We start from the raw sequence: 461,373 nt of genomic DNA, 5'->3' as shown, positions 1-461,373 counted from the left end.
ATTGCTACAGCACTTTATGAAAATAATGGGAAAAACGATGGCTATAATGCCTTTCACGACCGGGTCAAAGCCGGGACAAAGTTTGTTTTCATAGTAGCGGAATACAACGGTTCTTTTCCGGGAATTCTCAAATCATTCATAGACGGAATGACCTATCCGAACACTTTTCGGAATAAAAAATGTGCATTGGTTGGAATTTCATCTGGAGTTGGCGGGGGTGGCATCGCTTTGAGCCACCTTACCGACATCTTCCATTATCTGGGTATGCATGTCCTTGCTCTCAAGCCGAAGCTTGCTAAAATCGAGCAAAATATGTCAGATAACCTGCTCACCAACAGGCTGTATGTAGAACTTCTGCAAACCCAGGCAGACATGCTGCTTGAATTTTAGGAATTAATCCACATTATCATGCAGGAATCTGTTGTTGCCGAGAATCTCGTTCTCGTCGCTCAGATTGTACTTGCTTGTCTCAGACTCTGAACTGTGCTGTGGTTCATTCAGTACCACATTCTTGCGCTGATATGCTGGCACGTTCATTTTTTCTTTCAGTTCCTCAGGACTTGGATTGAACGCTCGGTTACCTTTCAGTTTTTCAAATCGCTCATGTGCACGCTGGATTGCCTTCTGCTTCATCTGCTCGTAGTAATCATTTGCAAATAGCTGTGGAACTGGCTCTGATTCCTTAGGAAGGACTTCAGACTGCTTCTCAGAATCATCTTCCAATTTGAAAACAATCTTTTCGGACTTCACTTCCTGAGTAATTTCCTCATGGTCTTCCTGAATTGGATTTACCCGGAAAACAAACTCTTCCATTTCTTCTTCAACCGGTTTCATCGGCGCAGCAGCAGGCGCTTTTGGCAGATTGAAAGTGAAAGTTGCCCCACCAGAAATCGGCTCTTCTTTTACTTTTTGGCTTTTGCCTGAATCCAGGTTGATGACAGTCTTCACTATCTCGGGATTTGCTACAGGCGTATTGGCAATTGGATTTGCGAATGCTGAAACCGGAGCAGAAAATTCTCTGTTTCTACGCTTTTCAGAAAGTTTATCCATTTCAAAACCAGTAGCGATGACCGTCACACGGATAGCTTTGCCAAGTTCCGGATCGATACCCTGACCGAAGATTAGTTCAGCATTGTCACCGGCTTTCTCTTGGATGTATTCAGTGATTTCGCTGAGTTCGTCCATAGAAAGTTCCTCATCTTCACCAGACATGATGGAAAGAAGTATTTTCTGAGCGCCTTTGATATCCACATTATTGAGCAATGGAGAAGAAATAGCAGCTCCGGCTGCGCGGATAGCACGACCTTCACCCTCTTCAGTAGAGGATCCCATCACTGCCGCTCCCGCCTCCTTCATGACAGTCTTCACATCTTCAAAGTCGACGTTGACATCCTGATGGATGGTAATGATCTCGGCAATAGATTTCGCTGCGGTAGTCAGGATATCGTCTGCCTTGCTGAATGCAGTTCGGATAGCCAGGTTACCGTAGATTTCACGCAGTTTGTCATTGAGAATCACCAATACAGTGTCGCAGTTTTCTCTTAGCGATTCAATGCCTGCCTGAGCTACAGCCATTTTCTTTTTCCCCTCAAACATGAAGGGAGCAGTCACGATACCCACGGTCAGGATATTGAGTTCTTTGGCGATTTTGGCTACAATCGGCGCTGCACCTGTGCCTGTACCACCGCCCATTCCTGCAGTGATGAATACCATTTTGGTATTATCAGCAAGTAACTCGCGGATCTCCTCCTGAGACTCAAGGGCAGCGTTTCGTCCTTGCTCCGGATTGGCGCCTGCACCGAGACCTTCGGTCAAGTTTGCTCCAAGCTGCAGCCTCAATGGAACGGGGGATGATTTCAAAGCCTGTGCGTCTGTATTGACCACGACAAACTCCACGTCCTTAATTCCCTGAGCGTACATGTGGTTTACGGCGTTGCTGCCGCCTCCTCCTACGCCAATTACCTTGATAATTGACTTTTGATTTCTTGGGAGGTCAAATCTGTAATCTTTCATGCTATCTGACATATTTTTTGATTTGGTGAATATTTATGGTTGTTGTGTTTCATAATGGAAGAGGGTTAAGAAGGAAGTAATCTGCAAGGCGGATTACCTCCTCAATCATAAGCCCTAGTAATTAGTATTCTTCCCCGATGTCATCGGAGATCAAAGTTTTCAAGCGATCAGTTATTCCTTTGAAGAAATTATTGGCAATTGCCTCTCTTTTCACCGCGATAATGGGCTTGATTCCGGAGTTGGCTTTTCTTTTTAGATAGCCTTCCTCTCGATTGTCCAAAGCCTTGAACCCGGCTAATACCAAGCCCACTGATGTGGCATACATCGGACTTTTCACCTCTTCAATCACCGACTTGCCGAGATGCTCGTTTGGAAATCCGATTCTGGAATCCAGTCCGGTCATGTATTCGAACAGCTGGGAAATGCACTGCAACTGTGAACCTCCACCGGTGATTACTATACCTCCAGCCAATTTTTTATAGTAGCCACTTTGCATGATTTCGTTTTGGACGATTTCGATGATTTCCTCCATTCTTGCCTGGATAATTGAAGCCAGATTCCGGATGGAAATTTCCTTTGGTGGCCTGTTTCTAAGTCCAGGGATGGATACGATTTCGTTCGGATTGGCTTCTTCCGCTATAGCTTTACCAAAGCGGGTTTTGAGCAATTCGGCCTGATTTTGCATCAGCATGCAACCTTCCTTGATATCGGCAGTGATGATGTTTCCCCCAAGCGGGATTACCGCAGTGTGACGGATTATATTTTCATAGAAAATGGCAATGTCAGTGGTGCCGCCTCCGATGTCAACCAGACAAACGCCTGCTTCCTTTTCATCGTCGCTCAATACTGAAAGTGAGCTGGCAAGGGGCTCCAAAATCAGTTGTTTGGATTCAAGAGATGCCTTTTTCACACACTTGTTGATGTTGTGAATAGCAGTAGTCTGGGCGGTGATGATATGGAAATCTGCCTCAAGACGGGTGCCGGCCATTCCTACAGGATCTTTGATTCCACCTTCGTAGTCCACTGTGTAATCCTGCGGCATCACATGGATGATGCTGTTTCCCGGAGGCACGACGATGTTGTGCATATCAGCGGAAAGTCGCTGCACGTCTTCCACCGTAATCTCATCCTCAGTAGGCTGGCGCATGATGCTCCCATGCATTATTTTGCTTTGGATGTGCTGTCCGGCGATTCCGACGATAACCTCAGCGATATTCACATCGGCCATATTGGAGCAATCCTCCACGGCTTTCTGGATCGCATGTACAGTCTTCTCGATATTGGTTACGATGCCGCGATCGACTCCATCAGAGACTGCCTTGCCCATGCCTAGGACTTCGAGTTTCCCAAACTCATTCTTGCGTCCGATGATCGCGCAGATTTTGGTCGTCCCAATGTCCAGACCTACGATTAATTTGTCGTTTTCCATATCCAAGCTTTATTCACAAACAATTTGATTTTTAAATTTCACGCTGATCCGCTCGTAAGCATTCCAGCCTTTTCTTGGTAAAATCTCTTTATACAGCACTTCGATCCGTCTGAATTTGCTCTCGATGTCGTGCGCATCTCCAAACTCGATCACTTGCTTCCCAACTTGCTGATGCAATCGGATGTCGTCCTTCTTATTAATCTCCAACTCACTCACCTGAGCACTCCAAAACTCATCTTCAGTGACAAACCGGATCAAGGACATCAATTCAGGCATCGAATCCACACTTCCCTGATCCATCAATTGCTCTGCAAAAGCACCTTCCAAAATCAGCACCCGACTGGTATAAGTAGGTGAGGTGGGGATGATCAATCCTTCCGTAGTGATATATCCGTCGGCTGCCATCGGTCTGGCAATTCTTGCGATGGGCTCGTGCTGATGGATAGTCATTTTTAGGATTCCTTTTTGCCCGACAGATGTTTCCACCGATTTGATAAATGGATGTCCTGAAAGTCTTTTCTCAATCGCTGCCAAAGGAACTTCCGCCATCGGAAGTCCAGATTTCAGTTCAGGAAATGCAGACTTTACTATTGCTTCAATTTCTTTCTCCTCTACAAAATAGACTCCGCTGACAGCCTTGAGGTCTACTTCAAATCCCTGATAGGCTTTGAGCTGAGTTTGCTTTTCCACAAACCCGATGAATCCGACCAAAACCAGACAAAGGGTCACCAATCCAAGCGCTTTTTTAAGTTTTGCCTTATTCATGCGTCAAATTGTTTAGTTCTTGAATCCATCCATGCCGCTATTCCCGGAACCAATCGATCAATATCTCCCGCGCCCATAGTCACCAGGACTTCGGGACGGGATTCCAGCAGGTAGTCCATTACCTGTTCTTTATTTATCAGCGTCTTTTTACCCGTCTGAATTCCATCCAAAAGCATCGCAGAAGTCACTCCTTCAATGGGAAGTTCCCGGGCTGGGTAAATGTCCAGCAGCACCACTTCATCTGCCAACGACAGGCTTTCAGAAAATCCTGCCGCGAAGTCTCTTGTCCGTGTAAACAGATGAGGCTGGAAAATCACCGTGAGTCGCTGTGTAGGGTACATGGCCCGCACAGAGCTCAGGCAAGCTTTGATTTCCTCGGGATGATGCGCATAGTCATCGATATAAATGTGTCCCGGCACGGTGGAATGTATCTCAAACCGACGTTTTACTCCTTTGAATGACTTGATACCTTCCCGTATCTGATTCTCACTTACACCATGATCAATTGCGATGGCTATAGCAACCAAAGCATTTTCCACATTGTGAAAACCCGGAATATGAAGTTCCAATCCTTTGATTTGTGCCTTGGTCCCCATGTAATCAAAGAGGAAAATTCCCGGCTTAGCAATGATATTATCGGCATGAATTCCAGAAGACCTCAATCCATATTCTCTAATTCCTGCACTGATCCCCATGTTCTCTCCTAAGCGATACCATGCATGGGATTGGATGTAGAGTTTCCCCTTTTTATCTACCAACTTGATGAAGTCACGGAAACCATCCAAAATCGTGGCCTCATCGCCGTAGATGTCCAGATGATCCGCGTCCGCACTCGTGACCACTGCCTCGTTTGGATGAAGCTTCAGGAAGGAGCGGTCAAATTCATCTGCCTCGACCACTACAAGTGTTGCTTCTTTTGATTTGCCCGGCAAAATCAAGTTGCTGTTGTAATTCTGAGTAATCCCTCCTAAAAAAGCAGCGACAGGTTTGCCTGCCGATTTCAGCAAATGAGCGATCAGGGAAGAGGTGCTGGTCTTTCCGTGAGTTCCCGCTACTGCTATGGTATAAAAATCCTTGGTAATCATCCCAAGAACTTCGGATCGTTTCTTTAGTTGGTAATGAGCCTGGAAGAAATTTAACAGCACACTATTCTTTGGGATTGCAGGGGTCCAGACAACCAAAACCTCATCCGGTTTGGAGGTAAATTCAATCGGAATATCCGCTGCAGAATCATTGAAACTGATCACCATGCCTTCCTTTTCCAGCTCCTCAGTCAAAGGCGAAGGAGTCTTGTCATACCCTGCCACAGGATATCCTTCATGTCGGAACCATCGGGCCAAGGCACTCATGCCGATGCCACCGATTCCGAGGAAGTAGACGCTATTTATTCCTTTGAATGTCATTTGACCAGTTTTTCCAACTCAATTACAATGGCATTTGCCGCATCCGGCTTGGCCAACTTCTTAATATTTTTCCCCAATGCTTCGACTAGACTTCCGTCTTGCATCAGTGCATCAATTTTGCTTTTCAATTGCCCGATTGCTTCGGAATCTTTCAGCAGCACCGCCGCCTGATGATTGACAAAGGCCATGGCGTTTTTGGTTTGGTGATCTTCCGCCACATTGGGAGAAGGGATGAAAATCACCGGCTTGCCCACAAGGCTAAGCTCCGAAACAGAAAGGGCTCCAGCTCTGGACACAATGAGGTCTGCAACTGCATAAGCCAGGTCCATTTCGCGGATAAATTCCCTTAGATGGACATGCTTTAGATCCGCGTTTTCAAGCGTGGCCAACATTTCCTTGAAATAAAATTTCCCACACTGCCAGAGAACCTGGTAGCCGGATTCTTCCAGCTTATGCATGTCCTTCAAAACCGCCTGATTGAGGGTTCTTGCTCCTAAGGAACCTCCCAAAACCAAAACCGTCTTGCGATCCGCTGCCAGCCCGAAATGCTCCAGCCCGGTTTCTTTTTTGCCTGACAAGTCGAGAATATCTTTTCTGACAGGATTCCCGGTAATTTTAATTTTACGGGAAGGGAAAAACTTCTCCATGTTCGGGTATGCCACACAAATTGCATTTGCCTTCTTGGCCAAAAGCTTATTGGTCAATCCCGCATAGGAATTTTGCTCCTGCACCAGGGTTGGAATTCTTTTATTTTGCGCAGCATAAAGTACCGGCCCGCTTGCATAGCCACCAACACCTACTACTGCATCAGGCCTGAATTCCTGCACGATTTGGTAAGCAGCACGAAGGCTTTTGACAAGCTTGAAAGGGAAGCTAAGATTGTCCAAAGTCAGGCTTCGCTGAAGTCCCGCTATTGGCAGACCCTTGATTTCATATCCTGCTTCAGGGACTTTTTGCATTTCCATTTTTCCCAAAGCACCCACGAAAAGAATCTCACTGGCAGGATGTTTTTCCTTCCATGCGTTGGCAATGGCGATGGCAGGATAGATATGCCCGCCGGTGCCTCCACCGCTGATGAGAATTCGATATGTCGTCTGAGTGCTAATGGCTTTTTGGGTTTATGCTGTTCTTAATCGATTTCGTACTTCGGGCACAGCCACCACTTCATCCGAGTGATCTCCGCGACTCACACTCAAGATGATCCCAAGTGCGGTTCCTGTGAAAACCAAGGACGTCCCACCCATACTAAGGAGTGGAAGCGGCAAGCCTGTAATTGGGCCCAAACCCACGGCTACGGCCATATTGACCAAAGCCTGAATGACTAGGGCAAAACTTAATCCTGCGGAAAGCAAACCTCCGAAGGCTTTGTTGGAATTAGCTACAATCCGCATCCCCCGATACAGAAGTGCGAGGTAAAGGAATAGCACAGTTGCCCCGCCTACCATTCCGTATTCTTCAATGATGATGGCGTAGATAAAATCTGAGTACGGGTGAGGCAGTGAATTGCGCTGCTCGCTGTTTCCGGGGCCTTTACCGGTGACTCCGCCTGTAGCGATTGCGATGTAGGATTGTTCGGCTTGAAAAGGAATCTTGCTGTCGTCATCTTTTGACTCCCAGAAGGCTTCGATACGGGAATAAAAGGTTTCTCCACGCTGTCCTGCAAAAACTGCTATGGTCAAACCCATAACGCCCACCATGACGACCAGCAGCAAATATTTCAATGGAACCCTGCCGATAAACATGATCAACAGGCAGGTAGCCAAAAGAAGAATCGCCGTAGACATATTGGCCATACCAATCAGCGCACAAATCACTCCGATGGACAGGATAATAGGCAAGAAAGTCCCGGTAAAGTCTTTGATGTTATTTTGACGCTTGGCAAGCATGGCCGCCAAGGCAGCGATTAGAGAAAGCTTTGCCAAATCCGAAGGCTGGAACGCCTGATTGATTACAGGAATTGTAATCCAGCGATTGGCGTCGTTGATATTTGACCCGAAAAGGTAGGTAAATGCGAGGAGTGGGATGGATAAATACATGAATAGACGGGCATAAAGCGCGTACTTCTTGTAGGGCATCTTATGCGCCAACCACATCACAAACAAGGAGACGAATACTAAAAAGGAATGTCTGAGCAAATACAATTCAGTATTTCCTCCGGCGGTCTTGTATGCCAAAGTACCTGTGGCAGAATACACCACCAAGATGCTGAACAAAGACAGCAAAATCACGATGGCCCAGATGATGGGATCGCCCTTAAACTGCTCGTCTATCCATGCCTTCAGCGTAATCATGCTTTCTGTTTTTCTTTTAATCCCAAAACCGCTGAGCGAAACCGATCACCGCGGTCTTCATAATTTTTGAATAAATCAAAGCTGGCACATGCCGGAGAAAGCAAAACCACTTCTCCCTTTTCGGCCAATTCCTGACCCCAAACCACTGCTTCACTTATATCCTGAGTTTCTTTGATGGTGGAAATGATCCCCGCAAAAGCCTCCTTTAGCTTTTCATTGTCTGTTCCCAGGCAAATCAGAACTTTTACTTTTCCATTATCCACCAAGTCATTCAGTACTGAATAATCATTTCCTTTGTCCACTCCACCAGCAATCCAGATCAGAGGCTCGACGTAGCTACCCAACGCGTAATAGGTCGCCTCGACATTGGTTCCTTTGCTGTCATTGACAAAGCGAACCCCGTCCATTTCCCGGACTAGCTCCATGCGATGCGGCGCATTTTTGAATGTTTTATAGCCTTGGATTAATTGAGACTCGGTCAATCCTGCCATTAGGGCAGCCGTCCCGGCACACAGTGCATTCAGAATATTATGTTTCCCTTGGATGGAAAGTCCCGAAACAGAAATACTTGCGGAATTTCCATTAGCAGCAAGCTCCAGTGTTTTCCCATCACTGTACCCACCCTTGCCCTGCTTCTCGGAAAGGGAAATCCAATGGAAATCGGTCTTGAGCTTTTTCATCTCCAAGCCTTTCTTTGTCAAGGGATCCTCTCGAAATGCAATTCCCTTTTCGCGCTGAGTCATGTTTTTGAACAAGCTCATTTTGGAAAAGATGTAGTTGTCTATTTTGTAGTCGTAGCGATCCAAATGATCCGGAGTAATATTGGTCAATATCCCGATGGTCGGTTTAAAGCACTGAAAACCGTCAATCTGAAAGCTTGACACCTCAATCACCCACCAGTCGTGGTCCTGATTGACCAGCTGACCTGCCCAACTCTGACCGACATTTCCGGCAAGACCGACATCATATCCCGCTTCTTTGAGCAAGTGATAGGTCAAAAGTGTGGTGGTCGTTTTCCCGTTTGTTCCGGTGATGGCAATCACTTTCCCTGCACTGTATCGGTAGGCAAATTCCAGCTCATCTACGACCGGAATCCCTTCATTCATCGCCTTTTTCACCAAAGGAGCCTTGGTAGGAATACCGGGGCTTTTGATTATCAGATCGCAGGAAAGAACTTTTGACTCGTCATGACCACCTTCCTCAAAGCTGATACCTGCATCCTGAAGTGCATTTTTTCGCTCGGCTGATATCATTCCTGAATCAGATACCCAAACCCCATAGCCTTCCCGCTTGGCGAGCAGTGCTGCTCCCAATCCGCTTTCTCCGGCTCCGAGGATGGCTATTTGTTTCATATTTATTTTACTATCTCAGTTTCAAAGTGGCCAAGGAGATCACTGCCAGCAAAATGCCGACGATCCAGAAGCGGGTCACAATTTTCGCTTCAGGTATTCCTTTCTTTTGGTAATGATGATGAAGAGGAGACATCAGGAAAATCCTGCGTCCCTCACCGTATTTTTTTCGAGTGTATTTGAAATAGCCCACTTGGAGCATGACACTCACACTTTCGATCAGGAATATTCCACAGGTGATCGGGATCAGAAGCTCTTTGCGAAGCGTCAAAGCCAAAACCGCAATCACTCCTCCAAGCATCAATGAGCCTGTATCGCCCATGAAAACCTGCGCCGGATAGGCATTGTACCAAAGGAACCCAATACATGCGCCGATAAAAGCTGCTGAAAAAATCACGAGCTCCCCGGAATTGGGGATGTACATGATATTCAAGTATTGGGAGAAGATGGCGTTACCGCTCAGATAGGCGAAAATCGCAATTGCTAAGCCGATAATTGCAGAAGTTCCGGCCGCCAAACCGTCAATTCCATCTGTGATGTTTGCTCCATTGGAGACCGCTGTAATGATGAAAATTGCAACCAAAATATAAAGAACCGGAACCATGGACTCTCCCATGAACCCAAGTACACGCTCATAGTCCAACTCGTTGTTTTTAACAAAAGGAATGGTAGTCCGTAGCGCTTTTACATCCTGAAATGATGGGGTCTCCACAATCCCTTCCTCGATGGAAACCGGAGTGGAAAACTTACGGATAACTACATCATCATTATAATAGAGCGTAGCCCCCACGATAATTCCGATTCCGATCTGACCGATGATCTTGAATCGGCCTTTAAGTCCATCTTTGTTTTTGCGAAATACTTTGATGTAATCATCCAAAAACCCAATCAATCCCAGCCAAACCGTGGAAATCAGTAAAAGAATAATGTAGACATTGTTAAGATTCGCAAACAGGAGGGTTGGAATCAGGATTGCAGCGATCATCATCAAACCACCCATGGTAGGGGTTCCTTTTTTCTGCGCCTGACCTTCCAATCCCAAATCACGAACAGTCTCTCCGATTTGCTTTCTGCGGATCCAGTTGATGATGGCTTCGCCAAATGTGATGGTAATGATCAGTGAAAAAACCGCTGCCATACCCGCACGGAACGAGATGTAGCGAAACACACCCGTTCCCGGAATGTCCAATACTCGATCTAAGTAGTCAAAAATGGGGTATAACATATCAGTTTCTCGTCAATTGTTCTAGAATCTCAGTCACGACTTCCGCATCGTCAAAGTGGTGTTTTACTCCTTGGATTTCTTGGTAATCTTCGTGTCCCTTTCCCGCAATCAGGATGATATCTCCTTTTTTGGAAAGCATCACGGCTGTTTTGATCGCTTCTCGTCGATCTTCAATAGTCAGGGTTTTTCGGACCTCTGAAGGCCCAACTCCAGCCTGCATTTCCCGAAGTATCGCCATAGGATCTTCGAAACGGGGATTATCTGAGGTGAAAATGGCCTTATTGCTTTCGCTTACCGCCAACTTGGCCATGATGGGACGCTTGGTTTTGTCCCGATTGCCTCCACAGCCGACCACGGTGATCAGTTGTTCGTTGCCAGTGCGAACACCGTTGATGGTTTTCAGGACATTGTCCAGCGCATCCGGCGTATGGGCATAATCTACAATTGCGATGATCCCGCCGATGGATATTCTGTCAAATCTCCCTTTTGCCCCTTTGATGGCCGACAGCGCACGAAGGACTTCATCTTCATCCTCTCCCAAAAGCGAGGCAACACCTAAGGCTCCAAGCAAATTGTAAGCATTAAATGCTCCGATCATCCGGAACCAGATCTGTTTGCCGTTGATATCCAGCTCGAGTCCTTCGAGTGTATTCGAAATAATTTTTGCCTTAAAATCTGCTGAAGTCTTCAATGCAAAAGTGTGGTGTGCCGCCTTGCAGTTTTGAAGCATGACGGAGCCACGTCTGTCATCTCCGTTTACCAATGCAAAAGCATCCTTCGGAAGCTCATCAAACAGCTTTTTCTTGGCTTTGATGTATTCATCAAAGGTCCCGTGATAGTCGAGATGGTCGTGGGTGATATTGGTGAAAACAGCTCCTGCGAGCTTTAATCCTGCGATCCGCTCCTGAACAATCGCATGTGAACTTGCCTCCATGAAGCAATGCGTACAGCCTTCATCTACCATTTTGCGAAGCAAGGCCTGCACACTGACCGCATCCGGTGTAGTATGGGTAGCCGGGATGACTTCCTCGTTTATCTTATTTTCTACTGTAGAAAGCAATCCCGTGCTGTAGCCCATCGCAACAAACAGCTGATGCAATAGGGTCACGGTAGTGGTTTTTCCGTTGGTGCCCGTTACTCCGACAACCTTGATTTTTTCCGAAGGATTATCAAAAAAGTTAGAGGCGATAATGCCCAATGCTTTCGCGGAATTCACCACCTGGACATAGGTTATTCCCTCAGTGATTTCCTCAGGAAGTTTTTCACAGATGATGACCGTTGCCCCTTTTTTTAAGGCAGTGGCAATGAATTCGTGTCCGTCTACCTGAGTTCCCGCAATAGCAACGAAAGCACTTCTTGCCATCACATTTCTACTGTCAAAGACAATACTGCTCACCCGAATCTCCATGTCTCCGATGGTCGAGGTCAGTGATACTTTATACAATATGTCCTTGAGCACTTTCATCCTAATACCAAGTTGATTGTTGCATTTGGGCTAAGCTGTGTGCCCGGAGCTAGCGATTGCTCCACCACACGACCTTTGCCACTGTAGTTCACCTTAAGCCCCTTATTTTCCAGGACAAAAAGTGCATCTCGAAGTGGCATACCTGAGACATCCGGCACAGTCGGCTTTTCAGTCTCATTGATTCTCAAATCAAAATTTTCAGAGATCAGGGAAGCTTTCACCCAATCTTCGGTGCCTGGGCTTTTCACTTTGATACCCAATTCATCAAAAATCCCCTGAAGCTCCTCCCCTTTTCCGGCACTGATGTAAGGCATTTTGCTGATTTGATTTTCAGCCATGTAAATCTTGGACTGATCCACCGGATTCAATTCCATGTCTAAAGCATAGATTCGATCTGCGATTTCTTTGAAAACCGGAGCAGATACATCGCCCCCATATGCAGCAATACCTTTGGGACTATCGATCACGATGATCATGCTGTACTTGGGTCGATCAGCAGGAAAATATCCCGCAAAGCTGGTGTAGTAGGTTTCGGTATATTTCCCGTTGACGATTTTCTGTGCTGTCCCGGTTTTTCCTGCGATTTTATAGTTATCGTTCAGGATGTTTCTTGCTGTGCCTCTCAACACCACCCCTTCCAAAAGCTCCTGAAGGTGCTTTATCGTTTTTTCAGAGGCGATTTGCTTTCTCAAAACCTGAGGCTCAAACTTCTCCATCAATGTATTGCCTCTACCTACTGCTTTTACAAACAGCGGCTTCATCATGACTCCGTTATTTGCCACTGCGTTGTAAAGTGCCAAGGTATGGATGGGATTAACCTTGGATTCATATCCAATGGAAATCCATGGAAGCGAGGTTCCGTACCAGGTTTTTGACCCCGGCTTTTTGAAAAATGGTTTTCCTTCCCCTGTAAGCTGCAGATCGAATGGCTCGGCAATACCGGCTTTATCCATGTAAGCCATAAACTTGGATGGACTGGATCCAAAGTGCATATCTACCAGCTTTGAAATCGCCACATTGGACGATTTTTCGAAGGCTTCCCGAATGGTGATTGTGCCATAACCGCCATTTTTGGCATCATACATCGTCTGATTGTAGAATCTGTGCGCACCGTTTCCGGTTTCGATTGTCTCATTCAGACTGATTTTGTTTTCTTCCAAAAGCGCCAACATCGAGACCAACTTGAAAGTCGATCCAGGCTCGGTATTTCCGATATCCCCTACTGCATAATTGTAACTTTCGGAATAGCCCAGGCCACTCTTGTTGCGCTGCAAATTGGACATTGCCTTGATGTGGCCTGTCTTTACTTCCATCACAATCACGGAACCAAAAGCTGCATTTCTGTCAGTCAGTTGTCTCCTCAGCGCAGTCTCCGCTACATCCTGAATGTTTACATCCAAAGTGGTAAATACGTCGTAGCCGTTATCAGGCTTGATATCCTCCGCGTCAAAAACAGGCTTCCAAATTCCTCCGGCCAGTCTTTGAAACAAGGCTTTTCCATCTTTTCCTTTGAGGTAATTATTGAAGCTGTATTCGATTCCTGCACCGTAGTCGTCTTCATTCAAAAAGCCGACAGTTCGGCTTGCCAATGAATTAAAAGGTCTGTATCGCTTTTCTACTTTTTCGAAAATCACTCCACCACCCAAGCGGCCTTCTCTAAAAATCGGCCATGCGGTCATTTTTTGCATATCCTGATAGCCAATCTGCTTTCTGTTGAGGATGAGGAAGCGCTTTTTGTCTCCCCTGGCATCCTGAATCATACGCTTGTAAGCCGTGGCAGACTTGTCTTTATAAAATCCGGCCAAGTTTCTGGCAAGTGAATCAATTCCTGACTTGAATTTGGAATCCTTGGCCATCGTCGGGTCTATCGCTACCCGATAAAAGGGTAAGCTGGTAGCCAAGAGGCTCCCGTCTGTGGCATAGATGTTTCCCCGTGTGGCTGGCACTTCCCGGTATTGGAAGTTGACTTGCTCGGCTTTTGCCCTCCATTTCTCTCCCTCCCTTACCTGCACCACGGCGATCTTGTACGGGATCGCGCAGGCAGCCAAAGCAACCAGGATGAAAATCACCCTCACTCGGAGCACTATGGAGCGTTTAATATTCACTTTTTTACCTCGATTTTGATCGGCGGTTGATTCAATTCATAAATTTCAAGCTTAGCCACTCGCTTAGCCACTTCTGACTGCATGCTGCTTTGCATATATTCTGCCTCCAGCGTGGTGACATCAGCCCGAAGGTCTTCTACTTCCTGCTGGGCTTTTTCGATTTTCCGAACCATACTTTCAGCTCTATGATTGCTGAAAATGTAGATCAGCGCAAGCAATACCAGAAAGCCCACAGGAGGTACAAGCTGTACAGGTACCCCTTCTCCCAGGATCCCTTTGACGTCCAACTTATCTTCCATCCAAGTGAAAATCGTCTTCCCCGGGCCTGCTTTTTTTGGAGCATTCCCAGCCTTTAGTTTCTTCTTAAAGGTATTCTGACTCATTTCCCTGTCTTTTTCGCTATTCTCAATTTGGCACTCCTTGCTCTTGGATTTGCGGCTACTTCTGCCTCGCCTGCTACGACTGATCCCCTACTAACCGGCTCCAGGGGCCTGATGAGATTTCCGTAAAAATCCTTCTCTACCTCCCCTTGGAATTTGCCTTTGGCAATCAGGTTTTTGACGAGCCTGTCTTCCAGACTGTGATAGCTCATCACTACCAGCCTGCCCTCAGGCTTCAGTAGCTCCACTGCGCTAAGCAACATTTCCTCCAAAGCCCCCATTTCATCGTTGACTTCAATCCTTAAGGCCTGAAAAACCTGTGCGTAATATTTGAAGTCTTTGCCACGGGGAGCATATTTTTTCAGAAAAGCAGTAAATCCTTCCGTCGTTTCAAAAGGTGTCTGGGCTCGTTCGGACACGATAGCCTGCGCCAAAGTTTTTGCGTTTTTTACTTCTCCATAGATTCCAAGAATCTTGTGAAGCTTTCCTTCATCGTAGGTATTCAAAACCTCCTTGGCACTTAGATCAGCGGATTGATTCATTCGCATATCGAGTTCGCCACTGAATCTGGTCGAAAAACCACGTCCCGGCACATCTATCTGATGCGAGGAGATCCCCAAGTCAGCCAGTATTCCGTCAACTTTCTTTACCCCGTACAGCCTCAAGTATCTTTTAATATCCCGGAAATTGGCCTGCACAAAAGTGAACCGCTCATCCTGTGGCGCATTGGCCAATGCATCAATGTCTTGGTCAAATCCATAAAGATGACCTTTGTCCAATTGCTTCAGGATTTCTCGAGAATGCCCTCCGCCTCCAAATGTCACATCGACATAGATCCCATTAGGGTCAATAGCCAAGCCTTCAGTGCATTGGGCGAGCATCACTGGGATATGATAATTAGCAGATGTCATAGCTTCAGGAGAGATATTTTTCCATCTGTTGTGACATTTCGATATCGTCTTCGATTACAAAGTCCTTATACCGATCCGCACTCCACATTTCAATTTTGCTACCTACTCCAACCAGAATCACATCCTTATCGAGACCTGCGTATTCCTGAAAGGCTTTTGGAATCAAAAAGCGACCAGCGCTGTCCAGTTCTACCTCAGTGATACGAGTGAAAAAAGATCGCTTCAATCTGCGAGTCTCTTCATTGTGATCCGAAAGCGCATTTACCTGACTTTCCAGTTTTCGAAACTCAACCATCGGATAGAGTTTAAGACATTTGTCAGCTGCCATTTGAAGCATAAGCGCACTCCCATTGGCCTCCGGTATTGCCCCCTTTATTTTGGAAGGCAAAACCAGACGTCCTTTGGGATCCAGCTTACAATCATATCGACAATTGAACATATCCTGACTCTTCTATTTGATGAGTTTGAAGTAAAAACAAAAGTAGCAAAATGAACTTCACATTCTACCACTTTCCCCCACTTTTTCCCACTTTGAATTAAAAGTAGACAAAAGTTTCATCCAAGCCAATGTTTTTTCAAAAAAATCGAAGAAATTTTTATTGATAGTCAAGGCGTTAAGCTCCTCCACAAAGTGTCCCTAAAACCCCCATATTCAAATAAAAAAGGCCGTTTTACGGCAATAAGAACATCTCAAAAAAGGAATTGACTTCAGAGATTTCAATTAAGTGGGTGAATTTCCCATTGATTTCATTGAGAAATCAAAAAGTGGGCGAATTTCCCGTCAAAAAAATAAAAAAAGACCTGCCCAAAGGACAGGTCTTTATCTAAGCATTAACACACAATTAATTATTTATTGTCATCTTTTTTGAGTTCTTGTTGTATCAGTTTTTGAAATTCCTGAAGCTTGGCCTGATGCTCCTTTTGCCATATTTCCATCTTTCGTTGGAACTCCTCCATTTTTGGTTTTTGAGCGGCTTCCCATTCTTTCATTTTCTGCTCGAATTCTTTCATTTTAGGTTTCTGCTCAGCTTCCCACTCTTTCATTTTTAGTTCGAACTCCATCATCTTGGGCTTATTGGCTTTATGCCATTCGTTCATCTTGGCCTCAAATTCTTTCATCTTAGGCTCGTGTGCAGCTTGCCACTCTGCCATCTTCTGTTCGAATTCCTTCATTCTAGGACCATTTGCTGCCTCCCATTCTTTCATTTTGATTTCGAATTCTTTGAGTTTGGGCTGAAATTCCTTTTCGAATTTGGCTTCCCACTCTGCTGAGTGTTTCTCCCATTTTTTGGATACTTCCTCGGCCTCTTTAGCCCATGCTTTGGAATTGAATTCTACCTCTTTTTTCCATTTTTCTTTCTCATCCTTACTCATTTTCGTTGTGTCAAAAGCGAGTGGAAATGAAGTCAGGGCCTTGTCGAATGGGAATTCAAAATACATATCCATCACGGGCATGACCGGGGGCACGAAGTCCATAACAGGCATGGGAAATTCAGACATATCTATCTGAGGGGCAGGACCAAACGCTGCCAATACTGGCATTTTCTCCTCAAAATCAAATTTTGGAACGGGTGCCAAAGCCATATCTACCGGAAATATCGGGGCAGCAGGCACCTCCAAATGAGGCATATTTTCAGAATCAAAAGCCCTCAATTTGTCCAACATAGCTTTTGCTTTGGGGCTGAGTGCTATCGTGTCTTTTCCCGAAATCAACAAATCGCCAATGATCTGATACCTATTTCCATTGTCATCGGAGAAAACCATGCGGTTTTTTTCACTACCCGACCCGGTTTCAGTAGATTTTGGCTCAATGAATTTTTTAATGACAGTATCCTGAGCAAAAGGATCATGATACGTAGGCTCAATCACAGCGATTGGTGCTTTGGAAGTGGCTAAGCTTGTTTGTTTAGTAGCGTCCTGTTGGGCACTTGCCATCAGTCCGACGCTGAGAAATAAGGTAAGTAACATAGGGATAGAAATAATAGGGTTTTGAGGATAATTTTGAGCGGGATAACCTAGTATCCGCTTGATTCGCTGAAGTGTTGGATTTCTTTTTTTGCCTGCGGCAAGTGCCAACTCGGGTGGATTTTGCTGTGCAAAATTGATGACTTCCGCCAAGCTGGTTGCTAGATTTTTGGGATCAATTCCAGATTTCAAGACCAGGTCATCTGCGGCATTTTCACGGAGTTCTTTTATAGTATTGTTGATCCACCAATAACAAGGATGAAAGAAGAACAAGATTTCCATGACCGAAAGAAGCAAGTTGGCGAGGTAATCATTGCGCTTCACATGCGCCAATTCATGTGCAATAATTGCTTCGAGCTGGGCAGGTGAAAGCTGAAACAGCAAGCCTACAGGGAGCAGAATAATAGGTTTGAAAGCTCCAAAGGTGAGGGGCGAAATACACACTGAGCTAATTTTCAGTTGGACCGCTCTGCTCACACCCATTTTGTTTGCTAAACGGTAAGCAACCCGTTGAATCTGATAATCAACCACCGAAGAAGAGGATTTTCTTAAACTCCGTATTTCTGAGAAACTATTGACAAGTCTGAAAAGAAATAAAAGCGCTCCTAAAAACCAGAAGTTAACCAGCAAGAATATGTTTTGCTCAATCCAATCAGTAGCCTGCCGGATTCCTGACTCAAACTTCGATTCACTCAAAAGTATCGCCGAATTATCGAAGAAGATCTGAAGATCCCCACTCGCTGCTATATGCGTGGCAACGCTGGGCTGTGCCTCATATTGATATGCGAATGTCAGCATTGAAACTACAAACGCTAAGGCCAAAGCCCCTACCGCAAGTCCATACTTAGTGGAAGGTTTTGCCCGGTGAGCTATTTTCAACAAAATCCAAAGAGCTGCCGCAATTAAAATGAGCTGCCAAATCGAATGAACCAAAGCCCATCCCAAGGCATTCAGCAGACTTTCTGATATCCAGTCATTTAAAAGTCTCATAGCTAATTATTTTCAAGTTGGTCAAGAAACGCCCTGATTTCATCAATTTCATCCTTGGAAGGATTATCCTGTCCCAACGCCTGCATGACCAATGCCTTTGATGAACCTCCGAAGGCAGTGCTCATCAGATTTTTCAAAAGTGAGTTTTGCGTTTCCTTTTGATTAGTCTTCGGGCGGTAAATATGAGACCTGTTTTCTTCATCCCGGGTTACCATTCCTTTGGCATGCATGATTTGCATGGTTTTCAAGGTAGTAGTGTAGCCGGTATCCTTTGTCTCGGCCAGGCGCTCATGAATTTGGCGGACGCTGGCTTCTTTCATTTCCCACAGTAGGGACAAAATTTCTAATTCTGATTCAGTTGGTTTGTTCATGGCAGTATCTACGATTACTTTCGTACCAAAGTTATACGAAGCTTATCGTATTATCAAAAAAAGTACGATTATTTTCGTATTAAAAAGTGTTAAATACTGATTGCCTGCCGTTTACTTTCTTTTTTGAATTGCCTTTCGTCCCTTTGATTCAAGATTGGCGCGAAAAAGCTCTCCGATTTTAGGCCAAGCTCCGGCAATTTTTGCAAGAAACCCTCTCGTCTCAGGAATACAGACCTGAACACGCGGATTTTCCATCAACTCCAATATAACACGAGTGATGTCCTCTGGTCTTAACACCTTTTTTGGGCCGCTGAATGATAATTTAGATTCTTCGGGATAATCCAATTGCGTGGTAAGCATCGGGGTATCCACCAAATCAGGACAAACTACGGAAACAAAGATCCCAAAATCACGAAACTCCGCAGCCGCTGCCAATGAAAAGCCTCGTACGGCAAATTTGGAGGCGGTGTACAAACTCAAGCCTGAAACAGGAGCGATTCCAGCTAAAGAGGCAATATTAATAATATGCCCAAACCCCTGAAATTTCATTTCTTTTCCGATGATCGAAGTACCCAGGATGGTTCCTTTAGTATTGACGTCGAGATGAAAATCAATATCAGCCAAGGCATAATCAGCTACAAATCCCGGCCGAATAACTCCCGCACAATTGATTAAATGTGAGATCGGCTGGCCCAAATTTTTAGCAAGGTTAATGGCATGGTTCCAAGTTTCTGCTTTTGAAATATCCCCTGTCATAACATGGACTGCTGAACTCCCATTAAACTTTTTTTCAATCGCAGGTGTGCTCAAGTCAACCAAAAGCAACGTGAACCCCCTATCAAAAAGAGCTGCTGCCAGATGTAGACCAATGCCACTTCCGGCGCCAGTAATCAAAATTAAATTTGGGTTCATTGCTATCTAGGTTAGGTGAAGTCAATTTATATTTTTTCTTTCTTCGGAACTATCACGTTTGAATTTTAATTGTATATACATCTAATTTAAACGAATAACCAACTAGTATGAAAAATACCGATCAACCACTTTTACAGCCGATCAAAGTAGGCGATTTAACACTGAGAAATCGAGTCTGGATGGCTCCAATGACCAGAAGCAGGGCAGCCAACCCAGCGAAAAAGGTTTTTGAACTTCACGATGAATATTACAGACAGCGAGCCACGGCAGGCCTTATTATAACGGAAGGATCTCAAGTATCGCCTCAAGCAGTTGGGTATATCAATACTCCGGGAATTTATTCTGAAGCCCAAACCGAGGCTTGGAAGAGTGTCACAAAAGCGGTCCATGAGGAAGGTGGGCATATTTTCATTCAGCTTTGGCATGTAGGCAGGATGTCACACCCGGATTTTCATAATGGAGAATTGCCACTTTCAGCATCAGCTACCAATCCTCATTCAAAATCCTACACACCTGAAGGCTTCAAAGAAACAGTTGCTGCTAAGGCCATGACTTTAGCAGAAATCAAGCAGACAATTGCTGACTTCAAAAATGCGGCAAAAAATGCGATGGAAGCTGGATTTGACGGAGTGGAAATTCATTCATCCAATGGCTATTTGTTTCACCAATTCTTCAATGGAACCTCCAATCATCGGACCGATGAATATGGTGGAAGCATCGAAAACAGAGCTCGGATTCTATTTGAGGTAATTGAAGCGATCAAAGAAGTGATGCCTGAAAATAGAATTGGACTAAGACTGAATCCTTCCCTAAACGGAGTGTTTGGTATGACAATGGATGAGGAAACTATCCCGACTTTCGATTACATCATCAAAAAATTAAATGATTACAATCTTGCCTACCTGCATCTTTCTGAGCCATTTACAGATGTGAGTGAAGTCCCTTTTGCTGAGAAAAATATCGCCAAACGATATCGTCCTATATTTAAAGGAACTTTGGTCATCAACAGTGGATTCGATCAGGAAAGCGGAAACCGTGTGATAGAGGATGGCGATGCGGATGCAGTTGCTTTTGGCAAACCGTTTATTTCAAACCCAGATTTGCCAGAGCGATTTGCCGAAAACGCAAGCCTTGCTGAATGGGATCAGAGCACATTTTATACAGTTGGAGAAAAAGGCTTTATAGACTATCCAAGTCTCCAAGAGGCAAAAGTTGATTAATTCACCATTGGGGGCTGTCCGAAAAACAGCCCCTTTTATTTACATTTAAAGTATGTGTCTAGTAGCCATTTCCTGGAAAAATCATGATGAATTTCCACTTGTCATCAGTGCCAACCGGGATGAATTTTTTGACCGACCAACTGCTGAACTTCATTCTTGGAAAAGTGGATTGATCGCAGGCAAAGATCTCCGTGGGGGAGGAACTTGGATGGGTTTTCATCCCAACGGGAAATGGTCTCTTTTGACGAATTACAGGGATTTCTCCAAACCTAAGAAAGGGGAAGTAAGCAGAGGTAAGCTTGTGGAAACTTATCTTGAGGGAAACTTGGAGCCCGAAACTTACCTCAGGGAAGTTTTCAAAGAAAAAGATCGATATGAAGGCTTTAATTTGCTGGTTGGAGATAGCGAAAAGCTATTTTACCTCAGCAATTACGCTGAAGATATTCAGGAAATTCAACCCGGGATTCATGGATTAAGCAATGGCTTGATCAATGATCCCTGGCCAAAAGTAGACTTAGCCAAAAGCCAATTGGCAAGGGTGCTTTCAACCGAAATCTCTGCCGAAAATCTACTCCAAATCCTGAAATCCGATGAAACTTACTCGATTGAAACCTTGCCTGACACAGGAGTTCCTGAACAGATGGAAGTTGGACTTTCTTCACAATTGATCCGAATCCAGCCTAATTACGGTACAGTTTCAGCCACAGCAGTATTAAAAAATTGGCGCGGTGAAACAAAAATCACGGAACGAACTTTTAATTGGAATCCTTCTATATTTTCAGATAGAAATATCAGCTTCACGACTACTACAAAGTAAAATATTATGGAAAAGTTACTTGACTTGATCATCATCGGCGGCGGTCCAATCGGCCTTGCCTGCGGTATTGAGGCTCAAAAGGCTGGTTTGGATTATCTGATTTTGGAAAAGGGAGCTTTGACCAATTCTATTTTCAACTATCCAGTCAACATGACTTTTTTCTCCACCTCAGACCGCCTGGAGATGGCTGATATTCCATTCATGTCGGTAGGTGTAAAACCTACCCGAACGGAAGCTTTGGAATATTACAGAAGGATTTTCTTTCATTTCAAACTCAAGGTAAACTTATACGAGGCAGTTCAAACCTTATACAAACAAGATGATATTTTCCATGTCAGCACTTCCAAAGGGGAATATGATTCCAAAAAACTCGTATTGGCAACGGGGTTTTATGATTTGCCAAACCTGATGAACATTCCCGGAGAAGACCTTCCAAAGGTACTTCACTATTACAAAGAGCCTTGGCCTTTTATCAATCAAAAGGTATTGGTCGTAGGTGGGGCAAATTCTGCTGTAGATGCGGCCTTGGAAACCTGGAGAAAAGGTGCCGAAGTCAGTATGGTGTTGCTTGGAGATGAGGTGGACGAAAATGTGAAGTATTGGGTTCGCCCCGATATTATGAACAGGATAAAAGAGGGATCTATCAAGGCGTTTACACGATCCAAAGTCAAGGAAATACGCCTGCACGAAGTCGTCATAGAAAGCCCTGAAGGTGAAATCACCATAGAAAATGACTGGGTGTTGGCAATGACAGGTTACAAACCTAATTTTTCGCTTCTCAATCAATTGGGCGTTGAAATGAGTCTGGACGAAAAACGACAACCCTGCTACGATCAAACCAATCAAGAGTCCAATGTTCCGGGCGTTTATTTGGCAGGAGTAGTTTGTGGCGGATTGAATACACGGGAATTTTTTATCGAAAACAGTATCGTCCACGCAGCCTCAATCCTAAACGACATCAAAACCAAAATGGAAAAGTAAAAAAAATTGCAAATAGGAGTTTTATAAATTGCAAATAAGAAATTTATTTGTAACTTTCTGGAGATCATAAGAATTTTAGCAATGAGCCAGACTTGGAAGATTCGATTTTCGGCAGACAATCCTGAAGTAATTGAGACCGGGATTCGGCCCTATCATTTTTTTCAGGCTTCACCGGCTATAGTAAATGAAAGCAGAGAGCCTTATGGGGCAGTTTTGGATTTCCATGAGACGGGGCAGTTTTTTGACTATTTGGATTTCACCAACAGTGACATTGCGGAGGTGATGGAGGTAGATCCAAGTACGCTTTTCCGCTGGAAAAAGGAAGACCGAAAGCTCAGTAAGTCACTCACCAAAAATCTATTAGAGATGGATCAGATTATAGCCAAGGGTATCCGGATTTTCGGTACGGAGGAGTTGCTTTCCCAATGGCTTCACACTCCCAATACCGCACTGGGCAATCAAAAGCCCGCTTATCTCCTCAAAAATCCCTATCAGATTTCTTTGGTGGATCAGGCATTGGAGGCGATCTCATGGGGAAATATCCTATGACATGCGGTATTTTCGGCTGATCGAAAACTTACCGGGAAGAGACAGTCTAGGTTACGCAATTGGACCGGGTCGATGGAATCAATTTGGCACCCCGATGATCTATGCCTGTGCGATGAGTTCGCTCAATTTCCTGGAATTGCTCAGCATCAAGGGACCGGTCGTGACCCAAAGCAAATGGAAATTAGTCATCATGGAAATGACTGGGGAAATCCCTGAATTGGATGCTGATTTTCTTCCGGCTGACTGGAAAAACAGGCCGTATCCAAGGTCCACGCAGGAGTTTGGTACAACCTGGGCAAAAGGAATGATATCGCCTTTTTTGAAAATCCCTTCTATTAGAATCCCTATTTCCAGTTATCCTCAAGAACATAATCTGCTAATCAATCCCTTTCATAAAGAATTTCCCAAATCTGTGAGGATCCTGGATGAATGGGATGTAAGTTTTGAGGTGAATGGATAAAAGATGGGATTCAGATTTTTTCAGCAATTTCAAAAATAACCTCCATTAAAAATCTAAAAGGCCAAATCCTAAATGGAATTGGCCTTTTTTTAAATTAAGATTTCAAACTATAATTTGGTGCTTCCCTCGTCACACTCACATCGTGCGGATGAGATTCCTTTACACCCGCAGTAGTGATTTTGACAAATTTACCGTTGTCCTGAAGGTCTTTGATAGTTTTAGTGCCACAATAACCCATTCCGGCTTGCAGGCCACCGACTAGCTGATACAAGACTTCAGACACGAGTCCTTTATAAGGAACACGACCTACGATTCCTTCTGGTACCAATTTTTTGATGTTGTCTTCAGCATCCTGGAAATACCGGTCTTTGGAACCGGACTCCATTGCCTCCAAAGAACCCATCCCGCGGTAAGATTTGAATTTTCTTCCTTCGAAAATGATCATTTCTCCAGGAGCTTCCTCAGTTCCAGCCAAAAGTGATCCGATCATGATGGAACTTCCACCGGCGGCTATTGCTTTGACCAAATCTCCTGAATAGCGAATCCCCCCGTCAGCAATCACAGGGACTCCACGCTCTTTCAAGGCTTCAGCACATTCAAATACTGCCGAAAGTTGTGGCACTCCCACTCCGGCAATGACGCGAGTAGTACAAATCGAACCTGGGCCAACACCCACTTTCACGGCATCTGCACCTGCATCTGCCAAGGCAATGGCCGCTTCGGGAGTTGCAATATTCCCCACAATCACTTCCAAATCAGGAAAAGCAGCCTTTATCCTTTTGCAGGTTTCAATTACGCCTTTGGAATGTCCATGGGCTGTATCAATGGAAACCACATCTACACCTGCATTTCTTAACGCTTCCACGCGGTCTACGATATCGGCTGTCACGCCGACGGCCGCACCCACTCTAAGACGACCGTATTCGTCTTTGCAGGCATAAGGCTTGTCTCTTCTTTTGAGAATATCCTTGTAAGTAATCAAACCCGAAAGTTTGTACTCCTCATCAACGATTGGAAGCTTTTCAATTTTATATTCCTGAAGAATTTCCTCAGCTTGTTCCAGGGAAATCCCTGACTTTGCTGTAATCAAATTTTCCCGCGTCATGATATCACGAATCAGACGGTTTTGATCTTTGATAAAACGAAGATCTCTATTGGTAATGATCCCTTTCAGCACTTTATCACCATCCACCACAGGGATGCCTCCAATGTGATATTCTCGCATGATGGTCTCCGCGTCGCGAACTTTGGAATCGATATGAAGCGTAATAGGATCGAGAATCATACCCGCTTGTGATCGCTTTACTTTGCGTACTTGAGCGGCTTGCTTCTCGATTGACATATTTTTATGAATGAATCCAAGTCCACCTTCCAGCGCAATCGCAATTGCGAGTTCGGCTTCAGTTACGGTATCCATTGCGGCGGATACCAGAGGAATATTCAATCTGATTTTTTTGGTAAGTTGGGTCGAAGTATTAGTCTCGCGAGGGAGCACTTCGGAATAACCCGGGACAAGAAGCACGTCATCGTAGGTGAGTGCTTCGTAAAGAAACTTCGAGGAATTTGTATTCATGGCAAATATTGGTTGTAGGTAACCCTATTTGCCCGTCAAAGTTACACACAAAAAGTAATGCCATCCCAGCCCAAAACAAAATTAATATTGAAAACCGAGGTAAATGTTACTCTTTTTGGAAGAAGCTTTGGAAATCAATCATTTAAAAGGGCCAAATTCCTTTTCCTTGAATTGCCAACCAAAGCGTGGTTGAGCTTAGTATAAAATAAACGAAGCCTACTATTCCAGAGATTTTAGCGTTGTCTTTCCAGAAAAACCAAGCCAATAGCGGCAGAATTTGGAGGGCATGTAAACCCAGAAAATGAAAAACACGCAAATCTCCGTAGGCTTTGGCCCAACCCAAAAGAAAAACACCATCCTGTCCGTCAGTGGCGCCAACAGTATGGCCCAGCCTTCCTGCCATCACAAATCCTTCAAATCCTGCTATCAGAAATATAATGAGACCAATTCGGATTGCCAAGGCATAGCCTGAAGGTAAATGACTCACTTTTCTAAAAAGGATGAAAAACCAAAGCACTACCAATGAATTCAACAGAATCGCTACACCCATCGTCTGAAAAATCATAATATCCCAAAATGAGCTGATGTTGAAGTGGGAAAGTTTGCCCTGTGCAGCCTGATAAGTGATCAAAGTCAACTCGATGACCATCAAAATAAAAACCCAAAGACTTATCTTTTTTACTTTCTCTGGTTCATTCAAATGAGCCATCAGCCATGCCATTGTCCAAAAAAAGATACCTACAGAAACGAAAAACTTCAATGGCTTTATCCAGACATTTACACCTTGTAGTACTCTCGGATCGACTAACGGAAAGAATACCAGCATCGCCGCCAGTAAAAAGCAAAACATTCCGGATTTTGCTAAAAAGGCATTTCTTAGTTTTAATTCAAGGTAAAAGGCTTTAAGCATAGGGATCCTGAGGGAATTTTTTCAAATAAATCATTCGAACTAGGATGTAAAGCAGAAGACCCACGGGACCAAGCATGAATGTCAACAGTAAGCAGGGCAAAAGTATCCATCGGTTGATCCCCCTGATATCTGCATCATGACAAATCCACATGCCCACAAAAAGATCAAAAACGAGGTAATGAATCCAACCTGCAAGAACCGCCTCATCTTTAGTAAATAGCAACTTGACATTTGCTAACGTATCAAATCCACCCCCTCCACCTCCCGACAATCCTTTTAGAATAAAAAAAAGGTATACCAAGGCCATCGCCGTAAAAACAAACGAAAATAGCGTTCGGAAAACCCAACGCTTATGATACAGCACAAACAGAAATATCCAGCAAATGAATGCCGTGGTATTGACAATTGAAAAAATCAGCTCAAGGTTCATTTCAGTTTTTTTACTGAAATTAAAAACATGAAGCTGATTTTGAAACCATTATGGAAATAATCTTTAATCGGCAGTGGGTTTTTTCAGCAACCTTGCAATGTAAAATCCATCAAATCCGCTTTCCTGGGCCAATACTTTTTGATCTTCGATCAATTCAAAGTTCTTTCCTGCTTCGCTTTCTAAGAATTTCTTGACTTGAAGTTCGTTTTCCGAAGGGAGAATACTACAGGTAGCATAAACCATTTGACCTCCGGGCTTGAGCATTGACGGGTAACTTTGAAGAATCTCCTGTTGCGTTTCCCGCACTTTTTGGATGGAATCTAGGCTTAGTTTCCACTTTGTATCGGGATTCCTTCTGAGTACTCCGAGCCCCGAGCAAGGAACATCAAGTAACAGTCTATCTGCTGATTCTTTTAGGCGCTTGATGGTCTTTGTACCTTCGATAGCTTTGGGTTCAATGATCGAGACCCCATCTCTTCGTGCCCGAAGTTTAGTTTGCTGAAGCTTCCAATCTTCCACATCCATGGCCAAGATTTTTCCTTTGTTTTCCATCAAGGCCGCCAAATGAAGTGCCTTCCCTCCGGCCCCTGCACAGGCATCAATCACCCTCATCCCCGGCTCTACGGCCAATGCCGCAGCTACCAATTGAGAACTCGCGTCTTGAACCTCAAAAAGTCCTTCCTTGAAAGCGGGGTGACGAAATACGTTTTCTCTTTCCTCTAAAACCAACGCATCAGGATATCCTTTGACGATGTAAGTATTAATGCCATCTGCGGCGAGTTGATTTTTGAGTCGCTCTCGTGTAGTTTTCAGCGTATTTACACGGAGCACTACTTCGGCTTCTTCATTAAGCGAATGGATTTCAGACTCCCATTTATCTCCAAGCTCACTTTTCCCCAACTTATGGAGCCACTCCGGGATAGACTCCAGCATGGCAGGGTCTTCGATTGACTCATATTTGCCCTTCAACTTGTCTGGGTTGATTCTGGCAAATTCCTCCCATTCAGGAAGCTGATTTCCCTGCATCAGCCAATACGTGCCAAACAGATCCCAATAATCTTTGGAAGGGCTCAAATGACCAATCAGCCTCCACCAGCGAACCATTTCGTAGGTAGTTTCGGCGATAAAGGATCTGTCACGGGCACCCCATTTTGGATTGGATTTGAGGGTTCGCTCGATGACTTTATCAGCGTATTGGCCTTCTTCGAAGATGGCTTGAAGTGCGGTATGTACGCCGCGGATGGTGTTGTTATGTAGCTTCATGAAAGGAAATTCTCCCCACAAAGGTAAGGGGAAATGTCGAGGAATAGTTTTCGATCAGAATGTCAGCTAAAATTCAGACAAAACGATTCCCCTGATTACCTTTGAAAATGCCACTTTCCTACCTACAACTTGTCAAAAATCTGTCAACTCAATTAAATCAGTATGATCCAATTGAAGCGGAAACTTTAGTGAATTGGCTCTTAGAGCATCACCTGGGAATGAGAAGAGTGGACATGATGAATTTTTTGGAAGAAAAAGATTTACCAGAGGCGCTAAAGAGAGACTTTGAACGGCTAAAAACCGGCGAACCGATTCAGTATATTTTGGGACATGGGCCCTTTTACGGACGAGAATTCAAAGTCAGTCCGGCTACGTTGATACCAAGAAACGAAACCGAAGAGCTGGTTCACTTGATTATCAAAGAAAACCCCCAACCCAAACTTCGAATCCTGGATATTGGTACCGGAACAGGATGTGTTCCGATTACATTGGCTTTGGAGATGCAGGAACCGGAAGTTTTTGGAGTGGATATTTCAGAAGAGGCCTTGGAGATTGCCACATTCAATGCGAAAAAACTGAAAGCAGATGTGACCTTCTCCAAATGTGATATTTTACTAGAAACCCCAAAACTAACCGGATTGGATATTTTGGTTAGTAATCCTCCCTATATCCCAATTGAAGAAAAAAAGTTAATGCATCAAAATGTGCTTGATTTTGAGCCCCATCTCGCGCTTTTTGTTTCAGATGGAGATCCTTTGATCTTTTACAAAAAGATAGCTGAAACAGGAATGAAACTCCTCAAACCATTCGGGAAAATCTACTTTGAAATCAATGAGCGATACGGAAGTAATATCGCTGACCTTCTTTCTGAATCGGGATATAATAAAGTCAGAGTAATACAGGACCTAAATGGAAAAGACAGAATAGTTTCAGGCCAGATTTCCAAATAATCACTCGTATTCATTTGTTCTGTAAAAGCGCTTTCACTGATTTCTGATTTAGCTTAGGTTTGTAGCAATGAAACTTGAAAACATGAAATACGCAGTTTTGAAAGATCTGGCATTGTTGGGTATTAGGATTGGCGCGGGTGCCATGATGCTCACCCACGGAATCCCGAAAATTGGACGATTTTTTGGTGAGGGACCAGTCAAATTCGCCGATCCCTTCGGTTTAGGACCAGAGATTTCCCTGGGAATGGCGATTTTTGCGGAGGTAATCTGCGCAGTTTTGGTGATGATTGGATTCAAGACCCGCCTTGCTACGATTCCATTAATCCTAACAATGTTGACTGCTGCGTTTTATGCGCATTTGAATGACCCATTTGGAAAGAAAGAACTTCCCTTACTTTATGTATGTGTCTTCTTGGGAATATTAGCATTTGGGGCAGGAAAGTTCGCTGTTGATAGTTTTTTGAAAAAGAAGAAACTATTCTGAATCCGGTTTCTTATTAGTTCCGTAAACCTGTTTATGTTAGGTGGGGAAATCTTAAAAATACCCAGTACTGGGTATTTTTAAGAAAACTTAGATAGCTACCTTAGCCTCAATAAAATTTCAAGTAGCAATAGATTGGATGGGACAGCAGGGATCAAAAATGAATGAAGTTGAAAAAAATAACTCAATGAGATTTTCGGGACCTAATAAACCCGACGAAAAAAATCTGAAAGAGATTTCTAAGAGCAATTCAAATACCTTATTTTTTAATAGAAATAAAATGAGATTGAACTCAAAGATAAAGTCCGCTTTAGTAAAACTCAATCACCAAAAAGCGCAATTTAAGCGCGACCAAATTTTAAAAAACCGTCAGGAGAAACTTCAGAAATTCAGGATAAACTACATCCCGCTATGTTCGGATGAGGATTGGGAAGCAATGGCCGCATTTTATGCCAAAGAAGAGAAGAAGAAGTAAAAGTGAATAAGGTTTTAAGGAATCTTGCGGTTTAAAAAAGGTGGCAACCCGGAATTTCAAGCATAGGCATTTTTAACAACCACTTATAAACATTGGTGATTTAAGCCTATAACTCCACTTATTAAGATATATCAGACGTAGTTGTAAAACCTAAAGGGAAACTTTTTATCCGTCCTTTTGAAAAATCGGAACCAAATTGAATCCGGAATTGAGAATAAAAAAAAGGATACCGACTGGTATCCTTCGAAGTAGCGGGAACAGGACTATTTTAAATTACTGTTTACTAATAGTTTACGACTTAAAGAGGACAAATCGGGGGACAGGTTCATTTTGTACCAAAAAAATTAAATTCATTTGAATTGATTTTTGTCTAAATCTCGGATTTTTTGCAAAATCTGGGTTTTTGGTCTGTATGAGGGGTTCAGTTTTGAATGATATTTTTTTCTTTTTGATGTTAAGAACAAAAAACGTCCAAGGCTTCAGCTAGGCTAATCAGAAATCGAATCTTCATTTTTTATTCGAAATTTAAATTCATTTGAATTGATTTTAATTTCAGCCCTCGAATAATTCGTACTGTACGAGGTGTGCGAAGTGTACGAACCGTACGAATTAAGCCTTTTTTCTTTTTGCTGTTTGAGAATCTTTCTTTGTGGCAAAAACACCACTGATTGTTTTTGCGCTTCACCAATCACTTTGTGCACAATCTGTGTTCACAAAGTAAATTCCAAAGTTTCCATTGAGGTATAATTCATGAAAAGGCTATGAAGCAGGATTTTTATGAAAAGTGGCTGCTCTCCCTTTTCAAGAAAGGTTCCTCTAAATTAAATTTAATATCCAAAATCTTTATTTCTTCTACTATCTTGGAATAGATCAGTTTATAATTCGTTACTGAGCATCAACAGTGGATGGCCTTCCAAGACACGATTGGGTTACTTATCTATGTCTTTTAGTGTTTCAGTTGAAAAGTCAAACTCAATTTTCAAATGATTTGATCCGATAGCCCAATCCAACCGGAAAAATTAATCATTTCCAGTTGGCTAATTTAGATCGATGCCACGGAGAAAGAACAAAAAAGGATTTCTCTATTAGAGGGAATATGTAAACTGTTCAATTTTTAGAAGACAATTCTACTAAACTCAATTTAATGTCAACCTCATAATTTTCCACGCATCAATTCCAATGGCGTTAAATCATTATTTTTTATCCTTGGGATATTAAGTTCATTTCCATTCTTTTTTAACTTTACTTTAGCCTTTAATCATGAGAAAATCAGCTGCCATTTTTCTCCTTACGTGCTTTGGACTGTATCACCTCGGATTTTTTGCGGTGCAGTTCCTTATGCCTATGGCAATACATCAACATTGGGAAAATCAGATTTGGGAAAATGACGAAGACTTTCTTGAGGGAAAACTGATCCGAATTCCTTTTGCCATGCCGTATGGGCAGAATCAGGAAAACTTTCAAACGGTGAATTTCCAGATGGAAATTGAGGGAAAAGTGAACCGCGTAATAAAACAACGGTATTTTGAAGATCACCTGGAGGTAGTCGTGGTGAAGGATGAACTCCAAACGAAACTTAATGAACAAGTGAAACTCTGGATAGTTTCTCTCGCATCTGATCAGGGAGATTTTGAGGGGCCGCCTTTACAGAAAGTACTTTTAAAATCCTTCGCAAAAGACTTTGTCCCACGCGTACACGATTTCTCCCTTGCACCAAAACTTACCGAAATATTAATCCGGCATTTTTCTCCTTTTTTAGTCAGCATTCCGAAGGGAATCAAGGATATCCCACTGCTTCCTCCCCAGGGAATCCAGTTCTCTTGAATCTTTTTTCAGGGAAATAATCCCTGAATTTTCCCATCAATTATGACTTCTACTTATGAATTACAAGTATTATTTCTACTTGCTGATGGCCTATTGCTGCCTTTCAGGCAGAGTATATGCACAGCAAGACACTATTAAAACCTTATCTCTCGAAGAGATTAAAATCCAGAATTTCCGACTTCAAAACCCGGTCACCAGTCTCCCCTCAACGAATGGATTGATGATAATCGGAGGAAGGAAATCCGAAGTTATTTCCCTGAGCGGACTGGCTACTAATCTTGCAGAAAAGACAGGCCGTAGTCTTTTTGCAAAGATCCCTTCTGCATTTATTTATGACATGGATGGCACCGGCAATCAAATCAACCTCTCTGTAAGGGGATTAGATGGCCACCGCAGTTGGGAATTCAACGTGCGGCAAAACGGCGTAATGATCAATACCGATATCTATGGGTATCCTGCCAGTCACTATTCCATGCCAATAGAAGCGGTCGGGCAGATAGAATTGATTCGTGGAACCGCCGCACTTCAGTATGGTCAGCAGTTTGGTGGCATGCTCAATTACGTGCTCAAAAAACCCGATCCAAGCAGAAAGTTTAGCCTTGAAAACATCAGTTCCGCAGGTTCTTTTGGCCTCTTATCCAACTGCACCTCAATCGGAGGGACGGTAGGGAAGTTCAGCTATTTTGGGTACTACCAAAAGCGGAATTCCAATGGATACCGAGATAACGGAAAATCAGAGTCTGATGCTCAGCATGTGGAAATTTCGTATCAGTTTAATGATCGGCTAAAAGGCAAAGCAGAACTGAGCAGAAGTATCTTCTTGTACCAGATTCCAGGTCCGCTTACAGACGCACAATTTGAGCAAGACCCGACCCAAGCCACCCGAACACGCAATTATTACAGTCCGGAAATATGGGTTCCTGCAGTGACGCTGGAAGGCAAATTGGCTGCAAACACCAGTTTCAGCTTGGTGGGAAGCGGGGTATTTGGTCAGAGAAGCTCAGTCACTTTTGATGCCTTTGCCAATGTGCCCGACACCATCAATAGCTCAACCTCCGAGTACGCAGCTAGAAATGTGGATATTGATAATTACCATACCCGGACCGTTGAGGCGAGAATTCTTCACGGATATACTTTGGGTTCTGTAAAAAATGATCTCTCTATTTCCGTCCGATATTTCAACAATTCTTTTGATCGGAGGCAGCGTGGAAAGGGAACAACCGGTACAGACTATGACCTTACTATCATTGGTGAATTCCCTAGAGATATCAATTTGAAGAGTCACAGCATTGCCGCTTCCCTGGAAAACCAATTTCACCTAAATGACCGATTTTCAATTTCCCCGGGAATACGGATTGAAAATGGAAATTCGGTAATGAGTGGGACCATAAGTTTTGTGGAATCAGCGCAGGTACCTCAGGAAATTGAATATGATTTTGTGGCTTTAGGAATCAACGCCAATTATCACTTTTCGACTTCCAATCGCCTCTATGCAGGAATTTCCCAAGCCAACAGACCTGTCCTGTTTCAGGATATCATTCCCGGAAATCCCCTAACTATAATCAACCCAAACCTCAAACACAGCTTTGGATACAATTCGGAAATAGGCTGGGAACTCAGCCCCAAGGAGGCGATGAATTTAAACACCACTTTATTTTATACATTTATAGGTAACCGTGTTGGTAATATTTTGGTGGAACAAGATGAAACTTCTCTGATCCAAAAAAGCAACATAGGTGACAGCGGAACGGCCGGAGTGGAACTCCTCTGGGACTGGGAATTCCTGAAGAAAAATCGCTTTGCTCTTTCCTTTTATACCTCATCGAGTTGGATGCGGGCTAGATATCTTAATGGTTTAGTGGCAGGATCGGAAGGAAATGAGGAAATTGAAGGGAATTATGTAGAGGCTGTTCCCGAGTGGATCAGCAGAAACGGGCTAACCGCTTCCTATGGTTCTTTACAATTGGCTCTACAGCATCAGTTTGTAAGCGAATCTTTTTCCGACGCACTCAATACAAAAAGTCCACCTCCTTCAGGTGCAGTGGGTTTGGTTCCTTCCTATCACATCTGGGATCTTCAGGGAATTTATACCTATGAAAACCTGACTTTGCGGGCAAGTTTTCAGAATATTTTCGACAACTCCTATTTCACAAAAAGACCTCAAATGTATCCGGGACCAGGCATATGGTCGTCTGATGGAAGAAGTTTGGTTATTTCCCTTGGTTTTAGAATCTGATCAATTCCACCTTCTTATATTATAACTTAGGGATTAAACTCAGCGACAATTCTTCAAAACGAATCGACAAAAGCGGAGAAATAGAGAATCGCCATTCTCCCCAAAGAATGACGCGATTTAAGTATTGCGTCAATTATCATGACACAATTCTTTTTATTGCGTCATTTTTATGCTATTATTGTCGCGATACAAATGGGATTGAAAATGGAAAATCGAGATGAGCTACAACTGATTAAAGAAATAATTGCATCATCTTCTGATGGCTTAGGAATAGAACAACTGCTTCGATTGCTCCCATTTCATATTGAAAAGAGAGCGCTTCAAAGACGACTAAAAAGCCTCAGAGAAAAAAATCTGATCCTAATAAAAGGAGATGCTCGATCCACAAAGTATTATACAAATGTCCCTGAACAAACTCAGGATTCTGGAAGAATAAAATCAGAAGAGGAGCGACAATCGACCATTCCCCTTTCACAAGAAGGCAAAGACGTTTGGGCCTTGGTCTCACGTCCTGTAGCACAACGAAAACCTGTCGGATACGAACGAAGTTTCTTGGAAAATTACCGTCCCAACATCGATAGCTTTCTCAGCAAAGAAGGAAAACAAAAACTGGCTGAATGGGGAAATACTAAGAATGGAGAACAGCCAGCTGGGACCTATGCCAGAGAAATATTAAATCGCCTATTGATCGACCTCTCTTGGAATTCAAGTAGACTGGAAGGCAACACCTATTCCCTTTTGGATACGGAGTTGCTTATCCATAACGGAAAAACCCCCTCGAACAAATCCCCCATGGAAACGCAGATGATTCTCAACCACAAGGAAGCCATTGAGTTTTTGGTAGAATCGTCTGAAGAGGTGGGCTTCAATCGCTATACTTTTCTCAATCTACATGCTCTACTTTCAAACAACCTGTTGCCAAATCCCGCTGCATCCGGTAGGCTTAGAACATTTGGTGTTGGAATCACCAATTCGGTATTTACTCCGTTGGGAATTCCTCAACTCATCGAAGAATCCTTTGATCTGATTCTGGAAAAAGCAAGCCAAATCCAAAATCCATTTGAGCAGGCGTTTTTTGTATTGGTTCAGCTTCCCTATCTCCAACCCTTTGATGATGTCAATAAGCGAGTATCCAGATTGGCTGCCAATATTCCTTTGAACCGACACAACCTTGCTCCTCTTTCATTTATAGACGTACCGGAAGAAAGCTATATCAAAGGAATGCTAGGCATTTATGAATTAAACCGGATCGAATTATTCAAGGATGTTTTTTTGTGGGCCTATGAGCGGTCAGCTTTGAGGTATGCGGCCATTCGTCAATCTCTTGGCGAGCCGGATCCTTTCCGCTTAAAATACCGAGAAGAAATACGAGCGATCGTCAGCCACATCGTGACCAATGCAATGGATAAAGAAGCAGCATCCCAAGCAATAAAATCCGAAGTCAAAAAATTACCAGAACCAGACCAATCCAGGCTCTCCGAAGTAGTAGAAACAGAACTGTTGGGATTACATGAAGGGAATTTTGTCCGCTACCGAATCAGACCTTCCGAATTTACTGCCTGGAAAATGAAATGGGATTCTTAAGAATAAATTAATAGCCTTGAGATTCAACCTCTAATCTCTCAATCTAGCACTAAGAATTGAAACTGCTGGATACGGAATGCCAATTGCTCTACAAACTCGAAAATCCTCCTCTTTAACTTTGCCAAAAGTAATTAAGAGTTCATTGCCAATTACATTAAGTGATTCATCGAGTCCGTAAGCATTATATTCCAAGGATTCCTCATTTGTTTTTTCCTTGACTTGATCACTTTTTTCCAAAAAAAGAATCACTGGAAGACCACAAGAAATATCAGAAGTATTTTCAATTCTAACAGAGAATTCTTCACCTGGGACCAAATCATCTTGGCACCCAAAAGTGGATAAAACCGCAAAAAACAAAAGATATTTAGGGCTTAATCTCATTATAACAGGTTTTAGTATTTTAATGTGACATCACAAATTGATGTGGATCTAGATGATTCCTATTCCATTTGCATTCTCAACCAAGGAACTTACCCTCCAATTGGAATTTCTTCCCAGTTTTAAATTCTATCTGTTAAACGGATTAGGTGGTTAGATAGCTACATTGAAAAAATGGATTCCCAAGAAGCATAGAAGAAAAAGAAGAGAGTATAATGGATCGTTAGGACTTATACAGCAAAAATTCCTCTAGTTCATTTAAAAACCATCCACCAAATCCCATATTGTCGTAGTCCACCTGAAACCCAGTTAGATGATCACCTTCATATCGAATAATTGAACAATTGGTCCCAAGTTTCTGCTGAAGTTTCATAGCCGAAGCGTGGGTGGTAATTTTATCATTAGATGCAGTTAAAATCAGAAGTGGGCAATCGATAGATTCTATAGATTTTTCAAAGTCCTTACTGTCTTCCGGAAGGAGAATTTCTTTACCCTGCTCTTTATAGTACTCCACAATTCCATCAGGATCAGTGACAAAACCTTCCCCAATAATAAAATCAATCTGATTTTTAATCTGTGGATAGGCTCTTGATGCTATGGTAGTTCCCATTGACATGGCCCAGATTCCCATTTTCTTGTTTGGAATATTTTTTGAAATGGTTTCAACTACTGCTTCAAGATCCCAAGCGAACTCCTTGTAGTAGAGGTATTCCTTTTGAATCTCAAAATCTTGGCTTTTTCCAAATCCTCTATAGTCAAACGTGACTACCGTATAGCCAGCATTTGCCAGAATGGCTGCATGGTAAACAAAATAGGACATATTCCCAGCATCAGGATACGCCAGAATCAAAACTGTATCTCTGTCCTTTTCAGGTTTGGCCTCATAAATCCAAGTATTGAGTCGAAAACCATCTGCTGTGTGGATTTCCAATTGTTGGTATGCCCACTTGACTGAATCCGGGGTACGGATGTATTCCCTGTCAGGATTGATTGCAAAGGCTGAATTGAAACTTAGCAAAAGCAAAAAGATAAATGTTGATTTGGCTGAATTTTTCATAATAATCTGATTTTAATGTTTTTCGGACCAAATTCCTTGTGATCGAAAAGTAGCTTAATACTTTTATATAAATACATTTTTACACATTTACACTTTTACGCGCAACAACTTTGAATTAGGATCGTAAATTCTTATACTGCAACCTTAATTGCTTGACTATGTGGAATACAATTAAATTTTTAGGAACTCTTTTTATCAGCTTCATAGCAATGATTGGAGCATTGGGAGCAGAAAATCCTTTTCCGCTTTTTGCGGTTGCCTGGGGGATTTGGATACTCTATATCGTAAGTCTACGGACAAAAAGAAAAAAGGAATTGAACAGAGGACGACTAATCCGAGAAATTTTGGATAGGCTTTAAAAACAGCAAAAATTTTATATAGGCATCCCCCTCTCTCTTAATTCCCTCAAGTACGCCGCTAGCTTGATTGCGTCTCCATCGTCAAGTGATGATATCGCTAACAAACACAATTCCTTTAGGCGGCGTCCAGCTGCAAGTCTTTCATAGGGTAACTTTAAATTAGTGACACAAATTCTCCAAATCTTCCTACGGATACGCCCTTCCAACGTCACCAAATCCTCCCTGAGTCGCTCTTCTTCTAGTGTTGATTTTCTTGACAATTTCATGTCAATATTTTAAACACTTAATTTCCCTATTGCAAGGCCCCTACCCTTCACTTTTTAAAAGTGACTAGATTTTCAAGGTTGAATCAATGGAGATTCCTTATCAATACTGAAAGTCTGTTAGTTTTCCAGATTCCACATCCACCTATCGGCTGCAGCTTTCCAATCACCGATATGTTCTCCTGATTCCCAACGCCAACTTTTTATTTGCAAGCAATAATAAAAAACCTCTCCTTCTTCTTTATCAAACCTATTTGTGATGAAGTACCTTTTTACTTCATTCCTAGTAGGCATCTCAAACCATAAATTTTCCCAATTTCTTGCTTTACAAATCATAGTCTTTTGATTTGGTGAAGCATTAAACTTCCGGAAAGAATTGGCCCATTTTTCACCAGTAGATCCGTAGTTGGGTCTTTTTTTAAGACAAAAAGCCAAAGGCAAAATCTAAAAGTCAATAATGAGAATTATCAACTAATTAAAGGAACTGAATCATAAATAAAACTACCTTTTGAAAGTTATGAGTTAGAACCAAAATCTTGAACTAAGCAGTGCTCAAGTAAAGTAAGGGGGATTATTCCTCCCCCTCCTGGTCAATTCCAAGAATATAATTCGCTGCTTGATGTGCCTTTTGAGCTGCATAGATCAGCATTTTTGGATCTTCCTGTAGTGGCTTAAACCATCCTTTCAGATAAGCTAAGGAGTTTTTGAAATTAGCATCCTTGATTCCGGCAAGAGCATTCAAAAAACTGGCTCCCATTTCGGCAATCAATTCCTCTTTTGAATATTCCACCGAACCAAAACCAACCAAAGCCGGTCTTTCTGCAAATCTTCCTAATCTGCTTGAATGGCCTGTCGAGTGGATCATTTCATGAAAGAGAACTGAATAATATTGCTCGTCTCCATTGAAGGATTCCTTTTCCGGCATATTGATAAAATCTCTGGAAGGGCTGTAAAATGCCTCGTCTCCTTCATGAATAATATTCGGACAAGTGGTGTAGCCTGCAATGATGGATTCACAAGTTTCGATTGGGGAAAAAACCCTTTCCTCGGCACCTTCAATGGGAAAATTGATACCTTCTATTTGATCGATATTGAAAACCGTCCAGATAAAAGGAGTAAACTTCCTCCCAAAAAGATCCTCGCTTTCCCCTTCTTCATTGGTAGCCTTTCCTTTTACAAACTTGGAAATCTTCCAGAATACGACTTTAGAACCTTTTTCATCCTTCTTGACATTTCCACCAAGGTGCTTTGCCTGATTATAAGTAAGGAAATAGGGACTTTTGAATTTCTTGGATATGGTCACCCAGGCTAGCCAAAGTGCATTGAATCCCAAATAAGGACGGTTGGAAGCATAATTCTTCGGAGAGTTTTTAGGACTCCAAACTTGTTCCCAAGTAAGGTTTTCATTTTGGATACCTTTGATGATTTCGTTGGTGACGGTTTCCGCTAATTGGTTAAAATTTTCCCAAGCATTCATGGTTGTAGAGTTTTAAAGTGTGACAAAAAAGGATCGATAAAGCGATTATTGATTTGTTTATCAGCCACATAAAGCCCAGTTATATCCAAGGATATTAGGAAGATCGACCCGACACTTAATCCAAGATTTTTCCCGAGTACAAGGGGTAAATTTTTGGAAGTGAAGGGCGATATGTGGGCGTGAAGTGACATTTTTTTATCCACTGGTATTGAGGTTCTGACCGACATGCAACCCATAGAGTGTGGTTCTGCATAAGGCAAAAGCCTGGGATAAAAAACTGGGAGGCAGTCCGTAGGAGACCCTGTTTTTTTAGATCAGGGCGGAGCGCACTTTTGACTGTTGCAGGTTCGCACTCAACCTTTGCATCGTCGTGTCATTCACCGAAGACCGGGGGATTGAGAAGAAAAAAATGGAACGGAGCGCTGACCGACCGAAACGGATAAAAATCTCGATGTACTTGGAAGAAAAATCGGAAAAAGGCTTGCCCCCCAAAGAAGGCTCGGGCTACGGCTTCACGAAACGGCCTTCCCAAGTCCCAGGCTTGCCGGGACTTAGAAGAAGGGTAAGTGTAATGAAGCGGTAGCCGTGGGGAGTGAAAGCCCTTTCCTTGAGTGAAGAGCAAGGAGCTGTCATTTGAAAATGGCGCGAATGAATCGAAACGAAAGGAGTGGGCGAAACGGGGGAAATGACTTAGGGATGGAATTGAAAATCCATTTGAAAACGAGTCTTTAACTTCAACCGGTTGAAAAAGTAACCCAACCTTAGGAATGCCAACCTTCAGCTAAAGAAAAAGAGGATTGCAAGTACACCTGATTGAACTTTGGGTTAAGAGCGCTGTATTCTTACAGCGTTCAAAATTGCCAGCAATGCCACTCCAACGTCGGCAAAGACTGCTTCCCACATGGTGGCTATACCTCCGGCTCCAAGTGCCAGTACAATAACCTTCACTCCAAAAGCCAAGCTGATATTTTGCCATACGATCCGTTTTGTCTGCTTGCCTAACTGAATAGCAGTAGCAATTTTTGAGGGCTGGTCAGTCTGAATCACAACATCAGCTGTCTCAATGGCTGCATCACTACCCAAACCACCCATTGCAATTCCCACATCGGCCAGAGCAAGGACAGGAGCATCATTGATACCGTCCCCCACAAAAGCAATGACCCGGCTGGCATCTTTTTTCAGTTCTTCTACCTTTTCCACCTTTTGCTCAGGCAGCAGATCACCAAAGGCTTTATCTATTCCGAGTGATTTTGCCACCTGTTGGGTCACTGCATTCTTATCTCCTGACAGCATGATCAGTTCCCGAACTCCTAATTTGTGTAGTTCATTGATGGACTGAACAGCATCTTCTTTCAGTTCATCCGCGATCACTAGATATCCCGCATATTTTTGGTCTACTGCTACATGGATAACGGTATTGACCTCCCTGGCTGCATCAGTATGGGTAACAATCCCTTCCTTATCCAGCAGTTTTTGATTGCCTACCAGCACATGCTTGCCATTTACAATTCCTTTCAGTCCGTGCCCGGCAATTTCCTCCTGTTGTTCGGGTTCTGAAATTTCTCTTCCTTGCTTTTTAGCATACTCTGTAATGGCTTTTGCGATGGGATGGGTGGATTTGCTTTCCATTGCTGCTGTCAGACTAAGCCAATCAAGTGTAATTCCCTCCATGGTCACGGCTTTCTGAACTTCAAACACTCCCTTTGTAAGTGTGCCTGTTTTGTCCATCACCAGGGTAGTAACGCTGGTCATGAGGTCAAGAAAGTTGGAACCTTTAAACAGTATGCCTTTTCGGGAGGCTGCACCAATCCCTCCGAAATAACCAAGTGGGATAGAAACAACCAACGCACAGGGGCATGAGATCACCAAAAAGATCAAGGCCCGATAAAGCCATGCTTCAAACATATAGTCTTCCAAAAAGAAATAAGGCAAGAAGGCCAGGCCGATGGCCAGAAAGGTGACAATGGGTGTATAGACCCGTGCAAACTTACGGATGAACTGTTCAGTTTTTGCCTTGCGTGAGGTGGCATTCTGGACTAGCTCAAGGATGCGGGCAATTGAACTTTCATTGAACCGTCTGATAACTTTCAATTCAATCAGCCTATCGAGGTTCACCATCCCAGCAAGCACATTTTCTCCTTTGTTGTAGGTCGCAGGTTTGCTTTCGCCAGTTAGGGCCGAGGTATTAAAGCTGCCTTTTTCACTGATCATTTCCCCATCGAGGGGTACTTTTTCTCCGGGTTTAACCTGGATGGTTTCCCCAATTTGTACTTCCTCGGGGTGTACGGACACCGTTTGCCCACCTCTATAAACCGAAGCCGAATCGGGGCGGATGTCCAACAGGGCTTTGATGTTTCGCTTGGCCCGGTTCACGGCCGCATCCTGAAACAACTCACCGATGGCATAGAAAAGCATCACCGCAACCGCCTCTGGATATTCCCCTATGGCAAAAGCCCCCAATGTGGCTATGCCCATGAGGAAAAATTCAGTGAACACATCACCTTTTAAGATGGACTTCCAGCCTTTGACCAACACCGGCCATCCCACGGGCAAATAGGCCAGCACATACCAGCCAATGCGAATCCATCCCTGGAAAATTGCAGGCTGTCCCAACTGGTCAGCGGCAATTCCAGCAAGTAGCATGACAAAGCTCACCATACCACTTCCCCAAGTTTGCAGAAAAGTTGGAGAGGTTTTTTCCTCTTCCTTTTTTGGTTTGCCTGGATGCTGGTCAGTGCTGCAGCAGGCTTTATCGTCTAAGTGATTTGTATTTGTCATCGTCTAATCTGTTTTAATCTGTGAAAAAGGAAATGATGCCAGTGAGAATAAGTATGCCACCGGAAATCAGTCCTGCATTATGTTCCAATTTGTGCCAGTTGAATCGGTGCAGCCCTTTTTGGGCCAGGTAAACCCAAAAAGTAATCCCGAACACAGAAACAATGGTGTAGAGTAGTCCCACAGCTAGGATCATTGGAAAGCCATGAGTTCCTGCCATAAGGAAGTAGGCTTCAATTTCCAGGCAGGGCGAAAGAAACATGGTAAATACCAGCAAAGTCACAACCTGCGCTGCTCCTGCTTTTTCCAGCTTTTGTTTTTCAGCAATGTGAAAGTGGTGGTGACGGTGGTGTTGAATGACAAAATAAAAGCCGATGGCTATAAGCAATCCAGGAATGACCCAACGGGTGTAAGTGTGTAGGTTTTCAGAAAGTGACAAGCTGAACAAACCCAAAAACACTCCTAACAAAAAGGTGCTCAGCGAGTGAGCCAAAGCTGCCATCGCTGCAATGCGAACCGTCTTGATTCCCTCCCATCCAAACTTTTCTTTCAGGGCCAGCACCGGCAGCCAATGGCTGGGAATCAGTCCATGAAGGAGACTGAGCATAATGGTACCGGTGAGTAGAGCGGTCATTCTTTAGGACTATTTTATTTTTTGAACTGATTTATTATTGCCTTCAGATCTGCTGGTATTTCCATAGGCAAGAGAGGCGGAACATTGGCGCCTCCAGTATTACCTACAGGTATTTTCCCTACAAAGGATTTTACTCCACCTACAAAGAGCCTGAGAATCTGACCCCGTATTTCCTTCCAGTCTTTGATTTTAAAACCAAACCGAAGCATGAGCCAATGCACTTCAGAGTGCTGGTAAGGATAGGGCTGACCAAGGATGTGGGCCCTTTCCAGATGCTGCCAAGCTTCCCGTAAAAACCACTTCCCCAGTTTATCCCGATATGCATCCAGTTCTTTTTGATAATGTGGCTTTAAGCCTTTCGGCATGGTGGTATTAAATTTCATATGCTCCTAATCATCCTAAGTTGTGAGGTTTTCCATGATGCATGGTTTCATTTCATTGGATGTTTGACTTAAAATTACTAGTAAACCCAATGCATAGTACTTGCAATATTCATCCTGCACATTTCCCGCAAATCCCCTTTACTACCAAGTTGGCTTCTTCCCCTTTGAACATGCTTGGCAGTTCAATTTCCGGGATTTTATACTTGGGCAAACAGAAGGTTTCGCTACACACCCGACAATGAAAATGCACATGCAGGTCCCTTTCGATATTACACTCGCATCCCTCTTCGCATAGGGCGTATTTAGGCGCTCCGGTACCGTCATCGATACTGTGCACCAGTCCATTTTCCTGAAAGGTTTTCAGGGTGCGGAATAGTGTCACCCGGTCTGACTTTTCAAAGGCCTTTTCCAAGTCGGAAAGGCTGATGGCCGTCTCTTGACCTGCCAGTGCTTCCAACACCAACAGCCTCATGGCTGTTGGTCGGATGTCTTTCTGCTTGAGTTTATCTTCGAGTTCTTTGATCATAAGGATGATTCATTTTAATGTGCGTGTCCTTCTCCTTCTTCTTCGGTATTTTTGGCTTTAGCCAACAAGGTGAAAGCACCTTTGGTGACCACTTGAAGGGCACTTAGGTCCTTTTCTGAATCGGCCAAAGAAATCTGGGTATAGCCATCTTCGGTATATCCTTTGATGACTTCCATCATTTCAAAATCATGAACGGTTGCACCGTTTTCTGTTTTTTCTCCTGTATAGGCAAAGACATATTGTTTTCCACCAAACCGAACGATTCCTTCCTCTTGGATAGCCAACACTTCGTTGCTGTCGGTTTCGATCCTTGCAGCTATATACATTCCCGGCTTCAAATCTTCGTGCATCTTTTCTAAGTGGCCATGTACAGTCACCGACCGGTCTTCCCGCACTCCGCTACCTATCAGAAATACTTCTGCTTCCCGCCATTCTTCAGGAGAATTCGCCAATGCAAAGCGGATCCGTTGTCCTTCCTGCACTCTGGGGATGTCGTTTTCATACACGGTAAGTTCCACATGCAGGTCTTCGGCATTGGTAATGTCCATGATCACATCTTGCGGGTTGATGTATTTGCCCACATTGGTATAAATCTCCCGAACGGCACCGTTAACCGGAGCGAAAATATTTACAGAAGCCGAGATATTTCCTTCGCGGATTTTTGCCGGATTGAAGCCAATGAGCTTCAATCGTTCTTCCATAGTTTTAATCCGGGCTTCATTAGCCAGAAAGTCACTTTTGGCTTGCTGAAATGTTTTACCAGAAGCTACTTTTTCATCAAACAGCTCCTTCTGACGGTCAAATTCGGCTTTCAGAAATTCCTGTTTGGCCAGACTCTCCAGGTATTCTTGTTGAAACTGGATGAACTCCGGATTTTCAATTACCACCAATAACTGACCTTTTTTAACCTTTGTGCCAGGCAGCATTTCAGTGTATTTCACAAAGCCTCCATAGGGCATATGGATGGAAATATTGCTTTGCGGGGGCACGTCAATCACCCCGTTGACCCGGAGTTCCGAACCAATAACCCGCTTCTCAAGGCTTCCGAATTTGATGCCTGCCTGCTCAAACTGCGCTTTGGTAAGTTCCACTGTATTCTCACTTTCTGTATGATTCACCTCAATGACTTCCTCATCTTGTGGTCCGCAGGAGGAAATGGTCAACCCCAGGAGAAGAGCCATTGAAGTTTTGCTGATGTATTTGAATATATTTTTCATTGTTGAATGTCTTTTTATTGAACGCCTGAAATGAACTCGATCTGGATAACAGTCTGATTGTACTGGTTGAGAATGTCCAGGTAATTAAACCGGACAGCCAATGCCCGGTTAAGTCCCTGAATGTATTCCACGTAGCCGATTTCCCCGCTTTCAAATCCTTTTTGAGCCTGTTTAAGAATTAGCTCTGCCTGAGGCAGTGCGTTTTGCTCATAATACTCAAGGCTGGTCTGAAATTTTTGGTACTGCTGAATGAGTGAGTTTAGCCTGCCTTGCAGTTGGTTTGTCACCGCTTGCAGCCGTGCTTCGCTTTCCTGCTTTTTCAATTCGGCCGCTTTGATGGCCGATGCTTGGGACTTCGCCCCAAAAATGGGGATGGCCATTCCCACTTGAAATCCGGTGAACCGGTCGCTGGAGGTAAAAGTGACGGGGTTACCATCCAAATCCTGATTAGGTCCATTGAGGGACTGGTTGAAATACCCTGCCGAAAGGTCGGGTAAGAACTTTGCCTTCTCCACCGATTTCTCTTTTTCGGCTACTTCCATTTGTTGGCGAAACCAGGCAAGTGTAGGATTGTTGGCAATTCCTTGCGTATCGAGAAGTACATTGCTCTCCCTTGCTTCCAGATAGCCCATGGCGATATCCCCAATACTATCCAGATTAAGCAAGGTTTGCAGCTGTGTCCTGTGGATTTCGATATCCGACTGGTTTTGCTGAAGCATGGCCTTGAGTTCTGCTACTTGGGACTCCGCAGTTGCTTTTTCAAGCAAATTGGTTTCCCCGGTTTGATAGCGGAGACTGGCCACTTGGACAAATCTCTCGTAAATTTCATCTTGCTCCTGCAGTAATTGTTGTTTGCTTTTTTCCAGCCACAACAAATACCAGGAAACCTTTACTTGCTGAACCAGTTCGTTTTGGGTAGCCGAATGCATCCATTCACTCGCTTCAATCCGTGCTTTGGCCAATTTCTTTTGATTGGCATAAACCGTGGGAAATTCCATGGATTGGGAGATGTTGAACTGATTGTCATTGTTGTAAATGCTGTTGTACTGTCCGTGAGTGAGGCTAAAATTGGTTTTAGCCATATTCCAGCTGGTCCCTTTCAGCTCCCTTTCCTGCTGGGTTTGCAAGTCTGCTGCTTTCAGGGTTGGATTGTTTTGGATCGCAACTTGAATGGCTTCATCCAATGACTGATAGCTGACCAGAGAATCCTGCGCCTTGGCTTTAGGCATCTGAACACAAAGCAAGCCGATAGCCAAAAGTGGAACAATTGCCCCTGGTTTCATCTTTATCCCTCTTTCAAAATAATAGTACAGGATAGGCAGCACAACCAATGTCAGAAAGGTAGCCGTGATCAAACCGCCAATCACTACAGTGGCCAGTGGACGCTGGACTTCTGCACCACCGGACTGGGACAGAGCCATCGGCAGAAAGCCCATGGAAGCCACGGCAGCCGTCATGATTACCGGTCGCAGACGTACACTCGTGCCTTTGTAAATCCGTTCGAAAATATCAGATACACCTTCTTTTTTCAGGTGATTGAATTCACCAATGAGGACAATGCCATTCAGCACTGCTACCCCAAATAAAGCAATGAAACCAACGCCTGCAGAAATACTGAATGGCATATCCCTGAGCCATAAAGCGAAGATTCCCCCAATGGCAGAAAGTGGGATGGCTGTGAAAATGAGGATGCCCTGCTTAATGGAACCGAAAGTGAAATAGAGTAACACAAATATCAATAGCAGGGCTAGAGGCACAGCTAAGGAGAGTCGTTCACGGGCTTCAACCAGGTTTTCAAACTGCCCACCGTAAGACACGGTGTAGCCGGGTGCAAATACGACCGTCTCTTCAATTTTCTGCTGAAGCTCTGTTACTATGCTTTCCACATCCCGGTTACGTACATTGAATGCTACAATGATCCGTCTGCGGGTGTCGTCTCGTTGGATTTGGTAAGGACCTTCCTGGATTTCCACTTCGGCCACCTGATAGAGCGGTATTTGGTGTCCATCCTTCCTAGCGATGTAAAGGTTCTGAACGGACTCTACATCCTCCCGATTGGTCTTATCCAATCGGACCACCAGGTCAAAGCGTCTTTCGTTTTCGTAAACCAGCCCTGCAGACGCTCCGGCAAAGGCAGCCTGGACCGAGCGGTTTACATCCCGGATGCTCAGGCCGTATTTGGCCAATTGATCCCGTTTGTAATTAATGACAATCTGCGGAACACCGGTTACCTCTTCTATATACAAATCTTGAGCACCTTCCACACCGGAAGCCAGCCGTCCTATCTGTTCGGCATATTCCGAAAGCTCATTGAGATCCTCTCCGTATATCTTAACCGCTACATCCTGCCGAACCCCAGTCATGAGTTCGTTAAAGCGCATCTGGATGGGTTGCTGAAATCCGAAAGTAACTCCCGGAATGACCTCCAGAGCTTCGGCCATTTTGTTGGCTAATTCTTCCCTGTTAGAGGCAGAGACCCATTCATCTTTGTTTTCCAGAATCACCATCATGTCAGCAGCTTCTACCGGCATGGGATCAGTTGGGATTTCTCCTGCACCAATTTTAGATACTACCTGCTTTACTTCCGGGAACTGTTCTAGTAGAATTTTTTCTGCCTGAGTCGTTGCCTGGATGGTGTTTTCAAGCGAGCTGCCAGTCATCACCCTCGTTTCTACAGCAAAGTCTCCTTCCTCTAGGGTTGGAATAAATTCCCCACCCATATTGGAAAAGACCCAAAAGGAAGCCAGAAACAAGCCCGCAGTCAGGATTAAGATCAGCGGCCTTTTGTGCATTGACCAACGGATAGCCGGATCGTACAATCTGTGGAAAAAAGCCATGAGCTTGTCCGAAATATTGGGCTTGTAATCAGTGTTCTTGCTCAGAACCAGTGCTGACATCATCGGCACATAGGTTAGCGAAAGGATAAATGCTCCCAGAATGGCAAAACTCACCGTCTGTGCCATAGGGCCAAACATTTTTCCCTCAATCCCCACTAAAGCAAGAATGGGGAGGTACACGATTAAAATGATGATTTCTCCGAATGCGGCGGAATTCCGGATTTTGCTGGCCGACTGGTACACTTCCTCGTCCATTTCATTCTGGGTCAGCTTTCTTCCCAGTTTCAACAAGCCCAAATGATGCAACGTGGCCTCTACAATGATGACCGCCCCATCCACGATCAACCCAAAATCAATAGCGCCCAAGCTCATCAGGTTACCCGACACGCCAAAGAAGTTCATCATTCCAAAAGCAAAAAGGAGCGCAAGGGGAATGACCGAGGCTACAATCAAACCTGCACGGAGATTTCCCAAGAGCAGCAACAAAACAAAGATCACGATCAAGGCACCTTCAGCCAGGTTTTTGCTCACCGTACCAATGGCAGTGTTTACCAATTTTGTTCGGTCCAGGAAGGGCTCGATGGTTACTCCCTCCGGCAATGTTTTTTGTATCTCAGCAATTCGACTCTTTACATTCTCAATTACTTCCGCGGAGTTTTCTCCCTTTAGCATCATCACAATGGCACTCACCACCTCACCCTCACCGTCTCGGGTAGTGGCTCCATACCGCACTGAATTACCAAGCTTTACCTCAGCCACATCCTTTATGAGAACCGGAATTCCATCCGGATTATTTTTGATGAGCATGTTTCGGATGTCGTCCATGTCGCTCACCAGGCCTTCACTTCGGATAAAATAGGCGCTGAGGTTTTTTTCAATGTAAGCCCCTCCGGTATTCTCGTTGTTTTCTTCCAGTGCCTGGAAAATATCGGCAATGGAAACGTTCATGGCCTTTAGTCTATCCGGGTCTATGGCGATTTCATATTGTTTAAGGTAACCGCCAAAGCTGCTCACATCCGCAACCCCTGGAGTACCGAGTAATTGCCTTCGGACAATCCAGTCCTGAATCGTACGAAGTTCACGGGCATCGTATTGATCTTCATAACCCTTCTCGGTTCCCACCACATATTGATAGATTTCTCCGAGTCCGGTAGTGATGGGAGCCATGCCCGGCTGACCTACACCCGGAGGGATTTGTGCTTGTACATCGGTCAGCCTTTCACTTACCTGCTGACGAGCCCAATACACATCCACATCTTCTTTAAACACGATGGTCACCACAGACAAACCAAAGCGGGAAAAGGAACGAATCTCCTCCAACTCCGGGATGGTTGCCATGGTAATTTCGATGGGGAATGTAATTAAACGTTCTACCTCCTCAGCTGCCAGAGATGGGGAGGAGGTGATGACCTGAACCTGATTGTTAGTAATATCCGGTACGGCATCAATGGGAAGTCTCGAAAGGGAGTAGCCTCCCCAAATGATCAAACCAAGCGTGAGCAGGCCTATGATCAGTTTGTTTTTGACTGAAAATTGAATGATTTTATCCAGCATTTTTTAGCATTTATGAATCTGATTTTTTGGATAGACAGGGCAGAAAAAGCCCTTGAATTTTGAGCTGGGGGAGTAAATTGAAAATGCAGGATCACCTCCATGCAACAGCTTGGAAGTAATAACTACTTCAATTTAAATGTCCGGAAAATCAGGCCTTGGGCGGCTGGAATGGGGATTCGGGGTGTTCAGAGCAGAGTGAGAAGCTGTAAAAACCTGTCTGAGTAAGTGTGAAAAAGGATTGGGTGGGTATTTCCACTTTTTCCATTAAAGGGGTAATAAAAATGGAGCCATGGGAACACTGATGCTGGTCATGGAAGGGTAAGTTCTTGTCATGCTCGTCATCATGGTGGTGGTCTTCTTCATTTTGACCGTCTCCATAATGGAAATCAAGAAATTCCAGAAATGAAGTTCCGTCGTGTTCAGACTGCTCCTCGTAGTGTTCAAAAAGTACTGGAAGCTTTGGCAATTCACAGCATAAATCCATAGTAGGCCCCAATGCCTGGATCAGGAACAGAAAACCTAACGATATGGAAAGAATGAATTTCATTTGCCTGCAAAGGAACACAATAATAGGACGCAAGGGTATTGCAAATCGAACAAGATTTTAGCAACAGCTACCGCCATTTTCCTGTATTGGCGGACATTTGACCGTTCCATAACTGCAATACACGCAACAATCTCCTTCTTTTGGTTTTAGCACCTTGTGGCAGTTTTCACATTCATAGAAATACTGACAGGCGTCAGTGGGCATGGTTTCTTCCTTCTGATGGCCACAATTAGGGCAGGTGATGGTTGATTCTAATATGATTTCCATTTATTTCTCTGTTTTATTGGTCACGGAATATCCCGTTGAGTTGATGGCTTGTTGTATTTCCTGAATACCTGTTTTTGTATTGTCAAATTCTACAACGGCATTGCCCAATTCATAAGAAGCAGCTACTCTTAGTATACCATCGAGCTTATTTACTTCGTGCTCGACATGAGTTGCACAGCCCTGACATGTCATTCCTTTGATTTCAAAATTTACGGTCTGTATATCGGACTTCTCTACGATGACCAGTTGCTTGTCGGCTTTGGGGTAGAAAATGTGAGCATAGAGCGGAAATGTTAACATCAGGGCTGCAAAAACCGTGATTATTGATAAGAACTTTTTTGTCTGCCAAAAGCTTGGTTTCTCATCATCTTCACATGCACATTCGATGTCTTCTGCTTTCCTGGCTTTAAGCTTCTGGTACCAGGCAAATCCCAACACAATCACGGTGATACTTACAAAAAAAGGCCGTGCTGGATCCAGCCAGGAGAAAGTGGACGCGATCCCGCTCGCACCGGCCACTAGAGCAAGCACCGGGGTGATACAGCAAAGGGAACTCACTAAAGCGGCTATAAGGCCGCTGGTTAAAAGGGATTTTTTCATAACGTAGCAATTGAATTTGGGAGGTTAAACAAATCGAGCACTGACGAAATGATTCGCTGACTTTGCGCTTCTACTGAATAAAAAATGGTTTGCCCCGATTTTTTAGTAGTCACGACTCCTGCATCCTTCAGCTTTTTCAAATGTTGGGAGACGGCCGGAACTGTCATACCCAAAATGTCTGATAAGTCGCACGGACAAAGTTCATTTTCCTGATTCAGGAGGTACAGGATTTTGAGGCGAACCGCATTACCGGCAAGATTCAGTACATCTGCCAGTTCTAAAAAACCTTCCCCCTTGCTTTTCAAGTCTTCCCTGCACCTATTGATCTGGTCGCTATCGGCAAAGACACGGATGCATGTATTCATAACTTTGTATTTAAGCATTTGCTTAACAAAGGTATGGAGTGGAACTTATTTAAGCAAAGCCTTAAATACTGAAATTACCCCTTTGGAATACAATGCAGTTAAAAGTAGCTTGATAACCCAAATTGCACTCCCCCGATTTTAGCCGGTGGATTTCCCAAGATATCCTGTTGTTGCATGTACCGGTAGTTAAGTCGGATGACGGTTTGTGATACCGGCCTGAAACTGATTGCCGGAACTACTGCCCACAAATCATCAGAAATATTTCCTCCGGTTTCCTCGAAACTTCCCACGTTCCAGTCCACATATTCCAGTCGGCAGGCCAGACTGAACACTGCTTTATCAAAACCTGCCAGTTTTCCTCTCAGGATAGGTTGTACAATGTCTACGAACCCTCCCTTTTGCCGTTCACCATATTGCTGACTATAAGTCTCCGGTACATCAACCAGTACCCAGGCCCATTCGCCAACCAAATAAGTCTTTGTTGCCGAAATGGTAGTATTGAAATCCACCGCTAATACGTCCAGGCGTCTTTTGGCATCCAAAACGAGACCATCTTCCTCAAATCGGTTATAAATCCCCCCCATGTAGGAAAGTCCTATTTCTCCCACCTTGTTGTTTCTGACTGCTATTTTGCCCGTAAACAAGGGTTGCCCATTACTGCTTTCCTCAAAGCGCAGGGCATTTTCTTTTGCTGCCGGGAGGAAAGTTTTGTTTTGATTATTGCTGATGATACTGTTGTCGAAGCCATTGGTCAGGTAAGCTTCATACCCAAAAGCCCAGGCCTTTGAATAATATTTACCATACAGACCAAATCCGACATTGCTCCAGGTGGCTGGCAGCATTTCTGTCATGGCAATTGGCCGATCCACAAATTCCCATTTTGGACCGTCATGATTTTGGTTGAATGCCCCGATGGGATTCATTACCACTCCACCTCGGAGGTTTAGTAGTGGATGAAAAGTTAAATCCAATGCAGCAAATTCGATGGATATTTGTTTTCCACCTTCCTCCAACTCAATCTCAGAGAGGAACTTGATTTTCCTGTGAATCGAAGAGGCGACAAAGAGCGTAAAGCGGGGGATACGAAAACTGTGGCCCTCAGTGATCCCATCTTGGCCCATGTATTGATAATCGGCCTCTACGTACCCGCCAATGGAAGCCGGTAAATTCCCTATCTGAAGAAAAGGACGGTTGTACACTGCATCCATGTTCATGGCTCTGGTATATGAAGTATCGACTGGTACTCTTTTTAACAGCGTACTGTCAATCTGGGCATTTGCAACCAAGGCAAACAAGAAGACTGGAAGGAATAAATATTTTTTCATTTCAAGTCGATCTTCAAGGTGTTTGCTTCAATCCGAACCGGAAAGGTTCGCAAGGGGTCGTCTGCCGGGCCGTTTTGCACCATACCGGTATTGGTGAATTCACTACCATGGGCCGGGCATTGGAGCCTGTCGCCAAAAACCTGAAGTTCTGTGCCTTGATGGGTGCACCGCATCCATAAGGCTTGGTATTCTGTTTCAGACAGCCGGAAAACCGCAATCGGATATTGAAGTGATTCGTGATGCGCTATCACACTTGGCCGGAAGCTGGATTGATCATCCTTCGAATTCACGAATGCATCCAGCGGAACAATCATATAATCCCCTTCAAGGCTAGCCTGAAAATACCTGGTGCCCGCACAGGATGTTAAGCCGGAAATTCCCGTCATGATGCCAAAGCACCCCCATCCACAGGTTTTGATAAACTCATTTCTATTCATGGATTTGGAAGATTATAAGGATTCAAGAAAACGGATCAAAGCAGTTCTATCTTCGGCAGATAGCGACTCAAACTTGGTACGGCTGCTATTTGCCTCACCTCCGTGCAGTAAAATTGCCTCCTCAATGCTGCTGGCCCGGCCATCGTGCATGAGAAAGTAGCTGCCTCCTTGGGAATTTGGAGAAAGACCCAAACCCCAAAGGGGAGGTGTCCGCCATTCGAAAGTTTCAGCAGAGCCTTCGGTTACACCGTCATCCAATCCCGGCCCCATATCATGCAACAACAGGTCTGTATAGGGAAAAAAGGTTTTATTGGACAAAGCTACAATATCAGAGGTTGGGGTGGTCCATTCTGGGGTGTGGCAATCCCCACATTGGATTTGGGAAAACAAAGTCTTACCCTGAATTATTTGTTGGTCATTTTGTGAGCGCTGGATAGGTGCTTTTAGTGTACGGAGGTAAAAAACCACATCCCTGACGGTCTGGTCGCTCACTTCCGGATCCACTTCCAATCCTGAAAAAGGGTCAACTGGTTCAAATGTAGAAGTGATGCCCATGTCCTGGTTGTACGCTGATACGGTCTGCTGGAGCAGATCGATGGTAGCTGCCTTTTTGCCAAAGCGCCCCATATAGCGCCCATTTGCATCTTGATGAAACCACTTAGGAACAAAATAAGCGGGAGGATTTACATAGTTGGGCACCCCGGAAATTCCGTCTCCATCAAGATCATAAGGGTCTGCATTAGTCAGGATCTGCTCATCTGTAAGGGCTGACAGCAAACCCAAGCCCGTGACGGCAGGTGGGGTTAGCTTCATAAATGGTGTTCCTTCCGGAAGTATTTCCGGTGTGTATCCTGGTATAGCTCTATTTTGGAGTTGAGGACCTCCGATAAGCAGGTTGGGAGGCGTATTTGGAGCCGTCTGACCAAAGCGTGTCAGTGTAGTAAACGGATGGCCTTTTCCATCACCAGCATGGCAACTACCACAGGAAGTAGCCACAAATGTAGGCCCCAGACCTGTTCCGGAGGAAAATACCTCATCATTGAAGGCAAAATCCCCGGCCAGAAATCGGGCTTGCTCGCTTGAGTTTAGCCCATCAATTGGGCCGTCTAGAATTTCATCCACTGCCGGTGGCTCGGGAATGATATTTTCACAGGCGAAGGCCAGACAGCCTAGTAGTATCAGAATCAGCTTCTTCACATTCTTATTATTAGAATGGTAAAAGTAATAAGTTAGACTGATCTAACATATATCTTTTATGATAAAAACTTTATTTTCTGAGTAGAATTTTTCCCAGGTTCTTGTGTGACAGTCAGTTGTTTTGATGGTGCGCAGTTATCTGTCCGATAACTTGACGGCTTTATTGGTTAATCGCTTGCACTTGGGGAGGAGGCTCATGCTACGGCTTCACAAAACGGCCTTCCCGAGTCCCAGGCTTGCCGGGACTCGGGAGAAGGGTAAGTGGAATGAAGCGGTAGCCGTGGGGAGTGAAAGCCCTTTCCTAGAGTGGAGAGAAAAGAGCTGTCATTTGGAAAATGGCACGAATGAATCGGAACGAAAGGAGTGGGCGAAACGGGGGGAATTGAGCTATCCTAGACTGCTTTTAAGCAATGTAAATTCTCTTCTTGGAAATAATTGTAGATTTAGCAATAGAATGATACGGTGGATTTCAGGCACAATTCTTGAAAAAATTCAAAAGCAAATGCCTCCCTTCACAGAGATTACCGAGTACTTTGAAACTTTTCTTCTTTTTTCAGAAATAGAAAAGAATTTAATCCAAAGTTGATTTCATCCTCGAAATCGTAAGCAAAAGGAAGAATAAGGAATTGCATTTTAAAAGATAAAGGGGTATTATTAATTTAATAATAGGTCAAAAACCACTAATCGAAATTACATTACTAAATAATATTCTCAAAATGGGCTATTTAATATCGTTTCTATGTACGCTTATATTTTCTTTTCTTTGGAGAAAAGTCAATCTAAAATATGATACCACTAAAAAATATATTGATGATGAATCAAAAACTCTTGCTGAGAACAATATATTCAATTCGAGAATACAACCACTAATTTTCTGGACAAAATGGCTTTTTGGAATATCAATTTTTGTTTTCTCAATCAGCCTTATAATAATGATTCAGGAAAAAATGAATCTTGAAGAAGATAATATTCTAAATAAAGGTCTTACATTTTTAGGGGTTCTAGGCGGGATTGGTCTAGGTATCGGACTAACGAAATACTTTCAAATGGAGGGGATTCAATTAAGAATGAAAGAAAAATGAAACTGATTTCCAAAAAGAGTTTCATTTCTTCAAGATTCCCAAATTAAATCCCAAATCCAATCTTAATTTTTCTTATTAATATAGCTCTCTATTTTAAAATCTTCCTTCCGATAACCACAAGAGTAAGTGAAATCCAAATATATCCAACTATATTTTCTATTGAAACAATTGTGTTCCCTAAGGAACCTTTTGTTAGATCAGGCTTAATATCAGCATAACCTAGACCAGTAAAAATTTGGACACTAAAATTAATTGAATCGCCAAAACTAGAAATATTCAAGAAATTTTCTTTCAAAAAAAGAAATGAAAAAGAAAAAGTTAAAACTATCAATGCAGCAGAAAAGAAAATAGCAGAAATAGAACTCCAATTTTTTGTTGAAAATGCCAGTAAAACATTTTTCATTCTGTGTAATTCCCGAGGAAAAATTCTAGGTTCACTTGAGATTTTTGAAAATTTACTAATTGTATTTTGAAACCATATAACATATTCGGATAATTCCTTATATGGTTCTTGCTCGCTATCTACTGACACATTACAGGCAGAAAATGAAGTATAGTTATTGTATTTACTAAAACTATTTTCTCCGAAAATTGAGATTTTCAATAAACCAAAATACGAGATCTCATTAATTTTTGCCCCTCCCCACATCTTAGATGAAAAATCTATAGCATTTACAAAAGCATTATTCAAATCAGCATTTGTGAAAGAGCCAGATTGATCTCCAAATCTAATGAAGCCAATTCTACAGTTTTTAAATGAGCAATCATTAAGATTACAGTTCAGAAACTCGACATTATAAAATTCAGAATTATCAAATATCCCACAAGAAAGTTGAGCATTCCGTATTATGCAATTTTGCAATCGAATCCATTTCAATGGTATACCTAATAAATCCATCCAACCTCCAGTACTGTAGGTATGAGGAATGTTGGTATACATAAATTGACTTATGGAAATTCCATCAATTAAAATTTGATTAAAATCGATTATAGTTTTTTCTATTTGATAATCTCCACTTCGAACTCTTTCAGAATTTTGAGCAGCTGTTTCTTTTTGAAGAATATTAATTTTTGATTTGATTATTTCTAGCGCCTTTATCCCGGGTTCAGTCTCCCATCTAATCTGCTTCTCGATTTTTTGGCCATATCCAGGAATTATTCTATCCAAAAGATCTCTTGCTTTCGAATGATCTGAGTACCAAACATCAACCAAAGAATCTCCTTGAAGGCCATTTTTCTTTAAAATTCTTTGAATTTGATTTCTATTCATATTGGTAAATTTTTAACTCCATCAATTTCCTTCAACGTACTATCCATCTCGGTAATGGCTTTGATAATTATTTAATAATGAATGATGTTTTTGAAATCGAGGCATCGGACTTTGGGCCTTAATTACCTTGAAAGGCTACCACTCAATTTCCATTGGATTCAATTCCCAGAAACCTCCTTGATAATAATGCCAAATGTTTTCAGGTCCACTTGGCAAGTAATAGATAATATAATCCTTCATTATCTCCGTTTTATAATATGAAACTTCATATTGAAATATTTTCTGAATCAACCCCTTTGAATAACTAAATACAAAAAGGAAAGAAGTGTCCATAAAATCGTTAACCACAACAATCTCAGAATCCCCATCACCCGAAAAGTCATACTCATAGATTGTTAAATGGGAAATATCATCCCCAATAGGTTGTTCAACGGATCTACCATTATATTCGATTACAATAGAACATGATCCACCAGAACAGGAAGATTTTATTGTTTCTCCAGAAGTTAGTTTCCCAGAGACATAAACATTTTTTTCAAAAGCTTCTAAAATCTGCTTCCTCGCGCCTTGAAACTGTACGTTTGAAAATCTTTCTTGGGCATGAGCTGAAAGACATGATAATGTCAGCCAAAAGAAAATGAGCTTTTTCATATTTATTTATAATTGCTTACTTATTTATTCATTCCTACTTTATACCAAATCGTTACCCGCCACATCAATCTCCTTCATCAACTTAACCGTCCGACCAATACTTAGAAAATTGCCGGTATTGGATTTTGTCCTCGAAGTCTAGGACTCGGCTTTTAGGGACTTTGCCTAGATATCCTTAATTATTTTCAGAAAGTCCTCAAGCTTGTAAGCCCCATCTACCGTACGTCTTTCATAGACCATAAAATACCGGAAATTATTTCCCGCTTTACTTGCCCAAAACGCGCCTAATCGGATTTTTTGTTCAGCATCCAAATGGTCTCCTTTTGTCTCCAATAGGACAGTCTTACCGCTTTTCGTTTGGATGATAAAATCAGGATAGTGGTTTATAAAGCCATTAATCCGGAAGCCTTTTCTGTCAATATTGCGTGACCAAAATGCGATATTGCTCATGTTTCCGATTTCATTGATTACCTGCTCTTCAAAACCATTCATCTTTCCTTCTTTCTCATACAGAGATTTGGTGATATCCTTGGCCGTATCCCCAGGCGATATGCTTTTGGGCAGTGAGTAGGATGATTTGATGAAGACCTTATCCGTATCCAAAAAGTCCTTGAATTTTTGTTCAGCGTAGGATTCAGAAAGCGCGGTAATTTTTTGCTTTATTTTATCCTTATAGGTGTATTCGTTGTTCGCGAAAGCAGAAAACTGCTCATCAGTAAAGTCCTCTAAGATCCGGTTGATATATTTCTCTATTTCCTTGTCAGCAATAGGATACATGTTCCCAATCAAATCCATGATCCTCCTTGTAAAATTCTTAATCCTACTCTCTTTTCTAGCTGGATCAAGTAGAAAGGTCATGACACTTTCTTTGACTATTCCATCCAAGCGAACAAAAGTTGGTGTATGTTCCTTTTTAGTCTCATCCAAATCTACCTTGTAAAGCTCTGAAGTGATGGTGTCAAAAGCGATGTTGGTATCTGCTTTACTCAAAGCAAAGCCTTCCAATAAGTTTTCCTTTTCTAATGGAAGCTCTTCTAAGCCTGAACTGAATAAATCGTTGGAAGGCACCTTGAGATAGAACTGAGGGAGGTTTACTTTCTCCACCTCATCTTTAAAAACCTCTTTTATCGTATATCTTTTCACCAATTTTTGGATTTCGTTGGGCAATACTGGAATACCACTGGATTCCATTTCAGAGACTGCTTTTTCAAAAGCTTCATTTTGTTCAATCGCCGTGTTTTCTATTTCAGATACCGATTCCACTTCTGGATAATCGTCAGAAACTGAAATTCTTGACACATCAATATCTGAAGTGATATCCTCATCTGATTCCGGCTGATTTTGAGTCACACCAAGAGATGGAATTAAGGTAAGCTGTTGTAAAGGATCTGCCGGTCTAGCAGGTTCCACGGCAGTGGAATCAGCCAACTTATAATCTTTATCACTAAATCCCGCCTTGTTCAGCCCCTTTACAATGTTGTCTAGTGTCTCTAAAAATCTGGAAGATGCGGTCAAAACATAACTCACATTAAGCAAGGGGAATTTGTGCTTCATTACATAGGGCTGTCTCAAAACTCGCCCCAAAATCTGCTCCACGTCCACCGCCGAACTCTTGTCTGCCAAAGAAGCCAAAATATAGGCAAAGGGACAGTCCCAGCCTTCTTTAAGTGCATTTACCGTAATGATGAATCGTACTTCACAGTCTCGACTCATCAAGTCGATATTCTTTAATTCATTTAGATTGGCCGTCTTGATTTTGATTTGCTCTTCTGGAATTTTCAACTCGATAAGCTTCTCTTTCAGTTTTTCGAAAGTTGTGTTATCATCAGCATTTCGCGGTTGGGCTTGAAAAAGCACAATCGGTCGAATGTATTTCCCTCCGTTTTTCTCTTCATCCAGTGCCTGTTTCTCAAGTCGCCTCTGAAGCTGCAGGGAAGAGTTGATCACTTCAGTCTTATCCTGATGATTATACACAATCACCGGAAGCTTCACCATATTCTCCTTCTTCAGATCCAGTGCATCTATGAAGCTAATGATGTTGCTGTTTTTGCGAGGTGTAGCAGTTAGGTCCAGGATAAAGCAAGGATTGATTTCCTTAAGCATATCCACACTCAGATCACTTTCTGCGTTGTGACTTTCATCTACCACAACCACCGGATTAAGGTATTTTATAACCGCCCCCAGCGTGATCTCATCATTCTTTTCCAGGAAGCTCTCAAAAGATTGGAGGTTTCCATTTTCCTGAAAAACCTTTCTGTCTTCTTTGTTTTTGGCCTTTAAACTATCGAAGCTAAACACCATTATGTTCAATTGCTCCTTCACCGAGGTTGCATTGAATCCGCTACCCTGAAGCAGGGTTGATTTATCAAAAACCTCAACTTTGTTTCCAAAGTGAGAATTGATTTTTTGTCTATAGGGGTGAGATGGATCTTTAAGATTTTTGATGGTCTGTTCCAAAATGGTAATGGAGGGAACCAGCCACACCACAGCTTTTGGCTTGTCATAGTTAAATGCATCAAAAATAGTCTTGATGGCATTGCAGGCAATAAAAGTCTTCCCTCCTGCGGTGGGTACTTTCAGACAAATATGAGGTACCCGAGGCACATTGTTTTTGTAAGGTTCAATGGCTGTTCCAGGAAAAGGCATCAATGGCGTTTTTGGATGAGCTGACCAAAAATTATGAAATGCCAAGGCGGTGTCCTTGGTTTCTTGCACGCTCTCCAAGAATAGAGACAAATCATTGATGACTTCTTGTTGATAGGGCTTCAGTTCCATTACTTCTTCTTCAATTTTTTCACTTCTTTGTCAAAGTCAGAGATGATTTTTTGCGTTTTGTTAAACTCATCATATTCCTTTACCGCTTTTTTGTCTGCCTGAAGTTTAGAAATCCGGCCTTTTCCGGAAAGGACTCTATATTCATTAAAAGTCAAAAACTTGTTGACGCTTTCCGCCAAGCCTTCCATGGTAAAGGTATTCTCTCGCTCAATCAGCCCTTCGATGTAATCGAAATATCCTGTCACGGTTCTTTCCAATTGTTGGATCTCTTTTTCCTGAAGGTAATTCTTGGCGATGATCACATCCGACTTTAACACTCGGCCATCGGGGCTATTTTTCCAAGTGGTCAGGCCCATGTTTTCTTTTTTGGCGTCAGCTGAGAGATGAATAATTTCAGCGGCCGTCTTACCCGTGATGGCAAAATGAAATTTATTCTGAACCATCGCATAAAAATTCTTGGTGATCTCCGACTTAGGATCATAATCGATGCTGCATTCTGCAAAAATGTCTGTCACCTGCTGGTATATCCTCCGCTCACTTGCACGGATAGAACGAACCCTTCGGAGCAACTCCTTAAAATAGTCCTTACCAAAAGCGGTAGTTCCTTGCTTTAATCGCTCATCATCCAACACAAACCCTTTGATGATAAATTCTTTTAAGGTTTGGGTCGCCCAAATCCTGAACTGAGTTGCTTTGGATGAATTGACGCGGTACCCGACTGAAATAATAGCGTCCAGGTTATAAAAATTAGTTTTGTAGTTTTTCCCGTCCGAAGCAGTTGTTTCCAAAATGGAAATAACTGAATTTTCCTGAAGCTCACCCTCTTCAAAAATATTGGTCAGGTGCTTACTAATTGCTGGCACATTGACTCCAAAAAGCTCACTCATTGCCTTTTGTGTCAACCAAACACTTTCATCCTGAAGGTAAACCTGCACTCGCACCTCCCCAGAAGGAGCGGTATAGAGCAGGAAATTATTTTGTTGTTCACTCATGGTCAGAATCTCGTAATATCTCTAGGTATCTTCTTAAAAATGATATGGTGCTTCACCATAAACTCTTTAGTGAGCAGACAATTATCGGCGTAGACCACATATTGCTCAGCTTTGGTCTTGACGCTTGCCAGGAAGCTATGATCCAGTGTAGTAATGGCCTCTGATTCGTAGTAGAAATAGTAGGAGGTATCGTTATGCTTCCCAAGAAAATGGGCATTGTCCTCATGCTTCTCACCCTTCAAGGGAGTTTTGGTTTCAGTGTACCATACATAGTTTCGGATTTTCGGCAGCCCAACAGATTCATTGAGATTTCCATTCTCATCAAATAGTGACTGGCCTAATTCGTAGAAATCAAAACTTCCTTCTGTTCCTTCTACCGCTTTTTTGTCTTCGCCGTAGCCACTAATTACCCGCTTCACCCGCTCTGCGGTAATCGTCTCGGCATATTCTTCCATTTCTATGCAGATAAACTTACGATTACCTCCATCTTGTTTGTTGAGATTGAGTACAGCATGTGCTGTGGTGCCTGAGCCTGCGAAAGAGTCGAGGATAATCGAATTTTTTGAAGTCCCAATCGTTAATAGATGACTTATTAAATCTTTGGGTTTAGGTGTTACAAAAGAAGCCTTTCCATTAAAAATAGATTTTATTTCTTTTTTAGCTCCTTCATTTGTCGAACCTGTCTCAGCAAAAATTATTGATTCAGGGGTTAATCCTCTTTCTTTCGCATTTAAATAAGTCTTAACTCGTGGTACGTTATTCCCATGTTCTCCGAACCAAATCTCATTTTTGCTTATTTTTTCTTGCATAACATCCACTGTAAACAACCAACAGCGACCACTAGGAGGCGAATGCTTTTTACCGTTTGGTGCTAGCAATTCATAAAATTGACTTTTTGTCGCGTGTCCAGCCTGTGCGGTTGCGGGATCAGATTTCCAAGGCCCGTTTTTATCGTTATCTGGATTTTTATATCTATCTAAAGCTTCTTGTGTCATAGAGAGTTGGTTAATACTTTGACTATGATCACTGTTGTTCTTAGAATAGCATAAAATATATTCATGCCGGGACGATATCACTTTTCTATTTTCACGATTTGTTCTTTTCTCCCAGATGAAATTTGTGACAAATGCGTTTCGGCCAAATATTTCGTCAAGTAATATTTTCAAGTTAAATAATTCATTGTCATCAATTGAAATAAAAATTACACCTGAATCCTTGAGCAATTTTGAAAGCAATTGGAGACGCGGGTATATCATACATAGCCATTTATCATGCCTTCCTAAGTCTTCGCTTTCCTTTCCAACTACCTGCCCAATCCATTTAGCTAATTTGGGATGACTGACGTTATCATTGTAAATCCAACTCTCTTCTCCTGTGTTATATGGGGGATCAATGTAAATACAGTCTATCCTACCTTCATACTCAGGCAGCAGTGCTTTGAGGGCTTCCAGGTTGTCCCCATGGATTATCTTATTCCCGCTTTGCGTTTCGGTGCTGGTCTGTGTTCCGTTATCAAATCCATAGCTATGCTCTAGTACCTTAAAAGGTACGTCCATGTGGTGATTGATTACTTTTTCCTTTCCTATCCAGTGTAGTGTAGGCATTGGTTTTAATTAAAGCTGGGTTTAAAAATTTTGGCTAGACTTGATGAGTTCCTTCGGGTCCACTCCCAATATTCTGGCAATCTCAAATAGAACCTCCAATCGTGGTTGGTGCCGATTTTGGACATAGCCATTGACCATATTGTAGCTTTTGCCGAGTTGCTCGGCAAGCCAAGTTTGGGTAATCCCTTTTTCCTCAAGCACTTCTTTGATCCGGTTCATTCCTGAAATTCGTCAGAGACTAAAAATAGAGAATTCTCGGGATTATCTCGTTTTTTGAGATAGAAAGAGAACTAAAAAACTTTCAAATATCTAGTAGGCACAATTCTCTCACGAAACAACTTACAAAGGGCAAGAACAAGAACGTTTTTAAAGGGTGAAAAAAGGAATTGCCCATTACTTCAAAAGAGAACTAACCACTACCAATCTGGAGTTGAAAATTTCCTTTCTCTTTCATATTCAGCGTATCTATATTCTGCTTCGATCCTTTTCTTCAAAAAACCTTTAATTGGAATCATTGCTAAAGTAGGATCAGACTTATTAACCAAATCCAAAATATTCCCCCATCGCTTGGCATTAAGCTCGCCAAAATTAACGTCCCCCATGACAACCCCGACATTCCCGACCCAATCAATTGATTTAAATATCTCCAAATCAGAATTGATTGATAGAAAATCTAAAAATGCGATTTCAAACTTGTCTTTAAAACAACTCCTAATTGTTTGAAAATAGACTTGGATTTTCTTCGAATTCTTACTGTTCCTTCGAATTTCATTTTGGACAAAGTCATATGCCTTCTCGATTGATTCTTGATTCAAATCCTTAAACAGAATAGAATGTGCGTGATAACTATAACCGAAGTACCGGTCATTTTCAACCAAAAAATCGCTCACCTCAGTAATCAAATTTTCAACTCCTTCATATTTCCAGACAAACCCAAAGCAAATATCCTTTCCACCTCTCCCATTTCTTTCAATCTCTTCTAACTGACGGACAAAATCCATAAGAAATCCGGGATAGGATTTAAAAATTACCTCAATCCCCTTACCCTTATAGTCAAATATTTGTGAATGGTTTATTCGAAACTGTTGAAAATAAGACTTACTTATCAAACCATAATCCGACTCAAATAAATCTAGGTTTTTTTCAAAAACATCATCTTCAAAGGCAATTACTAGACCTAATTCATCATTCTTCTTAGATATTTTCAACAAAGCTGTTTTTGAAAAATCCTTATCAATCAAATTGAATCGAGAAAAGTCCTCGACATACAAATAGATATATCTATCGATACTATCAATCAATTGAAGCAAACAATCACAATAAAACTTATCAAGAAAATCAGTTGGAAGATGTCTAAAAAAACTAATCTTCCAAAAATTACTATCCTCATTTTCCCATTGCTCAAGCTCAGTCCAAATCTTCAGACACCAACCAGGCGAGCTCCTAACAATCACACCTATTGCTCTATGCGGAAACTGAAGCCCTTTAGGGAATTCTTCTAAAATTCTCCGAAATATTTGAAACCCCAATTCATTATTTTTCTTAAAATTCTCTTCAATAATAATGTTTATTGATTGTCCAGCGGGAAAGTAATCCCTCTCCTTAACAGTTTGAATATTTTCTATGGCAGTAAAAAGTTTAGGGAATTCAGACTCATCATCAAACAAGAAATAATTCTTAAATTCCTCAGATTTTAGAGCCTCGTATTCTTCCCAGTTATCGAACTCAAATTCTTCTTTGTCCCGAAGTTTATTCCAATCTAACTTTCGATAGGCCAAATAATCCTCTGTTAGGAATTTTTCTTTTAGTTCCCTATACGATCTGTTGATAATCCTTTCCTCCCTATCAAAGCGATATATCATCTCTTGCACACAATGCGCATATTTGAAAGTCTTTGGCGAAAAGTTTTCAGAAAAAAACGGAACTAACAAACCTAAATCAAAGTCTAAGACTTCTGGGTTTAATTCGTGATAACTAGGTCGAAAATTCGCTATAACCTCATAAACTTCTTTAGGATAATTTTCAAAGCATCCGAAGAGCTTTTCCCAAATTGAAGCTCTCAATTCCTTAGTCACACTATACAACGGAAGCGGGTATTCATAAAATGAAATTGAGTGATTTCTTCCTCCTTCGGATACTTGAAAAGACTGTTGCAAAAAGAATTTTGAAAGTTCAAAAAACGCCGCCAAATAATGGGGATTCCCACTATGAGCATTATCTATAAGAATTTGAATAAAGTCAACCTGACGTTTAAAACCATACTTTTCGTCACTATGTGCGAAATTTAAGGTTTCTTTAATGCGCCGAATATATTCTGGAAGATGCTGAGGCTTCTTTCTAATATATTCAAAACCTAAAAGAACAGCGGTATCAAACCAGCTGGTAATATGACGGAAGAATCTCGAAATAAAATCTAATGTCTTCTCTTTTTCAAAAACAAAATCATTAATCTCATATTTGGTCCTATAAACCGAAGAATCAGGTTCTGGTAATTCTGTGATTTTAGTGTGAAAATAAGTCAATGTATCTTCTGGTAAATAAAACCAAAACAAGTCGAGAAAATCGAGAGCTGCATCTTCATCTCCTGATTTTTGCTGAAGATAATTATTTAAATCTTGATGTATTTTTTTGAAAACATTCTCATAACCAAATGAATTATTCGCCGGAATGATTGAATCCTTGAATCTGGATTTCATAAGAGGAAAAAAATTATTTATCAGGATATCAAATGATAAAATCTGATCCTTAATAAAAACCTTATAAAAAAAATAGGTTGCCATTACTTGTTCTGAAATGCGAACCCGATTGAACTGAACCTCAATTAACTCTCGTTTATGCAATTCTTCAATCGCCTCATTGAAATCGTAGTAATCAATATCGAAAAGCCTGGATAATGACTCTAAAAGACTCCTATCATTCCGGCTAATTGAAAAGAAAAAAGAAATTATCCCTAAAACCTTCAAAACATTTTTATCATTAAACAGGTCAAAATCAGACATGAAAGTTCCGAAGTATAAGTCAAATAAATCCGAAACATCGCCGATCAAAAAATCCTCTTGTTTCTTATTTGCAAGTCTAGAGGCCATTACAGCCAAGCGGACATTACCATCGCTAATTGTGACTATCCTCTTTTGGTATTCAGGATTAAGAATTTTAAATGAGTCACTTGAAATAATCTGAACAATCTCTTCATCAGAAAATTTCTTTAAATCAATCACCTCCTTTTCAATATAAGAGGTCAAATTTTTAATGTCATCGAGTGCATAATTTCTAACTGTGATAAGGATTTTTATTTTTCCTTTCCTTTCTTCTTTAAATACTCCCAAAATTTGAATTAAATTCGAAAGCTGTCTATTTGCATCATCAATAAGTAAAATATAATCCCTATCAACTTGGAGCTGAATTCTTAAATCCTCAAAAATGTCAACTCCTTTTTTAGCAATCGCAAAAGACAAATAGGAAGGATTAAGCTCTATGAACTCCTGAATTACTTTTATTCCAATTTTGGTTTTCCCAATTCCCGGAGCTCCTGATATTATTAGTAAATCAGTTCTCTCCAAAAACCCAAGCTGCTCTTGAAGTTCCTTATCTCGATGAAGGAACTCATTATCCAAAGGAGTAGACAATTGATGAGCCTTGTTATTATATTCAGAAATAAACTTATCAAATGGTAAAATTTGACCCGTTTCAATCGGAATACCCAAAAAATCTCTAGACAATAGAAGATATTTTGATTGAATTTCAATAGATAAAGTGTCTATCCCTATGAGATCAACCCTCTTCCCTAATTGTTGAGCATAATCTTGGATTTCTGCTTCTTCCTCCATAGTCAATCGAGAATTGAAGCAGACGATAATTTGATCTAATTTTTCAGCTGCGACTCCTGTTTTTTCCGCATCTAGGCATTTATCGATATCTCCCTTGATTTTTAAAACTTTCGATTCTGCTTGCGTTGTGTACTCAATGCAGGCTAGTTTATTATCATCAAGTCTCACAAAACTATCAGGTGTACCTATTTTTGTTTTTTGCTTACCGAGCTGGCTTCCAGTTCTATTGAAACTTCGGACTCCTTCCTCCCTCATCATTAAATATGCGTCGCAAAGGTTTTGAAATCCTGCAGGGTCTATTGCAATTAATTTTTGCTCGATGAGTTGAAGTCTTCCTGTCATATTCAAATTATTCAAGATTATCTCAAGTTCCTAAACCCTAACAATCTATGCGATTAGTGGATCTGATGGAATAAAATAAGGGACAAAACTGGAAAACCCCGCTGATTTGAAGTTAAGTTCTTGCCAGTTAATCCAAATTAAGGATTTGGTTGGTACAAACCAGCGGTGGGGTTGAATTTTGGAACTCCTCTTTAGAACTACAATATCAAAGTGAGTTTCTCACAGGTAGATTAATTCAAAAAAAGCCCTTTCGGGCTTTTCTCAAGATTCTTCCGAATCCGGTTCTTTAACGGAAACGTAAACCGTGTGGGTTTTTCCGTACTGATCAGGTTCTTTTAGCTTGGCGACATTGAACTTGACGAAGGTTTCTCCTTCATACTCGAAGGTGTGGTTTTGAAGCTCAGTCATATTCAGGCTCACTTCCACAATGTTTCTATTTTCGACTTGCTTTCCTTTTCCGATGTACTTTTTTGAGAATGCCATAGTATTTTGGTTTTAGTTAAAATTTATGCAGGTCATTTAGGATGGCCGGGAAAGTGAGGAAAAATTAGAATTTAAAAAACGGGAGGCAGTCCGTAGGAAACCCTGTTTTTAGGAAATTCTGCTAAAAGCCTCAATTTTTTGAAACTGACAGGCCATCCGACCTTTGTGCATACAATTGGATAAAACCTGAATAGGGCTTGTAAATACTTCGGGAAAAGGCAAGATGAAAAGACCGAACTGGCCAAACTCAATTAAGGGTAATCTCCTCAGCAAGTGGCACAGAAACTTCTCCAGGAGGCATAGCTTCAAATTCAAATTGTCGATAAACTCCCCTACTCCATGCTCTTTGAGCAAACAGCCATCAGTAAGAAACAGAAGGAGACCATCAAATCCTATCTGGAAAAATTGAAAAATCAAGACCCGATCAATCCGGATTGGTCTTTCGAGATCCATTCTTTCCCGGATCACCTGATCGCTTCGGGTCACTTACAGATGTTCAAAACAATTGGACCGCACCACACACTGGCCAGAAAACTGATCACTAATTGCCGCGGAGAATACCGCAGTTAGACCCCGGCTGAGGCAGATCCAGTTTGCTAACTATTGAATCATAACCTATGGTCTGGAGCATCTTAGAGAAAAGAGCATACCACCCCAAGGAGTAATTTCCTTTCTGTAAATTCAATTTTTAAAGGCTTCATAGGATAAAAAAATCTTAAGGGAAAAGAATCAAAAAGCATCTCAAAAAAGTTTTCAAAATCAACATTTTTAATTGTTTACATGCAAAAACCTCTAATGAATGTCATTAGAGGTTTTTCCTATAGACGGATTTGGGTTAAAATGACCTATGTCATCGTTTTGGGATTCAAATAACACTAAAATCTGAGTTCTGGATTTTTTGGACCTCAGATAATTATAATTTATAAAATGTAGAACTACAGGCTAACAATTTCGTCTCCTGCTATTTTCATAGTTTGATTTTAGATTATTGTCTATAAGGTCCGTTAATCTTCAACCAAGCAGCTAAATCGGTTATTTCTTGATTTTGATCCTCGATCATTTTGTTAGCCATTTCTTTTATCTCATCGTGGTGGCCATGATGTAAGATTGATTGAGCGTTATCGAAGGCGTTTTGATGGTGAACAATCATAAGTTGTGCAAAATCATTATCCGCGTCACCTGTCAAAAGCTGGATGTCTTTCCAGTTTTTCATCTTCTCCATCACGTTCATAATTTCATTGGCAAATGCCTGACCTTCTGTGTTGGAATCCGGAGTATGGTTTTCAAGCCAAGTTGTTAGCTCAGTTTTTTCTGCTGTCTGCATATCAATGATTTGCTGTGCCATTGCTCTTATTGTAGGATCATTCCCGTTCATAAGTTCTTTATTGGCCATATCTATAGCACCCTGATGGTGGATGACCATCATACTGGCAAAATCATGATCTGCATCGCCAGTCATTTGCATGGCATCCATCTGCGAATTCATATTATGCATAATTGTCATAAACTCATTGTCATCATGGCTTTGTAATTTCAAGAATTCATCGTCTTTATCACAAGAGAGTAAACACATGAATGCAAGCGGCATTATTGCTAACCGCGATTTTATATAGTACGTATTTTCAAAGATTTTCATTTTGATTATTTTTATGTAAAACTCATTGTTTTATCAATACACGTTTCATGTCTAACAAAATTTCAGCATAGTCGATTGACAAGTATTCATCATGGACGTATTCTGTAAAAACTATTTCCAAAAGGATGTACTTCAAAAAGTATATCCTCTTGGACTGCAGCAACTCTCTCAAGCGGCCATCTTTCTGCATTCTCCAGCGCATCTTTTACAAGCTTCTGCACAATTTTTACAGTGCTCTGATTGATGACTGTCGCATTCTGCTCCACATTCTTCACAAATCGTGGCGCAAAGACCACATAATTGGCGGGCATAATTTTCACTCATAAAGCCATCGGCTCGGGCCATAAAGCTGGCAGCCATACGACAGATATCAGCACAATATCTATCCAACTGGATACATTTTGCCTTTGCTTTAACATCATCCTCTTGAAGACAGGCTGTAGCACAGTGGTCGCATTCACTTGCACAGTCATAACAGGCATCGATACAATTTTTAAATGTTTCGTGAATCATAACTAGTTAATTTAAATTTTCTTCAGGTCCGCTGTTACCCGGCCTTCAGTATCGCTGTCGCCCGATATCCAGATAATCAAACATCAAGGTGCCAAGTGTTTGTTATTGAAATTGTAGAATGCATCTACCGTACCAAATAGGCCAAAATGAATTAATTTTTGCAGAACCGAGAGCGACCAAACTACTCTAAACATAAAGCCTCCTACAGTTCATGCAGGAGGCTTTAGTGTCGTTATCAAAAGGTCTAGTGTCTGTTAACCTACTGCAAATCTCAGTTTTTAAACTTTTCACCAAGTATTATAGGGTTTAGCCGAGTGTTTCTCTCAAATTTTTTGACTACAGGAACCAAATTATTACAGAAATAAGGAATGGAGTCTTGTAGTTAAAATCGTACTATAACTTGCTACTTACTTTATTATAGATCTAAAGATAACTTCCACAAAACCGATCATATAATTGAGGCAGTTTAGTCAAGCTATCTATATCAATATAGTTTAATCTTATTAATTGAACATCAGTACTCAATAATTCAACATCAATCCCACTCCAAATCCCATATCACTATCGTAATGAGTTCTGAATCCGATGTTTTTACCTGCTATATAGTTCAATCCGACCATGTATTCTTTGTCAGTATTAACCATAATGTTTGCTCTGAATCTTTTTGATACAGGTATATCCTCTCGTCTTAATTGGACCCTTACGTTGCCATCTTGGTAAACTTCGGTTTGTAAAATAAAAAGCAGAGGTAAGGTATAGGCAACTCCTACACTGAATTGAGCGCGGTTGTCTTTCGTGCTTTTCTGTCCAAAGATGTTTTGCTCCACTTCGCCATGTCCTAGTTTCCTGTAGCGCCAATCAAAACCAACAAAAGGCATTAACCATTGCATTCTTCCAAGATATCTGCCTACGTGCGTTTCACTTTCATAACCGTGCTCATCATTGTACCCTAGTCGCCATTCAGAGCCAAAACTCCAACGCGTATTTTGCAACATTGCCATTCCGTCATTTCCATTGGTGGCAAAGTCATTTTGAGCCATAAGGTGTAATTGGTTGCTCTCTTTTTGCAATTTTTTGTAGGCCCAATTTTTGTCCGGCAACAGGGGATTTGGCTCTTGTTTTTCATAACTGAACACCCGGTTCATGCCTGCCATCATATGATAGAGAATGTGGCAGTGGAAAAACCAATCTCCCTCTACATTAGCTTCGAACTCAATTACGTTGGTTTCCATTGGCATAATATCCATTACGTTTTTGAGCGGAGCGTACTCCCCTTGTCCGTTGATCACCCTAAAATCATGTCCATGCAAATGCATTGGGTGGCGCATCATCGAATTATTGAAAAGGGTAATTCGCACGATTTCCCCTTTTTTTATCAATATTTTATCGGATTCTGAAAGCACCTTATTATCCATACTCCACACATAGCGGTTCATATTGCCTGTCAGTTCAAAGCGCATTTCCCTAACGGGTGCACTAGCAGGTAATGTGGTTTTAGTTGGAGATTTGAGCATTGCATAATTGAGGGTTACAATGTCCGTATTGCTAGAACCGTGACTCGAATGATCCATGTTTTTCATATCCATTCCAGGCTTTTCATCCATTTTCATCGGTTTCTTTTCGCCGGAAATTTCAGGATACATGACTGTGTTCATATCCATTTGTTGCAGGCTCATATTCATCCCCATATCGTTCATGTCGCCGTTCATTTTCATCATATCGTTCATCATCTTCATGCCTTCAAAATATTTCAATTTGGGCAATGGACTGACCAATTGTTTGATGCCCGAACCGATGTAAATGGAAGCTGATTTGGTGCGGTCCTCCGCTGTAGCAAGAAACTCATAGGCAGTATTTTCAGCAGGAATGGTCACGATTACATCATAAGTTTCCGACACACCAATAATCAACCTGTCGACTTCCACAGGATCTACATCGTTGCCGTCATTGGCTACAACGGTCATTTTGCCGGCTGCATAGGTGAGCCAAAAGTAGGAGGAAGCACCGCCGTTTGAGATTTGCAATCGTACTCTATCACCTGCTTTGAATTGGGATAATTGGCTTTCATTTTTGCCGTTAATTAGAAATCTATCATAATAAATATCACTCACGTCCATTGCCAACATTCGTTTCCATTCGTTGGCAACTTTGGTTTTAAAATGACCTTCCCTTATAGCCTCTGCATAACTTTGAGTGGTTCCTTTTTTAATAGCGAACCAATCAGAAGCATTGTGCAACATCCGATGCACATTTTCAGGTTTGTAGTCTGTCCACTCACTTAGAATAATAGGGACAGTCGGAATATCGTCAATCCCTGCCCTTAATCCTGGGTCATCCTCCCGCTTTTTTAGTATCATGGAGCCATACATTCCTATTTGCTCTTGCAGTCCGCTATGGCTATGATACCAATGTGTGCCATGTTGGATTATTGGAAATGTGTATTTGTGTGTCGTGCCGGGTTCTATCGGCATTTGCGTTAGAAAGGGAACACCATCTTCCTTATTGGGTAAAAACAAGCCATGCCAATGTAAAGAGGTGCTTTCTTCGAGTTGGTTGTGCACGTATATTTCTGCTATATCACCTTCGGTAAAGGTCAGTGTTGGCATCGGAATTTGCCCGTTTACGGCAATGGCCCATTTTTCTTTGCCTGAAAAATTGACAAGGGTATCCTTTACATACAAGTCGTATCGCACTACTTTTTGTGCGAAAAGCGAGTTGGTTACCAATAGCACAACACCTATTAGCAACAACTTCTTATAAATATTACTTTTTATCATTTTAGGAATTTGAATTATTTAGTTTTAATAAGCTTGCATTTATAGCAACTACTATGGTACTGACACTCATTAACACTGCACCCATAGCAGGGCTTAGTACAAAGTTTGGATAGAGCACACCTGCGGCAAGGGGAATAGCGATAATATTATAACCTACTGCCCAAATAAGGTTTTGTATCATTTTCTGGTAGGTTCGTTTTCCGAAATCGATCATTTTGGCTACATCTCTTGGGTCGCTATTTACCAGAATGATATCAGCGGTTTCGGCGGCCACATCGGTTCCTGAACCCACAGCTATCCCCACATCTGCCTGTGCCAACGCAGGTGCATCATTGACCCCATCCCCTGTCATCGCTACAATTTCGCCTTTGGCTTGGAATTCTTTAATTTTCTCTTGCTTGTTGTGCGGGAGCACGTTGGCAAAAAAACCGTCCATTTTCAACTCATTGCTCACTGCTGCAGCAATTTTTTCATTATCGCCGGTAAGTAAGTATGATTTGATGTTCATATCCTTCAAATCATTAATTGCCTGCTGCGAACCTTCCCGAATGGTATCTGCCAACGTAATTATACCCACTACTTCATCGTCAATCAGCAAAAAATTCACGGTTTCAGCATCTTGATTGATGTCCTTAGGAAGGTCAGGTATGGCTAAAGTTTTATCATTGAAATAATTCGGCCCGGCTGCTGCCACAGACTTACCTTTAACGGTTCCCGACACACCGATTCCCTGCATCAACTGAAAGTTCTCTGATTTCCACAACTCGAGATTTTTGTCTTTTAGAGTTTGGAGTACACCTTTTGCAATATGGTGTTCTGAATTTTGCTGGACTGCTGCTGCATATTGAATGATATCATCAGCAGTATATTTATCTGTTAACGAAATAGTTTTCTGAACCCTGTGAGATCCTTCAGTAAGTGTTCCGGTTTTGTCAAAAATGATTACCGATAATTTCCTTGTGGTCTCAAAAGCAGTCCTATTCCTGATTAAGAGGCCATTTGTAGCAGAAAGGGTTGTAGAGATTGCAACCACTAAAGGGATGGCAACACCCAAAGCGTGTGGGCACGCCGTGACCATTACCGTTACCATTCGTTCTAATGCAAAGGATAAATCTCCGCTATTGCTGTACCAAAAAATAAAAGTTCCCACGCCAACAGCGATAGCAATGAAGGTGAGCCATTTGGCAACCCTATCTGCAAGGTTTTGGGTGTTGGATTTTGCTGCCTGTGCATCCTGCACCAGATTGATTACCTTATTGAGGTAGCTGTCTTTGCCTACTCCAGTAGCCTTAATCTTTAAAACCCCATCCCCATTTATCGAGCCTGCAATGACTTTTGCATCTACCTGCTTTTTCACAGGTACACTTTCGCCCGTAAGCATACTTTCATTGACAGAAGAAGAACCTTCCAATACCAATCCATCAGCGGCAATTTTCTCTCCTGGCTTAATGATGACAGTATCGTCATTCATAAGCTCTTCCAACTTTATTTTAACTGCTTCACCATTGCGTTCAATAGTTACTTCATTGGGCAGTAAAGCCACCAAAGACTGTAATGCCTTTGAAGCAGCCATTTGAGAACGCATCTCCAGCCAATGCCCTAATAGCATAATTACAATCAAGGTGGCAAGCTCCCAAAAGAAATCCATTCCTGGAAATCCAAGAGCTACAGCCATACTGTAGAAGTAGGCCACTGATATAGCCAATGCGACCAAAGTCATCATACCAATGGCTTTGGATTTTATTTCGCCAACCATTCCCTTCAGAAATGGCATCCCCCCATAAATATAAATGGCTGTTCCCAATGCCATTAAAACGTATCTGTCTCCAGGGAAGGAAATGCTGAATCCTAACCATTGCTGTATCATATGAGATAGCAGCAAAATGGGAACCGTAAGAATTAAACTTACCCAAAACCTCTGGATGAAGTCACTGGTATGATGACCTTCGTGTTTGTCAAAATCAGCTTTTGAATGTTCCGCCGGGTGCTTTGAAGATTTGGAATGGTGAGAATGTTTGGCCTTTTCTCCAAAAGGCACCAAGTCCATCCCACAAATAGGACATTTTCCCGGTTCGTCTTTGAGCACCTGAAGGTGCATCGGACACGTATATTTTCTCACTTTTCAGCGTTTTTGAAATCAAACGAAACGCTCACAAACTCCCAACTTATCTCTATTTTGCCTTGGTTTTCATCTGTTTTAACTACCTGATATTGTAAGGATTCAATGAGATCATCATTCTTTTTTGGTTTAACTTTTATCCTGATCAGATCGTTTTCCGAATTGTAATCATCCGCCAAATGCATATCCCAATCTTTACTAAGTATAAGTATCCACTCCCCCTCATTTGGAATGGTAAAAAACCCATACTTTCCTTTAGCAATTAGTTGATTGTTGATTGTTACATCCTCCGAAAATTCAATCCACGTAGCTTTGTGCGCACCAGTCGCCCAAACTTGTCCATAAGCGACCAGACCATTCCAAATGTTACGTCCCCTTACGCTTGGGGAGCCATAATCAATATGTATATGGTTGTCTCCAATCATTGCCATAGCGGATGTACGGGGACTTTTGGATTTTACAGTAGTATCTTTCTCTGTCTGATGATGTTCGTGTTGAGCGAAAGTAATAATAGGTGACAAACCAAATAGTAGTATTATAATTAATTTTTTCATAAGTTTTTGGTAAAATTTATATGTTAAACTAATAGTGAGGATAATGATTTTTTTTCAATTTAATGGGAAGCAAGTTAACCTACTCCATTACTTTTGTTTCAGTTCTCTATTTACCCAATTTACTATTTCAATTTTGTCTGACTCTGATAATTTTGAATCTCTATGAATAAAGGTATAGGACCTAAGAGGCATATCATTTGCTTTTATTTGTTTTGAAATTCTATCTAATTTGTTTTCTTGTTTACGCTTAGAATAGCTACCAAATTCACTAAAATTCAGATTTTCTTTTCCTTCTTTTATATGGTATTCCATTAAAATCCTCCCAGGTTGTATGTATGAATACCAAGGGTAATTCGTGTTGTTGCTGTGGCAGTCATAACAGGAGGTTTGGAGGATTTGTCTTACGTTAACGGGTATATCTAATACTTCTGTAATGTGTAAAGGTGTAACCTGACCCTCATCCATATTGCGGGCAGGCTGGTAAAATTGTATCAATACCAAAACACCAAACCCGATCAGGAAAAATATTTTAAAGTATCTCAATCTTAACATTTACAGTTCCTTTTTTATGGAGCCGCAGGTCAACATTTTGGTGCCAAGATAAGGATTCTTTATTTCCTTGTATTCACTGATCCAAACAGCCCCTTTGCCATCTTCATACATCGGGCAAAAATCTTGGTAGAGTACTTTGGAAGTTCCAAAAACACCAAGGAGATCATCGACATCCCTACTCAACATGGCAAAATGCTCTCTTTGATGAGCTATATTATTGGCATTGTCGGCAATATGCTCTGCCTGCTCCAGAGCATCATCCATCACTTCGTCATAGATCTTTTTCTGCTCGGAAGTAAAAGAATCAACATCAAACTCAGAAATCTCCGATACTACCTTTTCGCCAAATCTTGCCGCATCTTTAGCATTATCTGCTGTTAAGGCATTTTTCAGATTCAGATACTCGGTAATTAGATTATCCATAGCATCTTCCTGCGTATTGCCAGCTTTTGTTTCAGCCTTTACATCCATAGTCTCGGAATTTGTTGCCGAGGCATCATGATGCTGTTCGTTTGATTCTGCTTCTTTTGTTTCTTTGGATTGACATGCTCCCAAAGAAATTATTAATGTTATAAATAGTATCTTATTCATTTTGTTAGATTTTAATTTCTATTAACTAATTTAATTAATATGTTTTATAGGACTTTAAAGTTCAACATCATCCCGTCGTCCTCATGTTCCAAATTATGACAATGGACTACGAATTTGCCTAGTTGTTCAAATTTCATGATTACCTGAACCTTTTCCCTAGGAGCAACTAACACAGTATCTTTCCAACCTCTTTCATGGGGTACTATCGTATTTCGGCCTCCGGTCCGTGCTACAATTTGAAAGTGGACACCATGCACATGCATAGGATGGGCTTCATCACCACTAGTGTTATCAAATTCCCAAATCTCTGTAGATCTCAGTTCCACCGTCTCATCAATCCGATCAGATTCAAATACTTTTCCATTGATTTGTTGCATGCCACTCATATTTTGGCCCATATTCATGGTAAGCTTGAAGGGTCTTGTCTTACTGGCACCTGAAAGATTGGTTAACGGTATCAGCGAAGTTGGTAAAATGAATTCGGCATTTTCGCTATTCCTAACATTGAATCTTATGATGTTGAAGCTTTGGTCTCCTTGAGCGGATCCCATACCGGAAAACTTCTCATTCATAAGGTAAAGCATTTTACCCTCTTTAACATTTGAAAAATCAATGAGGATATCTGCTCTTTCTCCGGAGCTTAGCAACAAGTTTTTTACGATTTCTGGCTTTGGCAGCAGCCCACCGTCTGAACCGATCACATAGAAATCCCCACCATCGCTCAATGCTAGGTTGTAGATCCTAGCGGTGGAACAATTGAGAATTCGAAAACGATAAAAACGAGATTCGACTTCAAGAAAAGGCTTGTTGGTTCCGTTCACTAAAATAGTTTCGCCCAAGAAACCTGTCATTACCTCCCCCATAGTTGGGTTGTATGTAATGCCACCGCCGGAATTGAGGCGCTTATCCTGAATTATTAACGGAACTTCATAAGCACCACTAGGGAGATTGAGTGCTTTTTCTTCTTCGCTTTCCACAATAAACATTCCTGCCAATCCTTTGGTAACCTGCTTGCCAGTGAGGCCATGCAGGTGAGGATGGTACCAGTTTGTCCCAGCTTGTTGGATGACTGGAAATTGAAAGTTAAAAGATTCATTGGGCATGATCATGTGATCTGGGTGGCCGTCCATTGCGGCTGGGATCACTAAACCATGCCAATGAATATTGGTATGTTCTGACAGTTTATTTGTAAAATTAAGGTTTACATTCTGATCTTTTTGGACTCTAATCGTGGGGCCCAACAGTCCAACTCCGTATCCCAATACCGATACTTCCCCGCCATTTCCCAAGGTTTCCATACCACCTTGAGCACTCAGAGCTGAAGTACCATTGATTGTTTCAGGGACCTTCAATGGATTATTAAATACACCGTCCACAACATTTGGAGCTTCTCCTCCCATGCCATGATCCATGCATGAAGTCAAAAGACTTGGTCCTGCCGCAATGGCAACTGTACCCAATCCCATTCTCTTTAAAAATTCACTTCTGTTCATTCAGCTACAACATTGGGATTAATTAATTTTTTCAACGGTACTTCCGCAAGTCATCATCATTGACCCATAATATGGATTCTTGATAGAGCTTTCTTTACTAAGCCAGTTTGCTCCTTTCCCATTGTTGTACATGGGACATTTTTGGTAATAAACGGTTGGTCCGGCTGTAGAAAGCTTCATCAACTCATACATAGGCTGTGAAAGACCTGAAAAATAAACGCGTTGATCATCAGCATCGGTGGACTCGCTGATTTTTTCTGCATTTTCGCTTAATGCTTTCATTTTCACCATCCACGCTTCATGGGTTTTTGGTTCCAGTTCGCCCATTTTCACTTTGCGGATTGCAGTTACGAGAGCCTTTGCTGCAGTGGATGCTGACTTCCCATCTGATTGCACCAAGGCATCTTTTAAATCAAAGTATCGGTCGAAAACAGGCTGAAGCTCACCGGCATTTTGCATCTGAATGTTTTCTGAGGGTTTTTCCCCATTTTTCATCCCCATTTCCGCGCCGTGGTTGGCATGGCTTCCCATTTTTACGGGCTGTTCGGAATGTTTTTCCATTTTCATACTCGAGTTTGGCATGATGGTTTCTTTTTTATTTATTCTTTCGTATTGACAACATTCAGAAAGTATTGCATACGCTTTATCTGGCGCAAGAAACTGGTCGCTATCGTAACCTGCCAATGCAATGCGCTTCAAGATCTCATCAGAATTGGTCAATTTTTCATCAAAGGTGATTGTAGCCATTTTGGTATCTTTATTCCAATCTACCTCCGCTGCATTTTTTACATTACCCGCTCTTTCAATGGTTGCTTCGCACATTTGGCAGTTCCCATAAATTTTTACACTCTCGGTTTTAGTGTTTTTGATTTGAGCATTTATAGCTGTAGACGATAGCAATGCCATGATTGCCATCAATATTTTTATTGATTTCATTTTTTTAAATTTTAATGAGGGAAAGAAATTATTAAGAAAGCCGGTAATTGCTTTCAATTAGACAGTTCTGTGGCTGTAATGGAAAAAAATCAGCCTATTTTAGGCGGTAGCCAAACTGATAAAAAACCTGATGAATAATTGGTTCTCTGATAGTAAAAGATAGATTCGCTCCATTTCAAACCACCTGAAAATTGGGCATTGGTAAGCAATAGCGGAATAGGACTATTGGATGGGCAATGGCAAGCGTGATCCGAACACTGTCCGTTACATCCTTCTGAATCTTTTTCAGAATGACCATTTGCGCAGCATTTCTTGGTTTCAGAATCATATTCGCTGTCACACGTCTCAGTCTTGGGACTCTCAGCTTTTTCGCTCGACTTACCGCAAGCATAGGTATCTGATGGGTTCAAAAAGAATCCAAGAGAAATTAAAAACGCCATGAGTGCAAACTTTTGCATATCTAGGAGACGAAGATACACGATTTTTGTTGTCTTTTTATGGCGCCAATATCAGCCGACACTCCCAGAATGAATTGGGCTAACCGCTCTGAAATCTTGGCTTCAGTTCAGATTTGTATTCCTCAGGTCTAATGTTCGAAAAAGAAAACCTTTCATCGACCATTTCCGAGTATTTTTTAAAATTCAACAGTTTGTTCATATTGGAACAGCCGTCGCAATTCAAACATTGTTCCCGAAGAAATGTAGGTTTTCCATCGACATACTGAAAAACAAATATCTCGTAAGGATTCTTGCAACATTCATCAATTTTTATCCGACTCCAAAGTTCACAATCCTTACAAACTATGACGGCATCAAATTGATAGTCGTAGGTAATTGAAATGTTGTTGGACCCTAAATTTTTACAGACCAACATATCCTTTACCAAACTATTGAAAATTAATTTCCTCAGCAAGTGGTACAGAAACCTCTCCGGGAGATAAAGCCTCATATTCAAATTGTTGATAGACTTCCCCATCAGCCAAAACATTGACGGTCGCTGAAATTGGCTGGAAAGAATCATCGGTTTCTCCTCCCAAGTGAACGGCATTGAAAACTAGGCCTAAGCTATTGATTGGGGCTGAAGAAGTGGCTGAAATAGTTGGGACTTCTGGCTCAAAAGAAAGCGTGTAGGTATTGCCTTGTTCAATCACTTGGGTCCAATTAAGCCCATTCGGCTGATCCAATACCGGAGAGACAAAAGTAGAGGTACCGCTCACCATACTGTGAACTGAAAAGGTCACCAGATATTCATCGTAATTCCCATCCATTTCAACTTCGATGGTCACAGATTTTTCAACAAGTTTTGGAGTCTCATCCTCTGAGGAACAGCTAAAAGAAAAAACAACTACAGCGAGTACAATGAGGTAATTCAAATTTCTCATGGCGTAAAATGGTTTAGTTTAAAGTTTAGGAATTTATAAAGTCAAAAGATTATTATTTGAAAATCAATGGGGTTTATTGGATCTCTCACCTCCCCTTTTCTTGGGTCTGAATAGGTAAAACGTTCAATTTCTTGAAATCCATGTCATAAAACTGGATTTTCTTAAACTGAGGATCGGCCTCAATCAATACCGGCTGCCCGGTCTCCAAAGTAGCCATTTGGATATTTCCACGACCTAAACTTGAAATAAGCATTTCCTTTTCCTGAGGAGTTACCAGCTCATTGATCGGGAATCTGCCAAGTTCAGATTCCAGGTTGAAGCCATAGTTCTGATAGAATTTCTTGAAGCCATAATTTCCATCCTCGGTCTTTTGATCAAAATCCAATTTGATCCAAATGTTCTCATTTCGCTTCGGAGCTTCGACCGACACTTCATTGCCCTCTCGATCAAACTCAAAAATTTTATGGGACTTAGACTCATGCAGAATCTTGAAGCCTTTGATATCCTGCTCAGGATTAGCATTTTTTAGAAGGGCCTCCTTTGCATCCAAGGCCAGGTTTAAGTTGTCATAAAGATGATGGGATGTTTCATGCTGATTGGTTGATCTATCAAAGTAGGAATAGGAAAGAAATACTTTGCCTTCAGGCATGGATGAAAAGTCTTTGCCGGTTGCTCCATCATAGGATCTCAACAGGTAGCCCTTTGCATAGAGATCGTATGAACCGTGAACATTGATCTTATTCTTCACATTTTCGGCGATGATCTTGGAAGCCTCTTCAGTGCTGGATACTATCATTTCCTTCCCTCTTATTCCCGCATCGTCAATAAAGCTCAAAGTAAACTTGTCGATTAGGATGGCCTTCTTCAAAACAGAAGCTCCTCTGAGCAAATTATAGGCTTCCTTTGCCGTCACGTCATTCCCCTTTCCATACGAAAATGTATTCTGGATCTGATCGTTAAGAGTGACTTTTACGCTATCCAGAAAATAATGGTAGGGCTTCGAAGATCTCAAGAAATTCAGCTCATAATTAACCTTGTCTTTTCCCAGGCTGCCATCCTTTTGCCTAGCACTAAAATCGGCTGAAACTCCGATTTTAAATAACTCCTGTCGCTCAGAAACTTTAGCTTCCAGGGCGGCATTTAACGAAGTGCCAAAGCCAAGGAATTTCAGGTTCTTTTTAAGGAATTCAAGATTATTATTCTCCATAATTTAGAGTGGCCAGCGTTTAAATATAGCAAAACCGTATTAATTGAAATTTTCCCAACTCATCTGATTAAGCTGATAAAAGGACTTTACTCCCTTTTGCTTAGGTTTAAAAGTTCGGATAGTTTGCTTCACCCCAAGGGAGATGCAATAGGTTCGCAGGGAAAAGGTGAATATCGATTCAACCGAACTCTTGGCTTTTTTGGAATTTTTAAGGTGAACCAAATCGCTATACAGATAATAAGTACAGTCATGATCGTGAATTAAATCCTGGATTTTACAATCCATCACCCGACCCAAAATCGAGGAGCTGAAAACGGTATTGATCTTGGCCTTTTTTGAAATCTTCTTGAAAGCTTGATTCAACAAGCTCAAGTCAAACTCAGCCCCAATGATCAAAAAGCCAGCTTCATCAAAGGAGATCCTGGCTTTGAATTGATTGACAAAGCAGATCAGGGAAGCATAGGAGTCTGAGACAAAAATTGCCCGAGAATCTTCTGAAAGGTTGAGTGTAGAAATCCCTCTTGAAGCCTGTTTATTCCGGTAAAGGCTCAGGATTTCAGCATCCACTTTCCTGCCTTGCTCATCAAAGAAGTCAAAAACAATCTGGCCCGTTTGATCCTGATGGGCAAACTTGGAAAACAGACCTTGGATAGCCTTATCCACACCTTTGTAGCTCAAAATATCAAAGGTCTCTGTCAAAGCCATTGTCTTGTTCGGAACGTTTTCTTGGGTTCTTCCCTTCCTCCGTATCGATGCTGTTTAGCCGCTTGATCGCATTGATATCAAAGTCATCCCTAACCGATTTTGGGAGTGAGGAATCAGCAGAAATTTTAGAATATTCTTCTTTGATGTTGTTCAAATCCAGGACAGCATCTTTGTCCTTCGGATTTCGGGAAATCCTTCGCTCTACTTGCTTTTGAACCTCCTTGATAGCTTGAAGGTATCCTTCGCTATACGCCTTATCCTCTTGGCTTTCCTTTCCGAGCAATTTCTGAACACCGGTGATCAATAGGTAGGACAAGCCTCCATCCAGCAAAACCGAAAGGACTAATCCGGATTTATTTGATCTGATGCCTTTTGGGGCAGCCGGTGAAAGTTGAAACGCTGTTCCATCTGCCAACAGCACCGTTTCCCCTTCCTTGTATTTCTTCTTTTGCTGTGGATCGAGTTCTTGCCCATTGACGGATTGAGGGGCTTTGATGTCTCGGGGATTGTAAGAAAGAAATTGTTTGGTTCGCTGATCGTACTCGATGATTTCGGTCTGAATGTTCCCTTCTTTGTCCACATAGCTTTTTTTGATGTTGGCCAATTCTTTCCGGACCAACTGATTCTGCTCAGCGTCATTCAAATTGGGATGTCGGTTAGGTTCCCTATAAACCGGATCAATCTGCAAGGCGGGATTCCCATCTTCTCCCCTTACTATGGAAAGTCTTGCCGGCAATTTATCGATGTAAATATCTTTCCCTTTCAGGTCGGTTAATTCCACGATATCGGTCATTCCGCCATTCTTCAGGGCGTTAACTTCCTTTTCCGGGATGGTGAATTTTCCGTTTTTGATGACTCCAAAAATCTCCAGATCCTTCATCGGTAATCCATTTTGGCTTTTCATATTGTTTGCTTTATGGTTTTGATAAATAAGTGATTGCCTCTTCTTTGGTCGATAGACTTGAGATCAATTGAATGAATAAGACTGGATTGATATATTCCTTTCCCTTTTTGATGGTCAGGTGCAGATGATCCCCCGTAGCTCTTCCCGTACTTCCGGAAATCCCCAGGATCATACCCGGTAAAACATGCTCTCCCTTTGCTACAAGGGACTGAGAAAGGTGACCGTAAATCGATTCATACATGCCGTGTTGGACTTTGACAAAAATTCCCAAAAGCGGATCATTACCCACCGACACAACAGTTCCATGAAGAATGGAAAGCACTTTTGAACGCTTGGTTTTAAGATCGATTCCCCGATGAAATATCGTTTCTCCGGAAAATGGATCGGAGCGGTAACCAAACTCAGAAGTCAGGGAAAAATCCTCCAAGGGGAGGGAAGCCAACACAAGCTCTTCCTTCTTTTCCAAGGTTAGTTCACGTTTGGACAAAGGCTGAATATCGGATCTCTTTGCCTCCTGCTTGAATTCAGTGGACTTGATCACGTTAACGGAAGCCAGTTCCTTTCGAAATTCAATGGAATTGAATTGGGGAAATGCCTGATGAGCGACAAAAAGAAGAAGTATGATCGATAGGTTCCTTTGCATGATTCCAATGACTTAATCTAGGATTGCCATTTCCCGGTGCTTTTCAATGATTTCGGTAACCTGACGGTGAATTTTCTCAAAGTGCTTGGTAAGGATCTCTTCTTTCTTGCCTTTGAAATCATAGAATTTTGGTGTGGCTCGGTAGGAGTTTTCCTCCTGCCTGATCTCCTTCATATCGAGATTGACCCGGCAATGAACATTTGAGGTTTTGTATTTCCCGTCAAACTGAGTCCCTTCTGTAGCGATAATTCCAGCAATTTCCCCGGTATGCATGGAGGCAATTTTTCCTGCAGGAATCAGTGGATCATATCGCTCGCTATACGAAATCGAGGTTTTGTCCCGATCAATGGATACACTCTGCCCCAATTGCTTTCGCTTACCAAACATCATTTCCAACCAAGAAAGCGTATCCTTATGGCGGACTGAGCCACAAAGGACATTTCCGATCACCGAGGTCATGGTCGAAGCCGTATCCTTTCCCTGAAGCTGATTTAACTGAGGCAATTCCTGCAGACCGAGCAAAACCGCTACTTTATTGCTCCGGGCAGTAGAAATCAGGTTTTCGATTTTATGGATGTAAAAAGTCGGCGCTTCATCGGCTATTAAAGCTGTGGGCAGGTTTCCTTTGGTATTGATCAATCGGGTTAGCCGGTTGATGATCACCGAATAGCAGGTGCCAGTAATACTCTGCGTTTCGGTACTGTTGGCAAGGACAAGAATGGATGGAGTATTTGGGTCCGAAATTTTGAGATCGAAATCATCCCCACTGAAAACCCAAGCTGTTTCCTTGGTATTCAGTCTGGAAAGGAAAATCTTCAAGGTACCGACCTGCCCTTCCAGCTGTTTGTAAACTTTCTTTTCAAAGGCACTTCGAAAAGGAGACACCATAGATCTGAGTTCAGGATATTTGGTCAAACAGTTAAAAATATCCTCGTAGTCCCTGTTGAGAAAATCCAGCACATGTGCGAAGGTGGAATATTTGCCCTCCTCGTAGCGAGACACAAAAAAGATACAGGCGGAGAGAAAGTTGATGGCGGATTGCTCGAAAAACTTGTCTGCTCCTCCGGACGAATCAGATTTTTGAAGGGATTGAAAAATAGCTTCTGCTGTTTCCGAAGCATTGGCCACCGTCTTCAAATACCTTCTGTTGATCGGATTAATCCTCCTGGAATATTCTACCTCGTCCAGATTGATGACATGGAATTTGAAATTTAGGTTTTTCTTTTTGTCCTGAGCTTTCAGATAGTGGAAGTAGGCAATCTGAGCCAAGTCGGGAAACTTAAAATCATATAGACACATGGTAAATCCCTTCCCAATCATCTGTCGGATAAACGGATTGATCACACCAAATGACTTCCCTGAACCTGGGGTTCCGATCACAAAAGTTCCCCTAAATGGATTGACCAAGTTGATCCATCCTTTTCGGACTTTTCCCTTGAAATAGAACTTCATGGGAATGTTGACGGAATAGGGATTTTCGATTTTTTTGGTGTCTTGCATGAAGGATTCCCCTTCGATATTCCATTCATCCTTTCCCAGGCCCGATTTGATCAATTTAGATACATTGTCCAAGGAGGTATGGATCAAAACAGCCCCTATAAATAAAGAAAGGCAATATCCGAGGTCTTGAATGGAAGTGAGATCCATCACCAAAAATGAATCTTCCAGGGTATAGAGGTAGATCGAACCAAAGAACAGAATCAACCCGATGGCCAAAGGAAAAATGATCTGATTTCTCGGGTTTAAATCCAGGTTCTTTCTGGCAACTGTACCAATGGCTGAAAGGCAAATCGCTATCAAAATGGCAACTTTTCCAAGAAGCACATTGCTGTAAATCTTCAGGTTTTGGAGCTTTTCGAAAAGGGGAGAAAGAAACCTTTCCATCCCATCCATGGCCAACAACTGTGGGGCATAGACAAACATCAGAATGTCCAAAGACACCATCAGGTAAACAATGAATTGAAACGTCGCATGAAGGCTTTTTAATTCTCTTTTCTCATTCATGGCAAAGGCTCAGTTGAAGGGAAAAATCATTTTTAAAGTGTGTCTGCTGCTAAAAGGTCTGCGTACTTGATCTCCAAAGAGAGCGTTCTTCCACTGATTTGGGATTCGGAAAGCTCGATGGTGAACACCTTGGAATTGGGGAAGGTGAATTTTTTAAACACGTAGATATTGCGGTATTTCTTCTCAAAGCTCTCCGGGGTGAAAAGCTGGTATTCCGGCTCCATCTCAATGGATTGGACATTGGTTGCTTTGGTGATTCGCTTGTCCTCGATCTTAAACCTCAGTTGGTCCAGATCAAATTTGAGATTGGTCTTGTTGATAAAGGAGATGTCCAAAAAGATGTAATCGTCCACAGTGTAGATACTATTCACCTGACCGGAAACCCCATACTGGCTGTTTTTGGTGATGTTATCCTTCTTTTTCTCCTTGAATACCTCTATTGAAAAATACCGAAGCTCTTGGTCGCTCATGGGGATTTTACCGACCTCCAAGGGACTGGTATTGATAGGAAGAATTTCGATTTGAGTCTTCAGCTGACGCTCATCATGCGCATACCATAAATCGTATTGCGCGATATACTTCTGCCCGATAATGGTAACCACTCCCAAAGACTTATTGTATCCATTGAGGTTGGAAACACTGTCCCGTATTGCTTTCACCCGAAATACATTCTCCAATGGAATATCCCCGATCATATTGTCGGTCGAGATATCCACGTATTGGATGGGCTCGGGGGAAAGAAAGTGTAGCGAGATTTCCTCGTCGATATAGATCTTGGGAAGTTGGCTTTTCAGCAGCGTTCCGTTTTGCTGGGCAAAGCCCGAAATGGATATCGCCCAAAGGATAAGGGTTATAATCTTTTGTCTCATGGTAGGTCAGTTTTGGTTTTGGATCATTTTTCCGTTTTCCTGCAATTCGTTGGTATCGATCAGATAGACAGAAGTCCCATACTTGATATTGGCCTTGTTCTTTTTGATGGATTTGGAAACGGCTTGGGAAGTTGAGGTAAACATTCGTTGGAGGGCAGACATATACAGTTGGCTCAATTCGTCTGAGTTTGGCTGCATAGTCAGATTCATTCCTCCGGTAGTGTTTCCTCCGAGTTCTTTGGAAAATTCCCTGAAGGCACTGGCCGGAACATACAGGCCTTCCATCCCATCCACGTCATAGATGGAGAGTTTAATCGGGAAGATTCGGTCATTGATCATGACCGAAGAGATGGTCAGCTTCACTCGCTGAGCTTCATATCCGGAAATCAATGCATAGAGATAAGTTCCTCTGCCCACGATTGCATTTCCAATCAGAATATCATCTAAAAGTCGGATTCTCAATCTGGCTCCAAGAGTACCGCTCTTGATATCCTGGTCAATGATTGCTTCGATGAACTTCCCCTTTTTTTCTCTGGTGACGGTATTGAATAAGGTAGCGGACCCTTCTGACTTCTGAACCCGATAAACTGCGTTTTCGGTCTCTTTGGCTACTGGCTGGTTCTCCTTTTCTTTTAGCTGTAGCTCTTGATAAGCCGGATCATTCGCCTTGGAAATGGAGTCTATCACAGCCATCTGCGCTTTGAATAGCTCCATGGGATCTTCGTATTTGTTAGCGGGAACTTGGGTCTTTTTCCCTTCCAGCTGATTGATGGCATTCAGTAATTCTTCATCTTCCTTAGAAAAGCTTTGCTGTCTGGAAAGTTGTGGCAAAACAGATGGGATCGAATTGCCTGTTTCGGGTTTTCCGGAGTAAAGACCTGCGCTTTTTAAAGCGTTGTCGATAGAATCCAGCAGCCGTTTTTCCTCCTCGTTATACAGCGTTTTGATTTGGCTGGATTCTTCAACCTCCAGTTCCAAGCCTTTGATAGCCGTGTATCCATCATTTGCTCTTTTATAGGTTTCTCTCGAAGCATCCAGTTTGGAATCAATCGGTTTTTTCTGGATCTGTTCCGATACTTTGCCGATCTCGGATTGGATTCCACTGAGCCCCTGAACAGGCTCAGCCGGACCGTCTTTGCTGAAGGATTTATACCCGTAAAACAGCAAACACAAAAACGGGAGCATGATAATCGGCAGAATGTATTTGGGTTGTTTGAAGTCAATTTTCATGGGAGTGGTTGTTAAAATATTGCAGTTTCTCAATTGCTTTTTCCAGGTATGCGGAATCCGACTTTGAAATGGAATCCTTGTCGATAATCCGTTCTATCTCAGACTTTAACTCCGCCATTTTCGCAGCTCTCAGGGTCAAATCCTGTAATGCTGAAAATTCCCCTGACAGTTCTCCCGGAATGGCCTTCAGTTCTTTTTTGATATGTTCAGCCTGATTCTCCGGGTTAGGATTCAGCACAAAAAAGGTCAGTATGAAAGAGGCTACGATGAGAAGAAGCATGACACAAAAAATGATTTTGGCATGACGATCCATCAACCCCTTCAAATGGCCATTAACCCCTGCCATGTGAGGAAAAAGCTCATTTTTAAGTTCTTGGAAAATGGTGGTTTCCCGATCCTTAGAAGGTGTTTTTCGAAACATTGCTCAGGTCTTTATTTTCGATGGTTTTCCAATTCGTGATCAATACCCCATGGCTGTTATTCTCACTTCTCGGGATATCTATTAATTCACCTTCGGTGATAATCGATCGGGTGATCGTGGCACTTCTTCGATCTATCTTTTGCTTGCCGTAATACCGGAACCTGTTCTGAACAAGGATAATCGAATCCGTCTGGATAGAAAGCACAGAACTTGAGGAGAGAATGGAATTGAAGTAGCCCTTTTCTTTCAGGTTATTGTATTGACCGACTCCTGTCTCATCCACGAAGTACATAGCCCGACTCATTTGGTATTCGATGTGCTTATCGTCGGGAGTCAGGTTGAAAAAAAGGCTATGAAATAAGTCCACGGCTGCTTTGTACTCAGCGGGCCTATTCATTTGCATATTGGCCTGCTTGGCCAAAATGGGTATATCATTGTCCAGGATATAAATGGACTGCCTTGCGTTGGCTACCTGTTTATAGGCGTAAACCGAAACAAAGCCGCAGATAATGATTGAGGTAATCAGGCTCCCAAGGGAAAGAACCGTTGCCAATCTGATTTTCGATTCAATGTTTTGGATGATCATGGTTAGATTAGTTTAGCTCTTGAAATTGATTTTGAAGCGGAAGATCCCATCCTTCCGGCGGTGGTTGCTGCTGAGGAAATTCCTGAAGTGGAAATGATCCAAGTGGAAATCGAGGGCACGGTAGTGATGGCAATTGCGCTGACAAAAAATGCTACAATCACCAGCCCGAAACTCAAAAAGCCATTGGATGCCAGCCAAGCCATTTTTTCAAGCCGATCTGCTCCACCACCGGTTGAAAGCAAATACTCGTACTTGTCAATCTCTACCTCCAAAGCATATTGTTGGAGCCTTCCTGTTATGTAGAGAATCAAATATGCCACTCCTACATAAAGGTTGACGGAGACAAACCTTGCTATCCAGGTAGTGAACGCATCCCGAAAGGCTGGAAAAATACTCACCACCACTGAAAATGGCCCAAGTATCACCAACACCGTCGAATAGATGATCTGCAACATGAAAATGATATAGACACACACCCTTAGAATCCATATGGCCACCAATTCGATGATTTGGGTAGCGAGCAGTTGAAGGCTGGTTTGCATCCTAATCCTCATTTGGACAATAGGAGCTAGAATCTGATCGGAGAAAAATCCTTTTACCCCATCCACAATCACCATCCCCAAATCTTTATCGGATTCTTGCGCCTGTTCCGATGCCATCTCGGTCACTGCCTGATATTCCACCAGCTGATCGGCCATCTCGATCATGTAGGCCGCCCGGTCAAGTCGCAAAGCATTATTGGTGTCATTTTGGATCCCGAAAAGCGCTTCTGTTTTGGCAGCGATCAAATCGGTAGGAAAAGCTATGATCTGGCAGAAAATTGGCCACCACATCAAAAGAATCACCAAAGCAAATGGTCTTAGCAGGGGCATAATTTCAAGCTTCTTATCCCCTGCCATCATTTCGTAGCATTTGAGACTAAAAAAAATCAGCATGAAAATACAGGCCAAGGTCTGAGCATCTCTCATGAAAGGGTCGGAATGAGCAAAGCCATAATCCCTCATTTCTTCAAAGAAGGTCATCACTCCCCTGTCGTAAATGCTGTTTCCCTGCAAATAGCTTATGGTCTCCTTGTACTGGTCATGGTTGGCCGATTGAGCAAATCCGGGGATTGACAAGCCAAGGAGAATAGATAGTCCTGTGATCAGCTTCTTCATTTCATGTGATTATTAATTGATTTTCAATGGCCACATGGAATGCCCTAGATAGCCATAACCATGCGTGATGAGCCTTTCTCATGGGCATTTTAGGACTTGGGTTTGGTTAGCAATTTTCTTGGCTCTATCCTCCTCGCTTTTTGGATTTGAAAGGGTAATCTCTCCGCTGATTTTCCGCTGGTTCAGCTTTCGGAAGGCAAGCATATTGGAAGACATGTCCAGCTTGTATTGCCACTTTTTAAGGATATCTCTCATTTCAAGCATGATTCTGTGATACATCAGAATCCGTTGTCCTCTTTCCATATCCAGGCTCTTTGCAAATTCATATCGCTCCGAAAGCGAAGCCATGTTGTTTAAGTACCATTGGTAAGCCCCATGATCAGTCATGTAATGGATTACTTCCGCAGGAACACCCTGAAAAGCAGTGGCTTCAGGATTTTCCAGAGGCCTGAGCTCTCGCTTATAGTAGAATTGATAAAGAGGATCTGTCGCTGAAAAAGCTCCTGAAATGCGAGCCATTTCAGCCGTTGCCAAGTTTTTGACCGTATCTGAGTGCTGCTTGTAGTAGTTAGAAGAAATCTGCATGGCCGCTGCCAATCCCAGCCTTTGAGTCTGTTCTCCCCTTGGAGATAATGGCCTTCGGTCCAGATCCGGGTAATTGGGGTGCAAGCCCCAGGTGATATACCAAATCGGATTCGTTGGGATTCCGAGCAGTCTATTGGGTTCAGGATAGAATTTATCCTCATCCCACTGCTTATAGACCATCCGTTCCTGCTGAGCGACAATCGCTTTATCATGGATTGGAGTCTGTCCGTAGCTGTGAATACAAACAGAAAAAAGGATCAAAAATGAGAGAGTCGGCTTCATCGGGTAAGGATTTTCTGTTTGATGATGATTTCATTGATCAATCCTAAATCACGATTGATATAGGCTTGGTAAGGATTGAGGGATCGGATTATCCCATTGGTCTTGGCCCAGTAGATGCTGTTTTTTGCAGCTAGTACCAAAGCAAGAATTACCTGTAATTCCTCCTGTACCGAATCAAGAAGCTCGTCCCGGACATTGTAATTCATCAGTAGATTATCGCCCTCTTTGAGAATAAGTGATGAAACTTCCGTAGCCAGGTTGAGACTTCTGGTTTTTGCCTGGCCCGTGTACTCTTCGACAAAAAGAAAAAGGATGGGATTATCGCCAGCCAACTGGAATGCCTCTGCGGAAATGGAACTGATATCCAAGACAGTCTCAGCTATCATCCTTACCTGTATTGCATCCTTGAACCCTTCATTGATTTGGGTGAGGGAGTTGACAATCATGGTTTGAACCAGTGCCAGGCTGGATGAATTGAGAATGATATCATCAGTGTTTTGCCTGATGATATCCAAAGTTTGGTGATACCCTATTTCACTGACATTTCGTACAGCAGCGTTGGCATTGACTATCGAAAAATGCTCTTTGTCAAATACCACGGTCTGGGGATAAGATTCAACAGCCACGAAACACATGAAAAGAAAAAGGAGATTTTTCATCGGATTAGGGTTTTGGCGTTTTGAATGATTTCTTCTACCAAGGCCATTTCCGTTGCTACATACTGTAGGTAAGGATTGATTCCTCTCTTCCTTTCGAGATAGTGCTGAAGTGATTTGGAAACGGTGTAGGAAAGTCCGTTGATCTCCCTCAGCTCGTCCAGAATATGTTGGAAAAGGATTCTTCTTTCCGAAACTTTCATCTGGTTGACCACTCCGATACTTGCCGAAAGGCCAAAGAGATAATTCAAAAGTGAATAGGATCTTTCGACGAAAACCCGTTCCGACTCTACCGCAAAAAGTACTAATTCCGGATTTTGGCTACAGTAGAAAACGATTTGCTGCTGGTTATCAATAATGGAATTGACCAAGGGCTCAGCCGCAGCACCAATTCCAAAAGCATCGATGACAATGGAGAGTTTGGCAAATCGGTCCTGGACGGCTCGGTATTTCTCCTTTACAGACTTGACCAAATTGGTATTGACCTCCTCGTTGACCGAGTTCCTTCCCTGATTTCCTTTTGCCTCTTTTTGAAGGTTATATTCAGACTTGGATTCCTCGACTAGCTGGTGGAGAAGGGCCACATTGGTTTGAGCAAAACTCATCCCAAGGGTTGCCAAAAAAACGAAGGGTAAAAGCCAAAAAGATTTCATGGTTGGAGGGTTTTGGCTTTTCTGGCTATATCCTGCGCAAGCTGGATATCTACGTTGATGTACCCTTGAAAAGGATTTAGAGCCCTCACAAATCCTTTCATCTGAGCAAAATACATGGCTCGATACATGCCATAAGAGTAGGATCGCAGGATGACCATCTCAGTCAAAATCTGATTGATCAGTTTTGACCGCTCACCTGCATCCATGAGATTGTTTTCTCCTCCCTTCAACACAAATGAACTGACCTCCAAGGCCAAAGAAGTTGCCCTTTGCTGAAATAGGGTAGCATTCCGTTCGGCAAACAGGAGTAAAGCGGGATTCTCTCCGGCTAAGTCCATCACCTGGCTAAGGTCACTTGAAATCCCGGTGGCTATTCGAGCGATTTCCTGCACATTGGAAAGGTTGGTCAAAATCGAACTGACCTCAGAAAGTCCTTTGTAGATTTTGTCCTGCATCGTATTGACAATGGTCAGGTTTCCGGTAATCGCCAGCTGTCCCCGTTCAATCAAAGTCAATCGTTCATTAGTGGCATTCAGCTGAGAATTGATGACCGCAGAATGTGCCGCCGTTGCTCCTGCTACCGCTGGATCCACATAGATAGTTTGCCCTAAGGCAGATCCCGAGAGGATCAGAAATACCAGTATGTTCAAGCTTTTCATCTTTGTAATGGTTAAAAAGTGGCAGTTAGTGTTTCTCTTACCGGGGCCCCTTGCTTGTTGACCTCTCCAAAAAACTCATGGAGTGAAAGCTCAGAAGCCTTAAAATCCTCGACAAAAGCGTCCAGTCCCATTTGGTACCCTCTAAAGGCTTGGATATAGATTTCGATGGCTGATTTTTCTGGCTTTTCCGTGGTATAGGTCAGGTATTGGTACAAGGAAACTTCCACCCCATACACCTCACCGGCAGATCCTCTTCGGATATATACTTCCTTGAATCTTCCCCTGCCCTCATGATTATCCAGCTGATTGATCGTGAAGATCTTTTTCCTTTCATTTTCATTGATGGAAAGCAGGGAGGCGATTTGAGAATAATTGTCTTTGAATTTTGTCTGATCCAAAAGACAGATCGTATCCGAATTATTGATAATACTGTCTTTGACTACCGCATTTCCGATGATATCTCCCAGCTCTTGGGTTACCACTATGGCTTCCCCCCAGAATTTTCGGACTGTTTTATAGAGGTATAGAATGTAGCCTGCCATGAGCGGGGAGGCTATGGCCTTCCAAGCTTCTTCGATGATGAGTGCCTTCCGGTATTTGGTTCGGAACCTCATTTTCTGGATGAAAACATCCATGATAATGAGTGTCACAATCGGGAAAAGCACCTTGTGCTCTTTGATGCTGTCAATTTCAAAAACCACAAAAGATTCGGTAAACAAGGACTGGTCAACTTCCTCATTGAGTAGGTTTTCAAACTCACCTCCCTTGTAAAACTTCTTGAGTACAAAGCGGAATTCTTCAAGTTCAAATCCAATGCTTTCACGCTCTTTGATTTCTGGGATTTTCTCCAGGGCGAATTCATAAAAGCTGTTGAAGCAAAGCCGATCGATAGTGCTTTCCTTGGAGAAAAAAGAGGAATAGTAGGCCGAGATCGTATTGGAAATAACATCGGCTTCAACCTGAGAGACTGTTCCTTCCGCTGTCTTCCACAAGAGGGAAATCAGGGTCAGGAGATAGTCTTTCTTCTCGATGTTGTACTCTTCTTCAGTAATGGAAAAAGGGTTGGTGGTTATTGGCTTTTCCTCGGTGTAAGTGATGTATTTCCCTTGGTAGTATTGGCAAAGTCCGGAATACGAGTGGCCGGTATCGACAATGACTACATCCATCAGCCACTTAGGATTGGGCCGCTTATTCCACATGCAATACTGCTCGATCAGGGCATTCATAAAGAATGATTTCCCCGAACCGGAAGGCCCCAGTACAAACTTGTTTCGATTGTTGATCCGATTGGTTTGCATCGGCAAATCAGCGGGATCAATCTTCAAAGGGATTCCCTGTCGATCCGTAAATCGGATTTGGAATCCACTTATCTCATCCTTGTTCAGTGACTCCTTCAAGAAAAAACATAATGCAGCATCCGATGTGGTCAGGAAGTAATCGTAAACTTTCAACTCAGCGGTATTGCAGGGAAGCAGTGTCCTGAAAAGCTCCAGTTGGTTATAGGAATTTTTATTGGCCACAATGCCCTGTTGGAAAAGGGAGGATTCCACATAATTACAAGCTCCTTGGATGTGCTCCTTCTTGGCAGAAACAACCACATTGAAGTGGCAATTGACCAAAAGCTGGTTATGTCTGGCCACGTCTTCCAATAGCCTGTCGATATCTTCCACACAGATATTATTGGCTGGATCGGGTATCCCGGAATGCCGCTTTCGCTTCAATTCAAGCTTGGTAAGCGTTGATCTCTGCTCAATAATTTCAATGACCTGGTTATAAACTATGGTTTGGAAATTAGGGACATCGAAAAGGAAGGCCATATTATCAACAGGAAACCCTTTGAGGCTATCCTTATCGTTACGCTCCAAATGGGTGGTCACCTTTTCCGGTAGTTCTACTTTGTCGGTATCTACCAAAGTGATCGACCGAAAAGCTCTTTCTCCGCTTTCCACTTGGCTTTCTTCAGCAAGCAGGTTGTCCAGCACAATCTTTTCCTCGTGGAAGTTCATGCTGAGAATCCGTTTCACATATCGGTCAGTCTCAATTCTTGAGAGTGCCTCTGTCTTGATTCCTGCACGTTCAAAAAGGTCGGTCACCTTTCCCAGTGTCTGAATAAAGTCCATTACTGACTTTTGACTGTATCTGCCTTTTACCCGTTTGGTAATCACCAAAAATGTCTTCATTGAAGTATAGGGCCGCCCCTGGAAATGGTCATCATACTTTTGCTGTAGGTATTCTTTTGAGGATTTTTCGCTGTAGGTCTTTCTGGAAAAAATGTCCTGCTTTTGGATCAGATGCCCTTCACCAAGTATTTTGATCAGGTTGGTGTATAGCTGATGAAAGGAATCGTACTTGGAAGAATCCGCTGAATATTGCAGGACAGGATTGTCCAATCCAAGGATGACACCATAGTCACCCTTCAGATTGAATAGACAATGAAAACCATGGATCTGATCTTCAATCCCCAGATAGGGAAGCTTAAATTCATTCCTTTTTTTCCCAAACATGATTACTTTGATTTTAAGGATGTAGCGATCTGAAATACCCCTTTATACCTTGTTTTGCTATGCAGGCCTTTTTTCTGTTGCTGAGAGGTGATGAAAAGTCCGGTAGTCATGACTGATAGGGTAATCACCCCACCTAAAACCATACTGGTTAAGCTTCCGATTAATCCTCCTGAGACGACCGCGATAACTAAAGAAGCGACTCCCCATCCGATGTATTTTCCCTGAAAGCCCCGATATATAAGAGGCTTCTGAAGCCCCTTATATATCGGAAATTGCTTAGCCATCAGACACCGAAAAACGCTTTGATGATCACACTGACCAAGACCAAAAACAGGCAGGAGCCGCCCCATCCCATCAATTCTTTATTGATGTCTTGATCACCGGAATTCCATTTGATGTAAACTCTTACGCCTCCTATCAGCCCTACTACCGCCCCAATAACAAGACAGAGACTGGCTACGGGATCCACATAGGCGAGTAGAGACGATTCTGCTGCGACAATTCCCTGAACACCTTGGGCTCTGGCGGCTGTAGTTGCAAGCATCACAAACAATGCGCTTGAGATCATTTTTTTGGTTCTGTTGAACATGGTGTTTATAGTTTAAGTGAGAAAATATTGACTGTTGATTTTGCTTTTTTTGGGGTGTCAAATCAGTGGGACAGCATACAGTCCGCTGAGAAAAAAGCCAATAGTGGCCAAGAATAGGCAGGCTCCGAACCAACTGATGACCTGAACATCGATCTGATGTCTTCCCATTTGCCAGTTGTTGTAAACCCGAAGACCGCCAAGCAATCCTGAGACTGCGCCCACGACAAATGAGAGTCTGGAAATAGCGACATAGAAACTTTTCATATCGGTCTCGACCTCCTGAAATTTTGAAACTCCCGGAGGGGATTGGCCATAAGTCTCCGATCCCGACAAAAAGAATAAGAGGGAAAGGAGAGCACATAGGAATAGCCGATGAAGGAGCTTCATGAGAACACGACTTTCTTTTTCATTTCAATACTGCCTTCCTTGGCAAGGACAAAGAGGGAATTGAGCGTAGTCACCCCTCCTGTAGATTTGACTGGGCTGGGATCATTGATTTCAAATTCGATATCTTCTGAATCCTCCTCGCTGTTGACCCATACTTCCGTCTGGGAAGCAGATTCTGTCTTGGGCTTCACAGGATCAGGCACCGGGTCATTATCCTCAATCACCGTTGGACTTTCATCAAACTCATTGAGGTCCGTCTGGAATGTGTAGGCATTCCCTGCCGACACTTCTGAAAGTTGTGGTTTGCGCAAAACATCGAAGACGACATTTACCGCATAGTACACCACATAGAAAAGGGATAGGTATAGAAAGAAGTCTGTCCAGCTCATGGCTATAGTTTTTGTATGGATTGTTTGATTTCATTGACCAGTTCTGGATTATTTTCCAGAAAGTCCCAGCACAGGAAATTCACGAAGGAGGTCACGTCCACTCCAAAAGTGGGACTGATTAGCTTCAGTACTTCCTCCGTTCGAGCGTCCATCCGAATCAGCCTTTTGGAATCTCCGTTTACTTCAAAATTCTTGATGGCCTCTATCAGCTCATGGATTCCTTGGCTTCCGATCTTGTCAGTCTCATTACTTTTAGACTTTACCAAAGGCTTTACCTCAGGTTCAGGCAATACCAATTCTGACCTTACTCCTTGGACAAGTTTGCTTATGTAGTCCCCGTTTGCCATGGCTAATCTGCTTCTATATGGTCATCAAATAATTTGTTGAAAATGGGATCCAGGATAGGCACAAGCGATTCCGGAGTGTAGGAGGTAGTGAGTCTTTGGAAGTCTATCCGATCCGATACCGGGGAGGTCAATTCACCAAACTGGCCAAGTGCCTGATTGACGCTCTCCAAGGTTTCGTATTTGACTGATGTTTTGACTCTGTTGGGGATTAGGATAATCCGGCTTTCAGGATTCACCTTTTTGACCACGTAGCAAAATTCAAACGTGCTGGTGACGCTGTATTCATCGTAGCAAAAAGGGCAGATGATCAATTCAGACTCCTTGAGTACCGGCACCAGGTTGTCGTCATCCATTCTCCCAGCAAGATCAATCACGGTGAGAATTTTAGGATCTTGAGCAGCTCTTTTCTGGATAGACTTGAATCCTGGAATATTCGATAGCTCAACTTCATACAACTTCTCATTTTCTAAGAGGTCCGAATTGAGATACTTGTTGTAAAGTGACTGTTGAAAGTCCATATCAAAGACTTTCACCTTTCTTTTCCTTTTCTGGACGGCAAAATTTGAAAACAGCACCGCGAGCGTACTTTTTCCCACTCCACCTTTTTGGTTTGCGAATAGAATGATCATGGCTATCTTTTTATCTAGTGATTTCATTGTCTCCCTTGCGCTTTTTGCTTCTTTTCCTACCGTGCACAGCTTCATCATCGATGTCATTGGCGATTTGGAGTACAAGAACCAGGTCAAAAATCTCTTGACTCTGTATGGCTCTATGGGCTTCGCTATCTTGGAAGTATTGACTTAATGCCAGCTGCTGCTCGGCAGAAAGAATGTCACTGGCAGCGATATCTCCTTGGGCTGTTTTCAGGTAAGAATTCCCATCTCTATTCTCCAACTTCAAAGCGTGGTGTTCCAAGCCTTGCCGAACTGTCGAGAAATCATTGAGAGCAGATTGGAGCCTTACTTTTGCCTCGATCAAATCGATCGGCTTATCCTTGTTCGGTTTCTGGGATTGATAGGATTTACGTTCACCTTCCTGTTCAAAAAATCGCTGGATTGGGAATACTTCAATGCCTTTAAAAATGATCTTATTGGCATGGTCAATCAGGGAATAACCATAAGGCCTTTTTCCATCTTTGCCATGGAATACGAGCTGAACCCCAAATTTATCCCGTATAAAATCACCTAGATCCGATCGATACCCGGTTTGGTTTCCTTTTTTACCGCCGGGTTTAGGTTCAAATAGACAAGTGAGCTTAGTTTGGTAGACCTTGGAATATCTATCCAAAATCGCTTTCAGCTGTTTTGCTCGATCCTTATCCAATTGATAGGATTGGATCTTTTGGTTGAATTCTGAAACAGGAATCTGACCTTGAACTGAACCATATTTGATCAATTCTATCTGCTCACCTTTTTCCCTCACCTTGAATCCCAAGTTTTCGAGGATTAAGAATCCTTGGGCTTTGGTACTGAAGCGAAACTCCATCAAGCTATCCGCAGCTTTCACTGCTTCATGCTTGGGATTGAGTCTCATGATCTCATTGATTGCTTCTTGTGCCCTTAGCTTCTCAAATGAATCACTGATCTTTTTGCCATCCCGATCAATTCTCGATGACACAATATGAACGTGGTTATTTGCCGTATCCTTGTGAAAAACGATCAGGAAAGGGTTATTCCCATAGCCCATTTTATCTATCCATTCATGGGCGATTTCTGTCAGCTCTTCTTTGGAATACTCCCTGCCCTTGCAGCTGATCATGGCATGAAACTGCTTGTCCTTGACGAGTGCATTTCTGTTCGAATGAGTTATCAGGTAATTTTTCACCTCATTCGGCCCCACATCCTTGGTGTCCTGCAAATACCCAAAATTCCGGAGCCTAGTCAGCTCTCCCTTTTCATTTTGGGTTTTGTTCGTGTTGTAGGTCACCCCATTAAATGAACTTGCGCTGGAAAGGATTTTAACTCTCATTTGATTGCCTGATAAATCTGTTTCAAAAACTTGTTCATGAAGTCCCTATGCTCAAGATGCTTGGCCATCTGTTTGGTGTGATTCAGAAAAATCTCCGGGGAAATTTTGTCTCGATACGTATTGGCATGCTTGGCCAACTGGTTGATATTATTGTTAACCCTAGCCTGTTCGGCAACCACCTTATCAATTGCATTTAGGATTCCCTTGGTGTCAATGATCTTGATCGTTTCAGAGCTAAGCTTCATTCTGATCAAGTGACTCAAAGACACACCAAGGGACCTACTTTCCTCCTTCAATCGGGTAAAAACATCCGGCTTTAACCTGACAGATACCCAAGAGAGATTTTCTCTTTTCTCCTTCATGGCTACATGTTGATGGGGGTAAAGAATTGGATTCTCTAGGCGAAAAAAAATACCTAGAACTGCGTAAATGCGATAAATAGGCATATCTGCGTATAGAAAATCGCCTATACGCAGATATGCTTAATCAATGGGTTCGTCCCTTAAAATCTGTTTTATGAATAGGAGTTTAGGGCGTTGATCAGCTCAACTCGGTTTTTGCTGTCCGCCTTTTTAAAAATCGTCTGAAGGTGTTTGTTGACTGTTCTTTCTGAAATAAAAAGTACTTCTGCGATTTCTTTGCTAGTAAGTCCTTGGGCTACTTTCTCAACCACTTCGCACTCTCGCTTGGTAAAGCCCAATTCAGCACATCGTTGGCCGAAAAAAGTACTGGGATCAATCGGTGGCCTCTGGTCGGTATCATTGATTTTTGCAAATACCTTTCTGTTTTCGAAGATCATCTTTCGGATAAACAAAAAAGTAATGATGATAAAGCCACCATTTGTGCAAATTACTTCCACAAATTGGGAAGCATCGACATAGCTAAAAACTGGCAGCAATACCCAAGGCACCGCCGCAGAATAAGTCAAAATTGCTTCCAGTGAATTTTGAGACCCCTCAAATTTCTTTCTAATACTCAGAAAAATGATCACGATCAGATAAATCGCATAAACCAAAGGGATCGCCAATCCATACCAAATGGTTGCGGGAAGATCACCCAGTAATGGAAGCCCAATACAAAAGAAAAGCAGGAATGGAGCTATTAAGAATATCCAGACCCCAATTCGCGCATTCCACCTCAAATCATCCAGTTCGAAAACCCGATAAAAATAGTATGGAAAATATGCTCCCATTACAAACCCGGTTCCATAAGCCAAGTTGATCTGAAGATTCAATGAAATAGGGAGCTCTGGATCTGGGAACAAGCCACCTGCAATATTGTAGATGATCAACAATCCCAAAAGGATCAAATAGTATTGTCGATTCTTTTCAGCAGGATTTTGGAGATATAAAACCAACTGAGAAACAAAAAATAGCACCTCACACACGACAAAAATAAATGTCGCCAGATGCATGTCAGTTCCAAACACTGTCATAGCAAATCCTTTTTGTAGAAGTAAAATGGAAAACCAAATTCATCGGAAGATGCATAAACTGAGAATCCGAAATTCTCATACCATCTGAAATTTCGCTCGGTGGAAGTTTCCAGGCAGACAGGTAGGTTCTTTTTCTTCGCCAACTCGAGTACAGATTTGAGAAGCATAGATCCTTCTCCTTTACCTTGGTTCTCTGGCTCTACACCGATAAACCAAACGTAAAGAAATGGCTCATTTGGTTGGACCCTTTCGATGCTTGATTCCCTTTTGAGCACCTTCGAAATTTTTGAAATTCCAATTCCCTGGAGAGCCAGTTTTAAGTCCCAAATCCATAGATTAAAAGACTTTCGCTTTCGGTTAGAATACTTGATCAAGACGCATGATTTTCCACTTTCGGAGATATACACCTCTCCGTTTTCCAGACAGTTTGCCAAACTGTACTCCATCAAAATTCTCCTGGAAGTGGCCGAATTACCAACCACAAAATCAACCGATTTATTGCCTTCAAAAGAATTCACTAAAATAGTAATGACTTTTTCTCGATCCTGTTCAATGAATTTTCTCATGGTTCAGTCAATTTAAATTTTACCGAGTTGCGAGGTTAAATCCCTCCATTTTGAATGATTCAGCAAAGAAACATCGGAATGGCAAGTGCGTGTTTGTGAAAAAAATTCGGCAGAATTTGTGTCACAAATACACAACTTGCAAGGAACACGCAAAAGGTTCCTCAACACGCTCTTTCAATTTTACATGCTGAAAAAAGCAAAGATATTTCTTCAACATTCCTCAAACCCACCACTTTCCCGCGAGGAAAAAAAGGTGCTAAAATTCATGGCCTGAGATTAAATCAAGCCCATTTTTCAAAACCAGAATGATGCTTTTATCACTTGAAAAAAGACATCGAAATATTCCTATATCTGTACATATCTATATATAGATATACAGATATGTATATATTCAGAAAACCAATAATTGCCTCACAAAATACATTTGTATGTATATATTTGCCTTAGAGGATCAAGTTATGATCTGCAAAACAGAAAAAGGACTATATTCAATTTCACAGATAACACTTTCTTGATTTAGGCTCTGAACTTAAGATATCAACTAATGAAAAGGTCTGGAAGATCATCCCAATCGAACAATCCGAAAAGACCAACGGATAATTCCTTTTGAATATATCTATTTTTAAAAATATATGGTTTTGCTATATTATTAAAAAAATTTATCGTTTAAAAATAAGAATCACTCATAAATGACTGAAAATCAACGCCTAAAAATCATCCGGAAATTCTTAAAAGAAACCCAAGCAGATTTCGGGGCTTCTTTGGGCTTGACTCAGGCAGGATATTCAGACATAGAACGAGGCAAGAACAACGTTTCTGGAAAGATTAAGATCCTCCTAAAGCGAGAACATAACATCAACCTAAGTTGGTTAGCTACGGGTGAGGGAGAAATGTTTATTACCACCATCGAGGATAGTGAAATGGACTCGGACAAACTAGGGAGCGAGCAAAACTTTTTTGACCGGCTCCAAGCAGAAATCGAAAGACTTCAAAATGAAGTGAAACGCCTAGCTGCTGAGAATAACTCATACAGTGAATTGGTGCGATCAAAGAACCTGATCATCGAGAACTTGGAAACCAGAATTAATCAAAAGTAAATACATATTTATATAAATACTTTTTTATGGAAAAATGTTTTCATATCTTTAGTTAAAACCAAAGAGCCATGAAAACAATCTCCATCATGAATCACAAGGGAGGAACTGGTAAAACCACCTCCTCCATAAACATCGGTGCTGGGCTTGCCAAAAAAGGTTTCAAAGTTTTGTTGTTGGATATCGATTCCCAAGCAAACCTGACTGAGGGACTGGGAAAAGGTGATCCTGAATTATCTGTTTATGATTCCATTCGGGAGAATAAAAAGTTACCGATCCTTAATGTCTCCGAAAACCTGGACTTGGTTCCCTCCTCCATCGATCTGTTGGGAGCTGAAATGGAGATTGTATCCAAAATTGGAAGAGAGCAAATCCTCCATAAACTCCTAAAGCCTATCCGCTCAGAATACGACTACATCATCATTGACTGCCCTCCTTCGGTTGGGTTATTGACCGTCAATGCCATGGTAGCGAGTGACACCATTTTGCTACCATTACAAGGAGAGTACTTTGCTTACAAAGGAGTGGACCGGCTTTTGGGCATAGTGAAAGAAGTCCGGGACAACCTAAACGATAAATTGGAAATCGGTGGAGTGTTTATTACCCAAATCAACCCAAACCGAATCCTGACCAAAACCATTGTGGAGAAACTCACCGAGGATCTCCAGGATAAAGTGTTCGACACCAAAATCCGAATCAACGTAGCATTGGCCGAAGCACAGCTGCAGGGACAAAGCATATTTGACTATGCACCAGACTCGAACGGAGCTAAGGATTATGAACTGCTGGTCGATGAAATTTTAAGCAAGTTAAACTGATAAAAATATGGCGAAGAAACTGAACGATCCTAGCAAGGGAAACAAAAACCTTGGCGCAAAACAAAGAGGTCTCGGAATGCTGATCAACCCTGAATCTGAGATACAACAAAAAGAAAAATCATCAAGCAAAGAGTTTGACACAGAAGATGTGAAAATCTACTCACTCCGGATTCCAACTGATATGTTCGATAAGTTAAAATATGAGATAGGTAGGGAAACCAAGGCTTCAATGAGAGATATGATTCTGACGGCGGTTGCTAAGCATTATGGGATTTAGGAAAAGGTTACTCCTTTTTGCACAATTAAAGCCACCTGAAAGGATGGCTTTGTTTCTTATGAAAGACTTTACGTTTTGCTTGATTTTAATACGGTTTTTTGAACAAAGACACGCACATGTAAAAAATTAATTTGTAGAAAAAGGCTAATCAAGCACTTCAGCCCTAATTACGTTTATACAATGTGGGAGGGGAGTGTTAGCCGAACTCTGTCCTTCCCTTCTCTTGGGGTAACCCAAGAGAAGGGAACTAAATAATTATTTTATTCCGCGTCCAAAACTAACCTCCCCTCAAATCTAATGGCAAACTGTTGGACTGTCAACCCCCAGTTATGGATAGGGGCCGTCCATTTCCGTTCGATCCTCTTTGCAGCAAGATACACCAGTTTCAGCAGTGCCATATCACTTGTGAAAGCCCCTTTTATTTTGGTGACTTTCCTAACCTGCCGGTGATAGCCTTCAACCGCGTTGGTGGTATAAATGATCTTTCTGTTGGGTTTGGTATAGGCAAAATAGGCACTAAGACGTTCCCAGTTGCTGTTCCATGAACGGACCACCACAGGGTATTTCTTCCCCCACTTTTCTTCCAGGTCCAACAGGGCAGACTCTGCCCCGTCTTTGGTATCTGCCCCATAGATAAGTTTCAGGTCAGCGGCAAGCTCCTTCTGCTCCTTACTAGCTACATACTTCAGGCTGTTGCGGATCTGGTGGACGATACAGAGCTGTACCTCAGCCTTAGGGAAAATAGAATGGATTGCTTCAGGGAATCCCGTCAGGTTATCTGTACAGGCGATCAGGATATCCTTTACCCCACGGTGCTGCAGGTCACTTAGGACCTGGAGCCAGAAGTTGGCCCCCTCACTTTCAGAAAGAAACATGCCCAACAGCTCTTTCTTCCCTTATTTGTTGATACCCAAAACATTGTACAGGGCCTTATGCCTCACCTTACCATCTTCCCGCACCTTGAAGTGCATCGCATCAAGCCATACGATACAATATACATCCTCTAAAGGACGGCTCTGCCATTCTTTCACCTTTGGGACCACCCGGTCTGTAATCCCGCTGATCACTTCGGTGGAGACCTCTGTATATACATCTCCCGGATATGGGCTGATATATCCCACATACTGCCTCCCATGCCATACAGGGCGGATCTGGTCTTCCAGACTGTCGGCTAATATGCGCTGCCTTTTTTTCACTATTTTAGGCTCAAAGCCACTTTTTCGGTCCTGTGGGGTCTCGATCGTTACTTCTCCCAGGTTACTCTTGACAATCTTGTTGCCCGTGCCGTTTCGCTTGTTGCCCGATGACCAACCATTTTCTTCATCCCGAAGATGCTCTTCCATCTCTGCGTGGAGCGCCTCTTCCAAAAACTCTTTGAGTATCGGCGCTAAGGCTCCGTCCTTTCGGAACAGGTTGTCACCTGATAAAAACTGTTTTAATACTTTTTTCTTGAATGCTGATTCTTGTTCTTTCATACTGCTCTATCTTAAAATTCAAAGCTTTAGACAGAGTTAAGATTACACACTCGATCGATAGAAATTCCATTATCGGATTTTCATACATTTTGTATTTCTTTTGTGCACTCATGTCAATGTGTTTTAATTATTTAATCAATTTTTCTATAATATAAGCTGGAACCTGGGCTGAATACGCATCTTCATCATTAAGTTGATTTTTGGTAACAAGTTCCAACTCGAAGATTAGCCCTAATACAAAAACCTTATCCATTTTTAGCTCTTGATAGAAGTTGTCATATTTTCTTTTTCCCAATAAATTGATCCCATAGAGATGAAAAACATGAATAATTTTACGGAGTTTAGAATAGCTTCCCATCTCTTAATAATTATAATATTCTATACTTTGTTATTTGTTCACTGGCAACCATTTCCCCTATTTTTATCAGTTCATCTGCTTTATGAAAGTCGAAGGTATTGGCCGAATCATTAGGGATATTGATTAAGATATCCGGTTTGTACCTTTCAATATGCTGCCTGGCAATTTTATGTATCATAGCAGCAGTGGTTGTGGTTAACATAGAATAATAACCTAAACTTCCTTTATCTCCTGATGAAACCAGTTTGGCCATATTTTTCATGAGGCCATTAAGCTGGTTATCGTTCGAATTGTTATTTGGCAAAACATTTTTGTTTAATTCATTTTTTTTATCTCCGTATAGATTTACCACAACAAGAATGTAATCCTGTTTACGTTCTACATACTCAATGGGAACCGGATTTAACACCCCCCCGTCTACCAGCAATAAGTTCTTATACATAACCGGTATAAAAACGGTTGGAATTGCTACCGATGCCCGAATGGCCTCATAAAAACTACCCGATTTAAAAATCATTTCGCGTTCGTTCAGCAGATCAGTAGCTACAGCCGCAAAAGGAATACGCATCTCCTCAATGTTCATGTCGGGGATAATTGTTTTCATTTTGTCAAATACTTTATCCCCTTTCAGTAACCCGGAGGTTGACAAAGCAAAATCCAAAAGTCCCCAGATTACCTGTCGGTTTATTGTTTTTACCCAATCGGTGTATTCGGGTAATTTACCCATCGCGTGGAGTCCGCCAATAACAGCGCCTATAGAAGATCCCGAAATAGAGGATATTTCAAACCCTTGTTTCTCCAATTCATTAATAGCACCAATATGAGCCAGCCCTCTTGAGCCGCCACTTGATAATACTAATGATACTTTCCTTTTCATCTTTTAAAATTCATTCATTAATTTCTATTCTATCATTTAATCCAGATGGTTAGCCATTTCTACTTTTGAGTACAAATAGCATTGCTTTAACGCATGTTCTTAACCTCTCTACTGGTACCGGTAACTTGTAAATAGGTTGATATTGCCAGTTGATATTGAGTTTTGGCTTCAATCAATTTATCAGCAGTTTCTGTTTGCAGTGCTTGTGCTTCCAGTAAGTCCGAAAGGGTGACAACACCACTGTTATAACTGGTCTGCATTACTTTCAGATTCTCATCGGTTTGCTTTACAGTTTCTTCCATCATTATAATTTGACGATAAGATTCGTTTACATCAGTCCAGGCTTTTTCCATCTGAAGCTTTAATAAACCTTTGGTATCATTGAAAGTGTTCTCGGCAATTTGTTCCTTGATTTTATGTTCCTTGATGGCGTGCGAGCCTCCCCACCAATCGGAAATGGGTATAGACACTGTGCCATAAACCAAACCATTGGTAGTAGTATTAGTTCCTTCGTAATAGCTGTTGAAGGAATAACCAGCAGCACCTACAGCTAACTGAGGCATATAATCGCCCCTTTTCATTTTAGTTTGTAACTGCTCTGCTTTTACCGATTGCTGCAACAACTGATATTCTGCCCGGTTTGGTAATGCAGCTTCGATATCGGTGTAATAAGTGTTTGGCAATTGTATGTTTTGCAAATCTTCCTGCAATACCAGCGCTGAGTCATACACTATACCGATGGTTTGACAGAACTGCCTAATCGCTAACTGCTTGCCGCTTTGCAGTTTGCTTTTATTGGTTCTAAGTTCACTTTGCTTTATCTGTACTTTCAACGCATCGTTTTTAATAATTAACCCTGATTTGAAGGCATCCTTTACTTGCTTGCTTACATCGTTTAACAACGCTTCATATTGTGCGATGGTCTTTTCTTTTTCCTGAAGCACTACAATCTGCCAGTATTGTTGTTCTGTTTTTAATAGCGTTTCATTTAAACTTAATTGTTGTTGCTTCTCTTTTACGTCAACTCCCAATTGGGCGAGTTTATTTCCGTTGCTGATTTTTCCACCAACAAAAATGGGTTGGGTTATATTGAGTAATCCAACCGTTGCTCTATCTAAAAGCTGGAGGTTTAAACCTGGAAAATAAGCAAACTCTGTTGCCGTTGCGAGGTTAGCCGGATTGCCGTCATATACCGGCAAATTTCCTCCCGGCATATTGAATTTAATGATGGGGTCCATCGCACGCATAGCAAATGCTGTTGCACTTACTTTAGGAAAGTAGTTGGTAAAAGCATTTTTCTTTACCTCCTGAGCCATCTCCATTTCCAATGCACTGTTTTTAATGTGTACATTATTTTTAATCGCCAAGTCTTTACTTTCTTGTAGGCTCAGCGTTGTCTGGCTGTATCCTTCTGTTATGAGAAATAAAGTGGCAGCTATGATAATTATCTTTTTCATTCTAAAGAATTTTAAGCAATTGATTTCTTAAGTGATTGATGATACATCACAGGCAGCACATACAAGGTAAGTATCATGGATATCAGCAGTCCAAAGCAAACTACAGCACCTAAAGGCCCCCAAAGAGATGAGCCACTTACAATCATCGGCACCACGCCAACGGCAGCCGCAAAAGAAGTGAGAAATATGGGGCGCATTCTACGCTTACCGGCAGCCACCGCTGCTTCCGCCAATAACATTCCGTTCTTGTTGCGGAGCTCTTCAGCATAATCAATCAGGATAATGCCATTGCGCACGACGATACCCATAAGGCTCATTATTCCGAGGAAGGAGGTAAGCCCAAAAGGATAACCGGTAAGTACTAAACCCATAGCCGCACCCAGAAAACTTAAAGGCATGGTCAGCATCACTAAAAAGACTAATCTCGATCGCTTAAACTGGAAAAGCAAAATAAAATAAATCAACATTACGCCTGCCAGCATGGCTTTGCTCAGCGGTGTATAATTTTCCAATTCACTTTCCTCCTCACCGCCATACGTGAGTTGAACATCGGAACCTGTTTTTATTTTTTTGAGTTCCGGCTTTAGTTCAGCTAATATTTTATAAGGTAGCACCCCTCTTTTTACATCCGCTCGCACCGTAATAGTTCGTACACCGTTCCTGCGGATAATTTGCCCTTCGCTCCAGTCGGTGGTTATGGTAGTTACCTGTCGCACAGGAACTGTGGCACTCAAAAACAGGGATGTTACATTTTGATTTTCGATATCATCAAAACCATCTCTTTTATCGATTGGATTAATGACCTTCACATCTACCGGATAATCTCCTTCCCAAACTGTACCTATAGGTATCCCAGAGAAACCAGATGCTATTGAAGAGGCGATTAGTCCTCGGGTCAACCCTAACCGGTTGGCGAGTTCATCATTCACATCTACACGCACACCCTGCCTTTTATTAAGATAATCCGTACGCGCCCATATAACAGCATCGTTTTGTTGCATTATACTTTTTACATTTTCAGCGATGGCTTTTATGGAATCAATGTTGTTACCGGAAATCCGTACTTCAATCGGAGCGGTTGTGCTCAGCATATCCAATTGTTTCATGCGCACATAGGCATTTGGAAAAATATTGCGTTTTGCTTCATATTCATCCAATATTGCCACGGCATCGTCGGCTGTTATGGTATTGACTACCAACTGCGCATAATTTTTTGATGGGAAATTAGGTGCGTAGGTAGTGTGGAAACGTGGTGAGCTGGTACCCATGAAGGAGGCTACATTAACCACCCGACTATCACTCATGAGCAATACCTCCATACTATCGGCAACAGCAACTGTTTGGGCAAGTGTGTATCCTTCCGGTAGATAAATTTCTACGGCAAACTGATTCCTCTCCACTTTTGGAAATAACTGTCGTGGCAACAGTGCCATGATTGCTCCGCCTAATAAAATGGAGAGTAAGCCTACCAGCATGGTCAGCTTTGGTCCTCTGAAGGCACTTTCGAGTGTGCTATTATAAAACTGTTGCACCCAATCGAGTAGTGACTTCTTATCGGCTTTTGCTTCTTCCGCTTCTCCTTTCCTGACTCCTTTTTTGATAAATACATAGCTCATGTAAGGAACCAGAAAGTAGGCCACCAGCATAGACGTAAACAAGGCCACACCAATGGTAACAGGCAGAGAACCAACAAAATCACCGGTCATTCCAGATAAGAAAAATACCAAAGGAACATAGGTAGCGATAATGGCAAGGGTAGCAGAAAATACCGGAACAAAAAGTTCTGTCGCACTTTTCCAGGCAGCATCCCAGGGCGTTTCGCCATGATCTAATTTTTCTACATGACTATCAATAACAACAATGGCATTATCCACCACCATGCCTAATACAACGATTAATCCTGCAAGCGAAACGGTGTGTAGTTCAACACCTAATAAATATAAAATGCCTACGGTTATAAAAATGGTAATGGGGATCGTTACGCCGGCAACCGCAGCTACCCGTAAAGGCAATAACAACATCGTAACGATGATCACAGCGATAATAGCAATGAAAAATTCTTTCAGGAAATGAATAATGGAACGATCTACGGCTGTTGGCATATCAGCAATCTTATCCAGATTTACATCAGAAGAAATTTTAGTCCGGATGGAAGCGAGGGATTGATCCACCTGTTTCCCAAAATCAACAATGTTGTTGCCAGGTTGCATTTCCAATGACACCAGCAAGCTTTTTGCCCCATTGTTTTTTATGAAAGAGTCAGGTTCCTTATATTTTCTAACTACAGTAGCAATATCTTTCATCCGGATGATGTTACCAGCAGGATCGGCATACACGATTTGGTTTTTAATGTCTTCTTCCGATTTGAAATTTGCTGGAATATGTATCGGTGTAATCAATTCTGAATTATTGAGTTCGCCACCGTAATACACAGCACCCTCCAATTGCATGGCGGCAAGCACCGTAATAGGACGCACACCGTAATAAGCCAGTTTAGCATTATCCAGATAAATGGCTATCTGTTCCTGTTGAATTCCGTAGTGTTTTACTTTAGAAACGGCCTTTATTTTTCGCAATTCCGTTTCGATAATTTTCAATTCTTTCTCCAGCTCTTTATAGGTTTTGCTTTCTGATTGTATGGTAAGTAGCAAAGCGGCTGTATCGCCAAAATCATTGTTGGCAATCAGCGCAAGTACCTGCGGTGGCAACTGTAATTTTAATTCGCTGAGGCCGAATTTTATTTTATCCCAAAAGCCATCAGGGTCTTTTACGTTGTTGTTTACTTCCACAAACACAACCAACATTCCTTCTCTGGATATGGAATACGTTTTCTCCCGGTTTACTTCTTTAAAACCGTAAAGAAAACTTTCCACTTTGGTGGCTAATTGGTCTTCCACCTGTTCGGAAGTAGCCCCCGGAAATACACCGATGATCAATCCCTGTCGAATGATGAACTCAGGAAATTCATTTCGGGGCATTACCCAAAGAGAAAATATACCAAACAACACCAACAGACTTGTTATGGTAATGGCTATTTGCTTATACCTCATAGCCAATTCTATGACATTAAACTTATGTGTCGTCATGATGCTATTTTATAATGTTTACCTGTGAGCCCTGGCGAAGTTTGTCTTGCCCTGCCACAATGATTTTATCACCTTCTTTCAAATTTCCGCTGACCAGAATTTTTTGGTCGATTAAAGCAATGGTTTTCACCGCTCGCTTTTGAGCCGTGTTATTTTCTATCACATATACAAACTGCGTCCCTTGTAAATCCTGCTGCATTGCTTTGTTAGAGATAAGAACACCGGTCGCCTTGTTTTGGGTTGCAAAGTTGACTGTACAAACCATACCCGGCTTAATGGCTAAATCAGAATTGTCAACTTCAAGTCTTACCGGATAGGAGTGTGAAAATATATCAGCCGAAACACCAATTTCTCTTACAATACCGGTGATTGTTTTAGAGATAGCTCCAACAGTAATGATGGCCTGATCTCCCTTTTTGAACGAACTGATCTCATCTTCTGGTACGGGAATTTTTACATATACTTTACTGATGTCGAATAATTCAAAAACTGTAATATTTGGAAATACATTCTCTCCCTCCTGAATCGATTTTTTACCTATCACACCCGCTGTAAAAGCATATAGTTTTGTATCGTCAAGTCCTTTTTTTGCAATGGCTGTAGCCGATTTTGCCTGACTTAATCCTGTTTCTACCTCCACCCATTTTATTTCAGACAGGGTACCATTTTCATGCATCGGCATTAACCGGTTATACGCATCCTGTGCCTGTTGTAATTTTTGAAATGCCATCTGGTAGGTGTTCTCCATAGTCGATGGATTTAGTTGTGCCAGCAACTGGCCTTTGTTTACCTGCTGTCCTTCTTCTACTGCTATTTTCGAAACGGTTCCCGGCACCGAGAAACTGAGTGGTGTATTTTTCTTTGGCACCACAACCCCGGAATACCCAACTGTATGGCTTCCTTTAAATTGAATTACTTCTTCTGTTTTAACATTAAGGGAAATGTGCTTCGCACTTTCCGATGATGTATTCTCTCCTGACGAGCATCCGGCCAGGATAACGGAAAACCAAAGAGCGATGTGCAGTTTATTGACTTTCATATTCATTGTTAGTTCTATTAATTACAATTAGACTATTTTAGTTTTTTGGTCGATAATGGGTTAAAAAAAAATTACCTCGCTATGATTCCATAAAAAAGCACGTTCAGCAATCCTTCAAACCGATTTTCTGTTTTTGCATAATTGTTTTTAATGAATAAAGGATATTCTAAACCCTTCAGTGCTGTGACCAGGGCAAAGGCGGTGAGGTTGATGTCTTCTATTTTAAAATCACCTTCTTCAACACCCGTCTTCAATATTCCTTTGATGGTGTTAACCTCTTCGGTGTCATACTTCACTCTGACATTTTCAATGAAACTGTAATGCTCCAGATATTCATCTTTTAAAGCACTGTATAGATTGGTTAATTTGTTAATAACTTTCATTCTTGTTAAAACATAAGCCCGTATTTTTTTTTCAGAGGTAGTTTCTGCATTGATTGCTTTTGCTATGGCAGCACTTAACACATCCGATTCCTTTTCAACGATTGCCTTGAAAATATCTTCTTTGCTTTTGAAGTAATGATAGATGGAACTTTTGCCTTTTCTTGAAGCATGAGCTATTTCATCCATTGTGGTTTTCTTAAAACCATATCTGGCAAAGATGGTTTTAGCGGAATTTAGGATGACCTCACTTACATCGTCTTTAATGTCCATTGTTGTTTCCATTGTTTCTTCCCAAACTATTTATCGACCAAATTAGTTTTTTGGTCGAGTGCAAAGATATACATTTTTTTTAAACCCACTCTTTTAAGAATTCTTTCGGTTGGGGAGTTTAGCTCAAACAAGCTGATTTTTGCATAAATTTGAGCGGCTCATGTTAAGATTCACTCCTTAATGCGCTATACACACATCTTGCGAGGGCGACCGGTTCTTTATTATCGGGCTGAAACAATTCTACATCAACCTTAATGATTGTCTTCCCTTGTTTAATTATTCGTGCTTTTGCTTGTACATCCGCCTTAACGGCTGCATGTAAATAATCAATGCGCATATCAATGGTGTTCAGCCTGTCATTGGGTGAATGTAAAGCCGTTGCCCCGGCCACTCCTCCGGCAGTATCGGCAATGGCGGCCAGAATACCTCCATGCCAGCGGCCTTGTATAAAATCACCAATAAACTCTTCTTTGAATGGAACATGAATATGAACCGAGCCTGCTGTAATCTCAACTATTTTTAAACCGAGTATTTTGTTAGCAGGCATCATGTTTTCGATGGCGTGCTTCAATATTTGAAAATCATTTTCGTGCATGGTTAATTTTTTTTTAGTAGAATTTATTTTTACTGACCCAAACTTCGCCTCATTAATCGCTTATTTCACCTATTGCAAATTGGTAGGAGCGAAAAATAATTTTTTTAATCTCATCGGCCTCCTCTTCGTTTCTGGGCGCGTAAACCATTATGAAGTTTGGCGGCAACCATCCTTTATGCACTACAGGATGCAATTCGCCCCAACCCAGTTCAATTACTTTTTTTACATCACGCTGCGGGAGGCCTAAGTGCATACTGCCATCCGGAGCAGGATGAAAATGCGCAAATTCCGTTTCAACCATAAAAGCATTACAATGTGTGCACATTTTTTCTTCTGACATACACATGGCCTGTGCTCCGGGTACAGAGATTTTGCTATACTCCTTTGAAATATCAGGAAGCGAGAATGCCCAACCAATGAGTTCATCCACCAGCTTTCTGTCTTTTGGTTGTTGATCCAATTGCATGTGAGGATTGCTCGGTGTGGTAGTTGGTTTGGCTCCTGTTCTTTTTGGAAGCTCAAAATCATAATGTAAGGTCATGTTATACTATTGTTTAATGGGTTGATTCAATGATGAAACTACGGTCGCTAAATGCAGGCAAAAGACTTTCATAGGTGTGCTCTATAGTATCGTTGGTATTCAGCATAGCCATAGAATAAATTAGCGGCACATAATGATCGGGAGTCGGGGCAGCCATTTTTCCAAATTTTGTTTTTTCATAATTCATCAAACTTTTTATGTCGCGGTCCACCACTCTCTGTTTTATCCATTCATCAAATTCCTTATCCCATCCATACAAGGTTTTATCGCCTTTGAAAAGTCTGGAACTTGCCAATTGAAGATTATGAACAACGGAACCGCTGCCGATAATCAAAACACCCTTCGTTCTTAATTTCTTCAGTTGAACTGCTAACTCATAGTGGTATTGAGGAGATTGATAATAATCAATGCTCATCTGAAAAACCGGTACATTGGCATCTGGGAAAAGATGACGAAGCATGGGCCAATTGCCATGATCGAAACCCCATTCGGTTGTAGTTCTAATTGCAGGGATGGCTTCTGCTACATTTTTGGCAAATTCCGGAGCACCTGGAGCCATGTATTTTATAGTGTAATATTCGGGAGGGAAACCGTAAAAATCGTAAATCGTTTCCGGCCACGGAGAAACATTTACGTATGTGCCTTTGGTACACCAGTGTGCTGATACTACCAATATGGCTTTAATTTCTTTTGGATATTTTTTTCGTAAGTCAACACCTAAATCAAAAAGATAAGTTAAAAAAGGATTCGCTTTATGAGGAAGGTGTATGTCCATTGGGTTTCCGTGCGAAGTAAAAAGAACCGGAAGGGTTACTTCCTGTTCGGGTAAGCCGGTTATCGAATTGGCCCAGCTCTTTACATTTGAAGTCCCAAAACCTATTGTTGCTGCTCCCATTATTTTTATAAAGTCTGATCGGTTCATTTTACAATTCAAAAGGGAATTTAAATCGGACGCACGTTACTCCGCTACCGGATAAAGTCATTCTGATGAAATAGAAAGTTCTTGCTGGTAATACTTTTCATCATCAACAATGTCCAGCATAAAGCGGGCAACATCTTTTCGGCTGATGGTCATGTTTAGTTTTTTATCGCCTTTAATGCTTACCCGAACTTGCTTCTGCTTTTCACTGCTGCTAAGGCCAACCGGTCGAACAGATGTCCATTTCAGTCCGCTTGTACGAAGTACTCTTTCCTGATCTTCATGACCTGCGTAGGCTACACCAACGTTGGTCTTTTTGATAAGAAATTTAAATATCCAATTTGTTTCTTTGTAGCTATCGCCTGTTCCCCAGGCTGAAACAGTTATCACCCGCTTTACACCGTTTTCATTCATTGCGAAAATTATATTTTTCATACTTGTATACAATAAATCAAGTGGCGAAGTCACTTTTGCCCAAGGCAGGTCAGATTTCCTTCCAATGTTGAGCGCAACAAAGATGGCATGTGTTTCCTTGATAACTTTCCTCACATCATCTATACGCATAGGATTTCCTTCAATGACTTGTAGATTGGGATTTGCAAGTTTGATTTTTTGTTTGTCGCGAACCAATGCTTTTACAACCCAACCTTTTTCCAGGGCTTGTTTTACAATTTCAATTCCAGTTCGGCCATTGGCGCCTAATACGGCTATTGCTTTTATGTCCATTATTTTTTCGTAAAACTTGCCAGCATTTCGGGATTGCGCAGGTAATTACCAATCCAGATCACAGTCAAAATAATGGCAGGCATTATAAACGATTCCTCATGTTGTAGATGAGTGGCAATGGCTCCACCAAAGTGGGCGGTTAACAAAAGAAACCCAAGGGAGGATGTTCTGGGAATAATAAATAAAATGATGAAAATCAATTCGCCAATTCCTATAAACGTGAGGTTATCAATCAATCCCCATTTAGTGAAATTAGTTACCAATTCTTCAGCGTGTGTCAGTTTCATGGTGGCGCTCATAATAACCAACGCACCCACTAGTCCAATTATCACCCATGCGGCAATTTTTCTTGTTTTACTCTTTGTTTGCTTTTCCATGATGGTTTTGTTTACTAAATGAATTTCATTTCCATAAATTCTATACTTAAGCATGATGCTCAAGCAAGAACTGCCAAGTAGTTCACTTACCTGGTTTATATCCGATCAAAATCAGGGCAGGAGATAAACGATTACAGTAATAATCAATCCTGTACCAAAAGCATAGGCAAGCAATTGCCAGGCTCTTGCTCTGTCTTTCACCCTGAATTCTTTTTGATCGATGGTATCTGTTTTCCCCACCTCTCCTAAATTGAACATGTGCCCAAATCCGAAATACACGCAGAACTTATTGTACGCCTGTATGAATCCTGTTGCTCCCATTACTGCCGGAATGAAAACTACAAGTCGCATCCAGTGAGGTGCACTGAACCATAATAAGAGAGAAATGGTAATTACCGTTAGTACCAACCCTGTCCATCCACTTGCTTTTCGCCTTTTGATTTCCTCTCTCCCCATATTGCAGGTTCCGGGAATATATTTTTCATTGGAAGGGTTGCTTCCATTATTTTCATTAAACGATGACATAAAGGCAATGGCTTGATCGAGTGAAATTGCTCTTGTTTTGATTTTAGTTAGTTGAATAATAAAAACGTTCATGAATAATTTGGCCGTCCTTCCATTTTTGCACGGCCACCTGGCACATTTTCATGCGGGGCGCGCCTTTGTAGGTGACATCAAATTCCCATTCTACCATAGTCACATTGTCGCCCACGGCAACTGCTTTTACTTCTGCTCCGTGAAACGTTTCAATCATCTGCATCCCTTGAATTTCCCTTTCCCTGTTGGCTGATTTGCCAACCATTGGGGGTTTGGAGTTTTCCTGCATTACTACATCTTCATGATAATACTTTTCAAAAGCATCCATTTGTTTGCCCGACAGCATTAGCTTGATTAGGTCTTCGATTTTTTCTTTGATGTTCATGGTTTGATATTTTTTCGTGTATAAATAAATTCGGTTTTAGAGCAGATAACTATGTAAGTGCCGATGTTGAATAAACAGAGAATCTAATATGCCGCCATTCCTCCATCTACCACATTAATGGTTGCAGTTATAAATTGGCTATCGTCAGAAGCTAAATACAAAACTACATTGGCTACTTCTTCGGGCTGAACATACCTTCCCAAGGGAATACCTTTTATAAATTCCGCTTTTATTGCCTCTGCATGTCCTGGAGCCATTCCTTCTTCCAGAGAACGCATCATCCGGTTATCAACGGTCCCCGGATTAACTGTATTTACCCTGATTTTTCGTGGGGCAGCCTCCTGTGCTGTGGCTCGCATAATACCAATGGTGGCGTGTTTACTTGCATTATAGGCGGTCATTCCTGAGATGCCAATAAGCCCTGCTACGGAAGATGTAATGATAACACTTCCTCCGTCATTCATTCTTGGTAACACATGCTTCATGCCCAACCAAACCCCTTTCACATTGACAGCAATAACTTTATCAAAATTTTCCTCCGGGTATTCTGTAATTGGCTTTACCACCCCTTCGATCCCTGCATTATTGAAGAACACATCTATTTTGCCAAATTTATCTACTGTTTTCTGTGCATATTTTTCAACATCAGAACTTTGGGTAACATCTGCTACGCAATAATCAACATTTGGTGATTGTAATTCTGTTGCAGCATTTTTCAACGAATCCTCATTTACGTCAACAAGCATTATTTTCGCACCGTTTTGTAAAAAAAGTTTGGCGGTAATCAGGCCGATACTGCCGGCACCACCTGTAATGATTGCAACTTTGTTTTCTAATTTTCCCATATTGGTTTCATTTATGAATTTCTACTATTTAAGGTTTTATTTATCCTACAAGGATTTTGTGCCATATACACTTTTTAGAAAATCCTTTAAATCAAGAGGAGGATGACCAATTAATTTCTTTAATGTATCATCGGCATAATCAAACTCCCCGGCTTTCATGGTCTCGGCAATACTTGCCATCATACCCGTAACATTTTCCGGCAAACCATGTTGCAGCATGCCCTTTTTCAAATCTTCCAGTGGAATATCTACATAGTTTACAGGGGCATTTACAATATCCGAAAGCATAACAGCTATCTCTGTAAAGGTATATGCTTTTAATGCGGTGATATTATACACTTTATTCTGATGGGCAGAAGGGTTGGAAAGTACAACTGCATTGGCCTCTGCCATATCATTTCGTGACGCAAAATTTACCCTTGCATCACCAGCACTGTAATAAATAGCTCCTGTATTGGTAAAATCTCCTAACAACATCGGTAGAAAATCAGCATAATAGGTATTTCCCATAATGGTATAAGGAATTCCTGATGCTTTAATCTCTGCTTCTGTTTTTACGTGATCCATACCTCCACTGAATTTGGAATCAGGGGAAGATTTCAGCACACTGGTGTAAACGATATGCTTTATGCCACTCTCTTTTGCCGCTTTTATGGCATTAGAATGCTGCTCATAACGTCCGGTTATGGAACTTGATGAAACCAGTAAAAGGACATCTACCCCCCGCATAGCCGCAAGCAATGAATCATAATTAAAGTAATCTCCTATGGCAATATCCACTCCTTTTTTTTTGAATGGAGCTCCTTTTTCTTCGGTTCTTACCAATGCCCTAATTGGGGTTTTAGGATTTTTTTTCAATAAAGATTCGATAGTGGCCGCCCCTAAATGCCCGTTGGCTCCTGTAATTAATATCATAATTTTTTGTTTTTAAATTAGTTGGTAGATGTTTTCACAAACTTAATCAAAATTAAAAGATATATTGAAATATATCTATATATTGAATAAAAAAAATTACTTGACCAATTCTTCTTTAAGGGATGTGAGGTATTTTTCTAACAACTTCTTATTTACCGATAAAAGCGAATGTTGTCCATCCTTTTTTGCATGGATAAGTCCGCAATCAAACAGTATTTTAGAGTGGTGTGAAATGGTAGGTTGAGAAAGCGTAAAGTGGCCTTCCAATTCACTGCAACTGATTTCTCCTTTTGCCATGAGTATCTTTAGAATTTTGAACCGCGTGGCATCAGCCAGTGCTTTTGATATTTTGAGCAAATCCATTGTCATTTTGTTTTTTGTAAAGATAATGTTTTGTAAAGAATTTTACTGTTGACCAAAACTAATAGCGAATAAAATAAGGTGCTTTATTGCTGGCCAGGCTGAACTTTATAAGTATAATATACTTAGGGTATGGATGATATTACTGACCTATCTCGAATTCACACTGCCTACTATTTATAGTCTGGCGCGGCTATGGCATGTGCCAAATGCTTGGGGCAATTCGGATGACAACTCTTCTTAAAAATGCGAAGGGTCGGCCGTTTCTTTTTCTCTCCATGCGTTGGCATATTATTCATAATATTCCCATTCAATAAATTCTAGGTCTTTCCCGTTTGTCGGTTTACATTCAAAGTATTGTAGTTCTTTTGCTTACTTATCAAAAATGTGAAAGATTCTCTTCTTTACGTTTTCTGGAGTTCGCATACCAAAATAGATAGCTTTCAGACTTTCAAGTGGATAATGTCGGATTCTTTCTTCTGGTTCTTGGGGATTTCCAAAGTTTATATGAATCGCTCTCCATTCCTTTTCATATTTCCACGGTGCAGTTTTGGTAGAGAAAACCCATTCTAATTGATGAGCAAAATGATGTGTCCAAGGTTTTGAAAGACCTATCAAATCACAATCGTGTTCATTTTCAAAAACTTGTGAAAACTCGAAAAAATTTATAAACGGCTGTTCGCTCTCATAATTAACTTTTTTAATTCTGTCCCAATACACGTGGGTTTCTAAATCCCATTTGGATAGTCTTTCTTTGTATTTTTTGCAATCTAATTTCCTTCGAGCTTTCCCGATGTAAGGGAAAAGACCTGAATTTTCTAACGCAAACTCTAAACAGATTCCTGAATGCTTGCTGGAATAGTGCGACCACATTAAAAAATCATCATTGCTTTCTGAAAAGCAAGTAGCATAACTATTTTCAAGAAATTTTGACGATATACGTTTAAGTACGCTTTTGAAATTCTCTGAATCAAATTGGAATTCTAGATTGTGTTTCTTTGATGCGGAATCAATAATGCTTTTAATATCAATATCCCAAACTCTTTCTTTTTCATCTTTTAGCTGGTTTATATATTCAAAAACCGTTTGCTGAAATTCTGCAACCTTTGTTCTGTTGTCATTGAATGCAAGTAGGTTTTTGTCGTTCTTCCTTTTTTTGTCAGTTAAGGCATCATTGAGCGATAGGGTTGACTTAAAAAGAAAATAAATCAGATATTCTACTTGCTCGGATTTCTCACAACTAAATTCAATCCGAGCCGACAAATCAAGCGGGTCATTCAATTCGAAGTAGGAAGCGAAGTACAACTCTTGATAGTAAAGTTCCTTAAAAAGAAATTCTGAAAGTGGGCGATATTTATAGAGAATCTTCAATTTCCTGCAGTGGTAATAATTTTTCAGTCAGCTATCCTTGTATGCAGCACAACTTTTGGCTATGAGTATTATCCCTAAGTGGAGCGGCATAGGTGGTGTTACAAGTTTTTTATTATTTATTTTTTATTAAATGAACAGTTTTTATTCAAATTTAAAGGTTTCATCAAAGTATTCCTTTTTGACGATGATGTAAGATGAGGGTATGCCATAATCAAATGTGAATCTTTCAAAGATCAAATCCGGGTTGGGATTATGGATAATAATCTTTGGAAATGTTTTCCGTTTGAGAAATGCCGATTTAAACAATTGATCAGTTCTAATATCAGTTACAGGAAATGAATATCCTATTATATAGATTTCCTCTGCGTTTTCAATTTCTCTTTGTGCTTCAGCCCAAACTCGAGTAAATAATGTTCCAAATAAATCGTATTCTTTATTTTTTACCGGGGGAATTATTAATGGCATAGAATACAAACCTTTATCATTCGATTTTCCTTCAGGCATCAAAGGGTTTTTAATTCTGCTTTTTACTATTGTATAACCTTCAGGAGCAGGTTTACCTATCAAGGGAAGATTTGGTGGATAATAGCCATATGAGAACTCTTCATATCCAGACATGTATCTACCAGCATAGGTTGCATATGGTTTAGTTGCTCGTTCGAAGACATAGAAGTCTTCTACATTAGTTTCCTGGCTTAATTCAAATTTGCCTTCTTTGCTAGGTATAATATGACTTGTAATCCAATTACTAGAACCGTGAAGTTTTAACAACTTCGGGAAATTTCGTTCAATAGATTGATCATCATTATAAATCCAATCATCCCTGAAAACGGCAGAAGGCTGTACAAAATATCCATTTCCACTATTCCAATCAGTTTCTTTCATTAAAGCTCTGTCCATCAAAGTATCCCAATTAAAAGTTATGATTGAGTCTCTCGTAGAAAGTTGTTTAGCTAAATTTTTATGAGTTAAAGATTCATCACCATTCTGAATTTCATTTATTACACTTACAAAAAGAAATATCAATTCATTATAAGCCTTTAATTGTTGAATACCATCTGGGTGTCTAAAAATATTTCCACGATGTAAAGCCTTGTACAATTTTTTTTGAATTTCAGAATGCAGTAATTCGATATCTTCAGAAAAATTCAAAAATTGGAGTGCATCAACTTTATCTCTATCAGATATATAGTTAATTAAATGTCCAATTAATACCCAAGGATTTTCTGAAATTTCAAGTTTTCTAAAGGTTTCAAAAAAGTCTAATGCAACAGGCATTTTCACACCTGTTTTAGATTTGTTATAGCTTTTAGAAGCCCCTGCTCCAAGTATTATTGCTCTTTTCATTTAAAAAATAACGTCAATGTAAGAATCGTAGTTTTGGTTGTGCTGTAGCAATGAAAGGCTCTAATTTCTACAAATTGTTATGGCCTATTAATTTTCTAATAAGTTCATTTGACCGTTAAGCTCTTCTTCCAGTCTTACATTTTCGAGAAATGGTGAATTTTTTACTTTGTCATAAAGATTTAGTAATCGGCTGTTAGCCCGTTTTACTACAGTATCGTAAAGTAAAGGAATTATTTTAGTTCCCCCTTGATGCGTTTCCTGAGCTTCAAGTGGATCAATTTCCGAACCGAGAACGAAACATGTTATTTTATTTTCAGGAGTGACATATCCTTTTTTTGTTAACTCCTTCACATATCCCCATGCTTGACTTTTTTGCTCTGAACTAAGGGGAACACCTGGCTTTTTTAATTCCACTATCGTAAGTCTATCTACGCCAATTTCACCGCCTTCATCATCATATTTAGGATATGAGTAGAGACCTACTGTACTGTCACTTAAAATTGCGAAATCTGGTCTTTTTCTTGAGCCTTTCTCTATTCCTCCGTATAAATTTTGTATTACTGATGTCATTCCTTGATTTGAGGTGTATTCGATAGTTTCGTATTCGGGTCCAAAAATCCATAGGCCCTTTTTGAATAAAGGTTGCAACTCCTGAACCTCATCAGTATCCTTTGAAAGTACTTTGATTTTTAACTGCTCCAATAATTTTAGCCTAAATTGAAGTTCATCCAAAACTATTTTTGCAAGATCCACATTCCATTCTTCTAGAATCTCATTGAGATTATCCAGTTGATTTGGATCAAGTTCATATAGAGCGTGTATAAGGCTGAATTGAGATTGTGATTCCTCCAAATTGGCTAGGATTGTCCCAAGCTTTGCAAGTTCTGTTTCATTAATTGATGGGCATTCCTCCTGCACTTGAGTTATAAACGAATTCCATTTTGTTTGACCAATTAGCCCAATCCTTTTAAGAGTTTGATTATTTTGTGATTTGATGTCATAAAAAGTTTCTTTACGTTTTTCTTTAGAAATATCCAAAACAAAATCTTTAACCTTGTTGAGTACAACCTCATTTACTGATTGAAATTCGTCACTATTTGATTTAAATCCAGACCAATCCGGATGTATGTTTTTTTCGGAATTTAAAATATCTGCCAAAACGATAAAGATAAATCTTTTGGCTTCTATACGTCTTCCGTCAATAAGATGATCCATACCAGTTCCTTTCCACGAACACTCACCAACTAACCTCCCATTCACATGCCATGCAATGCCATGTTGATGGGTAGTTTTGTCAGTTGATAAAGTATCGATTGCAATTAGTTTAACTTCTCCAAAACCTTCCACGGTTAGAATAAACTCCTTAATATTTTTCTCTGGTATATCTAGAAAGGTTATTTTTTCTCCATCAATTGCAACTTCGAAATTTGGGTCAGTAAGGAATCTCATACCAATCTCTCTTTTGATTAAATTAGCCGAGATTATGGGAATTTTGGCATTATCTGCATAAACCATTGTTCCATGTCCAGTTACTCCTTCTTTACTATCTATTTTCTGGAAGAATATTTCGCCTTCATTCCCTTTAAATACTTTTACAGTAACTTCATTATTCTTTTTCCATGTTTTAACAAAGAAAGACGGACCAAAACAAAACCCTGCAAATCGTCCTTTGCCGTTTTTTCCAAAAGCAAGTCGTTTTGAAATAAATGAGTTTTCTCTAGGTATTTCAGCATAAATACCCTGATCTCTTTGCCTATTATATGCCAATTTTCTAAAACGTTTATCAAATTCGGATTCAGACATCCCATGTCCATTATCTCTGATGAAGAAAGAATTGTCTGATTCGTTAGGCCATTTGATTTCCACTTTAGAGGCACCTGCATCCCAAGAATTTGCAATTAGCTCTATTATAGCAATCTTTGGTTCACTCACTATTCCAGTACCAGTAAATGATTCGAGGAATCTCTCGTCAAATAATGCTGTTTGTTTTCCTTCCATGAGTTTTCATTATTAGCTATAATACTTTTTGGTTACAGCATCACCACTTCCCTATTGCCTATATATCACCATTGTCCACAGGTCTTTAGGGATCTGCTGTGACCAAATTAAGGATTTCGTCGATCCCATCAAGTGGACTTTGAATATTTTTATTTGATATCGATAGCACATGCGTATATATTTCAGTGGTCTTACTACTTTCATGACCAAGGAGAGCTTGCACATAACGCAAATTTGTCCCCTTTTGAAGTAGATGAGTTGCAAAACTGTGACGCAAAGTGTGTACAGTCGCCCAAGGGTTTGAATTGCTATTCTTTATTGCTCTTCGAAAAACGGCTTGAATGCTTGTCGCTGAATACTGACCTCCTTCCTGCCCTTCAAATAGCCAATAACTGGGCTTATAAGCTTTGTAATACTCTCTAAGCATTACTAGCAGAATTGGTGAAAGCACAGTTTTCCTATCTTTTTTTCCTTTTCCTCCCTTGATGAAAATGTAACCATCATCAGAATGAATATCTCGTTTTCTTAGGTTTAGATATTCCGACGAAAGGTTGATAGCTTCACTTATTCTTAATCCAGCACTGTAAATAAGCATCAATACAGCTCGGTGCTTTATATTCTCCACACTGCAAAGGATTGCTTTGATCTCTTCCTGACTGAGTACATTGGGCAGCGTTAGGCTTTTCTTAGGTCGTTGGATATCATAAATAGTCCGTTCTCTACCCAGCACGTGTTCATAATACGCCTTAATCGCGTTTATCAACGTATTTTGCGCACTTTCTGAAATTTTATATTTGGTGATCTGATGATAGACAAAGGCTTCTATTTCTTCCTTTGTCACATCCTTAATATTTCGACTTTCAAAAAAAGATAAAAATTGAGTTAATGATGATCAATAGTTCTTTACTGTAGATGGGCTATAGGCTTTAAGAATTAATTTCTGCTCCAAATCTGCCAGTGCCTGGACGGATTGCGTATTCATGATTCTAACTGGTACTGCAACTTTTCTTTCAGATGGCCTGACTTCAGATTTACCTTTATATAACATTTGAAGTTGATCCCAATTAGCTTTTGTATTGACGAGACTCCAAAGTATTCCACTTTAACCCCCAGACCGAATATTGTCACTTGTGAACCCCACCCACCAAAAATGCATTAACATCCTCAAAACCAGAAAAGTGACATCTTTGATCAGAAACATTCGTTTGGATCTTCCAGATTTCCATCGCTTCTGAAGGAATGATTTTCATATTGGAAAGGAGAATTCCAATTTTGTCCCTACTCCCCCTCAATGCCTCCAAATCCCAATCGGTAGGTGATCCTTTTTGAAGGCAATAACGGAATAGCTGGGCTACTCTAATAAAATTAATTGTACACTTCTCTCCCGTAACATCATTATCCAAATAGAGATCAACTACTTCACACTCTTCCAAAACATCCAGAATTAAGCGAAAACTGAGATTGGCAGTACTATTCAGAATAATGGCTTTGAAATCTGTAGCTCTAGAAAGCTTCAGATAACTCAGAAAGTCAAACCAGCCTTCAAAAACTTTGATGCCTTTAACAGTCCCAAGGATTCGAATTGAAGTACCTCCTCCAAGAATGTTCCCCTTAAAAATAGAGGATCGAAGTACCCATCCACCCGATTCATTTGGAAAACCCACTGCGAAATATCGCTTTCCCTTATTCCGCCAATGCACCTCTTTACCGAAAGGAGCAATATCCTGAAGATCAATACCCCTGCCTCGAATGTATTGGATAAGTGCATCATGGCTGATCTCAGCCACCTTTTCCACCACTATTTTCTGGGCAATCTCAGGTTTTTGTCTAGGAACAAATTTTCTTACCGGAACTGATCCAGAGAGGCTTTCCACTGATTCGAAGAAGGTTTTGTTTTCAAATTCCTGGACTGCTGCGATAACGTCTCCGCCCTTTCCTGCGGCATGATCATACCACACATTCGCTTTGTCATCTACGGCAATCGAGCCAGTCCGCTGTTCCAGGAAACCAAAAAAATATTCTTTCCCGTGGATGCCTTCGAATTTCAGAAATCCTGATCTGACCAGGCTATGGAAATAATCCAGCACAGGGAATTCCTGTTTGATTCTGGCAGCCGCTTGTTTTACTTCAGAGTAGTTCATAATATTTACATTTTTATATAAATACATCTATACATAAATAATACATCTTATTGATTTAAAGGAGTCTTATCTTTCCTTTTGTCGTGAATTGTCGGATTACCTGCAAAAAGAAAAAGAGGGGTAGTGGTAAGTGGAAATCGTACGATTCGCACACCTCGTACCCCTCGTACAGTTCGATTTTTACGATTGAGCTTACTCGTCTAACTCAAGTTGCTTGAGCCATTTCCTCACAGCTCCTTCTGACACTCCGAGTTCCTGAGCTATCTTCACATTGGTATGGCCCTCATTTTTGAGATCCAAGGCCTTGGTCTTCATTTGAGATTTATCGACTGGATTCAACTGCTTTAAATGATCGGACTCTTTTCCAAACTGGATAAACCTAAACGAACTGAAATTTGAGTCTTTGCCGATTTTACAGACTAGGACATTTTCGGAGGGATATTTAAAAGCACCATACCTGACTTTTATTTGTTTCAAGTATTTAATGGAAGGGTCTTTTTGACTTTCTCCTACAGCGAAACAAGAATCAATCAGATTAATAAAGCTCTTGCTGCCTTGGATATCGTTTCTATTGATCGGTGCAAACAGGTTCCTCTTTGGAGTATGGGCAATGAGCAAAATCGACCACCCATGAATCTTTTTCAGATTGTTGAGCCTTATTAAAAATGGAGTGGTATTCCTTGCCTTCTCATTATCTGAAATCACACAAGACAGATTATCTATTACGAGGATTTTAGCGCCGGACTTGGAGGCTTGAACCTCTATCTCTTTAAAAAGAAAGCTTTCATACTCTTCAAAAGCCTCATCAAATCCATATGGATTGATTTCTGCTCTCAGGAAAAGGTCACTGAATTCGAAATGATCAAAAAGGATATCTCTTTCCTTATCGTATTGAGCATATCTCATTTCAAATTGCTTGGCTGTCAATTCCAGGTCAAAGTAGATGACTTTAGATGCTTTCAGTTCCATCTCCAATCCCAGGGTTGGAACTCCTTTGGACACACTGTCGATAATTTGTACGGCAAGCAACGACTTACCTTGATTGGTATCAGCGAAGAGAATGCATAGCTCTTCCTCATACCAAAACGGGCCAAAGATCTTTTTGGGAATAGGCTTGGACTTGGCTTCATCCATCCATTCATTGGCGGATTTGATGATTAGGAATTCACCGGAACGGGAATCGTTCGATTTTGTATAATGATTTATTGAAGTCATATTTTTTAGGCAATAAGGTTTCGATTAGCATTTTGGGGTAAATACTACTTTGAATGATTTGTAAACTTTTGGAAATGATCCGGATGGTTATCAGGATCTAACTGGGAGGAGAGTCAGAGTGGTAAAAGTTCAATAAACCGCCTTACCTAGGTTGATTTTGATCAAAAGAATGTTCAACTTGGAATCATGTTTTTAATTGTGAAGAGGTTAAAAGCAAACCAAGGAACTGCTATTGCGCATTTTCAACAAAAGGAAAGGATGGTCATCCTTTCCTTTTTTAGTTCTCAAACTCCCCCTGAAAAAACCTATCCACCTCTCTCTGGTGAATAAATCGCCTTTTACCTCGGTACATGGAGCGAAACTCCTGCCCTTTGGACTCGGAAACGGATTCCATTTTTGAAATCGAGTAATGAGATTTAACGCCAGTTGCCTCCATGAATTCCTGAAGCGACAACCATTCATCTTTTACGGATTTACTAGCCGGATTAATGCTTGAGATTTTCTCTTCCAGATTCTTGAATTTCTCTTCCAGCCATTTTTGGCTAACAGCCGCAAACGAAATAAAAGTGTCTTGATTCATATTGATTTGAGTTTGATTTACTCAAATATAGAGAAAAAATATAATTTCGGTCACTGGTGTCCGTTTTTTTTCAATGATTCAAATCCATTGGATTGAGTCGATAATAATGAAGCATTTCGGAATCAAAGCGATCATCCATCCATTTTTTTAAACCTGCAATATTCTGATTATCATCAATTACCGCCATCCTAAATTGAAGCCTATTTACCTCCGGCCAATTAAATGATTTATAAATCCTGAAAAAATCGAATACCCGTCTGACTTCTTCAATTTCCATGAATCGCTGAAAAAGTGCTAGATCAAGATGCTTTAAACCTGACAAAAACCGGGTAGGACCGGCAGCATTTAACAAATCAATCAAGTCTTGATCAATTTCTGCAAGAATCTCTATCAATTCCTTTTCCTCAAAAACTTGATCAAAATAATCAATGACTTTCTCTAAGGCAGTATTCTCGAAGACCTCATTTACCACCATAGAAGGTGTAAACTCAACCGCCAAGACATCCTCAAAATAGTCTCTAAGCAGTTCAATGTGCTTTACTTCGTCTTCAATTAGACTGATCACATCTCTATTGAAATTGCTAAGGATAGAGGACTCACCACCATTTTCATTCACAAATCGTATTCCCAACCTTGATGCAAATTTGGTTTTCGCATTCTTGTACCTTACCATGACATATAAAGGAAAGCTAGCAGATGATTTTCCAATCTTCTCAAGTTCCTTCCCGTGGTAATGTTTGATTGCCAGTTTAGTTTTCTTTTGCATACTTATCGCTGAATGAAGGAAAGGATTCTCTTATAGGTTTCCAGGGTTCTTCTTTCGGTATAATATTTCTTAAGAACCGAGCCGGGCGAATGCCCAAATATCATTCTAATATCGTTATCATCCATCCCCAGTCGGTCAGTCCAGGTTCCGAAGGTCTTTCTTCCTACCTTATTGGAAAGCACATCCGAGAATTTAATTTTCTCTGCAAGGACTTTCAGGTTTTGGTTAAACTTCTGCTCTGAAATAGCCACGCCTGCAGGAAACAGATAATCTCCACCTTCTTGAAAGTACTTATTTACTATCCGTTTTGCGGTTTCATTGAGAGGGATCCAAAATTCCTCCCCGTTCTTTTTTCTCTCCCCTTGAAGCACCAAGTGTTCTGGATTTTCTTTCAACAAGTTCCAATCAAATCCACTTTCAGAACGAATTGCAATCAAATCATTATAGTATAGTGCTGTATTGCACAACAAAAGAAAAAGATCCCTGGTGATTTCAAGTCTTCTCTCTTCAGGAGAAAATTTCATTTCAGACAGCAGTTCATACTGTTTATCATTAACATAGATGATTTTATCAGGCCTTTTGGTTGACTCGACATCCAGTCTTTCAAATATTCGCTTCTTAAAAAGAATCCCATACTGGTCACAATACTCTCGATAGATCACCTTCAGACGATCCACATATTTGGCAACCGTGGTGTCGGAATTAATATCCGTTGATTCGCTCCGCAAGAAATCAATAAACCCCAAGACAAAAGCCTCATCCAAATCAGCCATCACAGCCTGGCTTTTATAGCTATCAACCAAATTCTTTAAGGTCACATATACCTTTCTCGTTCCTTCAGCTTTCTTTTTGGTTGCTCCAAATTTGAGAGAGTAATCGATATAGGATGAAATTTTATCACTAGCCCCAGGAGCAATTGTTCCATTAACACCTTTAATTCTTTTGCCTTGGTGTTTTACCAGATATATGTTCTTCAGTTTATCAGCGGTCAGAACCTCACTCCGCTTATAAAAATCCTGGATGATTTCTTTGAGATGATGAATTTCCCTTGCAATTACCCGATTGTGAAAATCAGCATACAGATATTGACTATTGACCCATTTTAATGGTTTGCCCGACCAAGCATTTTTTGGAATCTTTTCAAGGTTGAGATTAATGTAGTGTCTCCCTTTACGATTAATGCACAAATAGATCGCTTCACCGTCGGGCGACTTTTTACTTTTCGGATTTAAAACCGCGGAAATTTTGAAATCTATCATGGTTCAAAATATCGAAAAAATTCAAGGCGGACAAGAAGGGGGACAAATTGGGGGACAAAAAGGGGGACAAAATCATTTGAATTTATCAGAATCAAATAGATTCGAAATAGTTCTAATTGCCTGAAAAACAAAAAACTCCGAACAATTTTTACATTGTTCGGAGTCTAAAAGTAGCGGGAACAGGACTCGAACCTGTGACCTTCGGGTTATGAGCCCGACGAGCTACCAACTGCTCCATCCCGCGATATTGTGATGCAAAGGTAAGGACAAACTCTCCAAAATCAAGTACCTTTGCAAAAAAAATTATAAAAATGCTCTCCCCTACTCATAAAGCCGGATTCGTAAATATTGTCGGCAAACCCAATGTAGGCAAGTCCACACTCATGAATATCCTTGTGGGTGAGCGACTTTCGATTATTTCATCCAAAGCTCAAACGACTAGACATCGAATTTTAGGATTGATAAATACCGACGAATATCAGATTGTTTTTTCCGATACACCAGGTATGCTCAAACCAAAATACGAGCTGCATAAAAATATGATGAGCTTTGTCAACCTATCATTAGAAGATGCAGATGTGATTGTTTTTGTGACTGATCTCTACGAAACAGAGGAAGAAATCGAAGATATAATTACCAAAATCAACGCTTCAGGGGTTCCAGTTCTTTTGGTCATCAACAAAATCGACCTCGCAAAAGAAGGCCAACTGGACGAAGTTACCGCTTATTGGACATCTAGAATCAAATCTGAAACGGTGATCCCGATTTCGGCATTAGAAAAATTTAATACAGAACGTATTCTACAGGAAATCCTGGACAGACTGCCAATACATCCACCATTTTATGACAAAGAGGAACTAACTGACCGGCCGGAGCGGTTCTTTGCCTCCGAGATCATTCGGGAAAAGATTTTCACCAACTACAAAAAAGAAATCCCCTACAGTACTGAAGTCGCAATTGAAGACTTCTACGAAGAGGAGACAATCATCAAAATACGCGCTACCATTTTCTGTGAGCGGGATAGTCAAAAAGGCATTCTTATCGGTGACAAGGGTAAAATGTTGAAAAAAGTAGGAATAGAGTCCAGACTGGAATTGGAGAAATTTTTTGGTAAAAAGGTCTTCCTAGAAACATTTGTGAAGGTGGAGCAGGACTGGAGAAAAAACAAATTGAAACTTAAAAAATTCGGGTACGACCCATCATAATTATGGCAAATATTGTAGCAATAGTAGGACGGCCCAATGTTGGTAAATCCACACTTTTTAACCGCTTGGTAGAAGAGCGAAAGGCAATCGAAGACAATATGAGTGGTGTCACTCGTGACCGTCACTATGGACATGCCCAGTGGTCAGGGAAGTTTTTCTCAGTAATTGATACCGGCGGATACGTGACCGGATCTGAGGATGTATTTGAAGCTGAAATCCGTAAACAGGTCAAACTAGCAATCGAGGAAGCAGACGTAATCCTATTTGTGGTGGACTGTATTGATGGGCTAACTGATCTTGATACTGCTTTTGCGAATGAGCTTAGAGGCACTAAAAAGCCTCTTTTCATTGTGGCAAACAAGGCTGACAACCGCGAAAAAGCGATGACTGTGCATGAATTTTATTCGCTGGGAATCAGTGATTTTGAAATTTTCCCCATTGCTTCAGCAAGCGGAAGTGGCACTGGTGAACTTCTGGATGAAGTCGTCAAGCAGTTCGTAGATGAAGGAATTGAAGATCCTGATGCTGGAATTCCTAAAATTTCCATTTTGGGCAGGCCAAATGTGGGTAAATCTTCTTTCCTGAATGCCTTACTGGGACATGAGCGCTCTATTGTGACTGATGAAGCCGGAACGACTCGCGATGCCATTCACACACGATACAAGCTTTTCGGACAAGATTTTATTATCACTGACACTGCAGGGATCCGGAAAAAAGCCAAAGTAAAAGAGGATGTTGAGTTTTACTCGGTGATGCGGTCCTTGCGAACATTGGAAGAGTCTGATGTAGTCATTGTCATGATAGATGCCACAAGAGGACTTGAGGCCCAAGACATCAATTTGATCAGCCTTGCGATCAAAAACAATAAAGGAGTAATGATCATGGTGAATAAATGGGATTTGATTGAAAAAGATCATAAAACCATGGGAAAAATCAAGGATGACATGGTGGATCGCCTCGGTGAAAACAAATGGATTCCGATTATATTCACTTCCGTGGTTGAAAAACAACGGATTTTTCAAGCAATTGAATTGGCTACCAAAGTGTATGAAAATAAAACCCGAAGAATTGCCACTTCTAAATTGAACGACATTTTACTTCAGGAAATTGAGAAATATCCACCCCCTGCATGGAAAGGAAAATACATTAAGATCAAATATGTAACTCAATTACCCACCAAAAACCCAGTGTTTGCCTTCTTCTGTAACCTCCCGCAATACATCAAAGAACCCTATACACGGTATTTGGAAAATCGATTAAGAGAAAACTTTAATTTCGAGGGAGTTCCTGTAAAAATTGTTTACAAAAACAAATAAAAAATATTTGAATGGCACTTGCACAATTGTAAATAATACTAGTACCTTTGCTCCGTAATTAAGAAAACTACAAAAAATGAAAAAGGTATTTGCAATTTTCGCAATCGCTGGTTTGATCGCTACTGCTTCTTGCGGTAACAAGACAACTGAAGAAGTTACAGTTGAAGAGACTGTAGTTGTTGAAGAAACTCCAGTAATCGAAGAGGCTCCAGCTGATTCTTCTGCTGTTGCTTCTGATTCTACTGCTGCTACTCCAGCTCTGTAATCATTCCCGAAAAAGGAAAAAAATTAAGAGTCCCGATATCGGGACTCTTTTTTATTTTTAGGGCAGATGGAATCTATAGATCAGCTTAGGAAAATTTTTGAAAGTCATCTCCCCAATCCAGCAATTACTTATTGTCTGGATCTTTGGCATACGATCCCTTTTTCTTTTAAAGTACAGAAGCCCAGAGCTTCAAAACTTGGGGATTTCCGATACCTAAAAGACCGTAAAGTCCAAACGATCACAATCAATTCAGATCTAAATCCTTACCAATTTCTTTTAACATACATCCATGAGGTTGCACACCTTCATACTTTTTTAAAACATGGATCAGCTCATTCACCACATGGAGTCGAGTGGAAAAAAACATTCCAAAACTTAATGGCTCCTATTCTAAATGATTCTGTTTTCCCAAAAGATATTTTGATTCCGCTCAGGCATCACATGCAAAATCCCGCCGCAAGCTCTTCTCGTGATCTATTTTTGATGAAAGAAATGAGCAAATATGACCTCCCAAACGAGTTCAAATCCGAACAGATTTTCCTGTCAGATCTTTTACCGGGAAAAGAATTTTTGCTTTCGGGAAGAAAATTCAAAAAAGGGGTGACGCGAAGAACCCGGGTTTTGTGTGAGGAAGTGGGCTCCGGGAAAAAATACCTTGTTTCGAGGCTAGCAAAGGTAAAACCAATTTAAGGTACTAGTCCCGCTCTTCCCCAATCTGATTGTCAGACTGGGAAAAATCTTTAGGCAGAGGTAATTCCTGAATAGAATTGATCCCAAAATACTCCATGAATTTATCAGAAGTACCATAAATCAATGGTCTACCTACACCTTCGGATTTTCCTTTGATTTCAACGAGCTCTTTTTCTAGAAGCTTCTGAACGGAATAATCACTATTTACTCCCCTGATTTGTTCAATCTCCCCTTTTGTTACCGGTTGCTTGTAAGCAATGATGGACAAAGTTTCTAATTGAGCAGTCGACAATCTTTTTTGCGATTGCTGACGCAAAAGAATACTTATACTTGGCTGGTAAGCTGGTTTTGTCAAAAATTGATATCCTCCTCCCAAATGCTCCAAAGCAAAGGAAAATTCTTCTTGATTATACTTATTTCCAAGCTCAATAAGTGCCGATTCGATATGGTCTAATGGGATCTCGCTAGCAAACATTTCAGAGAGGCATTTTGAAATCTCTGAAGCCGCAATTGGCTCAGGTGCACAGAAGATCAAGGCCTCAATATGGCGATTGAGAAAATCCACCTTTACTTTTTTGCAAGTTTCGCTTCAATTGAATGCATAGTATGCGGCACAGCTTTCAGCCTTTCTTTAGAAATCAACTTTCCAGTATCCACACACACCCCGTAAGTCCCGTTTTTGATTCGGATAAGTGCATTTTCAAGATTTATGACAAATTTCTGCTGCCTCGCGGCAAGCTGGCTCAAATTTTCTCTTTCCAGCGTGTCTGCACCGTCTTCCAAAAGTTTAGATGTCGAAGCTGTATAATCTGTCCCAGTGTCATTCTTTTTACTCAAACTCTCTTTTAACGAAGTGAGTTCTTCTTTTGCACTGGCGAGTTTCTGATGGATAATAACTTCGAATTCTTTAAGTTCTTCCTGAGAATATGCGGTTTTTTCTTCCTTGCTCATAATTAATCATGCTTAAAATGACAGTACTGGGACGGATTTGCGAACGAATGGTTCCCTAAAGTACGTTGGACTTTGATAATTGCAAAACTTAAAAAATCCCAGAATTTGAAAAGACAAAACACAAAAATCACAATCTCAAATATAAAACACGCTACTATTTCATTATCAGCCGATTAGATCCAATCGGATTTGGTTTCATCCAAATCAATAAAAAAAATGGGAGACATCAGGTAGGAGATATTCTAAATAAAAAAAGCTGTCATGCGACAGCTTTCTCGGTTTGGAGCATTTTTTCCAATCTTCTCTTCAGAACTTCATGTTCTACGTCAATTCGATATTTCATTCTCAAGTACTGTTGTGCCTCTTGAAGGTCTTTCCCATCACGAAGAACTATTTCTTGTAGGGCAATTGTAATTAGGCCGCGATCCATGGGTTATAGTTAAGGTTACTTGAAAATAGTAAAAATTGTATTTCAAACCGAAAAAAATCAAATTAAAGTCGTGTAGCAACAACAATTGTCTTTTTAAAGACTTTAGTCTTACCACCGAGTTCATAAAGTTCAGCGACCAAAACATAATATCCTGCTCTGACCAACTTTCCTGTTGAATCTGTACCTGTCCAAGTGAACATCCCATTTGTGCCTAAAATTTGGTTTTGGGCTAAGGTCTGAATTAGCTGCCCCGCAGCGGAATAAATTTTAAAAGTTCCTACCCATCCGGTCATGTCCAATTGATAGCGAATACTTGTGAAAGCCGGTCCGCTACTTCCCTCCGGATCAAAAACCTCAGGATCAATCTGGATTATTTCAGCCTCAAATTCAATATCCAGTGCTTGAGAATTTTTCCTCCCAGGAGTGGCGTAATCCTCATTTCCGGAAGCTGACTGCCAGTTTGACGAAAGAGTTGTGGGAGATTGATCTGAAATTCGCTCTAACGAAACTCCTTTTGGGTTTCTCAACAGCGGATGATGAAGATTTTTATCATATTTAAATGTTTCGGCAATTTCTCCACTCGAAAAAAGTAAAACAACGGTACCGCCGGCTATCGGATAACTTGGAAGAGTAGGGATTTGGAGAAAATTGCCTTGGATGGATTTGGGATAGGCTAATTTTAAGGCTTGAGTAGCTGTAGTAATCGCCAAATACCCTTTCGGCTCCAAAACCATTCCCTGTTTACCAAATGCTCTTAGTTGGTCGGGGAGGCCGGCTGAATTTATATTGGCCAAAGCCAAATTTTCAAGATTAAGGTATTTTTCAGTGGTGTTTTTCACTTCCACAAACTTCGGGTCCCCCGTCCGCGGATCAAAAAGAACTTCATTGATGATCAATTCTCCCTTTTCGGGGATTTCAGGCAAAACAAGATTGATGGACAGATCGCCTATTTCATTTCCGAAGCAGTCCTTAAAACCATCCAAAACTAGTCTGTATACGCTATTTGCTTCAGCAGGCGTTTCAAGAATTAACCTGATTTCAGTTGTAGAGACAAAAATCAACGTGTCAGCCTTTAAAACAGGCGTAAATGAAATGTTTACTTTATCAAACTTTGGTAGGATTGGGCTTGAAAATGCCACCAAAATCTCTTTCGAATCCACGAAAAAGGCAGATTCTATTTTCAGGTTAACCAACTCAGTTTTAGGATCAAAAATTGAGTTTTGAATTCCCGGTGTTCCCCTAAACTTATCGATCGAAGGATTTAGAAAAGCAGAATTGTCACAAAGGAAAAAAGGATTGGGTACTTCCAAACTGTACCCTCCATTCGCAAAAACGTTCCCTCCCCAGGTGGATGTGGAATAAGAAATTCGATCAATGAACATCCCGCTAGCACTACTTAAAAACACCTGATCCCCGGAATTAAGAAGAGTAGGCCAACTTTTTATTGGTAAAACCTTCCCGAAAGCTGCTAATTGTGCTGCCTGATTTTCTGGAGCCAAAATCAAATACTCTCCTGGGTTTAGCCAAAATTCACTTAAGATGGCAGTTGATCTGGAATTGGAAAGTTTAAGCCCTCCAAGCCGGAACTCGTGATCACCTGCATGAAATAGTTCGATGTATTCAACATTTGGCAAATCCTGATCTGCCCGCGGGGCAGGCATCAGTTCATTAATCACTAAGCTTTTTTCGGGAATGTCTGTCGGATCAAAAAATGTAAAGGTGACCGTGGTGTCTTGCAGAAAATTACCTTCTAAATCCGGGATCTGACGAATTGACAATCCATAGGATTTAGCTGATTCTAGCTTCCTTTCAAATGCCGCAATCACAAGGGAATCACTTTTCAACTGAACAGAAATCGGGTTTTCATTCTCAAGTTCATACGCTATCGAAAAAATAGAGAAAACAGGATCGACCCGCTCAGAGAACTGAATAAACACAGAATTTGAATCATAGCCTTTTGCTGAAATGACTCTGGGGGGAGATTCATCTCTCACGATATCGCCAAATTCAAAATCATCCATAATCCATCGGGCAGCACTTCCTGACCCAGGCCCATATCGGATATCCAAACTCATAAAGACCTCTTCCTCACTTTTGAAATGGGAAGGAAGGGTAATATTATATCTTCTGAATTCTTGATTTGAATTTGGAAACTCGGTGTTATTTCCAATTTGTATCGGTTCAGAAAACTCTCCATCCAATTTTCTACCCCAGGAATAAAAAACCAAAGCAGGACGATTTCCACTTCCATTTTGAATGGTTTTTGCGAAAAATAAAAGTTCAGGATTTTCAAACTGTGCAGGTGTCAGCTTTATCCAAATCTTCCCATCAAAAGTGCTGATGGGCTGAACGGCTAGGCCTTTACTCCCATTTCTCCCTTGGTTTGAAACTTGGAAAATTCTGGCAGGAGTGGCTCTGACCTCATTCCCATACCAATTTGGCAGGAATTCCTCAGGATAACTTGAGGGTTGAAAGCTGCTTTCAAAATCTTGATTTTGGGCAAATAGAATGGGGTTCCCCAGTTCAAAAAAAATGGGAATGATGATTAGTAGCTTTTCTAAAAAGTATCTGCTCATAAAAAATGGAGGAACAGCTTTACCTAAATATATAAAATCAAATGATTTTTTCTAATAGAATTAAACAAAAACAGTCGAAAATATTTGCTCACAATCCTGAAAATGAACGTGTAGTCCTTACTTTTGCAATCCAAAATCAATTATAAACCTATGAAACTGGCTGTAGTAGGTGCAACCGGACTGGTTGGCACCGAAATCCTCGAAGTGCTCGCTGAGCACAACTTCCCTTATGACGAACTGCTATTAGTCGCCTCTGAGCGCTCAGTAGGAAAACAGATCGAGTATAAAGGTAAAAAACACACGGTGATCGGTCTGGCCGAGGCAGTGGCAGCCAAACCTGAAATAGCCATCTTCTCTGCCGGCGGAAGTACTTCCCTAGAGTGGGCTCCAAAATTTGCAGAAGTGGGCACTTTCGTTATCGACAACTCTTCGGCATGGAGGATGGACCCAAGTAAGAAACTGGTTGTTCCCGAAATCAACGCCAAGGAAATTACAGCAACTGATAAAATCATCGCCAATCCAAATTGCTCAACCATTCAGATGGTACTGGCATTGGAGCCATTGCGTCAGCGTTACGGCATCAAGCGAATAGTGGTCTCCACCTATCAGTCGGTGACAGGTACCGGAAAAGCTGCTGTGGATCAGATGATGGCTGAGCGTGAAGGAAGAACCCCTGAAATGGTTTATCCACATAAAATTGATATGAACGTCCTTCCTCACATCGATGTGTTTCAGCCCAACGGCTACACCAAGGAAGAGATGAAAATGATCAATGAAACCAAGAAAATTTTCAGTGACGACACAATTCAGGTTACTTCCACTACGGTTCGTATTCCTACAATGGGAGGTCACTCCGAAGCTGTCAACGTGGAATTCAAAGAAGATTTTGATCTGGCTGAAGTAAGAAGTCTTTTGGAATCTGCTCCGGGTGTGATCGTTCAGGATGACCCTGCCAACTTCATTTACCCAATGCCAATTACAGCTCATAAGAAAGATGAAGTATTTGTAGGACGTCTGAGAAGAGACGAATCACAAGCCAACACATTGAACATGTGGATAGTGGCAGATAACCTTCGGAAAGGCGCGGCCACCAATGCCGTTCAGATTGCTGAATACCTATTGGAAAACAAATTGGTTTAATGGATTTCAGCGGGTTCAATAGCGCTGAATTCAGACAATTTGTGCAGGATCATCTCAGTGAAGATCCTGCACTTTTGCTTTTAAAATATCATGGTAAGGTCAATTTTGACTTAAAAGAAGCTGTTCAACAAATTTCTGCACGTCAAAAAGCTGCCAAAAAACTTCCGGAGTGGGTCGCTGACTCCCGTATTATTTTTCCGGCTTCCATTTCTTTGGAGCAAAGTTCATCCGAAGAGACGGCCAAATTCAAAGCCGATTCCCTCTTCGGCAAGTTGATGATCGATCTGACGGGAGGCTTCGGAGTAGATAGTTATTATTTGAGTCAAAACTTTGAAAAAGCGATTTATTGCGAGCAGAATGAGCAATTGGCAAGCATCGCAAATCACAACCTGAAGCTGCTTTCCCCGGAAAAATTTGAGATTGTAGCAGGCGATGGCTTGGACTTTTTGAAAAATTCAGACCTACATTTTGACCTGATTTTTGCAGACCCTGCGCGGAGAGGAATAGGGAATCAGAAACTCTACAAACTTCAGGATTGTCATCCGGATGTGGTCAAGGGATGGGATTTGATGAAAAGTAAAGCAAAGCAAATTTTACTGAAACTATCTCCGATGCTAGACATATCTCAAGCGCTATCAGCGCTGCCGGATATCCAAAAGATCACGGTGATTTCAGTGAAAAATGAAGTGAAAGAGGTTTTACTTTTTTGGGAAAGCCAGAATTCAACCAGTCGAAAGAAAATTGAAGTAAAAGATTTGGGAAGTGAGTATCCCACTTTTGAATTTGGAATTGAAGAGGAAAGTATCGCTGATTCCAAGTTTGGCGAAGTGGAAAAATACTTGGTGGAACCCTTGAGTGGTATATTAAAAGCAGGAGCGTTTCGGCTTTTTGGAGTCCGACATGGCCTGAAAAAACTGGATCCAAACAGTCATCTCTACACCGGCGACACCATTCCGGAAGAAATTCCAGCACGTATCTTTGAAGTCATCAGAGAAATATCTCCTAAAAAGCAGGAAATCAAAACCCTTTTCCCATCAGGTAAGGTCAATGTGCTCTGCCGGAATTATGTCACAGGAGCAGAAGAATTGAAGAAGAAACTAGGCTTAAAAGACGGTGGAGAGGACTTTTTAATAGGAACTAAAACCGGAAGTGGTTTCAAGGTTTTTTGGTGTAGGAGGGTGAAATAAAAAAAGTGAAAGATTACTCCTTCACTTCTTCATAATCGACGTATTCTCCGCCTTCGATGTCTTTTTTTCGTTTTTCGATTTCCTCACGAGGAATGAAATCCACATTCACCGAATTCTTGGATCTTGAAGCTTGCTGCTGAGCGCGTCTTTCTTCCATTGCGGCTTCATTGACTTGCCTCGCAAATTTTGCAAGCTTGGTGCGAAGGAAATAGCGGATGAGTTGGCCCAAAAGCCAACCCACGCCAAGAAGAATAATTACAAATTTTAATAGTCCACCCATTAATTTTTTCCGATTTTATCTGCTTAAGTAGAGGTTTCGCTCTGCATAGATTTTCAAGAAATAATCATCCATCAAGTCATCAATAAAATAAATCGCCTCTCCGGTTGATTTCATTTCAGGCCCCAACTCCTTATTTACATTCGGGAATTTATGAAAAGAGAACACAGGTTCTTTGATAGCATAACCTTTTTTCAGTGGTTTGAATTCAAAGTCGGTCACCTTTTTCTCCCCTAGCATCACCTTTACGGCATAATTAACATAAGGTTCCTGATAGGCTTTGCAGATAAATGGTACGGTACGGGAAGCTCTTGGATTGGCCTCAATGATGTACACCTTGTCATTTTTAATCGCAAATTGGATATTGATCAAACCGACCGTTTTCAGTGCCAAAGCGATTTTTTCGGTATACATCTGAATCTGACGCATCACGTAATCCCCCAAATTGTACGGAGGTAATACTGCATAGGAATCTCCGGAGTGAATCCCGGCCGGCTCAATGTGTTGCATGATTCCGATGATGTAGACATTTTCTCCGTCGCAAATCGCATCAGCTTCAGCTTCTATCGCGCCTTCCAAGAAGTGATCAAGCAGGATCTCATTGTTTGGAATATCTCGTAGGACATTGACTACATGCTGCTCGAGCTCTTTCTCGTTGATCACAATCTTCATCCCCTGTCCTCCCAATACATAGCTTGGACGAACCAAAAGCGGGAATCCGATCGTCTTGCAAAGCTCCAATGCCTCGTCGGTATTGTGAATCGTGCCAAACTCCGGATAAGGGACATTCAGATCTTTCAAGAGCGTGGAGAATCGACCTCTGTCTTCAGCCAGATCCAATGCTTCGAAGCTGGTTCCTATGATCTTGATTCCGTACTTATCCAGCTTTTCCGCCAGTTTCAAGGCAGTCTGACCTCCAAGCTGAACGATGACGCCTACCGGGTTTTCATGTAGGATTATCTCGTAAATGTGCTCCCAGAATACCGGCTCAAAGTAAAGTTTATCTGCGATATCAAAGTCCGTGGAAACAGTCTCCGGGTTGCAGTTGATCATGATGGTCTCATAGCCGCATTCTTTGGCTGCCAATACTCCATGCACGCAAGAGTAGTCAAACTCGATGCCTTGACCGACACGATTTGGACCGGAGCCCAAAACCACCACTTTTTTCTTATCCGATCTTACTGATTCATTTTCCTCGCCAAATGTCGAGTAATAATAGGGTGTCTTGGCTTCAAATTCAGCCGCGCAGGTATCTACAAGTTTGTACACGCGCTTGATTCCCATTTCATCATATCGCTTGTTGAAAACCTCGCTTTCAAGGCAATCCAACAAATGTGCAATCTGACGATCTGCATAGCCTTTCTTTTTGGCCTGATCCATTACCTCAAATGGAATGGTATCAATTTTATATTTTGAAACCTCATTCTCAAAATGAATCAACTCCTCAATCTGTCGAAGGAACCACTTATCTATTTTCGTAAGATCATGGATCGTTCGGAATGAAATTCCAAGCTTAAAGGCATCATAAACATGAAATAGTCTGTCCCAACTTGGATTGGCCAATGAGTAGAGGATTTTATCCTGATCTTTCAGTTCTTTGCCATCTGCACCCAGTCCGTTTCGCTTGATCTCAAGTGACTGACAGGCTTTTTGTAAGGCTTCTTGGAAGTTTCTCCCGATACCCATCACTTCGCCGACAGACTTCATGGATAATCCAAGCTTTCTGTCAGAACCTTTGAACTTGTCAAAGTTCCAGCGCGGAATCTTCACAATCACATAATCGATCGTGGGTTCAAAAAAGGCAGAAGTAGTCTTGGTAATTGAGTTGCTCAATTCGTCCAGATTGTATCCGATGGCGAGTTTTGCGGCGACTTTGGCTATGGGGTATCCGGTAGCTTTGGAAGCCAGAGCAGAAGATCTCGATACGCGTGGGTTGATCTCGATACCGATGATGGTCTGATTATCGGGACTCACGGCAAACTGCACGTTACAGCCACCGGCAAAATTCCCGATACTGTTCATCATGGTGATCGCATAATTTCTCATGCGTTGATAAACCGTATCCGGTAAAGTCAATGCCGGAGCGACAGTGATCGAATCCCCTGTATGCACGCCACAAGGGTCAAAATTTTCGATAGAACAGATCACGATCATGTTCCCGATATTGTCCCGCATCACTTCGAGCTCGTACTCTTTCCAACCCATGATGCTTTGCTCGATCAGCACCTCATGAACCGGAGAAGCCTGAAGGCCGGCAACCAAGTATTTTTCGAAGTCCTCTTCTTTTTCAACAAATGCACCTCCTGCCCCTCCAAGGGTATAAGAGGCACGGATGATTAATGGAAAACCAATCTCCTGCGCGATTTCTTTGCCTTGAAGAAAAGAGGTGGCAGTGTCTCCCAGGCAAACTCCAACGCCAATTTCTTCCATCAGCGCTTTGAATTTTTCACGGTTTTCGGCGGTATCAATCGCAGCGATATCCACACCGATCATCTTGACTCCAAATTTGTCCCAAATACCTGCTTTATCGCAGTCAATGGCAAGATTCAGTGCCGTCTGTCCACCCATTGTTGGCAACACAGCATCGATATCAGGATGATCCGTCAGGATTTTTTTTATGGAACTCTTTTCCAATGGGAGCAGATACACATTGTCAGCGGTGACTGGGTCGGTCATGATCGTGGCCGGATTGGAATTGATCAGCGTGACGATGATGCCTTCTTCGCGAAGAGAACGTGCCGCCTGAGAGCCTGCATAGTCGAATTCGCAAGCTTGACCGATGACGATGGGACCTGAACCGATGATGAGAACGTGCTTGATGCTACTGTCTTTTGGCATTACGAGGTGGGATAGGGGGAGAGAATACTTACGTCCAAATTGGCGCAAAATTAGAAAAATTATCCGAAGGCGGAAGGATAAACTCGGATAAATGGCACAGAAGATTCGAGTATTTCAAAAATACAGCGATTGGGGCCAATAGGCGTTAGTTCTGATTTTTGATTCCTATTTTTGGCCTTATGAACTTGAATAAATTCGATTTCTACCCGATAATGGGAGAACGCCTTTCTTTTGAAAACACCCTAAAACTTGATTTTACAGAGGGGAATCATGAATTGAAACCAGTCGATCTTTCAAAAACTGAAGTTTTTAATCAGTACGTATTCAATCAGCTGAGGCAGAAAAATAAAAAATACGGAATCGGAGGCTACCTTGAAAAACGGGCAATCTACCGGAGAAGTGAAGTCTTTGCGACAGCAGCAGCGTTTAGAAACATTCATCTGGGTGTTGACATTTGGACCGAAGCAGGCGCTCCCGTATTCGCTCCGATAGACGGAATGATTCACAGTTTTCAGGACAATGCCGGATTTGGAAATTATGGACCAACGATCATTTTGGAGCATGAGCTTGATGGGAAAAAGCTCTTTTCACTCTATGGACATCTTTTTCAAAAAGACTTAGAAAAGCTGGAAGTGGGTAGAAAAATTAAGGCAGGAGAAAAGCTTTGTCACGTCGGCCCTTTTCCAGAGAACGGGGATTGGCCGCCTCACTTGCACTTTCAACTGATGTGGGATTTGGGCGGTAACTGCGGCGACTATCCCGGCGTGGCTGCAGAAAAAGACTTGGGGTTTTATCAAGCAAATTGCCCAGACCCGAATTTGATCCTCCGGTTTTCGGAGAAATAACAAATCAACAGCTACAGCTTTTGACCAAGTTTTTGGTTCCTTTGGTGATTCCGTGGCGGATCACTCCAGCAAGTTTGGTGTAGTTTTGATAATCCAATCCATCGTCTTTATCACTCGTACTAAATCCCGAATTGGTAGATGTAATGGTGAAATCTGAATCGATTTGACCTGTTTCCGTTGAAATCAAAGCCATACGCAGGATCGAACTGACCTCCATATCCGGGACAGGAGCCATGTCATATACTTCCTGAGCTGTCTGATAGCCCCAAGTTTCTCCCACTCGGGTAGGGCCAAGAGTCAAACCGAGCAGATAGCTGTACCCTAACTTTGAAGAAAGTTTTTCGCGTTGCACGGGATCATTCAAGTCTTTGATCCCTTCCCGCAGCAGCTTGTAATCCAAATTGTCTAAGATTTCGACTTTTTGGAAGCCTTCCTTGTTCAGCAATGAAATGATTTGCCGTTCGATTTGATTTTTCTCCGCTACACTGAGCACTCGAAAAGTAGGTTCCCATATCAATGGTAATACTAAAATTCCATCAGTTGGATTCAAGCAGACCATACAGGTGCGGGCCGTGTAAAATTTGGAATTGGTGCAAGAGGCAAAAAAAATTACGGAAAGAAAAATTGGAATAAGCTTTTTCATCAATTGGATTTGAATTACTCTAAGACGTTTATAGGTAATTTTGGTTTTCAAAAAATCCGCAATTCGAAATCCGAAATCTCCTATTTTCTCGGGTGAAAATCTGTTAGCACCTGCCTCAGGTAATCCCGATCTAGGTGCGTGTAAATCTCCGTCGTGGTGATGCTTTCATGACCGAGCATTTCCTGTACGGCTCTCAAATCAGCTCCTCCTTCAATCAAATGCGTGGCAAAGGAGTGCCGGAACGTATGCGGGCTGATGTTTTTCTTAATTCCTGCTTGAATCGCCGTCTTTTTAATAATCAGAAAAACCATCACACGAGTGAGTTTTTGGCCGCGGCGATTTAGGAAAACAAACTCCTCATGACCCTTGGTCGGAGTCTGATGCACGCGAACTTCCTCCTGATAGATCCTGAGGTACTTTAAGGCATCTTTCCCAACAGGGACCAAGCGTTCCTTATTTCCTTTTCCCACCACTTTCAAGAAACCTATTTCGGTAAATACCTGGCTCTTTTTCAGTTCTACCAACTCACTGACCCGCAAGCCGGAACTGTAGAGCATCTCCAGCATGGCCCGGTTGCGATGGCCTTCGGATTCTCCAAGTGGAATGGCTTCAAGCAAAAGTTCGATCTCCTGAAAACTTAGGGTATCGGGAAGTTTCCGCCCAAGCTTTGGCGCTTCAAGAAGCTGCGCAGGATCTTCCTTGATTTTATCCTCATACATCAGGAAGCGGTAGAATGCTTTGATGCCGGAGATAATCCGGGCTTGGGAAAAAGCCGAAATCTCCAAAGCCGCCAAGGCATTGACAAATCTGCGAAGATGCTCCAACTCCATTTCCAAAGGACTTTTTCCCACAAATTCTTTTTCTGCAAAAGCTGCCAACTTCTCTACATCCCGGGTGTATGCCTCGATGGAATTTTCGCTGAGCGATCGCTCAAGCTTGAGGTAATGTCGGAATTGGCGGATAAGTTGAGGCCACATAGTTTTAGAAATCAGCCCTCCAAGGGTTTCGAAACCCTTGGAGGGCTCTGTATTTTGGTTGCAAAGTGGTAAAGTTGCAAAGTTGCCACAACCTTACAACCTTTCAACTTTACAACCTTCCAACTTTTTTTTCGAACCCTTGTCATATAAATCCCTCACTTCTTCGATTAAGTAGTGTAAATGAACCGAAACCAACTCGAAACTTTACTCCGACAGCACCATCGAGAAGTCTACCTATGGGCAAGACAATGCTGTGGGTTTGATGGAGAAATGGCCAAGGACGTGGTTCAAGTGGTTTATCTCAAAATTCTGGAAGGCCAAGCAAAGCTGAACGATGATCGAAATGCAAAAACCTGGTTGTTTTCCATTATCCGATTCACTGCAATAGATGAGTTGCGGAAGGCGGGGAAATGGGAAATCCTGGAAAATGAGGTTGAGGTAGCTTGGGAAGAAGCTGAATCGGATGAGGTCAATTACGAAGCTCTGGTCCGCCGATTACCGAAAATGCAGCAGGAAGTGATGCTGATGGTTTTCTACCACGATATGACTTTGGAGCAAACGGCCGAGGTGCTACAGCTACACATTGGCACCGTGCGTACGCATTACGAGCGTGGAAAAAAGAGATTGAAAGAGTGGATTGAAAAAGCAAGGATCGAGAAATGATACAAGACGAATCAGAAAAAGAATTACATATTTTCTTTCAGGCAATGAAAGAAAAAGATGGTGAAATCCCAACTCCGGCCTTTCCGGAAGTTGCAAAGGCAAGGACTATTAATTGGTGGATACCCTTGGGAATTGCTGCTTCACTGCTGCTTGGATTTATTCTCTTAGAAGAAAAAGATTCTTCATCGCCACCAATTGGAGATGTTGTGATCATTACTTTGGAAAAGGGCTCAGATCAAAAAATGCATTTTAACATCGATCATACAAATGAAATGGACATTTGGGAATCTCCAACCGCTTCTCTTCTAACTGAATATTAACTAAACCAACTATTTCAACATAAATCCTAAATATTATGAAAAAGATAATTCTCCTCTTGTTTTTACTTACATCTGGACTTGCCCAAGCTCAAGACCTATTCAAAGGAAAAATTTATACAACTACTCACTTGATGGAAGTAAAGGATGATATAGCACTTACCGAATCTCAAGTAAGCAAAATCAAAAAAATCCATTCTGAAAATACTGGTTCATTTTCTACCATAAAATGGGACTTGGATGATGCTACGGCTAAACTCAAAAAAATGCTTGATCAACCGAAAATCGACCAAAATTCTGTCTCAAGGCAAATGGATGAAGTACTTCGCCTAGAAAACCAGCTTAAGAAAATGCAACTCAGCACGCTAGTATCAATCAAAAATGAATTGACTTCAGAACAGATTACAAAGCTGGAAGCACGGAAAGTGTTAGGTGTTGGGAAAACATCTTCAATCTCAGGGAATGGAATATCTGCTACTGGTACAGCAAGTTCCGTGTATGGAACTGCAGAAGTCACAGCCTCTTCTCCTAAAGTTGCAGTAACGGTAAACGGAAAGGGAGAGCAGCCGCTATATTACATTGATTCCAAATCAGGGATGATCAGAGTTGGTTCTTTTGAAAATATTGACCCTAAAGTCATCGAAAGTGTGACAGTCCTAAAAGGTGAGCAAGCCTTAGAAAAATTTGGAACAAAAGGAATTAATGGTGTGGTAGTCATTAAACTGATAAATGGTAAAGACGAATCCCCTACAGAATTCTAAATCTTCATATTGGTTAAGTTTAAACAGAAAAGGAGGCTGATTTTCGGCCTCCTTTTTTTATCCCCAACCCTCCAAGGGTTTCGAACCCTTGGAGGGTTATCCGGAAAAATCAATCCAAAAACCTCCAACTTGCCATATGGTTCTCATCCAAAGCTTTGCCGGTGACTTTTGCTCTTAAAATCTCAATCGGCATCGCATTTTGGGACATGATCAGGTCGTGAAATTCCTTTTCGCCCATCTTGCCGGAATCCACCATTTCGGCGCGCATCGAATAGATCTCTAATGCTCCGATCATGTAGGCGATCTGGTAAAGTGGCCCATAGCTCCCTTCAAATGAACGTCTGACTTCCGCTTCCGCATTGGCCACTTCGTGTCCCACTTTATCCACCAACAAATCGATGCACTGCTGCGGAGTCATTTTGCCCAGGTGATAATTCAGGGAGAAAATAATCCGTGCGCAGCGGTGCATTCTCCAGAACAGCATTCCGACTTTGTCCTTTGCATCCCGCGGAAAATTACGATCCCACAGCACAAATTCCCAGTACAATGCCCAGCCTTCTGTCCAAAACGGCGTCCCGAACATGCGGCGGTGCGTCATCACCCGCTGATTCATAAACTGCTGCAAGTGGTGCCCCGGAATCAGTTCGTGTTGAACCGTAGCTCGGGAAAAATGAGGGTTATTTCCTCTCATAGACATCATTTTTTCCTCATGGCTCATTTCGGAAGTCGGGTAAGAAATCTGAATTACCTCACCCCCCAAAAAGAACGGACTTACCCGCTGCCGTTCGGCAGAAATCATGGTCGTCCTCCATGTTTCTTTAGCCAATTCAGGTATGGTTAGCCAGTCATTTTTTTCCATGATCTCGATCGCTTCTTCACCTAATCTGGCAACTTCCTCCGGCCAAGCACCTGCAGGTAAATAGGTGTTTTTCACCATTTCCAAAGCCGCTTTCCAATCGTTACCAAAACCCAATTCATTGGAGGCTTTGAGCATCTCCTTTTCGCACCAGGCAAACTGCTTTTCCGCTTCTTTGATCAGTTCTTCAGGAGAATAAGCGATCATTTCAAAAGCCAATTGTTTTTCCAAGGCCTCTCTGCCAATCGGTTTTCCGATGATTCCGCTTCCATCTTCTTTGATTGAATTGGTATAGTGTTCACGCAGACCTTTGGCATACGCTTTCATGCTGGCATCTAACTTTTTCCAGGGTTCAGCCATCCACCAAGTGAATTCAGGATCATAGTCGAAGTAAAAATCGTAGGCTTCTTTGGTCACCCGATTTAGACTTTCAACTGCTTGGGCAGCCAGATCTGCCTTTTGCCAGGAATCATATTTTGCTGAATTGGATAAAGCTTTCAATTGAGTATCAACTGATTTGGAAACCTGATTCAATACGGCCGCCAATTCCTGGGAGTTTGGTTGTTTAGCTCTTCGGCGAGCAGTGACAAAATCCTCCAGAGGCTTGCCGAAAGCAATTACGGCCTGAACTTCTGTAAATGCCCGCTTTTCCAAATCCAAGGTTGCCAATTCCTTTTCCAAGTAATTGCGAAAAAGCACGTAATCGATCTTGCCGTCTTCGGAAAGCGCATCATAGTTGTGAGCTTGAAGGCTTTTCAAATAATCCTGATTAAAAGATCCCATTCGGGTGAAATACTCTGTGGAAAGCCGATTGGTGTACAATCTGCCTAGTGCTCCCCGATCCGCCTGATAAGTGGTGATGAGATTGACTAGCTCTGTGGCATTTACTAAAATCGAACAGAAAACTAATAAAAGGGAGAGCGCTATTTTTTTCATGAGATGGATTCTTCAACAAATCAATGGAAGGGACATAAACATAGAATATTCTGATGCTTAAAAAAACTGCAAAATTCCAAATGGCGGAAAAGGGGTTTCAAAGAGTTTAATTTGACCACATAGTCACATAGAGACACATAGTTTTTAAGAAGATGATTTTTTTTTCCTATGTTTTCTATGTGGCTATGTGGTTTTAAAAAAGTCCAATTCTCACCAAAGTGAGTTGAAATACTTGCTCACAAAAGTTTTTTGTCCGTTATGGAATAAATTGGTCACGTTGAAATTCAGTAAGATGCCTTTGGGTATTTTTAGCAAATTCATGTAGTTAATCACCTGAGCTTGGTGAATGGGTAAAAGCTCGGACACTGCCTTGATCTCTACAACAATCAGATTTTCAACAAAAAAGTCACACCTAAACTGACCTACTATTGTGTGATTTTTATATGTAAATGGCAATTCTAATTCTTGCTGGAAAGAAAGTTCACGCTCGGCCAATTCTATCGCTAGGCACTTTTGATACACACTTTCCAAAAATCCAGGCCCTAAATGCCTGTGAACCTCAATCGCTGCTCCAATGATTTGATAGGATAAATCATCAACTTCTTTTTTGGACGTTCTCATACTTTTCACTTTAAAAAGACTTAATAAAGCATCAAAAACTATGTTTCCTATGTGACTATGTGGTTAAAATAAGAAATTCGAATTTATTCTTAGTTAATAATATTTTTTAAATAATCGTGACCATTAGCCAAAGTTCTGCATCTAAAGCTAGTAGACTGCAATTATCCTTTTTTATGAAATGTCTTTAAAATCAAATCATTATATTCAAAATGCAAAAATTGAGCGATCGATGAAATGCTTTTTATTGAATCCTTTTTCCAACCTGACACTGTAACCCTTTTATCTATGGAATTAATTATTAAAAATCTCTCCAAAACTTACTCAAATGGAGTGAAAGCACTGAACGACATTTCCTTGACCGTCCCTCAAGGTATGTTTGGTCTTCTTGGGCCAAACGGTGCCGGTAAATCCACGCTGATGCGTACCATTGCCACGCTTCAGGATGCAGACTTTGGCACAATCACACTGAATGGAATTGATGTCTTGAAAGACAAACAAGCCGTTCGTGAACGATTGGGCTATTTGCCACAGGACTTCGGGCTTTATCCCCGAATCAATGCGGAAACGATGCTCGACCACATCGCACAGATGAAAGGAATCGGAAATAAGTCCGAACGCAAAGAACTCGTAGCTTCACTATTGCAAAAAGTCAATCTTTTTAAAGACCGCAAAAAAGGCCTCGGTACGTTCTCCGGCGGAATGCGACAGCGATTTGGGATTGCTCAGGCATTGGTAGGAAATCCTACCTTGATCATCGTGGATGAACCTACGGCTGGTTTAGATCCATCAGAACGTAACCGATTTTATAACCTGCTCTCAGAAATCGGCGAAAACACCGTTGTCATTCTCTCTACCCACATCGTCGAGGACGTAAATACCCTTTGCTCGAATATGGCCATCATCTGCATGGGTGAAGTCCTGATGCAGGGCAAACCTAAGGAAGGGCTTTCTATTGTTCAGGGAAAAATCTATAGAAAAGCGATCGAGAAAAGCGATCTCGAAAAATACCGAAAAGACTATCAGGTAATCTCGACCAAGTTGATCGAGGGAAAGCTGAGTTTGCGAATTGAAAGTGATGAAGACCCGGGAAATGGATTTGTGCCTACTCCGGCAGATTTAGAAGATGTGTACTTCAGTTTTATTTCCAAAAAAGTAGATCCAATCACTATTTAATCTTCAGCTATGTTTAAGGACATCTTTTTATTTGAGCTGAAATACAGGTTCAGCCGTCCGGCTACCTGGATTTACTTCGCCATGCTATTGGTTGTTCCCTTGCTGCTGATAGGATTTGGAAATACCCCCGCTTCGGAAAAAGTCTATCACAACTCCCCTATTGTCATTGCCAACCTTTTGGTTTTGGTATCTCTTTTCGGGATTTTGATTGCTTCAGCCGTGATGGGCGTACCGCTTTACCGCGACTTGGAGCATAAGACCGGAAATTTCCTGTTCAGCTACCCGATTGGTAAGTTCGGCTATTTCATGGGTCGGTTTTGGGGGTCTTTTGTCGTGCTCTTGTTTATTTCTCTGGGAGCATTGCTTGGAATTTATTTGGGAAGTTTGCTCGGCCCACTCTTTGGAACAGATGCAGATCGCTATGGGCCAAACGCCCTGATTAATTACCTCCATCCCTGGCTTACACTGGTCGTTCCAAACCTTTGGCTAGCAGGTTCACTTTTCTTCGCTCTGATTATTTTCACCCGAAATATCCGCTCGATCTACTCTGGAGGAATTGTCATTTTCATCGGGTATTTACTTTCGAATTTTCTGGCTCAGGATATTGAGAACAAGGATTTGGTGCAATTGATCGATCCTTTCGCTCTGAATTCATTTGACATCCAAACCCGCTATCTGACGCCTTTTGAGCAAAACAGTTTCCTGCTTTCTGTGACTGGAAATTTACTTTGGAATAGAGTCATTTGGGTTTCTGTCGGGCTCTTTTTCTTTGTCTCTTCCTATTTCAGGTTCAGTTTTACTTATTTCTTTCAAACTGTTCAAAAGAAACTCACTTCGAATACTGACAACGAAACTGCTCCTGCTGGTTTGCTGAAGCGGGTAATGCCAGATTTCACAGCTGATTATCAGTGGAAGAGTTTTATAACCTTAACCAAAATTGAGATTCAAAATGTACTGAGAGACATCTATTTCCGCTCGATTTTACTGGGAGGAATGATCTTTCTTGTACTGGACTTCTGGATTGGAAATACGATTTATAGTGTTTCGAATTTCCCCTCCACTTCCTTTTTGATGGAATACAAAGGCTATGATTATTTGCTGTTTGTATTCATCATCATTGTGTTTTTTACAGGAGAGTCCTTACACCGAGACAAATCCACCGGCTATTCTGTCATCAACGATACTTTCCCGGTCAAAGACGGAGTCGTCATCTCATCCAAGTTTTTTGGAATGGCATTCATTTGTTTGATTTTGACTACACTCCCTATCGTAGTTGGTCTTTTGGTTCAGTCCCTCAAGGGTTATTTTGATTACAATCTGCCTGTCTACCTGATCGATAGCTATCTAATCACCCTCCCGGACTTTTTGCAAATGGTCATGTTGGTATTTGCTGTTCATTTGGTCGTCAACAACAAGTTCGCAGGACATGCAACTGCGATCGGCATTTGGGTTGTCATGATCATTCTGAGAAATTTTGCCAATTATGATTTCAATCTATTCTTCTTCAGCTATAAGCCAGGCTACACCTGGAGTGATATGAATGGATTGGGCCACTTTGTAGAGCCCTTGGTTTGGTACAACATTTACTGGACAGCTTGGGGGATTTTTCTGGTCTTGTTCTTCAGCATTTTTTTCAGTCGAGGTATTGAAGATTCCTGGAGAAGCAGGCTAAAAACGGCTAAATCCCGGTTGGGAAATCCAGCTCCAAAGTTATCCTTTGCGTTTCTTACCATCGCCTTACTTACCGGAGCTTATATTTATCAGACTGTCGTCTATGAGAATGGCTATTTGACTTCGGATGAAGGCAAGGAAAGATCGGTTGTCTATGAGCAGCAACTAAAAAAGTACGATCGCCTTCCTCAACCCAAAATCACCAAAATCAACATCAAGGCGGATCTATTCCCCATGGAACGAAATGCCTTCTTTGAAGCACAAGTTCAGATGGTCAATAAAACCGATAGCCCCATTGACTCGATTCATTTTAACAGCACAAGCTTGACCAATTTCACGGTATTACTGGGCAACGATACACTTTCCTATCGATTCCCGCTTGAGTATAAGCCTCGGAAGTTTCAGATTTTTGGCAAAAAGCCAGAACGGGAATGGTATAAAATCACTGCTTTGCCTCAGACTATGATGCCTGGCGACACACTGGACTTTGTCATCATCAGTGAAAAAACCAATTCAGGCTTTCCTAATTCCGGGTATGGTCGAGAGATTGTCTACAACGGGACATTTTTCAGTGGTGGAGTACCGGAAATCGGCTATTCTGCCAGTTCTGAGATGAACAGTGATGAAGACCGAAAGAAATATGGACTTCCTCCCAAGCCTGAAGATCTGCCGGAACACCGGGATCCTTATGGAGAAAAAACGCTGCTATTCGTGGATGATGCTGATTTTATTCAGTTTGAAACGGTAGTCAGTACAATACCGAGTCAAATCGCTGTTGCACCCGGCTACCTTCAAAGAGAGTGGGAAGAAAATGGAAGACGCTACTTCCACTACATTCAGGATACACCGATTCAAGCCTTTTTCACATTCGTTTCGGCAGAATTTGATGTATTGAGAGATGAGGCAGTCCTACCTAGCGGACAGAAAGTGGATCTCGAAATCTTTCACGACCCCAAGCATAAATACAACTTGGATCGCTTTATGGGAGCGTATCAGGACGGAATTACCTACTTCTCTGAGATCTATGGAGACTTTCAATTCCGCCAAATGAGATTGTTGGAGTTCCCGAGGTATTCCACCTTTGCGCAGTCATTTCCTAATACCGTTCCTTTTGCGGAAAGCTTTGGATGGGTTGCAAACTTCAAAAATCCGGACGACTTTGACTATGTCTATTTTGTGACTGCCCACGAACTGGCCCACCAATGGTGGGGTCATCAGATCACTCCTAATTATACCCGTGGGTCCAATTTGATTTCAGAAGCTTTGGCAGAATATTCCGCCTTGATCCTGACTGAAAGAAGATATGGAAAGGACAATATGAAGCGATTTCTCAAGGATGAACTCGATCGCTACCTGTCTGGAAGATCCAATGAAGGAAAAAAGGAAAACACTTTTATCAACTGTAACCGACCTTACCAATGGTACTACAAAGGAAGTTTAATCCTTTACGGGCTTCAGGACTTGATAGGGCAAGATGCGATGAATTCAGCTCTTTATGCCTTCAACCAAGAATTTGGCTTAAAAGAAACACCGCCATTCCCCGGAAGCTATGATCTTTACCGACACTTGGATGCGGTAACTCCGGACAGTTTGAAATATTATCTCCACGACACTTGGAACAAAATCACGCTTTATGACAACAAAGCTGAGGAAGTTCAGGCCAAACGAATCTCAGAAGGGGAGTATGAAATCACCTTGAAAGTGAAATCCCAAAAGCTCTATGCAGATGAAACAGGCCGAGAAGAAAATGCGATCTATGAGGCAGATTTTATCGATATCGGGGTGTTTGCAGCTGAAGACAAGGACGAAAATGGACGAACCCGGGTGAATCCACTCTATATCCAAAAGCATAAAATCAAACCGGGACAATCGACCATCACAATCAAAGTCAAAGGCGAACCTGTCAAAGCAGGGATCGATCCATACAACAAACTGATCGACCGACTACCGGATGACAACACCATTTCAGTCGTAATCAAATAAGCTAAAAGCTCCGAAGAAATTCGGGGCTTTTGTTATAATTCAGAATTTTCCCCAAAAGGTATGGAAGCAAAAAGCCCTGAATTGCTTCAGGGCTTGACACTATATCTACTGTAAATCGACTTAAATCCCGAAGGCAGCCTTTACTTGATCTACGAAATCAAGCTTTTCCCAAGTGAAAAGCTCCACTTCTTTGACGATAGCTTCTCTGTATGGAGAGTAAAAGGTCTTTTTCACTACTTCATTTTTCCTGCCCATGTGGCCGTATGCGGCTGTTTCTTCATAGATCGGATTTCTCAGCTTCAATCGCTGCTCAATCGCATAAGGACGCATGTCGAAGATAGACTCCACTTTTCTGGCAATTTCGCCATCACTCAATTCTACTTTGGCAGTACCATAAGTATTGATGTAGATTCCCATTGGCTTTGCAACTCCGATCGCATAGGATACTTGCACCAGAATTTCATCAGCCACACCCGCTGCCACCATATTTTTGGCGATGTGACGCGTTGCATAAGCCGCAGAACGGTCAACTTTCGATGGATCTTTTCCGGAGAAAGCTCCTCCACCGTGTGCGCCTTTGCCACCGTAAGTATCAACGATGATTTTTCTACCGGTCAAGCCAGTATCCCCGTGAGGACCACCGATCACAAACTTACCGGTTGGGTTGATGTGGTAAACGATCTCATCCGTGAATAACTTCTGAAGTTCCGGCTTCAATTGAGCTTTCACTCTAGGAATGAGGATATTGATGATGTCAGCTTTGATTTTTGCCAGCATGGTTTCCTCCTCATCGAAGTCGTCATGTTGAGTAGACACCACGATCGCATCGATTCGCTGAGGCACATTATCGTCGCTGTATTCGATGGTCACTTGAGACTTGGAATCAGGTCTGAGATAAGTGATGTCCTTGTTTTCTCTACGCAACGCCGCCAATTCTTTGAGGATCATGTGGGAAAGATCCAAGGCAAGCGGCATGTAGTTTTCGGTTTCGCTGGTTGCATAACCAAACATCATCCCTTGGTCACCTGCGCCCTGCTCCTCAGGATTCTTACGCTCCACACCCTGATTGATGTCGGCGGACTGCTCATGAATTGCAGAGAGAACTCCACAGGAGTTGCCTTCAAACATGTACTCGCTTTTGGTATAACCGATACGGTTGATGACATCACGGGCGATCTTTTGCACGTCAAGGTAAATATCAGATTTGACTTCCCCGGCCAAAAAAACCTGTCCGGTGGTCACGAGCGTTTCACAAGCTACTTTAGAGTTGGGGTCGAAGGCTAAAAAATTATCAATCAGCGCGTCGGAAATTTGGTCAGCGATTTTGTCAGGATGACCCTCAGACACTGACTCTGAGGTAAATAAATAGGACATATAGCTAGTTTATTGATGCGTTTTCAAAGGAAGCCCAAAATTACAGGAACTGGGGGAAATAAAAAATTAATGAAGGAAGACAGGTGGATATTGAGCGAAACTTGACGCTTATACTACTAGAAAGTTTAAGATTGGTAAATAGATTCATTTGCCAGTCTTTAAGGATTTGAATTTTTCTTCATTTTTTTTATAAAATCACACTTTATGTGCCGAAAACGTGAAAAAAATCACATAATCGGAACATAAGATGTGATTTAATGAAATGCCCATGAGAAAAATTCTCACACAGGGGAATGATTATCCGGGGCATTCCATATGGCCATTAAAAATCAAATTATAAACAGATGAAATGGTGCAGCTTCTGGAGAAGCAGCACAACGAGGTCCGCACACAAAATGTGATTTTTGGCTTTTAACTAACCGCGGCTTCTGGAGAAACAGTTCAACTTTTGCCACTTTGTCTAGCGCCTTGTGTCTAACTTCTTGACTCTTTCCTCACCAATCCCTCCGTAATCTCATTCATCGCTTTCACTTTGAATTCAAAGTCGCCTTTGAGCGTCTCACGATAGGCATTCAGATTGAGCAGCAGGTCATCGATTTCCTCAGGAAGCACTTCTTCCAACAGTTGCCGCAGTCGTTTTGCAGTAGTCGGGGATTTGCCATTGGTGCTGATGGCGATTTTCAAGTTGCCTTTGGTCACAATTCCTCCCAGATAAAAATCGCAGAGTTCAGGGGTGTCAGCGATATTCACCAAAAGAAAACGCTCTTTGGCTTCATCACGAATTTGTTGATTAACAGCCTTGTTGTCCGTCGCCCCAATGACGATGTGCTTACCGCCAAGATACTTTTCGTGATAAAGATCCTCAATCAAAGTTACCGTATCGGCTTTTGCCGCCACTTCCAAAAACTCCGGTCTGAATTCCTTTGAAACCACAGTCACTTGTGCTTCTGGGCTAGATTTCAATAGAAATTCCAACTTTTCCGTAGCCACAAAACCTCCTCCGACCAGCAGGACATTGAGTTCATGGACTTTGAGGAAAATGGGGTAGAGATGGTTCATTTTATTAGAAGCAAGACATTAGATACAAGATTTGAGAAAGTTGTAAGGTTGTAAGGTTGGAATGTGGTAGGGTTAGGAAGCTCAACTAGATTTCATTTATCGGAAAATATTGCCTCATATGGCTTCGACTCCCTGCCTACCGACAGGCAGGCGCTCAGCCTGACACGATTTTCGACGCTTATGGATTGCCAATTACAATTGATTTCTGGTTACTGCAAACTGGGACTGCCTACTGACCAATCTATACACTTCCGCCAATTTCACACTTTCTTTGACAACTTCCCCAACAATTATTATCGCTGGAGCCTCGGCTTGGGCTTCTTTTGCTTTGTGCTCAATGTCGGAAATATACCCGGCCACAATCTTTTCTTCAGAAGTGGTTCCGCTTTGAATAATTGCGATTGGAAGGTCTGATTTCCCAAATTGCTGGTAAACCTTCACGATTTCAGCCAGCTTTTTGGTGCCCATCAAGATCACAACCGTAGCTGTTGATTGTGCGGCCAAAGCCAAATCACGGGAGAGTTCACACGAAGAAGTGGTCCCAGTCACCACCCAAAAACTTTCGGACACACCACGTTTGGTCACGGGAATCCCCGCCGAAGCCGGAACTGCAATTGCCGAAGTAATTCCCGGAACCAAAGCAGTGGGTATCCCAAACGCCTCGATGTATTCGATTTCTTCTGCACCCCGACCGAAGACAAAGGGATCGCCGCCTTTCAGCCTTACGACATGACCATGCTCTTTTGCAAGGCTCACACAAAGTTGATTGGTATCCTCTTGAGGAGTGAAATGCTTTCCAACCCGCTTTCCAACGAAAATCTTCAAAGCCGTCTCAGGGGCATGTTTTAGTAAAACAGGGTCTATTAATGCGTCATAAAGCACTACATCAGCCGTATTCAGTGCTAAAATCGCTTTTAGCGTGATCAATTCCGGATCACCGGGACCGGCACCGACGAGTGTTACTTTTGGATTGATGGTAGTTCTCATGCCTCCACTTCCTCCTCACGGTATGTTTTGAGCAGGCTGTAAACTTCCATGGCCTGTTTTGCATAAGCTATGGCAAATTCTTCAGTCGGTTCGTACTGATTGATCTGATAAACTTTCTCAGCGAAAGTGCCTTCCAAATTGATTTTTCCGGTCTCGACAAATTTCTCATCGAAAAGGGAAATAATATTCGCATAGCTGTTGGTGCTGGTGTCTTCACTAAGCAAAAGCGCTTTGGCAGCGTTGATCAGTCCTGCATAATGGTGGTAAATGCTGTCTGACCATCTGCCTTGTTCCAGCGCTTCCTGACCTTGATCCAGCTTTTCCAATGCTTCCAAAAGTAAAGTCGCCACCAAGTCAATCACGACTCCGGCACATTCGCCTACGCCAACAGCAACTTCATAGGCTTGATTGTGTCCCCAATCCACAGAATCAGATTCAGTCACCGTCGATGCATCACTGAGTTCCTTTAGCAATTCATAGAAATACATCTGTCCTTGGCGATCATAATATCCCAGGAAGTCTTTTCCTCCGGCATTTTTCTCAAAATCATCCAATAGAACCCGCAAAGCCTGAGGTCCTCTTCGACTGGGAACTTTGGTCACCTTATCGGCAAATCGCCCGTTGCCATCGCCCAAATTTCCACCACCAAGCAGCACCTGGAGCGCAGGCACAACGGTTTTGCCCGATTTCATGGACATTCCCTGAAATCCGATATGCGCCATGTTGTGCTGACCGCAGGCATTCATGCAGCCCGAGATCTTGATGACCAAATCACGGTTTTGAAGGTATTGGGGGTATTCTTCCAAAATGACTTTTTCAAGTTCGACTGCGATGCCGGTAGAGCTTGCAATTCCAAGGTTACAAGTATCTGTGCCCGGGCATGCAGTGATATCACCGAGTGTGTTGTAACCACGCTGTCCAAGTCCGATTTTCTGGAGTTCTAGGTAGAAAAAGGGAACCAAGTCCTCCCGCACATCCCTGATCAGGAAGTTTTGACGAAGGGTAAACCGTACTTCGTTATTCGCATATTTTTCCACCAAATCCGATAGAGCTCTTGCTTGATCGATGTAAAAATCCCCCAAAGAAACTTTCACTCCGATGGCTACATAGCCTTCCTGCTTTTGTGGCAGTACATTGGTCAGTTTCCAAAGTTCAAAATCCAGCCCGGGTTCTTTTTCGAGGGTCGGACTTTCGGGATTGGGAAGGGTTTTCCCCGCCTCATAGTCTTCAAAATCCAGCGGGAAACTTGAAAAAGGCAATGCTTTTCTTTCCTTTTCTACCAAATCCAAAAACGCCTCGACACCCAGATCTTTCACCAAAAACTTCATTCTGGCCTTGTTTCTTCTGGCGCGCTCTCCATGGCGGTCAAAGATCCTGAGCAATGCCTCGGTGAAGGGGATAATCTGATCCGTTTCAACAAACTCAGAAATCATATCCGCATGCCGGGGCTGAGAACCCAAGCCACCTCCTAGGAGAACTTTAAATCCCCTAACCTCTTTCCCATCAACGATTTTCACTTTTGGGATAAAGCCCAAATCATGCAAATAACTCAAGGCAATGTCTTCATCCGAAGAAGAAAAGGACATTTTGAACTTACGGCCCATTTCCTGGCAAACCGGATTTCTCAAAAAGTATCGGAAAGTGGCATCCGCATAAGGAGTCACGTCAAAAGGCTCTTTGGGATCAATTCCTGCCAGTTCGGATGCTGTGACATTTCGAACCGTATTCCCACAGGCTTCTCGCAAGGTGACATCATCCCGCTCCAATTCGGCCCAAAGTTCAGGAGTCCGATCCAAACTCACGTAGTGGATCTGAATGTCCTGACGGGTAGTGATGTGAAGCCTTCCTGTGGAATACTCCTCCGAAACCTTGCAGATTCTTCGCAACTGAGAGGATGTTACCCGCCCATAAGGCAGTTTGATGCGGATCATCTGTACGCCTTGCTGCCGCTGTCCATAGACTCCACGGGCAAGACGCAGACTGCGAAATTTTTCCTCATCGATTTTCCCCTCTCGGAAAAGGGCGATTTTTCGTTCCAATTCCAGAATATCTCTTTCTACAATCGGATTTTCCAGTTCGGTTCTGAAGCTTTGCATGGTTACAATAGGTTTTCCCTATAGGGATAGTGCTTTTTTAATTAAATCGATTCTTCATTCGTTTTCAATCTTCGGAGTTCGATATTCAAAATTCGGTGTTCATCATTTTTAAATATCGAATGTCGAACATCGAATAATGAATAGCGAAGTCTTGTATGCCGCCGTGAGTGTCTCCACTCATGGCATTTCAGTTTTTTTTAAATGCCGCTTCCGGAGAAGCAGCATGACTTGACGTCGTCCACTTCAGAATTCGATATTCAATATTTTAATATCGAATATTGAACATCGAAGTTCGGGTACTTGATACTTGATACTGATATCTAGATACTATTCAATAAACCCAACAGAAACCGTATCATAGCTTCCCTCATCGATCAGAATAAAGCTTCCGTTCGACTTATTGTCATGATAGGAATCAAAGTGGATCGGTTTGCTCAGACGGAAATGAACCCGCCCGATATCATTCAACTTGAGCTGTTCTGCTTCCTCTGTTCCGGTGAAATCGGTGTGAATTCTGCTTTCAATCTGATCGACTTTTGCCAAAACCCGATTGATTCCATGTTGCAAAATATATTTTCCTCCCACTCTCAATGCTTTGCTATTCACTTGGCAAATGGTGGCGGAAAGAGTTTTCTCACTTTTAGGCACAAAACCACTTTTCACAATCATATCCCCACGGCTGCAATCCACTTCTGTCGCCAAGGTGATGGCAATCGATGATCCGGGAGCCGCTTCCTCCAATTCCTGATCGAAGAAATGAATGCTTTTGATCGTGGATTCATTTCCGGATGGAAGCACAGTCACAGCATCCCCAACTTTCAGACTTCCTCCGTAGAGTTTACCAGAGAAACCCCTAAAATCATGGTATGCTTCTGTTTTTGGTCGAATCACATATTGAATAGGAAATCTCGCTACGGTACTTTCCTGTAAATCGGCAGGTTCGAGAATCTCCAAATGATCCAAAAGTGTATTTCCGAGGTACCAAGGCATGTGCTCGGATTTCCGGGCGATGTTTTCACCCTTCAAAGCTGAGACCGGAATAAATGTAATTTGTTCCTGACGGAAATCACTTTTCTCCACCAGCGCATCAAAATCAGCTTTGATTTTCAGATAAATATCCTCGTCATATCCGACCAAGTCCATTTTGTTGATCGCTACTACCACATGTGAAATGCGCAATAGGTTGCTGATAAAGAAGTGTCGGTAAGTCTGCTCGATTACCCCTTTGCGAGCATCGATCAGGATAATTGCCACATTGGAAGTCGAAGCTCCAGTTACCATATTCCGAGTATACTCCACATGGCCGGGCGTGTCTGCGACGATGAAATTGGTCTTTTCGGTATTGAAATAAATATGTGCCACGTCAATCGTGATGCCTTGCTCTCGCTCTGCCACCAGTCCGTCTGTAGCCAGCGAAAAATCCAGATAATCGTAGCCGCGTTGCCTGGAACTGCGTTCGATGGCTTCGATTTTGTCAGTAGTGAGGGACTTTGTATCGTATAGCAATCGCCCGATCAGCGTGCTTTTGCCGTCATCAACTGAGCCTGCTGTGGCGATTTTTATGAGTTTTCTGCCTTGTATGTCCATTTTTTTTGAGTCAATAGTTTATAGACAATAGTCCATAGATGTCTGAGTTGAAAAGATACTTTGTACTTGGTACATGGTACTTTGTACTTAAAAATACCCAACCTTTTTCCTCGTCTCCATCGCTGCTTCAGAGCGCTTATCATCGATTCTAGCTCCTCGCTCCGAAATCGTAGAGTCCCGAATTTCGGCCACTACATCATCCAAGGTCACCGCTTCCGAAAGAACAGCTGCGGTACAGGTCATATCCCCGACGGTTCTGAAGCGGACCATTTTCTCTTCCACCAACTCCGTCTGCTCTCTATACACATGCTCGTTGGCAGTCCAGATCATTCCGTCACGAAAGAATACCTCGCGCTTATGCGCAAAGTAAATCGAAGGAATCTCGATATTTTCAGTTTTGATATACTCCCACACGTCGAGTTCAGTCCAGTTGGAAATAGGGAAAACGCGGACGTTTTGACCCACATGAATTTTTCCATTCAGCATGTCGAAAAGCTCCGGACGCTGATTCTTCTCATCCCACTGACCAAAGTCATCCCGCACGGAGAATACACGCTCTTTTGCTCTGGCTTTCTCTTCGTCTCTTCTTGCTCCACCGATACAAGCGTCAAACTTGAATTCCTCGATTGCGTCGAGCAAAGTGGTCGTCTGTAGGGTATTCCGGCTCGCATAGCGGCCGCGCTCCTCCCGAACTTTGCCCTGATCGATGGAATCCTGCACATTTCTCACGATTAGTTCCAGACCCAATTCGGAAACCAATTTGTCCCGAAACTCGATGGTCTCGGGGAAATTGTGGCCTGTATCCACATGCAGAAGCGGAAAAGGAATTTTTGCGGGGAAAAAAGCTTTCTGAGCCAATCTCACCAAGGTGATGGAGTCTTTTCCTCCCGAAAAAAGCAAAACCGGACGCTCAAACTGCGCCGCCACTTCCCTCAGGATGTGGATCGATTCTGCTTCTTTGGGATTGGGTATGAATAGGTTTGACATTGGTATTTTTGATTTACGATGCTTCGACTTCGCTCAGCACAGGTTTTTGATTTACGATTTACGCTGCCTTCAACATTCGTTATTCAGCATTCGGTGTTCGTTATTTCTTCTTTTCTCTTACTTTCAATTTTTACAAATCCTCCAATTTTTCAATATCGAATGTCGAACCTCGAATGTCGAATGATGAAGATTTTAGTCTTGTGTCTTGTATCTAGCTTCTTGCGTCTCACCTCGCATGCAGCCCACACTCCTTTTTCGAGTCCTCCCACCACCAGCGACCGGCACGGGCATCCTCTCCCGGCATAATCGCCCGAGTACAGGGAGCGCAACCAATGCTGACAAAGCCTTGATCGTGAAGTGGATTATATGGAATTCGATGTTCTTTGATATACCCAATCATCTGATCAAATGTCCAGTCCATAAGCGGATTGTATTTGATGATCTGATTGGACTCATCCCATTCGATAAGCTTCATTTCGCTGCGATTGGCACTTTGCTCGGCACGGAGTCCGGTAATCCAGATTTCATTGCCAGCCAAAGCTCTTTTCAAGGGTTCCACCTTTCTGACAAAGCAGCAAGATTTACGATTTTCAACCGACTCGTAAAAGCCGTTAATTCCGATTTCACCCACCAGCTTTTCAACTGAATTTGTGGTCGGATAGTAGACTTTGATTTTTTGTCTGTATTTGGCTTCAGTTCGGCTTAATAAGTCCAAAGTCTCCGGAAACAGACGTCCCGTGTCCAGTGAGAAGATCTGGATTGGTAGATTTTGCGAAGCGATCAAAGCTGTGATAACTTGATCTTCCTGACCCAGAGAAGTAGAGAAGACCACTTTCCCCGGAAAGCGGTCGGCAATTAATGCCAGGCCTTCTGCCGCCGAAAGTGCGCTAAGCTTAGCTTCAAGATCTGACAAGTTCTGTTGCTGGCTCATTGATTTTTTCTTTAGTTGCATTCTCCCAAACTCGTTCATGGAAATAATACAAGATGATTTTGGAAACCACTTCCACCGAACCAATTGAAACCGCCATCACCAACTGTCCCGTGATGATGTAGGAGATAATGATTGTGTCAATAGTGCCTACAATCCTCCAGGAAATTGATTTAAGTAAGCTTTTGGCATTGCTGTCTTTTCCGGGTTTGGAGGAAAAAAGCTTCTTGGCGAATTGGTCTAAAATCATGAAGTTCTATACGAAGGGAAAGACAAAAGTATATAAACCCTATAAATTTTATAGACTTTGTGATAAAAAAATTTTACTCTTCGTTCAAAATGTCCTGTAAGGACTTGTTTTCCAATATTTTAAGTGTTTCATCCCGCACCTGAATCATGACTTTATTGATGCCACATTGGGTCTCATTTTTACATTCTGCACAGGGTTCATAGTAGTTGAGACTGACACAGGGAAGCAAAGCGATCGGTCCATCGAGCAATCGTATCACCCGGGAGAGCGGAATATCTTTAGGTTCTTTGATCAGATAATAACCTCCACCTTTGCCTTTCTTGCTGCCGAGATAGCCAGCTTTGCGAAGTTCGAGCAGAATATTTTCGAGAAACTTATGAGAGATCCCATGCTCCTCAGCAATGTCCTGAATCAGGACGGTTTTGTTTTCCCTATGCTTGCCGAGGTAAGTCAGGGCATGAAGGGCATATTTGGTCTTTTTGGAAAGCATGATCAAAAATACAGGATTTCTCTAAATAGCCTAGTAAGGGAGTGGGGAATGAAAAATCCCCGACCGAGGCCGTGGATTGGGAATTAATAAACCCTACGAGTCTTCACAACCCATGGAGGGTTTGGGTGAAAGATCAAATCTACTCCAGACATATTTTAACAAGTGCATTCGCCACCTTAGACTAACACAAACCCCAAAGCTTTCGGTTTGAATTAAAAATGAAAAAATTCATAAAAGAAAATTAGCATTATTAAGGTTTTAGAAATAATTTTCAAAATAAGATAAACATAAAAGTGATGACATTATAAAATATTTTGTTTGGTACTTAATTTTATAAATCATTTTTAATCCTTGCAAATGCAATTATGTAATTCTCCTCTTTCAAAAAAGAAGTATTATTAGAAATAAATTGTTCAAGGTTAGATTTTAGGCCTATTCCTTTTTGAATTTCTTCCAAATTATCCATTTTTAAAAATTTATTAGTATTCATCAAATAAACCACATCTCTCCCTGTTGATGCCCAAGGCATTTCATTAATTATAGTAAAATCAAGATCGTTAAGTAAATTCTTTCCTTTATAGAGGGGCTTAAATTCCTTATTGAAAAATATATATTCCTTATTATAATCATTTCTCCTCAGATACATTAAATAACCTTGATCTAAAATGAGGAATCCCGTTATACTTTCAACCAGTCCATTTTCCTCTGCATAATCGAAATGATCCACTTCAGACCCTAATTCAATTCTATCTACGTTCTTAAAATTATTGGCTCCAAAATCGAAAACATATTGATTTTTAAGAAATCCCAATGAATCAAACTTTAAAATATTATAATCTTTAGGCAAATTAAAAAAAATATTTAAATTTCTATCCGATTGAAAACCAGCTGGATCACTGTAAATATTATTCACTAAATAATTTGGCCTCTCAACATAGGGAATGACTTCTTTCGACGAATATCGCAATATTCTGAAATTAAAATCAGGATCATTATTTAAGTAATACAGATTAAACGATTTTCCTTTATAAAACATCGCTCTTTTGAAAAAACTAGTCTTTTCTACCAAAAACTCACCATTCAAACTAAAGCCTAATTCTTTTTTTAGGATTCCATCTTTAATCCAAATTGTATCATTGTAGATTGAAAAATCATCTAATGTAAAAAACTCCTTAGGCCCCTTTCCTGTACTGTTTATTCGAAATTTAAAATTTCCAGATAAATCATAAATAAAAATAGAATTGTAAAAGGCATCTCTTACCAAAACCAAACTATCATAAAAAATAATTTTATATGGATCAGCAAGAAAATTAGATGAATCAGGTTTTAGAAGAACATAGGTTATGCTGTCATATATATCTGATAGTTTCCCTTCATTAAACGATTTCAAATTAATTTCAATTTCAAAGACACTTTCCTCTTTTTCGTCATTATTTTCATCACATGAAATTAGTAAAATATTGAAAAGGATCCAAAAATTAAATCGGGAGGAAATTAATCCCTCCCAAATTACCAAAATCAACCTTTTCATGCACATCCTTTAATATCACCACAGCCAAGGGTATCATGAGGCTCACATACTGTTCTAATTTTTCCATTTGGACACCTTCTTTGTTCAGGTGATTCCCTCGGACCGTCTGCAGGTGGCGCAATTTCTTGTCCAGAAGATGGAAAATTAATTAGAACAATAAACCCTAAAGCGAATAAGCTAGAAGCTATTTTTCTCATTTCATTTAAATTTATAGGTTTTAAATTAGTTATAATTATTAGTCCTCAGCGCCGAAAACTTAAACTAAACATACCCCCCCCATTTCAAAAAGTCAAGTCTTGAACTGAAAAATATTTAATCAAAAAATGTAACTAGTTGAAAATCAATGAAATTATTTTTAAATTCTTAGTAGAATACAATTTGTACCTAGTTGATATACAATTTGTTAACAAATAAACAAAATACAGTTATCAAATACCTGTATTCATAAATGAACAACAAAAAATCCCCGGCCAAGGCCGGGGATGAAAACCTTTGGGGTTTTGAAAACCCCGAAGGTTTAATTTATGCAAAATCATAAAGACCTTCGAGGTCTTGGAGACCTCAAAGGTCTAAATCATCTCCACACTTCTTTTTACAAAGGCTTCAGGTCTTTGCCAGTCAATAGCCCTTGTGAAAGCAACGCCAAGTCAAATGCCTGCTTCGCCAATCGCTCTTTTTCTTCTTCAGATTCAGCTTTGAGGACTTTGTCTACCATCAGTGATTGCCATTATTGGCAACTCAATAGCTGTGGAATTATTTCCCAGAATCTAATTTCAAAATTTTTCGGCGATGTCCTGAATCAAAACAGTCTTGTTTTCCCGATGCTTGCCGAGATAGGTCAGGGCATGAAGGGCATATTTGGTCTTTTTGGAAAGCATGTTCAAAAATACTCCATTTTGGCAAATAGCCTAGTACGGAGGTGGGGAATGAAAAAATCCCCGACGATTTGCCAGGGATTAAAATGAAGTGTATTTCAAGGAAAGATTTATAAAATCACAACTTATAATCAACCGGTATTTTTGATGAGAAAGAATCCTATTAGAATAATACCGACCAAGATTGCGCCCATTTTTCTTTTTAAATAATATGAAATCATATTTTGTTCCTTGTAAAGGAAGAAAATATAGATTTGAATTAAGATGCCAAAAAATAGAATTATCAATTGGATCTGAACTGACTTAAAGAAAAATCCTGCACAAATAATACCAATGACCAAAAACGTTGAGAATTGTTCCCATTTTTTTATCGCTTTCATAATGCTATTCTTTCATATTCAAAACAAATATCATAGTCTCTATTGGCGGCTCGAATACAAGCAAGCTCAGCTATCCAAACAAAACCTCCACATCCTAAAGCACCCAAAAGAGTTGGAGTCAAAAGTGCACAAGCTGCCGCACCAACCAATGCTCCTTCTTGGCATGTTTGCAAATCAGCATCTCGCTGGTCCTCACATTGACCTTGCATTTGCCTAAGGCTTGGTAAAAATATAGATCTCTTTGAATTTCTTCGAGTTTCAGCAATTTCTTTAATTAAAATTTGCACGTCTTCGGTCGTAAATTCCGAAACTTCAGGATATTTGTTTCTAATTTCCTGCCCAATGGTGGCCATTTCAAACAAAGAATTGAATACATAATCCGGATTTTTATAGTTCACTTGGATAAAACTCTTTAAATCATCAATAGATTCGAACCCTTTTAGTCGAATTGTTTCAAAATCCGAATTGTTTCCAGTAAAAAGAGAACTTGTTTCATGTGTTCTGCCAAGAGCTTGATTAAAACTTTTGGATAGTGGATCTTTAAGTACTTTAGTTAGTGTTGATTCATTTTCTACTAGAGGTTCATCATTGAAATCACAGGAAATTGTAATTAAAAATGCAAGAGAGAATAAAAGAGATTTAATTTTCATTTTTCGAAAGGTTAGAAATTAAAGAAATTGATTAAAAAGCTCGCCGCGCATTGAACTTAAACTAAACATACCCCCCCCCCATTTCAAAAAGCCAAGTTTCTAACGAAAAATAATTATAAAAGAATCATAACTATTTGAAAATCAATACAATTATTTTTAATTTCTTAGTAGAATACAATTTTTAACTAGTTGATATACAATTTATTAACAAATAAATAGAATACCGTTATCAAATACCTGTATTCATAAATGAACAACAAAAAATCCCCGACCAAGGCCGGGGATGAAAACCTTTGGGGTTTTGAAAACCCCGAAGGTTTAATTTATGCAAAATCATAAAGACCTTCGAGGTCTTGGAGACCTCAAAGGTCTAAATCATCTCCACACTTCGCTTTACAAAGGCAGTCAGATCTTTGCCTGTCAAAAGACCTTGGGAAAGCAATGCCAAATCAAAAGCTTGCTTGGCTAATCGCTCTTTCTCCTCTTCAGACTCGGCCTTTAGCACTTTGTCTACCATGGGGTGGTTGCCGTTAATGGCAACTTTGTAGCTATCTGGCAAGCTGCCGTAGAAGCTCATCGGTCCGCCACCGGTCTGTGCCATATCCTTCATGCGGCGCATCCACTCCTCCATCGTGATGGTCACTGGCATTTCTTCAGGGCTGAGTCCTTCTACCTCCACGGTGTAGTTTTTGTTATTGATCGCCTTTTCGAAGAGTTCCTTCACCGCTTTGCTTTGATCTTCGGTCAGGAGATTGGCGTAAGTAGAATCAGTTTGGATCAGTTTCTCGACCACATCGGCATCGACTCTCTTCAATTGGGTCTTCTCCAACTTGGTCTCCAAGTGCTGGATAAAGTGACTGTCAATCGGTGAATCCAAGACCAAGACATCAAATCCTTTCTTTTCAGCTGACTGGATAAATCCATCCTGCTTATTCAGGTCAGTTGCGTAAAGGAAGATGGTCTGTTCGTTTTTGTCGGTTTGGATCGCTTTTACCTTTTCACGGTACTCCTCCAATGTGAAATACTCGTCTTTTGTATTTTTAAGCAGCGTGAACTCCTTGCCTTTTTCGTAGAATTTATCCTCGGAGATCATGCCGTACTTCACGAAAAGTCCGATATCGCTCCACTTGGCTTCGTACGCTTTTCTGTCTTTTTTATACAATTCTGAAAGCTTATCCGCTACCTTCTTGGTGATGTAGTTGTTGATTTTCTTCACATTGCCATCCGCCTGCAAGAAGCTTCGTGACACGTTCAATGGAATATCCGGAGAATCAATCACCCCGTGAAGCAGCATCAAGAATTCAGGAACGATGTCTTTCACCTCGTCGGTGATGAATACCTGACGGCTGAAAAGCTTGATTTTATTGCGCTGAAGTTCGAATTCATTTTTGACTTTCGGGAAGTAGAGCACTCCAGTCAAATTGAAGGGATAGTCCACATTCAGGTGAATCCAGAACAGCGGATCTTCGCCCATTGGATACAAGCTCTTGTAGAATGCCAAATAGTCCTCGTCCTTCAGATCGCTTGGCGACTTGGTCCAAAGTGGCGCAGTCGTATTGATGATGTTATCGACTTCAACAGACTTCCACTTTTTCTCACCTTTGTCATCCACTCCGTCTTCGACAGATTCGCTCTTGGTGCCAAACTTGATAGGTACAGGAAGGAACTTGGCGTATTTGTCCAAGATGCCCTGAAGCTTCCACTTGTCTAGGAATTCTTCAGAATCCTCGTTGATATGCAGGATGATGTCCGTACCTCGGGTTTTCTTTTTGCCTTTTTTGATTTCGAATTCGGTGCTGCCGTCGCAAGTCCAAATGGCAGGTTCTGCGCCATCTTGATAGGAAAGCGTGTGGATTTCCACGTTTTTGGCGACCATGAATGCGGAGTAGAAACCCAAACCAAACTTGCCGATGATCTCATTGGCATCTTTGGCATCTTTGAATTTCTCGACGAATTCCTCCGCGCCGGAGAAAGCTACTTGGTTGATGTACTTTTTGATTTCCTCAGCGGTCATTCCAAGGCCTTTGTCCGAGATGGTGATGGTTTTCTTTTTCTCATCAAAAGCCACTTCTACGGTAACGTCACCCAAGTCGCCGGTGTACTGACCTAATGTCGCTAGTCTTTTGATTTTTTGGGTTGCATCTACCGCGTTGGAGACGAGTTCCCGAAGGAAAATCTCATGGTCGGAATAGAGGAATTTCTTGATAATCGGGAAAATGTTCTCGGTATGGATCGAGATCGTGCCTTTTTCCTGCATGGGTATAAATCGGTTTAGTAAAACACAAAATTTGACAAGAGGGTGTTATCAATGCCTGTTCCAAGTGGAAAAAAGTGACAAGATGGCATTTTGGTTTGCCACAAAGGCACGGAGAAAGAAAAGAAATTCAGAAATCTAAAGTAATAAATCAGAAAGTGAGCAGAAATTAGTCTCAGTTGCCAGTTTTTGAAATTGCTCACAGATTTCTCAGATGAACACAGACAAACACATCTGTGATAATCTGTGTCATCTGTGAGAAATTAGAAAATAAGAGGTTTCACAAGTGGACAATTCTCTCAGTGACTTGCCGACAAATAAGAAAACGTCAACGGATCCGGAAACTCAAACTCAAAACCCGTCTCCAAAATCTTCCTTGAATCAATCAAGCGATCTAAACCTTCCGGTTCATTTTGGTAGCTGACTGGTGGTGAAATGCCAAGTTGGGCTGCGTTTTTTTCATAAATCTCACGACGCAAAGGATGAATTGGGGCCACTCCATTGAAAGTCTCATTCCAAAGCCCTTTTTCAATAATCCAGGTCAAAATTCCCACTACATCATTCTGATGGATGAAGTTGACTCGGGTATGACCTGCTACATTTTCCTTCCCAGAAAAGTATTTACCCGGAATTCGATCTTTTCCCATCAAGCCGCCAAACCTGACAATCGTCAAATCATAACTTCGGTCTTTTTCCATTAGCTGCTCCGCTCGATAAAGGATGTCATTCCCTGCATTTTCATGTGTCAAGCAAAAATCTTCAGCGTATTCTTCCCCCGCCGGCGCTTCAGGATAAATCCCCGTGCTCGATACGAAAATCACCTTCTTAATAGGCGAATTATCAAGCAGACTTCTGAGGTATTTGAGTTGCTCCAAGTGGAATTCTCCATTTCCCGAACGGGTCCTCGGAGGAATATTGACTACCAGGATCTCTGCCTGAAACAGGGAATTGAATCCGATTCCTTCGGGATGGGGATTTAAGGAAAACTGGATCGCCTTGAGTCCATTTTTGGAAAGGTTCTCCTGTTTTTCGGCAGAAGTGGTGGATCCCAAGACTTGGAAACCTTTTTTCTTCAATTGAATGCCCAAAGGTTCACCTATCCAACCTAGACCAATGATTGATACTGTTCGCATAATTTATTTTTGCCACTGCGACTCAAAGACAGTAAATCTTAGTTAAAAGTTATTGAGTTACTTGTTTTTTGTAACATAATTATAGAGTTCAAATTTAAAATTTCTAAAATCTGATTTTTTAAAAATGTCGAATATCGAATGCTAAATTATGAATGTCGAAGTACTACAGAATTTTAGAATTTAAACTTCTTTTCGGCTTGGCGATTTGGTGGCAACCCCCAACAAAAAACCTCCCGTAGGAGGCTTTTTTTAATCTTTTTTGGGCAAGGTGCCCAACAAATAATCCCAAAGTGGTGAACTTACGCCAAAGGAAGTGTCGGGATCTTTGTAATGGTGAATCGCATGGTTAACCCAAAGTATTTTCAGGAAATTCTTCGGGGGATTGAAGCGGTGTACAATGAAGTGAACACCCAAATACGCAGTATATCCGATCAGAAATCCGGGCAAAAAATACAGGGAATACTCACCCATGATCAAATTGAAAATCAAATATAAAATCGCAGCATAGGCAGCACTGACAAAGGGCGGCATGGCCAATCGATCCTTGTCCCTCGGATAGTCGTGATGAACACCATGCACTGAATACTGCAGCTTATCTTTCAAGGGAGTATCCGGTTCCATATGAAAGAAATGCTTGTGCATCATGTATTCTACAAAAGTGAATGCAAACATTCCCAAAAACATCACCAATAAACCAATTCCCAATCCAATCTCCGTAGTAGTCAAGGCATAATAAAAGGATACCGAAGCGATCGACATAAATAAGGTGATCGGCACCATGATGTGGGTTCTGGAAAGTCTTTCCAGAATTGGACTAGAAAACATATGGGCCGAACCAAAATTGTCAGGCTTTTCCAATCTTCCAATCTTTTTCATAGATAAATAATAAGTTAAGAAAGCAAATGAATTAATTACCGTTCATGGGCTTAACTCAGCCGTAAAGGTAAGGTTTTTGAGCTTCGTGTAAATATTTTTGAAGCTGATTTATATCAATAAATCTTAGACTTCCGTCAAGGTTGAAGCTATAGTTTTCTCATAATACGCAACATATAGGGGGAGAATCTGGTCTATATCAAACTCCTTGGCTCTTGCAAGTGCCCGTTCTTTGAAACCTTGAAGATTTTCATCCGCCAAAATGACCTTGGCTTTTGCAGTCATGTCTTCCACATCGCCCACGTTACAGCAAAATCCCGTCACCCCATCCAAGTTCAATTCCGGAATACCGCCGGCATTGGAAGATAAAACCGGTACCTCACAGGCCATTGCCTCCAATGCGGCAAGTCCAAAGCTCTCTTTTTCCGAAGGCATCAAAAACAAATCGGCTACAGAAAGGACCTCTTCAACGGCATCAAGCTTTCCTAAAAAGCGGATATCGTCACAAGTCCCGAGTGTTCGGCAAAGTCGCTCCATACGATCTCGCTCCGGTCCATCCCCTACCAAAAGTAATTTGACGGGAATGGTCTTTCTCACCTCATAAAACACCTGAATCACATCCTCTACGCGCTTTACCTTTCGAAAATTGGAAGTATGAACAAGTAATTTTTCACCCTGGGGACAAATCGCCATTTTAAAGTGATCCTTTCGTTGGCGTTTGAAGCGCTCCAAATCGATAAAATTTGGGATGACTTCTATGTCTCTTTTGATATCAAAATGCTCATAGGTTTCTTTTCTCAAATCTGCTGATACTGCTGTTACCCCATCCGATTGATTGATAGAAAAAGTAACCACAGGCTCATAGCTAGGGTCTTTGCCCACTAGCGTGATATCTGTTCCATGCAGCGTAGTCACTACCGGAATCTGAATCCCCTCTGTCTTCAGGATCTGCTTGGCCATATACGCCGCCGAAGCATGAGGTATGGCATAATGCACATGGAGCAAATCCAAATTTTCATATTTTACCACACTGACCATTTTGCTGGCAAGCGCAAGTTCGTAAGGAGCATGCTCAAAAAGCGGGTAGCTTTTGATATCTACTTCATGATAGAATAAATTTTCACTGAAAAAATCAAGCCGCATCGGTTGCTTGTAAGTGATGAAATGAACCTCATGGCCGACTTTTGCCAAGCCTTTGCCGAGTTCCGTGGCGACTACGCCACTGCCCCCAAAAGTAGGGTAACAAACAATTCCTATTTTCATTTTCAGCGATTTCTGCTACTGGATTTTGACTTTTAACACGACTTCTGCCTTGTTTTGTTCAAATTACTCCTTTTTTCCAGTTGTATTCCTGAATGCTAACCTGTTGCATTTTCAGGAGTCGAGTTTTGCAGGGAAAAAAACCTGACTATTTTCACCACAAATTTAATTTTAACAATGAAAAAACCACTCTTCCTTTTTGGATTGCTCGCCTTAACGTGGGCTTGCCAACCTGCTGAAAAAGCAGCTCTTGAAACTGAAAAAATCAATCCCTCCGCCTATTGGGGGGAAAATCCATGGCCGGAAATCCGAAAAAAACGGATCAATCAGCTTCTTCCCGAAGCCTTAAAAAATGCCGGAGTCGATGTATGGCTGGTCATCTGCCGTGAAAATTACAATGACCCCATTGCTACCCACGTCGGTGGAGAAAATGCAAGCGGAACAGCGGCATTTCTTTTTTATAATGATCAAAGCGGGTTTCATTCCCTGGTCTTTTCTCCCGAAGGTGAAGCTACGGCATTGGATGACCTGGACATTCATGAAAAAGTCGAGCGAGTACCGAGAGGAGAATCGGCCGTCGCCAAAGCGGTAGAATTCATCAAAAAAACAGGGTTCTCCAAGGTGGCAATTAACTCCTCTGAAAGTAATGAGATGGCAGACGGTCTTACGCATAGTCAGTACCTGAATTTGGCCAGCTTGATGGGAAAAGATACCTCCAAACTGATATCCTCAGAGGATTTGGTTTACGAGTGGCTGTCAATCAAACTTCCGGAGGAAGTGGAAATCCTGAAAAAAGCAGCGCAATTGGCGGCAGATTTTCAGGTAGAAGCATATGCCATGATCGAGCCGGGGGAAACTACGGACGCTGATGTGGCTAAATTCCTCAAAACAAAAATGGCGGAATATGGAGTGACCGATGCTTGGCATCCCGACCAAAACCCAAATGTCAATTCAGGTCCCGATCGGGGACATTCACATGCAACGGACAAGGTCATTATGCCTGGAGATGTTATTCAGACTGATTTTGGGGTTAAACTTTACGGCATTTGGGTTTCGGATATTCAGCGCTTTGCCTATGTCCTGAAAGATGGTGAAACTGAAGCACCAGCTGAGATTCAGCAATATTGGGAGTATGGAAAAGCCGGAAGCCGAATTGCATTGGCGGCGATGAAGCCTGGCGTAAAAGGCGAGGATGTGGATCGGGCACAGCGCGACCTGATGGATGCCAACGGTTCGCTGTATGTACCCTGGAGCACCGGTCACCCAGTCGGTTATGTCGCTCATGATGTAGGCCCAAATCTAGGCGGAGCGAGAATTCCTACTCCAAGGCCTGCCGCTCAGAAATTATTGAAAAAAGGGATGACTTTTGCTTTTGACGGATTCCACTGCTGGAAACAGGCTGACGGGACCGAGAAGACGATCTCAGTAGAAGAAATGGCAGTAGTCACTGATACCGGAGCGGAATATCTGATCACACCACAGGAAGACTTGATTTTGGTGGGGAAAAAGTAGGAAGATTGGAGTGGAGATGAAAGATATAAGAAGGCTGGGAAACCGGCCTTTTCTTTTTGTGAATTAGGATGCTTCGACTTCGCTCAGCACAAGAATTCGATTAAAGCCTTCAAAAGGACTACAATGATCTCAATTAATTCAAAGCTGAAATATAGTTTTCTGCTCGCCTTGATTGCAACTATATGAATGTTGGCTTGATATCTCGATTGAGGCGATTCCCCCTTTTAAAGGGGGCTAGGGGGATTTTGTAAATTTCCGTGCATGATCGTAAAGACTTGTTTCACAAAATCGACTTCAATCCCAAATGCGCTACAAAGGGCTCGAAATCTTTATCGGAATGGAGTATAGTCATGTCCTTTTCAATACAATAGGTAGCAATATAAGAATCGATAATTTTGCGGATTGCGATTCCTTTTTTTCTTAGGAAGCGGTAATTCTGGGCAGATTTTAAAGCCAACTCATGACTTCCCATAATTGCAAAGGGAAACTCATTCAGAAAGCTTTTCACGTCATTAAAAACAGAATCATCGCGGTATCCCTGAAGAATCTCAGTAAAGATCAAGTCTGTCATCTGAATATTTTCCAATCCAATAAAACGACTAAGAAACTCTGCTTCTTTCGTGTTTTTACCATTTAAGTAAGAAATCCAAACTGAGCTGTCAACCAAAATCACGATTTTCTCTCATTTCGTCAAGATCTCCTTCCCATTGATATTTCCCTCTAATCTGCTTAATTTTTTCCTGCTTCTTAAGGGAAACCAAGTTCGCAAGAGCCTTTTCAACCACTCCTTTTTTCGTCGTGATTCCCGTTAGCTTCATTGCTTCACGAATCAACTCTTCGTCAATATCAATATTTGTTCTCATGTGTACCTTTTTTATAATATACACATTTTGATTATTGAGGGTTCTCTGATTCAAAATTTTGAAAGCTGATTTATTTAAAAAGCGTGTTTAATCTTCCCTGTTTACAAACCTTACAATTTTCAAATTTTTCAATCTTCCAATTTTTCAATTGGCTACCTTTGCCCTAACCAAATCTTTCTCCGTCATGAACGAGCGCTATATGCAGCGCGGAGTTTCCGCATCCAAAGAAGACGTGCACAACGCCATTTCCAAGCTTGACAAAGGCCTTTTTCCGCAGGCTTTTTGCAAAATCGTGGAAGACACGCTCGGCAATGATCCGGAGTACTGCAATATCATGCACGCTGACGGCGCAGGTACCAAATCTTCCCTGGCCTACCTGTATTGGAAAGAAACGGGTGACCTCAGTGTCTGGAAAGGAATTGCGCAGGACGCCATCATCATGAATACGGATGACCTGCTTTGTGTAGGTGCAATCAATAATATATTGGTTTCCTCCACCATCGGAAGAAACAAAAACCTGATCCCTGGAGAAGTAATCGCTGCCATTATTCAAGGCACGGAAGAAGTCCTGCAAATGCTCCGAGACAACGGTGTAAATGTCGTGCTCACCGGAGGAGAAACTGCCGATGTGGGAGACTTGGTACGGACGATTATCGTAGACAGCACAGTTACTTGCCGAATGCGTCGCGAGGATGTTATTTCCAATGACAAAATCCAACCGGGAGATGTGATCGTTGGGCTTTCATCTTTTGGCCAAGCCAATTATGAGACTGGGTACAATGGTGGAATGGGCTCAAATGGCCTGACTTCAGCCCGTCACGACATTTTCAATAAACTTCTCAAAACCAAATACCCTGAAAGCTTTGATCCGGCTGTTCCTGAGGATCTGGTTTACTCCGGAAAATATAATCTGACCGATCCCGCTCCGGGTGCCCCGGTCAACATGGGCAAGCTCGTCCTTTCCCCAACCCGAACCTACGCTCCGATCATGGTGGATGTCCTCAACTATCTGCGTCCGCATGTTCATGGGCTGGTGCATTGCAGCGGAGGGGCACAGACCAAAGTCCTGCATTTTGTGGACAAAGTTCACGTCATCAAAGATAACCTGTTTGAAACTCCACCATTGTTCCGGGTTATTCAGGAAGAAAGCGGAACAGACTGGAAAGAGATGTATAAGGTCTTCAACATGGGTCATCGGATGGAGATTTACCTCGATGAGCGCTACGCCGAGGAAATCATCGACATCGCGGAATCATACGGCGTAGAGGCCAAAATCATTGGTCGAGTCGAGCCTCACGAAACCAAAAAAGTCACGATTCAGAGTCAGTACGGGACGTTTGAGTATTGACCCCCTGACCCCCTGAAGGGGGAAAACAAGTAACTGGTAATCGATGGGAATCTTCGACATTCGTTATTCAACATTCGATGTTCGCAATTGAAAAAAAGTCGCGAATTTATACTTGCGATGAAAATTGTCGACACCTCGTAAATCAAAAATCGTAAATCCTTTGTCTCGCTTTTTAAAAATTCTCTCTTGGTCTTTTGGGGTTCTCCTCCTGATTATCCTTACCACCATCACCACGGTAGATCGCTCACCGATTGAAGAACAGGAGTTTTACCACGAAACTTTCGATCGACTTGAAAAAACACCTTGGCAAGGTTCTGAAGGTGGCTTTTGGTTGGCAGGTTGGGGAAAAGCCAATGTAACACCGGATAAACCTGTTGACTTGGTGGGCTATGCCCCGCGTGGCCCCTATGAATTTGTACAGGACAGCAGCTTTGTCAAAGCCATCACGCTGAGCAATGGCAAAACCCAAATCGCCTGGCTAAATTTTGAACTTTTGATTGTCCACCCTGCTTTGGCAAAAGCTGTTGAAGAGGGAGTCGCAAACTCCGGCTCAGCACCTGATCAGTTGATTTTCACCGCGACCCATACCCATTCAGGTATGAGCGGCTATATGCCCGGGGCGATGGGCAAACTGGCTTTCGGAGGTTATGACCAAGAGATCGTGGACCATTTGGTAAACAAAAGTATCGAAGCGCTCCGCTCTGCGATTTCCACTCAGGACACCGTTTCACTTAGCTATCGCAAAGTCGATGCAGGGAAATATGTGGCAAATCGTTTTATCAAAGATGCGCCTTATGATCCATTTGTACGGCAGTTAATTTTTACCAAAAATTCAGGTAAAAAGGCATCCCTATTTACCTACTCTGCACATGCAACCTGTTTGAGTTCGAAATTTATGGGCTTATCCGGTGACTACCCCAAATACCTGACTCGTGCCTTGGAAGCAAGAGAATATGAGTTTGCCCTATTTGCAGCGGGGACTGTCGGAAGCCACAGACCCCTTTCTCCGGGAAATACTCCAGAAAAAGTTCAGGCCTATGCTGCAAGTTTGGATTCCGCCATTTGGCTTCGAATGACTCAGTTTGCCACCTTGAAGACTCCCCGGATTCTTCACTCACGCTTAGATATCGGCCTCCGCGAACCGCATTTGCGGATAACTGACAATCTCAGAATCCGCCCTTGGCTTTTCAATTATTTGCTTGGAGAGACCAATCCGCACCTTGATTTCACCCAAATCGGCAACTTATTATTGATCACATCAAGTGGAGAAATCTCCGGCGTTTTTTATGAAGAATGGGAAAAGCTCGCCAAAGAAAAGGGGCTCAACCTGATCGTTACTACTTTCAACGGTGGCTATATCGGCTACATTACGCCCGACGAACTCTATGATGAACACTACCATGAAGTCAGGGAAACCAACTGGTATGGCCCGGGAAATGGCCACTACTTTGATCAATTGATTCGGAAAACCATTTCAAAATCAGGACGCTAAACAGCTTGCCAAACTTGGGCCCGGATCCATCCTTTTCGCCAGCATTTTTCATGATTCAATTCAAATCCCGCATTTTTAAACAGACTGTTTAAACTGGGAAGATCCTTTCTTCGATGTAAAGTAATAAGCCGGAAAAAGCCAATCATTCCTTTCTGAATCAATTTTTGCTGAATACCTACCGGATCAAAAAAGTCAGAAACCACGATTTTGCCATCCTCCAAAAGAGCCACTTTTATTTCCGAGAGCAGTATTGTAATCTCATTATCAGGCAAAGTATCGAGTACAAAGGGCAAGTAAACCCGGTCAAATTTTCCTGTACTTGGCCAAGACCCGTTTTGAATTTTTAATCCCGAAGCTTTAAGATTTCTTTTTGCCAATTGGGTCATCCGTGGCGACAATTCCCAATACTCACCCTCCACATTTCCCTCAAAATTCCGATAGGCCTCGCCATCCCCACCGCCGATGATTAACAACTTTTACCTTCAACTCCTTCCAAAAAGGCTTGATTTGCGTAGATTAAGTCCCCTCCGAAAACCAGTCTTGAAATTAGCTGGTAAAAGGGAGCAAGGAAACCATAGGCGTCTGACATGAGTAAAAGGTAGAAGCGAGTAGGAAGACAAAAGTATCAAGACGCAAGAAAATCAATGAACACTCTTCAAGAATTAACCTATACTAAACACTGATAATTGCGTTTGAAAATTGATCATTTAATTGTGATTATCTTTAACTTGAAAAAAATGATTCTGATATGGACTTGAAAATCACTATAGAAACTAGCCAATCTGATTTAATTGATAAAATCCTTGAATTGGTCAAAGGGGAAGCTGCGAAAGTCAAGGTAGAGAAAAACAAAACCATTAAGCAAATAGAAGTTGGAGACTTACTCGACTCGCTTGCAAAGAGCCATCCTGTCAATTCGATTAAAGATCCCAAAGAATGGCAACGCGAGATTAGAGAAGATAGAGCCCTTCCTTTTTAATTATATGTTTTTACTGGATAGCAATATCATCATTTATGCATTGTCTCCTAGTCATGATCAGATTCGAGATTTTTTAAGAGCGAAAAATTTGGTCACTTCTATAATTAGCAAAATAGAAGTTTTGGGCTATTCAAAATTGACTGATCATGAACGTGAGGGTTTTCAAATTTTCTTTGCATCGATTCCTTCAATCCAATTGACTGAAAGCATTGTTGAATCAGCGATAAAACTTAGACAAGTAAGAAAAATGACTTTAGGAGACTCGATAATTGCAGCCACAGCCTTAGTAAATAAATTAGAATTGGTGACTGCAAACACAAAGGACTTTGACTGGATTTCAGATTTAAAGGTTGTCAATTTTCAATAACCTATGATCATTTTTCAAGGTAAAACCAAGGGTTCGGATCCTGCGGTGTCTTGACACTTGTTCCTAGGCTCTTGTTTCCAAAATCCAACTTCTTGTGTCTAATGTCTTCACATCCCCAAAACAACCCATTCGATGAAAAACATCCTAAAAAAAATCTCTGGAATCCGTCAATTACTCAGCAGCGTGGACTTGGACCAAATCTCCAAACTCTCGCAAAAAGTGGACCTGCCCAAAATGGTCGGCCTCGTCTCACAAATGAGTGAATCTGACCTACAAAAAATGATGGGGATGCTCAAAGGTGGTGGAAAACCCAAAGAAATCCCTGCCATTAACGGAGATTTTTATGAGTTGGGGAAAACCTTGAAACCTGAGGAACGGGAAATCCAGCTTAAGGTCCGGGAGTTTATGGAACGTGAGATTAAACCGATCGCCAATGACTACTGGAATCGCGCTGAATTCCCCATGCACATCATCCCAAAAATGGCCGAACTCAACATCGCAGGGCTCACCTATCAGGGTTATGGCTGCCCGGGACATTCCGCGCTTTTGGAAGGTTTCATCGCTATGGAAATGGCGCGCATCGACACTTCGATCTCCACTTTCTTCGGAGTTCAAAGTGGCCTGGCCATGGGTTCAATCTACCTCTGCGGCTCGGAGCAACAAAAGCAAGAGTGGCTTCCCAAAATGCAGAAACTCGAGAAAATCGGTGCCTTCGGCCTCACCGAACCTGAGGTGGGTTCGGGTGTGGCAGGAGGACTGACCACCACCTGCAAGCGGGAAGGGGAGGTTTGGATTTTGAATGGCCAGAAAAAATGGATCGGAAACGCCACATTCTCAGACATCACCATCATCTGGGCGAGAGACTTGGATGACAATCAGGTCAAAGGATTTATTGTCCGAAAGGAAAATCCTGGGTTCTCGGCGGAAAAGATGGAAGACAAAATGGCGCTCCGTACCGTCCAAAATGCACTCATCACCCTGACCAACTGTGCAGTCCCGGAAACAGACCGGTTACAGGAGGCGAACTCATTCCGGGATACCGCAAAAGTCCTTCGCATGACCCGTGCCGGTGTAGCCTGGCAGGCGGTAGGATGTGCACGAGGTGCGTATGAGTTGGCTTTGGCCTATACCAACGAGCGGATTCAATTTGGCCGACCGATCGCATCATTTCAATTGGTACAGGATCTATTGGTGACTATGTTGGGGGATCTCACAGCTATGCAGACGATGGTTTTCCGGCTTTCGGAGATGCAGGATCAAGGCGAATTATTGGATGAGCATGCTTCCCTTGCTAAGGTCTTCTGTACGCTAAGAATGCGCTCGATTGTAGATCACGCCCGGGAGCTATTCGGTGGAAATGGAATTTTGCTGGAGCATAACATCGCACGCTTTGTGGCAGATGCCGAGGCTGTGTATTCGTATGAAGGCACGAAAGAGATCAACTCCCTGATCGTCGGAAGAGCAATTACTGGACACAGTGCTTTTGTATGATTTTAGTTAATATCTCACCGCAGAGACGCTGAGAACGCAGGGGTATTTTCCTGCTGAAAAATTTTTCATCTTTGCGCCCCTTGCGACCCAAATGGTTCAAGTCTTCAGACCTGCCTTGCCGTCAGGCAGGCTTGGACCTACTATAATGCAGTCTTCAGACTGCTATTTAACATTCTACTGCAATGGTTTTTAACCACAGACCTGCCTGCCGCAGGCAGGGAAAAATGAGAATTACGAGTTCAAGAATTAAGTGCGAATTGATCTTCAGACTTTAAGTTCTTTTCAATCCACTTTGAGGTCACGGAGAAAAGCTAAAGCTTTTTGTTTTTACCATAGGAGAGCTCGGAGGATTTGGTTTTTCTAGTAGAAATCCCCTTTTGAACCTCAATCAGACTACCCACAACAACTTTTTGCAAGGTCAAAAATGATTGGATGCCTGAGGTCCTAGTCACAGCAAAGATCCAAGAAAACACAGCCCTCTTTAAACTCTGTGGTGTAAAACCTTTGCGATCCTTTGCGTCCTTCGCGGTGCAAATCAAAGAAAAAGAAGCAGCCCGGGAAGTATAAAACTTGCTTCCATTCGCATTCTTTTTTGCTCCAATGATAGTCCTGCCTGGAAAAAAGTCAGGTAATGCACCAAGCTCATCAGCAACAAAATACAGGCAAAAGGTCTATAGAAGGAGGACAGTAGGACAAATCCCGCCATGGAAATAAAGATCAAAGCAAAAGCCAACTTTCGGATCCATTGGATAAGTAAAATTGGTGGAAGTGACCATGCTGCCGAAAAAAAGCCGGCATTTTGATCTTCATCTTTATCAATGAAAGAAAGCATCAGCAAATTCAAAAAAGCAAGGCACATGTAAACAAGGATAAAAATCAGATCCTGCCAAACCAAATCCATTCCATCAGCCCGAAGGATGGGAAGCCAAGCAATCCCCACCACATAAAACACCGCAATGGAAAATTCCTTCATCCAACCCGGTCCGGCTTTGCGAATCAAAAATTTACTCCCCAAAATCATCACTGCCAAGGCAAGCGTGAGTTGAAGTTCTTTACCCCAACCAAACCACCAAAATGCGCCAGTCAAGCCAAGCGCAACAGAAATGGCCAGAATTAAACTCAGCAATCTCCAATGGGCAAGATGATAAGCCCGTCGGGGCGACAAGGGCAAATCCGTACTGTGGACATCCTGCAGGTGATCGAGTGTGTAAATACTCCAAACGGCCAATGCCAACAGCACATATGCCGGCCATTGAAGGTTAGAATGCAGTAATTCCTCAAAGAATACCATTCCCGCCATCGCACCGATTACAACATCAATGGAAAGCCAGGAAATGTATTGGTAGGGAGATTTTTGAAGGGCCATGGGATAAAAATAGGAGTCAACAGTCCATAGACCATAGTCCATGGTTATTTTCTATTCAAATTTTCTATTTTGGGGGAAAAAACCACATCACCAACCTGCTGTCATCCGTTGACAGTGGACTGTTGACAAAAATCAACTCCTATGAAATCCCTATCCCTCCTAGTAATCGCACTTTTTGCCTCCTTGGCCACTTTCGCCCAAAGCCCTATCAGAATTGCTTTCCTTGGTAACTCCATCACCCAAGGTCCCGGCAGAGACAACCCCGGTAGCTATCCGCTACAAGTGGGGGCTTTGCTCGGCGACTCCTATGAGGTCAAAAACTTTGGTGTAAGTGGGCGCACGCTTCTTAAGAAAGGCGACTTCCCTATTTGGAACGAGCCTCAGTTTCAGGAGGCCAAAGACTTCACTCCTGACGTCCTCGTGATCAAACTGGGAACAAACGATTCCAAACCTCAAAATTGGGCGCATAAAGCAGATTTTGTAAAAGATTACCTAGACCTGATCGCTGAATTTCGAACGCACATGCCTGCCGATGGGAAAGTCTATATCGTGATTCCTGTGCCTGTGACCCGCGAAAACTTTGGAATCAATCCCGATGTCATGAACAATGAACAGCGTCTGATGCTGTACGAAATCATCCAAAAATCCGGGGCAGAAGCCATCGATCTCTACACTCCTTTGATGAATAAAGCAGAATTGCTTCCCGACGGTGTCCATCCCAACAAAGAAGGCTTGACGATCATGGCGAATGTGATTGCAAGGAGGATTCGTTTGTAAAACCGATTGGAAGATTTTCGCAGTGGTGAGTGGCTCCTCTCACCTCTTATTATCCAGTGATGTTTTGGGAAAAACAAAAATGAAAAAAGCCTCAAACACATCGTAGATGCATCTGAGGCTTTTTCTTTTCTAAAGAATAATAAAATCAATACCTAAGAATCGCTGCCACTCCCGATTCGGATGGCATTTGATCCGGATTCAGCACAGTGACCTGACCACCCATTCGGATCGCCAACTCGCTCATGTCATCCAGCAAATCATCCACTCTCGGGTTGTTAATATCCTTGTTCTGAACATTGCCTGTGACCAAATTGGTAATTCGGCTGGCAATAATCCGGTCTGCCTCGATAAGTAAGGTATCAACTCTACCTTCCACCAAAGCCACTGCTACCTCTTTGATGTCTTCGCTTCCCAAGCCATTGGCTTTGGACTGATTGTAACGGCTGACAAGTTCCTCCTGTTTTTTGAGAAATTCCGGCTCCATGATTTCCCAGGCCATAGCTGCCATTTTATCTATCGAAATAGCCGTCGGGTTAATTTTTATTCCGTCTTCCAGCAACAAGGGATTTTTGTTGACTTGGTGAAAGAGGTGATGATATTCCGGTAAAGCCGCAAGCAAAAGCGGGATGCCGGTAGGCTTGGAATAATGCTCCGCTACGGACTCTGCCACAGCTCTGAAATAGCGCTCCGAGTCAATATCCACTTCCTCCTTTTTACCCCCATGACCATGATGCATCGAAGCCCCCGTGCCGCCATAAGAGGCGACCGTCGAATGCTTATCGGTCTTTTCCTCACCAAGCGCATCAGTCATCGTAGCAGGAACAAGCGCATGAAGTTCCAATTCAACCAGCGAATGACGATTGCCTTCAAACAGCTGGATATCATGACGGTTTATTGCCAAAACATGAAACCGATCTGTGGATTGTAAATAGTACTGAATCGGTTTGGTGTGAAAAGTATCCGCCACAATTGCCATTTCTTTTGGGCTGGTGGCCAGGTCCACGGCTTTACTATATCCCGGCGAACTGAATATCGCCAATCCTTCGGAAGTATAATTCCAGAAACCATCCCCACTTGTGATTTCAACCAGGGGCTGAAGGTGTTTTTCGATTTCATCCTTTGAATACTTCGTCAGCAGCGAAGTTTCCAATTCTTTCATCAAATTTTTGAATCGTACCGGATTCTGAAGGTTTTCAGGATGGGTTCGGTGCGTAGGCATATAAAGCGACAGACAGGGCGATTCAGCTACTGCCAAAAGTTCCTGAAGTAATGCTTTATTGACGGGGGTGGTGTTTTTGTTAGTTTTCATGTGTATATAATTGTTTTTTAGTGGTCACACCTGCCTGCCGGCAGGCAGGTGGAATCTCGCATGCAGAATAATAATCCCTTTGTGTGTCGCTTTGGGTCATGCTCGATTTCATGTGTTTATAATTTGATTTTTATTTGCCACATGGAATGCCCTTTGATAATCATCCCCCTGCGTGATATTCTTTCTTATGGGCATTTCATAGTTATAAAAAGATTGATGAGTATAAAAGGTTAATCCTAAATCAAATCGGGTGAGTGCACGGAATCCACTCGGGGAAACGGGGAAGATTTGAGATTTCTTAGCTGTGTCAAATAACAGTGAATACTCAGAAAATAAATCTGAGTTCAAAAACAAAAAGAAATCAATAACGAAGAACTGATGGCTGATTTAAAAAAGGGTGGAAATAAATCAGGAAAGCCAAGGGAGGTTAAATCCCTTTTAATCAATTCCAAAGCTGAGCAGGTAATCTCAAACGGAAATAAATCAACAGGATTTTGGGCCGTATGCCCAAGGTTGACTACAGTTTGGTTAACGGCTGGGCTGAGTCAAAGTTTTCCTAATATGCGAGCGGGATATCTGCCATTGCGCAGGAGGAGTTCAAGGCCCAGCGGCCAATTCACTTTTGGTAAATTACTTCTGGTGAGTTAAAAGTAGCTATTCTTATGGCTGGCAAATACAAAACTCCAACGAACCCCTTTCCAACTTCCGGATATTATAGTCCACGATATTTTTGTGATCGGGAAAAATAACTTGGGAAGTTCAGCCACGGTTTTCAAATCCCTGGATGTCTAAATAGAAAAGGAAATGATATTCTGGGAATTCGATTCGGAAGGAAATACTTTCTACGAGGTATATGATGTGTTTTTCGAAAGATGGATTCAGGGGACTTATTGAGAAAGTTATTTGTCCAACAACTTTTTCAGGAGTTCTACTTTTTCACGCTCGGATTCAAATAGGCGCTCGTAGAGTTTTTTATTTTCTTCCATCACCTCAAGAAGCTTGTCTAAGGGATTAAAAGTTGGGTTTTGATTGTAAATAAAACCCGTTGCTTGATCGTGTGTGGTAAACGTATTTGAAATTATATTCACAGCAAACTCCTGATCAAACTTCTCAATGGCCTCAACAGGTACTTTAAGCACAGCAGCTACTTCTTTCATCAATTCCAACTCGACCTGCTCTTTTTGCTCGAGCAGGCTGACTTTCTTTTGAGACCAATCCGAACCAAGGGCATCAGCCATAGCTTCCTGCTTGATTCCGAGCATTTCTCTAAATCGCTTAATATTTCTGCCGTGGTGGATGTTCGTATTCATGATCGTAGAAACTTAAAGTTTGAATAGGTCTAAGTTACCCTGATCCGATTAGACTACCAAGATTGAGCAGTGCAATCGATTAAATTAGAACATACTGAAACAAGGAAAAGGCTCATTTCATCAAAAAGACCTAGAAAATGTAAACTGAAGGAATAAATTATTCTAATCCCACTCTAAATCAGACGATTGAAGAATAGGATAGAAATCTACCACCTAGGAATTTTCTGAAAACAAAACAGAAAACTCATATGGACAAGATCCGACACATGCTAAATAATCAAATCAGTCACTTTCGCGGATTCAATCGCTATTCAAAGTTCCTCCTGATTGGAAACCAAATTGATGGATTTCTTAAGTTTGACAAGGAAGTCTTCAACTCCTATGAAGAGGTCAAAGAAGAACTTCCACAAATCATACACCAGCTTGAAGCAGGAGGTGAATGGGCTCTAGAGCTTTACCAAGTACCTGATAATTTTAGAATTTGGAGAAAATACGGATACTATGAAGTGCCTTCAAGAGGAAGAAAAGTATTCAATTTGAGCTACATGAATTTTGGCCTTCTTGGTAGATGCTTTGCAGGGAATAGCGTCATTCATTTTGAAAGCCGAAGTATCGACAAAGACTACTATTCTCAGCCAGAAACTATTCTAAATATCTATGAGGAAAACTACACTATCCTCCTCCATGAAAATGCGGACATCTTTACTTTCCTAGTCGATGACTATCCCGGGGATTTAGAAAAGATCGAGAAGGAAAGATTGTATCAGAGAAAAAATTACTCATCCCTCCGAGAATACGCCTTTAACAGCAATCGCTCCTGAAACTGCCAAAAATATGTCTTCGATCACCCACTTAATCACGACCGATATCTATCACGTGGACGGGTTTAACAGATTTTATCAATTTTTCCTGATACCCGAGAATATTGATGGAGCGGTCAGCGCCGTTTTCCAACGATTTGAGAACTTTGAAGAAGTAAAAGGTGAGCTTCCTGGTATTATTGAAGAATTAGAGTTTTTTGGAGAATGGACGCTAAGTTTGATCCAGTTTCCAAAAACAGAAATCAATCCATCGATTAATGTACTTCGGAAAAAAGGTTTGGAAATCTTTCAGATCAGTTACATGAACTTTAATCCCAATTCCAAAGTATTGATTTCAAATAATCTGATCCACTTCCATTCTGAATTCATAGAGGGAGAAGAAGACTGGGAACAAATCGATCCAACCATTAACTTTGAGATCAGCGAAACCTACATCACTATCCTTCTAGAAGAGGAGATCAATGAAGTCCGATTTCCAGAGAAGAATTATCCCGGAGATGTGGATCGTGTCTATGAAAAGTATTACCAAATCGAATGAATCAAGAAATCATCTACCTCGATAATAATGCCACAACGCCCATTGACCCTAGGGTTTTGGAGGAAATGATGCCTTTTTTAACTCACAACTTTGCCAATGCTGCATCTACACACCGATTTGGAGTTTCTGCACACGAAGCGGTGAAAAAAGCTAGACAACAAGTGGCAGATCTAATCGGGGCGGACACTCACGAGATCACTTTCACAAGCGGAGCAACAGAGGCAATTAACATTGCCATCAAAGGAATAGCGGAGGCTTATTCTCAAAAAGGAAAACATATTGTCACCGTCTCTACTGAGCATAGTGCGGTTTTGGATACCTGCAGGTATTTGGAAACAAAAGGATTTGAGGTCACTTACCTTCCGGTACAAAATGATGGACTACTTGACTTTAATGTTGTCAAACAAGCCATCCGATCTGACACCATCTTAGTATCTGTAATGCATGTCAACAATGAAACAGGAGTCATCCAGCCGATTCAAGAAATCTCGGAATTCGCGCATGGAAAAGGAGCACTTTTTATGAGTGATTGTACCCAATCCGTCGGCAAGATTCCCGTAAATGTGGATGAATTAGGAATTGATCTACTTTGTTTTTCTGCACACAAAATCTATGGCCCAAAGGGTGTTGGAGCACTATTCATCCGACAACGAAAAAATCGAATCAAAATACCTGCACTACTTCATGGAGGTGGTCATGAACGGGGAATGCGGAGTGGAACGCTAAATGTCCCAGGAATTGTAGGCCTAGGAAAAGCCTGCAAGTTCGCCCATCTGGAAATGGCGGAAAACGAAGCCAAAATCCGTGAAATGCGAGATTACTTGGAAGCAGAACTTCTAAAAATTGAAGGCACCTGGATTAACGGTAATCGAGATCAAAGACTTTACAATGTTACAAATATTGGTTTTGAAGGGGTGGACAGTGAAGCACTCATTATGGGACTAAGCAATCCCGAAGCTGATTCCCCTATGATTACGGTTAGTAATGGAAGTGCTTGTACCGCCGCTTCTATTGAACCATCCCATGTTCTTTTAGCTATGGGACTTTCTGAATTTGAAGCATTTAATTGTATAAGATTGTCAAATTGCGACAAATTAATCAATCTCAACCATGTGATTCTCGCGATTAAAAAAAACATAGTATATCTTAGATCACTAAATACTACCTTCCTCTAGACAGTATCCCAGTTAATTTTTCATGTCTAGTATCTGATGAAGAACCCGGCCAGATTGCAAGACTCATATCCAAATACAAAATAGTTCTCGATATACTTGTAAATGCGTATCTACCAATATCTCCAAAATTTAGCCCTCTAGCTAAACTTAAATATTTTTCATATACTTCAACTTTATCTCTTAATTCATCGTTAGGCTCTTTCTCTAAAATATCTTCCAATAAATCCAATAGTGCAGAATAACCTGCAGTGGTTTGTAAAATATTAACTGGTCTACCCGAAGAATCTAAATCCCAGTACGACTGACCATTATTATTTACAAAAGTATTCCTTACCGCGGTAAAAAAAGCATACATAATATCGCTAATAAACAAATCTTGGTTAGTTGCATAGTATTTCCTAAAAAATAGCTTACTATTAATCCCTTTTATCAAATCCCGTCTACTCCTATATCTATCATTCTCTGCTTCTCGTAGAGAAAAAGAAATTCGGTCAATAATCGACTTTACCATAGCAGCTTGTGTCAAGGGAGGAACTTGATTACGTTCATAAGCACCCCCATACAGCTTTATTCTATTGAAAAACGGTGATTTTTCGTAACCATTTAAGCTCAACACCACCTCTAGGGCAGTTTTTTGTGGTGAATCAGAGGTGCTCAGTCCAAACAAACTGTATACTAAACTTTGGGAAACTGACTTTTGGGTTCGATTTATTGTCGAGAAAATCATTGCTTGAAACTCCAAAGTCGGGTCAATGAAGAATGAAACAATAAGCTCTATATTATATAGTCTATCTAACAACTGCCTTTTTGAGGAAAGTTGATTCAGTAAATCCTGATTACTTGACCTTGTCACAACTTTTTCTAGTGTTTGGATTTCAAGATTCAATCTTTGAAATGCTCTTTCAATTCCTTTCAATCTATGTTGACCATCAATTATTGTCAAGTGAACATGTCCACCAGCAACATTTATTTCATCAAATACCTCTTCCAAAAGCTCAATTTGGAAAACACTTCCTTCTTCAATTCTTGAAATAACTGGGCTTGGAATGGAAATCACTAAATTAGTAGGAAAGATCGCATCTGGATCATAAATAAGAAAATCTGAAATCTTTTCTACTCTACTAGATTCAACATTTCTTTGTATCTCATTGTTGTATATTGGAAGATTATCATCATCATAGCCTACAATTAATCTTTTCGTATACCTAGTAAACTTCAAAAGATCTCTTATAGAAAAAATTCCGATAAAAAACTCTTGATTATTTTGAGTTACTTTCTGCGCAAGAATAGTCCTATCTCTCAACATAATTAAAACTTTTTATCAAAATTATTCCTAGCACTAATCACTGTTTCACTAATTTCAGAATAAAAGGTCCTTTTGAAAAAGTCATCTTTTATTATAAACATATAATTACCTATCAAAACAGACAGTACTAAAACAAAAAAAGAAAAGACGGTAAAAACATAAAATGAAGTATCCGAAACATACTCAGAAAAAATTATTGGAGAAATATAGCACACTATTCCAATAATCAATAATATGTTTCGATATAAATCTAATCTTCCTCTTAAATATAAAACATCTTGATCTAACTTATCATCTTCACCTTCATCTTGATCTTCTTTCTTATTTTTGTGAGACTTAGTAACATTTATTAAAAAGCTAGACATGGTAAGCAATATATTAATTCCTAGCAAAGAGACACTCCCGTTAAAAATTTTAGAAAAGAAATCAAAATTCTCTATTTTAAAAAAGGCACCTGCAATAGATGGGAGAAGTATTACTACAAAGGGTATTAAAATATTCAAAATTCTCCATTGAAACTCTTCTTCTTGATTTGTATTTCTACAATCTTTAAGTATCCTCCATTGCCTATCAGTAAATATTTTGGGTAATCCGATCTTCATCATATTTAAGAACAATTTTATCAGGCTTTAAACAATTCCCCTACTTTAAACTCTTTTAAATTAGAAACTAATTGATATTTCTGAATTTTTTCCATGCTTGACTTTAGTCGCATCGCATCCTTGTCTCCGACTCCCATAAATTTTTGCATAAGCTTCAAATTAACCTTGTCCTTGATATCAAAAAGGAATGCTGTCTCACACATGCTGCTAAAATCAAATGAAGGTTGGTTAAACTCTTCAATTCCCTGGGACAATAACATCACCGATACTCCCTGAGATCGAATCTCCCTTAAAATCTTCTCCAACAAATCCTGAGATTTCTTCTCCTTAAAAATGGTATGCGCCTCATCTATCAACAACACGTAACGCATTCCTTGGAAATCACCCTCTATGGGGGCTTTTTCCATATTCATAAATGTATTGTATATGTAGTTGATTATCAAGAAAACAGAAGTAAATCTGATATTTTTTGATAAATCACCTGACAGGCTTAAGTAGTAGTTCTTGTTTAGGAATTCGTTGTTGGAATCTGTTGTATTTGCAAACAAGTCAAGCTCAGCCAGACCTTCCAGGATTTCCCGAAGTGAACTTACCTTTGCTCCCTCCCTTTCTTTGACTTTCTCCAAGATCACTTTGAAGGTAGGAAATTGTCCACCTTTTGATTCAGCAAAGGCATCTTTAATTGAATCCTTAAGTGTTTGCTGCTGAATCTTACCCAGATTGGTTTGGCTGCAAATGATATCGACCAACTTGTTGATTCCCATAATCCGGTTTTTCTCATTCACGTTATCAATAAATGAAATTGGATTGACAGGAAAAGCTTTGTGAGGAGCTTTTATCAATTCGCATTTTGTAGACTCAAAGAAGTCTGCATTCTTTTTTTCGTCCTCCTCAGACAATCCCTTGAAATCCAAAAAAATGAAATTGACCTTTCCTCCAGATTCTTTTACAATTTGTTTTAAAACGCTATTCGCAAAATAGGTTTTCCCAGTGCCGCTATTGCCAGCAACTGCAACGTGGGCATTATTATGTATGGATGAATTATTCATTTTGAAGAAGATTTCCTCTCCTTCAAACGATTCTCCTACTCGGATATCAATTGGGCCTAGATAATACTCCTTGTTTTTGACTCGAAGCCCTCTTGTCTTTTCATCAAAAATAATAGCATCGTTGGTGAATTCACTCTCGGACAATAGATCAATCCCTTGTTCTACTTGCTCCAAAATGAAATCCAGTCCAGTGTAATTCTTACTCTCTTCAAAAATTTTATTCATCAAGGAAAGTCCATGATCAACATGCATCTTGACATACTTTCCGATGTTAGCATCTGACTTGTAAATTCCATAGTGTTGGCAAATCATTGCGATGTAAAAGGTTCTGTAATTCCCAAAAAGAATGTCGTCTTTGTATTCTTTCCCTTTTCCATCTAAAAGATCCTTTTCCAAATCAAGTTTCGCTCCTCTGCTTAGTGAATAGGCCAAAGCAACTCTAGAAATATAATTCTCTGATGCTCCCGGAAATACTTTTCTCGATAAATCCTGGACTACCTGTTTATTAGCCTCAGAGGTTCTAATATTAATTAGCATTGTACATGTTATTATAAGTGGCTAAAAAAATCTTGGGATCAATCCCCATGAACTCACTACTGTCTTCATTTACATTATTGATCAAATAAGTTTTTGCAATCTTATTGAAAAGAAGATTAAACTCTGATTCTGTCATTTCCTTATTAATCAACGGAAACAAAACAACTTGATCAGAAACGTTCGGATAGAAATATTTCACAATGTTTTCTGCATGCTGTTCGTCAAACTTCTGCATTGGAGAATCAATGAATACCGGGAATTCGAAGTCACTTTCTTCGACAAGACCTCTTAGTATGGATGTGGCATACATCTGTTGTTCACCTTTACTTAAGGATTCCTTTTTAATTTCCTCACCTCTTCCATTACGAAGGACGATGTCAATATCTTCTCCGATGATGTTGACTTCCACATTTCTTATAAACCCTTTTTTGTGCAACAAGGTAGAAAGACCTTCAAATATCTGCTTTTCAAGAGATTGCTTCTTTTTTGTCTTGAACTCTGAGATAAAGTTTTTAAGAATTACAATTTGTCTGGAAAGAACGGTGTCTTTTTCTTTCTTTTGATCTGATACTTCCAATTTCCTACTTAACTCCTCAATTTTCTTATTCAATTGGGTTTTTCGTCCCATTAAGTCACCTACCGCACGATTAAATGAATCTATATTTTCTTCAATTTTAACCACCTCCTTTTGAAGTGCGTCTTTTTGATTTCGGTAAGATTCAATAATTGGATCTTCTTGATTGCTCTCAGCATCCCTTATTTTTCTCCTAATTCCATTTACCTCATTTTTCGTAAAAATGTACTCAGAATTGATGGTTTTGAATTTTTCTCTAAAGGATAGTTTGATGTTGTTTAGCAGAGAATTTAATCGAGCTCTTTCTGAATCAGAAAAATCATGAATCAGTTCAAAATCAGATGGTAATGCAGGTGAATTGTCAAAAAAATGCTTCCTAATTAATTTCTCAAATGTGGTCGAATACCAAGAATGGATTTGATGGTCAATTGTTAGGTTTTTAGGTTTTTCTATGTTCAATAAATCTGTTAGAATTTTACCAGTTACGCCACTAATATTTTCTTCTTTGTACTGGGCAGCTTTAAAATTGGCCTCGTTTTCTAATTGGTCTTCTACTTCAAGTAACTTGCCTGCTGCGATAGCAAATGGAATAAATTCATAGGAATCCTTGAGGTCGTTTTGAAGGATTTCCTGCTTCCTTACAAGAACATTTTCACGTTCTCTAAATTCTTGGAGTTCCTCTACAGTTATTAAGCTTCCTGATTTAATTAACTTTTCTTGTATATCTCGAATGTCTTTATTCTTTTCATTTCGCTTTTCTCTAGATTCATCAATGTTCTGATGATACTCCTGAATTTGTTCATCAATAGTTGAAAGTTCAGCTTCCAGCTTTTTGAATTCGGCTTTTTCAGAGGCACTAGCAGATTCTTGGCGGATTTTAATTTGAAGACCTTCCAGTTCTGCCTTCAGATCTTCATATTTTTTAATACCCAAAACTTCAGAATAAGCTTTACTTAGAGCTCTTTTCTGTTCAGGCGTATTTACTTCTGCCAAGCTTACTATCTTCTCAGCATCAAAGAAGAAAAACTTGGCGATTTCAATAGGCATTATAAAATCGCGAATAAAGATTTCTGGACCAACTTCTTTGGAAAGCTCACTTGCTCTTCCATCAATCAGAATCTCAACTTCTTCGCTTGTACTGGTTAGTATGTTGAAGCTCCTTTTGATTTTGATTTCTTTGCAGGGAACTTCTTTAATGTTTACTTCTGAAAAAGTGATTGAAACAAAAAATGTGTTTTGCCCATCAACCTTAGCTTTTCGGTTTAGGCTATTTGCGATGTATTTAGCGTAAGAACCTTGGTCAGAGATCTCTTTTTTATATAAGTCGTCCACTTCCTGCATTTGACGACCATAAAGACACCAAACTAAGGACATTAAAAAGGTCGTTTTCCCAAATCCATTTCTCCCACTCACCAAGATAATGTTCTTGCCCTCTTCCGGACTAAGTTCAATCAAATTGGATCCCTGGTAAATTCGAAAATTATTAAGCTCTATATCCTTTATAATCATTGCTTAGCTTCTTTTATCTCATTAATAAGCTGATCAAGTCTGTTTTCCAAATCAGCCTGCAATCCTCTTTTCCGCATTAAAAGTGTTTTGGTCTTTTGCAAAGCGAGACCATCCATAATGAATTTTAGGTCTAAAGGCTCTTCTTTACAAGATTTAGAAAGAAGTTCTTCTTCCTCTCGCTGTTTTTCTTCTTGTTTGCTCATATCGATGTTATTTCGGAATACTTCATTAAAAATATCAGAAACTTTGATTTCAAAGAATGAATCTCTAAACCAATGGTACTGAATCAAAACCAATTCTTGTTGAGTGATCAATTCAGCTCGTTCTTCCTTTTGAATTTCTTTTTGAGCTACTAAAATTCTTCTCAGAATTTCAGCTCTTGTTTTAAAAAGGTAAGGCCCCCAAATATTTTCTTTGATTTCTCCATTTCTCCTTCTCCGATCTCGGTACTGCTCAGGATTATCTCTAGTTTCAACAAGAAAATCACGAATTTCTGACAAGGGTTGCATCCATTCTTCTCCATTCTCAATCAATCCTTCCATTGACTTATCTTTGTTTACAACAGTACAAGTCCAGCAACCAAATCGGCTGCTTCCACAACTTGGAGTAGTTTCATCAATTACCAAAGGACAATCCCCAGCATTGGCATTTCTGTAGAGCGTCACAAGCTCTTTATGAGTTCCTCCCCAAGGAGGCGGAACCTGGTTTAGGTATTGCCAGACTTCATTAGTAGTCACATCTTTTATTGGAGCAAAAACCCAAGCGCTTGGCAATTGGTGTTTTCTTAATCTTTTCCCTTTTCGTTCATGCTTAGCAATTGATTTAGCTCTATTTGCACTTTCCGCACTTCGAGTACCTAAAAGAATTATAGCCTCACCTTGTTCTCCAATTTTTTCTTTGATGAATTGGGTGGTAGGATTAATCTTTAATCGTTCTGTACACCATCTAACAAATCTATTTGGAGCAGGATACCCTAGACCTATCAACCTTACCCAGAAACTATCCTCCAATTGAGGAGTAGTCTCATGAACAGTAATTGGCATCCCTTCTTCCCTAGCAGCAATCTGAATTCGCTCTAGTGTTTTCTTGATGAATTTAACAATACGGGGATTTTCAACCATCGTGTCATTACACACGATATAGATCCTTCTTTGATTTAGAATTACGGGATCAATTTTTCTCAATGCTCTCCAAACTACTTGAAGAAGCATAGTACTATCTTTTCCGCCACTAAATCCTACGATCCATGGCCTGCTGGATTCATCGTAAATAAATTGGTCAATTATCTCTTGTTCAATGAATTGAAGATTGAGAGCCATATTTGGGAAGTCTAAAAATTTAATTTTCTAAAATATCCATAATAATAACCCTATTTAGCGTCTTTTCAAACTGGGTTTTTATCGGAAAACTAAGTGAAATCAGCGGGAACCCTTCCTATTCAAAACCAAAAAAACCACAACCCTGACGAGCTGTGGTTCTATTTTGGGACCTATTGCTTGATTACTTTCCGGCAAGGGCATTGGCACCGGATACGATCTCGAGGATTTCGTTGGTAATGGCTGCCTGACGGGTTCTGTTGTACATCAATTTCAATTCTTTGAGCAAGTCTCCGGCGTTTTCGGTAGCCTTATCCATCGCTGTCATTCGGGCGCCATGCTCTGAAGCATTGCTCTCCAGGATGGCTTTGAGGAATTGCACCCGCAAGGCCTTTGGCACCAACTCCTCGATGATAAACTCGCGGGAAGGCTCCAGGATATAATCCGTCTCTACCGTGACTTTTTCAGTCGCCACAGCTGCCATCGGAAGAAATTGCTCGGTTCTAACAAACTGAGTCGCTACGTTTTTGAATTCGTTGAATACCAAAACTACCTGATCAAACTCCCCCGCAACGAATGCATCCATGGCATAATTTGCCGCTTCGCGGATCGCATCAGAAGAAAGATTCAGAAAAAGTGTGGAGTAATCTTCGATTCTTGGATAGCTCGTCTTTTTGAAATACTCCAATGACTTCTTGCCAATAGGCATTACAGTAATATCAGCACCCACAAATTGCTCACGAATGGCAAGATTGGTCGCTTTTAACACGTTGGAGTTGAACGCTCCGCAGAGTCCCTTGTCCGAAGTAATGGGGATCAGCAGCACCTTCTTCACCTCTCGCTTCTGCGCATAAACCAGGTCGGTGGCACCTTCCGAGGCCGCAGACACGTTGTTCAGAATAGCGGTCAACTTCTGAGAGTAGGGACGCATCTGAATGATTTTGTCCTGTGCCCTTCTCAGTTTGGCGGCGGACACCATCTTCATGGCCTTGGTGATCTGCTGTGTGGAGATTACCGAGGTGATTCGCTGCTTTACTTCCTTAAGATTAGCCATCAGTGAGTTGTAATTCTATCAATCCGGCGAGGTCACCCCCGCCGGGGATTTTCAATTATTTAGCGTATTTAGGTGCCAGTTCGGCAGCTGCGGTAGCAAGAATCTTTCCTGCACCGTCCACGTCACCTTTGAGGATTAATTGCAAGGCCTCAGGATAAGTAGAGTCAAGCAACACGTAGAATTCCTTCTCAAATGCTCTTGCTTTCTCCACAGGCACGCTGTCCACCAAGCCTCTCGTAGAAGCATAGATGATTGCTACCTGATGTGCTACAGATACCGGGGCATACTGAGGCTGCTTCAGGATTTCCTGATTACGACGTCCTCTTTCGATGGTACGCTTGGTAGAGGCATCCAAGTCAGATCCGAATTTGGAGAACGCTTCCAATTCACGGAACTGCGCCTGATCCAATTTTAGAGTACCTGCCACTTTCTTCATTGACTTAATCTGTGCATTACCACCCACTCGGGATACGGAGATACCTACGTTGATCGCAGGACGAATACCGGAGTTGAAAAGGTTGGTCTCCAAGAATATCTGACCATCCGTAATCGAGATCACGTTTGTTGGGATGTAAGCGGAAACGTCACCTGCTTGCGTTTCGATAATCGGAAGTGCGGTCAAAGACCCACCACCTTTGACCAAAGGTCTCAGGGAATCCGGAAGGTCGTTCATCTGACTTGCGATGGCATCAGACTTGTTGATTTTGGCAGCTCTTTCAAGCAATCTTGAGTGTAGGTAGAATACGTCACCCGGATAAGCTTCACGTCCCGGAGGTCTTCTCAATAGTAGGGAAACCTCACGATAAGCTACTGCCTGCTTGGAAAGATCATCATAGACCACCAAAGCCGGACGGCCGGTATCTCTGAAAAATTCACCGATAGATGCTCCTGCAAATGGCGCAAAGAACTGCATCGGAGCAGGATCTGCAGCAGAGGCAGCTACAATTACGGTATAAGGAAGTGCTCCGCCTTTTTCAAGTGCAGCCACTACGTTAGCTACGGTAGAGGCTTTCTGTCCGATCGCTACATAGATACAGAAAACAGGTTCTCCTTTTTCGTAAAATTCTTTTTGGTTGATGATGGCATCAATTACCACGGCAGTCTTTCCCGTCTGACGGTCACCGATAACCAACTCCCGCTGACCACGTCCGATCGGAATCATCGCATCGATAGACTTGATCCCAGTCTGAAGCGGTTCGTTTACTGGCTGACGGTAGATTACACCGGGAGCTTTTCGCTCCAAAGGCATTTCGTATAGTGGTCCTTCGATCGGGCCTTTTCCATCAATTGGATTTCCCAAGGTATCGACAACTCTTCCAAGCATGCCTTCGCCTACCATTATAGAAGCGATTTTCTTGGTACGCTTTACCGTATCGCCTTCTTTGATCTCTTTGGAATCACCAAACAATACAGCACCTACATTGTCCTCTTCGAGGTTTAGAACCATTGCTTTCATTCCGTTGTCGAATTCAAGCAATTCTCCGGATTGTGCTTTGGAAAGCCCGTAAATACGCGCTACACCATCACCTACTTGGAGGACTGTACCTACTTCTTCAAGTTCGGCTGCAGTTCTGACACCCGCGAGTTGTTCTCTCAGGATTGCCGAAACTTCATCAGGTCTTATTTCTGCCATGTTATCGTCTATTAATGCTTTTTCTAAATTTTACTTTCGTAGAGATTTACAGCAAACTGAGCACGCAATTCTCTCAATTTACTATTTAAGGATTCGTCCAACTGACGGTCATTTACCCGAAGGATAAACCCTCCAATCAGATCAGGATTGATTTTTTCGATGAGCTTAACGGTTTTCATTCCGGATATTTCCAGAACAATTTTGGTGAACTCAGCCCGAAGATTGTCATCCAAAGGAAAGGTAGTAGTCACTTCTGCTACCTGTATGGAATTGTGGAGTTGGTATTGTGCCTGAAACTCCTTGGCAATGTCTATCAAAGCTTCCTCTCTGTTCTTTCTGCAAAGAATTTCAAAGAAAGCGAGGGTAGTGTTTGTGGTACCTCTTTTTTCGAAGAGGGCTTTCAGGATTTTCAATTTTTTATCAGAGCTTACGGTGGGATTTCTCATCGCAAGTTCAAAATCCCTGTTTGATTTGGCCAAATTGACCAAATGCAGGAAATCCTGATACACCTCTTCCAATTGGCCTCTTTCGATGGCCAATTCCATCAGAGACTTGGCATAAGCGTATGCAACTCTATGGTTTGACATGAGGATTTAGTTAAGCTTAATGTCTTTTATAAATTCGTCGACGAGGGCTTTTTGCGCTTTTTCGTCAGTCAAATTTTTTCTTAATAATTTTTCAGCAACTTCAAGTGTCAAGATAGCCACCTGATTTTTCACTTCAGTCAGGGCTGCCTTTTTCTCAGTTTCGATGACTGCTTTGGCATTTTCGATCTGCTGTGCCGTAACTTTTAATGCGTCGTTTTTGGCATCTTCAATCATTTTAACAGAAGCTTCTTCCGCTTTTCTCAAAATGACATCACGCTCCAGACGGGCTTCGGCGAGTAGTTTTTCATTGTCTGCCTTGAGATTAGCCATTTCATTTCGCGCTGATTCAGCCGCTTTGAGGGCGTTTTCGATGCTGCTTTCGCGCTCCTCCAAAGCCGCAAGCATAGGCTTCCAAGCAAATTTGATGAGGATGAAAAGCAAACCTAGGAAGCCAAACAGCTGCCAGAATATCAGACCGGAACCTGGGGTTATTAAATCCATGGATGTGTGTGATTTATTTCAGATTGTTCAATAGAAAATAAGAAAAGGGAAAGGCCTAGCGCCTATCCCTTTTCGGTTTTTTTAGCTGATGCCCGCGATGTTAAGCGCGATCAACAGACAGATTACTGCTGCAAACAGGGAAACCACCTCGATCAAGGCAGCAATGATCAACATTGCACCTTGGATCTTACCAGCAGCTTCAGGCTGACGAGCAATAGCTTCCATTGCCTGACCACCGATACGACCGATACCAAGTCCTGCGCCAATCGCAACAATACCTGCACCAATACCAGCTCCCATAAGAGCAAAACCAGCGGACAATAAGATAGACATTAACATAGTTTTAGATTTATAAATTGAACAAAGAAATTACTGATTAATGGTGATCGTCATGTGCGTGTTCTGCCACCGCAGATCCAATGTACATCGCTGAAAACAGCGTAAACACATAGGCCTGAATTGTGGCTACCAGCAACTCGATGATATTGATAAATGTCACCATCACGGTACTTACGACACCTATTGTAATGGATTCGAAAATAAAGGCTAGGGCAATAAAGCCAAGGATTACGATGTGGCCCGCTGTGATCGCGACAAATAGTCGAACCATCAAGGCGAAAGGTTTGGTAAACAATCCGATGATCTCCACCGGCACAATGATGAGCAACATAAGCGGAGGAACGCCGGGAGTCATGAAGACGTGCTTCCAATACTCCTTATTCCCGTTGACGTTGGTTATGATGAAAGTCAAAACCGCCAAAACCATCGTCACCGCGATGTTGCCTGTCATGTTGGCTGCACCGGGAATCAACCCAAGTAGGTTGCCAAACCAGACAAAAAGAAAAAGTGTAATTAAATAAGGAACGAATTTTTTGTATTTCGGACCGATTGATTTCTGTGCGATTTCGTCACGGACGAAAATGATGATCGGCTCCAGAATTGCAGCAGCACCTTTTGGAGCTACCGCGCCATTCTTTTTGTAGTGATTTGCCGCTGAAAGTGCGAGATAAGCTACCAAAAACAATACAATAAACATCATGACGACATTTTTGGTAATCGAGAAATCGATGAAACTTGCTCCGTCTACCCGACCCAAATGATCATGATCATCTATAAAATATCCTTCATACGCATATTCTTTTCCGAATTTGTGCGTTTCGTGATTTTGGAAATCAGATGACTTGAAAAACTCCAATCCACGATCTGCTGAATAAACAATCACAGGAAGCGGAAGCGTCACGTGAGTATCGCCAAAAGTAGCAAAATGCCACTCATGGGAATCTACAACGTGGTGCATGATAAAGCTCGTCTTATCTTCTTCTGATCCTACTGCAAGCGTGGAATTAGAAAAAATCAGTGTGAAAACTGATAGTAAAAGACTTAAGGCCAATAATTTACGCGTCATCAACTCGTTTGTTTTGAGGGGCTACTTCGAAATCGGCCGCAAGTTAGCCAGAAAGGTGTAGATATCAAAAACCAAGTAGAACAAAAAAATCATAAAGAAATCAGCGATAAACAGAATAATATTGGCCATTCCCGGCCATACTTCTAGTCCTATGAATACCAATGAGGCAATAAATCTCAGAATCATGGCCAAAACCATAATTTGGAAGAAATTTTCAGCAAAGCTTTTTAGCAAAAAACCATTGAGTAAACCGATCAAAAAGGATGTGATCACCATGAAAAAATAGATTTCCCAGATTTTTTCATGAATGACCTGAGGCAATAAAAAATTCAGTATGACAATTAGAACGGCTATTGCTGCCGAAAAAAGAACAAATCTGAGGTGAATGGATTTGGGTAGAGTCATCGCTTTTTTTTTCACAAAAATAGCCCAAATTTTCTTTCGGTCGTCGAACAGTATGCTATGTGGTGAATTTTGGAATTGCTGAACCGGTGATTTGTAGAAGGGTTGAATTGAGGAACTGAGGAACTACTGAATCGAAGTAAAAACAACTTACAGCTCTCACCTTAAAGGCCTATCCATCTCCTTACAGCTTTCTGACTTTTGACAGTCTAAATTGCAACTGCCTACTTATCAAGTCTTGTCTTACATCTTTTGTCTAGCTTCTTGCCTCTAAAAAACTACTTATCCTGCTTCATTTGTGCCCAAAGCTGATAAAAGGCCACAAAAACAGAAAGAAAACAGAAAACCAAAATCCAAACCGGAAACTTCATTTCAGACCGCTGCTGAAGCCACCAACCGAAATAAGTACCGGCACCAATGATTCCAAACAACTGAAAAGAAAGGCCGATATATTTCACATAGACAGGCGTACTGCCATCTTCTTTGCCTTTTTTTCCTTTCTCGATTTCCATAGTAAAGTGAAAGTATCTAAAAATTTCAGTAAAAAGGATGTCAAATTGAGGTTATGGTACGATTTGGGCTTTATGGTCGTTCGGTAAGTAAGCTAAAAAGCCTATTTTGGTATTCTAATTGGGTAAATTCTAAAATGAGAAGATTTTCCGGACTGGCTGTAGTCATTGTTATTTTTATCGGAGCCTGTTCCTCTGAGCGCAACACCTTTACTAACAGGGCATTCCATAACCTTACATCACACTTTAATGCCTATTACCTTGCCGATGTCAAAATCAAGGATGTGGAAAAGCAAGTTTTCTCAAACTACAAAGAAGACTTCACCCAAGTTTTACCTGTTTTTATCCCGATAGATTCTGCGACCATCCAACAGAATAAAGAAAAATTGGATTCGGCACGGGAACTTTCCTCAAAAGCCATTGACTGGCACCGGATCGCCAAATGGGTCGATGATAGCTATTACTTACTCGGTAAAATAGATTATCTGCAAGCCCAACAAGACGACGCACTCAATGCCTTCAAATATGTCAACAGCAATAGCAAAGACAAAGCACTCCGCCACAAAGCACTGATCAGCCTATTACATCTCTATATAGATCGAAGGGAATACGAGAAGGCAAATTTTACGATTGACTATTTGTCCAAAGAGACAGCGATATCAGAAGATAACAGGTTTCAGTTGTTTAAAACCCTCGCCTATTATTACGAAAGCCGCACTGACGCAAATGGAGTCATTGGGGCATTGGATCGGGCCGTAGGATATGCTCCGGATAAAAAGGAAAAGTCCAGGATCAACTTTATTCTTGCCCAACGCTATCAGCGCGAAGGACTTGACGCCCTGGCTTATGATTATTACAGAAAATCTCTTGAGGGAAATCCTCCCTACGAACGGAGCTTTTTTGCTATGCTCTATGCGCAGCAAGTAGCTGAACTCAACGCCTCAAAAGATTTGAGGAAAGTCAGAAATTACTATGACGGACTTTATAAAGATTCAAAAAATAGGGATCTGAAAGATGTAGTCGTCTACGAGCGAGCACTATTTGAGGAAAAACAGGGGGATATTCCTTTGACGCTGGATTTGCTTCATCAAGCTGCCAAAGAACCGGGTAGCAACCCGAGACTCAAAGGATATATTTATCAAAAACTGGCGGAGATTAATCTCCGGGAATTCAAGGATTTTAGAGCAACAAAGTACTATTTGGACAGCGCGCTCACCTTCATTCGTGAAGATGATCCAACTGCACTTTCCATCCGGGAACAAAAGAAAACCTTGGACCAATACGTATTCCATGTGGAACGGATACAGCTCAATGATAGTCTCACTGTGATTGCAGGCCTGAGTCCTGAAGAACAACAGGCTATCGCCCAGAATTTTATTGCTGCCGAAGAAGAAAGACTGATCAGAGAAGCAAAAGCCAAAGAACCTCCCAAAAATTCAAATATTTTCAATAACCTTTTGGCCTTTAGTGGAAGAGACCCCGGTGCCAGTTTCTACTTCGACAATGGAGTAGCCATGCAGCAGGGAGCAATTGAATTCAGCAGAGTTTGGGGAAATCGCCCCATTCAGGATAATTGGAGAAGAAGGTCTGCAATTTTTCAGACGACTATTCAACCTCAGCAATCCACGGGTTCGACCGATTCACTGTCACCTTCTGAAAATCAAATTTTAGCGGGTCTGCCTTCCATTGAAAGCCTATTGGCTAAAATCCCAAATACCCCCGAACAGATTTCTTTGCTAAATTCCGAGTTGGAGGAATCGTATTTTGAACTTGGAAAACTGCTGTATTTCGACTTGAAGGAAATAAAGCCAAGTATCAATAATCTAGAAACATTGATTCGGGATTATCCAACGACCACACGTAAGCCTGAAGCTTATTACTTGCTTTACTTGGGACAAAAAGACTCCAAGGGAAATTTTGAGCAATACATCAGCCGATTGAATAGGGAATATCCTGAATCGCAATACACTTACTCCGTCAACAACCCAAATGCGGCCTCCGGAAATCTAGCTGCACTTGAATCTTCCAAGGGGTATGAACGGGCTTACAACGCCTATTATGGAGGGCAATATCAGGAAGCCCAACAATTGATCAGAACGACTCTGGAAGCATATCCATTGACCAGAAACACTGAAAAACTACTCCTGCTCGATATCATGGTGATAGGCAAGTTGGAAAGTAGGGATCGATTCAAAAGTAGACTGGAGTCTTACATCGAAAACGCGAAAGATGAGGCCTTGGTCAGTTTGGCAAGAAATATGCTCCGCCCTCTACTAAGCAGTGATGAACTCGCCGCCTTAGCTCCAAAGGAAAGTATCGCAATTGACTCAACCCAACTTCTTGCAGATAAAGCAGCTGAAAATTCAGGAAAAGTAGTTCCTGCTGATTCTCCTTATAAGCTAAACGAATCCCAAACGCATATCTTTGTGATCGCTTTGACCCGAACTGAATCTGAGAATGCAAAAAATCTCTTGGGGGACCTTGAAAATTTTCACTCAAAAAGCTTCCCAAATGCCCGGCTTAGGACTGGCAACATGAATATGACCCAAGAAAATGCGATTTATATTATAAGTCCGTTTTCTAATGCCGAAAAAGCAAAAGAATATTATTTGAAATTTTCAGAAGAATTTAAGTCCGAAGGATTGCAGGAAAGTGCCCGCACCAATTCCTTCTTTATCTCGATCGAAAATTTTCAGACGCTCAATAAAACAAAAAACACGGAGGAATATCTAACCTTCTTCCGAACCCTATATAAGTAAAATCCCATGCAAAAAAATACCAAACCATCAAATCCTGTTTGGGTCGGTAAAACAATAAAATACCTTTGGATTTCCTTCGTCGGAGGGGTGATTTTCTTCATCCTGTTTGTCTGGATGGTCAGTGTGAATTTTCTCGGTTTATTTGGGTCTTTACCGGATTTCAAGGCTCTGGAAAATCCTGAAAGTGAATTGGCCTCAGAGCTATATTCAGCGGATGGTTTTCTATTGGGGACTTATGCCCGTGAAAATAGAAGCCCCGTAAAATACGAAGAACTATCCCCCAACTTAGTTCAGGCACTCGTTGCAACCGAAGATGTAAGATTTGAGGAGCACTCCGGAATTGACATGACTGCAATGATGCGCGTGTTTGTCAAATCCATTTTATTGGGTCAAGATGCTGGTGGAGGATCAACATTGAGCCAACAGACTGCAAAAAACCTCTTCAAAACCCGAACTGACGCTTCTCAAGGCATCCTGAGTTCGGTGCCGGGACTTCGCATGCTGATCATCAAAACCAAAGAGTGGATTGTAGCTACTCAGTTGGAAAAAGCATACACCAAAGATGAAATCCTGACTTTATACCTCAATACCTCTGAATTCGGTTCCAATGCCTATGGAATCAAAACCGCCTCCGGAACATTTTTCAACAAATTGCCATCCGAGTTGTCTGTTCAGGAGTCAGCTGTTTTAGTAGGACTTTTCAAAGCTCCGACCTATTACAGTCCTGTTTTTAATCCGGAAAACTCCTTGAGAAGAAGAAATACGGTGCTTGCTCAAATGACTAAAAATGGGCTGTTGACTAAGACAGAGTTTGATTCAATTTCTAAACTTCCGATAGAACTTGACTACCGGGTTCGCAATCAAAACCATGGTCTTGCCACCTATTTCAGAGAAATAGTAAAAGCAGACCTGATCAAGTGGACGAAAGAAAATCTCAAGTCTGACGGATCATCTTATGACCTTTTTGGAGACGGCTTAAAAATCTATGTCACCCTAGACAGCAGAATGCAGCGCTATGCAGAGGAAGCTGTTCAGGAACATATGTCAGTCCTTCAGCAGGCATTTTACAAGGAAATGGGAAACAGAGACCCATGGATAGACGAAAACTTTCAAGTCATTCCCAACTTCATCGAAAATGCAGTAAAGCGGACTGAAGCTTACAGATTGCTTAAAGTCCGCTATGGCGATGATACCGACTCGATTAATCTAAGGCTCAACGAAAAGAAAAAAATGCGTGTCTTCTCCTGGGATGGAGAAATCGACACCCTGATGAGTACCATGGATTCCATGCGATACTACAAGAAATTTCTTCAGGCCGGATTTATGAGTATGGATCCCCACACGGGACACATCAAAGCCTGGGTAGGTGGTATTGATCACAAATACTTCAAGTTTGACCACGTAAAGCAAGCAAAACGTCAGCCGGGATCAACTTTTAAGCCCTTTGTCTACGCAGCAGCCATTGAAAATGGCTACAGCCCTTGCTATTCAGTGGTCGACCAACCGGTGGAAGTCTACATACCCGGTCAGCCAGCTTGGAGTCCTTCTAATGCTGACGGTAAATTTAGCTATCAAAAAATGACCATCAGGCAAGCAATGGCTGAATCTGTAAACTCGGTTACTGCATACATGATGAAAAAATTGAGTCCAAAGATTGTGATTGAAACAGCAAGAAGACTTGGCATTACCAGTGATTTGGAAGAAGTGCCTTCTCTGGCTTTGGGAGTGAATGATGTGTCCATATTCGAGATGACCGGAGCATTTGGCACATTTGTAAACCAAGGAGAACATACCACACCTTATTACATAGACCGCATAGAGGATAAAAACGGAAACGTAATTCAGCAATTTACCCCACGTAAAAAGCCTGCCATGAGTGAAGAACACGCTTATTTGATGTTGTATATGCTTAGAGGTGGATTTGAAGAGAGAGGGGGGACGAGTCAAGGAGTTCCTTATACACTTCGGGAAGGAAATGAACTTGGAGGTAAAACCGGCACCACTCAAAATGCCTCTGATGGATGGTACATGGGCGTAAGCAAAGACTTGGTTTCCGGTACATGGGTTGGTGGAGATGATCGGGCAATTCACTTTAGAAGCTGGATTGCAGGTCAAGGTGGCCGTACTGCAAGACCGATATGGGTCAAATTCATGGCCAAAGTCTATGAAGACAAGAGCTTAGGGTACACCAAAGGTCCCTTTCCAAGACCTGATCGACCGCTCAGTATAGAGATTAATTGTGACCGCTACGAACAGGAAAGTCAACGATTCGCAGATTTTGATTACGACGCCAAAAAGAACGATTTCTGATTTAGTCAGTTATTTAAAATACATACCATTAAAAGCAGCCTGAATCACAGGCTGTTTTTTTAATTTTAACCCATGCAATCCTCATCTTTTTTACCGGAAGAACACCTGCAACTCCCCGACCAACCCGGAGTGTATAAGTATTTTAATGAGGAAAATGAATTGATCTATGTAGGCAAAGCCAAAAGCCTAAAAAAGCGGGTCAGCAGCTATTTCAATAAAAATACAGGAGTGAACCATAAGACCAAAAGAATGGTCAGGGAGATCCGAAAAATCGAAATCACGATCGTGGACAGTGAGCTTGATGCGCTGCTGCTTGAAAATAACCTCATCAAAAAAAGTCACCCCCGATACAACATTTTGTTAAGGGACGATAAGACTTATCCTTATTTGCTTATCACTAAGGAAAATTTTCCCCGCATTTTTCAAACCCGCAAACACATCCCGAAGCGAGGAACCTATTTTGGGCCATTTGCAAGCGTAAAGGCCATGAACAATGTTCTTGATCTCATCCGTGACTTATTTACCATCCGTACCTGTAAACTCGACCTGAACCCCTACAAAATCGATGAGGGCAAATACAAAGTATGCCTCGAATATCATATCGGCAATTGCCAAGGACCATGCATTGGCTTACAAAAGGAAGCCCCCTATCTCAAGGATTTAGAACAGGCAAAACATATTTTGAAAGGAAATCTTGGCGTCCCAAAGACCTACTTCAAACAGGAGATGCAAGCTTTGGCGGAGAATCTGGAGTTTGAAAAGGCTCAAAAGATGAAAGACAAATTGGATCTTTTAGAAAAATATCAATCCAAATCCCTCATCACCAGTCAAAGCATCCAAAACCTGGATGTTTGCACCATCGTCACAGATGAAAAATACGCTTATGTAAACTTCATGCGTGTAAAGAACGGTGCGATGATCACTTCCAAAAATGTGGAATTGAAAAAACGATTGGATGAAAGCAACGAAGAGTTATTGATCACAGCCCTGATTCATCTCCAAGATCAATTTCAAAGTGATGCAGATGAGGTTCTAATCAATATTGAATTGGAAAATCCCATCGACGGACTCAATGTAAGCGTTCCAAAAATTGGGGATAAAAAGAAACTTATCGAACTTTCACTCAAGAATGCGCTGTATTACAAAAAAGAAAAAGCGCTGCTTCAAGGGCTTAACCAAGACAAAAAGGATAGAGTCATCAGGCAACTTCAGCAGGATCTAAGCCTTCCCGAAATTCCGGATCACATTGAGTGTTTTGACAATTCGAATATTCAGGGGACAAGCCCTGTAGCGAGCATGGTATGCTTTATGGGAGGGAAACCGGCGGTCAAGGAATATCGCCACTACCACATCAAGACGGTGGAGGGAGCCAACGATTTTGCGAGTATGAAGGAAATCGTCGGGAGACGCTACAAACGATTGATGGAGGAAGAAAAACCACTGCCGAAACTGATTGTAATCGATGGAGGCAAGGGTCAATTATCCTCAGCAGTCGAAGCGCTTCAGGAATTGGGAATTTACGGAAGAATGCCAATCATCGGAATTGCCAAACGATTGGAAGAAATCTATTTTCCGGGAGATTCCTATCCAATTCACATCGACAAAAAATCAGAAAGTCTAAAATTACTTCAGCGGATCCGCGATGAGGCACACCGCTTTGCAATTACTTTTCATCGCAAAGTCAGAAGCAAAAATGCATTTGGAACACAGCTGACTGGGATTTTAGGGATTGGCGAAAATACTGCCGACAAACTATTGAAACATTTCAAATCAGTAAAAAACATAAAATCTGCGAGTGAGGCAGAATTGACTGAGGTAATCGGAATGAGCCGAGCGAAATCACTCCTAGAATGGATGGAAAAAAATAAAGGGGCCTAAGCCCCTTTTTATTTTACCACTCCCAAAGGGAGTTTTCAAATTCTAACAGTTTGTATTCGAATCCAAGCGAATTGAGATAAGCCTGCATTTCCGGATTGGGATGATCTGATTTAATCAAATCAGCAATCAACGCTTCATCCGGATTTGTAAATCTTCTGACTACAGATCTAAATAATCTGGATTCAAAAGCTTCATCATAAGTCAGGCTCTTGGAAATATTCTGAAAATTATGCCATCTGGCAGTCGGATGATTTTTGAAGTAGTTGACAAAGTCCTTGTATCGAACAAAACCAACCGTTTTTTGACCCGCATTGGCATTTGTTTGAGATGGCATCACCAATTCAATGTATTTGATATCAAATTTGAGTTGGGAATGATGCTTATCAAAAACAAAGTCCTCTTTGAAATCCAAGTAATAAAGTTGTTTAGAAAAGATTGAATCTCCATTTGCTGAAATCCAAAAATTATCTTGGAACTCTGCAATAGAAAGCGGCTTGGAAAAGTCCGGATCAGCAAATACTTCAAATGCGTTTTCATCAACAATAGCCTTATAAATCTGAGTTACAATTCCATTGGCTTTGTTATCACCTGAACCATAGAGCGAAAGGTTGTACTTTTCTCTCAAATCTATTCTTCGCCAAACCGAGATTTGATACATCTTATCATCCTCCCTGATCCGCTTAGCTGAATAAATTGTATCCATGGAGAATTGGCGATCACCAAATCCTGATGGATTAACACTAGTTGCCACCTGCGCATTGGAACCTAATGGAATAAGGCCAACGGCAATTAGAACAGCTAGGAAGATGTGTTGCACAAATCGTTTCATAATTTTCTTTATTTACTTCGAAATCCAATTACTTAACAGCAAGTCGGATAATCTGTCTTAGTTCAGAGTTGATTTTATTTCCTCTGAAATTTGTTCTTGTAACTTGTGTCACTCTGATTACGATATCATCGCCAGGACGTGCACTTTCGAGTAGTGTTCGCATACTACCACCAATTGGAACTGTACCTCTTGGAACCTCACTTCTTAGGAGAATAAGTTCTCCCCCGGTGACTTCAAAATTGGAATCTTTCGCCATTGTTCTTGCAAACGTTGGTTCTGCAACCGCAGCCACCTTCATTCCACTGAAAACATTTATTGCGTGAGCAACAGCTCCATCCATTTCAGATCCATTCGCTGCCAAAGCTTTAATCGTAGGCAATGGAACAGGCTTAATATCAAATACAACGTCACCGATTCTATTTCCACCACTGCTTACGCCAATAGTAACTTTTCCTGACCCTCCAGGAATTACTGTAATCTGACCAGGTTTACTTCCTTTGATGGATTGTCCATTGCTCACATTGAAGTCAGGAGAATAGGTGTTGCCTAAGGCCGGAACTTCAATCAATAATTCATTGGCACAATCGGCATATAGCTGCTGAACAACTTCTGAAGAAACTTTGATGATAGGCTGCGCTACAAAATATTCGTATTCAACAGGAATCACTTGATCTTCACCTCCAACATTGGTGATGATTTCACCTTTCAATAATTGTCTGGAAAGACCCTTGTCGTCATAACTTCCCGCAGGAGGTACTGTAAACTCTACTTTTCCAAAACCATTTTCAACAGGGACTGTACGTCCTCCCAAAGTCATCGTCGGGGCTGCAGAAGACGAAGCAGAGGCGATAAACATATCACCTTGAAATTTGGTGCCTGCTGCAACCACATTAGAAACGGCAGCAATTTTACCTTCCAAAATATCCGCTTTGAAATAGAAAGTACCTATTGACTTGGCAATTTCGCTCAATGCCTCACTTTCTATATTCAAGACTTCATTTTGATATTGGGAAATTAGTGCCAACACCGCTCCAACAGGTGATTTTACAAACGTGAGGTTTACAAAGCTCTTGTTTCGAGCTTCTCTGTCGTTAGCAAATAGCTCAATATCTTTTGCATCCCGTGCAATTGGAGGAAAAGTCATTCCTGTAATTCCTATACCATTCAGAATGCCTGAGATTTGGGTGGGATAGTTATTAAGTTTCTCTTTCAACTCTTCCCCTTTACCACTGTTCGCAAATAAATTTCCCGGAACTTCAGTGTTCTTCAACGCGGAATTAACAAAGTTACCTTCATCATTCTTTGCATTTGCCTGAGTAATCAATTGCTGTTTCAGGTCTTCCAAATACGAGAAAATTTCTTTCGTCTCATTTCTAACCGCTTGAGAAGCTCCCACTTTTGGAACATCTTTCGGGTTATTTCCCTGCTCTTCTACTGCCCCTTTAATATTAGCTACAGAGGATTCATTTTTTGCAATATAATTTCTTGAAGTTCTTTCCATCCCATCGTTGATGAGAACGAACTTCTGAAGGATCTGATTACTTACTTGGAGGGCCAAAAGGGCCGTCAATACCAAGTACATCATTCCGATCATCCTCTGCCTAGGTGTCTCTTTAGCTCCTGCCATCTTATTTAGTATCTATTATTTAGATGTTTGGGATTAATTAACCTTTCATGGCTGAAAGCATTCCGCCATAAATTTTATTAAGCGAGCTAACGTTTTGATTCAACTTGACCAATTCATTTTTAAATGCTTCAGTTTCTTTACCTGCTTCGGACAAGCCTTGCATCGCTGAAGTCATATTGCTGTAGAATTTATTCAATGTCTTTACATGACTATTTGCATCCTGCAATTCCATTTCATAAACTGTATTCAAAGCAGAAAGATTTTTGGTTACATTCTGAACTTGAGTATGATATGCTTTTGCATCTTGGGATGCTGCAGACATTTCGGTAAGGGCTGCTGCGGTTTTACTGTAAGAAGCATTCATATCCACCAGCGTTTTTGCAGCGGATTTTACATTTGTCGCATATTCATTAGTAGCGACTGCGGCATCGGAGAGATTGCCCATTTTTTCAGCAGAAGTTGCTAAGTTTTGCATTCCTTTACCTAGGCTTTCTATCAATTCCGGGCCTATTTTAGCTTTGGAAAGCATATCATCCAATTTCGCAGAGACATCATCCCCTTTGGATTTTTTAGGACCTCCATCAGCTAATTCAGGATAAATTTTACTCCAATCCATTTCCTCAGCTCTTGGCTCAAATGAAGAAAGAAAAAAGATAATTGCCTCTGTTGTCAAACCAACACCAATCATGATGTTGGCAAATTGCCAATCGAGGATTTTAAACATCGCACCTAAAATTACGACAGCGGCACCAATACCGTAGATTTTTGGCATCCAATTGCCGTAGAACTTTGCTTTAAACGAGTTGCTGTTACTAGCCATTTGTAAATTATGAATTAAGGTTTAGGTTTTTTTTTGAAAATTGGGTTATCGTTTTGAGCGCTTTGAAGACTTCACGTCCATCGATCCTGATCTACCAATAAAAGTCATTGCCGTTCTGAATCCAATGTGTGCTTGTGCCACGTCTTGATATTCATAAGTACGGGTAGAAGTTTCTAGATAATGGGCAATATCTTTCCAGCTTCCGCCTCTAATAATTTTTCTTGGTTCATTAGGATCATCGTATACTGGATCCAAATCCCAAGTGTCCACTCTTGAGGTAGCTTTGTAGGCGTCCATTACCCATTCTGCCACATTTCCTGACATGTTGTAAAGTCCAAACCCATTTGGGGAAAACACATCTACAGGAGCAGTGTAGGCAAAGCCATCGTCAATGTAATTACCTCTACCCGGTTTGAAGTTTGCCATAAGACAACCTCTTTTGTTTTTAAGATAAGGGCCTCCCCAAGGATATTTAGCGACATCCTTACCGCCTTTTGCTGCATATTCCCACTCTGCCTCAGAAGGAAGTCTAAAAGAAGGAACATCAAAATCAGAGTCATCATTAGCCCTGAGATGATAGGTTCTCCACACACAGTATTGCTGTGCTTGATCCCAAGTAATTCCTACAACAGGATAATCATCAAAAGCTGGGTGATCAAAATAAAATTCCATCAAAGGATCTCCATAATGATAAGAGAAGCTTGTAGACCACACTGTAGTGTCAGGCTTAAGCTCCTCAAAATTAAATGTGGGTGGATCTTTTAGCGTAGTGGGGGTGCCGGTGGCTAACTCTCCGTTTTTAACAGCCTCCAAAAATTGTCTGTATTTGTTATTGGACACTTCGTATTTGTCCATAAAAAATTCAGAAATAGTGATTTGCTTATTCATAGCGGACTGCGTGTAGGCAATATCTTCATCAGATTGTCCCATCCAAAAAGTACCAGCTTTCACGGGCACCATGTCTATCGGAAGATTTTGCTGCCAGCTGGCTCTTTTGGCTACCCCGGTAACCTCGCCTCGCCTGTTGGACTTTTCACTTGCAGATCCCTTCTTATTAAAAAGCCCGCAACCTGGCAAAAGGGTTGCTAAAGCTAGGCCCAAAGTTATCGGGACTAAGCGAATTTTCATTTTTTTATACATAAATGACGTTTTTGAAATCATCAAATTTTTGCTCAACACAAATCTTAATCCTAATTCGAAATTTAGGCGAATAAACCCCAATAATGCAAATAACCTGCCAATTATAAACCTTTTTGTAAACGAAACGTAATCGGCTTTTGCTGTAAAGCATTTTAACGAGAATCAGATTTAAAATCTAAATCTTGGGGTTCTTTGAATAACACGTTCTATCTCTCGGTTGGAGGACGAAAGAACATACCTAAGCATTAACTCGTGACTGGTAGGGGATTTGGCATCCAAACCTCCAGTGACTAAATCAAATGCATAACCAAGCTTTAAAGAATTGTCTCTCAATAAACTATATCCCAAAATCAAAGAAATAGATTCCTCGCCACGATACGCCAATCCTGCATTGATCTTATTCTGATGTGTTGCCATAACGCTGACATCATAAGAAAAATTATTAAACGATACGGTTTTGATTAACAAACTTGGTTCTATTCTCAATTGACCTATCGGTCTGATTCTATAACCGAACAATACGTAAGAATGATTTTTTAACTGATTTGCGTAGGCTCCATCTCCAAAATCAAATGCTGGCTGATTTAGGTGTTTTGAACTCAGTCCCAAATAATAATGCCCTCGATCATACAAAATACCTGCTCCAAAATCCAACGCTAATTGACCTTCTTTGCCTGCGTTCGGTAGAGTAGGTTCAGGATTGACAACAATAATTTCCCCATAATCCAAGGAGCTCGAAAATATTCCGGCATACCCCCCAAAACTTAATGTGGCCCTGTTTATTTTTTTATGGTAGCCCGCTTTCAGGTTTATCTCAAGATTTCCCGCCGCTCCAATCTGATCATTGACAATGGATAGGCCATACCCTATATTTTTACCCTCAAGCCTTCCTTCTGCGGTGATCAACTGAGTGATAGGCGCCCCTCCTTGTCCTGAACTGGTAGTATAGTTGATCCATTGGGATCGATGAAGTACAGAAAAACGATACCCTCCCTCTTTCCCCGCTAAAGCAGGATTGTAAAACATACCATTGTACATGTATTGGGTAAACTGTGCGTCCTGTTGGCCATATGCGCTTACTGCATTTAAAAGCAGAATCAGCACGATTCCTATTTTTAAAAAGTTGTCCAAGCGGCTTTTGGTATTCATCAGGCTGTAGTCTTTCCCATTCTTAAATAGTACATGAATTTAAACTGAAAAACCACAGAAAATGATTTTAAGATTTACAAATTATTGGCCTTTTTGATATAAAGCTCCAAAGCCCCCGTCATACTTGGCGCATTTGGCATTGGCGCCTCAATATCCAAAATCAAATCTAAATCCCGAACAGCCTGTGCTGTAGTAGGACCAAATGCAGCAATTCTGGTGTTTCCTTGGACGAAATCCGGAAAGTTTTGTTTTAGGGATTTGATGCCTGATGGACTGAAGAAGGCCAAAACATCATATTTAACATCTGCCAGATCAGTCAAATCTGCTGCAACCGTATGATAAATAATGGCCTCAGTGAATGCAATACCATGTTTTTCCATGTATCCAGGTATGTCATCCTTTCGGATATCAGAACATGGGAATAAATACTTCTCGTTTTTGTGCTTCTTGAAGTAATCAAAAAGATCCTCAGCTGTCTTCTGCCCAACGAATAACTTTCGCTTTCGGATGACAATATACTTTTGGAGGTAATGTGCAGTTTGGTCAGAAATACAGAAATATTTCATTTCAGCAGGCATTTCTATCTTGAAATCCTTACAAATCGCGAAAAAGTGATCGATGGCATTCCGACTTGTAAAAATGACTGCCGTATGCTTCAAAATATCAATCTTTTGCTTTCGGAATTCTTTTGGCGGAACAGGCTCGACCTTAATGAATTGTCTAAAGTCTATTTTTAGTTTATACTTTTCCGAAAGCAGGACGTAGGGAGAATTTACATCAGTAGGTTTTGGCTGGGAAACTAGAATACTTTTTACTGGCTTAAAGCGATCTTTTGGAGTTGCACTCATGCTAGTTATTTCCTTAATTTTTGGTTAAAACACCTCATAGACCAAGAAACATAATCCACTTTGAAAAGATTAGAAATGGTACTAATTCAGCGATACAAAGGTAGGTAAATAAATGGTATTTCTTAAAACTCAGTCTATTCATCATAATAAGAAATAAACCCACTACTCCGAAAATATAAAACCAAAAGAAGCTCGTAATTAAAATCGTAAGAGCAGATCCCAGTTCCGAAAAATTGTTGGCAACAAAATAAGCCCCCACCAACAATACTAAGGCAAATCCAAAAACTACCAATCTCAAAAGGTAGAAAAAATGCGAAAACTCCGCCTTTCCCAAATCAAATAAGTAAGAGATCACGCGGATACCGATAAACTTAAAGATGGTCAATACCAATATTGCAAATGCGCCAAGTAGCCAAATCAGCAAGAGTGAAGAAAAATCCAATCCAATCCATGTTTCCAGCCAGTCTTTTTTGAAAATCACCAAACCTGTAACAGCAGTCTGCGAAATCATCATCCCCACAATCAAGAGGTAGAAAATAATATCAAATGAAAAAAACTTTTGAAGGTTGCCGCTTTCAGAAAAGTCCTCAGCACTGATTACTGCCAAGGGCTGAAGCATCACTGCCAACAAATATGGGTAGGCAAGCTTATACAAGGCGAGGAAAAAAATAATCACAAATAGGCCTGTAAAATAAAAATCTTTCACAGACTGGGGGACGAATCGTGCCGAGAGCGGAATTTCCTCTGAATTTACGCTAGAATCAACCCCATCAATCCGCCCTATTACTTTCTTAATTCCCACATTCATCGGGGCCAGATTAGGACTTACCACTGTGAAGTCCACTGAATCTTTTCTAAACTCGGCCTTCAATTCATTGACCGACTTATAAAAAACCGTATCGCCTGTCGTCAATTGCCACAGTTTTTGATCAATAAAAACAGTGGATTTAGCAGGTAATTTGATCTGAAATTCAGATTGGGGAAATGCAGTCAAATCAAGTTTTAGCTCAATCTGATTGTTGCTTCCAAACCAAGATTCCTCCCGTGCAGATTTCCATTGCCCGTCATAATTTTCCAACACCTGTGCTACCGAAGCAGTACTCAGCAGAAAGTAAAAAAAGAATAGTAGTCGAATTTTAGACATAAATTTTTCACCCTCTAAAACCTAGCCAGATACCCAAAGTGAATCCTGGAATAAGAAAACGATAAGGCTTGGATGTCAGATTTCCCTATCGCAAGTACAAAACTGAATAATCCTCCGTCAGTGTCCAAATTGATTCCCGTGCCAAATGAAAATGGATGGTCAATCTTGGGAGAATTATATGGGTTTTCGATGATACCAAGGTCAGCAAAAACAATCAGAAAGGAATTTTGATCAAAAAATAAGCGCTGTTCGAGATTGAGATAGCCAAAACTTTTTGCAAAGAAATTTTTCTCATTAAATCCACGAAGACTTTTCAATCCACCTACCCGATAAAGCTCATTGAGGAACAAATTCTGATTTTGAAGAAATCCCCCAACTCCTCTAAACCACATTCCCCAGGTAGGTTTAACAAACAGATGTTTTTCTCCTGAAAACCACCCTTGATACTGCGCAGAGGATTCTTCAAGCCCATCATATAATTCCTCAGGTAGTCCCGTATTTTGCAGGATTCGCTTATTGCCTAAAGAAAACCTACCTTGAATTCTGCTGCCCTTTCTTGGAGAAACTGGTGAATCCAGGGTATTCCAATCCATTCCGATCCCGTATTGATTCCATCTGTAGTCAATCGAGGCAGGCAAGGCCTGATTAGGAATGAAGTCTTCGGGTGATATCAGATCTCCTGCTTGCCTTTTTGTAAAGAAATTCAAATAGGCTTTATCTGATATCCGATATCCAAAATCCAGTTCAAACGTCCGATTCACAAAACTGGAATCCTGTTTAAGCAAAGAGAAACCTACCCCAACATCCAATGGGGAATGAAAGACGAAAGATTCTTTAGCGTTAATTTCCAGAGATTGGGATTGAATATTCAACCTTTGCCAATTAAGAGAGAAATCCCTGCCTTTCCCTCCTAGATGATACAATTGAAGATCCACTTCCCCGGTAATCAAGACTTTTCCTAGCTCATTCTCATTAGGCAAAAGCCCAATAACCCCGTCAAATACATTGACTCTTCGATCTTGGAGCATAAAAATGGGCTTTGCCTGCCGCATCTGAAATGCCAATTCAGGTGCCCCAACAACCGTGAAATAAGGTGATTTACGAATGGTTTGAGTGGCTTTTGCCAGGTCTTTTTGTGAAAAGGGTTGACCTGGGATCAAGCCTGTAACTTGCTGAAGATATCGCTTATCTGTTTTACTTCCCCCTGCAATCTCCAAGCTATCCCAAGTGATCCTTGGGCCAGAGTTGTATTCCAACACTCCGGAGATCAGATTATCTCTGATGGTCAAGCTATCTATTTTTAATTCGGCAAAGGGATATCCTGTGTCTTCGGCATAGCTAAGGGCGCGATCAATCCACTGGTAAGGCGCTTGATAGCTTAACCTCGGCTTTCCCAAGGATGCAAAAAATTCTTCGGGAACGCTTCCATACTCAATTTTTTCCCACCGAAATAGTTGGCCAAAATCCCAAGTCAAGCGCAACGTGTCGTTAAAAATTTTCTCCCTAAAATACCCTTCTAAGTACCCCTCGGACTTGAAAATTAAGGAAACCGAGTCAGTCAATTTCCCCGCTTCAGTGAACGTGCCAAATTCTCTGATTTTTTTGATTTCCGAGGTTGGAGATTCAGTCCATTCCACTTGAATGATCTGTTGACCCAGACAAATTGCCTGGCTAAAAGTCAACCAACTAACTACTGTCAAAAAAAGTGACTTCAAGGCGCTATTTGGGATTGTTTATATTCGCAAGTTAATTGAATTCACTTGGCAGGCATCTACATTCATATTCCCTTTTGCAAGCAAGCTTGCCATTACTGCGACTTTCATTTCAGCACCAATCTGAACCGAATGGATCAACTCGTGAAAGCAATCGGTAAAGAGCTCGAAATACGTAAAGATTATCTCGCCGGACAACCCATCAAAACCGTCTACTTGGGAGGAGGTACCCCTTCTCTCCTTTCGGAAAAAAACCTGAATTTTTTACTGGAAAAAATTCAAACAACTTTTCGCACAGACTTGCAGGAAGTAACACTTGAGGCAAATCCAGATGACCTTTCTGCTGAAAATTTAAAGTTTTGGAAAGAATTGGGCATTGATCGATTGAGCTTGGGTATCCAGAGTTTTCAGGAAGAAATATTACGATTTTACAATCGCGCTCATTCTGCCTCTGAGGCCTTGGAAGCGATTTATCGGGGGAGAGACGCCGGGTTTGAAAAGTTTTCCATTGACTTGATTTATGGCTTTCCATATGGAGATCATTCTATTTGGGAGAAGGATCTGACAGAAGCACTTCGCCAGGATCCGGGGCATATTTCCGCTTATTCGCTTACCGTAGAACCAAAAACTGCTTTGGGCAAATGGACTGAAAAGGGTCGATTTCAGCCTGCAGAAGAAGATTTTGTGGCTGAGCAGTTTGAACTACTTCAGGAGCAATCAGAAAAATCAGGATACATCCAATACGAAATTTCAAATTTTGGCAAGTCAGGTCAATTTGCCTTGCACAATACAAATTATTGGACGGGTGTTCCATACCTCGGCGTAGGTCCCAGCGCTCATTCCTTTGACGGAAAAAACCGCGGTTTCAATCCGGCTTCAAATGCCGGCTACATTAAAGAGTTGGAAGCTGGCACAAGTCCTTTTGAATTAGAACTCTCCACAAAGGAAGATCAGGTAAATGACAGAATTCTTACCGGTTTGCGTACGATTTGGGGACTTTCGCCAGCCGAATTAAGCAGTGAGTATGGTGTCGATATTCTGAATAGCAAAAGAAAAGAGATTGAGAAATTAGAAAAGATGGGTTGGCTAATATGGGATGGTAAAATCCTATCTTTGAGCAAAAGGGGAAAGTTGCTGGCAGACAGTATCGCAGCGGAACTGTTCATCTGAATTCATAAAATCGAGCCTGGTTGAATCAAACAGGCAATACGCGAGCTTTGAATAGGGGATGATTATCCAAGGCAATCCACCTGCCTGCCTGCAAATCTGCCCTTTAGAATCAAATCATAAACACATGAATTACAATTCAAATCCGGGGAGAAAAAAGGAAGCTGCACCTTTGGAGGCAGCGTTCAATGAGTTACTCAAAGCGTATCGATTAGAAGATAAATTCAAAGAAAAACAGCTGATTAGTTCTTGGGGAGAAATTGTGGGAAAGACCATTTCAGACCGAACGACCGCTGTATTTATCAGGGAGAAGAAGCTTTTTGTAAAACTCAGCTCCGGACCGGTCAAAAAAGAACTGATGCTAAACCGCTCCAAAGTTCTGCTTCTGATCGAGGATAAAGTGGGAAAAGGCGTGGTCGAAGATCTTATTTGTCTTTAACCTCATTTTGACAATTTTTAACTGGACTGGGCCAATTGAATATCCTCCGAATAATAAGGATTAATTCAGTTTCAGTATTATTGCGGTATTGTTCCAATGATCAAACTACCCTCAATCCATATAGGTAAACTTAGCCTGCTACTCGCCATCCTGGTGTGGCTTGCCTTGTTGTTTGTGGATTTGGTTAGGCTATTTGGCATGATCAACGAGATCGATTCGGGGATTTCAGACGAGATCACTTGGATCTTGGAGATTGTTTTCTTTTTTACCCTATATGGATTCTACAGCTATTCAATAGAGAAAAACATCCAAAGCGATTTCTTGAATCTCTTGTGGAGGGCCGCATCGACGGGGATCTTCGCAAGTGGCGTAGCCCTTTTGATAGAACTTTTCTATATGTCTTTAGGAGACAGCACGCTGGCCTCGGAGCTTTTTCTGAAGAATTTTTTCTACCATGTTAATTTTGCCCTCACGACTATTTTTCTGATTTCTTCAGCCTTGCTGTGGAAGCATTTGATACTTTATCAAAAGAGCAAGAAAGTGGTCAAGCAGTGGCAGGCTTTCGAATTTGCCATGCTGGTCGCCATGTTTTTTGTTTTTTTCAACAAAAATAATTTTGATTACAGCTTCTTTTTTGGAATGGTCATCCTGCTAATCATTTCGGCAGTACTGTCCGGAAATTTGAAATGGATTCCCTACCTCACTTTCAAAGAAAAATGGAAGTCCCTGCTTTTCCTTTTCTTTATCTTAGTCTGTATTGGTTACCTGTTTAGACGTTTCATGGCCTATTCTGAGGCAGAGACATATCAGGTTAATCTGACTGACAACTTATTTCTAATGGCCTTATTTGGCTTTATCTTCATCTACGCCCTTTTTAGTTTTTTAGTCACTTTGTTCAATCTCCCCACCTCTTCGGTCTTTGAACAAAAACTGACCGAAGCCATAAATTTCCAACGTCTCAGCCAATCTATTCAACCCGGAGAAAATGAAGAGCAGGTACTGGACATTCTACTGGACAGCTGCATGAGTGCTTCCTATGCTGATGCTGCCTGGATAGAAATAAACCCTGAAGAACAAATTATCGGAACGAATCAATTGAGATTTCTGGATGAACCCACCAAGCATGAACTTTCAGCGCTGATCAAAAACCAAAAAAATGCAACAGACTGGGCTACCACCGACAAGCCGGAAATGCTTCAGCCGCTTACCGTTAAACTTACCCATCCCCGTTACGAATCCACACTATTGGTCCCAATCGTGATCAATAAAACGGCAATAGGACGAATGGTACTCTGCAAAGAAGTACGAGACGGATTCAATAAGGAAATGGTAAATATCATCAGCACTTTTGTCCGGCAAGCATGTATCGCAGTGGAAAATCACCGGCTTCTAAATCAGGCGATTCAAAACGAGCGATACCAAGAGGAATTAAAAATTGCTCAACGCGTCCAAAAAGCATTACTCCCCACCAAATTGGATCATCCTGATTCTTTTGGAATTTGTGCCTTTTCAAATGCTGCAGACGAAGTAGGTGGTGACTATTACGACACCTTTAAACTGGATGAAAATCGATACGTACTCATCATCGGGGATGTATCGGGAAAAGGAACCTCGGCGGCATTCCACATGTCTCAGATGAAAGGCGTATTTCATAGCCTTATTCAGCTTAATCTGAGTCCTGCTCAATTTATGATAAAAGCAAATTCAGCTTTGAGCAAATGCCTGGGGAAAAATCATTTCATCACCGCATCTATCTTCTTTATCGATATAGCGGAGAAAAAAATCTGCCATGCCCGCGCAGGTCACATTCCTACCCTCTTTTATAAAGCTAAAGATGATAAATCTGAATTTATGCTCTTTGATGGATTGGGTTTGGGAATTTTAAGAAACAAGCAGTACGAAAATCACGTTCACGAAAAAACCTTCAACTATGAGTCAGGTGATATTCTGGTTTTAATTACTGATGGTATCGTAGAAGCAAAAAACCAAAAAGGACAGCAGTTTGGATTTGAACGTATCCGTAGTTTGGTGGAAATACACCATAAAAAGTCCCCTCTTGAAATTCAAAACCAACTTATCGAATCCCTTCACGTTTTTGTGGGAGGGGATAGATTAATCGACGATGATTATTCGATGATGGTCGTGAAATTCCAAGATCCCATAAATTAAGAATACTTTGTATAAAGAACCCCAAAGACATGCTTCGTATTGAAAAAACAACAGAAAATCATAGTGAAATCCTCAGCCTTTTCGGCGAAGTGGATGCTAGTAACTCTGTGATCCTTGATGAGGCAATCCAAGAACTGGTGGACGGCGGTTCAAAATCTATACTAATAGACGGCAAAAACCTGGAATACATCTCCTCTGCTGGATTGGGAGTATTCATGTCCTACTTGGAGGATTTTCAAGAGAATGGAATCAGTATGAAAATCTGTGATTTGGTTCCAAGAGTATTTGAAGTGTTTAAAATTTTGGGACTGGATCAACTGATCCCTATTTATAAAGATAGAGCCGCTGCATTTGCCGATTAAAAATGAAATACAGTCTTAATATTGCTTGCCAAACTTCGGCCCTTTCGGGATTAAGATCTTTTATCCAGCAGGCATTGGTAAGTGTAGCTCTCAATGATAACGAGAAGCATCAAGTTACCTTGGCTGTGGAAGAAGTATGTGCCAATCTGATTATCCATTCTCACGGCTGCAATCCTCAGGACAGCATTCAGTTAGAAATAATTGATTCTGCTGAAAAACTGATTTTTGAAATTTCCGATCAGGGCAAAGCATTTAATATTTTGAATTATAAAAGTCCAGACTTAAAAGAAGTCATGCTCGAAAAGCGAAAAGGTGGCTTAGGCATCATTTTGGTAAAGAAGATTATGGACGAAATAGAATTTGAATCTGAGAATGGCACCAATACTTGCCGCCTGATCAAGTGGTTTCGCTCCTAATTTTGGTTAAATGCCAGTTAAATGCCCAGTCATTAAGTCATTGAACCCGAATTACTGATAAATTTGTAACATTGCACCTTAAATCGGCCATCAAGTCCATGAATCACCGAACCGTTTCGGCATTTACATTTTCTCTTTTATTTGTTTGCTTGCTTGGCAGCACTTTGCCTGTTTTGGCCCAAAACTCAAAGGAGGCGCTGCTTACCCTTGACGGGAAGCCTGTAGACATAGACGAATTAGTCTATCTCATATCCAAAGGGAGAAATACAGACACTCCAAAATCGGGAGTTAGCCGTGAAGAATTCGAGGAAAATCTTGACCTTTTTATCAATTATAAGTTGAAAGTTCGGGAGGCCGAAGCCTTAGGTCTTGATCAAGCTGAAGAATTTTCGAGAGAATTCAATTCATTTAAAGAAACGCTCATTTACCCATACCTGATCAAAAACTCTCTCGAGGAAGGCGAGCTTCGAAAAGCTTACTCCAGAATGCAGGAAGTGGTCAGAGCTAGTCACGTACTCTTTCAATTCCCTCCGAATGCGAGTTCGAATGATAGCCTGATTGTTCTCAAAATGGCATTGAAAGTCAAAGCTGAAATCGAAAATGGGGGCAACATCAATGAATTGGCCGTCCAATATTCTGATGATCCCTCTTCCAAAGTAAACAAAGGGGACTTGGGTTACTTTACAAGTCTTCAGATGGTGCAGCCTTTTGAGGATGCCGCATTCAATCTTCAAGTTGGCCAACTCTCAGATCCCGTTTTATCCAATTTTGGGTACCATGTCATTCAGGTACAAGACCGTCAGCCAAATCCCGGACAAGTAAGAGTTTCGCACATCTTAGTTCGCTTTGACGCGGAAAATCAGACTCAGGAAGAAAACGCCCGAAGAAAAATATCAGATATCTATGCGGAAATCCAAAAGGAAAGTACGGTTTGGGAGGATATAGTGAAGACCTTTTCCGAAGATCCCGCAACAAATCAAAGAGGGGGTATGCTCCCTTGGTTTGGCGTTGGAAATATGATCCCTGAATTCGAAATGGCGGCTTTTTCGCTTACCGAGATTGGTGAAATATCTCCTCCATTGAAAACCCAATATGGTTACCACATTCTACGTCTTGAGGAAAAAAAGCCCATTGACTCCTTTGAAGAAATGGAAGAATCAATCCGCTCAAAAATATTGAGGGATTCTCGTTCCGGGATGATTCAGTCTCAGGTGGTTGCTATCCAAAAGGCACGCTATGGATTTGTAGAGAACGATGCCTCGGTAGCTTTGCTGGCCCAAGCGCTTAACCAAACAAATAAATCAAGTTTTGAACCGGTACTGATCAGTCGGTCTCTGGAAAACTCCCCACTTTTCACCTTACAGGGCAAAACCTTCAAGGCTGCAGATCTAGCGGCATACATAAAAGCAGAGGAGATAAGTCCAAAGGTAAAAGGTGGAACTTTTGATATTTGGTACGATCGCTTTGTCGCAAGCACCTTAGCCCAAACAGAGGAAAAAGACCTGGAGGCAAATAACAAAGAGTATCAAATGCTGCTCAAGGAATACCGGGATGGAATTTTACTTTTCTCTCTGATGAATCAGGAAGTCTGGCAAAAAGGAATTACTGATTCGATTGGTCAGGTGGAATTTTATAGAAAAAATATTTCTCGGTATCAGTGGAAAAACCGCGTAGAGGCGTATATAGTGAAGGTTTTGGATAAAACCCAACTTGTAAATGCCCGTCAGGTACTGCAAGGGAACGGATTCAACCAAACCTTGATTCAAAGTTTTGAAGCAAACTTCAAGGCTAATGCCCCATTGGCTTACCAGACTGAATCCGGTATTTTCGAATACGCTGATCATAAGATCCTCTCCAAAGTCAATCTAAATCAGACCTTCCAGGAGATTGAAGTGGATGGGTCAACCTACTTGGTTACGCTAGGTCAAAAATTCCCTGCCGAACCACGGAAATTCGAAGAATCAAGGGGTCTGGTAATCAGGGATTATCAAGAATACCTAGATAAGACACTCACTGATACCTTAAAAAGAAAGTACCCAATCCAGATAAACGCTCAAGCCAAGGAAGAGGCTTTTCTGGCATTGAATCAATAATTTAAATGATTTCCAATTCTGGAAATCAAAGATCACCAAACATCATGAAATTTCTAAACCGACTTATTCTTAGCGTTTTTGGAGCGATGGCTCTTAGTCAGGCTCTTGCACAGCAAGCTCCACCGACCGGCCAAGTCATAGATAAGATTGTCGCAAAAGTTGACAACAATATTGTCCTTGAATCTGAAGTCCAGCAGACCTATATCGAAGCCCTTGCGCAAGCTCAACAAGGAATAGTTGCGCCAACGCGCTGTGAGGTTTTTGAAAGCCTAATGATCAATAAGCTTATGGTGGCCAAAGCTGAAATCGACTCCGTACTGGTTACAGAACCTGAGGTTTTGCTTCAGGTAAATAGTCGATTCAATTCCGTCATGCAGCAGTTTGGTGGAGATGAGGCCATGTTGATCCAAGTTTATGGAAAAACTGCTGAACAACTCAAAGGAGAAATCGAAGATGTCATCCGAGAGCAAATGATTGTATCCAAAATGAGATCGAAGATCACAGAAGGGCTGACGGTATCTCCTGCTGACGTACGGGCATTTTTTTACAGCATACCCAAAGATTCACTCCCCCTGTTTACTTCCGAAGCTACAGTAGGACAAATAGTAAGAAAACCGGAAGTAAGTCCGAAAGTAAGGGAACAGCTGATCGCTCAGCTTACCCAATTCAAGCAGGATATTCTGGATGGAAAAGCAGATTTTGCTGATCTGGCAAAGAAACATTCTGAAGATCCCGGTTCCGGTGCACAAGGAGGAGATCTCGGATTTTTCCGCAGGGGCGAATTAGCCCCCGAATATGAATCTACAGCCTTGGGGCTTCGCTTGGGAGAAATCAGTGATCCGGTAGAAACCCAGTTTGGTTTCCACATGATCCAATTGCTTGAGATAAAAGGAACGAGTTACAATACCCGCCATATTTTAAAAATTCCTGTTCCGGGCGAGGAGGATATCTTAAAAGCCGAACGTTACCTTGACAGCCTAAAGCGGGAAATTGAAGCAGGTAAAATCGAATTCGCAAAAGCAGCAAAGGAGTATTCTAACGATAGAGGTACCTCTGATAATGGAGGATTTTTCACTGACCCATCTACAAATTCAAATCGCCTTTCGCTCAGAACATTGGAGGATCCTGTGCTCTATTTCACCATTGATACCATGAAAGTGGGAAGTATTACCAGACCGATTCGATTTGAAGACCCAAGAGAGGGAGTTAAAGTGAGAATTCTGTACTATCAGGCAAAATACCCTGCACACCGGGCCAGTTTGGAAGCTGATTATGAAAAAATGAAGGCTGCCACGCTACGTCGAAAAGAAGACGAAATTCTCGATAAGTGGTTCATTACTGCTAAGGAAGATGTATTTATTGACATTGATCCTGCTTACGACCGATGCAATGCACTGAAAGGAAATTAGAATTCCAATAAAAATGGTAATGTGGTCAAAAATAGTTGGTGATTTTGATCGAGAAAATTTGTATATCTCAATGGACAATTTCTAAGAGGCGTTTTGAGCAACTTATTCATAGCGGAACCAACACCTTCAAATTGTAGGTTTATTTAGTTTAGAAGGGCTTTTTTGCTTCATTCTTCTTGTATTATGGCTCCAAAAACCTTTTCATGTAGGAGTTTTGAAGTAAAAAGGGAACATCGTTTTCTAAAGTTTTTTGTGAACAAAAAATCTTATTGAAACCGATTTCATCAACATACTTGTAATTATCTAAATAATAGCACGTTAGACGGGATTTCGCCAACTATTTTTGACCATTAGATCATAAAAATACAATCTGACCCCAAAAGGTTTTAACTTTTTGGGGTCAGTAGTTTCCAGCCCATCCCTTTCGGGGAAATCTTAATAATTTTTCAAAAAGGTAATCAGTCGATTAAATTCAGCGTCTGTTATTGCGGGGAAATTGGCAATTCGAAAGCTCGTAGGCTTTAAAGGCCCATAGCCACTCCCCAATTGCATGCCTTCTTTTTCGGCAGCCTTTTTCACAGCAGAAATCAACTCCTCCGATCCTGCTACTCCCATTACGGTGGTACTCCGGGTCAGCTCATTATCTACCAACATTCTGAATTTTTCTGACTGCGCGATGGTGTTTTCCAAATTTTTCATCCGTGCTCTCAATCGGGCATCCACATGTTGGATTTCAGGGAGATCCTCCAAAACCCTGTTGAGCAAATAAATCCCAAAAACATTCGGGGTGTAGTGGGTTTGGAATCCGGCTGCATTTTCCAACATAAAGTTAAGGCTGTTGTATCGCCCCTTTTCACCTTTCTGTAAGGCCTTTTCAATGGCTTTAGGAGAAACAATCAACACTCCAAGTCCCGCCGGGAGACCAAAGCACTTTTGCACCGATGCATACCAAATATCCGCCAAGCTAAAGTCCATCTCAATGCCACCCATGCTGGATGTAGTGTCAACGGCAATCATTTTCTCAGGAAATTTCCCTCCAATCGCCTCGATGACCGACATAGGAACCTGAGAGGCGTTTGCGGTTTCATTTTGGGTAATCGCAATCACATCAAACTCCTCGCTGATTTCTAAACCGGCAATATCCACTGCCTGATTGGCCTCAAGTTTCAAAGCGGAAGAAGCAGGAACGATATGCTTGGCATATTCAAACCATTTTTTGCCAAATGAACCGGAATAGATATGAAAACTGGCCCTTTCCACGATAGATTGGGAAATAATCTCCCAATTCTCAGTTGCGGAAGAGGTGAACAACAACTTATAGTCATCCGGCATGTGGAGTTTTTCGCGCATGAGCTGCTCGGTCTCCTGGTAGAGTTGCATGAATGCACCACTGCGGTGATTTGCGCTTAGGATTCCCTGATCGAAGGCATCCTGCATGTAGTGTGGAAGCGCGTCGTAAACTTTGGACGGGCCCGGAGCAAAAGTAATCATAGGTCTGGAGAATTGAGAAAATAGGTAACCCCGAGTTCGTAGCCTTTCAGCCCTAAGCCTGAGATCATACCTACACAAGACTTGGAAATAATACTTTTATGACGGAATTCTTCCCGCTTGTAAATGTTGGAAATATGGACTTCGAGCGTCGGCGTGGTAACGCCTGAAATAGCATCCGAAATCGAGACCGAAGTATGCGTGTAACCTCCTGCATTGAGTAGAATAGCATCAAAGCTAAAACCCACTTCGTGGATTTTATTGATCAATTCTCCCTCCACATTACTTTGGAAATAATGGAGTTCCACTTGAGGGAAGCGCTTTTGAAGCTGCTCAAAATAAGCCTCAAAGCTTTGACTTCCGTAGATTTCGGGTTCACGTTTCCCCAACAGGTTAAGGTTGGGGCCGTTGATGATTTGGATTTTCAATTTAGGATAGGTTAAGGCTTTGAGTCAAAGTTAAGTAGTCCCTGTAAGCATACAAGGTCAAGTAGCCTGAAGTTTAAAACTTCCTTTCTTTTATTCTAAAAAGATACGCTAAGGTAAATTCCAGATTAGTTGAACTCATATCAAAAATTCTGCCCTGCGATTCTGGATTTGTGAAATCATATCCAAACCTGACTTCAGCAGAGAGGGTACTTTTCCCAAACAGTTTTGAAATACCTGCCCCCGCTGTAAGTCCGTACATCAATTTGTTTGGTACATCTCCCGCACCTCCATAGGTTGGCAACTCTCGCGGGGTTTCTCCTTCAAATTCACGGGTGATGTCTTTTGCTTGGAGTAAATAGCCTACATGCGGGCCAACTTTGATCTGAAATCGCCCCGATCGGCCGGCAAAAAAACTTGCCAATAGCGGAACTTTGAGGTAAGTCAACTCAGTCTGATTCAGCTTTTCATCTCCATTAAATTGGCGAAAGCCCAGGGTCAGCTGCTGAAGGTTAAGTTCTATTCCGGCATTTTTAGAATTGAAATATTCCACAACAAAAGAAAAAGTCGGAGAACCTATCCCATCTACTGATCGACTTCTTGTTGCAGCAGAAGCTTGGTAACTGTAAGTAGAAGTCGCATATCCTCCTCTGATCCCCACACTGAGCTGAGCCATTGCTCCTAGAGGGAGGATAAATAGGAAAAGGCAAATCAGGATTTTATGCATGCTTAAAATTAAGAGAATTCGAAGGACTTACTTTATTTCTGATTCAGGATAAACGTCCCCACAATAAGTTCTCCATCAATTCCCAGACCTCGAACTTCTACAACTACAGGGCCATCCGAATCATTGGTGTAAAAAGAAAATGTCACAGTCCCTATATCATCCGCTATCAAATAGGGATTCCAATAAAGAGTCTGACGATCGTCTTTTTCAACAGGCTCGGTAATCTGGGCATAATCCACAGGAATAAATGTCCCTGTAGGCTGGAAACCCTCCACCAAAAATTCCTTGATGCCAGGTCCGGCCAAACCATCCAATCCCATATCCAGATTGTCTTTGAGGTAAACAGCAATAATCCCGTTTCTTCCCTGATCGCCGAGCATTGGAGCCATCCGTGTCACCACCTCTACCCGATCGATATCAAAAGGATTGATACTTCTTAAATTATCAGCGGCATTGGATGCCCCGGATGCCCCCATGATGGCCCCATTGACCATGACCAGAGGTTCCATACTTCCGCCTGCGGACACTGCTCCTCCCCTGATTCGAATTTGTTGCTGCCCTGTAGCGCCGACCAATGTGACCCGCATACTTGGAACATTCCCCGCCAGACTGTTCACCAAATCTGTAGTATTTCCGGTTTTGGTGAGCTCTTCACCGGTCACCACGAAATCCGGATTACCGTAAATGGCTGGTTTTGAGTTGGAGTTCGTTTGCTTTGCCGCAGGCAGTTCTTCCTCCACTTCAGAGATTCTAATAGGTTTGGCAAGGGTGATTAATTTTGGAAAATAAGCCTCCGCAGGGAGTGCTACCGGTGCCTTTAAAGGAGTGTTAAGGTCTACTTTCAACGGCTTGCCCTTTTTATCCATAGCAGAAAAAGCCAACTTCATCGGACCAAAATATTCCATATCCTCCAATACAAACGTCCCGTTACTCCCGGACTCCAGATCGATCATCCCCTGAAAATCATTGACAAAAGCGGTAACCTGAGCAGCTGCCCCTTTACCTTTCTCATCTGTCACAGTACCCGAAAGTTTCAGACTTTTTTCGATCGGGTAGGAAAACCGATCCAAACCCAAATTCTCGGACACTCCCTGGAGATTTAGAGCATTTGCCATTTCTAAAGTTCTTTTGACAGGAACGAGCTGTCGGGCATCCCAAACTCCAACAGAAAGTGTGGCGGGAATCGACTGACCTTTATCATTGGCTACTTTCAGCGTTACAGTGACTTTCTCTCTGGTACCAAATTGAGTTTTATCGGCCTGAATTGCTGCCCCCTGATTTTTCCAATTGGTAAAGGTTTCCTCGGGGGCGATTCGCTTGTAAGGATCGAGAATGCTCAAAGGCTGGAGAAAATACTGATTGGGACCATAATTTCGCATCCAGTTAGTATAAGCACGGAGAAAATATTTTTCACCCGATAATGAATCCGGCAAGTAGAAATCTCCGACTACAATTCCGTCTCTGATTTGAAATTTTTTCTCAATGACCATATCCCGCTCCCCACTGACCAATTCTACATGGAGTACCTTGCTGAGTTCATCACGCAAGTAGGAATTGCCGTAGGCAAAATACCCCTTGAAAAAAACCTGATCCCCTGCATAATAGTACGGCTTGTCGGTATGGAGATAGACTTTCTCCTGATAGTTTTTAGCTGTTTTGGCCAAATCCTGAAGCTGAATCGCCTTTTCGGCATTGTAGTCCAAAGGAAGCAAATTGGAAATTCGCTTGCGGTCCATATCCCCTGAGAAAACCAAATCCTGAGGATTTATTACCATGCCATTTTCCTTTACCTTGACTTTTCCGCCATTTACTTCAAGCCATGAAATCGGATAGGGCGCGTCTTTGTAGGTGTTTGCCTGAGCAAAGCCCTTCTGATAGTGGATCTCAATCCTGCCCTTCAAATTGATGAAATAATGTCCCGGTGGACTTGTTGGAGTAACCAATGGATCAGCTTTATATACCACCACCGAATTGCCCAACTCATTGGCAAAAATATCGCTTCGCATATTTCTGCTGGCAGATCCTCCTGCCTTGTCTCCATAGAGGAAAAACCCTTCGCGCTCCTGAGTCCCATTGAGTATCGACCGGAACATATTCATGGGAGACTTGCGGTAGATTTCTGCACGATTCTTTATCCAAGTTGATTTTTGTATTTCTGACTCCGGGCTCATTTCCTCAAATCTCGCCGCACCCACAATTCGATAGTTAGTCGGTGAGTCAAAAAATTCACTCAGGTTAAAGGTGATTTTGTATCCTAAATATTGATTTTCGATTTCAATCGGAAGGTCAGCTTTCGCCACAAAGGCACCTTTATCCGCTCCAACAGGAAAATCAATCACCCATGGATTCAGGATCTTTGTTTTGCTTGCGGCATCATCAATGCCAATAAAGAGGTTTTGAAATTTACGCAAGTCCCGTTCCCAGTTTTTGTCCCGGGATGCCTTAATCTCCACATCACTCAGCTCGGTCGCAAATGGCTTCATCGACAGATTCACCGTCAGATTTCCGCCTGGATTCAAGGTGACTTTTCGTGTCTCTGCCACATATCCCATAAAGGAAAACCCTACTTCCAAAGGACCGGCCTCCAGGTTGGAAAGGATGAATTTTCCATCCATATCGGTGACAGTGGAAATGGTCGTGTTGTTGATGAAAACATTGCAGAAAGGCAGTGTCTCGCCTGTTTCAGCGTCTTTGACCACACCAGACAGCGTTCCTGTTTGGCCAAAAATAAAATGGGCAATGCCCAAAAAGAGGAACAGCGTTAAAAATACGTTCTTGTTCATCACAGCATTCGTTGGTTTAGAAGATGCAATTAATCACTTTTTGAGTCATTTTCCAGCTTACCGGCATTGAGTAAAAATGTTCCGTAGATCGGTTCTCCAAGATCACTTATTCCCCGAATCTCAACTAAAATGGGACCTGCTTTTTCGTTGAGACTAAATTCTACCTGCTGAGACATACGGGATTCCTGAGCCAGCAAGGCGGCATTCCAGTATAAAGTCGGCTTAAACCCAAACAGAAAAGGGAATTCCAACCGGTTTTTTTCAACTTCTTCAAAGGATTGTGCTTTGGGGTATCCCTTAAATTCGAAAAGGGTGTAGTTATTCATAGCTGCTTCGATAGACTTTGCACGGTCCAGACCTGTTTTGAGAATAATGGAAATGATTCCATTGCGCCCCTGATCTCCGTATTGGGGGACCAGCCTTCGAATGACCTCCACTCGTTCGATAGAGAACACATCCAGAGTACTGATCACATCAAAAGCAGTCTGTCCCCCACCCGTGTTACCAAATGTGCCTCCTCCGGCCGAATTGACAGGAGCGCCATTGATTAAAACCAAAGGTTCGCCACCTCTAAAACGGATCGCAGGGGGTGTGCCATAAACTGTCATCCCCGGCACCTGTCCAGCCAAGGCATATAAAAACTGGATCGAAGTCCCATTCAGAAAAAGGTCCTCTGTCTTAACCACTTTGTCAGGTCTGCCATAGATCATCGGACCGATGGACAGTTCCCGCTTGTCTTCTATTATTGCTTCTTCCAACAAAATCTCCCCGGCAACCAACCCTTGTAGGACTTGAATATCAGGAGAAGGCAGAATCCCGCGGGGGACCACCGGTGGGTAATTCAATGTGTCGGGTAATTTCCGTGCAGGATAATTTTTAATTCCAAGACTGATATCTCGAACAGGTCGTGCTTCTCTGTCCGTTGCCTGAAGTGCGATTTCGAAGGACTCTTCAAAATTTGAAGAGGGCAGTTCAAAGTTTCCCGATTTATCTGATCGGAGAGATCTTATGTCCGTGTAGCCATTGATAAAAGCTTTCAAACTTCCATCGACTGCATTCCCTCCACGATCCATCAATTGCCCTTTCAAGGAAAACCCCTTTTCAGGATTGGCGGGGAATTTATCCAAAGTAGTGACTGCGGATTTTGGGATAAAACTCTCCTCCATAGTTTTTGTCTCCGGAATAAACACTGCTTGATTCAAGTCCAATACTGAAACAGAAAGATTGGCATTGATGGGATTTCCGACAGAATTGAGAGCCATGATATTTAGCTTAACCTTTTCGCCCCCCTTATATTCCAGCTTGTCCGAAAATACACCCACACCAAATCCTCCTTCCTGAATAATGGAATTTGCAGGTTGAAACTGATGGCCTAAAATCTGAATAGGCAGGTAAAAGTCAGCCGCCTGATAATTTTGCCCCCAAGCGGTATAGGCTCTTAAGATGAAATTTCCCGATTCCTGCAGGTCAGGAAGTACCAGGTGACCTGAAGCAACTCCATTTTTCACTTCGAAAACACGATGCAACCACAGATACCCTGTACTGTCCAAAAGCTCGACATGTAGGACCTTGCTCAGATCTTCAGCCATTATTGGATTCCCATAATTGAAATAGGCTTTGAAAAACAGGTTTTCCCCCGGCCAATAATGCTTTCGATCTGTGTGGACAAATATCCGCTCCTCCATGGTCTCTGCAGTCCGTTCCAGATTGGCAAGTTTGATCAGTTTATCTGCGTTGAAATTTGCAGGAAGTCCAAAAATCGGATTCAAATCCAAAAATGACCCTCCTAGATCCAAGTTCCCGGAAGAAACAGGAGCACCGTTGAACTTAACGGGTAATTTTTCGCCCTTAAAATCAAGGCTGCCTTTTCTCCCCCCACTAAGACTGACTGCCAAAGGCTTGGAAAAACTGAGCAGGTAATCTCCCGGATATTCGGCAAAAGAAACTTCAGGTTTAGGATCAAATTCAAAGGATTCCAGTGATCCTGTCATCAACTGGGAAAGGAATTTTTGAGGGGAATCCTCATAGATTCTCATTCGAACCTTTCTGCGAACCGCCAATTCGGAATCATTGCTCGGCAGTTCAAAATAGCTGTAGGTGGCCTCCACCCGAGCCCCCGGCGCCAATACAAATGGTTTGAAGTAGGTAGAGACCAAATAGCCGCTTTCATTATTGGAGAAAAAAATTGGCCCGATGGAGTGCACCCGAAAGTTCTTATCCTGAAGTTTTTCGAAAATAAACTTATCTGGATTCAGCACTGCTACCTCCTGCTTCTTGAAATCAGCCCCAACAAAAATCTGCATCAACTGATCTATCACTTTGGTCAGTTGCCCTTTGGAAAGTGTCTCAGCAACAGGATCCAAACCGCTATTTTGCCCAAGCTTGATAGCCATATTTTTTAGAATGCCAGCTTTCAGCACCAGCTCCTCCCGATGCGTTTCCCATCCATGGCCCCAAACCTGTACTTCCCATTTTCCTTCAGGAACGTTGGAAATCAGAAAGCCTCCCAATGAATCGGAAAAGGCCTGAAAGGTGGTATTTGGAATAAAAATATGCACATCCTGCAAGGGCTGCCCTGTGATTTCATCCGTAATTTTTCCCGCTATTCGGGAATTCTGAGCAAGCAGGCAGTTAATATTAAAAAGGATAAGCAGGGTAAAAAAGAGTCTTGACTTCAACATCGCTGAATTTTATAAAATACTTCTTCAAGTATATAAAAAAAGCTCCAATCTGGAGCTCTTAGTTTTATTTTTTAACATTCGGAATATTATTCCTCTTTTTTCAAATCATCTCTATCCTTCAGTTTCTTATCCTCTACATTTTTGTTGAGAAACTCATTGATCTTGTCAATTGGAAAACTGGAGGAAATTTCTCCGAAGGAATTGATTTCCATTTTGAAGCCCTTCAGTTCATCATGAACTCGAGGCTCTTCTTCTTTTTTCTTTTTCTTTGCCATCTTATGCTACAACTGTCAATGTGCTTAACGCAAACCGGATTCTTTTGGCCACTTCGGTACTCCCCAAGATAGCAAAAACCACCATCAAATCGGGGCCTGCCCCAGAACCGGTAACTGCCAGCCGAACCGCCTGCATCACTTTTCCAAGTTTAATTCCTTCCGCTTCTGCCGTGCTTTCTAACAAAGACTTGGCAGAAACAGCATCAAATTCGCCACTATAGCTATCCAATGCAACGGCATATGCACCAAGGACTTTTACGGCATCCCCATTCCACTTTTTTGAAGCGATCTCTTCATCAAAACTGTCTGGGGCTACAACGATAAATCTACTCTCTTTCCACAATTCAGCAGGGAAAGTCACCCGATCTTTCACAAGGTTAACAATGGAATCGATTTTGTCCGAAGGAACATTTACCCCATCCTTTTTCGCGTCAGCTATCAAAAATGCAGCTAATTCAGAGGTAGGTTTGATTTTCAAATATTGCTCGTTGTACCACTTGGCTTTGGCGATGTCAAATTTCGTCCCAGACTTACCGATTCGCTCCACAGTGAAAGCTTCAACCAATTCTTCTAAAGTAAAAAGCTCTCTTTCGTCACCAGGATTCCAACCAAGGAATGCGAGAAAGTTCAGGAAAGCATCCGGAAGATAGCCCTGCTCACGGAATCCTGAGGATTTTTCACCGGAGAAAGGATCAGTCCAATCCAGTGGAAAAACAGGGAATCCCAACTTGTCTCCATCCCGTTTGGAAAGTTTTCCATTTCCATCAGGCTTTAGTAAGAGCGGCAAATGCGCAAACTGTGGCATGGTGTCTTCCCATCCAAAATATCTATATAACAATACGTGAAGCGGTGCAGAAGGTAACCACTCTTCGCCGCGGATCACGTGAGTAATCTTCATCAGATGATCATCCACAATATTGGCCAAGTGGTAGGTTGGCATCCCATCGGATTTCATCAGAACCTTGTCGTCCAATGTGCTGGAATTCACCATCACCCAACCACGAATCATGTCATTCAGACGGACATCCTCATTCCTTGGGATTTTGATTCGGATAACATAGGGGTCACCGGACTCCAAACGTGATTTCACCTCATCTTCAGAAAGCGTGAGGGAGTTTTTCATCTGAGTTCGCGTGATGCTGTTGTATTGCGGCTGCACAACACGAGCAGCGGTGAGTCGTTCACGCATCGCTTCCAATTCTTCAGAAGTATCGAATGCGTAATAAGCATGGCCTTTATCTACCAGATCCAGCGCATACTGCATGTACATGGATTTCCGCTCTGACTGACGGTATGGGCCACAATCTCCGGGATTCCAGGGACTTTCCTCAGGAGCGATCCCTAGCCATTCCAAGGATTCTTTGATGTAATCCTCTGCACCGGGGACAAAGCGGTTCTGATCGGTATCTTCGATACGGAGGAGAAACTTTCCTCCCATTTTTTTGGCAAAAAGGTAATTGTAAAGGGCGGTGCGCACGCCACCGATATGCAATGCTCCGGTAGGAGATGGAGCAAATCGTACGCGAACTTCTCTGTTCATGATGTATTCTTCTCAGCTAAAAACCCGCAAATCCGGGCTTTGGTTTGGTAAAATCAGGGGGCAAAGATAGGGAAATGTAGGGGAAAGGGAGATCAAAAAAAGGAAAGTAAAACGATGGAAACGCAAATCCATCACCTAAATGAAACTATTTGAAATTTTATCTGCTGATTTTAAAAGTATTTTCAACTATTTCTTTCCTAATTAAATTTAGATTGCTTCAATCTTCGTATAAGCAAAAAATATCTCGCCAATGATTTTGCTAAAAGTAATCCTTGCTAGTCTATTATTGATTGGAGTTACCAAAACCAAGAAGGAGTATTCGAAAGAATACGATCTAATTAACTATCTAGCCTGTGAGACAAATGAATATGCGCTGGTAGATGAGCGGTTTCTTTCTTGGGAAGATTCGGGCTTTAATTCCTATTCAGATTTACCTACTAAAAATAAAAATTCAGTAGGAGGGCTTGGAAATTTTGATTTGGACAGCCTTTTGGACGAAAAAGATAGGAGGAGAATTGAACACAAATTAAAATCCAGCAGCTCTCTTACAATCAATATAGACTACCTTACCTGCAAAGATAAATTAAACAAAACCAAAGGCTTTGTACCTAAAAAGACAATTTATTCCTACTCTTATCCAATCCTGTTAAAAGGAACAAACCAGGAGCTGTATGGAATTATTCTGGAACAAGAAACCTTTGAGATAAACAACGAATTAAAGATAAAGGTATTTTTAAAACGGTCAGACTCTTGGGAATTGGTTTACGAGTCACTAATAGCTTTCTCCTAATTGCAGTGAAATTATAATAGGCCCAAATCGAATGGTTTGGGCTTTTTTTGATCAAAATTGTCTAAAGCTGCGTATCTATTCGTTTAAAAATCAACTTACTTGAGAGTCTTTGCCGCCTACGTGAGTGTCCACTCACGTGATTCATTTTTCAATTGAGTCTTGATATCTGACTCAAAGACCCAAAAAGATTTACTTTTTTGTAGGATCAAAGAATAAATATGTTTCCAACAAAGAAAAGAGAACATTTTTAAAATATGCGATCAATTCCGTGAGTGAGAAACTCACGGTGGCGGAGCAACTAATGAGTTACCCGGATTTTATCTCATGAATTTTTTGTAACTAAAAATAGATATTTATAAATTATTTTAAGTACAATCTTTGTTTTTAATATTATCCTTTATTTATTAGATAAATTTTTAATCAACAAAACATAACAAATTTTATGAAAAACAATTTTGCCCCCCCCCAAGTACAAAAATCTAAGTAGATTTGGATTTTTAGGTTTTTTAGGTCTCTTGATTACCATGAATCTCTTGGTGACTTCCTGCGTGCAGGAACCCGAAGCTCCCCAAATCAAGCTGACAGAAAGCAGTCAGCTTGCCAAAGTCAGGTCATGGTTTGAGGAAAATAAAACTAAATTAAGATTGCCTGATAAAGGATCGAAATTCCGCACAGAATCCCAAGAGCTGATTCTGCCCTTTTTTGAGAAAGAGCCCGATTGGGATAAATTTCATCACTATTACTTTCCTGATGGAAGGGAAGTATTTGAGGTAAGTTTGGAGAATGCGACCAAGTATTTCCCCGTAAGTATTATAGATAGTTTCCCAAATAAAAATCCAAATAACTATGTGCTTCAAAACATAATGTTTGTAAAGCATCCAACAGAAAATCGATTTGATCCGTTAATCGCAAGATATTTCCCAAATAACCCAGATAATTACTTTGATTTTCAAAATATAAATTACAACTCCATCAATGAATTCTGGGAAGGGAGGATTGACTTATTTACATATGATGAGCATCATTTGATTTCATTTGAGTTTTTACCTGATGGGGAAAAAAGAACAATTTCTTATGGGGCTTCATCCAATTCTAAATTTAGGACATTAAGTGATTGTAGAGAGATTACAAGGGAAATAACTTGGGTGACGCCATCACCAGGAAGCACAGTGGATGACCCTTTAGGTTTAGGTGCTACTTACCATTCAAAAATAATTACAGAAGTTGTTTGTACGGGTTCCATGGGAGAATTTCCAACTACAGGAACAGTATACGTTGACGGCACCTATTATTATAATGGGGATGGTTTTGATCCTTCTGGGTCAGGATGTGGCACTTGTGATTACAATCCTCCTCCAGCACCTGCGCCTAGTCTTTTTATTATAAATGGACTAGATAATCCTTGTACCTCAGATTTATTTAAGAAATTAGCTAAGGGAGCTCCAAATCTAACAGATATGACAGGAATTAGTAATTTAGATATCTTTCCGTGGATGTTAGAATTATTTAGACAAGGAGGAAAATTTAATTACTATATAGAAGATGTCGATTTACCAGTTAATGCTCAAGGGATCAGACCAAATGCTCAAACAAAAATACCTGATTCCCAAGGAAATATCACTATTCAAATTGATAATTCCTATGCTAATAATGCAACTTCACTAAGTTTAGCAAGAACAATTATACATGAAACAGCGCATGCTTATATGATATATTTATCTAAAACTAATTATGAATTTAGAATTGAGCTAAATAATTATTATATTGCACATAACAATAGCACACCTGATGCTAATCATGGAATGATGAGCCAATATTTATTTGGAATGGCAATATCTTTATATAATTGGGATAAAAATTCTGGGCCTACTTCAGGTACATTAGGCCTTGATTATTATTATAAGATGGCATTCGGAGGTTTATTGCAGAACGGAACAGCGAATCCAATTTCGGATGTAGTCCCTATGATTCCTAATGGAGATTGGAATACAATTCTTCAAATCTTAGAAAATGAAGCAACAGGAAATAATATGGCAAGAGGAATTAAAGAAAATTGTAATGACTAATTTTATATTTAAGGGAATACTTGTTTTGCTTTTCATCTGTTTAACTAATATTGCAAAATCACAAGAAAAAAATAATAGATTATCTGATGAGCAATATAGAGTTATTGAGGCAATGTATTCCAAAGGGAAAAGTGAAATCATTATATTTAATGAAACCATTGATTACAAATCATGGATAAATTTAATCAAACCAGAATTTGAAGGCAACTATAGTTCTTGTCCATTTGAAGATCCACATTTCCCTAAAATTTATGAAAGATTGATTTTAATGACTTCTACTATTTCAATAAAGAAAATTGAACAATCACAACTTCCTCCAAACATTAAACTGAGCAAAAACTCATTGCAAACAAATGAGTTAGGTCACCTTTACCCCACAAGGAGAATTTCTGAGCCTTTAATAATCAATAATTATGCCTTTGTTTTTGATAAAACGGAGAATGCAGAGCTCTTATTTTTGTTTAAAAAAGATAAAGAAAAGGGATGGGAGTGGAAATGCTTTATTGAGTGTTATGTAGTATTTATAGATTAATTTTAAAGAGGCTGTCTCTTAAGTAAGGACAGCCTCTTTAAAATTCAAGTTGGATTTTGATTTCTAATTAAACTGACTTAACAAAGGTTCCGTCTACGTGAGTGACTGTAACCACCTTGGAGAACTTTTCTTCTGAGTAAGGTCATTTAAAGATTGGGGTAGCCCCTTCCCTCTCATCCTCCACCTTCTGATCCTTGATTTTTTCAGTGTCACTTTGCAAAATCCATCCTTTTGCCTAAGCATGGGCTGCGGATTAGGTATTGTCCATCAGGCTAAAATCCAAACATGGAATCCTTCCGAGGTTTTACTTTGAGGTAGCATTGCCAACGGAGTAAACCTCTTTAAAAAATACGGTTGATCAATAGCTCAATTTTTGTATTTTTGAAAGCTATGACTGTTATAATTGACAAATCTAATTCCAAAGACACCTCAAGAATTCTTAAAGAGAAATTGAAGAAATCTCCAAAAGGGGGCAATCTCACTAAGCATTTCGGGAAATTGAAACGAAAAATTGATGGACTAGAATACCAACTTTCAGTCAGAGAAAATGAAGATTGACTTTATCGCCGATTCAAACTTTCTAATTTATCTTCATGAAGGGAATAGTAAGGTTTTTCAAAAATAACCGAACTTGATTTAGTACTCATCGAAGTGTAAGTTGGTAAGCAGAAAAAGTTTTAAGTCCCTCTCTCATCCTCTACTTTCTGATCTTTGATTTTTTCCGTGTCACTCGGCAAAATCCAACCTTTGGAAAGTGCATGGGCAGCAGCGGCTGTGGTGTCTTTGACCAAAATCAACTCAACTCCCTGAATCAGGAATTCTGCAATTAAATCAGATAGATCTGAACCTGAAACATCCCGTATATAGACCGCCAAGATCCTACCGGGATGGGATTTCACCACTTCGAGGTAAATCTGAGGATCCTTCTGACCGCTGTCACCGATCAAGATAAAAGCCAACTCCTGAAACACATCCAAAATATGATTGATCTGCTTCAGCTTGTGAACTTCATGACTTCCTGCTATGAACTGATCCCGTGATAAGCCAAGATCCCGAAGCATCAACGGCCCTTTGGGAATCTTATGCGCGTCCAGAAACTCCATCAGGAAATCATAAATGTTCCAAGGACTGCTTGATACATAAAAAATCGGGTTACTCAGAATTTGGTCACGTCCCTTTCGCAGTGCGTCATAAAACTCCGACACGCCCGCAAACGGAATCCGTGTGTGTGCATTTTGGGTAAACGTTACTTTCAGCATTTCCCACATTCGCATCGCTCCAGTCGTCAAAATCGTATCATCGATATCTGATATGATACCATAATCGGGATTGGAAACGGGGAAATAAACTTCTCCAATGGCATTTACCTCAGTAGATCGCCCAAGCAAATCGTGAAGCAGTCGGAGTCGGATGGGCTGCCAACCTTGAAGGATTTCCAAATCTTTTAGCGGTAGTACGATCTCAAAATACCCTTCTTCATCTGTGGTGACTTTGATGATTTTCCCTTGAAAATCCGCTTCCAGATCAACTCCGGGAAAAACGATTGTGAGGAAGCGTTTTCTCATTTTCCGGAAATTCCGCCAAAATCGATCCTCAAGTGCAGAAGCCTGAATGTCCCGGTCTGCTAAAACTCTGCCAGCCAGATAAAGCTCCTTTCCATTTCCATAGCCCGCATAAGGCTGGATCAGCACTTTCTTCACAAACCCGACTTTCACCCACACCCATAGCTTGAGCCTGGAAACTTGCCTCTTAGCGAAGTAAAGGATTGGGAGAATTCGAAATCTTGAAAAGATGGAAGATGGCATGCGGTAAAGATTTGGAATTTTTAAGCAATTAATAGGCTAAATCTTTATCGAAGCCTGTTTATGGGATTTAAAACGGCAACTTCCCCAAATCCACATTTCCACCGGAAAGGATAATTCCAACTTTTTTACCTGCAAATCGATCCTTATTTGCCAGCAAAGCCGCCAAAGGAACTGCGCAGGAAGGCTCAATCACGATCTTCATCCGTTCATAGACCAGTCGCATGGCTTCAATTGTTTGAGGATCAGTTGCGAGCAGAATGTCATCCACATATCGTTGAATCAACTCGAAGTTCAGTTTTCCCAGCGAAGTCAGCAATCCATCAGCAATCGTATTTGGACCTGTTTGGGGGATGATTTCTCCAGCATGAAATGATCGGTAAGCATCATCTGCACCCGTTGGTTCTCCGGCGATTACCTTGATTGTAGGATTTAGATAATGTGCAGTAAGAGCAGTGCCGCCCAACAGTCCGCCACCACCAACAGGTGCCATCACGATATCCAGATCAGGCTGATCCTCCAGCAGCTCCAAGGCGCAGGTGCCTTGTCCTTCGATCACATCCATGAAATCGTATGGAGGGATAAAGGTAGCGCCAGTTCGCTCCACGACCGCTTCGAGCGTAGTTTCCCGTGCCTTGAGATTGGGTTCGCATTCGATGATTTCGCCTCCGTAGCCTTTGACCGCTTTTTTTTTGATCTCGGGTGCATTGGAAGGCATGACGATGTAAGAAGGAATCCCCGCCACACTCGCAGCGCGGGCCAAGGCGGCCGCATGGTTTCCTGAGGAGTGTGTTGCGACTCCTTTTGCTCGCTGTCCAGGGGTAAGTTTCATAACGGCGTTTGCTGCGCCACGTGCTTTGAAAGCACCGACTTTTTGGAAGTTTTCGCATTTGAAAAAAATCTCACAACCGGCGATTTCATTGATGGCTGTGGAAGTAAGAATCGGTGTTCGATGGATAAACGGCCGGATGCGGTCATGCGCCGCACGGATATCGGAGAGGGTGGGAAAATTCATAAATCAAAGATAATAAAGTGAAGATATGCTTTGCGAAATATACTCTGTGAGATAGGCTTCGCGAGATAATATCTCCCGCTGATTTGCGGAGATCTGAATCGCTGATTTACGCAGATTCCATTGGAGTTATAAAAACTTATTGAAATAATCTGTGGAAATCTGTAGATTTTTCTGCGGAAAACTTGCCTGACGGCAGTCAGGTCTGCGGGAAACTGAAAAAAGCTATACCCTATAATTCCACTTTATATCCCCTATTCCTTCCACCGGAAAGATTTCTCATCAATCGCCCGCATCGTACACAGAATCCCGTCTAAGTGATCAAATTCGTGCTGAATCAATTCTGAAATTGCACCATCCACTGTCCAACTCTGCTTCTCCCAATTTTCGTCCAGATATTCCAGCGTCAAACTTTGATGCCGTTTCACTTTGACCAGAAGATTGGGAAAGCTCATGCAGTCATCCCACAACTCGAATTTTCCTTCACTCAAGTCCTTCAACTCCGGATTCAAAATGATATAAGGCCGATCAAGATTCAGGTAAATCATCCGCTTCATGATGCCCAACTGCGGTGCGGCTATTCCTCTTCCAAATTGATAAACCCTGCGGATATCCTCCATCGCTTCGTGGAGTTGCTGAGTCCAATCCGGAACCAGTGGTAATTCAGATTCAAGTACAGGTTCGCATCGTTCATAAAGTCTCGGATCACCGAGTTTGAGGATATCGTGGATGGTTTTCATTTCACCTAATTAGTTAGCAATCCATACCCTATATAGGGTATTTTTAGGGATTTACGTGATTTTTTTTACCTGAATATTTGGTCAATAATAATAATAATAATATGTTCGAAGTAGTTAGTCGGGTGACTAATTGCTCTTGGCCAAGGGGTATTCCATTATTTTCAAAATTTTAAAACTCTGAAAAAGTTAATTTTAGGTTTTTTTTTATTTAGCCTGATGTTTGGGGCTATATCCATCTCCAGCGCTAATGCAGCTTGCTTTGAGGCTTACTACCCGACAGCGATATGTGAGACGCAAGGGTGGGAAAATTGTGTTAACCAAACTTGTCCGCCACCGCCTTGTGAGGCGGATGATTCTTGCGAACCAGAGGTTGGCGATTAATTTAAAAAAGGGGTAAAAGAATCTTACCCCTTTTCATTTAATTTTACCATTAGTTTAGTGGAACATATAAATAAGCGCTGCTAAAATTGAAAATATGCACATTTTAAGTAGAAATTTTTCTTTGATTTCCAAAGTCTTATGAAGCATAAATCACATGTGTTAAAACCTAAGCATTATGTTCTTCATTTTAATTCTTGGTAGAGCCTTTAATTTTATCTAATATATTAATTATGAAAACGTTTAATTTCCTTGTTTTGATCTTCCTCCTATCTGTATCTTGTAACATTGCAGATAGAAAAAATAATTCCTTCACGCTAATCCCCAGTCAATCAATTCTTTCATTCCCTATTGACTCCACTACCTCAAATATCAGCACGGGACTTGTCAGCTTTGAAAATTATCTCATTAATGTAAATTGGAAGGTTAACTCTCTTCAGTTTTATGGAATACAGTCTCAGAAACTTGAAAAAGAAATATTTTTTCCTTACGAAGGACCACAGGGAGTAGGTGCCCTATTCGGTATTCAAGTCAAAAGCCTTGACAGTATTTTTTTATATCCTCAAATTTCTAATTTAATTACTTTGACAGATTTTAATGGCAAAATTAACAACCGAATTGAGTATAAAAATCCATATATATATACTAATGCATTTGTCCACAACACATATTTTTTAAGTCCTCCTTTGATAAGGAATAATAAATTGTTGGTCAAAACTCATATACAAGGAAACTATAAGGCAATGACTGAGGAAAAATTGAAAATTTCTAAGATGGCATATAGCATAGATTTAACTAATGGAAACATTGAGCTTGGTAAATTAAATTACCCTGAAGGATATCTGAGTAAAGGTTTAAAGCATTTTGAGCCTAGTTTGGTATTTCAGCCCGATTTCACCGTCTTTTCACTTTTTGGAGATCACCGAGTATTCAAGCAAAACCAAGATGGGACTTTAGAGATCTTTGATGGACAAAGCCAATTTTTAGATGAGTCTCTTCCTTTATTCCCGGTAGCTGGAGAGCGCCTTGACACACAAAAGTATCTTACAGCCTCCTCGCGATATGAATCGTTAGTTTATGATCCTTTCAGAGAAGTATATTATCGATTTGCCTATCCAACTTTGGCTATCAAGACGGAAGAAGACCTTAGCCTACTTCGAGAAAACCCAGGCCCTTTTGTAATTCAGGTATTTGACAATGAATTAAAAATGTTGACCGAAAGCTATTTTGAAGGTGGGATCTATTTCCCAAACAATTCTTTCATAACCAAAGAAGGTTTGTATATCTCCATCAATAATCCCGAAAACCGCAATGCCCATGAAGATTTATTCCAATTTGAGAGAATAGATTTAGCAGAGTTAGATTAATATCTAGGCTCAAACAAAAAAAACAAAAGCACGTCTAGAAAAAAAGTAAGATTTGAGCCGTTTAAATATGTAATCTAAGCCGGACAAGGCAAGAATATTGAATTACACATTTTTGCCTGCTTTCTTTCCCTTACTTTTGCCCCATGAATTACCTTTCAGTTGAGAATCTCAGTAAGGCTTTCGGGGAACGGAAGCTTTTTTCAAATATATCCTTCGGAATTTCCCAAGGACAAAAAATAGCACTTGTCGGCATCAACGGCGCAGGAAAGTCCACTCTGATGAAGATCATCATGGGTCAGGAAATCGCCGATACCGGTGAAGTTGGTAAAAATCAATCTGTAAAAATCGCCTACGTCCACCAAAACCCAGTCTTTGAAGGTTCCCTAAGCATCTACCAAACTATCTTTGACCAAAGCAACAGCGAAATCCTGAAGGTGATCGAGGATTATCACAAGGCACTTTTGGACTCAGAGCGAGGAATTGACAACTCAGATAAGATGTCTGATCTTTTTGAAAAAATGGATGCTTTCCAAGCTTGGGATTTTGAATATCAGGTAAAGGAGGTTTTGGGAAAACTCGGATTGCATGATACCGATTTGCCGGTTGGCACGCTCTCCGGTGGACAGCGTAAGCGGGTGGCTTTGGCGAAAGCGATCCTTGAGAAACCTGACTTGCTTCTCCTCGACGAACCTACCAACCACCTGGATTTAGAGACGATTGAGTGGCTGGAGGATTATTTGGCAAAAGCCAACCTTTCTCTTTTCATGGTGACGCACGACCGCTACTTTTTGGAGAAAGTGACCAATGAAATCCTCGAACTCGATCAAGGCAAAATTCACCGATATCAAGGCAACTACGGCTACTTTTTGGACAAAAAGGCCGAGCGGATGCAAAACGAAGACGTGGAACTTGAAAAAGCCAAAAGCCTTTACAAGAAGGAATTGGACTGGATTCGTCGTCAACCCAAAGCCCGTGGCACCAAGGCCAAATACCGTGTGGAAGCATTTGAGGAAACCAAAGAAAAAGCCTTCGCCAAGCGAGAAGAGCGAGATATTGAGCTTACAGTATCAACTCAAAGACTTGGAAATAAGATTCTGGAAATCGACAAAATCTCTAAAGCTTACGGAGAAAAAACATTAGTTAAGGACTTTTCATACGTCTTCAAAAAGAAAGATCGGGTCGGAATCGTAGGACCAAATGGTGCGGGAAAGACTACGTTTCTCCAAATGATCACAGGCTTGAATCAACCCGATTCAGGTAAAATCTCTGTGGGTCAAACGACGGCTTATGGCTATTACCGTCAGGAAGAAGATCGATTTGACGAGGAAAAACGCCTGATCGATGTGGTCAAAGAAGTGGCAGAAATTGTGACTTTGGACAAAGGTCAGACGATCACGGTAAGTCAGTTTTTGACGCAATTTGGATTTCCTCCCAAGCAACAGTTTACGCCAATCGCCAAAATGAGCGGCGGGGAGCGCAGAAGGCTTCAACTGCTGATGGTACTGATCAAGAATCCGAACTTCCTGATTCTCGATGAACCTACGAATGATCTGGATCTGATGACTTTGAACATCTTGGAGGAATTCTTGGACACTTTTCCTGGCTGTCTGATCATCGTTTCTCACGACCGGTATTTCATGGATCGCTTGGTCGAGCACTTGTTTGTATTTGAGGGTGAAGGGGTGATCCGAGATTTTCCGGGGAATTATACGGATTTCAGGGAGTGGGAGAAAGAGAACGAAAATAGTATCAAGAATCAAGTCATAAGTATCAAGACTCCTCTAACCAAAAGCGAGATAAAAGAGACAACAATCGAGAAACAAGAATCTGCTCCGAAAATAAAAGCGAGTTTTAAGCAAAAGCAGGAATTCAAAAAGGTGACAGAATCCATTGCAAAGTTGGAAGCTGAGAAGGCTAAGCTAACCGATCAGATTTCTGCCGGTGCTCCCGAAGTCGATCAGCTGATGGCTTGGTCAAATAGGCTTCAGGCGATCGATTCCGAAATGGAGGAATTGGAGTTGGTTTGGCTGGAATTGAGTGAATTGGATGGGATAGAATAAAAGTGAAATACAGTGGAAATGCGGTGGAAATAAGCCTTCCTTCGTCAGGCGAAATAATAATTAGTGTTTCACAGGTGATTCGAGGTTTGTCCATTTTGGTGAGCCAAATCTTTGAGTAAACATTACCCGCAACCCAAGAACCTATATTTCAACATTATTTCACGGAGCGAAGCGGAGTTTATTTCAATTGTATTTCTAAATATCTCCCTTCAAAAAATCTTGCCGTAACTCCTCCGGAAACTTCTCAATAGCATAACGTAAGGCCGTCCTAGGCATGGATTGGTAATGTTTCTTCAGGAAGTCAAACTCAGTGTCAAAATCCCTTTTACCAATTTCACGCAGCATCCAACCCACTGCTTTGTGAATCAGGTCATGTTGATGGTTTTTGAGCTTTTCGGCCAAAGCCAAGGCATCTACAAACTTTCCTTTTTTGATCCAAAAATAGCTGCTGATCATTGCAATTCGTTGCCTCCATAGGTGTCCAGAAGCTGCCAATTCAGAGAAAAGGGATTTGTCTTTCTCATGATAAAAAGCTCCCAAAATCTGAAAACAGGAGCTATCCACCAAGTCCCAATTATTTATAAACTGGAGATGATCAAGGTAAAAATCTACGATTTTCTTTTGCTCTTCTTCAGATTTCAGTTTTTCAAAGCGATAAACCAGCATCATTAATGCAGTCAACCGAACCTCATGAAAGGGATTTTTAAGCAAATCCGAAATTTCATCCAATGAAATTTCTTTGTAGCACGCTTTGGCAATTTTTCGCTGATCAGGCACGATCACTCCCAAAAACTGATCTCCTTCCCCATAGCCACCCTGAAAAGCTTTAAAGAATTTAGGCAAAATGCAGCCTTTTCAGGAATAGTTTTATCCTTTAGCGATTCAAAAATTTGCTCTGTCAGCAAACTCATTTTGTGAATGCGCCAAGAGCTAGTTGAATCAATCGGTCCACTGTTTTATCCGCTTCGGGATCAAATTGTTTCAACGGGCGATTTGCTACAATGGCATTCAAACTCAGCATTTGATGCCCGAGCAATTCACCCATCGCATAATAACCTGCCGTCTCCATTTCGAAATTGGTCAGTGTTTTATCTTCAATTCTTAGGGCAGAAAGGCGCTCGATCATTTGATCAAATCGTGGCTTCAGTCGGACTTCCCGACCCTGAGGAGCATAGAAACCGGGACAAGTCAAGGTCACGCCTTTGACAAAGTTTTGGTCAAGCTTTTCAATAAGACTAACCGAAGCAGGAGCTTGATAGGGTAGAAATGAAAGGCCTAACTCCACCTGAATAGCCTTTGCCAAGCTTTGATTTCCAGCCAACTCCGGATAGTAAACCATCAAGGTATCCATGCCTACACCAATCTCCGAAGCCAACAGCGATCCAACAGGAATATCAGACTGCATACTGCCAGAGGTCCCCAAACGTACAATCTGCAAACTCTTTTTTTCAGGCTTGATCTCTCGGGTCTGTAAGTCCACATTGACCAAGGCATCGAGCTCAGTCATCAGAATTTCGATATTGTCTGTACCCATTCCGGTACTCATGACTGTCACTCGATTTCCATTCAACCAACCAGTATGCGTGACAAATTCCCGCTTATTGATTTTGAAGTCAACCCGATCAAAATATCTGGAAACCAAGGCCACCCGATCAGGATCCCCTACTGTAAAAACAAGTGAAGCCAGTTGTTCTGGCTTCAGATGTAAATGATAAATGCTTCCGTCCGAATTAATGATCAGTTCAGACGCAGGAATTCGTCGATTCTCCATGGAGTTTTTGGATTAGTTCTTTGCTTGGGATACGGTGAAGTCCTTTATATGGATTGTATCCGTTGGTATTTTTCTGGTAATATCCAGTTCCGTCATATGGACGCTTTTCCGGGTTTTCTTTGCACTCCACAGAACATGCACCATCCATTTCCCAACCGCATTTTTCACAGATCGCAAGGTGTTCATTGCACGTTGGATTGGCACAGTTGACCATCCGGTCAGAGGCCGTCCCACAGACGTGGCATTTTGAAATTACGGTAGGATTCACTTTGTTGACCTCTACCGCGATTCGGTTGTCAAAGACGTAGCATTTCCCCTCGAAATCTTCGCCTCCTGCCTCCATTCCGTATTTGATAATGCCGCCGTGAAGCTGATACACGTCTTCAAAACCTTGTTCCAAAAGAAATGCAGATGCTTTTTCACACTTTATTCCACCCGTACAATAAGTCAATACTTTCTTGTTTTTCAGATGCTCGAGCTCTTTTACTTTCTCAGGAAAATCACGGAAGTTGTCGATATCGAGGGTGATTGCATTTTTAAATCGACCTAGTTCATGCTCGTAATTTGAGCGAACATCCAAAATCACCACATCTTCCTGATCTTTCAAGGCCTTGAATTCCTCCGGTGCAAGATGCTTCCCGGTTTTCACATTTGGATCCAGGTGGCGAAGCGCAGAATGCACGATTTCAGGCTTGTACCGCACATGGATCTTGGTGAAAGCATGTTTCTCGTGGTAATCGATCTTGAACTCTGTTTTTGCAAATCGCGGATCAGCCTGAATATAGGCCATGTACTTTTCGCAATCTTCAACCAGTCCTGAGACGGTTCCATTAAGTCCTTCATCAGAAATGATGATTCGACCTCGGATGTTGTTGGCAACGCAGAACAGGTGATGCTCTTCCCGATATTCTTCGGGGTTTTCGATTTTTGCGTAGCAATAGTACAGCAGGATGCTGTACCGTTTGTTTGTTGTTGTTTCCATAACTAGCGCCCTGTTTCGGCAGGGTGTTGGGGATTTTTGATTTACGATTTTTGATGCTTCGACTATCCGCCGCGGCGGACAAGCTGCTCAGCACAGGTTTACGATGCTTTACTTCATCATTCGATATTCAGCATTCGGTGTTCGTTATTTCTTCTTACTTCTTACAACTCACTTTTTACATTTCACCATTTACTTAATCTTCGCTGCCGGATTCCCGAAGACCGTTTCGTTTTTTCCTACTGAGCCAATCACAACAGATCCAGCACCAACTCGGGCACCTTTGCCGATTGTCACTCCAGCCACTATCGTCACTCCCGAACCGATAAATGCCCCTTCTTCAATCGTCACCTCTGCATTTACGATCGATCCCGCTCCGATCTGGACAAAATCACCAATTACCGCCTTGTGATCAATCAGTGCAGCGGTGTGAAAAATGCAATGGCTTCCTACTTTTGCTCCGGCGCCGATCGTGACATTTGCATTGATGAAATTACCATGACCCAAAGCAGCATCTGTGGAGACATAAGCACGCTCATGGATTGCATTTACAGGCTGGACCTTTCGGTTTTCGATCAGCATTTCCACAAGAAACTTGCGGTATTTCACGTCATCCACTGCGACAAATGCTTCGGTTTTCTTACCGATCAACTTTAAGAAACCTTCGTCCTCGGGATTCCCCAAAATTGGAATATTATTGATCTCCGTACCGTAAAGACTCTGATCCTCATCCAAAAAGCCATAGACGATGACTTGATTGCTGTTGAAAATCTCAAGTGCGGGATGAGCAATTCCTTTTGCTCCCAGGATGATCACCGGTTTTTCCATGAATTTTAATGGTTTTGGACTGCGAAAGTACGGGAAATGACTCGCTTGCGCAACGATTCATTTGGATTGGCCCTTGAGAAGGCTCTGCCCGATTTTGCAGTTCAGGCATTTTTGGGGCTGGCAATACGTTCGGAAAAGCCCGATCATACCCTGAGAATCGAAGGCATTTTCAGCTTTCCAGCCTTTGTCCCCATACTTTCGGATGATGAAATTACTTTCGGCGGGGATCGTCTGCATCAGGTCAAAGCATCGCTCCTGCCACTCGGGCTGCTCAAAGTAGCGTCCATATGCAAACCATAACGGAATCACAAAATTGATGATCAAAAGCTCCAAAGAGCTGCCTGACACACCTTTGGAAGCCACTTTTTCGGTTGGCTTACCAAAAGAATAATGATACTTCCAGTAGTCAGAAGGCGGGATTTGGAGGAGTTTTTTGAAAGCTGCGAACTCCCGATTATCCTCGAGCACTGCCTGAAGAATGTTTGGTGCTTTGGAAAGAATTGCTGCCAATTGCGCAATTCGTTGTGTCGGAAAATTAGTCGGTCGAGCACCCATAAAAGTCCAATGTTGACGCAGAAGTGGAGTTGTCCAGCCGAATTTTTTCTGATAAAAATCATACTCTCCAATCAAATGCTGAACATAGGGTTCATGGCTTTTTTCCGGCAGAAGTCCAGCCTGACCTAATAGCATCGCCTCCAAAGCTGAAACCTGAGTTCGGTGTTTTTGGAGCACTTTATACGGAACCAAGGCCGCCAATTCCCCCATGGGCTGACTGTTGATCTTGAATCCAAAACAGGTGAAAAGCCATCGGTATGCCGTCTCCTCCCAATCTCCTTTCGTTTGATCAAGGATAGCAAGTATCAGTTGGGATTTTTCCAAAAGCCGCTCCACCAAGGCCTTTTCCAAAGCCGAAAATCGGATGATTTCAGGCACTGTGCCCAGAGCATGTGCACAGGGAAGGTCGGATTTAAAATCGAGTAGTTGCTCATAATTTCTCCAGATCTCCAAGAAGATTTTACCTTTCAGTTCGATGGTTGGAAGCGGTGTCCCATCATTTCGCAGGACTTCGCGGTCATTTTCCCAGATTACATGAAGAATCACCGAATTGTAAGCCGGATCGCCTCCGTGTGCATGCTGCTTCCATTCCGAGGCCATCCGATGCACTTCGACGTGACCGTGGAGTGTGACCCCATCCAAAACAATGGTCGCATCCCGAAAGTCAGGTCCTTCGCTTTGATTGTGAAAGCCTACCTTCATGATTTGGAGGAGTTGACCATCGGTAGTCCGAAGGTCTTTTTTGTCGAAGTATTGGTACTTCCAGACAACCTGTAAAAAATCTTCTTTGAAGTTCATAATTCCCAAAGACTAAAAGTTTATGGAATTTAGGGAATTCAGAACTAGAAGTCAAGGCTTGATAGAGTCAAACCCTCCATGGGTTCGAAACCCTTGGAGGGTTAAGCCTAGATCAAAGATACTTTTCCAACAATCCTTTCATCTCTACCTGAAGCTTATGCGCTTCCTTTCTAGCAGCTTTCGCGAAGTCTTTTTCCCCCGAAGCATAAATAATTCCCCGGCTGGAATTCACTAAAATTCCACAGGTCGAGTTCATGCCATATTTCGCTACATCAGCTAAGCTTCCTCCTTGGGCTCCTACTCCCGGAACTAAGAAAAAATGTTCCAGAGCTGCTTTCCGTACCTCTCCGATCAGTTCTCCCCGAGTCGCACCCACTACATACATCAGGTTTTCCGGACTACCCCATTCCTGACTTTTTTCAAGCACTGATTGATAAAGCGGTTTGCCATCCTTGTCCTCAATCAACTGAAAATCCATTGAACCCACATTCGAAGTCAAAGCCAAGAGAATCACCCATTTGTTTTCAAATTCCAAAAATGGAGTCACCGAATCCTTACCCATGTAGGGTGCCACAGTGATCGAATCGAAATTCATCGTCTCAAAGAAAGCTTTGGCATAAAGGCTGGACGTATTGCCAATATCTCCCCGCTTGGCGTCGGCGATGGTGAAAATATCCTTGGGAATAAGTTCGGATACTTTTGCAAGTGTCTCCCATCCTTTCGCTCCTAAGGCTTCGAAAAAGGCGATATTCGGTTTATAGGCCACTGCAAAGTCTGCTGTCTCTTCGATGATTTGCTTGCAGAAGGAAAAAATAGGATCAGGTTCAGAAAGTAAGTGAGTAGGAATTTTCTCCAAATCCGGGTCAAGACCTACGCATAAAAAGGAAGATTTTTTCTGGATTTGGGAGAAAAGCTCGGAGCGGGTCATGTGTTTTTTGAATTTGGGCAAAGGTAGGGAAATGGCATTTAACCATTTCCCCCTATTGATCTTATCTTCTGTAAAATTCCAATCAACCCAATCGCACTTGCATTTTCCGACAGCGGAAATTCTTCTTTTCCAGCATAAACCAAGAATCGATGGGTAGCTTCCACATCTTCTGCAGCGATGGTAAACCCCTTAGAAAGCTTGGGACTGAGCGTCCGTTTGATCTCAATCGCCCAAAGTTGGGAACCCATCTGGACAACCAAATCCAACTCTGCTCCAGCAGAAGTCCGGTAAAAACCGTAGTCTGCATTTTTTGGCAAAACAGACAGGATATGCTCAATCACCAAACCTTCCCAACTAAAACCAGCTACAGGATGGGCAAGAAGATTATCTAGAGAACCGATTTGCAAAAGTGTATGCACGATTCCGGAGTCACGGATATAGACTTTTGGACTTTTCACCAGGCGCTTGCCTACATTGCTCATCCATGGTCGGATGGAACGGATCAGCAACAAGTCTTCCAATAGCTCCACGTAGGATTTGACAGTGGGCGAACTCAAGTCTAGACTTGCTCCAAACTTGGACAAGTTGATCATCTGCCCTTGCTCATGCGCAAGCATGGTCCAAAGCCTGCGCAACCGATTCGTCGGCACAAACTGAGCGATCTGAGGAATGTCTCGCTCCAAGTAAGTCGTGATGAAGTTTTGCCGCCATGTCGTGCTGGCCTTATCTGAACTCGCAAGAAAGGAATCCGGGAATCCACCCCGAAGCCATAATTTTTCTAGGTTCTTCCCTTCATCCCCAACTTCTAAAATGGTAAATCCGGGAAGTTCTTCGTAAGCAATCCGCCCTGCCAGAGATTCAGATGACTGACGGATCAGCTCCAAGGAAGCAGAACCCAAAATCAGAAACTGACAGGCACGAAAACCCTTTTTCCTCCGGCGATCGATCACTCCCCGCAATAGCGGAAAGAGATCGGGCATACGCTGGATTTCATCCAAGATGATGAGTTTTCCTTCATGCAGGTCAAAGTATTGCTCCGGTTCGGCCAGCTTTGCCCGGTCTGATGGACTTTCCAAATCGAGATAAATCGACTCCTGATCGAAGTGCTCTGCCAAGCTTTGCGCGAGCGTAGTCTTTCCCACCTGCCTGGAACCCAGGATGGCAATAGCCGGGAAATCCGGCATTAGTTCTTCGAGTTTATGGAAAAGTAATCGCTGAATCATCATTGCAAATTTAAAATTATATTTTAAATTTGCAATGATGATTTTTTAAAAATGTATTGAATTACAGCTTATTATGATTTTTTAGCCATATCGACTTTGATGAATGCTCCTACTAAAGAAACAGCCGCCGAAATCAAGAAAAACATCAGGCTAAAAGCTACCGCTGCAGTCTCTTCAATCCCTGCATACTCGTGCGCATAGATGAAAACCAGTTCCCGCGCTCCAACTCCACCAATCGTCAGCGGAAGCACCGCCACGATTGAGGAAAGCAAAAACACGAGCTGGTAGGCGAGGATGTTTTCTGTGATGCCAAGGGACTTTAAAATAAACCAAGCACAGACTAGCTGAGCAATTTGCCCGGCAAATGACCACCCATTTGCAGACCAGAATGAGGGAAGGAAATCATGAAAGAAAAACTTTTGCAACAGCCAAAAAGTCGGAATTGTCAAAATCAACCCTGCAATCATCAATCCATTCCAGAACTGACTTTCCAAGAAATCCAGCTGAATATCGACTATCAAAAACAATCCAAAAAGTAGAAATACAATCGCCACCAAACCACCCAACCGATCCAAAAGCGCAGACTGAACCAGCTTTTTGACAGGAGTTTTGAAGTGTTTATTGAGGAGGTAGACTTTGTACCCATCGCCACCAATTCCTCCGGGAAGGAAAAGATTATAAAACATACCGATGAGGTAAAGTCGCCAGTTTTGACTTTCGGAAAGCATAATTCCGATATTTTTGAAATAGAGATTGAGTCGAAAGGCTGTGAAAACTTTGCTCGCTACAAAAAGTAAAACTGCCGGAATCAACCAAAACCACTGGATCGTCTTGGTGATCTGCCAAAGCTGCCCGGTATCGATTTTCCGAAAAACCAGATACAAAGCCAATCCAGTCAGTAAAAGCTTCAGGGCGGTTTTGAGTTGGTTTTTGAATCGGGTCAAGGAGGTGAAAATGGTTAAGAGTTAATGGTTAATGGGATAATGGGTAAAGAATGCTCAATTTTCAAACTCAATGTTCAATTTTCAATGGAACCTACTGCCTACTTTTCAAATAAGGAAAAGACTGCTTCGTGCCTCGCAGTGACGAACAATTTAGACTTCTGATTTTACACTTTTTACTTCCTCTATCTTGCCTTGATAAACGGACTTCACCGAGTACGTCTTCTTGTCCTGTGACTCAAAGTAGGTTCGAACAATGATCTCAGCGATAATCCCGGTCGTGATTAACTGAATTCCTCCAAGAAGCAAGATGAAGCCCACAATCATAATCGGGCGGCCCCATATATCTTCTCCCATGATTTTGATAACCAGAAGATAGAAATTGATCAAAAAACCCAAAACAAGCGCCATCAAACCCAATCCCCCAAATAGATGGATCGGACGCTGAAAGTACTTTTGGAAGAAAAGCATCAGGATCAGATCGGCCATAACCTTGAAGGTCCTGCTTAATCCATATTTCGAAGTTCCATGAATCCGTGGATGATGTTTCACATCGACTTCGGTCATTTTGGCTCCCTGCTGCTTTGCCAAGACGGGGATAAAGCGATGCAATTCACCGTAAAGCCCCATATTTTGAGCAATCTCGGCTTTGTACACCCGCAGTGTGCAACCATAGTCATTGAGATAGACTTTAGTGGTATTTCGGATGACCCAATTGGCGATTTTGCTGGGGATTTTTCGAAGTACGAAACCATCCTTTCGCTTGGCTCGGCGACCTGCAACCACGTCCCATTCTTCGTCAATAGCTTTATTGAGCATAAATGGGAGATCGGTCGGGTCATTTTGTAGGTCGCCGTCCATCGTGGCGATGTATTCCCCGGTGGCCATGTCAATCCCCGCAGCCAAGGCAGTCGTTTGACCGAAGTTTCGATTGAAAATAATCAGCTTGGTACGCTCATTTGCATATTTTTTGACTTCTGCCACAGTCCGATCCGTAGAGCCATCCTCAATCAAGATCACCTCATAATCTATCTCGGAAAGTGCAGCATAGGTGGCTTCCAAAAGTGGTTTGATATTTTCCTCCTCGTTGTAAACGGTGATGACAACGGACAAAAGTGGCTTGTTCATGGGATAAAATTTGGTCAAAAATACCGAATAAACCTTCCTGCCGCAAAAATCAGCGGAATAGGTTAAGCGAACAAAAGGAAATTCGGCCTACTAAAGTTCAATAAAACTATCTTTGCGGCATGCTTTCCCAAGAATTGCGAATCAATCCCTGGATCCTCATGGCCGCCTTCATGGTATTGGTAGGGCCTTTTGCGTTGAATTTTCACATGCACTATCCCGATGAAATCTACTATCGGGACGCAGCGGTCAAAATGCTCCAAAACGGAGATTACTTCACGACTTATTTGGGAAGTGGGGAACTTCGTTTTAAGAAGCCTATTTTGACCTATTGGGCAGTTGTGGCAGGATTCAAGCTTTTCGGCGTCAACGAATTTGGGTCGAGAATTTTCTTTTTGCTTTCAGGTGCCTTTACCGTTGGATTGACTTTTTGGCTTGGTAAAGTTCTTTTTAGAAATGAAAAGATAGCTAGTGTATCTGCTTTGATTATGGCAGCCAATCCTGTTTTGATCCTTTCTTCAGGTCGATCCATTCCCGATGTATTGCTGGTTTTGACCATGACCATCAGCGCAATTGGTTTTGCCGGTTTGCTTCGGAACGGAGATCAAGCTTCAAAAAAATACAGCTGGCTTATGTATTTGGGATTGGCTTTAGCCTTTGAGGTTAAAGGGCTTCCTGCTGCGGCATTGGGCGTTTTGGGTTTGCTCTTTCTTTTATTTAATCCTTGGAAAAGGATTTCATGGAAAACATTGTTGAATATTCCAGCCTTGGCAGTAAGTCTTTTTATTGCGCTGTTTTGGTTTGTAGCCATGTGGAAGATTCATGGGCCTACGTATTTGGATAGCTTTCTGGAGGATCAAGTTGGGATTCGGGTGGCATCCAGGATTCTCTTAATTTTTCAAAATGGACTTCTTGCCTTTGTTCTATTGATCGCCATGTTTATTCCTTGGGTGCTTTTGGCAATTCCTGCATCGAAGAATCTCATTGTCAAATGCTGGAAAGAAAACGCAGCATTTTTTGGTTTCGCAATACTTTGGGGTTTGGCCATCTTAGCAATGGGCGCGATGACCAGTAAGTTTTATGAGCGCTACTTGCTCCCTGTGGCACCGGTTTTGGCGGTTTGGCTGGGTTGGGTGTTGGTGCGTGGAGGTGCCTTTAATCGGCAGAAATCAATAAAAATTTCTTTGGGCGTGCTTCTCTTTGTGATAGTCATTCTCGCTGGCTTTAGCATTTCTATCAATTCAGGGGAAAAAGGGACGGTTTGGCTTCGGCTTCAATGGTTGATCGGTGCATTGTTTTTGAGCTATGCTGCCATTACTTGGGTAGGTTCTCCAAAAAAACTTCCCAAACTGATCGCTTATTCTTTTTTACTGATATTCTTTATGCTCTCTACTATCACGTATCATATTTCGCTCCCCCATCAGGGAAATCAGGTCTGGTCATATGTAGAAAAAGCACAAATCAACCCAGAATTACCCATTGGTTTCGTTGGCAACCTGCATGCCGGTAGCAAAATCCGAATGAGTCTGGGCACATCCTATCACCTTGTGGACTTGTCAAGGTCGGGCTGGAAGAATGAAGTAGCTCAATTTGAAAACTTAATAATCGAAGATCGGATGCTGGATTCGCTAGACACTTCTGGATTTGAAGTAAATCAAGCTTCGGTCAGTTGGGACTCAAAGCAAATTCCTGATCTTTTGAAATTGTACGGAAAACCTGAATTTGATTTGTTGCTAGAATCTACAGGAAGAAAGTATTTCTTTTTGAGTCGAAAAAACGATTTTTTGAAAGGCAAAAATAAAACCCCCAGTTTCCTGAGGGTTTGAATTTTGAGTATGGAATGGATTATTGTTTTACCAGCACTACCTTCTCTTTATACTTTTTGATTTGTCTGCGCAAGCCCTCGACTGCTTCATCTGCTGCAGCTTCGAAAGATTCATCCTGATGCTTTGCAAAAAACTGTTTCCCGGGCACATTTAGCTTTATCTCGACTATTTTATTTTCATTTTTCTCATTTTTATCGATCCTCATAAAAACCTCCCCATCGATGATTCGATCATAGAAGGTGTCCAGTTTGTCCGCCTTTCGCTGAATAAAGTCGATCAATTTGCGATCCGCATCAAAGTGGATGGAGTGCATCTGCAGTTTCATAGTGATTTGCATTTAAGTGGTTGAACAATTGATTTATTTACGCTTTAGGATGTGCCTGTTCAAACACAGCCTTCAGTTTTTCCATAGAGTTGTGGGTATAGACCTGAGTCGCCGCCAGATTGGCATGACCAAGTAGGTCCTTTACAGCATTGAGGTCGGCACCTTTGTTGAGTAGGTGAGTGGCAAAGGTGTGCCGGAGCAAATGTGGGCTTCTACGCGTATTCTGCGCAAATAGGTCTAAATAATGTCTGACGATCCGATAAATCAACATAGAATAGCTTTGCTCTCCCCGATTGGTTACAATAAAGTAGGCATTCCCGTCTGTTTTTGAAAACCTTTCCTCAAATACTTTTTGATACAAAATGATATTCTGTTTCAGGGATTTTGTCAATGGGATTATTCGTTCTTTTTTCCTTTTGCCTAAAACTTTCACCTGGTCTTCGATGAGATTTAAATCCTTCCACCTGAGGTTGGTTAATTCCGAAAGTCTAACTCCCGTCAGGTAGAGAAACTCCATCACCATTCGGTCCCGCTGCCCCTCAAAAGTCGGTTCATAAACGTCCTCCTCTAAAACGGATTCAATGGTCAATTCCTGTACAAATTCGGGAAGTTTTTTCGGATTTTTAAGGGATTTTAACTTGTAAGTGGGATCTTGAGTAATCAGCCGGGAGCGCAACAAAAACTTATAATAGGATCTCAAAGTGGCGATTTTTCGGTTCACTGAGGTGGTACTCAAACCATTTTCGACCAAATCAATCACCCAAGCGCGAAGTTCTGAATGCGTGCACTGGGTAAGCTCATTCATCTCAAATGAAAGAGACACAAAATCAGCTACTTGCTCCAAATCGTTGCGATACGCCAGCACGGTATGCGGGCTGCTTCGCTTTTCGTACTCGAGGTAATTGATAAATGAGTCAATCATCACTCAAAAGGTAGCAGAAAAACGGAAAAATAACAGTGACTTTTGTCAGAGAATAAAAACAAAAACGCACCTGCCATTTAGGGCAAGTGCGTCTGTATTTAGAATCAAATTCTGATTACTTCATCTCTTCGTTGCGAAGTTGTTGCTTGTAAGCAGCTTTGATGACTTGTGCTCTTCTTACGATAGAAGGCTTTGTAAATGCCTGACGGGCTCTGAGTTCGCGAACCGCACCGGTTTTATCAAACTTCTTTTTAAAACGCTTCAGCGCTTTTTCGATGGATTCGTTCTCTTTTACGTTTACAATGATCATAGTGTACACCCCCTTTCGTGGCTGCAAAGGTAAGAGAATTATTTAAAAATAGGAAGATTGAAAGATTTTAAAAATTGATAATCACCAATTGGGTTCTAAGAAACATGGAGCAATTTCAAAATATTTATTATCCCCACTCAAACTAATTATTTATCTCCCCAATTTAATTCGACCGATTATCAGATTTTTGGCAAATTTTTTAGTTGATTTTTTGGTCAACAAGTTCTGCTTTCCTAGTTTTAACTAAGCTAATTTTTTAATCAATCTTTTATCTAAACAAAAAATGAAATGAAAAAAACGATGATTTTAGCCCTGGCCGTACTGGGTATGGTTTTGGGAAGTATTGCGGTGGTGCAGCCTTCACTGGCTTCCGGACCATGCTCACATTTTAAAGATCAATTTGGATGTGATGTTGCAGATTGCGGAGTATGCATTGTTTGGAGTTGTGATGGTGGTCCGTCCAATTGGGCTTGTACCGAATAGGTAAATTGAAATGAAACAGCGCTGTTTGATTTTATTGACATTCTTTTCCACATTAATTTCTTGTAAAACGGTTGTGGAAAAGGATGTCATTCCAGATTTTTGGGATCTTTCTGTCATAGATTCGGTTTTGGTAATGGAAGATAAATTTTTCCTAAACAGCCAAACTCAAGTTAAATTGATAGGCGATAGCCTTTTAGCCGTATCCTCTTATCGCTCTCCTATGGTGGCCATCATAACTACAAAAGGTGAGCAAGTAGGAAAGATTGCCTCTGGAGATTTTCCAATTGGCTCCTTTTCACCCTCATCTTTCGATGTTTCTGAGTATCCCATTATCCATATCTTGGACAAGAAAAGTGAGTCCGTCTTGGTGTTCAATGCCAAACGCCAGGAGTTTATAAAAAAAATCAAACTTCAGCTTCCAGATGATAAAGTAATCCGGTTCATGGGAGCAAAATTCAAGAAATTACCTGATGGATTTTTGGTGGAAATGGTGAGTTCAATTTACGATAGTTATCATCCTGATTTTTATAGAGCTTCAGGCGATCAAATCTATTTTTTTGGAAATGAAGGTCAAATAAAAAATTCGATAGTTGACTATCCAAAGGAATATAAAGCGGTAGTTGGGTCAATGAGTCCTGTGACCTATTTAACGATGGGTGATTTTGGGAATGACATTGCGTTGTCTTTCCCACACAGTAAAAAGGTGAATTTTTACTCCACAAACGGGGAAATGATTGATTCGGTAGCATTGCCTGAAAGTCGTTTTTTTGACTACAATCTGCATGGTGCTGATCAGATTCTGGACTTTAGCGAAATTTTTGCTTCAGGTGAACAAAACAAAGTTCATGTGCCGACCAACCATTACTTCAACTCCATTCATGGCAATCGCGAGCAAGTAATCGTGGAGACTTGGATGAATAACAAAAAAACTGGAGAAGAATACGCAACCTATTCTCATTTATTGATCTTCAATAAAGAGGCTAAGAAATGGTCGGAAACCTCTAATCCACGTAATATCCTCGACATTGGTATGCTAGCAGGAGTAGTAAATGATACGCTCTATTTTTACGAAGGCAGCCTGATGAAAAGCGATGAAAAATACATCAAACGAGCCGTTCTCAGACCGATAGAAGATTAACGGAATTCTAAACTTTTCCTAAGTTTAGAACTTTGGAAAAGTTCTTCTGCTAAAAGCAAAAAAGTCCAACCCTCACGAGTTGGACTTTCTTTTTATGGTTGAATTGAAGTTTAGCCGACTACTTTCTCAGCCAAGACCACAATTACATTGTCTTTGACTTCGACCACTCCGCCATCCACGATCATGGATTGCTTGCCTTCTGCTGTAGTAAAGGATACAGTTCCTTTAGCCAAAGCCGAAACGATCGGTGCGTGATTATTCAACACCTGAAAAGATCCGTCAGCGCCAGGAAAACTGGCCTCTGATACTTCTCCCTGAAATACTTTCTTCTCCGGTGTGACGATTTCTAATTGCATATTTCTAGTTATTGAGTTATTGGATTAGGAGTTATTAGTAGATGAAAATTCAGTCTTACTATTAACTATTACCCAATAACTAATTTTCTTACTTTACTTCAGCCAACATTTTCTCTCCCTTGGCGATGGCGTCTTCAATGCTACCTACCAAGTTGAACGCTCCTTCAGGAAGGTGATCCAACTCACCGTCCATGATCATATTGAAGCCTTTGATGGTATCCTTGATATCAACCAATACACCCTTCAAGCCTGTAAACTGCTCAGCCACGTGGAACGGCTGAGAAAGGAAACGCTGCACACGTCTTGCACGGTGTACGACTTGCTTATCCTCGTCAGAAAGTTCTTCCATACCAAGAATCGCAATGATATCCTGCAATTCTTTGTAGCGCTGAAGAATCTCTTTCACGCGCTGCGCACAGCCGTAATGCTCCTCTCCAAGGATATCCGGAGATAGAATCCGCGAAGTAGAATCCAATGGATCCACCGCAGGATAAATTCCCAATTCGGCAATCTTTCGGGAAAGTACGGTAGTCGCATCCAAGTGAGCGAATGTCGTCGCCGGAGCCGGGTCAGTCAAGTCATCCGCAGGTACGTAAACCGCCTGAACAGATGTGATGGAACCGTTTTTAGTAGAAGTGATTCGCTCCTGCATGGTACCCATTTCGGTAGCCAAGGTAGGCTGGTAACCTACTGCAGACGGCATACGTCCAAGAAGTGCGGACACTTCAGAACCTGCCTGCGTGAATCGGAAGATATTGTCAATAAAGAATAGAATGTCTTTTCCCTGACCTGTGCCATCACCATCACGGTAATATTCAGCAAGTGTCAAACCTGTCAAAGCTACTCGAGCACGTGCTCCGGGAGGCTCATTCATTTGACCAAACACGAAGGTTGCTTTTGAGTTTTCAAGCTCTTTCAAATCAACTTTAGATAGATCCCATCCACCTTCAGTCTCCAATGAGTGAACGAAGTCTTCCCCGTAGGTAACGATGCCTGATTCGATCATTTCTCGAAGTAGGTCATTTCCCTCACGGGTTCTTTCACCCACACCGGCGAATACAGAAAGACCTGAATAAGCCTTGGCGATGTTGTTGATCAATTCCTGAATCAATACGGTCTTGCCCACACCGGCACCACCGAATAGACCGATTTTACCACCTTTTGCATAAGGTTCAATCAAGTCGATTACTTTGATACCTGTATAAAGAATTTCGGCAGAAGTAGAAAGATCTTCAAATCTGGGTGCAGATCTGTGGATCGGAAGTCTTTTTCCGGCAGGAACCTGAGGAAGACCATCAATCGCCTGACCCACTACATTAAAAAGTCGTCCTTTAATGGCTTCGCCTGTTGGTACTGAGATCGGCTGACCCAAATCTCTTACCTCCATGCCGCGAACCATCCCTTCGGATGCATCCATTGCGATAGTTCTCACTCTGTCTTCGCCTAGGTGCTGCTGCACTTCCATTACGACTACTTGACCATCTTCTTTGGTCACTTCCAGTGCGTCAAGGATGTTTGGCAGTTTACCGCCTTCAAAGGAAACGTCCACCACGGGGCCGATTACCTGAGTTATCTTTCCAATATTTGCCATTTGTTGCTTGAAATGTAAAAAGGTTTACGCTTTTTTAATTCGAGCGCAAAATTAACCATTAAAGCCTAATCCCAAAGGATATTTGGAAAATAAATACTAGCTGCACTGCTCAGCGTCTGGCGAAAGTGTTTTTGGGCTTTTGAGACCAATATTCTGTACTTATAAAATCCGCTTCGCAAAAAGAAAAACGCCCGACCAATAGCGGCTGCTGAGATAGTCCTCGGTCACACCGAGCGAAGTAGATGCATGAATAAACCGAATATCACCTTTCACCGATTCGGTGACTATTCCGGAATGGGTGACTTGGTTTTTTCTTTTGCCAGTGGCAAAAAACAACAAATCTCCAGGCCGAACTTGATTTAAGTTGATCTTTTGACCCAACTTGCTTTGATCGGCGGACATACGGGGAAGATTAATCCCTACGGCATAATAGGAATGGTAAACCAATGCTGAACAGTCCATTCCAGCCCGGGTAGTTCCTCCATATCTGTAAGGTGTTCCTCTGTAGCTTTTTGCAGTTTCTATCACAGTGAAAGCCGGGCTGTCTTTGGGAATTTTCTTGGATTTACAGCTTTGAAAAAAGAAAAGCCCAAAAAGAAAAAAGACAGGCAGAAATTTTAAAAAGACTTTTTGACCTTTCACTGGAATACTTTAATGGTTTTTCAAGTTTAAGAGGTAGGCTTGGATAAATCAAGGCATTCTTATTAAGTCCATGATCTTTTCCTAATGTGATTAGGATCACCGAAATCCCTATCACGCCCATTTTATCTTTGCATCACAATTCAGAAACAATAAATATTACCTATGAATATTCAACAATTTTATGACGAAGGATTAGCTCATGCCAGCTATGCTATCTTAAGTGAAGGGAAAATAGCCCTTGTGGATCCAGGTCGGAATCCTCAGCCCTATTATGATTTTGCCGAAGCTAACCTTGCCAAAATCGTAGCAGTAATCGAAACTCATCCTCATGCCGATTTTGTCAGTTCACATTTGGAATTTTACAAAAATGACGACGCCACCATCTACGTTTCCAAATTAGTCGGAGCAGAATACCCGCATGTTGGTTTTGATGAAGGAGATTCATTCCAAATGGGAAAAGTAACTTTCCATTCCCTCCATACTCCTGGACACTCGCCTGACTCGATCAGTATACTATTAAAGGATGAAAACGAGAAGGATCATGCCCTTTTCTCAGGTGATACGCTTTTTATCGGTGATGTGGGTCGTCCTGACCTTAGGGAAAAAGCCGGTAATATGACCGCTCAACGGGAGGAGCTGGCTAAAATGATGTATCACACGGTTCAGGATAAATTGAAACCTTTGGCCGATGATGTTTTGGTTTTCCCTGCACATGGTTCTGGTTCGCTTTGCGGCAAAAATCTGAGCGATGCCCGCCAATCCACCGTTGGGGAGCAACGCGCAACCAATTGGGCTTTTAATGACTTGGACGAAAAAACCTTCGTGGATTCCTTGCTTCAGGGTCAACCTTACATTCCAAAATACTTCGGTTACGATGTGGACATGAATAAAAAAGGTGCGCCAGCGTATCAGAGATCTATTTCTCAAGTGGGTATTTGGCCCGAAGGAGCTACTTTACCAGCTGAGGCCCTAGTGATCGATACTCGAAATAATTTGGATTTTGCAGCAGGACATATCCCCGGTGCGATCAACATCATGAATGGCGGGAAATTTGAAACCTGGCTAGGTTCAATTGTCGGGCCTGAAGAAAAATTCTTCCTCGTGGCAGACATTGCGGCAGAATTGGAAATTTTGATCACCAAAGCTGCAAAAATAGGCTATGAGCAATTGATCAAAGGCGCTGTGGTAAATCCAGCTGGAATGACCGAAAAAGGGAATTCATTTGATTTGGAGGCGTTCAAAGCAAATAAAGAACAATTTACAATCGTTGATATCCGCAGTAGAGACGAACATGCTACAGCACCTATTTTCGAAGCAGCTATTAATATTCCGCTTCAAGAATTAAGAGAACGAGCAAAAGAGATACCTACTTCAAAACCTATAGTTGTGCATTGTGCGGGAGGATACAGGTCTGCTGCAGGATCAAGTATCGTTGCAGGAATATTGAAGGATGCGGAAATTCTGGACTTCAGTGAAGCGATTAAAGAATTTCAACTGATCGCACATTGATTGTCAGTTGAGAAAAGTTGCTAAGTACACCTCCGGCTCAAAACCGGAGGTTTTTTTATTGAAAAAGGACAGAAAACACGCTCAAAATACGTTCTTCAGCTAACCCCGGACTATACATTAGAATCTGTATTAGCTTGTCCCGAAGAATGCCGGGAAGAGCTAAAAATGCTAGAAAACAAGCATATAACGAATGAAGCATCCTTTATTTTCGGGACCGTGACTGAATTAGATGCAGCAAAGCGTTTGATTTTGTCCGCAGTGGCGGATGAGCTCGTAATAGGAAGTTTAATGAATATTCCGGGTAAATTTATCTCGAACGAGCAGTCATGCCTTGAGTCATTTTGGAAAGTCTTTGATCAAAAAGCTGAACCAATTTGGTTAAATTGGAGTCATTGTGGAGAAACGCAAGAAATATGAGTCGGGAAGAATTTAGCTGTATGCCAATCCATCAAAAAATCAGAATTCTCTTCATTGAGGGGACTTTTGTGGTGGGTATCCGCTATTACCGACATAAGATCAACCTTTATTTACTTAGAGATGAATACGTCGAGGTTTTTTACAATCACAAGTTGGACCGGATCGACCGCATCGAATATTTGCAGCGGGATCACAGTCGGATGAAGTTTTACCTCGATCAGATCAAAATTGACTAATCAAACTTTTCAAACTCTCCCTGATAAAAATCCTCACGATACCTAAAGCGACCTACGCCTTTAAGATTTCCTTCCAGAATTTCTGTACTTGCATCGGAAGCTTTCATCGGCAAATCAAATTCGATCGTGACTTCGATCTTACGAATGTTGTTTCCGCCCAGATCTTTAATCATCCCTTCATTAACTGCAAGAACTCGGACTTTGCCACCTTTAGGTTGATAAAAATATTCCGGTTGATAGAAATAATATTTTATATCATTTGCAAGTAGAACTCTAAATTGATCAAAACTGCTGTAGGAAACTTCTCTTTTAGCCTTCTCTTTTTCAGACATAAAGACTCCCAAAACGTCCTCATAAGGATAATGTATATTGAAATAATCGAAAACAACTTGCATAGGAATAGACCCACCAATGGGAGGGTTGTTTGAAAAATCTTTTTTGGGTATTTCAATGCTCAAGGTCCACCCTTTTTCAATACTTCTAATTGCAAGGTCATGATTCCCTTGGTAGGTAAAATTGATTCCGAAAATCCCAGTACCATTTGATGACCGAATATCAGTAGTTCCAAAATTGCTTCCATCAGGCAAAGTCCCTTCAAATCCCACCTGATCCAGTAGGTTTTCTGGTTCCTCATTTTCCTGACAGGAGAAGGAAACAATAATTAAAAGCAAAGCTGGGAGGATCTTAAATGCGTTTTTCATCATAAGTGCTTTTGGTTGATAAAAGTGTTTGATTTCGAGACGGATCGTAGATCGGTTACGCTACAAAAAAAACCGCAGAAGCTTCCTCCTGCGGTTTTTTATCTATTGGTTGATTCTATTTACAACTTTCTCTTCAGGAAATCTGTCATCTGGGTGTAAAGGTGCCAAGTCGTATTTCCACCGTAGATCCCGTGGTTCCGATTAGGGTAATAGAAGGTCTCAAACTGTTTATCCGCAGCAATCAAAGCATTGACCAAATCGACGGAGTTTTGAAAATGGACGTTATCATCGCCCGTTCCGTGTATCAGTAGAAAGTTTCCTTTTAGCATGTTTACGTGCGTGATGGGGCTGTTGTCATCGTATCCGGCAGCATTAAGCTGTGGAGTCTGAAGGTAGCGCTCTGTGTAGATCGTGTCGTAATATCTCCAGGTAGTCACCGGAGCGACTGCGATGGCAGTTTTGAAAACATCGTTGCCCTTCATGAGTGCCAGCGAGGACATATATCCTCCATACGACCAGCCCCAAATGCCGATTCGCGCGGGGTCCACAAAAGGCATCTTGGCAAAATACTTCGCTCCTTCGATCTGATCAATGGTTTCCAATTTTCCAAGATTAGCATAGGTGGAATGCTTGAAATCACGTCCTCTTGCGCCTGTTCCCCGATTGTCAATACAAGCCACAATAATTCCTTCGGCAGCCAATTGCTGATGCCAAAAGTCCCGAGTTCCTCCCCAGGAATTTAGCACATTCTGCGAACCCGGACCGCCATAGACGTACATCAGCACAGGATATTTCTTGTTGGGATCAAAATCAGCAGGTTTGATGATGTAGCCGTTCAGCATGGAGCCATCAACCGTAGGGAAGGTGAAAAATTCCTTTTTCCCTAAAGCAAAACCGGACAGTCGCTCCTTCAGTCCCTGATTATCTTCCAAGACCTTTATCTCTTTTCCGGAGGATTCATTCAAAGTCACCTTCACAGGAGTGTCAGTCGTAGAGTAATAATCAATGAAGAACTTGTGATCCGAACTCATATTGATGGTGTGTGTGCCTTTGGAAGGTGTCAGGATTTTTTTCCCTTTCCCATCCAGATTGATTACATAGAAATTTCGCTCAAGCGGAGATGCTTCCGTGGAAATAAAATAAAGCTTTCTGGCTTTTTCATCCACCCCTACCATCGCTGTAACTTCCCAATTACCGGTTGTAATTTGTCGGATTAGACTTCCGTCCAGATTATGATGGTAAATGTGCTTGAAGCCATCTTGCTCGGAAGTGCGGATAAAAGTCTTGCCATCACTGAGGTACTGCAAGTCATCATTATAATCAAGATCCACATAAGTTTTGGAAGTCTCGGAGATGATCAGTTTGCTTTCACCCGAAATTGCATTTGCATGAAACAGGTCGAGCTGATTTTGCAGGCGATTCAGTCGGATAAACGCCAGTTGGTTGGCATCTTTTGTCCAGTAGATTCTGGGCAGGTAAATGTCTGTTTCAGATCCAACATCCACTTTTTGGGTTTTCCCATTCACCAAATCGTACACATGAATGCTCACTAACGCATTTTTCTCACCCGCTTTTGGATACTTGAATTTGTAATCCTGCGGATAAAGTGGTCCCCAGGTTTGCATATTGAATTCAGGAACTTGTGTCTCGTCAAATCGGATAAAGGCAATTTTCTTTCCATCAGGCGACCATTTGAAAGCTTGTGCCATGGAAAATTCCTCCTCATACACCCAATCGGCAGCTCCGTTGATGATCTTGTTCCACTCACCGTCTGTCGTGATTTGGGTAAGTTTATTACTGGCCAACTCCACCATATACAGGTTATTTTCTTTGACAAAAGCCACTTTGTCATTGTCAGGAGAGAGCGTGGCGTAAGAAATTTTCTCTCCGTTCATCAGCTGCTGCTTTTGGCCAGTGGTCATATCCACCACATAGAAAACACCTTTGGAAGACCGCCGATAAATAGACTCAACATCGGTTGCGATCAATGCCTTAGATTCATCTGCATTGAAGCTGTAAGATGAAAAACTCACACCCAAAGCGCGTCCGTCCAGTAAAACTCCGGCTTCAGCGCCGGTGGACACATTGATTTTGAGCAATGCAGGAGCACCGTTTCGCTCAACCTGTGAACTGTAAAACTGTCCATCTTTCATCCAGTTGATACCATAGACGGATTTTTGGGAGAAGGTGCCTTTTTTGAAGACATCCTCCAGGCTTACTTTTTTCAGACTTTGGGCATGGGTGCTATGTGCCATTCCGATCATCACGATCCAAGCCAAGCTGAGCACTTTCCAACTTTTAATCATATCCTTGAAATTTTGGGTAAAATTCTTGTGGTAAATCTGGGCGAATATATAAAACCCTCCATGCGTTTCGAAACCCTTGGAGGGTAAACGGAAAATAAGCTATTTCGTAACCTTAATTTTTCCAGCCATGAAGAAAAAAATTGCCTTGGTTACCGGGGGCTTTACCGGTGAATCTGTCATCTCACTTAAAAGTGCAGCAGTTGTAGAAAAAACTATTGACAGAGATCGGTATGATGTCTACAAAATTTTCGTGTATCCGGGCGATTGGCACTTCGTCTGTGCTTCAGGAGAAAAAATTCCCGTGGATCTGAATGACTTCAGCATCACAATAGGAGATGAAAAAGTCAAGTTTGACGGTGTTTTCAATATCCTCCACGGCTCGCCGGGAGAGGACGGTAAATTGGCTGGATATTTTGACATGCTCGGCATTCCATATACCACTTGTGATCAACTGACTTCGGCGATCACGATGAATAAGGGCTACACCAAAGCAATTGTTCAGGATATTCCTGAATTGAACGTGGCTAGATCGATCCAGCTTTTTGAAAATGTGGTTGAAAACGCCTCGAAAATTGCCGATAGTCTGACTTTGCCACTTTTTATCAAGCCCAATAACGGCGGGAGCTCTATCGGAATGAGCAAAGTAAAAACTTGGGAAGAATTGCCGGAAGCCTTAGGAAAGGCTTTTGCTGAGGACGCTCAGGTTTTGGTAGAAGAGTTTGTATCTGGACGGGAGTTTTCGATCGGGATTTTTAAAGGGAAAGGCCAAATCACCGTACTTCCCGCGACAGAAATTGTGAGCAGCAAGGAGTTTTTTGACTACGAGGCCAAATATGTTCCGGGAGTCTGTGAGGAAATCACTCCCGGGAGAATGACCGAAGAGGAAGTCGAGCGAGTCGGCAGGATCGTGACCAAAGTCTATGAAAAACTGAACTGCAAAGGCGCTGTCCGGGTCGACTACTTTCTACAGCAGGAGACAGGAAAGTTCTATTTCATTGAGATTAACACCGTCCCAGGACAGACTGAGACAAGCCTGATTTCACAACAGGTGAAAGCAACAGGGAAAAGCATTAAGGAGTTTTATACCGAGCTGATTGAGGAGATGTTTTCTTAGAGGCAAGGTGCGAGGGACAAGAAGCTAGAAAATGACAGCCCCAACATGATTGGACTAGCCCCCAAAAGTTGGACGGATTAAGAGAATTTTCAAGAATTGAATATTTGGCGATTACGATCCCCAAATATCACATTTTCAGGCTCCGACTACTAAATACAGCCCCGCAGCCAAAGCACTTCCGATAATCGGGCCAACTATTGGAACCCAAGAATATCCCCAATCTGAACTCCCTTTTCCAGTGATTGGTAAAATCTGATGCATTATCCTCGGACCCAAATCACGGGCGGGGTTGATCGCATAGCCTGTCGTGCCTCCAAGGGATAAGCCGATCACCCACACCAAAAGAGCAACTGGTAAGGCCCCAATTGAGCCCAAGCCAATGGGGGTCCCAGTTGGGTCTTCCAGCTTTGCGCCAGCGATATAGAGAATCACCAAAATCAGGACAAATGTCCCGATGATTTCAGAAGTCAAACTTGTATTAAAATTCCGGATAGCAGGATCCGTGCAAAAAGGCGCACGCTTCAATAAGGGATCTTTTTCCAAATCAAAATGATCCCGGTACATCAGCCAAGTCAAAAACGATCCCATCATGGCTCCACCCAGTTGGGCTAGCATATATCCCGGTGCGAGAGCCCAGTCAAATTTTCCGACTATTCCTAAACCAATGGTCACAACTGGGTTTAAATGTGCTCCGCTGTAAGGTCCTGCCACGACTACTCCACAAAATACACCCAAAGCCCAAGCAGTAGTAATTGCCATCAAGCCCCCTGCATGCCCTTTTGTACCTGGTAAAAGGACATTCGCAACAACCCCTGTACCCATCAGCAGCAGGATTGCAGTTCCAATAAATTCCGCGATAAATGGATTCATCTGTTTATAATTTGTTTTTTAGAGGCCAGATAGCCTGTCCCGAACTTGTTTCGGGAGAATACCCTAGATAACCATCGCCCTGTGAAAAAAGCTTTTCCGATGGGTATTTCATATTATTCTACCCAGTGTTTAGATCTTTCTACTGCTTTGTGCCAAAAGTGAATCAGCTTCTCTTGTTTTCCCACTTCCATTTCCGGTTGAAAACTTCGATCGGCTGCCCACAACGCCTGAAGTTCATCCCGATCTTTCCAAAATCCAACTGCTAATCCTGCCAGAAATGCCGCACCGATAGCTGTTGTCTCAATGATCTGCGGCCGCTTGATCTCGCAGCCCAATAAATCTGCCTGAAACTGCATCAGAAAGTTATTTGCAGTAGCGCCACCATCAACCCGAAGCTCCTGGGTTGGTTTTCCGCTATCTTTTTCCATGGCTTTGAGCACGTCATATACTTGATAAGCGATCGCTTCCAAGGCTGCTCGAGTCATGTGCGCAATAGTTGTCCCTCTGGTAATTCCAAAAAAAGCTCCTCTCGCATTTTGATCCCAATGTGGCGCTCCCAAACCGGAAAGTGCCGGTACAAAGTAAACCCCATCATTATCCTCCAGGCTCATCGCCAATTTTTCGGTTTCAGATGCTTTTTTGAATAGCTCCAAGCCATCTCTCAACCATTGGACTGCTGCTCCACCGATGAAAACCGAGCCCTCCAATGCGTAGTTAATTTCATCACCGATCTTCCAAGCCACCGTTGTCAAAAGCTGATTTTTGGAGCGCACAGCAGTATTTCCAGTATTCATAACCAGAAAGCACCCTGTACCATAAGTTGTCTTTGCCATACCTGGCTCGATACAGAGCTGCCCAAAAAGTGCCGCCTGTTGATCTCCTGCTACCCCGGCTATTGGTATTTTTACGCTCAAAACATCACCAGCTGTCTCACAAAACACCTCACTGCAAGTTTTGACTTCCGGGAGCATGGATTTTGGAATATCGAAAAGATTTAAAAGCTCCTGATCCCAGTCCTGCGAATGAATATTGAAAAGCATCGTGCGACTGGCGTTTGTGATGTCAGTCAGATGAGATTGACCTTTAGTTAGTTTCCAAATCAGCCAAGAATCCACTGTACCAAATGCCAATTCCCCTGCCTCAGCTCTTTCCCGAGCTCCTTTTACATTTTCCAGAATCCATCGGATTTTAGTTGCTGAAAAATACGCATCAATGATCAATCCTGTCTTTTCAGCGATCATTTCAGCGTGGCCTTTTTCCTTCAGTTCATCGCAAAAAGCTGCTGTTCTCCGATCCTGCCATACAATGGCTTTATGGATGGGTTTCCCTGTCTTGCGTTCCCAAACGATGGTTGTTTCACGTTGATTGGTTATGCCTATTGCTGCGATTTGATCCGCACGAATGTCTTTGTCAACCAAGGCTTCGATCATCACAGCAGACTGGCTGGTCCAGATCTCGTTGGCATCGTGTTCCACCCAACCCTGATTGGGGAAATATTGCTTGAACTCCTTTTGGGCAACCGAGACAATCTGTCCCTGCTTATCAAAAACAATGGCTCTGGAACTGGTCGTGCCTTGATCCAGCGCCATGAGGTAGGGTTTGGTTTGGGTCATTTTGGGTATTGGGGTTAATTGGAAATCAAGATTTAAAAAATTAAGACTTAATCAAATATTTCTCCGCCACTTTTCTAAAATCTTCCAACTCTTTTTCAATCCAGCCTTCATCCTTTCCAAGTTCCGAGGCCATCAGTTTCACCACTTTTTCCGCTGAATCAAGAGCAGCTTGTGCATCCAAGATCAACATCCGAATCCTACGGGAAAGCACATCCTCGATCTTGACCGCCATCTCATGTCTTACCGCCCATACCACTTCAGCCAAAATATTTGGAAATTCAGGATGAATCCGTTCAGAAAGACCGGAATCTGCCTTTGTCAAATCCTGTATCAAGACCGCATTCGATCCATAGACTGCCCAATGCCCTTTTGGGATCACCTTGGTAAAGCCATGAAGTAGAATGTCCTTAGATCTCGAGTTGTCCATGGACTTGCCTGTGATTTTTGGAAAATACTCCACAGTATCTTCTCCCATTTTACGAAACGTGGTCCATTTTCCTCCTGTGAGTGTCACCAAGCCACTTTCGGAAACAATCACTTTATGGGAGCGGGAGATTTCTTTGGTTTTGGTACTCCCTTCTTTAGGACGCGCCAAAGGTCTAAGTCCAGCAAAAACAGACTTGACATCGGCTCGGGTGGGCTTTCGAGTCAAATATCCAGCAGCAGTCTCCAATACAAAATCTATTTCCTTCTGTAAAGCCTCTGGTTCGAGTTTGGCTTTTTCCCGCAGGGTATCGGTCGTCCCGACAACCAGTTTTCCCTGCCAGGGAACGGCAAAAAGGACTCTACCATCCCGGGTTTTTGGAATCATCAGGGCATCTTTTCCACCCAAAAAATCCAAATCCAAAACCAGATGAATTCCCTGGCTAGGTTGGATGGTCTTCGCCGCGTCGGGATTATCCATTTGGAGAACTTTGTCAGCAAATACTCCCGTAGCATTAACCACCATTCGAGCCTTGATTGAATATTTCTTTTTGCTCAACATGTCCTGCACATGCAATCCGCTGAGTTTGCCCGATGCATCTTTTTCGAGCGCATTTACCTTGGTATAATTCAGCACAATAGCTCCTGCGTGATCGGTAGTTTGCGCGATTGAAAGCGCAAGTCGAGCATCATCAAACTGCCCGTCATAATAGACAATTCCACCAAAAAGTCCTTCGGGATTGATACCAGGCATCCGTCTGATTGTTTCTTCTTTTGAAATATAGCTTGACGAACCCAAGCTCAAGTTGGCGGACATGTAGTCATACATCTTAAGACCTGCGCTGTACTGTATCCGATCCCAACGGTTGTAAACAGGAATGATAAAAGCCTGATTTTGGGTCAAATGAGGAGCATTCTTAATCAGTCGGCCTCGCTCTCGCAGTGCTTCCAATACCAAAAAAACATCTCCTTGAGCAAGGTATCGGACGCCTCCATGCAGGAGTTTCGTACTTCGGCTGGAAGTGCCTTTGGCGAAATCTGCTTTTTCAAAAAGTGCCACGGAAAGGCCTCTGGAAACTGCATCCAAGGCTACGCCTAATCCTGAGGCACCTCCTCCGATGACAACAATGTCCCAGATCTTTTCCTTGTTTTGAAGTTGTTTGAGGTTTTCGTCGCGATTCATGGGTTCCTTCACTTGTGATTTCAAGATAAAGGAATTGAATCGTGAATGGAAAAATCGGAATAAATTTCTTTAGATCATTTAGCACCTTAATGAGATCCAAATTTTTTCAGAAATAAACTTATATTTCTTTTGATTATTCAAAAAAAAAAAAAATAGCTTAACATCAGATTAAGTTTTAAACCGGTTGAATCTTTTTTCGCAGCTAAAAGCCAAGCTGATGATTGGCTAAATTCTAATTTTATAAACATGAAAATTATTAGAGTATTTATGATTGCATTTTTGACGATTGGGTCAATTTCATTTGCAAAATCTGGTCAAGTGAACTGCTACTCAGAGTCTAGGGCGAAGGCTGGCGCAACATATTATGATTGCGGAGATTGTACCATTAAGTTCAATTCCAAAGGGTTTGGAGCAGCAAGTTTTTGCGAAACGAATCCAGAAATAGGAGGTTAATGAAGAGGGTGTCAAAATGGTTTCTGATTTTTAGTTCAATAATCTTGATCGAATCCTGTACTAATCCTGAACAAATAAGAAGAGTAAAAATTTCAGGAGAACGTGAGCAAATTCTTCAAAATGAAGTTGCAGAATTAGATGTTACCATTTTTGACACCCTAATATTTATTCACAAATATTCAGCTGAAAGTTTTTTTTCTGTCTATTCAAAAAAGGATAAACGATTTTTAAGGGATTGGTTAAAAAATGGAAATGGCCCAGATGAATTTTCAGCACCGAAACTTTTCAAGCAATTAAGTTCAAATAATTTATTTGTGTATGATGTTTTTAGAGGTGGAGTATTTCAGGTGAATGACTTTTTCTTTTCTGTTTTGGAGATAGATTATTTATATGAGGTTGATCCGGTAATTGGACTAACTCAAGATATGATGCTAAAAAATGATAGCTTACTTATTGGTAATCTTGGTTATTTAAGTCCTGAACCCTTTCTCATAAAGGGCTTTGATATAAAAAATAAAAAGGAAATATTTTCGGTTCCAATCTTGGATCTCAACGAGTATGTTTCAGAAAGTGTAACGGATTTTTATACTACTTTTTATAACTTTTTCCGCTTGAAGCCTGATGGCTCTAAATCAGTAATCGCTTTTAATTATTTTGACCGTCTATTAATTTTTGATGAAGATTATACTAATGCAAAGAAGGTAGATGGTGAATTAGGGGTTAAAAAAGTAAAAATGTTGGAGGGAAAACCCCTTGATCTAGTCAATTATTATTTTGATTTAGAGGTCACAAACGATTACATTTTCGCCCTTTATTACGATCAACCTGAATCAGAATATGGCGAGGTGATGAAACCTAGCCAAATTAAAATTTTCGACTGGGACGGGGTCTTGATACAAGTAATAGAGACGCCTGATTATTTGATGGGAATAAGTTTTGATGAAGAGGATCAAACTTTATATGGAGTTGACCATTTTCAGGAGAAAATTCTCAAATATAATTTCACCAAGATATTGGAAATGAATTAAAATACTAGTCAATAATTTGTATTGTAATATTCAAACTATCGAGATAAAGTTTGGACTTCAAATGCCATTTTCTAAAAGCTTAATACGGTTTGCAATTAAACTAATCAGGCTTCAATAATCCTTGTAAACTTTTCGCTCAACAGAAGAAGAATTGGATTCCAACTTCACCACATAGATAAAGTCGTATTCCAAATCCGTCAGATCAGCAAACTTCTCCCCATCACTCACAAAATAGTTTGCCAATTGGCTCACTGTATTACTATGACCGACGACTAGCGCGTTCCCTTCTAGTTTTCTTAACTGCTCCACCAAGCCATCGTGATTTTTGGGATCATAGATCTGAATTTCGACCCCTGCGGCTGAAGCGGTAGGTTCTACTGTTGAACGGGTCCGTTTGTAATCTGTTGAAAAAACGTGCTTGATATCCTGATCTTCAAGAATCTGTGCAAGTTTTTTTGCACGAATTCCGCCTACATAAGCTAAGTCTGGATCCTCACCTACCAGTTGCTTTTCGGCATGTCGGACGATATAGATGGTTTTGGGTTGGTTTGGTGAGGTGCAGGCTCCTAGAATTAGGATGAAGCTTAGAAAAAGGAGAAGGTTTTTCATAGTTAATGGAGATATGCTTCGCGCTTGCCTGCCGGAGGCAGGAGACACACTTGAAATAGGTCCACTAGAGCGGACGAAATAATAGAGGCATTTCTATCGGATAAGACAAATACTAACTTTAAAACACAGGTATTTCTACTGTATTTCTTTTTTAATTACCCCGAAAACGTATTATCCAGATGCTGATCTTTCACCCTTCGCTCTTCAAATTCAAGGAATTGCTCCCAGAATTCTGACTCAGGAAGTGCCGCTCGCATATACAATTTCTCCTTCAGGGTAGGATGTACAAAAATAAGATGAAAGGCATGCAGGTTAATGCTCGCATCCGGATTTGGCTTGGCAAAACCATACTTCACATCACCCCGAATCGGGCAACCCATGGATGCCAACTGTACGCGAATCTGATGTGGACGACCGGAGATCGGACGAACTTCCAAAAGCCAGTGGTCATTCATATAACCCAAAGTTTTGTAATTCAACTCGGCTTTTTGCGAACCGGGCACTTCTCTGTCGTGTGCGGTGACCACATTTTTGAATTCGTCTTTGGTCAAGTAGTGCGTCAGTTTGCCCATCTCTTCACGAGGCTTGCGCTTTACAATCGCCCAATAGACTTTGTGGATCTCCCGCTTGCGGAAGAGTTCCATCATACGCTCCAATCCCTTGGATGTACGGGCAAAAGCCACCAATCCACTTACCGGCCTATCCAGTCTGTGGACCGGATGAAGGAATACCTCTCCCGGCTTATTGTATTTCTCAGCAATGTATTCTTTGCAATAATCGGTCAGTGTTTTGTCACCGGTTTTATCACCCTGAACAAGGATGCCCGCGGCTTTATTGACGATCAGGAGGTGGTTGTCCTCATAGACAACGGAAAATGGCTTCTTTTTCATAATGAATCACAAAGGTAGAATTAATTTTGGACAGAAGACCGGAGACCGAAGACCGAAGAATTCTTCCGTCTCCGGTCTACCGTCTTCCAGCCAATTATCTTTTCAACAATTCCCTGATTTCGTAATCCTGCAAATGCGCATTGAGCCAGCCTGCTTCGAGGGTGGCTCCGTACTTTTTGTAAAAATTGATCGCAGGCTCGTTCCAGTCCAGTACCTGCCACATCATTCCGGTGCAGTTGGCTTCCAAAGCCTTTGCCATGACCCGGTCAAAAAGCAGTTTTCCGGCTCCATTTCCCCGTTCAGATTCAGTCACCACGATATCTTCCAGGTAAAGCCTTTTTCCTTTCCAAGTGGAATAGCGGTAATAATAGATAGCGATGCCGATGATTTGATCTGTTTCATTTTTCTCACAGACGTACATTCCATAGATCGGATTTGACCCAAAGCCATCTTCTTTCATCAATTCGAGGGTATTGGTGACTTGTTCTGGAGCTTTTTCATAGAGCGCAAGTTCTTTGATCAGTTCGAGGACACGGGGGAGGTCTTCAATTTTGCCTTCGCGGAGAGAATACATAAGCGAAAAAGGGATTTGAATTTGGGAATTACTTTTACGATCGCCTAAATTAGTCAAAACCTGATAACAGAATGTTTTTAGCCATCGATGCCGGCAATTCCAATGTTGTTTTTGCACTCTTTGATCAAAAAAGCGGAAAATGGACCAACCAATTCCGCCTGGAAACCAAGACTCCGAAACTCATTTCCCAGCTGAGCAAAAAAGTCCCACTCTACTTTTTGGAACATGGAATCCATGCTTCTCAAATTGAAAAGATCGGGTTCAGCTCCGTCGTCCCGGAAATCAACAGCATTATCGATCAATTTTGCCAATCTTACTTTGGACAATCTCCTTATTTGATCTCTGCGAAAAGCTATGAAACATTGCCGATCAAATCGCTCCGTCCAAATGAAATAGGCAGTGATTTGATGTGTAATGTAATGGCAGCATTTTCCCGACTTGCCAAACCGGTGATTATAGTAGATTTTGGCACGGCCTTGACATTCACAGCTGTGGATGAAAAAGGAGAAATTCTTGGAGTAAATATCGTCCCGGGTCTGAAAACAGCCATCCACTCCCTTTTTACCAATACTTCCAAACTTCCAGAAGTCGAGCTAAAACTCCCTAAGTCAGCACTGGGTAAAAATACGATTCACGCCATCCAAGCTGGAGTTTTGTACGGCTACACGGGCTTGGTCAAAGGAATGATCGAAGCGATCGAGGCAGAAACTCGCCTGCAATTCAAAATTATTGCAACCGGTGGATTAGCGGCAATTTTGACAACCTTGGAAAGCACCTTCGACGAAGTGGATCGAAATCTGACTTTGGAAGGTCTCAGATTGATCACTGAAGCGAATTCAACCTAAGGTGAAAACACGGGGATTTCAACCTTATTTTCCCCAATCAATCCCTAACTTTGGGGACATAACTCCTGAATTATAGCCGTGTACAAATCCATACTTAAGCCCCTCTTTTTTCTAAAAAAACCGGAAGACGCACACCATTTCACATTCGATCTCACCAAACTGACCTTCAATCTCCCTATCATAAATTCGATTGTAAAGTCAACTTTTAAATTCGAAGATCCGAAGTTGGAGCGAGAAGTATTCGGCCTGAAATTCAAAAACCCGGTGGGTTTGGCAGCCGGTTTTGATAAAGACGCCAAGCTCATCGACGAGATGGCCATGCTGGGTTTCGGATTTATCGAAATCGGTACGCTGACACCGAAACCTCAGGAAGGAAATCCCCAACCCCGTTTGTTCAGACTACCACAGGATGAAGCATTGATCAATCGAATGGGCTTCAACAATGGGGGTGTCTTGGCTGCTGTGGAGCGATTGAAAAAGCGAAAATCAGACGTCATTGTTGGGGGAAATATTGGTAAAAATAAAGTCACCCCAAATGAAAATGCGGTGGACGATTACCTGATTTGTCTGGAAACCCTTCATCCTTATGTGGATTATTTCGTCGTCAATGTGAGTTCTCCAAATACCCCGAACCTGCGTGATTTGCAGGAAAAAGAACCGCTAAAGCAGCTTTTGCAAGCAGTCAAATCGGCAAATGATCGCAAGCCAAATCCAAAACCAATCCTACTGAAAATCGCTCCCGATCTTACAGACGGACAGCTGGACGACATCGTTGAAATCGTACAGGAAACTGGCATTGCCGGGGTGATTGCGACCAATACGACCATAGACCGTTCGGAATTGAGCAGTCCGAAAAATGAAGTGGAGGCAATCGGCGCAGGTGGAGTCAGTGGCAAGGTATTAGCCAAAAGAAGTACAGAAGTCATCCGATACCTTCATCAGAGATCCAAGGGGGCATTCCCCATCGTTGGGGTCGGCGGAATTTTCTGTGCCCAAGACGCAATTGAGAAGTTGGAGGCAGGGGCGAGCTTGATTCAGGTCTACTCGGGCATGATTTATGAGGGTCCGGCACTGATTAAAAGAATTAAAAAAGGGCTTCTGGCACATTTTTCCCGGTAAGTTCTATTTATTGGCCTTTTGGCTTAAATTAAAATTGTACTTTCAAGCTTAAATGGCATCAGAATCCGCAGCTAAAAATACCTTTCGAAGGAAATCAGAAAACACAAAAAAAGCCCCTCCTAAACCGGAAGGACCTGGTTTTTCGTTTGGGAAAATTGAATTTAAGCAGCTTTCGCTGACACTGGGAATCATCCTGATCTCCATTGCCATCTTTTTGTTTATCGCTTTTGTCAGCTACCTGATTAACGGTCCTGCTGATCAAAGTCTTGTCATGAATAATCCCGATCAGGCAATCCGGGATTCTGCACGAGAATCACGAAACTGGGTAGGTTACCTTGGTGCCCAAGCCTCCCACTGGCTGATTTTTCGATGGTTTGGGATTGCTGCTTTTTTACTGCCTCCATTTCTTTTTTTGATCGGATTCAGATGGACATTCAAGTTTTCGCTGGTATCCCTTACCCGGTATGCTGTTTTTTCGCTGTTCTTCACGGCCTGGCTAGGCTTATTGCTGGGCTATATTGTAATATTAATCGAAGGATATTCTTTTTGGAGTTTCCTTTCGGGTGGCTTTGGCTACGAATTGGCCAAGCTTTCCAGTGATTTTCTGGGCATGGGGACATTCATTCTTATTGTCGGTGCCTTTTTGATTTTTGTAGTTCTCTTTTTCGGTTTGGAACAGTTAAACTGGTTTTCCCCGAAAGAATCTGAAGAAGAGGTGGCTGAGGTATCTTCAGTGGCAGATACCAAAATCAAAAATCCAAATCCTTTCTCAAATGAAGAGGAATCTGAAGAAGAATTGGAAGAAATCGATGACGATGGAAGCGCTTGGGAAGTGAAAAGCAATTCCCCTGTTGATACAGCGCCTGAATTGCCATTCAGTATATCGGGAAGCTCAAATATGGAGGAGGAGGAAGATCTTTTTGAAGTTCCGCAGGTGAATTTACTGGAAGAGGGGCATACTAAAAGCACGGTGAAAGAGGGTAATTTTTCCGTGAAAAAAGCTGAAGAGGAGAAAACTGCTCAAGAAGTCGAAAACCTGGATCCCTACGATCCTACCCTCGATCTTCCACGATACAAATACCCCACCTTGGATTTGCTGAATGAATACGACATCAAAAAAGTGACCGTATCCATGCAGGAACTGCAGGAAAACAAGGATAAGATTGTCACCACACTGAAAAATTTCCAGATCGGCATACAGGGAATTCAGGCGACGATCGGTCCGACAGTGACACTGTATGAGATTGTCCCCGATCCGGGAGTGAAGATTTCCAAGATCAAAAACCTAGAGGATGATATCGCCCTGAGTTTGGCGGCACTGGGAATCCGAATTATAGCTCCTATCCCTGGAAAAGGAACGATTGGCATCGAGGTTCCAAACAAAAACCGGGAGCTGGTGCCTGCACGTGCTGTATTGGGCACAGAGAAATTCTTGAAATCCGATAAGGATCTCCCGATTGCCTTGGGGAAGACGATCTCAAACGAAGTTTTTGTAGCTGATCTGGCTAAAATGCCCCACTTGCTGATGGCAGGTGCCACGGGTCAGGGAAAGTCAGTGGGCTTGAACATGATCTTGGCTTCTCTTATTTATAAGAAGCACCCTTCTCAGTTGAAATTTGTACTGGTCGATCCCAAAAAAGTGGAATTAACGCTCTTTAACAAGATCGAGCGTCACTTCTTGGCGAAGCTTCCAGGCTCAGAAGAAGCCATTATTACTGATACGAAAAAAGTTATTTACACCCTGAATTCGCTTTGTATCGAAATGGACAACCGATACAATTTGCTAAAGGACGCAGGCTGTAGAAACCTGAAAGAATACAATGCTAAGTTCATTGCAAGGAAGCTAAATCCTGAAAAAGGTCACTATTTCATGCCTTACATCGTCCTGGTAATTGACGAGTTGGCGGACTTGATGATGACTGCCGGAAAAGAAATCGAAGCTCCGATTGCCCGGTTGGCACAGTTAGCCCGAGCTATCGGAATTCACTTGGTTGTAGCCACGCAACGCCCTTCAGTCAACGTCATCACGGGTATCATCAAGGCAAACTTTCCGGCGCGACTTTCTTTCCGTGTCACCTCCAAAATCGACTCCAGAACCATCCTGGACGCAGGAGGAGCTGATCAACTGATTGGACAAGGTGATATGCTGCTTTCGTTGGGATCTGAAATGATCCGTATCCAATGCGCATTCCTTGATACGCCGGAAGTAGATGCGATATGCGACTGGATCGGTGAGCAAAAAGGATATTCTGATGCCTATCTCCTTCCTGAATTTGTGGGTGAAGACGGAGATGGTTCAATTTCAAGTGTGGATCTTTCGGATCGAGACCCCCTATTCGATGAGGCTGCAAGGCTGATTGTTTTGCATCAGCAGGGCAGTACTTCGTTGATTCAGCGAAAGTTAAAATTAGGATACAATCGAGCCGGAAGGATTGTGGATCAATTAGAGGCGGCCGGAATTGTGGGCTCCTTTGAGGGATCAAAGGCAAGGGAAGTACTGATTCAGGATGAGGCTAGTTTGGAACGGTTATTGAATAGCTTGTAAAAGCTGATTTCCCAGTCCCAGCAGTCCAAATTCATGAAATTCCAGACTCAACTTTTCCTTCTTTTTTCCATGGTTTTTTGGAGCTTTCAGGCCTCGGCTCAGAAAGATCCAAAAGCCAAAGTTGTGCTCGACGCCATGAGCGAAAAGTACCAAAGCATGAAAGGCTTCACTGCCGGCTTTGATTACACTTATCAGGATGCCGGTGTTCCGGGCGACCGCCAATCGGGTGAAATCGCTGTCAGCGGAGAGAAATACAGGCTTAAACTTCCCGATCAGGAAATTTACAATGATGGAAAAACTGTTTGGACCTTTATCCAAACTGCCAATTACAAGGAGGTAACCATCAATGATGCTGCACAATTGGAGGGGGAACTTACACCTTCGAATATTTACAAAATGTACCAAACAGGCTTCAATTACAAGCTTTTAGCAGATAAAACCTATCAGGGAAAGCTTGTAAACGTGGTTGAATTGACTGCACTGAAATCCAATGCTCCTTTCAAGCAGGTAAAACTTATGGTGGACAAAGCCTCCAAAGATTTGCTGGGTTGGGAGATGTTTGATGGACAGGGGGGGATGTTTTCTTATTCCTTCAAAAATCTAAAGCCAGCTCCCAATTTGGCGATGGACTATTTTGCTTTCGACCCCAAAAAATATCCGGGCATCGAGGTGATTGATTTGAGGTAAGCGGATTTTTGATGCTTCGACTGACTGCCCTCCCACCGGCGGGCGCTCAGTACAAGTTTAAGAATTACGATTTACGAGGCTTCGACTCCGCTCAGCCTGACACGTCCTAACTTTTCCACATTTCCACCCTCCAGCCAGCTAATTTTTCAAGCTTTCTATTTTCCAATCCTGAATTCCTTTCACCCAATTTTTCACCAATTCCAATCCAAATTCCGTCAGATACGCCTCAGGATGATATTGGATTCCCAAGATCGGAAGCGTCTTATGTGCCATACCCATAATTTCTCCGGACTCAGTTTCCAAAATAATTTCCAGGCAATCCGGTAGATTTTGGAGTTGGAGCGAATGATAGCGCGTGACGTTAAATCGATCCGGAAGATTTTGGGTAAAAAAATGAGTTTGGGTTTTTCTGACCAAATGGACTTTCCCATGGGTAGGAACTTGATTTTTCACCAACTCTGCTCCAAAAAATTCGCCGATTGCCTGATGGCCGAGACAGACACCCAGTACCGGAACTTTAAAATGATATTTTGCGAAAACAGATAGCAAATTCCCTGCATCAGCTGGAATTCCAGGCCCAGGTGAGAGAATCAGTCCCTTGAAGTCGATTTTTCCAATCTCCTCCAAACTAGCATCGTTTCTGATGACTCTTAATTCCACGCCCGTCTGCCGAATAAGATCAGCCAAAATATGGCTGAACGAATCAAAATTATCAATTAGTATCAGCATCCTTGAACCCCTCCACGATCTCAACAATCGTCTCCTGCAATTCTTTGATTTTTGGCACCAGCGGTTCCAGCACCCAAATCACCCCCGGTGCCAAGGGTTCAATGTATTGGAGGTATTCACTTTTGGCACTCCATTCTTTTGGCATTTTGAGTTCAAAACTCAATGCAAGCCACATGAATAGGCTGATAAAAAAAGCGGACTTCACAATCCCCAAAATCGCCCCTGCGATGCTGTCAATACTTCCAAGAAGAATCAAATCCATCATTTTCTTGAGGATCCAGCCTGCAATCTTTACAATAAGTAAGGTGATGGTAAATACGATCAAAAAAGCAATTACTGGAAAAGCAAAGGTGAGCTGATCCAGCCGTTCAGCAAGCATTTTACTCACCGGATCCATAAAATAGACTCCTAAAATAATCGCCAAAACAAAACCTATGAGGCCCACAATGGTCATCAATAGACCTTTTTTGTAGCCCTCATAGGCTCCTAATACCAGAATGATCAGGATAACAATATCAATCGGTGCCAACTCAGCCGTTCAAAAGTGATTTTACTTTGTCCGCGATGGCTTTGCCATCTGCCTTGCCTGCAAGCTGCTTGTTGGCTGCTCCGATGACTTTGCCCATTTCTTTGGCACTTACTGCCCCCGTGATATTGATGATTTCTTGGATAGCCATGGTTAGCTCCTCGTCGGTTAAAGCCTTGGGCAAAAACTCCTGGATCACAGCAAGTTCGGCCAATTCAACCTCCAATAGATCAGGTCTGTTTTGCTGCTGATAGATATCTGCGGAGTCTTTGCGCTGCTTAGCTGCTTTGGTCAAAAGCTTCATTTCTTCATCTTCGCTAAGCTCTCCACTGAAGCCTCCTTTTGTTTCTTCGAGAAGAATCATCGATTTGATTGCACGCAAAGCGGTCAATCGTACCTTATCTTTGGCAATCATGGCGGATTTTATTTCGCCATCTACTTTCTGCTTTAAAGCCATTAGTCCTAAGTTTGTGTTATATCAATAATACGGGGTAAAAATACCTTTTTCAACACGGATATGACTCAACTCAGTGTAAATATTAACAAGATTGCCACCCTCCGCAATGCCCGGGGAGCGGATAATCCCAATGTCGTCAAAGTAGCATTAGACTGTGAGCACTTTGGTGCTCAGGGAATTACAGTCCATCCGAGACCGGATGAGCGGCACATCCGCTATCAGGATGTCCGGGATTTGGCCAAGGTCGTGACCACCGAATTCAACATCGAAGGCTATCCCGATCAGCGCTTTATGCAACTGATCCGGGAGGTCAAACCTGCCCAAGCCACACTCGTACCCGATCCGCCGGATGCGATTACCTCCAGTTCGGGTTGGGATACGATCGAACACCAAACTATGCTTCAGGAAATTGTAGCAGAACTGCACGAGATCGGAACTCGAGTTTCCATTTTCATCAATCCTGAGGCAAAATACTTTGAACCTGCTAAGCTTACCGGCACGGATCGGGTGGAATTATATACCGAACCTTACGCTTCAAATTACCATCAGGATCGTGAAAAAGCCGTAAGACCATATGTGGAAGTTGCGCGCCTTGCAAAAGAATTGGGACTTGGACTGAATGCAGGACATGATCTTGACTTGCACAATTTGGCTTTTCTGAAGCAGCAGATTCCATTTTTGGAAGAAGTCTCCATCGGTCATGCCTTGATCTGCGATGCGCTGTATTATGGATTGGAAAATACAATTCAGATGTATCGGAGGCAGTTGGAACTTTGATTGGGAGATAAGATTGAAAGATTGGAAAATTGTAATCTTAGTACTAGAATTAACCAAGACAATTAAATCTTCGACGCCATAAAAAAGACCGCGAAGCGGTCGAACCTCTCAATAACCCTAGGTGGAACCTAGGGAAGAATGAGAGAAACAAATCTGAAGGCAACCCCGAAAGGGGTTGAACTTTCCAGAATGGAAGAATCTATTATTGTTCGACCCTTTTCAGGGTCGTCTGATATAATTCAAATCATCTGTTGTCCACGGGTTTCACCCGAGGCTATTGAAAAGTTAGACCCCGTTCGGGGTCTAGGTATTTTTCCATCAAAGTCGAGGGGGAAATTCGAAAAATTGGTAAACGGTAAAATCTTACAAAGTCTGGCCAAAAGTCTCGTAATTCATAAATCGTAAATCTAAAATGCTTTTAAACTTTAAGAAGTCTGGCTCAGGACCACCTCTCGTCATCCTACACGGCCTGTTCGGTTCGCTGGACAACTGGTTTTCCATTGCCAAAGAACTGGTCGAGCACTATACCCTTTACCTCGTCGATCAGCGCAATCATGGAGATTCCCCCCATGCTGATGAGTGGAATTATGCCGTGATGGTGGAAGATTTGAAAGAGCTGTTTGATACCGAGGGATTTGAAAAAGTCTTCCTTATGGGTCATTCGATGGGTGGAAAGACCGTGATGAATTTTGCGCTGAAGTATCCGAAAATGGTGGAAAAACTCATCGTTGCAGATATCGCTCCCCGCTACTATCCCGTGCATCATGAGTCGATTTTGGAAGGATTGAATTCTCTGAATCTAAGCGAAATCAAATCCCGAAAAGATGCCGATGATCAATTGGCAGAATACATCCCGGAACTTGGAGTTCGTCAGTTTCTACTGAAAAGCCTGACCCGCGACAACACAGGATTCGCCTGGAAAATCAACCTTCCAGTCATCACCAAAAACATCGAAAATGTCGGTGAAGCACTTCCGGAAGGCGGAAAATTTGAAGGCCCGACACTTTTCCTTGCCGGGGCCAATTCCAACTACATTCAGCAGAAGGATATGGCCGATATGGAAAAGTTTTTTCCAAACTACCAATTGGAATTCGTTGCCGATGCAGGTCATTGGCTTCACGCCGAACAGCCACATGCGGTGGTGGAGGAAATGAGGAGGTTTTTGGGGTAAAACAAAATGAAGGAGTTCTAAATGAGATTCCCGACATTTTTCTGAAAGTCTCAAAAGTTTCCCACAGACCTGACTGCCGTCAGGCAAGTTTAACACAGAAAAAGACGCAGATTCCCAAAGATTTTTTAAAACAAATAATTGAAATATCGCCCTCTTATCTGCTAGCAGGTTCAAACTGCCTACTGCAAATCCACTTCCCCTTGTGTCGGTGCCTACTGAAAACTGACCACTGCTCACTTCACCTTTCTCCCATGTTTAATCACCATATCCACATTTTGTAATAAGTTGATGTAGCGAACTACATCTCCTCTGACAGCGATGATATCAGCGTATTTTCCTTCAGAGATTGTCCCATAGTCTTTATCGACTTTCATAGCTACGGCCGGCCAATAAGTGGCAGCTTTGATGGTCAGGAGCGGATCCATTCCAAAGTGATTAACCCAGACATCCAGCTCATTCCAGGTGCTTTGGCTGTGAAATTTCATCGGAATTCCACTGTCCGTACCCACTAGCATCACCACGCCACTTTCTCTCAGCTGCGCAAATTTCCGGTCCAGGGTCGGCTTTCGGACCGGAGTCAACTGGAAATAGGACATTCTTCCCGGAAAGCGAAGTGAGGCTCGAATATCTCTCACGATTGAATCCGGCAACCCCAAATGCCAGGAAGGATCATCCAGCTTCTCGGGATTGTCACGCACGTATTCATAGTTGAAAAGTCCTTCAACCGTCGGTGTCCAAAAGAGTGGCCCAAGGTTCATCTTGGCTGCCCGCTCTTTCAACATTAACATGATGTCCGCTGGGTATTCAGGCGCTGAACTCAAACCTGTATGTTCAAAATTATCCACACCGATCTGAAGGCCGATTCGGATTTCATCCGGTCGGTGGGAGTGCCCGACCACCATTTTTCCATATTTATGAGCTTCATCAACCACAGCTTTTGCTTCTTCCAAAGTCATCTGATCCTGATCGATCAGTTTGATCACATCGACTCCGGCATCAACGAGTTTTTTGACTTTTGCCCGTGCATCTGCAGCCCCATTCACGCCCCAGCGGAATTCTTCGGTATTGGGATAAGGAGCTTTTTGGATAAAAGGCCCTGACACATAAATCGTCGGACCGGGGATTTCACCTTTGTTGATTCGATTACGCACATTGATGCTGGCTTCCAGAGGAGCTCCCAAATCTCTGGCACTCGTAACTCCAGCCATCAAGAGTTGATGTGCAGAAGAAGGCATGATCACGGATTCAAACACATCGATATACGTACTATCCCAATGGGTGTAGTCGCTGTGACCATTGAGCATCAGGTGAACGTGCATGTCCCAAAGCCCCGGAAGTACACTCATTCCCTCAGTAGAAATAATCTCAGCCCCGGCTGGAATAGCCAAACTTCCCACTTGCCCAATGGATTTGATGCGTTCATTTTCGATAATAATCACTGAATTTCGAATCGGCGTTCCTCCAAATCCATCGATTAATGTCCCGCCAACAAGGGCTTTGAGATTTTGGGAAAAAGAATTGAGTCCTACTAAAAGGAATAGAATTAGAAGCAGAGATTTTTTCTGAGACATAGGATTAATAGAAGGGATAACAGCGAAAAGGTAATGAATTTGGGCTTTAAATTTTAACTTTCGACTTCATTCCAAGTTCCCACAAATGCCCAAAGGAAAACTTTTCTTAATTCCCAATGTACTAGCCGATAACACGGCTCATTGGGTGATTTCCCCACAAGTACAAGATGTCATCGCCCACACCAAAATCTTTTTGGTGGAAAACCCCCGCTCCGCTCGTCGCTACATTTCAAGTTTAAAGCTGGGTGTAAATCTTGAGGAAGTTCACATGGAAACCTTGGACAAAGGCACCCCTCCCGAATCTATCAATCGGCTCATGCAACCTCTGATGAACGGCGCTGATATCGGCGTGATCTCCGAGGCAGGCTGTCCGGGAATTGCCGATCCGGGCGCTTTGGCCGTGGCCTACGCCCACCAAAAGGGCATTCAGGTCGTTCCGATCTCCGGACCGAGCTCCATGTTTTTGGCGCTGATGGGTTCTGGGTTTAATGGGCAGTCTTTTGCTTTTCATGGTTATTTGCCAATAGATAAAAAGGAGCGGGCGGCGGCTCTGAAAAAGTTGGAATCAGAATCGCTTCGTGAACAGCGAGCCCAGATTTTCATGGAAACTCCCTTCCGGAATAATCAAATGCTGGAAGAAGTCTTGGCTACACTCTCCGGAAATACCAAACTTTGCATTGCCAAAAATCTGACGGCAGCAGACGAGTTTATCCAAACCAAGACTATCGCCGATTGGAAGAAATTCCCGATTGACCTCCATAAAATACCAACCGTTTTCATCCTTCAATCCTTCTGAAAGCCATGTTTACCATTGATGCACACCTCGATTTGAGTATGAACGCACTGGAGTGGAACCGGGATCTTACTCGACCCCTCCCAGAAATCAATGCACGGGAAAAAGGCCTGAGGGATAAACCGGACCGGGGAAATGCGACCGTTTCACTTCCTGAGCTTCGCAAAGGAAATATCGGTTTGGTCGTGGCTACTCAGATCGCCCGCTTTGTCGCTCCTGACAACTCACTTCCCGGTTGGCACTCTCCAGAGCAGGCCTGGGCCCAAACTCAAGGTCAATTGGCTTGGTATCAGGCGATGGTCGAGAAAGGCGAAATGGCTCAAATCCGAAATTTGAATCAATTGGATTCTCATTTGGCGCTTTGGAAGGACGGAAAAGACAATGCTGCCAAACCGATTGGCTTCATCCTTTCACTGGAAGGTGCCGATTCCATAGTCAATCTGGATTATCTGGACAAAGCCTATGAAAGTGGACTTCGGGCATTGGGTCCGGCGCATTACGGGCCTGGACGCTATGCTTTTGGGACGGATGCTTCGGCTCCTTTGAGTCATCAGGGGAAAGAATTGGTGAAGAAAATGGACGAACTCGGGATCATTCTAGATGCGACACATTTGTGTGATTTGGCTTTTTGGGATGCTTTGGAAATCTATCAGGGTCCCGTCTGGGCCAGTCACAACAACTGCCGGACTTTGGTGGATCATAACCGGCAGTTTTCCGACGAGATGATCAAAGCCTTGGTAGATCGCGGGGCTGTAATCGGGGGTGCATTTGATGCCTGGATGCTAAGTCCGGGATGGGTCCGCGGTAAGTCTACTCCCAAAGAAAGAGAGGTCACGATCTCCACGGTTTTAGATCACCTAGATCATATCTGCCAAGTAGCTGGCAATGCAAATCACATCGGTATCGGCTCCGACTTGGATGGCGCATTTGGTACGGAACAAAGTCCTGCAGACTTGGAAACCATCGCTGATTTGCAAAAAATCCCTGAGCTACTTCTGAGAAGAGGTTACAATGCTTCAGATATTGAAAAAGTGATGCATGGTAATTGGTTGAACTTTTTGAAGAAAGCTTGGTCTTGAGCTAAGAATTCTTGAATTATATTGACTCTAAAGGTTTGGATAAATAATTCGAATTGAATTATTTGGAGGATTATTTCCCAACCACTTCCTTATGAAATTAAAACATTTACTCATTTTACCCCTTTTTTGCTTTTTTTCAATTCTTGGATTTTCCCAAAAAATCCTTCTTACAGCCAATCATTCAGATGCAAAATTCATAATGCTCAATGACTATGATGATTCAGATAAGCAGGAATTGGGAACTGGATCTGTTGAACTCAAACTTGATAAAAATTCCAAAAATAGAGTCAAAGTCGTCAAACCCGGCTATCAAACTATCATTAAAGAATTTAACAAAGACCTCAAGTGGGACAAAGAACAGCGAATCACTTTGGATACCCGACAGGTTGATGTAACCGCAGAGCCATTTGATGCAGAGATTTTCGTGGATGGACGAATGATCGGCACCAAAGCAATTTATCTCTATGTACAAAAAGATCGTTTTTTGACTGTTGAGGTAAAAAAACCGGGTTTTGCCACTGCTACCAAAGTGTATTACAATCAGCCCGATAAGGAAACCCCTCCGATGAAGGATCACTTCATCCTGAAAGATCGGCAGGTCAGATTGGAAGTATCGCCTGCTGATGCAAATGTGGCTACCAATGGGATTACACTCGGAAAAGGAAACCAAGACATCAGGGTTCCCTTTGGAGACTGTGTAACTGTTACTGTTACTAAAGACGGATTTGTCAATTACGAAAAGGTAATCTGCAACAAACAAGGTGATCCTGAGCCTCCTATTCGAGACAAGGCCGTCTTGGAAGACAGATTGGTGAAAGTGACCACTGCCCCAAATGATGCAGCAATTGAAATCGGCGGGAAGCGAGTAGGCAATGGCACCTATGATCTCAAAGTTCCAAAAAATTCCTGCGTGGAAGTTCGGGTGAGCAAGGATGGCTTCGTTCGATATGTTAAAAACTACTGCAATCAAGCCAATATGCAGGAACCGCCAACGGCTGACTTTCTTGAAATGCAAGTGGATGAAGCCTACACCTCTTCTGTTTCCTCAGACCTGGCCAACGTGCGAATTACCGTGCCCGTTAAGGTCGGATTGGCACCGGAAGATGCTTGGAAAATTCTCAGCTCCATTATCACAGGTTATTTTGATATTTTAGAAACTGTTGATTACAACACCGGATACCTGACCACAGCCTGGCAAGTTCAAAACTTCCAGTCAAGCATCATTCGAACAAGGGTGATAGTTTCCAGTGGGGGAAATTCAAATCAAGTAGCATACGCCGTAAAGCTAATCAGCCAGGAAGCTTTTCTGGACGGGAAAAATGCAGTGACCGTCAAGGATGATGAAAAATTTCAAGACTGGGCCCGAATTCTTAAAAAATATGATGGTTTGATTCAGGAAATCCAGGCGAGATTACAGAATTAAAATCAGCCTCATTTCTATAAACCCCGAAGAGTAAATTTTCGGGGTTTAATTTTATCTTTTTTAAAAAAAATATTCTGGAGTATCAATCGATTTCCATAAGGTTTTCATTGGATTTAAGGATTTTACAAAATCGAGGGGAGTATTTTCAATACGTAAACTTTGTATTTTTTGCACCGAGAAGCAGATTTTACACTCTTTTTCTGAAACCCCAAATAATCCAATGCTAAAACCCAAACTCTCCTTTTCCCAGATCATCAACATGAATGTTGGTTTTTTTGGGATTCAATATAGTTTCGGCCTGCAGCAAAGTGCAGTCAATCCCATCTATGACATGCTGGGCGCTGCCCCTGACGAGATTCCGCTATTGAACCTTGCCGGGCCGATGACAGGACTGCTGATCCAACCCATCATCGGAGCATTGAGTGACAGTACCTGGAGTGAAAAATACGGGCGAAGAAAACCCTATTTTTTTATCGGTGCATTGATGTGTAGCATCTGTCTGTTCTTTTATCCGTTCAGCAGTACGCTATGGATGGCAGCGGGTTTACTATGGGTCTTGGACGCAGCTAACAATACGGCGATGGAGCCCTACCGTGCACTGATTGCCGATTCCCTTCCGGAGGAGCAGTATGGACAGGGATTTTTGACTCAAAGCTTCTTTACAGGACTTGGGATTACACTTGCAAATCTTTCGCTCTTTGTGTTCCAAATTTTCTTCAAGGGAACAATCGGATCCCTGCCCATGTGGGTTTATGCATCATTTTTCTTGGGTACGATTTGCTCGATCACTTCGGTGCTGTGGAGCATGTCCAAGACGCCCGAATACCCTCCCTCACCTGAGGAGCTAATACTATTAAAAGAGCGGAACAAAGGAATGCCTCATCCGGCGATCCAGTTTTTCCTTTCGATTTTGACCACTTTAGTCGCCTATTTGGCATTTTTCATTCTTTTAATCCCTTCTATTTTTGAACGAAAGCTGATCCGAAAGACGATTCACTGGGCTGAAAACAACCCGACTACCAAAGTGCTGTTTGCACAAAATCTGGAGATCATCGAGTCCATCATTCAGATGCCCTCTGTGATGTGGAAGCTGGCATTGGTTTACCTCTTTCAATGGTATGCACTCTTCTGTTATTGGCAAAATGCCGCAAAAAGTATCGCCCTTTCGGTGTGGGATGCCACGCCGGCGAGTGATCCCTCCAAATACGAGGAAGCCGTCGGCTGGACAGGCCTGGTCAATGGCTGGTACAACATCATTACTTTCCTTTCGGCGTTTTTTCTGGTTGGGATGGCCAGGAAATTCGGACCTAAAAAAGTCCATTTCTTCTGTCTGCTGATGGCTGGAGTGGGGCTGATCATTTTCCCGATGATCGAAAATAAATATCTCCTATTTGCTCCAATGACCGGATTTGGGATCGCTTGGGCCAGCATGATGGGGATTCCCTACCTGCTGGTAGTCAACGAAATTCCCAAAGAGCGCTACGGGGTCTATATGGGAATCATCAACATGATGATCGTGATTCCGATGATTTTGCAGACCCTGACCTTTGGGTTTATTTCCAAAACTTTCCTTCAAAACAATGCGGGACAGGCCATCACCTTCGCCGGAATCCTCCTTCTGATTGCAGCAGCGGCTACGCTACGGATCAAAGAAAATAAGCAAATCGATCCCGACATCACTCCTGTTTCAGCAGGGCATTAATCAACATTTCCACCTCCATATAAATCGCTGGAATGACCACCGAATCTCTTTTGCAGCAAAAAGCACATACCCTGATTGAGGCTGCCAGCCTTGATAAAAATAAGGAAGACAAGCCTTTTGTCACACGTTTTTTTCATCACCTTCCCGTCATTCACCGGCTTTTTGGAGAAATATATGGGGGGCACTCCGATGCGGAAAACCAATTTTCCCAACTGATCCAAAGCTTGATTACGGGGTATCAAACACGTGAAAAAGGGCTTAAAGTACGCGACGAAGAAAAAGCCAAAAAAGACATTTGGTTTCTCAGTAATCAGCTTGCGGGGATGAGCTTGTACGTGGATCGTTTCTCCGGAAACCTGAAATCCATGCCTAAAAAACTACCCTATCTGGAAGATTTGGGCGTAAATTTCCTTCATCTGATGCCTATATTCGAGAGTCCAGAGGGAGAAAGTGACGGTGGGTATGCGGTGTCTGATTTCAGAAAGGTGGATGCACGCTTTGGAACTTTGGAGGAATTGATTTCCCTGCGGAAAAAAATGCACGCAAAAGGCATGTACCTCATGCTGGATATCGTCCTCAACCACACCTCACACCATCACGAATGGGCCCAAAAAGCCAAAGCAGGAGATAAATACTATCAGGATTATTTCTACACCTATGACAATCGCTGGATTCCGAATGAATTTGACGAGAAGATGCCTGATATTTTCCCGGAAAGCTCGCCCGGAAATTTCACCTGGAATGAAGAAATGGGTAAATGGGTCATGACCGTTTTTCATTCCTATCAGTGGGATTTGAACTATATGAACCCGGTCGTCTTCCGTGAAATGCTGGAGAACATTCTTTTCTACGGAAATCTGGGCGTTGACCTACTACGGATCGATGCTCCTGCCTTTATCTGGAAAAAAACAGGAACAGCCTCCCAAAATCTCCCCGAGGCACATACGCTTCTCCGACTCATCAAGCAATGCGTGCAGGTGGCTACACCGGGAATGGCCCTGCTTGGAGAGGCCATTGTCGCTCCTAAAGAGATCATGAAATATTTCGGAACGGATGATTTTCTTGCCCAGGAGTGTGACTTCGCCTACAACGCTACACAAATGGCCCTTCAGTGGGATATGTTGGCTACCGGCGAAACGAAAATCATGCTGAACGCGCAGCATGAGATTTTGCAAAAACCGTACGGAACTTCCTGGATAACCTATACCCGCTGTCATGACGACATCGGCTTGGGATATGATGATTACATGATTGCACAGGCCGGCAAGGATCCTTATCAGCACCGGAAATTCATGAAGGAATATTACTCCTACTCCGGCGAGCAGTGGATGAGTCCGGCGCGGGGGGCACTTTTCTCCTCCAACCCCAAAACAGGCGATGCCCGGATCAGTGGAACATTGGCTTCGCTCTGTGGTCTGGAAAAAGCAATCATCGAGCGAAATGAAAATTCAATCGCCCAAAGCATCCAAAAAATCCTAATGATGCAAGCGCATTCTATCTTTTTGGGTGGACTTCCGATGCTGTTTTACGGAGATGAAATCGGCTATACGAATGACTATAGCTTCCAAACTGATCCCGGCAAAAGCTACGACAACCGCTGGATGCACCGACCTGTGATCGATTGGGAAAAAGTCAGCAAAGTGGAGGTCGAAGGATCCATTGAAAATCGGGTTTTTACCGGAGTAAAGAAGCTTCTGAAAATCCGAAAGCAAAAGTCTCTTTTCAGTGACTCAAGCAATATTTCCTGGATGAGTCCTCACAATATCCATGTTGCTGGCTTTATCCGAAGACTCGGAAATGAGCACGTTTATTGCCTCTTCAACTTCAGTGATAAAGTTGCAAACCTGACTTGGTATGCCTTTCGAGAGCAAGCTGAGGGTGCTCAAAAGCTGATAAATCTCTGGGACGGGGAAGAATTCGAAATAGGCCTAGACCACGAGCATCTAAGCTTGGAACCCTATGGATTTATGATTCTTGAACCAAAATAAAATTGGAAAAACTCCTTGGTTTTCCAAGGTTACCGCTTTTGAGAAGACTGTCTAACGATCAATTCAGTCTTCAGTTCGATCAGTTCATCCGCTCCGAATTCATGCTTTTTGATCAAGTCGATCAGAATTTCAGTGGCTTTTTCTCCCATTTCAAAGCCATGCTGATGAACCGAACTGAGATTTGGAGTAATGTATTCCGAAAGCATCCAATTGCTAAATCCCATCAAACCTACTTGACTTGGCACATCATAGCCTGCTGATTGCAGGTATTTCATTGACCCCAAGGCTACTAAATCCGTAATGCAAAAAATCGCATCCGGTGGATTTGGACTCTCCATCAATTCCTTGGTAAAGTCAAATCCTTCTTGCTCCAGAATGTCCCAACAGCCCTTTACCCATTCCTCTCGAAATTCCAATCCATGGTCTTCAATGGCTTTTTTATAGCCCTGAAACCTTCCTTGTGCATTTTTTACTTCCATCCTACCACTGAGATGGGCGATTTTCCGATAGCCATTTTCAATTAGATTTTTTACTGCTTGATAGGCTCCGTTGAAGTCATCCACCACTACTTTTGGAGAAATAATATGATCGGTGATTTTGTCAAACTGAACAATTGGCTTCCCTTCATCCAAAAAATCCTGAAGATGGTCTGCCTCAATAGTTTCATTGGAAACAGAAATAATCAATCCATCCACTCCAATACCAAGCAAAGTTTTGCAGGCGAAAACCTCTCCGTTTTTCACATCTCCCGATTGGGATACCAACACATGATATCCGTGTTTTTTGGCTGTTTCAATTACACCGGATATAGTCGTTGAGAAAAAATGATGCACAATATGTGGGACCACCAATCCGATTAAAGAAGTCCGGTTTTTTCGAAAATTCACTGCAAGAGCATTGGGTACATAGTTGTGCTTTTCCGCATAGTCTTTTACCTGCCGGATAGTTTCATCAGAGATGGAATGGTAGCCATTGAGCGCTCTGGAAGCTGTAGAAGGAGAAATATTCAGCGCGTGGGCAATATCCTTTAAGGTAATTTTTCGCTTTTCAGACATGTGCAGGTTAGTTTGGGTTGGATAAGTTATTTGATTTGAGGTAGGTTAACAATGCCTTTAGTAAAAAGGATTTTGAGAAAATGATACTTTGGAATTCTGACGATACCCAAATAATATTAAACTTCACCTCGACTTCTCGCTCAGTAGCCGGTGAATATCTGCTGGAGGAGTCTAATTTCCGGGGTCAAAGCAGCTTACCTGCCGGGGCCAAAAGTCTCTGTCATTTTTACAATCTGACACTGTCCCGGAAATGCACATTGAAAAATAGTAGAATCACCTTATCAAAATCGTGTCGGATGCATTTTTAAAAACATTTATATTGATTGCCTATCGCTTTTACAAGTCAATTAACAAAACCCAAAACTATGAAACCTATTGTCCAGATCTCTTTGGATCTGACCAACATTGACGAAGCCTTGGAGACTGCCGCCCTGGCACTTCGTGCCGGAGTAGATTGGCTGGAAGCTGGCACGCCGCTGATTTTGGCCGAAGGCCTTCACGGGGTAAGAAAACTCCGAGAGGCTTTCCCCGCAATCCCCATCGTAGCAGATCTCAAAACCATGGACGGAGGCTACCTCGAAGCCGAAATGATGGCAAAAGCCGGTGCCACCCACGTCGTGGTCATGGCCCGAGCACATGCCGAAACCATCAAATGTGTGGTCAAAGCCGGGAAAGACTTCGGCGTGGAAGTCATGGGGGATAATATGATCTGTCCGAATATGGTAGAAGGTGCCAAATTTCTGGAAGATCTCGGTTGCGACTACGTGATCCATCACATCGGCTATGATGAGCGAAGGGGAATTGCAGCGGCGGGGCATCGCATGCCAAGTCCTCTCGATCAACTCCGAGAAGTCGTCGCTGCGGTGAATATTCCCGTGCAGGCCGTTGGTGGACTTTCACTCGAGCAGGCAATCATGTGTCCTCAATACGGCGCACCATTGGTTGTTTTAGGTGCTCCATTGACCATCGATGCGGATTCCTTTAAAACTGCAGACGGAAATCTCGAAGAATCCCTCCGGATGATCTGCGCGGCAATCCATGCTCAAAAAACTGTTTTTCCCTCAAAATCCTAACCTATGTCCAGCACCAAAATACCTGCGGTAGTTAATTACTCCGAGCAAAAACATTCAGTTGAAATCCGGGAAATCCCCATTCCTGAAATCGGAGAGGAGGATATACTCCTCGAAGTGGAAAATGTCGGCGTCTGCGGAAGCGATCTCCATCAGTGGACCTCGGATCACAGTTGGCCCGTGAATTATCCGGTGGTCTTGGGTCATGAGTTTGGAGGAAAAATCGCTGCTCTGGGTTCTCGAGTCTCTGGGTGGAAAGTCGGTGACCGTGTCGTCTCCGAGACAGCGGCCGTGATCGACACCCAAAATCCCATGAGCAAAGTCGGGCTATACAATCTGGATCCTACGCGCAAAGGTTTTGGCTATGGCGTGAATGGAGCGATGACCAGATTCGTACGGGTTCCGGCCCGATGCCTCCATACCGTTCCGGAAAATCTTTCCTTCGAAGAAGCCTGCCTGACCGAACCCTGTTGTGTGGCTTATAATTCAGTGGTGGGAAATTCCAGCATCAAACCGGGTGATCGGGTGATTGTCATTGGGCCGGGAACGATTGGAATTCTGTGCGCAGCGATGGCCCGACTTTGCGGAGCAGAAGTGGCTATACTTGGACTGGAAGGAGATCGGGGAAGACTGGAAATCGCCAAGAATGCCTACGGATGCAGCGTCCTGATTGGAGAAGAAATGGCCGAGACTTGGGCCAGAAAACGAGACGGTTTGGGTGCCGACTTGATTATTGATGCAGCTGGACACAGTGCAACACTGCAAATCGCAATGAAACTCGTCCGACCAAACGGACAGATCACTAAAGTAGGTTGGGGGCCTCAACCCTGCAATTTTTCCCTGGATCCCATCGTCCAGAAAAACATCCGACTGCAAGGCAGCTTCAGCCACAACTGGCCGATTTGGGAGCGGGTGATCGCCCTGATGGCAAGCGGAGCCCTGAATGTGAAACCCATCATCGGAGGCGTTTGGCCAATTACCGAATGGCACGAAGCGTTTGAAAAAATGCACACCGGGCAAGTGGTGAAGTCAGTTTTAAAACCCGTATAAGATGCGACTCAAAGACAAAGTCATCATCGTCACCGGAAGCACTACCGGAATCGGCAAAGCCATCGCCATGCGCTGCGTAGGCGAGGGAGCAAAAGTCGTCCTCCATGGCTTGGAGGAAGATCTGGGAGCCGAAGTCCTTCAGGAAATCGGAACAGAACATGCCGTATTTCATTGCGAAGACATCACTACTGAAACTTGCCCCGACAACCTGGTGAGGCTTGCAGTAGATACATTCGGAAAACTCGACGCAGTGGTCAACAATGCTGCTTTGGTCTTCGACTCGGACATCCACAATACGGATCGGGCTTTTTTCCAAAAAGTACTGGATATCAATACCATCGCGCCATTTTTGCTGATTCAAAAAGCGCTCCCGGAACTCATCAAGACCCGGGGCAGCGTCCTCAATATAGGCTCAATCAACGCCTGGAGCGGAGAACCCAACTTGTTGGCTTATTCAGTTTCAAAAGGAGCCATCATGACCCTGACTGGAAATTTGGGCGATTCACTGATGCGGGAATATGGCGTCCGAGTCAATCAAATCAATCCGGGCTGGGTACTTACTGAGCGGGAAAAGGAGCGCAAAAAACTTCACGGATTGTCTGAAACTTGGTACGAAGATCTTCCTGCCATCATTGCTCCTTCCGGGAGAATCCTTTGGCCAGAAGAGATCGCTGCGGCCTGCATCTTTTGGCTTTCTGACGAAAGTGGCCCTGTCTCCGGACAGGTACTCACCCTGGAGCAGCATCCGATGATTGGGCGAAATCTCCCCAAAGACAATAAAACCTTTAAATAACTCACCATGCCCAAATTAGCCGCATTTCCCAAAGCATTTATGCAGCAGCTCTGCAAGGACGGAAGCATGAAAATCGCCGACTGGGTAAAGCTTGCAGTACCGCTTCAACTCGATGGATTGGAGTGGTATGCCGGTTTCCTGGAAATGGAAAATGAAAAAAACTGGCCCAAATTCCGCCGGATGGTCGAAAACGAAGGCATGGTCATTCCGATGATGTGTTGCTCCCCTGATTTTACGCATCGGGACAAGGCCTTCCGCGAAAAGGAAATCCAAAAGCAAAAACGCTGGATCGATATGACCGATGAACTCGGAGGAAAGTACTGCCGCGTCCTTTCGGGACAGTTTCGCCCCGAGCTTTCCATCGAAGAAGGAATCAAACTCGCCAAAGACTGCATCGAAGCCTGTCTACCCTATGCCCAATCACTTGGCATCACCTTAATTATCGAAAATCACTACAAAGACGACTTCTGGGAATACCCAGAATTTGCTCAAAAGCGCGCCGTGTTTACCAAACTCGTCAAATCGATTCAGCATCCAAACTTCGGAGTGAATTACGATCCAAGCAACACCTATCTCGCTGGAGAGGATCCCCTGGATTTGCTCTATGACATTTCTGATCGAGTGGTCACCATGCATGCGAGCGACCGTTTTTTGAAATATGGCACCATAGAAGACCTTCGAAAAGAGGAAGGCGGAGCCCAAGGCTATGCCAAGCGGCTCAGTCATGGGGAAATCGGTCAGGGAATGAACGATTACGATGCCATCTTCACGGAGTTAAAGCGGGTTGGATTCGATAATTGGATCAGCATCGAAGACGGGGTAGATGGCATGGACCAACTGGAGCGAAGTGTGGCATTTCTGAAGAAAAAGATCGCACAGTATTGGCATTAGATAGAATCAAGCCATTTTTCTTTGATTCTATTCCAAATACTTCCTCGCCCACTCAATAAAGTAAGGCCAATTCGGTCCCACCGTATGACCACCCTCATGCTGCCGAAATGCCAAATCTCCTGAATCCAAAAATGTTTGAATTGGGGGAAAATCATTTGTTGATAAAGGTTTATTACCAAGTAATTCATACACTGGTCCAGCCAATACCGTCGCCTCAAACATCCCTTTGGCATCGATCCACTGTCCCTCCACCGTGGGCGAACCCACAGAAATAAACACAGGCCTGGGCACACAGAGCGCAATTAATTCATGTGCATCTACAGGAAGATCATTGGGCGTCAATGGACCGGCATATTGGATGAAATTTGGAGTAAACCAATGATATTCCCCCGAACTCGCCAGATTCTCCACTTGCTCTCCAAAAGTTCTTCGTAAAAGTTTAGCGCCACCGGCACCCGATGAACCGATTAATCCCATAGCAAACCGCTGATCGTAAGCCATCGTAACCAAAGCAGCCTTTCCATATCGGGAAAGCCCTTCGATCACGACTTTTTTCGAGTCGATTGATGGGTCCGTTTCGAAAAAATCCAAGGCCCGACTTGCTCCCCAAGCCCAAGCTTTCAGCGTACCCCAATCATCCGGTTTTCTGGGTTCCCCTTTATTGACCAATCCGATAATTCCTGTTCGCAAACCTGCACCATGATCGGCTTGAAAACTTGTCGGTATAATGATCCCAAATCCCCAGCCTTGACTCAGTACTTGCTCCTGCCAACTTGGACCGGCAGGCGCAGGAGGCCTTTGCATGCCCACTGGCCAAATCCAGCCAAATTCCATGACAAGAGGAACTGACTTATCCACATTTTTTGGAACCCCATATTCAAAATCAATCCCAACCGAAATAGAAGGGAATTTAGAGTTATCCACATTTCCTCTCATCTTCCGATAGTGGGTTTCAATGCCACCAATCACAGTATCTTTTTCCCAAATTAGTGCCCAGTTCACTTCAGGCAAGTTTTCAGGAGTTCTCCCATACATTTCCCGGTCAAAAAGTTCTTTCAACTCTGCACTCCGCTTATGCCAATCAGCTGGATTTTTCACTTCTCTTCCATCTTCAAAAACCAGTGTGTCTGGGACTGATTCATAGGTTTTTGCTCTGCTCTCTTCAGCATTGGCGGCATTGGGTGCCTGAGGATTTCCCGAGGGTCCAGGACGTAGACTTTCGATGCCCAAAAGCTGCATCATCAGCTGATGGTCGGCTTGGGTGAGTTTATTGAGGCTGTCTCGCTGTGCGGGATTGGGCTGCGCAAAACCAAAAAGTGTGGATAGCAAAAAAAGAAAAGTAAAAGTCCATGATCTTGTCATTGTTAATTAAGGTTTTAGAAAGTAAAAGCTAAGCGATTTTGGGGAGATTTCAGAAAGATCAAAATCTTAATTTACGAATCAGAGACTCAATTGAATGTTGTACCTTGAATTATCTCACAGATTTCTCAGATTTACACAGATTGAAAAAATCTGTGCAAATCTGTAGCAACTTGCATGACGGAATTCAGGTCTGTGAGCAGCTGCCAAAAAATTGAACTGAAACCCCAACTTTATGAGAAAGATACTTTTCGCTTTATCCCTGATTTTGCTCACCAATCAGATTCAAGCCCAATCTGTTGCAGACTATTTATCCGTTCCATTTCCCACTTCCATGACTGCTTCTCCTGACGGGAAAGCTATCGCCTGGGTCTTCAACGATCAGGGCGAGCGAAATGTCTTTTATGCAAAAGCCCCTGACTACGCTGCAAAGAAGCTTACCGATTATAAGGGTGATATCGGTGTAGACTTAGGTCCATTGGTTTTTTCTCCGGATAGTAAAACCTTACTTTTCGTCAGGGGAAATAGCCGAAATCCAAGTGGACAACCTGCAAATCCTGCTCAGTTACAGGAAAACACGGATAAGAAAATTTTCAAAGTTGATCTGGAAAGTGGGAAATCCAGCTGGTTTGCACCCGGGACTTCACCTGTGTTCAGCCCGAATGGGGAAAATATCGCTTACCTGATCGGAGGATCGGTTTACCTGAAAGCTGCAAGCGATACCACCGATTCAGTCAAGCAACTGTTCACTGCAAGAGGTAGCGCTTCGATGCTTTCCTTTTCACCTGAGGGAAATTACCTGGCTTTTATGTCAGGCCGCACGGATCATTCCTTCGTTGGTTTATGGAATTTCGAAAAAAAGGAATTGACCTATCCAGAAGCCAGTCTTGACTTTGATGCTTATCCGGCTTGGAGTCCTGATGGAAAAAAACTGGCCTACCTCCGGATTCCGAATATTCTGAATTTGCTTCCTTTTACCTCGATCACCGAGGCAAATCCTTGGAGTATTCGTGTTTTGGATATTGCTACAATGAAAGCTGAGGAAGTGTGGGAAGCAGATCCGGGACGGGGATCTGTCATGGTTGACGATTTGCCTGCGATCAGCGAGCGACTTTGGTGGACGCCTGGGGGTTCTTTGGTTTTCCCCTGGGAAAAAAACAATTGGATGCAATTGTATAGTATCAATCCAATAACAAAGGAACTCAAACATCTGACTCCGGGCGAAGGTCAGGTCGAATGGGTGCAAGCTTCTTTCACAAAAAATGAGCTTCTGATCACACACAATATCGGGAATATCGACCGAAGGCAGGTTTCCCGACTGGACTTATCCACATTTGATCTTGAACTCCTTTCCGACCCCCAAACGATCAATTGGGCACCTGTAAGAGTAGAAAACGGTCTGGCTTGGCTGGAATCGAGCTGGAACCAACCCGGATGGCCAATGGTCCAAACCTATGGCCAAAGCAAAATGCTTGCGCAGGAACTGTTTCCAAAATCTTTTCCAAAAACCCTGAGCAAACCCACACCGATCACGCTAAGAGCAAAAGACGGTTTTGAAAGCTATGGGCAGCTTCTGCTTCCGGCGAATTATGATCCAAAGAAGAAGTATCCTGCTGTCATTTTTCTCCATGGCGGAAGCAGAAGACAAATGCTATTAGGATTTAACTATGGCATGTATTACAGTCATACCTATGCGGCACAGCAGTATTTTGCTTCACAAGGTTACATTGCTTTCATTCTGAATTACCGTAGTGGAATCGGCTATGGGATGGATTTTCGAGAGGAGAAAAACTATGGTGCTGGCGGTGCAAGTGAAGTTCAGGACGTGATGGCAGCAGCGGATTATTTGGCAGCCCGGTCTGATGTGGATAATTCCAAAATTTCACCCTGGGGAGGAAGTTATGGGGGATTTTTAACCGCACATGCACTTTCTCAGGCACCGGAAAAATTCAATGTGGGGGTCGATATCCATGGGGTACACAATTGGAACAATGACATCCCGGTATTTGCTTCGTGGTATAAACCGGAAAAATTCCCGGAGATGGCAGCACTGGCTTTCAAGTCTTCTCCTATGAATTTTGTCAAAAACTGGAAAGATCCGGTGCTCCTAATACACGGTGATGATGACCGCAATGTCCTTTTCTCCGAAAGCGTGGAATTAGCCGAGGTCTTGAGGACACAAGGTGTTCATGTGGAGCAGTTGATCTTTCCGGATGAGGTTCATTCTTTTCTTTTACACCGAAATTGGGTCAATGCATTTGCTGCGACATTTAATTTCATCAACAAACATTCTTTGGCAAAATGAAAAACTTATCCACACTATGCGTACTGCTCTTCTTGTGGATAAGTCCACTTTTTGCGCAGCAAAAAATTCTAGAATCCGCTCTTATTCAGGCAGAAAGTAATGGTTTTTCGGGTGTGGTTTTAGTTGCCGAAGATGGAAAAATCCTGCTCGAAAAAGCAATCGGGTTCAGGTCTTTTGAAAATAAAACTCCGCTACAAACTACCGATGTTTTTGAAATGGCTTCCATTTCCAAGCAATTCACCGCCATGATCGTGATGATGTGTCAGGAAAAGAAAATGCTTGATTTTGACAATTTGGTCCAAAAGTACCTTGACATTCCCTACAAGGGAATCACCATTCGCCACTTGTTAACTCACACCAGCGGCTTGCCTGATTACCAAACTATTATGGACGCACATTGGGATAAAAGTAAAGTTGCAGGGAACCCGGACATCCTGGAATACCTCAATCGGTATTCTCCCCCGATGCTCTTTGAACCAGGAGAAAAGTACGAATACAGCAATACGGGTTACGTTTTGCTGGCAAGCATCGCTGAAAAGGTAAGTGGGAGGGACTTTGTAGAATTGACCAAAGAATGGATTTTCAAACCTTTGGGAATGAAAAACACAGCTATCCGTAGCTTGGAGGAAAAAGCAAATGTGGAAAACTTTGCCGCAGGCCATCTCAAAGACAGCCTAGGCAATTACATCAACGCCAATAAATTCCATGCTTCAGATTACACGGTTTGGCTGGGCAACCGCAAAGGTCCCGGTCGCGTCAGTAGCACTGCAAAGGATTTATTGAAATGGGATCAAGCACTCTACTCTGAAAAATTGGTCAAAAAGGAACTGTTGGAAAAAGCATTTTCCCCTTATATCCTCAATGACTTAACCCGAAGCTATTATGGCTTTGGCTGGGAAGTCGAACCCAAAAGTCCGTTTGGAAAAATGGTCATGCACACCGGTGACAATCCGGGCTATCAGACGATCATTGTTCGATTTATCGAAGAGGGTAAAACCATCATTGTCCTGAACAATAATTACCATCCCGACAAAATAAAATTGGTTGAAGCCGCGACGCTTTCGCTGAGGAAGTGGTGAGGAGGTTGGGAGGTCAGGAAGTTTGGAGGTATGGAGGTTGGGAGGTTAGGAAGTTGGGAGGTTAGGAAGTGATGCCAAGAAAACAACAAGTTTGGATGGAAGGAAATCGAGTTAAAATCCTACCAAATTTTCGACTGCCGCAATTGCGATTTTTAGTCTTTTATCCCGACCTCCGGAAACAATCAAAAAAGGAAAACCGCTTTCCTGCGCCAATTGAAGGTACTTTGTGAAAAAATATTGTCGCATTTCCAAGTCCGGGTATTCCCGAAGGGGATCCGGAGTCCAAGGCAAATCAGTGTCTGTGAGTAAAATCAAATCATACCTTCTCCTTCCGATTTCATCCATTACCCATTGGTCCGTTTTCTCAAATCGATGATGGGACCAAATGTGGATAACTCGGAGATCGGTATCGCAAAAGAGATAATTTTCGGCTTTTTCTGCCAGATGATCTTCCAATCTTATCTGTCCTTTTCCGATTTCCGCCAAATCTTCATAGCGATAGGGTCTGTTGATTTTTTCCAAGTATTCCCTTGCAAACTCCGGCACCCAAGGTTCGCCAAAATGATTCGCCAAATCGGCTGCTAAGGTACTTTTCCCGGTAGATTCCGGTCCAAGAATAAGGATGCGCTTAGGCTTTTGCATAGATTTTTGCAGATTTGATCCAGGCGAAAAGTCCAATAGTAGCCAAAACCGTGAAAAACAAGAATTGAAAAGAGGTAAGAATTAAGCCTTTGTAGAAATACAGGGGAACAGAGACCAAGTCAGTGATGATCCAGAAAATCCAGTTTTCCACCTTCTTCTTGGCCATCAGCCACATCCCAACAAATGCTGAAGCAGTGGTAAAAGAATCCCAATAGGGCACATCGCTATCCGTAAAATTGGTAAGTGTCTGTGATAAAAGAAGGTAAGAAACCGCAAAAATCACTACGGCGTACAGCCAGCCTCTTTTGTCCAACCAAGTGACAGGAAGAACTGCCTGATTTTCTTTGGGATGTGTCCATATATACCAGCCAAAAATCGACATGGCAAAGTAGTAGGCATTGATACCCATATCCGCATACAACTTATACTCGAAGCAAATCCAGACATAGATCAGCGTGGAAACAAGTCCCGTCGGATATACCCAAATGCGCTCCCTTATGGAATAGAATACAGAAGCAATCCCAAAGAAGACAGCTATACCCTCCAGCCAGGTCATGTTACGAAGCCCTTCGGCAAATCCGTCCAGGAGAAATTGAAAATCCATGCTGCGAAGAAAAGGATTTGTTTCTTAGCCACAAAGGACACTACGGAACTCAAAGTTGATTTACCACAGAGAAAAGGGAGGAAAAAAGGATTAATAGAGTATTAGATTATTCAAACTTCCGCAACAACGAGAGTTTTTTTATGGCTAAACAGAAAAACCCGAAGGCAAAAAAGCTTTAGCTTTTCTCTGTGAACTCAAAAAAGGCCAATTAGTGAATTTATAATTAAGGTTCTCAAAAAAGCCATAAAACGCCAAAATCAAGATTGAACCAATTATTTGCTTCGTGTTCCTTTGCGATCTTTGCGGTAAAAAGAAAACATCCTCTTAGACAACTTCCACAACTTTTCTCCCACTTGCCGGGTTTGATTGTTAACTTTGCCAGCTATGACTTTAAGCACTTTACCCGCTAAAATCGACTTCGATTCCCTCGACCCGAAGGAATTCATCATCATCAAAAACGCCCGGGTCAATAATCTCAAAAGCCTAAGCGTCGCCCTTCCCCGAAATAAATTTATCGTCATCACCGGACTTTCTGGTTCGGGCAAGTCCTCCTTGGCCTTTGATACACTTTTTGCCGAAGGCCAGCGGATGTATGTGGAGAGCCTTAGTTCCTATGCCCGCCAATTCCTCGGCAGGATGGAAAAACCCGATGTGGAATACATCAAAGGTGTTGCGCCTGCCATTGCGATCCAACAAAAAGTTAGTACCAAAAACCCCCGATCCACCGTAGGCACGACCACAGAGATTTACGATTACCTCAAGTTGCTTTACTCCCGAGTTGGAAAAACCTACTCTCCGGTATCCGGAAAAGAGGTTAAACATAATACCGTCACAGACATCGTGGATTATGTACTTTCCTTTGAGGAGGGAGCCAAAGTCATGATTTCATGTCCGCTTCAAATTGAACGGGGAAGGAAAATCGAGCAGGAATTGGAGCTTCTTTTACAAAAAGGCTACACGAGAATCTTGATCGATGGGGAAGTCTTTTTCGTCGAAGAACTACTCGAAGAAAAAAAGGTAAAGAAAGGCAAATACGAAATTCTGATTGACCGTGCCACTGTCCAAAAAGATGACGAGGACAACCAATTCCGTATTGCCGACTCCATCCAAACTGCCCTTTTCGAAGGCCATGGAGATTGCAAAATCACCGTGCCGGATGTGGAGACCAAGTCATTCTCAGACCGCTTCGAACTGGACGGAATGAGCTTCGAGCTCCCGTCTGTCAACTTTTTCTCATTCAACAATCCCTTTGGCGCCTGCAAAAGATGTGAAGGTTTTGGGAATGTATTGGGGATCGACCGAGATTTGGTCATTCCGGACAAAGAGCTTTCAGTCTATGAAGGGGCCATCGCTCCCTGGCGTGGGGAATCCAGCAGACAGTGGTTGGAACCCTTGCTGAAAAAAGGCATCGAATTCGACTTTCCAATTCATCGATCTTATGGAGAACTGACGGAGAAAGAGCAGGAATTGATATGGACTGGTAACAAGTACTTCCAAGGCTTGAATGCCTTCTTCGAAGATCTGGAAACCAAAACCTATAAAATTCAGTACCGCGTAATGCTTTCCCGATTCCGTGGACGAACGACCTGTCCGGATTGCCGGGGCACGAAACTGAGAAAAGACGCCTCCTATGTCAAAGTCCAGGGAAAATCTATCACCGATATAGTCCTCATGCCGATTGAGGATGCACTTGCTTTTTTCCAAAAAATCGAACTCCCTCCCCACGAAGCCAAAATCGCCAACCGACTGCTAAAAGAGATCGTCAGCCGACTGGAATTTATGGATCAGGTGGGCTTGGGCTATCTGACGCTTAATCGATTGACTTCCTCGCTCTCCGGAGGAGAATTTCAGCGCATCAAACTGGCAACCTCCTTAGGTTCGGCGCTTGTCGGCTCCATGTATATCTTGGACGAACCCAGCATCGGATTGCACCCACGAGACACGGACCGACTGATCGGAGTACTAAAAGAACTTCGGGATCTAGGCAACACCGTGATCGTGGTGGAGCACGAGGAAAAAGTGATGAAAGCATCGGACCAAATTATTGACATCGGACCGGATGCCGGAGTGAAGGGTGGAGAATTACTTTTTCAGGGGAAAATTGAAGATCTGATTACTATCGGAACTACCTACACAGCAAAATATCTTAGAGGGGAAGAGAAGATTTTTATCAAAAACGGTAATCGAAAATGGAAGGATTCAATTACTGTCAAAGGTGCCAGAGAAAATAATCTAAAGAATCTAACCGTCCAGTTTCCGCTCAACACGCTCACCTGCGTCACGGGAGTTTCAGGTTCGGGCAAGTCCACCCTGATCAAGAAGGTACTGTATCCTGCTTTGGGGAAAATGCTGGGGACTGTCATCGACGAGAGCGGGAAATACGACAAAATCGAAGGTGACCACAAGCAAGTGACCCAAGTGGAATTTGTGGATCAAAACCCGATCGGCAAGTCATCCCGCTCCAATCCGGTGACGTATGTGAAAGCCTATGATGCGATCCGAAACCTATTTTCGGAACAAGCTATTTCCAAGCAAAGAGGCTACAAACCGGCATTTTTCTCCTTCAACGTGGACGGAGGCCGATGCGAAGCCTGTCAAGGTGAAGGTACAATTACAGTGGAAATGCAGTTTATGGCAGACATCCACCTGACCTGTGAATCCTGTAAAGGAAAGCGATTCAAAAATGAAATCCTCGAAGTGAAGTTCAAGGACAAAGACATCTCAGAAGTGTTGGGAATGACCATCGATGAGGCCTTGGAGTTCTTCAAAGGCAAAACTCAGATCATCAATAAGCTTCAGCCACTTCAGGAAGTAGGTTTGGGCTACATCGGAATGGGCCAAAGCTCGAATACACTGTCAGGTGGAGAAGCTCAACGGGTGAAATTGGCCTCATTCCTCGGAAAAGGCGGCACCAAAACCGGAGATCACATCCTCTTCATCTTCGACGAACCTACGACCGGCCTTCACTTTCACGACATCAGCAAGTTACTTCATAGCATCAATGCCCTGATTGACCAAGGTCACTCCGTGATCATCATCGAGCACAATACCGAGGTAATCAAGTCGGCCGATTGGGTGATTGACTTAGGACCTGAAGGCGGACATAAAGGAGGACATCTGACCTTTGCCGGTACTCCGGAGGATTTGGCCAAAGAGGAGGAGAACTTTACGGGGAAGTATTTGAAGGAAAGTTTTGTTTGATTTTCAAACCTGTCAGGTTTCGGAAACCTGACAGGTTTTTCTATATTCGCCAACACAAATAGGGATCTTAGCTCAGTTGGTTTAGAGCGCTGCTTTGACAGAGCAGAGGTCATGGGTTCGAATCCCTTAGATCCCACTTATTTAGCCACAAAGGTACAAAGTCACTAAGATTTTGTGCCTTTTCTTTTCCTGAAACTTAGCGTTTTCGCGCCTTCGTGGCCTATAACCCTCTCAAAAATTCCTTCAATTCTATCGCTCTGACTTTTTCTGAAAGCGGATAGCCATCCTCAATCCGACAGATAATCACACCTTTTTCGGCCCCGGTATCTTCCATGCTGATCTGCATTCCTTTGCTGAGTTTAGGTGAAAGGGTATTCTTGATCTCAATGGCAGTTTTGACCACGCCATTTCTCACTAAAAGCAGGTCACACCCTGCTCCCTGATGGGTACGATAGAAGTAATATTCAAACTCATCTCCATAAGTCGCAATAATCTGCTGAATCACAAATCCCTCCCAACTCGGCCCAATCAGCAACAGATTTGCTAGTGCATCCATGCTATCAATTCCCGTCAGGGCATGAAGCAAACCTGTGTCTCGGATAAAGACTTTTGGCGATTTGACCAGACGCTTTTTGATGTTTTGGTGAAAAGGAGCCAAGACCCGCACCATAAAGGATCCCTCTAAAAACTCTAAGTATCGATTGACCGTCGGGCGGGTGATGCCAAGTGCTTTGGCAAAGCTTTCTGCATTCCAGATTCCTCCCTGCGCATTGGCCAGCATCATCCAAAAGCGCTCCACCAGCCGGGGATCGGTACTGAGTCCGATTTGTGCTAGATCTCGTTCCAGATAAGTCTTGATGAAGTTTTGTCTCCAAAGCTGAGATTCCCGCTCACTTTTAGCCAGAAAGGACAAAGGAAAACCACCACGAATCCAGAGTTTTTGGAGTTCATCGGAATCAATCTCCCCCAAGTAAAATGGCGTTAATTCGAGATAACCGATTCGTCCAGCAAGGGAATCCGCGCTTTTTCGAATCAGATCAGGAGAAGCCGAACCCAAAAGAATAAACCTTCCCGGTTCACGTTGCTCATCGATCAAACTTCGAAGCTCTGAAAAAAGCTCAGGCATGAGTTGGATTTCATCCAAAATCACAGTCTTTTCAGCATGCGCTTTCAGAAAAAGCTCCGGATCGATCAACTTAGCTCGATCCGAAGCCTTTTCGAGATCGAGGTACAAACTTTCTTTCTCCAAGGTCAGGTTTTTGACTAGCGTAGTCTTTCCTACCTGCCTCGGACCCAAAAGACCTACAGCAGGGAAAATCGAGAGATATTCCTGAAAAAGAGGAAGTATTTGTCTGTCTTTTACCATGAAAATCGAAAGTATAATTTACGATTTTCATGGTAAAATCTATTTTAAAAATTGGGAGTTATGCCGACAATTGCCGGATAAGCAATGAAGATTTCCTTCTCCAGAAATTTCTTTTTGTCAAATCCCTACAAATCAAACAGCGTTCCCGTGGCTCCGCTAGGCTTTATTTTGAGATGGGTATAGGCCAGTTCGGTAGCCATTCTGCCTCTTGAGGTTCTTTTCAGATAGCCTTCCTGGATCAGAAAGGGCTCATAGACCTCCTCGATCGTTTCAGCTTCTTCCCCGCAAGCAGTGGCAATCGTACTGAGTCCAACCGGTCCGCCTTTGAATTTTTCGATGATGGTCATCAGGATTCGGTTATCCATTTCGTCCAGTCCGTTTTCATCGACATCAAGTGCATTAAGGGCGATCTTGGCGATTTCGAGCGTGATAGTTCCATTGCCTTTTACTTCAGCAAAATCCCGGGTTCGGCGTAGGAGCATATTTGAGATTCGGGGAGTACCCCGACTTCTTCTGGCAAGCTCATAAGCGGCTACTTCATCAATTGGCGTTTGAAGGATTCCTGCCGAGCGAATCACGATGTCTGTCAGAAGCTTTGCATCGTAGTATTCCAATCTGGAATTGATCCCAAATCGAGCACGAAGTGGGGAAGTCAATAAACCGGAGCGTGTCGTCGCACCGATTAGGGTAAACGGGCTCAATGAAATCTGGACTGATCGCGCATTGGGACCTGAATCCAGCATGATGTCGATCCGAAAATCTTCCATTGCTGAATAGAGGTATTCTTCTACGATCGGATTCAGTCTATGAATTTCATCAATAAAAAGTACATCCCCTTCCTCCAGATTGGTGAGCAAACCTGCCAAATCTGAGGGTTTGTCCAGCACAGGTCCTGAGGTGATTTTGATGCCTGCCCGGAGTTCATTCGCGATGATGTTGCTCAGGGTAGTTTTTCCCAAACCCGGAGGCCCATGCAAGAGCACATGATCCAAGGGTTCTTTCCGCATTTTTGCAGCATAGACGAAGACCTTGAGATTCTCTATAATCTTGGCCTGACCGGTAAAATCGTCAAAGCTCAAGGGTCGCAATGCCCGCTCAAACTCCCGGTCTTTTGGGCTCAGCTGATCTTCGTCTCCTTTCAGGTAATCTTCTCTCATGTTTTTTTCGAATACAGACAAATATAAACAAAACCCTATGCGGAGAACTTCCTCATTTTGTTCACCCTGACAAAAATTGATCTAAATTCGCCTTCAAATAAGCAGAAATGAATCCCAACGCCCGGAAAAACATCATTTATTCCTTGGTCCTCTTTGCTATGCTATTATTAGTCTATGCCTGGCGGACACGGGAAGGCAAACCCGTAATTGATACTTCCGCCAAATCAGTGACAGGGAAAGTTTCCTTTTCGGGAAAAACCATGGGCACAGCTTACCAAGTGAGCTATTTAGATCCTTCTAATCAGGATTTTCAACCCTCCATTGATTCACTTTTAAATGTGTTTAACCTTAGTGTGTCAGGTTACGAACCTACCTCTGAAGTCAATCGCCTGAATCTAAAAGACACCTTAATTTCTCCCTCAAAAACCTTAGTCTCAGTATTGAAGGAGTCAAACAAAATGTATGATTTGACAGCTGGCGCACTGGACCCCACTCGATCTTCCCTTGAAAAAATATGGTCTTTTTCCCCCTCAGGAGTAAGGCTACAGGATAGCACCGATGTTCGGGTTTTTTTGTCTTTGGTTGGGCTGAAGAAGGTCATCATCACAGATTCACTAATTCGAAAATCTCCCCCCGGCATACTTCTGGACTTTTCCGGATCGGCAAAAGGCTTTGCGCTTGATTTGATAGGTGAGTTTTTGGAAGCCAAAGGCATTAAAAACTTTCTCATTCAAATCGGTGGAGAAAACCTGGCTAGGGGCGTAAATGAAAAAGGTGAGCTTTGGAAAATCGGGCTTTTCCATTTGTTGGACAGCACCCAAACGAAATCCGAGGGCATCGTGGCACTTCAAGATCAGGCGATTTCTACTGCCGGAAATCTCGAGCAATTCTACACGAGAGATTCCGTTAGGTTGTCCTTCACGCTGGATCCCCGAACAGGATATCCTGCAACTAATGGGTTGCTAAGCGCCACAGTCATTGGGCGGGATGCAAAAACTGCGGATGCGCTAGCCGATGCATTGATGGTGATGGGCTGGAGGGAGGCAATTCGCATGGATTCCATCCGTGACGATTTGCAGATGCTTTTGATTTACAACGAAAAAGGGGGGGGACTAAAACAGTATATCAGTCCAGAATTAGTCCGATTTTTATCCTTTCCTGTAAATTAAAAAAGCCAAATGCAACACTATTGAATTTTCTTACCTTTGCATTGGTTATTACCTGCAACGCTTTTTCCCAAAATAGGGAAAAGCTGAAACTCAACTCATGGGAATAAATTTTCTGCTTCTTTTTTCCACCGCAATGATCGCAGGGTTATTGGTGTTTATTTTTCCAGCCTTTCGGGATAAATATTTCAAACTGTTATTGGTTTTTGCAGGATCTTACCTTTTCTCGATCACTATCCTTCATATTATTCCGGAGCTTTTTGACAGTGGCTTCAGCAGTGCCAGGATGGGACTTTACATTTTGATTGGCTTCCTTTTTCAACAGATCCTTGAGTTTTGGTCCAGTGGGATAGAGCACGGCCATATTCACAAGCATCAAAGCGAAACTTCAAAGGGTGTTTGGACTCTAATGTTGGGACTGTTTATCCATGCATTTTTGGAAGGAACTTTACTTTCGCATGGGACAGCCATGGCTGAGGAATCTTTGGCTGTAAGTCACTCCCACAGTGACAATACCGTTTTGCTTGGGATCATCATGCACAAAGGCCCTGCTGCTTTTGCCTTGGCTGCAGTTCTTTCGGCTTCTTTGAGCAAAAAATTGACAATAATTTTACTCACCATTTTTGCCTTGGCTTCTCCTATGGGGATGTTTTCCAGTGCTTTTTTCATCAATCAGGGTATGCTTTCCAAGGAAGGAATAGGATTGTTGTATGGGTTGGTCACCGGAGGATTTTTGCATATTTCAACAACCATCTTTTTCGAAAGTAGTCCCCATCACAAGTTTCAGATGAATAAGTTGCTGGTGACATTTTTGGCAGCCGGATTGGCGATTGCATCGGAGTATTTGATGTGATTTTTATTTTCCTGCTGAAACAGGAAATTTTTCTGTTCGATTAATGGCGTTCTAATAACCCGAATAGAGGTATAAGACGTTTCCAAAAAACTTTGGATTTTCACAGAAAAGCATTTGGATTCTGTCATCAGATTCAGGTATTTCATTTTTGAATGAGAAAGCGGAAAATTCTATTCCCAAATAGCCATTTCGACCTTCTTTTCTTTGTTTTTTACTTTAAACCCTAAAAAAATATGCCTAATTCCCCAGGCCGGATGTCTGATTATTGGAAGAAAAACCTCCGGACACTTTGGATCTTACTCTCCGTTTGGTTTTTAGTCTCATTTGGATTTGGGATAATATTGGTTGAACCACTTAACCAATTCAAAATTGGAGGCTATCCACTTGGGTTTTGGTTTGCGCAGCAGGGCTCCATTTACACCTTCATTATCCTGATTTTTGTGTATGTGGCACGAATGAATAAGCTGGATAAGGAATTTGACGTCAACGAAGATTAATTTTTACCATGGACATACTTACCTGGACCTATATACTCGTCGGACTTTCTTTTGCTGTTTACATCGGTATTGCGATCTGGTCGCGTGCCGGCTCGACTAATGAGTTTTACATCGCTGGAGGGGGCGTTTCCCCATTGGCCAACGGCATGGCGACAGCGGCGGACTGGATGTCTGCAGCATCCTTCATTTCCATGGCAGGATTGATCTCCTTTTCCGGATACGATGGTTCGGTCTATCTGATGGGCTGGACTGGAGGCTATGTCTTGCTTGCGCTGTTGCTTGCACCTTATTTGAGGAAATTTGGAAAATTCACCGTACCTGACTTTGTCGGCGACCGCTATTATTCCAACAAAGCCCGAGTGGTGGCAGTGATTTGCGCGCTGTTTATCTCCTTTACCTATGTCGCCGGACAAATGCGCGGCGTGGGGATTGTCTTTTCCCGTTATCTGGAAATTCCCATCGAATGGGGCGTGGTGATCGGGATGTGCATTGTGTTTTTCTATGCGGTATTGGGGGGAATGAAAGGAATCACTTATACCCAAGTAGCCCAGTTTTGCGTGCTGATTTTTGCTTATATGGTCCCTGCGATTTTCATTTCCATGCAGCTGACGGGAAACCCTATCCCTCAGCTAGGTTTGGGTGGAAGCGTGGCGGACGGGACTCCACTTCTGGCAAAACTGGATGGAGTGCTTGCTGATTTGGGCTTTGCCGAATACACTGCCGGAAGAAAAGGGATGGCAGATATGCTAATGATCACCCTGGCATTGATGGTCGGGACAGCCGGATTACCGCACGTGATTGTCCGCTTTTTCACAGTACCGAGAGTCAAAGATGCACGGCTTTCAGCAGGGTATGCCTTGGCTTTTATTGCGATCCTATACACTACAGCTCCGGCGGTAGCAGCATTTGGAATCTACAACGCGATCAATTCCACTTCAGAAAAGAATATTTCCGAATTGCCCGTATGGGTTCAAAACTGGCAAAAAACCAATCTCATTTCTGTCGATGACAAAAACGGGGACGGCAAAGTCCAATACCTAGCCGACCCATCGGCCAATGAACTGAGCATTGATAAGGACATTATGGTCTTGGCAAGTCCGGAGATCGCAAACCTGCCCAATTGGGTAGTGGGATTGGTCGCAGCAGGAGCCATGGCGGCAGCGCTTTCGACAGCAGCAGGTTTACTCTTGGTCATCTCCACTTCCGTATCCCGTGATTTGGTCAAGACTTTCAATCCCAGAATTTCGGAGAAAAAGGAGCTTCGAATCGCCCGGATTGCCGCAGCAGGAGCGGTGTTATTTGCGGGATATTTCGGAGTAAATCCGCCCGGATTTGTGGCCGAAGTAGTAGCCTTTGCCTTTGGATTAGCAGCGGCATCCTTCTTTCCGGTGATTATTTTGGGAATATTTTCTACCCGAATAAACAAGGAAGGGGCCATCGTGGGAATGATTTCAGGTTTGATTTTCACAATTGGTTATATTACCTACTTCAAATTCCTCAGCCCAGAACTCAATACCCTGGAGCATTGGTGGTTTGGAATATCTCCGGAAGGCATCGGTTCCCTCGGCATGTTGCTCAATTTTCTGATGTGCTATTTCGTTTCGAAATTCACTCCTGCCCCACCTCAGCATGTTCAGGATTTGATTCAGGAAATCAGGATTCCGAAAGGGGCGGGATCAGCACATAATCATTAGAATTTCAGCACCCAAAAACCTAAAATATCATGAGTGATCGATTACATACCCTCAGTGGATACCTCTACGAATACCAAAAAAGCATAGCTCAGCCCGAAGAATTCTGGGCCAGAATTGCCGATTCCTTTCATTGGAGAAAGCGTTGGGACAGTGTCCTGAAATGGAATTTCGATGGACCGGATGTGAAGTGGTTTGTCAATGCCAAGCTGAATATCACAGAGAATATTTTTGAGCGACATCTCTATACGATCGGTGACCGCCCGGCGATCATCTGGGAACCGAGCGAGCCAACTGAGCCTACGCGGACCATTACCTACCGGGAGCTTTATGAGGAAGTTTGCCGATTTTCGAATGTTTTGCAAGATAAAGGAATCAAAAAAGGCGATCGGGTAATTATATACATGCCGATGGTGCCTGAGGCTGCGATTGCCATGCTAGCCTGTGCCAGAATCGGAGCCATTCATTCCGTGGTTTTTGCCGGATTTTCGAGTAATGCACTCGCCGATCGGGTGATTGACTGTGAGGCCAAGGCAATTTTAACTTCGGATGGCAATTATCGGGGCAATAAGAAAATCGGAGTGAAATCCGTGGTAGATGAAGCCCTGGAAAAATCATCCGTGGAGACCGTGATCGTCTACCAACGAACTGGTCAGGAAGTCACCATGAAAGACGGCCGTGATTTTTGGTGGCATGAGGTCATGGCAGGACAATCGGAAAAGCATGTGGCCGAAGAAATGGACAGTGAGGACATGCTTTTTATTCTATACACCTCAGGCTCTACAGGCAAACCCAAAGGAGTGGTGCATACCACCGGGGGCTACATGGTTTATACCCAATATTCATTTTCGAATGTGTTTCAGTATTCGCCCGGAGATGTGTACTGGTGTACAGCTGACATCGGTTGGATTACAGGACATTCTTACATAGTCTACGGACCACTCTTGGCTGGAGCCACTACCCTGATGTTTGAGGGTGTTCCGACCTACCCGAATCCCAGCAGATTTTGGGAAGTGATTGAAAAACATAAAGTGAATGTGTTTTATACCGCCCCTACCGCCATCCGTGCACTTCAGGCTTTCGGCACTGATCCTATCCAAGGGTATGACCTGAGTTCGCTCAAAGTTCTCGGATCAGTCGGTGAACCCATCAACGAGGAAGCTTGGCACTGGTACCACACACATATTGGGAAAGGAAGGTGCCCGATCGTCGATACCTGGTGGCAGACTGAAACCGGAGGAATTTTGATTTCTCCTCTAGCAGGCATCACTCCTACCAAACCGGCATATGCCACTTTGCCACTGCCCGGAATCCAGCTTTGCATCGTAGACCCGGAAGGAAATGAACTGAAAGGAAATTCTGTAGAAGGAAATCTCTGCATCAAATTTCCCTGGCCCTCCATGATCCGGACGACCTATGGGGATCACGATCGGTGCAAGCAAACCTATTTTTCAGCCTATAAGGGAATGTACTTTACCGGAGATGGAGTGAAGCGGGATCATGACGGCTACTACCGAATCCTAGGTCGAGTCGATGATGTAATCAACGTCTCAGGACACCGAATGGGAACTGCCGAAGTGGAAAATGCCATCAATGAGCATCCAAAAGTCATCGAATCAGCCGTAGTAGCTTATCCACATGAAGTCAAAGGTCAGGGTATTTATGCCTATGTCATCTGTGATATGACCAACCGTACAGAAGAAAATCTGATAAATGAGATTAAAGAAATGGTTTCTAAGATTATTGGACCCATTGCTAAGCCGGATAAAATTCAAATTGTGCCGGGACTTCCAAAAACCCGATCAGGAAAGATCATGCGTCGAATTCTGAGAAAAGTAGCCGAAGGAAGTCTGGACAGCATGGGCGACACCAGTACTTTGCTGGATCCGGATGTGGTAGAGAAGATTATTGAAGGAAGAAAATAGTGGAGTTGGGAGGCAAGGAAGTTTGGAAGCTAGGAAGTTTTTGGTTGAGCTATACCAATTTTCCGCGTTCTGAATTTCCAGTCTCTTTTATCCTTACTTTGATCTTGATACTAAAATCTAGATACTAGATACTTTCAAAATGTCCAACGTCATTGTCAACCGAGTCGCGGAGTTTCTGAAAAGATTCCCTCCTTTTTCCTTTTTGGGAGATGGGGATCTGACCCGTGTGGCTCAAAGTGTAGCAGTACAGTATCTAGAACAAGGCGAGATTTTATTTCAGCAAGGTGAGGCCGCAAGACCTCATTTTTTCATTCTCAAGGAAGGGATCATCCATTTGGTAGAGACTTCTCAAAAGGGCGAGGAAATCCGGGAAGTATGCGACGAGGGGGATGTATTTGGGGTATTGGCTTTATTGGGTAAAAGGCCCTATCTCCTGACTTCCAAAGTCATCGAAAACAGTCTGATTTATGCCATTCCTGTTGCTGTTTTTGAAAAGATTCTGGAGGAAAACAGTCGCGTCGCACTCTTTTTTGCAGCAGGATTTGCAGCAGGGCAAGTCGTAGTCAGGCAGGATCTTTCGCAGGGACAAAAAGCAAGAAGTGAGTTAAAAAAAGCATCGGGAGATCATTCCCTTTTGATTTTTTCGGATCAGTCAGCAGTCAACTTTTCCGAAAAGGTATTGAATTGCCCTCCTGAAACATCAATCCAAAGTGCCGCAAAACTGATGGCAGAAGCTCAGGTCAGCAGTATTGTAATTTGCGATTCACAGGATTTTCCATTGGGTATTTTGACAGACAAAGATTTGCGGAGCCGAGTTTTAGCTTCGGAAATTTCACCTAAAAATCCGGTCTCACAAGTCATGACCAGTCCGGTGATTACCCGAAAGAAGCAGGATGGCTTTTCCAACCTTTACCTGACCATGATCCGTCACCGCCTGCACCATTTGGTCCTGACCGGGGATGGCACGGACAAAAGTCCGGTGTGCGGGATCATTTCGGACCATGATGTATTTCTCTCGATGGGTAACAGTCCTGCGGTACTCATTCACGGACTGATGAACACGCAGGAGGTGGGTGAAATGCGGAAAATTCGTGATCGTGCGGAACAGATGCTTTGCTATTACCTCGAAAATGAAGTTTCCATGGAATTCGTCGCTTCGGTCATGACCGAAATCAACGATGTGATCATCCGGCAGGCCTTGGAAATCGCAAAAACCGAATTGAAAGCCGAGTATCCTGAAATGAACTCCACCCGGTTTTGCTTTTTATCCATGGGAAGTGAGGGCCGGGAAGAACAATTGCTTCGAACCGATCTGGATAACGCCATTCTCTATGAAGATGTGGCCGAAGGACTTCAGTCCAAGGCTGCCGAATATTTCCTCAAGTTGGGTGAAGGCGTGGTTGAAGTTCTTTTGGCGTGTGGCTTTGATCCCTGTCCGGGTAAAATCATGGCAAGCAATCCGGAGTGGATTCAGCCGCTTTCGGTTTGGAAGAATTATTTTTCGGATTGGATTCTTCACCCCTCTCCTGAAGCTTTGATGAAGGTTTCGATTTTCTTTGATTTTAGGTCTGTGGCAGGCAGTAATGCTTTGGCTGCTGAACTCTCCGATCATATCTATCAGGAAATCGGGAAGAAACAGATTTTCTTAAATTTTTTAGCTCAAAATGCGATGAAAAACCCACCTCCCCTCGGTTTTTTCAGGGATTTCGTTGTGGAAAAATCAGGTGAAAACAGAGATCAGTTTGACATTAAACTTCGGGCGATGTTGCCTTTGACAGATCTGGCTCGTTTGCTGGTACTGAGTCATCAGATTGTGGGAATCAATAATACTTTTCAGCGATTCGAAAAGTTAGCGGAGCTGGAATCTTCCAATTCGGAACTTTATTCCCAAGCCGGAAAAGCATACGAAATTTTGATGCGAATGCGGGCATTGGAAGGTTTGCAAAACAAAAACAATGGACGATACATCAATCCAAAATCCTTGGGGAAACTTCAGCGGCAACTTTTGAAAAATGCCTTCGCTCCGATATCCGAGTTACAGGAAATCGTCAATATCCGGTTTCAACTAGACTATTTCAGGCGATGAGCTGGTGGGAATTTTGGAAGCCAAAACACGAACGATTGGAATTTATCCGTGATTTTTTAGCGGCAAATGAGCAGACCATTCCGGGGATTCGATCCATTGACCAGTTGAATTTTACTGTATTGGATACGGAGACTACAGGATTGGACCCTTCCCGGGATTCGATTCTATCCTTTGGGGCAGTGAAAGTTTCCGAATTGAAAATCCAAATCCCCACTGCGGTGGAATGGTATCCACTTTCTGAAAACACTGGTGGTAAAACAGCCCAGATTCATGGATTGGTTGACATCCCTGATCAGATTTCCAAGGAAGAATTTGTCCGGAGGCTTTTGCCTTATTTAGGCAATTCAATCCTGGTAGGGCATCATCTTGGATTTGATCTGGAAATGATCAACAGACAGCTGAGCGATTTTGGCCTGGATCAATTACCCAATGCGGGAGTTGACACCCTTAGCTTGGCGATCAGGTTGGAGCATGGTCCACAAGCTGATCAAAACAGAATCAAGATGGGTACTTATAGCTTGGATGCCCTTTGCGAACGATATGGGATTGACACGGATGATCGGCACACTGCGGCAGGTGATGCATTTTTAACTGCCCAACTTTTTCTGAAACTACTAAAAGTGGCAGAGCGAAAAGGAATTATAAACTACAGGGACTTGATAAAAAACTGGTAGTTGAAAGTAGAATTTAGCGGTTAAAAAATTGCATAATTCCTTTGATATCAATGGAATATAGGTAAATTCGATTGTAAATTTTTATTCCACCATTTTTCCCCAACGCTATGTCAAAACTAAAAATTGACCCAAATCTGGTGTTGAGAGAGGAACAACTGGTACTGAGTGAACATCAAATTAGATCTATTCAAGATCTCCTCAAGTATCAGCATCCTATCACACAGAAGTACCTGGCCCTTGGAGGCTCAGGAGGATGGCTGGGGCCGAATACCACTCCGATTACAAAATGTCCGGATGGTGTAGGTTCTTTTCAGCATTATGCAAATGGATCGATTTATTATCATCCTTCCACAGGTGCCCATGAAGTGCATGGGTTGATCAGAGCTCGCTGGCAATCTCTGGGCTGGGAACGAAGCTTTTTAGGTTATCCGATCACCGATGAGACCGCCACACCTGATGGCATCGGTAGGTACAATCACTTTCAGGGAGGAAGTATCTATTGGAGCCCGTCTACGGGAGCCTGGGAGATACATGGAGCTATTCGGGCGAAGTATTCGTCTTTGGGATGGGAGCGCAGTTTTCTGGGCTATCCCCTGACCAATGAGATGACTTGTCCGGATGGAATAGGCAGATACAATCATTTCCAGGGAGGAAGCATCTACTGGTCCCCTAGCACAGGCGCTTGGGAGGTGCATGGACTTATCCGGGAGCAATGGAAGGCTTTGGGCTGGGAACGAAGTGTGTTAGGCTATCCAACTTCCGATGAATTGGCAGTCTTTGGCGGCACAGGTCGAATTTCCCATTTCCAGCGGGGAAGTATCTATTGGTCCAGCACTGCCGGGACACGGGTTTTGCGTGAGCGGGTGAGAATCCATGTGAAAATCCTCGAAAACCCTACCAGCTTTACCTTAAACCAACAATTTGCTGCCATGCAGGAGGTTTTTGCGGTGGCCGGTATTCGGGTGGATTGGGTGACTACCGAGAATCTGAGTTTGCCAACACTTACCGACGTAGATGTGGGAGGCTGCTTCATGGGGCAGACTACTGCTGAGCAAAATTCGCTATTTGGAAACCGAAACTTTATGGGCGGAAATGACCTGGTAGTCTATTATGTGCGAAGTACTGTACCCGGCTATAACGGCTGTGCAGCCCATCCTGCGGGAAGACCCGGATGTGTGGTGGTCCGATCAGCAAGTCGTTGGACATTGGCACATGAGTTTGGCCATGTATTAGGTTTGAGCCACGTGAGTAACAATGACCGGCTGATGACCGGCTTGGGGACGTTCAACATCACCAATCCTCCCCCTGATCTGATCTCCAGCGAGTCCACCACGATGCGTAACTCTACACTCAGTACTCAACTTTAACTCTTAAATATCATGGCACAACGACGAACAACAGGGAGTAACCACGGAGCTTCTTCGACAAACGAACTCCTGGCCTTTCTCCGACAGGATGAATTGGACTATCCTGCAGCCGCTTTGAAATTTGGAGAGGATGCACTTCCTTTTTTGAAGGAATTGGTGGCGAGCAGCGATGAAAACCTGGCAATAAAGGCAGCTTACTTGGTTGGGTTTATTCAGGGCGATGAAGCGGATAAGATTCTGGAAAATGCAGCAACGGTCGGTTCTGCTCCCATTCGGGTAGCCGCAGCCTATGGCGCACAAAAACGCAATTCAGCCGGTGCACAGGCCATTTTGAATCATTCTCTTGAGGACAAAGATCCTTCAGTGGTCAAGTTTGGCTTACTCTCTGCAAAAGCGAGTAAACTGGAATCAAACCTAAAATCCAAGATTGATAAAATCTCCAAAAATTTTCTGGATGAAAACATCAAATCTGTGGCAGGTGAGATGATGAAGAAAATGAAGTGACCAAACTCATGAACTTTTGAAAAGCTGTCCGATCAAGAGGGCAGCTTTTTTTATTTCCATGCGATGTCCGACTTTCCCGTTGCTTTTAACTGGATCTCCAGCCCGGAGGGAGTCGGATAGAATCCATTGGGGAAAATTTTCAAATCGATGATTCTGAGATCGGCAATTGGCGTCTCAAAAGCGAGTCGCTCCTGAATCCCTCCTAAACTTTCCGCCAATACTTCGGCCATTGGAAAACGAAGCTTTTGATTGAGCTGACGGATGATTTTACCTTTTTTCAAAGCTGCTGCGGTCTTTGCTTTGGGATTGTCACTTGCCAGGTGAAAATTAACCTGATCAAAAATCAAAACCTGCTCCTTACTGTCAAAGGCTGGCAAACCTACCAAGAACAACATTCCCTTTATTTGCTTCCCATTGCTTTGCTCTGCGTGAAAATCCATTTTTATTCCAAGCTTTTCACCATAGGCTTGGGACTTGAAATTGTCAGGGCGAAATACCGTCGTTTTATTGACCCGAATGGCCTGGTTTCCAAAATTTTCCCGCAGGAGTTCATCAATTTCAGCGTAGGTCAAACGAAGGGGAATCAGGATTTCGAGCGTATTTTTTGCACTCTTATTCTCGGTCAGTTTAGGCAATGGTGAGGGCCTGCTGGGTGCGGCATCAGCCGGATGCAGATTCACTTTTCCTTTCATTCCCAAGTTGAGGTGATATCCTTCATTTGGCGAAAAATTTTCGGACAGTTTCACCGAGTCAGGCTGAATGGAAAAGGCCATTTTTTTACCCTGGAAGTCCACAAAGACAGGTTGACCCACTTCGTTCCAAATCTGATCAACCAAGGGTTTTAATCGGACAAGGTCCGGTTTGGAAGTCAGATGAGTTGCCGCATAATCCCGAATTTCATTTCGGATCATTTGGCTCAAATCAAGTTCCATCCCCAAGACATTAAAACTCATTTTCCCCCCTAAGTCCAGCAGTTCAAACTCAGAAATCCCCATTGACCAGTTTTCATTGACTATGGGATTGATCAGGAAAACAGGAGCAAAGGATTGATCCAAAGGGACCTTTGATTGAAATAGATTCCGCAATCCCCCCGGCTTCAGTCCAACTTCGCCTCTGATACGAATAGGAAGCTGGATTTGTATTTTATCTTTGTCTATCGGTTGAATTTTTGTCATTCCATTTCTGGAAAAATTCAAATCTCCGACTATTCCATTGCCGAGATCCATTGCCTTTTCCTGAAAAAGAACTGGAGGAATGCGCTGGTTGAGCAGGTTTTCCAAGGTGCCAAGGGGTATGCGAACCGGAACATTCACCTCTGAATATGCCGCCGGAACAGGTATTGTAGCCGGGATCAAGTTTGGATCCAAGCTTTTACAAGCACCCGAAAGCAACAAGCCTCCCAAGATTAGCTTCGCGAAAAAAAAGGATTTGGCACTATTCTGCATTTTCATTGTTATTAAATCGGTTTCAAAGAGGAACTATTTCGCTCTTGCAACAATTGCCCCAAAAGTAATTAATCACGACTATGAACTGGAATAAATTGACCAATGCGGCTCAAATCCAAGAGATCAAGGCCTTGAGTGTAACAAAACCTGTTTTGATTTTCAAGCACAGCACCCGATGCTCCGTGAGCAGTATGTCGCTCGATCGCCTGATGCGTAATTGGAAAACTGCCGATGAAGCTAAAGTTGTGCCTTACTTTTTGGATTTGATTGCCAATCGTTCGTTGTCAAATCAAATAGAAGAGGAGTTTAATATTCCTCATGAGTCCCCTCAGGTGATAATTATCAGAAATGGCCAATCGGTATACGATACTAGTCATTATGGAATTTCATATCCTGAAATCATGGCTCAAGTTTAGAATTTTTAAATTTTAAAAGGGAAATACACCACTTATCCTCCAATGGGGCCACTCCCGTTTTAGTGTGATCGATGGTTAAACCTTTCCCTTTGGCATTCAGTCAAAGTAGTTGAATTTTGAACTGATTATGAAGAAACAATACGCATTAATTCCACTGATTTTTAGCCTTCTTTTGACTTATTCAGCGTACGGGCAAGACCGTCCTGAGCGAAAATTGACAGGAAAAGTAATCGACGGTGTCGCCAACGTTCCGATGATCGGAGCAAACGTGCTGGTAAAGACCGTTACTGATTCACTTTTGATAGGGACCGTCACGGGAACCAATGGTGCATTTGAGATTGCGCGCCCGGATATCCCATCTGTGAAGGTGGAAATAACCTTTATAGGATATAAAACCATTACAATAATCCATCAGATCAGGCAATCGCCTGTATTAGGAGATTTGATTCTACTGGAGGACACCAAAGTACTTGGAGAAGTGCTCATCGAAGGTCAGATTCCGGTCGGAGAGCAGCGGGGGGACACCACATCTTTCAATGCAAATGCTTTCAAAACGCAAACCAATGCGCAGGCTGAGGATTTGATTCGAAAAATGCCAGGAATCACCATGCAGAATGGCCAAGTACAAGCTCAAGGAGAGCAGGTACAGCGGATTTTGGTTGATGGACGGGAGTTTTTTGGCAATGACCCAAGCATCGCTTTGCGAAATCTGCCGGCTGATGCGATTGACAGAGTAGAAATATTGGATCAGCGGTCGGATCAAAGCCGTTTGACTGGTTTTGATGATGGCAACTACACCAAAACAATCAATATTATTCTTCGATCAGATCGGAAAAACGGTTCTTTTGGCCGGGTGTATAGCGGCTATGGAACAGATGATCGATATGCAGCGGGGGGTAGTTTAAACTTCTTCAAGGGCGACAAGCGACTTTCTGTATTGGGACTCTTCAATAATATCAATCAACAAAATTTCTCCAGTCAAGACCTCGCCGGAGTAACGGCTAATGCCGGTGGCGGTGGAGGGCAAAGAGGTCCTGGTGGAGGTGGCCCAGGCGGCGGTGGTCGCTTTGGTGGCGGAGGAAATAATAATTTCTTCGTAGGAAATACTGGTGGCATCGTTGCCACAAATGCGATAGGCTTGAACTATTCGGACAAGTGGGGTCAAAAAGTCAATTTCTCGGGTAGTTATTTCTTCAACAACACGACCAACTCGCTTCGTCAGATTACCAATCGCGAAACTGTTGTAAATGAAAATCTTCGGCAGTTTTACCAAGAAAATCTGATCAATACCGTGGACAATAACAATCACCGCGCAAATGCCAGAATTGAGGCAGATCTGAATGAGAAAAACTCCATAATCATTACGCCTAATATCTCTTTTCAAACCAACAGAACTTTTGGTGATCGAGACGCTTTGACTACCACAAATGCCGGTGACTCTCTTTCCGCATTGAGATCTATCACCGATGCAGAGACTAACGCGTTCAACATTTCCAACAACATTACTTACCGCTACAAATTCGATAAAAGAGGAAGAACGCTATCGACGGATATTTTCACAGCATGGAACAAGCGGGATCAGTTTTCAACGCTTTTGGCGGCTAGTCAGGATTACCGTCGCAATTTGGTCGACACTGCTGAACAGGAGACCAACTCGCTCAACAATGGCTTTAACTACCGAATGAACGCCACTTGGACCGAGCCGCTAGGCGAAAAATCCATCGGAACTTTTGGCTACCAAATTGCCAACAACAAAACCAGTGCAGATCAAAAAACCCGAGTACTCAATCGTGAAAACCTTTTCACTTTAGATTCAGCACTTTCCAATGAGTTTGACAACAAATTCATCACGCAGCGACTTCGATCAGGTTATGCTTACAATAATCAAGGCTGGAACGTCAATCTTAACCTTGATTACCAAAATGCCAGATTGGACAATGAGGCGTTTTTCCCAACCCCGGGGGTATTCGAGAGATCCTTCAACAATATTCTACCTAGCGCAAATGTCAACTACCGAAATCGGGAAACCGGATTCAGCTGGAGAATGCGCTACCGCACTGATACCAGTGAACCAAGTGTGGCAGAGCTTCAGAACGTGGTGAACAACCAAAACCCGCTGAACCTGCGTGTTGGTAATCCTTCGTTGGGGCAGAGTTTCAACCACAACATCTTCGTCAACATCAGCAAAGTGAATCTGGAGAAATCCCGCACGCTATTCACCTTTGCAAATTATTCTTCCACCAAAAACTTCATCGGAAACAGCACCTTCCTTGCAGTGCAGGATACCCTGATCAATGGAGAGATTCTCCTACGTCCGGGTGGACAAATCACAAGTCCGGTAAATTTGGATGGGAATTTTAGAGCAACCCTTTTCATGACTTATGGTGCTCCGATCAAAATGATCAAATCTCAGTTCAACACCAATTCCCGAATAGGCTTCAACCGAATTCCGGGTATTATCAATGGTGAAAGTAACTTGAACGATAACCTTACGCTTAGTCAGGGAATTACGCTTAGCTCGAATATCAGCCAAAATGTAGACTTCTCGATCAGCACCACAGGTTCGTATAACATTGTAAACTCTTCGCTTCAGCAGAACCTGGATAATAACTTTTATCAGCAGGAAACTAACCTTCGTTTGTATTTCTCCTCTCAGAACGGGAAGTACTTCATGGGAAATAATGTTGCTCATTCCCTGTATTCTGGTCTTTCTGAAGGATTCAATCAGAACTTCTTCCTGTGGAATATCGAGGGTGGAATTCGCTTTGCAAAAAATAATAAGGCAGAGCTGAAAGCAGTGATCTTTGACTTACTCAATCAAAATAACAGCATCACCCGAACCATCTCAGATGTTGCAGTGACCGATGTATTCACCAATGTCCTTACGCGCTATGGCATGGTGACTTTCACATATATCCTCGGCAACTTCAAGCAGCCGGAGGCTGCGCCTCAGCAGCCTTGGCAAATGGGAAGACCGGGTGGGGGAAGAACTTGGTAAAGTTTGAAGTGAGAAAGCTGAAGTCAAAAATCTGAAAATGGCCCAAGTCGAAAGATTTGGGTTTTTTTATGCAAAAAAAGCAGTTACCTCTCTTGACTTTTAAAGAAATCGTTTGGATATTTTTTAAAAATTTTTCCAACCAAAAAACCCTTTTTTATGAAAAACACATTAGCCCCCCCCCAAGTACAAAAATCTAGGTAAATTCGGATTCTTAGGTTTTCTAGCGCTTTTGATCACTATGAATCTACTGCTGACCTCATGCGTCGAAGAACCAGAAGCACCCAAAATCGAGGTCATTGAAAATGCACAGATTGCTCAAGTAAAGTCTTGGTTTGAAGAAAACAAAACCAAGCTGAGACTCCCAGAAAGGGGATCTAATTTTCGGTCAGAGTCTCAGGAATTGATCCTCCCATTTTTTGAAGAAGAACCTGATTGGGATAAGTTTCACCATTACTATTTTCCTGATGGGCGAGAGGTGTTTGAAATAAATTTGGAAAATGAACAAGTTTATATCCCCAAACCCGAATCGAAGGATGTAGAGGAAGAATTTGAAGAACGGGTTATCCAAAATATTCTTTTTGTAAAACATCGCACTGAAAACAGGTTTGATCCGCTCATTGTCAGATACTATCCTGATGAAGAGACATCAAAGCGAGATTTTAAGGCGATCAACTATCAGATGATTGATGAGAAGTGGAGTGGATGGATAGACTTATTCACTTATGATGAGCATTATTTTATTGGCTTTCAAATAGAAAAGGGACAAATTACCAATACTAGAAAATTCAATAAAAATGCCCCAAACGGTAAATTTTACATTGGAAAAGAAAATATGGATGTTAGGTGTAAAATTGTAGAGACAGTCTGGATTAATGTGACTATAGCGGGAGATGTGATGACTATCACAAGTTTGGAAAGCACACTAAGCCAATTTTGCACCGTGGGAGGAAATGATTCGTATACCTCAGGCGGCGGATCTTACAGCTACGGTGGTGATTCATATTCAAGCAATGGAGGATATTCAGGCTCTTATTCAGGGTATAACCCGCCAGATGTGCCGATGCCAAAGTTGACTATTTATATTGATTCAAGTTTTTCACAAAACAAAACCCTCAAATGTGCTCAAGAGATGCTGGAGATGAGCAAATTTGTTTACAGCTTAGCCGAATTTACAAATAAAACTTCTCCAAAAAATGTAACATTTAAAGTCGGAACTACAATTCAATCTGGTGCTGGGGCTGAAACTGATGGGACTACTTATGGTCATAATAATATTATAATCACATTTAATGAAAAAAAGGTGAATGATATGAGTTCTTTAGATGCAGCTAGAGTTATACTCCACGAAATTATCCATGCGGAAATTTATAATGCAGTTGGCGAGAAAAGGGGCTCCTTATTAGTCGGAAATTTTCAGAATAATTTCGAAGAGTATAAAAAACTTTATCCAAACAACAATAGCCTACAGCAACACAATTTTATGGCTGAATATATTGTTGATAATATTGCTAAAGTCCTTCAGGAAATTCATCCATTATTGGGAGCGAGTGAATTCTACAATGCAGTAGGAGGGACTAGTAAATGGCCAAAAGGAATAAATCCAACTTTTTATACAGCAATGGCCTGGCATGGATTAAATAGTTCAAAAGAATGGAATGAGATGAAATATGAGGATCGAAAGGTTTTGCAAGATCTTCAGGATTTAGATAACCGTTTAACAAAAACTTGTATTCAATGAGGATTTACTTGAAGTCAATTAGTATAATATTGACATGGTTTTTATTAATTTCCTGCAATAAGCAAATCAATGAAAAACCTTTTTTGGAAATTGATAAATCCAACGATTTTCCAGAAATAGGAGACACATTAATAATTGTGCTAAATACCGAGGATTCTCTTTCCTTTCGCAGATCGGAACTTATTGAGGGAAAAACCTATATCCACTATCGGAAAAACTTCGTCAAATCCCCTGACTTTATAATTAATTTGGGACATTATCCAGATCAAAAAAAAATTTACCTACAAATACAAGAATTATCCAGATTTCCTATTCTATACGATTCAGCTCTAGATTTCAATAAATGGTTTTATCTGAGCTATAATTCTTATTTCCTTATAGAAAAAAAAGAGCTGCTTTATTCCAATTCAGACAGTCTTCAGTTCCTGGAAGTTGCTTTCAGTGCTAAAGGTGAAATTTAAACTATGAATTACTTAAGGTAAATCAAATACAAAAATTAGAATTATATAAAAGCTAATAGCCCAAATCAATCGACTTGGGCTATTTTTACTTAATAACAATGCCTTTCGATTACATCTTAGGAAGTACTACACTATCCACAGAGTGAATTACGCCATTTGACTGCCATACGTCAGCGATGGTAACTTTGGACTGTCCACCATTTGCATCCGTAATGTAAAGGTCTTTGCCTTTCATCCAAGCAGTGATTGTTCCACCTTGTACTGTGGTTAAAGTTGCTTTACCGTTACCAGCTTTGATTGCAGCCGCGATTTCTTTTGAGCCCATTTTACCGGCTACCACGTGGTAAGTCAATACTGCTTGCAATTGCGCTTTGTTCTCTTCTTTTAAAAGGGTCTCAACTGTTCCTGCAGGAAGTTTTGCGAAAGCAGAATTCTCAGGAGCGAAAACTGTAAATGGACCTGCAGTCTGTAGCGTCTCTACCAAACCTGCAGCTTTTAATGCTGCTACCAGGGTAGTGTGATCTGCAGAATTCACTGCATTTTCCACGATGTTTTTAGAAGGGTACATTGCTGCGCCACCCACTTCTACGGTTTTTTCCATTTGTGCAAATGCGGTGTTTGCGGAAAGGAATACGAAGGCTGCGAAAGCCATTTTGAATAAGTTGTTCATAAGTTTTATTGTTTTGGTTTTTCTGATATGGATGCACTTACGTGTGAGATTTCGCAGGTGGATTGGGTGCAGGTCAACTTTTTTTGGGGGAAAGTTAAAAGGACCGGAGTTTAGCCAATGACTTTTGCTCCCAAAAGCTCAAAATTGATAGCTTTGTGGCTGGATTAATTTACAGTCATGTACCAAGAGAAAATCGAAGCGATCAAAGCCGCAATAGCAGCCGCCGACGCGACTACCCCAGACCAACTTGAAGCGTATCGAATGGAGTTTATCTCCAAGAAAAGTGTCGTTGGGGAGCTTTTTGCAGCGATGGGACAGATCCCGAATGAGGAAAAGCGAACCTACGGTCAGGTAGTTAATTCAGTGAAGCAATTGGCGGAAGAAAAATTTCAGGAACTGATCGAAAAGGTGGCTGCTTCCAACAAAAAGTCAAAAACTGCCGATATCGACTTGACTTTGCCTCCTTCCAATTATCGGTTGGGTGGAATCCACCCGCTTACCGCCACGCGTCAGCGCATCATCGAGATCTTTGAGCGCATCGGTTTTAACCTGTCCGAAGGACCTGAGATCGAGGACGATTGGCATAACTTCACGGCATTGAATTTCCCTGAAAACCACCCTGCGCGTGAGATGCAGGACACTTTTTTCATTGAAAAAAATCCCGATATCGCACTTCGTACGCACACTTCATCTGTGCAGGTGCGGGTGATGGAAAACCAAAAACCTCCGATTCGGACGCTATCTCCGGGTCGTGTGTACCGAAACGAGGCAATTTCTGCCCGTGCTCATTGCATTTTCCACCAGGTGGAAGGACTCTATGTGGATGAAAATGTAGGATTTGCGGACTTGAAGAATACGCTCTACCACTTTGCCAAGGAGATGTTTGGAAAGGAAACTAAAGTGCGATTCAGACCATCGTTTTTCCCATTCACCGAACCCAGTGCTGAGATCGATATTTCCTGCCTGATCTGCGGAGGAAAAGGCTGTAATGTCTGCAAAGGCAGCGGATGGGTAGAGATCGGAGGCAGTGGAATGGTCGATCCGAATGTCTTGGAAAACTGTGGTATTGACTCGAAAAAATACACCGGATTTGCCTTTGGGATGGGTATTGAGCGGATTGCGATGCTGAAATATCAGATCAAGGATTTGCGGCTTTTTACAGAAAACGATGTGCGATTCCTGAGTCAATTCAGGCCGTTGTTATAGAGAAATTGAAAAAGGCTGATCGAGAGATTGGCTTTTTTGTTTTCCCACAGATCACCACGGATAAGGGCACAGATTTTCACTGATAAGGTTCTTTGGGAAAAAATGTGAGTTCTTTTTGTGTGAGAATCCGTGGGAAACATTTAAAAACAAGCCTATTTCATCGTTTGTTGAGAAAAAGGCGAAATCCATAAAAAATGATTTAAATTAACTGTATGAAAATTACATTAGAAATCGATAGTGAAAAGGCTTCAGCCTTCCTCAACTTCATTGGGAGTCTTGATTTTATCAAAATCAAAGTTCAGGAGGATTTTGAAGAGCCTACCAAAGAAGAAATCCTACAAAGCATCGAAGCAGGATTGAAAGAAGTGAAAGATCACCTGGAGGGAAAAATTAAACTAAAAGAGGCAAGAACATTTTTGGATGAGCTTTAAAATACTTTTATCAGATACTTTTCAGAGAAACTTCAAGCAATTAGCAAAGAAGCACTCTTCTCTTAAATCTGACTTATTTAACCTTATTGAATCCTTGGAAAGTAACCCCTCCCAAGGAACACCGCTTGGAAATAATCTTTTTTAAATTAGGGTTGCAATTACTTCTACGGGTAAAGGAAAATCAGGGGGAGCAAGAGTGATCACAATGGTAAAGGTGATCAACCAAGAAGTCTTCCTGATCACAATTTATTCAAAATCAGATCGAGAATCGATTTCCATAGAGGACCTAGAAAAGTTGATAAAGGACTTGTAGCCTGAAAAATCACTCGAAAGGTTGGTCTTTTTTTATTCTCACAGATAGCACAGATTTTCACAGATGAATATGTAATTGTTAATAATCTGTGTTCATCCGCGGAGACCGGATTGGTTCAAGTTTTCAAACTTGGACCCGTCATAATGCAGTCTTCGGACTGCCAAATATTATTTACAATACGGATTAGGTCCAAGTCAGGAGACTTGAACCATTTTAAAATCAGCGAACATCAGCGACTTTTTCGGCGCTCATCTGCGGGAAACAAACATTAGAATCCAGCCTGACCGAAAGATTGGCTTTTTTTATTCTCACAGATAAGCACGGATAAGGACACAGATTTACACTGATGAAAGAAATACAGTGGAAAATCTGTGTGCATCTGTGATTTTAATCCGTGAAAATCTGTGAGAAATAATAGTTAAAAACAAGCCCGATTCGTCTCCAATCCCCCCACTTCCATCTTCACCAAAAACACATCCCCACTCTGTGGATATTTTTTCAAATCCGATTCAGTCATATTTTCCTGGGCCGTGGTGATCAGCATCACATCGAGATTTTCACCCCCAAAGCAACAGGAAGTCACATGGGGAACAGGCAGCTCGATTTTGTCTTGAAGTTTTCCGGTCTGAGGATTCCAGCGATAGACTCCTGAACCTCCATAATGTGCTACCCACAGCATACCTTCCCGATCGATGCACATCCCGTCCGGAAAGCCCAAGTCCTCCGGGATCTCCACTGCAACCCTTCGGAATCTGATTTCTCCTGTCGCCGGATCAAATAAGAATTCCTGAATCTTCCGCGTTGGGGTATCGATAAAATAGAAAGTATCCTGATCTTCCGTCCAAGCCATTCCATTGGAAATGGTCAGGTTGTTCAGTTGTACTTCGGGTTTGAGCTTGGAGTCAATCCGGTAAAGGGAACCTGCCCCCTCTGTGAACTTGGTACTTAGTGTCCCTATCCAAATCCGACCTTTAAAATCAACCTTTCCGTCATTGAAGCGGTGTAAGGGCTGATTAGTCTCCACTTCACACAGCTTTTCGATTTCCTCAGTCTCCCAATCGTACCACACCAGTTTCCGGTCCAAACCCAAAATCAATTTTCCATTTTGACCTTTCAGAACCACCGCCAAATAATGCGGGAAATGCCTGATTTCCAGTTTTTCGGAAGTTAAATGGTATCGATGAAGATTACCCTTTTCGATATCCACCCAGAAAAAGCAACCTAAATCAGCTATCCAAAGCGGGCCTTCACCTAAGTAGCATTGGGAGGAGATCGTTTTAAAGACAGGGTTTTCCAAGGTAATATGATTTAAAGATTGATGTCATGGTTGCTTACTTGTTCAGCAAAAGTAATCTCCCACATAATTTCTGAAATAAAATAACAAATTGAATGATTTATTACCTGATCCATTCCCTTTACCAAAGAAAATGTGATGTTGGCAAATTTAGTCTGCGTTCTTCCGCTTATTTTGGTTAAAAATACCAGCCCATGCTTCATTTCTTTCCGGTAATTAACATAAAAAACAAAGGGGGATGGACTTCAATTGGAATAACGCTCTTTCTTTGTTGTATTTCTTTTTTTGGCTTTTCCCAGGATAAAAAGACGGTTTTCATCATTCTGGATGGAATCCCGGCTTCGGAATTAGAGCGTGTCGAGACTCCAAATCTCGATCAAATCGCTGAAATAGGCGGTTATGCAAGAGCCTTTACCGGAGGGAAAAAAGACGGTTACTCTCAGACGCCGACCATTTCGGCAGTGGGCTACAACTCTCTCCTGACCGGCACCTGGGCCAATAAGCACAATGTTTGGGGCAATGGAATTGAGGATCCAAATTACCATTATTGGACTGTTTTTCGGTTTTTGAAGGAGGTCCGACCGGACGCCAAAACAGCAATTTTTTCAACATGGCAAGACAACCGGACCAAATTGCTGGGAGAAAATTTACCAGAAACCCGCTTTCTGAAATTGGATAAATCCTTCGATGGTTTGGAACTGGATACGCTTACTTATCCACATGATGAGGAACACCTATACATCCGGGATATTGATGATAAAGTAGCCGATGAAGCCTCCGCTTTTTTGAGGTCAGATGGTCCGGATTTAAGCTGGGTCTATTTGCAGTTTACCGATGATATGGGGCATCGATTTGGAAAGAGCCCACAACTCGGAGCAGCTATCCGGCTGGCAGATGCACAGATTGGTAAATTGTGGGAAGCAGTGCAGTATCGTCAGAAGGAATTCGGAGAGGATTGGCTGATCTGGGTGACGACTGATCATGGCCGAAAAGAACCCGAGGGCAAAGATCACGGCGGACAATCCAACTCCGAGCGCGAAATCTGGATGGTGACAAACGCCAAAAGTCTCAATGAACGATTTCATTCCGGCAAAGCGGCCATGGTGGATATTTTGCCATCCTTTCTTCGGTTTTTCAATTTGGTGGTTCCTGAGGAAAGGGAAAATGAATTGGACGGAGTTTCGCTCATCGGTAAAATTTCTATCGAAAATGCAGAATTGATCAAGAAGGGAAGAGTTTGGACAGTCAATTGGAATCCGATAGCGAAAACCGGCCCGGTCAAATTGTATTGGAGCCCCACAGATCACTTTTCACAGGGGGGGAGTGATGACTATTTTCCGCTAGGTGAAACCGATGTCTCTTCGGGCTCATTCCTTATCCCCAGGTGGATTGGGAAAAGGAAATTTTTTAAGATTCTGATTGAAGGCGAGATTAACTCACTGAATGTTTGGAGAAATTAACCAAACAAAAAAATCCCGCCGAAGCGGGATCTTTTATAAAATAGTTTTCGCGAAAAAAAATTAATTCATCCCACCTTTTCGGGTAGGAGATCTTTTGCCAGGCCATTCTGTAGGTTCACCCCTCTGATTGACCGGAATACGCTTTTCTCTTGAAACCATCTCTGGTTCTTCGCAAGCCATATATACCAAAATCGCAGTTAGGATCGCATTGTTTCGCACATCATCAAACACGATTTTATCATAGGTATCCAAGTTGGTGTGCCAAGTGTAATTGAAATAATTCCAAGGCAAAGCGCCCAAATTGAAAGCAGGAACACCCGCTGCAACAAAAGAAACGTGGTCGGTTCCACCAGCTCCAGGGTTTCCAGGGAATTCGGTTTTCAGTTCACGAGTAATGTCTCTTGGTACTTTACTCAACCATCGACCGATGTAATCATAACTGTGTACATATCCTTGACCTGAGATATTCACAATTCTACCAGTGCCATTGTCCTGATTGAATAAGGCTTGGATTTTATCAATCATTTCAGGATGGTCTTCTACAAAACCTCTTGATCCATTCAGTCCTTGCTCTTCAGAGCCCCAGTGTCCAACCAAGATGGTACGCTTTGGATTTGGATATACGGCCTTTAGAATACGCATTACTTCCATCATTAAGATCGTACCGGTACCGTTGTCGGTAGCGCCCGTTCCTCCATCCCAAGAGTCAAAGTGAGCCGATAGCATCACATATTCGTCAGGCTTTTCGGTTCCTTTGATTTCTGCGATGGTATTGTAAGTAGGCTGAACTCCGGTTTCTTTGGATTGCGCATTTAGATTGATTTGTGGCTTTTTACCACTTTCAGCCAATCTATAAAGCAGGCCGTAATCTTCCAGTGAAATGTCAACTGTCGGAACCTTCTTCGTGGAGGCAGAGAAAATTTTATTTGCTCCAAACGCATTCGACCAATAGGACGTGATGATGCCTAAAGCTCCTGCATTTTCAAGAGCAATCGGCAACTGGGTTCGGTTTTTTCCGGTGGAAGCAAGTCGCTTATTCCAGGATTCGTTGATTTTTGTACGCTCTGCTCTTATTTTTTCGATGGATTCTGGGGTTCCATGCTCATCCCAGTTGTAGTCCGGCCGACCCGTGATCTGAGGCACAGAGACCATGACGTACTTTCCTTTAACCGAAGGCAGCCATTTTTGGAAAGCCACGGAATCAGCAAACTCAGGAAGGATAACCACTTCGCCCTTAGCTCCACCTTGTGGAGAAGAAGGACTCCAAGCCAATTGAGTTCCTGCCAATGACCTAGTCCATGGTGCAATCATGTCGATATGAGTGATCCCTCTTTCCCAACCTCTCCATTCTCCCCATTTTTCATTTCGGGCTGGGATTCCCCAAGATTGATAAGTAGAGACAGCGAGGTCGTGTGCTTTTTGCATTTGTGGAGAACCGACCAATCTTGGTCCCACACCATCCATGATTTCATGGGCCAAAACTTCAAGTTTGGAGTTTTCAGTAGCTTCTTTGATGATGGCATCGATGATTTGATTTTGGGCTTGTACCTTGACCGAAATCAAAAGCAACAAACACAAACCATAGCGATAGATTTTTTTCATAGGAGTTTAGTTTAGATTCTAAAAATAAAAGAGTTCGTATTATTTCGGCTAACCGTTGGTGGATATTTCAGTTAAAGCTCCCTCATCACCTGACAGGGATTCCCAAATGCCAAAACATCATCCGGAATGTCTTTAGTCACTACAGAACCTGCGCCGACGGTTACATTATTTCCTATCTTGACACCGGGGAATATCACCGAATTGCCTCCAATCCAAACATTATCGCCAATGATCACAGGCTTGGTGGAGGTGTGATATCGGGTCCTTTCTCCCTCTTGATAGAGGCGGTCGGATGCCTTGAGTGGATGAGTGGCTGTGTAAATTTGCACATATGGAGCGATGAGCCCATTTTTCCCGATGATTATTTTGTTGTCGTCGAGAAACATGCAATTGGTATTGACATAGGTATTATCGCCGATCTCAATGTTGACGCCATAGTCGCAGAAGAATGGAGTTTCAATCCAAACCCCTTTTCCCACTTTTCCCAAGAGTTGGCTTAAAAGCGCATTGCGCTGTACCAGATCACGGCTGTCGCAAGTATTGTAGGCCAAAATTAAGGCTCTTGCCCGGTGGTAAAGCTCAAGGAGTTCAGGATCTCGGGAGTTGTAAGCTTCCCCATCCATCATTTTTTGGCGGTTGGACTTCATCTGTCTAGTATTGATTTTATTTTCATCCCTCCAGAAAGTGGGAGACAATCATCCTAATTTGCACAGTTTTTTTGCCTGTTTGTCTCATGCAAGCCCGATTTAATAAGATTCAGTTTATTAGCTAAAATAGCTACAGAATTAGAATTAAATAAATCAATGATAAAATGAGGGGAATAAAAATAGAGGCTGTCTCAAAAGGACTGAAGGTGTCAGCCTGAGCTCCTGACCAACAAGAGTTGGTCAGTACGAAGTCCATTTACAGCGAATAAAGAAACATTTCGCCTTCGCCCAATGTGAAAAACAGTAGTTAAGAGACAGCCTCTTTTAGATTATTTCGTGAATTCAACCACGTCTGCTGAAACATTTACCTGATGTTTCCAGAAGAGCAGGAAAAAGGATGTTTTTGTGGAAAATGTTTCATTAACCAATGCCTTCGGACTGCCCTGAAGATTTGCATTTTGAAACATATTTGTTCGAGCTGTTTCAACAAGTGATTTTTTACTTAACCCGCCTATACCGAAAACATAGGTTGCATTGGCCTTCCCTTCAATTCTTTCCCCAATTTTAAAGTTGTCTTGAGATAGAATCACTTGTGTGTTTTGCGATTTGAGATTCCCTGTATAAGCACTGTGTGTAGCACAGCTTGACATAACAGATAGGGAGATTCCACAAAGGACAATTTTTAAAGCGTTTTTCATAATTTTAAAAGTTTATAAACAAATATTAAAATTTCAGGAATATAATTGAGTATTTAGGTTTGGTTTTTTTGTTTCAGCTTGGTTCTTAGGGAAATAATTTTGGTGAGGAATAAAATCAAGCAAGTATATTAATCTAGGAATTGAAGAGGAAGCAGGGTTTCCCCTTTTGAGTCACGATATCAACTCAAATTTCAAAAAACCCTGCATCAATTTAAAATGCTTGTCATAGGAGAAAAGTGTAAGTTTTTCTTCAATCACTTGTTGAAGAATAATTAAATCAGGAATGCCGACTTTATTCACTCCATTTTTTAGGTTTAAAATCTGATAGTGGCGAATTAAATCCCAATCAATAATTAATGGAATTTTTTCGAAGGAGATCAGGGAATCAATGACGTCTGCCTTCCTTTCTAGCTGAAGCCTAGGGATCAATTCACTAAGGATAATATCATTGGTAGAAACCAAGTCCTCATCAATGAATTTATCTAATGTGGAGGGTTTGGGCGATTTCAAGAACTCAATCCAAACAGAACTGTCAACCAAAATTGGAGACTTTACCATCATTTATCGATCTCGTAAAACATCTAAATCAAGGTCCAAATCAATAGATCCTTTCATTTTGATAATTCTTTTTCGCTTTGTTTGAGCGATTTTTTCCTCAAGGACTAACTTGATTGCTTGACTTTTAGTCGTTGCTCCAGTAAGCTTCATTACCTCCTCGAGCAATTCTTCGGGTATTTCAATTGTTGTTCGCATAGATTATTGTGCAACATTGCACCATTTATGATGTAATCTAACTGAATTTATGAATACTTCGTTGTGCAAAAGTGTTGCTTAATATGATTTTCATCAGGATTGGTGATTTTCTTCTTCCGTTCCTGTCAAACGGGATGGTTTTTTATTGGCGATAAAGTTTATTTACATCTGAAGTAAACCTAAAATCTGACTGATGGCCTCTGATATTGAAATAAAGAGTTTTCTCAGGAAAATCATTGAAAACCGTGCAGAAGAAAAATCAAGTTCTTGGCTTGGCCAAAAAGCAGAGCAAACAGAAAGTTCAAGCTCCAATTCTACTTTCTTTCTCGCTTTCTCCCAAGCTTCCCGCTTTTTCAAAAAGGAAAATCTTGAACTTAGTACGGAAGAGAAAGACCAAGCAAGAAATCTAGCTCCCGGATTCGATCCCAGCCATTGGGATTTACTCCAAACTGCCCGAACCTGCCTTTTACTTCACTTTCCTCAGGAAAAGGAAAAGTGGTTTACTGCCATCAATCAGCTTTTTGAAACAGGGGATATGTATGAGCAACAGGCGCTTTATGCCGCTTTACCAGTGATGCCTTTTCAGGAAGAATTGCTTTCTCGGGCGATTGACGGATGCCGGACAAATATGACGCTGATCTTTGATGCCATCGCCCTGAATAATCCTTTCCCCGCCAAATACTTCCCTGAGGCCAACTGGAATCAATTGGTACTGAAGTCGATCTTTATGCAGCGTCCACTTTACAGGATACAAAGGCTGGATGAGCGAAGAAATCCTGCTCTGGCAGATATTGCATCGGATTTTGCCCATGAGCGATGGGCCGCAGGAAGGGATGTCATGCCGGAACTATGGCGCTTGGTCGTTCCTTTCATTAATGAAAAATTCGTGGCTGATTTGAAAAAAGTACTTGCTTCTAATGCGCAATTGGAAGTAGAAGCCGGCCTTTTGGCCTTGTATGGTTGTGAGTCTGAGGTAGCAAAACAGTTGCTGCAAGGACACAACGAAGAGGTCATGGCGATCGAATACGGAGAAATCACCTGGGAAAAAATAGGTAGGGATTTTCAGGAGAAAAAGGCTTGATTCCAACCTCATTCTCTAATTTTATACACTTGATTTTAATTCTGAAAAAATGGAAATGTACATAGATCCCCATATCCACCTCGTTTCCCGCACGACGGATGATTACGAAGCGATGCGCAAAGCCGGAATCGTAGCGACTATCGAGCCGGCCTTTTGGTTGGGACAACCTCGAACTGAAGTTGGTTCTTTCAAAGATTACTTCAGCACACTGGTGGGTTGGGAGCGGTTTCGCGCCAGCCAATTTGGGATCGTGCACTACTGCACGATGGGCCTGAATTCCAAAGAAGCCAATAATGTGCCTTTAGCCGAACAGGTGATGGAGCTTTTGCCACTTTTTGCCGGAAAAGAAGGAGTTGTCGCCATCGGAGAGATCGGATACGATGACCAAACCGAAGCGGAAGATCGCTTTTATCGCCTCCAACTCGAATTGGCGAAAGAGGTCAACCTACCGGTATTGATCCACACTCCTCATCGAGACAAGAAGAAAGGAACCACGAGATCCATGGACGTAGCCGAAGAGCATCAGGTGGATCCGGGATGGGTGGTCGTCGATCACAACAATGAGGAGACGGTTAAAGAAGTGTTGGATCGGGGTTTTTGGGCTGCTTTTACCATTTATCCACATACCAAAATGGGTTCGGAGCGAATGGTGGAAATCGTCAAGCAATACGGTCCCGAGCGCATAATCGTGAATTCTGCGGCTGACTGGGGGATTTCCGATCCTTTGGCTGTGCCAAAAACTGCCCATCTCATGCGAAAAATGGGAATCCCCGAGGAGCACGTACGCCTCACCACCTACCAAAATGCGCTGACGGTTTTCGGACTCAGCGGACAGATGGATGAGAACGACTGGCTCAAAGCACCTTCTATTGACCAGACCAAGAAACTGGGGGGAAACTCTGTCCTACGTGGAGGTCAAGTTCCGCGGGTAGAAGGTCCTGCCGACCGAGTTGAGAATTAATCCATGGCCAAACACGGAATTTTCCCTTACCTCCAACTGACCCGCCCTGCTAATGTGATCACAGCGATTGCAGATATCTGGGCGGGTTTTGCCATTGCCGGGGCATGGGACTACATGGCCACCAACTGGATTTATGGAGATCAGCAGTTTTGGCAGAATCTGCTTTGGCTTTCATTGAGTACAATTGGTTTGTATGCAGGTGGAGTCGCCTTCAATGATATCGCAGATGCGGAACTGGATGCCATTGAGCGGCCCGAAAGGCCAATTCCCAGTGGTCGGGCTTCCAAATCGAATGCAATGATCATGTCCACTTTGCTGTTGGTTTTTGGAATTGTTTGTGCTTTTCAGGTAAATCATGTTGCCGGATTTTTAGCTATTGCCGTTGCCGCATGCGCGGTGCTGTATGACTATTGGGGAAAGCATCAGCGGATTCTTGGGCCGATCAATATGGGATTATGCCGCTCCGGAAATTTGCTTTTGGGAATCAGTGTTGCGCCCGAAGTCTTGCAGAAAATCTGGCCAATCGCATTGATTCCTTTGATCTATGTGGCAGCGATTACGATGATCAGCAGGGGCGAAGTTCATGGAAAAAACAGGAAAGCGCTCTTTGCAGGAGGAATAATGTATGCTTCGATTTTCCTGGCCATATTCGGAATGGCCTACCTGGAGAGTCCGGGATACCTGCAAGTCATTCCGTTTTTAGCTTTGTTGGGCTATATGATCTTTCCGCCTTTGGCTAAAGCTATCCGCACACAGGAACCTAAATTCATCGGAAAATCCGTAAAAGCAGCCGTTATTTCGCTCATCATTGTGAATGCTTCCATTGCCGCAGCCTTCTCAGGATGGCCCATTGGGATCATCGTTTTGCTCCTTCTTCCTATTTCCCTTTGGTTAGCCAAAAAATTTGCCGTAACCTGAGGTTTAATTAAACTAATTCCCCGCTCAAATTGTCTTTAAAGCGGAAAATGCCCAATAACCTATTGTCCTTCCGATGAATACAATTCTCGAACAGACCTTTTCAGTTCCTTTCCGATATCCGGTGTGTTTTACCGAGGATCTTTTTGATCCTGAAAACACGATTTTGGCTGATGTGCTTCGGGGAGAACGTGTGCCAAAAGTACTTTTTGTAATTGACAGCGGCGTTTCGGACACGCATCCCGAGTTGATCAATCAGGTAAAATCTTACGCTGACAAATACAAGGATACGTTCACGCTTCCGGCCGAACCTATCGTTGTGATCGGCGGGGAAGCTTGCAAGAATGACGAGACCTTATACCAAAAGATCGTCGAAGCCACCCATTTGTATGGGATTGACCGACACTCTTACATCGCCGTGATTGGCGGAGGGGCGGTGCTGGACATGGTGGGTTTTGCGGCAGCGATTTCCCATCGGGGAATCCGGCTGATTCGCATTCCGACTACGGTGCTTTCGCAAAATGATTCCGCAGTCGGAGTCAAAAACAGCATCAACGCCTTCGGCAAAAAGAACTATCTCGGAACATTTACCCCTCCAAATGCCGTCTTGAACGATTTCAATTTTCTGAAAACGCTGGATGACCGAGACTGGAGAGCGGGAATTTCCGAAGCGATCAAAGTGGCCCTGATCAAGGATTTGAGCTTTTTTGAGTGGTTGGAGCAAAATTCCGAAGCCTTAGCCCGTCGTGAAATGGCACCAATGAAGGAGCATATCATCCGAAGTGCAAAAATGCACATGGACCATATTTCAGGCAAGGATCCTTTTGAATTTGGCTCGTCCAGACCATTGGATTTTGGACATTGGGCAGCGCATAAGCTGGAAAAGCTGAGCAACTTCCGCATCCGTCACGGAGAGGCAGTAGCAATCGGGATTGCCTTGGATTCTACGTACTCTTTTTTACAAAGAAGAATTTCCGAAGCCGACTTGAACCGGATTATCCAGGTGATGAAAACCTTGGGGTTTGAGCTTTTTGCGCCTGAACTCCAGGGGGAAAGTTTGATTCAAGGCCTCAAAGAATTTCAGGAGCATTTGGGAGGTCAATTGACAATTATGCTTTTGGAAAAACTGGGAAAAGGCATCGAAGTGCACGAAATGGACGAGGAATTGATTCATAGATCTGTAGCTTTACTTCAATCATTTCAGGAAAAGGGTAATTTGATTCCCTCCTGATTTTTTTAATTTCAACTTATGGACGTCAAAGGGTTTCATCTGAGCTATTGCAGCAATATCCATCCCGGTGAAAGCTGGGAGGCCACTTTTCAGAATCTCAAAATCTACATTCCGGAAGTTCGGCAGCGTTTAAAAGCGGAAGGTCCTTTTGGAATCGGACTGAGACTTTCCAATGAAGCCTCTTTGGCTTTGGAAAGGCCCGAGAAACTCAGGGAATTTCAGGATTGGCTGCGAAAAGTAAATGCATACGTCTTTACCTTGAATGGTTTTCCCTACGGAGATTTTCACCGGCAGATCGTCAAGGAAAAGGTCCATTTTCCGGACTGGACTACCACGGATCGCAGGGATTACACCATCCGTTCGTTCAGGATTTTAGCCCAACTTTTACCTCCGGGGTTAGACGGGGGAATTTCCACTTCACCGATTTCCTATCGGCATTGGTTCAAAACCACAGATGCGCTTAACCAAGGCATGGAAACCGCTACCCAACATCTGCTGGAAGTGGTGGAGGAATTGGTGAATATTCATCGGATCACCGGCAAACTCATGCATTTGGACATTGAACCGGAACCGGACGGCGTTCTGGAAAATTCCGATGAGACAGTTTCGCTGTTTTCAGATTGGCTTCTTCCAAATGGGAAGCCCTGGCTGGCTCAAAAGTTTGGAATCACGGAAAGTGAAGCCGAGGAACTGATCAAGAGACATATTCAGGTTTGCTATGACGTTTGCCATTTTGCAATTGTCTATGAAGAACCTGCAGATACATTTGCCAAATTTGAAGCAGCGGGAATCCGCATCGGGAAAATCCAGATTTCGGCGGCCCTGAAAGTCTTGATTCCTGAAACTCCAAATGGAAAATTCAGTTTGGGTAAAAAGCTGTTATCCTTCGTCGAGTCGACCTATCTGCATCAGGTGGTTGCCAGAGATGCAAAAGGCATGTTAAAGTCATACTCAGACCTCCCTCAGGCCCTTGAACTCTTGCCAGAGAGCAAGGAAGAAGAGTGGCGGATTCACTTCCATGTACCTGTTTTCTTGGAGAATTACGGTTCTTTTTCTTCCACGCAGGAAACCATTTCAATTGTACTCAAAGAAATTTTATCCAATCCAGAAATCACCCAACATCTGGAAGTGGAGACCTACACTTGGGAAGTTTTGCCGGAAGATACCCGATTGAGTTTGGGAGAATCTATTGCCAGAGAGTTGAGTTGGGTGATTGGGGAGATGGGGTAAGGGCTTGGTGAGAAGTGAGTTGTAAGTTGTAAAAACAGTATATCAGTTTAAAACTGAACACTTGACCCACGTGAGTTGGGAAATACGAAAGGTGATTTTATTGGGCTTCGACTCCGCTCAGCCTAACAATCGTGTCAGGCTGAGCGGAGTCGAAGCCATTAGAATTTTAACCTTTGAGGTTTATTTCAAACCCTCAAAGGTTTCAAATGAAAAGTGAACAGATTAACCATTAAGAAATTAAGGGAATTAAGTTTTGGAAGACGAATAGTCTGAAAAGTGGGATCAAGCGCTTGACTAGCATTTCTTAATTTTTTTAAGTCCCTTAATGGTTCAAATCCCTTTAGTTTATTAAGAAAATGAAAAAAACCGTTGTCCTTGATATAGTTGCCCTGTCTCCCCGAGTTATCGGTGAGCATACGCCTTTTTTGAAAAGCTGGATTGACTCCAAGCAAAGAGCGGTTGTCGAGCCTGTTTTTCCGGCAGTGACTTGCTCGGCACAGTCAGTGTATTTGACCGGAAAATGGCCATCTGAAAACGGAATCGTGGGAAATGGCTGGTATTTCCAGGACGAATGTGAAATCAAATTTTGGAGACAATCCAATAAGCTGGTGCAAGCTGAGAAAGTCTGGGAAGTGCTCAAAAAGGAAAATTCGGAATTCACTGTTGCCAACCTATTTTGGTGGTACAATATGTACTCCAGCGCGGACTTTGCAGTGACGCCAAGACCGCTCTATCTTCAGGATGGGCGTAAAATGCCGGATTGCCATTCCCAACCGATGGAGCTCCGCGAGCGGCTTCAAAAAGAGCTCGGTCAGTTTCCGCTTTTTTCGTTTTGGGGGCCAAAAACTACCATCGAATCCAGTCGCTGGATTGCTGAGGCAGCCAAAAAAATCGATCAATGGCATAATCCCACGCTCAACCTGATTTACATTCCGCATTTGGATTATGGACTTCAGAAGTATGGGATTGATTTTGACAAGATTGGAAAAGACCTTCAGGAAGTGGATGACTTGGCGAAAGACCTGATCACCTATTTTGAGAAGCAAGGAACTCAAGTCTTACTCCTTTCAGAATATGCCATCACCTCGGTAAGCAATCCTGTTCACTTGAATCGGATTTTCAGGGAAAAGGGATGGATTCAGGTGAAGGATGAATTGGGAAAGGAGACGCTCGATGCCGGAACTTCCGCAGTTTTTGCGGTAGCAGATCATCAGGTCGCGCATGTCCATGTGAATGACAAATCCAAATTAGCCGAAGTCAAAGCGGTACTGGAAAAGACACCCGGAGTGGAAAAAGTGCTGGACGAAGCCGGCAAAAAAGCTTACCACATTGACCACGAAAGGTCAGGAGATTTGGTTGTGATAGCAGATTCAGAATCTTGGTTTACCTATTATTTCTGGTTGGACGATGCCAAAGCGCCGGATTATGCACGATGTGTGGATATCCATCGCAAACCCGGATACGATCCCGTGGAATTAATCCTGGATCCCAAGATTAAAATTCCGTTGCTGACGGTTGGGTCAAAAGTTTTGAAGAAAAAACTGGGCTTCCGCTACCTGATGGATGTGATTCCTTTGGATGCGACATTGGTGAAAGGCGCACATGGGCGAATTCCTGAATCCGACTTGGACAAGCCACTTTTTGTGTCAGGTTCGGCAATTAATTCAGCTGAAAAAATCCAACCTACTGAAGTCTTTGATCTGATATTGAGAGCGGTGAGAGGATAATTTTACAAAAAATAACTTTGCTTATTCTTTGATCTTAGTTTTCCTGAGCTAGTTTAGTAGTAAAATTATTTACTATGAATAGACTAGCTTTTTTTGCCATTTCTTTGATGGCTTTTTCATGTGGGTCAAATGACTCCGAAAATTCCACTCCTTCAAATGTTCTGGAGGACATCAGTTTTTCAGTTGACACGATTGTAGTCAATCCCGGTGAAGAAATTATCAATTTGGCCTCGGGGCTTCGGCTTTCGGATCTTTCCCCCGATAAGCGGACCCTGTATCTTTTGGATGACAAAGACAAAAGTGTATCCGTAGTCGATTTGGAGGGGTTGAAGCTCTTGCGAAAACTATTTTTTGAGAGTGAAGGTCCCAATGGAATAGGGCAATACCTTTATGCTGTTCAACTACTTCCGGATGAGCAGTTTCTTTTCTCCGGTTTTCAGAATACCGGGATTTATTCCTTCCAAGGTGAAAAACTGGAAACTATCAAGGTTTCTGCTGCTGATGTGGAAGGAATGAATGAAGCCGATGAGTCCAGTATTTGGAATGGACTTAGGATTTCCAGCGACAAAAAGTATCTTTTTTCAACTCCGGGAAATTTCTTTGAAGGTACCCGAGATTTGGTTGTTGTGGATTTTGCAAGCAAAAAAGGGAAAGTCATCGATATTCCAGCCATGGACATTGCGTCTGAATTTCGGATTGTGCTCCGTTCGGATGAGATGATGTCTGTTTATGTGGAGGAGATTTCTCTTCAGGAATTGAATGGTAAATTAATCATTCAAACCACCGCCGGAAGTGATACTTACCTTTATGATTATACCGCCGATTCGCTCAGGTTATTAACATTCGACCACAAACTAGTTCTGAAAAAAAAGGAAGGAACGGTTCGAAATGAAGTGACTTCACAAAAGGAATTCGAGGATGAAATGGGCAAGTTGAGTTCGCAAATCAGCTTCGAGAAGTTCATTTGGGACGATGGCAGTAAGCGATATTTCCGATTTGCTAAGATTTTCCATCCAAAAGTGGACGACAAAACTCCTCGAAAGGCTGATGTTTTTCTTTTTGCATACGACCAAGATTTCAAGATGATCGGTGAAGCCCAACTAAAAGACTTTACAAGTGTCCCTGCTTATCCATTCTTCAAAGACGGCAAGCTTTGGTCCTATGTCAATGTCGAAGACGAATTGGGCTTTGCAGTGATTGATTTTAAATTTTAACCAACTACAACATGAAGTTAAAACCAGTTTACCTGATGATTTTGGTGCTTTTTTCCTGTGGGGGAGAAGGCGAAAATGTAGAAAAAAAAGGAACAGTCCTGGAAAATTTCAGCTACACGGTGGATACTGTTGTGGTCAATCCAGGTGAAGAAATCATCAATCTCTCCCGAGGGCTGGGCACTGCGGCTTTAAGCGAGGACAGGAAATATATCTATCAACTTGATGTTGCCAACACCAAAATCAATCAGATCAATCTGGACAATTTGATATTGGAAAAGCAATTTCCCATGGAAAAAGAAGGTCCCAACGGCATTGGGCAGTATGTTTTTAGCATGCAATTCATGGACAATGGAGATTTGTACATGGGAGGATATAATTCCAATGGGCTATTCAATTTGCAGGGTGAGAAAGTAAAGGACCTCAATGTAAAACCTGAGGAATTGGCTGGGCTTGAGAAGGTGGAAAGTAACTTGCTCACCTCTGGGCTGAAGTTGACCAAAAATGGAAAGTATATGTTTTCCCTACCAGGTGATTTTTTAGGAGAAACCATTGATTTGGCAATCATTGATGTGGAAAATAAATCCGGGAAGCTCCGCAAAATCCCGGCAATGGAGACTGCTTTGAAATACAATCTCTCATTTCGAACAGATAATATGGTTCAATATTATGGAGAGTCAATTACAGTCAACTTAATTGAAGACCAAGTTTTGATTACAAATTCGGCCAACAACAAGATCTATAATTATAATATCGAGCAGGACTCCCTGTACCTGATAGACTATAATTTTACGCTGACTCCAAACGAGAAAGATAAGCCGATCATTCAAAAAGTCACCTCGGAACAAGCCTTTAAATCTGAGCAAGAGAAAGCTCAGATGCAGATCTACTTTGGAAATCTCCTTTATGACCGCGAGAATAATCGTTTTTTTCGTTTTGGGAGAATTTGGGGTCCACAGGTGGAGGAAGGTCAAATCCGTAAAGGAGAATTTTTTCTGTTTGTTTTTGACAATAAGCTAAAACTGATTGGGGAAGCAAAATTGGAAGGAATCAAAGACATTCCCTATTCGGCATTTTTCAAAGACGGCAAGCTTTGGAATTACGTCAATGTGGATGATGAATTGGGTTTTGCGGTGATAGATTTTAAGTTTTAAGATGATGAGAAGACTAATAGCACTGATTTTCCTACCATTGATTTTTTCCTGTGAAGGTAAAAAGGTAGAACAATCACAAATTGAGTTTTCCTACTCCACGGATACGGTCTGGGTAGATTCCAAAGACTTATTGTTGACAGTGGATGCTGGACTGCGGACTATGACTTTGGCTCCGGATGATCGCTACTTATTCTTTTATAATGCGATAGAAAAGCGATTGGATAAGATTGATCTGGATACTTACAAAATCGAGCGATCTATTCAATTTGCTTCCGACGGACCAAATGGAATAGGATCTCTTTCGCTTTTTGATTTGCATGTCACGAATCAGGAGGATTTTTACTTCTCTTCCTTTGATGGAATCAGAAAAATGGATTCCACAGGAAATCGCCTCAAAATCTACAATTGGGATGTGGAGGAATTTGTGTCCAAAAATATCCCTGCCAAGACGATTGCAAGTTTCAGTGGAGACTACGATTCAGAAGGAAATTTTTTCGCTGGTGTCTATGGAGTATCCCGTGGTGGAAGGTCCTCCGGAGAAGGTTTGGTCTTGATTGATTTACTCCAGCAGACTAGCAAAACTTTGGAGGTTCCTTTATTAAAGACACTTGAAGATTTCAAAATTGTCCTTGAAGCTGAAACCAACATGACGAACGGAGATGAATTTCATCTTCAACTAATAGATGATAGAGTTTTGATCAGCATCAGCCCAGTTAATGTTATTGCTATTTATGACCTGAAGACGGATTCGCTTTATCAAAAAAGCTACGCGACGGCCTTGCTTCCTGCGGCTAAACCCGGGAATTTTCCCCGAAAAGTGAATTCTATGGACGCATTGAAAGAGGCCGTAAAAACCAAATTTTACGAACCCACTTTTGGGAAATTCACCTATGATCCTATTTCCAAAACCTTCTTTCGTTTTTCCTATTATCAAAAGGAAACTTCAGCGGGAACCAATGAACAGACTGTTGTCCTTTCCGTATTTGATCAGGAGCTAAATCTAATTTATGAACTGGATAAGGCCCCAAATTTTACTGGGAATGTCTTCTTTAGAGAGGGCTATATACACAAAGGAATCAATCAAAATGATGAACTGGGTTTTGTAAGGCTTAAACCAAATCTGAACGATGAATAAGCAACTCCTAATTGGTGTTTTGATGCTTGGATTAGTTTCTTTTTCCTGCGGAAATAGCAAAAACACAGGTTCCAATACTGAAGGAAACATGCTGAAAAATCTCAGCTTCACCGCTGATACGGTCTTGGTGGATCCGGGAGATTACCTCCTCAATCTCCAATTTGGCTTGCTGAAAGCTGACTTTTCTGAGGATGGAAAGTATCTCTACCACCTGCATCCTTCCGATCAAGTCCTTTCGGTCATCGATTTGGATAAGTTGAAAATTGAAAGGCAAATCCAATATGAAAAAGAAGGACCGAATGGAATGCCGGATTTTGCCATCACAACACAATTTTTAGGAGGAAACAAGCTGCTTTTTCTGGGGATGCAAAATACCGGAATCTTCAATCTTGAAGCTGAAAAGTTAACCTCACTAAACCGTGATTCTGTCAAACTGGAAGGAATAACGACTGAGAAGGACTACACCTTCTTCTATCAATTAGAGGCGGCCCCAAAGCATAACCTGTTGTTTTCTATACCTAATAATGTTGAATCGGCACAGTATAGTCTGGCCATTTTCGATATGGACTCCTTAAATGGGAAAGTCATCGGATTGCCTGAATTTGGCTTTTTATCAAATTTTGAATTGATTTTTCGTGAGGGAAGATCCTCCTCTACAGCCAATACAGCAAGCGTTCAATTGAAAATAGAGCAGGATCAAGTTTTTATTTATTCTCAGGGTACAAGTAGCCTCTACCTATATGATATCATAAAGGATTCACTGGAATTTAAAACCTATAAACACCTGCTCGTTCCTAATCAAAAAATTTCACCAGCATCCAGAGAATTTAAGTCCAGGCAAGAGTTTGATGAAGCTGTCAACTTCACTAGAGATCAAATATCATTTGGTGATTTTCTGTGGGACGAGAACCGAGGCCAATATTTTCGGTTTGGGTCTTTCCGCAAACCAATACTAGATCCTCAAGCTCCTCCAAAAAATGAAGTCTTCCTTTTTGCCTATGATTCAGACTTTAATCTCCTTGGAGAAGTTGAACTCAAGGAATTAAACTTTCAGCCTTCTTGGCCCTTCTTCAAAGACGGCAAGCTTTGGTCCTATGTCAATGTGGAGGATGAATTGGGCTTTGCGGTGATGGATTTTAAATTTTAGACTATGAAAAACGCAATTTTCTTATTCCTTATCGTCGGATTCGCCTCCTGTTCTTCTGAAAAAAAACCAGGTGAGCGGCAATCCCTGGACTTTTCCGCAGAACTTGACACTGTTCAAGTCGATGCCGGAGATGAACTGCTCTATGTCAATTGGAGTCTGACTTCCTCGGGAGAGTCTCCGGATGGTAAATACTTATACAATTTCAAGCGGACCAAACCCGTCGCACTGGAGGTGATCAATCTGGAAAACCTTAGCCTGGAAAAGATCATTCCGATGGAATTGGAAGGGCCAAACGGTTTGGGTACTGAATATATTTCAAAGGTTCACCCTACTCCTAAAGGCAGCTTTATTTTCCGGGATGGGTATCAGGTTTCTACCTTTGATGCTCAATTCAATAAAATCAGCTCCTTCCGACTGGATAAAGAAGAATTCATTCTAAAATCACTCCCCGAAGGACGTCGAATTTGGCTGGATCAAGCCATGTCGGGTGATGGAAAAAAATTAGCGGCATTTTATGGAGGGCAAAAGATGACCGATCCGAAAGAAGGCGTGATTGTGGTTGATTTTGAAGCACAAACGGCCCAAATCTTCCCGATGGAATCCTTAAGTTCTTGGTTAAAATATCAGACAACATTCCTCTACAATGGTGAACACCCAGTCAATGCCACTTTTCCTCCTAACAATATTCTGGTAAAAGGTGACTCCGTGGTCTTTTCAATCGGTGCAGAAAATAAAGTTTACTTTCTGGATTTGAGGACTGACTCAATCAGCTCCAAAACGTATGAAAGTCAATTTACCAGACAGGTATCCGAAGCTGCTTTTCCTGAAATAGTGGACTCTGAAGCCGAATTTCAGAAAATTTTCGAAGCAAAACTGGATGAAGTCCGCTATGGGAATTTTCACTTTGATGAAAAAAATAAGGTATTCTGGAGGTTTACCGTGGAGTCTCCAAAAGCAGTGCTTACCGCATTTTCTCCTGAATTTGAGCAACTTGGCGAAGTACTTTTGGATGAGAATTTTAAACTTCCCTCAAAAGTTTTCGTCCGGGATGGGATGATTTATACCTATCTCAATCAGGATGATGAAGTGTATTTTGTGAGGCTGAAGCCTAAGTTTAAGGATTAAACCAAACCTAGCCTTTTCTTCACGGTCAGCAAATTTTCCTGCTTCTTAGGCTCGCGGTGCTTTTGGCAGTACTCGGTATGGAAGTGATGCTTTTGCATAAAAACCAACTGCAACTCGTCCCAAGCCTGCTCCGTGAAGTCAGGATTAAAGTGCTTGAGTTCTTCAAAAAGTGTTTTGCCTATTTTCTCAAAAAGATCCGTACCCAAATATTCCAGATCGGCATCTGCCAGAATATTTTCTAAAAGCGAGGTAGGACTCTGAGGGATTTTGGTAGCCATGATCATCCCATATATTTTTTGCAAATCATCGGTAGAATAGCCTTTTTCAAGATAGCCTCTAGCAATTTTGCAACCCTTCTCTTCATGGTCTTTGGGATTATCGATAAAGCCAGTATCATGAAAGAGTGCCGCCAGCTTTAGCAAGTGAAGATCTTTTGCGGAGACCTTCAGTTCCCTAGCAAGGAAAATTGCTTTATCTATCACATAGGCCGTATGATCCAGATTGTGATAAGTCAGGTGCTCAGGCAATTTTGCCAGGATTTCCTGATAGACCGTATGTTGGATTTCTTCAAATACCATCAGCTGTGCTTTTTACCGACCCGTTTGATCACTCCTCCTTTTACTTCCTTGATTGTTTGTACATAGAAGAATGCCTTCGGGTCTATTTGTTGAATAGCTTCTTTCATACGGTGAACTTCCAGCCTTGTCACCACTGTCATGATAATATCACAGGGATGTTTGATATGAAATGTTTCTGGAAGATAACCTCTTTCACCTTTATAAACTGATATCGCCTTTCCAAATTCTTTTACAATTAGTTCTTTTACTTTTTCATGCTCCCGCGAGATGATCGTCAAGGCGGTATATTCCTCAAATCCTTCGACCACGTAATCTGTCATTTTGATGGCGGTGAAGTAAGTGAGGATAGAATACATTGCAGGTTCTATGCCAAAGAAAATCGCAGCAAACAACATGATGAGCGAATTCAAAAAAACGGTAATCTCACTTGCCGAAAGCGGAGAGTTTTTTTGGACAAATTCGGTAATCACCTCAAAGCCATCAATCAATCCTCCACCACGGATAATCAAACCAATCCCCAATCCCATCAGGATTCCTCCGAAAACAGCACTCAGGACAAGGTCACTGGTGATGGCCGGAAATTTGAAAAACTCCAGCACGATGACCAGCAAGAAAACCGAGAAAGTGGATTGAACAGCGAAAGTCTTTCCGATTTTTTTCCACCCCAACCATAAAAACGGAATATTAATCAGAACCAAAAGGAGGTTGATATCTATGCCGTATTGAAGATTGACGATAATGGCAATACCGGTCACCCCCCCATCCAAAAATTTATTGGGAAGCATAAATATCTGCAAGGCCGCGGCCGCGCAAAGAACCCCTGCAATGATGTAGACGATGGAAAATGGATCAAATACAGCTTTCCAGTCAATGTTTTGCCTGGATGAAATCATTCCAGACTATTTTTCAAAAAGTTCATGTATAGGCTATTTTCAATTTTGTAAAATTTAAGCAAAATCCCCCTTCTCCCAAACAGTCTTATCGGAATCTTCAAGTAAAGTATAAATTATATGCGCCTTTTTAAAAAATCGGGCTCATTTTCTTAACCTAGCCTGGGCAGGCTCAACTTGTATTTCATCGCAATCATTCGAATACTTATTATTAGTGACATGGAAATCAACATGTTGTAATTTCGCTCCAATCCATAATAGTCCAATATTAAATAAAGAATTGCCCCCGCCAGACAAGCTGATGCATAGACTTCTTTTCTAAACAAAATTGGAATTTCATTAGTCAAGGTGTCTCGAATCACTCCTCCCATCACAGCAGAGAACATCCCCATGATCGCTGCAATCTCGGGTCTTACGCCCAAACTGAGGGCTTTCTCTACCCCTAAAACTGTAAAAAATCCAATTCCAAGCGTGTCAAAAAGGAAGAATGTTTTGCGAAGGCGACTGAGAATACCTGGAAAAAGAAATGCAGTGAGAATTCCGGCCAGTATCGAATAGAGAAAATAAATGTCTCCTATCCAAACCAAAGGATGGCTATCCAATAAAATATCCCGCAATGTTCCGCCGCCTATAGCTGTGATAAACCCTGTAAATCCTGCCCCAAAAAGATCATGCTCTTTCTCCCGAATGGCCAAAGCACCCGATATCGCAAATACAAATGTTCCGGTGAGTTCAAGCGCGTATTGAAGATCCATGGGTTGGAGGGGGGTTGGGGTTGGAGATATTGAAATTCTCAATTACCAATGATCAATTCTCAATTTTCAAGGAGGATTTACGAAGGACTTGCAATGTGAATTTTGGGGTTGATCATCTTAGAGACAAGAGGTGAGAGACAAGAAACAAGACGCTTTAAATGTTCAATTACCAATGATCAATTCTCAATTTTCAGGGAGATGCACGAATTATTTGAAAATTGATCATTTCTTCACCTTCTCCATCACAAAAACCCCCATCGCCCGCTGCCCATGTACCAATACTGACTTTGGATTCTCGAGGTGTCTAAAGCCCATTTTCTCCAAGTTATCCACATGGTCTTGGGTAAGCAAAAACCGCTCTGAACCGTCAGGAAGCAAGTATTTTCCACTAGCTAAGGATTGACTTTCATCCATAATTCCTCCAAAACCTGTTGTCATTCGAAACCAGAAAATTCCTCCCGGTTTGAGGATTCTATGGATTTCCCGGATCATCTGCCAGAAATTATCCACACTTTCTGCAAAATGTAAAACAGCCGAACAGATCACTGCATCAAATGCATCGTTGTGAAATGGAATTTCTTCCAATTTTCCGACCTGAAAGCGATGAATGTCAAATTCCGGGTTCAAACTTTTGGAAAGGAAGCGACAGTATTGGATTGCAAGTTCGTTTGGATCAATCCCAAATACAGGATAGCCTTTTTGGATAAAGTAAACGGCATTGCGTCCCTCTCCGCAACCAGCGTCCAGGATTTTCATTTCCTTGGTAAATCGACCCTTCAGAATCTGGTCTAAAAGGTAGATATCCACATTGCCTAGCAGACGATTTAATTCAGGTATCTCCATTTTCCAATGCGTCAAGTGCTTCCTTTGCTTTTTGTCGTCCGATCTCGATCATCTCCCCAGCCCGGTGAAATTCCAGTGTGCCTGCCTGTTTTCTCGAAACCCTCACCATCATATCCACTGGATATTTTTCAATCAACAACTCGCAAAACCGATCCTGAAGTAAATCAAACGACCGGGTCAGGAGATTGATGGAACTGAGGGAAGTTGATTTCTCTTCTTTTATTTCTTCAGGAAAATAATGCCGCATCTTGAGCTGGTAATCTTTTAACCAGCTGGGTATGGACATGAATCTCCTGCCTTTTTCATCCTTTTTTGGAGGTTCGATGTAAAGAGATTCAGGTCCATTCACTTCAACCACCGCCAATAATCGATTCTCGTGATTTGAAATCAATGAAATGGGGACAGGATTCAATACTCCACCATCAATAAATTCATGTCGATGATGCCGGGCAGGCTGAAAAACTGAAGGAATACTTCCCGAGGCACGGATGGCAGCGTACAGACTTCCTTCACGGAAAATCACCTCTTGACCCCTGCGGTAATCCACCGCATTGCAGGAAAAAGGAATTGACAAGTCCTCAATCTGACAGTCCTTGACCACTTTCTTCAGGGCATTGTACACTTTTTCGCCTTTGATAAATCCCCTGCTCGAAAAGGTGAAGTCCATCAGGGAAAAAACATCAACACGATCCAGATTGCAGATCCAATCTTTGAATTCGGGTAATTTACCTGCCGCATACATCCCGCCGACCAGCGCTCCTGCCGAGCAGCCCGCGATCTCAGCGATCATATAGCCACGACTCTCCAGCTCCTCGATCACACCCACGTGCGCCAATCCCCTCGCCCCGCCGCTGCTCAAAACCAATGAAACTGTTTTCTTTTTTGACATATCTTTAAGGATTGAAAAAACTTTATTTTAGAAGAAAAATTATCCGCAAAACTAAGCATTATGAGTGAGTTTAAACCCTTTCACCTCGCATTCCCTATCCGTGACATTGCAGAAACACGTGCATTCTACGGAGATTTGTTAGGTTGTGACATTGGTCGAAGCACCGATAAGTGGATCGATTTCAACTTCTTTGGTCATCAGCTTTCGGCTCACATCAAGCCTGAAGAACTGGCAAATGCCAAGACCAATGAAGTCGATGGAAAGAACGTTCCGGTACGACACTTCGGCGCAATTTTGGGTTGGGACGAGTGGCATACCCTCGCCGATAAGTTGAAAGCTCATGGAATTGAATTTGTCATCGAACCTTATATCCGGTTTCAGGGGGAAGTCGGCGAGCAAGCAACGATGTTTTTCCTGGATCCTTGCGGCAATGCCCTGGAGTTCAAGTCATTTCAGGATCCAAGCCAGATTTTTGCTAAATAATCGCCAATTTGAAAGCCATCAATCTAGATCAGCGACTCGGTCGATTTGTGTATGTTGGAAAAAAGGAATACCTCTTCTTCAGCGGCACTTCCTACCTTGGAATTGACCAAGATCGGCATTATGAATCTGTGCTGTTTGATTGCATCCGTCGCTATGGATTCAATCACGGACTCAGCAGGGTCAATAATGCACGATTGAAAGTCTATGATGAATTTGAAAGCTTCTTTGCAAAGCAGGCTAAAGCCGAAGCCAGCGCTGTGATGAGTTCCGGCTACTTAGCCGGAATCTCCGCCTGGCAATACCTTTACCCCAAATCCGATCAGTGTTGGATTGCTCCGGATACACATCCCGCTATCCTGCCGGCAGAATTAAAGCCTGATTATCAATTAAATTTTACACAATGGAAAAGGCAGTGTCTTGAGCTTTCTGATAAACTTCCTGCACAGCAGATTTTAATTTTGGGCAATGCCGTAGACCCCCTCAAAGCTGTGGTTCATAATTACACTTGGGTTAAAGAAATTGCCCAAAAACATGAAGTAAGCCTATTGATTGATGATAGTCATGCTTTTGGGGTTTTGGGCGAAGGGGTGTTTGGAACGTATTCGGTTCATAAAGACTCAAAAATTAATCTGATCATTTCCGGTTCCATGGGAAAGGGTTTGGCCATGCCGGCCGGAATTGTATTGGGGAAAAAGCAGCTTATTGAGGCAATCAAAAGTCAGGCTATCTACACCGGAGCCTCTCCGGGAAGCCCGGCCAACCTACAGGCCTTTCTTGAAACTCAGGAAATCTATACAGCCCAATGTCAAAAAATCCGGGACTATTGTGGAATCTTTAATCAGGAAACCCGTGACTTATCCACAATTCAGGGTTCAGCACAATTTCCGGTTTTCATCTATGAAAACCCTGATTGGGTGGAAAAACTGGAGAAAATGGGTTTTATCACCTCTTCTTTTTCTTACCCCAATGCAGAAAGTCCTCGAATAAACCGGATCGTTATTTCAGCAGCTCATACACTTTGGGATTTTATGGCGCTCAATGAAGCCTTACATCAACTTTCGGATAAAAAATGAAAAACCTGCCTTTTTTACTTTTGATACTTTTATGCATAAGCTCCTGCCAAACTAAGGAGCCGAAACTTTTTCTGGATGGCTTGGACGCTTACCCAAGCCTGAAAAAGGTACTTCAAGATTCCTCCAAATACCAAGTTCAAATACTTTATACACAAATCGACCGGAATGAACATGTCAATCCAATGATGACTACTTTTCAGTTCAACTTGGACGATGAACGATATTTCTACCCTGCTTCGACAGTCAAACTTCCAATTGCAATATTGGCTTTGGAATGGCTGAAGGAGCAGAATATTGAAGGATTGACCCTTGAAACGAGCATGTTGACAGATTCAGTCCGACCTTCCCAATTTCCTGCTTTGGTAGACAGTACGGCTGAATCAGGCCTGCCAAGTATCGGACATTACATCAAAAAGATCCTGCTCGTTTCTGACAATGATGCCTTCAATCGACTCTATGAATTACTCGGTCAGGACTACATCAATCAAAAATTGAAGGAAAAGGGATTAAGTCATTCCCTAATCAATCATCGACTCAGTATGCCAATGAGTCCTGAAGAAAATCGGCAATTCAATCCGATTCGTTTTGTGGATAAGTCCGGAAGGATCATTCATGAACTCCCTGCTCGCAGTACGGAAATAATTTATTCCAACGCTGAACAACCAAAAATTGGCAAAGCATATTTCTCAGGAGATTCCCTCGTGAATGAGCCTTTGGATTTTACCTTCAAAAATAAGTTTTCGATTTCCGATTTGGATGGAGTGGTGAAGCGGATCGTTTTTCCGCAAGCATTTTTGGGCGATGAACGGTTTAATATCAATGAGGAACACAGGAATTTCATCCTGAAATACATGAGTATGTTGCCCGGAGAGAGTGATTATCCAAGTTATCCACAGTCAGAATACACTGACAGTTACTCGAAGTTTTACAAATTTGGGACAACGAAGGGGCCGGTTCCGGCCCAATTTCGAATCTTTAATAAGACAGGTTGGGCTTATGGTCATTTGATAGATGGAAGCTATTTCGTTGATTTTGACAATGGGGTAGAGTTTTTCGTCACAGCGGTGATTTACACGAATGAAAATGAAACGCTGAATGATGACACTTACGAAACAGAAGAAATTGGACTTCCCTTTTTCGCTGAATTGGGGGAGTATTTATATCAAATGGAGTTAAAGCGAAAAAAACAGATTCCTGCGGATTTGAAAGGGATAAAGTTTGATTATTAGGGAGAAAAGCTAAATTTTTTGTTTTTTACCGCGAACCTGCCTGACGGTAGGCAGGGTTCATGAAGTCACGCAAAGTTTTTTTACCGGAGAGTCGGAGATGACTCAAAGTTTTTTACCACATAGAAACATAGTGTCACATAGGTTGGGAAGGCCCAAATATCTTATTCTATGTTTAACTATATGACTCAGGTAGATCGATTTTCGAATTTATATCACTCCTTACGGGGTTTTAATGAATGTATAGCCAATCCATTTTATAACTTTTAAATCCCGACGGGATGACAGGATTATAGCTGTAAACGTTTCTAGTTTGTAGGATAACCCCAAAGGGGTGACATTATTTTTATAGAAAATCGTAAATGCGATTTCCCTGCTATGTGACTATGTTGTTTTAAAAAGTGTTCAACTTTGACTAAATTTAAAGCTGAATCTTTTTTTGACTCGATATTATATGTGAAAGAACCAAATGATGAAAAACGAAAAATTGACTGACAAGAAACTTTTTCTAAAATCCTTTTGGTGGTTTATTCTGCTATCCAGCATTGGCCCAGTAATATTTACTGATGGTTACATTGGATTAAACGAAGGCTTCGACTGGAGTTTTATCCAGCAACCTAAATCTTATCTAAAGCTCATTTTTTATATATTTTGGTGGACTGTCGGTTATTACTTGTTGTTTTGGAGACCAAATCGGAAAAATCAAAATACGAAAACCCAACAACTAGAATCAAAAGATCAATTTGGAAGCAATTCTCTTAAGAATTAGAATTGCTTTCAACCTTTATAATAAAATTAATTTTGATTTTTTTGATGAATACTTAAATTTTACTATCAAATATTTTATCGCGTCATTGAAATGAAAAAATTACAATTGATTGAATTCAAGCTCTTTTTGAGAACCTCTTGGATCTTTATCGGTATTGTCAGTGTCCTTCATGTTGTGATATCAGATGGGTATATCGGTTTGAAGCAGGGCTTTGACTGGAGTTTTCTTCAGGAACCTGCATCCTATTTCAAGTTTGTCTTTTACCTTATTGGTTGGACAGCTTTTGAATACTTCATTTTTTGGAGATTGAATCCAGCTTTTAGAGAAAAGATGAGAGAAAAGTATGAGGCAAAAAAGGATGTGGAAGATAAAGTGCGTTAAGGAATGAAAGATTTTCTAGACTATCTAAAATGGAAACCAACCTGGATTATGATCCTGATCGGATCAATTTTCTACTTTTTGTTAGCACAGGCCTACGTTTACCCTACCATGACCTTTGATTTTTCCGTGATATATAAGTGGTCAACTTGGGCTCAAAACGCTTTTTTTCAATTTTGGATGACTGTTTTCTTTTATTTCACCATGGGAAAACCAAATAGGAAACTTTGGGAAAAAGAAAAACCTCAGTCTCCTGAGGTTCCACAATAGATTTTGGTTTGATTAATATGCTTTTTCCAAAGTCGGAATCTTTCGCAAAGGCTGTGGATAAGTATGGCCCAATTGAATTTTCAGGATTCGAAGCTGGGATGTGGATAAGTCCCAAGGTTGATGAATGTCAAATCCTTTAATTGCCTGTAATTCAGGAATCCAGATTCGGACATAATCTCCGTTTCGGTCGTAATTTTTGGCTTGACGAAGGATATTGAAGTAACGATTTTCCCGAGGATCATTGCCAACTCCTCCTACATACATCCAATTACCCCAGTTGGAGCAGACATCATAATCGATCAATTGACTTTCGAAGTAGCTCGCGCCCCATGTCCAGTCAATACCCAGATCATTTACCAAAAAACTTGCAACTATCTGCCGACCCCTATTTGACATAAATCCTGTAGCATTCAGTTCACGCATATTGGCATCCACAAAAGGAACTCCTGTCATCCCCTCAGCCCAAGCCTCAAATTGAGACCTATCCCTACTCCAGGAGTCCTCTTGGTTTTTGATGCCATGGATATTGAATATTTTGTCACCGTGCTTTTTGGCAATAAATCGAAAATAGTCCCTCCAAATTAATTCAAAGATCAACCAGTAGGTACTGTCATTCTTCTTCCGTTCTTTCTCGTAGCGCTTGACCTCCTCATAGATAGACCGGGGAGAAATACAGCCCAATGCCAGCCATGGCGAAAACTTGGAGCTGAAATCCATCCCGATCAACCCATTTCGGGTTTCTTTGTACACCTTCAACAGGTCTTTTTCCCAAATATAGGACCGAAGTCGCCCGAGGCCGGATTGCTCTCCACCTTCAACCTCCATCCACGATTTAGAATCCGATTCGGGTTTCTCCAGTCCATATGTATGCAGCGAAGGAAGCGACTCCGAATGGAAGTTTACTGCCTCGCTGGGATAATTGATTTTTGATGGCGAGGGCCATGGTGCCCGGATTTTCGCCATTTTTTCAACGTTCTTTCTGTAGTGAGTAAACACTTCAGGAGTCTGATTGACAGGAAATGGAAGGTCGTCAATATGATAAAGCGTACCCTGCCAATAACTTTCTGTGCTTATCCCTTTTGCGAAGGCTGCACTATCAAGAGACTTATCCACACTTTTTTCTTCTGAAGTAATTTCCTGAGAGAAAAAGATTGCAGTTGCTCCAATATTTTCAGCGAAGCTGATTACCTCTTCTTCAGGCTTTCCCTGAAGAATTATTAAGTCTCCCCCTATTTTTTGAAAGGTTTCTTTAAGACTTTTCACCGACTCGATGAGAAATCCCGTTCTGACACCTCCTGTTTTTGACAGCCCCAATTCTGTTTTCATCCACATCCTGGGATCAAAACAATAAACAGGAACAACCTCATTGGCAGATTGTATAGCTTTGGTAAGCGTTTCGTTATCTGCGATTCGCAGATCGTTTCGAAACCATACTATCACTCGATTATGCCTCATATTCCTTGAAACAGGGAGTTTACTGGAAGTGTTTTGGCTTTTTAAGGATTTTTATAAACTCAATTTCACATGCTTGTTTTACTTCGTTTCATCCCTGATTTGTGGATATTGATTCGCGTTTTTTGGATTGCTGAATTGAGAGAAATTTTGGATGATTTCGAATTACAGCGGAAAAGTCTGAACAAAAGCCATAATTTTCACAATCAAATGACTGCCTTATGCGATTTCTAAATTCCATCATCCTAATATCTCTTTCGGCTTTTCTGGCTTGTACAGGGCCCTCACCGGAACAGTTTGTGTTTTCAGATTTGGATTCAACAGACGGGCTTTCGGGTAAAAAGGAATATTTAGCATCCCCATTTACGGCAGCAGGGGATCGAGTTTATTTAATTGGACACCAAGACGGAACTTTTCCTGATTTAGGCTGGCATTTGGATGGAGAAATGGGAGGAATATGGCTGCATCCGATTAAGTTGATGGATGGATTTACTGCTTCCGTAGGCATTAATGAACAGACATTTTGCCTGAACAATGCTGAATCCTTTACGAATTATCCTTTTTCGAACGTCTTGAAATTTCCCATTTCGGAGGCAGGAATTGAAGTTGAGCGATTGCACTTTGTGCCTGACGGGAAAGAAGGAATGGTCATTCTTTTCAAAGTAAAAAATGTGGATAACTCTGAAAAAAAGCTGAGGTTTGATTTCAATGCCTATGTAGATCTGATGCCGGTTTGGCTTGGTGAGCGAACTGGAATGTTGGACAATCCGGACGAAATTACTTTTGATGAGCAGACGAACACATTTACAGGTAAAGATCAGGGCAATGACTGGTATGTGGTCTGGGGCAGCGCCGAAGGATTAGTCTTGAGCCCCTCAGAAAAGGCTAAATGTTCAATGTCTCCAAAAGGAAAAGGCACGAATGCAGGCTTTGGCATAGAGCTTATGCTTCCTGCTTCGACGGAGCAGATCATTCCTATTTACATTTCCGGATCCACAGAAAGTGAAATAAAGGCTATGGAAACCTTAGCTGATCTTCGGAACAATTTACAGGAGGATTGGACCGCCAAAAGGAATCGCTATAAAACCCTTGAGCAATCCGCCCAAATCACCATTCCTGACAAAGAACTTCAGAAGGCTTTTGAATGGGTCAAATACAATACGGATTGGCTGGTTCGTGATGTTCCGGGAATGGGAAGGGGATTTGGAGCCGGACTGCAGGATTATCCCTGGTTTTTTGGAGTGGATAGTGAATACACCATCCAAGGATTAATCACCACAGGTAGAAAAGACTTGGTTTATTCCACAATCGAACTTATCCACAATCTCTCAGAAAAGGCAAACGGAAACGGTCGCATCGTCCATGAAGTCAGCACAAATGGCGCGGTGTTCAACCCCGGAAATATCAATGAAACGCCACAGTGGGCCTCGACCGTTTGGGAAGTTTACCGATGGACAGGAGATCGGGAATTGCTGGAAAAGTATTTTCCTTCCATCGAAAAGGGATTGAATTGGCTCCTTTCCGTCAATGACAAGGACGGAAATCTGCTGGCAGATGGCTATGGCATGATGGAAATCCACGGCTTGGAATCGGAGATGATTGATGTGGCCGTTTACAGTCAAAAGGCTTTTGCAGATGCGGCGAAAATGGCTGAAATCCTCGGAAAAAACGAATTGGTGAAAAGTTATCAACAGACGGCAGCTGCCTTGGCAGAAAAGATCAATGCAGACTTTTGGGTAGCCAAATTTGGGAGTTATGCGGATTTTATCGGAACCGCTGAGGATGCGCTTCACCTCATCGAGGGAGCAATTATCCGGGCGGATACACTGAATAAACCCTGGGCAGTGGCAGAATTACAGGCTACAAAAGCTAAGTTATCCACATTGCCAAAGGATCAGAAACAAGGATTTGTCCTTTATCACAATTGGGTCGTGAATACGCCGATGGAAACAGGAGTTGCAGATCCTGAAAAAGCCAAAATCGCTTTGGAAACGGGAAGAAAATACACCAATCCTTTTGGGGTTTTTGTCACTGGAATTGACCGGGATGAAAGTGCAGAAAACGAAGACGGGGCTTTTACCGGAAGTAAAATGTTCAGCTACACCGGTGCTGTGATGACTTTACCGACGGGAGTATCAGCCATCGGAGAAAATAACTACGGCAATCCGGACGGGGCATTGGATTACCTCAAGCGGATGACGCGGAGTTTTGGTTTTGCATTACCGGGGTCTATTTATGAAGTTTCCCCTGATTATGGGATGTTCACTCAGGCTTGGAATATGTACAGTTATGCGGTTCCGATTGTCACGCAGTTTTTCGGAATCCGGCCTGACGCGGGAAATAAAGTAATTTATATACGCCCTCAAATGCCAAGCACTTGGGAAGAAGCATCGATTCAAAAAGTACAGATCGGAGATAACTTAATCAGCCTCAGCTATGTGGATAAGTCTGGTGTTCGTAGCATCGAAGTGGAGCAAAGCCAATCCAAATGGGGGATTTCGATTGAGATTCCCGAGTCCTATACCAAAGTAAAAATTCTGGGAAAAGAGGTCAGTTCAGATACCAAGGATGGATATAGAAGGATTTTGATGACAGGGAAAAAGGTAAGAGTGGAGGTGAGTAAATGAGAATATACCTTTTATTGCTATTTCTTTTTTTGAATCACACAATTGGGAATGCTTCTGAATGTAGTTGCGATCCCTTTGCTGACCTTAGTATCCGTCAAATGACCGATGCTGATTTGATTTTTAAAGGGCATGTAATCAATAAGCGAACGGAGTATTTTCCTAGTCTGGGCTACAGGTATGTGGCAACTTTTACGATTGATGAAGTGATCAGTGGAAAGCCTCAATCATCTTTAATTGAAATAGAATATGGATATGGAGAAACTTATTGTTTAATCAATTTTCAGCCTTTATTTAACTATCTCGTTGTTGCCAAAACCAAAAATGGTTTCCCTTACTTTCAAACAAATTATTGTTCGGGGAATAAGCGATGGGAAGATCTTTCCAGAAAAGACATTCAACTTATATCGGATTTTAGAAATAGAAAGCTAGAAAACCAATGATTGAAGGCAAAAATGGGTTTTGGGTTTTTTTCGTAACGGAGAGTTAATTAGCAAATTTTCAATGGATTGGATCTAAAAAGTAAAATGAACTGTAACCCTACATAGATTGATTAAGTATATAGTGAAAATATCTTGCTATGAGATATTCACTATATCTAATTGCGTTTCTTTTACCGCTTTCCCTTCATGCTCAATCCACTAAAGTCATTAGTGCCTTAGAGCCAAATTTTGCCGGGAATCGTTTTTTGTACATAGAGCATGGAGAGAAATTTCTTAACCTTTCTGGAGAGAATTATTTTTTCACAAATGAGGATGATTCCCCTGGTCCCAAAAAGTTGAACATGTATTACATCTCCAATTCCGGTAAGATCAATCAGCGAAAAACTTTTTGGCTGGAAGAAGGAGAATACCGGCTTACAGGAAAAGTAAATGACGAATCTTCATGGCAGGTTTTCCCTGCGCATCCCTTCACATTGATTGCAAATGAAATCGATGCTGCTATAGGGGATGTCAAGAAGGAATTGATTGCAAAGCATGTGGATAAACTCGTAGGACTGGACAAACTCAATGAATTCAAGTCCCAGTTTAAGGATGAGGAATTGGTTGATTTGATCAAAAAAGTGCCTTCAAGTCTTCAGGAGTCTTGGTACTTTGACGAAATGGTGACTTACTTAACCTTGAATCAAAGTGTACGTGCTAAAATCGGACAGCCGGCTCCAGATTTCACTTTAGAAAGTCAAGCTGGTACCGACTTTTCGCTTCATGATCAAAAAGGCGGGTATACGCTATTGGAGTTTTCTTTTACCGGATGTGTCTACTGTTTGAAAGCGTTACCTGAGCTGAAAAAAATTCATGAGGAAATGGGAGATCAAGTTCAACTTGTGAGCATTTGGAAAGATCCCAAGAAAACTACTTGGCTTAATGATCAAACAGAACACAAAAATCAGATCACTTGGGCAAATCTTTGGGATCCCAATGGCTTGGCAACTTCATTATTTGAGGTTTCTATTTTTCCTACTTATGTACTGATCAATCCCAACGGGCAGGTACAGGCGATTTGGAATGGCTACAAAAAGGGAAATAAATTGATCCGAAAACTTACTAGAGAAATGGGGGTTTGAGCCTCTTAAATATTCAACCAATAATTCAATTTCAGCACCAAAGAACGCTGCTTGGGTAAAAAGTCTCCAGGAAAATAATTGTCCGTGTAGACTAGGAAGAAGTCCGAAACCGGAGCATATCTCCACTGCAAACGGGTGTTGATATTGAGGTTATCGATCTGATTGTTGTATTGGATAAAGGTCGTCCAGAATACTTTTTTGCTAAAAGTCAGATCTATCCGTGGCCCTACCAGAATTAGATCGGCATCATTCTGAGGTTTTGGGAGGCGAATTCTTGCATAGTTGAAATTCATGGAAATATTGGCCAAATAGCCCATTCTCACGCCCATTTCACTGGTAAATCTGGAGAAATTGCCGGTGTAATATTGTCCGGTCTCTGCATCAAGGTTGATGTTGAACACATTTCTCGGATTGCTTTTGTATTCCACCTGAATGGTTTTGTTCGTGTAATCGGTACCCGCAAGGAGTCGATCTCCTCCGGTCCGGGTCGGGTCAAAGTCCCTGAACAGATAGATATACCGATTTCGCTGGGTAATCTGAAGTTCGGAAAGCGAATTGAAGCGGATTAAATATCCCGGATTGATGTCACGATCTGTCTGACCAATTTCCTCATTCCAGTAGGCTTCAAATTCAAGTTTTGGCCCGTGACGATTGATCAATCTTGACTTAGGATAGAATAGATAAGACACATCAGGATTTATCCGTTTGAAGTTTACTCTTGGCACAAAACCAACTGCCGGATTAAAATTCTGGCCGATATCCTGATAGCTAAAGCTCCAATTCCAATGGATGTCTGTAAAGAGCATGTAGGCATTAAAAGAATAAGGCGATTCTTTTTTGCTGGATTCAAAAGTCCGGTGGTAATAAACCTTTCCAGTCCATTTTCCATCTGCAGAGTTCAGGTTGTAATCCACACCCAACAGTCGATTGAAGGCTGCGGGGTCAAAGAGCTGCTGAAACTCATCCAACGCCAAGGATTCTCTGTCCACGTAAATCAACCCGATGTTGGATCGGGTAAACACCTTCTTTTGAAGGGCAAGAACAGTAAAATTCTTCCCCTGGGCTCCCGCCTGTTCATCCGTAGCAGTCTGCATGTTCATCGCCCCTATTCGCCAGTCTTCATTGACTTTCCCGCTAAGACGCGCGCCATAAATGATTTTACTCTGGATATTTTGTCCTGTGGCAGAATCAATGTCTACACCTATCCTTCTGGAGAAAAATGGTCTGGACCTAGGTTGACCAAAACTGTCAAACAGATCTGCATTCTCAAGGAAAAACTGTCTTCGCTCAGGGAAAAAGATCTCAAACCGATCCAGATTCGTCACTTGTTGATCGACTTCCACTTGGGAGAAATCAGGATTGAAAGTCAAATCCAGATTGAGTGCGGGACCTATTCCTATTTTTGCATCTCCGCCAACTGCAGGTGTAAGCCTTTCTGAAGTCCCCTCAAGGAAGTTGCTGGAAGTTCTGGCAGCAGTGTAGGGGATAATCGAAATATTGGCAGAATTCTTTTTAATCGGTTCTTCGAAAATCAACTTTCGGCTAAATGCGGTGGAAATAATCGGAACATTCCTTGGAATCGGTGTCCAAGTGCTTCTTTCTCCATATTCACTGTCAATTCGATAGAAATTTACATTCCAGTTTTGAGTTCCGTCATTGAAGCGTATCGTTGACAAGGGAATGATCATTTCTGCCTGCCAGTGGTTTTCAAAGATTACCGCCTCTGAATACCACTTGTTGTCCCAAGCTAAACTAAGATCCTTGGATGTATTGCCTCCATTGGAAATAAGCCCCTCTCGCTGTACTCCGTAGGGATTGATCCCAAATGAAAATGCATTGGTCTTATCATTGAATGTGTCCAAAACGAGAACAATTGCATCATTTTGCTCTCCTCTAAAATCCCGACGCAAGGAGGTCGAGACGTATTTTCTGGGACCAAGATTTTCCATTACTGCAGCGATGTACAGATTATGGTCATCAAAGGCGATTTTTATCCGGGTTTGGATTTTGGAATAAGAAGTATCTGAGGGAAAGTATTGCTTGAAATTACCATTCCAACCCTCAGCGTTTGTCCAAATTTCCTCATCCAGCTGACCATCCAAAGTAATTGGTTCTTTCAGTTTAAAAGCGAACGCATTTGACTCAGATTGAGCCTGTGCAGCTGCGTAGAAAGAAAAAAAGAAGCTGAATAAAACTACTATTCCTTTTAAAGGTCTCATGTTCGGTGGATCGCCCGCAAAAGTAACCTTGCAGAAGTATTCCAAACAAGGAATTTTACCAATGGTAAAGCGCCTTTTTTAAGGCATTATTTTGTCCCCATTGCGGTAACAATCAGATTCCTATTGCCCCCCTGGTGACGGAATTCGCAGAGGTAAATTCCCTGCCAAATTCCCAAGGCAAGTTTTCCACCGGAAATCGGAATTTGAAGGCTTACACCAAAAAATGCGCTTTTGATATGCGCAGGCATATCGTCTGTCCCTTCATAGCTGTGGATAAATCGTGGATAAGTCTCTGGAATTAATTCATTTACGAAAGTCAGGAAATCCTTTCTCACCGTCGGATCGGCATTTTCATTGATGCAAAGCCCAGCAGAGGTATGCTGTAAAAAAACCTGTAAAAACCCGATCCGGATCTCCCGGATTTCGGGAATGGCTTTTTCGATTTGATCAGTGATCAGATGATATCCTTGGGGAAAACTTGGGAGATGAAGGAGTTTTTGGTAAAAGAGAGCCATATCAGATCTTCCCAACCTTATTCTCCAAGGTCCCGATTCCTTCAATTGTGATTTTCACCACATCTCCGGCATGTAAAGTAAAATTATCCGGCACGATCCCTGTACCAGTCATCATCAAGCATCCAATCGGAAAGGAATTTGACCGAAAAAGCCAATCAGCCAATTCCTGAGGTTTACGCTTCATTTGGGCCAGATCCGTTTCTCCAGCGGCTTCGACTTGGCCATTTCGATGGATTTCAAGGTTGATTTTGGTAGAATCAGGAAGCATTTCCTCCTGAATCAAAATGCAGGGACCGATTGCCGCACAGCCCTGATACACTTTCGCCTGCGGCAAATAGAGTGGGTTTTCGCCTTCAATGCTTCGACTGCTCATGTCATTGCCTACCGTGAATCCCTGTACTTTTCCCGAAGGGGAAATCAACAAAGTCAACTCAGGTTCTGGTACATCCCAAGTGGAGTCTTTACGGATATTGACCGTTTCGCCGGGATTGGAAACCCGGCTTGCAGTGGCTTTGAAAAATAATTCAGGACGGTCAGCCGCATATACTTTGTCGTAAAAATCAGCCCCACCCGCATCCTGAGATTCTTCCATTCTTGCAGTTCGGCTGCGGTAATAGGTCACTCCGGCAGCCCATACTTCCTGATTACCCATGGGTGCGAGGAGGCCTTCTTCTTTCAATTCTTCGGATTTTTCAAATGAAATCTTCTCCCAATGTGTCGCCTCTGACTTTAAAAGCTTTGGCAAATGTTCTCTTCCAAGCAATTGATCCCAATCGAGTTCTGGGCCGAGAAAAATTCCATTTTCAGATTCTAACAGTGTTCCGGAGTTGAGTTTGTACAGACGCATGGTTAAGGATGGGTTTTTAGGTTGAGGATGATGCGCTTGACATCATGCGCTAAAGATATCAATTACCCTTGAATTAGGTGTCTGGAAAAAATTCGTTGAATTGCCTCTTTTTTAAGATTTTTCCCGATAAAGACAATTTTACTTTGACCGGGAATGCCATCAGCATCAGGTTCACCGTCGGTCATCACCAACTGATTTTTGACAGACTGCAATATCACAGGAACCGGATAGGAGTTGGCATAAATAATCCCCTTCACTCGATAAATCTGATGGGCATTGATGACCAGGAGTTTCCAAAGTTCATTGCTCAGGGACTGCAGCTGGAAAGGTGTGTCAAAGATAAGCGTGAAGGTGCTCATGCCATGTTTGTTGGCGGCAGAAGCAGCTTCCACCTTGGGAAAATACCGCGCTGCGGTCTCCTCTCGGTGAGGAATAACTTCTAGGATAGGGTCGACTTCAAACCGACCCTGACTTCCTGTCCAAACCCGAGCCATGGGATTGATTGATCGAATTTCCAGTGTCAGCAAATTGAGATAATCTTGCTGAACAAGATCTGACTTATTGATCAAAATCACATCGGCTACAGCTATTTGTTTCTTGGCCTCTTCTGTTTCTATGATCCAATCCTCGATGTTTTCGGCATCGACCAGGCAGATGGTATGGATCAGTTCAAATGCAGCTTCCACAGCAGGATGACTGAAAAATGGCAGTAATACAGGCTCCGGATCTGCAATACCTGTGGTTTCTATAATCAATCGGTCGATCTTATCCCGTTGGGTGTGGATGCGTTCCAGCACATCGATCAATTCGGTGTTGAGTGAGCAGCAAAGGCATCCCGCGGTCAATTCCTCCACTTGAAAGGTCTCTTTGGACAACAGCCCCCCGTCAATGTTCACTTTCCCCACTTCATTTTCGATCACCACTACCCGTTCTCCGGGAAAATTACGGATGAAGTGATTGAGAAATGTGGTTTTGCCTGATCCCAAAAATCCGGTGATCAGGTGTACTGGAATGCGGGAGGAACTCATGAACAGAATCGAATTTCTAAGGGGATTTATGGAAAAGGTGCTTTGTGAAATTATTATAAAGGTGAAGAATGATCAGGACAATTACCGCGATATACTTCAGATAGTCGCCAAGAAAATGGACATCGACCAATTCAAGTATGACTGTGATGGCAAGTATTGACCACGCAATGTATAATCCATAGCCTATCCATGCATGTAGGCTTTGCCGTGTGGCCTGACGCACTGACCAAAAGGAGAGAATCAAAAATACCATTTCCAGTGCTTTCCAGAAAAGTGATATATCTTCTTCATTGCCGTGGGGAGAAATGACGATCAACACACTGGACAAAAACAAAAATGGGGTGAGTACACAATGAATCAGGCAAAGCAAACTGGCTGCAACACCTAAAAGGTCGGGGTTTTTGAGAGAGATTCGTTCCATTTATGCAACAAAGTTGCATATTTAAACTGAAACTGCAAGACCTACACAAACCCAAATGCGGAAATTTTCAATGGATTTTGCAGATACCAACTTTTCGCTTGTACATTTGTAGAGATCATAAGGGGTGCCTTAACAAAACGGGCTGAGATCATACCCATACGACCTGATCCGGGTAATGCCGGCGAAGGGAAATGAGAAAAGTAGAATGAATGTGTCAATCAAATTGCCGAAGCGGTACCCTTCGGGACTGTTGATTGTATTCATTTTGCAAACCGGGTAAACTATCACGGAAGACCTCCCTTGGGTTTTCTAATGTTTCACTCAATGACCCGAAAGGGAAGAATTATCATGAAAAAATTAGTATTTGGCTTGGTGCTATGCTTTGCCGCAGTTTCAGCTTGGGCACAAAACAGCCTGAGCGGAAGAGTAGTGGATGCGCAGAGCGGGGAACCGCTGATTGGTGCATCGGTATGGACAGAGAACCTTGGAAAAGGTGCCGTGACAGATGAAACCGGGAAGTTTATCATCTCTAAATTACCCGATGGCGGGGTAGAATTGCGGGTATCTTATCTGGGATTTGAAACTTTCAGGAGATTGGTTACGCTACCGTTTTCCGGGGATCTGGAGATTAGATTGCAGGGCAAAGACTTTTTAACTGAAGAATTTATTGTTTCCTCAACCCGGGCCTCCGGGATCACTCCGACTACTTTCACCAATGTGGATAAGTCAGAAATCGCCAAACGGAATTTAGGTCAGGACATTCCCATCTTACTGAATTTTACCCCTTCCGTAGTGAGTTTTTCGGATGCAGGTGCTGGAGTCGGCTACACCGGACTTCGCATACGTGGCTCGGATCAAACTCGAATCAACGCCACTGTGAACGGCATTCCAATGAATGATGCCGAATCTCATGGTGTGTTTTGGGTGAATATGCCAGATTTTGCGAGTTCGGTCGAAAACGTACAAATTCAGCGCGGTGTCGGCACCTCTACCAACGGGGCGGCAGCTTTTGGCGCGAGCCTGAATTTTCAGACAGACACGCGTCAGGACGAAGCCTACGCACAGGTTGACAATGGTTTCGGTTCATTCAATACGTTTAGGCATATGGTAAAAGCTGGGACCGGCTTGCTCAACAACCGCTTTGCGGTCGATGCACGGCTTTCCAAAATCACCTCCGATGGCTACGTTGACCGTGCTTTTTCGGACCTGAGTAGTTGGTTTGTGTCCGGAGGATATTATGGAGAAAAAAGTGTGATCAAGTTGATTGCTTTCTCCGGAAAAGAGCAAACCTATCAATCCTGGAATGGATTGCCTGAATCGCTTTTGAAAACGGACCGTACAGCAAATTTCTACACATACGACAACGAAACGGATAATTATCAACAGGATCACTACCAACTGATCTACACCGGGAAAGTAGCCTCAAACTGGAAAACCAATCTTGCCTTGCATTACACCTATGGACGGGGCTATTATGAGCAGTTTAGAAAAAATGACCGGCTTTCGCGCTACGGATTGCCGAATGTCGTAATCGGCAACGAAGTAATTTCCCGCACGGACATTATTCGAAGACGCTGGTTGGACAATGATTTCTACGGCTTTGTGGGCTCGGTGAATTATTTCTCAACCGACGGAAAATTGGATATCATCCTGGGCGGAGGTGCCAACCGGTATGATGGAGACCATTTTGGAGAGATCATCTGGTCCAGAGTGGCAGGCATAACCAATATCCGTGACCGGTATTATGACAACAATGCCATCAAGGACGACCGAAATGTCTATGCAAAAGCCACCTACGAGATCAAGCCCGGCTTGAATCTATTCGGAGATCTTCAAGTCCGTGGGATCAATTATTCTTTTCAGGGAATAAATAATGACCGACGGGTCCTGGATGGGCAGGAGGACTTCGCCTTTTTCAATCCGAAGTTTGGATTTTCTTATGAAAAAGGGGGTCAAACCTGGTACGCGAGTTATGCAGTGGCCAATCGGGAACCTACTCGAAGGGATTTCACAGACAACCCGATCACCGAAGTGCCGAGAGCGGAAAAGCTAAATAATATCGAAGCGGGTGTTCGTGCCAAAGCAGGCCGATTGAGCTATAATGCCAATTTCTACTTCATGGATTATACCGATCAACTGATCCTGACCGGACAGATCAATGACGTGGGAGCCTATATCCGTGAAAATGTGGCATCTTCCTACCGTGCAGGGATTGAATTGGATGGAACTTTCCAACTTTCAAAAGCTTGGACCTTTGGAGGGAATATTGCTTTCAGCCAGAACAAAATCAGGGAATTCACCGAGTACATTGACGATTACAGTGTGACGGATTTTCGTCAGGAATCCATTACATACAAAGACACCGACATTGCCTTTTCACCAAATGTGGTCGGTTCGGCCATCATCGAGTTCAAGCCAACCAAGAATCTTTCGCTCAATTGGATGAGCAAGTACGTGGGCCGGCAGTTTCTTGACAATACAGTAAATGAAGGAAGGGCCTTGGATGCGTTCTTTACCAATGATCTGAGAATCAGCTATGCTGCGCAACCCAGATTCTTCAAGGGATTGGAGATAAACCTGTTGATCAACAATATCTTCAATGAGATGTATGAGCCGAACGGCTATACCTTCAGCTATTTCGTGCCGGGAAATACCGGAAGGGAACTGGTGACTGAAAACTTCTACTATCCACAGGCAGGGACGAATTTTCTGCTGGGATTGAGTTTGAAGTTTTAAGGCGTTTATTTCTCACAGATGGCGCAAATGAGCACAGATAAATTATTGAAGAATCTGTGGTCATTCGGGTCATCTGTGAGGGATTTTTTTTAGTTCCCGCAGATCATGCAGAAAAAGTCGCTGATGGACGCAGATTGAGTGAATTCCAGCTTTTCAAGGGAAAGGATTTTTCTCACAGATTTCACAGATAAATTATTGAAGAATCTGTGGTCATCTGAGCCACCAGCCTGCGGCAGGCAGGTCTGTGAGCTGAATCTGAATTGATAAAATGAAGACTTAATCCATTTCTGATGATATTTAGTACTCCAGTGGCTTCCTGGTATTTTGAATAACTGAAAACTGTAGAATTTCTTTCTTCAAAAGATAAAACACATTTGAAAATGATATCAGTGGAAATTTTGAAACACACAATTACACGATAAATTTTAGTGATAAACTTTGCTTTATTATTAAGTTATTACTTTGCCGAGGCTGTAGGCTGAAGCATTGAGTATTTACATTTTTTCAAGCTCGAATTCAATCATTTTTTCCATTCCAAGAGAAGGATCTGGCAAATCGGAACTTATAATAATTCCCCTAGGATCAATCAAAAAATACTTTGGGATTGCTTTGACCAAATACTTATCTCCAAAAATATCATTTATTCCATTTGGGATATTGACCTCAATTCCAACACCCTGAGGGTTGGTTCGGGACACGAAATTTTTCCATCGATCAAGTTCAGAATCTACTGAAACCATTAAAACCGCAACGCGGGGGTCATTTTGGTATTTGGCAGCAATAGCTAAAATATTTGGGCGGTGTTTTACACAGGGTCCACACCAGGTTGCCCAAGCATCAATAAGAATAACCTTACCTTTGAGGTCGGACAGATCAAAATCAGAATTGTCCGACTTTTTTGCTTTAAAATTAAATGCTTCAACACCAGACATGGAGGAGAAAAAGGAATCTGAAGCTCTGTTAATCAAGAATGAATAAGGATTGGATTTCTCTCCTTCAAGTGCTTCGGTAATTTTGTCGGATGTAAACAATTGCTCATGAGGTCTCCAATAGGATGGATGTTCAATAACTGACTGGATATAGTATGCCTTCAAGAAATTTTGTAAATCAAGGTTTTCGGTCTTTTTTTCGATTTCCCCAAGAAAAGTTTGGATATCTTGAATGGAATCCTGTTCTCTCAATAACTCAATCTCATATTTGAATAGGAGCATATCCGGTAAAGATTTTGCTTCTGAATCGAAAAAATTGATCTTTTTGATAAAATCGAAATAGGGGTCTTGTGCCTCAAACCCTTTAACAATTCTCCCATAATACATCAAGAAATTGTACGCCCTAGCTTGGTTTTGATAGTTGAGTAGTGCTTTCTCTGAATCACTGATTCTTGGTTCAAGGTGCTTTATGACCTTGTCTCTGGCATTGATTAAGCTATCAAACTTTTCTTTGACCGATTCAGGATCGCCAACCCTAAAAATCAATCCTGCATAGCGGGAGAACATTTCATTGGTAGAATGCCAAATAACATTGGCCATTGAATCTGCCGGTGATTCTTCTGTCACAAAAAAGTCCCCGCTAAGTTTCAGGCTTTTGGATACTCCCGGACCAAGGATAGTTAAGTAAGATTTGTCACTTCCTTTCACCTGAATGCTTGCAAGTAGTTGTCCTTCAATAGGGAAGGAAAAACTTTTCTGAGAGGAATTCAGAGGTACTTTCCCCAAAACTTTTCCAGTTATCAATTCTTGAAAAAATAATGAATCGTATTCTGTATTTATTTCAGGAACAATAATGTCAAAAACCTCATATGGTTTAGAACATGAGGTAAAAAAGAGTCCCACATATAGCACTAAAAGACATGTTCTCATGGAAAATTGGATTTATTTGTAAGCTATCTATCTCTAAAATAAAAACTAAATCCTAAATCAAAAAAATCTAATCTAAAAATTTAGGTTTTCAGGGTTTCCTGCAGATTAGCAAAGAAAAAGTCGCTGATGTTATCAGATTGAGTGAATTCCAGCTTTTAACAGAACGGTTTTTCTCACAGATTGCACAGATTAACACAGGTAAATTATTATAGAATCTGTGTTCATCTGAGCCACCAGCCTGCGGCAGGCAGGTCTGTGAGCGATTGTTTTGTTCCCTCAGACTCCCGCAGAAAACGTCGCTGATGTTCAAAGATTGATTATAGAAATACAGAGATGGTTTTAAGAGCCCCGCTTTTTAAGGGTCAAAAACCTTTCCGTAACAATCCTTACTCCCGCACTAAACCAAAAAGGCAAGGGTTGAGCCCCTCCCATTCCCTCTCCGACGGTCATGTCTATTTGAAGCAGATCACTGAAAAAATAGCGGTATCCTACCTGATAGGAAACTCCTGCTCCGGGAACATAAGGATCTCCCGAAAATATTTCACCGACTAAATGCATCCCTTTAAACACCCGTACCTGCGAACCAAAGCCCCAAGTACCCAAAAGATCTCCGGATTGATCTATATGCAAATAATTTCCACCCACATTTGCATGGATAAGTACATCCTCATTCTCACCAAAGCATTGGGTGATGGTGGCAAAGGCAAAAGTTCCAAATCCTTCCGGCTTGAAAGCACCCTTGCCGGTCGGGAAAAAACTTCCTACCACCGCTCCAAATCCCGGCCCTTTTCCTGATTCATATTCCCTGAACAAAAATTTACCCTGAACGAGGGGTAAGGCGTAGGAAAAAGCAGTGTTATCCTGCTCGGATTTTTCATAGCCGAAAACGCCCCCAATTGAAACTTCCAACCAATTCTTGGGTCCGTAAGCAGCCATTACCCATTGTTGCCCCGCATTTTTATAATATTTTGTTTTTCTTTGACGACGTCTACCCTAGCCTGATTGTTTACAATCGTCCCCGGGTGACGTTTGAGTCATACCTGCGGTAAACAGGCAGGCTCAATTTCATTGATCCTAATTCATAACACCACCAATAAAATGAAAAAATACCTGTTCTTTGTTGTCGCATTTTTGATAGCCATTTCTTCCTTTTCTCAAGAAGAAAAAGCCGAGGCCAAGTGGATTCCCCGTGATCCTCAAAAGTTCGAGTCAAGTCATTCAGGGACTTTCAACGGGCAGAAAATAACCTTCAAATCGATTGTAGGGGAGACTTTTCTCAAAAACTCCAAAGGTGAAGTCACCGGAGCCATGTGGTCTACTTCTTATGTCAGAGAAGGTGTGGACTCTTCAAGAAGACCGGTAATGTTTGTTTTCAATGGAGGTCCGGGTTCGGCTTCAGTTTGGCTTCACATGGGTTTCTTTGGACCTAAAGTTGTAAAAATTGACTCCGAGGCGAAGCAAGATGATGGTGCTGCGCCTTATCGGTTTGTGGAAAATAATCAGGCCTTGTTGGATCTGACGGACTTGGTGTTTATCGATCCGATCGGAACCGGTTTCAGCCAGATTGAAGGTATTGGGAAGACTTCTGATTTCTGGGGGCTAAACGAAGATGCAGCATCAATTGCTCAATTTATGCGGATTTGGGTAACGCAAAACGGAAGATGGCAAGCGCCTAAGTTTTTGGCTGGAGAAAGTTTTGGCACCACACGCGCCGCAAAAGTTGCCGAGGTACTCGAAGGTGGGGGACAAAACATGGCTCTGAACGGCATCATCCTGATCTCCCAAGCCTTGGACTATGCAGGTTCATCAAGTTGGGCAGATAACCTCACGTCATTCTTCACTTACCTGCCTTCACAGGCCGTGACAGCTTGGTACCACGGGAAAGCTGGGCAGGGCAAGACGATTGAAGCTTTCGCAAAGGAAGCCAGAGATTTTGCATACAGTGAGTATTTGTCCTCCCTTTTCTTAGGTGATAAGCAAACGCAAGCCCAGAAAGAAGCTACAGCTGAGAGACTCGCCTATTTCACAGGTTTGGATAAAAAATACATCCTCCAATCCGATAATCAGATCCTGATGCACCGGTTCAAAAAGGAATTATTGCGAGCCGAAGGAAAAGCCATTGGAACATTGGATGGACGTTTTTTGGCTTTGGAAACAGACAAATTATCCGAAGGTCCGGTGCTCGGCGATCCGAGTGACTACATGACAAGTGCTGCCTATACCGCTGTTTTCAACGATTACTTAATGCGGGATTTGAAAGTAAAGATGGATCGACCTTACCTTTCCTCTGCATCCGGAATGGGTGGAAGTTGGAACTGGAAACCTGTGCCGGAAGGTGCATATTATGAGCCGAGCTATGTGAGCACGGCACGCTCGCTCAGCGAGGTCATGCACCGAAATACTCAAATGAAAGTATTGGTTGCCAATGGCTATTATGATCTGATTACTCCGTTTTTTGATGCAGAATTCACCTTTGCACGGCATGATTTTCCACAAGAGCGGATTCAAATGACCTACTACGAAGCAGGCCACATGATGTACAATCGTCAGGAGGATTTTGATGCGCTAACTAAGGATGTACGGAAGTTTTTGGAGGGAGTTTTGAAATAGAGATCATGAACGAAAAGAAAGAAAATCAACCACGGAAAGGCTGGGCGGAGGCTTTTAAGAAAATACATGAAGCCGGTGAAGATAAGCTTTTGATTCCTGATGTTTTTGAGGATGAGGAATTTCTCACAGATCCGGAAAACGATTGGACTTGGGATGATAATTCAGACCAATCCAAAAAACATACGTAAATTAAAGCTATGAATTATACGGAGTATATCAGCATCGACCCAAACATCCGATTTGGCAGACCCTGCATCAAAGGCACACGAATAAGTGTATCTGATGTGCTAGGCTGGATGGCTTCGGGAATGAGTATGGAAGATATTTTGGCTGATTTTCCAGAACTTAACTTGGATCACATAAAGGCCTGTTTAGCCTATGCTGCGGATAGAGAGCAAAAGTTGAAATATGCATAGGTCAACCCATGTCACTACTTTTTGACCAAAATATCTCCTTTAGAATAATCAAAGATTTTTTAATAAATGAAAATGAGGGAATTTTAAAAGTTGAATCCGCCTTTTAGAACTCAGGAGAGTTTTGAGTCCTCAAATTAAACTTTCAATCAAAAAAAATTAAGACAAATAATTATGCAAATGCCAAATTTCAACGTCGAAGAAGTAACCAAAATCATCCGTGGACGACGGTCCATGTTCCCCGCCCAATTCAAAGAAAACGATCCTGTGGACGATTCCATTATTGAAGAAATGCTGGAAAACGCCAATTGGGCGCCGACTCATAAATTGACTCAGCCTTGGAGATTTATCGTCTACACTAGTGCAGGCCTGAAGAAATTCGCGGATTACCAGGCTGAAATGTATAAAATGCGTGCTGAGAAAAACGGCACCAACTTCATCGAAGCGACTTATCAAAAATTTAAGGATCAACCTTTGAAAGCCTCTCACGTGATTGCGATTCTGATGAAGCGAACCGAAGGTTCGGGCATTCCGGTGATGGAAGAAATCGCCGCCACAGCCATGGCTGTTCAGAACATGTACCTCACGGCCTGTGCACATGGACTAGCCTGCTATTGGGGGACGGGCGGACCGACCTTCTGGGGTGAAGCCAGAGAAGATTTCGGTCTGGAAGGAGAAGATATGCTGATGGGCTTCTTCTACGTCGCCAAGCCTGCTACCGACACTTGGCCTGCCGGAAAGCGTGAGCCGATTGGGGATAAAGTTGGGTGGATTAGGGAGTAGGCGTCATAGCGAGGCACTGCCTGCCCCGATTTTTTCGGGGAAATGATCTTAATATTTTAGGCAAATAAAGGAAGGTGAGAGCCTTCCTTTTTAATTTCAGAATATTTATCCACTTACAAATTTTATTTTCTTGGATTATACAGATTATGAACAAATGGATCGAGGATATAAACGAATTTGCAGTTAATTTTATCTGGAATAATATAGGATAAAGCATTATCTAGACTACTTAATTCTTCTTCAATTTCAACCCAATGGAGTAATACTGGAATAATTATTAACTCCACATCTCGAAATCTATAATCTTTTAAAGAAATCTTTTCATTTAAATCTTTAAAAGTTACCGCCAGCCTTCTAGGAATACTAATCGGGACATTTTCGGAAAATGAAATACCAACAATAAGTTCATCTTTTATAGAAAGTTTAATATAGTACCCTGAATATTTAACACTTTCTGGATTATCAATAGGATGAATCAACATATTTGTCCCAATAAACCTTCTAAAATTTTCCTCTCCAATAATTTCCATATTACTGGTCCTTTGGGCAAAAACACATTGGACAATTAAATAAATCACTAAAAAAATTGCCCCCCTAATTACATTTTGTTCCTTTTTGTCCATTTTTATATGCTTGATTAATTAAACCGATATCATTTTTTTCAGTTGATGATTTTTTTGAATAAGATTGCGTTCCTTGAAGACCACCCCAAGCCAAAGCCATAGCATCTGTTTTTCTAACACCATATCTCTCAACTAAAATCTTAGAAAGAACCCCAATGTATTCAACAGCCATTTCTTCATGTTCTTGAGATTCACTTAAAAAGTTACCCAAATTTAAATATCCTAAATATGCATGAAGAAACTCATGGAAAATAGTAGCTGTAATATATTCCTTTGAAGAATTTTCTAATATTGAATTAATTACAACTGAAAAAGTTCCGTAAGAATTATTTGAAGATGCAGTACTAAAAGTATGGAAACCATCTAACGAATTATCTCCAAGATCATATGACTCAATCTCTAATCGATAATCTTCCTTTTCTTGGAAAATTTCATTTATTAAGTTTGTTATTTCATTTGCAAAATCTGCTGAAACTGCATTTTGAGCAGCATTTTTAATGCATGGTTTTTCATCTGAAATCGATATCAGAATTTTTAAAAGAGGAAGTGGAACATCTGGAGGATAATAAGAACTTGTACCGCTGCTAGAATTATACCATAGAAATCCATCTCCACCATAAGTAAAATTACCTCCCGAGGTGGACTGATTCATTCCGGAATCCATTGGGCAATTATAGGAAGTGGAACTAGTTGGAGAAAGTGCTTCAACATACCAAGTATTCGTCTCCAACACATAGGTAATTTGATACCAATCTGTTGTAGTTGTCACGACAGAACACTTGTAGTCTTTATTTTCGGTGGTAATTACTTTACGGTTTCCATCTGAGATCTTTTCCATTTTACGAGCAGCAAGAATTTTTCCTTTATCAATTTCAAAACCGATAAAGTAATGCTCATCATAAGTAAATAGATCAACTATTCCACTCCAATTTTGATCAATCATTTGATAATTCATTTCCTTAAAATCTCTTCTAGAGTTTTCTTCAGGATAATACCTTGCTATTAAAGGATCATAACGATTAAAATTTGGATTCTAGACAAAAAGGATATTTTGAATTACTCTATTTTTAATTTTTCCTTTGTCTCCTTTTTTACGATCATTCCAAGGGAAAAATATTTGCTGATTCTTCAATCTTACCTCAAAAACTTCCCGCCCATCTGGAAAATAATAATGATGAAACTTACTCCAATCGGGTTCTTTTTCAAAAAATGGCAGGATCAATTCCTGAGACTCTGACCGGAAATTAGAGCCCTTTTCCGGAAGTCTGAGCTTGGTCTTATTTTCTTCAAACCAAGACTTTACTTGGACAATCTGGGCGTTTTCGTTGACCGCGATTTTAGGTGCTTCTGCTTCTTCGACGCAAGAGGTCAATAGGAGATTCAAAGAGATTAAAAGGGCTAGAAAACCTAAGAATTCGAATCTACCTAGATTTTTGTACTTAAGGGGGGGGGGGCAAATGTGTTGCTCATAAAAAAAGGTTTTGGTTGGAATATTTTTTTTAAAATATCTAAACGAATTCTGTAAAAGTCAATATTTGTTAAGGGATTTTTACAAAAAAAAAATAATAAAAATTGATTTGAGTCAGCTTTCAATTCTGGTTTCTCACTTCAGCCTTCAGAATTCACTTCCTCCCCAACCCAAAAAATCCCCTTACCCTCAATCTCCGTAATTCCTTCCGGCACTTCCAACTGGGTCAGGTAAATCAGAGGAAGCATCAGTTTGCCGCTTTCATTGGAGATTTCCACTGGCATTCCTTCTCGACCTAAGAGCTGGATTGTGCTTTCAGCAAACCACTTTTTGAATTTCCCGCTTTTGACAGGATAGTATTTCCAGCCTGCATCCATGATCGTCAGGTCAAACAAATCCAATTTTCCCTCCAAATCCATACACCTCAAATGCGAAACCCCAACCAAATGCGCTGCCGGATGCTTGGTTGCCAAGAGGTATTGAAGTCCTTCGTCTAGTGTGTTTTCTGGGGATGCAGTCAGAAACTTGACCGGATACTGCTCTTCCAGCAGTTGGAGATTTTCTTTTTGGAAGGTTTCCGTGGCGAGAATCACGTCGATTTTTATACCCCAACTCAGCACGGTATCCAAGCATTCCTGCCAAACCAAAACCGTCGGAACCCACTCCAAAAGTGGAGAAATGCCATCGAAATTTAGTCCTTCTGTGTTGAGGATAAACACTGCCGGTTCTTGCTGCTCCTTGACAAAATGATGACTTGACATCAGCTCCAAAGTTTTTGGTAGAAGTTGAACACGTTTTCAGAAGCCAGTTTCTTGAGCTGAGATTCACTCAGGGTTTTGCTCAAGGATTCTAAAATCGAAGGATATTTCCCGGCATTTTCGGCCAAAGGGAAATAAAACGGTTGCCTGCTCTGGTCGGGAAAATTCTTGGTGTAGAAAAAATCAGCGCCGAAGCAGATTGCATCTTCACTCATTTTATTTCCATGCAGAATATGTTCAAAAAGTCGCTCAGGGACTTTAGGATCTAGGAATGCCCGTAAAAAATTCACTCCGATAATTCCTCCTCGCTTGATGATTTCCTGAGCAAATTCATCTGTCAGATTGCGTTTGTGATCCCAAAGTGCCCGAAAGTTAGAGTGGCTGGCGATCACCGGAATCGGCAAATGGTGCCGGTCGATATGATTCAGGATTCCCTCTGCCAAAAGGTCGGAAGTATGGGAAAGATCGATGGGAATCCGTTTTCCAGCCATGTAGTCCAGGAGTCGCTTTCCATCTTCTTTCAGCCCAACTCCCTCGACATAATTTCCTCCTCCGAAGCGATTCTCGGTATGGTGAGTCAAACTGATGTAGGCAAGTTGCCCGACTGTCGAAAGCATCCGGTCAAACTGCTTGTAGATTTCCGGCCAAGTGGCTTTTTCATGCCCAAATCCCGCCGCATTTTCAACCGCTGCAATGATGCCAATTCGATTATCCGAGCTTGGGTTTTTCAGAAAATCAGCATCAAACTTGGTTACTGTCTTTTCTTCTTTGCGCAGCAAATCATAGAAGATCTTGGCCTGCTTTCCGGCCATTCTCATGCTGGAAGCGTCCACATTCGTGTAGATCGCCATCACCTGCATTCGGACTCCACCTTCCTGCAGCCATGGAAATGCGCAGGCAATTTGGTCTTTGGAAAATGCATCTGCACGGGGAACTGCCGCCAAAAAGGAAAGCAGGTCGCAGTGTAGGTCGGCGATGGGGATATTCATAGGTTTTTGATATTTTATAAACAAAAGTACGATTTACGAAGTACGAATTACGAGGGTCCGAAGAACCTCAAAGATTTAAGATAATTCTTAACCTTTGGAAAAACCCTCAGAATTTTCACCTTTTAAGTTGGGCAATTGTTCAAAAACTAATTCACAACTGGTTTTAGATTCAATACCTATATTTGGAAGTAATCTTTACTCAAACCTGAATCAAATATGTCTGTCGCCAAACCTTTCAATTTCAAAAAGTGGATCGATGAAAACCGTCATTTGCTCAAGCCGCCTGTAGGCAATCAGCAGGTGTACAAAGGAAACGACGATTTTATAGTCATGGTAGTCGGCGGGCCAAACAGCCGAAAAGATTACCACTACGATGAAGGCGAAGAGTTTTTTTACCAATTGGAGGGCGACATTGTGCTCAAGATTATAGAGGATGGTAAACCCAAAGACATTGAAATCAAGGAGGGGGAAATTTTCCTTTTGCCTGCAAAAGTGCCTCACTCTCCACGCAGACCTGCCAATACGATTGGTTTGGTGATCGAGCGCTACCGAAGAGCAGGAGAAAAGGACGGCTTTATTTGGCACTGTGAAAACTGCGGAAATCGGCTTCATGAAGAATATGTCGAATTGACCGATATCGTGACTCAACTTCCTCCCATCATGGAGCGTTTTTGGTCGAGCAATGACCTGAGGACTTGTAAATCTTGCGGTACGTATATGGAAAAGTAAAGTCAACAGTCCACTGTCGACAGTCGACAGCAGGAAAAAGCAGACTTCAAACCTTATTTTCTCTGGCGGTGGACTGTGGTCCGTCGACCGTTGACCAAAAAATATGAACTACCAATTCTCCGAATCCTTTGCCCGTGAAATGGACGCAAAAGATTCACTTTCACACTTCAGATCCCGATTTCATTTTCCCAAAGTCAAGGGAAAGGAAGCGATTTATTTCTGCGGGAATTCGCTTGGAATCCAACCCAAGTCCGTCAAAGATTACCTCGAAAAAGAGCTGAACAACTGGGCAGATTTGGCTGTGGATGGGCATTTTCACGGAGAAGATGCCTGGTATCATGTTCGGAAAAAGTCAAAACCTGCACTTTGCCAGATTGTCGGTGCACATGAGCACGAAGTGGTGGCGATGAATAACCTTTCGGTCAATCTTCATCTTTTGATGGTTTCTTTTTATCAACCTACAAAAGAGCGCTATAAAATCATCGTGGAGGCCGGAGCTTTTCCATCCGATCAATACATGCTGGAAACTCAGATCAAATTTCACGGCTTGGATCCAGCCGATGTTTTGGTGGAGCTTTCACCAAGGTCAGGAGAATATACCTTGCGAACCGAAGATATTTTAAGTGAGATTAAGCGACACGGAGAGAAACTGGCTTTGGTTAATATGGCTGGATTGCAATATTATACGGGGCAGCTTTTTGATATGAAAGCGATTACCCAAGCTGCCCATTCAGTCGGGGCCTTGGCAGGATTTGATTTGGCGCATGCTGCAGGCAATGCAGTGCTAAAGCTTCACGATTGGGATGTGGATTTTGCCACTTGGTGCAGCTATAAGTATTTGAATTCGGGTCCCGGAAATGTCTCAGGAATATACGTTCACGAGAGATTTGCGGAGCGGCCTGATTTACCCCGGTTTGCAGGTTGGTGGGGACATGACGAAGGCGAGCGGTTCAAGATGGAAAAAGGTTTTGTACCAATGTATGGAGCGGACGGTTGGCAGTTGGCCAATTCCAATGTCTTGGCATTGGCCGCACATCAGGCTTCCTTGGATATTTTTGAGGAAGCAGGAATGGAAAACCTTCGATTAAAAAGCGAAAAGCTCACCGGCTATCTTGAATTTCTGATCCGGGAAATCAGCGGTGAATCAGGGGTTTTGGAAATAATTACCCCAAATAATCCGGCTGAAAGAGGCTGTCAGTTATCTTTGCTGATCCACCGTGGGGGCAAGGAAGTCTTCGATGAATGGTATAATCAAGGAGTAGTAGGTGACTGGAGAAATCCAAACGTGATTCGACTTGCGCCTACTCCACTATATAACAGTTTCTTGGATGTGTTCCGGTTTGCAAAGATTTTGGAACAATCCCTGAAAAAATTCGCTTAAAGAAGCGTGGGTAAACATATTCGATGAAGAAAAACGAAATTACCATCTTAGGTGCCGGCTTGATCGGCAGTTTGATGGCCATATATCTCAGACGTCAGGGTCTCGAAGTCTCTATGTACGACAAGCGACCTGACAAGCGCAAAAATCCCTATTCCGAAGCTGGCAGATCGATCAATATGGCCTTGAGCCATAGAGGTTGGAAAAGTCTGGAGCAAGTTGGCTTGAAGGATAAGGTTATGCCTTTTGCGATTCCGATGTACGGAAGGCGAGTGCATGATGAGCATGGAGGGACTACTTTTGTGCCATATGGCAAAGCTGATCAGGCAATTTATTCCATTTCCAGAGGAAATTTCAATCAATTATTGGTAGAGGAGGCGGAGCGATTGGGTGCCGAAATCCACTTTGAGCACAAGTGTCTCGATGTGAATTTCAGAACAAATGAGATTTGCTTTGAGTCTCCAGAAGGAGATAATAAATTAATTCCCAATGTCATAATCGGGGCTGATGGTGCATACTCAGCATTGAGAATGTCCATGCAAAAGCAAATCCGCTTCAACTATCGACAGGAATACATTTCCCATGGATACAAGGAATTGACGATTCCAGCGACAGCTTCTGGCGATTTTGCGATGGATCCGAATGCCTTGCACATCTGGCCAAGAGGTAAATTTATGCTCATCGCCCTGCCAAATCCTGACAAGTCTTTTACCTGTACACTTTTTCTGCCTTTTGAAGGTACGAAGGTTTGCTTTGAGAAAATTCAGGATGAAAAAGATCTCGAAACCGTATTCAGAGCCTATTTTGATGATGCATATCAAGTAATGCCGAATTTGAAAACCGAGTTTTTCAAAAACCCTACAGCCGCTTTGGTAAATATTGAATGCTATCCTTGGGTTCAGGGAAATTCATTATTGCTTGGAGATGCATCTCATGCCATGGTTCCATTTTATGGACAGGGGATGAATTGCGGTTTTGAGGATTGCTCAATTTTGAATGGACTGATTGAAAAACTCGGTACGAATGCTTGGGATTTGGTTTTCGAAAAATTCCAGAAAAAGCGCAAACCTGATACCGATGCAATTTGTCAGCTAGCGATGGAAAACTTCATTGAAATGCGTGATTCGGTGTCGAGTCCAAAGTTTTTGCTTCGCAAAAAAATAGAAGCCAAACTTCATGAGCTTTATCCAAAAGAGTGGATACCGCTCTATACAATGGTGACTTTTACCGATATGAGTTATGCCGAAGCGTACGCGCAAGGGAAGCTTCAGGAAGCAATTATGAATAAAGTAATGGCAAGCCCCCTAATTACCGAAAATTGGGACAAGCTCGACTACGAGGACATCATCAATCAAATGGAAACAGCAAAAGCGGTCTAAAGACCGCTTTTTTTTTTGCTTAACAGAACATTTAAAGGGCATGTCCATCAGGACAAAAGCCTGCCTATTGGAGCAAAGTCCAGTATCTTTCTACCCTATTTTCCCTCAATAGTTCAATCCCAATTTCACTCCTCCATACCAATTTCTGGTCGGTGCGGGCTGATAGAATCTGGCAGCAAAGGCATTGAGATCATTTCCCAAAGAGTATGACTCGTCCAGGAGATTATCCACACCTGCAAAAACCTCCAGGTCAAACTTGCCAATCTTGCGTACATACCCAAATCGCATATTCACCAAGTCATACGATTCCTGATAGACGGTATTGGCATCATTGAGTGGAATTTTGTCGGTAAACTGATGTGTGAAATTGAGGTAAAAGCCAATGGAAGTTCTCAGATCCAGGCGACTGACCAGATTATGCTTCGGCACTCCTGTCAGGTCATTTCCTGAAAAGTCGTTGGCTTGCTTGGCATACTCATCAAACTTGAAAAACTGCCCGGTGTAAGCTGTTCCCAGCAGTATGTCTCTGACGAATCCGTCAGAATTTCTCAGAAGGGCATAATCTACTGTCGCCTCAATTCCTTTTTGATCTGTTGAGCCCGCGTTTCTGAATAATACCACTCCGTTTGCATTGGTGAAAGTGGTGATGGTCTCCTCCAACTTGAGATAATAGCCAATCAATTCGAAGTTGAATTTTTCTTTGCCCAATCGATACCCCACTTCATAATTGATCCCTTTTTCTGCCTCCAAAGCAAAGTTTAAACTTCCTTCATTGGTTCGAACCTCATCGATAGTAGGGGGAGAAAATCCGCTGCTGACCGATCCATACACCGAACTAAAGGCATTCATTCGATAGTTTAATGCAACTCTTGGGATTACTACAGGATCAAATTTCCTGGATTGTAGTCCTGTAGGTTTGCGCGTGGCGTCGATTTGTCTATCTACTTCATAGCCGGAAAAATTTTCAGACAAACCCAGTGTAAACAGCAATTTGGAATTCAGATTCCATTCAGCTTGCTGAAAGAAGAAGCCCTGATAGGCTCTGAGCTTGTCCGAAAAGCGAACCGTATCTGCCACTCCGGCCCGATTGCCAAAATTCTGCGCATCAGTCAATCCATTCTGATATTCTCCTCCTACAATCAATCGCAAAGACTTCCCTCCCAATTCTCCATCATGCGTAAACTTCGTCCTTAGGCCATATCCAAAGCCCAGCTCTTTCTTGTAATCGAGAATAAACGGGTTTTCAAAGTTGTTCGTGTTGAGGTAAACGGTTGTGTTGTTGTTTGTCTTTTCAGAAAATCGATACAGATGCCCCAATGAAAGCAGTACTGTCTGTTGGGAAATAGAGCTGTTTTGAGTAACTGAGCCCGGTCGTGCCTGCTTGGGATTCTGTTCCACTTGTGCGGCATTTAAGGCTCCGGGTATTTGGTAATCCAAGTCAGAAATCAGCAACTGGGTACGAATTTCCTGCTTTTCAGAAATCGGAAAAAACCCACCCAACTGAAATACCTGACGATCTACCGCCGAATGCTCCCGGTAGCCGTCTGATTTTTGGCTGACAAAAGAAGCCTCCACTCCACCCTCCCCTACTTGCTGGGAAAGCCCTAACCTGAATCGGCTTAATCCAAAATCCCCGGTTAAATATTCGGTCGCAATCCGGTTTTCTGTCAGATTTGGTTGGCTGAAAAGAGAAATAGCACCGCCGTTTCCGGCCCCGTAAATACTTCCGGAAGGCCCTTTCACCACTTCCGCTCTTTTGATATTGGCCAGATCAAGCAGGTTCAAAGCCGTCGTCCCGTCCGGTGAAGTGAATGGAACCTCATTCCAATAGACTTTCACATTCCGCACTCCAAAGGGCGAACGAAGCGAACTTCCACGGATTGAAACCCGGTAACTGGCCGGCGCACGTTCTTCGATTCTTACCCCAGCTTTTTGATTGAAGGCATTAACGGGGGAGGTTTCATTGAACCGATTGAAGTCCCGCTCAGTAACTACACTGACAGCAGCTGATTGCTCCAAAAGTGGCCTTTCTGATTCGAAAGCGGAGACAGTCACACCGGAGAGTGAGATGGAAATGGGCTTTAATTCAATTTCAAAATACCCATCTTGAAACTCTGCGACAAGTGATCGATATCCTTCAAGGAAAAAAGTGACACTAACAGGGCTTTGCTCCTCTATCCTTACCTTACCCTCCTTATCAGTTAAATAGTCTTTTGAGTTATTAACCTTAAGCAAGACTTTTTCCAAAGGCTTTTTAGATTCAAAATCTGATACACGCACATAAATTTGGGCCTGAAGGGAGGAACTCAGTAGCAATAGAAATAGGATGATGGCATTTTTCATGGCCGAAAAATACAAGGAAACTTGCAGACAAAAGCAACAATCCAGACCAATGGTTTTGATTGGGGATCAGCTAATCTTAATTTGTTTTAGATTTCCATCCCCAACTGAAAAACAGCAACCTTGAATTTAATTTTATGAAGAAGTTTGTTTGGCCATTTTTAGCTTTCGCGCTCAGTTATTGTCAGGAAAAAGCCACTCCGCCGGAGCCGATTCTCCCAATTCCTCATGAAAGACAGATCGCTTGGCAGGAGCTGGAGTATTACGGCTTTGTCCACTTTAATATGAATACTTTTTCAGACCGGGAGTGGGGATTTGGAGATGAAAAACCTTGGCAATTTAATCCGACGGAGCTCGACGCAAAACAATGGGCTCGTGTAGCAAAGGAAGCCGGGATGAAAGGCTTGATCATCACAGCCAAGCACCACGACGGATTTGTACTTTGGCCATCAGCTTACACAGCGCATTCCGTGAAAAACAGCCCTTGGCGAGATGGAAAAGGCGATTTGATTCGGGAATTTGTAGATGCCTGCAGGGCAGAAGGACTGAAAGTGGGGATCTACTATTCCCCATGGGACCGAAATCATCCCGACTACGGCAAGCCGAAATACATCACCTATATGCGTAATCAGCTGACGGAATTGCTGACCAATTATGGGGAATTGTATGAGATTTGGTTTGACGGCGCCAATGGCGGCACAGGCTGGTATGGAGGAGCAAATGAGGAAAGAAAAGTCGATAAATTCAGCTATTACGACTGGCCGACGACGATTGAATTGGTCCGAAAACTTCAACCCAATGCCATGCTATTCAGCGATGCAGGTCCGGATGTAAGGTGGGTAGGAAACGAACATGGATTTGCATACGAGACTACCTGGTCCAATCTGATGCGGGATTCGGTCTATGCCGGAATGCCTGAATTCTCTGAAAAATGGGCCACGGGACAGGAAAACGGCACACATTGGGTGCCAGCTGAGTCGGATGTCAGTATCCGTCCGGGATGGTATTACCATACTTATGAAGATCACAAAGTAAAAACCTTACCCGAGCTGATGGAAATTTATTACAAGAGTATCGGGCAAAACAGCTCGCTACTGATCAATTTCCCTGTGGATACCCGTGGCTTGATTCATGAGAAGGACGAAGAAGCGATTTTGAAGATGGCTGCCAAAATCAGGGAAGATTTTGCTGTCAACCTGGTTAAGGAGGCTTCTTTTAAATCTTCTTCCAGCCGGGGTGAAGGATATGGCGTGGAAAATCTGAATGACGGAGATTTCAATACCTATTGGTCCACACCTGATGGACAGATTCAGGCTTTTGTGGAATTGGATTTCGGAAAATCAGTTTTCTTCAACCGCCTTTTGATCCAGGAATTTGTCAATCTCGGACAGCGGGTCAAAGCTTTTTCCCTCGAAAAAGAAGTCAATGGAAAATGGGAGATTGTGGCAAGAGGAACCACCATAGGTTTCAAGCGGATATTGAGATTCCCGGATACCGAGGCCCGAAAAATCCGCATCAATTTCCTGGAGGCAAAAGGAATCCCCGTGATTTCTGAAATCGGGGTTTACCATGCTCCGGCTTTGCTTTTTCCCCCTAAAATCACCCGAACCCCGGAAGGAAAAGTCAGCATCACCACAGCGGAAGAAAGCCAGCAAATCTTTTTCTCCTTAGATGGAAATGCGCCAAAAGTGGGCGAAAATCCTTTTTTAGGTGAATTTGAAGTGCTAGAAGCAACCACTGTTCAAGCTCTTGCGGTGGATTCAAAATCTGGAAAACGCTCAGAGATTGCACGAGTTGATTTTGATATCGCCAAGGGAAACTGGAAGTCAATAGCCAACGACTCCAATGCGATACGGGCAATCGATGAAAAATCTCAGACTTATTGGACTTCAACAAGTAATGAACTGGTGATAGATCTCGGAAAAGAAGTTTCGCTGCGTGGGTTTACTTATTTACCCATGCAGGCAAGATATCCAAGTGGCTTTATTTCCGAATATCAATTTGAGATAAGTGATGACGGTAAAAAATGGAACACCGTAAGGCGTGGAGAATTTTCAAATATCCAAAATAGCCCAATCGAACAAATTGTCCGGTTTGATTCAGTTCAGTCCAGATTTATAAAACTAAAATCCCTAAAAACCACTGATGGAAATCCTGCAACATTCGGTGAATTCGGAGTTTTGACTCGGTAGATTATCATTCAAAGTCTTTTATACCTTTGGCTGTGGATTTCGCATAATTTTCCCTACTTTCTGGGCTCAAATGCTTTAAACCCAATCTATCTTATATGAACAGACGGATCGCCTTGCGGCATCTCGCCCTGATCTCCGGAGGACTCGTGTTGATTCCTTCCTGTGATTTCAGCAGCGATGACATCCTTGCCGCCTATCAGAATCTAAAAATTACAGCTTCTCAAAAAACCCTCCTGGGATCAATTTCAGACACGATAATCCCTGCAGGAGAGATCAAAGGAGCACTCAATTTGGAAGTCCCCGACTTTATCCTTGTCATGGTCAATGACTGCTTTACCACCGAAAATCAGGAAAAATTCACGGCTGGACTTACCGCCTTTCCTGACTATGTGCAAAAAACCGCAGCTAAGAAATTTGAGGCACTTTCCACCAAGGAAAAAGAGGAATTGATTCTCACCGGCACCAAACTAGAAGGAGATGATACGCCCGAGGGAAAAGAACGGGCAAACGTTTCTTACTTTCTGAATTCCACCAAACGCCTAACCATCCAAGGCTATATGGCCTCTGAATACATCCAAACCGAAGTAATTCCTTATTCACTCATTCCCGGCGAGTACAATGGTGCTGTGCTGATCTCCGACCTACAAAAACCCCGCATTAATGGCTAATCTGAATATCCGAAGTAAACAAGAACGAACCTATCAAGCCATTGTCATCGGTTCAGGAATCAGTGGTGCTTGGGCCGCAAAAGAACTTTGCGATCTCGGAGTGAAAACACTGATGCTGGAGCGTGGAAAAAATGTGGAGCATATCAAGGACTACCCGACTACAAACATGCTTCCATACGAATTTGAGCATCGGGGTCAGGTGCCTCAAAAAATTCAGGAAGAAAATCCGGTCGTCAGTCGATGCTATGCTTTTCGGGAGGATGCGATGCACTTTTTCGTTAAAGATACCGAACATCCCTATGTGCAGGAGAAGCCTTTTGACTGGATTCGTGGGTACCAAGTTGGGGGAAAATCCCTGCTTTGGGCAAGACAGGTACAGCGCTGGTCTGACTTTGATTTTGAAGGTCCCGCACGTGATGGCTTCGCAGTAGATTGGCCGATCCGATACAAAGACATCGAAAAATGGTACAGCCATGTGGAGAAATTTGCGGGAGTTTCGGGCAACAAAGACGGCTTACCAAATCTTCCGGATGGAGAATTTCTTCCCGGGTACGAATTGAATGTGGTAGAAAAGTATTTTGCGGAGCAACTGAAGAAAAACTACGGCAATGACCGCCACATGATCTCTTCCCGCTGTGCGCACATCAATGGCAATCTGGATTTTTTTGCCCAGCAAGGCAGGGCAAAATGCCAAAACAGAAACCTCTGCCAGCGGGGCTGTCCCTTTGGAGGCTATTTCAGTTCCAATTCCTCCACCATTCCCTGGGCCCTAAAAACCGGAAATCTCACGATGAGACCAGATGCCGTGGTGCATTCGATCATCTATGATGATGAAAAAGGAAAAGCTACTGGTGTCCGAATCGTAGATCGGCTGACCAAGGAAACAGAGGAGTTTTATTCAGACGTGATTTTCCTGAATGCAGCGGCCTTGAACTCCAATCTTATCTTGATGAACTCTACCTCCAATCGTTTTCCAAATGGCATGGGTAATGACAGTGGAGTGCTGGGCAAATACGTTGCATTTCACAACTATCGCGCTGGTGTATCTGCCGAGCATGAAGGACACTCAGAGTATACCACTTCGGGTGGACGTCCGACAAGCGGCTACTTCCCAAGATTCAGAAATGTGTACAAGCAGGAGACAGACTTCCTGAGAGGATACGCTGCAGGTTTTTCGGCCGGAAGAGGTGTCCGAACCAATTCGGAAGGCATCGGGATGGAGTTGAAAAACAACCTCCTCAATCCAAGTGAATACGGTCCTTGGTATGTGGGTTCGCACATGATGGGCGAGACGATTCCAAAGGAAAGTAATTATGTCGCCTTGGATCCAACGCTGAAAGATGAGTGGGGAATTCCTCAGCTCAAAATCAATGTGGAATACGACGACAACGACGAAAAAATGATCAAAGACTACATCGAACAAATGTCTGAGATGTTTACTAAGGCAGGATTTACCAATATCCGGACACGGGATGACAAGCGGGCACCTGGCTTGGATATCCATGAAATGGGCGGTGTACGTATGGGCAAAGATTCAAAAACATCGATGCTCAACGCCAACCATCAGCTGCATGCCGTTCCGAATGTCTATGTGACCGACGGTGCTTCGATGACTTCCACTTCCACACAAAATCCATCCTTGACCTACATGGCTTTTGCCGCACGGGCTGCGCATCATGCGGTGACGGAAAGCAAGAAATAAAGTATGAAGTCTGAAAAGGGCCCAAGTCGTTAGATTTGGGCTTTTATTAAGCATAATTGCAAGAAGTCTTTTGAATCAAATCTTCCGGTCCAACCAAGCCAAAACAAAAAAGGAACCCATTGCTGAGTTCCTTTTTTGTTTTTATCCGAACAAGAATTAGCTTCTTGGTCTGATTTTCTCCTTGATACGTGCAGCCTTACCCTGACGTCCTCTAAGGTAGTAAAGACGGGCTCTTCTTACTTTACCTTCTCTTAGCAAGTCGATTTGCTCGATCGCAGGAGAGATGATAGGGAAGATACGCTCAACGCCGATTCCGTTAGAAATTTTACGTACAGTGAATGTTTCGCCGTTTGTATTCGGGTTTTTTCTTTGGATCACAGTTCCCTGAAACTGCTGGATACGCTCCTTATTACCTTCTTTGATTCGTACGTGTACGTTGATGGTATCACCGGCTTTGAAAGAAGGGAATTTGGCTCTCGCCTCGCTGTATTCCGCTTCTACAATTTTCATTAGATCGCTCATAGCTCTATATTTTATGCTTTCGCAGTTTGCCACCGCAGTGGCTTAAATGAATTACTTTTTAAAATCTTGTCTCGCCTACTCCCACCCGGTGCCTTTCAGCAGATCAGGTCTTTTTTCTTTGGTTCGGCGAACCGACGCTTCAAATCTCCACTCGCTTATCTTGGCTTCATGTCCTGAAAGCAACACTTCCGGAATTCCAATCCCATTGTATTCAGCGGGTCTGGTGTAAACAGGCGGTGCCAAAAGGCCATCCTGGAAGGAATCTGTCAAGGCGGAGGTCTCGTCGTTCAATACTCCCGGGATCAATCGGATAATGGCATCTGCGACTACCGCTGCTGCCAATTCTCCTCCCGAAAGAACGAAATCTCCGATGCTGATCTCTTTGGTAATGAACAAGTCCCTCACCCGTTGATCCACTCCCTTGTAATGACCACAAAGGATCAGGAGGTTTTCAACTTGCGAAAGTCCGTTTGCCATGGATTGGTCGAAGGTATCTCCATCCGGCGTCATGTAGATGATTTCATCGTACGTTCTTTCCTTTTGAAGTGCCTCGATGCATCGGGCGATTGGCTCGATCATCATCACCATCCCGGCTCCACCACCAAAGGCATAGTCATCGACTTGCTTTTGTTTGCCTGTCGCATAATCTCTCAAGTTGTGAACCCGAACGCTGGCCAGTCCTTTTTCTTCTGCTCTTTTCAGAATAGAATGAGAAAAAGGGCCTTCCAACAAGCCGGGCACGACAGAAATTATGTCAATGTGCATGGATTAGTCTTCCAGATAAATTTCAAGTAAGCCATCGGGCAACTGGCAGAAAACTTTTTTTGCTGCCTTGTCCACTTTGAGAATGATTCCGTCTTGAATTGGGATCAAAACTTCCTTTCCCTGATGGGTCACCCCGAGGAGATCCTGTGTTTCCAGATCATATACGATCTGCACAGGCCCGATCAGTCCTCTGGTCTCGTCAAAGACCTCAAAACCAATCAATTCGTGAAAGTAATATTGATCCTCATCCAATTCCTGAAGTTCGGTAAGCGGAAGATAAACTTCCGATCCAACCAGCCCCTCTACTTGGTCGATGGTATTCAAATCCTCAAACTTTGCCAGCGCCTTATTTCCGGGTTGAAGCACAAAATGCTCCAGGAAAAAAGGGATTAATCTGCCTTTCTGTTCGAGAAATAGATGCTTGAGATCTTCATAATCCTCAGGATAATCTACATCCAGCATCACGTTTACTTCACCACGAAGTCCATGAACTTTGGCTACATAGCCCAATTGAAAGCACTGCTCCTTGTTCATGGGGGAGATTTATATTATGCTTTCGCTTCTTCGCCTTCAGCAGATGCTTCTGGTGCAGCCTCAGGAGCCACTTCTTCAGAGGTCACTTCAGGAGCTACTTCTTCAGAAGCTACTACAGTTTCCTCAACAGCAGCTACAGGAGCAGGATTGTTTGCAGCTTCAGCAGCAGCAAGCAACGCCTTTTGCTCATCTTCTTTTGCCTGCTTGGCATCAATTCGAGCTTGATTTTTGGCAGTTTCAGCGGCAAGTGCCTTAGAACGAGCATCTGCTTTTGCAGTAGCCAATTTGTCGGATTTGTCAGCAATTTTAGAGTCCTTCTCGCCCAACCAAGCATTGAATTTATCGTCTGCTTGTTCTTGAGTGATAGCGCCTTTCAATACACCAATCTGAAGGTGTTTCTTCAGCATGATACCTCTGTAAGAAAGCATGGCCTTCACAGTATCAGTTGGCTGAGCTCCGTTCAACAACCAGGTAAGAGCGCGCTCATTGTTGATGTTGATGGAAGCGGGATTTGTGTTCGGGTTGTAAGTTCCGATTTTTTCGATGAAGCGTCCATCTCGTGGAGCTCTAGCATCAGCTACAACGACGTCATAGATGGCTTGTTTCTTTCTGCCTCGACGTGCTAATCTGATTTTTACAGACATAATTGTTTAGATTAAGTGATTGGATGGAACCCGTCCATCCTAAATTTGGAGTGCAAAGATAGCTTAAATGATTGGAAAGCCACAAGTTGAGTTCAGAATATTTGCCAGAAAGTTTAGAATTACTTTATCTTGCGAGTCTGTTTAATTCTTGGGCTTATATCTACCTGTCTGAAGGCGGGTTTCCATGATTAGAACAAGCGTTCCTTAAACGTCACATTAGGATTTTAATATTTGGCCCCGTAGTTCAACGGATAGAACAAGCGTTTCCTAAACGCTAGATCCAAGTTCGATTCTTGGCGGGGCTACTAACTTTTGACCATATCAACTATGTATTATGCATACGTGCTCAAAAGCAAAAACTTTGAATACTATTACAAAGGTCACTGCACCGACCTGGTTAAGAGGTTGGAGCAGCACAATTCTGGGATGACAGTATCAATTCGTCCTTATATCCCTTTTGAGGTTGTTTATTTTGAAGAATTTGAGAGTTTGAATGAAGCCATCAAACGAGAGAAATACTTTAAATCATCCCATGGAAGAAAGTTTTTAAAACAAAAATTGATGCCGTAGTTCAATGCCCGCCCGGCTGACGCCAGTCGGACGGGGATAGAATAGAAGTTTCCTAAACTTTAGATATGGGTTCGATTCCCGTCGGGGCTACAATAATGTTAAAGGGCCATCTGAGGCCTTTTTTTTTACCTAAGCATTTCCCTAAAAATCGGATACAACTCCTTAGCGATCATCCGGTACCCTTTATCCGATGGATGTAGTCCATCATAGGTAACCTTGATTGACTTTGCCGGATAAGGATATTCATCCTTTTTAGGATCAAAGTTGATATCAATAAAATCCGGGTACTTGTATTTTAAGTATTCTCCAGTCTGGGGGTCTTTTAGTCGTTTAAACTTTACCAAATCCGCATGGCCCATTCCTTTTTTATGGTACAAGTCCACCACGTTAAACTTTTCATAATTGGCAATTGACACTATTGCATTAGCAAACTGCTCCAACTGCTGTCCGTTTTTCTCGCGATATGAGCCGTAAGCATTGTTTTTGTAATCATTGATGTAGACAAAATCAACCCGCTGCATTGGTGTGATCAAGATTATTTTTGCCTGACCATTCAAACTCTTAAGATTATCGACAATTACCCGAAAAGCTCCATGTACCGTTCCAACTCCGGTATTTCCCAGATAATCTTGCAGCGTACCCACAGGCCTTCCTCCCCACCAATCGTTGGTTCCAAGAAATATGCTGTAAACATCAGCTTTAGGAATCTCTAACTTTTCGAACTCCGTAGCAATTTTTACTGCTGTCCATCCATTGTAACCTTTATTGATTACTTCGAGGTCCGGAAATTTATCCTGCACCAAGCTTAGATATCCCTTGCTGATCCTATTTCCGGTTTCATCAGGATGGTCATTTAAGTAAGTGATGGAATCTCCGATTGCCACCCAGGTCAATGATTTAGGATTAAATCCTGAGAAAAAAATCAGACAAAGCGCAAGGAATGCAAGTTTTTTCATTTCAGTTTCGGTATCGGGGTTTACAATTATGAAATTCTTTATCTAGACTCTAGATCAAGAAGGCATAAATCTTTAAGGGGTCAATTTCTTACTTAGAAATAACATCAAAAAATATTGATTAGAAAAAGATAAGACCCTCGTAAAACCAAAAAAGCCGCCCTTTCGAGCAGCTTTCTTGATTTACAGATTCTTCAAAAACTTATTTCAATCCACCGATCATATCTTCTGGCTTGACCCATTCGTCAAATTGCTCTGAGGTAAGTAAGTTTAAAGCTATTGCAGCTTCTCTCAAGCTTGTCCCTTCTTTGTGCGCTTTCTTGGCAATTGCAGCGGCGTTTTCGTAGCCAATATATGGATTCAGTGACGTCACCAACATCAGGGAATTTTCCAGATGACGCTGGATCATGGCCATATTTGGCTCAATACCAATCGCACAGTTGTCATTAAATGACACACAAGCATCTCCAATCAGTCTTGCTGACTGTAAGAAATTCGCTGCAATTAATGGTTTGAACACGTTCAGTTCGAAGTGGCCTAGCGATCCACCAATGGAAATGGCTACGTCATTTCCCATCACCTGAGCAGCGACCATTGTGATTGCCTCTACCTGCGTTGGATTGACTTTGCCCGGCATGATGGAGGATCCCGGTTCGTTTTCAGGAATCAATATTTCACCGATTCCTGATCTTGGACCTGATGAAAGCATCCGAATGTCATTGGCAATTTTCATAAGAGAAACAGCCACTTGCTTCAATGCCCCATGCGCTTCCACCATACCGTCATGAGCCGCAAGGGCTTCAAACTTGTTTGGCGCAGTGACAAATGGATGACCGGAAAGGGCTGCTATTTTTTTTGCGACCAACTCAGAATAACCCTGTGGAGTATTCAAGCCGGTACCCACTGCCGTTCCGCCCAATGCAAGCTCGGAAAGGTGTGAAAGCGTATTTTTCAATGCCCTCAATCCATGATCCAACTGGGCCACGTACCCGCTGAACTCCTGTCCCAAAGTAAGTGGAGTGGCATCCATAAAGTGGGTACGCCCGATTTTTACAACTCCTTTAAAAGCTTCTGATTTTTCAGCCAGGGTATCTCTCAATTTTTGCACTCCGGGAATGGTATTTTCTACTACCATCTGATAGGCTGCGATATGCATCGCCGTCGGATAAGTGTCATTTGAGGATTGAGACTTGTTGACGTCATCGTTTGGGTGAATTTTCTTTTTGGCATCTTCCAGAGAACCTCCCAAAAGCACATGGGCACGATAGGCGATTACTTCGTTTGAGTTCATATTGGACTGTGTACCTGAACCGGTCTGCCACACCACCAAAGGGAATTGCTCGTCATGCTGCCCGGTAAGGATCTCGTCACAAACCATGGCGATAATGTCCGCCTTATCCTGTTCCAAAACACCCAATTCGGCATTGGTCAAGGCTGCTGCTTTTTTCAAAAGTGCAAATGCTCGGATAATCTCAATCGGCATGCGGTTTTTCTCGCCTCCGATTTTAAAGTTGTTGATGGAACGTTGGGTCTGAGCTCCCCAATATTTGTCAGCAGGAACCTCTACTGGCCCCATGGTGTCTTTTTCGATTCGGATAGACATATTTTTGGTATATGGGTTTGAATACAAAGCGCAAAGGTAGGGACTGAAGGTCTTTTAGCCTAAAAAGTGCAATGGTTAATCCTTTCCCTTCATCTCAAAATTAATTAACTCATGGAATACTTCCCGTGAGGCTTTTACTTGCCTGTGAAAAAAGAACATGCCAAGCACGTAATTGAAAACAGCCAATCCCAGGCAAATGAATCCATAGGTTAGATTACCTATCGCTGCAATATAGAATACCATGAAAGCCAGCAAAATAAGACTCCAAAAAGCCAGAAAAAAAATTGCACCCGGAAAGAGCCTATATCTGATGAAAATGATACTTCCCCTTGGGGTAGACTCCACTTCTCCGGTGATTAGCGGCAGAAAAGTATCTCCCCTGTCAATCACTTTGGAAATTCTGAATCCTTCCTGACCGATCATTCCATTGAATTTGATTTTGGGGTCCGACATCGTGCGGGCATCCAGATAGTTTACCTCGCGGGTCACACGAATCAGGTGCCCCAAAATTTCCTTCTTGGAAAGGGCACTGACTAATGTTTCGCTATGGTGTGGTAATAGAGTCAAAACAAGCTATTTGACAGCAATACAGGAAATTTCCACATTCACATTTTTAGGAAGCTTACTAACCTCAACTGTTTCCCGTGCCGGAGGGTTTAATTTAAAATACTGACCATAGGCTTCATTGATGGTGCCAAACTGTCCCATGTCTCGAATAAAAATGCTGCACTTCACCACATCTGAAAAAGAAAAGCCCGCAGTGCGGAGGACTGCCTCCATGTTCTTCATTACTGCATGCGTCTCCTCCGTAATATTTTCGTTGATTAGCTCACCGGTGTCCGGATCTAATGCAATCTGCCCTGAGATGTAAAGGGTGTTTCCTGCCAAAACGGCCTGTGAATAAGGACCGATAGGTGCTGGTGCTTCTGAGGTAAAGATTATTTGGTTGGGCATGTTGGGTGTGTGGTGAGTTGTTATTGGTTATTGGTAACTGGTAATTGATCATTGGTAATTGGTTATTGGTAATTGATCATTGGTAATTGGTCATTGGTCATTGAAAATTAGTTATTTCAGCATTCTGAATTACTTCTGCCAACTGAGACTGAATACTGGTCACTATTTTCTACGACTGCAAACTGACCAACGCCTACTTCATTTTCGCTTCATTCCAATAGACATCCATTTCAGCCAAGGTCATCTCACTTAGATTTTTGCCGCTTTGTTTGGCTGAATTTTCAAGATATTGAAAACGCTTGATAAATTTTAAATTAGTCCGCTCAAGAGCCTCTTCAGGATCAATCTCGATGAATCTCGCATAGTTTATAAGGGAAAAGAGCAAATCCCCAAATTCCGCGGTAGCCCTTTCTTTATCTATTACCTTTTCATCGACAGCATTAAATTCTTCCTTGAATTCCTGCATTTCTTCCTCCACTTTTCCCCATACCTGCTGTTTTTCTTCCCAATCAAAACCAACACCACGTGCTTTTTCCTGAATTCTCATGGCTTTGATCAAAGCAGGCAATGACTTGGGTACGCCTCCCAAAACTGAGACATTCCCCTTTTCTTTCAACTTGATTTTCTCCCAATTTTGACTGACTGTATCTGCATCGGTGGCAATGGTATTGCCATAAATATGTGGATGGCGTCGGATTAATTTTTCGCAGAGGGAATGGGTCAAAGTCGCTATATCAAAATTACCCTCCTCGGAGCCTATCTTGGCGTAGAAAACGATGTGGAGTAAAATATCTCCAAGTTCTTTTTTTATTTCTTCCGGATTTCCTTCCAAAATCGCATCCGAAAGCTCAAAAGTTTCCTCGATCGTTAAATGCCTCAGGCTCTCTGTAGTCTGCTTTTTATCCCATGGACATTGCGCTCGTAGCTCATCCATGATGGTCAATAAACGATCTAAAGCGGCGAGTTGCTCGGCTCGGGTACTCAATTTTGACATGACTTGGGAAACTAAGCGGGAATTGTGAACGTTTTCGAAGTAAAGCTTTAAATTTGCGCAAATTTCTCCGTTATGACAACAGTATTCATTACCGTAGGTTTCGTGGCATTATTCTTCATCCTGATGTCAGTGAGGCTCATATTCCTTAAAAACGGTGAATTCAAGGGTACTTGTGCATCCCAAAGTCCTTTTCTCAACAAAGAAGGAGCTACTTGCGGGTATTGCGGAAAAACCATGGATTCCACTACCACTTGCGGCAACCCCGAGAATGAGGTTGACAAGGTGTTGGCAAAATTCAAATAAAATCAGATCCTGTCTCAGACAAGATTTTTTAGATATTCACTTTTACTAAATCAAATTACGTGTCGCTTATCAAATCTATTTCAGGAATCAGGGGAACCATCGGTGGAAAAGCCGGAGAGGGACTCACTCCTGTGGACGTTGTAAAATTTACCGCAGCTTATGGAGCTTGGGTTATCCAAAAAACCAATAACCCCAAAGTTGTGATTGGCAGAGATGCCAGAATTTCCGGTGACATGATCTCCAGACTAGTCTCGGCTACCCTTCAGGGTATGGGCATTCATGTGATTGACCTTGGATTGAGCACGACACCTACCGTAGAATATGCCGTCCCTTTGGAAAATGCCGGAGGGGGAATCATCCTTACTGCCAGTCACAATCCGATTCAATGGAACGCCCTAAAACTTCTAAATGCTGTCGGTGAATTTATTTCAGATGAAGAAGGAAAATCAATTCTGGAAAAAGCAGAAAATGAAGATTTTTCCTTTGCGGAGGTAAAAAAACTGGGTTCTTACTCCAAAATAGATGATTACATCGACCGTCACATTCAGCATGTGTTGGATCTTGATCTGGTAGACGTCAAGGCGATCAAAGCAAGAAATTTCAAAATTGTAGTAGATGGAGTTAACTCTACCGGAGGGATAGCTATCCCAAAATTGCTTCGTGCCCTGGGAGTCTCTGAAATTGAGGAAATGTACTGCACCCCAGACGGTCACTTCCCACACAACCCTGAGCCACTTCCTGAAAACCTTCGAGACATCTCTAAGAAATTAGAAAAAGGGAGCTTTGATCTGGGAATCGTAGTTGACCCGGATGTGGATCGACTGGCCTTTGTTAATGAAGACGGTTCTATGTTTGGTGAAGAATACACACTGGTGGCAGTAGCAGATTATGTGCTGAGCAAAACTCCCGGCAATACCGTATCCAATCTCTCTTCTACCCGGGCGCTTCGTGATGTAACCGAAAAAAGAGGTGGCACTTACACCGCCGCCGCAGTAGGTGAAGTCAATGTGGTAAATCAAATGAAGGCTGTAAATGCCGTCATCGGTGGAGAAGGAAATGGTGGAATTATCTACCCTGCTTCCCATAATGGTCGAGATGCATTAGTCGGAGTGGCCTTATTCCTGACGCATCTGGCAAACTTTGGTAAGTCAAGCTCTATGCTGAGAGCGACTTATCCCAACTATCATATTTCGAAAAATAAGATTGAACTGACTCCTCAAATCAACGTGGATAATATCCTTCTCGAAATCAAAAACAAATACAAAAAGCATCCAATCAATGATATTGACGGCGTGAAAATCGAGTTTGAAAAAGAATGGGTTCATTTGAGAAAGTCAAATACAGAACCGATCATCCGAATTTACTCCGAGTCAGAATCTGAAGCGACGGCGGAGCATTTGGCAAAGAAAATCATGCAGGACATCAAAGAAGTAGTCAGTGCCTCTCTGATCTAACTCGCAAATCCCAGCACCCCAACCCAAAAACGATGAAGGTTTATTTTGACAATGCCGCCACCACAGCCATGGACGATCGGGTGATCGAAGCCATGCTTCCTTTTATGAAATCTCATTTTGGAAATCCTTCCTCCGTCCACAGTCATGGACGTGAGGTGAGAAGTGCCATCGAGAAATCCAGAAAAAAAGTAGCGGAATTGCTTAATGCCAGTCCCTCGGAGATTTTCTTCACATCGGGTGGAACAGAGGCCGACAACACCGCATTAGTATGTGGAATTGAAAGCCATGGGATCACGCACGCCATCACTTCCCCGATTGAGCACCATGCTGTACTTCATACCTTGGAAGTTTTGGCAAAAAAAGGAGCGGTCAGACTCCACTTACTTGAAGTCAATGAAAAAGGGGAAATCAATCTGGACCAGCTCAAGTCTTTGCTGAAAGAGAACCCAAAAAGTCTGGTCTCCCTAATGCATGCAAATAATGAAATCGGAAACCTGAATGATTTGGATCGCATTGGAACATTGGCAAAAGAATATGACGCATTTTTTCATTCGGATACTGTTCAGACAATCGGGCATTTTATACACGACCTGAAAAACCTGCATGTGGATTCCTTAGTTGCAGGCGGTCACAAATTTCATGGTCCTAAAGGCTCGGGGTTCCTTTTTGTGAGAAAAGACAAAAAAATCCACCCCTTCATCCATGGTGGAGCGCAGGAGCGCAACATGCGTGGAGGAACTGAAAATGTGATTGGAATTATCGGAATTGCCAAAGCACTTGAACTTGCCTATGAAGATATGGCAGGCCACCGCACGCACATTGAAAAGATAAAAACCCATTTCATCAAAAAGCTCACAGATGATATTCCGGGAGTATCATTCAACGGACTGTCAGAAGATTTAGAAAAAAGCCTTTATACGGTTTTGAATGTGAGTCTTCCGCCATCTGATTCTAACCGCGGCATGTTGCTTTTCAATTTAGACTTAGAAGGGATATCTGCTTCGGGTGGGTCTGCCTGTAGCTCAGGAGCAACTGTTGGTTCTCATGTGCTAAGAGCACTGGATCACAATCCGGAACGCGATTCTGTACGGTTTTCCTTCAGCCGCTTTAATACCATTGAAGAGGTCGACTATACAGTTGGAAAGTTAAAAGAACTTTACGCGGTTGAAGCATAACAAAAAAGGAGCTTTTGAAGCTCCTTTTTCTATTCCCCCAATTCTTCCACTGTTATTTTGCCGGTTTATATCCAATAGCGTAAGGGGTCCAGATTTCGTAGATCGGTGCTCCTGTTGAGCTCAGACCACTGTGATGCCATTCCCCATCGATTACCTGAAAATCAAATCCTAAACTGGCGCCTACGCGAGAGTTATCTCTTGAGAAAAAGGTGATGTTTTCGATGTATTTCCCATTTACTGCAGAGTAAGTCCCGCCACCTGTACCAGAGAACTCCTTGGTTTCCGAGTTGAAAGCGATCCATTGAAACCGACCTCCACTCAATATTTTGACTGTTCTCCGAGCACCGGGAGTAGAGCGTGAGATTTGATCGTCCCTTTTTCTTCCGGTAATCACCCAATTGCCGGTCAGGTCATCTTTTGCCTCAGATACCCGTTCCCAGATTTCGACCAGCATCCCGTTGTTTGTATTTGCAGAAAGCACGAGTTTTTTTCCATCCAGTTCGATTTTAAAGGGAGTGGTTGTACCGATCTGAAGCGGATTAAGTGTAAAAAAATCAAGCGTTTCGGAATATTTATCCCCTTCAAATTTATATGGACCACCACCGGCTCCGATGAAAGTATTGTCTGCTACATTTTTGACACCAAAAGCGAAATAATCATCCTGATAAATTTTGATATACTCCTGATCAGTTACCGCATTTCCATTTTGGCTCACCAATTTCCAGGACCCATCTAGACTTTGACCTAATACCCAACTTGTCAGGAAGAGAAGGGGAAGAAGCAAATATTTTTTCATGGTTAATTGGGTTAAATTCACATGCTATGAAGTTCAGGAACAAAGTACATAATTCCAACATTTTATCAGTGAGTGGCAAATAGGGAGGATCAAAAAAATGAATCAATTATGAGAGATTTTTATTTGGGAGGCTCAATTTCAGAGGTTTTTGAAATGCTGCCAGAATACCGGGTTAAAAAAGTGAAGCTTGGTACTCGGGAAATTGGCCTTGTCCGAATTGGAGAAAGGATTTATGGTTTTTCTGCTTTTTGTCCACACCGGGGAGCTTCACTGATTCAAGGAAGCATCAACTCGCAGGGAGAAATTATCTGCCCTCTACACCAATACCGATTTGAACTTAAAACAGGGCAAGCCACAGCTGGTGATTGTGCTGATCTTCAAACCTATCCTTGTCAGCTTTCCGAAATAGGCTTAAAAATAACGCTGCCATAAATCTCAATGAAGTTTTGACCCATTAGGAACCATTCGCTCTACAGAGGCAAGTACTATTCCTCCTTCAATGGATGTGAATCCTGTGACCAAAACTTCGGACATAAAATCGGCGATTTGCCGTGGCTTGAAATTACAAACACACAGCACCTGCCTTCCTATCAAATCAGCCGGAAGATACAAATCTGTCACTTGGGCCGAGGATTTTTTGACTCCAAGCTCATGTCCCAAGTCTATCCAAATTTTATATGCCGGTTTACGGGCATTTTCAAATAATTCTGCTTGGATAATCGTGCCAACCCTAAGGTCTATTTTGAGGAAATCTTCTATGTCAATCGTTTGCATAGCCATTTTTTTTCTTAATTTTAGAAACCTTTTGCTAATCCCCTAGTTTAATCCTTCATAATTAAATATAACTCATGTTAAATTTAACAGTATCTCATTTTAAAAAGCCGGCATTACTCAGTGTAGCTGTTTTGTTTTTGGCACTGATAGCAATAGATGCTTCTGCGCAATCAGAAAATGGGAAAATCGAGGAAAATAACAGCAGGAATACCGATAAAATAATCTTGGAGGATCACACGGTGATCAATGATCATGCATCTCCCTCCCTGCTTGCTCCTAAAGTGAATGTCCCTCAAAAAGCACTTCCCACTTTAGTAAAAAAAGATTTAAACACTGGGGAGGTTATTTCAGAAAAAGAGGTGAAAAAGAATGACTCCCCTTCGACGCTTTCCTTCAACATCTTTTTATATATCGTTGATAAATTTAAAGCAGATTAATAATCACCATCAAAACATCAAAAAAGAGGCCGAAAGCCTCTTTTTTTGTTTTATGTGTCTTGTAAAAACTTTTCAAGTTCGGCGAGACTTATTTTCCCCTCATAGTATGCACGGCCAAAAACGGCTGCAGTCATGCCCATATCCCGAAGTTTTTTGAAATCATCAATCCCCCTTACTCCTCCTGATGCTGCTACATGGATCGATGGAAATTTGTCAAGAATTTCTTTATAAAGCTCAAAGTTTGGACCCTGCATCACGCCGTCACGGGTGACGTCCGAACACTTGAGATATTTTAAACCTCTGTCATAAAAAAATTCGATATGATCAAAAAGGTCTATTTCAGTCTTTTTAAGCCAACCTTTGATTTTTATTTTATGATCTTCTGGATTGGTGTCTGCTGCCAGATTTATTTTTTCTCTCCCATAGGATAAAAGGAACTGAGCAAATCGCTCCGGGTGATTTGCAGCTGCAGAGGCAATTGTCACAGTTTTGGCTCCAAACTCAAAACACTTAATAACGTCACCATCCGTAGAAACTCCTCCGGTAAAATCAACCAATAGATCAGTGTATCCGGATATGGCTTCTAAAATGTGATAGTTTTTTGGTTCACCTCTTCTTGCTCCATCAAGATCGACCAAATGAAGTCGTTTGATTCCAATACCCTCAAATGTCTGCGCAATTTCCAGCGGGTTACTTGAAATCACCTCCTGGGTTGCAAAATCGCCTCTTTTCAAGCGGACACATTTACCATCGATTAGCCAAATGGAGGGAATTATTTCAAACATGGATTTTTGGATTCGTGAGATTTGGGAAAATTGATAATGTAATTACTTGCTTAAATATACTACTGACGCGCTGTATAAAAAGCGGCAAAAGCCAAAACTTTACATTTTCACAAAAGAACTGGGTAATTCTATGCCTCTCCTATAAAAAATAGCAGTTTTTTTATCAATGAATCAAACGCCCAATTCTGCCATTGCCTCCTGAGGCCCAGGTTGAATTTCCGTCTGAAGAAACCTTGACAGCATGGTATCCGGTCATTGAAAAATTTTCCCAGTTCAATCCCCCATCCTTTGAAAAATCTGAGCCGGATGGGCCAACAGCAAGCATAATTCCAATCTTCCTGAAGTACCCCAAACCGGAACGATATCCAAGAGGTGAAGCGATTGGAATCTCGAACGAATCGGCGCCAAATCTAACAGCATTTCGATCCCTGAAATCAGGTTTGGTATAATCTCCACCCACAGCTACTATTCCTGATTCGGTACTTGTGACGGCAAAAATCCCCTGAGAAGCTTCTCCCTGTAGCATGGGAGTTTTTACTTTATCCCATGTTTGATCCGAAAAATCATAAAAATATAAATTGGATACCGAGCCTCCTGTCCCAAAAATCAATCCTGATTTGGTAGCAATTAAGGAGGAAGCACTAGCTGCAAAAGCGGCCTCACCTGTTTCTGCTGGAGGTAAATTCTCCAAAGACTTCCAGTTTTTACCTCCATCCAAGGTTTCTAAGACCATACAGTTCCCATTGACAGGGTCTCCGATCACGAATCCTCTTTTTTTATTTAAGAAACTTATTCCGTCAAAAAAGGCCTGATCGCCTTCCTCATGAACGCTATGCCAGGTCCTGCCTCCGTCTTCAGTTCTTAATATAAGAGCAGGCTGGCCTGCTGAGGCCACCACAGCGGTATTTGCATCAAATGCATGTATTGATCGAAAATCTACCGAATCCAAACCTGCAATTACGCCATGTTCCCAAGTTTCTCCTCCATCTGTGGTTTTGAGCCAAGTTCCTCCGCTTCCACTTGCCCAACAAACTTGACCTGAAACAGGTGAAAGCCCCCTTAGGGAGGCTTTCACAGGTGTATTAAACTCTTTCCATTGAAGATTTTGAGCTTGGGAAAAAATCGCCCAAAATAATCCAAGGAACAAAAGCGTACTTAACTTCATACAATGTCCACTTTGCGATAAGCTTCAATCAGTGCTTTTTCACCGTCTACTCCTGGCAAGGCATTGCCATGCTCCATCCCCATTACTCCGGTAAATCCCTTGGAATTGATGTATTTGAACACATTTCCATAATGAATCTCTCCAGTCCCCGGTTCTTTACGGCCGGGATTGTCCCCAATCTGAATGTAGGCAATTTCGCTCCAGGTTTTCTCCATAGTCGCGATGAGATTACCCTCATTCCGCTGCATGTGGTAGATGTCGTAAAGGATTTTACAGCTCGGACTGCTGACTGCCTTGCAGATCATGTAGGTCTGATCCGCATGACGGAGAAAGAGATCCGGATTGTCACTCAATGGCTCCAATACCATAGTCAATCCATGTGGCTCAAGAATTTCAGCACCTCTTTTCAGGGCTTCAATCACATTCCCTGTCTGTACACCCATTGGGAGGTTGCGCTCAAAATAGCCCGGTACAACGGTCGCCCATTTGGCACCTATCCGTTTGGCTACCTCAACTGACTCTCGGCATGTTTTGAGAAAAACATCCAAAAATTCCTGCTTTCCGGTAGTCAAAGAAACTTTCCAATTGTCTCCGCCATCGATTACAAATACACCCATTCGCATGCCCAGATCATTGAGGGTTTTCCCGATCAACTCCTGATCTGCCACCGACCTTTTCAGCATGCCGTTGTCTTCCAATGAGCGGAATCCCTGGTCTGCCATGAATTTCAATTCATCGACAAGGCCTCCCGGTGCGGAATTTTTAAACATTCCGAAATGCGGCGCAAAGTCCATTTTAAAGGTTGGAGCCGGAACTTTTTCAGCTCCAAAAGCAGGTATACTCATCGCTCCGGCGGTACCCAAAAGGGCACTGCCTAATCCCATTCGCTTAATAAATCCTCTTCTTTCCATAGTTTAAACGACTTTGGATTTACCAGGAATGGCATGTGGATAATAGCCGTCAGCTCCAGGAAGGATCTTCGGCATAGCATCCCAAGCCAATTTTTCAGGGAATAAGTCCACAGTACCGTTTAGCGCTTCATCCCAAGTCAGGACCTTCCCTGAATAGGTAGCGTAGCGCCCCATAATCGCAGTCATGGTAGATTTTGCGGCATTCTCTGCGTCGGCAAACTTGTATTCACCTTTGACCAAAGTTGCCCATAGTTCATCATGCTCGGTCTGATATGGGTTAGGCTGATTTTCCCGATTGTGGGTATAGATTGGATTTCCCTTCCAGTCAGTCATCACGCCATGGTTGCCCGCACTCAGGAAAACCTTTCCTTTGGTTCCTTGGAACGTCTCATCCACACGATTGGCAGCACCCGGGAAATGGCGGCACTCGGAGTGAATGACAGAGCCATCGGCATAGGTAAACGTTATCACGTGATGGTCGAAAATTTCCCCGTGGTCTTTGCCTGTTCGGACAGCCCGTCCTCCGGTTCCTTCTGCTTTTACCGGGTAGGAATATTTAGCCCAATTGGCGATGTCAATGTTGTGAACATGCTGTTCTACGATATGATCCCCACACAGCCAGTTGAAATAATACCAATTTCTCATTTGGTACTCCATCTCGGTTTGCTCCGGCTTACGTTCACGCACCCAGACTCCTCCATCATTCCAGTACACTTGTCCGCCGACGATTTCTCCCAAATCCCCGTTGTGAACTCGCTTCATGACCTCTCGGTAGTTGTTCTGATAGTGACGCTGAAGACCAACGACCACGTTTAGTTTTTTGGCTTTAGCCACTTCAGCGGCAGCCAATACTTTTCGGATGCCTGCAGCATCGGTAGCCATTGGTTTTTCTGCAAAAATCTGCTTCCCCTGATTTACTGCTTCTTCAAAATGGGAAGGACGAAAACCCGGAGGTGCGGCCAATATCACCACGTCAGCCTCAGCCATTGCTTTTTTGTATCCGTCAAAACCCACGAATCTTTTTTCAACGGGCACATCTACTTTATCCTTCCCATACTTGTCAAAAATAGCTTTGTAGCTACTGTCCATTCGATCCTGAAAGGCATCTGCCATGGCGACCAATTTGATTGGGTGCCCAGTCTCGAAAGCCTGAAATACTGCACCGGTGCCTCGGCCTCCGCAGCCAATGACGGCGAGCTTAAGCTCATTTGCAGGAGCTGCATACGCGCCCGGAACGATAAAAGAAGGAGCCAAAATTCCCCCTGTGACCAAGGCCGAAGTTTTGATAAAGTCCCTCCGTGAATTAAGAGTTTTCATAGATATGGTTAGTTAGGGTTGTTAATAATCAGCAATAGGTTCTTGATTGTAATAGGCTTGAATTTCTTCCGGAGAAGGTGGAATCAGTGGCCTCACGATTCTCAATCCAATAAATGGAGCTTCGGGGAACCACCATTGGCTTTTTGGAATTTGAGGATCGATGCGCTTCCAGGCTGGATCGGAAATTTTACGGACTGCCGACCCGATTTCATCGTCTACTGTTTTAAAGCTTCCGCCACGTACCACGTGTGGATAAAGTTTCTCTGCTGGATTGAAGGGATTTTCTTTTCCGGATCTACTGTAAAAATCAGGCTCATACCCGTCAATAGTCCATTCCTGTACATTTCCGTAAATGTCAAAAAGTCCCCAAGGATTCGGTTTCTTTAAGCCCACTGCTTGGGTGCTTCCCTGACTGTTTGAATTCGTCCATGCATATTCGGAAAGCAAAGCATCATTTTCTCCGAAGAAAAACCGTGATTTGGAGCCTGCCCTTGCAGCATATTCCCATTCGGCCTCTGTCGGAATTCGATAGAAAATGCCAGTTTTCAAATATAGCCAATGACAGTATTGAAGAGCCCCGTATTGGGTCATCCCCACAGCAGGCTTTCCTTCTTTTCCCATCCCGAAAGTCATGTCTAAATATGGCAAACTGGGGCGAGTCAAACCATCCACCCGCTCCCCAAGCCCCCCTTCGGTCATCGATTCTTCAAAGTGTTTATCCAAAAAAAGCTCAAAGGCATCCCAAGTTACCTCATGAACACCCATCCAAAAGGCATCCAATTTCACTTCGTGAATGGGGTTTTGATCAGGAAAATCGGGATCATTGGAGCCCATCAGAAATGTCCCGGCAGGAATGGGAGTCATATCAAAGGTCACTTCCGTACCTGGAATTTTTTGGGTATAAGCTTCAAACACGGCACGCTCATTCAGCTGAAAGCTCATCAGTAAGAGGCCGGACGCCGCAAAGTACTTCTTCATGGTTATGTTGGGCAATTTCAAAATTTAAATTACGTTATTCTGCCGCTATTGGCTTAATTCTTTTGATAAATGGTGACGGAATAGGTAAATCCCATCGCCTTTCAGGTAAAAAAGCAAATATTCGCCAAATACCTCAATCTTTCTGATTTCTCCTTTTAAAGAAAGCCCGGATTGAACAGAAGAAAGTGCCTTGAAGCCTCCCATTCCATCCCCAAGGAAAACCAAACCATGATTGGCGTCGTAGCGACCAAACTTGATTTTCGCATCAAAAAGATTTCCCCCCAATACTAGATCGGGATTTCCATCTCCATTCAAATCTTTAAATACCGAGGCAAAAACAGGGGAGAACTGAGCTTGTACAGGCAAGGGCTTAGATTGAAATTTACCACTTTGGTCCAAAACATAATAACTCGTTTCTAATCGGTTGATAAATGTGGACCGACTGTCTTTTCGCTCCTCCTGAGTGAAAAGATTTTCCATTTTCACTTCTGAGAAACTTTTAAAATCCAAGTATCTTTTCTTCAAAAACAAGACCTGACCGAGGACCTCGTCCCTACTAGGTGAAGGATATTTTTCTCCCTGAATGTAATAGCCCAAAATGGCGTCGGTGGAACCGTTGGCGTCAAAATCCTTGTAAAGCAATTCCATGGGCTGGGTGTCAGAAGCAAAAAGTTGGGAATTTTTGCCATGATTTCCGATGAAAAGCTCCGGCTTTCCATCCAAGTTCCAATCCTCGATCAGTAGGTTTGACCAAAATCCAATCTGTGGCAAATCGAAGTACACAGAGGTTACATTTTGCCAAATAGCTCCGGTTTTAGAAAAAATCGTGACTGGCATAGAATCTCCTACCAGAATCAATTCTGGCTTACCATCTCCGTTCAAATCTGCGAAACCTGAATCTGTGATCATGCCCATATTTTTGAAATCCGGAGCTAAAACAGCAGTTTGGTCAGTGAAATTTCCCTTGCCGTCATTTATCCAGATACGCGCTCCGGGAGAAGTGGGGTATTGCCCCGGGACTACACGCCCACCAACGAAAATATCGTCAAAGCCATCTCCATTGAAATCAGCAGTCGCCAAAGTACCAGTTGGAAAGGACTCTTTTGGAAGTCCATTTGGAGACAACGAAAAATTGCCCTTGCCGTCGTTGAGGTACAATCGGACTTGAAGTTCGGCATCACCCAGATTAAATTGATGCATGCCTCCACTTCCGACTACAAGATCTAAAAACCCGTCTCCATTGGCATCAAAACTCAGGGCATCGGAATCTTCAGATAGAGCCGCCGCAAGGAATGCGGTGGAATCGGTTCTGGAAAATCTCCCATTCCCCTGACCAAATATCAATCGGGCGCTGACTCCTGCACCTCCGCCCAAAAAGATGTCGGGATTGCCATCACCATTGAAATCCTCCACTGCCATGGCTTTTCCGTTTCCGGAGATACCAAAGCTCAAAAGTGGCTGCCTCTTGAAATCATTGACTGTTTGGGCTCTCGAGGAGGAGATTTTAGCCACTTGCGTAAATAGTGGCTGGGGTTTAACCGTTTTTGAATTTTGACTTTTTCCTGCTTCAGCTTGTGAAACAATGAAAGATTCGTTGACATTTAAATCCTTGAGAATGGAAACTTTACCACCGGGCCAGTGTACATGGACTGAATCGGTTTTTGTGTTTTGACCTACTCCAAACACCAAAATTGGAGTGACTGAAGACTGAAATCCCCGGTAGATATTTTGCTCTTGAACTTGCATTATTCCTCCGGCGAAAACTTTCACGAGTGCGCCCTGACCGATGGTATTTTGACCCTCGCCTTTCAGTTCGATTTTAAGAAAATTCCCTTTCCCCTTTTGAACGGCAAGATTTTCATAGACAAAAGCCGGTGAGTTGATGTTGTTGATGATCAAATCCAAATCTCCGTCATTGTCCAAATCTGCGTAGGCGGCACCGTTGCTGTTTCCGTTTTGCGAAAGCCCCCAATCATTACTTACATTTTCGAAGGTCAGGTCACCATTATTGCGAAAAGTATAATTCTTCAGGTTGGATGAGCTCATAGACTTGACCAGATTGAGTAAATCCTCACGCTTCAATTGACCTCCCGCGGTTCGGACGTAATTATCCATGTATTTCAGGAAATCCTGGTTGTTGTAATCTCTCAAATACCCGTTGGTGACGTACAGATCCTTCCAGCCATCGAGATCAAAATCCGAAAAAAGAGCTGACCAACTCCAGTCAGTATTTGAGATTCCTGCCAGTTGACCTATTTCCTGAAAAGTCCCGTTTCCCGCATTGATGTGGAGCATATTCCGCATGTATTGGTAGTGGAATCCACGGTCCAGATTTAATTGAAACAATTCAAAATTATCCGGTGCAAGGAGAAGCTTCTGCCGAAGATTATCCTCGGGAAGCATATCCAATGTAAAAATGTCCATCAAGCCATCATTGTTGATATCAGCGATATCATTTCCCATCGAAAAATGAGAAACATGATCGAGCATCACCTGAATTTCATCTTTGAATTTTCCGTTTTTCTGGTTGATATACAGGTAGTCTGGCATGGAATAGTCATTGCCGATGTAGATATCCGGCCAGCCATCTCCATTTACATCTGCCACCGAAACACCCAATCCATAGGACAAGCTGGAACTTGAAATCCCGGCTTTTTCGGTGACTTCAATGAATTTTCCATTTTGATTTTCAAAAAGCTGGGAGCCTGCTTCGTGCTTCTCTTTCAATAAATTTTTGGTGACAGTGGCATCATGATTTTGGATGGATTTGGTATTATGATTCAGTAGAAACAAATCCAAATCCCCATCCAGATCAAAGTCAAAAAATGCAGCAGAAGTAGAAGTTGCGTCAGAGGCTATCCCGTATTCTTCCGCCATTTCTTTAAACTGAGGAATCCCATTTGGATCATTTCCCTGATTGACAAAAAGCTCATTTTTTCGCTTCTCCGGCAATAATGCTCCGGAGTGACAGAGGTAAATATCCAATTTGCCATCCCCATTAATATCGACCAGGACTACGCCGGTTTTCCAGGGGCCTGGTCGACCACTGGCTCCGGAGGATTGTGTGATGTCTTTGAACTTAAGACTTCCCTCATTCAGATAAAGTTGATTTTGGCCCACATTGGCCGAAAAATAAATATCATCCAAGCCATCCTGATTAAGATCCCCTACGGCTACACCTCCACCATTGTAGAGGTATTCATACATCAGGACGTTTAGGTTAAGATTTTCTTCAATTGGATTGGAAAAAGTAATTCCGGTAGAATCAGCGCTTAGTAACCGAAAGAGTGGGTCAGAAGGAGTGGATTCCTGGACTGGAGTTTGTTGCACAGCTTTTTCACAGGAAAAAATAAGCCAAGATAATAGCAGTAGGCAAAAGGAAATTGGAAAGCTCTTCATATAAATAAAGTCTGAGCCACCCCAAATAGGATAGCTCAGACAAATTAAGGAGGAATTTTAATATCCAGGGTTTTGAACAAGAAGCTCGTTCCTGTTCATTTCATCACGATGGATGGGCAAGTAATACATTTTGTCCAACCATTTACGATTTTCCTTACCCGGATCCATATCAATTACTTTATAGACATAATTGTAAACTGTAGGATCATATTTATACCGACTCAGAGATTGACCAGGCTTAAATGAAGCGGTGATATTGATTCCATTTGCCTGTCTACCTAGTGTCTGGGGTGCAATCATCCAACGACGAACATCATGATAACGCTGCTCTTCATAGGCCATTTCAATTCTTCGCTCATTTCTATATCGCTGTCTTAGTGCATCTCCAGTTTCTGTTACTGCAGGCTGACCGACGCGGAATCGAATTTGATTGAGCCAAGCCTTGGCTACATCAAACTGACCAAGTTCTATCGAAGCTTCCACATAATTCAAGACTGCCTCCGTATATCTCAGAACTGGCCATGGGATCTCCTGCCAAGTGTTTTGATCTACGATTGCTGGATTTGCATCTATGAATTTTCTGAAATAATACCCTGTGTAGGTACCATTCCAGTCTTCGATCGGGCTATTTCGGGTATCCAATCCAAAGTGATTTAAGATCTGACCACCTGAATTGATTGGATAGGTACCTGTCTGAATTTGACCCAATGGATCCCTGGATTGATTTGCAGAAGATCTTGGCTTCCACTGGGCTCCATCATAGAGGACAGATGCATAGAATCGAGCATCCCGTTTATCATAGGGAGCTGCTGCATGAGCTGGGTTATTCCAAGAGAAGGAAGTACCGTCCATCATTTCATAATCATCAATCAGGAGTTGAACAGGAGTGTTTCCAGCCCAGTTATTATAGCCGTTTGGTCCATTGAAAAGTCCCTGGCGACCACCGTTTTCCGCTTTTAAGTTGATGAAAAATCGACCGAGCAGAATCTCATTCTGACCACCATTTCTCGCCATGGAATTGTTAATATAGTTCTGAATTCCGGTAGCATGGTCAACAGGAGCCGAAAGTCCCATCTGATTACCTGATGCGATATCCAAAACAGCCTTGGCCGCGGCCTGAGCTTTTTGCCATCTTTCTGTTCTGTTTCCTGAAGCATAAGCAAGGTATTCCAACTTACCGTATGCCGCCAAGTCCGGAGATTTAGCTTTTGCGGTAGGCCCATCATGAAGATCGCTTGCTGCATATAGAAGAACTCGGGATTTCAAAGTTAAAGCTGCAGCTTGAGTGGCCCGTCCACGGATAGCAGATTTTCCTACAAGCAATCCTGCAGCGGCATCCAGATCAGCTACTATGAAGTTGACACATTCCTCAAAGGTATTTCTAGGGATGTCAAACGTCGGTGCATCCAACGTGTAGGGCTTGTCAATGATAGGAAAACCACCATAATATCTCATTAATTGATGATAATAGTAGGCTCTCATAAATCTAGCCTCTGCGATCAGTCTATCCACAGTAGCACCAGAATGCGGGAAGTTTGGACTTGTCAGCTTATCTATCGCCAAGTTTGCTGCCCTTATTCGGGAGTACATGTTGTTCCAAGATAATGTTCCATTTACCCAACCGATATCAGCAGAATTGGATCGTGCCTCTGTGATGGTATTTATTCCTCGACCTGGGTGTGTGAACATTGCTTCGTCGGTAAGGGAGGCGAGCATTTGCTCATCAAATCCACCATTACCCAAACCTTGATATATTCCTACCACAAATGCTTCTGCTAAAGCAAGGTCAGTCCAAACGCTTGTTTCATCGACCTCGCCTAGTGGTTTGGTATTCAGAAAGTCATCATTACATGCCGTCAAAGTGAAGCATGCAGCGAGCAGAAAAGTTAAATATTTATTGATTCTATTCATGTGTGACAATTGTTAGAATGTGACATTAATACCTGTGCTAATTACCCTTGCCTGAGGATAATATTGACCTGTAGAACTAATGGTCTCAGGATCGTAAGTGCCAAACTTATCCCAGGTTAATAAATTGAGTCCGTTTGCATAGATTCTGAGATTTCTCACTCCCACTTTTTCGGAAAGGTATGAAGGCAGATTATAGCCTATTTCCAGGTTTTTCAATCGGATATAATCCGTGTTTCTAAACCAATATGTATTACCGCCAGAGTAGTACTGATCACTTCTGTTGGCAATTCTTGGGTGAACAGAACTTGGATTATCTATCGTCCATCTGTTATCATGGATTTCCAACAGGTAGTTACCAATGTTTCCAGATTCACCGGCACTTACATACTGTCTTGCACCTGCGGCACCTTGAAATAATACTGCCAGATCAAAATTCCTGAAAGTCAAATTCATCGTCATACCACCCTGGAAGGTCGGGATGTCATTATTATCCATTCTAATCCGGTCATCTGGAGTAATCTTGCCATCGCCATCGATGTCCTTATACTTCATATCGCCAGGTCGAAGGTTGTTAGTGATTGCACGATAATCAAGTGGATTGCTGCTGATGTCTTCCTGAGTTGCAAAAACTCCGTCATATTGGTAAACCAAGAAAGTATTCATTGGCTTTCCCGTCGATCGCTGCCATTCAGGCGCTCCCGGTGCTTCGTCCCAGAAGAGGATTTTGTTTTTGGCATAACCACCATTGACGCCTAATGAAAAGGTCAAATCGCCGATAGTTCCTCTGTATCCAAGATTGATATCAAAGCCTTTGTTTTCTACTTCACCGATATTTTCTGCAGGAAGAATGAGTCCAGTACTTTGAGGCACTGAAGCATTTTTTCTCCAAAGGATATTGGTTCGCTTATTATAGAACAAATCAAACTCGAAGAATACTTTGCCCTGAAGGAACTGACCTTCAAATCCTAAGTTGGAGTTATTTGCGATTTCCCAGGTGATGGCATTATTTGGAACTCGGGTTTCAAATAAAGTTTTTACTTCTGTTCCGTTAGCGATATAAGAGCTAAATCCGTATGTGGAAAGGAACTGGTATTCCTGAAGTGCTCCCCCGAAAAAGATTTGGTCATTTCCAAGTTGACCCCATGAACCTCTGATCTTGAAGAAGTCGAAGGTTTTTCCTAGGCTATTTTTCCAGAAACTTTCTTCTGAAACGACCCAGCCCATCATGATTCCAGGGAAGAAGCCATATCGAGAACTTTCAGGGAAAATGTAAGACCCGTCATATCTCCAAAGGAACTCAGCAAGATATTTTTCTTTATAGTTATATCCCACTCTACCGAAATAATTCAAACGCGCTCTTTCGAATGCTCCCCCTCCATTATTTTTCTCCAAATCTCCACCAGCAAACATTTGGTCAATTGCAGATGAAATAAAGAATCTTCTAAAGGCATTGAAGTTGTTTCCTTCGACAGTCTCTTTGTTGAAACCAGCAAGTAAGGTCAAGGAATGCTTGTCAGCGAATTTTTTCTCATAGGTTGCAACTGTTCCTAAAAGAATATTCAAGGTATTGCTATTTGCCTGAGTAAGTCTTGGTTCAGCAGGACCTCTTTTAGAAGCCACTAGATTTGGAGTAACTCCATCAGCCTGAAATCCAGTACCCAGTTGGTACAAGGTCCAAGGAGTTTCCCAACGCTTGTTGAACTGCATGGTCTTATCAATCGCAGCAGTTCCGGTGATCTTCAAGCCTTCAATTCCAGGAATTTTGATCTCCAAGGTACCATTGGTCTGGAAGTAATCTCTGGTATCTCGGTCATAACCTGTTTGATTTGTGGTGATTACTACTGGGTTTTCGCCGTTCTCGATGTCAGGTCCTGGCAAACCATTTGGCCAGAAGGCCGGCTGATTTGGCTTTCCTCTCATCTGCATACGGAAAATTGCTCCTGCACCTCGAGTCGGGAAAAACCGCTGCTCTTCTCTCGCCAAAATACCAACTCCTACTTTTATGTACTTATTAACATTAGCATCCAGGTTCAACCGGATATCATATTGTTTAAATCCAGTAGCAGATTGCTTGTAGTAGCCATCTTGGTCTTGGTATCCAATTGAAGTCATGTAACGGACATTGTCATTACCACCAACTAATTGTGCATTCATCCTCGTCTGAGGAGACCAAGTTTTCAGGGTTTCTTCATACCAATTGGTATTTGGATAAAGCCAAGGATCAGATCCATTTCTATAAAGTTCGATCTCTTCGGGTCTGTATGGAGCTCTACGAACCTGGCCATTGGGTCGCAGGTATTGCCCATTTTGCTTGTAGGCCTGATTAGCAGCAGCCCATTCACTCACAGGCAATGCATAAATATCCAAATCATTAAGCATTCCTGCATATTGTGCAGCATCAGCCAAGTCAGGAATCACCGTCGGTTGAGCCCAACCCTGATTTACCTGGAAAGTCAATTCTGGAATTCCACTTTTTCCTCTTTTGGTAGTCACCAGGATTACCCCGTTTGCTGCGCGTGATCCATAAATTGCTGCTGACGCATCCTTCAATACCGAGATACTCTCAATATCATTCGGATTCAATCGATCAATCCCTCCCGCACGTGCCGGAATCCCATCAATTACTATCAATGCGTCATTATTTCCCAAAGTATTGGATCCTCGGATTCGAATTGCTGATCCGTCATATCCCGGTTCGCCACTTCTGTTGACGGCAACTACACCAGGCATTCGGCCGGCAATTGAGTTAGACAGGTTTACAGCAGGCGACTTTGCTAATTCAGACCCTTTTACAGTTGCTACGGAGCCTGTTATAGTCTCCTTCTTCTGCTCACCATAACCCACCACAATCACCTCTGCAAGTGACTTCATATCTGGGCCAAGGGTTACGCTAATCTCGCTTCGAGCTCCTACCAAAACCTCTTGGGTAGTAAATCCTATAAAAGAAAAGACTAATACAGACTGATCAGAAGTGACAGAAATTCGAAACTTTCCGTCTACATCAGTAACTGTACCTGAGGTGGAACCTTTTAGAAGGATGGAAACCCCAGGAAGGGGTAAATTATCCTCTCCGGAAATTACAACGCCAGACACCTCCTTGGTCTGGGCCTGTGCAGTACCTAAATTGAATAGGCACATCAAAAATGTCAGGCTTAGGAGCCTGGCATAGGTAGAGATTTTCATAGGCATTTTTGGGTTAGTGAAAACTAAACATCAAAGTCCGATGATTTCACCTAAAAAGCTAACTGTATCTACCTAATAACCGACTGTTTTCTGTTGTTTCTATAAATGGCAGAGTCATTTTTTGCCTTATTTTAAGATATATGCCTTTTTAATAAATTTTTTTCTTGGAATAATGATAATCAAGTCTCTCTGTAACAGCCTCAGAAGAAAAATCCTTTGGGTATTTCACTTTCAGATTTTTGAAATGAATTAGTCATTAAAGCCTTTTTACGACCTCCCGTTTGGGGATTCTTATCGACCACATTCCCCTCAATTCACCCACCTTATGAGCTTTTGCATTGTCCTGAGGATAAAGTTCGTTTAGCTTTTGAAGGGTCTCATCATTGATATCTTTCCCCGGATCACCATGACAACTCAGGCAAAACCCTCCGGGAATAACAATGGGTTTGGTATATAAGAAGACCTCTCCATTCTCAAATTTTTGAATATTTGGCTCACTTTTATTCCCACTTTCAGCATTGTATTCATAAGCTTCCAAAATTGGCTTTTCTTCTTCATTAGGTTGGTCTGCCGGATTACGATAGCGATTTGATGCACGCCGAATTTCTACTCCATATTTTTGACTTACTTCAGCTAAAATCGGAAGTGCCTGTACCTTACAAAATTCAACGGCCCCGGCCACTCCTTTTTCTGCAATTGCTGATTGAAGATTTGAGATCAACTGTCGCTGTGCCTCTGAAGAAATTGAATCTCCCCAAACCATCGCTTCATCCAATATCTCAACCTCTATCAGCCGCTTTACTTCCATCGCCTGATTTACCTGCTCAAAAGTTTCTTTTGAAACCCGCTCCTGAGGACCACAGGAAAGCTGTAAAAATGCGACAATCCCTAAAATGATTAGCTTCTTCATATGATGATAATTTGATTTTTAAAGGCCATACCTACCTGCAGGGAATTTCGCATTATGGATAATCTTGCCAGCACCTGCTGTTTTGCATCTTTCCTGTCTGCCACAGGCTCGATTTCATATCCTTTTGAATTTTAGCTTAAATTTATCAAGCATTTTTAGATAACTGTTCAGAACACTTGATTAACTTAAAACTGTTTGTGATATACATTAAGGATCTAATATTTTGTTAAGTCTTCATATTGAAGCAATTATTCATGGAATGAAATGAAAAGAATCTCTATTACACTCTTTTTACTCCTCTTTTTATCGATGGAATCCTGGTCTCAAACTTGGACTCGTATGCAAAGTTGGGGACTGGACTTCGAATCTATTGTTTGGATTAATGAAACAGAAGGGGTGATTGTTGGAGAAAATTTGATCGTCCGCACCAGCGATGGTGGAGCGACATGGGATGAAGTGTTGCAAAAATTTGACACTCGATTTTCGGATGTTGCCTTTTTGAGTAACGGTCATGGGGTAGTCGTAGGAGAAAAAGGGGTGATTTTTACGAGTTCCGATTTTGGAAAAAGTTGGGAACAAAAGGCCTCAGGAACTCAAAACAACCTTCGAAGTGTAGCCAAAACGGCATCCACACAACTTGTGGCTGTTGGCCAAAACGGAGAAATTCTTGTGTCATTTAACTCAGGAACAACGTGGTCAAAGGTATCCAGCGGCACTAACTTGGGACTAAACGATATCACATTTGTAAATGAAAACACTGCTTTTATAACTGCCGATCAAGGCAGAATTCTTAAATCTTTTGATAAAGGGAATACCTGGAACGTCACTGCCATTGCCGCCGACAGGGACTTGTTTGGCCTTGTATTTCCAGATCCTATGACAGGCTACGTGGTGGGTCAAAATGGGGTAATTCTAAAAACTTCAAATGGGGGAGAAAATTGGACCGAATTAATTTCGAATACAACCCAGACGCTGAGAAAGGTCACTGTTAGCCCCCTTGACATTCGGGTTATTGTGGCGGTGGGTGATACAGCTACTATCGTGAGAACAGTGAATGCCGGCAGCACTTTTGCCAAACTCAATCTTGGAGCTACCAATACACGAAACATCAAAAATATTGCTTTCAAACCAAATTCGGCCCTTTCATCTGCTGTGGGACAAGATGGATATCTTCTGAACTCCACAAACTCGGGTGCAAGTTGGGTCCAAAAATTTGCAGGTATTCGAAATAACTTTACTTCTGTTGATTTCAAAAGCATAAACACCGGATACATCGCAGGGGAAAATGGCGGCTTATTTGTCACCTCCAACGGGGCGGCCACCCTTGTCAGCAGACCAATTCCCGAACCCCTCCTTATTCAAACCATAGACTTTTGGAATACCAGCTACGGCTTCACCAGTTCGGCAGGAGGAAAAATATACCGCACGGGAAACTCGGGTAGTAATTGGGTACCACTTTCTCTAACTGTAAACCGCACAATATCCGGATTTTACTTATTTGCCCCTTCTGTCATCTATGCAGCAGGCAATAATGGCTATATCACAAGGTCTACTGATTCGGGAGTGACTTGGGACCAAACCATTAAATCCAACACCACCAAAAACCTGAAAGATGTTACTTTTTTTGATTTCATATTCGGTTTTGCCATGGGCGATAACGGTCAAATCAGTCGAAGCGCAGGCGGAAGTGAGTGGGAGACGCTACCAAAAGTGACGGAGGAAAATCTAAATGCCCTAGCCAAATTGGATACGACACGCGCAATTATTGTAGGAAATGCCGGGACAATACTTAAGACGGATGACAAAGCCAGAACATGGCGAAAAATCGAATCCGGGACCGCGAAAAATCTAAACTCCATCGCCTTTTTTGGTGAAAATATCGGATTCATTGCCGGAGATGAGGGAGTAGCACTGGTCACGCTTGACGGAGGGGAAACTTGGATTAAGTCCTCCACCGGAACAGTTCGAAACTTGACTGGGGTAAGTCCTGGTACCGACTCCAAAGCTTATTTTGTGGGTCAGGATGGATCCATCATTACCTATACTTGCATCCCTCCGGTGGGGACTTTGGGAGAAATCACCGGTGAATCGAAATCCTGTCTAGCAAATACAACCTACCGAATAACCCAACTTCCAAGCCCGGGATCTGAAATCATCTGGAGGATAGACGGAGGAGAAATAATTTCCGGCCAGGGAACCAGTCAAATTGAAGTCAAATGGAATACACCGGGTAGAAATGCAGTCTTGGTCAGTCGTTCCAATTTTTGTGGCAGTGGAGAGACTTCCGCTTTGGAAGTAGAGGTGATTCCAAGCCCCGCTCTTAATCTGGTTATCACAGGAGATGGGGCAGTATGTAAGGACAACACTTTCACCTATTCCCTTCCAAAGTTTGATGGGACAACTTATACTTGGAACGTGACCGGAGGCGAAATTACCCAAGGACAGGGAACGCATAAAGTCGAGGTCAAATGGACACTTTCAGGACAACAGCAGTTAAGTGTTTCGCAGGAGAATCGATGTGGGCCCGCTGCACCAATTCTGAAAACGATCACTGTGAATGCTGCTCCCGATTCGCCATTGGGTATTTCCGGTGAACCCCGAGTGGGGCTCGGAGAGCAAATCTATGAGGTAACTGCAACGGCAGGATTGAACTATCGCTGGAGTCTATCCGGCGGGGGAAAAATTCTGGCAGGACAGGGGACCGGAAGAGTCATTATTTTGTGGGAAAATGAGGGGGACTATGAACTTGCCGTTGAAGCTCAAAATGCGTGCAACTACAGCCCAAAGCGAATCCTGCCGGTGAATGTAAACGTCATCACTTCGTTAGAGCCTTTCGATGAAGGAGATCTGAAGGTCTATCCTAATCCAAGTCAGGGGAATCTGAGCATTTCATCAAAGACTTTGGATTCGTGGTCCATTGTCTTCATTTACAATTCTGTTGGTCAATTGGTAGAAACAAGGTCAATCTCACCTTATCAAAATGAAATGCGATTCGATACCCTTCCGAAAGGTTTTCTTTTGATTCAGCTTCTGGGCAAAAATGGAATTGTCTCCAGAAAAATACTGGTTCGGTAACTTGGGTGTATTGATGGAAATATGTTAAAGGAGAACGAGAACAAACTAAGCCATCGGAAATCGAAGTTTATTCCTCATCGCGGATCATCACATATTGGAAAATATCGCCAACCCTGCCTCTTTTGATAAATGCTTTTTTTAGAATTGCTTCGGGGATGTACCCCGCTTTTTCCAGTACATTCATAGATTCTCCATTGAAGTCATAGACTTGGGCATAGATTCGCTGGATATCAAATTTTTCAAATACATATTTGGTGTAAAGCTTTACCGCTTCTGAGGCAATCCCTTTTCCCCAAAATGGTTCCCCCACCCAAAATCCTAATTCCAAATTAGTTCGGAGTTCATCTTTTCCGCGTTCTGAACCGATGGACCCGGCCAACTTTCCCTCATATTCGATGGCGAAGTTTTGAGGAGGATTAAACTTCTGATTATGCTCGATCCAATGTCTCGCATCATGAATGGTATAGGGCTGAGGATAACTGTCCCTCAGATTCATGGCAATTTTGGGATTATTGGCTAGCGGATAGAGTTGATGAAAATGGGAGTCATTCCAATTGACTAGGTTAATTTCTTTTTCTCCTGTTATGATCATAAAAGTAGGTGGGTTATTCCTCCGCTGGTTTATTGTTTGTTCAATATACTTTGTTAATTGATTCCTTCAAAGTCTGTTCCACTTACTCGATTCCTCCGGCTTTCATTTTTTCGAGGTTTTCTGCCAATCGCAGTGCAGAGATGAATTCCTCGATATGCCCATCCATCACATCCGGTAGATTATAGACCGTTTTGTTGATCCTATGGTCTGTGACACGGGATTGGGAGTAGTTATAAGTCCTGATTTTGTCCGATCGGTCACCACTGCCCACCATCGACCTACGCTGAGCCCCTACTGCATCATTATGCTTGGTCAGTTCGATTTCATAGAGTCTGGACCGCAATACTTTGAGTGCTTTTTCAAAGTTTTTGATCTGGGATTTTTCATCCTGACAGGTCACTACCAAGCCTGAGGGCAGGTGGGTCAACCTCACTGCGGAATAAGTGGTATTTACAGACTGACCGCCTGGACCAGAAGAGCAATAGGTGTCCTTGCGAATCTCATTCATGTCCAAATGCACCTCAACTTCGTCCATTTCGGGGAGAACCGCCACTGAAGCAGCGGATGTATGCACCCTTCCCTGAGATTCTGTGGCAGGCACCCGCTGTACACGATGTACGCCCGATTCATATTTCAACATGCCATATACATCAGCACCGGAGACGGTGGCAATGATTTCTTTGTATCCACCAGCAGAACCAAATGTCAAATCGAGTACCGTGAGCTTCCAACCCTGCATTTCACAAAACCGCTCATACATCCGAAACAAATCCCCTGCAAAGATCGATGCTTCGTCTCCTCCTGTGCCTCCTCTGATTTCCAGAATACAGTCTTTGGAGTCATTCGGATCCTTTGGAATCAGCAGCTGCTTCACTTCTCCTTCAAGCACATCCTTTCGCTCCCGAAGGTAATCCAACTCTGCTTTTGCCATTTCACGGAATTCCGGATCCTTTTCTTTATCCAGTATCTCTTTGGAGCTGTCGATGTTTTGAAGCACAAGCTTGTATTCGTCATAGGCGATGACGATTTTCTCAAGTTCTTTGTATTCTTTGGAGAGCTTGGTGTATTTGCTCATGTCGGACATGGAGTCCGGCATGATGATGAGTTGACCTACCTCTTCGAATCGGTCTTTCAGGGCTTGTAATTTGTCCAGCATGGGTTTTCTTCGCTGCGCAAAAGTAAGGAATTTATCGGCTGAGTAGTCTAAAATTGTCAACTCACACCCCTAAGATGTAGCGTCTGGATTGGGAAATCCGTTCTTGAGGCATGAGAAAATTGCCTGTTATATTATTCTTTGGTTCTCTTTTTATCTTTTCACACTGTGAAGAAGAAAAACCCGTAGCAAATTGTATAGATCCTGAAAAGATCAGGTCAGGGCCATGCACGTCCGATTATACTCCGGTTTGCGGTTGCGACGGAAAAACTTACTTCAATGCCTGTGCCGCTGACCTATCGGGCCTCAAGTCATGGACCCAAGGTGAATGTAAATAATATGGACAGGAACTGATTACTTGGGTTTAAGATCAATCCATTTTAAAAGGTTAAAGCTAGTCACACAGGTAATTTTACAGGTCGCTGTGTTACTTAATCAAATTTGTTTGATGGTAGGCTTGTGGATATACATATCAGCGAAAATCAACATGTCATAAAAACAAAAAGCCCGAAAATCACTTCGGGCTTTTTGATAGAAGATAGATCTAGGTTATTCGACAGTTACAGATTTTGCCAAGTTTCTCGGCTGATCTACATTACAACCTCCCTCCTAGGCGTAGATTCTTCTCAGCACGTCTGAAGTTCGAGTGGGCGCTGGGTGAAGTTTGTAACTTCACCCCAATATTCAAACCAATTTGCAATTGGCAATGGATATACAAATACCAATAATCCACTTCAATTAAGCCCTTTTGTCCTGAATAATTCCGTGCACTTGTATATAAGTAATCTTCGGCTTTTTCGACCCAGGCTGCCCTGACAGGGTTTTCATGAATATAGCTCAACCTGCTTTCAATCATTTCAGGTCGATACAATTCAATCGCATTGTTTTCGTGAGTCCAAAACTGCAAATCGCCTGATCGCTTATTAAACTCAGCATGATACTCAAAAATCATCTTCATCCCTTTCCGCCTGCTTTCATCTGAATACAATTTTTTATAGGTCAGATGGAATGCTCTTGATTATTCTTCTCCTAAATGAGATTTATTCTTTGGGGCATTTCCTGTGGATTCTCTAAGATCAATTTCAACAACTTCCTACTCGTGAACTTTTTAAAATCCCTTACCCAATCCGAAAGCTTCCCATCTTTTTGCTGAACCACCAAATGAATATGATTACTCATAATCACATAACCAAACAAGTACAATCCCTTTTCCAACCTACAATACGAAAGGTTTTCCAAAATGAAATCCCGATATACTTTTCTGGTAAAAACATCCGCCCAACCCACAACTTGGAAGATTAGAAAATAAGGCAGTTCTTGATCTCTTATCCGGTAAGCCTTTCCCATAAAATTGTATTTTTCAACAATAACAAATTACAAATTTGTATTTATATAAAGGCGTAATTGCAAATTACGCCTAGGCAAATTCCCTCTAAAAAATCAACCATAAACTACACTCAGCGGGGTTTACTTTATTCCTCCATACTGATATCCCAACCCCGAAAGCTCAACTCCCCATGGATCATAATGTGTCTCCTGCACAATCAGAGGACCGGTACTCATGATCCGGAACTGGTCAAACCATACATTTTCGGAGGTCTCATTTACTAAGAAGGTTTCGATATATCCGTCTTTTTTGACAGCCAGCTTTTGGATCAGTTCCTCGTGTTTGTTTCGTGCTTTCTTACTTAGGACTCCCACCCTGCAAGCTGGCCCCTCGCTAAAACAGTCCACTGGACTGTTTTTTCACGCTCGGTCCTCCTGTTCGTATAGAACAGAATCCGAATCATACAAGGCATAGCCCATATAGGCTTCGGGGGCGGGTTTCTGCTGAAGTTCGGTGATCACCAAGGCGATAACATTCGCGATAGCTATTTCATTTGGAGATGCTGCGAGATTTTGACCGTATTCTCCCAGTGTACGGATGATTTTCTGATCCATTCCCGTTCTCACAAATGTCACGGGACTTAGCAGTACTTTCTTAGGATCGACCCCCGAGCTATCGGGGTCCCAAACACTTTCAGCTCAATACGGTCGCCTTCCTGGACCTCTTGTGGGTAATGGCTAGAGTGGGATTTAGGCCAATTTGCAAGTGGTTTATAGCAACACCGTCCTGTATCCAAAGCAAATTACAAATTTGCATGAATCAAAAAGCGAAACTGAAAATTACGACTAGGCAGCTTTCTTTTCTAAATTCAACCTCAAACTATATTCAGGTGGGGATAATAAACCTTTCAACTATAGGAGTATAAGTTGTCGGAGGAACTAAATTCCCTTTACTGTCAATATCTTTATTAAGCTTTTCATTAGAAATATTATCAACCATATCTATATAATATTGTGGCATGTTCAACAAGTCCTCATATCCAGTAAAAAAAAATACAGGAGTATTCTCTGAATATACCACATAGCTAGGATAAAGACCTCTTATCTCACTTTTATTTAAAATTTGTGAAAAAGAAACAATAATTTCACCTCTTGTTGACTCTTTATTTAACTCAACTATTATTATATAATTATTCTTAAATTTTTTCTTGAGTTTCCCATCAAAAGAAGATAGAGAGTCGAATAATATTTTATTCCTAATTACATAGGAAAAAGAATTTTCAGACTTCACTTTAGAATTTTCTGATTCCAATTTCCCCTCTCTATCTACTCGATTGCAAGAAACTAGAAAAAAAACGACAATTAATTTTAAAATTATTTTCATTAGTCTAACCAGTTATAAATTGATCCAAAAAATACTCCTTCATCTTTTGACCCAACGACACTTCTTTCTGGCTTGCCATCTACCCTTATACCCATATAAATATGTTTTGGCCCTATTGTAAAAATTGGTTTATTTATATAGTCATACATTGCAAAATCACCCTGACTTTTGCCATGCGGAAGGGTTGGACCTGTATCATAATTATGAGGATGGGTATGTATGTGTCCTAGGATTCTAGAAGACATTCCACCATAGGAAACTGACTTAGATCCATCCGAATTAGGGGTAATTTCATAATAGTCATTCCTGCTTTCGTTAGTTCCATTTTTATGGTACGCATAACTAAAATTCCATCTTTGGTAATCCATGCTGAAAGCTCTCTTATTTCCCCTGATGAATTAAAAAAACTGGTAGAATACATATAGGCAAATGCTTTTTTTTCATTTTTAAACAAAAATCCACCATCTCCAATTGGTACCCCTGCATCGTTTGTTTGACTATTAATATTTTTATTTCTCTTTACCTGGGTATCTAAAGTATTTTCTCCTCCCTTAGTTCTTTTTTCGTCATCCTTCTTTCTGCCAGCTGCCCCATGCACATTCCCATTTTTATCTACATCTACGTACCCATCATACGTCATCCCACCATTCGGCTCGATGGGCGCCATCCCATCCGGATCAATAAACCGCATAGGATTATTGAATGCATAACTGTAGGGAGAATGCCTACGCATTTGCTCTGCCAGCGGATCCACTACAAACCATCGCCCGATTGCAGGATCATACATCCTCGCTCCATAATCGAACAGGTTGACTCCCAAGTGGCCGTTTGCCTCCTTGCCATTATAAAGATAAGGATTCACCTTGATTCCGCCATATTGGTAACCCAATCCGCTTAGCTCTACTCCCCACGGATCATAGTGAGTTTCTTGCACAATCAAAGGACCGGTACTCATGATCCGGAACTGGTCAAACCAGACATTTTCGGCAGTTTCATTTACCAGATAGGTTTCAATGAAACCGTCCTTTTTAACCGCCAGCTTTTGGATCAGCTCCTCATGTTTGTTCCTGGCCTTCTTGGACAGAATTACTTTGCCCTGTTCGTATAGAACAGAATCCGAATCGTACAAAGCATAGCCCATATAGGCTTCCGGTGCGGGCTTTTGCTGAAGTTCTCCGATCACCAAGGCGATTACATTCGCGATAGCTATTTCATTTGGAGAAGCTGCCAGATTTTGACCGTATTCGCCCAGTGTTCGTATAATCTTTCGATCCATTCCTGTTCTAGCAAAAGTAGCAGGGCTTAGCTTAACTTTCTTTGGATCCACGTACTTGCCAAATACCCCAAGCTCAACACTGTCGCCTTCCTGAACTTCTTGAGATCGTGAAGGTCCTAATATCCTTCCTCGATCCGCATTGAGCCATGCCGTTGCATAGCCTCCCGGAGTTTTGTTATGCTCACTTGCGCCTTGTCTTGACTCTCTTATGTTTTCGAATTCCTCTTCCTCTTTATCCGCATTTTCAGGCTCCATCGTGGCGATACGGGATGAGGAAACAGGGGCACGCACCACCTGACGGTCAACATGTCCGCCGTGGCGGATTATCATGAAGAGAAGGTAGGTGTAAGCTTGGATTGTTCACCTGTCGAATAAAAAACCAACTTTTGACAATGTATTCCCTTTATCGACACTTCATCGGAGATTCACTTGCGTTCATCTCTCTTATTCGCACCTGATTCGTCCAGCGAACCTTTCCCTCTTTCCGTTCAATACCGCTCCGTTACCAAAGCAGCACCGAGAGGTGGTTTGCAACCTCCGCTTACTCAGCGATTGCGGTAGACCTACTACCATCTTTTATACAACATGTCTTTGATTCACATCAAGGACTTCACGACACACCCTACACTCAGCGGGGGCATTTTCAGGTTCCATACTAGCGATTCTGAGATTGGAGGAAGGGTTTCTTACCACCTGTCTAATATTACCCACCTAAACCAAATATTCAATTGGTAATTGAATATTGACAAAAATCACAATCAATTCGCTTATATCAACCCTTCGATTGTTAAATAATTCTGGAAAAAATTCATATGGTTTTCAAATCCTACCCTTACATCCCACTTAACGAATCTAATAAATAGAATTCAATTTAAGCAGCAAACTACCTTTGATATACATACATTTCACAGCTTTCCTAGATTTTGAAGCATTTTCAAGATCCATCCCAAATTAAATATAACAAATGCAATCAGAGGGAATAATATCGCCCCCAAGCTTCCTTTGTTTGTTAAATTATTCCTTTTCAACACTTCCATATATTTTCCTTTGTGAACTAATAGAAAATAGAACAGAATTATTAAAAAAAATAGAAAAATTATAGAAAATACTGTAAAAAACAAACCTGAGATTGGAAAATAGTCTTTATCAAAAAATATAATTGATATAAAAAACAACCCGAAATAATATAGTTCAAAAGTAAAAGCGATGATTAATACAGAACTAAACGGGGCAATTTCCCTATGCCCAATTCGAACCTGAAATGCGTAATATTTACAATATAAGTATTCTAATATTCTCATTTAATTTATTTTTTAGTGGAACCAAACCCGCCAAAACCTCCAGTTGAAACATCAAGAATAAAATAGCTCGCACTTATTCCAAAACCTACTGGACCAAAAAATGAAGCTCCGGTCATAATAACATCTAAGGATGATTTAACTCCTACTTGCCAATCCGAACCCCCATTATAATAATACATTCTAGCATTACTAATTGAATAAGTCGTACTTACGCCTGCGGAAATTACCCCAAGTCCTTTTGCATATTTTAAATATGATATACCTGTTTTTCCTAATGTATTGTTTGCTCTCCAAGCCTGTTGAGCAGGTCTAAGCTTATTAAATTTGCTCCAGGACTGCGCAGACTTATAATTGTTTCTTACTGCGTAGTCAAATAATTCTGTTTTAGCACCATTAGAAATTCCAAAAGCCCCTATTCCGGTATTTATATTACTTGTCATATCCCCCCAACCTGTACTTCCAAAAAAACCATTTCCTTCACTTGAAGCACCGGATCCGTTTCCTCCTCCTCCGCTCTCGACTGTGGATGTATTTTCTCCTGATCCATCAGGCGTACTGGAAATCGTAACCCACTCCCCATCTACATATTGAGATGTTCCATACTTATTTTGAACTATTGCCCCATCTTTATATGGCTCTCCGGACTTTTCATTTTCACTGCATCCATTTGGACAAAGTCCATTAGGGTCTATGTATTTGATTGGATTATTCCATCCGTAAGCATAAGGTGATTTATCTAATTGAAGTTCATGGTTAGCAAGAGGATCGACAACAAACCACCTCCCAATCGCCGGATCATACATCCTGGCACCGTAATCAAACATATTCACTCCCAAGTGGCCGTTTGACTCTTTCCCGTTGTATAAATACGGATTTATTTTTATTCCACCATACTGATATCCCAATCCTGAAAGCTCCACACCCCACGGGTCATAATGCGTTTCCTGCACGATGAGTTGACCTGTACTCATAATTCGGAACTGGTCAAACCAGACATTTTCGGCAGTTTCATTTACCAGATAGGTTTCAATGTAACCGTCCTTTTTAATGGCGATTTTTTGAATCAGCTCCTCATGTTTGTTCCTAGCCTTCTTGGACAGAATTACTTTGCCCTGTTCGTATAGAACAGAATCCGAATCATACAAGGCATAGCCCATATAGGCTTCCGGTGCGGGCTTTTGCTGAAGTTCTCCGATCACCAATGCGATCACATTGGCGATTGCGATTTCGCTAGGAAAGGCAGCAAGATTTTGACCGTATTCACCCAGTGTTCGGATGATCTTGCGATCCATACCGGTACGGACGAAGGTAGCGGGGCTCAGGCTAAACTTTTCTGTTTTGTTAAGGTTTAAGACCTAAATAAAAGAGAAGGAAAATAGCAAAAAGAGAAGCCAATGTAAGCCAAGTATTTTTCCGCTTTTCAGCCTTTGTCCATTTTTCGTATTTATCAAAGTATTTTATATACTTATCATTTCTAAAAACAAAGAAATAGCATATTCCTCCTGAAAGCACTGCACAAGCAAAAATATAAGGCGTTGTAGCATATACAAACACATTGAATACCATAAGAATTGAGAAAAATAAAATAGCCATTGCTCCCCACAAGATACCGCCTGCTACAGTAGTACTCAATCCAAATTTTTTATCGCCAAAAGCTTTGTTAATTTCTTTTTCAATATTTGTTATGCCTTTTTTTTCAAGTCTATTTTTTATAAAAGATGTCTCAGCTAATATTCTAAAAGGATTAATTTTATTAGCAAACAAGTGTGATTTGTAGTGAGCTTTATAAAAACAAAAATGTAAAATATTTAGATAGTTTTCCATTGCTTTCATTTATCTACCGTGATAATAATTAACAGCTCCACCTCCAACTTTACCACCTAAGTAGCCACCTCCCAAACCTCCTACAAATCCACCAATGACAGCACCAATCGCGGCTCCCGGAGGACCACCAATTAAACCGCCTGCTATACCAAAACTCCAAGCTCCTGCTTCTGCACCTGCCCAACCTCCTGCAATGTTTCCTACTGTTCCGAATGCTGCACTTTGTGCATTGTAGCCAAACTGCCCGCCATCCTTTTGATAACCATTAACTGTTTCCGTAGCACCAATAAGTGCAGATAGTCCTACGGTAGCTCTACCTGCCCACTTGTAATTGCTTGCCGCTTTGAAAGCTCCCGAACGGCTACCAGTATATTGGTTTCCTCCCCAAGAGTTATTATAGTACTTACCATTATTTCCAAGCCACTGGTCACCAGGTCTTACAGTCGTTTGCAAAGCACCATAAATTGAACCTCCAATATCTAAAGCAAGTTTTGCATTATCCGAACCACCACCACCTTGAGCTTGACTACCACTTTCTTGTTGCCCAAAAGAACTTGAACCCCCTCCGAAAAACCCATTTATACGAACCCCATCTGAGCTGTTTTCCGTCATTGGTGTACGTTCTATGACTTTCCATTTACCATCATTATACTGAGAGGCACCAAATCTGTTCTGGACAACAGCACCTTCTGCATAGAAGTCGCCCTTTTTCTCATTTTCATTACATCCATTGGGACACATCCCATCCGGATCAATGTACCTAATTGGATTATTCCATCCGTATGCGTAGGGCGATTTATCAATCTGAAGTGGGTGAGCAGCCATCGGATCCACCACAAACCACCTCCCGATCGCCGGATCGTACATCCTTGCTCCATAATCAAACAAGTTCACTCCCAAGTGGCCGTTTGCCTCTTTTCCATTGTATAAATACGGATTTATTTTGATTCCTCCATATTGATACCCCAATCCTGAAAGCTCTACTCCCCATGGATCGTAATGAGTCTCCTGTACGATCAGCGGACCGGTACTCATAATTCGGAATTGATCGAACCAAACGTTTTCGGCAGTTTCGTTGACCAAGAATGTTTCTATGTAACCATCTTTTTTGACAGCCAGCTTTTGGATCAGTTCCTCGTGTTTGTTTCTGGCTTTTTTACTGAGCACCACCTTACCGACCTCATAACGGTTGCTATCCGAATCATACAGTGCATAGCCCATATAGGCCTCAGGTACTGGCTTTTTTTGAAGCTCTGTTATTACCAAAGCAATCACATTGGCGATGGCTAGTTCATTCGGTCCCGCTGCGCGAAGGTTCTGCCCAAACTCGGTAAGCTGCTGGATCATTTTGGTATTCGCTCCGGTTCTGATAAAGGAAACTGGTTGGAGTTTTGTTTTCCGAGGATCCATATACTTACCAAATACCCCAAGCTCTACGCTATCTCCTTTTTGCACTTCCTGGGTTCTGGACGGACCTAAAATCCTGCCCCGATCCGCATTCAACCAAGCCGTGGCATAGCCCCCTGGAGTTTTGTTATGCTCACTTGCGCCCTGCCGGGATTCTTTGATGTTTTTGAATTCCTCTTCTTCTTTCTCCGCATTTTCAGGCTCCATCGTAGCGATGCGCAGTGCTGATACAGGAGCCCGAACAACCTGCCTCACATTACCTAAATGATCCTTGATAAAGAACTCATACTGAAATGCGGTATTTTCAAAAGCCGCCCGACCTTCTTCATGTATAACATATGATAGCGCATTGTTTTCATAAACAAATTCGCTCAGATAGTCGATAGTATTGATAGTTCCACCATCGGTGTTGACTTGCCTCACTTTTACTCCCTCTGAATTGTACCAATAGTCTATTTTTCTATTAGAACCTGAAAATGTAATAGTAGCAGGCAAATTCAGATGGTTGTAGGTAATCGAAGTAATGTCTTTGTCGGAATTTGCAGTGAGATTTCCATTGTCATCATACGAATAATTTATAGTCCCAAAATTCTTAAAGTCCTTTGAAAGATAAGAAGTGGTCCCTTGATAGTCATGGACATTAAGGAGCTTATTACTGTTGGACTGATAGGAATATTCCAAATTATCGACCAAAGCCCAGATGCTTGAATTTTGCTGATTGACCCGCTGTAGGGTGGTGATATTACCATTTGCATCATAATTGACATAGCCAATATTAAACCGACCATCTTGCCAGGTATAATCCGGAACAGTGTACAATGCATCCTTGATTCGATTATTAGGATCGTAGAAATAATTATAAACCCGCTTGATGTCATCCTGTCCCCTCCATTCTGCCTTTGAAATATTCCCGTTGTATTGCGGGGAGGTCCCGCCGGATTCGTAAAACAACTCTTGGGCAAATACCTTGTTGGAGGAATTGCTCGCCTGCGGATCGTTGATTTTTTTGATCCAACCCCGGATATTATAAGTAAAATTCATCGCTGCATTTCCGGCCACCGGGAAGGTCTTGTTTATAAGTTCACCCAAATTGTTGTAGGTATAATTAGCCAGAGTTACTGTTGGACTAGCGTTTATCTGATGGGTAGTAGAAGACAATAAACCTGCAGAATTGTAATTAAAATACCTATACATAGTATTCGATCCAAAGGAGCTGGTAAATTCCGTAATGGTTTGTAAGACTTTGTTTTCAAAGTCATATCGTGATGAAAACCTCCTGAATCCACCTAAATGATGCTCCTCAAGTGTTTGGATTTGCCTTCCGTGGCTGTCATAAAACATCACAGTTTCCATCCTGGTCCCCGTGTGAAGATTGGTAACCAGTTTTCCTGTCAGTAACCCATGTGTTTTTGAACTTTGTACATCGAACCCGGATCGTTGGATGTAGGTCATTCCAGCATTTGTCAAACTGTAATTATCATAAAAATTAGCAGAGAGCACTTCCCCTTCCCCGTTACCTTGTCCCACTTGAGGATACCCTCCAGCATTGGAAGCCCCAGATCTGCCCGAGGTACTGTTCAAGACAGCGTTGTTGCTCCCCAAAGTATTTACATGACTTTGAAGTGTAGCCCGCGTGACAACTGAACCATAAGTTACAATACCCGTCAATACCATTCTGCCAAGGGCGTCATATTTGGTATAGAGCCACTTGTTCTGTCCTGCCAGGTTTGCATCCCGCCAAGCAACCAATCGATCCTGAAGATCATAGACCATTTCCTCCGTTCCCTTGTCCGGGAGTTTTTTAGTGATCATTCTTCCCCTTTCGTCATAGGAATACAGGTAATAGAGACCATCACGGATAGATGTGGAAGTTGAACTTTGTCCACCACCGATTATTGCTACTACAGCATAAGGAGGCATAACAACACGGAGCCTGCCAAAAGAATCATAGACATAATAGGTACATAACCATCCGGTATGATCCACAGAAGGAGTGCCGGCTTCCTGAACTTTCTTCAGGATTAGCCTACCCAGTTTATCTTTATACTCAATGACCTTTCTACTGTCTTCATCAATGGTCTCAAATTTTGACAAGGCTCCGGCAGGATAATTAGAGGCAGTCACCGGTAATCCTGCCCCATCCACAGTCCAAATTCTGACTGCATCACCGCTTCCGTTGGTGTTTTCATCCAATTTAATTTCCTTCCCGATCCATGGAGTACCCGGTACTCCCTGTTTGGTAAGCCGACTAAGCGGAGAAGCTTCATAGGTTTTATCGGCAAACCCCCTGGAATCACCAAAGTTCGAGGTATAATAGGTGCTGTGTAGCGATGCGGCATTGGTGCGGTATAAGCCGGGACTGCTGTTATTGTTTGCAAAAGGCAAATAATCACGCATAGGCCTACCATAATTATCATAGGTGTTGAAGGAGATAATATCTTGCCCATTTACAGAAGCCTGTATCGCCACAGTTTGGTTACTTCTTCCCAAACTGTCATAGTATTGTGAAACACGCGAAATCGCGACGGAGTTTCCCGCCCTTACCTGTGCCTCTGTATTGAGGGAGTCTCTCACGGCGTAGGTTTTTACCACCGTTTTCTTTTCGGCATTCCAAATGACCCTAACAGGCACTTTGGCAGTCAGACAAGCTGTAGATGTGTGATAATAAGCAAGGTAATAAACCTTGGTAGTACTCAAAACCGGAGTACTTAATGTTTGGCTGGTCGCCACCTGGGAGACGCCATCGGAATCATACCATCGGTACTCAAATCCCGAGGGAGCGGGATTGGCAAGCAGATTGACCGAACTGCTTGCTTCAATAACTTGGGAAGGAGCGGAGGGATAGGCTGTCAGACAGGGTGAGGAACCCACCACTTGGGCCAGCGAGGCGGAAAGTAAACAAATCAGGAAAAGTAAAGTCAGAAAAATTGTTTTCATAAATCCAGTCGGTTTAGAAAAATTACCCCAAATAATTCATCCCTTTTTACAGTGGGATTCCACATCATCCCTTTATCGGTGAAAACCAGGCGATAATCCCGGATTCCTTCGCCATGCTCCATCCTTAGCATCATGCCGGAGGAATCGAATGTCCATTTTCCTCTTTCCTCGACATAAACTCCCCTATCGACGTAAGTCATTAAATACCTGCCATCTTGTTCAAAAAGATAAATTCTGGAGTCGGCAGTCATCCATACAGCCTCTCTCTCCTCTTCACTCATTTGGGAGAGTTTGTTTTGGCTCTCAATGTCAAGCTTCCCTTTCAATTCGGGAAAATCCACTCTCCAAATTCCTAACAGCCTTTGATCTGTTTTTTCGGGGGAACCTATGTTGACGTCTTGGGAAAAGGATGGATTGGCAATCACTATACATGCCACCATCACAATCCAAAATTTTGAAAAATGCAATCTGATCATAAGACTCAAGGTTTGATGTAGATGTAATCATATAAGTTCAGGAGGTGTCCATCCTCGTTTCGGACTGTCTCCAATCTTCCAAAGGGATCATACCTATAGTAAGTGCCCAAATTTTTGGAATCCAATTGAGTGAGTATTCCGACCATGGGCAAAATGGTAAAGCTTGTTGCCATACCCGCAGCCGCATGGACACGCAGCTCATCCACCATGGTGTTGGAACCGGAAATAGTGATCGTACCTCCGCTGCCTGTCACCTCAATGAGCTTCCAGGAGGTGCCCACCTGGGAACCATAATCGACTCCGTTTATTGTCATGGAGGCGGAGGAAGAAGTGTTTTTTCGAACCCAAAGGCTAAGTTTATAGGCCCCTTTATATGCCTTAGTGATATCCCCGTTATTTAATAAATACACCGAATTCCCGGTCTTTCCTTCTCCCTGCATCACTCTGGATTCCGGCCCGCTGTAGGTCCATCCCCCTTTTTCATTGGTTTCAAAGGAGGTGAAAGCGAGGGTGGATCCGGGAGAATTAGTCGCTTCCGCTACGGCATATTGGCCTTCATAGGCATATAGAAAAGACTTGATTTGTCCGTCGGAAAGAGAATACTGAAGCAGGTTTCCCCGGGTGTCATAGGAATCCATGGTCAACCTGAGTTTATACCTGCCGTCTCTGGTCAGTGCACTTGAACCCGATACTTGAACGGTGGTATAGGAAGATCCCAGAGAGGCTACTTCCAACAGATGTAAATATTTGGATTGGTAAAAATTGGTTCCGGGAATCAGGTCATATTCAGTTACCTGACCACCCACAATTTGCTGCGTGCTTCCGGAGGTGGGTTTGACCCATGTATATTGTTCGACGGGGTAAGCCAACATGTTTTTGAGCAGCATTTGCTTGAGCGCATCGGGAAGCCCTGTATAGGTTGAAGAAGTATTAACTATATCAAAGGGATAACGGAAACTGGTCCGGACAATCTCCGGATTGGAGGACACGATCTGCTCCTCATAAGTAGGCTGAAGGTAGGTGGGATTGAAGGCCTTGGTGGTAGTGGTTGTCTGTGCCACTCCACTGAAGTTTAGAGTTTCTGATCTGGTCGTTTCTTTATAGTTTCCGGTTGTCTTTGCCAGGTTCATCAGGTTGATTTCTTTTCCATCCACAGAATTCCCGCAGTTCACGTATAGATAACCTCCCCATCTTCCCACGATCCATTGGTATCCGGACTGACCAATATTTGATGTCTGATCTCCATAATTGGTATAGCTCACATTGGTTTGAGCAACTTGGGTGCCCTCAGAATTATAAACAGTTTTTCGGGTCAGTTTGCCTCTGGCCCAGCTCATGGAATTTCTGAAAGTTTTATTGCTATAGGGTACTGAAAAAAGCGGGTCTCCGATCAACGTATTATTGTCGAATTCAAAGACTGTTCTCCCGTTGGCATTTGTTCCATTTTGATACTCAGTCGCAATGGAATAAACGATCGGAGCATCTTCATAGCCCGGCCCGATTACCGAATTGGAAAAGAACATCCTACTTCTATATTCCCGGTCGCAGGGAATTAAGGAGCAGGCGTTTCTGATTAATTGTTCAGAATAGAAATAAAACCCCCTCAGGTCAAAATTCTTATGGCCCAATCCATTCTCTGAGGATCCGTATTTATAGGCCTTTGAAATCAATTTGGCACCGTCAAACGTGGTGATTTTCTTTACCCGTAAACCGGGCACATAGGTTGTTACTCCTCCTTCATTGTATCGATGGGGCTCAAAATCAAATTCTGTATAGCCCATAGTGGGAAAGGTGATCCTTTTCAATACCCCGTTTTTCAAAAAGGTGGTGTCGGTGGACCGGTCTGCCGAACCTATGGTGATATTACTTGGGGCAGTTTGGACATTAGGTTGGTATTGAATGGTAGTAGAAGGAATTAGCGTGGTGTTGGATACTTTTCCGTTGTAAAAACCAAAGAAATCCCTCGCCTTACCGGAGTCGGGCCTTGACCAGGCTATGGTGCTGGTATGGTAGGAAAAAGAATGCCTGTTGATAAATGTTCCTGACCCGTCTTTGACCTCGACATGGTCCAGCCGAAGGTAGGAGTCTGCAGAATTATCATAGTTTCGGAAATAAGAGGTTACGAAATGATAACTTTTTATCAGAAAATACTCACTTCCTTCTTTTCGGTAAACCTCGATACGATCAAGTTTCTTTATCCCATTGGAACTCAGCAGATCTGTACGGTTTCCCCCCATGACGAATCTCACTTTCCCGTTTTTGAATAAAATTTCATTAATGCCAAGTTGGGTAGTGGACGACGAGGTGGATACCTGCTGCTCAGTTCCCAAACTGCTTGGACAAGGAAGGTTAGTGGGATTATTGGTATTGCATTGATCCAATACTGCCAGATTGTATTCGAAATCCGAGTTTTGTATTGTGCCGACTGTTTGGTAGGAAATGGAGATCTAATCATCCGTGTTGGGTGATTTCATCTCCTGCAAATGCCAGGCTACAACACCGGAGGTTGTATTTCCGCCACTTTGGGAATACAACCCCTCCCTGGCCGGCAAACTCCCCGCCCAATTGGCCCCAAATCGATAGACAACCCCCCTGTCATTGGTAATATCAAAGTAGTCGATGGTATTGTACCGTTGGATTTTGATGGGATTGAACGGGACAAGATAGGGGCTCGCACTTCCCTGCTGAAGGTAGAATTTGCCGCTCAGTCCGGGAAGAGTGTAATTGAAAAGGTCCGGCTCATGGTCATTTCCATAGAGGACCGCATTTTCTTTGTATGTCCAATAGTTACAATCCCCAGCACCGGGAACCGAATAGTCATTGGCTAATGTGAGAAAACTTGCTTCATCCGGCTTACCCTGAAAACTACGGGAAATTTGGCCTCCAGCCTGGACACTCCAACCCAATCCTACCCAACTCGCCTGATCCGTATATTTAAATCCCGAGGCATGGTAATTTAGGGTGATGGGAAGACTAAGTGAGCCAGAGGTGATTTCAAATAATGGAATGGAAATCTCGGGAAGCCCCGTGTAGAGATTGACATTGTAATCCCCATATTTTTCCATTGAAGCCACATTGGGGGATTTCATTGCAGGCATAGGGGTGAGCTTGGATAATTGGGCACTCACTTCTGTGGGAAGCTGGGCCATTACTTTTATCGTAAGCATTGCTAAAACCAGCGTAGCCAAAAGTTCATTTTTAAAAATCCTTGACATAATATATCCTTTAACTATTCTCGAATACTTGTTCCGAATTAAGAAAAGTGTGATTAAATAAAAAATACCCTATATAGGGTATTGATTAATTTGAAAAAACACATTAAACAGAATTTAATATTGTGATAGGATGCAAAAAAGATATTACTAAAAATATATTCCAGCTTACATTTGAATTATTTTCGTTTATAAATGACTCTTTTTAACGGAAAAATTCGAAGTATCAATAAAATTCAAAAAATTAGTTTTATTACTTTTTTAAAACCTGAATCATAAAAAATGTAATAAATCTTATTGTTTTATTTATAATATTTATTTTTAGTATTTGTTACTAAAAAAATATTTCACATTTTTTCGACAGAATATTATGTAAAACCGGGCAAAATGAATTTTTTATTTTATCCAAAATATCCGCCAAAATGATTTGTGAAATCAGAATCATTACCTAAGAATTTATTCTACTTGAAGCCAAAAATAGCCCGGAAAGTAGATTTACCGGGCTATTAATCGATCTGATTATTCCTGATTTACTCCACAGTTACAGACTTCGCCAAGTTTCTCGGCTGATCTACATTACAGCCTCTCATCACGGCGATGTGGTAAGAAAGCAGCTGCAAGGGCACTACTGCCACCAAAGGAACGAATGCCTCGTGTACAGCAGGAATCTCTATGACATGATCTGCCATAGCTTTTACTTGGGTATCACCTTCTGTCACTACTGCGATCACTTTCCCTTTTCTGGCTTTCACCTCCTGGATGTTGCTCACCACTTTTTCGTAAGAACTGTCCTGGGTTGCAATGAAGAAAACAGGCATGGCCTCATCAATCAAAGCAATCGGACCGTGCTTCATCTCGGCAGCGGGGTAACCTTCAGCATGGATGTAAGAAATCTCCTTCAGCTTCAATGCTCCTTCCAGTGCAACAGGGAAATTGTATCCCCGTCCCAGATACAGGGCATTGGTCACGTCTTTATATTCTGCTGCAATCTCTTTGATCAGGTCATTGGTCAGCAAAGCTCTTTCCACCTTGGCAGGTATAGCTTCCAGCTCGTTCAGGAGTTGGATATATTTATTTTCCGGCAAGGTCCCGCGCTGATAGCCCAGCTTAAGTGCCATCATCGCCAATACGGAGATCTGTGCTGTAAAGGCTTTGGTGGAGGCAACTCCGATTTCCGGACCTGCGTGGGTATAGGAACCTGCATGCGTGGCTCTGGGAATGGAAGAGCCCACCACATTACACACTCCGAAAATTGTTGCTCCTTTGGACTTTGCAAGTTCAATCGCAGCCAAAGTATCTGCTGTCTCTCCGGATTGGGAGATCGCAATTACAAAATCTTTTTCGCTGATGACGGGATTACGGTATCTGAATTCCGAAGCGTATTCCACTTCCACAGGCACTCTGGCAAACTCTTCAAAAAGATATTCTGCTACCAATCCAGCATGCCAAGAGGTACCACAGGCTGTGATAATAATGCGCTCGGCATTCTGGAATTTATTCATGTAATCCCGTAGTCCGCCTAGTACCAGTCTACCGGATTTGGCATCCAGACGACCTCTCAGACAATCTGCAATAGACTTGGGCTGTTCGTAGATTTCTTTGAGCATGAAATGCTCGTAACCACCCTTTTCGATGGCTTCCAGCTCCATTTCGAGCTGATTGATGTAGGGGTTGGTTTCTACGTTTTCGATGGTCTTGACTTGCAACTTTCCATCTCGAATCACCGCAATCTCATAGTCGTCAAGATAAACGACCTTATTGGTGTATTCGATAATCGGTGTGGCATCTGAAGCCAAAAAGAACTCCTCTTCTCCAACTCCGATAACTAATGGAGAACCTTTACGTGCTGCAATGAGTGTATCAGGCTCTTCTTTATTGATTAATACAATGGCATAAGCACCGACCACTTTGTGCAAAGCCAGCCGAAGGGCCTCTTCCAGTGTGCAATGGTTATTAACGTAGATGTCTTCAATAAATTTGACAAAAACTTCCGTATCGGTATCACTTTCAAAGGTATAGCCTTTTTGAAGCAGATCTTTTTTCAGCACTTCGTAGTTTTCGATGATTCCGTTGTGAATCATCGCAAACTTCTCAGAAGCTGAATAATGCGGGTGAGCATTGACATCATTCGGTTCACCGTGTGTAGCCCATCGGGTATGACCTATCCCGATTTTTGACTTTACTTCCCCGTTTGACTCCAGATACTTCTCTAGTTCAGAGACTTTCCCCTTCTTTTTATAGATACTTAACCCGTGTTCATCCAATAAAGCAACACCGGCAGAATCATATCCTCTATATTCTAATCTCCTGAGACCTTTGAGGATAATGGGCAAAGCTTCCTGATGCCCGACATACGCGACAATTCCACACATACTGAAAAATTCTTAAAAGTTTTTTTAAACTTCCACAAAGAAACAGCTTTCATGCCAAAAAAAATAATCCACTTCTTTAAAAACAAGAAGTGGATTAAGGTCACTTATTCGAAATCTATTATACTACCGTGATTTGGAGTAAATAACCTGAACCTTGATTTTATCTTTATTGACTTTAAATTGCCTTAATGATCGCTTGAAATCATCCCCGGTTTGGGGAGTGGATGCATAAAGTAACCAATCTTGTCTCTGGATCTTTCCTCTATAGATTGCATTGATATGAGAAGTGATGCCGGCAAGATATTTCTTAGTCTCAGAATCATACCCCAAAATTGCCGATGAAATAAATATGTTGTTCGGCACCTCATTTCCTTTTCCATCAGGAATTACCTGAGGCTGCCCGTCTGTCTGAACATAAAGCGGAACACCGTTTATGGTACTCGTGACAGGCTTATTGTCTCGATTTATATAAATCATGACCATTCCAGTAATGGGGTTATTGTCGGCACTCTGTGGTTCAATAGCACCGATGGAGAAAATTACCTGATTGAATATGACCCCAGATAAAGTGTCCAAAAATGCATCAAGAGGGCTGGTATCGATCTTCATAGCCAGTGCTAAGGTCGATTTCATACCTACAATTGACCCGATATCATAAGACTTTCCTCGCTCGGTGATGACTTCTGTGGGAGTTCCCGAACGATCAGATTTGACGCCATTGAAACTTCTGGAAGAAAAGGTATTGATGTCAAATCTTTTGGAAATCGTATCACCCTCCAGGTGATAATAAACTGCAATTCCGGTATTTCCTCCGAGTGCTACACCGATGGCTGTGTTATCTCCTTCTTTAGCCTTGATGGCGATGCCGGGGAAGTAGTTTCGAAAGGTGAAAAGATTTTGAAAAACATTTTCCCGACCAATTTTCAGTTTCCCAAAAAGCTCTTCTTGAAAAGCTTTGTCCACCGGGAGCCTTAGAATCGTGTCTTTTTCCTGATTGAATGTAACATTAGTCGAAGCAAAGGATTTTTCATCAAATGAAAGAGCGTCAACATTGTAATAAATTGTATCTAAAATCGGCTCGGTAAGTTTGTGTACCGAATATCGTTTCGGTTGATTTAAGTCAGATCCGTTCACACTTACCACCTCCATGTTGAATATCATGGAATCCAAAATTGCCTCTGCTGCCGGTTTTTCCTTTGAAGGGTCAAAAGATAACCTGGAGTATCCAGTTGCTTCCGTCTTTCCAAATAAATTATCCGATTCACTCCCGACCACCAACACACCGGAATTGACGGTGTTAAATGAATCCAACAACACCATTTGAGCATCGAGATTAAACTCCTTGTAGAAAACGCCAATTTGGTTGTTTCCAGGAGCTAACTCCAACCCGACAGATGCTGGGTCGCTGCATGAACTGATGAGAAGGATTGAAATGAAAGCGGAAACCGCCAGTTTACCCGGCAAGGTTGTTATAGATGCCGAAAAGCTCGTCATGAGCTTGTTGCTCTTCTTCGATACTAATTTCAAACTGTTTGTCTTTTGAGAAATCCTCGATGAGTTGGTTTAATTCTGCAGAGACGCCGCTGCCCTTTACTACCAAATCGGCATATTCCATCCCGATCTTGATAAAGCCTGCGAAGTCTTTGGTCTTCAAAGATGCCAAAATAGTGTCATCGATATCCACCATCTTAACCTTGTTTAACAAATCGTCGCCAAAGGTATGCGAAAATCCATTGTTGTAGATCGCAAAGACAGTTTTAGTGTCCTTAAAAAGTGGTTCGTTTTTATAGGTAGTCTTCAGATACATCGGGATAAGCGAAGTCATCCAATCATTGCAATGCACGATATCAGGAGCCCATCCTAATTTTTTGACGGTCTCGATGACTCCTTTACAGAAGAAAATAGCGCGCTCGTCATTGTCTTCATAGAATTTCAGCTGCTTGTCATGAAACACATGCTTTCGCTGAAAATAGTCCTCATTGTCAATAAAATAAACCTGAAGCTTGGCATTGGGAATCGAGGCAACCTTGATGATCAACGGCTTCTCTTCATCACCTACTGCGATGTTGATCCCGGAAAGTCTGACCACTTCGTGGAGTCTGTTTTTTCGCTCATTGATCAACCCGAACTTAGGCACCAAAATACGGATTTCCATCCCGCGCTCTTGCATTGCTTGGGGAAGGGATCGTAAGAAATTGGCTACTTCAGAAGTTTGTAAGAAAGGGTTGATTTCACTGGCAACGTAGAGGATACGTAGTTTGGACATGCTTAGGGGATTTTAATGAACGTGATAAACAACGGCACAAAGATAAATAAAAAAAGGCTAAAAGCATTGTAATTCTGGATTATAATCTAGTTTTGCCCCAATTAGCCGAAATACTACCTACGCGTGAAGCTAATCCGCACAGGAGCCGAATGGAATCCCCTATGGCTCAATCACCTTCGAAATAATCAGCAAATCGGACTCGTCCCCACGATGGGCGCCCTCCATGACGGGCACTTGGATTTGGTTGCCAAATCCCGCTCCACTTGCGATGTGACCCTAGTTTCTATTTTTGTCAATCCAACTCAATTCAATAACCCGGAGGATTTTCAGAAATACCCGAAAACACTGGATCTGGATCTGGAAAAATTAACGCAGGCCGGTGTTGACTATGTCTTTTTGCCTTCGGTGGAAGAGATGTATCCTACCCCAACTCAATTGAAATTTGACTTTGGCGATTTGGAGCATGTACTCGAAGGCAAATTCAGACCGGGGCATTTCAATGGAGTAGGCGTAGTAGTTTCCAAACTTTTCCATCTCATCCGACCCCATGTTTCCTTTTTCGGACAAAAAGACCTACAGCAAGTCGCAATCATCAAACGTCTGGTGGCCGATCTTTCCTTTGATCTAAAGCTGGAAGTCATCCCTACCAGACGGGAAGTTGATGGATTGGCGATGTCCTCCAGAAATTTGCGTCTCAGTCCTCAGGAAAGGCTTACCGCTTTACTCCTTTTTTCCAGTTTGGAAAAAGCCAAGACTGAACTATTGAATGGGAAATCATGGTTTGAAATTCAAGTTGAAATTAGATCCGGATTTGAAAATGAACCATTCGCAGAATTGGAATATTTCGAATTGATTCATCCGGATTCCTTTGAGACTTATACTGTCTTTAATTCAATACAAAAATCTTCAATCTGCGTGGCAGCTTTTATTGGAGCTGTCCGTTTGATAGACAACATGCCGATTATTTCTTAATCTTGCGGCCGAAAAACCAAACCAATGATTATCCAAGTCTTAAAATCCAAGATACACCGGGTAAAAATCACCCAGGCTGAACTGCACTATGTAGGATCCATTACGATCGACGAAGAGTTGATGGATGCTGCTAATCTGATCGAAAATGAGAAAGTCCAGGTCGTAAATGTAAATAACGGAGAGCGCCTGGAGACATACGTAATCAAGGGTGAAAGAGGCAGTGGGCAAGTATGCCTCAACGGTCCGGCAGCAAGAAAAGCGGCTGTCGGAGACATTGTCATTATCATTTCCTATGCGGGAATGGAATTTGAGGAAGCAAAAAAACACAAGCCTATTCTTATCTTTCCTGACGAAAGAAATAAGCTAATCTGATGCTCAATCCCAAGGTCAAACAAGGAATCCAGGTCGCTGTATCATTGACGGTAGCGGTCTGGATTTTCTGGTTTTTATACAAGGATATCGAGATGACAAGCCTGATGGCACAATTGCGCTCATCAAATTGGTTTTGGATTGTTTCCTCTTTGGCCATTTCACTTTTCGGATTTTGGGTTCGTGGCTGGCGATGGGCCCTTTTGATCCAAGCCGATGAAGGAAAACCGGTCACTTCTAACCGCGCCTACCATGCCGTGATGGTAGGCTATCTGGCCAATATGCTTGTTCCAAGGGCAGGGGAAGTCGCCAGATGTGGAGTGCTCTCCAGAACAAACGGCATCTCAGTGGGGCATTTGATCGGTACGGTAATTCTAGAAAGGAGCATTGATCTTGTATTTTTGACAGGAACCATCCTTCTGGCCTTTGTTCTCGAAAACAAACTTTTCCTGGCTCTTGCAGGGGAATTGGTTGATGTGAAAAGTCTTGGCCAAAAACTATTCAATAACCTTCCGATTCTACTTGGAGGCCTGATCATCTTTTTCCTGTTCCTTTACTTTCTTTTCAAAAGGTTCAGAAACCACGGGATTGTCAATAAGCTTCAAAATTTTGGACGGCAGCTCCTGTCAGGAGTGAAAAGTATTTCTACCCTCAAAAATCCAATAGGCTTTTGGGCCAGCTCATTTTTGATATGGATTATCTACTTTTTGACTATGTACTTGGTCTCTCTTGCAATCCAAAGTACTGCCAACTTGACACCCGGGGAAGTTCTCTTGGTGATGGTCATGGGAAGTATTGGCATGATTGCCCCTGTTCAAGGGGGTATTGGTACCTTTCATGCATTGGTGGCTTACATTTTGATCCAATTTGGAGTGTCAGATTCAGACGGTAAGATTTTCGCAGCCATCATCCATGGAACCCAAACGATCATGGTCGTGGTCGTTGGATTGATCAGCTGGATAGCAATGATGAGAATCCCTGCTTGGATTAAACCTGACAAGGCATAACTTCGTATTCACACCCAGTTTTAAACCACTTAATAAAATGATTATTCTAATCGTAATTGTAGTTGTATTTGCAGGTCTTGGATTTATTGTGAGCAGCAAGCTTAAAAGCAAGTTCAAGAAGTATTCACAAACTACCCTTCAAGCCAATCTTTCGGGCGCTGAGATTGCCAAGCTGATGTTGGCAGATAATAATATTCACGATGTAAAAGTAGTCTGCGTGGAAGGTCAACTCACTGATCACTACAACCCGATGAACAAAACTGTAAACTTATCCCCGGATGTGTTTTATGGCCGAAATGCTGCTGCCACGGCTGTCTCTGCTCACGAATGCGGTCACGCGGTACAGCATGCGACTTCCTATGCTTGGCTGAAAATGAGATCTGCACTTGTGCCAATTCAGAACATTTCCGGAAAAATCTTAAACGTAGTTTTGATCGCCTCTCTCCTTGGAGGGTTTGCCTTGGGATTACCTTACGAATTCATTGGTTATATCGTAGTAGGCGCATATTCAATTATGACTCTCTTTACATTGGTGACACTGCCAGTTGAATTTGATGCTTCCAATAGAGCCTTGGCATGGGTACAAACCAGAAATATTGTGACTCGACCGGAATATGAGATGTCAAAAGACGCGCTTCATTGGGCAGCAATGACTTATGTAGTGGCGGCATTAGCTTCTTTGGCTACTTTGGCCTATTACATATTTGTCTTTTTTGGCAATCGGGATTGATCCAGATCAAAATAAAATTCTGAAAGGGGCAAGTTTTTGCCCCTTTTCTTTTTTAGGGCTATATTTTCGAATTGAAATAAAACCCGAAATATTACTAACCCTATGAATTTTCAACTGACTGAAGAGCATCTGGCGGTACAGGAAGCGGCGAGAGAATTTGCTCAATCGGAACTACTTCCCGGAGTCATAGAGCGCGACACCGAAGCTAAATTCCCACAGGAACAAATTAAAAAAATGGGGGAATTGGGCTTCATGGGTATGATGGTCGACCCAAAATACAACGGTGGCGGAATGGACACTGTCTCTTACGTCATTGCGATGGAGGAATTGTCGAAGATAGATGCCTCTGCCTCTGTTTCCATGTCTGTTAACAACTCTCTTGTTTGCTGGGGCTTGGAAAAGTATGGTTCCGAAGCCCAAAAGCAAAAATATTTGACGCGCCTTGCCAGTGGTGAGGTTTTGGGCGCATTTTGTCTTTCCGAACCGGAGGCAGGTTCTGATGCTACGTCCCAAAAAACCAGTGCAGCGCTTGAAGGCGACCACTACATCCTTAACGGCACTAAAAACTGGATCACCAACGGTTCTTCCGCGAGTATCTATCTGGTCATTGCCCAAACAAATGCAAGTCTGGGGCATAAGGGTATCTCCGTCTTCATTGTAGAAAAAGGTTGGGAAGGATTTGACATTGGAAAGAAAGAAGATAAGCTAGGCATCCGGGGTTCTGACACCCATTCACTGATGTTCACTGATGTGAAGGTGCCGGTGGAGAACAGAATCGCCGAGGAAGGCTTCGGGTTTACCTTTGCAATGGAAACATTGAATGGTGGAAGAATAGGAATCGCGGCTCAAGCACTGGGAATCGCTGCAGGAGCCTATGAATTGGCTTTGGCTTATTCCAAAGAGCGAAAGGCCTTCGGTAAGCCTATAAGTCAGCACCAAGCTATCCAGTTTAAACTAGCGGATATGGCGACCCAGATAGAAGCAGCAAGACTTTTGGTGTACAAAGCTGCCTGGCTCAAAGATCAAAAAGAAGATTATGCACATGCATCAGCCATGGCAAAATTATACGCTTCAGAGGTAGCGATGAATGTAACTATTGAGGCGGTTCAGGTCCACGGAGGATATGGCTATGTGAAAGAATATCATGTCGAGCGATTAATGCGCGACGCAAAAATTACCCAGATTTATGAAGGAACTTCTGAAATTCAGCGAATTGTAATTTCAAGAAGAATTCTTAAATAACCCTGGACGAGCTTTTTCAAAGGGTATAATTACAACTAATTATACCCTTTTTTTATTTTTTTGCCCTCATTTATAGAATATTCCTGTTCTACCGTTGGAAAAGTTATATTTTTACATTCCTACTTTTACTTTTAAGTCCATGGATTATTACAACAAAGTCATTGAATCAGTACATGTTCGGTTTTTGAAAGGCAATAATTTCAAAATTGAAAAGCCTGTGACTGTGATGAATTATGTGGAAAGTGAGAATACCCTGATTCTGCTGCATCATGGTACGCTAAAAATGGGCGAAGATCAGGAGCTCGTAAATGAAAGTGAGGTTCTATTTATCCCAAAGGGCCAAAAGACTCAACTCACCTTCGGTTCAGGAACCAAAAAGAATGAGCTGGACATGGAGCAGTTTGGAGATACCAAACGAAAATACCTACAAAGTCTCAGCTTTAAAGAAATCAAGACCACCGAAGAAGACTGCATTTCCCTGATCCAATTTGAATCCAAGGTCTTTGATGTGGTGAATTTTTTCAATTCCCTGGATATTCCACCGTTTATTATCCGGTTTAATGATCGGATAGCCACTCTGGTAGAGGATATCATCAAAGAAATAGAAGTAAACAGCGTCGGAAAAGAACGCTCACTTAAAGCACAAACGGAGGTTTTGGTGATAGAGCTTTTGCGTCATATTTTGAAGAACAGACTTTTCACCGAGGAACTTTCGACCAACTCGACCTATTTCAAAGACCCGCGTTTGATTGATCTTTTTAACTTCATCAAAGCAAATATCGGTGGAGATCTTTCCAATAAAGTTTTGGCAAAAGTGGCCAATGTCTCTGAAGACTATGTGGGTCAATACTTTAAGATGTTGACCGGTATCAATCCTCAGGATTACATTGAATATCAGCGTATGGAAGCTGCGGTAGAATTGCTCCGTACCTCCAAAAAATCCATTCGGGACATCGGAAAAGAAGTCGGATACAAGGATACCGCTTACTTCTGTCGTCGGTTTAAGATGATGTATGGTGTGCCTGCAGGCAAAATGCGAAGGAGGGAATCCTTAATTAACAGTCAATGAGTGGTTGTACCACCGCTTAAGGTCTAAGACCTCGGACAAAAATCCGGGGTCTTTCTCAATAGAATTGCCCAAAACAACCAAATCTGCTCCAGCCATAAAAGCACATTTCACTTTTTCAGAATTTGACAATCCTCCTCCCACGATTATCGGGCATTTTACTGTCTTTTTAACGGCCGAAATTATGGTTGCACTTACCGGAATGTTAGCCCCACTCCCTGCATCTAGGTAGAAGTAGCGCATACCGAGAAATTTGCCTGCCAAAGCTGTGGCTTTGACAAATTCAGAATCTTCATTAGAAAGAGGCATCGTCTGGCTTACTGAATGCACACTTAAAAGCTCTCCATTATTAACTAGAATGTACCCGGTAGGCAAAACTTCCAAACCGGATTTTTTGACTTTTGCCGCTGCCTGAACCTGTTGAGAAATAAGGTATTCGGGATTTCTTCCCGATATCAGTGCCATAAAGAGAATTGCATCAGCTTGATCAGACAATTGAAGATAAGACCCGGGAAAAATGCAAATCGGTATATCTCCACTTACTTTTTGGAGTAATTGAATGGTCTTTTCAAAATTTGAAGAAGAAGGACAACTCCCCCCGACCAAAATTAAATCCAGACCGGAATCCTTTATCCAATCAAATTGATCAAAGTCAGAATCCTTTTCAGGATCCACCAGCCAAGCGATTCCCTTTTGTTGAGTTTTTGAAAGATTTTTGAGAAGTCTACTGACTCTTTTCAATTTCTTTGTCTTCATCTGCGGGAACAAAAATCATGTTATAAATTTTGTCTTTCGCCAGGGCAAGACCCAAGATCAACAGGCGCTGTGTTAAATTGGGCCAAAAAGTTGACTGCTTGGAACTCGTCAAACGGGTTTTGATATCCTCATTGAGCAAACCTTCTTTCTCTAAAACTTCCATCGCTCTGATGGAATCTTTTTTCACTCGTTTCTTTCGGGTCGCTTTGACAATGCCGTATCCGATTACTACACCAACAGCCACCACTGCACCAAATTTCAACCAATCTTCGGAGTCCTTTTTGAGCAGTTCTATCTGCTTGGCGAGGGTTTGCTCTAATTCTTCAGACTTACTTTCAAGGTAATTGCTCATCGTCATTTTCGTTTTTGTTTCGCTTCATTTTAAAAATAAAATTGTTCAACAGCCCTTCGGTTCTTTTCTGTATCTGTAAAGAATCCTTCGTTTGAAATAACAGTATGACAACCATAAAGTAAATCAAGGCCACAATTAAAAATCCCAGATAGGGGCTTTTGGTAACTTGACTCAAGAAGAAGGCCAAGGAAAGTGACAAGAACAAAAAAACAAGCAAAAGCAAACTTCCCATCAAAATCAACAAGATTATTCGGGACAATATTTCGACAAATTGCTTTTGAATTTCTTGCTTTACCAGTCCTACCCGAGTTTCAACGATCCCTTTCACAGTCTCGATGATGTGGCTTATTTTCAACATAACTTAAGCTTTTTTCACTTTTATCTAATGTTCTAATATACTGGAAAACTTAGGCCCAAAAAAATAAGATGGCTTCCCTTTACTCTGCTTCTTCGTAAAATTTAAACCTCAAAACCAACTCCAAAGCCATCAAAATAGCTTGATTGACAGGATACTGATTAGCCAAAGACTGATCCACATCTGCCAAACGGGTATAATAAGCTGCCGCAATAGGGATCTCCAAGTTTAAATTGATTCGTGAAGATGTCAGGGAAAAAGCTTCTTGTTTTTCAGCTTTCAGGATTTTGCAGGTGATGAGATCCTTTTGTCCATACTTGGTTTTGCGGGCAGATGCTCCAAAAAGTCTACAGATCAATCCTCTATTTGAATAATTACCACAATATCCTTTCGTAGGGTCATCCTTTTGTGAACGGTAAACGATGCAGTTGCCTAATTGGTCCTGAAGAGCGAGTTGATTGGCGATTTCTTCAGCTATTCCTTTTTCATAGAGATCAAAGGCAAGTGGCAGAAATTCCAAGGGTGAGGCTGGAATTTCTGGATTTGCGCAACAAAATCCGCAACCGGATACACAACCCATCCCTGACTCAGCATGGAATTGCCGCGATTCATCTTCCAATACCTGAAAGAGTTCTCGGACTGCCTCGGATTTTTCAAATAAATTCATTTATAAATCATTCAGAAAACAAAAGTAGTGGATGTTACCCCCATAAAATCCTTTGTCTCTCGCATTTTTTCTCATTGACTATCAGCTTCTTAAAACTCAAAGTCCGGAAGACACCACCTTTTCAAGCTTAGAATCGTTTTTTTGAGGGAATAAAACGAATTAACATGAGCAATTTAGAAGACAACAAGGCCGAAGAACGGATCAGACGAGCTTTTAAAGAACGCGACTGGAGTGAAATCAGAAGCGAGGATTCTTGGGCTATTTTTAAAGTAATGTCAGAATTTGTGGAAGGCTACGAGAAGCTCGCGAAGATAGGACCCTGTGTTTCAATTTTCGGGTCTGCCCGGACTCCACGCGACCATGAATATTACATGATGGCAGAAGAAATCGCTGCAAAGCTCGTCCGACACGGGTATGGCGTAATCACTGGAGGTGGACCGGGAATTATGGAAGCCGGTAACAAAGGGGCTTACTCTGAAGGTGGCAAATCTGTGGGATTGAACATTGTCCTGCCTTTTGAACAATTCAATAACATCTACATCGACCGGGACAAACTTCTCACTTTCGATTACTTTTTTGTGCGAAAGGTTATGTTTATGCGCTATGCACAGGGATTTGTAGTGCTTCCGGGTGGTTTCGGAACATTGGATGAACTTTTCGAAGCGTTTACCCTGATACAAACCAATAAAATCGGGCGCTTCCCGATTGTACTTGTGGGTAAATCCTATTGGGAAGGATTGGTAGATTGGATCAAAAAAACCCTACTCGCGGAGAATAATTTCATCAAAGAGGAAGATCTTGACTTATTCTCAGTGGTAGATAATGCTACCGACGCGGTCAAAGTCATTGACGAGTTTTACAGCAAATATTTATTGAGTCCAAACTTTTGATTAAGCGGCAGAACTCAACATGTAGAGGCTCTCTCAAAAGGCCTGATTTGTGTCAGCCTGAGCACCTGACCAACGAGAGTTGGGCAGTACGAAGGCCAGTAGAAGCGAATACAGACGCATTTCTACTTCGCTACCGATGATGTAAGGTGTTTTGGCAGCTGAATGTGTGTAATTCCGAGCGGAGTCGAGGACCTTTCGACTCCGCTCAAGGTGACAAACTGCAGGTATGAGACAGCCCCTTGTTCCTGAAGTTAGTTGTTGTCAACCTACTTTAAGCCTCAATTCGCCTTGCCTTTTCACAACCTTAAGCTCAAAATACTGGTTGATGAAAGCCTTACAGTGGTTTTCTGCCCACTCTGCCCTGGATTCGGTATCGTAAAGCAGGGTCATTCTAAGCATGGTTTTGACATATTGTTCATGTTGACCGAGCTCTCGGAGCCATGCGATAAAGCACGCTTCCCATTCTTCCTTAAATTTGTCAAAATGAGTCCGTCCATCAAAAAGCAACTCAAGTTGATTGTCTCTGTTTTTAAACCGATAAATCCCACAGAGCTGACGGTAAATCAACCTCACCCGATCAGAGGGGAATTGAAACGTATCCAAAATCATGGCATACGTCTGATCCATCAATTGAAGAGGATTGTATAAATAAGTATAGGACCGCTTCAACTCATAGATCATCTGATCCAACAATTCTTCTTCCAAGACAAATTGGGCTTGTCTGAGAATATAATTTTTATCAAGCGGAAAAAGCTTATCTATCATGCAGCTATCAAGGTTCTTGCAAAAGTACAGTTTATCTTTTTAATCTCGAAAGAAGTAAATAGAAAGTACAGGATCTATCCCAATCGGATTATGGAATTTTTATTTTCTTTTCAAGAATCATAAAGCCTTTTACTTTCTCACCAATCCGCAGGCCGTCTTGCTTGATATGCTGACATTTGATCCAGCAGATCCACGGGGTCATCGGATATGATCAGCATTTCTTCCTGTTCCGGATACAGAAAGCCCTCATCCATAGCATGATTCAGGAATTCGATCAACTTATCAAAATACCCATTCACATTATATAATGCGAGCGGCTTTTGAATATAATGGAGCTGATTCAAGGTCATAATCTCAAAAAGTTCTTCCAGTGTTCCAATACCTCCCGGCATTGCGATAAATCCATCTCCCCGCTCGGCCATCAGCCACTTTCGGTCACGCATCGTCTCTACAATTATCAACTCCGTGCAACCGGTGTGCGCCACTTCCCTATCCACTAGTTTTTGCGGAATAATCCCCAGTACTTCCTTTCCTGCAGCCAGCATTTCATCTGCAATCACTCCCATCAAACCGACACGACCAGCGCCGTAAACCAAGGAATGATCCCGCTTGATCATCTCCAGAACCAAGGCGCGAGCCCCTGCCTCGTAGACACTGTTAGTGCCTTTTTTTGAGCCGCAGTAAATCGTGATTTTCTTCATGCCCCAAAATACAAGTTTTTGCTAATAAGGATAAGAAAGCCATTTCAATGAAGACTAGAAAAAATAGGATTACCCGAAATTCTGCCAGTAGATCAAGAAGGGACTTGGAATTGCCGGGGTTCGTTTTATCGAACTTCAAACCTTAGTTTCCTTGACTATTGGCAAGAAAAACGATTTACAGCAAAAAAACATTAACTAAAGACCAAATAAAATCTGCCTTGACTTTTTAAAAATCAATTTGAGCAGCTCTTTAAAAATTCTCCGTAACCTTTGCATTACATTTCCATGTAATTCCCAAAATTAATTGTGTATGAAAATCTGCTTTGCAACCAATAATTCCAAGAAAATTGAAGAAGTGAAAGCAGCCCTAGGGCCTGGCTTTGAAATCGTATCCCTTCAGGAAATTGGCTGTACTGAAGAACTTCCCGAAACCGGCGATACCCTGGATTACAATGCATTTGAAAAAGCCCGGTTTGTCAAAGACAATTTCGGTGTCGATTGCTTTGCCGATGACACCGGACTGGAAGTGGAATCTTTGGGAGGGGAACCGGGTGTTTATTCGGGGAGATTTGCCGGTGAACCAAGAAGCGATGAGCGGAATATCGAATTGCTTTTGAAAAAAATGCAGGATAAAAGTAACCGAAAAGCCAAGTTCCGAACTGTGATTGCATTGATTTTGGATGGAAAGGAATATTCCTTTGAGGGAACAGCCAAAGGGGAGATTTTGGAAGAAAAAGTAGGTTTTGGTGGCTTTGGGTATGATCCAGTCTTCAGACCTGAAGGATTTACAAAGACTTTCGCAGAGTTGACTTTAGCAGAAAAGAATGAAATAAGTCATCGGGGAAAAGCTGTCAAGGCTTTGATTTCATTTCTAAGCAATAGAAAATTCTGAGATCAAGCTTAAATCCTTTAACTTTGGCGCCAATGAAAAAACCATTCATCGTCGGGATCACGGGAGGTTCTGCCTCTGGCAAAACATTATTTTTAGAGCGATTGCTCAGTAGTTTCGAAACCGATGAAGTCTGCCTCATCTCTCAAGACAACTATTATAAGCCCCGTCACCTGCAACCCATTGATGCGCAAGGTGTTCATAATTTTGACACGCCACATAGCATCGATTTCGAGCAGTATGCAGCAGACATTCGAAAAATCCAAGATGGGGAAACAGTTCTCCGAGAGGAATACACATTCAATAATGCTGCTAAGACGCCTAAAATATTAAGTTTTGCGTCTGCACCTGTGGTTGTGGTTGAGGGGATTTTCGTGCTTTACTATCCGGAATTAGCAGATCTTTTGGATTTAAAAATTTTTATTGATGCTAAAGATCACATCAAATTAAAACGTCGAATCATCCGGGACAAAATAGAGCGGGGCTATGATTTGGATGATGTACTGTATCGCTACGAGATGCATGTAATGCCTACTTATGAAAAATACATTAAGCCATTCAAAAACGAAGCAGATCTTATTGTGCCTAACAATTCCAGCTTTGACATGGCCTTGGATGTGATTCGAACTTACCTGAGAGCCAAATCGGGCAAATGATCCAAAAAAATCAAAGCAAAAGACGTGATTTTCAAATAATGTCTATATTTGCCCCGCAAGAAATAAAGCATCTCAATGATGACATACACTGAGATAGTCTTAATCAATGCGAGATTCCAGCCCGATTATCGGGACAGGTGTTGACTTTGAATAGCAATATATAAACACGTGAAAAACAGGTTAATCCATAGCAATCTATTCCAGCAGCGATTCACGCTGTTGATGGCTTTGCTTTTTTGCCTGTTTATTTCCAGCGTGGAATATGTACCTCAGAATGGCGAATCTTCCAAGACTGAGCAAGCCTCCAAAAATCAGGATCAAACTTTCATCAATGTTGCTGTTGACGCGGTAGTCCCTTTTGTGCTACATGTAGCTGATACGGTATTGTATCTGATCTACCAGATTTTCAGCTTTGAATTCGAGATTCCAAGTCTTCAGGCCGTCTCCGCATACTACCCTAATCAGTTGGTAGAAATTCTTTTTGAGCGGATCATATCTACCAAAGGTCCCTGAAATCCAATTTTTCTGTCTTACAATCCTAGCTAAATCTATTTTGGTTTAGCGTCCTCGTGTATTTCTTAATCAATTTAACTATTCAATCCTTATGCAAAACAAAGGTATCATTGTGTTTTTGACAGTGATTGTTACAGTGCTCTGCCTGTACTATCTGTCCTTCACATTCGTGTCCAATGGTGTCCAAAAGAAAGCTGAAGCTTTTGCCACGGACACCTCAGGCAATATTGACTTTGCCAAAAAAAGAGCCTACCTAGACTCCGTATGGAGAGAGCCAGTTTACAGTTTTCTGGGTGGTAGTTTCACTTATCAGGAAATCAAAGAAACCGAACTTGGTTTGGGTCTTGACCTCCAGGGAGGTATGCATGTCACTTTGGAGGTGTCTCCAGTGGAAATCGTCAAAGGACTTGCCGGAAATCCAAAGGATGAGGCCTTCAATAAATCTGTGGCGGAAGCCCGTGAAGAGGCAAAAACCTCAAATACAAGATATGTAGACCTCTTTTACGCAGCATTTCAACGAAATAATCCAGGTAAATCACTGAGCAGCATTTTTGCTACTGCTGCCAACAGAGGCCGAATCTCTTTGGAAACTACGGATTCTGCTATTCTTGACATCATCAATACTGAGGTTGAAAATGCCATCGGAAGATCATTCAACATTCTCAGAACTCGTATTGACCGATTCGGAACTTCTCAGCCAAACATCCAGCGAATTGCAGGTTCTGGCCGAATTCAAATCGAACTTCCTGGCGTTGATAACCAGGAGCGGGTAAGAAATATGCTTCAAGGTGTAGCAAAGCTTCAGTTCTGGGAAGTCTTGGAACTGAACGAATACGGAGGATCCATCGAAACGATCAATACCACTTGGGTTGCTGATCAGAAAGCAAGTCCAGCTTCAGTTGACACGACAAAGATGGAAGAACTTTCTGCGGAAGATTCACTCAAAAATGCCTTGGAGAAACAATTGGAACAACTGGATCCGGCAAAAAGCGCAACGAATGTCTCTCCTTTGATCAGCTTATTAAAAGGAAATGGTTTAGTATATGATGTTCGTGACACGATCACAATCAATCGAATCATTAAGAATGAGCGGTACAAATCATTTCTTCCAAGAGATCTGAAGCTCCTTTGGGGTGTAAAGCCTGTCAAAGCTGCGGATGGATCTGAATTGTTGGAACTTTATGCCATCAAGACCACGCGAGGAAGTGACCAAGCGCCTCTTGAAGGAGATGTGGTAACTGACGCAAGACAGACCTTGGATCAAACCTCCCGTCCGGCTGTATCCATGCAAATGAATGCAGATGGGGCAAGAAAATGGAGAAAACTGACAAGTGAGAGTATCGGTAGAAGAATCGCAGTCGTATTAGATGACTATGTCTACACAGCTCCTGTGGTAAACGGAGAAATCCCCAACGGACAATCTGAAATCTCCGGTAACTTCAACATTCAGGAAGCTCAGGATTTAGCAAATATTCTAAAATCAGGATCACTTCCTGCGCCTACTCAAATCGTGGAGGAAAGCATCATCGGCCCTACACTTGGTAAAGAAGCACAAAGTCAGGGTGTGTTCTCCATGATTGCCGGATTGGTACTTGTTGTGCTTTTCATGGTAGCCTATTACGCCAAAGGCGGTCTGGTAGCTATTGCTGCATTGGTATTCAACATCTTCTTTATTCTTGGAATCCTTGCTCAATTGGGTACTGCCCTGACATTGCCCGGTATTGCCGGTATTGTCTTGACCATCGGTATGTCGATTGATGCTAACGTCTTGATCTTCGAACGAATCAAAGAAGAACTAAGAAACGGTGTCGGCTTAATGGCCGCCATCAATGCGGGTTACTCCAAAGCTTTCTCTGCAATTCTTGACGGTAACGTGACCACATTCCTCACAGGTGCGATCTTATTTGCCCTAGGACAAGGACCGGTTAAAGGTTTCGCCATCGTATTGATGATCGGTATCGCTTGTTCATTCTTTTCATCAGTATTCATCACCCGAGTGATCGTATCTTGGATGACTTCTAAGGGAGACAAGAGTACTATCAACTTTACCGCGCCATTTGCAAAGAATGCATTGGTAGGTCTGAACATCGACTTCATGAGCAAGCGTAAATTTGCTTACATCATTTCAACCTCAATCATTGTAATCGGACTTGGTATTGCAGCGGTCAACGGATTAAAATTCGGTGTTGACTTCACCGGAGGTCGCTCTTACATCGTTGCCTTTAATGAGGCTGTAGTACCATCTGACTTGAAAGTGGGTCTTGACGGAGAATTTGACGGTTCGGTAGAGGTGAAAACTTACGGCTCAACTAACACCCTTAAAGTCACCACGTCCTACCTCATCAATGAGGATGATGATGCATCCAACAGAGAAGTGGAGTCCAAAGTAAAAGAAGGAATCACTACAGTGACCGGATTTACTTTTGTAGATAACCCAGAGCAAATTGGTGCAGGGCAATTCTCCATCACGGGATCGTCCAAAGTAGGGGCTACCGTAGCGGATGACATCAAGGCTTCCTCAGCAGAAGCGATGATTGCGGCACTTATCGCCATCTTCCTTTACATTCTGTTGAGATTCCGTAAGTGGCAGTTCTCCCTAGCTTCAATTGTAGCATTGGTTCACGATACCATGTTTGTGATTGCAGCTTTTGCGATTGCCAGTGCATTCGGAGCCACATTTGAGATTGATCAGGTATTCATTGCCGCCATGCTTACTGTGATTGGTTATTCCATCAATGATACCGTAATCGTGTTTGACCGTATTCGTGAAAACATCGAAAACCGTGGCACCAACAAGCTGGTAAAGGTATTCAATGATTCGATCAATCAGACCTTGGGTAGAACCTTGATCACTTCCTTCACGACCTTGATTGTGGTGATTGTCTTGCTACTATTCGGAGGTGAAGTATTGAGAGGATTCTCGTTCGCATTGTTCGTTGGGATTGTAGTAGGTACGTATTCTTCTATCTACATTGCTACTCCTATCGTGGTGGATTTGATGAAACGAGAAATTGAAAATGAAGGCGCAGCAGCACCAAAAGATGCTAAAAAAGTTGCCTAAACCGTATAATTCATAACTATTCAAAGGAGCGGGAGTCATCTCGCTCCTTTTTTCTTGTCCCATACCGCTAAAATCTAGTATCTTTTGAGACAAATAAAATTTTTCACTAACGATCTTAAATATCACGACAAATGAAAATCAGTAAGAAGGATTTCGAGGAAATGCAGAAGAAGTACAAACAGGAAGTAGGACAGGGAAAACCCGGCAAAAACCCAAAAGGTGATGTCACCAAACAAACGGAATGGGTTTTCTTTGATCGGGATACGCTTCAAAATCTACTGGATCAAGCTGACCAAGACGGAAAAACGGGCGGAATAAAATTCTACCTTACTGAGTACACTGAGGAATTAGCCAAAAAGTGGCATCCAACCGAACCGAATAGCTATAGCGGAGGGATCACACTTGTTCTTAAGGCAGCAAACCTCAAGAATGGCAAGCCTGTAGACGTGACCGACAGCGAAGTAGCCGACGAAGAGTATGAGAATCGCGGGATAAAATGTCCACCTACTTGTCAATAATAGTTTATCACGAAAAATGCTTTCATTTTGGGATAGAGTAAATAATTGGTACTTCATCAGTATATCCGGTATTTTAATTCTGGCTTTGATTTTTTTCTGTTTTCTAGACAAAGGAAAAAAAGGAAAGCCAGAATTTTACCTTCCATTTTGTTTGATAATTCTCACTGTATTTTATGAATATTTAGCTGCAGTAACTGTAGAGTTCAAAGAAGTCAACAAATGGCTTTATCAGGTTTTCAATTACCCATACGAAAACAATTACAACCTCTGGGTCTATAACTTCTTTGGTGCGCACCTTACCTCACTGCTCTTTTTAGTGCTGATCTACCAATACTTATTCAGTCCCCTCAAAAAGAGAATTGTAAAGGGTCTGTCTCTTTTGTTTATTATCTCATATGTGGTATTTCAGGTACTGGGAATTGAATCACTATTTGAGCAACAAGCATACTCTATTTTGGTGGGAGATTCTGCTGTAATCATTGCTTGTGGACTTTATTTCATGGAGCTCATCTCCCATCCTGACTATCTGGATATCAATCCGATAAAAGCCTTTTCATTTTGGCAGGTAACTGCCATTTTATTTAACGATATCCTTAAATTTTTGCTTGAAATTTCCTTTAATTATATTATCAGCATCAGCATGAGTCTAATGGCATCATTATATATAATTTCCATGATCACATGGGTATTGGTATTATGTTCTTTTTTAGTCCCTATTATCCTAAACACCCGTTTTTTCGCCCCAAAAGAATTGTCATATGAGTGAGCAGGAAAGCCAAATCACTTTGATTTTTTTTGGAGGAGCTTTTCTCGCCATACTGATGTCTACATTCATCGTTTCGATGGTAGTACTTCATAGGCAGCGGCAGGTACAGAATCGACAGAAACTGGATCATCTCAAAACCGAATATGAAAAAACCATTCTGAATATTGAGAATGAAATCCAACAGGAAACACTCACCCATATCGGACGTGAACTGCATGACAATATCGGCCAACTGTTATCATTGGCCAAACTTAACCTCAATTCCACCAAACCCGAAAAACAAGCCGAAGGCAAAACGTACATCAATCAAATCATAAAAGAAGTAAGATCGCTGTCTAAAACTTTAAATTTAGATTGGGTAGAATCAGTCACATTGGAAGATTTTATTCAACAACAATTAGATAAAATTCAGGGTACCGGATTCTGTCAAACTTCTCTCGACTCAGATTTTTCGTTCCAGGAATTAAAAAAAGACCAAAAACTGGTACTTATCCGAGTCATTCAGGAGTGTCTAAACAATGCGATAAAACATGCACAGCCTGAACATTTAATGATTCAAATGGCTAAAAACGGCGCTTTCAGAGAGATCAACATCATAGACGATGGACTTGGGTTTGACACCAATAAAAAATCAGAGGGAAGTGGAATGTTTAATCTTACCAAACGAATGGAAACTATCGGAGGAACATTTAAACTGACATCTACAGTCGGAAAAGGCACACATATCACTTTGTTGTTGCCTTTATGAATTAAGTGTTTTACTTTCCGTAGTCTTTAGTAAATCTCCCTCAGCTAACAAACCTAACCACCTTCCTACAAAATGATCCGAATCGCACTAGCCGATGACCATAAACTATTTGCCAAAGGACTGGAGGGACTAATAGAGGAGCACGAGGGATTTATGGTCACGGGCTTATTTCCCAATGGAAAAGAGCTGCTTGAGTTTTTGGACAAGGAAGAAGTCGATCTCGTGCTGACAGACCTCAATATGCCTATCGTCGATGGATTCGGAGTGCTACGCCATTGCAAAAAGCACCATCCGGAACTGAAGGTGGTCGTATTATCCATGTACGATGAAGAAAAGATTTTTAAAGAATGTATGCAATTGGGCGCTGATGCCTTTATCCTGAAAGATGCCGATCCTGATGAACTGATCTTTACCATCATTGAAGTGTATGAAGGACGATATCTTGTAGACTTCAACCGAGTCATCCAACAAGCGAATCTGACACCTTTTTTTGATGCATTCCGTGAGCGATATCGACTTTCGAGACGGGAAACTCAGATCCTGAAAATGATCAGTGATGGAATGCTCAATCGGGAAATTGCCGAAAAACTAAGTCTGAGTGTCCAAACCATCGAGACACACCGAAAAAACATCCATCAAAAACTTCAAGTCACTTCACGCGTAGAGTTGATCAAAAAAATCAACGAAATGCATCTATAAGCTCTTTTATGAATAAGCCCATTCGCACCGCTTTAGTCGGCTATGGTTCTGTAGCAGAAAAAATTCATGCTCCCTTGATATCAGTGTGTCCTGACTTGGATTTGGTGGCAGTGGTGGAGCGAAATAGTACAAAATGTGAGGAGAAATTCCCCAATGTGAGGACGTTCAAAAGCCTGGAGGAATTGCTTGACGCTGACTTTGCAGACTTGATCTGTATCACAACGCCCAATGAACTTCACTTCCCCATGGCCAAGCAATCTCTGCTCGCCGGAAAACACGTCGTAGTGGACAAACCCGTCACGATCTATTCCCATGAAGCAGAAGAACTGGAGAAAATCGCCAAAGAAAGAAATCTGATTTGCAGTGTCTTTCATAACCGACGCTACGACGGAGATTTCCGAACGCTGCAAAAACTTGTCGCTGAAAAGACACTCGGAGATTTAGTCTATTTGGAGTCGCATTTTGACCGATTCAGACCACAAGTTTCCGAAAACTGGCGTGAACAGGCCGTACCCGGAAACGGCATTACCTTCGATCTGGGTTCACATCTGATAGACCAAGTCGTTTTGCTTTTTGGAAAGCCGGAATCCATCTTCGCAGACATCCAAAAACAGCGAAAAAACGCTATTGCAGACGATTATTTCGATATTTCGCTCTTTTATGACGGATTCAAAGCCCGAGTCACCGCAGGTGTTTTGGTCAATGTTCAGACACCGAAATTTTTGCTTTTAGGGGAAAAAGGAAGTTTTCAGAAGTTTTTCCTCGATGTGCAGGAGCAGGCTTTCAAAGAAGGAAGAATTCCCGAAGGATCAGTCTGGGGAGTGGACCCTGAAGAAAGATGGGGGAAACTGTACATGGAAAATGAAACTATCCCTTTTCAAACTTTGAACGGGGATTACCGGATTTTTTATCAAAACGTTGCAGATGCAATTTTGAAGGACACGCTCCTTCAAGTGACTTTGCCTCAGACTATAGCCGTGTTGAAAATTATAGAATCGGCCTTTACCAGTGCTAAAGAAGGAAGGAAAGTGAGCCGGGAAGAGGGGAATTGGTAAATCATTTGGCCTCTGTTTTGCCAAGAGCTGAATAGACCAATTTTAACATGATTATGAAAAAACTCTTCTTTCTTTCGATTTTCTTAATGGGTTTGATACATGTAGCTCAGGCCCAAGTGAGTGCTGGAATCAACTTTCAGAATACCCGAACCTTTATTACCATAGGAACCGACCCGGATAAGGAATTTTTCGGCGAAGCTCGCTTGGGTTTGGGACGGGCAATCGGACTTGAGTTGATGGGGGCCTATAATTTTGTCAAAAAATCTGACGTCAATGCCTATGTGGGAGTCGGTATAGGACTTTTTGATCATTATTATAACAGAAGAGACCGGTATTACAATGGCACCTATTTGGTGATTCCTTTTGGTGTTTTGATCAAACCACTTGACAACAAGAATTTCGGATTTTTGATCGAGGCCGCACCGGTGTTTTACGACGAATACGGCAGCTACCTGCGGGGTGGTGTAGGTGTTAAGTATACGTTTAGATAAGAATTACTTTGGATTATACTTTATTAATAGGCTGCAAATCCTCATAAATTGCAGTCTATTTTTAATGGTAATGCCCAAAGTCAAATAAACAAGCTTTTTTCTGTCTGCTTCAAATCAATTTGTTTCCTTATTTTTGCGGCCTATGGCAAAGACAGAAACTCCGGGCGAAAACGCTCAATTGAAAGATATTATTTCCCATGCCAAAGAGTATGGTTTTGTGTACCCAAGTTCTGAAATCTACGATGGCCTGCAGGCGGTCTATGACTACGGAGCTTATGGGGTAGAATTGAAAAACAACCTCAAGCGCCTTTGGTGGGAATCCATGACTCGCGTGCAGGACAATATCGTCGGAATTGATGCCTCTATTTTTATGCATCCGACTACTTGGA

General features: G+C 42.4%; 425 protein-coding genes, 3 tRNA genes, 5 pseudogenes and 1 riboswitch (1 of these 434 only partly in view). Of the genes and pseudogenes, 156 read left to right on the top strand and 277 right to left on the bottom strand.

Annotation, left to right across the window (positions count from 1 at the left end):
* Window positions 1–390, top strand: the 3' portion of a protein-coding gene (locus Q8M62_RS13850; RefSeq protein WP_304899995.1) for an NADPH-dependent FMN reductase. It extends 135 nt beyond the left edge of the window; the window shows 390 of its 525 coding nt (coding positions 136–525); the start codon falls outside the window, past its left edge; it ends in the stop codon at window positions 388–390.
* Window positions 391–393: 3 nt separating this feature from the next.
* Here Q8M62_RS13850 and ftsZ read toward each other — a convergent pair whose 3' ends face one another.
* The 16 genes from ftsZ to Q8M62_RS13770 form a co-directional block, all read right to left on the bottom strand.
* Window positions 394–2,013: a cell division protein FtsZ gene (ftsZ, locus tag Q8M62_RS13845; RefSeq protein ID WP_304899996.1), complete on the bottom strand. Its 1,620-nt coding sequence runs from the start codon at window positions 2,011–2,013 to the stop codon at window positions 394–396.
* 121 nt (window positions 2,014–2,134) lie between these two features.
* Complete coding sequence (gene ftsA, locus Q8M62_RS13840) at window positions 2,135–3,442, bottom strand: cell division protein FtsA (RefSeq protein ID WP_304899997.1); 1,308 nt, start codon at window positions 3,440–3,442, stop codon at window positions 2,135–2,137.
* Between the two features lie 9 nt (window positions 3,443–3,451).
* Complete coding sequence (locus Q8M62_RS13835) at window positions 3,452–4,207, bottom strand: cell division protein FtsQ/DivIB (protein ID WP_304899998.1); 756 nt, start codon at window positions 4,205–4,207, stop codon at window positions 3,452–3,454.
* A complete protein-coding gene (murC, locus tag Q8M62_RS13830; protein ID WP_304899999.1) occupies window positions 4,204–5,610 on the bottom strand; it encodes a UDP-N-acetylmuramate--L-alanine ligase in 1,407 nt (468 codons plus the stop codon). The genes Q8M62_RS13835 and murC overlap by 4 nt, the downstream gene beginning before the upstream one ends.
* A complete protein-coding gene (murG, locus tag Q8M62_RS13825) occupies window positions 5,607–6,716 on the bottom strand; it encodes an undecaprenyldiphospho-muramoylpentapeptide beta-N-acetylglucosaminyltransferase (RefSeq protein ID WP_304900004.1) in 1,110 nt (369 codons plus the stop codon). Before murG ends, murC begins: the two co-directional genes overlap by 4 nt.
* 12 nt (window positions 6,717–6,728) lie before the next feature.
* Window positions 6,729–7,901, bottom strand: a complete 1,173-nt coding sequence (locus tag Q8M62_RS13820) for an FtsW/RodA/SpoVE family cell cycle protein (protein ID WP_304900000.1) — start codon at window positions 7,899–7,901, stop codon at window positions 6,729–6,731.
* Complete coding sequence (gene murD / locus Q8M62_RS13815) at window positions 7,898–9,253, bottom strand: UDP-N-acetylmuramoyl-L-alanine--D-glutamate ligase (protein WP_304900001.1); 1,356 nt, start codon at window positions 9,251–9,253, stop codon at window positions 7,898–7,900. The genes Q8M62_RS13820 and murD overlap by 4 nt, the downstream gene beginning before the upstream one ends.
* Before the next feature lie 10 nt (window positions 9,254–9,263).
* Entirely contained in the window at window positions 9,264–10,475 is a 1,212-nt protein-coding gene (mraY, locus tag Q8M62_RS13810) for a phospho-N-acetylmuramoyl-pentapeptide-transferase (protein WP_305352365.1), read from the bottom strand.
* Between the two features lies 1 nt (window position 10,476).
* Window positions 10,477–11,940: a UDP-N-acetylmuramoyl-L-alanyl-D-glutamate--2,6-diaminopimelate ligase gene (locus Q8M62_RS13805; protein WP_304900895.1), complete on the bottom strand. Its 1,464-nt coding sequence runs from the start codon at window positions 11,938–11,940 to the stop codon at window positions 10,477–10,479.
* On the bottom strand, window positions 11,937–14,045 hold the full coding sequence (locus Q8M62_RS13800) for a penicillin-binding protein (RefSeq protein WP_304900896.1): 2,109 nt from the start codon (window positions 14,043–14,045) through the stop codon (window positions 11,937–11,939). The genes Q8M62_RS13805 and Q8M62_RS13800 overlap by 4 nt, the downstream gene beginning before the upstream one ends.
* Entirely contained in the window at window positions 14,042–14,428 is a 387-nt protein-coding gene (locus tag Q8M62_RS13795) for an FtsL-like putative cell division protein (RefSeq protein ID WP_092730156.1), read from the bottom strand. The genes Q8M62_RS13800 and Q8M62_RS13795 overlap by 4 nt, the downstream gene beginning before the upstream one ends.
* Window positions 14,425–15,336: a 16S rRNA (cytosine(1402)-N(4))-methyltransferase RsmH gene (gene rsmH / locus Q8M62_RS13790; RefSeq protein WP_304900897.1), complete on the bottom strand. Its 912-nt coding sequence runs from the start codon at window positions 15,334–15,336 to the stop codon at window positions 14,425–14,427. The genes Q8M62_RS13795 and rsmH overlap by 4 nt, the downstream gene beginning before the upstream one ends.
* Before the next feature lie 4 nt (window positions 15,337–15,340).
* Window positions 15,341–15,775, bottom strand: a complete 435-nt coding sequence (gene mraZ, locus Q8M62_RS13785) for a division/cell wall cluster transcriptional repressor MraZ (protein WP_304900898.1) — start codon at window positions 15,773–15,775, stop codon at window positions 15,341–15,343.
* A gap of 407 nt (window positions 15,776–16,182) precedes the next feature.
* Window positions 16,183–18,291 (bottom strand): M56 family metallopeptidase, encoded by a 2,109-nt coding sequence (locus Q8M62_RS13780; protein ID WP_304900899.1) that lies wholly within the window; start codon window positions 18,289–18,291, stop codon window positions 16,183–16,185.
* 2 nt (window positions 18,292–18,293) lie between these two features.
* Window positions 18,294–18,662 carry a BlaI/MecI/CopY family transcriptional regulator gene (locus Q8M62_RS13775; RefSeq protein ID WP_304900900.1) on the bottom strand — a complete coding sequence of 123 codons (369 nt, stop codon included), beginning with the start codon at window positions 18,660–18,662 and terminating at the stop codon, window positions 18,294–18,296.
* Window positions 18,663–18,773: 111 nt separating this feature from the next.
* Window positions 18,774–19,574 (bottom strand): SDR family oxidoreductase, encoded by an 801-nt coding sequence (locus Q8M62_RS13770; RefSeq protein ID WP_304900901.1) that lies wholly within the window; start codon window positions 19,572–19,574, stop codon window positions 18,774–18,776.
* Between the two features lie 107 nt (window positions 19,575–19,681).
* Between Q8M62_RS13770 and Q8M62_RS13765 the strand changes: the two genes are divergently transcribed.
* The 5 genes from Q8M62_RS13765 (at window position 19,682) to Q8M62_RS13745 (ending at window position 23,601) form a co-directional block, all read left to right on the top strand.
* On the top strand, window positions 19,682–20,794 hold the full coding sequence (locus tag Q8M62_RS13765) for an alkene reductase (RefSeq protein ID WP_304900902.1): 1,113 nt from the start codon (window positions 19,682–19,684) through the stop codon (window positions 20,792–20,794).
* A 52-nt stretch (window positions 20,795–20,846) separates the two neighbouring features.
* Complete coding sequence (locus Q8M62_RS13760) at window positions 20,847–21,611, top strand: NRDE family protein (protein ID WP_304900903.1); 765 nt, start codon at window positions 20,847–20,849, stop codon at window positions 21,609–21,611.
* A gap of 6 nt (window positions 21,612–21,617) precedes the next feature.
* Window positions 21,618–22,592 carry a YpdA family putative bacillithiol disulfide reductase gene (locus tag Q8M62_RS13755; protein WP_304900904.1) on the top strand — a complete coding sequence of 325 codons (975 nt, stop codon included), beginning with the start codon at window positions 21,618–21,620 and terminating at the stop codon, window positions 22,590–22,592.
* A gap of 81 nt (window positions 22,593–22,673) precedes the next feature.
* A complete protein-coding gene (locus Q8M62_RS13750; RefSeq protein ID WP_304900905.1) occupies window positions 22,674–23,141 on the top strand; it encodes an antitoxin Xre/MbcA/ParS toxin-binding domain-containing protein in 468 nt (155 codons plus the stop codon).
* 1 nt (window position 23,142) lies between these two features.
* On the top strand, window positions 23,143–23,601 hold the full coding sequence (locus tag Q8M62_RS13745; RefSeq protein ID WP_304900906.1) for an RES family NAD+ phosphorylase: 459 nt from the start codon (window positions 23,143–23,145) through the stop codon (window positions 23,599–23,601).
* A gap of 94 nt (window positions 23,602–23,695) precedes the next feature.
* On the opposite strand, the gene guaB is transcribed toward Q8M62_RS13745, so the two are convergent.
* The 4 genes from guaB to Q8M62_RS13725 all read right to left on the bottom strand — a co-directional run bounded on the left by guaB (window position 23,696) and on the right by Q8M62_RS13725 (window position 27,777).
* On the bottom strand, window positions 23,696–25,174 hold the full coding sequence (gene guaB, locus Q8M62_RS13740; RefSeq protein ID WP_304900907.1) for an IMP dehydrogenase: 1,479 nt from the start codon (window positions 25,172–25,174) through the stop codon (window positions 23,696–23,698).
* Between the two features lie 142 nt (window positions 25,175–25,316).
* A complete protein-coding gene (locus Q8M62_RS13735; protein WP_304900908.1) occupies window positions 25,317–26,084 on the bottom strand; it encodes a hypothetical protein in 768 nt (255 codons plus the stop codon).
* Window positions 26,077–26,514, bottom strand: coding sequence for an ABA4-like family protein (locus Q8M62_RS13730; protein WP_304900909.1), 438 nt, complete (start codon window positions 26,512–26,514; stop codon window positions 26,077–26,079). The genes Q8M62_RS13735 and Q8M62_RS13730 overlap by 8 nt, the downstream gene beginning before the upstream one ends.
* A gap of 63 nt (window positions 26,515–26,577) precedes the next feature.
* Window positions 26,578–27,777, bottom strand: a complete 1,200-nt coding sequence (locus tag Q8M62_RS13725) for a class I SAM-dependent methyltransferase (RefSeq protein WP_304900910.1) — start codon at window positions 27,775–27,777, stop codon at window positions 26,578–26,580.
* Window positions 27,778–27,884: 107 nt separating this feature from the next.
* On the opposite strand from Q8M62_RS13725, the gene prmC reads away from it, so the two are divergent.
* From prmC to Q8M62_RS13695, 6 genes are all read left to right on the top strand, one after another.
* Window positions 27,885–28,727, top strand: a complete 843-nt coding sequence (prmC, locus tag Q8M62_RS13720; protein WP_304900911.1) for a peptide chain release factor N(5)-glutamine methyltransferase — start codon at window positions 27,885–27,887, stop codon at window positions 28,725–28,727.
* A gap of 82 nt (window positions 28,728–28,809) precedes the next feature.
* Window positions 28,810–29,211, top strand: coding sequence for a DoxX family protein (locus Q8M62_RS13715; RefSeq protein ID WP_304900912.1), 402 nt, complete (start codon window positions 28,810–28,812; stop codon window positions 29,209–29,211).
* Window positions 29,212–29,488: 277 nt separating this feature from the next.
* Entirely contained in the window at window positions 29,489–29,683 is a 195-nt protein-coding gene (locus Q8M62_RS13710) for a hypothetical protein (RefSeq protein WP_304900913.1), read from the top strand.
* Window positions 29,684–30,943: 1,260 nt separating this feature from the next.
* Window positions 30,944–31,507, top strand: coding sequence for a hypothetical protein (locus Q8M62_RS13705; protein WP_304900914.1), 564 nt, complete (start codon window positions 30,944–30,946; stop codon window positions 31,505–31,507).
* A 55-nt stretch (window positions 31,508–31,562) separates the two neighbouring features.
* A complete protein-coding gene (locus Q8M62_RS13700; RefSeq protein WP_304900915.1) occupies window positions 31,563–33,743 on the top strand; it encodes a TonB-dependent receptor plug domain-containing protein in 2,181 nt (726 codons plus the stop codon).
* 204 nt (window positions 33,744–33,947) lie between these two features.
* Window positions 33,948–35,327 carry a Fic family protein gene (locus Q8M62_RS13695; protein WP_304900916.1) on the top strand — a complete coding sequence of 460 codons (1,380 nt, stop codon included), beginning with the start codon at window positions 33,948–33,950 and terminating at the stop codon, window positions 35,325–35,327.
* Window positions 35,328–35,357: 30 nt separating this feature from the next.
* Here Q8M62_RS13695 and Q8M62_RS13690 read toward each other — a convergent pair whose 3' ends face one another.
* The 4 genes from Q8M62_RS13690 to Q8M62_RS13675 all read right to left on the bottom strand — a co-directional run bounded on the left by Q8M62_RS13690 (window position 35,358) and on the right by Q8M62_RS13675 (window position 38,861).
* Window positions 35,358–35,708, bottom strand: a complete 351-nt coding sequence (locus Q8M62_RS13690; protein WP_304900917.1) for a hypothetical protein — start codon at window positions 35,706–35,708, stop codon at window positions 35,358–35,360.
* A 220-nt stretch (window positions 35,709–35,928) separates the two neighbouring features.
* A complete protein-coding gene (locus Q8M62_RS13685) occupies window positions 35,929–36,762 on the bottom strand; it encodes an alpha/beta hydrolase (protein ID WP_304900918.1) in 834 nt (277 codons plus the stop codon).
* A 742-nt stretch (window positions 36,763–37,504) separates the two neighbouring features.
* Window positions 37,505–37,720, bottom strand: coding sequence for a hypothetical protein (locus tag Q8M62_RS13680; protein WP_304900919.1), 216 nt, complete (start codon window positions 37,718–37,720; stop codon window positions 37,505–37,507).
* A 235-nt stretch (window positions 37,721–37,955) separates the two neighbouring features.
* Complete coding sequence (locus Q8M62_RS13675) at window positions 37,956–38,861, bottom strand: ArdC family protein (protein ID WP_304900920.1); 906 nt, start codon at window positions 38,859–38,861, stop codon at window positions 37,956–37,958.
* A 370-nt stretch (window positions 38,862–39,231) separates the two neighbouring features.
* Here Q8M62_RS13675 and Q8M62_RS13670 point away from each other — a divergent pair, with 370 nt between their 5' ends.
* On the top strand, window positions 39,232–39,444 hold the full coding sequence (locus Q8M62_RS13670) for a hypothetical protein (RefSeq protein WP_305351902.1): 213 nt from the start codon (window positions 39,232–39,234) through the stop codon (window positions 39,442–39,444).
* A gap of 242 nt (window positions 39,445–39,686) precedes the next feature.
* Here the strand turns inward: Q8M62_RS13670 and Q8M62_RS13665 are convergent, their stop codons facing one another.
* From Q8M62_RS13665 to Q8M62_RS13605, 13 genes are all read right to left on the bottom strand, one after another.
* Window positions 39,687–41,639: a heavy metal translocating P-type ATPase gene (locus Q8M62_RS13665; RefSeq protein ID WP_305668182.1), complete on the bottom strand. Its 1,953-nt coding sequence runs from the start codon at window positions 41,637–41,639 to the stop codon at window positions 39,687–39,689.
* A gap of 13 nt (window positions 41,640–41,652) precedes the next feature.
* A complete protein-coding gene (locus Q8M62_RS13660) occupies window positions 41,653–42,270 on the bottom strand; it encodes a hypothetical protein (protein WP_146250844.1) in 618 nt (205 codons plus the stop codon).
* 14 nt (window positions 42,271–42,284) lie between these two features.
* Window positions 42,285–42,653: a DUF3703 domain-containing protein gene (locus Q8M62_RS13655; protein WP_111390979.1), complete on the bottom strand. Its 369-nt coding sequence runs from the start codon at window positions 42,651–42,653 to the stop codon at window positions 42,285–42,287.
* 109 nt (window positions 42,654–42,762) lie between these two features.
* Complete coding sequence (locus tag Q8M62_RS13650; RefSeq protein ID WP_111390978.1) at window positions 42,763–43,179, bottom strand: Fur family transcriptional regulator; 417 nt, start codon at window positions 43,177–43,179, stop codon at window positions 42,763–42,765.
* A 14-nt stretch (window positions 43,180–43,193) separates the two neighbouring features.
* Complete coding sequence (locus Q8M62_RS13645; RefSeq protein ID WP_103923853.1) at window positions 43,194–44,396, bottom strand: efflux RND transporter periplasmic adaptor subunit; 1,203 nt, start codon at window positions 44,394–44,396, stop codon at window positions 43,194–43,196.
* Window positions 44,397–44,410: 14 nt separating this feature from the next.
* Window positions 44,411–48,787: a CusA/CzcA family heavy metal efflux RND transporter gene (locus Q8M62_RS13640; RefSeq protein ID WP_103923852.1), complete on the bottom strand. Its 4,377-nt coding sequence runs from the start codon at window positions 48,785–48,787 to the stop codon at window positions 44,411–44,413.
* A gap of 148 nt (window positions 48,788–48,935) precedes the next feature.
* On the bottom strand, window positions 48,936–49,334 hold the full coding sequence (locus tag Q8M62_RS13635; RefSeq protein WP_111390975.1) for a hypothetical protein: 399 nt from the start codon (window positions 49,332–49,334) through the stop codon (window positions 48,936–48,938).
* Between the two features lie 57 nt (window positions 49,335–49,391).
* Window positions 49,392–49,601 (bottom strand): GDCCVxC domain-containing (seleno)protein, encoded by a 210-nt coding sequence (locus Q8M62_RS13630; RefSeq protein ID WP_103923850.1) that lies wholly within the window; start codon window positions 49,599–49,601, stop codon window positions 49,392–49,394.
* A complete protein-coding gene (merTP, locus tag Q8M62_RS13625; RefSeq protein ID WP_077353374.1) occupies window positions 49,602–50,201 on the bottom strand; it encodes a mercuric transport protein MerTP in 600 nt (199 codons plus the stop codon). It lies immediately after the preceding gene.
* Entirely contained in the window at window positions 50,198–50,566 is a 369-nt protein-coding gene (locus tag Q8M62_RS13620; RefSeq protein WP_200820543.1) for a metalloregulator ArsR/SmtB family transcription factor, read from the bottom strand. The genes merTP and Q8M62_RS13620 overlap by 4 nt, the downstream gene beginning before the upstream one ends.
* A gap of 98 nt (window positions 50,567–50,664) precedes the next feature.
* Complete coding sequence (locus Q8M62_RS13615) at window positions 50,665–51,891, bottom strand: hypothetical protein (RefSeq protein WP_103923848.1); 1,227 nt, start codon at window positions 51,889–51,891, stop codon at window positions 50,665–50,667.
* Window positions 51,888–52,328: a Rieske (2Fe-2S) protein gene (locus tag Q8M62_RS13610; RefSeq protein ID WP_103923847.1), complete on the bottom strand. Its 441-nt coding sequence runs from the start codon at window positions 52,326–52,328 to the stop codon at window positions 51,888–51,890. Before Q8M62_RS13610 ends, Q8M62_RS13615 begins: the two co-directional genes overlap by 4 nt.
* 12 nt (window positions 52,329–52,340) lie before the next feature.
* Complete coding sequence (locus tag Q8M62_RS13605) at window positions 52,341–53,525, bottom strand: di-heme oxidoredictase family protein (RefSeq protein ID WP_103923846.1); 1,185 nt, start codon at window positions 53,523–53,525, stop codon at window positions 52,341–52,343.
* Window positions 53,526–54,241: 716 nt separating this feature from the next.
* On the opposite strand from Q8M62_RS13605, the gene Q8M62_RS13600 reads away from it, so the two are divergent.
* Entirely contained in the window at window positions 54,242–54,607 is a 366-nt protein-coding gene (locus tag Q8M62_RS13600) for a hypothetical protein (protein ID WP_184496441.1), read from the top strand.
* Between the two features lie 88 nt (window positions 54,608–54,695).
* On the opposite strand, the gene Q8M62_RS13595 is transcribed toward Q8M62_RS13600, so the two are convergent.
* From Q8M62_RS13595 to Q8M62_RS13560, 8 genes are all read right to left on the bottom strand, one after another.
* Window positions 54,696–55,877, bottom strand: coding sequence for a pentapeptide repeat-containing protein (locus Q8M62_RS13595; protein ID WP_103923843.1), 1,182 nt, complete (start codon window positions 55,875–55,877; stop codon window positions 54,696–54,698).
* Window positions 55,878–56,012: 135 nt separating this feature from the next.
* The gene (locus Q8M62_RS13590) at window positions 56,013–56,528 is read right to left on the bottom strand and encodes a hypothetical protein (RefSeq protein WP_305668181.1); all 516 of its coding nucleotides are present in this window, start codon (window positions 56,526–56,528) and stop codon (window positions 56,013–56,015) included.
* Window positions 56,529–56,693: 165 nt separating this feature from the next.
* Window positions 56,694–59,303, bottom strand: a complete 2,610-nt coding sequence (locus Q8M62_RS13585; protein ID WP_103923841.1) for a DEAD/DEAH box helicase — start codon at window positions 59,301–59,303, stop codon at window positions 56,694–56,696.
* Complete coding sequence (locus tag Q8M62_RS13580) at window positions 59,303–60,295, bottom strand: virulence RhuM family protein (RefSeq protein ID WP_103923840.1); 993 nt, start codon at window positions 60,293–60,295, stop codon at window positions 59,303–59,305. Before Q8M62_RS13580 ends, Q8M62_RS13585 begins: the two co-directional genes overlap by 1 nt.
* A 2-nt stretch (window positions 60,296–60,297) precedes the next feature.
* A complete protein-coding gene (locus Q8M62_RS13575) occupies window positions 60,298–61,899 on the bottom strand; it encodes a site-specific DNA-methyltransferase (RefSeq protein ID WP_305668180.1) in 1,602 nt (533 codons plus the stop codon).
* Between the two features lie 21 nt (window positions 61,900–61,920).
* Window positions 61,921–62,118: a helix-turn-helix domain-containing protein gene (locus Q8M62_RS13570; protein WP_305668179.1), complete on the bottom strand. Its 198-nt coding sequence runs from the start codon at window positions 62,116–62,118 to the stop codon at window positions 61,921–61,923.
* A gap of 197 nt (window positions 62,119–62,315) precedes the next feature.
* Window positions 62,316–66,068 (bottom strand): hypothetical protein, encoded by a 3,753-nt coding sequence (locus Q8M62_RS13565; protein ID WP_305668178.1) that lies wholly within the window; start codon window positions 66,066–66,068, stop codon window positions 62,316–62,318.
* 261 nt (window positions 66,069–66,329) lie between these two features.
* Entirely contained in the window at window positions 66,330–66,551 is a 222-nt protein-coding gene (locus Q8M62_RS13560; protein ID WP_305668177.1) for a hypothetical protein, read from the bottom strand.
* Between the two features lie 339 nt (window positions 66,552–66,890).
* Here Q8M62_RS13560 and Q8M62_RS13555 point away from each other — a divergent pair, with 339 nt between their 5' ends.
* Window positions 66,891–67,121 (top strand): hypothetical protein, encoded by a 231-nt coding sequence (locus tag Q8M62_RS13555; RefSeq protein WP_146914369.1) that lies wholly within the window; start codon window positions 66,891–66,893, stop codon window positions 67,119–67,121.
* A gap of 415 nt (window positions 67,122–67,536) precedes the next feature.
* Here the strand turns inward: Q8M62_RS13555 and Q8M62_RS13550 are convergent, their stop codons facing one another.
* From Q8M62_RS13550 to Q8M62_RS13375, 36 genes are all read right to left on the bottom strand, one after another.
* Window positions 67,537–68,187: a DUF305 domain-containing protein gene (locus Q8M62_RS13550; RefSeq protein WP_146914370.1), complete on the bottom strand. Its 651-nt coding sequence runs from the start codon at window positions 68,185–68,187 to the stop codon at window positions 67,537–67,539.
* A gap of 168 nt (window positions 68,188–68,355) precedes the next feature.
* The gene (locus tag Q8M62_RS21580) at window positions 68,356–68,511 is read right to left on the bottom strand and encodes a four-helix bundle copper-binding protein (protein WP_371134666.1); all 156 of its coding nucleotides are present in this window, start codon (window positions 68,509–68,511) and stop codon (window positions 68,356–68,358) included.
* A 710-nt stretch (window positions 68,512–69,221) separates the two neighbouring features.
* A complete protein-coding gene (locus Q8M62_RS13540; RefSeq protein ID WP_371134658.1) occupies window positions 69,222–71,477 on the bottom strand; it encodes a multicopper oxidase domain-containing protein in 2,256 nt (751 codons plus the stop codon).
* Between the two features lies 1 nt (window position 71,478).
* Window positions 71,479–73,596 (bottom strand): copper-translocating P-type ATPase, encoded by a 2,118-nt coding sequence (locus tag Q8M62_RS13535; RefSeq protein ID WP_305668174.1) that lies wholly within the window; start codon window positions 73,594–73,596, stop codon window positions 71,479–71,481.
* Entirely contained in the window at window positions 73,593–74,150 is a 558-nt protein-coding gene (locus Q8M62_RS13530; RefSeq protein WP_146914374.1) for a DUF2911 domain-containing protein, read from the bottom strand. The genes Q8M62_RS13535 and Q8M62_RS13530 overlap by 4 nt, the downstream gene beginning before the upstream one ends.
* Window positions 74,151–74,237: 87 nt before the next feature.
* A complete protein-coding gene (locus tag Q8M62_RS13525; RefSeq protein ID WP_146914375.1) occupies window positions 74,238–74,702 on the bottom strand; it encodes a heme-binding domain-containing protein in 465 nt (154 codons plus the stop codon).
* A complete protein-coding gene (locus tag Q8M62_RS13520) occupies window positions 74,703–75,293 on the bottom strand; it encodes a DUF3347 domain-containing protein (protein ID WP_146914376.1) in 591 nt (196 codons plus the stop codon). It lies immediately after the preceding gene.
* A 44-nt stretch (window positions 75,294–75,337) separates the two neighbouring features.
* A complete protein-coding gene (locus Q8M62_RS13515) occupies window positions 75,338–76,786 on the bottom strand; it encodes a multicopper oxidase family protein (protein WP_305668173.1) in 1,449 nt (482 codons plus the stop codon).
* Between the two features lie 18 nt (window positions 76,787–76,804).
* Window positions 76,805–77,779 carry a DUF3347 domain-containing protein gene (locus tag Q8M62_RS13510; protein ID WP_305668172.1) on the bottom strand — a complete coding sequence of 325 codons (975 nt, stop codon included), beginning with the start codon at window positions 77,777–77,779 and terminating at the stop codon, window positions 76,805–76,807.
* A 118-nt stretch (window positions 77,780–77,897) separates the two neighbouring features.
* Entirely contained in the window at window positions 77,898–78,113 is a 216-nt protein-coding gene (locus Q8M62_RS13505; protein WP_305668171.1) for a hypothetical protein, read from the bottom strand.
* Between the two features lie 495 nt (window positions 78,114–78,608).
* Window positions 78,609–79,103, bottom strand: a complete 495-nt coding sequence (locus tag Q8M62_RS13500; protein WP_305668170.1) for a hypothetical protein — start codon at window positions 79,101–79,103, stop codon at window positions 78,609–78,611.
* Between the two features lie 85 nt (window positions 79,104–79,188).
* The gene (locus Q8M62_RS13495) at window positions 79,189–80,310 is read right to left on the bottom strand and encodes a hypothetical protein (protein WP_305668169.1); all 1,122 of its coding nucleotides are present in this window, start codon (window positions 80,308–80,310) and stop codon (window positions 79,189–79,191) included.
* A gap of 39 nt (window positions 80,311–80,349) precedes the next feature.
* Window positions 80,350–81,015: a hypothetical protein gene (locus Q8M62_RS13490; RefSeq protein ID WP_305351709.1), complete on the bottom strand. Its 666-nt coding sequence runs from the start codon at window positions 81,013–81,015 to the stop codon at window positions 80,350–80,352.
* Window positions 80,993–81,919 carry a DUF4099 domain-containing protein gene (locus tag Q8M62_RS13485; RefSeq protein WP_305351708.1) on the bottom strand — a complete coding sequence of 309 codons (927 nt, stop codon included), beginning with the start codon at window positions 81,917–81,919 and terminating at the stop codon, window positions 80,993–80,995. Before Q8M62_RS13485 ends, Q8M62_RS13490 begins: the two co-directional genes overlap by 23 nt.
* A gap of 10 nt (window positions 81,920–81,929) precedes the next feature.
* Complete coding sequence (locus Q8M62_RS13480) at window positions 81,930–82,562, bottom strand: M23 family metallopeptidase (protein WP_305668168.1); 633 nt, start codon at window positions 82,560–82,562, stop codon at window positions 81,930–81,932.
* Window positions 82,563–82,574: 12 nt separating this feature from the next.
* A complete protein-coding gene (locus Q8M62_RS13475) occupies window positions 82,575–84,566 on the bottom strand; it encodes a type IV secretory system conjugative DNA transfer family protein (protein WP_305352807.1) in 1,992 nt (663 codons plus the stop codon).
* 32 nt (window positions 84,567–84,598) lie between these two features.
* A complete protein-coding gene (gene traN, locus Q8M62_RS13470) occupies window positions 84,599–85,435 on the bottom strand; it encodes a conjugative transposon protein TraN (protein ID WP_305352808.1) in 837 nt (278 codons plus the stop codon).
* 6 nt (window positions 85,436–85,441) lie between these two features.
* A complete protein-coding gene (traM, locus tag Q8M62_RS13465) occupies window positions 85,442–86,665 on the bottom strand; it encodes a conjugative transposon protein TraM (protein WP_103923818.1) in 1,224 nt (407 codons plus the stop codon).
* Window positions 86,655–87,086 (bottom strand): hypothetical protein, encoded by a 432-nt coding sequence (locus Q8M62_RS13460; protein WP_103923817.1) that lies wholly within the window; start codon window positions 87,084–87,086, stop codon window positions 86,655–86,657. Before Q8M62_RS13460 ends, traM begins: the two co-directional genes overlap by 11 nt.
* A complete protein-coding gene (gene traK / locus Q8M62_RS13455; protein ID WP_103923816.1) occupies window positions 87,064–87,672 on the bottom strand; it encodes a conjugative transposon protein TraK in 609 nt (202 codons plus the stop codon). Before traK ends, Q8M62_RS13460 begins: the two co-directional genes overlap by 23 nt.
* A 2-nt stretch (window positions 87,673–87,674) precedes the next feature.
* Window positions 87,675–88,829 (bottom strand): plasmid transfer protein, encoded by a 1,155-nt coding sequence (locus Q8M62_RS13450; RefSeq protein ID WP_305668167.1) that lies wholly within the window; start codon window positions 88,827–88,829, stop codon window positions 87,675–87,677.
* Window positions 88,830–88,907: 78 nt separating this feature from the next.
* A complete protein-coding gene (locus Q8M62_RS13445) occupies window positions 88,908–89,696 on the bottom strand; it encodes a hypothetical protein (protein WP_103923814.1) in 789 nt (262 codons plus the stop codon).
* Entirely contained in the window at window positions 89,693–90,355 is a 663-nt protein-coding gene (locus Q8M62_RS13440) for a hypothetical protein (protein WP_103923813.1), read from the bottom strand. Before Q8M62_RS13440 ends, Q8M62_RS13445 begins: the two co-directional genes overlap by 4 nt.
* Window positions 90,352–91,005, bottom strand: a complete 654-nt coding sequence (locus tag Q8M62_RS13435; RefSeq protein WP_103923812.1) for a hypothetical protein — start codon at window positions 91,003–91,005, stop codon at window positions 90,352–90,354. The genes Q8M62_RS13440 and Q8M62_RS13435 overlap by 4 nt, the downstream gene beginning before the upstream one ends.
* Window positions 91,002–91,664, bottom strand: a complete 663-nt coding sequence (locus Q8M62_RS13430; RefSeq protein ID WP_103923811.1) for a hypothetical protein — start codon at window positions 91,662–91,664, stop codon at window positions 91,002–91,004. Before Q8M62_RS13430 ends, Q8M62_RS13435 begins: the two co-directional genes overlap by 4 nt.
* Before the next feature lie 11 nt (window positions 91,665–91,675).
* Entirely contained in the window at window positions 91,676–94,168 is a 2,493-nt protein-coding gene (locus tag Q8M62_RS13425) for a TraG family conjugative transposon ATPase (protein ID WP_103923810.1), read from the bottom strand.
* 2 nt (window positions 94,169–94,170) lie between these two features.
* On the bottom strand, window positions 94,171–94,452 hold the full coding sequence (locus tag Q8M62_RS13420) for a DUF4133 domain-containing protein (RefSeq protein WP_077353341.1): 282 nt from the start codon (window positions 94,450–94,452) through the stop codon (window positions 94,171–94,173).
* Window positions 94,452–94,757 (bottom strand): DUF4134 domain-containing protein, encoded by a 306-nt coding sequence (locus Q8M62_RS13415; RefSeq protein WP_103923809.1) that lies wholly within the window; start codon window positions 94,755–94,757, stop codon window positions 94,452–94,454. Before Q8M62_RS13415 ends, Q8M62_RS13420 begins: the two co-directional genes overlap by 1 nt.
* 57 nt (window positions 94,758–94,814) lie before the next feature.
* Complete coding sequence (locus Q8M62_RS13410) at window positions 94,815–95,144, bottom strand: DUF4134 family protein (RefSeq protein WP_103923808.1); 330 nt, start codon at window positions 95,142–95,144, stop codon at window positions 94,815–94,817.
* The gene (locus tag Q8M62_RS13405; protein ID WP_103923807.1) at window positions 95,141–95,533 is read right to left on the bottom strand and encodes a hypothetical protein; all 393 of its coding nucleotides are present in this window, start codon (window positions 95,531–95,533) and stop codon (window positions 95,141–95,143) included. The genes Q8M62_RS13410 and Q8M62_RS13405 overlap by 4 nt, the downstream gene beginning before the upstream one ends.
* Before the next feature lie 2 nt (window positions 95,534–95,535).
* Window positions 95,536–95,880 (bottom strand): hypothetical protein, encoded by a 345-nt coding sequence (locus Q8M62_RS13400; RefSeq protein ID WP_103923806.1) that lies wholly within the window; start codon window positions 95,878–95,880, stop codon window positions 95,536–95,538.
* Between the two features lie 2 nt (window positions 95,881–95,882).
* A complete protein-coding gene (locus Q8M62_RS13395; protein ID WP_246388494.1) occupies window positions 95,883–96,536 on the bottom strand; it encodes a ParA family protein in 654 nt (217 codons plus the stop codon).
* Window positions 96,520–97,848: a relaxase/mobilization nuclease domain-containing protein gene (locus Q8M62_RS13390; RefSeq protein WP_103923805.1), complete on the bottom strand. Its 1,329-nt coding sequence runs from the start codon at window positions 97,846–97,848 to the stop codon at window positions 96,520–96,522. Before Q8M62_RS13390 ends, Q8M62_RS13395 begins: the two co-directional genes overlap by 17 nt.
* A complete protein-coding gene (locus tag Q8M62_RS13385) occupies window positions 97,845–98,210 on the bottom strand; it encodes a plasmid mobilization relaxosome protein MobC (RefSeq protein WP_103923804.1) in 366 nt (121 codons plus the stop codon). The genes Q8M62_RS13390 and Q8M62_RS13385 overlap by 4 nt, the downstream gene beginning before the upstream one ends.
* 152 nt (window positions 98,211–98,362) lie before the next feature.
* The gene (locus tag Q8M62_RS13380; protein ID WP_103923803.1) at window positions 98,363–99,283 is read right to left on the bottom strand and encodes a helix-turn-helix transcriptional regulator; all 921 of its coding nucleotides are present in this window, start codon (window positions 99,281–99,283) and stop codon (window positions 98,363–98,365) included.
* The gene (locus Q8M62_RS13375) at window positions 99,280–99,849 is read right to left on the bottom strand and encodes a GNAT family N-acetyltransferase (protein ID WP_103923802.1); all 570 of its coding nucleotides are present in this window, start codon (window positions 99,847–99,849) and stop codon (window positions 99,280–99,282) included. The genes Q8M62_RS13380 and Q8M62_RS13375 overlap by 4 nt, the downstream gene beginning before the upstream one ends.
* A 689-nt stretch (window positions 99,850–100,538) precedes the next feature.
* On the opposite strand from Q8M62_RS13375, the gene Q8M62_RS13370 reads away from it, so the two are divergent.
* The 3 genes from Q8M62_RS13370 to Q8M62_RS13360 all read left to right on the top strand — a co-directional run bounded on the left by Q8M62_RS13370 (window position 100,539) and on the right by Q8M62_RS13360 (window position 102,038).
* The gene (locus tag Q8M62_RS13370; RefSeq protein ID WP_103923801.1) at window positions 100,539–100,946 is read left to right on the top strand and encodes a helix-turn-helix domain-containing protein; all 408 of its coding nucleotides are present in this window, start codon (window positions 100,539–100,541) and stop codon (window positions 100,944–100,946) included.
* A 68-nt stretch (window positions 100,947–101,014) separates the two neighbouring features.
* Window positions 101,015–101,761, top strand: a complete 747-nt coding sequence (locus Q8M62_RS13365) for a ParA family protein (protein WP_103923800.1) — start codon at window positions 101,015–101,017, stop codon at window positions 101,759–101,761.
* A gap of 7 nt (window positions 101,762–101,768) precedes the next feature.
* On the top strand, window positions 101,769–102,038 hold the full coding sequence (locus Q8M62_RS13360) for a hypothetical protein (RefSeq protein WP_014773269.1): 270 nt from the start codon (window positions 101,769–101,771) through the stop codon (window positions 102,036–102,038).
* A gap of 260 nt (window positions 102,039–102,298) precedes the next feature.
* On the opposite strand, the pseudogene Q8M62_RS13355 reads toward Q8M62_RS13360, so the two are convergent.
* The 28 genes and pseudogenes from Q8M62_RS13355 to Q8M62_RS13220 all read right to left on the bottom strand — a co-directional run bounded on the left by Q8M62_RS13355 (window position 102,299) and on the right by Q8M62_RS13220 (window position 128,104).
* Window positions 102,299–103,513, bottom strand: a pseudogene (locus tag Q8M62_RS13355) (IS256 family transposase).
* Window positions 103,514–103,640: 127 nt separating this feature from the next.
* A complete protein-coding gene (locus tag Q8M62_RS13350) occupies window positions 103,641–103,871 on the bottom strand; it encodes a hypothetical protein (RefSeq protein WP_014773267.1) in 231 nt (76 codons plus the stop codon).
* 10 nt (window positions 103,872–103,881) lie between these two features.
* Window positions 103,882–104,748 carry a patatin-like phospholipase family protein gene (locus tag Q8M62_RS13345; RefSeq protein WP_014773266.1) on the bottom strand — a complete coding sequence of 289 codons (867 nt, stop codon included), beginning with the start codon at window positions 104,746–104,748 and terminating at the stop codon, window positions 103,882–103,884.
* An 86-nt stretch (window positions 104,749–104,834) separates the two neighbouring features.
* The gene (locus tag Q8M62_RS13340; protein ID WP_014773265.1) at window positions 104,835–106,205 is read right to left on the bottom strand and encodes a TolC family protein; all 1,371 of its coding nucleotides are present in this window, start codon (window positions 106,203–106,205) and stop codon (window positions 104,835–104,837) included.
* 11 nt (window positions 106,206–106,216) lie between these two features.
* Window positions 106,217–109,291 (bottom strand): efflux RND transporter permease subunit, encoded by a 3,075-nt coding sequence (locus tag Q8M62_RS13335; protein WP_014773264.1) that lies wholly within the window; start codon window positions 109,289–109,291, stop codon window positions 106,217–106,219.
* A gap of 4 nt (window positions 109,292–109,295) precedes the next feature.
* Window positions 109,296–110,330, bottom strand: coding sequence for an efflux RND transporter periplasmic adaptor subunit (locus tag Q8M62_RS13330; RefSeq protein ID WP_103923946.1), 1,035 nt, complete (start codon window positions 110,328–110,330; stop codon window positions 109,296–109,298).
* A gap of 71 nt (window positions 110,331–110,401) precedes the next feature.
* Entirely contained in the window at window positions 110,402–110,995 is a 594-nt protein-coding gene (locus Q8M62_RS13325) for a TetR/AcrR family transcriptional regulator (RefSeq protein WP_200820542.1), read from the bottom strand.
* Window positions 110,996–111,146: 151 nt separating this feature from the next.
* Window positions 111,147–111,578, bottom strand: a complete 432-nt coding sequence (locus tag Q8M62_RS13320; RefSeq protein WP_014773261.1) for a PaaI family thioesterase — start codon at window positions 111,576–111,578, stop codon at window positions 111,147–111,149.
* Between the two features lie 52 nt (window positions 111,579–111,630).
* A complete protein-coding gene (locus Q8M62_RS13315) occupies window positions 111,631–112,119 on the bottom strand; it encodes a luciferase family protein (protein ID WP_014773260.1) in 489 nt (162 codons plus the stop codon).
* A gap of 13 nt (window positions 112,120–112,132) precedes the next feature.
* Complete coding sequence (locus Q8M62_RS13310) at window positions 112,133–113,014, bottom strand: dioxygenase (RefSeq protein WP_014773259.1); 882 nt, start codon at window positions 113,012–113,014, stop codon at window positions 112,133–112,135.
* Window positions 113,015–113,098: 84 nt separating this feature from the next.
* Window positions 113,099–113,764, bottom strand: a complete 666-nt coding sequence (locus tag Q8M62_RS13305) for an NAD(P)-dependent oxidoreductase (RefSeq protein ID WP_014773258.1) — start codon at window positions 113,762–113,764, stop codon at window positions 113,099–113,101.
* A complete protein-coding gene (locus Q8M62_RS13300; RefSeq protein ID WP_014773257.1) occupies window positions 113,764–114,141 on the bottom strand; it encodes a DoxX family protein in 378 nt (125 codons plus the stop codon). Before Q8M62_RS13300 ends, Q8M62_RS13305 begins: the two co-directional genes overlap by 1 nt.
* Before the next feature lie 111 nt (window positions 114,142–114,252).
* Window positions 114,253–114,738, bottom strand: a complete 486-nt coding sequence (locus Q8M62_RS13295) for a hypothetical protein (RefSeq protein ID WP_014773256.1) — start codon at window positions 114,736–114,738, stop codon at window positions 114,253–114,255.
* A complete protein-coding gene (locus Q8M62_RS13290) occupies window positions 114,710–115,063 on the bottom strand; it encodes a nuclear transport factor 2 family protein (protein WP_014773255.1) in 354 nt (117 codons plus the stop codon). The genes Q8M62_RS13295 and Q8M62_RS13290 overlap by 29 nt, the downstream gene beginning before the upstream one ends.
* 83 nt (window positions 115,064–115,146) lie before the next feature.
* Entirely contained in the window at window positions 115,147–115,908 is a 762-nt protein-coding gene (locus Q8M62_RS13285) for an SDR family NAD(P)-dependent oxidoreductase (protein ID WP_144605546.1), read from the bottom strand.
* 45 nt (window positions 115,909–115,953) lie between these two features.
* Complete coding sequence (locus Q8M62_RS13280; protein WP_014773254.1) at window positions 115,954–116,823, bottom strand: SDR family oxidoreductase; 870 nt, start codon at window positions 116,821–116,823, stop codon at window positions 115,954–115,956.
* Between the two features lie 96 nt (window positions 116,824–116,919).
* On the bottom strand, window positions 116,920–117,186 hold the full coding sequence (locus Q8M62_RS13275; protein WP_160111209.1) for a helix-turn-helix transcriptional regulator: 267 nt from the start codon (window positions 117,184–117,186) through the stop codon (window positions 116,920–116,922).
* Window positions 117,187–117,555: 369 nt separating this feature from the next.
* Window positions 117,556–118,554, bottom strand: a complete 999-nt coding sequence (locus Q8M62_RS13270; protein WP_103923797.1) for a DUF2971 domain-containing protein — start codon at window positions 118,552–118,554, stop codon at window positions 117,556–117,558.
* Between the two features lie 141 nt (window positions 118,555–118,695).
* A complete protein-coding gene (locus Q8M62_RS13265) occupies window positions 118,696–119,901 on the bottom strand; it encodes an SIR2 family protein (RefSeq protein ID WP_103923796.1) in 1,206 nt (401 codons plus the stop codon).
* Window positions 119,902–119,988: 87 nt separating this feature from the next.
* Window positions 119,989–121,899, bottom strand: coding sequence for an ATP-binding protein (locus tag Q8M62_RS13260; RefSeq protein ID WP_103923795.1), 1,911 nt, complete (start codon window positions 121,897–121,899; stop codon window positions 119,989–119,991).
* Between the two features lie 85 nt (window positions 121,900–121,984).
* Window positions 121,985–122,629 (bottom strand): tyrosine-type recombinase/integrase, encoded by a 645-nt coding sequence (locus tag Q8M62_RS13255; RefSeq protein ID WP_255590697.1) that lies wholly within the window; start codon window positions 122,627–122,629, stop codon window positions 121,985–121,987.
* A pseudogene (locus Q8M62_RS13250) lies at window positions 122,627–122,773 on the bottom strand (phage integrase N-terminal SAM-like domain-containing protein); the annotation flags it as partial. The pseudogene Q8M62_RS13250 and the gene Q8M62_RS13255, both read right to left, overlap by 3 nt.
* Before the next feature lie 250 nt (window positions 122,774–123,023).
* Entirely contained in the window at window positions 123,024–124,040 is a 1,017-nt protein-coding gene (locus tag Q8M62_RS13245; protein WP_160111208.1) for a toprim domain-containing protein, read from the bottom strand.
* A 192-nt stretch (window positions 124,041–124,232) separates the two neighbouring features.
* Complete coding sequence (locus Q8M62_RS13240; protein WP_103923792.1) at window positions 124,233–125,255, bottom strand: AAA family ATPase; 1,023 nt, start codon at window positions 125,253–125,255, stop codon at window positions 124,233–124,235.
* Window positions 125,256–125,532: 277 nt separating this feature from the next.
* On the bottom strand, window positions 125,533–125,835 hold the full coding sequence (locus tag Q8M62_RS13235; RefSeq protein WP_305668166.1) for a hypothetical protein: 303 nt from the start codon (window positions 125,833–125,835) through the stop codon (window positions 125,533–125,535).
* Window positions 125,836–125,905: 70 nt separating this feature from the next.
* Window positions 125,906–126,601 (bottom strand): hypothetical protein, encoded by a 696-nt coding sequence (locus Q8M62_RS13230; protein ID WP_304902142.1) that lies wholly within the window; start codon window positions 126,599–126,601, stop codon window positions 125,906–125,908.
* 2 nt (window positions 126,602–126,603) lie between these two features.
* The gene (locus Q8M62_RS13225) at window positions 126,604–127,860 is read right to left on the bottom strand and encodes a tyrosine-type recombinase/integrase (RefSeq protein WP_077353325.1); all 1,257 of its coding nucleotides are present in this window, start codon (window positions 127,858–127,860) and stop codon (window positions 126,604–126,606) included.
* 171 nt (window positions 127,861–128,031) lie between these two features.
* A tRNA-Met gene (locus Q8M62_RS13220) sits at window positions 128,032–128,104 on the bottom strand.
* Here Q8M62_RS13220 and era point away from each other — a divergent pair.
* The 5 genes and pseudogenes from era (at window position 128,097) to Q8M62_RS21570 (ending at window position 131,336) form a co-directional block, all read left to right on the top strand.
* Window positions 128,097–129,065 (top strand): GTPase Era, encoded by a 969-nt coding sequence (gene era, locus Q8M62_RS13215; protein ID WP_304902236.1) that lies wholly within the window; start codon window positions 128,097–128,099, stop codon window positions 129,063–129,065. The two genes, Q8M62_RS13220 and era, sit on opposite strands and share 8 nt — an antisense overlap.
* Window positions 129,066–129,067: 2 nt before the next feature.
* On the top strand, window positions 129,068–130,381 hold the full coding sequence (gene der / locus Q8M62_RS13210; protein ID WP_092730218.1) for a ribosome biogenesis GTPase Der: 1,314 nt from the start codon (window positions 129,068–129,070) through the stop codon (window positions 130,379–130,381).
* Window positions 130,382–130,457: 76 nt separating this feature from the next.
* Window positions 130,458–130,646, top strand: a complete 189-nt coding sequence (locus Q8M62_RS13205; protein ID WP_304902143.1) for a hypothetical protein — start codon at window positions 130,458–130,460, stop codon at window positions 130,644–130,646.
* Between the two features lie 66 nt (window positions 130,647–130,712).
* Window positions 130,713–131,015 (top strand): annotated as a pseudogene (locus Q8M62_RS21575) (SprT-like domain-containing protein); the annotation flags it as partial.
* Between the two features lie 9 nt (window positions 131,016–131,024).
* On the top strand, window positions 131,025–131,336 hold the full coding sequence (locus Q8M62_RS21570) for a hypothetical protein (protein ID WP_370690580.1): 312 nt from the start codon (window positions 131,025–131,027) through the stop codon (window positions 131,334–131,336).
* 4 nt (window positions 131,337–131,340) lie between these two features.
* Here the strand turns inward: Q8M62_RS21570 and scpB are convergent, their stop codons facing one another.
* The 4 genes from scpB to Q8M62_RS13180 form a co-directional block, all read right to left on the bottom strand.
* Window positions 131,341–131,901, bottom strand: a complete 561-nt coding sequence (scpB, locus tag Q8M62_RS13195) for an SMC-Scp complex subunit ScpB (RefSeq protein WP_304902145.1) — start codon at window positions 131,899–131,901, stop codon at window positions 131,341–131,343.
* Window positions 131,902–131,903: 2 nt separating this feature from the next.
* Window positions 131,904–132,287 carry a TraR/DksA C4-type zinc finger protein gene (locus Q8M62_RS13190; protein WP_092730226.1) on the bottom strand — a complete coding sequence of 128 codons (384 nt, stop codon included), beginning with the start codon at window positions 132,285–132,287 and terminating at the stop codon, window positions 131,904–131,906.
* 259 nt (window positions 132,288–132,546) lie between these two features.
* On the bottom strand, window positions 132,547–132,717 hold the full coding sequence (locus Q8M62_RS13185; RefSeq protein ID WP_175454221.1) for a hypothetical protein: 171 nt from the start codon (window positions 132,715–132,717) through the stop codon (window positions 132,547–132,549).
* Between the two features lie 62 nt (window positions 132,718–132,779).
* Complete coding sequence (locus tag Q8M62_RS13180) at window positions 132,780–135,293, bottom strand: lamin tail domain-containing protein (RefSeq protein WP_304902146.1); 2,514 nt, start codon at window positions 135,291–135,293, stop codon at window positions 132,780–132,782.
* Window positions 135,294–135,443: 150 nt separating this feature from the next.
* Here Q8M62_RS13180 and Q8M62_RS13175 point away from each other — a divergent pair, with 150 nt between their 5' ends.
* Both Q8M62_RS13175 and Q8M62_RS13170 read left to right on the top strand, forming a co-directional pair.
* Window positions 135,444–136,433, top strand: a complete 990-nt coding sequence (locus Q8M62_RS13175) for an aspartate-semialdehyde dehydrogenase (RefSeq protein WP_304902147.1) — start codon at window positions 135,444–135,446, stop codon at window positions 136,431–136,433.
* The gene (locus Q8M62_RS13170; protein WP_304902148.1) at window positions 136,433–137,620 is read left to right on the top strand and encodes a class I SAM-dependent methyltransferase; all 1,188 of its coding nucleotides are present in this window, start codon (window positions 136,433–136,435) and stop codon (window positions 137,618–137,620) included. The genes Q8M62_RS13175 and Q8M62_RS13170 overlap by 1 nt, the downstream gene beginning before the upstream one ends.
* Window positions 137,621–137,633: 13 nt before the next feature.
* Here Q8M62_RS13170 and Q8M62_RS13165 read toward each other — a convergent pair whose 3' ends face one another.
* Both Q8M62_RS13165 and carB read right to left on the bottom strand, forming a co-directional pair.
* The gene (locus tag Q8M62_RS13165; RefSeq protein WP_304902149.1) at window positions 137,634–137,900 is read right to left on the bottom strand and encodes a DUF4834 family protein; all 267 of its coding nucleotides are present in this window, start codon (window positions 137,898–137,900) and stop codon (window positions 137,634–137,636) included.
* Between the two features lie 15 nt (window positions 137,901–137,915).
* Window positions 137,916–140,735, bottom strand: a complete 2,820-nt coding sequence (gene carB / locus Q8M62_RS13160; RefSeq protein WP_304902150.1) for a carbamoyl-phosphate synthase large subunit — start codon at window positions 140,733–140,735, stop codon at window positions 137,916–137,918.
* A 179-nt stretch (window positions 140,736–140,914) separates the two neighbouring features.
* Between carB and Q8M62_RS13155 the strand changes: the two genes are divergently transcribed.
* Window positions 140,915–141,580 (top strand): peptidoglycan DD-metalloendopeptidase family protein, encoded by a 666-nt coding sequence (locus Q8M62_RS13155; protein WP_304902151.1) that lies wholly within the window; start codon window positions 140,915–140,917, stop codon window positions 141,578–141,580.
* A gap of 4 nt (window positions 141,581–141,584) precedes the next feature.
* Here the strand turns inward: Q8M62_RS13155 and Q8M62_RS13150 are convergent, their stop codons facing one another.
* Both Q8M62_RS13150 and xerD read right to left on the bottom strand, forming a co-directional pair.
* Window positions 141,585–142,223, bottom strand: coding sequence for a hypothetical protein (locus Q8M62_RS13150; protein ID WP_304902152.1), 639 nt, complete (start codon window positions 142,221–142,223; stop codon window positions 141,585–141,587).
* 80 nt (window positions 142,224–142,303) lie between these two features.
* Complete coding sequence (gene xerD, locus Q8M62_RS13145) at window positions 142,304–143,200, bottom strand: site-specific tyrosine recombinase XerD (RefSeq protein ID WP_304902153.1); 897 nt, start codon at window positions 143,198–143,200, stop codon at window positions 142,304–142,306.
* Between the two features lie 180 nt (window positions 143,201–143,380).
* Between xerD and Q8M62_RS13140 the strand changes: the two genes are divergently transcribed.
* From Q8M62_RS13140 to Q8M62_RS13130, 3 genes are read left to right on the top strand one after another with little or no spacing between them, the layout of a single operon-like run.
* Window positions 143,381–143,863: an RNA polymerase sigma factor gene (locus Q8M62_RS13140; protein ID WP_304902154.1), complete on the top strand. Its 483-nt coding sequence runs from the start codon at window positions 143,381–143,383 to the stop codon at window positions 143,861–143,863.
* A 44-nt stretch (window positions 143,864–143,907) separates the two neighbouring features.
* A complete protein-coding gene (locus Q8M62_RS13135; RefSeq protein WP_304902155.1) occupies window positions 143,908–144,183 on the top strand; it encodes a hypothetical protein in 276 nt (91 codons plus the stop codon).
* 35 nt (window positions 144,184–144,218) lie between these two features.
* Window positions 144,219–144,941 (top strand): Spy/CpxP family protein refolding chaperone, encoded by a 723-nt coding sequence (locus Q8M62_RS13130; RefSeq protein ID WP_304902156.1) that lies wholly within the window; start codon window positions 144,219–144,221, stop codon window positions 144,939–144,941.
* Window positions 144,942–145,050: 109 nt separating this feature from the next.
* Here Q8M62_RS13130 and Q8M62_RS13125 read toward each other — a convergent pair whose 3' ends face one another.
* Together Q8M62_RS13125 and Q8M62_RS13120 are read right to left on the bottom strand one after the other, a co-directional pair.
* Window positions 145,051–146,733, bottom strand: coding sequence for a DUF885 family protein (locus Q8M62_RS13125; RefSeq protein WP_304902157.1), 1,683 nt, complete (start codon window positions 146,731–146,733; stop codon window positions 145,051–145,053).
* 210 nt (window positions 146,734–146,943) lie between these two features.
* Complete coding sequence (locus Q8M62_RS13120) at window positions 146,944–147,354, bottom strand: GxxExxY protein (protein ID WP_304902158.1); 411 nt, start codon at window positions 147,352–147,354, stop codon at window positions 146,944–146,946.
* Window positions 147,355–147,639: 285 nt separating this feature from the next.
* Here Q8M62_RS13120 and Q8M62_RS13115 point away from each other — a divergent pair, with 285 nt between their 5' ends.
* The gene (locus tag Q8M62_RS13115) at window positions 147,640–148,527 is read left to right on the top strand and encodes an ABC transporter ATP-binding protein (protein WP_304902159.1); all 888 of its coding nucleotides are present in this window, start codon (window positions 147,640–147,642) and stop codon (window positions 148,525–148,527) included.
* 9 nt (window positions 148,528–148,536) lie between these two features.
* Complete coding sequence (locus Q8M62_RS13110; RefSeq protein ID WP_304902160.1) at window positions 148,537–152,181, top strand: M1 family aminopeptidase; 3,645 nt, start codon at window positions 148,537–148,539, stop codon at window positions 152,179–152,181.
* A gap of 120 nt (window positions 152,182–152,301) precedes the next feature.
* Here the strand turns inward: Q8M62_RS13110 and metK are convergent, their stop codons facing one another.
* The 18 genes and pseudogenes from metK to bshA all read right to left on the bottom strand — a co-directional run bounded on the left by metK (window position 152,302) and on the right by bshA (window position 170,898).
* Complete coding sequence (metK, locus tag Q8M62_RS13105) at window positions 152,302–153,555, bottom strand: methionine adenosyltransferase (protein ID WP_304902161.1); 1,254 nt, start codon at window positions 153,553–153,555, stop codon at window positions 152,302–152,304.
* A 474-nt stretch (window positions 153,556–154,029) separates the two neighbouring features.
* The gene (locus tag Q8M62_RS13100; RefSeq protein ID WP_304902162.1) at window positions 154,030–154,614 is read right to left on the bottom strand and encodes a bifunctional precorrin-2 dehydrogenase/sirohydrochlorin ferrochelatase; all 585 of its coding nucleotides are present in this window, start codon (window positions 154,612–154,614) and stop codon (window positions 154,030–154,032) included.
* A 192-nt stretch (window positions 154,615–154,806) separates the two neighbouring features.
* Complete coding sequence (gene cobA / locus Q8M62_RS13095; protein WP_304902163.1) at window positions 154,807–155,601, bottom strand: uroporphyrinogen-III C-methyltransferase; 795 nt, start codon at window positions 155,599–155,601, stop codon at window positions 154,807–154,809.
* Window positions 155,598–157,697, bottom strand: a complete 2,100-nt coding sequence (locus tag Q8M62_RS13090) for a HEPN domain-containing protein (protein WP_304902164.1) — start codon at window positions 157,695–157,697, stop codon at window positions 155,598–155,600. The genes cobA and Q8M62_RS13090 overlap by 4 nt, the downstream gene beginning before the upstream one ends.
* 327 nt (window positions 157,698–158,024) lie before the next feature.
* Window positions 158,025–159,284 (bottom strand): sulfate adenylyltransferase subunit 1, encoded by a 1,260-nt coding sequence (locus Q8M62_RS13085; RefSeq protein ID WP_304902165.1) that lies wholly within the window; start codon window positions 159,282–159,284, stop codon window positions 158,025–158,027.
* Window positions 159,285–159,371: 87 nt separating this feature from the next.
* Complete coding sequence (gene cysD / locus Q8M62_RS13080; protein ID WP_304902166.1) at window positions 159,372–160,271, bottom strand: sulfate adenylyltransferase subunit CysD; 900 nt, start codon at window positions 160,269–160,271, stop codon at window positions 159,372–159,374.
* A 226-nt stretch (window positions 160,272–160,497) separates the two neighbouring features.
* The gene (locus Q8M62_RS13075; RefSeq protein WP_304902167.1) at window positions 160,498–161,202 is read right to left on the bottom strand and encodes a phosphoadenylyl-sulfate reductase; all 705 of its coding nucleotides are present in this window, start codon (window positions 161,200–161,202) and stop codon (window positions 160,498–160,500) included.
* The gene (locus Q8M62_RS13070) at window positions 161,171–161,449 is read right to left on the bottom strand and encodes a DUF2061 domain-containing protein (RefSeq protein ID WP_304902168.1); all 279 of its coding nucleotides are present in this window, start codon (window positions 161,447–161,449) and stop codon (window positions 161,171–161,173) included. Before Q8M62_RS13070 ends, Q8M62_RS13075 begins: the two co-directional genes overlap by 32 nt.
* Before the next feature lie 73 nt (window positions 161,450–161,522).
* The gene (locus tag Q8M62_RS13065) at window positions 161,523–161,939 is read right to left on the bottom strand and encodes an Rrf2 family transcriptional regulator (protein WP_304902169.1); all 417 of its coding nucleotides are present in this window, start codon (window positions 161,937–161,939) and stop codon (window positions 161,523–161,525) included.
* Window positions 161,940–162,270: 331 nt separating this feature from the next.
* The gene (locus tag Q8M62_RS13060) at window positions 162,271–163,470 is read right to left on the bottom strand and encodes a 6-bladed beta-propeller (RefSeq protein WP_304902170.1); all 1,200 of its coding nucleotides are present in this window, start codon (window positions 163,468–163,470) and stop codon (window positions 162,271–162,273) included.
* Window positions 163,467–163,667, bottom strand: coding sequence for a hypothetical protein (locus Q8M62_RS13055; RefSeq protein WP_304902171.1), 201 nt, complete (start codon window positions 163,665–163,667; stop codon window positions 163,467–163,469). The genes Q8M62_RS13060 and Q8M62_RS13055 overlap by 4 nt, the downstream gene beginning before the upstream one ends.
* A gap of 395 nt (window positions 163,668–164,062) precedes the next feature.
* On the bottom strand, window positions 164,063–164,185 hold the full coding sequence (locus Q8M62_RS13050; protein ID WP_304902172.1) for a hypothetical protein: 123 nt from the start codon (window positions 164,183–164,185) through the stop codon (window positions 164,063–164,065).
* A gap of 61 nt (window positions 164,186–164,246) precedes the next feature.
* Window positions 164,247–164,348 (bottom strand): annotated as a pseudogene (locus Q8M62_RS13045) (transcriptional regulator); the annotation flags it as partial.
* A 373-nt stretch (window positions 164,349–164,721) separates the two neighbouring features.
* Entirely contained in the window at window positions 164,722–165,375 is a 654-nt protein-coding gene (locus Q8M62_RS13040) for a hypothetical protein (protein ID WP_304902173.1), read from the bottom strand.
* A 370-nt stretch (window positions 165,376–165,745) separates the two neighbouring features.
* Window positions 165,746–167,632, bottom strand: a complete 1,887-nt coding sequence (htpG, locus tag Q8M62_RS13035) for a molecular chaperone HtpG (RefSeq protein WP_304902174.1) — start codon at window positions 167,630–167,632, stop codon at window positions 165,746–165,748.
* Between the two features lie 296 nt (window positions 167,633–167,928).
* Window positions 167,929–168,762, bottom strand: a complete 834-nt coding sequence (locus Q8M62_RS13030; RefSeq protein WP_304902175.1) for an epimerase — start codon at window positions 168,760–168,762, stop codon at window positions 167,929–167,931.
* 249 nt (window positions 168,763–169,011) lie between these two features.
* Complete coding sequence (locus tag Q8M62_RS13025; RefSeq protein ID WP_304902176.1) at window positions 169,012–169,638, bottom strand: sterol desaturase family protein; 627 nt, start codon at window positions 169,636–169,638, stop codon at window positions 169,012–169,014.
* A gap of 123 nt (window positions 169,639–169,761) precedes the next feature.
* Complete coding sequence (gene bshA / locus Q8M62_RS13020) at window positions 169,762–170,898, bottom strand: N-acetyl-alpha-D-glucosaminyl L-malate synthase BshA (RefSeq protein ID WP_304902177.1); 1,137 nt, start codon at window positions 170,896–170,898, stop codon at window positions 169,762–169,764.
* A gap of 174 nt (window positions 170,899–171,072) precedes the next feature.
* On the opposite strand from bshA, the gene Q8M62_RS13015 reads away from it, so the two are divergent.
* The gene (locus tag Q8M62_RS13015; protein ID WP_304902178.1) at window positions 171,073–172,407 is read left to right on the top strand and encodes a Xaa-Pro peptidase family protein; all 1,335 of its coding nucleotides are present in this window, start codon (window positions 171,073–171,075) and stop codon (window positions 172,405–172,407) included.
* A gap of 280 nt (window positions 172,408–172,687) precedes the next feature.
* Here the strand turns inward: Q8M62_RS13015 and Q8M62_RS13010 are convergent, their stop codons facing one another.
* Both Q8M62_RS13010 and Q8M62_RS13005 read right to left on the bottom strand, forming a co-directional pair.
* On the bottom strand, window positions 172,688–173,080 hold the full coding sequence (locus tag Q8M62_RS13010; protein WP_304902179.1) for a PIN domain nuclease: 393 nt from the start codon (window positions 173,078–173,080) through the stop codon (window positions 172,688–172,690).
* Window positions 173,067–173,270, bottom strand: a complete 204-nt coding sequence (locus Q8M62_RS13005) for a type II toxin-antitoxin system VapB family antitoxin (RefSeq protein ID WP_304902180.1) — start codon at window positions 173,268–173,270, stop codon at window positions 173,067–173,069. The genes Q8M62_RS13010 and Q8M62_RS13005 overlap by 14 nt, the downstream gene beginning before the upstream one ends.
* A gap of 184 nt (window positions 173,271–173,454) precedes the next feature.
* Here Q8M62_RS13005 and Q8M62_RS13000 point away from each other — a divergent pair, with 184 nt between their 5' ends.
* Window positions 173,455–174,618 carry an AIR synthase related protein gene (locus tag Q8M62_RS13000; RefSeq protein ID WP_304902181.1) on the top strand — a complete coding sequence of 388 codons (1,164 nt, stop codon included), beginning with the start codon at window positions 173,455–173,457 and terminating at the stop codon, window positions 174,616–174,618.
* Between the two features lie 160 nt (window positions 174,619–174,778).
* Window positions 174,779–176,110, top strand: coding sequence for a neutral/alkaline non-lysosomal ceramidase N-terminal domain-containing protein (locus tag Q8M62_RS12995; RefSeq protein WP_304902182.1), 1,332 nt, complete (start codon window positions 174,779–174,781; stop codon window positions 176,108–176,110).
* Here Q8M62_RS12995 and Q8M62_RS12990 read toward each other — a convergent pair.
* Window positions 176,107–176,583: a methyltransferase domain-containing protein gene (locus tag Q8M62_RS12990; RefSeq protein ID WP_304902183.1), complete on the bottom strand. Its 477-nt coding sequence runs from the start codon at window positions 176,581–176,583 to the stop codon at window positions 176,107–176,109. The genes Q8M62_RS12995 and Q8M62_RS12990 overlap by 4 nt on opposite strands.
* Window positions 176,584–176,858: 275 nt before the next feature.
* Here Q8M62_RS12990 and Q8M62_RS12985 point away from each other — a divergent pair, with 275 nt between their 5' ends.
* The 3 genes from Q8M62_RS12985 (at window position 176,859) to Q8M62_RS12975 (ending at window position 178,947) form a co-directional block, all read left to right on the top strand.
* Window positions 176,859–177,089, top strand: coding sequence for a hypothetical protein (locus Q8M62_RS12985; protein ID WP_304902184.1), 231 nt, complete (start codon window positions 176,859–176,861; stop codon window positions 177,087–177,089).
* A gap of 4 nt (window positions 177,090–177,093) precedes the next feature.
* Entirely contained in the window at window positions 177,094–177,456 is a 363-nt protein-coding gene (locus Q8M62_RS12980; RefSeq protein WP_304902185.1) for a type II toxin-antitoxin system VapC family toxin, read from the top strand.
* A gap of 132 nt (window positions 177,457–177,588) precedes the next feature.
* Complete coding sequence (locus Q8M62_RS12975; RefSeq protein ID WP_092730937.1) at window positions 177,589–178,947, top strand: acyl-CoA dehydrogenase family protein; 1,359 nt, start codon at window positions 177,589–177,591, stop codon at window positions 178,945–178,947.
* Window positions 178,948–179,482: 535 nt separating this feature from the next.
* Here the strand turns inward: Q8M62_RS12975 and Q8M62_RS12970 are convergent.
* Complete coding sequence (locus Q8M62_RS12970) at window positions 179,483–180,355, bottom strand: hypothetical protein (protein ID WP_304902186.1); 873 nt, start codon at window positions 180,353–180,355, stop codon at window positions 179,483–179,485.
* A gap of 99 nt (window positions 180,356–180,454) precedes the next feature.
* On the opposite strand from Q8M62_RS12970, the gene Q8M62_RS12965 reads away from it, so the two are divergent.
* Window positions 180,455–181,090, top strand: coding sequence for a GDSL-type esterase/lipase family protein (locus tag Q8M62_RS12965; RefSeq protein WP_304902187.1), 636 nt, complete (start codon window positions 180,455–180,457; stop codon window positions 181,088–181,090).
* Window positions 181,091–181,235: 145 nt separating this feature from the next.
* On the opposite strand, the gene Q8M62_RS12960 is transcribed toward Q8M62_RS12965, so the two are convergent.
* Together Q8M62_RS12960 and Q8M62_RS12955 are read right to left on the bottom strand one after the other, a co-directional pair.
* On the bottom strand, window positions 181,236–182,399 hold the full coding sequence (locus Q8M62_RS12960) for a hypothetical protein (RefSeq protein ID WP_304902188.1): 1,164 nt from the start codon (window positions 182,397–182,399) through the stop codon (window positions 181,236–181,238).
* An 899-nt stretch (window positions 182,400–183,298) separates the two neighbouring features.
* Window positions 183,299–183,709 (bottom strand): helix-turn-helix transcriptional regulator, encoded by a 411-nt coding sequence (locus tag Q8M62_RS12955; protein ID WP_304902189.1) that lies wholly within the window; start codon window positions 183,707–183,709, stop codon window positions 183,299–183,301.
* A 248-nt stretch (window positions 183,710–183,957) separates the two neighbouring features.
* On the opposite strand from Q8M62_RS12955, the gene Q8M62_RS12950 reads away from it, so the two are divergent.
* Genes Q8M62_RS12950 through Q8M62_RS12940 form a run of 3 tightly spaced genes read left to right on the top strand, consistent with a single transcriptional unit; the run spans window position 183,958 to window position 186,243 of the window.
* A complete protein-coding gene (locus Q8M62_RS12950) occupies window positions 183,958–184,530 on the top strand; it encodes a hypothetical protein (RefSeq protein WP_304902190.1) in 573 nt (190 codons plus the stop codon).
* A gap of 13 nt (window positions 184,531–184,543) precedes the next feature.
* Window positions 184,544–185,068 carry a hypothetical protein gene (locus Q8M62_RS12945; RefSeq protein WP_304902191.1) on the top strand — a complete coding sequence of 175 codons (525 nt, stop codon included), beginning with the start codon at window positions 184,544–184,546 and terminating at the stop codon, window positions 185,066–185,068.
* Window positions 185,065–186,243, top strand: a complete 1,179-nt coding sequence (locus Q8M62_RS12940; RefSeq protein WP_304902192.1) for a cysteine desulfurase family protein — start codon at window positions 185,065–185,067, stop codon at window positions 186,241–186,243. The genes Q8M62_RS12945 and Q8M62_RS12940 overlap by 4 nt, the downstream gene beginning before the upstream one ends.
* Here the strand turns inward: Q8M62_RS12940 and Q8M62_RS12935 are convergent.
* From Q8M62_RS12935 to Q8M62_RS12875, 13 genes are all read right to left on the bottom strand, one after another.
* Window positions 186,230–187,549 (bottom strand): DGQHR domain-containing protein, encoded by a 1,320-nt coding sequence (locus Q8M62_RS12935; protein ID WP_304902193.1) that lies wholly within the window; start codon window positions 187,547–187,549, stop codon window positions 186,230–186,232. The genes Q8M62_RS12940 and Q8M62_RS12935 overlap by 14 nt on opposite strands.
* 2 nt (window positions 187,550–187,551) lie before the next feature.
* Window positions 187,552–188,154: a hypothetical protein gene (locus Q8M62_RS12930; RefSeq protein WP_305668165.1), complete on the bottom strand. Its 603-nt coding sequence runs from the start codon at window positions 188,152–188,154 to the stop codon at window positions 187,552–187,554.
* 17 nt (window positions 188,155–188,171) lie between these two features.
* The gene (locus tag Q8M62_RS12925) at window positions 188,172–189,737 is read right to left on the bottom strand and encodes a DndE family protein (protein WP_304902195.1); all 1,566 of its coding nucleotides are present in this window, start codon (window positions 189,735–189,737) and stop codon (window positions 188,172–188,174) included.
* Window positions 189,727–191,820 (bottom strand): DNA sulfur modification protein DndD, encoded by a 2,094-nt coding sequence (gene dndD, locus Q8M62_RS12920; RefSeq protein WP_304902196.1) that lies wholly within the window; start codon window positions 191,818–191,820, stop codon window positions 189,727–189,729. The genes Q8M62_RS12925 and dndD overlap by 11 nt, the downstream gene beginning before the upstream one ends.
* Complete coding sequence (gene dndC / locus Q8M62_RS12915; RefSeq protein ID WP_304902197.1) at window positions 191,817–193,139, bottom strand: DNA phosphorothioation system sulfurtransferase DndC; 1,323 nt, start codon at window positions 193,137–193,139, stop codon at window positions 191,817–191,819. The genes dndD and dndC overlap by 4 nt, the downstream gene beginning before the upstream one ends.
* Before the next feature lie 181 nt (window positions 193,140–193,320).
* Window positions 193,321–194,190, bottom strand: coding sequence for an ATP synthase F1 subunit gamma (atpG, locus tag Q8M62_RS12910; protein WP_304902198.1), 870 nt, complete (start codon window positions 194,188–194,190; stop codon window positions 193,321–193,323).
* Window positions 194,191–194,245: 55 nt separating this feature from the next.
* Window positions 194,246–195,823, bottom strand: coding sequence for a F0F1 ATP synthase subunit alpha (atpA, locus tag Q8M62_RS12905; RefSeq protein WP_304902199.1), 1,578 nt, complete (start codon window positions 195,821–195,823; stop codon window positions 194,246–194,248).
* 23 nt (window positions 195,824–195,846) lie between these two features.
* The gene (atpH, locus tag Q8M62_RS12900; RefSeq protein ID WP_304902200.1) at window positions 195,847–196,410 is read right to left on the bottom strand and encodes an ATP synthase F1 subunit delta; all 564 of its coding nucleotides are present in this window, start codon (window positions 196,408–196,410) and stop codon (window positions 195,847–195,849) included.
* Between the two features lie 6 nt (window positions 196,411–196,416).
* Window positions 196,417–196,911, bottom strand: coding sequence for a F0F1 ATP synthase subunit B (gene atpF, locus Q8M62_RS12895; protein ID WP_304902201.1), 495 nt, complete (start codon window positions 196,909–196,911; stop codon window positions 196,417–196,419).
* Between the two features lie 81 nt (window positions 196,912–196,992).
* Window positions 196,993–197,250, bottom strand: a complete 258-nt coding sequence (gene atpE / locus Q8M62_RS12890) for an ATP synthase F0 subunit C (RefSeq protein ID WP_092730916.1) — start codon at window positions 197,248–197,250, stop codon at window positions 196,993–196,995.
* A gap of 37 nt (window positions 197,251–197,287) precedes the next feature.
* Window positions 197,288–198,316 (bottom strand): F0F1 ATP synthase subunit A, encoded by a 1,029-nt coding sequence (gene atpB / locus Q8M62_RS12885; RefSeq protein WP_304902202.1) that lies wholly within the window; start codon window positions 198,314–198,316, stop codon window positions 197,288–197,290.
* Between the two features lie 21 nt (window positions 198,317–198,337).
* A complete protein-coding gene (locus Q8M62_RS12880) occupies window positions 198,338–198,721 on the bottom strand; it encodes a hypothetical protein (protein WP_304902203.1) in 384 nt (127 codons plus the stop codon).
* A 275-nt stretch (window positions 198,722–198,996) separates the two neighbouring features.
* Window positions 198,997–199,230 (bottom strand): AtpZ/AtpI family protein, encoded by a 234-nt coding sequence (locus Q8M62_RS12875; RefSeq protein ID WP_304902204.1) that lies wholly within the window; start codon window positions 199,228–199,230, stop codon window positions 198,997–198,999.
* Window positions 199,231–199,364: 134 nt separating this feature from the next.
* Here Q8M62_RS12875 and Q8M62_RS12870 point away from each other — a divergent pair, with 134 nt between their 5' ends.
* From Q8M62_RS12870 to uvrC, 3 genes are all read left to right on the top strand, one after another.
* Entirely contained in the window at window positions 199,365–201,986 is a 2,622-nt protein-coding gene (locus tag Q8M62_RS12870; protein WP_304902205.1) for a gliding motility protein, read from the top strand.
* A 6-nt stretch (window positions 201,987–201,992) separates the two neighbouring features.
* Entirely contained in the window at window positions 201,993–204,296 is a 2,304-nt protein-coding gene (locus tag Q8M62_RS12865; protein ID WP_304902206.1) for a penicillin-binding protein 1A, read from the top strand.
* A gap of 72 nt (window positions 204,297–204,368) precedes the next feature.
* The gene (gene uvrC / locus Q8M62_RS12860; protein WP_304902207.1) at window positions 204,369–206,174 is read left to right on the top strand and encodes an excinuclease ABC subunit UvrC; all 1,806 of its coding nucleotides are present in this window, start codon (window positions 204,369–204,371) and stop codon (window positions 206,172–206,174) included.
* 13 nt (window positions 206,175–206,187) lie between these two features.
* Here uvrC and gldN read toward each other — a convergent pair whose 3' ends face one another.
* The 8 genes from gldN to Q8M62_RS12820 all read right to left on the bottom strand — a co-directional run bounded on the left by gldN (window position 206,188) and on the right by Q8M62_RS12820 (window position 215,446).
* Window positions 206,188–207,003 (bottom strand): gliding motility protein GldN, encoded by an 816-nt coding sequence (gene gldN / locus Q8M62_RS12855; protein WP_304902208.1) that lies wholly within the window; start codon window positions 207,001–207,003, stop codon window positions 206,188–206,190.
* Window positions 207,004–207,031: 28 nt separating this feature from the next.
* A complete protein-coding gene (gldM, locus tag Q8M62_RS12850; protein WP_304902209.1) occupies window positions 207,032–208,630 on the bottom strand; it encodes a gliding motility protein GldM in 1,599 nt (532 codons plus the stop codon).
* 37 nt (window positions 208,631–208,667) lie between these two features.
* Entirely contained in the window at window positions 208,668–209,450 is a 783-nt protein-coding gene (gene gldL / locus Q8M62_RS12845; RefSeq protein WP_304902210.1) for a gliding motility protein GldL, read from the bottom strand.
* Window positions 209,451–209,495: 45 nt separating this feature from the next.
* On the bottom strand, window positions 209,496–210,590 hold the full coding sequence (gldK, locus tag Q8M62_RS12840; protein ID WP_304902211.1) for a gliding motility lipoprotein GldK: 1,095 nt from the start codon (window positions 210,588–210,590) through the stop codon (window positions 209,496–209,498).
* Between the two features lie 168 nt (window positions 210,591–210,758).
* Window positions 210,759–211,739 carry a type IX secretion system membrane protein PorP/SprF gene (locus Q8M62_RS12835; protein ID WP_304902212.1) on the bottom strand — a complete coding sequence of 327 codons (981 nt, stop codon included), beginning with the start codon at window positions 211,737–211,739 and terminating at the stop codon, window positions 210,759–210,761.
* 74 nt (window positions 211,740–211,813) lie between these two features.
* Window positions 211,814–212,587 carry a uroporphyrinogen-III synthase gene (locus Q8M62_RS12830; RefSeq protein WP_092730891.1) on the bottom strand — a complete coding sequence of 258 codons (774 nt, stop codon included), beginning with the start codon at window positions 212,585–212,587 and terminating at the stop codon, window positions 211,814–211,816.
* Window positions 212,588–212,621: 34 nt separating this feature from the next.
* The gene (locus Q8M62_RS12825) at window positions 212,622–213,731 is read right to left on the bottom strand and encodes a DUF4271 domain-containing protein (RefSeq protein ID WP_304902213.1); all 1,110 of its coding nucleotides are present in this window, start codon (window positions 213,729–213,731) and stop codon (window positions 212,622–212,624) included.
* 14 nt (window positions 213,732–213,745) lie between these two features.
* Window positions 213,746–215,446 carry a hypothetical protein gene (locus tag Q8M62_RS12820; RefSeq protein WP_304902214.1) on the bottom strand — a complete coding sequence of 567 codons (1,701 nt, stop codon included), beginning with the start codon at window positions 215,444–215,446 and terminating at the stop codon, window positions 213,746–213,748.
* 45 nt (window positions 215,447–215,491) lie between these two features.
* Here Q8M62_RS12820 and hemW point away from each other — a divergent pair, with 45 nt between their 5' ends.
* The 7 genes from hemW to Q8M62_RS12785 all read left to right on the top strand — a co-directional run bounded on the left by hemW (window position 215,492) and on the right by Q8M62_RS12785 (window position 223,498).
* On the top strand, window positions 215,492–216,613 hold the full coding sequence (gene hemW / locus Q8M62_RS12815; RefSeq protein WP_304902215.1) for a radical SAM family heme chaperone HemW: 1,122 nt from the start codon (window positions 215,492–215,494) through the stop codon (window positions 216,611–216,613).
* Between the two features lie 124 nt (window positions 216,614–216,737).
* Window positions 216,738–217,049, top strand: a complete 312-nt coding sequence (locus tag Q8M62_RS12810; protein ID WP_304902216.1) for a DUF721 domain-containing protein — start codon at window positions 216,738–216,740, stop codon at window positions 217,047–217,049.
* Window positions 217,050–217,145: 96 nt separating this feature from the next.
* A complete protein-coding gene (locus tag Q8M62_RS12805) occupies window positions 217,146–219,218 on the top strand; it encodes a GAF domain-containing SpoIIE family protein phosphatase (RefSeq protein ID WP_304902217.1) in 2,073 nt (690 codons plus the stop codon).
* Window positions 219,219–219,247: 29 nt separating this feature from the next.
* The gene (locus Q8M62_RS12800) at window positions 219,248–219,580 is read left to right on the top strand and encodes an STAS domain-containing protein (protein WP_304902218.1); all 333 of its coding nucleotides are present in this window, start codon (window positions 219,248–219,250) and stop codon (window positions 219,578–219,580) included.
* A gap of 2 nt (window positions 219,581–219,582) precedes the next feature.
* Window positions 219,583–219,996, top strand: a complete 414-nt coding sequence (locus Q8M62_RS12795; protein WP_304902219.1) for an ATP-binding protein — start codon at window positions 219,583–219,585, stop codon at window positions 219,994–219,996.
* 98 nt (window positions 219,997–220,094) lie between these two features.
* On the top strand, window positions 220,095–222,089 hold the full coding sequence (locus tag Q8M62_RS12790) for a peptidylprolyl isomerase (RefSeq protein WP_304902220.1): 1,995 nt from the start codon (window positions 220,095–220,097) through the stop codon (window positions 222,087–222,089).
* A 44-nt stretch (window positions 222,090–222,133) separates the two neighbouring features.
* The gene (locus tag Q8M62_RS12785) at window positions 222,134–223,498 is read left to right on the top strand and encodes a peptidylprolyl isomerase (protein WP_370690579.1); all 1,365 of its coding nucleotides are present in this window, start codon (window positions 222,134–222,136) and stop codon (window positions 223,496–223,498) included.
* A gap of 435 nt (window positions 223,499–223,933) precedes the next feature.
* On the opposite strand, the gene Q8M62_RS12780 is transcribed toward Q8M62_RS12785, so the two are convergent.
* The 7 genes from Q8M62_RS12780 to gltX form a co-directional block, all read right to left on the bottom strand.
* Window positions 223,934–224,989 (bottom strand): aminotransferase class V-fold PLP-dependent enzyme, encoded by a 1,056-nt coding sequence (locus tag Q8M62_RS12780; RefSeq protein ID WP_304902221.1) that lies wholly within the window; start codon window positions 224,987–224,989, stop codon window positions 223,934–223,936.
* Window positions 224,986–225,414, bottom strand: coding sequence for a type II 3-dehydroquinate dehydratase (gene aroQ, locus Q8M62_RS12775; protein ID WP_304902222.1), 429 nt, complete (start codon window positions 225,412–225,414; stop codon window positions 224,986–224,988). Before aroQ ends, Q8M62_RS12780 begins: the two co-directional genes overlap by 4 nt.
* 73 nt (window positions 225,415–225,487) lie before the next feature.
* Window positions 225,488–226,138 carry a porin family protein gene (locus tag Q8M62_RS12770; RefSeq protein WP_304902223.1) on the bottom strand — a complete coding sequence of 217 codons (651 nt, stop codon included), beginning with the start codon at window positions 226,136–226,138 and terminating at the stop codon, window positions 225,488–225,490.
* A 32-nt stretch (window positions 226,139–226,170) separates the two neighbouring features.
* Window positions 226,171–228,921, bottom strand: coding sequence for a TonB-dependent receptor (locus tag Q8M62_RS12765; protein WP_304902224.1), 2,751 nt, complete (start codon window positions 228,919–228,921; stop codon window positions 226,171–226,173).
* A 29-nt stretch (window positions 228,922–228,950) separates the two neighbouring features.
* Window positions 228,951–231,602, bottom strand: coding sequence for a carboxypeptidase-like regulatory domain-containing protein (locus Q8M62_RS12760; RefSeq protein WP_304902225.1), 2,652 nt, complete (start codon window positions 231,600–231,602; stop codon window positions 228,951–228,953).
* 86 nt (window positions 231,603–231,688) lie between these two features.
* Window positions 231,689–231,877 carry a hypothetical protein gene (locus Q8M62_RS12755; RefSeq protein ID WP_304902226.1) on the bottom strand — a complete coding sequence of 63 codons (189 nt, stop codon included), beginning with the start codon at window positions 231,875–231,877 and terminating at the stop codon, window positions 231,689–231,691.
* A 1-nt stretch (window position 231,878) separates the two neighbouring features.
* Window positions 231,879–233,417 (bottom strand): glutamate--tRNA ligase, encoded by a 1,539-nt coding sequence (gltX, locus tag Q8M62_RS12750; protein WP_304902227.1) that lies wholly within the window; start codon window positions 233,415–233,417, stop codon window positions 231,879–231,881.
* 250 nt (window positions 233,418–233,667) lie between these two features.
* Here gltX and Q8M62_RS12745 point away from each other — a divergent pair, with 250 nt between their 5' ends.
* The 3 genes from Q8M62_RS12745 to Q8M62_RS12735 all read left to right on the top strand — a co-directional run bounded on the left by Q8M62_RS12745 (window position 233,668) and on the right by Q8M62_RS12735 (window position 236,805).
* On the top strand, window positions 233,668–234,207 hold the full coding sequence (locus Q8M62_RS12745) for a hypothetical protein (RefSeq protein ID WP_304902228.1): 540 nt from the start codon (window positions 233,668–233,670) through the stop codon (window positions 234,205–234,207).
* Between the two features lie 455 nt (window positions 234,208–234,662).
* The gene (locus Q8M62_RS12740; RefSeq protein ID WP_304902229.1) at window positions 234,663–236,273 is read left to right on the top strand and encodes a hypothetical protein; all 1,611 of its coding nucleotides are present in this window, start codon (window positions 234,663–234,665) and stop codon (window positions 236,271–236,273) included.
* Window positions 236,218–236,805 carry a hypothetical protein gene (locus Q8M62_RS12735; RefSeq protein WP_304902230.1) on the top strand — a complete coding sequence of 196 codons (588 nt, stop codon included), beginning with the start codon at window positions 236,218–236,220 and terminating at the stop codon, window positions 236,803–236,805. The genes Q8M62_RS12740 and Q8M62_RS12735 overlap by 56 nt, the downstream gene beginning before the upstream one ends.
* Window positions 236,806–237,482: 677 nt before the next feature.
* Here the strand turns inward: Q8M62_RS12735 and Q8M62_RS12730 are convergent.
* The 3 genes from Q8M62_RS12730 to Q8M62_RS12720 form a co-directional block, all read right to left on the bottom strand.
* The gene (locus Q8M62_RS12730; protein WP_304902231.1) at window positions 237,483–238,610 is read right to left on the bottom strand and encodes an App1 family protein; all 1,128 of its coding nucleotides are present in this window, start codon (window positions 238,608–238,610) and stop codon (window positions 237,483–237,485) included.
* Between the two features lie 67 nt (window positions 238,611–238,677).
* On the bottom strand, window positions 238,678–239,622 hold the full coding sequence (locus Q8M62_RS12725) for a pyridoxal-phosphate dependent enzyme (protein WP_304902232.1): 945 nt from the start codon (window positions 239,620–239,622) through the stop codon (window positions 238,678–238,680).
* A 251-nt stretch (window positions 239,623–239,873) separates the two neighbouring features.
* A complete protein-coding gene (locus tag Q8M62_RS12720; RefSeq protein ID WP_304902233.1) occupies window positions 239,874–240,359 on the bottom strand; it encodes a peptide deformylase in 486 nt (161 codons plus the stop codon).
* 611 nt (window positions 240,360–240,970) lie between these two features.
* Between Q8M62_RS12720 and Q8M62_RS12715 the strand changes: the two genes are divergently transcribed.
* On the top strand, window positions 240,971–242,104 hold the full coding sequence (locus Q8M62_RS12715; RefSeq protein ID WP_304902234.1) for a DUF4221 family protein: 1,134 nt from the start codon (window positions 240,971–240,973) through the stop codon (window positions 242,102–242,104).
* Window positions 242,105–242,247: 143 nt separating this feature from the next.
* On the top strand, window positions 242,248–244,164 hold the full coding sequence (locus tag Q8M62_RS12710) for an ABC-F family ATP-binding cassette domain-containing protein (RefSeq protein WP_305668164.1): 1,917 nt from the start codon (window positions 242,248–242,250) through the stop codon (window positions 244,162–244,164).
* 195 nt (window positions 244,165–244,359) lie between these two features.
* Here the strand turns inward: Q8M62_RS12710 and Q8M62_RS12705 are convergent, their stop codons facing one another.
* The 9 genes from Q8M62_RS12705 to Q8M62_RS12665 all read right to left on the bottom strand — a co-directional run bounded on the left by Q8M62_RS12705 (window position 244,360) and on the right by Q8M62_RS12665 (window position 253,315).
* Window positions 244,360–245,007: a DNA alkylation repair protein gene (locus tag Q8M62_RS12705; protein WP_304901149.1), complete on the bottom strand. Its 648-nt coding sequence runs from the start codon at window positions 245,005–245,007 to the stop codon at window positions 244,360–244,362.
* 64 nt (window positions 245,008–245,071) lie between these two features.
* On the bottom strand, window positions 245,072–245,935 hold the full coding sequence (locus tag Q8M62_RS12700; RefSeq protein WP_304901148.1) for a nucleoside phosphorylase: 864 nt from the start codon (window positions 245,933–245,935) through the stop codon (window positions 245,072–245,074).
* A complete protein-coding gene (locus tag Q8M62_RS12695) occupies window positions 245,907–246,917 on the bottom strand; it encodes a rhodanese-related sulfurtransferase (RefSeq protein ID WP_304901147.1) in 1,011 nt (336 codons plus the stop codon). Before Q8M62_RS12695 ends, Q8M62_RS12700 begins: the two co-directional genes overlap by 29 nt.
* Before the next feature lie 189 nt (window positions 246,918–247,106).
* Window positions 247,107–247,742, bottom strand: coding sequence for an acetyltransferase (locus Q8M62_RS12690; RefSeq protein WP_304901146.1), 636 nt, complete (start codon window positions 247,740–247,742; stop codon window positions 247,107–247,109).
* Window positions 247,743–247,799: 57 nt separating this feature from the next.
* A complete protein-coding gene (locus Q8M62_RS12685; protein WP_304901145.1) occupies window positions 247,800–249,095 on the bottom strand; it encodes a DUF2851 family protein in 1,296 nt (431 codons plus the stop codon).
* Between the two features lie 112 nt (window positions 249,096–249,207).
* The gene (gene pyrF / locus Q8M62_RS12680) at window positions 249,208–250,023 is read right to left on the bottom strand and encodes an orotidine-5'-phosphate decarboxylase (RefSeq protein ID WP_304901144.1); all 816 of its coding nucleotides are present in this window, start codon (window positions 250,021–250,023) and stop codon (window positions 249,208–249,210) included.
* A gap of 38 nt (window positions 250,024–250,061) precedes the next feature.
* Window positions 250,062–251,246: an ATP-binding protein gene (locus tag Q8M62_RS12675; RefSeq protein WP_304901143.1), complete on the bottom strand. Its 1,185-nt coding sequence runs from the start codon at window positions 251,244–251,246 to the stop codon at window positions 250,062–250,064.
* Window positions 251,247–251,317: 71 nt separating this feature from the next.
* On the bottom strand, window positions 251,318–252,190 hold the full coding sequence (locus tag Q8M62_RS12670; protein WP_304901142.1) for a lysylphosphatidylglycerol synthase transmembrane domain-containing protein: 873 nt from the start codon (window positions 252,188–252,190) through the stop codon (window positions 251,318–251,320).
* A 150-nt stretch (window positions 252,191–252,340) separates the two neighbouring features.
* Window positions 252,341–253,315 carry a glycosyltransferase family 2 protein gene (locus Q8M62_RS12665; protein WP_304901141.1) on the bottom strand — a complete coding sequence of 325 codons (975 nt, stop codon included), beginning with the start codon at window positions 253,313–253,315 and terminating at the stop codon, window positions 252,341–252,343.
* Between the two features lie 119 nt (window positions 253,316–253,434).
* On the opposite strand from Q8M62_RS12665, the gene Q8M62_RS12660 reads away from it, so the two are divergent.
* Window positions 253,435–255,138, top strand: a complete 1,704-nt coding sequence (locus Q8M62_RS12660; protein WP_304901140.1) for a glycosyltransferase family 39 protein — start codon at window positions 253,435–253,437, stop codon at window positions 255,136–255,138.
* A gap of 19 nt (window positions 255,139–255,157) precedes the next feature.
* On the opposite strand, the gene hpf is transcribed toward Q8M62_RS12660, so the two are convergent.
* From hpf to rpsU, 3 genes are all read right to left on the bottom strand, one after another.
* Window positions 255,158–255,463, bottom strand: a complete 306-nt coding sequence (hpf, locus tag Q8M62_RS12655; protein WP_092730951.1) for a ribosome hibernation-promoting factor, HPF/YfiA family — start codon at window positions 255,461–255,463, stop codon at window positions 255,158–255,160.
* 37 nt (window positions 255,464–255,500) lie between these two features.
* Window positions 255,501–256,385: a tyrosine-type recombinase/integrase gene (locus Q8M62_RS12650; RefSeq protein WP_304901139.1), complete on the bottom strand. Its 885-nt coding sequence runs from the start codon at window positions 256,383–256,385 to the stop codon at window positions 255,501–255,503.
* Window positions 256,386–256,500: 115 nt separating this feature from the next.
* On the bottom strand, window positions 256,501–256,695 hold the full coding sequence (gene rpsU, locus Q8M62_RS12645; protein WP_077353255.1) for a 30S ribosomal protein S21: 195 nt from the start codon (window positions 256,693–256,695) through the stop codon (window positions 256,501–256,503).
* Between the two features lie 300 nt (window positions 256,696–256,995).
* On the opposite strand from rpsU, the gene Q8M62_RS12640 reads away from it, so the two are divergent.
* A complete protein-coding gene (locus Q8M62_RS12640) occupies window positions 256,996–257,178 on the top strand; it encodes a hypothetical protein (protein WP_305668163.1) in 183 nt (60 codons plus the stop codon).
* 10 nt (window positions 257,179–257,188) lie between these two features.
* Complete coding sequence (locus tag Q8M62_RS12635) at window positions 257,189–258,316, top strand: hypothetical protein (RefSeq protein ID WP_304901137.1); 1,128 nt, start codon at window positions 257,189–257,191, stop codon at window positions 258,314–258,316.
* A gap of 110 nt (window positions 258,317–258,426) precedes the next feature.
* Here Q8M62_RS12635 and atpC read toward each other — a convergent pair whose 3' ends face one another.
* From atpC to Q8M62_RS12620, 3 genes are all read right to left on the bottom strand, one after another.
* On the bottom strand, window positions 258,427–258,672 hold the full coding sequence (atpC, locus tag Q8M62_RS12630; RefSeq protein WP_304901136.1) for an ATP synthase F1 subunit epsilon: 246 nt from the start codon (window positions 258,670–258,672) through the stop codon (window positions 258,427–258,429).
* Between the two features lie 88 nt (window positions 258,673–258,760).
* Entirely contained in the window at window positions 258,761–260,263 is a 1,503-nt protein-coding gene (gene atpD, locus Q8M62_RS12625) for a F0F1 ATP synthase subunit beta (protein WP_304901135.1), read from the bottom strand.
* A 159-nt stretch (window positions 260,264–260,422) separates the two neighbouring features.
* Window positions 260,423–260,905 carry a C40 family peptidase gene (locus Q8M62_RS12620; RefSeq protein ID WP_370690559.1) on the bottom strand — a complete coding sequence of 161 codons (483 nt, stop codon included), beginning with the start codon at window positions 260,903–260,905 and terminating at the stop codon, window positions 260,423–260,425.
* A gap of 162 nt (window positions 260,906–261,067) precedes the next feature.
* Between Q8M62_RS12620 and Q8M62_RS12615 the strand changes: the two genes are divergently transcribed.
* The 3 genes from Q8M62_RS12615 (at window position 261,068) to Q8M62_RS12605 (ending at window position 263,067) form a co-directional block, all read left to right on the top strand.
* Window positions 261,068–262,414, top strand: a complete 1,347-nt coding sequence (locus Q8M62_RS12615) for an MBL fold metallo-hydrolase (RefSeq protein WP_304901134.1) — start codon at window positions 261,068–261,070, stop codon at window positions 262,412–262,414.
* A 165-nt stretch (window positions 262,415–262,579) separates the two neighbouring features.
* Window positions 262,580–262,831: a hypothetical protein gene (locus tag Q8M62_RS12610; RefSeq protein WP_304901133.1), complete on the top strand. Its 252-nt coding sequence runs from the start codon at window positions 262,580–262,582 to the stop codon at window positions 262,829–262,831.
* Window positions 262,828–263,067, top strand: a complete 240-nt coding sequence (locus Q8M62_RS12605) for a hypothetical protein (protein ID WP_092730808.1) — start codon at window positions 262,828–262,830, stop codon at window positions 263,065–263,067. The genes Q8M62_RS12610 and Q8M62_RS12605 overlap by 4 nt, the downstream gene beginning before the upstream one ends.
* Here Q8M62_RS12605 and Q8M62_RS12600 read toward each other — a convergent pair.
* Window positions 263,064–263,771, bottom strand: coding sequence for a hypothetical protein (locus tag Q8M62_RS12600; protein WP_305668162.1), 708 nt, complete (start codon window positions 263,769–263,771; stop codon window positions 263,064–263,066). The two genes, Q8M62_RS12605 and Q8M62_RS12600, sit on opposite strands and share 4 nt — an antisense overlap.
* A gap of 116 nt (window positions 263,772–263,887) precedes the next feature.
* Window positions 263,888–266,032: a S9 family peptidase gene (locus Q8M62_RS12595; protein WP_370690561.1), complete on the bottom strand. Its 2,145-nt coding sequence runs from the start codon at window positions 266,030–266,032 to the stop codon at window positions 263,888–263,890.
* A 169-nt stretch (window positions 266,033–266,201) separates the two neighbouring features.
* Here Q8M62_RS12595 and Q8M62_RS12590 point away from each other — a divergent pair, with 169 nt between their 5' ends.
* Window positions 266,202–267,188: a D-alanine--D-alanine ligase gene (locus Q8M62_RS12590; RefSeq protein ID WP_304901130.1), complete on the top strand. Its 987-nt coding sequence runs from the start codon at window positions 266,202–266,204 to the stop codon at window positions 267,186–267,188.
* Window positions 267,189–267,323: 135 nt separating this feature from the next.
* Here Q8M62_RS12590 and Q8M62_RS12585 read toward each other — a convergent pair whose 3' ends face one another.
* From Q8M62_RS12585 to Q8M62_RS12575, 3 genes are all read right to left on the bottom strand, one after another.
* Window positions 267,324–268,058 (bottom strand): MIP/aquaporin family protein, encoded by a 735-nt coding sequence (locus Q8M62_RS12585; protein WP_304901129.1) that lies wholly within the window; start codon window positions 268,056–268,058, stop codon window positions 267,324–267,326.
* A gap of 113 nt (window positions 268,059–268,171) precedes the next feature.
* Window positions 268,172–269,671: a glycerol kinase GlpK gene (gene glpK, locus Q8M62_RS12580; RefSeq protein ID WP_304901128.1), complete on the bottom strand. Its 1,500-nt coding sequence runs from the start codon at window positions 269,669–269,671 to the stop codon at window positions 268,172–268,174.
* Window positions 269,672–269,711: 40 nt separating this feature from the next.
* On the bottom strand, window positions 269,712–271,277 hold the full coding sequence (locus Q8M62_RS12575; protein ID WP_304901127.1) for a glycerol-3-phosphate dehydrogenase/oxidase: 1,566 nt from the start codon (window positions 271,275–271,277) through the stop codon (window positions 269,712–269,714).
* A 497-nt stretch (window positions 271,278–271,774) separates the two neighbouring features.
* Between Q8M62_RS12575 and Q8M62_RS12570 the strand changes: the two genes are divergently transcribed.
* Complete coding sequence (locus Q8M62_RS12570) at window positions 271,775–272,758, top strand: BF3164 family lipoprotein (RefSeq protein ID WP_304901126.1); 984 nt, start codon at window positions 271,775–271,777, stop codon at window positions 272,756–272,758.
* 111 nt (window positions 272,759–272,869) lie between these two features.
* Here Q8M62_RS12570 and Q8M62_RS12565 read toward each other — a convergent pair whose 3' ends face one another.
* The 3 genes from Q8M62_RS12565 to Q8M62_RS12555 form a co-directional block, all read right to left on the bottom strand.
* Window positions 272,870–273,367, bottom strand: a complete 498-nt coding sequence (locus Q8M62_RS12565) for a histidine phosphatase family protein (RefSeq protein ID WP_304901125.1) — start codon at window positions 273,365–273,367, stop codon at window positions 272,870–272,872.
* Window positions 273,368–273,522: 155 nt separating this feature from the next.
* Window positions 273,523–274,257, bottom strand: coding sequence for an RluA family pseudouridine synthase (locus Q8M62_RS12560; protein WP_304901124.1), 735 nt, complete (start codon window positions 274,255–274,257; stop codon window positions 273,523–273,525).
* Window positions 274,258–274,351: 94 nt separating this feature from the next.
* Entirely contained in the window at window positions 274,352–274,831 is a 480-nt protein-coding gene (locus tag Q8M62_RS12555) for a GNAT family N-acetyltransferase (RefSeq protein WP_304901123.1), read from the bottom strand.
* A gap of 71 nt (window positions 274,832–274,902) precedes the next feature.
* On the opposite strand from Q8M62_RS12555, the gene Q8M62_RS12550 reads away from it, so the two are divergent.
* From Q8M62_RS12550 to Q8M62_RS12535, 4 genes are all read left to right on the top strand, one after another.
* Window positions 274,903–275,676: a type III pantothenate kinase gene (locus Q8M62_RS12550; protein WP_304901122.1), complete on the top strand. Its 774-nt coding sequence runs from the start codon at window positions 274,903–274,905 to the stop codon at window positions 275,674–275,676.
* Window positions 275,677–275,754: 78 nt separating this feature from the next.
* The gene (locus Q8M62_RS12545; protein WP_304901121.1) at window positions 275,755–276,795 is read left to right on the top strand and encodes a quinone-dependent dihydroorotate dehydrogenase; all 1,041 of its coding nucleotides are present in this window, start codon (window positions 275,755–275,757) and stop codon (window positions 276,793–276,795) included.
* 52 nt (window positions 276,796–276,847) lie between these two features.
* Window positions 276,848–279,340, top strand: coding sequence for a DNA translocase FtsK (locus Q8M62_RS12540; protein WP_304901120.1), 2,493 nt, complete (start codon window positions 276,848–276,850; stop codon window positions 279,338–279,340).
* A 33-nt stretch (window positions 279,341–279,373) separates the two neighbouring features.
* Window positions 279,374–280,027: an outer membrane lipoprotein carrier protein LolA gene (locus tag Q8M62_RS12535; RefSeq protein ID WP_304901119.1), complete on the top strand. Its 654-nt coding sequence runs from the start codon at window positions 279,374–279,376 to the stop codon at window positions 280,025–280,027.
* Between the two features lie 138 nt (window positions 280,028–280,165).
* On the opposite strand, the gene Q8M62_RS12530 is transcribed toward Q8M62_RS12535, so the two are convergent.
* The 3 genes from Q8M62_RS12530 to Q8M62_RS12520 are packed head-to-tail and all read right to left on the bottom strand — an operon-like array spanning window position 280,166 to window position 281,739.
* Window positions 280,166–280,756 (bottom strand): aminodeoxychorismate/anthranilate synthase component II, encoded by a 591-nt coding sequence (locus tag Q8M62_RS12530; RefSeq protein ID WP_304901118.1) that lies wholly within the window; start codon window positions 280,754–280,756, stop codon window positions 280,166–280,168.
* Entirely contained in the window at window positions 280,740–281,285 is a 546-nt protein-coding gene (locus Q8M62_RS12525; RefSeq protein ID WP_304901117.1) for a CvpA family protein, read from the bottom strand. Before Q8M62_RS12525 ends, Q8M62_RS12530 begins: the two co-directional genes overlap by 17 nt.
* Window position 281,286: 1 nt before the next feature.
* The gene (locus Q8M62_RS12520) at window positions 281,287–281,739 is read right to left on the bottom strand and encodes a GatB/YqeY domain-containing protein (protein ID WP_304901116.1); all 453 of its coding nucleotides are present in this window, start codon (window positions 281,737–281,739) and stop codon (window positions 281,287–281,289) included.
* A 60-nt stretch (window positions 281,740–281,799) separates the two neighbouring features.
* Here Q8M62_RS12520 and Q8M62_RS12515 point away from each other — a divergent pair, with 60 nt between their 5' ends.
* Window positions 281,800–282,516, top strand: coding sequence for a pyridoxine 5'-phosphate synthase (locus tag Q8M62_RS12515; RefSeq protein WP_304901115.1), 717 nt, complete (start codon window positions 281,800–281,802; stop codon window positions 282,514–282,516).
* Between the two features lie 412 nt (window positions 282,517–282,928).
* Window positions 282,929–283,687 (top strand): alpha/beta fold hydrolase, encoded by a 759-nt coding sequence (locus tag Q8M62_RS12510; protein WP_304901114.1) that lies wholly within the window; start codon window positions 282,929–282,931, stop codon window positions 283,685–283,687.
* 233 nt (window positions 283,688–283,920) lie between these two features.
* Here the strand turns inward: Q8M62_RS12510 and Q8M62_RS12505 are convergent, their stop codons facing one another.
* On the bottom strand, window positions 283,921–285,258 hold the full coding sequence (locus Q8M62_RS12505) for an amidohydrolase family protein (protein WP_304901113.1): 1,338 nt from the start codon (window positions 285,256–285,258) through the stop codon (window positions 283,921–283,923).
* 85 nt (window positions 285,259–285,343) lie between these two features.
* On the opposite strand from Q8M62_RS12505, the gene Q8M62_RS12500 reads away from it, so the two are divergent.
* The 5 genes from Q8M62_RS12500 (at window position 285,344) to Q8M62_RS12480 (ending at window position 292,243) form a co-directional block, all read left to right on the top strand.
* Complete coding sequence (locus Q8M62_RS12500) at window positions 285,344–286,054, top strand: SAM-dependent methyltransferase (RefSeq protein WP_304901112.1); 711 nt, start codon at window positions 285,344–285,346, stop codon at window positions 286,052–286,054.
* Between the two features lie 5 nt (window positions 286,055–286,059).
* The gene (locus Q8M62_RS12495) at window positions 286,060–287,130 is read left to right on the top strand and encodes a dipeptidase (protein ID WP_304901111.1); all 1,071 of its coding nucleotides are present in this window, start codon (window positions 286,060–286,062) and stop codon (window positions 287,128–287,130) included.
* 91 nt (window positions 287,131–287,221) lie between these two features.
* Window positions 287,222–288,553: a hypothetical protein gene (locus tag Q8M62_RS12490; protein ID WP_304901110.1), complete on the top strand. Its 1,332-nt coding sequence runs from the start codon at window positions 287,222–287,224 to the stop codon at window positions 288,551–288,553.
* A 220-nt stretch (window positions 288,554–288,773) separates the two neighbouring features.
* Entirely contained in the window at window positions 288,774–290,255 is a 1,482-nt protein-coding gene (locus Q8M62_RS12485; RefSeq protein WP_304901109.1) for an MFS transporter, read from the top strand.
* A gap of 32 nt (window positions 290,256–290,287) precedes the next feature.
* Window positions 290,288–292,243 (top strand): alpha-amylase family glycosyl hydrolase, encoded by a 1,956-nt coding sequence (locus Q8M62_RS12480; RefSeq protein WP_304901108.1) that lies wholly within the window; start codon window positions 290,288–290,290, stop codon window positions 292,241–292,243.
* 29 nt (window positions 292,244–292,272) lie between these two features.
* Here Q8M62_RS12480 and Q8M62_RS12475 read toward each other — a convergent pair whose 3' ends face one another.
* Window positions 292,273–293,298: a LacI family DNA-binding transcriptional regulator gene (locus tag Q8M62_RS12475; protein WP_304901107.1), complete on the bottom strand. Its 1,026-nt coding sequence runs from the start codon at window positions 293,296–293,298 to the stop codon at window positions 292,273–292,275.
* A gap of 365 nt (window positions 293,299–293,663) precedes the next feature.
* On the opposite strand from Q8M62_RS12475, the gene Q8M62_RS12470 reads away from it, so the two are divergent.
* The 4 genes from Q8M62_RS12470 to Q8M62_RS12455 are packed head-to-tail and all read left to right on the top strand — an operon-like array spanning window position 293,664 to window position 297,102.
* Window positions 293,664–294,371 carry an orotidine 5'-phosphate decarboxylase / HUMPS family protein gene (locus Q8M62_RS12470; protein WP_304901106.1) on the top strand — a complete coding sequence of 236 codons (708 nt, stop codon included), beginning with the start codon at window positions 293,664–293,666 and terminating at the stop codon, window positions 294,369–294,371.
* A gap of 3 nt (window positions 294,372–294,374) precedes the next feature.
* Window positions 294,375–295,418 carry a zinc-binding dehydrogenase gene (locus Q8M62_RS12465; protein WP_304901105.1) on the top strand — a complete coding sequence of 348 codons (1,044 nt, stop codon included), beginning with the start codon at window positions 294,375–294,377 and terminating at the stop codon, window positions 295,416–295,418.
* Between the two features lies 1 nt (window position 295,419).
* Window positions 295,420–296,211: an SDR family NAD(P)-dependent oxidoreductase gene (locus Q8M62_RS12460; RefSeq protein ID WP_304901104.1), complete on the top strand. Its 792-nt coding sequence runs from the start codon at window positions 295,420–295,422 to the stop codon at window positions 296,209–296,211.
* 6 nt (window positions 296,212–296,217) lie between these two features.
* Complete coding sequence (locus Q8M62_RS12455; protein WP_304901103.1) at window positions 296,218–297,102, top strand: sugar phosphate isomerase/epimerase; 885 nt, start codon at window positions 296,218–296,220, stop codon at window positions 297,100–297,102.
* Window positions 297,103–297,129: 27 nt separating this feature from the next.
* Here Q8M62_RS12455 and Q8M62_RS12450 read toward each other — a convergent pair whose 3' ends face one another.
* Window positions 297,130–298,464, bottom strand: coding sequence for an acetylxylan esterase (locus tag Q8M62_RS12450; protein WP_304901102.1), 1,335 nt, complete (start codon window positions 298,462–298,464; stop codon window positions 297,130–297,132).
* Between the two features lie 232 nt (window positions 298,465–298,696).
* On the opposite strand from Q8M62_RS12450, the gene Q8M62_RS12445 reads away from it, so the two are divergent.
* Window positions 298,697–300,766 (top strand): prolyl oligopeptidase family serine peptidase, encoded by a 2,070-nt coding sequence (locus tag Q8M62_RS12445; RefSeq protein ID WP_304901101.1) that lies wholly within the window; start codon window positions 298,697–298,699, stop codon window positions 300,764–300,766.
* Window positions 300,763–301,845, top strand: a complete 1,083-nt coding sequence (locus Q8M62_RS12440; protein ID WP_304901100.1) for a serine hydrolase — start codon at window positions 300,763–300,765, stop codon at window positions 301,843–301,845. Before Q8M62_RS12445 ends, Q8M62_RS12440 begins: the two co-directional genes overlap by 4 nt.
* 111 nt (window positions 301,846–301,956) lie before the next feature.
* On the opposite strand, the gene Q8M62_RS12435 is transcribed toward Q8M62_RS12440, so the two are convergent.
* Together Q8M62_RS12435 and pnuC are read right to left on the bottom strand one after the other, a co-directional pair.
* Window positions 301,957–302,487, bottom strand: coding sequence for an ATP-binding protein (locus tag Q8M62_RS12435; RefSeq protein ID WP_304901099.1), 531 nt, complete (start codon window positions 302,485–302,487; stop codon window positions 301,957–301,959).
* Window positions 302,474–303,091, bottom strand: a complete 618-nt coding sequence (gene pnuC, locus Q8M62_RS12430) for a nicotinamide riboside transporter PnuC (RefSeq protein ID WP_304901098.1) — start codon at window positions 303,089–303,091, stop codon at window positions 302,474–302,476. Before pnuC ends, Q8M62_RS12435 begins: the two co-directional genes overlap by 14 nt.
* A 384-nt stretch (window positions 303,092–303,475) precedes the next feature.
* Between pnuC and uvrA the strand changes: the two genes are divergently transcribed.
* Together uvrA and Q8M62_RS12420 are read left to right on the top strand one after the other, a co-directional pair.
* Window positions 303,476–306,292, top strand: a complete 2,817-nt coding sequence (gene uvrA / locus Q8M62_RS12425; RefSeq protein WP_304901097.1) for an excinuclease ABC subunit UvrA — start codon at window positions 303,476–303,478, stop codon at window positions 306,290–306,292.
* A 61-nt stretch (window positions 306,293–306,353) separates the two neighbouring features.
* Window positions 306,354–306,428: transfer RNA gene (locus Q8M62_RS12420), tRNA-Val, on the top strand.
* 84 nt (window positions 306,429–306,512) lie between these two features.
* On the opposite strand, the gene Q8M62_RS12415 is transcribed toward Q8M62_RS12420, so the two are convergent.
* Entirely contained in the window at window positions 306,513–307,658 is a 1,146-nt protein-coding gene (locus tag Q8M62_RS12415; RefSeq protein WP_304901096.1) for an ATP-binding protein, read from the bottom strand.
* A gap of 125 nt (window positions 307,659–307,783) precedes the next feature.
* Window positions 307,784–308,815 (bottom strand): Holliday junction branch migration DNA helicase RuvB, encoded by a 1,032-nt coding sequence (gene ruvB, locus Q8M62_RS12410; protein WP_092732662.1) that lies wholly within the window; start codon window positions 308,813–308,815, stop codon window positions 307,784–307,786.
* Window positions 308,816–308,922: 107 nt separating this feature from the next.
* Here ruvB and Q8M62_RS12405 point away from each other — a divergent pair, with 107 nt between their 5' ends.
* From Q8M62_RS12405 to Q8M62_RS12365, 9 genes are all read left to right on the top strand, one after another.
* On the top strand, window positions 308,923–309,984 hold the full coding sequence (locus Q8M62_RS12405; RefSeq protein ID WP_304901095.1) for an FAD:protein FMN transferase: 1,062 nt from the start codon (window positions 308,923–308,925) through the stop codon (window positions 309,982–309,984).
* Window positions 309,985–310,081: 97 nt separating this feature from the next.
* Window positions 310,082–310,834, top strand: coding sequence for a ZIP family metal transporter (locus Q8M62_RS12400; protein ID WP_304901094.1), 753 nt, complete (start codon window positions 310,082–310,084; stop codon window positions 310,832–310,834).
* 233 nt (window positions 310,835–311,067) lie between these two features.
* Window positions 311,068–311,331 (top strand): DUF4212 domain-containing protein, encoded by a 264-nt coding sequence (locus Q8M62_RS12395; protein WP_092732671.1) that lies wholly within the window; start codon window positions 311,068–311,070, stop codon window positions 311,329–311,331.
* 8 nt (window positions 311,332–311,339) lie between these two features.
* Window positions 311,340–313,025: a sodium:solute symporter family protein gene (locus tag Q8M62_RS12390; protein WP_304901093.1), complete on the top strand. Its 1,686-nt coding sequence runs from the start codon at window positions 311,340–311,342 to the stop codon at window positions 313,023–313,025.
* Window positions 313,026–313,054: 29 nt separating this feature from the next.
* Complete coding sequence (gene acs / locus Q8M62_RS12385; RefSeq protein ID WP_304901092.1) at window positions 313,055–314,947, top strand: acetate--CoA ligase; 1,893 nt, start codon at window positions 313,055–313,057, stop codon at window positions 314,945–314,947.
* Between the two features lie 139 nt (window positions 314,948–315,086).
* Window positions 315,087–317,033: a DUF294 nucleotidyltransferase-like domain-containing protein gene (locus Q8M62_RS12380; protein WP_304901091.1), complete on the top strand. Its 1,947-nt coding sequence runs from the start codon at window positions 315,087–315,089 to the stop codon at window positions 317,031–317,033.
* A complete protein-coding gene (locus Q8M62_RS12375; protein WP_304901090.1) occupies window positions 317,030–317,707 on the top strand; it encodes a PolC-type DNA polymerase III in 678 nt (225 codons plus the stop codon). Before Q8M62_RS12380 ends, Q8M62_RS12375 begins: the two co-directional genes overlap by 4 nt.
* Window positions 317,708–317,814: 107 nt before the next feature.
* The gene (locus tag Q8M62_RS12370) at window positions 317,815–319,074 is read left to right on the top strand and encodes a hypothetical protein (protein ID WP_304901089.1); all 1,260 of its coding nucleotides are present in this window, start codon (window positions 317,815–317,817) and stop codon (window positions 319,072–319,074) included.
* 12 nt (window positions 319,075–319,086) lie between these two features.
* A complete protein-coding gene (locus tag Q8M62_RS12365; RefSeq protein WP_304901088.1) occupies window positions 319,087–319,578 on the top strand; it encodes a HEAT repeat domain-containing protein in 492 nt (163 codons plus the stop codon).
* Between the two features lie 50 nt (window positions 319,579–319,628).
* On the opposite strand, the gene Q8M62_RS12360 is transcribed toward Q8M62_RS12365, so the two are convergent.
* Window positions 319,629–321,023, bottom strand: a complete 1,395-nt coding sequence (locus Q8M62_RS12360; RefSeq protein ID WP_304901087.1) for a DUF4403 family protein — start codon at window positions 321,021–321,023, stop codon at window positions 319,629–319,631.
* An 80-nt stretch (window positions 321,024–321,103) separates the two neighbouring features.
* Between Q8M62_RS12360 and ytxJ the strand changes: the two genes are divergently transcribed.
* The 3 genes from ytxJ to Q8M62_RS12345 all read left to right on the top strand — a co-directional run bounded on the left by ytxJ (window position 321,104) and on the right by Q8M62_RS12345 (window position 326,175).
* Window positions 321,104–321,439, top strand: coding sequence for a bacillithiol system redox-active protein YtxJ (ytxJ, locus tag Q8M62_RS12355; RefSeq protein ID WP_304901086.1), 336 nt, complete (start codon window positions 321,104–321,106; stop codon window positions 321,437–321,439).
* A 127-nt stretch (window positions 321,440–321,566) separates the two neighbouring features.
* On the top strand, window positions 321,567–324,437 hold the full coding sequence (locus Q8M62_RS12350; RefSeq protein ID WP_304901085.1) for a TonB-dependent receptor: 2,871 nt from the start codon (window positions 321,567–321,569) through the stop codon (window positions 324,435–324,437).
* A 238-nt stretch (window positions 324,438–324,675) separates the two neighbouring features.
* The gene (locus Q8M62_RS12345) at window positions 324,676–326,175 is read left to right on the top strand and encodes a hypothetical protein (RefSeq protein ID WP_304901084.1); all 1,500 of its coding nucleotides are present in this window, start codon (window positions 324,676–324,678) and stop codon (window positions 326,173–326,175) included.
* 570 nt (window positions 326,176–326,745) lie between these two features.
* Here the strand turns inward: Q8M62_RS12345 and Q8M62_RS12340 are convergent.
* Window positions 326,746–327,306 carry a fasciclin domain-containing protein gene (locus tag Q8M62_RS12340; protein WP_304901083.1) on the bottom strand — a complete coding sequence of 187 codons (561 nt, stop codon included), beginning with the start codon at window positions 327,304–327,306 and terminating at the stop codon, window positions 326,746–326,748.
* A 177-nt stretch (window positions 327,307–327,483) separates the two neighbouring features.
* Here Q8M62_RS12340 and Q8M62_RS12335 point away from each other — a divergent pair, with 177 nt between their 5' ends.
* The 3 genes from Q8M62_RS12335 (at window position 327,484) to Q8M62_RS12325 (ending at window position 329,256) form a co-directional block, all read left to right on the top strand.
* Entirely contained in the window at window positions 327,484–328,512 is a 1,029-nt protein-coding gene (locus Q8M62_RS12335; protein ID WP_304901082.1) for a phenylalanine--tRNA ligase subunit alpha, read from the top strand.
* Between the two features lie 212 nt (window positions 328,513–328,724).
* Complete coding sequence (locus Q8M62_RS12330) at window positions 328,725–328,943, top strand: hypothetical protein (protein ID WP_304901081.1); 219 nt, start codon at window positions 328,725–328,727, stop codon at window positions 328,941–328,943.
* A 145-nt stretch (window positions 328,944–329,088) separates the two neighbouring features.
* Window positions 329,089–329,256: a type II toxin-antitoxin system RelE/ParE family toxin gene (locus Q8M62_RS12325; RefSeq protein WP_370690560.1), complete on the top strand. Its 168-nt coding sequence runs from the start codon at window positions 329,089–329,091 to the stop codon at window positions 329,254–329,256.
* Between the two features lie 418 nt (window positions 329,257–329,674).
* Here Q8M62_RS12325 and Q8M62_RS12320 read toward each other — a convergent pair whose 3' ends face one another.
* Window positions 329,675–330,553, bottom strand: coding sequence for an SMP-30/gluconolactonase/LRE family protein (locus Q8M62_RS12320; protein ID WP_304901645.1), 879 nt, complete (start codon window positions 330,551–330,553; stop codon window positions 329,675–329,677).
* Between the two features lie 191 nt (window positions 330,554–330,744).
* Here Q8M62_RS12320 and Q8M62_RS12315 point away from each other — a divergent pair, with 191 nt between their 5' ends.
* Entirely contained in the window at window positions 330,745–332,010 is a 1,266-nt protein-coding gene (locus Q8M62_RS12315) for an alkaline phosphatase family protein (protein WP_304901646.1), read from the top strand.
* A 60-nt stretch (window positions 332,011–332,070) separates the two neighbouring features.
* Here Q8M62_RS12315 and Q8M62_RS12310 read toward each other — a convergent pair whose 3' ends face one another.
* The 5 genes from Q8M62_RS12310 to Q8M62_RS12290 all read right to left on the bottom strand — a co-directional run bounded on the left by Q8M62_RS12310 (window position 332,071) and on the right by Q8M62_RS12290 (window position 335,710).
* The gene (locus Q8M62_RS12310) at window positions 332,071–333,612 is read right to left on the bottom strand and encodes a M20/M25/M40 family metallo-hydrolase (protein ID WP_304901647.1); all 1,542 of its coding nucleotides are present in this window, start codon (window positions 333,610–333,612) and stop codon (window positions 332,071–332,073) included.
* Window positions 333,613–333,683: 71 nt separating this feature from the next.
* Window positions 333,684–334,259, bottom strand: coding sequence for a sugar O-acetyltransferase (locus Q8M62_RS12305; protein WP_304901648.1), 576 nt, complete (start codon window positions 334,257–334,259; stop codon window positions 333,684–333,686).
* Between the two features lie 329 nt (window positions 334,260–334,588).
* Window positions 334,589–334,957, bottom strand: a complete 369-nt coding sequence (locus tag Q8M62_RS12300; RefSeq protein ID WP_304901649.1) for a DUF6567 family protein — start codon at window positions 334,955–334,957, stop codon at window positions 334,589–334,591.
* Between the two features lie 171 nt (window positions 334,958–335,128).
* Window positions 335,129–335,515: a PIN domain-containing protein gene (locus Q8M62_RS12295; RefSeq protein ID WP_304901650.1), complete on the bottom strand. Its 387-nt coding sequence runs from the start codon at window positions 335,513–335,515 to the stop codon at window positions 335,129–335,131.
* Window positions 335,516–335,518: 3 nt separating this feature from the next.
* Window positions 335,519–335,710, bottom strand: coding sequence for a type II toxin-antitoxin system VapB family antitoxin (locus Q8M62_RS12290; protein WP_304901651.1), 192 nt, complete (start codon window positions 335,708–335,710; stop codon window positions 335,519–335,521).
* A 193-nt stretch (window positions 335,711–335,903) separates the two neighbouring features.
* On the opposite strand from Q8M62_RS12290, the gene Q8M62_RS12285 reads away from it, so the two are divergent.
* The 11 genes from Q8M62_RS12285 (at window position 335,904) to Q8M62_RS12235 (ending at window position 348,627) form a co-directional block, all read left to right on the top strand.
* Window positions 335,904–336,791 (top strand): EboA domain-containing protein, encoded by an 888-nt coding sequence (locus Q8M62_RS12285; RefSeq protein ID WP_304901652.1) that lies wholly within the window; start codon window positions 335,904–335,906, stop codon window positions 336,789–336,791.
* Window positions 336,792–336,840: 49 nt separating this feature from the next.
* The gene (locus tag Q8M62_RS12280; RefSeq protein WP_304901653.1) at window positions 336,841–337,752 is read left to right on the top strand and encodes a TatD family hydrolase; all 912 of its coding nucleotides are present in this window, start codon (window positions 336,841–336,843) and stop codon (window positions 337,750–337,752) included.
* Between the two features lie 3 nt (window positions 337,753–337,755).
* The gene (eboC, locus tag Q8M62_RS12275; protein WP_304901654.1) at window positions 337,756–338,670 is read left to right on the top strand and encodes a UbiA-like protein EboC; all 915 of its coding nucleotides are present in this window, start codon (window positions 337,756–337,758) and stop codon (window positions 338,668–338,670) included.
* A gap of 73 nt (window positions 338,671–338,743) precedes the next feature.
* On the top strand, window positions 338,744–339,898 hold the full coding sequence (locus Q8M62_RS12270) for a 3-dehydroquinate synthase (protein WP_304901655.1): 1,155 nt from the start codon (window positions 338,744–338,746) through the stop codon (window positions 339,896–339,898).
* 18 nt (window positions 339,899–339,916) lie between these two features.
* Window positions 339,917–341,128 carry a metabolite traffic protein EboE gene (gene eboE, locus Q8M62_RS12265; RefSeq protein ID WP_304901656.1) on the top strand — a complete coding sequence of 404 codons (1,212 nt, stop codon included), beginning with the start codon at window positions 339,917–339,919 and terminating at the stop codon, window positions 341,126–341,128.
* 356 nt (window positions 341,129–341,484) lie between these two features.
* Window positions 341,485–342,855 carry an alkaline phosphatase family protein gene (locus Q8M62_RS12260; protein ID WP_304901657.1) on the top strand — a complete coding sequence of 457 codons (1,371 nt, stop codon included), beginning with the start codon at window positions 341,485–341,487 and terminating at the stop codon, window positions 342,853–342,855.
* 74 nt (window positions 342,856–342,929) lie between these two features.
* The gene (locus Q8M62_RS12255) at window positions 342,930–344,069 is read left to right on the top strand and encodes a DUF4221 family protein (protein ID WP_304901658.1); all 1,140 of its coding nucleotides are present in this window, start codon (window positions 342,930–342,932) and stop codon (window positions 344,067–344,069) included.
* An 11-nt stretch (window positions 344,070–344,080) separates the two neighbouring features.
* Window positions 344,081–345,220 (top strand): DUF4221 family protein, encoded by a 1,140-nt coding sequence (locus Q8M62_RS12250; RefSeq protein ID WP_304901659.1) that lies wholly within the window; start codon window positions 344,081–344,083, stop codon window positions 345,218–345,220.
* Window positions 345,221–345,224: 4 nt separating this feature from the next.
* Window positions 345,225–346,355, top strand: coding sequence for a DUF4221 family protein (locus Q8M62_RS12245; RefSeq protein WP_304901660.1), 1,131 nt, complete (start codon window positions 345,225–345,227; stop codon window positions 346,353–346,355).
* Window positions 346,348–347,502: a DUF4221 family protein gene (locus tag Q8M62_RS12240; RefSeq protein ID WP_304901661.1), complete on the top strand. Its 1,155-nt coding sequence runs from the start codon at window positions 346,348–346,350 to the stop codon at window positions 347,500–347,502. The genes Q8M62_RS12245 and Q8M62_RS12240 overlap by 8 nt, the downstream gene beginning before the upstream one ends.
* Window positions 347,503–347,505: 3 nt before the next feature.
* Window positions 347,506–348,627 carry a DUF4221 family protein gene (locus tag Q8M62_RS12235; RefSeq protein ID WP_304901662.1) on the top strand — a complete coding sequence of 374 codons (1,122 nt, stop codon included), beginning with the start codon at window positions 347,506–347,508 and terminating at the stop codon, window positions 348,625–348,627.
* On the opposite strand, the gene Q8M62_RS12230 is transcribed toward Q8M62_RS12235, so the two are convergent.
* From Q8M62_RS12230 to Q8M62_RS12210, 5 genes are all read right to left on the bottom strand, one after another.
* Entirely contained in the window at window positions 348,624–349,205 is a 582-nt protein-coding gene (locus Q8M62_RS12230; protein WP_304901663.1) for an HD domain-containing protein, read from the bottom strand. The genes Q8M62_RS12235 and Q8M62_RS12230 overlap by 4 nt on opposite strands.
* Window positions 349,205–350,098, bottom strand: coding sequence for a YitT family protein (locus Q8M62_RS12225; protein ID WP_304901664.1), 894 nt, complete (start codon window positions 350,096–350,098; stop codon window positions 349,205–349,207). The genes Q8M62_RS12230 and Q8M62_RS12225 overlap by 1 nt, the downstream gene beginning before the upstream one ends.
* Window positions 350,099–350,247: 149 nt before the next feature.
* A complete protein-coding gene (locus Q8M62_RS12220; RefSeq protein ID WP_304901665.1) occupies window positions 350,248–350,850 on the bottom strand; it encodes a trimeric intracellular cation channel family protein in 603 nt (200 codons plus the stop codon).
* Window positions 350,851–351,072: 222 nt separating this feature from the next.
* Window positions 351,073–351,693, bottom strand: a complete 621-nt coding sequence (locus Q8M62_RS12215; RefSeq protein ID WP_304901666.1) for a bifunctional 2-polyprenyl-6-hydroxyphenol methylase/3-demethylubiquinol 3-O-methyltransferase UbiG — start codon at window positions 351,691–351,693, stop codon at window positions 351,073–351,075.
* On the bottom strand, window positions 351,680–352,582 hold the full coding sequence (locus Q8M62_RS12210; RefSeq protein WP_305353202.1) for a patatin-like phospholipase family protein: 903 nt from the start codon (window positions 352,580–352,582) through the stop codon (window positions 351,680–351,682). Before Q8M62_RS12210 ends, Q8M62_RS12215 begins: the two co-directional genes overlap by 14 nt.
* 60 nt (window positions 352,583–352,642) lie before the next feature.
* Here Q8M62_RS12210 and Q8M62_RS12205 point away from each other — a divergent pair, with 60 nt between their 5' ends.
* The 5 genes from Q8M62_RS12205 to Q8M62_RS12185 all read left to right on the top strand — a co-directional run bounded on the left by Q8M62_RS12205 (window position 352,643) and on the right by Q8M62_RS12185 (window position 356,781).
* Complete coding sequence (locus tag Q8M62_RS12205; protein WP_304901515.1) at window positions 352,643–353,065, top strand: VOC family protein; 423 nt, start codon at window positions 352,643–352,645, stop codon at window positions 353,063–353,065.
* Between the two features lie 8 nt (window positions 353,066–353,073).
* Window positions 353,074–354,138, top strand: a complete 1,065-nt coding sequence (locus Q8M62_RS12200) for an aminotransferase class I/II-fold pyridoxal phosphate-dependent enzyme (RefSeq protein ID WP_304901514.1) — start codon at window positions 353,074–353,076, stop codon at window positions 354,136–354,138.
* Window positions 354,135–355,367, top strand: a complete 1,233-nt coding sequence (locus tag Q8M62_RS12195) for a serine hydrolase (protein ID WP_304901513.1) — start codon at window positions 354,135–354,137, stop codon at window positions 355,365–355,367. Before Q8M62_RS12200 ends, Q8M62_RS12195 begins: the two co-directional genes overlap by 4 nt.
* A gap of 856 nt (window positions 355,368–356,223) precedes the next feature.
* Window positions 356,224–356,514, top strand: coding sequence for a hypothetical protein (locus Q8M62_RS12190; RefSeq protein ID WP_304901512.1), 291 nt, complete (start codon window positions 356,224–356,226; stop codon window positions 356,512–356,514).
* A gap of 3 nt (window positions 356,515–356,517) precedes the next feature.
* Window positions 356,518–356,781, top strand: a complete 264-nt coding sequence (locus Q8M62_RS12185; RefSeq protein ID WP_304901511.1) for a hypothetical protein — start codon at window positions 356,518–356,520, stop codon at window positions 356,779–356,781.
* A 12-nt stretch (window positions 356,782–356,793) separates the two neighbouring features.
* On the opposite strand, the gene Q8M62_RS12180 is transcribed toward Q8M62_RS12185, so the two are convergent.
* Window positions 356,794–358,236 (bottom strand): DASH family cryptochrome, encoded by a 1,443-nt coding sequence (locus Q8M62_RS12180; protein WP_304901510.1) that lies wholly within the window; start codon window positions 358,234–358,236, stop codon window positions 356,794–356,796.
* 218 nt (window positions 358,237–358,454) lie between these two features.
* Here Q8M62_RS12180 and Q8M62_RS12175 point away from each other — a divergent pair, with 218 nt between their 5' ends.
* From Q8M62_RS12175 to Q8M62_RS12165, 3 genes are all read left to right on the top strand, one after another.
* Complete coding sequence (locus Q8M62_RS12175; RefSeq protein WP_304901509.1) at window positions 358,455–360,860, top strand: glycogen debranching protein; 2,406 nt, start codon at window positions 358,455–358,457, stop codon at window positions 360,858–360,860.
* A 98-nt stretch (window positions 360,861–360,958) separates the two neighbouring features.
* Window positions 360,959–361,300, top strand: a complete 342-nt coding sequence (locus Q8M62_RS12170) for a hypothetical protein (RefSeq protein WP_304901508.1) — start codon at window positions 360,959–360,961, stop codon at window positions 361,298–361,300.
* Window positions 361,301–361,437: 137 nt separating this feature from the next.
* Entirely contained in the window at window positions 361,438–362,421 is a 984-nt protein-coding gene (locus tag Q8M62_RS12165; protein ID WP_304901507.1) for a TlpA disulfide reductase family protein, read from the top strand.
* Window positions 362,422–362,426: 5 nt separating this feature from the next.
* On the opposite strand, the gene Q8M62_RS12160 is transcribed toward Q8M62_RS12165, so the two are convergent.
* The 5 genes from Q8M62_RS12160 to Q8M62_RS12140 all read right to left on the bottom strand — a co-directional run bounded on the left by Q8M62_RS12160 (window position 362,427) and on the right by Q8M62_RS12140 (window position 367,451).
* Entirely contained in the window at window positions 362,427–364,640 is a 2,214-nt protein-coding gene (locus tag Q8M62_RS12160; protein WP_304901506.1) for a DUF5916 domain-containing protein, read from the bottom strand.
* Between the two features lie 86 nt (window positions 364,641–364,726).
* Window positions 364,727–365,155, bottom strand: coding sequence for a secondary thiamine-phosphate synthase enzyme YjbQ (locus Q8M62_RS12155; protein WP_304901505.1), 429 nt, complete (start codon window positions 365,153–365,155; stop codon window positions 364,727–364,729).
* Between the two features lies 1 nt (window position 365,156).
* Entirely contained in the window at window positions 365,157–366,002 is an 846-nt protein-coding gene (locus tag Q8M62_RS12150) for a fumarylacetoacetate hydrolase family protein (RefSeq protein ID WP_304901504.1), read from the bottom strand.
* A gap of 62 nt (window positions 366,003–366,064) precedes the next feature.
* Window positions 366,065–367,030, bottom strand: coding sequence for a GTP-binding protein (locus Q8M62_RS12145; RefSeq protein WP_304901503.1), 966 nt, complete (start codon window positions 367,028–367,030; stop codon window positions 366,065–366,067).
* A 16-nt stretch (window positions 367,031–367,046) separates the two neighbouring features.
* Complete coding sequence (locus Q8M62_RS12140) at window positions 367,047–367,451, bottom strand: MerC domain-containing protein (RefSeq protein WP_304901502.1); 405 nt, start codon at window positions 367,449–367,451, stop codon at window positions 367,047–367,049.
* Window positions 367,452–367,561: 110 nt separating this feature from the next.
* Window positions 367,562–367,658: riboswitch (TPP riboswitch) on the top strand.
* Between the two features lie 141 nt (window positions 367,659–367,799).
* Here Q8M62_RS12140 and Q8M62_RS12135 point away from each other — a divergent pair.
* Entirely contained in the window at window positions 367,800–370,187 is a 2,388-nt protein-coding gene (locus Q8M62_RS12135; RefSeq protein ID WP_304901501.1) for a TonB-dependent receptor, read from the top strand.
* Between the two features lie 494 nt (window positions 370,188–370,681).
* Here Q8M62_RS12135 and Q8M62_RS12130 read toward each other — a convergent pair whose 3' ends face one another.
* A complete protein-coding gene (locus Q8M62_RS12130) occupies window positions 370,682–372,046 on the bottom strand; it encodes a TlpA disulfide reductase family protein (RefSeq protein WP_304901500.1) in 1,365 nt (454 codons plus the stop codon).
* A 339-nt stretch (window positions 372,047–372,385) separates the two neighbouring features.
* Window positions 372,386–372,982, bottom strand: coding sequence for a hypothetical protein (locus tag Q8M62_RS12125; protein ID WP_304901499.1), 597 nt, complete (start codon window positions 372,980–372,982; stop codon window positions 372,386–372,388).
* A gap of 162 nt (window positions 372,983–373,144) precedes the next feature.
* Between Q8M62_RS12125 and Q8M62_RS12120 the strand changes: the two genes are divergently transcribed.
* From Q8M62_RS12120 to Q8M62_RS12105, 4 genes are all read left to right on the top strand, one after another.
* A complete protein-coding gene (locus tag Q8M62_RS12120; protein WP_304901498.1) occupies window positions 373,145–374,656 on the top strand; it encodes a S10 family peptidase in 1,512 nt (503 codons plus the stop codon).
* Window positions 374,657–374,661: 5 nt separating this feature from the next.
* The gene (locus Q8M62_RS12115) at window positions 374,662–374,844 is read left to right on the top strand and encodes a hypothetical protein (RefSeq protein ID WP_304901497.1); all 183 of its coding nucleotides are present in this window, start codon (window positions 374,662–374,664) and stop codon (window positions 374,842–374,844) included.
* A 9-nt stretch (window positions 374,845–374,853) separates the two neighbouring features.
* The gene (locus Q8M62_RS12110) at window positions 374,854–375,072 is read left to right on the top strand and encodes a DUF433 domain-containing protein (protein ID WP_304901496.1); all 219 of its coding nucleotides are present in this window, start codon (window positions 374,854–374,856) and stop codon (window positions 375,070–375,072) included.
* 171 nt (window positions 375,073–375,243) lie between these two features.
* Window positions 375,244–375,852, top strand: coding sequence for a nitroreductase (locus Q8M62_RS12105; protein WP_304901495.1), 609 nt, complete (start codon window positions 375,244–375,246; stop codon window positions 375,850–375,852).
* A gap of 122 nt (window positions 375,853–375,974) precedes the next feature.
* On the opposite strand, the gene Q8M62_RS12100 is transcribed toward Q8M62_RS12105, so the two are convergent.
* The 5 genes from Q8M62_RS12100 to Q8M62_RS12080 form a co-directional block, all read right to left on the bottom strand.
* Window positions 375,975–376,475, bottom strand: coding sequence for a hypothetical protein (locus tag Q8M62_RS12100; RefSeq protein ID WP_304901494.1), 501 nt, complete (start codon window positions 376,473–376,475; stop codon window positions 375,975–375,977).
* Complete coding sequence (locus Q8M62_RS12095; protein ID WP_304901493.1) at window positions 376,447–377,430, bottom strand: hypothetical protein; 984 nt, start codon at window positions 377,428–377,430, stop codon at window positions 376,447–376,449. The genes Q8M62_RS12100 and Q8M62_RS12095 overlap by 29 nt, the downstream gene beginning before the upstream one ends.
* A 78-nt stretch (window positions 377,431–377,508) precedes the next feature.
* Window positions 377,509–377,859: a hypothetical protein gene (locus tag Q8M62_RS12090; protein ID WP_304901492.1), complete on the bottom strand. Its 351-nt coding sequence runs from the start codon at window positions 377,857–377,859 to the stop codon at window positions 377,509–377,511.
* Window positions 377,860–378,083: 224 nt separating this feature from the next.
* Entirely contained in the window at window positions 378,084–378,704 is a 621-nt protein-coding gene (locus Q8M62_RS12085) for a thiamine pyrophosphokinase (RefSeq protein WP_304901491.1), read from the bottom strand.
* Window positions 378,704–379,690 carry a dipeptidase gene (locus Q8M62_RS12080; protein ID WP_304901490.1) on the bottom strand — a complete coding sequence of 329 codons (987 nt, stop codon included), beginning with the start codon at window positions 379,688–379,690 and terminating at the stop codon, window positions 378,704–378,706. Before Q8M62_RS12080 ends, Q8M62_RS12085 begins: the two co-directional genes overlap by 1 nt.
* Before the next feature lie 216 nt (window positions 379,691–379,906).
* Here Q8M62_RS12080 and Q8M62_RS12075 point away from each other — a divergent pair, with 216 nt between their 5' ends.
* From Q8M62_RS12075 to Q8M62_RS12065, 3 genes are all read left to right on the top strand, one after another.
* On the top strand, window positions 379,907–380,419 hold the full coding sequence (locus tag Q8M62_RS12075) for a 3-hydroxyanthranilate 3,4-dioxygenase (protein ID WP_304901489.1): 513 nt from the start codon (window positions 379,907–379,909) through the stop codon (window positions 380,417–380,419).
* A gap of 103 nt (window positions 380,420–380,522) precedes the next feature.
* Window positions 380,523–381,800 (top strand): kynureninase, encoded by a 1,278-nt coding sequence (kynU, locus tag Q8M62_RS12070; protein WP_304901488.1) that lies wholly within the window; start codon window positions 380,523–380,525, stop codon window positions 381,798–381,800.
* A 23-nt stretch (window positions 381,801–381,823) separates the two neighbouring features.
* Complete coding sequence (locus tag Q8M62_RS12065; RefSeq protein ID WP_304901487.1) at window positions 381,824–383,176, top strand: NAD(P)/FAD-dependent oxidoreductase; 1,353 nt, start codon at window positions 381,824–381,826, stop codon at window positions 383,174–383,176.
* Between the two features lie 105 nt (window positions 383,177–383,281).
* Here the strand turns inward: Q8M62_RS12065 and Q8M62_RS12060 are convergent, their stop codons facing one another.
* Window positions 383,282–385,519, bottom strand: coding sequence for a TonB-dependent receptor domain-containing protein (locus tag Q8M62_RS12060; protein WP_305668161.1), 2,238 nt, complete (start codon window positions 385,517–385,519; stop codon window positions 383,282–383,284).
* 134 nt (window positions 385,520–385,653) lie between these two features.
* On the opposite strand from Q8M62_RS12060, the gene Q8M62_RS12055 reads away from it, so the two are divergent.
* The 3 genes from Q8M62_RS12055 to Q8M62_RS12045 all read left to right on the top strand — a co-directional run bounded on the left by Q8M62_RS12055 (window position 385,654) and on the right by Q8M62_RS12045 (window position 390,078).
* Window positions 385,654–387,708 (top strand): alpha-L-fucosidase, encoded by a 2,055-nt coding sequence (locus tag Q8M62_RS12055; protein WP_305668160.1) that lies wholly within the window; start codon window positions 385,654–385,656, stop codon window positions 387,706–387,708.
* A 95-nt stretch (window positions 387,709–387,803) separates the two neighbouring features.
* The gene (locus Q8M62_RS12050) at window positions 387,804–388,376 is read left to right on the top strand and encodes a gluconate 2-dehydrogenase subunit 3 family protein (RefSeq protein WP_304899445.1); all 573 of its coding nucleotides are present in this window, start codon (window positions 387,804–387,806) and stop codon (window positions 388,374–388,376) included.
* Window positions 388,369–390,078 carry a GMC family oxidoreductase gene (locus Q8M62_RS12045; protein WP_304899446.1) on the top strand — a complete coding sequence of 570 codons (1,710 nt, stop codon included), beginning with the start codon at window positions 388,369–388,371 and terminating at the stop codon, window positions 390,076–390,078. Before Q8M62_RS12050 ends, Q8M62_RS12045 begins: the two co-directional genes overlap by 8 nt.
* Window positions 390,079–390,234: 156 nt before the next feature.
* Here the strand turns inward: Q8M62_RS12045 and rplS are convergent, their stop codons facing one another.
* The 4 genes from rplS to Q8M62_RS12025 form a co-directional block, all read right to left on the bottom strand.
* Complete coding sequence (gene rplS, locus Q8M62_RS12040) at window positions 390,235–390,600, bottom strand: 50S ribosomal protein L19 (protein WP_304899447.1); 366 nt, start codon at window positions 390,598–390,600, stop codon at window positions 390,235–390,237.
* A 75-nt stretch (window positions 390,601–390,675) separates the two neighbouring features.
* Entirely contained in the window at window positions 390,676–391,365 is a 690-nt protein-coding gene (trmD, locus tag Q8M62_RS12035) for a tRNA (guanosine(37)-N1)-methyltransferase TrmD (RefSeq protein WP_304899448.1), read from the bottom strand.
* Between the two features lie 3 nt (window positions 391,366–391,368).
* Entirely contained in the window at window positions 391,369–391,899 is a 531-nt protein-coding gene (gene rimM, locus Q8M62_RS12030; RefSeq protein WP_304899449.1) for a ribosome maturation factor RimM, read from the bottom strand.
* Window positions 391,900–391,913: 14 nt separating this feature from the next.
* The gene (locus tag Q8M62_RS12025) at window positions 391,914–392,543 is read right to left on the bottom strand and encodes a 30S ribosomal protein S16 (protein WP_304899450.1); all 630 of its coding nucleotides are present in this window, start codon (window positions 392,541–392,543) and stop codon (window positions 391,914–391,916) included.
* 233 nt (window positions 392,544–392,776) lie between these two features.
* On the opposite strand from Q8M62_RS12025, the gene Q8M62_RS12020 reads away from it, so the two are divergent.
* A tRNA-Arg gene (locus tag Q8M62_RS12020) sits at window positions 392,777–392,848 on the top strand.
* A 22-nt stretch (window positions 392,849–392,870) separates the two neighbouring features.
* The gene (locus Q8M62_RS12015) at window positions 392,871–393,113 is read left to right on the top strand and encodes a GIY-YIG nuclease family protein (protein ID WP_304899451.1); all 243 of its coding nucleotides are present in this window, start codon (window positions 392,871–392,873) and stop codon (window positions 393,111–393,113) included.
* 125 nt (window positions 393,114–393,238) lie between these two features.
* On the opposite strand, the gene Q8M62_RS12010 is transcribed toward Q8M62_RS12015, so the two are convergent.
* The 5 genes from Q8M62_RS12010 to mazG all read right to left on the bottom strand — a co-directional run bounded on the left by Q8M62_RS12010 (window position 393,239) and on the right by mazG (window position 397,617).
* On the bottom strand, window positions 393,239–394,069 hold the full coding sequence (locus Q8M62_RS12010; RefSeq protein ID WP_304899452.1) for an SGNH/GDSL hydrolase family protein: 831 nt from the start codon (window positions 394,067–394,069) through the stop codon (window positions 393,239–393,241).
* Between the two features lie 199 nt (window positions 394,070–394,268).
* A complete protein-coding gene (gene fumC, locus Q8M62_RS12005) occupies window positions 394,269–395,669 on the bottom strand; it encodes a class II fumarate hydratase (protein WP_304899453.1) in 1,401 nt (466 codons plus the stop codon).
* Window positions 395,670–395,744: 75 nt separating this feature from the next.
* A complete protein-coding gene (locus Q8M62_RS12000; protein ID WP_304899454.1) occupies window positions 395,745–396,236 on the bottom strand; it encodes a hypothetical protein in 492 nt (163 codons plus the stop codon).
* Window positions 396,237–396,242: 6 nt separating this feature from the next.
* Complete coding sequence (locus tag Q8M62_RS11995) at window positions 396,243–396,623, bottom strand: RidA family protein (RefSeq protein WP_304899455.1); 381 nt, start codon at window positions 396,621–396,623, stop codon at window positions 396,243–396,245.
* Window positions 396,624–396,816: 193 nt separating this feature from the next.
* Complete coding sequence (gene mazG, locus Q8M62_RS11990) at window positions 396,817–397,617, bottom strand: nucleoside triphosphate pyrophosphohydrolase (RefSeq protein WP_092730316.1); 801 nt, start codon at window positions 397,615–397,617, stop codon at window positions 396,817–396,819.
* A 72-nt stretch (window positions 397,618–397,689) separates the two neighbouring features.
* On the opposite strand from mazG, the gene Q8M62_RS11985 reads away from it, so the two are divergent.
* The 3 genes from Q8M62_RS11985 to Q8M62_RS11975 are packed head-to-tail and all read left to right on the top strand — an operon-like array spanning window position 397,690 to window position 400,549.
* Entirely contained in the window at window positions 397,690–397,920 is a 231-nt protein-coding gene (locus Q8M62_RS11985) for a hypothetical protein (protein ID WP_304899456.1), read from the top strand.
* Between the two features lie 59 nt (window positions 397,921–397,979).
* Window positions 397,980–399,374, top strand: a complete 1,395-nt coding sequence (gene glmM, locus Q8M62_RS11980; RefSeq protein WP_304899457.1) for a phosphoglucosamine mutase — start codon at window positions 397,980–397,982, stop codon at window positions 399,372–399,374.
* A gap of 32 nt (window positions 399,375–399,406) precedes the next feature.
* Window positions 399,407–400,549 (top strand): cysteine desulfurase family protein, encoded by a 1,143-nt coding sequence (locus Q8M62_RS11975; RefSeq protein ID WP_304899458.1) that lies wholly within the window; start codon window positions 399,407–399,409, stop codon window positions 400,547–400,549.
* 52 nt (window positions 400,550–400,601) lie between these two features.
* Here the strand turns inward: Q8M62_RS11975 and Q8M62_RS11970 are convergent, their stop codons facing one another.
* Window positions 400,602–401,345, bottom strand: coding sequence for a hypothetical protein (locus Q8M62_RS11970; RefSeq protein ID WP_304899459.1), 744 nt, complete (start codon window positions 401,343–401,345; stop codon window positions 400,602–400,604).
* A gap of 108 nt (window positions 401,346–401,453) precedes the next feature.
* Between Q8M62_RS11970 and Q8M62_RS11965 the strand changes: the two genes are divergently transcribed.
* Window positions 401,454–401,777, top strand: coding sequence for a Rieske (2Fe-2S) protein (locus Q8M62_RS11965; RefSeq protein WP_304899460.1), 324 nt, complete (start codon window positions 401,454–401,456; stop codon window positions 401,775–401,777).
* 3 nt (window positions 401,778–401,780) lie between these two features.
* Here the strand turns inward: Q8M62_RS11965 and Q8M62_RS11960 are convergent, their stop codons facing one another.
* Window positions 401,781–402,119, bottom strand: coding sequence for a tRNA-binding protein (locus Q8M62_RS11960; protein ID WP_304899461.1), 339 nt, complete (start codon window positions 402,117–402,119; stop codon window positions 401,781–401,783).
* 74 nt (window positions 402,120–402,193) lie between these two features.
* On the opposite strand from Q8M62_RS11960, the gene Q8M62_RS11955 reads away from it, so the two are divergent.
* On the top strand, window positions 402,194–402,556 hold the full coding sequence (locus Q8M62_RS11955) for a hypothetical protein (RefSeq protein ID WP_304899462.1): 363 nt from the start codon (window positions 402,194–402,196) through the stop codon (window positions 402,554–402,556).
* 50 nt (window positions 402,557–402,606) lie between these two features.
* Here the strand turns inward: Q8M62_RS11955 and Q8M62_RS11950 are convergent, their stop codons facing one another.
* From Q8M62_RS11950 to Q8M62_RS11910, 9 genes are all read right to left on the bottom strand, one after another.
* Window positions 402,607–403,341 carry a 1-(5-phosphoribosyl)-5-[(5-phosphoribosylamino)methylideneamino] imidazole-4-carboxamide isomerase gene (locus Q8M62_RS11950; RefSeq protein ID WP_304899463.1) on the bottom strand — a complete coding sequence of 245 codons (735 nt, stop codon included), beginning with the start codon at window positions 403,339–403,341 and terminating at the stop codon, window positions 402,607–402,609.
* A 163-nt stretch (window positions 403,342–403,504) separates the two neighbouring features.
* Entirely contained in the window at window positions 403,505–404,506 is a 1,002-nt protein-coding gene (locus Q8M62_RS11945) for a YCF48-related protein (RefSeq protein ID WP_304899464.1), read from the bottom strand.
* Window positions 404,503–405,417 (bottom strand): hydroxypyruvate isomerase family protein, encoded by a 915-nt coding sequence (locus Q8M62_RS11940; protein WP_304899465.1) that lies wholly within the window; start codon window positions 405,415–405,417, stop codon window positions 404,503–404,505. Before Q8M62_RS11940 ends, Q8M62_RS11945 begins: the two co-directional genes overlap by 4 nt.
* Window positions 405,418–405,420: 3 nt before the next feature.
* The gene (locus Q8M62_RS11935; RefSeq protein WP_304899466.1) at window positions 405,421–406,734 is read right to left on the bottom strand and encodes a Gfo/Idh/MocA family protein; all 1,314 of its coding nucleotides are present in this window, start codon (window positions 406,732–406,734) and stop codon (window positions 405,421–405,423) included.
* Window positions 406,735–406,755: 21 nt separating this feature from the next.
* Window positions 406,756–407,712 carry an SUMF1/EgtB/PvdO family nonheme iron enzyme gene (locus tag Q8M62_RS11930; RefSeq protein ID WP_304899467.1) on the bottom strand — a complete coding sequence of 319 codons (957 nt, stop codon included), beginning with the start codon at window positions 407,710–407,712 and terminating at the stop codon, window positions 406,756–406,758.
* Window positions 407,713–407,757: 45 nt separating this feature from the next.
* Complete coding sequence (locus tag Q8M62_RS11925) at window positions 407,758–411,111, bottom strand: VCBS repeat-containing protein (RefSeq protein WP_305668159.1); 3,354 nt, start codon at window positions 411,109–411,111, stop codon at window positions 407,758–407,760.
* A 57-nt stretch (window positions 411,112–411,168) separates the two neighbouring features.
* Window positions 411,169–413,022, bottom strand: a complete 1,854-nt coding sequence (locus Q8M62_RS11920) for a RagB/SusD family nutrient uptake outer membrane protein (protein ID WP_304899469.1) — start codon at window positions 413,020–413,022, stop codon at window positions 411,169–411,171.
* Between the two features lie 12 nt (window positions 413,023–413,034).
* The gene (locus Q8M62_RS11915; protein WP_370690530.1) at window positions 413,035–416,205 is read right to left on the bottom strand and encodes a SusC/RagA family TonB-linked outer membrane protein; all 3,171 of its coding nucleotides are present in this window, start codon (window positions 416,203–416,205) and stop codon (window positions 413,035–413,037) included.
* 256 nt (window positions 416,206–416,461) lie between these two features.
* Window positions 416,462–417,115, bottom strand: coding sequence for a DUF3365 domain-containing protein (locus Q8M62_RS11910; protein ID WP_304899470.1), 654 nt, complete (start codon window positions 417,113–417,115; stop codon window positions 416,462–416,464).
* A gap of 264 nt (window positions 417,116–417,379) precedes the next feature.
* Between Q8M62_RS11910 and Q8M62_RS11905 the strand changes: the two genes are divergently transcribed.
* Window positions 417,380–420,190 carry a YCF48-related protein gene (locus Q8M62_RS11905; RefSeq protein ID WP_304899471.1) on the top strand — a complete coding sequence of 937 codons (2,811 nt, stop codon included), beginning with the start codon at window positions 417,380–417,382 and terminating at the stop codon, window positions 420,188–420,190.
* Window positions 420,191–420,257: 67 nt separating this feature from the next.
* Here the strand turns inward: Q8M62_RS11905 and Q8M62_RS11900 are convergent, their stop codons facing one another.
* Both Q8M62_RS11900 and prfA read right to left on the bottom strand, forming a co-directional pair.
* Entirely contained in the window at window positions 420,258–420,782 is a 525-nt protein-coding gene (locus Q8M62_RS11900) for a GNAT family N-acetyltransferase (RefSeq protein WP_304899472.1), read from the bottom strand.
* 82 nt (window positions 420,783–420,864) lie between these two features.
* Window positions 420,865–421,938 (bottom strand): peptide chain release factor 1, encoded by a 1,074-nt coding sequence (gene prfA, locus Q8M62_RS11895; protein WP_304899473.1) that lies wholly within the window; start codon window positions 421,936–421,938, stop codon window positions 420,865–420,867.
* A 110-nt stretch (window positions 421,939–422,048) separates the two neighbouring features.
* On the opposite strand from prfA, the gene Q8M62_RS11890 reads away from it, so the two are divergent.
* A complete protein-coding gene (locus Q8M62_RS11890; RefSeq protein ID WP_304899474.1) occupies window positions 422,049–422,273 on the top strand; it encodes a Kazal-type serine protease inhibitor family protein in 225 nt (74 codons plus the stop codon).
* A 257-nt stretch (window positions 422,274–422,530) separates the two neighbouring features.
* Here the strand turns inward: Q8M62_RS11890 and Q8M62_RS11885 are convergent, their stop codons facing one another.
* The 15 genes from Q8M62_RS11885 to Q8M62_RS11815 all read right to left on the bottom strand — a co-directional run bounded on the left by Q8M62_RS11885 (window position 422,531) and on the right by Q8M62_RS11815 (window position 441,716).
* Entirely contained in the window at window positions 422,531–422,893 is a 363-nt protein-coding gene (locus Q8M62_RS11885; RefSeq protein ID WP_304899475.1) for a hypothetical protein, read from the bottom strand.
* A 71-nt stretch (window positions 422,894–422,964) separates the two neighbouring features.
* A complete protein-coding gene (locus Q8M62_RS11880; RefSeq protein ID WP_304899476.1) occupies window positions 422,965–423,282 on the bottom strand; it encodes a transposase in 318 nt (105 codons plus the stop codon).
* Between the two features lie 120 nt (window positions 423,283–423,402).
* Complete coding sequence (locus tag Q8M62_RS11875; RefSeq protein WP_305668158.1) at window positions 423,403–423,669, bottom strand: hypothetical protein; 267 nt, start codon at window positions 423,667–423,669, stop codon at window positions 423,403–423,405.
* A gap of 12 nt (window positions 423,670–423,681) precedes the next feature.
* Complete coding sequence (locus Q8M62_RS11870; RefSeq protein WP_304899478.1) at window positions 423,682–423,876, bottom strand: hypothetical protein; 195 nt, start codon at window positions 423,874–423,876, stop codon at window positions 423,682–423,684.
* A gap of 271 nt (window positions 423,877–424,147) precedes the next feature.
* Entirely contained in the window at window positions 424,148–424,645 is a 498-nt protein-coding gene (locus tag Q8M62_RS11865) for a hypothetical protein (protein ID WP_304899479.1), read from the bottom strand.
* Between the two features lie 226 nt (window positions 424,646–424,871).
* Window positions 424,872–426,251 carry an RHS repeat domain-containing protein gene (locus tag Q8M62_RS11860; RefSeq protein ID WP_304899480.1) on the bottom strand — a complete coding sequence of 460 codons (1,380 nt, stop codon included), beginning with the start codon at window positions 426,249–426,251 and terminating at the stop codon, window positions 424,872–424,874.
* 976 nt (window positions 426,252–427,227) lie between these two features.
* Complete coding sequence (locus Q8M62_RS11855) at window positions 427,228–428,514, bottom strand: RHS repeat domain-containing protein (protein WP_304899481.1); 1,287 nt, start codon at window positions 428,512–428,514, stop codon at window positions 427,228–427,230.
* A 49-nt stretch (window positions 428,515–428,563) separates the two neighbouring features.
* Window positions 428,564–429,046, bottom strand: coding sequence for a hypothetical protein (locus tag Q8M62_RS11850; RefSeq protein WP_304899482.1), 483 nt, complete (start codon window positions 429,044–429,046; stop codon window positions 428,564–428,566).
* 9 nt (window positions 429,047–429,055) lie between these two features.
* Window positions 429,056–433,390 (bottom strand): DUF6443 domain-containing protein, encoded by a 4,335-nt coding sequence (locus Q8M62_RS11845; RefSeq protein ID WP_304899483.1) that lies wholly within the window; start codon window positions 433,388–433,390, stop codon window positions 429,056–429,058.
* Entirely contained in the window at window positions 433,387–433,866 is a 480-nt protein-coding gene (locus Q8M62_RS11840) for a hypothetical protein (protein WP_304899484.1), read from the bottom strand. The genes Q8M62_RS11845 and Q8M62_RS11840 overlap by 4 nt, the downstream gene beginning before the upstream one ends.
* Window positions 433,867–433,871: 5 nt before the next feature.
* The gene (locus Q8M62_RS11835; RefSeq protein ID WP_304899485.1) at window positions 433,872–436,247 is read right to left on the bottom strand and encodes a hypothetical protein; all 2,376 of its coding nucleotides are present in this window, start codon (window positions 436,245–436,247) and stop codon (window positions 433,872–433,874) included.
* 66 nt (window positions 436,248–436,313) lie between these two features.
* Complete coding sequence (locus tag Q8M62_RS11830) at window positions 436,314–437,081, bottom strand: hypothetical protein (RefSeq protein ID WP_304899486.1); 768 nt, start codon at window positions 437,079–437,081, stop codon at window positions 436,314–436,316.
* A gap of 527 nt (window positions 437,082–437,608) precedes the next feature.
* Window positions 437,609–439,450 carry a glutamine--fructose-6-phosphate transaminase (isomerizing) gene (glmS, locus tag Q8M62_RS11825; protein WP_304899487.1) on the bottom strand — a complete coding sequence of 614 codons (1,842 nt, stop codon included), beginning with the start codon at window positions 439,448–439,450 and terminating at the stop codon, window positions 437,609–437,611.
* Window positions 439,451–439,573: 123 nt separating this feature from the next.
* Complete coding sequence (locus tag Q8M62_RS11820) at window positions 439,574–440,977, bottom strand: DUF4270 family protein (protein WP_305668157.1); 1,404 nt, start codon at window positions 440,975–440,977, stop codon at window positions 439,574–439,576.
* Window positions 440,904–441,716 carry a glycogen/starch synthase gene (locus tag Q8M62_RS11815; RefSeq protein WP_092730360.1) on the bottom strand — a complete coding sequence of 271 codons (813 nt, stop codon included), beginning with the start codon at window positions 441,714–441,716 and terminating at the stop codon, window positions 440,904–440,906. The genes Q8M62_RS11820 and Q8M62_RS11815 overlap by 74 nt, the downstream gene beginning before the upstream one ends.
* A 123-nt stretch (window positions 441,717–441,839) precedes the next feature.
* Here Q8M62_RS11815 and panC point away from each other — a divergent pair, with 123 nt between their 5' ends.
* The 6 genes from panC to Q8M62_RS11785 all read left to right on the top strand — a co-directional run bounded on the left by panC (window position 441,840) and on the right by Q8M62_RS11785 (window position 447,105).
* Window positions 441,840–442,688, top strand: coding sequence for a pantoate--beta-alanine ligase (panC, locus tag Q8M62_RS11810; protein WP_304899489.1), 849 nt, complete (start codon window positions 441,840–441,842; stop codon window positions 442,686–442,688).
* Between the two features lie 24 nt (window positions 442,689–442,712).
* Window positions 442,713–443,060 carry an aspartate 1-decarboxylase gene (gene panD / locus Q8M62_RS11805; protein WP_304899490.1) on the top strand — a complete coding sequence of 116 codons (348 nt, stop codon included), beginning with the start codon at window positions 442,713–442,715 and terminating at the stop codon, window positions 443,058–443,060.
* The gene (locus Q8M62_RS11800) at window positions 443,060–444,064 is read left to right on the top strand and encodes a lysylphosphatidylglycerol synthase transmembrane domain-containing protein (protein ID WP_304899491.1); all 1,005 of its coding nucleotides are present in this window, start codon (window positions 443,060–443,062) and stop codon (window positions 444,062–444,064) included. The genes panD and Q8M62_RS11800 overlap by 1 nt, the downstream gene beginning before the upstream one ends.
* 43 nt (window positions 444,065–444,107) lie before the next feature.
* Window positions 444,108–444,794: a zinc metallopeptidase gene (locus Q8M62_RS11795; protein ID WP_092730471.1), complete on the top strand. Its 687-nt coding sequence runs from the start codon at window positions 444,108–444,110 to the stop codon at window positions 444,792–444,794.
* A 102-nt stretch (window positions 444,795–444,896) separates the two neighbouring features.
* The gene (locus tag Q8M62_RS11790; RefSeq protein WP_304899492.1) at window positions 444,897–446,036 is read left to right on the top strand and encodes an acyl-CoA dehydrogenase; all 1,140 of its coding nucleotides are present in this window, start codon (window positions 444,897–444,899) and stop codon (window positions 446,034–446,036) included.
* 139 nt (window positions 446,037–446,175) lie between these two features.
* On the top strand, window positions 446,176–447,105 hold the full coding sequence (locus tag Q8M62_RS11785; protein ID WP_304899493.1) for an AraC family transcriptional regulator: 930 nt from the start codon (window positions 446,176–446,178) through the stop codon (window positions 447,103–447,105).
* Here the strand turns inward: Q8M62_RS11785 and Q8M62_RS11780 are convergent.
* The 4 genes from Q8M62_RS11780 to Q8M62_RS11765 all read right to left on the bottom strand — a co-directional run bounded on the left by Q8M62_RS11780 (window position 447,088) and on the right by Q8M62_RS11765 (window position 449,232).
* The gene (locus tag Q8M62_RS11780) at window positions 447,088–447,858 is read right to left on the bottom strand and encodes a phosphoglycerol geranylgeranyltransferase (RefSeq protein WP_304899494.1); all 771 of its coding nucleotides are present in this window, start codon (window positions 447,856–447,858) and stop codon (window positions 447,088–447,090) included. The two genes, Q8M62_RS11785 and Q8M62_RS11780, sit on opposite strands and share 18 nt — an antisense overlap.
* Window positions 447,827–448,210: a hypothetical protein gene (locus tag Q8M62_RS11775; protein WP_304899495.1), complete on the bottom strand. Its 384-nt coding sequence runs from the start codon at window positions 448,208–448,210 to the stop codon at window positions 447,827–447,829. The genes Q8M62_RS11780 and Q8M62_RS11775 overlap by 32 nt, the downstream gene beginning before the upstream one ends.
* Window positions 448,194–448,568, bottom strand: a complete 375-nt coding sequence (locus Q8M62_RS11770) for a phage holin family protein (protein WP_304899496.1) — start codon at window positions 448,566–448,568, stop codon at window positions 448,194–448,196. Before Q8M62_RS11770 ends, Q8M62_RS11775 begins: the two co-directional genes overlap by 17 nt.
* Window positions 448,569–448,647: 79 nt before the next feature.
* Window positions 448,648–449,232: a YkgJ family cysteine cluster protein gene (locus tag Q8M62_RS11765; RefSeq protein WP_304899497.1), complete on the bottom strand. Its 585-nt coding sequence runs from the start codon at window positions 449,230–449,232 to the stop codon at window positions 448,648–448,650.
* 164 nt (window positions 449,233–449,396) lie between these two features.
* Between Q8M62_RS11765 and Q8M62_RS11760 the strand changes: the two genes are divergently transcribed.
* Entirely contained in the window at window positions 449,397–450,122 is a 726-nt protein-coding gene (locus Q8M62_RS11760; RefSeq protein ID WP_304899498.1) for a TIGR00730 family Rossman fold protein, read from the top strand.
* Between the two features lie 261 nt (window positions 450,123–450,383).
* Here Q8M62_RS11760 and Q8M62_RS11755 read toward each other — a convergent pair whose 3' ends face one another.
* Complete coding sequence (locus Q8M62_RS11755) at window positions 450,384–450,887, bottom strand: hypothetical protein (protein WP_304899499.1); 504 nt, start codon at window positions 450,885–450,887, stop codon at window positions 450,384–450,386.
* A gap of 137 nt (window positions 450,888–451,024) precedes the next feature.
* Window positions 451,025–451,588, bottom strand: a complete 564-nt coding sequence (locus Q8M62_RS11750; RefSeq protein ID WP_304899500.1) for a TIGR00730 family Rossman fold protein — start codon at window positions 451,586–451,588, stop codon at window positions 451,025–451,027.
* A gap of 310 nt (window positions 451,589–451,898) precedes the next feature.
* On the opposite strand from Q8M62_RS11750, the gene Q8M62_RS11745 reads away from it, so the two are divergent.
* The 11 genes and pseudogenes from Q8M62_RS11745 to Q8M62_RS11695 all read left to right on the top strand — a co-directional run.
* On the top strand, window positions 451,899–452,480 hold the full coding sequence (locus Q8M62_RS11745) for a non-canonical purine NTP diphosphatase (protein ID WP_304899501.1): 582 nt from the start codon (window positions 451,899–451,901) through the stop codon (window positions 452,478–452,480).
* 32 nt (window positions 452,481–452,512) lie between these two features.
* Window positions 452,513–453,133 (top strand): uridine kinase, encoded by a 621-nt coding sequence (gene udk, locus Q8M62_RS11740; protein WP_092730386.1) that lies wholly within the window; start codon window positions 452,513–452,515, stop codon window positions 453,131–453,133.
* A gap of 168 nt (window positions 453,134–453,301) precedes the next feature.
* A complete protein-coding gene (locus Q8M62_RS11735) occupies window positions 453,302–453,646 on the top strand; it encodes a hypothetical protein (protein ID WP_304899502.1) in 345 nt (114 codons plus the stop codon).
* 91 nt (window positions 453,647–453,737) lie between these two features.
* Entirely contained in the window at window positions 453,738–456,707 is a 2,970-nt protein-coding gene (gene secDF / locus Q8M62_RS11730; RefSeq protein ID WP_304899503.1) for a protein translocase subunit SecDF, read from the top strand.
* Between the two features lie 131 nt (window positions 456,708–456,838).
* Window positions 456,839–457,225 carry a molecular chaperone DnaK gene (locus Q8M62_RS11725; protein WP_304899504.1) on the top strand — a complete coding sequence of 129 codons (387 nt, stop codon included), beginning with the start codon at window positions 456,839–456,841 and terminating at the stop codon, window positions 457,223–457,225.
* A gap of 16 nt (window positions 457,226–457,241) precedes the next feature.
* Window positions 457,242–457,991 (top strand): hypothetical protein, encoded by a 750-nt coding sequence (locus Q8M62_RS11720; protein WP_305668156.1) that lies wholly within the window; start codon window positions 457,242–457,244, stop codon window positions 457,989–457,991.
* On the top strand, window positions 457,984–458,739 hold the full coding sequence (locus tag Q8M62_RS11715; RefSeq protein ID WP_304899506.1) for a sensor histidine kinase: 756 nt from the start codon (window positions 457,984–457,986) through the stop codon (window positions 458,737–458,739). The genes Q8M62_RS11720 and Q8M62_RS11715 overlap by 8 nt, the downstream gene beginning before the upstream one ends.
* A 72-nt stretch (window positions 458,740–458,811) precedes the next feature.
* Window positions 458,812–459,438: a response regulator transcription factor gene (locus Q8M62_RS11710; protein ID WP_304899507.1), complete on the top strand. Its 627-nt coding sequence runs from the start codon at window positions 458,812–458,814 to the stop codon at window positions 459,436–459,438.
* A gap of 8 nt (window positions 459,439–459,446) precedes the next feature.
* Complete coding sequence (locus Q8M62_RS11705; protein ID WP_304899508.1) at window positions 459,447–460,493, top strand: Gfo/Idh/MocA family oxidoreductase; 1,047 nt, start codon at window positions 459,447–459,449, stop codon at window positions 460,491–460,493.
* A 53-nt stretch (window positions 460,494–460,546) separates the two neighbouring features.
* Window positions 460,547–460,984 carry an outer membrane insertion C- signal gene (locus tag Q8M62_RS11700; protein ID WP_304899509.1) on the top strand — a complete coding sequence of 146 codons (438 nt, stop codon included), beginning with the start codon at window positions 460,547–460,549 and terminating at the stop codon, window positions 460,982–460,984.
* A 142-nt stretch (window positions 460,985–461,126) separates the two neighbouring features.
* Window positions 461,127–461,373: pseudogene (locus Q8M62_RS11695) on the top strand (glycine--tRNA ligase); the annotation flags it as partial.

This window comes from Algoriphagus sp. (genome assembly GCF_030694375.1).
GTDB lineage: Bacteria > Bacteroidota > Bacteroidia > Cytophagales > Cyclobacteriaceae > Algoriphagus.
The sequence above is the reverse complement of the archived record's forward strand: the minus strand, read 5'-3'. Positions and strand labels throughout refer to the sequence as shown.

What these genes read in the sequence shown, in the direction of transcription:
- Q8M62_RS13555 (WP_146914369.1), top strand. Translation starts at nt 66,891, where the DNA reads ATGCTCTTTGAGCAAACAGCCATCAGTAAGAAACAGAAGGAGACCATC.
- Q8M62_RS11845 (WP_304899483.1), bottom strand. Translation starts at nt 433,390, where the DNA reads ATGAAAACAATTTTTCTGACTTTACTTTTCCTGATTTGTTTACTTTCC.
- hpf (WP_092730951.1), bottom strand. Translation starts at nt 255,463, where the DNA reads ATGAAACTGCAGATGCACTCCATCCACTTTGATGCGGATCGCAAATTG.
- Q8M62_RS12735 (WP_304902230.1), top strand. Translation starts at nt 236,218, where the DNA reads ATGAAGCAACAGGAAATAATATGGCAAGAGGAATTAAAGAAAATTGTA.
- Q8M62_RS12220 (WP_304901665.1), bottom strand. Translation starts at nt 350,850, where the DNA reads ATGGATCTTCAATACGCGCTTGAACTCACCGGAACATTTGTATTTGCG.
- Q8M62_RS12250 (WP_304901659.1), top strand. Translation starts at nt 344,081, where the DNA reads ATGAAGTTAAAACCAGTTTACCTGATGATTTTGGTGCTTTTTTCCTGT.
- Q8M62_RS13110 (WP_304902160.1), top strand. Translation starts at nt 148,537, where the DNA reads ATGTTTAAGGACATCTTTTTATTTGAGCTGAAATACAGGTTCAGCCGT.
- Q8M62_RS13085 (WP_304902165.1), bottom strand. Translation starts at nt 159,284, where the DNA reads ATGGACATACAAGGCAGAAAACTCATAAAAATCGCCACAGCAGGCTCA.
- atpD (WP_304901135.1), bottom strand. Translation starts at nt 260,263, where the DNA reads ATGGCAAATATTGGAAAGATAACTCAGGTAATCGGCCCCGTGGTGGAC.
- Q8M62_RS12940 (WP_304902192.1), top strand. Translation starts at nt 185,065, where the DNA reads ATGAATCAAGAAATCATCTACCTCGATAATAATGCCACAACGCCCATT.
- Q8M62_RS12105 (WP_304901495.1), top strand. Translation starts at nt 375,244, where the DNA reads ATGCAAATGCCAAATTTCAACGTCGAAGAAGTAACCAAAATCATCCGT.
- Q8M62_RS11710 (WP_304899507.1), top strand. Translation starts at nt 458,812, where the DNA reads ATGATCCGAATCGCACTAGCCGATGACCATAAACTATTTGCCAAAGGA.
- Q8M62_RS13380 (WP_103923803.1), bottom strand. Translation starts at nt 99,283, where the DNA reads ATGACAGTGTTTGGAACTGACATGCATCTGGCGACATTTATTTTTGTC.
- Q8M62_RS13460 (WP_103923817.1), bottom strand. Translation starts at nt 87,086, where the DNA reads ATGTTTCGAAAAACACCTTCTAAGGATCGGGAAACCACCATTTTCCAA.
- Q8M62_RS13700 (WP_304900915.1), top strand. Translation starts at nt 31,563, where the DNA reads ATGAATTACAAGTATTATTTCTACTTGCTGATGGCCTATTGCTGCCTT.
- Q8M62_RS11920 (WP_304899469.1), bottom strand. Translation starts at nt 413,022, where the DNA reads ATGAATAGAATCAATAAATATTTAACTTTTCTGCTCGCTGCATGCTTC.
- Q8M62_RS11760 (WP_304899498.1), top strand. Translation starts at nt 449,397, where the DNA reads ATGAGCAATTTAGAAGACAACAAGGCCGAAGAACGGATCAGACGAGCT.
- Q8M62_RS11905 (WP_304899471.1), top strand. Translation starts at nt 417,380, where the DNA reads ATGAAAAGAATCTCTATTACACTCTTTTTACTCCTCTTTTTATCGATG.
- Q8M62_RS12435 (WP_304901099.1), bottom strand. Translation starts at nt 302,487, where the DNA reads ATGCAAAAGCCTAAGCGCATCCTTATTCTTGGACCGGAATCTACCGGG.
- dndC (WP_304902197.1), bottom strand. Translation starts at nt 193,139, where the DNA reads ATGGCTCTCAATCTTCAATTCATTGAACAAGAGATAATTGACCAATTT.
- Q8M62_RS12875 (WP_304902204.1), bottom strand. Translation starts at nt 199,230, where the DNA reads ATGGAAATCGAGAAAGGAAAAAAAGGCAAAGAAGATGGCAGTACGCCT.
- Q8M62_RS13680 (WP_304900919.1), bottom strand. Translation starts at nt 37,720, where the DNA reads ATGATTTGTAAAGCAAGAAATTGGGAAAATTTATGGTTTGAGATGCCT.
- Q8M62_RS13230 (WP_304902142.1), bottom strand. Translation starts at nt 126,601, where the DNA reads ATGCAAAAGAAAACTAAACTGGCAATCAAACATTACCACGGGAAGGAA.
- cysD (WP_304902166.1), bottom strand. Translation starts at nt 160,271, where the DNA reads ATGTCAAACCTATTCATACCCAATCCCAAAGAAGCAGAATCGATCCAC.
- Q8M62_RS13820 (WP_304900000.1), bottom strand. Translation starts at nt 7,901, where the DNA reads ATGATTACGCTGAAGGCATGGATAGACGAGCAGTTTAAGGGCGATCCC.
- Q8M62_RS11790 (WP_304899492.1), top strand. Translation starts at nt 444,897, where the DNA reads ATGAATTTTCAACTGACTGAAGAGCATCTGGCGGTACAGGAAGCGGCG.
- Q8M62_RS13290 (WP_014773255.1), bottom strand. Translation starts at nt 115,063, where the DNA reads ATGAACATCAAAGAAAAAATCGAAGACCTAATCAAGCTAATGCTGTCG.
- Q8M62_RS11915 (WP_370690530.1), bottom strand. Translation starts at nt 416,205, where the DNA reads ATGAAAATCTCTACCTATGCCAGGCTCCTAAGCCTGACATTTTTGATG.
- Q8M62_RS13730 (WP_304900909.1), bottom strand. Translation starts at nt 26,514, where the DNA reads ATGAACCTTGAGCTGATTTTTTCAATTGTCAATACCACGGCATTCATT.
- Q8M62_RS12065 (WP_304901487.1), top strand. Translation starts at nt 381,824, where the DNA reads ATGAAGAAAAACGAAATTACCATCTTAGGTGCCGGCTTGATCGGCAGT.
- Q8M62_RS13170 (WP_304902148.1), top strand. Translation starts at nt 136,433, where the DNA reads ATGGATTTCAGCGGGTTCAATAGCGCTGAATTCAGACAATTTGTGCAG.
- Q8M62_RS12175 (WP_304901509.1), top strand. Translation starts at nt 358,455, where the DNA reads ATGCGATTTCTAAATTCCATCATCCTAATATCTCTTTCGGCTTTTCTG.
- Q8M62_RS12205 (WP_304901515.1), top strand. Translation starts at nt 352,643, where the DNA reads ATGAGTGAGTTTAAACCCTTTCACCTCGCATTCCCTATCCGTGACATT.
- Q8M62_RS12665 (WP_304901141.1), bottom strand. Translation starts at nt 253,315, where the DNA reads ATGAACAAGCCACTTTTGTCCGTTGTCATCACCGTTTACAACGAGGAG.
- Q8M62_RS12830 (WP_092730891.1), bottom strand. Translation starts at nt 212,587, where the DNA reads ATGAGTGCAACTCCAAAAGATCGCTTTAAGCCAGTAAAAAGTATTCTA.
- Q8M62_RS13420 (WP_077353341.1), bottom strand. Translation starts at nt 94,452, where the DNA reads ATGGCTAAGCAATTTCCGATATATAAGGGGCTTCAGAAGCCTCTTATA.
- Q8M62_RS11890 (WP_304899474.1), top strand. Translation starts at nt 422,049, where the DNA reads ATGAGAAAATTGCCTGTTATATTATTCTTTGGTTCTCTTTTTATCTTT.
- Q8M62_RS12605 (WP_092730808.1), top strand. Translation starts at nt 262,828, where the DNA reads ATGAGTCGGGAAGAATTTAGCTGTATGCCAATCCATCAAAAAATCAGA.
- Q8M62_RS13705 (WP_304900914.1), top strand. Translation starts at nt 30,944, where the DNA reads ATGAGAAAATCAGCTGCCATTTTTCTCCTTACGTGCTTTGGACTGTAT.
- Q8M62_RS12345 (WP_304901084.1), top strand. Translation starts at nt 324,676, where the DNA reads ATGAATCTACTGCTGACCTCATGCGTCGAAGAACCAGAAGCACCCAAA.
- Q8M62_RS13540 (WP_371134658.1), bottom strand. Translation starts at nt 71,477, where the DNA reads ATGATAAAAAGTAATATTTATAAGAAGTTGTTGCTAATAGGTGTTGTG.
- Q8M62_RS13755 (WP_304900904.1), top strand. Translation starts at nt 21,618, where the DNA reads ATGGAAAAGTTACTTGACTTGATCATCATCGGCGGCGGTCCAATCGGC.
- Q8M62_RS12075 (WP_304901489.1), top strand. Translation starts at nt 379,907, where the DNA reads ATGTCTGTCGCCAAACCTTTCAATTTCAAAAAGTGGATCGATGAAAAC.
- Q8M62_RS12540 (WP_304901120.1), top strand. Translation starts at nt 276,848, where the DNA reads ATGGCATCAGAATCCGCAGCTAAAAATACCTTTCGAAGGAAATCAGAA.
- Q8M62_RS13350 (WP_014773267.1), bottom strand. Translation starts at nt 103,871, where the DNA reads ATGGGAAGCTATTCTAAACTCCGTAAAATTATTCATGTTTTTCATCTC.
- Q8M62_RS12760 (WP_304902225.1), bottom strand. Translation starts at nt 231,602, where the DNA reads ATGTTGAAGTCAAGACTCTTTTTTACCCTGCTTATCCTTTTTAATATT.
- traM (WP_103923818.1), bottom strand. Translation starts at nt 86,665, where the DNA reads ATGAAAATTGACTTCAAACAACCCAAATACATTCTGCCGATTATCATG.
- Q8M62_RS13835 (WP_304899998.1), bottom strand. Translation starts at nt 4,207, where the DNA reads ATGAATAAGGCAAAACTTAAAAAAGCGCTTGGATTGGTGACCCTTTGT.
- Q8M62_RS21570 (WP_370690580.1), top strand. Translation starts at nt 131,025, where the DNA reads ATGGCTCCTATTCTAAATGATTCTGTTTTCCCAAAAGATATTTTGATT.
- atpC (WP_304901136.1), bottom strand. Translation starts at nt 258,672, where the DNA reads ATGCAATTAGAAATCGTCACACCGGAGAAGAAAGTATTTCAGGGAGAA.
- Q8M62_RS13055 (WP_304902171.1), bottom strand. Translation starts at nt 163,667, where the DNA reads ATGAGAAAAATAGCTTCTAGCTTATTCGCTTTAGGGTTTATTGTTCTA.
- Q8M62_RS13125 (WP_304902157.1), bottom strand. Translation starts at nt 146,733, where the DNA reads ATGAAAAAAATAGCGCTCTCCCTTTTATTAGTTTTCTGTTCGATTTTA.
- murD (WP_304900001.1), bottom strand. Translation starts at nt 9,253, where the DNA reads ATGAAACAAATAGCCATCCTCGGAGCCGGAGAAAGCGGATTGGGAGCA.
- uvrC (WP_304902207.1), top strand. Translation starts at nt 204,369, where the DNA reads ATGCAATCCTCATCTTTTTTACCGGAAGAACACCTGCAACTCCCCGAC.
- Q8M62_RS12960 (WP_304902188.1), bottom strand. Translation starts at nt 182,399, where the DNA reads ATGAAAACTAACAAAAACACCACCCCCGTCAATAAAGCATTACTTCAG.
- Q8M62_RS13615 (WP_103923848.1), bottom strand. Translation starts at nt 51,891, where the DNA reads ATGAAAAAATATTTATTCCTTCCAGTCTTCTTGTTTGCCTTGGTTGCA.
- Q8M62_RS11765 (WP_304899497.1), bottom strand. Translation starts at nt 449,232, where the DNA reads ATGAATTTATTTGAAAAATCCGAGGCAGTCCGAGAACTCTTTCAGGTA.
- Q8M62_RS13780 (WP_304900899.1), bottom strand. Translation starts at nt 18,291, where the DNA reads ATGAGACTTTTAAATGACTGGATATCAGAAAGTCTGCTGAATGCCTTG.
- Q8M62_RS12130 (WP_304901500.1), bottom strand. Translation starts at nt 372,046, where the DNA reads ATGAGAACATGTCTTTTAGTGCTATATGTGGGACTCTTTTTTACCTCA.
- Q8M62_RS13630 (WP_103923850.1), bottom strand. Translation starts at nt 49,601, where the DNA reads ATGGAAATCATATTAGAATCAACCATCACCTGCCCTAATTGTGGCCAT.
- Q8M62_RS12060 (WP_305668161.1), bottom strand. Translation starts at nt 385,519, where the DNA reads ATGAAAAATGCCATCATCCTATTTCTATTGCTACTGAGTTCCTCCCTT.
- Q8M62_RS13405 (WP_103923807.1), bottom strand. Translation starts at nt 95,533, where the DNA reads ATGAGCTGGACAGACTTCTTTCTATACCTATCCCTTTTCTATGTGGTG.
- Q8M62_RS11850 (WP_304899482.1), bottom strand. Translation starts at nt 429,046, where the DNA reads ATGGAAAACTATCTAAATATTTTACATTTTTGTTTTTATAAAGCTCAC.
- Q8M62_RS12095 (WP_304901493.1), bottom strand. Translation starts at nt 377,430, where the DNA reads ATGAATTATCAAATGATTGATCAAAATTGGAGTGGAATAGTTGATCTA.
- Q8M62_RS11910 (WP_304899470.1), bottom strand. Translation starts at nt 417,115, where the DNA reads ATGAAGAAGCTAATCATTTTAGGGATTGTCGCATTTTTACAGCTTTCC.
- Q8M62_RS13280 (WP_014773254.1), bottom strand. Translation starts at nt 116,823, where the DNA reads ATGATATTAATTACAGGAGCCAACGGGCATTTAGGGGCGGCCACTATC.
- Q8M62_RS11770 (WP_304899496.1), bottom strand. Translation starts at nt 448,568, where the DNA reads ATGTTGAAAATAAGCCACATCATCGAGACTGTGAAAGGGATCGTTGAA.
- Q8M62_RS12335 (WP_304901082.1), top strand. Translation starts at nt 327,484, where the DNA reads ATGTACCAAGAGAAAATCGAAGCGATCAAAGCCGCAATAGCAGCCGCC.
- rimM (WP_304899449.1), bottom strand. Translation starts at nt 391,899, where the DNA reads ATGAACAAGGAGCAGTGCTTTCAATTGGGCTATGTAGCCAAAGTTCAT.
- Q8M62_RS12125 (WP_304901499.1), bottom strand. Translation starts at nt 372,982, where the DNA reads ATGGCTGCTTACGGACCCAAGAATTGGTTGGAAGTTTCAATTGGGGGC.
- Q8M62_RS12945 (WP_304902191.1), top strand. Translation starts at nt 184,544, where the DNA reads ATGTCTTCGATCACCCACTTAATCACGACCGATATCTATCACGTGGAC.
- Q8M62_RS13375 (WP_103923802.1), bottom strand. Translation starts at nt 99,849, where the DNA reads ATGAGAAAATTCATTGAACAGGATCGAGAAAAAGTCATTACTATTTTA.
- Q8M62_RS13245 (WP_160111208.1), bottom strand. Translation starts at nt 124,040, where the DNA reads ATGAACTACTCTGAAGTAAAACAAGCGGCTGCCAGAATCAAACAGGAA.
- Q8M62_RS12610 (WP_304901133.1), top strand. Translation starts at nt 262,580, where the DNA reads ATGCTAGAAAACAAGCATATAACGAATGAAGCATCCTTTATTTTCGGG.
- Q8M62_RS13365 (WP_103923800.1), top strand. Translation starts at nt 101,015, where the DNA reads ATGAAAACAATCTCCATCATGAATCACAAGGGAGGAACTGGTAAAACC.
- Q8M62_RS12445 (WP_304901101.1), top strand. Translation starts at nt 298,697, where the DNA reads ATGAGAAAGATACTTTTCGCTTTATCCCTGATTTTGCTCACCAATCAG.
- Q8M62_RS11940 (WP_304899465.1), bottom strand. Translation starts at nt 405,417, where the DNA reads ATGGAAAGAAGAGGATTTATTAAGCGAATGGGATTAGGCAGTGCCCTT.
- Q8M62_RS13115 (WP_304902159.1), top strand. Translation starts at nt 147,640, where the DNA reads ATGGAATTAATTATTAAAAATCTCTCCAAAACTTACTCAAATGGAGTG.
- Q8M62_RS12270 (WP_304901655.1), top strand. Translation starts at nt 338,744, where the DNA reads ATGAATACAATTCTCGAACAGACCTTTTCAGTTCCTTTCCGATATCCG.
- Q8M62_RS11705 (WP_304899508.1), top strand. Translation starts at nt 459,447, where the DNA reads ATGAATAAGCCCATTCGCACCGCTTTAGTCGGCTATGGTTCTGTAGCA.
- Q8M62_RS13480 (WP_305668168.1), bottom strand. Translation starts at nt 82,562, where the DNA reads ATGCAAAGGAACCTATCGATCATACTTCTTCTTTTTGTCGCTCATCAG.
- Q8M62_RS12340 (WP_304901083.1), bottom strand. Translation starts at nt 327,306, where the DNA reads ATGAACAACTTATTCAAAATGGCTTTCGCAGCCTTCGTATTCCTTTCC.
- Q8M62_RS11935 (WP_304899466.1), bottom strand. Translation starts at nt 406,734, where the DNA reads ATGAAAACTCTTAATTCACGGAGGGACTTTATCAAAACTTCGGCCTTG.
- Q8M62_RS12490 (WP_304901110.1), top strand. Translation starts at nt 287,222, where the DNA reads ATGAAATTAAAACATTTACTCATTTTACCCCTTTTTTGCTTTTTTTCA.
- Q8M62_RS12350 (WP_304901085.1), top strand. Translation starts at nt 321,567, where the DNA reads ATGAAGAAACAATACGCATTAATTCCACTGATTTTTAGCCTTCTTTTG.
- Q8M62_RS12720 (WP_304902233.1), bottom strand. Translation starts at nt 240,359, where the DNA reads ATGAAAACCATCCACGATATCCTCAAACTCGGTGATCCGAGACTTTAT.
- Q8M62_RS12365 (WP_304901088.1), top strand. Translation starts at nt 319,087, where the DNA reads ATGGCACAACGACGAACAACAGGGAGTAACCACGGAGCTTCTTCGACA.
- Q8M62_RS12255 (WP_304901658.1), top strand. Translation starts at nt 342,930, where the DNA reads ATGAATAGACTAGCTTTTTTTGCCATTTCTTTGATGGCTTTTTCATGT.
- Q8M62_RS12650 (WP_304901139.1), bottom strand. Translation starts at nt 256,385, where the DNA reads ATGATTGACTCATTTATCAATTACCTCGAGTACGAAAAGCGAAGCAGC.
- Q8M62_RS12080 (WP_304901490.1), bottom strand. Translation starts at nt 379,690, where the DNA reads ATGAATATCCCCATCGCCGACCTACACTGCGACCTGCTTTCCTTTTTG.
- Q8M62_RS12190 (WP_304901512.1), top strand. Translation starts at nt 356,224, where the DNA reads ATGAAAAAATTACAATTGATTGAATTCAAGCTCTTTTTGAGAACCTCT.
- Q8M62_RS12135 (WP_304901501.1), top strand. Translation starts at nt 367,800, where the DNA reads ATGAAAAAATTAGTATTTGGCTTGGTGCTATGCTTTGCCGCAGTTTCA.
- Q8M62_RS12710 (WP_305668164.1), top strand. Translation starts at nt 242,248, where the DNA reads ATGAATTACCTTTCAGTTGAGAATCTCAGTAAGGCTTTCGGGGAACGG.
- Q8M62_RS12450 (WP_304901102.1), bottom strand. Translation starts at nt 298,464, where the DNA reads ATGACAAGATCATGGACTTTTACTTTTCTTTTTTTGCTATCCACACTT.
- Q8M62_RS12115 (WP_304901497.1), top strand. Translation starts at nt 374,662, where the DNA reads ATGAACGAAAAGAAAGAAAATCAACCACGGAAAGGCTGGGCGGAGGCT.
- Q8M62_RS13440 (WP_103923813.1), bottom strand. Translation starts at nt 90,355, where the DNA reads ATGAAAAATCTCCTTTTTCTTTTCATGTGTTTCGTGGCTGTTGAATCT.
- Q8M62_RS13570 (WP_305668179.1), bottom strand. Translation starts at nt 62,118, where the DNA reads ATGAACCGGATCAAAGAAGTGCTTGAGGAAAAAGGGATTACCCAAACT.
- bshA (WP_304902177.1), bottom strand. Translation starts at nt 170,898, where the DNA reads ATGAAAATAGGAATTGTTTGTTACCCTACTTTTGGGGGCAGTGGCGTA.
- Q8M62_RS12235 (WP_304901662.1), top strand. Translation starts at nt 347,506, where the DNA reads ATGAAAAACGCAATTTTCTTATTCCTTATCGTCGGATTCGCCTCCTGT.
- Q8M62_RS13400 (WP_103923806.1), bottom strand. Translation starts at nt 95,880, where the DNA reads ATGGCAAACGGGGACTACATAAGCAAACTTGTCCAAGGAGTAAGGTCA.
- trmD (WP_304899448.1), bottom strand. Translation starts at nt 391,365, where the DNA reads ATGCACATTGACATAATTTCTGTCGTGCCCGGCTTGTTGGAAGGCCCT.
- Q8M62_RS12405 (WP_304901095.1), top strand. Translation starts at nt 308,923, where the DNA reads ATGAATCCCAACGCCCGGAAAAACATCATTTATTCCTTGGTCCTCTTT.
- Q8M62_RS12695 (WP_304901147.1), bottom strand. Translation starts at nt 246,917, where the DNA reads ATGGAAACAACAACAAACAAACGGTACAGCATCCTGCTGTACTATTGC.
- Q8M62_RS12500 (WP_304901112.1), top strand. Translation starts at nt 285,344, where the DNA reads ATGCCCAAAGGAAAACTTTTCTTAATTCCCAATGTACTAGCCGATAAC.
- Q8M62_RS12150 (WP_304901504.1), bottom strand. Translation starts at nt 366,002, where the DNA reads ATGCGTCTGTACAAACTCAACTCCGGAACACTGTTAGAATCTGAAAAT.
- Q8M62_RS13795 (WP_092730156.1), bottom strand. Translation starts at nt 14,428, where the DNA reads ATGAGTCAGAATACCTTTAAGAAGAAACTAAAGGCTGGGAATGCTCCA.
- rplS (WP_304899447.1), bottom strand. Translation starts at nt 390,600, where the DNA reads ATGAGCGATCTAATGAAAATTGTAGAAGCGGAATACAGCGAGGCGAGA.
- Q8M62_RS12560 (WP_304901124.1), bottom strand. Translation starts at nt 274,257, where the DNA reads ATGAAAAAGAAGCCATTTTCCGTTGTCTATGAGGACAACCACCTCCTG.
- Q8M62_RS11815 (WP_092730360.1), bottom strand. Translation starts at nt 441,716, where the DNA reads ATGTCCAAACTACGTATCCTCTACGTTGCCAGTGAAATCAACCCTTTC.
- Q8M62_RS12100 (WP_304901494.1), bottom strand. Translation starts at nt 376,475, where the DNA reads ATGGACAAAAAGGAACAAAATGTAATTAGGGGGGCAATTTTTTTAGTG.
- Q8M62_RS12015 (WP_304899451.1), top strand. Translation starts at nt 392,871, where the DNA reads ATGTATTATGCATACGTGCTCAAAAGCAAAAACTTTGAATACTATTAC.
- Q8M62_RS13335 (WP_014773264.1), bottom strand. Translation starts at nt 109,291, where the DNA reads ATGACGACACATAAGTTTAATGTCATAGAATTGGCTATGAGGTATAAG.
- Q8M62_RS13000 (WP_304902181.1), top strand. Translation starts at nt 173,455, where the DNA reads ATGAACGAGCGCTATATGCAGCGCGGAGTTTCCGCATCCAAAGAAGAC.
- Q8M62_RS13665 (WP_305668182.1), bottom strand. Translation starts at nt 41,639, where the DNA reads ATGACAAATACAAATCACTTAGACGATAAAGCCTGCTGCAGCACTGAC.
- Q8M62_RS12310 (WP_304901647.1), bottom strand. Translation starts at nt 333,612, where the DNA reads ATGAAAAAAATCTATCGCTATGGTTTGTGTTTGTTGCTTTTGATTTCG.
- Q8M62_RS12465 (WP_304901105.1), top strand. Translation starts at nt 294,375, where the DNA reads ATGTCCAGCACCAAAATACCTGCGGTAGTTAATTACTCCGAGCAAAAA.
- Q8M62_RS12585 (WP_304901129.1), bottom strand. Translation starts at nt 268,058, where the DNA reads ATGAATCCATTTATCGCGGAATTTATTGGAACTGCAATCCTGCTGCTG.
- Q8M62_RS12210 (WP_305353202.1), bottom strand. Translation starts at nt 352,582, where the DNA reads ATGTCAAAAAAGAAAACAGTTTCATTGGTTTTGAGCAGCGGCGGGGCG.
- Q8M62_RS13560 (WP_305668177.1), bottom strand. Translation starts at nt 66,551, where the DNA reads ATGGCATTCTCAAAAAAGTACATCGGAAAAGGAAAGCAAGTCGAAAAT.
- atpE (WP_092730916.1), bottom strand. Translation starts at nt 197,250, where the DNA reads ATGTTAATGTCTATCTTATTGTCCGCTGGTTTTGCTCTTATGGGAGCT.
- Q8M62_RS12980 (WP_304902185.1), top strand. Translation starts at nt 177,094, where the DNA reads ATGTTTTTACTGGATAGCAATATCATCATTTATGCATTGTCTCCTAGT.
- Q8M62_RS12140 (WP_304901502.1), bottom strand. Translation starts at nt 367,451, where the DNA reads ATGGAACGAATCTCTCTCAAAAACCCCGACCTTTTAGGTGTTGCAGCC.
- Q8M62_RS12700 (WP_304901148.1), bottom strand. Translation starts at nt 245,935, where the DNA reads ATGGAGAATCGACGAATTCCTGCGTCTGAACTGATCATTAATTCGGAC.
- Q8M62_RS12685 (WP_304901145.1), bottom strand. Translation starts at nt 249,095, where the DNA reads ATGAACTTCAAAGAAGATTTTTTACAGGTTGTCTGGAAGTACCAATAC.
- Q8M62_RS11945 (WP_304899464.1), bottom strand. Translation starts at nt 404,506, where the DNA reads ATGAAGTTAAGTACGCTTTTGTTCCTTGGATTATTTTGGGCGATTTTT.
- Q8M62_RS13330 (WP_103923946.1), bottom strand. Translation starts at nt 110,330, where the DNA reads ATGAAAGTCAATAAACTGCACATCGCTCTTTGGTTTTCCGTTATCCTG.
- Q8M62_RS12300 (WP_304901649.1), bottom strand. Translation starts at nt 334,957, where the DNA reads ATGAAAAACGCTTTAAAAATTGTCCTTTGTGGAATCTCCCTATCTGTT.
- Q8M62_RS12395 (WP_092732671.1), top strand. Translation starts at nt 311,068, where the DNA reads ATGCCTAATTCCCCAGGCCGGATGTCTGATTATTGGAAGAAAAACCTC.
- Q8M62_RS11745 (WP_304899501.1), top strand. Translation starts at nt 451,899, where the DNA reads ATGAAAATCTGCTTTGCAACCAATAATTCCAAGAAAATTGAAGAAGTG.
- Q8M62_RS12965 (WP_304902187.1), top strand. Translation starts at nt 180,455, where the DNA reads ATGAAATCCCTATCCCTCCTAGTAATCGCACTTTTTGCCTCCTTGGCC.
- Q8M62_RS13610 (WP_103923847.1), bottom strand. Translation starts at nt 52,328, where the DNA reads ATGAATAGAAATGAGTTTATCAAAACCTGTGGATGGGGGTGCTTTGGC.
- Q8M62_RS13410 (WP_103923808.1), bottom strand. Translation starts at nt 95,144, where the DNA reads ATGAAGCTCCTTCATCGGCTATTCCTATGTGCTCTCCTTTCCCTCTTA.
- Q8M62_RS13735 (WP_304900908.1), bottom strand. Translation starts at nt 26,084, where the DNA reads ATGCTTAAAGCCTTTTACCTTGAATTAAAACTAAGAAATGCCTTTTTA.
- Q8M62_RS12715 (WP_304902234.1), top strand. Translation starts at nt 240,971, where the DNA reads ATGAAAACGTTTAATTTCCTTGTTTTGATCTTCCTCCTATCTGTATCT.
- Q8M62_RS12615 (WP_304901134.1), top strand. Translation starts at nt 261,068, where the DNA reads ATGAATATTCAACAATTTTATGACGAAGGATTAGCTCATGCCAGCTAT.
- Q8M62_RS13565 (WP_305668178.1), bottom strand. Translation starts at nt 66,068, where the DNA reads ATGACAGGAAGACTTCAACTCATCGAGCAAAAATTAATTGCAATAGAC.
- Q8M62_RS11965 (WP_304899460.1), top strand. Translation starts at nt 401,454, where the DNA reads ATGAGAGATTTTTATTTGGGAGGCTCAATTTCAGAGGTTTTTGAAATG.
- Q8M62_RS12535 (WP_304901119.1), top strand. Translation starts at nt 279,374, where the DNA reads ATGAAATTCCAGACTCAACTTTTCCTTCTTTTTTCCATGGTTTTTTGG.
- gldM (WP_304902209.1), bottom strand. Translation starts at nt 208,630, where the DNA reads ATGGCAGGAGCTAAAGAGACACCTAGGCAGAGGATGATCGGAATGATG.
- Q8M62_RS12930 (WP_305668165.1), bottom strand. Translation starts at nt 188,154, where the DNA reads ATGATGAAGATCGGATTACCCAAAATATTTACTGATAGGCAATGGAGG.
- Q8M62_RS12170 (WP_304901508.1), top strand. Translation starts at nt 360,959, where the DNA reads ATGACCGATGCTGATTTGATTTTTAAAGGGCATGTAATCAATAAGCGA.
- Q8M62_RS12085 (WP_304901491.1), bottom strand. Translation starts at nt 378,704, where the DNA reads ATGTCAAGTCATCATTTTGTCAAGGAGCAGCAAGAACCGGCAGTGTTT.
- Q8M62_RS12315 (WP_304901646.1), top strand. Translation starts at nt 330,745, where the DNA reads ATGCTTCATTTCTTTCCGGTAATTAACATAAAAAACAAAGGGGGATGG.
- uvrA (WP_304901097.1), top strand. Translation starts at nt 303,476, where the DNA reads ATGACTTTAAGCACTTTACCCGCTAAAATCGACTTCGATTCCCTCGAC.
- Q8M62_RS12880 (WP_304902203.1), bottom strand. Translation starts at nt 198,721, where the DNA reads ATGACTCTACCCAAATCCATTCACCTCAGATTTGTTCTTTTTTCGGCA.
- Q8M62_RS11930 (WP_304899467.1), bottom strand. Translation starts at nt 407,712, where the DNA reads ATGAAGAAGTACTTTGCGGCGTCCGGCCTCTTACTGATGAGCTTTCAG.
- Q8M62_RS12590 (WP_304901130.1), top strand. Translation starts at nt 266,202, where the DNA reads ATGAAGAAAAAAATTGCCTTGGTTACCGGGGGCTTTACCGGTGAATCT.
- glmS (WP_304899487.1), bottom strand. Translation starts at nt 439,450, where the DNA reads ATGTGTGGAATTGTCGCGTATGTCGGGCATCAGGAAGCTTTGCCCATT.
- merTP (WP_077353374.1), bottom strand. Translation starts at nt 50,201, where the DNA reads ATGAAAAAATCCCTTTTAACCAGCGGCCTTATAGCCGCTTTAGTGAGT.
- Q8M62_RS12755 (WP_304902226.1), bottom strand. Translation starts at nt 231,877, where the DNA reads ATGGCAAAGAAAAAGAAAAAAGAAGAAGAGCCTCGAGTTCATGATGAA.
- Q8M62_RS13225 (WP_077353325.1), bottom strand. Translation starts at nt 127,860, where the DNA reads ATGATAGATTTCAAAATTTCCGCGGTTTTAAATCCGAAAAGTAAAAAG.
- Q8M62_RS13090 (WP_304902164.1), bottom strand. Translation starts at nt 157,697, where the DNA reads ATGCAAAGCTTCAGAACCGAACTGGAAAATCCGATTGTAGAAAGAGAT.
- Q8M62_RS13415 (WP_103923809.1), bottom strand. Translation starts at nt 94,757, where the DNA reads ATGTTCAACAGAACCAAAAAAATGATCTCAAGCGCATTGTTTGTGATG.
- panD (WP_304899490.1), top strand. Translation starts at nt 442,713, where the DNA reads ATGATTATCCAAGTCTTAAAATCCAAGATACACCGGGTAAAAATCACC.
- Q8M62_RS12595 (WP_370690561.1), bottom strand. Translation starts at nt 266,032, where the DNA reads ATGATCGGAATGGCACATAGCACCCATGCCCAAAGTCTGAAAAAAGTA.
- Q8M62_RS13745 (WP_304900906.1), top strand. Translation starts at nt 23,143, where the DNA reads ATGCGGTATTTTCGGCTGATCGAAAACTTACCGGGAAGAGACAGTCTA.
- Q8M62_RS13075 (WP_304902167.1), bottom strand. Translation starts at nt 161,202, where the DNA reads ATGAGCCAGCAACAGAACTTGTCAGATCTTGAAGCTAAGCTTAGCGCA.
- Q8M62_RS12505 (WP_304901113.1), bottom strand. Translation starts at nt 285,258, where the DNA reads ATGTCTCAGAAAAAATCTCTGCTTCTAATTCTATTCCTTTTAGTAGGA.
- Q8M62_RS13165 (WP_304902149.1), bottom strand. Translation starts at nt 137,900, where the DNA reads ATGGGTGGACTATTAAAATTTGTAATTATTCTTCTTGGCGTGGGTTGG.
- Q8M62_RS13300 (WP_014773257.1), bottom strand. Translation starts at nt 114,141, where the DNA reads ATGGAAAAGCAAACAAAGAGTAAAACAAGAAAAATTGCCGCATGGGTG.
- Q8M62_RS12800 (WP_304902218.1), top strand. Translation starts at nt 219,248, where the DNA reads ATGCTTCGTATTGAAAAAACAACAGAAAATCATAGTGAAATCCTCAGC.
- Q8M62_RS12550 (WP_304901122.1), top strand. Translation starts at nt 274,903, where the DNA reads ATGTTTTTAGCCATCGATGCCGGCAATTCCAATGTTGTTTTTGCACTC.
- Q8M62_RS12025 (WP_304899450.1), bottom strand. Translation starts at nt 392,543, where the DNA reads ATGTCTGTAAAAATCAGATTAGCACGTCGAGGCAGAAAGAAACAAGCC.
- Q8M62_RS11900 (WP_304899472.1), bottom strand. Translation starts at nt 420,782, where the DNA reads ATGATCATAACAGGAGAAAAAGAAATTAACCTAGTCAATTGGAATGAC.
- Q8M62_RS12805 (WP_304902217.1), top strand. Translation starts at nt 217,146, where the DNA reads ATGATCAAACTACCCTCAATCCATATAGGTAAACTTAGCCTGCTACTC.
- metK (WP_304902161.1), bottom strand. Translation starts at nt 153,555, where the DNA reads ATGTCCTATTTATTTACCTCAGAGTCAGTGTCTGAGGGTCATCCTGAC.
- der (WP_092730218.1), top strand. Translation starts at nt 129,068, where the DNA reads ATGGCAAATATTGTAGCAATAGTAGGACGGCCCAATGTTGGTAAATCC.
- Q8M62_RS12475 (WP_304901107.1), bottom strand. Translation starts at nt 293,298, where the DNA reads ATGTCTGAAAAGCGAAAAATTACCTTAAAGGATATTGCCCACGCGCTG.
- Q8M62_RS12635 (WP_304901137.1), top strand. Translation starts at nt 257,189, where the DNA reads ATGAAACAGCGCTGTTTGATTTTATTGACATTCTTTTCCACATTAATT.
- Q8M62_RS13345 (WP_014773266.1), bottom strand. Translation starts at nt 104,748, where the DNA reads ATGAAAAGGAAAGTATCATTAGTATTATCAAGTGGCGGCTCAAGAGGG.
- Q8M62_RS13490 (WP_305351709.1), bottom strand. Translation starts at nt 81,015, where the DNA reads ATGGCTTTGACAGAGACCTTTGATATTTTGAGCTACAAAGGTGTGGAT.
- Q8M62_RS12185 (WP_304901511.1), top strand. Translation starts at nt 356,518, where the DNA reads ATGAAAGATTTTCTAGACTATCTAAAATGGAAACCAACCTGGATTATG.
- Q8M62_RS12305 (WP_304901648.1), bottom strand. Translation starts at nt 334,259, where the DNA reads ATGAAGTCCAACCGCCAAAAAATGATGGATGGGGAAGCTTACAACTCC.
- Q8M62_RS12295 (WP_304901650.1), bottom strand. Translation starts at nt 335,515, where the DNA reads ATGGTAAAGTCTCCAATTTTGGTTGACAGTTCTGTTTGGATTGAGTTC.
- Q8M62_RS21580 (WP_371134666.1), bottom strand. Translation starts at nt 68,511, where the DNA reads ATGAGTGAAAATTATGCCCGCCAATTATGTGGTCTTTGCGCCACGATT.
- Q8M62_RS13065 (WP_304902169.1), bottom strand. Translation starts at nt 161,939, where the DNA reads ATGCTTTCCAAAAAGACCAAATATGCCCTTCATGCCCTGACTTACCTC.
- Q8M62_RS12120 (WP_304901498.1), top strand. Translation starts at nt 373,145, where the DNA reads ATGAAAAAATACCTGTTCTTTGTTGTCGCATTTTTGATAGCCATTTCT.
- Q8M62_RS13505 (WP_305668171.1), bottom strand. Translation starts at nt 78,113, where the DNA reads ATGCTTGCGGTAAGTCGAGCGAAAAAGCTGAGAGTCCCAAGACTGAGA.
- Q8M62_RS12955 (WP_304902189.1), bottom strand. Translation starts at nt 183,709, where the DNA reads ATGAATACGAACATCCACCACGGCAGAAATATTAAGCGATTTAGAGAA.
- Q8M62_RS12970 (WP_304902186.1), bottom strand. Translation starts at nt 180,355, where the DNA reads ATGGACTATGGTCTATGGACTGTTGACTCCTATTTTTATCCCATGGCC.
- Q8M62_RS12640 (WP_305668163.1), top strand. Translation starts at nt 256,996, where the DNA reads ATGATTTTAGCCCTGGCCGTACTGGGTATGGTTTTGGGAAGTATTGCG.
- Q8M62_RS12225 (WP_304901664.1), bottom strand. Translation starts at nt 350,098, where the DNA reads ATGATTTCATCCAGGCAAAACATTGACTGGAAAGCTGTATTTGATCCA.
- Q8M62_RS12045 (WP_304899446.1), top strand. Translation starts at nt 388,369, where the DNA reads ATGGCTAATCTGAATATCCGAAGTAAACAAGAACGAACCTATCAAGCC.
- Q8M62_RS12240 (WP_304901661.1), top strand. Translation starts at nt 346,348, where the DNA reads ATGAATAAGCAACTCCTAATTGGTGTTTTGATGCTTGGATTAGTTTCT.
- Q8M62_RS13305 (WP_014773258.1), bottom strand. Translation starts at nt 113,764, where the DNA reads ATGGACATAAAAGCAATAGCCGTATTAGGCGCCAATGGCCGAACTGGA.
- Q8M62_RS13325 (WP_200820542.1), bottom strand. Translation starts at nt 110,995, where the DNA reads ATGGAAACAACAATGGACATTAAAGACGATGTAAGTGAGGTCATCCTA.
- Q8M62_RS12975 (WP_092730937.1), top strand. Translation starts at nt 177,589, where the DNA reads ATGAAAAACATCCTAAAAAAAATCTCTGGAATCCGTCAATTACTCAGC.
- rsmH (WP_304900897.1), bottom strand. Translation starts at nt 15,336, where the DNA reads ATGACATCTGCTAATTATCATATCCCAGTGATGCTCGCCCAATGCACT.
- Q8M62_RS11750 (WP_304899500.1), bottom strand. Translation starts at nt 451,588, where the DNA reads ATGAAGAAAATCACGATTTACTGCGGCTCAAAAAAAGGCACTAACAGT.
- Q8M62_RS12600 (WP_305668162.1), bottom strand. Translation starts at nt 263,771, where the DNA reads ATGATGAAAAACGCATTTAAGATCCTCCCAGCTTTGCTTTTAATTATT.
- Q8M62_RS11955 (WP_304899462.1), top strand. Translation starts at nt 402,194, where the DNA reads ATGTTAAATTTAACAGTATCTCATTTTAAAAAGCCGGCATTACTCAGT.
- Q8M62_RS13590 (WP_305668181.1), bottom strand. Translation starts at nt 56,528, where the DNA reads ATGAAAAAGCTCATTTTCTTTTGGCTGACATTATCATGTCTTTCAGCT.
- dndD (WP_304902196.1), bottom strand. Translation starts at nt 191,820, where the DNA reads ATGATTATAAAGGATATAGAGCTTAATAATTTTCGAATTTACCAGGGA.
- Q8M62_RS12765 (WP_304902224.1), bottom strand. Translation starts at nt 228,921, where the DNA reads ATGAACAAGAACGTATTTTTAACGCTGTTCCTCTTTTTGGGCATTGCC.
- Q8M62_RS13390 (WP_103923805.1), bottom strand. Translation starts at nt 97,848, where the DNA reads ATGAGAGTTAAAATCCTTTCCAGCGCAAGTTCATTTAATGGGGTGACC.
- Q8M62_RS13240 (WP_103923792.1), bottom strand. Translation starts at nt 125,255, where the DNA reads ATGACTTCAATAAATCATTATACAAAATCGAACGATTCCCGTTCCGGT.
- Q8M62_RS13475 (WP_305352807.1), bottom strand. Translation starts at nt 84,566, where the DNA reads ATGAATGAGAAAAGAGAATTAAAAAGCCTTCATGCGACGTTTCAATTC.
- Q8M62_RS13370 (WP_103923801.1), top strand. Translation starts at nt 100,539, where the DNA reads ATGACTGAAAATCAACGCCTAAAAATCATCCGGAAATTCTTAAAAGAA.
- Q8M62_RS11960 (WP_304899461.1), bottom strand. Translation starts at nt 402,119, where the DNA reads ATGCAAACGATTGACATAGAAGATTTCCTCAAAATAGACCTTAGGGTT.
- Q8M62_RS12935 (WP_304902193.1), bottom strand. Translation starts at nt 187,549, where the DNA reads ATGTTGAGAGATAGGACTATTCTTGCGCAGAAAGTAACTCAAAATAAT.
- Q8M62_RS11970 (WP_304899459.1), bottom strand. Translation starts at nt 401,345, where the DNA reads ATGAAAAAATATTTGCTTCTTCCCCTTCTCTTCCTGACAAGTTGGGTA.
- Q8M62_RS12375 (WP_304901090.1), top strand. Translation starts at nt 317,030, where the DNA reads ATGAGCTGGTGGGAATTTTGGAAGCCAAAACACGAACGATTGGAATTT.
- Q8M62_RS13550 (WP_146914370.1), bottom strand. Translation starts at nt 68,187, where the DNA reads ATGAAAATCTTTGAAAATACGTACTATATAAAATCGCGGTTAGCAATA.
- Q8M62_RS11700 (WP_304899509.1), top strand. Translation starts at nt 460,547, where the DNA reads ATGAAAAAACTCTTCTTTCTTTCGATTTTCTTAATGGGTTTGATACAT.
- Q8M62_RS11885 (WP_304899475.1), bottom strand. Translation starts at nt 422,893, where the DNA reads ATGAAGATGATTTTTGAGTATCATGCTGAGTTTAATAAGCGATCAGGC.
- Q8M62_RS13765 (WP_304900902.1), top strand. Translation starts at nt 19,682, where the DNA reads ATGAAAAATACCGATCAACCACTTTTACAGCCGATCAAAGTAGGCGAT.
- Q8M62_RS12780 (WP_304902221.1), bottom strand. Translation starts at nt 224,989, where the DNA reads ATGATTACTTTTGCTCCGGGCCCGTCCAAAGTTTACGACGCGCTTCCA.
- Q8M62_RS13710 (WP_304900913.1), top strand. Translation starts at nt 29,489, where the DNA reads ATGAGATTGAACTCAAAGATAAAGTCCGCTTTAGTAAAACTCAATCAC.
- Q8M62_RS13005 (WP_304902180.1), bottom strand. Translation starts at nt 173,270, where the DNA reads ATGAGAACAAATATTGATATTGACGAAGAGTTGATTCGTGAAGCAATG.
- Q8M62_RS12785 (WP_370690579.1), top strand. Translation starts at nt 222,134, where the DNA reads ATGAAATTTCTAAACCGACTTATTCTTAGCGTTTTTGGAGCGATGGCT.
- Q8M62_RS13655 (WP_111390979.1), bottom strand. Translation starts at nt 42,653, where the DNA reads ATGAAATTTAATACCACCATGCCGAAAGGCTTAAAGCCACATTATCAA.
- Q8M62_RS12690 (WP_304901146.1), bottom strand. Translation starts at nt 247,742, where the DNA reads ATGGAAAAACCGGTGATCATCCTGGGAGCAAAAGGAATTGCTCATCCC.
- Q8M62_RS11855 (WP_304899481.1), bottom strand. Translation starts at nt 428,514, where the DNA reads ATGGATCGCAAGATCATCCGAACACTGGGTGAATACGGTCAAAATCTT.
- Q8M62_RS12795 (WP_304902219.1), top strand. Translation starts at nt 219,583, where the DNA reads ATGAAATACAGTCTTAATATTGCTTGCCAAACTTCGGCCCTTTCGGGA.
- Q8M62_RS13485 (WP_305351708.1), bottom strand. Translation starts at nt 81,919, where the DNA reads ATGAAAAGCCAAAATGGATTACCGATGAAGGATCTGGAGATTTTTGGA.
- Q8M62_RS11755 (WP_304899499.1), bottom strand. Translation starts at nt 450,887, where the DNA reads ATGATAGATAAGCTTTTTCCGCTTGATAAAAATTATATTCTCAGACAA.
- Q8M62_RS13530 (WP_146914374.1), bottom strand. Translation starts at nt 74,150, where the DNA reads ATGAAAAAATTAATTATAATACTACTATTTGGTTTGTCACCTATTATT.
- Q8M62_RS13175 (WP_304902147.1), top strand. Translation starts at nt 135,444, where the DNA reads ATGAAACTGGCTGTAGTAGGTGCAACCGGACTGGTTGGCACCGAAATC.
- Q8M62_RS12925 (WP_304902195.1), bottom strand. Translation starts at nt 189,737, where the DNA reads ATGCTAATTAATATTAGAACCTCTGAGGCTAATAAACAGGTAGTCCAG.
- gldL (WP_304902210.1), bottom strand. Translation starts at nt 209,450, where the DNA reads ATGGCTAGTAACAGCAACTCGTTTAAAGCAAAGTTCTACGGCAATTGG.
- atpB (WP_304902202.1), bottom strand. Translation starts at nt 198,316, where the DNA reads ATGACGCGTAAATTATTGGCCTTAAGTCTTTTACTATCAGTTTTCACA.
- Q8M62_RS11780 (WP_304899494.1), bottom strand. Translation starts at nt 447,858, where the DNA reads ATGAAGACAAAGAAATTGAAAAGAGTCAGTAGACTTCTCAAAAATCTT.
- Q8M62_RS12460 (WP_304901104.1), top strand. Translation starts at nt 295,420, where the DNA reads ATGCGACTCAAAGACAAAGTCATCATCGTCACCGGAAGCACTACCGGA.
- Q8M62_RS13310 (WP_014773259.1), bottom strand. Translation starts at nt 113,014, where the DNA reads ATGGGAGCAGCAACAATAGGTTTTGGGACTTCAAATGTAAAGAGCTGG.
- Q8M62_RS13805 (WP_304900895.1), bottom strand. Translation starts at nt 11,940, where the DNA reads ATGAAAGTGCTCAAGGACATATTGTATAAAGTATCACTGACCTCGACC.
- atpH (WP_304902200.1), bottom strand. Translation starts at nt 196,410, where the DNA reads ATGTCAAACCATAGAGTTGCATACGCTTATGCCAAGTCTCTGATGGAA.
- Q8M62_RS12360 (WP_304901087.1), bottom strand. Translation starts at nt 321,023, where the DNA reads ATGCAGAATAGTGCCAAATCCTTTTTTTTCGCGAAGCTAATCTTGGGA.
- Q8M62_RS13315 (WP_014773260.1), bottom strand. Translation starts at nt 112,119, where the DNA reads ATGACCTTACATTATGATTTTGAGCTTCCAAAAAGAACAGGAGCCAAA.
- traN (WP_305352808.1), bottom strand. Translation starts at nt 85,435, where the DNA reads ATGAGACAAAAGATTATAACCCTTATCCTTTGGGCGATATCCATTTCG.
- Q8M62_RS11775 (WP_304899495.1), bottom strand. Translation starts at nt 448,210, where the DNA reads ATGAGCAATTACCTTGAAAGTAAGTCTGAAGAATTAGAGCAAACCCTC.
- murC (WP_304899999.1), bottom strand. Translation starts at nt 5,610, where the DNA reads ATGACATTCAAAGGAATAAATAGCGTCTACTTCCTCGGAATCGGTGGC.
- traK (WP_103923816.1), bottom strand. Translation starts at nt 87,672, where the DNA reads ATGATCATCCAAAACATTGAATCGAAAATCAGATTGGCAACGGTTCTT.
- Q8M62_RS13495 (WP_305668169.1), bottom strand. Translation starts at nt 80,310, where the DNA reads ATGGAGAATAATAATCTTGAATTCCTTAAAAAGAACCTGAAATTCCTT.
- pnuC (WP_304901098.1), bottom strand. Translation starts at nt 303,091, where the DNA reads ATGGATTTTCAATTTCTCCTGGACGGATTTGCCGAAGGGCTTCGTAAC.
- Q8M62_RS13320 (WP_014773261.1), bottom strand. Translation starts at nt 111,578, where the DNA reads ATGCACGAAAATGATTTTCAAATATTGAAGCACGCCATCGAAAACATG.
- Q8M62_RS13060 (WP_304902170.1), bottom strand. Translation starts at nt 163,470, where the DNA reads ATGAAAAGGTTGATTTTGGTAATTTGGGAGGGATTAATTTCCTCCCGA.
- Q8M62_RS13120 (WP_304902158.1), bottom strand. Translation starts at nt 147,354, where the DNA reads ATGAGAACGTCCAAAAAAGAAGTTGATGATTTATCCTATCAAATCATT.
- Q8M62_RS12455 (WP_304901103.1), top strand. Translation starts at nt 296,218, where the DNA reads ATGCCCAAATTAGCCGCATTTCCCAAAGCATTTATGCAGCAGCTCTGC.
- Q8M62_RS11950 (WP_304899463.1), bottom strand. Translation starts at nt 403,341, where the DNA reads ATGTTTGAAATAATTCCCTCCATTTGGCTAATCGATGGTAAATGTGTC.
- Q8M62_RS13695 (WP_304900916.1), top strand. Translation starts at nt 33,948, where the DNA reads ATGGAAAATCGAGATGAGCTACAACTGATTAAAGAAATAATTGCATCA.
- Q8M62_RS12145 (WP_304901503.1), bottom strand. Translation starts at nt 367,030, where the DNA reads ATGAGTTCCTCCCGCATTCCAGTACACCTGATCACCGGATTTTTGGGA.
- Q8M62_RS12260 (WP_304901657.1), top strand. Translation starts at nt 341,485, where the DNA reads ATGAAAAAAACCGTTGTCCTTGATATAGTTGCCCTGTCTCCCCGAGTT.
- Q8M62_RS13150 (WP_304902152.1), bottom strand. Translation starts at nt 142,223, where the DNA reads ATGAAAAAGCTTATTCCAATTTTTCTTTCCGTAATTTTTTTTGCCTCT.
- Q8M62_RS13040 (WP_304902173.1), bottom strand. Translation starts at nt 165,375, where the DNA reads ATGAAAATTAAATCTCTTTTATTCTCTCTTGCATTTTTAATTACAATT.
- Q8M62_RS13185 (WP_175454221.1), bottom strand. Translation starts at nt 132,717, where the DNA reads ATGGATCGCGGCCTAATTACAATTGCCCTACAAGAAATAGTTCTTCGT.
- Q8M62_RS13235 (WP_305668166.1), bottom strand. Translation starts at nt 125,835, where the DNA reads ATGAATCAAGACACTTTTATTTCGTTTGCGGCTGTTAGCCAAAAATGG.
- Q8M62_RS12440 (WP_304901100.1), top strand. Translation starts at nt 300,763, where the DNA reads ATGAAAAACTTATCCACACTATGCGTACTGCTCTTCTTGTGGATAAGT.
- Q8M62_RS13675 (WP_304900920.1), bottom strand. Translation starts at nt 38,861, where the DNA reads ATGAATGCTTGGGAAAATTTTAACCAATTAGCGGAAACCGTCACCAAC.
- Q8M62_RS12660 (WP_304901140.1), top strand. Translation starts at nt 253,435, where the DNA reads ATGCTTTCCCAAGAATTGCGAATCAATCCCTGGATCCTCATGGCCGCC.
- Q8M62_RS12380 (WP_304901091.1), top strand. Translation starts at nt 315,087, where the DNA reads ATGTCCAACGTCATTGTCAACCGAGTCGCGGAGTTTCTGAAAAGATTC.
- kynU (WP_304901488.1), top strand. Translation starts at nt 380,523, where the DNA reads ATGAACTACCAATTCTCCGAATCCTTTGCCCGTGAAATGGACGCAAAA.
- Q8M62_RS13635 (WP_111390975.1), bottom strand. Translation starts at nt 49,334, where the DNA reads ATGAAATTCATTCTTTCCATATCGTTAGGTTTTCTGTTCCTGATCCAG.
- Q8M62_RS13520 (WP_146914376.1), bottom strand. Translation starts at nt 75,293, where the DNA reads ATGAATAAGATACTATTTATAACATTAATAATTTCTTTGGGAGCATGT.
- Q8M62_RS12390 (WP_304901093.1), top strand. Translation starts at nt 311,340, where the DNA reads ATGGACATACTTACCTGGACCTATATACTCGTCGGACTTTCTTTTGCT.
- Q8M62_RS11995 (WP_304899455.1), bottom strand. Translation starts at nt 396,623, where the DNA reads ATGCCCAACCAAATAATCTTTACCTCAGAAGCACCAGCACCTATCGGT.
- Q8M62_RS12055 (WP_305668160.1), top strand. Translation starts at nt 385,654, where the DNA reads ATGAAGAAGTTTGTTTGGCCATTTTTAGCTTTCGCGCTCAGTTATTGT.
- Q8M62_RS12950 (WP_304902190.1), top strand. Translation starts at nt 183,958, where the DNA reads ATGGACAAGATCCGACACATGCTAAATAATCAAATCAGTCACTTTCGC.
- Q8M62_RS11725 (WP_304899504.1), top strand. Translation starts at nt 456,839, where the DNA reads ATGAAAATCAGTAAGAAGGATTTCGAGGAAATGCAGAAGAAGTACAAA.
- Q8M62_RS12810 (WP_304902216.1), top strand. Translation starts at nt 216,738, where the DNA reads ATGAATTACAATTCAAATCCGGGGAGAAAAAAGGAAGCTGCACCTTTG.
- Q8M62_RS13750 (WP_304900905.1), top strand. Translation starts at nt 22,674, where the DNA reads ATGAGCCAGACTTGGAAGATTCGATTTTCGGCAGACAATCCTGAAGTA.
- ruvB (WP_092732662.1), bottom strand. Translation starts at nt 308,815, where the DNA reads ATGAGAGAAGATTACCTGAAAGGAGACGAAGATCAGCTGAGCCCAAAA.
- Q8M62_RS12285 (WP_304901652.1), top strand. Translation starts at nt 335,904, where the DNA reads ATGGCCTCTGATATTGAAATAAAGAGTTTTCTCAGGAAAATCATTGAA.
- Q8M62_RS12155 (WP_304901505.1), bottom strand. Translation starts at nt 365,155, where the DNA reads ATGGCTCTCTTTTACCAAAAACTCCTTCATCTCCCAAGTTTTCCCCAA.
- Q8M62_RS13190 (WP_092730226.1), bottom strand. Translation starts at nt 132,287, where the DNA reads ATGAGCAAGGAAGAAAAAACCGCATATTCTCAGGAAGAACTTAAAGAA.
- Q8M62_RS12510 (WP_304901114.1), top strand. Translation starts at nt 282,929, where the DNA reads ATGCTTTTAAACTTTAAGAAGTCTGGCTCAGGACCACCTCTCGTCATC.
- Q8M62_RS12985 (WP_304902184.1), top strand. Translation starts at nt 176,859, where the DNA reads ATGGACTTGAAAATCACTATAGAAACTAGCCAATCTGATTTAATTGAT.
- Q8M62_RS11975 (WP_304899458.1), top strand. Translation starts at nt 399,407, where the DNA reads ATGAAGGTTTATTTTGACAATGCCGCCACCACAGCCATGGACGATCGG.
- eboC (WP_304901654.1), top strand. Translation starts at nt 337,756, where the DNA reads ATGGCCAAACACGGAATTTTCCCTTACCTCCAACTGACCCGCCCTGCT.
- Q8M62_RS13580 (WP_103923840.1), bottom strand. Translation starts at nt 60,295, where the DNA reads ATGAGTGAACAACAAAATAATTTCCTGCTCTATACCGCTCCTTCTGGG.
- Q8M62_RS13050 (WP_304902172.1), bottom strand. Translation starts at nt 164,185, where the DNA reads ATGGTAGACAAAGTCCTCAAAGCTGAATCTGAAGAAGAAAAAGAGCGA.
- Q8M62_RS13445 (WP_103923814.1), bottom strand. Translation starts at nt 89,696, where the DNA reads ATGAAGCCGACTCTCTCATTTTTGATCCTTTTTTCTGTTTGTATTCAC.
- Q8M62_RS13770 (WP_304900901.1), bottom strand. Translation starts at nt 19,574, where the DNA reads ATGAACCCAAATTTAATTTTGATTACTGGCGCCGGAAGTGGCATTGGT.
- Q8M62_RS13295 (WP_014773256.1), bottom strand. Translation starts at nt 114,738, where the DNA reads ATGAACGTTTTTATTATTCAACTAACTAAAATCAAAACAAGAGCAATT.
- Q8M62_RS12515 (WP_304901115.1), top strand. Translation starts at nt 281,800, where the DNA reads ATGACTCAACTCAGTGTAAATATTAACAAGATTGCCACCCTCCGCAAT.
- Q8M62_RS13140 (WP_304902154.1), top strand. Translation starts at nt 143,381, where the DNA reads ATGAACCGAAACCAACTCGAAACTTTACTCCGACAGCACCATCGAGAA.
- Q8M62_RS12195 (WP_304901513.1), top strand. Translation starts at nt 354,135, where the DNA reads ATGAAAAACCTGCCTTTTTTACTTTTGATACTTTTATGCATAAGCTCC.
- Q8M62_RS12565 (WP_304901125.1), bottom strand. Translation starts at nt 273,367, where the DNA reads ATGAAAAACCTTCTCCTTTTTCTAAGCTTCATCCTAATTCTAGGAGCC.
- Q8M62_RS12770 (WP_304902223.1), bottom strand. Translation starts at nt 226,138, where the DNA reads ATGCATAAAATCCTGATTTGCCTTTTCCTATTTATCCTCCCTCTAGGA.
- Q8M62_RS13070 (WP_304902168.1), bottom strand. Translation starts at nt 161,449, where the DNA reads ATGATTTTAGACCAATTCGCCAAGAAGCTTTTTTCCTCCAAACCCGGA.
- Q8M62_RS13180 (WP_304902146.1), bottom strand. Translation starts at nt 135,293, where the DNA reads ATGAGCAGATACTTTTTAGAAAAGCTACTAATCATCATTCCCATTTTT.
- Q8M62_RS12485 (WP_304901109.1), top strand. Translation starts at nt 288,774, where the DNA reads ATGCTAAAACCCAAACTCTCCTTTTCCCAGATCATCAACATGAATGTT.
- Q8M62_RS12530 (WP_304901118.1), bottom strand. Translation starts at nt 280,756, where the DNA reads ATGCTGATACTAATTGATAATTTTGATTCGTTCAGCCATATTTTGGCT.
- Q8M62_RS13430 (WP_103923811.1), bottom strand. Translation starts at nt 91,664, where the DNA reads ATGAAAAGCTTGAACATACTGGTATTTCTGATCCTCTCGGGATCTGCC.
- gldN (WP_304902208.1), bottom strand. Translation starts at nt 207,003, where the DNA reads ATGAAACGATTTGTGCAACACATCTTCCTAGCTGTTCTAATTGCCGTT.
- Q8M62_RS13685 (WP_304900918.1), bottom strand. Translation starts at nt 36,762, where the DNA reads ATGAAAAATTCAGCCAAATCAACATTTATCTTTTTGCTTTTGCTAAGT.
- Q8M62_RS13100 (WP_304902162.1), bottom strand. Translation starts at nt 154,614, where the DNA reads ATGAACCATCTCTACCCCATTTTCCTCAAAGTCCATGAACTCAATGTC.
- Q8M62_RS12110 (WP_304901496.1), top strand. Translation starts at nt 374,854, where the DNA reads ATGAATTATACGGAGTATATCAGCATCGACCCAAACATCCGATTTGGC.
- Q8M62_RS13155 (WP_304902151.1), top strand. Translation starts at nt 140,915, where the DNA reads ATGAACTTGAATAAATTCGATTTCTACCCGATAATGGGAGAACGCCTT.
- pyrF (WP_304901144.1), bottom strand. Translation starts at nt 250,023, where the DNA reads ATGACCCGCTCCGAGCTTTTCTCCCAAATCCAGAAAAAATCTTCCTTT.
- Q8M62_RS12400 (WP_304901094.1), top strand. Translation starts at nt 310,082, where the DNA reads ATGGGAATAAATTTTCTGCTTCTTTTTTCCACCGCAATGATCGCAGGG.
- Q8M62_RS13205 (WP_304902143.1), top strand. Translation starts at nt 130,458, where the DNA reads ATGAAAAAGGTATTTGCAATTTTCGCAATCGCTGGTTTGATCGCTACT.
- Q8M62_RS12575 (WP_304901127.1), bottom strand. Translation starts at nt 271,277, where the DNA reads ATGAATCGCGACGAAAACCTCAAACAACTTCAAAACAAGGAAAAGATC.
- Q8M62_RS13275 (WP_160111209.1), bottom strand. Translation starts at nt 117,186, where the DNA reads ATGGATTTGCTCAAAATATCAAAAGCACTGGCTGATGCCACGCGGTTC.
- Q8M62_RS12050 (WP_304899445.1), top strand. Translation starts at nt 387,804, where the DNA reads ATGAACAGACGGATCGCCTTGCGGCATCTCGCCCTGATCTCCGGAGGA.
- Q8M62_RS12790 (WP_304902220.1), top strand. Translation starts at nt 220,095, where the DNA reads ATGAATCACCGAACCGTTTCGGCATTTACATTTTCTCTTTTATTTGTT.
- gldK (WP_304902211.1), bottom strand. Translation starts at nt 210,590, where the DNA reads ATGTATAAAAAAATGAAAATTCGCTTAGTCCCGATAACTTTGGGCCTA.
- fumC (WP_304899453.1), bottom strand. Translation starts at nt 395,669, where the DNA reads ATGTCTATCCGAATCGAAAAAGACACCATGGGGCCAGTAGAGGTTCCT.
- ytxJ (WP_304901086.1), top strand. Translation starts at nt 321,104, where the DNA reads ATGAACTGGAATAAATTGACCAATGCGGCTCAAATCCAAGAGATCAAG.
- Q8M62_RS12730 (WP_304902231.1), bottom strand. Translation starts at nt 238,610, where the DNA reads ATGCCATCTTCCATCTTTTCAAGATTTCGAATTCTCCCAATCCTTTAC.
- Q8M62_RS13030 (WP_304902175.1), bottom strand. Translation starts at nt 168,762, where the DNA reads ATGCGAACAGTATCAATCATTGGTCTAGGTTGGATAGGTGAACCTTTG.
- udk (WP_092730386.1), top strand. Translation starts at nt 452,513, where the DNA reads ATGAAAAAACCATTCATCGTCGGGATCACGGGAGGTTCTGCCTCTGGC.
- mazG (WP_092730316.1), bottom strand. Translation starts at nt 397,617, where the DNA reads ATGTCAAAATTGAGTACCCGAGCCGAGCAACTCGCCGCTTTAGATCGT.
- Q8M62_RS13360 (WP_014773269.1), top strand. Translation starts at nt 101,769, where the DNA reads ATGGCGAAGAAACTGAACGATCCTAGCAAGGGAAACAAAAACCTTGGC.
- Q8M62_RS13015 (WP_304902178.1), top strand. Translation starts at nt 171,073, where the DNA reads ATGAAAAAACCACTCTTCCTTTTTGGATTGCTCGCCTTAACGTGGGCT.
- Q8M62_RS13385 (WP_103923804.1), bottom strand. Translation starts at nt 98,210, where the DNA reads ATGAAGGAGAAAAGAGAAAATCTCTCTTGGGTATCTGTCAGGTTAAAG.
- Q8M62_RS13025 (WP_304902176.1), bottom strand. Translation starts at nt 169,638, where the DNA reads ATGAAAAAGATTGGAAGATTGGAAAAGCCTGACAATTTTGGTTCGGCC.
- Q8M62_RS12520 (WP_304901116.1), bottom strand. Translation starts at nt 281,739, where the DNA reads ATGGCTTTAAAGCAGAAAGTAGATGGCGAAATAAAATCCGCCATGATT.
- Q8M62_RS13500 (WP_305668170.1), bottom strand. Translation starts at nt 79,103, where the DNA reads ATGAGAAATTTGAATTACCTCATTGTACTCGCTGTAGTTGTTTTTTCT.
- Q8M62_RS12415 (WP_304901096.1), bottom strand. Translation starts at nt 307,658, where the DNA reads ATGGTAAAAGACAGACAAATACTTCCTCTTTTTCAGGAATATCTCTCG.
- Q8M62_RS12745 (WP_304902228.1), top strand. Translation starts at nt 233,668, where the DNA reads ATGATTTTGCTAAAAGTAATCCTTGCTAGTCTATTATTGATTGGAGTT.
- Q8M62_RS13585 (WP_103923841.1), bottom strand. Translation starts at nt 59,303, where the DNA reads ATGGAACTGAAGCCCTATCAACAAGAAGTCATCAATGATTTGTCTCTA.
- Q8M62_RS11800 (WP_304899491.1), top strand. Translation starts at nt 443,060, where the DNA reads ATGCTCAATCCCAAGGTCAAACAAGGAATCCAGGTCGCTGTATCATTG.
- prfA (WP_304899473.1), bottom strand. Translation starts at nt 421,938, where the DNA reads ATGCTGGACAAATTACAAGCCCTGAAAGACCGATTCGAAGAGGTAGGT.
- Q8M62_RS12010 (WP_304899452.1), bottom strand. Translation starts at nt 394,069, where the DNA reads ATGAAAAAACTTGCATTCCTTGCGCTTTGTCTGATTTTTTTCTCAGGA.
- Q8M62_RS13285 (WP_144605546.1), bottom strand. Translation starts at nt 115,908, where the DNA reads ATGGGAAAATTAGAAAACAAAGTTGCAATCATTACAGGTGGTGCCGGC.
- Q8M62_RS12280 (WP_304901653.1), top strand. Translation starts at nt 336,841, where the DNA reads ATGGAAATGTACATAGATCCCCATATCCACCTCGTTTCCCGCACGACG.
- guaB (WP_304900907.1), bottom strand. Translation starts at nt 25,174, where the DNA reads ATGAATACAAATTCCTCGAAGTTTCTTTACGAAGCACTCACCTACGAT.
- Q8M62_RS13425 (WP_103923810.1), bottom strand. Translation starts at nt 94,168, where the DNA reads ATGTTTGGGAAAAAAAGGAATGAATTTAAGCTTCCCTATCTGGGGATT.
- gltX (WP_304902227.1), bottom strand. Translation starts at nt 233,417, where the DNA reads ATGAACAGAGAAGTTCGCGTACGATTTGCTCCATCTCCTACCGGAGCA.
- htpG (WP_304902174.1), bottom strand. Translation starts at nt 167,632, where the DNA reads ATGCAGGAAAAAGGCACGATCTCGATCCATACCGAGAACATTTTCCCG.
- Q8M62_RS11985 (WP_304899456.1), top strand. Translation starts at nt 397,690, where the DNA reads ATGACAACAGTATTCATTACCGTAGGTTTCGTGGCATTATTCTTCATC.
- mraZ (WP_304900898.1), bottom strand. Translation starts at nt 15,775, where the DNA reads ATGTTCAATTGTCGATATGATTGTAAGCTGGATCCCAAAGGACGTCTG.
- atpF (WP_304902201.1), bottom strand. Translation starts at nt 196,911, where the DNA reads ATGGATTTAATAACCCCAGGTTCCGGTCTGATATTCTGGCAGCTGTTT.
- prmC (WP_304900911.1), top strand. Translation starts at nt 27,885, where the DNA reads ATGCCACTTTCCTACCTACAACTTGTCAAAAATCTGTCAACTCAATTA.
- Q8M62_RS11870 (WP_304899478.1), bottom strand. Translation starts at nt 423,876, where the DNA reads ATGGATCAGAAAATCATCCGTACACTGGGAGAATACGGTCAAAATCTC.
- Q8M62_RS13650 (WP_111390978.1), bottom strand. Translation starts at nt 43,179, where the DNA reads ATGATCAAAGAACTCGAAGATAAACTCAAGCAGAAAGACATCCGACCA.
- Q8M62_RS13600 (WP_184496441.1), top strand. Translation starts at nt 54,242, where the DNA reads ATGGGCTATTTAATATCGTTTCTATGTACGCTTATATTTTCTTTTCTT.
- Q8M62_RS13435 (WP_103923812.1), bottom strand. Translation starts at nt 91,005, where the DNA reads ATGAAATCTTTTTGGCTTTTACCCTTCGTTTTTTTGGCAACCCTTGGG.
- Q8M62_RS13340 (WP_014773265.1), bottom strand. Translation starts at nt 106,205, where the DNA reads ATGAAAAAGATAATTATCATAGCTGCCACTTTATTTCTCATAACAGAA.
- Q8M62_RS13265 (WP_103923796.1), bottom strand. Translation starts at nt 119,901, where the DNA reads ATGAAAAGAGCAATAATACTTGGAGCAGGGGCTTCTAAAAGCTATAAC.
- eboE (WP_304901656.1), top strand. Translation starts at nt 339,917, where the DNA reads ATGGACGTCAAAGGGTTTCATCTGAGCTATTGCAGCAATATCCATCCC.
- carB (WP_304902150.1), bottom strand. Translation starts at nt 140,735, where the DNA reads ATGCCAAAAGACAGTAGCATCAAGCACGTTCTCATCATCGGTTCAGGT.
- Q8M62_RS12215 (WP_304901666.1), bottom strand. Translation starts at nt 351,693, where the DNA reads ATGGAGATACCTGAATTAAATCGTCTGCTAGGCAATGTGGATATCTAC.
- Q8M62_RS13575 (WP_305668180.1), bottom strand. Translation starts at nt 61,899, where the DNA reads ATGCCTACACTACACTGGATAGGAAAGGAAAAAGTAATCAATCACCAC.
- Q8M62_RS13595 (WP_103923843.1), bottom strand. Translation starts at nt 55,877, where the DNA reads ATGAATAGAAATCAAATTCAAAGAATTTTAAAGAAAAATGGCCTTCAA.
- Q8M62_RS13130 (WP_304902156.1), top strand. Translation starts at nt 144,219, where the DNA reads ATGAAAAAGATAATTCTCCTCTTGTTTTTACTTACATCTGGACTTGCC.
- Q8M62_RS11720 (WP_305668156.1), top strand. Translation starts at nt 457,242, where the DNA reads ATGCTTTCATTTTGGGATAGAGTAAATAATTGGTACTTCATCAGTATA.
- Q8M62_RS13620 (WP_200820543.1), bottom strand. Translation starts at nt 50,566, where the DNA reads ATGAATACATGCATCCGTGTCTTTGCCGATAGCGACCAGATCAATAGG.
- Q8M62_RS12835 (WP_304902212.1), bottom strand. Translation starts at nt 211,739, where the DNA reads ATGAATACCAAAAGCCGCTTGGACAACTTTTTAAAAATAGGAATCGTG.
- xerD (WP_304902153.1), bottom strand. Translation starts at nt 143,200, where the DNA reads ATGTGGCCTCAACTTATCCGCCAATTCCGACATTACCTCAAGCTTGAG.
- Q8M62_RS13450 (WP_305668167.1), bottom strand. Translation starts at nt 88,829, where the DNA reads ATGAAGAAGCTGATCACAGGACTATCTATTCTCCTTGGCTTGTCAATC.
- ftsZ (WP_304899996.1), bottom strand. Translation starts at nt 2,013, where the DNA reads ATGAAAGATTACAGATTTGACCTCCCAAGAAATCAAAAGTCAATTATC.
- Q8M62_RS12165 (WP_304901507.1), top strand. Translation starts at nt 361,438, where the DNA reads ATGAGATATTCACTATATCTAATTGCGTTTCTTTTACCGCTTTCCCTT.
- Q8M62_RS11860 (WP_304899480.1), bottom strand. Translation starts at nt 426,251, where the DNA reads ATGATAATCCGCCACGGCGGACATGTTGACCGTCAGGTGGTGCGTGCC.
- Q8M62_RS12675 (WP_304901143.1), bottom strand. Translation starts at nt 251,246, where the DNA reads ATGATTCAGCGATTACTTTTCCATAAACTCGAAGAACTAATGCCGGAT.
- Q8M62_RS12180 (WP_304901510.1), bottom strand. Translation starts at nt 358,236, where the DNA reads ATGAGGCATAATCGAGTGATAGTATGGTTTCGAAACGATCTGCGAATC.
- Q8M62_RS11715 (WP_304899506.1), top strand. Translation starts at nt 457,984, where the DNA reads ATGAGTGAGCAGGAAAGCCAAATCACTTTGATTTTTTTTGGAGGAGCT.
- Q8M62_RS13775 (WP_304900900.1), bottom strand. Translation starts at nt 18,662, where the DNA reads ATGAACAAACCAACTGAATCAGAATTAGAAATTTTGTCCCTACTGTGG.
- glpK (WP_304901128.1), bottom strand. Translation starts at nt 269,671, where the DNA reads ATGACCCAAACCAAACCCTACCTCATGGCGCTGGATCAAGGCACGACC.
- Q8M62_RS13525 (WP_146914375.1), bottom strand. Translation starts at nt 74,702, where the DNA reads ATGTTAAGATTGAGATACTTTAAAATATTTTTCCTGATCGGGTTTGGT.
- Q8M62_RS12870 (WP_304902205.1), top strand. Translation starts at nt 199,365, where the DNA reads ATGAGAAGATTTTCCGGACTGGCTGTAGTCATTGTTATTTTTATCGGA.
- Q8M62_RS13760 (WP_304900903.1), top strand. Translation starts at nt 20,847, where the DNA reads ATGTGTCTAGTAGCCATTTCCTGGAAAAATCATGATGAATTTCCACTT.
- Q8M62_RS13690 (WP_304900917.1), bottom strand. Translation starts at nt 35,708, where the DNA reads ATGAGATTAAGCCCTAAATATCTTTTGTTTTTTGCGGTTTTATCCACT.
- Q8M62_RS11865 (WP_304899479.1), bottom strand. Translation starts at nt 424,645, where the DNA reads ATGAAAATAATTTTAAAATTAATTGTCGTTTTTTTTCTAGTTTCTTGC.
- Q8M62_RS12825 (WP_304902213.1), bottom strand. Translation starts at nt 213,731, where the DNA reads ATGTCTAAAATTCGACTACTATTCTTTTTTTACTTTCTGCTGAGTACT.
- Q8M62_RS12470 (WP_304901106.1), top strand. Translation starts at nt 293,664, where the DNA reads ATGAAACCTATTGTCCAGATCTCTTTGGATCTGACCAACATTGACGAA.
- atpG (WP_304902198.1), bottom strand. Translation starts at nt 194,190, where the DNA reads ATGGCTAATCTTAAGGAAGTAAAGCAGCGAATCACCTCGGTAATCTCC.
- Q8M62_RS13660 (WP_146250844.1), bottom strand. Translation starts at nt 42,270, where the DNA reads ATGACCGCTCTACTCACCGGTACCATTATGCTCAGTCTCCTTCATGGA.
- Q8M62_RS11880 (WP_304899476.1), bottom strand. Translation starts at nt 423,282, where the DNA reads ATGGGAAAGGCTTACCGGATAAGAGATCAAGAACTGCCTTATTTTCTA.
- Q8M62_RS12160 (WP_304901506.1), bottom strand. Translation starts at nt 364,640, where the DNA reads ATGAGACCTTTAAAAGGAATAGTAGTTTTATTCAGCTTCTTTTTTTCT.
- Q8M62_RS12245 (WP_304901660.1), top strand. Translation starts at nt 345,225, where the DNA reads ATGAGAAGACTAATAGCACTGATTTTCCTACCATTGATTTTTTCCTGT.
- rpsU (WP_077353255.1), bottom strand. Translation starts at nt 256,695, where the DNA reads ATGATCATTGTAAACGTAAAAGAGAACGAATCCATCGAAAAAGCGCTG.
- secDF (WP_304899503.1), top strand. Translation starts at nt 453,738, where the DNA reads ATGCAAAACAAAGGTATCATTGTGTTTTTGACAGTGATTGTTACAGTG.
- Q8M62_RS12725 (WP_304902232.1), bottom strand. Translation starts at nt 239,622, where the DNA reads ATGAATTTTCCCACCCTCTCCGATATCCGTGCGGCGCATGACCGCATC.
- Q8M62_RS11840 (WP_304899484.1), bottom strand. Translation starts at nt 433,866, where the DNA reads ATGATCAGATTGCATTTTTCAAAATTTTGGATTGTGATGGTGGCATGT.
- Q8M62_RS13645 (WP_103923853.1), bottom strand. Translation starts at nt 44,396, where the DNA reads ATGAAAAATATATTCAAATACATCAGCAAAACTTCAATGGCTCTTCTC.
- Q8M62_RS13715 (WP_304900912.1), top strand. Translation starts at nt 28,810, where the DNA reads ATGAAATACGCAGTTTTGAAAGATCTGGCATTGTTGGGTATTAGGATT.
- Q8M62_RS12330 (WP_304901081.1), top strand. Translation starts at nt 328,725, where the DNA reads ATGAAAATTACATTAGAAATCGATAGTGAAAAGGCTTCAGCCTTCCTC.
- Q8M62_RS11830 (WP_304899486.1), bottom strand. Translation starts at nt 437,081, where the DNA reads ATGTCAAGGATTTTTAAAAATGAACTTTTGGCTACGCTGGTTTTAGCA.
- Q8M62_RS13135 (WP_304902155.1), top strand. Translation starts at nt 143,908, where the DNA reads ATGAAAGAAAAAGATGGTGAAATCCCAACTCCGGCCTTTCCGGAAGTT.
- Q8M62_RS13640 (WP_103923852.1), bottom strand. Translation starts at nt 48,787, where the DNA reads ATGCTGGATAAAATCATTCAATTTTCAGTCAAAAACAAACTGATCATA.
- atpA (WP_304902199.1), bottom strand. Translation starts at nt 195,823, where the DNA reads ATGGCAGAAATAAGACCTGATGAAGTTTCGGCAATCCTGAGAGAACAA.
- Q8M62_RS13515 (WP_305668173.1), bottom strand. Translation starts at nt 76,786, where the DNA reads ATGAACAGAAGTGAATTTTTAAAGAGAATGGGATTGGGTACAGTTGCC.
- acs (WP_304901092.1), top strand. Translation starts at nt 313,055, where the DNA reads ATGAGTGATCGATTACATACCCTCAGTGGATACCTCTACGAATACCAA.
- Q8M62_RS12865 (WP_304902206.1), top strand. Translation starts at nt 201,993, where the DNA reads ATGCAAAAAAATACCAAACCATCAAATCCTGTTTGGGTCGGTAAAACA.
- Q8M62_RS12370 (WP_304901089.1), top strand. Translation starts at nt 317,815, where the DNA reads ATGTCAAAACTAAAAATTGACCCAAATCTGGTGTTGAGAGAGGAACAA.
- cobA (WP_304902163.1), bottom strand. Translation starts at nt 155,601, where the DNA reads ATGAGAACTACCATCAATCCAAAAGTAACACTCGTCGGTGCCGGTCCC.
- ftsA (WP_304899997.1), bottom strand. Translation starts at nt 3,442, where the DNA reads ATGGAAAACGACAAATTAATCGTAGGTCTGGACATTGGGACGACCAAA.
- Q8M62_RS12495 (WP_304901111.1), top strand. Translation starts at nt 286,060, where the DNA reads ATGTTTACCATTGATGCACACCTCGATTTGAGTATGAACGCACTGGAG.
- Q8M62_RS13395 (WP_246388494.1), bottom strand. Translation starts at nt 96,536, where the DNA reads ATGAAATCACTAGATAAAAAGATAGCCATGATCATTCTATTCGCAAAC.
- Q8M62_RS11785 (WP_304899493.1), top strand. Translation starts at nt 446,176, where the DNA reads ATGGATTATTACAACAAAGTCATTGAATCAGTACATGTTCGGTTTTTG.
- Q8M62_RS12480 (WP_304901108.1), top strand. Translation starts at nt 290,288, where the DNA reads ATGACCACCGAATCTCTTTTGCAGCAAAAAGCACATACCCTGATTGAG.
- Q8M62_RS12555 (WP_304901123.1), bottom strand. Translation starts at nt 274,831, where the DNA reads ATGTATTCTCTCCGCGAAGGCAAAATTGAAGACCTCCCCCGTGTCCTC.
- mraY (WP_305352365.1), bottom strand. Translation starts at nt 10,475, where the DNA reads ATGTTATACCCCATTTTTGACTACTTAGATCGAGTATTGGACATTCCG.
- Q8M62_RS13725 (WP_304900910.1), bottom strand. Translation starts at nt 27,777, where the DNA reads ATGAAGCTACATAACAACACCATCCGCGGCGTACATACCGCACTTCAA.
- Q8M62_RS13260 (WP_103923795.1), bottom strand. Translation starts at nt 121,899, where the DNA reads ATGGAAGGAAAACAAACAGCATTATTTGACGAGAGATTCCTCGAATCA.
- Q8M62_RS11925 (WP_305668159.1), bottom strand. Translation starts at nt 411,111, where the DNA reads ATGAAGAGCTTTCCAATTTCCTTTTGCCTACTGCTATTATCTTGGCTT.
- Q8M62_RS12290 (WP_304901651.1), bottom strand. Translation starts at nt 335,710, where the DNA reads ATGCGAACAACAATTGAAATACCCGAAGAATTGCTCGAGGAGGTAATG.
- Q8M62_RS12230 (WP_304901663.1), bottom strand. Translation starts at nt 349,205, where the DNA reads ATGGTATTTGAAGAAATCCAACATACGGTCTATCAGGAAATCCTGGCA.